Origin of the sequence: Sphingosinicella sp. LHD-64 (genome assembly GCF_031157375.1) — a bacterium.
In the GTDB taxonomy this organism is placed as follows: Bacteria; Pseudomonadota; Alphaproteobacteria; order Sphingomonadales; family Sphingomonadaceae; genus Allosphingosinicella.
This window is the reverse complement of sequence record NZ_JAVIFV010000001.1, coordinates 56,614-508,184: the sequence shown is the minus strand read 5'-3', so window position 1 is coordinate 508,184 and position 451,571 is coordinate 56,614. Positions and strand designations below refer to the sequence as shown.

Genomic DNA, 451,571 nt, shown 5'->3' with positions numbered 1-451,571 from the left:
CGCCGACCGCCATGCCCATCGATCCGCCCATGAAGGCGAAGTCCTGGACGCCCATCACGGCGCGATGTCCGTCGATCGCGCCGCGGGCGTTGATCAGGGCGTCGCTCTCGCCGGTGGCGGCGCGGGCGGCCCTGATCCGGTCGGTGTAGCGCTTGGAGTCGCGGAACTTGAGCGGGTCCTCGCGCACTTGGCCCGGCGGCAGCACGGTGTAGCCGGGGTCGAGCAGCATCTCGAAGCGCTGGCGCGGGCCGATCCGGCCGTGATGCTCGCAGCGCGGGCAGACGTAGAGATTCTCCTCATATTCCCTGAGGAAGACCATCGCCCCGCATTCCGGGCATTTGTGCCACAGGGTCTCGGGGGTTTCCCGCTTCGGCAGGAAGGGGATCGCGCTGCGGACTCGATTCAGCCAGCTCATGTTCGGAAAGCTCCTCAGGGCGGGCGGATAGGCCGCGTCGCCCGCGAAGTCTACAGCGTGGCTTCGATCGCGCGGGCGGCCAGATCGGGGTCCTCGGCCTGGGTGATCGGCCGGCCGATGACCAGGATCGAGGCGCCCCGGTCCAGCGCCTGGCGCGGCGTCACGACCCGTTTCTGGTCGCCGACGCCGGCATTCGCCGGGCGGACGCCGGGGACGACGAAGAAGCCGTCCGGCCAGAGCTTGCGCGCCGCCTTCACCTCGTTGCCCGAGCAGACGACTCCGTCGAGCCCGGATTCGCGGGCAAGGGCGGTGAGCCGCTCCACCTGCGCATGCGAATCGCCGGTGATCCCCGTGGCGGCGAGGTCCTCGTCGTCGAGGCTGGTGAGGACGGTCACGCCGACGACCTTCGTGCCTTCGGGCGCGGCGGCCTTGGCGTCCTCCATCATCGCCCGCCCGCCGCCGGCATGGACGGTGAGCACGGCCGGGCTCAAGGGCCTGAGCGCCTGCACCGCCTTGGCGACGGTGTTGGGGATGTCGTGGAGCTTGAGATCCAGGAAGATGGGCAGGCCGATCGTTCCCATCTCGCGGATGCCGTCGGGGCCGTTGGCACAGAAGAATTCGAGGCCGAGCTTCAGGCCGCCGACATGATTTCTGACCCGCGTGGCGATGGCCCTGGCGCGCTCGAGGTCCGTGGTGTCGAGCGCGACGTAGATCGGGCGCGTCACAGGTTCGTCCGCGGCTCGGGATCCGGCACCGGCGCCGGCCGCGCCGCCGGCGCATTGGCGACATGGACCTGGCCCTGCGTCTCGAGCCGGCGCTTGAGGCCCCAGATCCGCGTCCGGTAGATGAGGAAGGTGGGCAGGAAACCGAGCAGGAAGGCGCCGATCGTCAGCACCGGCAGCTTGATGTCCGCCTGCAGCCCGCTCCACAGATTGACGGTCGCGATCGTTTCCCAGTTGGAGCTGGCGAACAGCACCACCGCGACCGCGACGATCACCCAGAAGAGCGTCTTCAGGAACTGCATGGCTTGCCTCTTTGACCGGTCCGCGGCGCTACGTCCAGACCGTCACCCGATTTCGCGTTCGAGCTGCTCGAACAAGGCGGGGATCGCCGTCAGCCGCGGCTTCTCCTCCGCGACGATGGTGCGGAAGGCCTCGCGCTTCAGCGCCGCGACCGATTCGGCGGTCAGCGCGACGCCGTCGGGCAGCGCCGACAGGGTGATGTCGATCAGCCGGTCGGCGCCGTGGAGACGGCCCCAGAGATAGTCGTTCTCGCGATAGGCGCGGCTGAAGAAGGCGCCGAAGCTGTTGAACTGGATGCCCTTCAGCGTCGCCTCGGTGCCGCCCTTGCGAATCGCGGTCGCGTCGTCGGGCGAGATGCGGTCGACCTTGATCGGATCGAACTCGTCGAGCCCCTCGCCCTGGAGGAGGGGGAGGGTGGCGACGTCGTAGAACGGATAGCCGAGATAGTTGAGCAGCAGCGACCGGCGGTCGCCCTTGGGCAGGACGTTGAACGCCTCGGTCAGGCGCGCGTCGGTCTCCTCGTCGAGCGGCCTCAGATCGAGGATGCGGGCGAGCGCCGCCATCGCCGCCTCGGGCCGCTCTTCGACCGCCTCGAAAGCGCGGCGGCTGGGCTCGTCGGCCTGCTGCGGCTCGCGGGTGTGGTAGCGCGCCAGCATGTCGTTGAGGAGCTTGCGGACACTTTCCCGCTCCTCGCGCTCGCCGCCCAGCTCCTCGGCCATCCGCGTGAGCCGGCGCGCCACGAAGCGCAGCCGCCGGGTGCGGAAGCCCATGTCGAAATCGCGCAGGAAGGCGATGGCGTCAGGGCTGACGCCGGAGGACGTGACGACGCCGGAACCGACCAGGCCGCGCGCGTCGACGACCCGCCAGATCGCGCGGCGCACGCGATCCTTGCGCACGCGGTCGCCTTCGCCGCCCAGCCGGAAGATCGCGTTGGCGGCCTCTTCGGCGACCGTCGCGATCTTGAGATGGGCATAAGCGGCATAGGCATAGCCGGCCGCCCTGGCGGCGAGATCGTTGGCGTGCGAACGCCATTTGCCGAGCCGCTTCGGCGTCGGGCTCAGGAACAGGAAGCTGGAGCCGAGCGCCCGCTCGATCGCGGCCTCGACCTCGGGCCGCATCGCCCGGACGATCCGCCGCTGGCGCCGGATCCGGCCGGACAGGTGTTCGATCGTCTCCAGATTGTCGCGGATCGGCTGCTCGCGCGGGATGTCGGAGAGCGCGCCGAAGATGGTGGTGAAGAAACCCGGCGTCTCCGCTTCGCCGCCGCCGGCCAGATTGACGCTGCGGCGGCCGGGCTTGGGATCGATATAGACGAACCGGCGATCGACCTCGCGCCGCGCCGGGCGCCTGGCAAGCGCGGCGATGCAGGGGCGGAACGGCGCGTTGGCGAGGACCGATCCGTCGATCAGGATCGCCTCGAGGTCGCCCGCCGCCTTGTGGCCGGGCAGCACCCGGGCGAGGAAGGGGTTGCGCGTCGGCCAGGGCCGGCTCCGCTGGTCAAGGATCTTGTCGAGTTCCGACACACTGAACGGCGGGAAGGCGCCCGGGAAGCTCGCGGTGGCGCGTGCGGCGAAGGTCAGCTCGATCGGATCGGCGAAATTGCGGCCGGTGCCGCCCGGATCCTGGAAGGCGAGGGTGATGCGGTGCTCGCGCTCGACGATCTCCGGCGGCGAATTGAGCTGGAGCTTCTGCGGGAAGCCGCGGAAATCGGTGGCGGTGACGAACAGGTCGAGCGGCTGGTTGTCCGGGAGCAGCGACTTTCCGGCCGGCGTCGCGTCCATCGCATCGAAGGCGTCGAGCAGCAGGCCGGTGAAGGCGGGGCCGCCGAAGGGCGGGGCGAACCAGGGCGCGCGCACGAAGCTGGCGAGCTTCGCCCGGATCTCCGCGCGCTGCTCCTTCTCGACGGTGTTTTCGACCGTCCCCGACTGGCGCGACATGAGCCAGGCGAAGGGTATCGCCGCCGACTTGGCGAATCGCGAGAGGGTGCCGACCTCGGGATCGATCAGCTTGTCGACGTCGGCCGATTCGAGCCAGAGCTCGGTGAGCGGGTCGATCGGCCGGCCGGTGGCGATGGCGTGGGAGAGGAAGACGGCGTTGATCCCGCCCGCGCTGGCGCCGGCCAGGATGTCGACCAGCACGCGCAGCTCGAGCCGCGCCTCGTCGGCGATCCGCTGGAGCAGCTTGTAGTAGACGCCGGTGCAAGCCGGATCGTCGACGTCGCCAGCATGGAAGGCGCGGCTGGCGCAGGCAAGGCGCCAGATCTCCTTGGTGATGCCGTGCATGTAGACGGCGAGGCTGATCCCCCCGTAGCAGATCAGCGCGATCCGGAGCTCCTTTTCCCGCATCGTGCGGCAACGTGGCAGGAAGCGGCCGTCATGTCGAGCGGAGGCGCCGTGCATCGCCCGTTTTGCCGCGACCAGGGCGAAGTTCGGGGATTCGCGCAAAAAAGGCAAAATTACCAGCCATCGAGGCGGGTGATGCGCGGTTCCGCCGCGCCGGATTCGTCGGAAAACCGCGGATTTTCGTCCCCGCTTTCGTCCCGGTCGCTGGTTCGGGCCGGTTCGGGCTTTGTCCAGTCCGCATCATCCCCGGTCCATGTATCGCCGGGTTCTGGCGGCGCGGGATCGGAATGATCGGGACCGGCGGCTTTGACATAGCCCACCGGGATCAGTTCCCCATCCTCCTCGTAATATTTGCCGTCGCCCACCAACCGCTTGCGGAGCCGCGCGATTCTTTCGGCGAGGCGCGAGCGCACCTCGTCGATATCCTCGCCCTGAAGATGCTCCTGCTCCCCGGCGATCTCCTGCCGGATGCGCTTCTCCAGCGCCTTGCGGCTGCCATAGCCCCGGCCGCCATAGCGGGCCGGATTGGACGCCTGGAGGAGCATGCGGAACAGCTGCGGATCGGTCCGGCGCCGCACGCCGACCAGCCTGCCATAGGCCCAGACCTCCTCCTCCACCCCTGCAACAGCCAGGTGCCAGGCGAAGGTCTCGATATCGCTGCCGGCCCACGAGAGAGCGGCATCCCAGAGCGCGCGGAACCCCGGATCGCGCTTGCGGGCCTTGTAGGCGGCGCTGTCCGATATGCCGGCGGCCCGGCAGGCATCGCGCACGCAGCCGGTCTTGCGCAGGGCCTTCAGGAACCTGCGCTGCCGTTTCGGCGTGAAGCCGTCCCGGCGGGGCAAGGGGACGAGCGCGCGGCCGGGGCCGGGCTCGTGAATGTTCTCTATATGTTCCATGTCGAAGGATAGAACAGACGAAATCCTACATTGCAAGCCCGCGCCGCCGGCTGGACCGGCCCGTGCAGTGCGCCGATATCCCGGTCGGCGCGCGCGCCGACGTGTGGCCGCGGCGCCTTTCCTTCACACTTCTGTCACGATAAGCCGTGCCGCAGCCGGCGCATGTCATGGAACCCGGTGGCTGGAGCTGAATTGCCAAATACCGTGTTTCTGAGGCGCCTGTTACCCGTTCTCGTTGTCGCCCTCGTCCTTGCCGGCGCGGCCTGGTGGGCGGGTGCCCGATACGATGCGCCCGTCAATGTGGCCTCGCGTGCCAAGGCAGGGCCGCGGTTCGAGATGCCCGTCGGGGCGCCGTCCGCGTCGACGCCGGGCGCTGTCGACTATACCCGTCTCGACGAACGTATCCGCCGCCTGATGAACGATCCGGCGATGGTGGGCCTCGCCATCGCCGTCGTCGAGGACGGCCAGATCCGGTTCGTGAAGGGCTATGGGGAGACGGGCGCCGGCAATGGCGATCCGGTGACGACCTCGACCGTGTTCCGCTGGGCGTCGCTCTCCAAGGGCGTGGCGGCGGACATGGTCGCCCTGCTCGCCGGTGAGCAGCGGCTGTCGCTGTTCGAGCCGGCGGCGCGCTATGCGAACTCGCTGCGCCTGCCCGGCGGCAGCGAGGCGAACGTCACGATCGTCGACATCCTCTCGCACCGCACCGGCCTGTTCGCCCATGCGCAGGACGCCAAGCTCGAGGACGGGGAGGATCCCAGACTGCTGCGCGCCGCGCTCTCCAGCCTCCATGACATCTGCACGCCGGGGACCTGCCACGCCTATCAGAACGTCGCCTATGACGCGGCGTCCGAGATCGTCGAGCGGGTGACCGGCACGCCTTATCCGGCGGTCGTGCGCGAACGGCTGTTCCAGCCCTTGGGCATGAGCCGGGCAAGCATCGGCCGGGCCGAGCTGCTGGCGGCGCCGAGCTGGGCGCGGGGCCATGCCGGCGGCAAGAACAGCCAGCCGGTCGAGGTCACCGACTCCTATTATCGCGTGCCGGCGGCGGGCGGGGTCAACGGCTCGATCGAGGACCTGGCGATCTGGATGCTCGCCCAGATGGGCGCGGCGCCCGACGTGCTGTCGCGCGAGGTGCTCGCCGAGGTCCAGTCGCCGCGGGTCAACACCCCGGGCGAGACGCGGCGCCGGCGCCTGTTCACCGAGCGGACGCCGACCTCCGCCTACGGCCTCGGCTGGCGGGTGTTCGACTATGCCGGCCACCGGGTGGTCGGCCACCATGGCGGGGTGCGCGGCTATCGTTCGATGATCCTGTTCGATCCCGCCCGCCGCTCCGGCATCGTCGCCCTGTGGAACAGCTCGACCAACGCGCCGGCGGGTCTCGAATATGAGGTCATGGACATGGTCTACCGCCTGCCGTCGCGCGACTGGCTCCAGATCGACACGCCGGGGCAGATGGCGGCGCCGGCGGAGCGGCCCGACAATGAGGGCGGCAGCGCCTGAAGCTGCTCCGGCGGATCGTCCCGTTGAGAACGTCGCCCTCGTCAATCTCCATCATGGCATCGCGCAAGATATGTGTTCGCTCCTGACGCATGCTGCATTTCTGAATTGACAAAATATTTTGTCTAATAGAAAAAGGGAATGCCAAGGCTCCGTATCGCCAGGCAGGGAACCTGCCGATGGAGCGGATCTGTTGGGCGGGCAGCGCCTGGAGTGGGATGGCATGGGCGATAGGCTGGCTATGGTCGAGGACGCAGGCACCGCGCGGCTGGCCCTGTCGCCGCTGCGGCAGCGGCTCCTGGCGCGGCTGCGGACGCCGGCTTCCGCCTCGGCGCTCGGTGATGAATTCGGGATGCCGCGGCAGAAGATCGGCTATCATCTGCGCCTGCTCGAGAAGGCCGGCCTGATCGCGGAGGCCGGGACGCGGCAGCGGCGGGGGTTCACCCAGAAGCTCTACGAAGCGCGGGGCGATGCGCTGATCGTCGATCCGATGATCCTGGCGCCCACCGATCCGGTTGCGACGGAGAAGCAGGACCGGTTCGCCGCCGAGCATCTCGTCCGGACGGCAGCCGGGCTCGTGCGCGAGGTCTCGCGGATGCGGGACGCGGCGATGGGGGAGGGCAGCCGCCTGCTGACCTTCACGGTCGAGGCCGATGTCGCCTTCGCGCGTCCCTCCGACGTTGAACGGTTCACCAGTCGTCTGGCCGAGGCCGTCGCCGCGATCGCCGCGGACTTTGCGCCAGAGGGAGAAGGGCGGGCCTACCGCGTCACCATTGCCGGCCATCCCGCGGCCGCCGCCAAGGCTGCGAAACGCAGCGTCAACTGACAGGGGAACCAGGATGACCGAAGCCGCCAAGCCGACCGTCGATCGCCTGCTCGTCGAAGTCACCATCGCTGCGCCCGCCGGCGACGTGTGGGAGGCGATCCGCGACCAGGAGAAGATCCGCAACTGGTTCGGCTGGGACGCCGACACGCTGAAGGACGAGATCGACTTCATCTTCGGCAGATATGGCCGGGCGGACGGTGCGACCCGGACGCTCCGTTTCGAGGGAACCGAGGACCGGTTCGAGGTGGCGGAGCGCGGTTCGGGCAGCGTGTTGCGCGTCATCCGTGCGGCGCCGGCGGACGAAAGCTGGGACGACATCTACGAGGATATGACCGAGGGCTGGATCAGCTTCGTCCAGCAGCTGCGGCTGGCGATGGAGCGCCACGGCCTCGGGCCGCGCCGGACGATCTACCTCTCCGGCAACGCGAAGGAAGGCGGGTCAGGCCCGATCGCAGCGCTCGGGCTGACCTCCTTGCGTGCGCACGAGGACCGCCATGTCGTGCGCGTCGACCTGCCCACGGGCGAGGTCGTGAAGGGTGAGGTCTGGCATCGCACGTCGTGGCAGATCGGGATGACCGTGCCGCAATGGGGCGACGGCCTGCTGATCGCCACCGACAAGTCGTTGACCGATGCGGCGGCGCATGGACGCGGCATGCTGATCCTCACCACTTATGGACTGTCCGAAGATGCCTTCGTCGCGCTGGAGGCGCGCTGGCGCGGCTGGTGGGACACGCATTATGAGGCGAGCGCGGCGCAGGAAGGCTGCGCCTAGCGCCGGACGCGCACCCGCACGCGGGTTCGCTCGATCGAGACGCGCAGGCGCGTCCGCAAGGTCGTGCGCGGCGGCAGGCCGGCGGGCGCGGGGCGGGAGTCGCGCGGGGCGAGATCGGCCCAGATCGGCAGATGGTCGGAGGCGCGGCGGGCGGTCGCGCTGGCGTGGACGCCGCTGTCGAGCACGTCGAGATCCGGCGTCACCATGATCCGGTCGAGCTGGGCGATCGGTCGGCTCGCGTGGAAGGACCGGCCGCAGGGCGCGAAATTGTGATGGAGGGCGAAGTCGCGCAGGCAGCCGCCGCGGCTGCTCCATTCGTTGAGATCGCCCATCAGCACGGTCGGCGGCTCGCCCGCGTGGGTCGCGAGATGGGCGAGGATCGCATGAGCCTGCCGCCGCCGCCACAGGCCCGACAGATCGAGATGCATGCCGACGACGCGCAGCGCCACGCCATGCGCCTCGACATCGGCGAGGATCGCGCCGCGCGGCTCCAGCGACGGGAGGTGGAGCAGGTGGCCTCCGCGGACGCCGACATGGCGCTTCACCAGCAGCGCATTGCCGTGCCAGCCGATGCTCGCCGCCCGGTTGTCGAGCGGGACCGGGAGGTAGTCGCTATGTTCCTCGAGCAGGTGGAGCGGCAGCGCGCTCGCCCGCTCGCCGAAGCGCCGGTCGGCTTCCTGGAGCGCGATCACGTCGGCGTCGAGCTCGTTCAGCACCTCGACCGTGCGGTCCGGCCGCCGGCGCCGGTCGGTGCCGATGGCCTTGCGCATATTGTAGCTGGCGACGCGGATCATGCGCCGGGTGATGTGGCGGGCCGCGCGGCCAAGCGCAATCTCAATGCGCCTTCTGCTTTTCCAGCGCGTGGGTGAGGGCGCGGGCCGCCTTGTCGGCCGCAGCGGTGACGGCGATGTCGATCCGCGCCGCATCGGCGTGGACCGCGACCGGCGCGTGGCCGTTGGCCCGCGCCTCCAGGCTGACGCGCTTGTCGCTGTCGCCGCCCTTGGTTCCGTTGACGTCGGCGACGTGGACCGAGACATGGGAGAGCCGGTCGGAAAAGCGCTTGAGCTTCGCGCGGACGCGGTCCTCCAGCCGGGCATTGGCGTCCGCATCGCTCTTGATCTGGTTGTCGGTGCTGATCTGGACGAACATGCCTGCCTCCACGCTGGTTACGATTGTGAGGACAATGCGCCGCGCCGCCCGGCGTTCCCTGTGCCGATTCCGGCTGGATGTTCCGCATATGTTTCACTAGTCTCTCGGCCATGGCGAAGCTCAAGACCCGCTATGTCTGCCAGCTCTGCGGTTCGGTGAGCCCGCGCTGGGTGGGGCAGTGCCCGGATTGCGGCGAATGGAACAGCCTGGTCGAGGATGCGGCCGGGGTGGTGACGCCCTTTTCGGCCAAGCATGACCTGAGGAGCGGCGGACGCCGGGTCGAGCTGACCGGGCTCGATGCCGAGGCGGTGCTGCCGGCGCGCATCTCGACCGGCATCGCCGAGCTGGACCGGGCGCTGGGCGGCGGCGTCGTGGCGGGCTCGGCGACGCTGATCGGCGGCGATCCGGGGATCGGCAAGTCGACCCTGTTGCTGCAAGCGGCCGCGAAGGTCGCGTCGCAAGGCGCTGTCGTTGCATATATTTCCGGCGAGGAAGCGGCCGATCAGGTGCGGCTGCGGGCGCGCCGGCTCGGGCTCGGCGCGGCGCCGCTCAAGCTCGCGGCGGCGACCTCGGTGCGCGACATCCTGACCACGCTCGGCGAATCGGCGCCGCCGGCACTGGTCGTGATCGATTCGATCCAGACCATGTATTCGGACCTGATCGAAGGCGCGCCGGGCACGGTGAGCCAGGTCCGCGCCTCGGCGCACGAGCTGATCCGCTTCGCCAAGGAGAGCGGGGCGGCGGTCGTGCTGGTCGGCCATGTCACCAAGGACGGCGCGATCGCCGGGCCGCGCGTGCTCGAGCATATGGTCGATACGGTCCTGAGCTTCGAAGGCGAGCGCAGCCATCAGTACCGCATCCTGCGTGCGGTCAAGAACCGCTTCGGCGGCACCGACGAGATCGGCGTGTTCGCGATGGAAGAAGGCGGCCTGGCCGAGGTCGCCAATCCCTCCGCGCTGTTCCTGACCCATCGTGGCGAGGCGGTGCCGGGCGCGGTCGTGTTTCCGGCGCTCGAAGGGACCCGGCCCGTTCTGGTGGAAATCCAGGCGCTTACGGTGCGCCTTGCGAGCGGGGCCACACCGCGCCGCGCCGCCGTCGGCTGGGATTCCGGACGGCTGGCGATGATCCTCGCCGTGCTGGAGGCGCGCTGCGGGCTCAGCTTCTCGACCGCCGAGGTCTATCTGAACGTCGCGGGCGGCTACCGGGTGACCGATCCTGCCGCCGATCTCGCCGTCGCCGCGGCCCTGGTCTCGGCGCTGGCCGAGCGCCTGGTGCCGGCCGAGACGGTGGCGTTCGGCGAGGTCGCCCTGTCCGGCGAGCTCCGGCCCGTCGCCCATGCCAATCTGCGCCTCAAGGAAGCCGCCAAGCTAGGCTTCGAGCGCGCGCTCGTGCCGGCCGCGGTCGGTGGCGGGAAGGACATGCTGACGCTCTCCGGTTACAAGACGCTCGGACAACTCGTCGACCATCTGCTCGGGCGCGGTTGAAGATCATCCGATCCCGCTCATCCTGAGGGGGCTGAGCTTGTCGAAGCCCCGTATCGAAGACCGGTCGGAGACTCTCTGCGTCCTTCGATACGCCGTTTCGACAAGCTCAACGGCCACTCAGGATGAGTGTAAAATTGTGGTTTGAACGAAGCTCGTCCTCCTTTAGGCACGCTCCCCATGGGTCTCACCATGCTCGACATCGTCGTCCTGCTGCTGGTCGGGGCGGGCCTCGTCTTCGGCTTCCTGCGCGGCTTCGTGGCGGAGGTGCTGTCGCTGTTCGCCTGGATCCTGGCGATCGTCGCGCTGCGCTATTTCTACGAACCGGTGGAGCGGCTGCTGGCCGGGCCGATCGGGACGGAATCGGGCGCCGCGGCGCTCGCCTTCCTGCTGGTGTTCGGCCTCGTCTTCCTCGGCGGCAAGCTCGCCTCGCGCCGGCTGGGGACGCGGGTGCGCCAGTCGGTGGTCGGGCCGGTCGACCGGGTGCTCGGCGCCGGCTTCGGCGCCTTGAAGGGCCTGATCTGGGCGACCCTGCTCTATCTGCTGCTGAGCCTCGTCTACGACACGATCTGGGGCCGGGCGGCGGCGCGGCCGGACTGGATCAGCGAATCGCGCACCTATCACCTGCTCGAATCGAGCGGCGAGACGATCGTCGACCTGGTCGAGGCGCAGCGCGGCCCCGATCCCGAAGAGACTCCGACCAAAGCCCGATGACCGAGATCCGTCTCCACGACACGATGGCGCGCGAGAAACGCGTCTTCACCCCCGCCGATCCTGCGCGGGTGACGATGTATGTGTGCGGGCCGACCGTCTACAACCGCGCCCATATCGGCAATGCGCGGCCCGCCGTGGTGTTCGACGTGCTCGCCCGGCTGCTGCGCCATGTCTACGGGGCGGACAGCCTCGTCTATGCCCGCAACGTCACCGACGTCGACGACAAGATCATCGAGGCGGCGCGGGCGGAAGGCGTCGATCCGTCCGTGATCACAAAGCGTTACGAGGACTTCTATCTGGCGGATATGGGTGCGCTCGGCGTCCAGGCGCCGGATATCGCGCCGCACGCCGCGAGCCATGTCGGGCAGATGGTCGCGATGATCGCGCGGCTGATCGCGACCGGCAACGCCTATGAGGCGGACGGCCACGTCCTCTTCCACGTGCCGAGCGACCCCGGTTACGGCGCGCTCGGCCGGCGCGACCGCGACGCGATGATCGCCGGCGCCCGCGTCGAGGTGGCGGGGTACAAGCGCGACCCGGCCGATTTCGTGCTGTGGAAGCCGTCGGTGGACGGGGTGATCGGCTGGGAGTCGTCCTGGGGCCGCGGCCGGCCGGGCTGGCACATCGAATGCTCGGCGATGATCCGGGAGCATCTCGGCGAGACGATCGACATCCACGGCGGCGGGCTCGACCTCATCTTCCCCCATCACGAGAACGAGATCGCCCAGAGCCGCTGCGCGCACCAGGGCGCGCCGCTCGCCCGCTACTGGGTGCATAACGGCTTCCTGTCGATGGCGGGCAGCGAGAAGATGTCGAAGAGCCTTGGCAATGTGGTGACCGTCGCCGATCTGCTGGCTGAGGGGCACAAGGGCGAGGTGCTGCGCTTCGCCCTGCTCTCCGCGCATTACCGCCAGCCGCTCGAATGGTCCGACGCGCTGATCGCCCAGAGCAAGGCGACGCTGGATCGGCTCTATCGCGCGGTCGGCGAGGCCGGTGGCGTGGCGGATGAAGGCGTTCTCAATGCCTTGTCGGACGATCTTAACACGCCGCTTGCGCTTGCCAGGCTGTCGGCGATCGAGGATGGTGCCGTGCTGCGGGCCAGCGGCGCATTGCTCGGGCTGTTCGGCTCGGACGCGACGGGCTGGTTCCAAGGCGAAGGCGACGCGCGCATCGACGGCCTCGTCGCTGCACGTACCGAGGCCAAGAGGCGGAAGGATTTCGCCGAAGCCGATCGTCTTCGAGCCGAACTGGCGGCCGAGGGGATCGTGCTGGAGGATGGACCTCAGGGCACAACCTGGCGGCGGGCTTAGGATCGGCTAGGGCCAATCGACATTCAGAGCGAAGCCCCCTCTCCCCAGCGGGGAGAGGGCTGGGGTGAGGGGGTTCTGCGTCCCAGGATAACTCCGAATGCCCGACACCCTCACCCTGCCCTCTCCCTCGAGGGAGAGGGAAAGCAGGTGAACGTCTCTGAATGTCGATTGGCCCTAGCTTACCATACCGCTCATCCTGAGTAGCCGCTGAGCGAAGTCGAAGCGGCGTATCGAAGGGCGCACGAGCTATCCGATCGGTCCTTCGATACGGGCCTTCGCCAAGCTCAGTCCCTACTCAGGATGAGCGGTAGAAGAGTGAGGCGTTAGCTCTCAGATGTCCTCGACGATCCGTCCGTAAAACTCCGGCCGGCGGTCCCTGAAGAAGCCGAAGGCGGCGCGGTGGCGTTTGGCGGTGTCGAGGTCGAGGGTGGCGACGAGGGCGCCGGTCTCGTTCGCACCGAACTCCGCGAGGATGTCGCCCCGCTGGTCGCAGATGAAGCTGTGGCCGTAGAAGATCTGGCCGTCCTCGTTGCCGATCCGGTTGGCGGCGACCACGGGAACGACGTTCGACACCGCATGGCCGATCATCGCCCGGCGCCACAGCCGCGACGTGTCGAGATCGGGATCGTGCGGCTCGGTGCCGATCGCGGTGGGGTAGAACAGGATCTCGGCGCCCTGCAGCATCAGGCTGCGCGCCGTTTCCGGATACCACTGGTCCCAGCAGATGCCGATGCCGAGCGTCGCGTCCGGTGTCGGCCAGGTGCGGAAGCCGGTATTGCCGGGGCGGAAGTAGAACTTCTCCTGATAGCCGGGGCCGTCGGGAATGTGGGTCTTGCGGTAGACGCCCATCACCGCGCCGGCGGGGTCGATCATCGCGAGGCTGTTGTAGTGATGCGGCCCGTCCGCCTCGAAGAAGCTGGTCGGGATGTAGATGCCGAGCTCCGCGGCGAGCTTCTGCATCGCCAGCACCGCCGGATGGCGGTCGACCGGCCGGGCGTTGGCGAACAAAGCCTCGTCCTGGGTGCGGCAGAAATAGGGGCCTTCGAACAGCTCGGGCGGCAGCACCACTTGCGCACCCTTGCCAGCCGCCTCGCGCACCAGTTCGGAGACGTTGCGGATATTCTCTTGCGCGTCCTCGCCGAACGCGAGCTGGAGCGCGGCGACGGTGAGTTGGGTCATGATCAAAACCATCCGTTCATGTCGAGCGAAGTCGAGATACTCTTTCGAGCGACGGCGAGAATAGGACAAGCCTCGGCTTCGCTCGGCTCAGTCCCTCGACTTCGCTCGGGATGAGCGGTTAATAACTGTTCAGTCCAGCGCCGGCACCTGCTGGCTGATGCAGTGGAAGCTGCCGCCCCCGGTCAGGATGTGGTCGGCGCGATAGCCTGCCACATGCCGGCCCGGGAAGAGCGCAGCAATCGCCTCCACGGCGGCGGCGTCATTCGGCGCGCCGTAGACCGGGACGGCCACGGCGGCATTGCCGATGTAGAAGTTCATGTAGGAAGCCGGGATGATTTCGCCATCGCGCTCGACCTTGCCGGGCGAGGGCAGGGGGACGATTCTCACGCCGAACGCCTCGGCGCGGCGGCGGGCGTCCGCATAGACGGCGGCATTGGGATCGTCCGCAGTCGGCTCGGGAATGGCCAGCGTCCCTTCGGCGACGAAGCGGGCGAGGTTGTCGACATGGCCGTCGGTATGGTCGTTGAGGAGCCCGTCGCCGAGCCAGAGCAGGCGGTCCACGCCGAGATCGGCCCTCAGCCGGGCCTCGACGTCGGCGCGGGTCATGCCCGGATTGCGGTTGGGATTGAGCAGGCACTGTTCGGTGGTGACGGCGAGACCGGTGCCGTCGACGTCGATCGCGCCGCCCTCCAGCACCCAGTCGTGCGAGGCCGCGACCAGATCGAGCGTCTCGGCGAGTCTGAGGCCCACCGTGTCGTCGCCGGCCAGCTCGTATTTCCCGCCCCAGCCGTTGAAGCGGAAGCGCGCGGCGGCCGGGCCGGCGCCCGACAGCAAGATGATCGGGCCGGTGTCACGCAGCCAGATGTCGCCGAACGGCTCCTGGATGACGGTCGCGAACGGGGCGAGCGTCTCCGCCGCCGCGACGGAAGCGGGATCGGCCGCAACCAGCCGCACCTCCTCGCCCTTGCCCTCGGCATGGACGATGCGGGCGAAGGCGGCGACCTCCTCGCGGGCCGGCGCGAGATCGTCCTCCCACAGGTCCGCATGGCTCGGAAAGCCGATCCAGACGGCGTCGTGCGGCGCCCATTCGGGCGGCTGGCGGAGACTCATCGCAGCAGCTGCTCGGCGCGCGAGCGATCGCGGATGGCGCGGAACTCGTCGCCCTGGTTCCAGTTCGGCCAGGCCTCGCTCTCCGCGAGCTCGCGGCCGATCCGGTAGAGCAGGCGCACCTCGTGGACCGCGCCGTCCCAGTTCCAGGCGGGATCATATTCGTCGCCGGGCGCATGATAGCGGTTGGCGCGATAGTCTTCCTGCGCGGCGAGGCCGGCGGTGCGGCCGCCATTGACCAGGTCCGGCCCGAGCTTGGCATAGACCATCGGCACGCCCCGCTTGGCGAGGCTGAAATGGTCGGAGCGGTAGTAATAGCCCGCTTCCGGCGCCGGCTCGGGAGTCAGGGTCAGGTTCTCGGCTCGGGCCGCGCGCTGCAGATAGGCGTCGAGCTCCGACTTGCCGGCGCCGACCGCATAGGCGTCGCGGGCGTCGCCCGCCAGCTGGAGGCTGTCGATGTTGATGCCCCCGGCGGTGAGCGAGAGCGGGTAGATCGGATTGGCCGCATAATAGGCCGAGCCGAGCAGGCCCGATTCCTCGGCGGTCACTGCGACGAACACCTGGCTGCGCGACGTGGCGCCGGTGCGGGCATTGGCTTCGGCCAGCGCGACGAGCGCCGCGGTGCCGCTCGCATTGTCGGTGGCGCCGTTGCAGATCCGGTCCTCGCCTGTCCTGAGCGACGCCGCAGGCGGCGTCGAAGGGCCCTCCTCGCGGCAGATGCCGAGATGGTCCCAATGGGCGGTGTAGAGGACATATTCGTCGCCGCGCGACGTGCCGGGCAGGATCCCGACGACGTTGCGCGAGGCGAAGCGGCGGACCTGGTTGTCGAGCGTGACCGAGGCGCGAAGGCCGGCGAGCGGCACCGCGCGGAAGCCGCGCTGCGCGGCGGCGCGGCTGAGGGCATCGAGGTCCTGCCCGCCCGCGGCGAGCAGGCGACGGGCGGCGTCGTGGCTCAGCCAGCCGTTCATCGCGGTCTGGTCGGCGCCGTCGTTCGGCGTCTGCATATAGGGCTGGGGGCCGGTCCAGCTGTTCTCGACGACGTTCCAGCCGTAGGAGGCCGGCGCGGTGTCGTGGACGATGAGCGCGGCAGCGGCGCCCTGCCGGGCGGCCTCCTCGAACTTGTACGTCCAGCGGCCGTAATAGGTCATCGCCCGGCCGCCGAAGGGGCCTTCGAGACCGGACGCGCTCCAGTCCGGGTCATTCACCAGGATGACCACCGTCTTGCCGCGGACGTCGACGCCTTCATAGTCGTTCCAGCCGCGCTCCGGCGCGTTGATGCCGTAACCGACGAAGACGATGTCGCTGTTCTCGACTGCCACGCGCGGCTGGGCGCGATAGGAGGTGCCGACGAAATCGGTGCGGTAGGCGAAGGCGGTCGGCGCGCCGCTCCCGCCGGCGATCCGGAGCTGCGGGCTGCCCTGCAGCGTGATCTCGACCAGCGGCACATCCTGGAACCAGCTGCCGTTGTTGCCCGGCTGCAGCCCGGCCCGCTGGAACTCCTGCGCGATCAGCTCGACGGTGCGCGCCTCACCCTGGGTGCCCGGCGCGCGGCCCTCGAACGCGTCGGACGAAAGCTGCTGCGTCACCCACTGCAGCGTCTCCCGGGAGATCTGCGGCTGGGCGAGGGCGGGCGAGCTCAGCAAAACGGCGATGAGGGCGAGGCGGCGCATCGGATCGATTTCCCGGCGTGGAGGTCGACAAGGCCGGGCTTTTGGCAGCCTCGAGGCGCTTCCGCAACCTTGCGCCCGGTGGAGACTTCGGCCATCAAGCCATAGAAATAGGAGGGGGCTCCATGCGAATTCGTCTTGGCGGTTACTTGCTGCTGCTCTTGGCCATGCCCGCCGCGCTCTTGGCGCAGGCGCCCGATATGGCCACGGCTTTTGGTGCGCGCGAAAGCATCGAAAGCATCGCGCTTTCGCCCAACGGGCGCCGGCTCGCCTATGTCGCGCCGGCCGATGGGCAGGCGTCGCGCCTCTACACCGTCGATCTCGACAGCGGGGACTCGCGCGTCACCACCGCCGCGGACGGGGTTCGCCAGCGGCTCGGCGGGTGCGGCTGGGTCTCGGATGCGCGGCTGCTCTGCACGGTCTTCGGGCTCACCGACAGCCCCGGCGAGATCGTCTCGCTCAGCCGGCTCGTCGCGCTCGACAGCGACGGCGCCAACATCCGCGTGCTCGGCCAGACCGACAGCTTCTACCAGCGCTACGTCAGCCTGTGGGGCGGCAACGTCATCGATTGGCTGCCCGGGCAGAACGGCGCGGTGCTGATGGGGCAGAATTTCGTGCCGGAGCGCCGCCAGGGCACCAATATCGAGCGGCGCGAGAACGGCTATGGGGTGGTGCGGGTGGACACCGCCAATCTCTCGACCCGAACGGTCGAGACGGCGCGGCTCAATGCCGCCCGCTATGTTTCCGACGGTCACGGCACGATCCGGATCATGGGCATGCGTCCGCCGCGCGGCGAGACCGGGATGATGGGCGACGTGATCAACTATTTCTACCGGGCCGCCGATTCGGAGGAGTGGCGCCCCCTTGGCCAATATACGGAATCGACCCGGGAGGGCATGAGTCCGGCCGCGGTCGATCGCGCGCTCAACGCCGCCTACGTCTTCCAGAAGCTGAACGGGCGCATGGCCCTGTACCGGCTTGCGCTGGACGGCTCCGGCCGGCGCGAGCTGCTTGTCTCGCACGACACCGTCGATGTCGCCGGGCTGCTGCGGATCGGCCGCGGCGGGCGGGTGATCGGCGCCTCCTACGTCACCGAGACGCGTCAGGCGGTCTATTTCGATCCGGAGCTGCAGCAGCTCGCCGCCCAGCTCGGTCGGGCGATGCCGAACCTGCCGCAGATCCGCTTTATCGATTCATCGGAGGATGAAAGCCGGCTGCTGATCCTCGCCGCGAGCGATCGCGATCCGGGCCGCTACTTCCTCTACGACCGCGGCACGCGCCAGCTCAACGAGATCATGCTGGCGCGGCCGCAACTGGAGAACGTCACCCTGGCCGAGGTGCGCGCCGTCTCCTACCGCGCCGCGGACGGGACGACGATCCCGGCCTATCTGACGCTGCCCCCGGCCGGCAGCGGCCGCGGATTGCCGGCGATCGTCCTGCCGCATGGCGGCCCGGAGGCGCGCGACGAATGGGGGTTCGACTGGCTGGCGCAATATTTCGCCAATCGCGGCTTCGCCGTGCTCCAGCCCAATTTCCGGGGGTCGGCCGGCTATGGCGACGACTGGTTCCGCGAGAACGGCTTCCAGGCGTGGCGGACCGCGATCGGCGACGTCAACGATGCCGGACGCTGGCTCGTTTCGGAGGGGATCGCGAATCCTGCCAGGCTGGCGATCGTCGGCTGGTCCTATGGCGGCTATGCGGCGCTGCAGGCGAACGTGCTCGACCCGCAATTGTTCAAGGCGGCGGTGGCGATCGCGCCGGTCACCGATCTCAACCTCCTGAAGGAGGAGTGGCGGCGCTGGACCAGCTTCGCGGCGATCCGCGACTTCGTCGGCAGCGGCCCGCACGTCCGCGACGGCTCGCCTGCGGAGAATGCCGCGGCGATCCGCGTGCCCGTGCTGCTCTTTCACGGTGATCTCGACAGGAATGTCGGCATCGGCCAGTCACGGCGCATGGAAGGCCGGCTGCGCGAAGCGGGCGGGCGGGTCGAGCTGGTGGCCTATCCGGGGCTCGATCACCAGATCGAGGATTCGACGGCGCGGGCGGACATGCTGCGGCGGAGCGATGCCTTCCTGCGCACCACGCTCGGCCTGGAATGAGAAAAGGCGGCTCCCCGCAGGGAACCGCCTTTTCTGATCGCGTCTGACCGACAGGATCAGCGCGAGTAGAATTCGACGACCAGGTTCGGTTCCATGCGGACCGGATAGGGCACCTCGTCCAGCGTGGGCACGCGGGTGAAGGTGACCTTGGCGGCGCCGTCGGGGGCGACATATTCGGGGATGTCACGCTCGGCGAGGCTCTGCGCCTCCATGACCAGCGCCATTTCCTGCGCCTTGGAACCCAGCGTGACCTCGTCGCCGACGTTCACGCGGCGCGAGGCGATGTTGCACTTGACGCCGTTGACGCGGACATGGCCGTGGCTGACCAGCTGGCGCGCGGCCCAGATGGTCGGCGCGAACTTGGCGCGGTAGACGACCATGTCGAGACGGCGCTCGAGCAGGCCGATCAGGTTCTGGCCGGTGTCGCCCTTCATCTTCGACGCGTCGGTGTAGGCGCGCTTGAACTGCTTCTCGGTGACGTCGCCGTAATAGCCCTTGAGCTTCTGCTTGGCGCGCAGCTGGATGCCGAAGTCCGACATCTTGCCCTTGCGGCGCTGGCCGTGCTGGCCGGGGCCGTATTCGCGCTTGTTGACCGGGCTCTTCGGGCGACCGAAGACGTTCTCGCCCATCCGGCGGTCGAGCTTGTACTTGGCGCTGCTGCGCTTCGACATAATGAAACTCCAATTCGCGTTATCATGATCCCTGGAACCGCACCGCCGGACCGTGTCATCCGGCGCGGCCACCGCTTCACCAGGGGTGCGGGGCCAATTGCGAAGGCGGGCACATGGCCGCGCTCGCGCGGAAAGTCAACCTCGACAGGGCGCGCCGTGTCGTTAAAGGAGCGCCATGACCAATGCCATGACTGAAGAACGAGTGAAGCCGGCGGCGTGCGAGACCATGGCCGAGGTGCGCTACGGCATCGACCGGCTCGATGAGCAGATCGTCGCGCTGATCGGCGAGCGTTTCCGCTACATGGACGCCGCCGCGCGGATCAAACCGCATCGCGACACGGTGCGCGTCGAATGGCGCAAGGCGCAGGTGATCGAGAATGCCCGGAGCCACGCCCGGGCGGCCAGCGTGCCCGACGAGGTGATCGGCGATATCTACGAGCGCCTCGTCGAGGGCTCGATCGCCTACGAGTTCGACCGGTTCGACGAACTGCGCGGCTGACGCAGCCGGCCTTCCTCCAGCGCCCGGACGATGCCGCGCATCGCCTGCACCTCGCGCGCCGACCAGCCGGCCTTGGTGACGATGGTGCGGATGGTGTTCTGGGTCGCCGGCGTGCGATCGGGCGGGTGGAAATAGTCGGCCGCCTCGAGCGCGTCGAAGAGTTGTCGGATCAGGCCTTCGAGGTGGACATGCTCGGCGCGCGGCTCGGCCTGGTCGCCCAGGGTCGGCACGGCGAGCGTCTGCAGCTTCGACCACTCATAGGCGAGCAGCATCACCGCCTGGGCGAGGTTCAGCGAGCGGAACTCGGGATTGACCGGCACGGTGACGATCTTGCTCGCGATCGCGACCTCGTCGGTCTCGAGGCCCGATCGTTCGGCGCCGAACAGGATGGCTGAGGGGCCGGCGTTGGTCTGGACTTCGCGCGCGGCTTCCTCCGGCGAGACCACCGGTACGACGAGGCCGCGTTTCCTGACCGTGGTCGCATAGACGAACGGGCAGTCCGCCACCGCCTCGGCGACGGTGTCGAACACCTGTGCCTGCTCCAGCACGATGTCCGCGCCTGAGGCGGCAGGACCTGCGCTTGGGTTCGGCCACCCATCCCGCGGGGCGACGAGGCGCATGTCGGTGAGCCCGAAATTGAGCATCGCCCGCGCCGCCTTGCCGATATTCTCGCCGAGTTGCGGGCGGACGAGGACGATGGCGGGGGGCGTTGCTTTCCGCGGCATCCCCAATTCCGCTTTTCCCGAGCGAAGTCGAGGGACTAAACCGAGCGAAGCCGAGGCTCTTTCGGCGCGCTCACCAGGCGGGATCGCAAGTCGCTTCAGCCGATCCCAATTCTCGGCGATCAAGGCCTCCTTCTTCGCACGCGACCAGCCCTTGATCTTGGTTTCCGCCGCTTGCGCCTCGGCGCGGGTCGGGAAGTTGTCGGCCCAGACCAGTTCGATCGGGCGGCGTTCGTAGGTATAGCCGCGAATGGCGCCGCTTTGATGTTCGGCGACCCGTCGGTCCAGATCGTCGGTATGGCCGGTATAGTAGCTCCGGTCGGCGCAGTGGAGGATATAGGTCCAGAAACTCATGTCTGCCCGCTTAGGGCCTCGGCTTCGCTCGGCCTAGTCCCTCGACTTCGCTCGGGAATGCGGGGTAAGGGAAATCTACTCCTTCCCCGCTTCACTGATCGTGCCAGCAAAGTCCTCGAAGTCCTTGGCCTCGCGGAAGTCCTTATAGACGCTGGCGAAGCGGATATAGGCGACCGGGTCGAGCGCCTTCAGGCCCTCCATCACCATCTGGCCGATCCGGGCCGAGGGCATCTCGCTTTCGCCGCTGGTTTCGATCTGGCGCTGGATCGAGGAGGCGAGGCGCTCGATCCGTTCGGTCGGTACCGGCCGCTTGCGGCAGGCGATGGCGATCGAGCGTTCGAGCTTGGCGCGGTCGAACGGCTCGCGCTTGTCCTCGGACTTGAGCACGGTCAATTCGCGCAGCTGGATGCGCTCGAAGGTGGTGAAGCGTGCGCCGCAATCCTCGCACTGGCGGCGGCGGCGGATGGCCGAGCCGTCCTCGGTGGGACGGCTGTCCTTCACCTGGCTGTTCTCATGGGCGCAGAACGGGCAGCGCATCTAGCCGGATTTGCTCCGCCGCAGGGCTGCGACGCCCGCACCGACCAGCGCACCGACGCCGATCGAGACGAAGGGGATGGCGACGGCCGCGACCGCGCCGATCGCAGCGCCGGCGGCGACCTTCCTGCCGGTCGGGCTGGTGAGCACCGGCTGGCTTGCCTTCCTGATCTCCTCCGCGGTGCCGCTCGCGAAACCGGCCAGCATCTGGCCGATCGACTCGCCGCCTTCGGCCTGGATCGCGGTGCCGCAAGCCGGGCAGAAGTTCGCGCCGTCCGGCAGGCCCGCCGAACAGGTGCCGCACATCCGCGTCAGTTTCGCTTCGTCTGCCATGACGGCCCCCTCAGAAGCCCTGATAGATCGGGAAGCGCGCACAGAGCGCCCGCACGCGCTGGTTGACCTCGGCCTCGACCGCACTGTTGGCGGCATGGTCGTTGGCCTTGAGGCCTTCCAGAACATCGGCGACCATGTCGGCGATGTCGCGGAATTCGGCGACGCCGAAGCCGCGGGTCGTGCCGGCGGGCGATCCGACGCGGATGCCGCTGGTCTTGACCGGGGGCAGCGGATCGTTGGGGATGCCGTTCTTGTTGCAGGTGATGCCGGCGCGCTCCAGCGCCTCGTCGGCATCCTTGCCGGTGACGCCGAGCGGGCGGAGGTCGATGAGCGCGAGATGCGTGTCGGTGCCGCCCGAGACGAGATCGGCGCCGCGCTCTTTCAAACGGCTGGCGAGTGCCTTGGCATTGGCGATGACCGCCTTGGCATAGGTCTTGAACTCCGGCTGGAGCGCCTCGCCGAACGCGACCGCCTTGGCGGCGATGACGTGCATCAGCGGACCACCCTGCAGGCCGGGGAAGACCGCCGAGTTGATCTTCTTGGCGATGTCCTCGTCGTCGGTCAGCACCATCCCGCCGCGCGGGCCGCGCAGCGTCTTGTGGGTGGTGGTGGTGACGACATGGGCGTGGCCGAACGGAGTCGGGTGCTCGCCCGCGGCGACGAGGCCGGCGAAATGGGCCATGTCGACCATGAAGAGGGCGCCCACCTCGTCCGCGATCGCGCGGAAGCGGGCGAAATCGATGTGGCGCGGATAGGCCGAGCCGCCGGCGATGATCAGCCGCGGCTTCTGCGCCTTCGCCATCGCCTCGACCTGGTCATAGTCGATGAGATGGTCGTCGGGCCGGACGCCATATTGGACGGCGTTGAACCATTTGCCGGACATGGCCGGCTTGGCGCCGTGGGTGAGGTGGCCGCCGGCATCGAGGCTCAAACCCATGATCGTATCGCCGGGCCTGGTCAGTGCCAGCATGACCGCGCCGTTCGCCTGTGCGCCCGAATGGGGCTGGACGTTGGCGAAGCCGCAGTTGAACAGCTGCTTGGCGCGCTCGATCGCCAGCGTCTCGACCTCGTCGGACGGGTGGCAGCCCTGATAGTAGCGCCGGCCCGGATAGCCTTCGGCATATTTGTTGGTGAAGACCGTGCCCTGCGCCTCGAGCACCGCCTTCGAGACGATGTTCTCCGACGCGATCAGCTCGATCTGGTTCTGCTCGCGGTCGAGCTCGTGGGTCACGCCGGCGAACACCGCCGGGTCGGCCTCGGCGAGACCGCGGGTGAAGAAGCCGTCGGGCTGGACGTCGTGGAGATCGTTGGCGGCGGTGGTCGTCATGCGGACTCCTTGGTGAAGGACGGGTTGGTTAGCTTGTCGACGCGGCGCTGGTGGCGCCCCCCCTCGAACGGTTCGGCGAGGAAGGCGTCGAGGCAGGCCTTGGCCATCTCGATGCCGATCAGCCGCGCGCCCATGGCGATGGCGTTGGCGTCGTTGTGCTGGCGGGCGAGGCGGGCGGACAAGGGTTCGCTGACCCGCGCGCAGCGGCAGGCGGGATGGCGGTTGGCGGCGATCGAGATGCCGATGCCCGAGCCGCAGAGCGCGACGCCGAAATCGGCGCGGCCGGCGGCGATCTCCTCGGCGAGCTTGTAGCCGTAGTCGGGATAGTCGACCGAATCGACGCCTTGCGGACCGAGATCGGTGACGCTGTGGCCCTGTTCGCGCAGATGGTCGGCCAGCGCCGCCTTCAGCTCGACGGCGGCGTGATCGGAAGCGATGGCGATGCGCTCGGCCAAGGCGCAGACTCCCCGATGGAATGAAGCCTCGCCTCTAGGCCAGCCCGGCGCGGTTGACTACCCCCGCAGCGTGAAGGCGGCGGCGATCAGCACGCCGATCACGATGACGATGGCGCGCAGCACGCCCGGCCGCACGACGCTCGCCAGTCGTCCGCCCGCCGCGCCGCCGAGCAGCGCGCCCACCGCCATCACCCCGGCCGCCGGCCAGTGGACCTCGGCCATGCCGGCGAAATAAAGCGCGGCGGTGACGTTGGTGACCAGCCCCATCGCCTGCTTGAGGCCGTTGAGGCGCGTCAGCGTGTCGTCGAGCGCGAGGCCGATCATGGCAAGGTACATGACGCTGAGCCCCGCCCCGAAATAGCCGCCATAGACCGCCGCGAGGATCACCGGCGGGATCGCCCAGGCGAGCGGGATGCGCGCGCTCCCGCGCGTCAGCATGCGCCGCACCGGGTCCTGGATCGCAAGCAGCAGGCAGGCGCCGAGCACCAGCGCGGGGATCAGCGCCTCGAAGGTGCCCTCGTCTGTCTGAGTCAGCAGCCAGGCGCCGACCACCCCGCCGACAGCGGCGACGGGCAGGAGCAGCGCCATGCGCCGGCCCTGGCCGGTCAGGTCGCGCCTTTGGGCGAGCACCCCGCCGACATAGCCGGGGCAGAGCGCAATCGTGTTGGTGACATTGGCCATGATCGGCGGCAGCCCGACCGCGATCAGCACCGGAAAGGTGAAGATCGAGCCGCCGCCCGCCAGCGCATTGAATCCGCCTGCGGCGAAGGCCGCAGCGGCGAGGATGAGGAAATCGAGGGCGGAGATCATTCTTGGCGGTGAACCCGATGGCCATTCATGCTAGCTCTATCGCCATGAATCGTCCCAGAGAACGTTTTCATCACGACGGCACCGCGCCCGCGCGCTTCACCACTGCGGAGTTTCTCCGCATGGCCGATCTCGGCGCGTTCGAAGACATGACGGTGGAGCTGGACCATGGGGAGCTTGTGCGGATGAATCCACCCCATGGCGGTCATGGCGCGATGCAGGCCCAGGTGATCGCGGTCTTGTCGCAAGGGATGACCGGGAGCGGCCTCACCCTGAGTGGCGAAGTCGGCATCATGCTTGGCACCGACACCGTGCGCGCCGTCGATGCGGCGCTGGTTGCGGGTGCGATCGAGGAAACGGGGCTTTTGCAGCCCGAGCAGGTGCGGTTGGCGATCGAAATCTCCGACTCCACGCTCGACCGCGATCTCGGCGAAAAGCTGCGCGATTATGCGGCGGCCGGGATCGCGCATTATTGGGTCGTCGATGTGAAGGCGCGCGTCGTCCATGTCATGGCGGCGCCAGGCGGAGAGGCCTATGACGAACGAACGGTCGTGCGCTTCGGCGAGCCGCTTGCCTTGCCGGGCGGCGGCACCGTCGTGCTCGGCTGAGCTCAGGCGGCGAGCGGCAGCTCCAGCCGGTCCCAGATCTCGACGAGCGCGGCGGTGAGGTCGCGCATCATCTCTTCGCTGTGCGCGGGGCCCGGGGTGAAGCGCAGCCGCTCGGTGCCGCGCGGCACGGTCGGGTAATTGATCGGCTGGACGTAGATGCCGTATTCGGCGAGCAGGATGTCGCTGATCCGCTTCGCGCGGACCGGATCGCCGACCAGCAGCGGCACGATGTGCGTCGTCGACGGCATCACCGGCAGCTTCGCCTCGGCGAAGATCCGCTTCAGCGTCGCGGCATTGGCCTGCTGCGCGTCGCGCTCGACCGACGAGGCCTTGAGATGCCTGACGCTCGCCAGCACGCCGGCGACCAGCACCGGCGAGAGCGAGGTGGTGAAGATGAAGCCCGGCGCGTAGCTGCGCACCACGTCGACGATGTTCCTGTCGGCTGCAATGTAGCCGCCCATCACGCCGAACGCCTTGCCGAGCGTGCCCTCGATGATGGTGAGGCGATGCGCGGCATCGTCGCGCTCCGAAATGCCGCCGCCGCGCGCGCCGTACATGCCCACGGCGTGCACCTCATCGAGATAGGTGAGGGCGTTGTACTTGTCGGCGAGGTCGCAGATCGCGTGGATCGGGGCGACGTCGCCGTCCATCGAATAGACGCTCTCGAACGCGATCAGCTTCGGGGCATCGGCGGGGGCGGCCGCCAGCAGCTCCTCGAGATGTTCGAGGTCGTTGTGGCGGAAGACCTGCTTCTCGCAGCCGGAATTGCGGATGCCGGCGATCATCGAGGCGTGGTTGAGCGCATCGGAGAAGATGATGCAGCCGGGCAGCAGCTTGCCGATCGTCGACAGCGTCGCTTCGTTCGAGATGTAGCCCGAGGTGAAGATCAGCGCCGAATCCTTGCCGTGCAGGTCCGCGAGCTCGGCCTCGAGCTCGACATGGTAGTGGGTGTTGCCGCCGATGTTGCGGGTGCCGCCGGAGCCGGCGCCGACATCGTGCAGCGCCTCTTCCATCGCGCCGGTGACCGACGGATGCTGGCCCATGCAGAGATAGTCGTTCGAGCACCAGACGGTGATCGGCTTCGGGCCGTTGTGGCCGTGGAAGCAGCGCGCATTGGGGAAGGCGCCCTTGTTCCTGAGGATATCGATGAACACGCGATAGCGGCCCTCGGCATGCAGCCGCTCGATCGCCTCCGCAAAGATGCGCTGATAGTCCAAGACTCTACTCGTCCCCGTTGCTCGACTGCCCAATAGCGGATTTGTCCACGGGAAGGCCAGTGAGAACGGCTCGCAACAAGCGGCCGCTCAGAGCTTCTCGATCCGGGTGAGGCCGAAACCGGCAAGGCCGGCGCGATAGGCCTCGGCGGCTGTCGCGTCGCCCGTGAAGACGGCGATGCCTTCGGACGGCTCCTCGGGCCAGGTGACGTCGCGGGCGAGCCAGGCGGTGCGCCGTGCGATGCCGGCATTGCCGTCGACGAAGGTAAGCGCGTGCGGCGCGGCCTCGGCGAGCCGGTCCTCGACCAGCGGGAAATGGGTGCAGGCGAGGACGACAACGTCGATGCGGTCACCGCCAGGCTGGTGGAGCAGGCCGTCGAGGGCGCGGCGATAGCTGTCAGAAGACGTCGCTGCGCCGCGCAGGGTCGCCTCGGCGAGGTCGACCAGCTCGGCCGAGCCATGGCGGATCACCGTGCAGTCGGTGGCGAACTCGGCCGCGAGTCGATCGACATAGGGCTGGACGATCGTTGCTTTGGTGCCGAGCACGCCGATCACCCTGGTCTTCGACAGGACGGCGGCCGGCTTGATCGCCGGCACGGTGCCGACGACCGGCAGATCGAGCGCGGCGCGGACGTCGTCCAACGCGATCGTCGAGGCGGTGTTGCAGGCGATGACGATGAGCTCGGGATCATAGCGTTCGGTGAGCCGCCCGAGCAGCGCCGGCACGCGAATGGCGATCTCGGCCGGGCTCTTGGTGCCGTAGGGATAGCCGCCGCTGTCCGCCGCATAGACGATCGGCGCATGAGGCAGCAGCGTCCGGATCTCGCGCAGCACCGAAAGACCGCCGACGCCCGAATCGAAGACGAGGAGGGGGCGGGCGGGCGGCATCGCGGCCGATGTAGCTGCGACATTTGCCGACAGCAAACGCAGTTGCGCCGATCCCCGCGCGGGCTTACGCCGGCATAGAAGGGGATGCCGTGATTACTTGGGATACACTTGCCGAGCCGCTCCTTTCACTTCTGCTCGGCTACCTGCTCGGCGCGATTCCGTTCGGGCTGCTGCTGACGCGCTTCGCCGGTCTGGGCGACGTTCGCGACATCGGCTCCGGCAATATCGGCGCCACCAACGTGCTGCGCACCGGCCGCAAGGGGCTCGCCGCCGCGACCTTGATCCTCGACGCCGCCAAGGGCGCCGCTGCGGTGCTGCTGGTCCGCGCGCTGTGGCCGAACATCATGGGGCTGGACGGGGTCGCCGCGATCGGCGCTTTCCTGGGCCACCTCTGGCCGGTGTGGCTGCGCTTCAAGGGCGGAAAGGGGGTGGCGACACTGCTCGGCCTGCTTGCCGCGCTGGCCTGGCCGGTGGCGCTGATTGCGGCCGCGGCCTGGATCGGCGCGCTCCTCCTCACCCGCTATTCCTCGGTCGGCGGCATGAGCGCAGCCGTCGCCGCGCCGATCGCCGCCGCCGCGATGGGCCGGTTCGACCAGGCCCCGTTGTTCCTCGGCTTCGCGCTGCTCGTTCTGTGGAAGCACCGCGCCAACATCGCTCGGCTTCGCAATGGCACCGAGCCGAAGGTCGGGCGCAAGGCGGGCTGATGCCGGCGCCGCCCGACGCCGTCGCGCGGCTGCGCCTGATCCGCTCCGACAATATCGGCCCGGTCACCTATTTCCAGCTTCTCGCCCGCTTCGGATCGGCGCAGGCGGCGATCGATGCGATTCCCGATCTCGCCGCACGCGGCGGCGGGCGGGCGCCCAGGCTGGCGCCGGCCGCGCAGGTCGAGCGCGAGATCGAGACGGTGGCACGGCTCGGTGCCCGCCACCTGTTTCTCGGCCAGAGTCTCTATCCCGCGTTGCTGGCCGAACTGGAGAGCGCACCGCCAGCGCTGATCGCCAAGGGAGACTTCTCGCTCCTCGACAGGCCGGCGGTGGCCGTGGTCGGTGCCCGCAACGCCTCGGCCGCGGCCTGCCGTTTCGCGCGGATGCTCGCGCAAGGGCTGGGCGATGCCGGTCAGGTCGTCGTGTCGGGCCTCGCCCGCGGCATCGACACGGCGGCGCATGACGGCGCGCTTGCAACCGGCACGATCGCGGTGATCGCCGGCGGCATCGACATCTGCTACCCGCCCGAAAACGAAGAGCGGCAGCGCGCCATCGCGGCCCGCGGCCTGCTGCTTGCCGAGCAGCCGCCGGGTACCGAGCCGCGCGCCCGCCATTTTCCCTATCGCAACCGGATCATCGCCGGCCTCGCGCAGGGAACCGTGGTGGTCGAGGCGGCGCCCAAGTCCGGCTCGCTGATCACGGCGCGCCATGCGACCGAGTTCGGCCGCGAGGTGATGGCCGTGCCCGGCTCGCCGCTCGATCCCCGCGCGCAAGGCTGCAACCTGCTGATCCGCGAGGGCGCGACCCTGGTCCAGACGGCCGAGGACGTGATCGAGGCGCTGAGCCCGATCCACCCGCGCCCGTTCCGCCAGCGCCGGCTCGACTATGGTGGAGGCCCCGTTCCCGCCGATATCGACGCGGAGACCCGGCGCCGCGTCACCGGCCTGCTGGGCCCGACTCCCGTGCCGGTGGACGAGCTCCTTCGGCAGTCAGGGGCCACGCCCGCAGCGGTCCATACCGTGCTTCTGGAGCTGGAGCTGGCGGGCCGGCTGGAGCGACATGCGGGCGGACGCGTGAGCCTGGCATAGTCTCGTCGCCTTGCCGGGCGCCCGGAGACCGGACCGGCTTCGGTTCGTCGCGAAGGGCAGGGACACCCATTGTTCCCATCCTGGCGAGACCCTACGTCATGAGCCGGCGTTGAGGAGAATACGCTTGTTCGAGCAAGGGGAGTCGGCGAGGAAGCGGGGGTCCGTCACGGTCCTGGCGCTCCTGGTCGGCCTGCTGCTCGGTCTCTCCGGGAGCGGCGTCCAGCCGCAATCCGATCCGAACACGGCCCGCCTCGGCAACGGCAAGATTCTTCGGCTGGCCACCGGCCTGCGGATCGCCGGCCGCCCCGACGACAACGGCACCAACGACGAGGCTTCGCCGGCTCTGCCGCCGCCGCCGCCGACGGTGGTCACCGAGCTGGTTTCGGTCCGGCCGGCAGCGCGCGTGGCGCAGACCGCCTTCGCCGCGGCGTCGCTCGATCCGCAATTCCACTATCAGGCCCGGGCGCCTCCAGCCGCCTGAGCCGCCACGTCGCGGCATTCCGACAACGTGAAATGGGCCGCTGCCGCAGATCTGCCTGCCGGCATGCCGAACCTGCTGGAGTCAATCATGTCATCATCCACCTATCGCCTCACGCTCATCCACCGCAGCCTCGACGATTCGATCCGCAAGGAGATGAAGCGGAGCCGTCCCGACAGCTTCCGGCTGCTTCGGCTCAAGAAGATGAAGCTGGCCATCAAGGACCGGCTGACCGCACGGATGCGCAGGGGCTTGGCCGGTTGACGCCGGCGGGCCGGCGCCCGATTTGACTCGGGCGCCGGTCATTCTTTCCCCATTGCCGAATGCGGGCCATCCAGGCTCTTGACGGACCGGCGCGGCGCTTTCCACCTTGTACGCGTACGCGTGAAGGAAACTTTCCACACATGAAGCTGGTCGTCGTCGAATCGCCCGCCAAGGCGAAAACCATCGAGAAGTATCTGGGCGGCGGCTATCGCGTGCTCGCCTCCTACGGCCATGTCCGCGATCTGCCGCCCAAGGACGGATCGGTCGATCCCGATCAGGGCTTCGCGATGGAGTGGGAAACCTATGCGGACAAGACGAAGCAGCTGAAAGCCATCACGGACGAGGCGAAGAAGGCCGACGCGCTGATCCTCGCGACCGACCCGGATCGCGAGGGCGAGGCGATCTCCTGGCATGTTCAGGAGGTGCTGAGAAACCGCAAGGCGCTTCCGGCGGATGTCGAGCGGGTGACGTTCAACGCGATCACCAGGTCCGCGGTCACCGAGGCGATGTCCAGGCCGCGCGCGCTCGACGAAGACCTGATCGACGCCTATCGCGCCCGCCGCGCGCTCGATTATCTGGTCGGCTTCACGCTCTCGCCGGTGCTCTGGCGCAAGCTGCCCGGCGCCAAGTCGGCCGGCCGCGTCCAGTCGGTGGCGCTGCGCCTGATCGTCGACCGCGAGCGCGAGATCGAGCTGTTCCGCGCGCAGGAATATTGGTCGGTCACCGCCACGATGGAGGCGGACGGCACCGAGTTCCTCGCCCGCCTCGTCCGCTACCAGGGCGAGAAGATCGACCGATTGACGATCGGCAGCGAAGGCACGGCGCGCGCCGCGAAGCAGGCGGTCGAGGAGGGGCGCTTCACCGTCACCGCGGTCGAGACCAAGCCGCTCACCCGCAATCCACCGCCGCCCTTCACCACCTCGACCCTCCAGCAGGAAGCGGCGCGCAAGCTCGGCCTTTCCGCCAGCGTGATGATGCGCCTCGCCCAGGATCTCTACGAGGACGGCGCGATCACATATATGCGCACCGACGGCGTCCAGATGGCGCCGGAGGCGATCTCGGCCGCCCGCAAGGCCGTCGCCGACCGCTACGATGCCGGCTATGTGCCGGACAAGCCGCGCCACTACGAGACCAAGGCCAAGAATGCGCAGGAAGCGCACGAGGCGATCCGCCCGACGGACTTTGCCAGGGAGCGCGTCGGCTCGGGCGATCATGCCCGGCTCTACGATCTCATCTGGAAGCGCGCGCTGGCGAGCCAGATGGCCTCGGCGCGGCTGGAGCGCACGACGGTGGAGCTCACCGACGGCACCGGCCAGCACGCGCTGCGCGCCACCGGCCAGGTCGTGCTGTTTCCGGGGTTCCTCGCCCTCTACGAGGAGGGACGGGACGATGTCGAGGACGAGGACAGCCGCCGGCTTCCGCGCCTCAAGGACGGCGATGTCCCGGCCAGGAAGAAGGTCGAGGCCGAGCAGCATTTCACCCAGCCGCCGCCGCGTTATTCCGAAGCGTCGCTGACGAAGAAGATGGAGGAGCTCGGCATCGGCCGCCCCTCCACCTATTCGACGATTCCCCAGACGCTCAAGGACCGCGACTATGTCCGGCTGGAGAAGGGTCGTTTCTTTCCCGAGGAGAGCGGGCGGTTGCTGACCGCCTTTCTCGAGCGCTTCTTCGAGCGCTACGTCTCCTACGATTTCACCGCCCATCTCGAGGACGAGCTCGACGACATATCCGGCGGCCGGGCGCAGTGGCAGCAGGTGCTCGCGGCCTTCTGGCGGGACTTCAAGCCGAAGACCGGCGAGGTGATGGAGCAGAAGCCCTCCGACATCACCGCGGCGCTGGACGAGTTCCTCTCGCCCTATCTTTTCCCGGACAGGGGCGACGGCGCCGATCCGCGCCTCTGCCCGGTCTGCGGCACCGGCCGGCTCGGCCTGCGCGGCGGCAAGTTCGGCGCCTTCGTCGCCTGCTCCAACTATCCGGACTGCAAATATACCCGCCGCTTCGGCCAGGGCGGCGAGGCCAGCGAGGACAATGGCCCGCAGGTGCTTGGCCAGGATCCGGAGACCGGGCAGGACGTGACGCTGCGCTCCGGGCGGTTCGGCCCCTATTTCCAGCTCGGCGACGGCAAGGAAGCGAAGCGCGCCTCGCTGCCCAAGGACGTGCCGGGCGCCGGGGCCGACCTCGAGGTGGCGCTGCGCCTGCTCTCGCTGCCGCGCGCCGTCGGCACGCATCCGGAGACGGGGAAGGAGATCACCGCGAGCATCGGCCGCTACGGCCCCTACCTCGCCCATGACGGCAAATATGCGAAGCTCGGCTCTACGACCGACGTGTTCGAGGTCGGCATGAACGCGGCGGTCGCGAAGCTCGCCGACGCAGCCAATGGCGGCGGCCGCCAGCGCGGCTCGCGCGAGCCCTTGAAAGTGTTGGGCAAGCATCCGCGTACCGAGGCCGAGATCAGGCTGATGGAAGGGCGCTTCGGTCCCTATGTGACCGACGGCACGACCAACGCGACATTGCCCAAGACGCTTGCGCCCGACCAGCTGACATTGGAGGAAGCCGCCCAGCTCATCGACGATCGCGCCGCCAAGGGGCCGGCGAAGAAGGGCAGGGGCCGCAAGGCGCCCGCGAAGAAGGCGAGGGGGAAGAAATGACGATGACGCATGTTGCGGCGGTCCTGTTGCTGGGCTGCCTGGCGCGCGGTGCGGCGCTGGCCCAGACGCCGGGCGATCCGGCCAATGCCGACTATCATTTCCAGTATCTGAACCGCCTCGATCCGGCCGAAGGCTGGCATCGCACGGTGAGCGGCCTCAGGTACCGCAAGGTCAGCGGCAGCGCGGAAGGGCCGCGCCCGACCGTCAGCGACACCGTCACCATCCACTATGTCGGCCGCTTCATCGACGGCAGCGAGTTCGACAGCTCGGTCGCGCGCGGCGAGCCGGCGACCTTCCCGCTCGGCGGTCTCATCCGCGGCTGGCAGGAGGGCGTGCCGATGATGGCGGTCGGCGACCGCTACGAATTCGCCATTCCCTACACGCTCGCTTACGGGCCCAACGGCCGCGGCCCGATCCCGGGTGGTGCGACCCTGATCTTCACCATCGACCTGCTCGGCATCGGCGGGCAGGCGCAGTAGGCGCGCCGGGCCCGCCGCCATGATCGATATCCTCATCATCGGCGGCGGCGCGGCGGGGGTCGCGGCGGGGCGACGGCTCTCCGGTGAAGCGGTCGAGACGCTGGTCGTCGAGGCCGGCGACAGGCTCGGCGGCCGCGGCCATACGCGCGACATTGCCGGCATGAAGCTCGATCTCGGCTGCGGCTGGCTTCATTCCGCCGACCGCAATCCCTGGCGGGCGCTGGCCGAGGAGGCGGAGGTCGAGATCGATCGCACCCCGCCCGCCTGGCGCACCCAGTTCGCCGACCTCGGCTTCACCGCCGAAGAACAGGCCGAGGCGCGCGAGACCTACGCCGCCTTCATGCGGCGTCTGCGCGAGACCCCGCCGCCGAGCGACCTCGCGTCGGACGCGATGGAGACAGGCCATCGCTGGAACTGCTATTTGGAGGCGCTGAGCGGCTTCATGAACGGCGCCGAGCTCGAGCGTCTCTCGGTCGCCGACTATCTCGCCTACGAGGATGCTGCGGGCGAGCTGAACTGGCGCCTGCCCGCCGGTTTCGGTGCGTTCATCACGGGCGCCGGGGACGGGCTGCCGGTGCGGCTCGGCGCCGCCGTCGAGCGGATCGACCGGAGCGGCCCCATCCTCGTCGCGCACACGGCGGCCGGTCCGATCGAGGCGCACACGGTCATCGTCGCGGTGCCGACCAACGTGCTCGCCGACGGCCGCCTGCGCTTCACGCCGGACCTGCCCGACAAGGTCGAGGCGGCGGCGCGGCTGCCGCTGGGCCTCGCCAACAAGGCCTTCCTGCGCCTCGACCGGGTCGAGCCCTTTCCGCCCGACAGCCAGCTCTTCGGCGATCCGCGACGGGCCGACACCGGAGCCTATTCGCTGCGCCCGTTCGGCCGGCCGGTGATCGAATGCTTCTTCGGCGGCGTTGGCGCCAGGGAGCTGGAGGCCGAAGGGGAGGGTGCGGGGCTGGATTTCGGCATCGAGCAGCTCGTCGGCCTGCTCGGCAGCGAGATGCGCCGTCGCCTGACGCCGCTCGTCGAGACGCGCTGGGGGCAGGATCCCCTGTTCGGCGGCTCCTACAGCCATGCGCTGCCCGGCCACCATGCGGCGCGGGCGGCGCTGGCCCGGCCGGTCGAGGACCGCATCTTCTTCGCCGGCGAAGGTTGCTCGCTGCGGGATTTCTCGACGGCGCACGGTGCCTATGAAACCGGCATTGCCGCAGCCGAGGCGGCGCTAGCCGCGCTGCCGTCCGCACGCTGAGCAGGCCGGATCCTTCGCGATCCTGACCGTCCGCATCGCGGGCTTGAGGCCATCGAAGATGTGGAGCTTGCCCGCGGCGTCCTCGCCGAAGCCGGTGATCGTCCGGATCGTCTCGAGCGCGGCGAACGTGCCGGCAATTCCGGCCATCGCGCCAAGCACGCCCAGCTCCGAACAGGTGTCGCAATCCTCCGCGTCGAACGCATCGCCGACATAGCAGCGATAGCAGGGCCGATCCGCCTCCCAGCCGCGGAAGGTTCCGACCTGCGCCTGGAAGCGGCCGATCGCCGCGGAGACGAGCGGGACGCGCGCCGCGGTGCATTGATCGGAGACGGTCAGGCGCGTCGCGAAATTGTCGGACCCGTCGAGCACGACGGTCGCGCCCTCGATGAAGCGTCGCGCATTCTCGGGCCTGATCCGGCGCGTCACCGACTCGACCGCGACGTCGGGGTTGAGCGTCTCGACCCGCCGTTTCGCGACCCGGGCCTTGGCGGCGCCGATGTCCCTGGTCCCGAACAGGACCTGGCGCTGGAGGTTCGGAAGGTCGACCCGGTCGTCGTCGATGATGGTCAGCAGCCCGACGCCGGCGGCGGCGAGATACTGGATCGCCGGCGATCCGATCCCGCCGGCGCCGATCACCACCACCTCGGCCTTGAGCAGCTTCTGCTGGCCCTCGCCGCCGATCTCCCGGAGGACGATATGCCGGGCGTAGCGGTCGAGCTGGTCGTCGGTCAGGGTCATGGGCCGGACTTAGGTGCTTCCCGGCCCGAGCGCTACCGGCCCGTCGATCCGAACCCGCCCGCGCCGCGGATCGTGTCGCTGAGCGTCTCCATCTCCGCGAACGTTGCCTTGGTCACTGCCGCCGGAACAAGCTGCGCGATCCGCTCGCCGCGGACGATCTCGAACGGCTCGCTGCCGAGATTGGCGAGGATGATCTTCACCTCGCCGCGATAATCGGCATCGATCGTCCCCGGCGTGTTGAGGCAGGTGATGCCGTGCTTGAGCGCCAGGCCCGAACGCGGCCGGACCTGAACTTCATAGCCCTCGGGAATGGCGATGGCGAAGCCGGTCGCGACGGCATGGCGCGCCCCGGCCGCGAGCGTGAGGCTCTCGGCTGCGACCACATCGAGGCCGGCGGCATGGTCGGTGGCATAAGCGGGGAGGGGGAGGCCCTCGCCGTGGGGCAGGCGCTTCAGCTCGATCTGGATCATCTTGTCCCTGGCGGTTCGTATGGATTGTCGAGCGCGTAGCGCCCGCCGCCAAGGGTCGCAAACAGGATTCCGAGAAAGACGAGGATCAGCGCCGGCCACCAGCCCGGGAAATCCTGCGGCCAGTGCACCATCCACACCGCGACGATGAAGACGACCGTCGTTACCACGCCGGCCCAGCGGGTGAAGAGGCCCAGGATGAAGGCGAAGCCGCACAGGAACTGCGCCCAGACGCAGAGCGGCGCCATCGCCTCGGGCATCGGGAAATGGAACTGGGTAAGGAACCGGACGAACTCGTCCATCCGCTCGGCGCTGAAGATATTGTCATGGCTCTGCCAGATCAGGAACGCACCGGTCACCCAGCGCAGCAGCAGCAGCCCGGCGTCGCCGAAGCGCGCCAGCGGCGTCAGAAACAACCAGTCCCGCATCTCAGCCCTCCAATGCGGCGGCGATCCTCTCGGCGAGCTTGCGGGCGATGTCCGCCTTCGGAGCAGGGTCCCAGTTCTCGATGCCCTGGGCGGTGATCAAATGAACGCGGTTGTTGGTCCCGCCCATCACGTCGCCGGAGACGTCGTTCGCCACGATCCAGTCGGCCCCCTTGCGCTCCCGCTTCGCCTGAGCATTGCCGACGACATTGTCGGTTTCCGCCGCGAAGCCGATCAACAGCCTGGGGCGCCTGGACGAAACCGCCAGTTCGGCAAGGATGTCCGGATTTTCGACGAGCGACAGGCGCGGCGGCCCCTCCGGGCCTTTCTTGATCTTCGATGCGGCCGGCTCGACGCGCCAGTCCGCAACCGCGGCCACCATCACTGCGGCGTCGGCGGGCAGGGCCCGGTCCACCGCCTCGGCCATCTCGCGGGCGGTTTCGACATCGATGCGGGTCACGCCCCCGGGCGTGGGCAGGCTGACCGGCCCGGCCACCAGCGTCACCCTTGCGCCCAGGGCGCCAAGCGCGGCGGCGATCGCGAAGCCCTGCTTGCCCGACGAACGGTTGGCGAGCACGCGCACCGGATCGATCGGCTCATGCGTCGGCCCGGCGGTGACCAGGATATGCCGTCCGGCGAGCGGGGCATCCGGCGCGAAATCGGGCTGGTCCGCCAGCGGATCGGGCGCACCCAGCATCCGTTCGATCGCGTCGAGGATCGCTTCCGGCTCGGGCAGGCGCCCCGGCCCATATTCCCCGCAGGCCATCTCGCCCTCGTCGGGCGTCATGACCGTGACGCCGTCGTCGCGCAGCCGGGCGACGTTGCGCTGCGTCGCCTCGTGCAGCCACATCCGCACGTTCATCGCGGGCGCGGCAAGCACCTTCTTGTCGGTCGCGAGCAGGAGGGTGGTGGCGAGATCGTCTGCCATTCCCGCCGCCATCTTTGCCATCAGGTCCGCGGTGGCCGGCGCGACCACGACGAGATCGGCCTCGCGGGACAGCTGGATATGCCCCATCTCCGCCTCGTCCTTGAGGTCGAAGAGATTGGTGAACACCTGGCTTTCGGAGAGAGCCGCCAGCGTCATCGGCGTCACGAAATGGGCGCCGCCGACGGTCAGCACGCAGCGCACGCTGCCGCCCGCCTTGCGGATCAGCCGGACGAGCTCGCACGCCTTGTAGGCCGCGATCCCGCCGCCGACGATCAGGAGGATCTTCTTGCCGTTCATCCGGTCAATATCCTGTCAGCAGCATGTCGAACGCATTCATGATCGCATGATCCTCGTCCATCAGGGAGGCCACGGGTTCGCCGAGCTCGCGCACCGGCACCGATGCGGCGAATTGTGTGTACATCACGACATCCGTGTCCCGGATGCGGAATGCCGGATTGAGCCGCGAAATTGGAGGAGGCCCTTCGCCGGGGCGCAGCAGCGGAACGACCAGCCTGGTGTTGAGGCCATGCAGGAGGTCGGCCTGACAATCGATCAGGTATCCCTCGCCCTCTTGCATGCGGTGCACGTCGAAACGGGGCATCAGAATTGCCGATAGCGTGCAAGCGGCAAGCCGTGCTTTTCGACCCAGGCGTTGGCGGCCTCAATCGCTTCGCGATTTTGTTCCAGCCACACCTCCCGACGAGACCGGGCGACTTCCTTCTCCAGACCCTGTTCGCAGGCTTCCGATATGTTGATGCCGAGCTTCTTCGCTTCGTCAATCAGGTCGGACCTAAGCGAGACGTTTGTCGCCCGCTTGGTGGACGAGACCTTGCCGGGAGCGTTCATGCGCATAAGGTATGCGCATCAAGGGTGGATTTCAACGAAGAAGAAGGACCGCCCCCGCCCCAGCTGCCGCAGCGATGAAGGCGGTGACGGCATAGCGCATCCAGCCGAGCGGGCGGATCACCAGGATTTCCGGCAGCGGCGGCGCCGGCGGCGCGGCGCCGGGTGCGGGATAATAGTGGTCGATCCGCCGGACGAGGTCGGGGAGCCTGCGCAGCAGCCGGGCGCCCCGGACGATCTCGTCCGCGATCCGCACTTCCGGGCCCAGCTCGCTGCGCACCCATTCGGTCAGGAAGGGTTCGGCCGTCTCCCACATGTTGATGTCGGGATCGAGCGACGTGGCGACGCCTTCCTCCATCACCATCGTCTTCTGCAGAAGCAGCAGATGCGGCTGTGTCCGCATGTCGAAGTCGCGGGTGATCTTGAACAGGCCGTCGAGCATGTGGCCGATCGACACCTCCTTGGCCGGCAGGCCGCGGATCGGCTCGCCCACCGCCCGGAGCGCGGTCGCGAACTCGTCGATATTATGGTGCGGCGGCACATACTGCGCCTCGAAATGGATTTCGGCGACGCGGCGGTAATTGCCGGTGATGAGGCCGTAGAGGATCTCGGCGAGCCAGATCCGCGCCTGGCGGTTGATCCGGCCCATGATCCCGAAATCGATCGCCGCGAGCCGCCCGTCGGGCAGGGCGAAGAGATTGCCCTGGTGGAGATCGGCGTGAAAGAAGCCGTCGACCACTGCCTGGCGCAGGAAGGCGCGCACCAGGATCGCGGCCAGTGCCTTGAGGTCGTGGCCGGCGCGGACCAGCCCTTCGCGGTCGGTCAGCTTGATGCCGTCGATCCACTCCAGCGTCATCACGCGGCGCGACGTGCGGCTCCAGTCGATCTCGGGAACGAAGAAGCCGCTCTCCGCGACGAGATTCTGCTTGAGCTCCGACGCCGAAGCCGCCTCCTGCCTGAGATCGAGCTCGCGGTTGGTCCACTGCCGGAAGGTGGCGATCACCAGCCGCGGCCGCAGGCGCGCCGCCTCGCCGCCCATTGCCTCGACCTGGGCAGCCCCCCATTCGTAGGTCTCGATCGCGGCGGCGAAATCCTCCTCGATGTTCGGCCGCAGGACCTTCACCGCGACCTCGCGGCCCTCGGTGGTGATCGCCCGGTGGACCTGGGCGATCGAGGCGGCGCCGACCGGCTCCGGATCGATATGCGAGAAGAGCTGGTCGATCGGCTTGCCGAGGCCCTGCTCGATCGCCGCCCTGATCTTGTCGAACGGCGCCGGCGGCAGCCGGTCCTGCAGCATCGCGAGGTTGCGCATCGCCTCCTCGCCGACCAGATCCGGCCGGGTCGCGAGCGCCTGGCCGAACTTGATCGCGGCCGGCCCGATCTCCTGGAAGGCGGTGGCGTAGGTCGGCACCTTCGGCACGCGCGCGCCGAAACGGGCGAGCTTGCACAGCCGCCGCACCGGCGCCGGCGTGTTCGGATCGTGCTCGATCCCGCGCAGCGCGCCATGCCGCGCCAGCACCCGGCCCCACTTCAGGAGCCGCCAGACATGGACGACTGACGCGGTCAAAGCTTCCAGCCGCTGTGGATGGCGACGAGGCCGCCGAGGATCGGCTCGGCCTTCACGTTGCGAAAGCCGGCCGCCTCGATCATCCGCGCGAACGCGCCCAGGTTCGGGAAGCGCTCGATCGATTCGATCAGATAGCGGTAGCTGTCCGCATCCTTGGTCACGATCTTGCCGATCTGCGGCACGATCCGCCGGGAGTAGGTCTCGTAGATTTTGGCGAAGCCGGGCCAGCGGGTCTGCGAGAATTCCAGGCAATAGAATCGCCCGCCGAGGCGGAGCACGCGATGGGCGTCCCGGAGCGCCGCCGGAATGTCGGTCACGTTGCGGATGCCGAACGCGATCGTATAGGCATCGAAGCGCTTGTCGGCGAAGGAGAGCGTCTCGGCATTCTCCTCGGCCCAGGCGAGGCCGTCGATCCCGCGCGCCTTCGCCCGCTCCATGCCCACGCCAAGCATCTCCGGATTGATGTCGGCCACCGTGATCCGCGCGCCGGTCCGCGCCATCCGGAAGGCGATGTCGCCGGTGCCGCCGGCCATGTCGAGGATCGACTCGCCCGCGCGCGGCCGCACCTTGCGGACGAACAGATTCTTCCACAGGCGATGCTGTCCGCCCGACATCAGGTCGTTCATCAGGTCGTAGCGCGTCGCGACGCTCGAGAAGACGCCGCGCACCCGCCGGGTCTTCTCCTCGGGCGAAACATCCTCGTGGCCGAAAGATACCTTGTCCATCGCGCCCGCCTCTAGCAGGGGGAACAGCAAATGTGCACGTCTCTATTCGCGAGCGATCATGCCTGAGCTGCCCGAGGTCGAAACCACCGTCCGCGGTCTCACGCCGGTGCTCGAAGGGCGGCGGATCGTTTCGATCGAGCTGCGCCGCGGCGACCTTCGGCGGCCGTTTCCGCCGGACCTGCGCCAGCGGATCACCGGCGCGCGGGTGACGCGGCTCGGGCGCCGCGCCAAATATGGGCTGATCGAGACCGACCGTGGCGACACGCTCGTCTTTCATCTCGGCATGTCGGGCAGCTGGCGGATCGACCCGAAGGAGCTGCGTGTCCACGATCATGTCGTGATCGAGACCGACGAGGGCCGGCGGCTGGCGCTCAACGATCCCCGTCGCTTCGGCTCGATCGACCTCGTTCCGACCGATCGGCTGGACGCGATGCCGCCCTTCGCCGCCATGGGTCCGGAGCCGCTCGGCAGCGGGTTCGATGGCGCCTATCTGGCCGGGGCATTCGCGAGCCGGGTCGCGCCGGTCAAGGCGATGCTGCTCGACCAGCGGATCGTCGCGGGGCTCGGCAACATCTACGTCTGTGATGCCCTCAACCTGGCGCAGATCCATCCGGGACGCGAGGCCGGTCGCATCTCGCGGCCACGGCTCGATCGGCTCGCGGAGGCGGTGAAGGCCGTGCTCCGCGCGGCGATCGAAGCCGGCGGTTCGACCCTGCGGGACTATGTCCAGCCCAGTGGCGAACTCGGCTATTTTTCCTCGAACTGGCGCGTCTACGGGCGCGAGGGGCAGCCCTGTCCGCGGTGTGGCGCGGCGATCCGGCGCCGGGTCGATTCGGGCCGTTCGACCTTCTTCTGCGCCAAATGCCAGCGCTGATCTTGACCCGCGTGCGCTGTGCGCGTAGAGGCGCTCCCTCAACGGGTGCGGTGAAGCCGCGCCTTTTTCATTTATCGTGACGAGGCAAGTACATGGCGAATACGCCGCAGGCTAAGAAACGCATCCGCCGCAATGCCCGCCGCACCGAGATCAACGGCGCGCGCGTGAGCCGCATTCGGACCTTCGTGAAGCAGGTCGAGTCGGCGCTGGCCGCCGGCGACAAGACTCAGGCCGCCGAGGCGCTGAAGCGCGTGCAGCCGGAGCTGGCACGGGGCGTCGCCAAGGGCGTGCTCCACAAGAATATGGCGGCGCGCAAGCTGTCTCGCCTGACGCGGCGTCTGACCGCGCTCGCCTAAGGCCTTTGAAAGGCTGAAAATGAGGCCCGCCGGCTTCCAGCCGGCGGGTTTTTTGCGCTTGCGAGACAGGTTCATGAAAAACCTAGGACTTTCCGCGATTCGCGGACCGAGGCTATGCTGTCTTGCGGCAACACGTTGAATTACTTGTGTAATATTACAAAGAGGGCGGACTTCCGCCGTTTTTTCCAAGTCAACCCGGATTATTTTTTTGTGACGCTTTCTTTACCCTTGATCGGACTCCGGTCGGGTTCCTAAAACACCCTTTCCGGCCGGGCGAATCTCCCCTGCCGGACGCAACAGCAAGACGAACTTGGGTCACGGCGCGCCGGGGGATTCGCCGTACGGAGGAGTTTTGTGCCCTGAACAGGCCGCCTTCGGGAAGCGGCAGAGAGGCTAAGGGGAGTAAGGGTGGCGCAGATGCCGGCGAGCAAGTCAGTGTCGAAGTCGGATGTCGGTCCGGAACCGATCGTTGCCGCGTGGGAGTCGATTCGGGCGAGTCTGCGCCGCGATTGCGGGGCGCGCACCTTCGACGGCTGGCTGCGTCCGATCGCGCTGGGCAGCTTCGATGCCGAGGCCGGCATGCTGAAGCTGGAACTGCCGTCCCAGTTCATGGCCGATTGGGTGCAGACCCATTTCGCCGAGCGGCTCGCGCTCGCATGGCGCGCGCGCATGCCCGAGGTGAAGCGCATCCAGATCGGCGTCGGCTCGGCGGCGCCGCGCACCGCCGCCGTCGTCGAGATCCCGGCGCCCGAAGCGCCCGCGCCCGGGACGGCGCAGGCGCCCGGCGCCTATGCCGTCTCGCTGGAGCCGCGCTACCGCTTCGAGAATTTCGTCGTCGGCAAGGCGAACGAGGTCGCGTTCAACGCGGCGCGGACGCTCGCGACGGCCGACAATGTCGCGTTCAACCCGCTCTTCATCCATGGCGGCACCGGGCGCGGCAAGACGCACCTGCTGCACGCGATCGGCCACGAATTCCATCGCCTGCGGCCGCGGGCGAAGATCATCTACATGTCGGCCGAGAAGTTCATGGTCGAGTTCGTCGCGGCGCTGCGCGCCAACGAGACGATCCAGTTCAAGCAGCAGTTGCGCTCCGCCGACCTGCTGATGATCGACGATGTCCAGTTCATCGCCGGCAAGGAATCGACCCAGGAAGAATTCTTTCACACGATGAACGAGATCATCTCGGCCGGGCGCCGGCTGGTGATCAGCTCGGACCGCGCGCCGCAGGACCTCGACGGGATCGAGCCGCGCATCCTCTCGCGCCTGTCCTGGGGCCTGGTCGCGGACATCAACGCGGCCGATCTGGAGCTGCGCCTCAACATCATCACCAAGAAGCTCGAGCAGCTGCCCGACGTCTCGGTGCCCGAGGACGTGGTGATGTTCCTCGCCAAGCGGATCAGCTCGAACGTCCGCGAGCTCGAAGGCGCGCTGAACCGTATCGCCGCCTATGCGGTGATGCAGAACCGGGCGATCGACCTCGATTTCGTCAGCGAGGTGCTCGCCAACATCCTGCGCGCCAACCAGCGCCGCATCTCGATCGACGAGATCCAGACCCGCGTCTCCGACCATTACCGCATCCGCAAGGCCGAGATGACCAGCGCCCGCCGCGCCCGCGAGGTCGCCCGGCCGCGCCAGGTCGCGATGTATCTCTCCAAGCAGCTGACGCCGCGCTCGCTGCCGGAGATCGGCCGCCGTTTCGGCGGACGCGATCACACGACGGTGATCCACGCCGTCCGCCAGATCGAGAAGCTGCGCGCCCAGGACCCCGAACTCGATTCGGACATCCGCCTGCTGACGCGCCAGCTGGAGAGCTGATTCAATCTCTCTAGGGGGAGAAAAGGGAGGGCCAGTCGAACTGGTCCTCCCTTCTTTCATCCGGCGGTCCTGTCACCTCCGCCCAGTCGCTCGACCAGTCGCCCGATCGGACGGGGCAAATCCTCTGAACAGGGGAAGATCCGTCTCAGAACCTCCCCGATCCATTCGGTCGCGCTCGGCGAGGCGACCAGGACGAAACGCCGGGAAGCAATGACCGTCATCGGACGTCTCCTCGGCTGGTTTGCATGGAGAACGCCCGACGGACGGGTTCGTTGCCGGTCAGGCGCGGCGGGCGGCGACCCAGTCGTCCACCACCCGTTCCAGCGCGGCGAGCGGCATGGCGCCGGCGGCCAGCGCGGTGTCGTGGAAGCTCTTGATGTCGAACCGGTCGCCCAGCTGCTGCCGGGCGCGTTCGCGCAGCTGGAGCCAGCGGGTCTGGCCGACCTTGTAGCTGGTCGCCTGGCCCGGCCAGACGCAGTAGCGCTCGACTTCGGTGGTGACCGACGATTCCTGGTCGCCCAGCGCTTCGACCATGTAGCGGATGCCCTGCTCGCGGCTCCACCGCTTGTGGTGGAGGCCGGTGTCGACGACGAGGCGGGCGGCGCGGAACATGAAGCTCTGCAGGTAGCCGAGCCGGCCGAGCGGGTCGTTTTCGTACATGCCCATCTCGTCGGCGAGCTGCTCGGAATAGAGGCCCCAGCCTTCCGAATAGGCCGAAAAGCCCATCAGGCGGCGCAGCATCGGGATATCGGTGGCCTCGAGCGCCAGCGCGATCTGGTGGTGATGGCCCGGCACCGCCTCGTGATAGGTGAGGGTGGGCAGCGTCCATTTCGGCCATTCGGCGGTGTCGCGCAGGTTGATGTAATAGGCGCCGGGGCGCGAGCCATCGAGCGCCGGCGACTGGTAATAGCCGCCCGGCGCGCCGGCCTCGATCGCCGGCGGCACACGGCGGATGTCGCACTCGGCGCGCGGCAGCCGGCCGAACCAGTTGGGCAGGCGCCGGCGGATGTCGGCCATCTGCGTGTTGAGATCGGCGATCAGCTGGGTCTTGCCGGCATCGGTGTTGGGGTAGACGTGCTGCGGATCGCGCCCGAGCGCGCCGAGCCGCTCCGCGACCGTGCCCTGGGTCAGGCCCCGGGCGCGCAGGATCCGGTCGGCCTGCGAGGAAAGCTCGGCGATCTGATCGAGGCCGAGCTGGTGGATCTCGTCGGGGTTCATCGTCGTCGTCGTCGCGTAGCGCAGGCCATAGGCGTAATAGTCCGGGCCTTCCGGCAGCCGCCACACGCCCGCATCATGGGTGGCGCCGGCGCGCTGGGCGCGCACGATGTCGCGCTGGCGCTGGATCGCCGGATAGATGTTGCCGCTGACGATCCGCTCGGCGCGTGCCGCCCAGTCGCCGGCGATGTTCTTCTCGGCGGTGCGGCGGGCGAGCGAGGTGGTGAGGCCCGCCTGGGCCGGTGCGGTGCCGAGGACGGTCTCCATCTGCTGCACCGTCTTGTCGATGACGAAATCGGGCGGGATCACACCCATGGCATATTCGCCGCGCAGCCGGGCGGTCTCGTTGTCGAGCTGGGTCGCGTAGGCGCTGAGGCGCGACAGATAGGCCTCGGCGTCGGCGGCGGTGTCGATCGCATGCTGGCTGTCGAGGAAGTCGGGCATGGACTGGTAGGTCCCGCCGAGCTGGCTCACCGTATAGGGTTCGGGCCAGCTGTGCGTGCCATAGTCGAAATTGTCATAGGCGTAGACGACGGTCTCGCAATACTGGTTGACCGTGTCGTAATTGACCGCGTCCATGCCGGTGAGGCCGTCGCGCGGGATGGCGCGCAGATCCCGGTAGAGTTCGCGGACCTTCTGCTGGTCGGCGCGGATGCCGGCGGCGGACCGGTCGTCGAGCTGCGACTTGGCCGCGGCATCGGCGCCCTTGTCGAGGCCGAGCGAGGTCCGCGTCTCGGGATCGGAGAGGATGATCTCCTGATAGGCGCGCTCCATCAGCGCATTGAGCGCGGCATGGGTGCCCCCGCCCGATCCCGACTGGGCCTGGGCGAAGCCGGCGCCCGACGCGCCGAGCGCGGCGGCGGAAGCGGCGGACATGAGGAAGGTGCGGCGGTCGAGAAGCATCGCGGGGACTCCGAAGCGGGAAGATCGCCGTACCCTAGCGCCGTGTATTAGCGATGCAAGTCGGTTGCGAAAGGCTTGGGTGCACCAATGCCGTCATTGCGAGCGAAGCGTGGCAATCCAGCCCAAGGCCCGTGCCTCCGACTGGATTGCTTCGTCGCTAGGTTCCTCGCAATGACGGAGTCCTTGGCTCCTAGCCGCCGCGCCGCTCGCGTTCCGGCGTCACGGTGATGCGCACCGTCTCGCCCGAATTGCCGGGGAAGCCGGTGAACATCGCCTCGACGAGGTTCGGGACCAGCGCCGGCAGCTCGTTCGAACGCGAGCGCGCCTGGGCAAGCCCCTCGAACACCGACTGGCCGTCGGCGGTGCGGCGGATGTCCATGTCGAGATAGCTGGTGTAGACCGTATAGCTGTCGATGTCGTAGCCGCCCGACCCCCAGAACGGATCATGCCAGCCCCAGTAGAAGGGGTAGCGGTGGCGGCCGAAATAGCCGAACCGGCTGTAATAGGGGAAACCCCAGCCCGGCCCGAACGGATCGGGCCGCGCGACGACCCGCTCGCGCCCGTCGTCGACGCCATAATCGAGCTCGACGACGAGGCTCGCCTGCTGCGACGACGAAGCCTCGCTGTAGCCGAGCCCGATCAGGTGCTGGCGCACGAGGCCGGCATATTGCGCGAATTCGAGGCTGCCCTGATTCTCGGGATCCTTCGCCTGGACGACGAAGCTCTGGCCCGACGGCGCGGGCATCATCTGGAAGCGCTGCACCTGCGTCGGCAGCCCCGTCGCACAGGCGCTCAGGGCGAGCAACGCAAAGGGCGCCGCCAGCGCGAGCAGCCTCTTGGACATGGACATGGCACCAAGCCTTTCAAAAAGCGGGGAAGTTTTGACCTTCCCGAGACAGAGCAGCCATCCCTCTTCGCACGACAGCACTGAACCGGTGCTGAAGCGAAACCAGTCCTATCAGATTCCGCGCGGCAAGCCCAGCGCGCGATAGGCGCCCTCCAATGTCGGCGCCGCCATTTCCGCAGCCTTTCGAGCGCCTTGCTGGAGGATGCTGTCGAGCGCCGCCGGATCGGCTGCGAAGTCATTGAGCCGCGCGCGGATCGGCGACAGCGTCTGGACCAGCAGCTCGGCGAGCGCCGGCTTGAACGCGCCGAAGCCCTTGCCGGCAAATTCCCCGGTCACCGACTGCGGCGTCCGGTCGGTGAGCGCGGCATAGATGGTGACGAGGTTGAGCGCCTCGGGGCGCCCGGCGAGGTCGTCGACCGAGTCCGGCAGCGGCTCGGGATCGGTCTTCGCCTTGCGGATCTTCTGCGCGATCGTGTCATCGTCGTCGACGAGGTTGATCCGGCTCATGTCCGACGGGTCGGACTTGGACATCTTCGCGGTGCCGTCGCGCAGGCTCATAATCCGGGCCGCGCTCTCGCCGATCCATGGCTCGGGCAGGGTGAACAGTTCGACGCCATAGTCGGCGTTGAACTTGGTCGCGATGTCGCGGCAGAGCTCGAGATGCTGCTTCTGGTCCTCGCCGACCGGCACATGGGTGGTCTGGTAGAGCAGTACGTCCGCCGCCTGCAGGATCGGATAGGCGTAGAGGCCGACGCTGGCGCCTTCGCGGTTCTTGCCTGATTTCTCCTTGAACTGGGTCATCCGGTTGAGCCAGCCGACACGTGCGGTGCAGGAGAGCAGCCAGGCCATTTCGGGATGGGCGGGCACCCGGGCATGGTTGAAGACCAGCGACTTCTCCGGATCGATGCCGCAGGCAATGAGGGCGGCGGCCATCCCGTTGACATTGGCACGCAATTCCGCCGGATCGTTGTAGACGGTGACCGCGTGGAGATCGGCGAGGAAGAAGATGCACTCGGCCTCGTCCTGCATCTTCACCCAGCGCCGGATCGCCCCGAGATAATTGCCGAGGTGGAGGCTGCCGGTCGGCTGGATGCCGGAGAGGACGCGCATCATGACTCCTTGGGTTTGCGCCTGAGGACCGCCTTCAGCTCCCGCAGCGTGTAGGCCCGGGTGACGAAGACCGCCGCCGCATAGACGATGACGCCGCCGCCGACCAGCAGGGCGAGGCCGGCGACGCGCAGTTCGAACGTGCCGGTCAGGAGCGGATCGATCAGCGGCTTGGCGGCGAACAGCGCAGCGGCCATCAGTATCGCGGCCAGCGCGAGGCGCGCGATATGGCTGGCGAGGCTGCGGTCCATCGCGAAATGGCCGCGCGCCCGCAGGCTCCGGTAGAGCAGGATGACATTGACCCAGGACGCGATGGCGGTCGCGAGCGGCGGCCCGACATGGGCGAGCGGCCAGATCAGGATCAGGTTCAGGACGAGGTTTACCGCGATCGCGACCAGCGCGAACCTCAATGGCGTCTTCATGTCCTGCCGGGCGTGGAAGCCCGGGGTCAGCACCTTGATCATGATGTAGGCGGGCAGGCCGGTCGAGAAGGCGGCGAGCGCCCAGGCGGTGGCGGTCGCGTCGGCGGCCGTGAAGGCGCCGTACTGGAGGAGCCCGCGGATGATCGGCTCGGCGCCGACGATCAGCGCGGCGGTGGCGGGCAGGGTCAGGAACAGGGCGAGCTGGAGCCCCTTCTTCTGGAAATCGAGCGCGCCAGCCTCGTCGCCGCCGGAAATCAGGCGGGCGATGGTCGGCAGCAGCACGGTGCCGAGGCCGATGCCGACCAGGCCGAGCGGGAGCTGGTTCAGCCGGTCGGCATAATAGATGTAGGAAACCGAGCCTTCCTGGAGGAAGCGCGCCGCCAGCATGGTCGAGACGACGAGGTTGATCTGCATCGCCCCGGCGCCGGCCGCGGCCGGCCAGATCAGCTTCAGCAGCTGCTTCACGTCGTCGTTGAGCCGCGGCCGCCTGAGCCTCAGCTTCACCCCGGCCTGGCGGCAGGCGAGCCAGAGCCAGAGGAACTGCAGCACGCCGGCCACCGTCACGCCCCACGCCTGCGCCCGCGCCGTCGCATATTGGTCGGGTCCGTGGAAGAAGATCAGCGCGACGATCAGGCAGAGGTTCAGGAGGATCGGCGCCGCCGCATTCACCCAGAACCGGTGCAGCGAGTTGAGGATGCCGCCCAGGAGCGACACCAGGCTGATGAAGAAGAGGTAGGGAAAGGTGATCCGCGCCAGCTCCGTCGCGAAGGCGAACTGCTCGGGGGTGACGTCGTTGAACCCCCCGGAAAGGACCAGCACCGCCGGCCCGGCGAGCAGCATCATCGCGCCGGTGAACAGGATCAGGAAGGGAAGGAGGACCGCGAGCGCCTGCTCGGCAAAGGCATAGGCGCGGATCAGCTTGCCGTCATCCTCCCCGACCTTCCGGTTGAACATCGGCACGAAGGCGGAGGCGAAGGCGCCCTCAGCGAAGAGGGCGCGGAACATGTTGGGCAGGCGAAAGGCGATCAGGAAGGCGTCGGACGCGAAGCCGGCACCCAGGAACCGCGCCATCAGCATGTCGCGGACGAAGCCGAGCACGCGGCTCGCCAGCGTCAACAGGCCGATCGAGGAAAAGGCGCGGACGAGATTCATCGCGATGCCGCGACCTTGTCCGCCCGCTCCAGCCTCTTCGGAAATCGGCCCGTCATCGATGAAATCCCGTCATTCCAGCGAACGCTGGAATCTCTTTGCCGTAAAAGAACGGAGATTCCAGCTTTCGCTGGAATGACGATGTCTTCCGGGACGTCAGGCCTGACCCGTCACCTCGCCGGCCTGGCCGCCGGTGAGGCCCGCCTGCTGCTGCGCGGCCTGCTGCATGTAGAGGCTGCCGAAATCGATCGGATCGAGCAGGAAGGGCGGGAAGCCGCCCTGGAGGGTCGCGTCGGCGAGCACCTGGCGCGCGAACGGGAAGAGGATGCGCGGTGCTTCGGCGAGAAGGAAGGGCTGGAGCTGCTCGTCCGGGACGTTCTTGAGCGCGAACAGGCCGCCGTAGAGCAGGTCGATGGTGAAGACGGTGCCCTGATCGGTCTTCGAGCCGACCTCGATCTTCAGCGCCACCTCGTAGACGTCCTCCCCTACCGGCTGCGAGCCGATGTTGAACTGGACGTCGACCTGCGGCTGGCCCTGCCACTGGTAGACGGCCGGGGCGTTCGGATTCTCGAACGACAGGTCCTTCACATATTGCGCGATCACGCCGACCTGGGGGAGCGTTCCGGCACCAACCGGCGCCACATTGTCCGCACCGTTCGCAGCATCCGCGCCGGTCGCACCATTCTCTTCGGCCATCTCGTTTCAAACCCTTGATGATTACGGTGGAAATGCATGGCGCGCCCGGAGGACTCGAAAGGCGTCGCCTCGACGGGGGCGGGTAGCAGCCGCATCATCCCGGCGCAACATCCGCCCGTTTCAGTCGTTACGGGGAATGGACATTTGAAACCGCAGGGTTTCGCGCTTATGTAGGCGGCTGCATTCAGGAGAAATTCGTTGACCGTCGGAATCGTGCTGCTGGCCATGATCGCCCTGTTCGTGGGCCTTCGGCTCTATGCCGTCCTCGGCCAGCGGACCGGTCACGAGCAGCGCCCGCTGACCCGCCCCGAAGCCACGCCGGGCGTGGAAGCCGCGCCGGCCAAGGCCGATGCGCCGGCCACCGCGGCGGAGCCGACCGGACTTGCGTTCGACCAGGGCGCCGCCGCCGGCGTCCGTGCGATCATCGCCGCCGATCCCGGCTTCGACGTCGCCCGCTTCCTCGAGGGCGCTCAGGGCGCCTACCGGATGGTGCTCGAAGCCTTCTGGAAGGGCGACCGCGAGGAGCTCGCCTATCTTAGCGCCCCGCAGGTCCGCGACGCATTCGAGGCGGCCATCGCCGCGCGCGAGGCCGCCGGCCAGACGCTCGACAACCGGCTCGTCGCCATCGAGCGCGCGTCGATCGACGCCGCCCGCCTGGATGGCAAAGACGCCGAGATCGAGGTCCGCTTCGACGCGTTCGTCGTGGCGGTGACCCGCAATGCCGAGGGCGAGGTCGTCGCCGGCTCGTTGAGCGACGCGATCCCCACCAACGACATCTGGACCTTCCGCCGCGATCTCAAGAGCCAGGATCCCAACTGGCTCCTCGTCGAGACCGACGAAGCTGGCGCCTGAGCCGGCCCCCGATCAGTCCGGCAGCGCCGCCACCGCGACGATCTCGATGACGATGTCGGGTTGCGCCAGCGCGGCGACGCCGATCACCTCCGAGGGCGCCGGATTGTTGTCGCTACAATGTTTCGGGCAATGTTCGGCAAAGAAGTCGTCCAGCACGTCCAGCCGGTAGTTGGGTGAGCTCAGCACGCCGCCGTTCGGAAACGGACCTTTGACGAAGAAGGTCAGCCGGACGAGATGATCGAGGCCGCTGCCCAGCTCTTCCAGATCCGACTTGATGTTGGCCAGGACCTCGCGCCACTGCGCGGCCGGGTCGCCGGCGAATCCGCCTGTCGCGCCGGTCGGGTCGTAATCCCTGGCGGTCGCGGTGTTTCCGCACAGGTAGACCATTCCCTTGGCGCCGCGGACGACCGTGCCCTTGCCCCAGGGCATCAGCCGGCCGCTCTTGAACTTCTTGTGGGTCACGAGCTCCATGTCCGTCTCCCGCATCTCGAGATTGTGCTCGCGCGACGACAAACGAGCCGGGCATCGGGTTCCGTCGCGTCGGGCTGAAACTGCCGCGCTTTCCTACAGCGGCCCGAACGGGTTATGCCCTCAGGATGGGCGGCGGCGAATCCATCTTTCGATCTCGATCGGCGAAACGGCCGCATCTGCCGCCGACGGATGGTTTTTTTCGTCCGGGGAAGCTGAAACTTCCGAAACTTCCGCGCTGGCCGGCCGCCGGATTTCTGCTCGTCGCGCTGGCGAGCTGCGTGTCGCCGCGGCAACCGGCGGTGACGCCGCCGCAGCCGCCGACGCCCCCACCTGCAGCCCAGCCGGCGACGGCGGTCGAGGCCGGGGTGCGGTCCGGGCCGGATCTCGGCCTCGAGCCGGCCGCGGCGACACGCGCGCTCCAGGCCTTCCGGATCAGCTGTCCGTCGCTGATCACCCGCCAGGACGCGAGCGGCCTCACCCGGCCCGAGGACTGGCGCGGGGCCTGCAGCGACGCCGATGCGGTCGTCACGGACTGGACGCCGCAGTCGGACGTCCTGTTCTTCCGCCGCCATTTCGAGACGGTCGAGGTCGGCGACGGCGCCGCCTTCGCGACCGGCTATTACGAACCGGAGATCCGCGGGTCGCGCATCCGCCAGACGGGCTATGAGGTGCCGGTCTATGCGGTTCCGCCCGATCTCCTCGACGCCAATCCGGCGACGGGCGCGCGAGGCCGGGGCCGCGTCGATGAAAGCGGCAACTACGTGCCCTATCACGACCGCGCAGCGATCGAAGCCGGGGCGCTCGCCGGGCGCGGGCTGGAGATCGGCTGGGCCGCCGATCCGGTCGAGCTGTTCTTCCTCCAGATCCAGGGCTCGGGGCGCCTGAGGCTGCCGGACGGCGGCGTGATGCGGATCGGCTATGCCGGGCAGAACGGGCGCGAATATGTCGCGATCGGCCGCGTGCTGCGCGACCGCGGCCTGATCGCCCCGCCGGTCAGCATGCAGAAGATCGTCGCGTGGCTCCATGCCCATCCCGAGGAGGGCCGGGCGGTGATGCAGGAAAACCTCAGCTACGTCTTCTTCCGCGAGCTCACCGGCCCCGGCCCGCTGGGCGCGCTTGGGCGGCCGGTGACGCCAGAGGTCAGCGTCGCCGCGGATCCGCGCTTCATCCCGTTGGGCGCGCCGGTCTTGCTTTCCAACATGGACAATCCCCGCGCCGATGGCCTGTGGATCGCACAGGACACCGGCGGCGCGATCCGCGGCGCCAACCGCGTCGACACGTTCTGGGGCGCCGGCCCGGCCGCGGCCACGACGGCCGGCGCGATGCAGTCGCGCGGCCGCGCGCTGATCCTGCTGCCGCGCGGCGCGCTGGAGAGGCTCCGCGCCCGTGCGCCGGCTGACCGCTGAGGAAAAGGCGCTGTGGCGCAAGGTGGTCGAAAGCGTCCGGCCGCTGGAGGGCAGGGCGACGCCGCCGGCTGAAGCTGGCGCGTCTCTGGCGCTCGACGCCCGGCCGAATTCCCGGCCCGTGAAGGCGGTGCCGAAGCCGGCGGCCCGGACGGCGCCGGGCACCACATTGGACGCGAGCTGGGACAAGCGGCTGGCGCGCGGCCTCGTCCCGCCGGACCGGATCGTCGACCTGCACGGCCACAATCTCGCCACCGCCTGGGCGCTGATCGACGGCCAGCTGGAGGCCGCGATCGCCGGCGGCGACCGGCTCGTCCTGCTCGTCACCGGCAAGCCGCCCAGCGAGGACCATCGGCCCGCACGGCGCGGCGCCATCCGCGCCGCCGTGGGCGACTGGCTCGCCGCCTCGCGCCATGCCGGCGACATCGCGGCGGTGCGGGGCGCCCATCCGCGCCACGGCGGGACAGGGGCGCTCTACATCGTGCTCAGGCGTCGCCGCTTTTCTTGAACGGCGGCGCGATTCGCCTTACATCGCCGCCATGGCCATCCTGCCGATCTTCGAAACCCCGGACCCGGTGCTCCGGCAGATCTCCACGCCCGTCGAGGAGGTCACGCCCGAGCTGCAGACCCTGATCGACGACATGTTCGCGACCATGTACGCGGCGCCCGGCATCGGCCTCGCCGCCATCCAGGTCGGCGTGCCCAAGCGGCTGCTGGTCATCGACCTGCAGGAGCCGGAAGAAGGCGACGAGGAGGGCGAGCCGGTCAAGGACCCGCGCGTCTTCATCAATCCGGAGGTCCTCGAAACCTCCGGGACGACGGTGCCCTACAATGAGGGCTGCCTGTCGGTGCCCGATCAATATGCCGAGGTGATGCGCCCCGACCGGGTCCGCGCCCGCTGGCTCGACCGTGACGGCAAGCAACATGAGGCGTGGATCGACGGCCTGCTGGCCGTCTGCCTCCAGCACGAGATCGACCATCTGAACGGCGTGCTCTTCATCGATCATCTCTCGCGCCTGAAGCGCGACATGATCATGAAGAAGCTGGTCAAGGCCCGCCGCGAGACGGCGACGCGCCGCGCCGCCTAGGACGGATCGACATTCGGTTTGTACCCTCTCCCTTGAGGGAGAGGGCAGGGTGAGGGTGTCGGGCATTTGGGACCATTCTCGGAGGCAGAACCCCCTCACCCCAACCCTCTCCCCGCTGGGAGAGGGAGTTTCATGCTGAATGTCGATTGGTCCTAGTCCGCCGCAGGCAGCGGTCCGCAATAGACCAGCCCGCTTCCGGCCACGCTCTCCGATTCGAACAGCATCGCCCGCGCGCTTTCCGCGAAGCGCAGCCGGATCGTGTCGTCCCGCGGCGGCGCTTCGGCGGTGCAGCGCGCCGCGATGTCGTAGCCGCCGTCGACCGGCGTGATGTCGCCGAATTCGCAGACCGATCCCGCCGGCGTGGTCAGCCGCTCGTGGGTGAACACCCAGGCCTGGCTGCGGCACATGCCCACCTCCGCCGCCCAGCGGCCGACGAAGCGCAGCGCGCGGTCGTCCGGCGGCAGCCCGCCAAAGCCTTCGGGCGCCGCCATATGGTTCTCGGCCCCGGCGAGCTGGTCGAGCGCCAGCGACGCGTTGAGATCGGCCACCGGGGCGTCATCGGCCTCGACCTTGGCCGTGCCATTGTCGATCGGCGCCGTCTCGGGCGCCGGCCGGCAGCCGGCGACGCCGAGCGCCGCCAACATGCCTGCGAGAATCAGCCGTGTCCCGAACATGCCGCCTCCCTGACGCCTCCCGAACGGCTTTTCCACACCTTCCGTTCCGTCCGGCTTGAGCCCGCGCCCCTGCAGCGCTAAGTTCGTGCTTCGTTCCGCTGCAGGACATGGGAATATGGAACCCGTCACCGTCGTCATCCTGGCGCTTGTCGCCCTGATCGGAGGTCTGGGCCTCGGCTGGTTCGCCGCAGCGCGCCAGGCGGCGCCGCTCCATGCCGAACGGGACGATCTGCGCACGCGCGTGAGCGAGGCGGAAAAAGGCCATGCCGCAGCGGAGGAGCGCGCCAGGGCGGGTGAGCTGCTGCGCATGACGTTGACCGAGGTCACGTCAGAGCGTGATACGGCGCTCCGCCAGCTCTCCGAGATGCAGGCGGACGCCCGCAATTTCGAGCTTCGGATGAAGGAGCTGATGGAGGCGAAGGACGCGCTCGCCGCGCAGTTCAACGAGGTCGGCTCGAAGCTGCTGAGCGAGGCGCAGAAGCAGTTCCTGGAGCGCGCCGACGCCCGCTTCCATCAGGCCAGCGAGAAGAGCGAGGCGCAACTGAAGGCGCTGCTTCAGCCGGTCGAGGCGACGCTGAAGCGCTACGAGGATGGCCTCAAGGAGGTCGAGAAGAACCGCGTCGACCAATATGCCGGCCTGCGCGAAGCGGTGCAGCTCCTGCACACCGGGCACACCCAGGTGCGCGACGAGACGCGCAACCTCGTCAACGCGTTGCGGGCCAGCCCGAAGGCGCGGGGGCGCTGGGGCGAGCAGAGCCTGCGCAACGTGCTCGAGCAGGCGGGCCTGTCCCCGCATGCCGATTTCCAGTCGGAGGTTTCGGTCACGACCGACGACGGCTGCCTCCGCCCCGACGTGATCGTGCGCATGCCGGGCGGGCGCAAGTTGATCATCGATGCCAAATGCTCGCTCAACGCCTATCTCGATGCGAGCGAGGAGATCGATGAGGCCGCCCGCGCCGCCCATCTCCAGAAGCATGCCGCGGCGATCCGCACCCACGCCCAGCAACTCGGCTCCAAGAATTATTGGGAACAGTTCGGCGACGCCGCCGACTATGTCGTCATGTACATCCCGGGCGAGCATTTCCTCACCGCGGCGCTGGAGCAGGACGACGGCCTGTGGGAGTGGGCCTTCGGGCGCCGCGTGCTGCTCGCGACCCCCACCAACCTCGTCGCGATCGCCCGCACCGTCGCGAGCGTCTGGCGGCAGGAGCGGCTCGCCGAGGAGGCGGCCGAGATCGCCCGGCTCGGCAAGGAGCTCCATTCGCGCCTTGCCACGATGGGCGCCCATGTCGCCCGGCTCGGCCGCAATCTCGAGCTCGCAACCGGCGCCTACAACGCCTTCGTCGGCAGCCTGGAGAGCCAGGTGATGACCCAGGCCAAGCGCTTCGAAGCGCTGGAAGTCTCGAGCGGCGCCAAGGAGATCGAGGACTTGCCCTTGATCGAAGGCGCGCCGCGTCCGCTCACCAAGTTGTTTCCGACCGAAAAAGACGGCCAGCCCAATTAAGGCGCGTTTTTGCGCCTGCCCTCCTAAAATTGAAATCGTACAGTATTCGGAACAGATGGACTTTCACCCTTTTGTTGCGATGGTAACAAGATCGCGGAGGTCAATCATAGACTGCGTCATGCGATCTGTTCCACCATCAGAACGTTGGAGGAAATTATGGGCAGGTGGTTCAAAATATCCTCATTGGCCGCCGTGTTGACGGTCACCGGCGCCGGTCCGGCCACTGCGGGCTTCGACTACCGGGAAGCTGCCTATCGGACCTATATGTACAGCGACGCCTCGCATCAGGTGCAGGTCGGGCAGATCGATCCCGAGTGCGGCTTTCACTACGTCCAGTATCATTTGTCGGGAACCTACACCCAATTCCAGGTGGACGAGTTCGTCGGCTATTGCACCCAATATGGCTGGGAGCCGCTTTAGGCTGTGAAGAGGGGCGGGGAGTGATCGTGCTCCCCGTCGACCCGACTAGATCGCCCGGCGCAGGCGGATTTCGCCGCCATTGCCGGCGAGCACCATCGTGTCGCCGTCGGGAAAGCTCACCGTCACCGGTCCACGCAGGACCGCGAGGACGCGGCCCTCGTGGGTCATGGCCGGTTCGGGGCAGGCCATCCGGGTTGACATGATCGGCCCTGGCGTCAGCGTCTCGCCGGCGAGCGCGTAGCTGCCGCCGAAGCGGTTGCAGCCGGCCTGGCCGCTCACCCGGTCGGCTGTGAACTGCATCGCATAGCGCTCGCCCGAGACCGCCTCGCCGCCGATCGCGACGAGGCTCCAGCTCGTGTCGGCGAGACTGGCGGGGGGCAGGATCTCGCCGCCGCAGCCGCTGAGCTCGCGCCCGTCGGCGGTGACGCGCACCGTGTCGGCATAGCGCCGGTCGCTCATTCCGTCGCTGCACGGCTGATGGGTCACGTCGACGGTCAGGCGCTCGGTCTCGTAGCGGTGGCCGTTGAAGCTGGTCCGCGGCTCCGGCGCGGGGACGATGAGGTCGCGGCTGTCCGGCGTCTCGTAGCGCATCTGGCCGTCGGCGATCGTCACCGACCAGAAGGGCTCGGTGCCGAGTGCGCGATAGGCGTCCTCCCCGATCTGGTTGTTTTCGGCGGGAGTCGCGCAGGCGGCGAGCGCCGCGAGGCCCGCGATCAGGATCGCCTTCATGTCATCCTCCGCCACTGGTTGATCACCTCATAGGCCATCACCGCGGTCGCCACCGCCGCATTGAGGCTGTCGGCCTTGCCCAGCATCGGCATCTTCACCAGCACGTCGCACTCCGCCTCATACGCCCCGGGCAGCCCCGCCTGCTCGTTGCCGACCAGGATGAAGGTCGGCCTGGTATAGCATGGTTCCTGATAGTCATGGACGGCCTTGAGACTGGTCCCGACCAGCTGGCCCGGGCCTGAACGAAGCCAGGGCACGAACGCGTCCCATCGCGCGGCGGCCACCTTTTGGGTGAACAGGGCGCCCATCGAGGCACGCATCGCCTCGACCGAGAAGGGATCGGCGCAGTCGTCCACGAGAATCAACCCGCCGGCGCCGACCGCGTCGCCGGTCCGCAGGATGGTGCCGATATTGCCGGGATCGCGCAGCGCCTGGGCGACGATCCAGAGCGGCGCGGCGTCGCGGTCGATCCGGGCGAGCGACGTGTCGAACGCCCTGTAGACGCCGAGCACCGTCTGGGGATTCTCCTTGCCGGAGATCTTGTGGAGGATGTCGGCATTGGTCTCGATCGCGTCGCCGCCGGCCGCCTCGGTCTTGTCGATCAGCTGACGGAGCAGGGGATGGGACGCGTCCGAATAGAACAGGATTTCTGGCAGGACGCCCGCCTCCCGCGCCTCGGTCAGGATGCGGAGCCCCTCGGCGAGGAAGCGGCCCTCGGCGCGCCGGTGCTTCTTGTCGCGCAGGCCGCGGGCTTGCTTGACGATCGGGTTGGAGAAGGAGGTGATCTGCTTGGGCACTGATCTCTAATCCGTCATGCCAGCGCAGGCTGGCATCTCAAGGAGATACACGGCGCCATCTTCTGCCTGAGACCCCAGCCTTCGCTGGGGTGACGTGATAGGTCCATCATTCCTCGCCGAACCGGTCCTCGACCAGTGCGGAGAGCCGATCCACCGCCAGCTCGGCGCCGAGACCGGTGGCGCTGATCGTGATGCTGTCGCCCATCGCGGCGCCGAGCATCATCAGGCCCATGATCGAGGTGCCGCAGACCCTGGTGCCGTCCTTCTCGACCTCGACCGCGGCATCGATCTGGGCGGCGAGGGTGACGAACTTCGCGCTCGCGCGGGCATGGAGGCCGCGCTTGTTCCGCACCTCCACGGTCCGGCTGATCATCAGGCGGCCGCCTCGCCGAGCACCTCGCTCGCCACCGAGATATACTTGCGGCCGGCCTCGCGCGCGGCCGCCACGGCCGCCTTCACGTCCATCGTCTTGCGCGCGCCCTCGAGCCGGATCAGCATCGGCAGGTTGATTCCGGCGATCACCTCGATCTTGTCGGTCTTCATGAGCGAGATGGCGAGGTTGGACGGCGTGCCGCCGAACAGGTCGGTGAGGATGATGACGCCATTGCCGTCGTCGACCCGCGCGATCGCCTGGGCGATGTCCTCGCGGCGCGTCTCCATATCGTCGTCGGGGCCGATGCAGATGCCCTCGATCCGCTCCTGCGGACCCACGACATGCTCCATCGCCACAATGAACTCCGACGCCAGTCGGCCGTGAGTCACCAGCACCAAACCAATCATCTAGTCACCTTGAAAGCCGTCGTCCGCCTTCGTCGCATCCAAACCCGTTTCAGCGGACCGCTCTATGCCGTCGCGAGGCGGCGTGGCGAGGTCGCGATGCTCCAGAGTGGGCGAAAATCCCGCCGCGCGCAACCGTGCCGCGACCCGATGGGCGACATGGACGGAACGGTGTCTCCCGCCGGTACAGCCGAAGGCGACCGAAACATAGGCTTTCCCCTCCGCCCGGTAGCGGGGGAGGAGAACGAGCAGCAAGTCCTCGATTCGCGAAACGGCGTCCTCATAGGCCGGATCGGTCGCAATATGATCGCGCACCGCCTGGTCGAGCCCGGTGAGGTCGCGCAGCGCCGGCTCCCAATGCGGATTCCTGAGGAAGCGCATGTCGAAGACGAGGTCGGCATTGCGCGGCAGGCCGCGCGCGAAGCCGAAGGACTGGATGCCGAGCGTCGGCGCATCCGCGCCCGCGCCGAAGCGGTGGCGGATCTGCTGCCTCAGCCCATTGGCATCGCTGTCGGTCGTGTCGATGACATGGTCGGCCCAGCGCTTCAGCGGCGCCATCATCTCGCGCTCTTCCGCGATGCCGTCGGTCGCCGGACGATCGGGCGCGAGCGGGTGGCGGCGCCGCGTCTCCGAATAGCGGCGCAGGAGTTCGTGGGTCTGGCAATCGAGGTAGAGCGTCTCGATCGCCTGGTGCCGCTCCCTGGCGAAGCGCTTGATCTCGCCGACGATCTTCTCGGCGTCGAAGCCGCGGGTCCGGCTGTCGAGCCCGAGCGCGAGCGAGCGCGGCTCGTCCGCCCCGGCGGGCAGCGGCGTCGCGAGCAGGCGGTTGAGAAGGGAGAGCGGCAGGTTGTCGACCGCTTCCCAGCCGAGATCCTCCAGCGTTTTGAGCACGGTCGATTTGCCTGCGCCGGACAGGCCGGTGACGAGCAGGATGCGGGTCGGCGAGGCGGCCCGGGTCACGACTTCAGCCCGAACAGCTTCAGCGCGGCCTCGACCTTGATCGGCGCGGACGCCTCGAGCCCTGCAAGCCCGATGACCGGCACCGATATGCCGGCCAGCGTCCGCGTCTCGCCTTCGCTCGGCAGCCGCTCCGGCTCGAGGCCGAGATCGACGATGAGGGCAACGGGCACACCCTCGTCATTCGGGAATTCGAGGATGCCGACGCCGCGCACCTCGATCCGGCCCGCAATGTTGGGCGGCGCGCCGGCGAGGAGCCGGCCGTCGACCCGGCGGACGATCGTATAGTCGTCGCTGACCAGACGGGCGCCGCGGTCGATCAGCCGCAGCGCCAGATCGGACTTGCCCCTGCCGGAGAGGCCGCCGATCAGCACGGCGCGGCCGTCGATCGATACCGCGCTCACATGGACGGTCTCGGATGACAAAATGGGATTCTTCACGCCGCCGCTCCCCGGAAGTGCACGACGAAGCGCGCGCCTGCCCGCCCGTCATGCCGGTCCCTGACCTCGATCCGCGCATCGTGACCCTCGACGATGGCCTTGGCGATGGCAAGGCCGAGGCCCGAATGGCGGCCGAAATCCTCATCCGGGCGAATGGAATGGAAGCGGTTAAAGATCGCCTCACGCGAATCCGTCGGCACCCCCGGCCCTTCGTCGTCGACGCTGACCAGAACTTCCTCCCCGGCCGCCGCTGCGCGCACATCGACCAGCCCGCCTTCGGGCGAGAAGGAGATGGCGTTGTCGACGAGATTGTCGACGAGCCGCGCCAGCCGCGATTCGTCGCCCATGATGACGGCGGTTCCGGCGAGCGGCCGCGCGAAGGCGATCTCGACGCCGCGCGTCGCGGCACGCGCCTCCCAGGTCGGGACCATGGCCTCGATCAGCCGACCGAGGTCGACCGGTTCGAACCGCGCGCGGGAGAGTTCGGCATCGAGCCGGGCCGATTCGGCGATGTCGACAACGAGCCGGTCGAGCCGGACGACGTCGTGGCGGACGACGTCGAGCAATTGCCGCCGCAGGCCCGGATCCTCGACGCGCTCCAGCGAGTCCACCGCCGATCGGAGCGAGGCGAGGGGATTCTTGAGCTCGTGGGTCACATCCGCAGCGAAGGCCTCCGTCGCGTCGATGCGGTGCCTCAGCGTCTGGGTCATGTCGCTGAGCGCGCGCGCGAGCAGGCCGATCTCGTCGCGCCGCGAGGGCAGGGTCGGGACGTCGACCTCCCGCGCCCGCCCGAGCCGGACCCGGTGCGCCGCCAGCGCGAGGGCGCGCAGCGGATTGGCGATGGTCCGGGCGAGAAAGCGCGACAGCAGCGCCGACAGGACGAGCGTTCCGAACAGGATGATGGCGAGGCTGAGCCGTTCGGCGCGGACGACGCGGCGCACGTCGCGCGCATTGACGGTGAGCAGCAGGACATTCTCACGGGCGCGGCCGATCCCGACCGCGGCGCTGACATAGGCGGTGCCGTCGGGAGCGCGACGATTCTCGACGACGGGCGCCCCGGACCGCAGCGCCTGCACAGCCTCCGGCCAGGCCGGCAGCCGGTCCACGACCGGCGGCGTGAAGGGCTCCGGCTGGCGCGCCCCGACGATCGCGTCGAAGCCGTTGTCGAGCGCGCGCGCGACGTCGCGATACCAGGCTTCCGTCGACGGGTCGCGCAGCTCATAGGTCGGCGGCGCGCCGTTCCAGCTGTCCTCATGCTTGGCGCCGTCGCGGGAATAGACCCGGAGGCGGGTGCCCGAATCCCGGCCGAGCTGGATCAGGGCGGGCTGCCAGATCTCGCGCGGCGCCGCGGCGAGCATATGGCCGATCATCACCGCTTCGGACTGGGCCTGATCGATCCGCGCCTGGGTGAGGCGGCTGCGGAAGCCGTCCAGGTAGAAGAGGCTGCCGGCGAGGATCACGATCGCGAAGATGTTGACGGCGAGGATGCGCTGGCGGATCGAGAGCCGCCGCGACCAGCCGAGCTTCAGCTCGGGCGCGTCATTCCTCGGCAAAGCGGTATCCGACACCGTAGAGCGTCTCGATCGCGCCGAACGCGCCGTCGACCTCGCGGAACTTGCGCCGCATCCGCTTGATATGGCTGTCGATGGTGCGGTCGTCGACGTAGATGTCGTCCTGGTAGGCGATGTCCATCAGCTGGTTGCGCGATTTCACCACGCCGGGGCGCTGCGCCAGCGTTTCCAGGATCAGGAATTCGGTGACGGTGAGCACCACCTCCCTGCCGTCCCAGCGCACGCGATGGCGCGCCGGGTCCATGACGAGGCGTCCACGCGCGATCTCCGCCGCCTCCGGTTCGTCATTCTCGCCGGCCGTGCGCGCCCGCGCCTCCGTCCGGCGCAGCACGGCGCGGATGCGGGCGAGGAGAAGGCGCTGGGAGAAGGGCTTGGCGATATAGTCGTCCGCGCCCATGGCGAGGCCGAGCGCCTCGTCGAGCTCCTCGTCCTTGGACGTCAGGAAGATGACCGGGAAATCGGCCTTCTCCCGCACCCGCCTGAGCAGCTCCATGCCGTCCATCTTGGGCATCTTGATGTCGAAGATGGCGAGGTCCGGCGGCGTCTCGGTGAGCGGCTTCAGCGCGACCTCGCCGTCCGAATAGAGCCGGGTGATATAGCCCTCCGACTGGAGCGCGACGGAAAGCGAGGTCAGGATATTGCGGTCGTCGTCGACGAGCGCGATCGTGGTCGACATGTTGGGCTCGTTCCTTCCCCGGACCGGCTTTAGCGACGGGCGTCCTGCCGCGCTACCCTTTGACGCGCGGCCAACCCTTCGATATGCGCGGCTCCATGCAGAGCGCCCCCGCTGGCGGGGCCGAACCCCTTTATCCATAGGAGAGCCAAGGTGACCAACCGGGTCCCGTCCTTCGATCTTCACCACCAGGGCATCGACACCAAAGCGACGCTCCACTGGAACTACGGCACGCCGCAGCTCGTCGAGCAGGCGCTGGCGTGCGGCGAGGGCGTGCTGGCCAAGGACGGCCCGCTGGTCGTCGCCACCGGCAAGCACACCGGCCGCTCGGCCAAGGACAAGTTCATCGTCCGCGACGGCGAGACCGAGAGCAATATCTGGTGGGACAACAATGCGTCGATGACGCCGGACCATTTTGCGGCGCTCAAGGCCGACTTCCTGAAGGCGGTGGGCGAGAAGGAGACGTTGTTCGTCGCCGATCTCTTTGGCGGCTCGCAGCCCGAGCACCGGGTACGGGTACGCGTGATCAACGAGCTCGCCTGGCACAATCTCTTCATCCGCACCCTGCTGGTCCGCCCCGAGGCGGATGAACTCACCGGATTCGAACCCGAATTCACGATCATCGATCTGCCGAGCTTCAGGGCCGACCCTGCCCGCCACGGCACCCGCACGGAGACGGTGATCGCTGTCAACCTCTCCGAAAAGCTGATCCTGATCGGCGGCACCAAATATGCCGGCGAGATGAAGAAATCGGTGTTCGGCATCCTCAACTACAAGTTGCCGGTCGCCGGCATCATGCCGATGCACTGCTCGGCCAATATCGGCCCCAAGGGCGACACCGCGGTCTTCTTCGGCCTTTCCGGCACCGGCAAGACGACGCTCAGCGCCGACGCGAGCCGCACCCTGATCGGCGACGACGAGCATGGCTGGTCGGACACCGCGGTCTTCAATTTCGAAGGCGGCTGCTACGCCAAGATGATCCGTCTTTCGCCCGAGGCGGAGCCGGAGATCTACGCGACCACCAAGCGCTTCGGCACGGTGCTCGAGAATGTCGTGATCGACCCCGACACGCGGGCGCTCGACCTCGACGACAATACGCTCGCCGAGAACACGCGGGGCGCCTATCCGATCGACTTCATCCCCAATGCCTCGGCCGAGAATATGGGGCCGGTGCCGAAGAACGTCATCTTCCTCACCGCCGACGCCTTCGGCGTTCTCCCGCCGATCGCGCGTCTGACGCCCGACCAGGCGATGTACCATTTCCTGTCCGGCTACACCGCCAAGGTCGCCGGCACCGAGATCGGCGTCACCGAGCCCGAGGCGACCTTCTCGACCTGCTTCGGCGCGCCCTTCATGCCGCGCCATCCGAGCGTCTACGGCAACCTCCTCAAGGACCGGATCGCCAAGGGCGGCGTGAAGTGCTGGCTGGTCAACACCGGCTGGACCGGCGGCAAGTATGGCGTCGGCAGCCGCATGCCGATCAAGGTGACGCGCGCGTTGCTCAACGCCGCGCTCGACGGCAGCCTCAACAACGTCGAATTCCGCGTCGATCCCAATTTCGGCTTCGAGGTGCCGGTCAGCGTGCCGGACGTCGAGAGCCGCATTCTCAACCCACGCGACACCTGGACCGACAAGGCCGATTATGACGCGACCGCGGCGAAGCTGGTGAAGCTCTTCACCGACAATTTCGCCCGCTTCGCGGCCCATGTCGACGCCGGCGTCCTCGCCGCCGCGCCGATGGGCGCGGGCGAGGTGGTCGTCCAGCAAGCGCAGGAGCCCGTGATCACGGCCGCCTGACGCCTCAAGCACCACAACCGTCTCGAAAGGAGCGTGCCGGCGGGGCCGGCGCGCTCCTTTTGCTGTTTGGGAGACATGAGATGAGCGATTGCGAACCGAGACCGTTCGCCGACGACGATGCCATCCGCTCGATCGGGGAGCGGATGCTGGCCTGCACCTTGCCCAAGGCCGAATGGACCCACGAAGCGCATCTTTCGACCTGCGCCTGGCTGGTGCTGGAGCGGCCCGACATCGTGCCGGAGCGCGACCTGCCGCACCTCATCCGCCGCTACAACGAGAGCGTCGGCGGCGTGAACGACGAGACGCAGGGCTATCACGAGACCATCACCCAGATCTCGATCCGCGCCGTCCACGAAGCACAACCCGGGGCCGAAAAAGGCACCTCAATTGCCGAAAATTGTGCGCCGCCGCATAATTCTTGCGTGTTCGCCGGGCTCGACAGAAATCCTGCACTTCACGACCCTGGGTGGCGGAATGGTCGATAGCGGACCGGCCGGGTTTCGATCGGCATCCGGAAAAACCGCCATGCATCGATTATCCGTTTTCAGGCTGTGGAAAGCAGACGCGATCGCTCCTACCTGACCTTCTGGCGATAGCGGTCTACTACCCGGAGATGGTCATGCGCTCGATCGCTCTCATCGGCGCGCCCAGCAGCGCAGGTGCATACGCGCCGGGGCAAGAAAAGGCGCCGGAAGCATTGAGACGAGCCGGCTTGGTCGATCGGCTCTCCGCCGCGGGGTTTGCCTGCCGCGATTTCGGCGATGTCGAAGGCTTCCGCTGGCGTGCGGATCCCGCCTCGCCGCTCGCGATGAACGTGGCGCAGGTTGCTGCCGTCGCATCGGCGGTGGCCGCACAAGTCCGGAGGGCACGCTCGGCGAACCTGCTGCCCCTGGTAGTGGGAGGCGATTGTACGATCGAGCTCGGGACGCTGGCCGGCAGCTTCGCACCCTCCCATCGGACGGGACTGATCTACTTCGATCTCGACGCCGATCTGAACACCCCCGAAACCACGCCCGACGGCGCCCTCGACTGGATGGGTGTCGCGCATATGCTTGGGCTTCCGGGCGCTGTCGATCGACTGACGAAGATCGGTCCCCGCCGCCCCATGCTGGTGCCGGAGGACCTGCTGCTGTTCGGTGCCGGGAACATCACCGCTCCGGAGCAGGCGGTGATCGACCAGCGCGCCATCGAGATCATCGACGTGGCGGCCGTCGGCGCCGATCCTGCGTCCGCAGCCGCGCGCGCCGTGGCTTGGGCCGGGTCCTTCGACCAGGTGCTGATCCATTTCGACGTGGACGTGATCGATTATGAGAACTTTCCGCTGGCGGAAAATGTCAGGCGGAAATGCGGGATTACCGTCGATGCGGCCATGACGGCCCTGACCATCCTTCTGTCGGCCGATAACCTGGCCGGATTGACCGTGTGCGAGGTCAATCCCGACCACGGTGCCGAAGGGGGCGCCACGATCGTTGATTTTGCGAACCGGCTGGCTGGAAGCTTTGGCGGCGCCGGCGCATGATCGATCGGGGCATCGGAATGGTCCCGACCAACATCGCGCGCCAATCGCGCACCGGGTGGCGGCACCCTTCGCTGCTGGTCGAAAAGAAAGCGCTGGCCGGTCGAACCGATCGTGCGAAGCGCGCCGGGTCCGGTTTTCCGCATTTCGGGCACCTTTGGAGAAAAACAATGGCTTCAGCGAGTATCCGAAATCTTGTCCGCCTCGCTTCGCTCTGCATGCTGATGCCCTTCATGGCGTCCGCATCGAACGCCAGAACCGCCGATGTTCCGGTGTCGGCAGATGTGCGCATCCATGTCATCGACGAGGGACCGGCGCGGGCGGACCGGCCCACGCTGGTGCTTCTGCCCGGCTGGCGCTTCTCGGGCTCGATCTGGTCTGCCCAGATTGCGGCGTTCGGCAGCGATAGACGGGTGATCTCCGTCGATCCGCGCTCCCAGGGGCAATCGACCAAGACGGCGGAGGGCAACACGCCGGAACAGCGCGCCCAGGATCTTCATGCCCTGCTCGCACGGCTGAATGTCGGCCGCTTCGTTCTGGTCGGCTGGTCTCAGGGGGTTCAGGACACCGCAGCCTATGTCGAGCGCTACGGCACCGCGAACATCGAGGGCATCGTGCTTGTCGATTCTCCCATATCGAGCGGCGCCGCCCGCATCGAACGGGCGCCGCACGCCGCCGCACGCCAGTTCGGCAGGCTGTCGGCTTACATGAATGCGCCGCGCGACTATACCGAAGGGATGATGCGTGCGGTCGTCGTTCGCCCGCTTTCCTCCGCCGAACTCGACCAGCTGGTCGATCGGGCGCTCGCGACGCCGACCGCGACCGGGGCGGCGATGCTGGTCGCCGATCTGTTCGGCGTCGATCGGCGGCCGGCGCTCGAGCGGATGGACAAGCCGGTGCTCATCGTCGCCTCCGCACGGTCCGCTGAGCTGGTCGATCAAAGGGACATGGCGTCCCGCGTGGCCGACGCGGAATTTCATGCCATCGAAGATGCCGGGCATGCCGTGTTCGTCGACCAGCCGCAGCAGTTCAACGCATTGCTCGGCGCATTTCTTGAACGCATCGAGAGAGGCGCGCGATAGACGATCGGCTGGAGCTGGCCGGATCGGACCATGTGCTTTCGAGCGCGTGCGCCAGGGCATTGATCGCAAGCCCACTCGAACTCGTAAAAGCAGCCGACTCGGCGCTATATGCCGTCTTGCGGAGGACAGATGGAGCTTTTCATTCTGCTGATCGCGATGGGCGTCGGAGCGACCGCAACAATGGATCTCTGGGCGCTGTTGCAGCGTCGTACGTTCGGCATCCCCTCGCTCGACTATGCGCTGGTGGGCCGCTGGCTCGGGCACATGCCCAAAGGACGGTTTGTCCACGACACGATTGCGGCGGCACCTCCGGTCTCCGGAGAGAAAGCGATCGGATGGATCGCCCACTATCTGATCGGCGTCGCATTTGCGGGCATTCTTCTGTTGCTCGGTGGCGCGGCATGGGTCGCGCGACCAAATCTGGGCCTCGCGCTTGGCGTCGGTCTGCTGACCGTCGCTGCGCCCTTTTTCCTGATGCAGCCCGCCATGGGGTTCGGTGTCGCCGCGTCCCGGCTCCCCAATCCCCACATCGCGCGACTGCGCGGTTTGATGACGCATCTCATCTTCGGCGCCGGGCTGTTCGGTTCAGCCTGGCTGGCCACGCAGGCATTTTGAGCGGCGCCGGCGAGCCGCGGGATCAGGCGGGAACGTACGTCAACCTGATCACATCCTCGCCGATCCGATCGCTGGCCACAAGGTGGAGCGGCGGCCGCGGTCCGGCGAAATAGGGCGTGCCGTGGCCAAGCACGACAGGATGCAGGTAGATTCGATACTCATCGATCAGGCCGAGTTCGGTGAGGCTTCGCGCCAGGTCCGGACCGGCGACTTCGATCTCCCCGTCGCGCTCGGCCTTCAGCGCGCGGATCGCGCTCCCGAGATCGTCGCCGACAAGCGTGGCGTTGGGGCCGACCGACTCGAGCGTGCGCGAGACGACCCATTTCGGCTGCCTGCGCCATGCGGCCGCAAAGGCGGCTCCTTCCGGCTCCCAATCGGGATGATCGTCGTCCCAATAACGCATGATCTCATACATCTTGCGGCCATAGACGCTGCCCGTCTGCCCCTCGGCCTCCTCGATGAAGTGGCGGAACAGGACGGGGTCGGGCGCGAAGCGGTCGTGATCGACATAGCCGTCGAGGGACTGGTTCATTCCGAACACGAGCTTGGCCATGCCCGATTTCCTCCTCATGCAGCGCGCCCGCGCGGTTCTGATTGCGTTATGCAATCAGCTGTGAGCTAGTTCTACTGGTTTTATATCGCAAGCGGTTTTTGGAGTATGACGCCCGAAGCTCGGACTGCCGATCACTCTGACTCACGAGACGTGGCCCGACGGAAAAGCCCCAGCCCGGCCGCTCGAGGACGCGGTGCTACGGCGTGTCCCACGAGGCCGGGGCCGAGAGCCGATTCCGGCAACCGGCCCCGGCCGGAATTCAATCCCGATCGACGCTGGAGGCGTCGGAGGACCGGGGCCGTAGATGTGCCGTCTAGTCGGTCAGCTCCGCCGGCACGCGGCCGCCATTGGCGGCGAGCTCGCGCATCACCTGCTTGTGGAGCCACATGTTCATCGTCGCGCTGTCGCCGGTGTCGCCGGTATAGCCGAGCTCGCGGGCCAGCTCCTTGCGGTTCTCCAGGCTCGAATCGATGTCGAGCAGCTTCATCAGGTCGACGATCGAGGTGCGCCAGTTGAGCTGCTGGCCCTGCGCCGCGGCGCGCTCCTCCAGCACCCGGGCGACGTCGACCTCGCTGATCGCCTGCGGCTGGGGGGCGGGTTGCGGCTGCGGCTGGGCCTGGGCGGTCGCCTGGCCGGCGCCAGCCGCGGGCGCGGCCGCCGGGGCGACAGCGGGGGCAGGGGCAGCGCCGCCGCTCGGCATGTTCAGCGGACGGCCGAGGATCGCATTCTTGATCTTGGTGAAGATACTCATGGTCACCCTCCCTTGTCGGCCGGCTTCATGCGCCGGCGAGGATCATAGAACCCGGCGGCGAGGCGCCGGTTCCGGATGCGGCAAGTCCCACGTTGCGCGACCTGTCACATCCGCGCGATAAGCATGGTCCCTGAATGTTGCAGGAAGGGGTACGCACATGGACATCCAGCAAGCCATCCTGAACGGCGGCGGCATCGACGCGATTGCCGGCCAGCTCGGCATCGCGCCAGATCAGGCGCGGAGCGGCGCGGGCGCGCTGCTTCCGGCCATCCTCGGCGGCTTCAAGCAGAATGCGCAGGGCCAGGCGGGCGGGCTCGAGGGCCTGGTCGGCATGCTCGGCGGCATGGGCGGCGGCGGATTGTTCGACAATGTCGTCGGCAGCGAGCCGACCGATGTGAATCAGGGCAACGACATTCTCGGGCAGATTTTCGGATCGAAGGATGTCAGCCGCGCGGTCGCCAGCGACGCCTCGGCCCAGAGCGGGCTCGATGCCTCGACCCTGAGGCAGATGCTGCCGATGCTGGCGATGCTGGTCGGCGGGTTCCTGTCCCGGCAGGGCGACGGCGCGGCGCCGGCCGGGGGCGGCGGACTGGGTGGAATGCTCGGCAGCGTGCTGGGCGGGGTGCTCGGCAGGGGCGGCGGACCGCAGCCTCAACCGCAGGCGGGCGGGCTCGGCGGTCTGGGGGCGATGCTCGACATGGACGGCGACGGCAACCCGCTCAACGACATCATGCGCAAGCTCGGGCGGTGAGGCCCTAGCTTTTCGCCGCCGGCGGCAGCGCGGCCGGCGCGCTCACCGTCAGGCAATTGCCCTCGGCGCCGATCACGCGCACCCGCGCGCCCGCCGGCGCGTCGGGGCCACGGGCGGGCCAGACGCTGTCGCCGACCCGCACCCGGCCCTCGCCATTGGCGATCGCCGTCACCACTTCGACATTCTGGCCGATCAGCCGGGCGGTGCGGTCGTTGAGCAGCGGATCGGCGCTGTCGACCGGGTTGCGCTCGTAGAAGCGCCGGCCGCCCATCACCGCGGCGATCGACAGCAGGCCGAACAGGGCGAGCTGGAGCGGCAGCGTCATCGGAACGACCGCGACCGCGATGCCGGTGATCGCCGCCGCGGCGCCCAGCCAGATCAGGAAGATGCCGGGCATTGCGATTTCGAGGATGCCCAGCACCGCCGCGCCGAGCAGCCACCACCATTGCGGCTCCAGCCCGCTGAAATCCATCACTGGTTTCCTTCGAACGGCCCCTGCCGGCGCGGTGCCGGGGCAGGGGCGTCTCCCTCGTTCCTGCCGAGCGCCTCCCTCGCCAGCTCGCCGATCCCGCCGAGCGTGCCGATCAGCTGCGTCGCCTCGACCGGGAAGAGGATCGTCTTGGAGTTGGGCGAAGTGGCGAACTGGCCGACCGCCTCGACATATTTCTGCGCGATGAAATAGTTGATCGCCTGCGAATTGCCGCCGGCGATGGCGTCGGAGACCACCTTGGTCGCCTTGGCCTCGGCCTCGGCCTCGCGCTCGCGCGCCTCGGAATCTCTGAACGCCGCTTCCTTGCGGCCCTCGGCCTGGAGGATCTGGCTCTGCTTCTGGCCTTCCGCCTTCAGGATCTCGGAGGCGCGCAGGCCTTCGGATTCGAGGATCAGCGCGCGCTTCTCGCGCTCCGCCTTCATCTGGCGGCCCATCGCGTTGACGATGTCGGCGGGCGGGCGGATGTCCTTGATCTCGACGCGGGTGATCTTGACGCCCCAGGCCTCGGTGGCCTGGTCGACGACGGAGAGCAGCCGCGCATTGATCTCGTCGCGCTTGGAGAGGGTCTCGTCGAGGTCCATCGAGCCCATCACGGTCCGGAGGTTCGTCGTGGTGAGCTGCATGATCGCGACGTAGAGGTCGCTCACCTCATAGGCGGCCTTGGCGGCGTCGAGCACCTGGAAGAACACCACGCCGTCCGTCTGGATCATCGCATTGTCCTTGGTAATGATCTCCTGGCCCGGAATATCGAGCACCTGCTCCATCATGTTCACCTTGCGGCCCACCCGGTAGAAGATCGCCGGGTAGAAATTGAGGCCGGGCGCGGCGACGGCGGTGAAGCGGCCGAAATGCTCGATCGTGTACTTGTATCCCTGCCGGACCATCTTCACGCTGACGAAGAGGTACAGCACCACGAACGTGATAAGGACGAGGACGATAGCTTCCATGGCGATTCCTTCCACCGCTGCCGACGATATCATGTAGACAAAGCCATAGGCATCCAAGCAGAATCGGAGGGGGCTCCATGACCGCAATCGACCTTCGCCAGTGCCGTTCGCTGCTCTTCCTGCCGGCCTCCAATCCGCGCGCGATCGAGAAGGCGCGGGCGTTGGCCGCCGACATGGTGATCCTCGACCTCGAGGATGCGGTGAAGGCGGAGGACAAGGCGTCGGCGCGCGAGGCGGCGATCGCGGCGACGGCCGAAGGGTTCGGCGAACGGGTGAAGGCGGTCCGCGTCAATGCGCTCGATACCCCCTGGTTCGGCGAGGATGTCGTGGCGCTTCGGCGCTGCGCGGTCGACTATGTCGTGCTCGCCAAGACGGAGAATGCCAAGCAGGCGCATGACGCGTCATGGCTGATCGGCAAGCCGGTGCTCGCCATGGTCGAGACGGCGCGCGGCGTGCTCGACGCCGCGGCGATCGCGCCGGCGACCAAGGGGTTGATCGCCGGCACCAACGACCTCGCCGCAAGCCTGCGTATCCCGCCCGAGCGCGGCCGGCGCGGCCTCGTCTACGCGCTGCAGCGGATCGTGCTGGCGGCGCGGGCGGCGAACGTCGCCGCGTTCGACGGGGTCTACAACCGCCTGGAGGCGGACGACGGCCTCGCCGAGCAGTGCGAGGAGGGACGGCGCTACGGCTTCGACGGCAAGTCGGTGATCCATCCGAGCCAGATCGAGACGGTCAACCGCATCTTCTCGCCCAGCGAGGCCGAATTGGAGGCCGCCCGCCGGCTGATCGAGGCGGCAGGGGGCGGCGCCGAACGCCACGAGGGGCGGATGATCGAGGCGATGCATGTCGATCAGGCGCGTGCGCTGGTCGAGCGGGCAGGGCGCTAGCCGGCTTTTCCGAATCGCTTGCCACTAGGCTGCGGCCTCCTTAAGCAGCCGCATGTTTGCCGCCCCGATCCGCGCACTCGCGCCGCTCGCGCTCCTGCTGTCGTCCACTGTCGCCCTGGCCCAGGCCGATCCGCCGGTCACGCCGGCCGAGCTGATGCGGCATATCGAGAGGCTGGCGAGCGATGAGTTCGAGGGGCGCGCCCCGGCCACCGAGGGCGAGCGCCGGACCACCGCCTATATCGTCGAGCAGCTCCGGTCCCACGGACTCGAGCCTGCGGGAGCGAACGACAGCTGGTTCCAGCCGGTGCCCCTGGTCGAGCGCGCTGCCGGGGAACACGCTGTCCAGTGGACCGCGAACGGGCGGCCGGCCGAATTCTCCCAAGACGAGATCGTGCTGCTCGGCCGCGACGCCAGTCAGCGGATCGCCGATGCGCCGGTGATCTTCGCCGGCCACGGCGCGCGCATACCCGATCGCGGCATCGACCAGCTCGCCGGCACCGACGTGCGCGGGGCCGTCGTGCTGGTCCTGCTCGAAGGCCCGAACATCGAAGGTTTCCCGTCGCTCGCCGAGCGGCGTCAGGCGGTGAGCGATGCCGGCGCGGCCGCGGTGATCGCGATCGTCGGAGCGGAGGTGCCCTGGGAGGCGGTGCGCACGACCATGGCTGGCCAGCGCGCCACCCGGCTCGATTCCACGCCGGTGCCGGAAGTGACCGGCGCGATGCCGCTCGCCGCCGCCCAGCGGCTGATTGCGGCCGGCGGCGGCGATCTCGAGCGGCTGATGAACGAGCAACCCGGCTCGTCGTTCCGCGCGGTGACCCTGCCGCTGCGCGCAACGATCGACGTCACGACCCGGGTCGAGCGCTACGTCAGCAACAATGTCGTCGCGCGGCTGCGCGGCAGCGGCAACACCAACGAGAACCTGCTCTACCTCGCCCACTGGGACCATCTCGGCGTCTGCCGGCCGGAAGGCGAGGCGGACCGGATCTGTAACGGCGCGGTCGACAATGCCAGCGGCATCGCCGCGCTGATCGAGATCGCCGGCCGGCTGGCGCGCCAGCCGCGGCCGGCGCGCGACATCCTGTTCCTCGCCACCACGGCGGAGGAATCGGGGCTGCTCGGCGCCGAATATTTTGCCGCCCATCCGGTCGCCCCCGCACCATCGATCGTCGCGGCGATCAACATGGACACGATCGCGATCGCCCCGGCGGGCGCGCCGGTCGCGGTGATGGGCCGCGGCGATCCGGCGCTCGACCGGGTGATCGACGAGACGATCCAGGCCGCCGGCCGCCAGATCGACACGGACGACGAGGCGAACGCCCTGGTGCAGCGGCAGGACGGGTGGGAACTGACCCAGGCCGGCATCCCGACGATCATGGTCGGCGGCTCCTTCTCGAACATGGAGCTGCTCGGCGCCTTCCTCAACGGCGCCTACCACAAGCCGGAGGACCAGCTCGGCGGGCCCATCCCGCTCGAAGGCGCGGCCGAGGACACCAATCTCATGGTCGCGCTCGGCCGTCGCCTCGCCGATCCGACCGTCTATCGGCGCCCCGCTGCAACGACCGCAGCCGGGCAGGACTAGGACATATGGACATTCGCCTCGGCCTCACCTTCGACGACGTCCTCCTCCAGCCGGCGGAATCCTCCGTCCTGCCGAGCCAGGCGGACACCCGCACGCGGGTGACGCGCGAGATCGGGCTCAACATCCCGATCCTGTCTTCGGCCATGGACACGGTGACCGAGGCCGACATGGCGATCGTGATGGCGCAGCTCGGCGGGCTCGGCGTGCTCCATCGCAACATGGACGTCGAGGCGCAGTTCACCGCGGTCCGCGCGGTCAAGCGCTTCGAGAGCGGCATGGTCGTCAACCCGATCACGATCCGGCCCGACCAGAAGCTCGCCGACGCGCGCGAGCTGATGGAGCGGCACAAGATCTCCGGCATCCCGGTGACCGAGACGGGCGGGCGCCTCGTCGGCATCCTCACCAACCGCGACGTCCGCTTCGCGGAGAATCCGCGTCAGCCGGTGTCCGAGCTGATGACCAAGGACAATCTCGCCACGGTCGGGCCGAGCGTCAGCCAGGACGAGGCCCGCCGGCTGCTCCACCAGCGGCGGATCGAGAAGCTGCTGGTCGTCGACCTGGACGGCCGCTGCATCGGCCTCATCACCGTCAAGGACATCGAGAAGGCGGTCACCTATCCCAACGCCACCAAGGACGCCGCCGGGCGGCTGCGCGTTGCCGCCGCCACCACGGTGGGCGATGCGGGATTCGAGCGGAGCCAGGCGCTGATCGACGCCGAGTGCGATCTTATCGTCATCGACACCGCGCACGGCCACAATCGCGAGGTCGCCGCGGCGGTCGAACGGGTCAAGCGGGCATCCAACGCCGTACAGGTGGTCGCCGGCAATGTCGCGACGCGCGAGGCGACCAAGGCGCTGATCGGCGCGGGCGCGGACTGCGTGAAGGTCGGCATCGGACCGGGCTCGATCTGCACCACCCGGGTCGTTGCCGGGGTCGGTGTGCCACAGCTGACCGCGATCATGGAGTCCGCCGAGGAGGCCGCGAAATCCGGCGTGCCGGTGATCGGCGACGGCGGCCTGCGGACCTCCGGAGACATCGCCAAGGCGCTGGCCGGCGGCGCGTCGGCGGTGATGGTCGGCTCGCTTCTGGCTGGGACCGAGGAGGCACCGGGCGAGACGTTCCTGTACCAGGGGCGCGCCTACAAGAGCTATCGCGGCATGGGGTCGGTCGGCGCAATGGCGCGCGGCTCGGCCGACCGCTATTTCCAGCAGGACATCAAGGACCAGCTGAAACTGGTGCCGGAGGGGATCGAGGGGCAGGTCCCCTACAAGGGCCATGCCCGCGACGTGATCCACCAGCTCGTCGGCGGGGTGAAGGCGGCGATGGGCTATACCGGCGCCGCGACGATTCCCGACCTGCAGAAGGCCGAGTTCGTCCGCATCACCAATGCCGGCCTCCGCGAGAGCCATGTCCACGACGTCACCATCACCCGCGAGGCGCCGAACTATCCGGTGCGCTAGGCTTGCGTTTCGGGGCCGGATGATGAAGCTTCCCGCCGATCGTCGGCCAGCGGGGAACGAAGATGCGCGCACGCGTGAGAGCAGGCGGTCCGGTCGCATTTCTGCTGGCCCTGGCGGGCTGTGGCGGCATTTCCGGTATGGACTGCGCCGAGATCGCCGACCGGGCACGGGAAATCTCCCGGACGCAGCCGATCCAGGTCGCCGAGATCGCCAACCCGCAGGAGACCGCCCGTTCGCCCGCCGACATACGCTGCACCGCGCAGGCGCGGTTGGCCGACGGCCGCACCACGACGCTGTATCTGCGTGCCTATGAGGAGGACGGTGAGGACAAGGTCGCCTATCGGGAGCGGCCGTTCCCGTAGGGAGCGGGCGGCGTGACTCCGGCCGCGCGTGCCGAGGCGGCGATCGAGCTGCTCGACGCGATCATCGCCGCCGCGCGCGAAGGCGGGGCGGCGGCGGATACCTTGATCGCCCGCTACTTCAGGACGCGCCGGTATGCCGGCTCCAAGGACCGGCGCGCGGTGCGCGACCTGGTGTTCCGCGCCATCCGCCGGGCGGGAGAGCGGCCCGTCTCCGGCCGTGCGGCGCTCCTGGGTCTGGCCGAGGATGCGCCCGAGCTGCGTGCGCTGTTCGACGGGTCGGCGCACGGACCTGCGCCGTTGGAAGTGGACGAACCGGTGGCTACAGCGGGGATCGCGTCCCTGTGGTTGCTGGAGCGCTTCGACCCCGCTCTGCAACGCGAGGAACTCGGAGCGCTGCTCGACCGCGCACCACTCGATCTCAGGGTCAACCGGCTGAAGGGCACGCGGGCGGAGGCGGTGGCGGCGTTTCCCGAAGCGCGGGAGACACCGCATGCGCCGCTCGGCCTCCGGTTGCCCGAGGGCGCGCAGGTTGAGCAGAGCGAGGTGTGGACGTCCGGCCTGGTCGAGGTGCAGGACGAAGGGAGTCAGTTGCTCGCGCTCGGCTGTTCCGCCAGGCCCGGCGCCACGATCGTCGATCTGTGCGCCGGGGCAGGGGGCAAGACCCTCGCGCTCGCCGCCGACATGACGGACCAGGGGCGGATCGTCGCGTCCGACACCGATCGCGCCCGCCTGGCGCGGATGGCGCCGCGGCTGGATCGCGCTGGCGTGTCGATCATCGAGGCGCGGCTGCTCGATCCCAATCGCGAGGCGGAGGCGCTCGCCGATCTGGCCGGAGCGTCCGATCTCGTGCTCGTCGATGCGCCCTGCTCGGGCACCGGCACCTGGCGGCGCAACCCGGAGGCGCGCTGGCGCCTGACTCCGGAGCGGCTCGCCCGGTTCGTGAAGCTCCAGTCACATCTTCTTGATGTTGCTGTGGAACTTGTAGCCCCTGATGGGCATTTGGTCTATGCGGTCTGCTCGCTCCTCGGCGAGGAGGGGCGCGAGCAGGCCGCAGCCTTCGAGGCACGCCATTCAGCATTTGTTCGGGAAACCGTGCCCATCACTGCGGGAACAGCCGCAGGGCCCGGGCGCCTGCTCAGCCCGGCACGTGACGGGACCGACGGCTTTTTCATCGCGCGGTGGCGGCGCGCATGTTAGGCTGGCCGCGAGAAGGAATGGAGTATCTGATGCGCCTCATGCCGATTGCCCTTACGATTGCGGTCGCGGCGGCGACCATGGCCAGCGCCGGCTTCGGCCAGCGCGCCGACGATCAGGTCGACCCACGCTCCGCCGCGATGGTCGAGCAGGCGCGGACCCTGACCACCGCCGGCCGCTACAACGAGGCGATCGACCTGCTCGAGAGCGCGCTCGTCCTCGATCCCGGCAATCGCAGCGCCTATGTCCAGCTCGGCCGGGTCGCCCAGGCACAGCGTCTGCCCGGCAAGGCGATCCGTCTCTACGCGGATGCGCTGCGGCTCGAACCCAATGACGTGAGCGCGCTGGCGGGGCAGGGCGAGGCCTATGTCCAGCGGGGCGCCGTCGACCGGGCACGCGGCAATCTCGACCGCGTGCGCCAGCTCTGCAATGCGCCGTGCCCGCAGGCCGATCAGCTCGCCGCGGTGATCACCCGCGGCCCGCCCGCCGAGGTCGTCTCGGCGCAGCGCGTCGAGGCCCCGTCGCCGGTACGGCCGCAGAACAACAACAACTAGGAGGACGACCCCGTCGTCCGGGGCGCCGGGGTCGCCGGCGCGTTCTCGACGCCGGCGATCCAGGCGCGGACCTGCTCCTCGAGCACCGGCAGCGGCACCGAGCCGAGGCCGAGGATGGTGTCATGGAACCCGCGCTGGTCGAAGCGCGTGCCGAGCCGCTGCTCGGCTTCGGCGCGCAGGCGGCGGATGGTGATCTCGCCGAGCTTGTAGGCGACCGCCTGGCCGGGCCACGAGATGTAGCGGTCGATTTCGTTGACGATCTCCAGCTCCGACATCGCGCTGTTGTCGCGGAGGTACGCGATCGCCCGGTCGCGGTCCCAGCCATAGGCGTGGATGCCGGTGTCGATGACGAGCCGGCAGGCGCGCCACATCTCGTAGGTGAGGCGGCCGAAATCCTCGTAGGGCGTCTGGTAGATGCCCATGACGGTGCCGAGCCATTCGGTGTAGAGGCCCCAGCCCTCACCGTAGCCGGAGAAATAGGTCTCCTGGCGGAATTCCGGCCGGTTCGGGCCTTCGAGCGCCAGAGCGGCCTGGAAGCTGTGGCCGGGGGTACATTCGTGGAGCGCGAGGGCCGGCAGGTTGTAGAGCGGCCGTTGCGGCAGGTTGTAGGTGTTGAACATGCAGTTCTGCAGGCCACCGCGGCCGCCGGTGTAGATCGGCGCGATGTCGTCTGGGACCGGCACGATGCCATGACGATAGCGGGGCAGGGTGCCAAACGCGTTGCGGAGCTGCCCCTGCGCCCGCATCACGACATAGGAGGCATAACCGAGCAGCTCGTTGGGGGTCTTGGCGTAGAATTGCGGATCGGTGCGCAGGAACTGGAGGAATTCCGGGAAGGTGCCGGTGAAGTTGGCACGCCGCATCACCTGCTCCATCTCGGCGCGGATGCGGGCGACCTCGCGCAGGCCGGTCTGGTGAATCTCCTGCGGCGTGATGTCGAGCGTCGTGTATTTGCGGATCATCGCCTGGTAATAGGCCTCGCCGTCCGGCATCTCGGAGGCGCCGAGGGTGGTTCGGGCGCGCTCCATATACTCGGTGCGGATGAACTGCAGCAGCTCGCGAAAGGCGGGAATCGCCGCCTCGTTCATCGCGGCCAGACCTTCCTGCCGCAGCCGTGCCTGTTCCTCGGCCGGAATGCTCGACGGCATCTGGCGGAAGGGCGCGAAGAGCGGATTGTCCTCGCCGTCGGCGGTGAACGGAACGATGGTCGCGTCGCGCCCGGTCAGCGTCACGCGTGGCACCGAGAAGCCGCGCGCCAGACCGGTGCGCATGTTGGCGATATTCTCGCCGAAATAGCGCGGCACGTCGCGCAGACGTCCGATATAGCGGCGATATTCGTCGGCATTGGCGAAGCCCGAGCGCGGCGCGATCCAGGTCCAGAAGAAGCTGTCCGAGTTGAACGGCATCTCATAGGCGCGGAAGCGCGCATCGCCGATCTGCTCCTGCAGCACCGTGCGGAAGACCGCGGCGTTGATCTTTTCGTCTGGCGACAGCTGTTCCGCCGGAATGGCGTCGAGCTGCCGCAGCGCATTCTCCCAGTAAGCGAGCCGTTCCTGATTGGCGGCCGGCGTGACGCTCGGCAGGTGATCGGCCAGCGCGCCCGGCCCCTGACCCGGCAGCGTCCCTTCCTGCTCGCGCCGCCACGCCCATTCCGCTTCGTAGAGCGCCTTCAGCCGCGCGTCAGCGCTTGATGGGGCGGGCGCGGCCGGCGCAGGCTGCTGCGCGAGGGCCGGCAGGGGAGCGGTGAGGCAGAAGGCGGCAAGAGCGAGGCGGCAGGACGTCGAGCGCAGCATCCGGAAATTCCCCTTGGCAAATTCGATCGGGACAGATCACCGTATATCGTATACTATCGAGGCAACCCGTCAACGGAGGCATCGCATTCATGGGCTTCCACTTCAACCGCCGTCAGCTCCTCGCCGGCGCCGCGCTCGCCGCGTTCGTTCCGCACGCCCTCAGGGCCCAGGCGCACACGCGCGGTGCCTTCGATTCGGCCGCTCCGCTGCCGCTCGACTCGGTCCGGCTGCTGCCGTCGGTCTATCTGGATGCGGTCGAGGCGAATCGCGCCTATCTGCATCGGCTCGAGCCGGACCGGCTGCTCCACAATTTCCGGACAAGCGCCGGCCTCGAGCCCAGGGGCGAGCGCTATGGCGGGTGGGAAGGTGACACGATCGCCGGCCATACGCTCGGCCATTATCTGACCGCGCTGTCGCTGATGCACGCCCAGACCGGCGATGCGGAATGCCGCCGGCGGGTCGACTATATCGTCGGCGAGCTCGCCGCATGCCAGGCGGCGCATGGCGACGGCTATGTCGCCGGCTTCACCCGCCGCCGCCCGGACGGCGTGATCGAGGACGGCAAGGCGCTCTTTCCCGAGCTGATGCGCGGCGACATCCGTTCGCTGGGCTTCGACCTCAACGGCTGCTGGGTGCCTTTCTACAACTGGCACAAGACCTTCGCCGGGTTGTTCGATGCCGAGAGTCATTGCGATAACCGGCAAGCGCGGGACGTGGCGCTGGGCCTCGCCGGCTATATCGACCGCGTCTTCGCGGCCTTGAGCGACGAACAGGTCCAGCTCGTGCTCGACTGCGAGCATGGCGGGATCAACGAGAGCTTCGCCGAGCTCCATGCGCGCACCGGCGATCCGCGCTGGCTGCGGCTCGCCGAGCGGTTTCGCCATCGCCGCATCCTCGACCCACTGACGGAAGGGCGCGACGTCCTCCCCTGGATCCACGCCAACACCCAGATCCCCAAGCTGATCGGGCTCGCCCGGCTGCACGAGATCACCCGCGACCCGCGCCATGAGGCGGCCGCCCGTTTCTTCTGGGAAACGGTGGTGCGCGACTACACCTATGTGATCGGCGGCAATGCCGATCGTGAATATTTCACGGCCGCGCGCACTGTCTCCCGGCACATCACCGAGCAGACCTGCGAGAGCTGCAACAGCTACAACATGCTGAAGCTCACCCGGCATCTCTATGCGTGGCGGCCGGAGGCGCGGCTGTTCGACTATTACGAGCGTGCCCACCTCAACCACATCCTGGCGCATCAGGACCCGGCGACGGGCATGTTCGCCTACATGGTTCCGCTGATGTCGGGCACGCACCGGACCTTCTCCGAGCCGTTCGATAGCTTCTGGTGCTGCGTCGGCAGCGGCATGGAGAGCCATGCCAAGCATGGCGAGTCGGTCTGGTGGGAGAGTGGCGATACGCTGATCGCCAATCTCTACATCCCGTCGACCGCGACCTGGGCGCGCCAGCGCGCCGGCGTGCGGATGGAGACGGCCTATCCGTTCGGCGAGCAGGTCAATTTCACGATCGAGACGCTGGCGGGGCCGTCGCGCTTCGCCGTCGCGCTCCGTGTGCCCGGCTGGTGCGACGGCGCCCGCGTCGCGGTGAACGGCGAGGCGCAGCAGGCCGAGCCGAGCGGCGGCTATTTCGTCCTGCGCCGCCGCTGGCGGGTCGGCGACCGGATCATGCTCGACCTGCCGATGCGGCTGCGCAGCGAGGCGACGGTGGACGATCCTTCCACTATCGCGCTGCTGCACGGTCCGGTCGTGCTCGCCGCCGACCTGGGGCCGACCGACCGGCCTTATGAGGGGCTGCCGCCGGCGCTGGTCGCCGCCGACATCGTCGGCGGCTTCACGCCGGTCGACGCGGCGCAGGGGCGGTTCCGCACCAACGGCATCGGCCGTCCCGGCGACATGGCGTTCGCCCCGTTCTTCGCCCAATGGCAGCGGCGTACCGCGGTCTATTTCCGCGCCTTCGACGAGGCCGGCTGGACCCGCGAGCAGGCGGCGCTCGCCGCCGCCGAACGGGAGCGCCAGGCGATCGCCGCCCGCACGGTGGACGAGGTCCATCTCGGCGAGATGCAGCCCGAACGCGATCACGGTCTCACCGCGGACAACAGCTATCCGGTCACCTATCGCGGCCGGCACGGGCGCGATGCCCGCAACCATGGCTATTTCGAATTCCGTGCGCGGGTCCGGTCCGGTCCGCTGGTGCTCAGGGCGGCCTATTGGGGCGAGGAGCGGAACAAGCTGTTCGACATCCTGGTCGACGGCACCAAGATTGCGACACAGCGCCTGAATGGCGAACGGCCGGGTGAGTTCTTCGAGGTGGATTATCCGATCCCGCCGGCGCTGACTCAGGGCAAGACGCAGGTCACCATCCGCTTCAAGCCGACGACGGACCGCGATCGCTGCGGCCCGGTGTTCGGGGTACGCATCCTGACCGCCGCCTAAGCGGAGCCCAGCAGACGGGCGATCGCGATGAAGTCGGAAACGGCCAGCGTTTCCGCACGCCGCGCGGAATCGATTCCCAGCCGGGCCAGCGCGTCGAGCGCGCCGGGGACGGGCTGCAGGGAGCGTCGCAGCATCTTGCGGCGTTGGCCGAAGGCGGCGGCGGTGAGCCGTTCCATCATCGCGGGCGCGACTCCGTCCGGCGCCGGGGCAGGGGTGATGTGGACCACCGCCGACATGACCTTGGGCGGCGGCACGAAGGCCGAGCGGTGGACCTTCATTGCGATCCGTGCCGCGCTCCGCCACTGCGCGAGCACGGCGAGCCGGCCATAGGCGCCGCTGTTCGGCGCAGCGACGATCCGCTCGGCCACTTCGAGCTGGAACATCAGCGTCAGCGACCGCCACCAGGGCGGCCAGGCCTCGCCGCCGAGCCAGCGTACCAACAAGGCGGTGCCGACATTGTAGGGGAGGTTGGCGACGATATGGGCCGGGCCGATCCTCGTCGCTTCGTCGATCTCCAGCGCATCGCCCTCGATGACGCGGAGTCTGCCGCCCGAGGCTTCGCACAGCGCGCCAAGCGGGACGAGACAGCGGCGATCGCGCTCGACCGCGACGACCTCCGCACCGGCGCGGAGCAGCGCGCGGGTTAAACCGCCCGGCCCGGGGCCGACTTCATAGACGCGCTCGCCCTTGAGGGATCCCGGGACCTTGGCGATCCGGCCGAGCAACTGCTCGTCGAGGATGAAGTTCTGGCCGAGCGCCTTGGAGGCGCTGAGCCCGTGCGCGGCGATGACTTCGCGCAGCGGTGGCAGATGCAACAGAGGTTCCGGGTGCGTCATGCTCCCAGCATGACGCAGATTGCTCCGGGGGAGCAATCGGCCCGAAACCTCAGTTGCATGCGAGCGACGTCACGCCGCCGCCAGGCGCCGGGCGCACTCCCCTGCGGCACGGATGGCGGCGATCATCGCGCCGGGATCGGCCAGATTCTTGCCCGCGATGTCGAACGCGGTCCCGTGATCGGGCGACGTGCGCACGATCGGCAGGCCGAGCGTGACGTTGATCCCCTCGTCGAAATGCAGCGTCTTCAAGGGGATCAGCGCTTGATCGTGATACATGCAGAGCGCGAGATCGTAGCTGCGACGGCAATGGTTATGGAACATGACGTCGGGCGGATGCGGGCCGGTGACGTCATAGCCTTCCCCGCGCAGCCGATCGATCGCAGGCATGATCAGGTCGATTTCCTCGCGGCCGAGCGCGCCGTTCTCGCCGGCATGGGGATTGAGCCCTGCCACCGCGATGCGCGGGGATTCGATGCCGAACTGGCGCTGGAGGCCGCGGGCGGCCGCGCGGCCCTTGGCCACGATGCGGTCGACCGACAGCGCGTGCGGGACGTCGGCAAGGGGGATATGGGTGGTGACCGGGACGACGCGCAGCGTCGGGCCGGCAAGCATCATCGCCACCAGCTCGCTGGAAACACCGCAGCGCTCGGCAACAAATTCGGTCTGGCCCGGGTGGACAAAACCGACCGCATAGAGCCGCGCCTTGGAGACCGGCCCGGTGACGAGGCCGGAGGCGGCGCCGGAGCGGGTCAACCCGACTGCCAGCTCCAGCGCATCGAGCGAATTGCGCGCGCCGATCAGATCGAGGCTGCCGGGCGGCACCGTCGAATCGGCGACGCGGATGACAGGGAGGCTGTTGTCGAAGAGGCCAAGCGCTTCGCTCGGCTCGGCAATGACCGAGACCGGGCCGCTCCACACGGCCTCGATCGCACCGACATCGCCGACCGCGAAAAAGGACGGCAGCGCAGCCTCGACGCGGCGCTCCCAGCTCTTGGCGATCACCTCCGCGCCGATGCCGGCCGGGTCTCCCAGCGAAACGGCGAGCGGGGCGGCGGGCATCTCAGCGATAGTCGACGACTGCGTCGCGCCGCAGGTCGCGCAGGTAGCGTTGCGCGCGGCGGCTGACGCGTTCCTCGTTGAGCTGGGCATAGACCTGGTCGAAGCTCGGCCCGCTAGCCTGCTGCGGATCATCGCGACCGCACAGCACGAGAACGCTGATCCGCTCCGCAGAGCCGAACGGCGGCGAGGCCTGACCGATGCTGAGATTGAGCAGGGTCTGCTGCAGCGCCGGCGGCAGCTCGCGGACCCGCACCTGATCGTTGGAGATGAGCTCGGCACCGATCGTCTGCGCCGTTTGCGCCGCATTGCCGCAGCCGCCCATCGACTGGGTGGCCTGGGCAAGCTGCTGGGCGCGGCCCTGGGCCTGGTCAGCGCTCGTGCCAGCCGGCATGGCGATCGACATCTGCATGAGGCTCAGCACGGCGTCGCGCGGGTCGGCGACCAGGATCTGGCGCTTGTCGACCAGCGCGACGACCGAATAGCCACCGGACACCTGGATCGGGTCGCTGATCGCGCCGACCGGCATCTCCTGAACGACCGCGGACAGTTCCTGGGGAAGCTGCTCGCCGCGCACCCAGCCGAGATCGCCGCCGACAGCCGCGGTCGTCGCCTCGGAGAACTGGCGGGCATAGGCGGCGAAGGAGGCGCCGGCCCGGACCTGTTGGACGATGCGTGTCGCATTGGCACGCGCCTCGGTCGCGGTTTCGGGCGTGGCGGAGAGATAGATTTCCGCGACATGGAATTCGGAGGTGCCGCGCGACGCGTTGAGCCGGTCGATGACCGCCTGGACCTCCTCGTCGCCGACGGTCACGAACGGCTCGATCTGGCGCCGCTGCACCCGCTGCCAGGACAGTTCGCCGCGGATCTGGCGCTTCAACGATTCGTCCGACGAGCCGATCGAGCGCAGATAGGCGGACATCTCCTCGGCGGTGCGGTTCGAGCCCTGCGCGAAGCGGGAGTAATATTGGTTCACGTCATTGTCGGAGACCGAGATTTCCTGCTGCGTCGCAGCCTGGATCTGCAGCGTCTCGTCAATCAGGTTGCGCAGCACCTGGGCGCGCACACGCTGCAGTTCCTCGGGCGGAAGCTCGATGCGGTTTGAGGCCACGATCAGGGCCAGCCGGTGATCGATGTCGCTCTCGGTGATGACATAGCCGTTCACGATCGCGGTGGCCTTGCGCACACCCGGCTGGGTGTTGCCGACGAAGCGGACGTCGATCGGGATGTTGAGGTTGCCGGTGCCCTCGGTCTGGGCCTCCGGCTGGGTCTGCGCGGCCGCGAACACCGAAAGCAAGGACGCCGCCAATGCGACCGCCGCCCTTGAAAACCAACCGAGCTTCATCATTCCTCCAATGGATGCAGGCCCCGAACGTGCCCGAAACATGCTGAACCGCAGCTTAGCGCGCCCTTCCTAGCGCCCTAAGTTCTTGAGCGCCACCCGGATGAGGAAGGTGTTGCCGCGGCGTGCATCGCCGGTGGTTTCGTAGTCGCGCCGCCAGGTCACACCGAGCTCCAGGCACTCGTCGTCATAGAGGATGCCGATGCGATGCCGGATCGGATCGAAGCCATCGGATTGCGACAGCGGGTCCTCGCGCCGGTCCGTCAGGTCGACGACCGCCGAGCCGAAGATCGACCAGTAGCGGGCGAAGGCGACGCGGCCGCCGACGCGGACCTCCTCGCGGTCGCGCAGGTCCTCGATCGACGGATCGACGTTGCGGTTGAGGCGCAGATAGCCGATCGTCGCATAGGTCTGGCGGCCGCCCACCGTCGCGTCGATCTCGTTGCGACGCACCGCGAAACTGTCCTTGTCGAGCCGGAAGCGGTGCGTGAAGCTGAGCCGCCGGCCGACCTGGATCGATGTGCGCCCGACGATATCGGAGAAGCGGCCCGACAGCCCCGTGCCGGGCGGCAGGATCGCCTCGCGGGTGCTGAGGCGATAGCTCTGGCCGACATTGGTGCGGACCCGGATGCCGGGCAGATCGAACGCCCAGTCGGCGCCATAGGTGACGCGCGCGCCGTCCTCCCAGCGGTCGTAGCCGGGGAAGCGGTTGAGGGCGAACAGGTTCGAATCCTCGAGCTCGATCGCGCGGGCGTCCTCGTTGGGGATATCGAGATTGTCGGAAACCGGCGCGGCGACGAACTGGACGCGCGGCGTGAGGCGCTGGGTCCCGCCCAGGAACTCGCCGATGAACGGCCATTTGATGTCCGCCGCGAGCGCGCCGATGACCCGTCCGCTCCAGCCTTCGGTGCCGCGGTAGAGCGGCTGGGTGAGCAACGTATCGCTGGCGTGATAGACGTCGCCGCGGGCGAAGGCGGTCAGCACCAGCTCCTGTCCCCAGGGCGTGATCATCCGCCGGTCCCACTGGGCGCTGGCGAAGGCGCGCTGGGTGTCCTGGCCCTCGGTGCGCAGGATCGCGAGACTGTTGGCCTGCAGGTTGAAGGTGCCGCCCAGCCAGGGGTCGTCGAGCCGAAAGCGGGCGTCGATGGCGGGAAGCACGATCGGCTGCTGCCCCTCGACATCGGTGACACGCAACCCCTGGAAGGCCCAGCCGGCGATCGAGATATAGCTGTCGGCGCCGATCCGCTCCACTTCGATCACCGATCGCAACCGGTCGTCGCGGGAGATGTCGTAGCGGCGCAGGAACGTGCGGTCGGTGACGTAGCGACCCGACGCGGTGACGCTCCATTCGGGCGTCAGCTGCCAGCGGCCATTGCCCTCGATATAGCCGCGGAAGGCCCGGTCCGCGCCGGGCAGCGGCTCCTCGTTCACGCCGACCCTGCGGCTGTAGGTCGCATAGCCGCGGATCTGGAAGGCGCCGCGCGCCGTCAGCTGGCGATATTCCGCCTCCAGCATCGGCGCCACATCGGTATAGACATGGGGCGTCAGGGTGAGATCGCGGTTCTCCGCCAGCCGGAGATAATAGGGGACGGCGATCTCGAAGCCGTTGATCCGGTCGTAGCGCAGCTCGGGGACGAGCACGCCGCTGCCGCCGGCCCCGTCGCTTCCGTCCGGATGTGACAGGCCGGGCAGGCCGATGATCGGGCGGCCGAACAGGTTGAGGGTCGCGCCGCGATAGCTGATCCGGTGCCGGACCGGATCGTGGACGACGCGCACCGCCGTGATCTGCCAGGTCGGCGCCTTGGGGCAGCCATTCTCGTCCACCACCGAACAGGGCGTGTAGGCGGCCTGGTTCAAGGTGGTGACGCCATTGTCCCGCCGCGCCTCGATCGCGGCGAGGCGCCCGCCATCGGCGAGGACGAGCAGCAGGTTCTGGATCACGCCGTCGCGCAGCGTGTCCTGAAGCTGGACGCTGTCGCCATAGGCGACGTCGCCCGCCGGGCTGACGACGCGCACGTTCCCCTCGGCCCGCACCTCGCCCGTGATCCGGTTCCAGTTCAACGTGTCGGCGCGCAGGTTGTAGCCCTCGCGGGTCATCCGGACCTCGCCGGTCGCGGTCACGATCTCGGTATTCTCGTCATAGGCGAGCTGATCGGCGCTGAAGGCCACCTGGTCCGGTGCCTGGTCCGCGGGCGCGACCGGTGTCTGCGCCAGCGCGGCGCAGGGCAGGCTCAGCAGCAGTGGCAAAGCGGTCCGGCAGATCGTTCGAAGCGTCGTCACAAATCCCCGCGCCCTGGCCCCTGAACCAACTGCACCAAGACGGGCCAGCCTATTGCACCTGACGCCGCTCCCTGCAATGGCGAGGGCTTCCGGCCGCCGCAAACGGCCGATCGAGGAGATTTGTTTCGTGATCAAGGTCAGTTTCGCCGCGACGCGCCCAGACGGCGCCCATGCGCTCGCCATTCCGGTACGGGGCGAGGACATGCTGCACGACCGGCTGCAGGGTTTCGGCGAGGCCGCCCGCACGCTCGCCGTCCGCTCGGCCGAGGCGCAGCGCTTCGAGCGCGAGCCGGCGGCGATCGCCGAGACCTTCATCGACGAGAAGGATGCCGCACGCCGGTTGCTGCTGGTCGGGCTCGGCGGGAAGGCGGACGAGGCAGGCCTCTACGAGAAGGCCGGCGGCGCCCTGACCGCGCGGCTGCTGACCTCGGGCGAGACGAGATTGGTGATCGATCTGACCGGTCTGCCGTTCGATGCCCGCCAGGCGGCACGGCTCGCCTTCGGCGCGGCGGCGCGTTCCTGGCGCTACGACATCTACCGCACCAAGCTCGGCCGCAAGCAGCGCCCGACGCTCGAGGAGGCGGTGATCGTCGGTGCGCCGGAGGGCAGCGAGGCGGAATGGGCGCACCTCGCCGCCGTTCTGAACGGTCTCGATCTGACCCGCGGCCTGGTCACCGAGCCCTCCAACATCATCTATCCGGAAACCTTCATCGAGCGCGTCAGCGCCTCGATCGACGGCCTCGGCATCGAGATCGAGGTGCTCGACGAGACGCAGATGGCCACGCTCGGCATGGGCGCCCTGCTCGGCGTCGGCCAGGGCTCGGTGCGGCCGCCGCGGCTGCTCGTGCTCAAATGGAATGGCGGCGGATCGGCCAAGCCGGTCGTCTTCGTTGGCAAGGGCATCACCTTCGACACCGGCGGCATCTCGATCAAGCCCGCCCAGGGCATGGAGGCGATGAAGTGGGACATGGGCGGCGCCGGCGCCGTCGTCGGCGCGCTGAAGGCGCTCGCCGCCCGCAAGGCGAAGGCGAACGTGATCGGCGTCTGCGCGCTCGCCGAGAACATGCCGGACGGCAACGCCCAGCGCCCCGGCGACGTCGTCACCTCGATGTCCGGTCAGACGATCGAGGTGATCAACACCGACGCTGAAGGCCGCCTCGTCCTCGCCGACGCGATGACCTGGGCGCAGCGCGAATTCGGGCCGGAGGTGATGGTCGATCTCGCGACCCTCACCGGCGCGATGATCATCAGCCTCGGTCACGAATATGGCGGCCTGTTCTCGAACGACGACGGGCTGGCCGGCAAGCTCTATGATGCCGGCCTCGCCAGCGGCGACAAGCTGTGGCGCTTCCCGATCAACGACGCCTACGACAAGATGATGGATTCGGCGATCGCCGACATGAAGAATGCCGGCGTGCGCGACGCCGGATCGATCACCGCCGCCTGCTTCCTCCATCGGTTCGTCGAGGAAGGCGTGAAATGGGCCCATCTCGACATCGCCGGCATGGTCTGGGCGGACAAGGCCGGCGCGCTCTACGACAAGGGTGCGACCGGCTATGGCGTGGCGCTGCTCGACCGCTTCATCGCCGACAATCACGAAGGGTAGGGCGCTTGCCCTCGGGCCGCCGCCCGACTAGAGAGCCCGCCAATTTCCACCCAAAGATGGAGCTTCATCGGCCATGGCCGCGACACGCACCTTTTCGATCATCAAGCCGGACGCGACCCGGCGCAATCTCACCGGCGCCGTCACCAAGATGCTGGAGGATGCCGGCCTGCGCGTCGTCGCGTCCAAGCGCATCCACATGACGAAGGACCAGGCCGAGGGCTTCTACGGCGTCCACCGGGAGCGGCCCTTCTTCAACGATCTCGTCGCCTTCATGACCTCCGGCCCGGTCGTCGTGCAGGTGCTCGAAGGCGAGAACGCAGTCGCGAAGAACCGCGAGGTCATGGGGGCGACCAATCCGGCCAATGCCGAGGAAGGCACGATCCGCAAGACCTATGCGGAATCGATCGAGGCCAACAGCGTCCACGGCTCCGACAGCCCGGAGAACGCCGAGATCGAGATCCGTTTCTTCTTCAAGCCCGAAGAGATCGTCGGGTAGTACCTGAGCTCGTCATTGCGAGGAGCCCTTCGACGCCGCCTGCGGCGTCGCTCAGGATAAACTGCCGCTTCGCGGCAGCGACGAAGCAATCCAGCGGGCCTCCGCGCGCTACTGGATTGCTTCGCTCCGCTCGCAATGACGGTGATGGGCTAACGCCCGCCCATCTCCAGCAGCTTCGCCGGCGCGACCAGCTCCCAGCTGGTCGCGATCCGGTCGGCGACATGGTCCCAGTCGACCGCCTCGCCGTCGAGCCGCACGCCGATCCATCCGGACGGCGCGAGATAGGGCGGCCGGTAGTAGAGGTCAGGATCGGCCTCGACCAGCATCTCCTGCTCCTCCGCGCCCGAGGTCTTCACCGCGACCGCGGTGATGCCGCTGCCATGATGGTCGTGGAGGAACCAGGCGAAGGTCTTGCCCTTCTCGATGAAGAAGACCGGCATGCCGTGCGAGATTTTCTCCACCGTTCGCGGCAGCGCCAGCGCGATCGCGCGCAGGCGTTCGAGACAGCCATCCGGGTCCGGACTCATGGCGATAGTCTAGCGCCGGTCGGCCCCGGCGTCACTGCTTCCGATGAATATGTCGAGGCAGTCGACCCGTCAGCGGTCACGCAGGCGGTCTTTGTGTCGCGCGCGGGTTCATGGCATCACGCCGCCATGTCCGGCCTGCCTGCGCTCATGCTCTCGATCCTGATGCTCGCCGCCTTCGCGCTCGCCGGCGGCGGCGCATGGCTGATCCTCAAGGGGCGCGATCGCCGCAAGGGCGCGCTGATGCTGGTCGCGGCGATCGTCATGCTCGGCAACGTGCTGGTCTGGACGGTCTGACCGCTCATGCGCGTTTTCGATTTCGATGCGGCGATCGTTCGTATGCCGGCGCCGAGCGTCGTCAACGGCCTGCGCGACGGCGATCGTGACGATCCGTCCCACGAAGGCGTGCTGGCCGAGCACCGCGCCTATATCGCCGCGCTCGAAGCCGCCGGCGTTTCGGTCGAGATCCTGCCGCCGCTCGACGCCTTCCCCGATTCCGTCTTCGTCGAGGATCAGGCCTTCGTTGTGCCCGAAGGCGCGATCGTCCTGCGGCCGGGCGCGCCGACCCGGATCGGCGAGGCGGCCGGGATCGCGCCGGCACTGCGGCGCCGGTTCGCGCGGGTGCTGGAGCTGGACGAGGGCCATGCCGACGGCGGCGACATCCTGATCCTGCCGGACGAGATCCTGATCGGCCTCTCCGCGCGCACCGATCGTGCCGGCGCCGAACGATTCGTGGCCCTGGCCGCAGAGCTCGGCCGCACCGCACGCATTGTCGAGACGCCGCGCGGCATCCTCCATTTCAAGACCGCCTCGGCCCTCGTCGACGAGGAGACGGTGATCGCAACGCCCGTCCTCGCCCCATGTTTTGCGGGCTATGACGTGCTGGTGACGCCGGAAGGCGAAGAGGCCGCCGCGAATCTCGTCCGCGTCAACGATCGGGTGCTGGTGTCCGCCGCCTTCCCGCGCACGATCGACCTCCTCGCGGCGCGCGGCCTCGATCTCGTCGCGCTCGACACGCGCGAGATCGCGAAGATCGACGCGGGCCTTTCCTGCATGTCGCTGCGCTGGAAGGCGCTCTGAGCCTCAGCGAATGGGGCAGCCCGGATCCAGCCGGAAATCGAGATAGTCGTCGACCGCCTTCATCAGCTGATCCATCTCGTTCGCGAAGAAGTGGTTCGCGCCCGGGACGGTCTTGTGCTCGATCGTGATGTGCCGCTGGGTCCTGAGCTTGTCGACGAGCTTCTGGGTCGCGATCGGCGTCACCACCTCGTCGGCCTCGCCCTGGATGATGATGCCGCTCGCGGGGCACGGGGCGAGGAAGCTGAAATCGTACATGTTCGCCGGCGGCGCGATCGAGATGAAGCCGCGGGCTTCCGGGCGACGCATCAGGAGCTGCATGCCGATCCAGGCACCGAACGAGAAGCCGGCGATCCAGGTCGTTTCCGCCTCCGGATGGATCGACTGCACCCAGTCGAGCGCGCTCGCCGCGTCGCTCAATTCGCCGATGCCGTTGTCGAAAATGCCCTGGCTCTTGCCGACGCCGCGGAAGTTGAAGCGCAACGTCGCGAAGCCGCGCCGCACGAAGGTCTTGTAGAGCGCGAGCACGATCGCGTTGTTCATCGTGCCGCCGCCCTGCGGGTGCGGGTGAAGGATCATGGCGACGGGCGCGCGCGGGCGCGGACCCGGATTGAAACGACCCTCGAGGCGGCCTTCGGGGCCAGGAAAGATGACTTCGGGCATAGACGACAGGTTCCGGACTGTTCGGCGCCGCGCGGGATGCTGGCGGCCGGGCGGTGCGCCCTATATAGGTGCTGGTTTCAAATCGCAACTTTTGCGAATCGTTCGCAATAAGCTTCGAGGACTCTGGCCCATCGAATGCTGTATCTGGACTATCAGGCGACCACGTCCCTCGCGCCCGAGGCGCTGGAGGCGATGCTGCCCTGGCTCGGCGGCCCGGGCAGCGACGGCTATGCCAATCCGTCGAGCCAGTATCGCGCCGGCCGCGCCGCGGCGGCGGCAGTGGAGGTGGCGCGCGACCAGGTGGCCGCGCTGCTGCCGGCCGGCGGACAGGTCCATTTCACCTCGGGCGCGACGGAAGCGCTCAACTGGGCGTTGATGTGCGGCACGCGCCTCGCGCCGGGCGGCGTGGCGGGCAGCGCGATCGAGCATCATGCGGCGCTGCAATGTCTCGAAAGCATGGGCGCGACCCTCATTCCGGTCGGCCCGGACGGGCTGGTGCCGCCGGTGGACGAGGTGGCGCTCCTCGAGGGCGGGATCGTGGCGCTCATGCTGGTCAACAACGAGGTCGGGACGGTCCAGCCGGTGGCCGACTATGCCGTCGCGGCGCATGCGCGCGGGAGCCTGCTGCTGTGCGACGCCGTGCAGGGCTATGGCCGGATCGCGATTCCCGAGGGGCCGGACCTGATCGCGATCAGCGCGCACAAGATCCACGGCCCCAAGGGGATCGGCGCGCTGTGGGTGCGCGACGGCGTGCGCCTGCCCCCGCTGCTGCTCGGCGGCGGACAGGAGCACGGGATGCGCTCGGGCACGGTGTCGCCGGCTTTGGTCGCAGGCTTCGGCGCCGCCGCCCGTCTGGCGGCCGAGCGAAGGGAAGCCGACGCGGCGCATGTCGCCCGTCTCTGGGACATGGCGCTGGAGCTGCTCGACGGCTGGACCGTGAACGGGTCGGTCGCGCAGCGCTATCGCGGCAATCTCAACGTGCGGCGGGCGGGCGTGACCGGGGTGCGGCTGCTGTCGGACGTGCGCCAGGTCGCCTTCAGCCTGGGCAGCGCCTGCGGCAGCGGATCGGGCAAGACCAGCCATGTGCTGCGGGCGATGGGGCTCACCGAGGCCGAGGCGCATGCCAGCATCCGCTTGGGTTTCGGCCGCTACACGACCGAGGCGGAGCTCCGGGAAGCTCTGGGCCTCATCACCGAAGCCGCCGACCGCCAGCTCCGCTTCGCCGCATGACCTCGAAATGACGAAGGTCCGCTTCATCTCCACCGACGGCGCGTCGGTGCAGGACATCGACGCGCCTGCGGGTGAACGCCTGCTCGACGTCGGCCAGAATGCCGGCCAGCCGCTCGAGGGCACCTGCGAGGGGCAGATGGCCTGCTCGACCTGCCACGTCATCGTCGACGCCGAGGATTTCGCCAAGCTGCCGCGCGCCAGCGAGGAGGAGGAGGACATGCTCGACCTCGCCAGCCACGTCACCCGCTGCTCGCGCCTGTCCTGCCAGATCTGGCTGACCGAGGAACTGGACAGCCTCACCGTGCGTATCCCCGGCGGGGTCCACAACATGCAGGGGCGTTGATGATAGATCGTCGCGGGGTGCTGCTCGGATGTGCAGCTCTCTCGGTTGCCGCAGGGCTTCGGGCGCAGGAGCCCGACGATCCCAATGCCGCCCTGCTCGGCCTGCGCGAGCGCCTGGGTGCGGGCGGCCGTCTCGGCGTCGCGGCCTGGGACGGCGGCGAGCGCCGGATCGAATTCGATGCGAACGGGCGCTATGCCCTGTGCTCGACCTTCAAGCTGCCGCTCGCCGCGGCGATGCTGGCCGGTGCCGAGCTGGAGCGCTGGCCGCTGACCGAGGAGCTCCCGTTCGGCGAGGAGGACTTGCTCGACTACGCCCCTGTGACGCGGGCGAACGTCGCGCAGGGCCGGATGACGATCGAGGCGCTGTGCGGCGCGATCCTGGAGGTCAGCGACAATACCGCCGCCAACCTCCTGCTGGCCAAGCTCGGCGGCCCGGAAGCGCTGACCGGCTTCATCCGCCGCTGCGCCGACCGTGTCACCCGCCTCGACCGCACCGAGCCCGACCTCAACACCAATTTCCCCGACGACGGGCGCGACACCACCACCCCGGCGGCGATGCTGGCGCTCACCTACACGCTCGTCTTCGGCGAGGTGCTGAGCCTGGAGTCGCGGCGCCGGCTCGCCCGCTGGATGGCGCGCTCCTCGACCGGCCGCGAGCGGCTGCGCGCCGGCTTCCCGCCGGATTGGCGGGCAGGCGACAAGACCGGGACCGGCGCCAACGGTGCCCACAACGACATCGCGTTCGCCCTGCGCCCCGGCCTGCCGCCGGTCCTCGTCACCTGCTATATCAGTGGCGGAGATGCGCCGGCGGAGATGCGCAACACGATCCACGCCGAGATCGGCCGCCTCGTCGCCCGGACGTTCGCCTGAGGCGTCGCCTTGCATTGAGTGGCGGGCACCGCCATATGGCGCGCGGGAGTCGGGCGGACGGAGTCGTCGCCAACCCGGTCAGGTCCGGAAGGAAGCAGCCGTAACGATTTCGCTTCGGGTCGTTCCGGCTCCCACCCATGAGCCGCCGGGCCCAGCGCAGCTGGGCAAAGAGCCGGCCAATGGCGGGCGGCCTGCGTCCTGAGCGAAGTCGAAGGACGACGGGACCGACGGCGCGGCTTCGCCGCGACGCTCTTCCACTTCAGCGCAACGCCGCTGGCGTCAGCGGAATCAGCCGTGTCGCGCTCTCCGCCGTCCGCCGCCGCACGGCCTGATCGGCCGGAATGAGTCCGCGCTGCGTGAGATAGCTGCCGGGCCCGATCGCCGCGGCATATTCGCTGAGGAACATCCTGAGGCCAGGCACGCTGTCGACCCGGTCGCCCTTCACGTAGATGTAGAGCGGCCGTGCCCCGGAATAGCGTCCTGCCGCGATGGTCGTCGCATCGGGCATGATGCCGTCGATCGGAACCGCGCGCAGCCGGCTGCCGGCCCGTTCGAGCGTGCCGTAGCCGAAAATGCCGATCGCTCCCGGATTCACCACCAGCATCTGCGACAAGCGCTCGTCGTCCTCGCCGCTTTCCTGATAGAGGCCGTCGCCGCGGATTTCGGTGCACAGGCGGTGAAAGCCGGCCTCGTCCTGCGCTTTCAGCGCACGCATGCGGGCGTCCGCTTGGCAGCCGCCGATCAGCAGCAGCTCGGCGAGCGATTCGCGCGTGCCGCTGGTCGCCGGCGGGCCGTAGACCAGGATCGGGATGTCCGGCAGGTTCGGGTTGACCTGGTTCCAGCGCGTCTTCTGGTTGGGCTCGCCATAGGGATTGGCGGCGAGTGCTTCGTAGAGCTCGATGCGGGTCAGCCGGATCGGCGGCGCGGCCGGGCTCTGGGCGAGGGCGACGCCGTCCATGCCGATCTGGAGCTCGGTGATGTTGACGACGCCGTTGGTGCGGCATTGGGCCAGCTCGTCGGGATGGATGCGCCGCGAGGCGTCGACCAGATCCGGGAAGCGCGCGCCGAGCCCGCCGCAGAAGGCCTCGAAGCCGGCGCCGGTGCCGGTCGACTGGATGACCGGCGCGGCCATGCCGGCGTTCTTGCGCTGGAATTCCTCGGCGACGGCGCGGGTGAACGGATAGACGGTGGAGGATCCGGCCGCGAGGATATGGTCGCGTTGTTCCTCGACGCTCGCCGACGATTGACCGCACGCGGCCAGCGCGAAGAGGAACCCGAGGGCCGGCAGGAGCTGCTTTCTCATGGCGCACCTCTTCCTGGGACGTGGCAAGCCTACGCGTCTTGTGTGACGTTACGGGGTCAGGACGAAGATGCGCTGCGCTCCGGGCCCGGACCGGCGCAGATGGCGGAAAGCAGGGTGGCGCCCATCCTGCTTCAGGGAGGGGCCGGACATGCGGATCGCCGTCACTGCATTGCTGTTTTTGACGTTCTGGTTTTCCGGCCAGGCCGTGGCCGTGGCGCAATCCGCGGTTTCCGTGCCGCCGCTCCATTATGCCGGCCGGACGCTGGCCAACGGTGCGCGGGTCTATGCGATCCGCGACACCTCCTCGGCGACCGCCTCGGTCAACATCTGGTACGATGTCGGGCAGCGCGACGACCCGCGCGGGCGGGGCGGGTTCGCGCACCTGTTCGAGCATCTCATGTTCAAGACGACGCGCAACCTGCCGCAGGGCGTCATGGGCTTCCTCACCGAGATCGGCGGCGAGAGCAACGCGACCACCCTGTTCGACACGACGCTCTATTATGTCACCGTCCCGGCCAACCGGCTCGAGGCCTTGCTCTGGATGGAGGGCGAGCGGCTCAGCAACCTCGTCGTCGACGAGGCCGCGTTCCGGTCTGAGCGCGACGTGGTCAAGGAGGAGCTGCGCCAGCGCATCTTCGCCCAGCCCTACGGCCGCATCCTGCACCTGCTGCTGCCCGCCTACACGTTCGACGGCCATCCCTATCAGCGCCCCATCGGCGGCACGATCACCGATCTCGACCAGGCGACGCTGGCGGACGTGCGCGCCTTCCACGAGACCTACTATCGGCCGGACAATGCGATCTTCGTGATCTCGGGCAATTTCGATCCGGCCGAGCTCGATACATGGGTCGACCGCTATATCGGCTCGATCCCGCGCCCCACGACGCCGATGCCGCGCGACCGTGCGACGGGGACGGAGCGCCGCGCGCTGACCATCGACACCTATGCGCCGAACGTGCCGCTGCCCGCGCTCGTCTTCTCCTGGCGCGCGCCACCGGCCGACAATGCCGACGTCGCGGGCCTTTCGGTGATCGAGGCGATCCTCACGCGTGGCCGGTCCGGGCGCCTGAGGCGGCAGCTGGTCGATGCGCAGCAGCTCGCCTCCAACGTCACTTCCTTCAACTTCGCGACGCGTGACGGCCATGCTTTCTCGTTCACGGCGACCCTCGCCCAGGGCCGGGACCTGGCCGAGGCAGAGGCGGCGTTCGGCCGCGAGATCGCGCGGCTGCGCGACACGCCGATCGATGCGGCGGAGCTGGACGCAGTCAAGAACGCCATGCTCGGCGACGCGCTGACCGGGCGCGAAGTGGCGCGGGGCCGGGCGTTCGAACTGGGCGATGCCGTTTCGCTGACCGGCGATCCCGATGCGGCGGACCGCCGCCTCGCCGCGATCCGCGACGTGACCGCCGAGGACCTGCAGCGCATCGCGCGGCACTGGCTCGCCGACGCGCGCCGCGTGACGATCCGCTACCGCGACGAGACCGCGCGACCGGCCGGCTACACCGGCGATGCCGCGCCGGATGTCGCGACGCTCGGCACGATCGTGCCGCCTGCGAGCCGCCCACCGGTCACTCTGGCCGCGGAGGGCGATCGTGTGGCGCGGCCGGCGGCGGGCGCCGAAGTGGCGCGTGCAATTCCGGCCATCGCCGAACGAACCCTGCCGAACGGCCTGCGCGTCGTCGCGGCCCGGTCCTCGGACATTCCGCTCGTCACGCTGCGGCTGGTGATCGGCGGCGGCGACGCGGCCGATCCCGGGGGACGCGCCGGGCTCGCCGACGTCATGGCGGCGCTGGCGCTGCGCGGCGCCGGCGGACGTGACGCCGGACAGCTCGCTCAGGCCGTCGCCGCGCTCGGCGGGTCGATCGCATCGAGCGCCGATGCCGACGCGACCAGCATTTCGCTGACCGTCCCCGCCGCCAATGCCGCGGCGGCCGGCGACCTCCTCGCCGACATCGCTCGCCGCCCGGCCTTCGCCACCGAAGAGCTGGAGCGCGCGCGCCGGCAGCAGGCCGATGCGCTAGCCGTGTCCGCCCGCCAGCCGATGCAGGCGGCACTTCGCGTGCTGATGGGAGCGATGACGAATGGCGTCCCGGCCGCCACGACCCTGACTGCGATCCGCCCGGAAGATGTCGCCGGCGTCTACCGGAGCGGCTGGGGACCACGCAACGCCACCCTCATCGTCACCGGCGCGTTGACCGGCGACCAGGCCTTCGCGCTGGCCGGGCGATTGTTCGGCGACTGGCAGGGCGGGACCGCGTTCACGCCGGCCCGCCGCGCGGCCTCTGCCCCGCAAGTGCTGGTCGTGGACATCCCGTCCGCGGGCCAGACCGCCGTCCTTGCCGGCCTGCCGGCCGTCGGTCGCGATGATCCCGCCTGGCCCGAGTTCCGCCTCGCCAATGCCCGCCTCGGCTCCGGACGGCAGAGCCTGCTCAACGAGGAAATCAGGGTCCGGCGCGGCCTCAGCTACGGCGCCGGCAGCATCATCGACGAGCGGCGCGGCGGCAGCTTCGTCTTCGCCGCGACCCAGACGCGCAACGATGCGGCCGATCAGGTCGTCGGGCTGGTGCTCGAGCAGATGCGCCGCCTGTCCGCCGAGCCGATGACCGCGCCCGACCTCGCGCTCCGCGCCGCCGCGCTGACCAATGGGCTCGGCTCCCAGACCGAACGCACGTCGGGGCTTGCCGACTATCTGGCCCGGCTGGTGACCGCCGGCGCCCCGCTCACCATGGCGCGCATCGAACTGGCCGGCGGCGATGGGCCGGATTCGGCCGACATCACCCGCTTCGCCGCGCGCTATGTGCGGCCCGAGGCGGCGACGATCGTCGTGGCCGGGGACTCGCAGGTCTGGATCGAAGCGCTCCGGCAGCGCTTCCCCGGCCTCCGCCAGGTCACCGTCGACGGTGTGCCCGCCAGCTAGGGGGACCGGCGGCCACCGGCAGGTCGTCGCGGGCGCCCCATTCGGCCCAGCTGCCGTCATAGACGGCGACGCCCTCGTTGCCGAGCCGCGCCAGCGCGAGGGCGATGCCGGCGGCAGTGATGCCGGAGCCGCAGGTGGCGGTGACGGCACGCTGGGGATCGACGCCCGCGTCCGCCACCACCGCCTTCAGCGTCTCGGCCGATTTCAGCGTGCCGTCGGGGTTGAGCAGGCTCGCCAGCGGCAGGCTGCGTGCGCCCGGCATGTGGCCGCTGCGTAGCCCCGGCCTGAGCTCGGGCGCGTCACCGGTGAAGCGCGGGGCCGGCCGGGCGTCCGCAACCTGAACCCCTTCCGACGCAAGATCGCCCTGCACGCCGGCGAGGCCGCGGACCAGCTCCGGCCGGAAGCGCGCCGCGAACCGCGCTGGCGCCGGATCGGGGTCGCCGTCGGCGACCGGGCGGCCCTCGGCCTCCCATTTCGGCAGCCCGCCGTCGAGCACCCACACGTTCCCGGCGCCCATGATCCGGAACGTCCACCACACCCGCGCCGCCGAGAACATGCCGACGCTGTCGTAGACGACGATGTCGTCGGTATCGGAGATGCCGAGCGCTCCCACCGCCTCGGCGAATGCCGCCGGGTCCGGAAGCATGTGCGGCAGGTCGGTCGCCGGGTCCGCGATCGCATCGATGTCGAAGAAGACCGCGCCGGGGATATGGCGCGCCCGATACTCCGCCGCGCCGTCCCGGTCGCCGAGATGCCAGCTCGCATCGACGATGCTGAGGCCCGGCCGGCGCATGCGGGTGGCGAGGTCTTCGGTCGAGATCATCGGATCGGGCACAAGCGGGCTCCTGCTACAGGGTGATTGCCGGACACGATGGTCGAAGAGTGGCTTTCCGCCGTCGCCCGAAACCGGATGGCGGATCGCCCGCCGTCGCGCATCGTCTCATGATGAGAATGACGAATCAGGGGGAGGGGTGCATGCGCGTGGTGTCGAGGCTTTGGGCGCTGCTGCTGCTGCTCCTTGTGTTCGGAGTGTTCGGGCTGGGGCTGGCCGGTCCCGCCGCGGCGGAGGTCAATTTCGCTGTGACGCTGCCGGCGAGCGCCGAGGGTCCCGTCACCGGCCGCCTGATCGTCGTCGTCTCGCGCGCCCAGAGTCCCGAGCCGCGCCTCTCGATCGCGATCAACGGCCCGCCCGCGTTCGGCACCGATGTCGAGGGGCTGAGGCCCGGCGCCGCCGCGGTCGTGGACGGCCGCGCCGATGCCTATCCGGTCGAGAATCTCGGCGCGCTTCCCGCAGGCGAATACTGGGCGCAGGCGGTCCTCATCAAATACACCCGCGTCACTCGCTCGGACGGCCACACCATCTGGGTGCCGATCCCGAACGGGCCGCGTAGCTTCTCGACGATGATGGCCGGCAATCTCTACAGCCGCCCGGTCCAGCTCACCGTTGCCGCCAACGCAAACCAGCAGGTCGAGCTGGCGCTCACCGAGACCATCCCGGTGCCGGCGGCGGAGCCCGACACGCAGTATCTGAAGCGCGTGCGCATCCGCAGCGAGATCCTGTCGCGCTTCTGGGGCGTGCCGATGTACATCGGCGCCGAGGTGCTGCTGCCCCGCGGCTTCGACGAGCATCCGAACGTCCGCTACCCGTCGGTCTATACCTTCGGCCATTTCGGCGGGCCGTTCAACTTCACGACCGATCCGGCGACCAACACCGAACGGGCGCAGGCCAATGCCCGCGACGCCAATGTCCGCACCGGCTACGAATTCTCGCAGGAATGGCTGAGCGACAATTTCCCGCGCTTCGTCGCGATCACGCTCGACCATCCGAGCCCTTATTTCATCGAGTCCTATTCGCTGAACTCGGCCAATAACGGCCCCTATGGCGACGCGATCACGCGGGAGCTCATCCCCCATCTGGAGCGCGAGTTCCGGCTGATCCGCGAGCCTTATGCCCGGATCGTCGAGGGCGCCTCGACCGGAGGCTGGGAGGCGCTCGCCATGCAGGTCCACTATCCGGAGCTGTTCGGCGGCGCCTGGGTGTTCAATCCCGATCCGATCGACTTTTCCCGCTACCAGCTCGTGAACATCTACGAGCGCGACAACATGTTCAACCTCAGGATCAACGACTGGCTCAATGAGGAGACGCCGTTCCGTCGCACCCGCGAAGGCCATCCGCTGCTGTCCATGCGCCAGCTTTCGCAGCTCGAATCCGTGCTCGGCTCGCGCGGCCGTTCCTTCTACCAGCTCGGCATCTGGCAGGCGACGCACGGGCCGGTCGGGCCGGACGGCTATCCGGTGCCGCTGTTCGATCCGCGCACCGGCGCGATCAACCGCGAGGTCGCCAATTACATGCGCGACAACGGCTATGATCTCAGCGCCCATGTCCGCAACAACTGGGCACGCCTGGGGCCGCAGCTTCGCGGCCGGCTCAACTTCTTCGCCGGCGAGATGGACGATTTCTATCTGAACCTCGCCGTCTACCAGTTCCAGGACATGATCCGCGAGGTCGGCGGCGCCGGCTATCCGATCCGCTTCGAATGGGGCCGGCCGAAGAAGGGCCACAACTGGCACCATACCGACTGGGCCGGGGTGGTGCGCGAAATGGCGGAGCATGTCCGCCGCAACGCGCCGGCCGGCGCCGACACCGCAAGTTGGAATTACTGACCGGAAGGAAGGATCATGGGCGTGCTCCGTCTCAAGCTTGTCGCCGCGCTGGCGGTTGCGGTCGGGGCGGGCGCGCTCATCCCGCTCGGCTTCGCCGCCGCCGACACCGAACCCAAGGTCACCCGTTTCGACGAGATCAGCGTCAATCGGCTGAACATCGTCGAGCCCAACGGCCGCTACCGGCTGGTGCTCGCCAACAGCGACCGCTTTCCCGGCCTGTTCATGAACGGGCGGGAATATCGCCATCACAGCCGCAGCGGCGGTGGCATGTGGTTCTACAATGACGACGGCGACGAGGTCGGTGGGCTCACCTATCGCAGCAACGCGGCGAACCGGTCGGCGAGCGCCGGGATCACCTTCGATCAGTACAAGCAGGATCAGACCGTCTCGATGCTCTACGGCGAGTCGAACGGCCGCCGCGAAGCGGGCATGCGCGTCTGGGACCGTCCCGACAATTCGATCGAGCCGCTGATGGAGATGAGCGACCGCGCCGCCCGCGCGCCCACCGATGCCGAGCGCCAGCGCATTCGCGAGGAAATGCGCGCCCATGCCATGGCCAATGGCGGCGTCGGCGCGGAGCGGATGTTCGCCGGCAAGGTGCAGGGCGACGCGATCGTCCGCCTCGCAGATCCGCAGGGCCGGCCGCGACTCGTGCTGCAGGTCGATGCGAGCGGCGCGCCCAGCATCCAGTTCCTGGACGAAAATGGCGCGGTCGTGCGCCGGATCACGCAATAGGCTCGGGCATGAAGAATGGACGTCATTGCGAGCGCAGCGAAGCAATCCAGTGCAGCCTTTGAGTCAGGCTGGATTGCTTCGTCGCTTCGCTCCTCGCAATGACGGCTTAGCGAGAGGAGTCACGCCGACGACGCGCAATTTTCACCTTTCCGCCACGCAAGGCTTGACGGGTCCGCCGATCAGTGATGCGATGCCTTATGGACCATAGCCATCGAGTCCGCTGGTTCGCTCGGGAGGTCCTCCCGCACGAGCCGGACGTTCGCCGCTGGCTGGTCGCGCGCCTCCGCGGCCTCGAATCCTGCGACGTCGACGAGGTGATCCAGGAGGCCTACGCCCGGATGTGGGCGGCGGATCTCGACAAGGTCGTCAATGCACGCGCCTATCTCTTCGTCACCGCCCGCCACATCGTCGGCGAGCATCTGCGCCGCTCGCGCATCGTTTCGATCGAGCTGATGGCGGACCTCGAAGTCTTGAACATCGTGGATGATGAGGTAAACGCGCATCGCCGCCTCAGTGGAAAGCAAGAAATCGAGCGGTTGAATGAAATCATCTCAAGACTTCCCCCGAAATGCCGCCAGGCGTTTCAGCTGAAAAAGTTCGGGGAGCTCTCGCAGCGGGAGATCGCCCAGCGGATGGGTGTCGCGGAGAGCACGGTGGAAAAGCATCTGGCCAAGGCTCTGCGCATCCTCGGCCAGGAAATGAAAACGACCGCTGACGAGGCGGAGGTTTCGGACGTTGATGACAGTAAGTTCTGGAAGTGGGGACGACATTGAGGCCGCAGCCGCGGCCTGGGCCGTGCGTACGGCCACACGCGAGCTAACCCAGGACGAACAGCAGCAGCTCGATCATTGGCTTGCCGGTTCCAGCCGGCATCTCGGCGCCTATGTGCGCGCGCAGGCGATCTGGAGCGATACGGACCGGGTCGCGGCGCTCGACGAGGTGTCCCGCAACGATCTGCCGGACGTGCGTCCACCGATCCGCTGGGGCCGTTTCGCCATGGCGGCTTCGGTCGCTGTCGCGCTGATCGGCGGGGGCGTCGGCTATGATCAGCTCGCCGGTCGGGTGACCACCTCGCGCGACGAGGTTCGCCGGCTGGTGCTCGACGACGGATCGGTCGCGGTGCTCAATGGCGATTCCGCCCTCCAGGTGCGCTACGACGGCAGCGCACGGCGTGTCGTGCTTCGGCGCGGCGAGGCCTTGTTCGAAGTCCGTCATGGCGATCCTCGGCCCTTCCTGGTCTCTGCGGAAGACGTCACCGTGCGCGCCGTCGGCACCAAATTCGCGGTCGGTTTCGAGGACGGTGACGTCGAGGTCACCGTCGAGGAAGGCGAGGTCGCGGTCGCCGGCGGTCCGGCAACCGCCGCGCCGCGGCTCGTGCGGCGCAACGAGCAACTCGTTGCCGCCGCTGCTGGCGCGCGCCGGGCGATGCTCGAGCCCGACGAGGTCGAGCGCCGGCTTGCCTGGCGGCAGGGTCTGCTCGTGTTCGACGGCCAGTCGCTCGGCCGCGCCGCCGAGGAAGTGAACCGCTATTCGCGCGTGCCCGTCACGATCGACGATCCGACGCTGGCGCGGGCCGAATTCGTCGGCGTCTTTCGCATAGGCGACGGCCGCGCCTTCGCCCATGCCGCGGCCCAGGCGTTCAACGGCGAGGTCCATGAACGCGAGGGCCGCCTGCACCTCATGCGGCAGCAGAATTCGCCCTCGCACTGATCGTACATTAGCGGCGGATCCGGACGGCCGCGCGCGACGCGATCCGCGTCCTCGGCGGACTTTCTGTGAAATTGTCGCAAAAGAGTAGCGGAATGTAGGCGGCCGTCGCTCGTTCCCGGTGGCGGACAAAAAACAACGTCCGCGTCCGACGGGAGGGCGTCGAATGATCAGGGCGGGATACAACAGACAAGCTGTGCGTGCGGGTTTGCTGGCGGGCGTGGCAGCGGCCATTCTCTTCGCCAGTCCAGCGATCGCGCAGGAACGGCAGCGGTTCAATCTTGCGGCAGGCAATGCCGCGCAGCGCGTCCAGACGCTCGCGATCCAGTCGCGCGTCCAGGTGATCGCGCCGAATGCGGATCTGGCCGGCGTGACCACGCGGCCCGTGAACGGCGAGTATACGCCGGCGGAAGCGCTGCGCATCATGCTCGCGGGGTCGGGCCTTGAAGCGGCGCCCAGCAACGGGAACACGCTTGTGATACGCCGCGCCTCGCAGCAGGTGGCGCTCGCCGCCGACCTGCCGAGCGAAGGGCAGGGGAGCGAGGCCGGTGGGCAGGAGTCCGCCCAGGCGCAGGCCGAGCGCGACCGGGAGATCATTGTCACCGGCACGCGAATCATCCGCGAAGGCGTCGACACGATCCGAGCGGCCACCGTGACCGACGAGGCGGAATTCGAGCGGCGCGCCTATACCAACGTGATCCAGGCTCTATCGGATACGCCGGGCTTCGCGGCGCCGGCGAACAGCGAGGTTCAATCGACCCAGTCCACGCTCGGCGTGGCGCAGAGCTTCTCGAACTTCTTCGGTTTGGGCTCGCAGCGGACGTTGACGTTGGTCAACGGGCGTCGTTTCGTCTCTTCGAATACCGTTTCGGGGATCGGCGGGGCCGCGTCGCCGGGCTCGCAGGTCGACCTCAATCTCCTCCCGGTCGGCCTGATCGCCCGGACGGAGACGGTCGCAATCGGCGGTGCGCCGATCTACGGTTCCGATGCGATCGCGGGCACGGTCAACGTCATTCTCAAAGACGATTATGAAGGGCTCGAAATCACCGGCCAGGCCTCGATCAGCGAACGGGGCGACGCGCCGAGCCAGGTCATCCGCGGCCTCTGGGGCACGAATTTCATGGATGGCCGGGGCAATATCGTCCTCGGCGCGGAATATGTGCGGCGGGAATCGATCATCCTCTCCGATCGTTTCCCAGCCCTGACCCTGCTTGCGTCGGGCAACACGGACCGCACCGACGGCATTCCGGCCCTGATTCCGATCGAGCAGGTCTTCGCCCTGATGACCGAGGGCGGCTTGCCGTTCGTCAGCGGCGCGACCCCGAATGACGCGACCCTCATCACGATCAACGGAGCGGATGCATCGGCTACCAACCTGCCGCTTCAGTTCGGTGGGGACGGGAGCCTCGTCCCGTTCAGCCGTGGTGCCCGGTATTTCAACGACTCGGGCGGTCTGCTGCGCAACGGCGGGGAGGGCGTCAACCCGGCCGATCACCTGAACCTCGTCGCGCCCAACGAGCGCTATCTCCTGAACGCGTTGGGCAATTTCGACGTCACTCCCAACATCAACATCTTTTTCGAGGGTTCCTACGCCCACACGGAAGCGGTCGAGATCAGCGAGCTTTTCCAGTTCGCCGCACCGGGGATCGGCGGTCCGTTGCTGACCTTCAGCATCGACAATCCGTTCCTGTCCCCGGAGGCCCGCGACATCATCGTCCGAAACCTGCCGGCCGGTCAGACGACGTTTCGCCTCAACCGCAACCTCAACGACATTGCCGACAGCCAACCGACGGTCACCGAGCTCGATGTCTGGCGGATCGTCGTCGGAGCACGAGGCGATTTCGATATCTGGGGCAGCAACCTCAATTGGGATATCGCCTATAATTATGGCCACAGCCGCAACCGCTCCGAGCTCAACCAGATCAACCTGAACCGCTTCAACGCCGCGATCGACGTGATTTCCGTCAACGGCCAACCGCAATGCCGGTCCGGAGGGACCTGCATCCCGCTCAACCTCTTCGGCCAGGGTGCTTTCGACCCCGAAGCTGCTGCGGCTGTCCTCGATCAGGGTGTCGGCATCAGCCGCAACGCGCTCGAAGAGATCACTGCCAATATCGGCGGCCGCCTTCCGTTCGGGATCGTCGAGCCGATCTCGTTCAGCATCGGCTATGCCCATCGGACCGAAACCGGGTCGTTCGAAGGCAACGATGTCATCAACAACGGCTTGTTCCTGCTTGCCGCGACGCCGACCACGCCGCCGCCCTGGCCGTCCGCCTTTCCCGATGCGCCCAAGCGCGGCTTCAACACCGACGAGGTCTATGGCGAGGCGGTCATTCCGCTGATCGACGAGGAATTGGGCTTGCCGGCCATCCGCCGCCTCGAGTTCGAGGGTGCCATCCGCTACGTCGACCACTCGACCGCGGGCGGAGACATCACCTGGTCGGCGGGCGGCAGGCTCGAGCCGCGCATCGGCGGCATCGTCGACGGCCTGACGATCCGCGGCGTCTTCACCCGCTCGATCCGCGCGCCGAACATCATCGAATTGTTCCTCAATCCGACGCCGGTCTTGCGGAACGCTCTCGACGTGTGCGCGCCGGCCCGCATCGATGCGGGGCCGAACCCGACGGTGCGCCGCGCCAACTGCACGACCGCGCTCGCCGAGTTCGGACTGACGCCGGCGACGTTCAACCCGACCACGAGTACGCGGTCCCCCGAGGGTCAGCTCCTCGGCAATCCCGACCTCGACAACGAGAAAGCAAACAGCTGGTCGGTCGGTTTCGTCTGGATGCCGCCCGCGATTCCGCGGCTGCGCATCAATGTCGACTATAGTGAAATCAAGGTGACCGGCGCGATCACCCGCTTCACTCTGCTGACCGCGCAGTCGTCTTGTTACGACAGCCCGAATTTCCCGAACGAGCCGTTCTGCGCCGATTTCGATCGCCTGGATGCGGCCGAGCTCGCCGCCCAGTTCGCGGCAACGGGCGTCCAACGCAATCTCGGCGACATCGCCAACGGCTATCGCGAGACCTATTTCAACACCCAGGAGCTCGATTTCGCGGGCATCATTGGCGAGGTGGACTATCGGATCCCGATCACGAACTTCGTTTCGTCCGACGGCGAGCCGGGAGCGATCCGCCTCAACGTCAAAGCCTTTCACATCCGGCGCTTCCGCAACCAGACTTCAAGCGTCTCGCCAATCATCGAGTCGGCCGGAACGCTGGGGACCCCGCAATGGCGGATCAACGGCCGCATCGGCTTCGCCCTCGATCCGGTCGATTTCGACGTCAATGTCATCTGGACGGAAGGAACCGTGCTCGACCTGAATGCGACGACCGAAGACATCGCGGCCGACATCCTCAACGTGCCGTCCTACACGCTGGTCAATACGTCGCTCGGTTTCAGGCTCGGCGAGAACTACTTCCTGCAGTTCAGCGTGCGCAACCTGTTCGACCGCGACGTGCCTTTCCCGGGGGTCGTCCAGCGCGCGTTCGGAATCTTCGATCCGATCGGCCGCACCTACACTGCGACCGCGACGATGCGGTTCTAGGAGAAGCCGGGAGGGGGTTGGAATGTTGCGTATTGTGTTGATCGCCCTGCTGATGCTCACGCTCCCGTCCGGAGCGTGGGCCCAGCCCAGCCGCACCTACACGATCGAGCAGCTCATGGCGGCGGACTCGCTCGGCGGCTTCTCCTTCTCGCCGGACAACAGCAAGCTGCTCGTCACCAGCAACCGCACCGGCATCGCCAACATCTATGTGATGCCGGCGACGGGCGGCGAAATGCGGCCGCTCACCAACTCGACGGTCGAGACGGTCGGATCGCTCGGCTATTTTCCGGCTGACGAGCGCATCCTCTATTCGAGCGATCAGGGCGGCAACGAGCGCGCCCATATCTATGTGCGCGAGATCGACGGCACGATCCGCGACACGACGCCCGGCGAGCGCCACGTCGCCCGCTTCGTCGACTGGGCGCATGACGGCCGTTCCTTCTTCGTCCAGATGAACAGCCGCGATCCGCGCTATTTCGATCTCTACGAGATCCGGGTCGACGACAACGGCGCCTACGGCTCGGAACGCATCTTCGAGAACGACCGCGCCTACCAGATCCGCGCGGTCAGCCCGGACCGCCGCTTCGTCGGCCTGAGCCGGATCGTCGATAATCAGACCAAGCATTGCTACGTCTACGACCGGCAGGCGCGGCAGCTCCGCCAGCTCACCACCGAGGGCCAGCCCGTCGCCTGCGAGCCGCAGGCCTTCGCCGCCACTGGCCACACCCTCTTCTACACCACCGACGACGGCGGCGAATTCACCTTCCTCGTCCGCCAGGACCTCGACAGTGGCCAGCGCAGCACCGTATTCCGTCCGGAGCGCTGGGACGTCTCCGGCGCCGGCTTCACCCGCGACGAGCGCTATCTCATGGTCTCGGTCAACGAGGACGCCCGCAGCCGCCCCTATCTGTTCGACGCGGCAACGCTGCAGCCGGTGCGGATCGAGAATCCGGCGCCCGATGCCAGCGTCGGCCTGATGATCGCGAACAACTCGCCGATGGCGCTGATGACGATGTCGAACGGGGCGACGCCGGGAGACATCTACCTGCTGAACCTCCAGAGCGGCGAACGCCGCCTGCTGCTCCGTTCGCAGGCGCCCGAGGTGAACCAGGCCGATCTCGTCGCTGGCGAGGTCGTGCGCTTCCGCTCCTATGACGGGCTCGAGGTGCCCGGCGTGCTGTATCTCCCCCGCGGCGCCCGCCGCGGCGAGCGGCGCCCGGCGGTGATCCACGTCCATGGCGGGCCGGGCGACGAGAGCCGGATCGGCTACCGCCCGCTCGTCCAGTATCTCGTCAACCACGGCTATGTCGTGTTCGAGATCAACAACCGCGGCAGCTCAGGTTCGGGCCGTACCTTCTACCATCTCGACGACCGCCGCCACGGCAGCGCAGACCTGGACGACGTCGTCGCGGCCAAGGGATGGCTGGCGCGCGAATACAATGTCGATCCGGCCCGGGTCGCGATCCAGGGCCAGAGCTACGGCGGCTACATGACCCTTGCCGGCCTCACCTTCCGGCCGGAAGAGTTCGCCGCGGGCGTCGATATCTACGGCGTCTCGAACTGGCCGCGCCTGCTCGCCGCCACCCCGGCCTGGTGGGAGGATCTGCGCCGCCTGCTGTTCACCGAGGTCGGCGATCCCGAGCGTGACGCGGAGTATCTCCGCAGCATCTCGCCGCTCTTCCATGCCGACCGCATCCGCCGGCCGCTGCTCGTCCTCCAGGGTCAGAACGACCCGCGCGTGCAGCCGAACGAGAGCGAGGACATCGTCGCCCGGGTGCGCGCCAACAACGTGCCCGTGGAATATGTCGTCTTCCCCGACGAGGGCCACGGCTTCCGCAAGAAGGCGAACCAGATCACCGCCTACCGGACGATCTTGCGATTTCTCGATCAGCACCTGCGGGGCGGCACCTCCCAGTGAGCCGCCCCGTCGCCACCCCCGCGAGAGCGATGTGCCAGCTTCCCCTTCAAGGTCCCCGAAGCGAAGCCAGCCAAGTGTCCGTTCTCGCGGGGGTGTTTCCGAAGTCATGAAAGCAAGTCTCACGATCGGCCGGCGCGAATTGATCGCCGGCAGCCTGCTCCTCGCCGCACGGCCCGCATGGGCGCTGCAGGCCGGGAACGAAAGCGAGCGCCTGTACGCCTTCTTCGAGGAGGTCTGGCAGCGCGATCTCGCCGGCGATCCCGCGATGCAGTCGGGCCTCGGCCTGCGATCGGGGCGCGACTCCTGGCCCGACGTCAGCGAGGCGCGCGCCGAGCAGAATGCGGCGCGCACCCGCGAGGACCTGGCGGCGCTGCGCCGCTTCGACCGGCGGGCACTGACGCCCGAGGCCGAGCTCAGCTATCGCCTGTTCGAACATAGCAACGAGCAGTCGTTGACCGCCCACCGCTGGCGGCTCAACCGCTATCCGGTCTGCCAGATGCGCGGGCCGCAGCGCTCGATCCCGCAGACGCTGATCGACAATCATCCGATCGCCTCGCTCGAGGATGCCGAGGCCTATGTTACCCGGCTCCACCGGGTGAAGCCCTATATGGCGGCGATCGTCGAGCGCCTCGACGCGCAGGCGCGCCACGGCGTCCGCCCGCCCAATTTCTCCTATCGGCTGGTCGTCGCAAACAGCGAGAATCTGGTCCGCGGCGCGCCATTCGATAGTTCCGGCGCGGACAGCCCGATCCTCGCCGATTTCAAGGCCAAGCTCGGCCGCGCCGACCTGCCGGAGGCGGACAAGGCCCGCCTGACCCGCGATGCCGAAGCGGGCCTCACCGAAGGCTTCGGCCCGGGCTTCCGCCAGCTCATCGACTGGTTGCGCGCCGGCGAGCGCAGCTTCGACCGCAATGACGGCGTCTGGGCGCTGCCCGAAGGCGACGCCTATTATGCCGCGGCGCTGGAGATGGAGACGACGCTGGCGACCAGCGCCGCCGAGGTCCACCGGCTCGGCCATCAGGAGGTAGCGCGCATCCACGGTGCCATGCGCGCGCTGATGCCGCGGCTCGGCTTCTCCGGTACCCTGCCGGAGCTTTACGCCTACACCCGCGCGGACGACCGCTTCTACTATCCCGACACCGACGAGGGCCGGGCCCGCTTCCTCAATGAGATGCGTGCCAAGATCGACGAGGTGATGGCGCGTCTCGGCGAGGTCATGACCCGCCGCCCGCAGGCGCGGGTCGAGGTCCAGCGGGTGCCGGCCTGGTTGGAAGTCTCGGCCGCCACCGCCGGCTATTTCGCGCCGTCGGCCGACGGGTCGCGCCCCGGCCTCCTGCTCGTCAACCAGCGCGACATGCGCAACCTGCCGGTCTACGAACTGTCCGCGCTCGCCTATCACGAAGGGGTGCCCGGCCATCATCTCGAGCGGGCGGTGTCGCGCGAGCTGACCGGTCTCCCCAAGTTCCGCCAGTTTGGCGGCTACACCGCGTTCAGCGAGGGCTGGGCACTCTATGCCGAGCAGCTGCCGCTGGAAATGGGCCTCTACAGCGATGCCTGGCAGGAGTTCGGCCAGCTCTCGATGGAGCTGATGCGTGCCGGCCGCCTTGTCGTCGACACCGGCCTTCATCACCTGCGCTGGTCGCGCGAACAGGCTATCCAGTGGCTCGACGAGAACACGCCTTCCAACCACGCCGACAACATCACGGCCGCCCAGCGCTACATCGTCACGCCCGGCCAGGCCTGCGCCTACGAGATGGGCAAGCTGAAGATGATGGAGCTGCAGGCCCGCGCCCGGTCGCGGCTTGGCGCACGCTTCGACGTCCGGCGGTTCAACGACACCTTGCTCGGCGGCGGACCGGTGCCGCTGCCGATCCTCGACGAGATCGTGACCCGCTGGATCGAGGGCGGAGGCAGGGCGGCATGATCACGCGGCGTGAGTTCGGGCTACTGGGCGGGGCCTTCGCGACCCAGTTCTGGGCGACGCCCCTGTTCGCGATCCAGAGCGACGAGGACGCACGGCTCAACGCCTTCTTCGACGCGATCTACCAACGCGGGCTCGATCGCAGCCCGATCGCCCAGTCGCGCCAGGGCCTCAAGACCAACCAGGACAAGTGGGACGATCTCAGCGAAGCGCGGCAGCTGGAGGGCCACGCCCTGCGCCAGCAGGATCTGGCGCGCCTGCGCGAATTCGACATCGCGCGCCTCTCGCCGCAATCGCGGCTCAGCTACCGCATGTTCGAGCGCGGGCTGGAGGAAAGCTTGCGCGACTGGCGCTGGCGCGATCATGGCTATGGCATGACCCAGATGGGCGGCATGCATACCCGCGTGGCCACAACCCTTATCAACTCCCACCCGATTCAGAGCCGTGGCGACGCGGACGCCTATATCCTGCGCCTCGAGCGCGTCGGCCCGCTGATGGGCCAGGTGATCGCCAATCTTGAGCGGGAGGAAGCGGCCGGAATCCGGCCGCCGCGCTTCGTCTATCCGCTGGTCATCGGCCCGTGCGAGAATTTGCTGCGCGGCGCGCCGTTCGAGACCGGCGCGGACAGCCCGATGCTGGCCGACTTCAAGACCAAACTGAACGGCTCTGAAGTGCCGGCGAGCGAACGGGCGGCTTTGGTTCAGCGCGCCGAGTCGGCGTTGCGCGGCGGCTTCGCCACCGGCTACCGCAATCTCCTCGCCTATCTGCGTGGCGCCGAAAGCCGCGCCGACGACGTCGACGGCGTCTGGAAGCTGCCGGATGGCGCCGCTTTCTATCGCACGCAGCTCGAAGGCTATACGACGCTCCCGCTCGACCCGGCCGACGTCCATGCGCTGGGCCTGCGCGAAGTGGCGCGCATCCACGAGGAGATGCGTGCGATCATGGTGCGCACCGGCTTCACCGGATCGCTGCAGGATTTCTTCGAGTTCATGCGCACCGAACGGCGCTTCTACCATCCCGACACCGCCGAGGGGCGCGCCGCCTATCTCGCCGAGGCCAATGTGCTGCTCGCCGAAATCCGCGCGCGGCAGGGGGAATTGTTCGGCCGCCTGCCGACCAAGGAGGTCGAGGTCCGTGCGGTCGAGGCGTGGCGCGAGCGTTCCGCGCCGAAGGCCTCCTATACCAATCCGCCGCAGGACGGCTCGCGGCCCGGCATCTTCTACGTCAACCTCGCCGACATGAGCGCCCAGCCCCGCTATCAGCTCGCCGCGATCCTCTATCACGAGGCGATCCCCGGGCATCATGTCGAGACGGTGGTCGCGCACGAGCTGACTGATCTGCCGCGCTTTCGCCGCTTCGCCGGCGTCGCCGCGTTCAGCGAGGGCTGGGGCCTCTATTCCGAGCTCCTGCCCAAGGAGATGGGCCTCTACGCCGATCCCTATGCCGATTTCGGCCGGCTCTCGATGTCGCTGATGCGTGCCTGCCGCCTGGTCGTCGACACCGGCATCCACGCGATGCGCTGGACGCGGACGCAGGCCACCGAGTACCTTGATCGCAACATGCCGAGCAGCCACGCCGACAATGTCCGTGAGATCGACCGCTACATCGTCCTGCCGGGGCAGGCCTGCTCCTATTTTATCGGCATGCAGAAGATCCTCGAGCTGAGGCAGCGCGCGCGCCAGCGCCTCGGGCAGCGCTTCGACCTCCGCGCGTTCCACGATCAGGTGCTCGGCAGCGGCCCGCTGCCGCTCCCCATGCTCGAAGAACAGATTGACGCCTGGATCGCCGCGGCATGAAAGGCTGGACGATCCTCGCGGCGGCTCTGGCCTGGCTGATGCCCGCCGCCGCGCCCGCGCAGGAGCCTCAGACCACCTATATCCACGCCGGCCGCCTGCTCGCCGATCCTGCGACCGGGCGCGTCCTCACCAACCACACGATCGCCGTGCGCGGCGGCCGGATCGTCGAACTCCGCGACGGCTTCGTCGGCGAGGGCGACGTGGTCGATCTCAGCGACAGCTTCGTCCTCCCCGGCCTCATCGATTCCCACGTCCACATTTGCCACGAGAACGGGCCGGACGACGCGCTCCGCCGCGTCCGCCAGACCCCGGCGGACCTCGCCATCGACGGGGTTCACTATGCCCGGATCACGCTGGAGGCCGGCTTCACCATCGTCGCCGATGTCGGCGAGGAGAATGACGCGATCTTCGCGCTCCGCAACGGCATCGCCCGCGGCCGGATCGTCGGCCCGCGCATCCTCGCCGCCGGCAATGCGCTGAGCCCGCATGGCGGCCCCGGCGATCCGGCCGGCTATCGCGACGACGTCGGCCATGTGCTGCGCCGGCCGAGCCTGTGCTCGGGCGCCGACGACTGTCGCCGGGTGACGCGCGAGACGATCCACCGCGGCGCCGATCTCATCAAGATCGTCGCCACCGGCTCGGTCCTCTCCGACACCGCGCAGGGCCTCGGCCAGGTGTTCACCGACGAAGAGATGCGCGCGATCGTCGAGACCGCCCATGCGCTCGGCCGCCGCGTTACTGCCCACGGTCACGAGGCGGGCGCGATCAACGCTTTCCTGCGCGCCGGTGGCGATTCGATCGAGCACGGCACCAACCTCGATGCGGAGTCGATCCGGCTGTTCCGTGCGAACAACGCCTGGCTCGTGCCCACCCTGCTCGCCGGCGATACCGTCACCCGCTGGGGCAATGACCCCAACAGTGGCTTCTCCGCCGCGATCCGCGAAAAGGCGCTGCTGGTCGGCCCGCGCATGATCGACTCCACCCGCCGCGCCCATGCGGGCGGCGTGCGCATCGCCTTCGGCACCGATTCCAGCGTCAGCCGCCATGGCGAGAATGCGCGCGAGTTCGGCCTGCTCGTCCAGGCCGGCCTGACCCCGCTGGAGGCGATCCAGGCCGCGACCGTCAACGCTGCCGACCATCTCGGCATCGCCGATCAGGCTGGCACGATCGCCGCTGGCCGCGCGGCCGACATCGTCGCGGTGCGCGGCGACCCGCTGGCCGACGTCCGTGTCCTGGAGCGCGTGTCCTTCGTCATGCGCGACGGGCGCATCTACCGGAGATAGCGATGTTTTTCCTCGCCCTCGCCGCGGCGGCCAGCGCGCCGCACTATGATCTCCATGCCCGCTTCGACCCGCAGGGAAGGCTCGATGCCGAGGTGACGATCACCCTGCCGGAGGATGTGCGCGACAAGAGCTTCATCCTCTCGCGCCGCTTCATGCTCGAGGGGCTCGATCTGCCGCCGGGCGTGATCCTGGCCGCCGCCGAGCCCAGCGACACGCCGGTCGACGGCCTCTACCGCTACCGCTTCCAGGCGCTGCCCGGTTACCAGGGCCCGATGCGTCTCGGCTTCCGCTATTCGGGGCCGATCAACTATCCCGACGACAACGGCGTCACGGCCTTCCGTCCGCAGGGCTACGAGCTCTTCATCGACCATATGTGGTTCCCGGTCGGCGCCGACATCCAGACGCGTTTCACCCTCGACGCCGAGTTCGAGGGGCTGGCGCCGGATCTCGTGCCGGTGGGGCAGGGCGAGGTGACGCGCACGCCCACCGGCGTCCGCATCCGTCGCGACTTCATCGACATCGATGTGCCGCTTGTCGCCATGCGCGGGCTCCAGAGGGCGCAGGCCGAGGGGGTGGAGTTCTTCGCGCCCGATCTCACGACGCCGCGCGCCACCTATTATGTCCGCCACTCCGAGCAGGCCGCGCGCTTCTTCGGCCAGTGGTTCGGTCCGCTGCACCATACGGTGCGCATGGCGCTGGTTCGCCGCGAGCGGACGATGGCCTATGCCCGCACCGCCTACACCGTCTTCCCCGAGCGCCCCGGCGAGACGCCGCCGACCGAGGTCGCCGCCGCCCGCCATGCCGCACACGAGGTCGCCCATGCCTGGTGGATGCTGGCGAGCCCGCTCACCGACGATTTCTGGCTGGTCGAATCCGCCGCCGAATATTGCGCGGTCCGCTATATCGAGGCGACCATGGGTGCCGAGGAGGCGGAGCGCTTCCTCGCCGAAAAGCGCCGCGTCTCGGCCGAGGCCGGCCCGGTCATGGGCCACGGCCGCCCCAACCGCGTCCAGCTCTACCAGAAGGGGCCGCTGCTGCTCGTCGATCTCGAGCGCCGCATCGGCCGCCCGGCAATGGACCGGCTGATGGTCGAGATGTCGCGCGAGGCCGATCACACCACTGCGGTCTTCCTGCGCTTGCTGACCAACATCGCCGGCGCCGATGCCGCGGCGGAATTCGAGCGGGCGCTGCACGCCTAGACCGCCGGCGGACGGTTCATCCGTTCGCTGCGGCGGCGCAGCAGCTCGGCGGTGCCGAGCAGCAAGGTCGAGAGCAGCACCAGCAGGGTCGCTGCGGCGGTGATCGTCGGGCTGATCTGCTCGCGCACGCCTTCGAACATCTGCAGCGGGATGGTCCGCTGGTCCGGCCCCGCGACGAACAGCGCCACCACCGTCTCGTCGAACGAGGTCATGAACGCGAACACCGCCCCGGCGGCGATGCCCGGGGCGATCAATGGCGCCAGCACGCGCAGCAGCACCGTGTGCGGTCGCGCGCCGAGGCTCGAGGCGGCGCGCAGCACCTCGAAATCGAAACCCTGCAGCGAGGCATGGACCACCACCACGACGAACGGGATCGCGAGGACCGTGTGGGCAAGCACCAATCCCACGAAGCTGTTCACCAGTCCCATCGGCGCGAACAGGAAGTAGAAGGCGATCGCGACGATGATCACCGGCACCACCATCGGCGCCGCGAACAGGCCGATCAGCAGCGGCTTCAGCCTGGAGCGCATCCGCGCCAACCCGATCGCGGCGAGCGTGCCGAGCGGCGTCGCGATCAAAGTTGTCGCAACCGCCACCATAAGGCTGTTGCGAAAGGCCTGTGTCCAGGCCGGGGACTCGAACAGCGCCGCATACCAGCGCAGCGACAGCCCTTCGGTCGGGAAGACCAGGAACGCGCTCGGGTTCAGGGAGATCGGGATCACCGCCAGGGTCGGCAGGACGAGAAAGGCGAAGACCAAAGCGCAGAAGCCGATCAGGACACCGCGCCCGATGCGCTGCGCCCGCGTGCGGTAGGGCGTCACCACGCTCATACGGGCACCGACTTGGTGAGATAGCGTCCGGCGAACAGCATCAAGGTCAGCGGCACGAGCAGCAGCAGGCTGAGCGCCGCCGCCATGCCCCAGTTCAGCGACTGATTGGTGTAGAAGGCGATCGACCCGCTCACCATCTGGTCCGCCCCGCCGCCGACCAGCGCCGGCGTGATGTAGTAGCCGAGCGCCAGCGTGAACACGATGATCATGCCGGCGAGTAGGCCGGGCAGGGTCTGCGGCAGATAGATGCGCAGGAATACGGTGAGCGGCCCGGCGCCAAGCGAGGTCGCTGCGCGCATCTCGGCTGCCGAAATGCCCTTCATCACCCCGTAGAGCGGCAGCACGAGGAAGGGCAGCAGCACGTGCGTCATCGCAATATAGACGCCGAGCCGGTTATAGATGAGCGCCAGCGGCGTCTCGATCAGCCCCATCCCGATCAGCGCCTCGTTGAGCACGCCATGGGTCTGGAGCAGCACCACCCAGGCGGTGGTCCGCACCAAAGCCGAGGTCCAGAAGGGCAGCAGCACCAGGATCAGCAACGGATTGGCCCAGCGCGACGGCAGGGTCGCGAGCAGATAGGCGACCGGATAGCCGAGCAAGGCGCAGAGCAGGGCCACGACGGCGCTGATCAGGAAGGTCCGGAGCAGGATGTCGACAAACACCGCCTGCTCGCGTTCCACTTGTACAATCCGACCGTCGCCATCGAGCCGGCGATCCACCGAGGCGAGCAGGTAGAAGCTGGTTCTCGGCCCCGCGGCATGGCGCATCGCGGTCCAGACGGCGGGGTTGATCCAGCGCCGGTCGATCCGCGCCAGATCGGCGAACCCGCGCACCGAAGCCCCGCGCTCCAGCGCGTCACCGGTCGCGTAGACCAGGCTGCGCGAGCCGACCAAGTCATAGTTGAGGCGGTTGGCGACGCGGTTCAGCGTTCCGGCGCGGCGCGCGGCCAGGATCTCGGTGCCGAGCGCCGCAGCGAGCCGGTCGTCCGGAGGCCCGTTCCCGTCCCAGTCCCGCAGCAGCTGCGCCGTCTGCGGCCAGGCCGACGGCAGCTCGGCATCGCTCACCGCCCGGGCAAGCATCAGCAGCACCGGCCCCAGGAAGGCGATGGCGAGGAAGACGAGCAAGGGCGCGGTCAGCGCCCACGTCCAGCCGCCCGCGCCCTGCGCGGCCGGCGGCCGGCTCTGCGCCCCGCTAACGGGCCAGCCAGGCGTTGAAGCGCTGCGTGAGCTGGTCGCCATATTCCACCCAGAAATTCGCATCGAGCTCGAGCGCGTTGGTCATGTTGCGCGGGTCCGACGGCGTATCGAGCTTGAGCCGCGGATCGACGATCTCGTTGGCGCGCCGGCTGGTGAGCCCAGTCGGGATGAACTGCGGCAGCCGTACCTGGTTTTCCGGGCGGGTCATGTAGCGCAGCAGCTGCATCGCCTCGGCCTTGTGCGGGCTGTTGGCGAGCACCACCCAATAGTCGACCGCATAGATGTTGCCGTCCCAGCTCGTCCGGAAGTTGCGCCCTTCCGTGCGGTTGGCGACGATCAGCCGGCCGGGGCTGGTTACCGACATCGCGACCTCACCCGATCCCAAGAGGTCCGGCACCTGCGAGATGGACGACCACCAGACGATATGGGGCTTCAGTTCGTCGAGCTTGCGGAAGGCGCGGTCGATGCCGGCGGGCGTGCGCAGCACCGCATAGACCTGGTTTGCCGGCACGCCGTCCGCCATCAGCGCAAACTCCAGCGTATATTTGGGCGTGCGGCGCATGCCGCGCCGGCCAGGGAAGCGACGCACGTCCCAGAAATCCGCCCAGGTCCGCGGCCCCTCCCCTTGGATACGGTCGCCGTCCCAGCCGATCAGGTAGGACCACAGCATCGCGCCGACGCCGCAATTGTGCACTGCGGTCGGAATGAACGCTTCGCGCCCGCCGAGCGACGACCATTCGAGCGGCTCGAACAGTCCTTCCTCGCAGCCGAGGATCAGGTCCTCGGTTTCGACCTGGACGACGTCCCAGCTCGTGTCGCCGCCGACCACGCGCGTGCGGATCACGCCGACGCCGCCATGCCAGGTGTCCTCCTGCAGCCGGACGCCGGTCGTACGGGTGAAGGAATCCCAATAGGCCCGGCGATGCGCCTCCTGCGACGATCCGCCCCAGCCGACGACGGTCAGCGGGCGCCCATCATTCTCGCGCGAGCAACTCGCAGTGGCGACCAGCAGACCGGCGAGTGCGAGGAGCCGGAAGAAGCCTCTCATTCCGCCGCCTCCGCCAGCGCCGGCTCGGCAGGAAAGGCGAGGCAGCGGTCGGCGCACCAGCTGACAGTCAGCGGCTGGGACTGCGAGAGCGCTGCCCGGCCGGGCGCACGCATGGTCAGCGTCGCGCCGCCGGGGAGGATGGCGCGGATGCGGCTGTGGTCGCCATGATAGACGAGCTCCTCGATCGCCGCGGAGAAACGGTTGCAGGGTATGTCGCCGCCGATCTCGGTCAGCACATGTTCGGGCCGGACCGTTGCCAGCACGGCGTCGCCCGGCGCGATCGATCCGACCGGCGTCGCCTGCACGACGAGATCGCCCGCGATCCGGATCTCGCAGGTTGCCTCGCCACGTGCTGTCACCACCCCCGGGATACCGTTATTCTCCCCGATGAACCCCGCCACGAAGGCGTTGGCCGGCCGATCGTAGATGTTCTGCGGCGTGTCGACCTGCTGGACAAGCCCTCCGGAGAACACCGCGATCCGGTCCGACATGGTGAGCGCCTCGGTCTGGTCGTGGGTCACATAGACCACGGTGGCGCCGATCCGGTGCTGGATCTGCTTGATCTCGCTCTGCAGCCGCTCGCGCAGCTGCCGGTCGAGCGCGCCCAGCGGCTCGTCCATCAACACGATGTCGGGGCGGAAGATCAGCGCCCGGGCCAGCGCGACGCGCTGGCGCTGGCCGCCGGAAAGCTGGTCGGGCCGGCGGTCGGCGAGACCTTCGAGATGGACCAGCGCGAGCACCTCGGCGAGGCGCGCCTCGGCCTCCAGTCCGCGGATACCGCGGACGTCCAGGGGAAATTTGATGTTCTGTCCCACGGTCATATGCGGGAAGAGGGCGTAGCTCTGGAAGACCACACCCATGTTGCGCCGGTGCGGCGGCGTGCCGGCGATCGACCGGCCGCCGAGGCGGATGTCGCCGCCGGTCGGCGCCTCGAAACCGGCGAGCATCATCAGCGTCGTCGTCTTGCCCGATCCCGAGGGGCCGAGCAGGGTCAGGAACTCGCCTTTGCGGACCGCGAGATCGAGATTCGCGACCGCCGGTCGGCCGCCGTCATAGACTTTCTCGACGCCGACGAACTCGACGAGCGGACAATCGGGATCGGATGACGTCGAGAGCATCAGGCCTCGACGGGCGCGTAGACCGCGGCCAACCGTTTCACGCCTTCCTCGATCTGCGCGACGGTGGCGTAGCTGTAGGACAGGCGGACGTGGTTGCGCGGGCTCGACATATTCGCCGGCCACTCCCGCCCCGGCGTCGCGAAGAATTTGCTGCCGGCGATGATGTTGACTCCCGCTGCCGCCGCCCGCGCCGCGAAGCCGTCGCCATCGACATGGGAGGGCAGGGTGACCCAGACATAATAGCCGCCCTCGGGGACATGGAGCGTGGCCCCCGGCAGCTCGCGCCGCACCGCCGCCACCATCGCGTCGCGCCGCTCGCGATAGAGAGCACGGACCCGTTCGACATGGGCAGGAAAGGCACCGGAGCGGGCGAATTCGTAGATGATCCGCTGCACCAGCGGCGAGGAGCCGCCGTCGGATTTCAGCTGAATCAGCCGCGCGATCAGCGGCGCCTCCGCCGCGACCCAGCCGATCCGGAGGCCCGGGGCGACCAGCTTGGAGAAGGTGCCGAGGTGGAAGACAATCCCGGTGGTATCGAGCGCCTTCAGCGAGGGCACATGATCGCCCTCGAAGCGGACGCGGCGATAGGGAGTGTCCTCGACAACCGGAATGCCCTCGCGCACCGCGATCTCGAGCAGCTTGCGGCGGCGATCTTCGGGCATGGTCGCGCCCGACGGATTGTGGAAATCGGCGACATTGTAGATCAGCTTCGGTGCCGGCTTGCCCTCGGCGCGACGCTCGGCGAGCGCCCGTTCCAGGTCATCGACCAGCAGACCGTCCGCATCCTGGCCGATCTCGACGAACTCGACGCCGAAGCTGCGGAAGATCGGGATCGCTGTGAAATAGGTCGGCGCCGTCACCACGACCGCATCGCCCTCGTCGATCAGCAGCCGGCAGACCAGCTCCAGCCCGTGCTTGGCCCCGTTGACGATCAGGATGTTCTCCGCACTGAGCGCGCAGCCGTCCGCGTTCATCATGCCGGCGAGCCAGCCGCGCAGCTCGGGCTGCCCCTGTGGTGGTGAATATTGCAGCGTCTCCTCACGCCAAGTGGTGAGCGCATCGTCCGCGAAGCCGGTGAGGTCCGGCAGCAGTTGCGGGGCGGCGAAACCGGAATCGAAGGGGATGACGCCTTCGTCGAGCTCGCCCGGAAAATGCGACGCCGGGAAATTCGGGGACAGAGCCGCCGCGCGACGGGCAAACCGGTTCTCGATCACGTTCTTACACACCCCCGCTGAAACGGGCCCGGAACATTGGGCCGCTCTGCACGAAACGATGCGCGTGGCGCCCGCATCCGCCATCCCGACGCGGCAAAAATCGGGTATCGCGATGGATCGATCCATCGGTGTTTTAGGAAAGTAGAACGCGAGGTGGCGGATTGTCCGGCGCCGCGCATCGTCGTCATCGGGCGGTGTGTACGCCGGTGTCGAGCAATGGGGGTCGCAAAGCGGAATGAAGCGGATTGCGTGCGCGTTCCTTTTTGTTTTCGCTTCTACGGCACAGGCGCAGGCGCAGACTGCGGCGCCCGATCCCGCCGATCCGTTTCCGAGCACCTACCAGCGCCCGCAAAGCGCGCCGCTGGCGATCACCGGCGCGCGCATCCTGACCGGCACCGGCGCCGAGATCGCCAACGGGACGCTGCTGGTTCGCGATGGCCTGGTCGAGGCGGTCGGGGAAGGCCTCGCGGTCCCCCACGGCTATCAGGTAATCGACGCGCGCGGGCGCTGGGTGACGCCGGGCATCATCGACGCCCATTCCCATCTGGGCGCGAACTCCGCGCCCAGTACGCCGCTCAGCAGCGAGGCGAACGAGGGCGTCGCCCCCAACACGGCGGAGGTCTGGGTCGAGCATTCGGTCTGGCCGCAGGACCCGCAATTCCGCCTCGCCCGCGCGGGCGGGGTGACGACGCTGCTGATCCTGCCCGGCTCGGCGAACCTGTTCGGCGGCCGCTCCGTGACGCTGCGCAACGTGCCGGCGACGACGGTGCAGGAAATGAAGTTCCCGCGCGCGCCCTACGGCCTCAAGGTCGCCTGCGGCGAGAATCCGAAGCGCACCTATGGCAGCCGCGGCCGCTCGCCCGCCACGCGGATGGGCAATGTCGCCGGCTTCCGCCGTGGCTGGATCGAAGCCGCCGATTATGCGCGCCGGGTCGAGCGCGCCCGGACGAACGGCGGTGAGCCGCCGCGGCGCGACCTTCAGCTGGAGACGCTGGCGGGCGCGCTCAATGGCGAGATCCTGATCCACAACCATTGCTACCGTGCCGACGAGATGGCGGTGATGCTCGACATGGCGCGCGAGTTCGGCTTCCGCATCCGCGCCTTCCATCATGGAACGGAGGCCTACAAGCTTGCGCCCCAGCTCGCCCGCGAAGGGGTATGCGTCGCGACCTGGGCGAGCAGCTGGGGCTCGAAGATGGAGGCGCTCGACGCCGTCGAGGAGAATGCGCCGATCATCCATCAGGCCGGCGGCTGCGCGATCATCCATTCCGACGACGCGACGCTCGGCCAGCGGCTCAACCAGGAGGCTGGCATCGCGCTCACCGCCGGCCGGAACGCCGGCATCAACATCAGCGATGGCGAGGCGATCCGCTGGATCACCTCCAACCCGGCGCGTGCGCTCGGCATCGAGCATCGGGTCGGCACGCTGGAGCCGGGGCGGATGGCCGATGTCGTGTTGTGGAGCGCCAATCCGTTCAGCGTCTATGCGCTCGCCGAGCGGGTGTGGATCGACGGCGCGCCGGTCTGGGACCGCGCCGATCCAGCCTATCAGCGCCCGTCCGATTTCCTGCTCGGCCAGCCGGGGCAGGAGGCAGCGCGATGATCGCCCGGCTGCTCGCCTTGCTGGCGCTGGCCGCCGCGCCCGCCGCTGCGGAAACCGTCGCGGTGACCAATGCGCGTCTCGTCACGATGGGGCCGGACGGGACGATCGAGCGCGGCACGATCGTGCTGCGCGACGGGCGTATCGCGGCCGTCGGCGCGAATGTCGCCGCGCCAGCCGATGCGCGCGTCATCGATGCCGGCGGCCGGATCGTGACGCCGGGCCTCATCGCCGCCAATACCGGCCTCGGCCTCATCGCGGTCCGTTCGGTCGAGGCGGCCAATGATCGCGCCGCCGACATGACCGGAATCAGCGCCGCCTTCGATGCCGGCGACGGGCTCAATCCGGATTCGCTGCTGATCCCCGTCGCCCGCCTCGGCGGGATCACCCGCGCCATCACCACGCCGGCCTATGACGACAGTCCGGGCCGCGAGATGCTGTTCGCCGGCCAGGCCGCAGCGGTCGCGCTCGGCGGGCCGATGCTGGTGCGGCGCGGCGTCGCCATGGTTCTGGAAATGGGAGATGCCGGCGCCGAGCGCGCCGGCGGCGCGCGCGCGGCAGAGCTGGTCGCGCTGCGCGCCAACCTTGCCGAGGTGCGCGACTATGCGCGCCGCCGCGCCGCCTATGATCGCGGCGAGACGCGCGACTATTCGCTGTCTCGCGCCGATCTCGAAGCGCTCGTCCCCGTGGTCGAAGGCCGGATGCCGCTGCTCGTCAGCGCGAGCCGCGCGTCCGACATCCGCGCCATCCTGACCCTTGCCCGCGAGGAGCGGCTCAGGATCGTCCTCGAAGGCGCGGCCGAGGGCTGGCGCGTTGCCGACGAGCTGGTCCGCGCCAACGTGCCCGTGCTGCTGACGCCGGTCGACAACATCCCGATATCCTTCGAAACGCTCGGCGCGACGCTCGACAATGCCCGGCGCCTGCAGGCGGCTGGCGTGCTCGTCGCCTTCCAGGGCAACGGCAATCACCGCGAGCGGGAGCTGCGCTACAATGCCGGCAACGCCGTCGCCGTCGGCCTGCCCTGGGAGCAGGGGCTGGCCGCGATCACGATCAATCCCGCGCGCATCTTCGGTCTGGCCGACCGGGTCGGCTCGTTGGAAACAGGTAAGGACGCCGATCTCGTGATCTGGGATGGCGACCCGCTCGACACTTTGGGGCGCCCGACCGCCATCTTCATTCGCGGCGAACCGCAGCCGATGACCTCGCGCCAGACGCTGCTGCGCGACCGCTACATGCCTTCAGGAGGGAACCAGCCATGAACGGGAACAAGCTGCTGATCGTCTATTCCGCCGTGCTCACCGCCGCCTGTGCCATTGGCCTCGGGACCGGCGCGGTCGCCAACCAGGCGCCGGGCAACGAGAAGGCCAAGTTCGGCGAGATCGACGTGCAGCGGATCAACATCCGCGAGCCGGACGGGACGATCCGCATGGTGCTGTCCAACACCGCCCAGTCGCCCGGCATCTACTGGCGCAATGTCGAGCGCCCGCACCCGAGCGGACGCCGCAGCGCCGGCATGCTCTTCTTCAACGACGAGGGCACGGAAAATGGCGGTCTCTCGTTTAGCGGGCGGCGGCTGCCGGACGGCAGCGCTGTCGGCGGCGGGCATATCAGCTTTGATCAATATGAGCAGGACCAGGTCATCCAGCTCACCCAGAACGAGCAGGCGGGCCGACGCTGGGCGGCGATGATCGTGCGCGATGTGCCTGATGCGCCGCTCGACTTCGACCTCGCCCAGCGCATCACGCAACTGCCCGAGGGGCCGGAGCGGACCGCGGCCATCCAGCGCGTCCAGGCCGAGGGCACGTTCGGCCGCCAACGTGTCTATGTCGGCAAGACCCGCGACCGCGAGTCGGCGGTGCTGCTGAGCGACGCGATGGGCCGGCCGCGCATCCGCATGCGGGTGGCGCCCGACGGCGCCTCGGCGATCGATTTCCTCGACGAGAACGGCCAGGTGCTTCGCTCGCTGACGCCGCAGAGCTGATGCGCCGCGCCGCGGCTCTCCTGTTCCTGGGCGCGCTCGTGGGATGCGCGGCGGGCGAACGGCCGGTGGCCGCGCCCTCCGCGCCTGCCCCGCTGCGCGCAGGGCTGGACGCGTCGCCGGACCCGTATCCGAGCACCTATCGTCCGGGCCCGAGCCAGAGGCTGGCGATCGTCGGCGCGACCGTGCTCACCGGCACCGGCGCCGAGATCGCCAACGGCACGGTGCTGCTCGCAGACGGTCGGATCGAGGCGGTGGGTGCCGGCCTGCCGGTGCCGGACGGCTATCAGCGGATCGACGGCGCCGGTCGGTGGGTGACCCCCGGCGTCATCGACGCCCATTCCCATGTCGGCATCTGGTCGCAGCCCGATTCCGTGGAGGCGCACAACGACGTCAACGAGCTGACCGAGCCCAACACCGCCGAGGTATGGGCGGAGCATTCGGTCTGGCCGCAGGACCCGGGCTTCGACACCGCGCGGGAGGCGGGGATCACGACGCTCCAGATCCTTCCCGGCTCCGGCAACCTGTTCGGCGGCCGCACCGTCACTCTGCGCAACGTGCCGGCGATGAGCGTCCAGGAGATGAAGTTTCCCGGCGCGCCCTATGGGCTCAAGGTCGCCTGCGGCGAAAATCCCAAGCGGGTCTATGGCGGCCGCGGCCGATCGCCGGCCTCCGGAATGGGCAATGTCGCCGGCTATCGCCGCGCCTGGATCGATGCGGCCGATTACCGCCGGCGCTGGGACAGTTGGCGGGCGAGCGGCACCGGCGATCCACCGCGCCGCGATCTGGAGCTGGAAACGCTGGCCGGTGTGCTGGGCGGCGAGATCCTCGTTCAGAACCATTGCTACCGCGCCGACGAGATGGCGATCATGATCGATGTCGCGCGCGAGTTCGGCTTCCGCATCCGCACCTTCCATCATGCCAACGAGGCGTACAAGATCGCGCCGCTGCTCGCGCGCGAGGACATCTGCGTTGCCACCTGGACGAACTGGTGGGGCTACAAGATGGAGGTGTTCGACGCGATCGAGGAGAATGCCGCGCTCGTTCATGAGGCCGGCGGCTGCGCGATCATCCATTCCGACGACCCGACGGTGATCCAGCATCTCAACCAGGAGGCGGCGGCCGCGCTCTCGGCCGGGCGCCGCGCCGGGCTCGACATCGACGAGGCCGAGGCGATCCGCTGGATCACGGCCAATCCGGCGCGCGCCCTCGGCATCTCCGAAACCACCGGCACGCTGGAGCCGGGCAAGCGCGCCGACGTCGTGCTGTGGAGCGCCAATCCGTTCAGCATCTACGCACGCGCCGAACGGGTCTGGATCGACGGCGCTTCGGTGTTCGACCGCCGCGACCCCGGCTATCGCCGCCATTCCGACTTCCTGGTCGGCCAGCCGGGGCAGGAGCTTCGGCCATGATCCGGCTGCTTGCGACGGTGTTTCTGCTCCTCGCCGCGCTGCCAGCTCGGGCCGAGACGATCGCGATCGTGAATGCCCGCCTGCTGACCATGGGGCCGCAGGGCGAGATCGAGCGCGGGACCGTCGTGGTGCGCGACGGGCGGATCGCCGCGGTCGGCGCGAATGTCGCCATCCCCACCGGCGCGCGGGTCATCGACGGCAATGGCGGCATTCTGACTCCCGGCTTCATCCAGGCGGACAGCACATTGGGCACGGTCGAGGTGAGCCAGGTGCCGGCGAGCGCCGACCGGGCGACCCATCACGATTCGATCAGCGCCGCCTTCGACATCTCCTTGGGCCTCAATCCGGATTCGATCCTGCTGCCCGTCGCGCGCCTCGCCGGCATCACCCGTGCGGTCGTGACGCCGCTCTACGACGACCGGGGCAACCGCCGGCTGCTCTTCGCCGGCCAGGCGGCGGTCATCGATCTCGGCCAACGCCCCGACATGGTGACGCGGCCGCGCGTCGCGATGGTGCTGGAAATGGGGGAAAGCGGGGCCGAGCGCGGCGGCGGCGCCCGCGGCGCGGAAATCGCCGCGCTGCGCGCCCTCATCGACGACGTCCGCCATTTCGCGCGCAACCTTGCCCTCTACGACCGCGGTGCCGGTCGGCCGCAGACGCTGTCGCGGACCGATCTCGAAGCGCTGATCCCGGTCGTCGAGGGGCGCATGCCGCTGATCGTCAGGGTCGACCGCGCCGCCGACATCCGGGAGGCGATCGCCTTCGCGCGCGCGGAGCGCCTGCGGATCATCCTCGACGGCGCCGCGGAAGGCTGGCGTGTCGCCGACGAGATTTCGCGCGCCGGCATTCCCGTGATCCTCGATCCAATGTCGAACCTGCCCCACAGCTTTGCCGAACTGGGTGCGACGATGGAGAATGCCGCGCGGCTTCATACCGCCGGCGTCACCATCATCCTCAAGACCGGCAGCGGCGTCGCCCATCGCGCCCGCGAGTTGCGCTACGGCGCCGGCAATGCCGTCGCTTATGGCCTTCCTTACGAGGCTGCGCTGGCTGCGATCACGATCAACCCGGCCCGAACCTTCGGCGTCGCCGAGCGGATCGGATCGATCGAGCCCGGCAAGGACGCGGATCTGGTGTTGTGGACCGGCGATCCGTTCGAGCCATTGTCACAGCCGCGCGCGATCCTGGTCCGCGGGGTGGAGCAGCCCCTGTCGGCGCGTCCGCTGGACCTGCGCGATCGCTACCGGTCGATGAACTGACTCGGCGTCGCGCGCCTACGCCGCCATATCGCGCAGCCAGCGGCAATAATCGTCGAGCGCGACCGGATAGAGGGCATGCTCCGCAGCGAGGACGCGTGCGGCGACGCTTTCCGCATCGTCGCGCGGGTGGATCCGCACCTTGGCCTGGGCGACGACCGGTCCGGAATCGAGGTCGTCGGTGACGACGTGGACCGAACAGCCGGCATAGTCGTCGCCGGCCAGCAGCGCGCGGCGGTGCGTGTCCAGACCCTTGTAGAGCGGGAGCAGGGACGGGTGGACGTTGAGGATCCGCTCCGGCCAGCGCGCGACGAAGTCGCTCGACAACAGCCGCATGTAGCCGGCGAGCACGACCAGCTCGACCTTATGGGCGCGCAGGGCCCCATCGACCTCCATGTCATAAGCGACGCGGTCCAGGCCCTTGTGACTCAGCGCCCATGTCTTGATGCCGAAGCGTTTCGCGGCGACCAGCCCGCGCGCCTCCGGTACGTTGGAGGCGACCAGGGCGATGTCATAAGCACGGCCGGGATCGCGGCGCTTATATTCGGAGAGCGCCACCATGTTGGAGCCGCGGCCCGAGATCAGGACCCCGACCCGGACGCGATCAGCCATGGTGCGTGGCCGTCCAGGCGTCCTTGCCGCTCCAGATTCCCGCATCGCCGCTCACTGTGCACCCCTTGGGTCCCGGCGCGATCCGGCCGATGGCGAACACCGTCTCGCCTGCGGCTTCGAGGGTGGTGGTCACCTCGGCGACGTCGGCCTCGGCGACGACCAGCGCCATGCCGACGCCGCAGTTGAAGGTGCGCGCCATCTCGCCCGGCTCGATATGGCCCTGCGCCTGCAGGAAGGCCATCAGCCGCGGCTGCGGCCAGGCACCGGCATCAATATGCGCGTGCAGGCCTTCGGGGAGCACGCGCGGGATGTTCTCCAGCAGACCGCCGCCGGTGATGTGGGCGAGCGCCGCGATCCGGCCGGCGCGGATCACCGGCAGCAGCGGCTTCACATAGATGCGCGTCGGCGCCAGCAAGGCATCGATCAGCAGCACCTCCTGATCGAACAGGGCAGGGCGGTCGAGCTTCCAACCCCTGTCCGCGGCGAGCCGGCGGACGAGCGAAAAGCCGTTGGAATGGACGCCAGAGGAGGCGAGACCGAGGATCACGTCGCCGGCCTTGACCCGGTCGCCGGTCAGCGCTTCGCCCCGCTCGACCGCGCCGACGCAGAAGCCGGCAAGGTCGTAATCGCCCGACGCGTACATGCCCGGCATCTCCGCCGTTTCGCCGCCGATCAGGGCGCATCCCGCCTGGCGGCAGCCGGCGGCGATCGAGGCGATCACGGCTTCGGCGACGCCCGGCTCGAGCTTGCCGGTCGCGAAATAGTCGAGGAAGAAGAGAGGTTCGGCACCCTGAACGATCAGGTCGTTGGCGCACATCGCGACGAGATCAATGCCGACGCCGTCATGCTTGCCGCTGTCGATGGCGAGCTTGAGCTTCGTGCCGACCCCGTCATTGGCGGCGACCAGCAACGGGTCGGCGTAGCCGGCAGCCTTCGGGTCGAAGAATCCGCCGAAGCCGCCCAGCGATGCGTCGGCGCCGGGCCGCGCGGTCGCCTTGGCCAGCGGCGCGATCGCCTTCACCAGCGCATTGCCTGCGGCGATGTCGACGCCCGCCTTGGCGTATGTGTAGCTCTCTTCCTCGCTCATCCGGGCGGCCTAGACATAACGCGCTTGGATTTCCACGCTCAACTCGCCAAAAGACGCGCGTGAAGCGTCTTCGCCGTCTCCCCTGGTTCGCGATTCCCGTTGGCGCCGCTGCCCTCTTGGCCGGCGCGGGCCTGATTTATGCCCAATTGGATGGGTCCGAGCGCGGCATCCCGCCGATCGATTCGACCAGCAATTTCGAAGTGACGGGCATCGACATCGACGTCACCGCCCGCACGGGCGAGGAGGCGCGGGTCGAAGGCTGGCGCCGGGCCCAGCGCGACGGCTGGCGGATGCTCTGGTCACGCACCACGGGCCGCCCGGCTGCGCAGGCGCCGAACCTGCCCGATTCCGTGCTGAACTCCATCGTCTCCGGCGTGGTCATCGATTCCGAGCAGATCGGCCCGACCCGCTACATTGCCCGGCTCGGCGTCCTCTTCGATCGCGCGCGGACGGGCCAGATGCTCGGTGTCCAGGGTCTCGTCCGCCGTTCCGCGCCGGTGCTGGTCATTCCGGTGTTGAAGACGGGGTCGACCGCCTACAGCTTCGAGTTCCAGAATCCCTGGCAGCGGGCCTGGGCGCAGTTCCGCACGGTCAACAGCCCGATCGACTATGTCCGGACCTCCGGCACGGGCATGGACCCCTTGCTGCTCAACCTCGCCCAGGCGCGCCGGCGCGGCCGCGGCTGGTGGCGGATGATCCTCGATCAATATGGCGCGGCCGACATCGTCGTTGCCGAGCTCGAGTTGCGCCGGCTCTATCCGGGCGGGCCGGCGCTCGGCATCTTCACGGCGCGCTTTGGTCCCGATGGGCAGGTGCTCGGCCGCTTTCAGCTGCGCGCCGACGGCAGCGCCCAGATCGGGGCGATGCTCGATGAGGGCGTGCGGCGGCTGGACATGATCTACACCCAGGCGCTCAACCGAGGACTGCTGCGGCCCGATCCGAGCCTGGTCATCATCGCGCCGGAGGTGCAGCAGGAGATCGCCGAGGTCGTCGAGGAGCTGCCGGAGCTCGCCCCCGTGCAGACGGCCCCGACCGGGGCGCTCCAGAGCTTCAGCATCCAGGTCGACACGCCCGATGCCGCGTCGGTGCAGAATGCCGAGCTGTCGGTGAGCCGGGTCGGCGGCGTCGCGTCGGCGATCACCACCAGCCTGGCGCTGGGCGGCACCTCGATCATGCGGGTGACCTATTCGGGCGACGCCGCGGCGCTACAGGCGGCCCTGTCGGCGCAGGGATGGCGGGTGCAGGTGCTGGGCGGCAACACGCTCAGGATCACCCGGTAGGCGCCGGGCGATGAACCAGATCGCGCTGCCGCTCGACTGGCCGGTGGCGGATCGCGAAGAGGACTTTCTCCTCTCCGCCTCCAATCGGGCCGCATTCGATCATTTCCGCCGATGGGCGTTGTGGCCGGTGATGGCGACGCTGCTCACCGGCCCGCGCAAGTCCGGCCGCAGCCTCCTGGGACGCATCTTCGTCCGCAAGACCGGCGGGCGGCTGTTCGACAATGCCGAGAGCCATGACGAGGAGGCGCTGTTCCACGCCTGGAACCAGGCCCAGGCCAGCCGCAAGCCGCTGCTCATCATCGCCGATGCGCCGCCGCCGCGCTGGGAGGTCGCGCTGCCGGATCTGAGGTCGCGGCTCGCGGCGACGCCCCAAGTCGAGATCGGCGCGCCCGACGACGCGCTGCTCGCCGACCTGATCCTGAAGCTGCTCGGCGACCGCGGCATCGCCGCGCCGCCCGATTTGTCCGAATATCTGGTTCCGCGGATCGAACGCAGCTATGTTTCGGTGCTCAATGTCGTCGACATCCTCGATCAGGCGATGCTGTCACATCATCGCCGCATGACCGTGCCTATGGCCAGAAAGGCCCTCGACGAGGCCGGACTGATCGGACGAGCGAAAGGCCGCTGATGGAACCCGCCGCCAAGCCCGCCAACGACGCCGCTCCTGCGGCCGAAGCCGATACGCGGCGCTATTTCAACCGCGAGCTTTCCTGGCTGAGCTTCAACCGGCGGGTGCTCGAGGAAGCCTGCAATCCCGCCCATCCGCTGCTCGAGCGGGTGCGCTTCCTGTCGATCTCCGGCAACAATCTCGACGAATTCTTCATGGTCCGCGTCGCGGGCCTCAAGGCGCAGCAGCTGCTCGGAGTGGAGGAAACGTCCGCCGACGGCCTGACGCCGGCACAGCAACTCTCCGCGATCGCCACCGAGGCGGATGGGCTCACCGCCGCGCAGCAGGGAGTCTGGGCGGACCTGCGCGAAATGCTGCGGGAGGCGGGCCTCGTCGTGCTCAGCCATCACGAGATCGGTGCCGAGGACGGCGCTTGGCTCGACCAGCATTTCCAAGACCATATTTTCCCGGTCCTGACTCCGCAGGCGATCGACCCGGCGCACCCGTTCCCGTTCATCCCGAACAAGGGTTTCTCTTTGATCTTCGACCTCAAGCGCATCTCGGACGGCGAGCCGATCCGCGAGCTGCTGATGGTCCCCTCGACTCTGCCGCGCTTCGTCCGCATCCCGGGCGAGGCGGCGCACTATGTCGCCATCGAGCATCTGATCCGCCGCCAGATCGGCGTGATGTTCCCGGGCTACGAGCTGCTCGGCGGCGGCGCCTTCCGGATCATCCGCGACAGCGACATCGAGATCGAGGAGGAGGCCGAGGACCTCGTCCGCTATTACCGGAGCGCGATCAAGCGCCGGCGCCGCGGCCGCGTCATCCGCCTCAAGCTCGCCGCCGACATGCCGGACGACCTTGTCGCGCTGGTCCGCGAGGGTCTCGATGCCAGCGAGGCATTGGTGTCGGAATCGACCGGTTTCCTCGGCATCGCGGACCTCGAGTTGCTGGTCGACGAGGATCGTCCCGACCTCAAATTCCCCGCTTTCTCGGCCCGCTTTCCCGAGCGCATCCGCGAATATGACGGCGACTGCTTCGCCGCGATCAGGGCCAAGGACATCGTCGTCCATCACCCGTACGAGAGCTTCGACGTCGTGCTTGCCTTCCTGCGTCAGGCGGCCGAGGATCCGGACGTCGTCGCGATCAAGCAGACGCTCTATCGCGCCGGAAAACAGTCGGCCGTCATCAACGCGCTCATCGCGGCGGCCGAGGCCGGCAAGTCGGTCACGGCGGTTGTGGAGCTGAAAGCCCGGTTCGACGAGGAGCAGAATTTGCTCTGGGCGAGCGCCCTGGAGCGAGCCGGCGTCCAGGTGGTCTACGGCTTCATCGAGTGGAAGACCCACGCCAAGATGTCGATGGTCGTGCGCCGCGAGGAGGGGAGCTACCGTACCTACTGCCATCTCGGCACCGGCAACTACCATCCGATCACGGCCAAGATCTACACGGACCTCAGCTTCTTCACCGCCGACCCGCGGGTCGGCCGCGACGTTGCCCACGTCTTCAACTACATCACCGGCTATATCGAGCCGACGGGACTGGAGCTGATCGTCATGTCGCCGAGCGACATGCGCCGCCGTCTTTCGGACCTGATCGACCGCGAAATCGCCCATGCACGCGCCGGCAGGCATGGCGCGATCTGGGCGAAGATGAACTCGATCGTCGACGCGGCGATCATCGACAAGCTCTACGAAGCCAGTCAGGCGGGCGTCGAGATCGACCTCGTCATCCGCGGCATCTGCTGCCTGCGGCCGGGAGTCCCGGGCCTCTCCGAGAACATCCGGGTGAAGTCGATCGTCGGCCGCTTTCTCGAGCACAGCCGGATCTGGTGCTTCGGCAACGGCGATGCGCTGCCGAATCGTCATGCCGGGGTCTACATCTCCTCGGCCGACTGGATGCCGCGCAACTTCGATCGCCGCGTCGAATATGCGCTGCCGCTGGAGAATCCCACCGTCCACGCCCAGATTCTCGACCAGGTGATGGTGGCGAACATCATCGACAACGAGCAGAGCTGGCGGATGCTGCCTGACGGCAGCTATGAGCGCCTGCACTCAACAAACGGCGAGAAGCCGTTTAACCTGCACCATTATTTCATGACCAACCCGTCGCTATCCGGCCGCGGCGCGGCCCTTCATGGCGGCGGCGCGCTGCCCAAGAAGTTGCGATTGCCCCGCGGGACGCACTAGGGCGTCTCCCATATGTTTGCGGAAGCGCCGGTCGCCATCATCGACATTGGATCGAATTCGGTCCGCCTCGTCGTCTATTCGGGCGCGAAGCGCAGCCCCTCGGTGATCTTCAACGAGAAGATCATGGCCGGGTTGGGCCGTGAAATCCCTGACACCGGGGCCTTGGGCACAGAAGCGCAGGCGCGGGCCTTGGCCGCGCTCGCCCGGTTCCATCTGCTCACACAGCAGATGGGCGTCGTGCTGACCCGGACAGTGGCGACCGCCGCAGTGCGGGAGGCTTCGAACGGCGATGCATTCCTCGATCAGGTGCGCGCCATCGGCCTCGACCCCCACATCCTTTCCGGCAAGGAGGAGGCGAGGATGGCCGGCCTCGGCGTCCTCTCCGCCATTCCCGATGCCGAAGGCCTGGTCGGCGATCTCGGCGGTGGCAGCCTGGAGCTGGTCGAGCTCTCGAGGCGGGCGGTGAAGCGCAACGTCTCGCTCCCGCTCGGCGTGCTCCGGCTCGACGCACTGGCCAGGGAGGGGGATGCCGCCTTCGCCAGGAAGGTCGTCAAGGCGGTCGAGGCGACCGGTTTCGCCGACGCCGGCAAGGGGCGGCCCTTCTACATGGTGGGCGGCAGCTGGCGCGCGCTGGCACAGCTCGACATGGCGCTGACCGATCATCCGCTGCCGATCACCCAGCAGCATGCGATGCCCGCCAATCGCCCGGCGGCGCTGCGCGAGCCCCTGCGCAAGCTCGACAAGGATCTGGTCCGCGAGATCACCCCGGTGTCGCCCTCGCGCGTGCCCAGCCTGCCGCGCGCCAATCAGCTCCTCGTGGCGCTGGTGGAAACCCTCCAGCCGTCGGCGCTGGTCGTCTCCAGCTTCGGCATTCGCGAGGGCCTGCTCTACGACGAGCTCGACCGGGAGACCCGCAAGCTCGATCCGCTGATCGAGGCGGCGCGCGAGGCCGGCGCGGGCTTGGGGCGCTTCGCCCAGCATGGCGACCTGCTCGACGCCTGGATCGCCCCGGTATTCGACGATACGCCGCGCCAGGCGCGGCTTCGGCTGGCGGCCTGCCTCCTCTCCGACATCGCCTGGGCGGCCCATCCCGATTTCCGCGCCGAGCGGGGCATCGACATGGCGCTGCACGGCAATTGGGTCGCAATCGACGCGCCGGGCCGGGTGATGCTGGCCCAGGCCCTGTTCTGCGCTTTCGGCGGCGGCCGCGACCTGCCTTACCCGGCGATCGCCGCGCTCTGCACGCCGGAGGAACTGAAGCGCGCGCAGCTTTGGGGCTTCGCGATGCGCCTCGGCCAGCGGTTCAGCGGCGGCGTGGCGACGGGGCTGGAGAACAGCCGACTCAGCCGCCGCGACGGCGCGCTGCGCCTGCGGATCGCGCAAGACGATGCGGCGCTGGCCGGCGAGCCGGTGGAACGGCGCCTCAAGACCCTCGCGATCGAGCTGAACCTGAGATCGGAGCTCCAGATCGGCAGATGACGGTCCGGTGGCATGCCGCGCTTGCCCTTCATGTCAGCACTGCTATAGACGCCGCCTTTGCCGGCCTAAGCGGGCGTGGCGGAACTGGTAGACGCGCTGGATTTAGGTTCCAGTATCGAAAGATGTGGGGGTTCGAGTCCCTTCGCCCGCACCAGTCCGCCCGAAACGCCCACGCATAGGCGCCCGCATCTTTTGCTGACATGAAGGTTTTCGCAATGCAGACTGTCGAGACGTTGAACGAGGGCCTGAAGCGCGCCTATCGGCTCACCATCCCCGCCAAGGACATCAGCGCGCGGGTCGATGCCGAGCTGAAGTCGGTCGCGCCGCAGGTGCGCATGCCCGGTTTCCGTCCCGGCAAGGTTCCGGCCAATCTCGTCCGCAAGATGCACGGCCCCGCGCTGGAGCAGCAGGCGCTGGAGAGCGCGGTTCAGGAGGGTGTGCAGAAGCTGCTCGCCGAGCAGAACCTGCGCCCGGCCATGACTCCGAGCGTCGCGCTCGAGGAAGCCGGCCAGGGCAAGGACGCCATCGTCACCGTCGAGGTCGAGACCCTCCCCGACGTGCCGGCGGCGAGCATCGAGGGCCTGAAGCTCGAGCGGCTGACCGTTCCCGTCTCCGACGACATGCTCGACGAGGCCGCCCAGCGCCTCGCCCAGGGCCAGAAGAGCTTCGATCCCGCTCCCGCCGCCCACAAGGCCGCGATGGGCGATCTCGTCGTCATGGATTTCGAGGGCAAGGTCGACGGCGAGCCGTTCGAGGGCGGCAAGGGCGAGGGCATGTCGATCGAGCTCGGCTCGGGTCGCCTGATCCCGGGCTTCGAGGACCAGCTCGTCGGCGTGAAGGCCAATGACGAGAAGCAGGTCAAGGTGACCTTCCCGCAGGAATATCCGGTCGCCTATCTGAAAGGCCGCGATGCGGTGTTCGAGGTCGTCGTCAACGAGGTGCAGACCGCGCGCGACGTGAAGGCGGACGATTCCTTCGCCCAGTCGATGGGCCTGGAGGGGATCGCCCAGCTCCGGGACCTGCTCAAGAATCAGGTCGAGCAGGAATTGAACGGCCTCACCCGCACCCATATGAAGCGCCAGCTGCTCGACCAGCTCGCGGCCGCGCACGATTTCCCGGTGCCCCAGTCGATGGTCGATGCCGAGTTCGATCAGATCTGGCGCCAGCTCGAGCATGAGGCGAGCCACGAGGAGGACCCCGCGGCCGCCCGCGCCGAGATGGAGAGCGAGCGCGGCGACTATCGCGCGATCGCCGAGCGCCGTGTCCGCCTCGGCCTGCTGCTCTCCGAGATCGGCCAGAAGAACGGCGTCGAAGTCAACCAGCAGGAAATGAACGCGCTCGTCATGCAGGCGGCGCAGCAGTACCGGCCGGAGGACCGCCAGCGCTTCGTCGAATATATCCGCAGCGAACCGATGGCCGCCGCGCAGCTCCGCGCGCCGCTCTACGAGGACAAGGTCGTCGACTTCCTGTTCGGCAAGGCCGAGATCGGCGACCGCGAGGTGACCCGCGACGCGCTGCAGGAGGCGATCGAGTCCGAGGAAGGCCATGTCCACGGCCCGGGCTGCGGTCACGATCACCATGATCATGACCACGGTGCCAAGCCTGTCCTGAGCGACGCCGCAGGCGGCGTCGAAGGGCCGAAGAAGGACGCGGCCAAGAAGCCTGCCGCCAAGGCGGATGCCGTCGAAGCGCCGGCCGAGAAGCCGACGAAGAAGGTCGCCGCAAAGAAGGCGGATGCGTCCGAGAAGGCCGACGCTCCGGCCAAGAAGCCGGCGGCGAAGAAGGCCCCGGCCAAGAAGGCCTAATCAGGGCTTAACTCTCTCCCGCTAGGGGGAGGGGATTTCCCGGGGGAGCAGCATTGGCAAACGACGCACCGCGCATCGCCGTCCTGCTCCCCTGCTACAATGAGGAGGCGGCGATCGCGCGCACCGTGATCGCCTTCCGCGCCGCGCTGCCGGACGCCACCGTCTACGTCTACGACAACAATTCGACCGACCGCACCCGCGAGGTCGCCGAAGCGGCGGGCGCCGTCGTCCGGTCCGAGAAGATGCAGGGCAAGGGCAATGTCGTCCGCCGCATGTTCGCGGACGTCGAGGCGGACATCTATGTCATGGCCGACGGAGATGCGACCTACGACGCCTCGGCCGCTCCGGCGCTGGTCCGGAAGCTCCTCGACGAGCAGCTCGACATGGTCGTCGGCGCGCGCAGGTCCGAAGTGGAGACCGAGGCCTATCGGCGCGGCCATGTGCTCGGCAACAAGCTGTTCACCGGCCTGCTCGCCGGGCTCTTCGGGCGCACGTTCAGCGACGTCTTCTCGGGCTATCGCGTCTTCTCGCGCCGCTTCGTGAAGAGCTTTCCCGCTTTGTCGCGCGGCTTCGAGACCGAAACCGAAATCTCCGTCCACGCGCTCGAGCTGGCGATGCCGGTGGGCGAGGTGGCGACCGCCTATGGCGCGCGACCGGAAGGCTCGGAATCGAAGCTCTCCACCTGGCGCGACGGCTGGCGGATCGCGAGGACGATCCTGCATCTCTACCGGATCGAGCGGCCCGTTTTGTTCTACGGCTGCTTCAGCCTCGCGCTCGCGGTGGCCGCAATCATCCTCGCCATCCCCCTCGCCGTCACCTTCGCCAAGACCGGGCTCGTCCCTCGCTTTCCGACCGCAATTCTGGCGACCGGCCTGATGATCCTCGCCGCCCTCGGCTTTTTCGCCGGGCTCATCCTCGACACGGTCGTCCGCGGCCGCCGCGAGATCCGGCGCCTGCACTATTTGAGCCTGCCGGGGCCCGCCGGCCGCTGAGAGGCGGCGCTCAGAAACGGTAGGCCAGGAACAGGCCGCCCTGCCATTGGTCCCGCGATCCCCGCAGCGTGACCAGCGGCGCGTCGGCGGCATCGCCGAGCAGGCGGGTGTAGCCGCCGATGGCGGAGATCGTCCAATGGCGGCCCAGCTGGTAGCTGAGGCTGAGGCCGGCGCCGGCATCCTTGATGCCGCTGCCGGCCTGATAGACGGGAAGGCCACTGGCGGCGGATTGTGTGGGCGTCACGCTGAAATAGGCACCCATATAGTCGCGGTCGGCCCAGCTCGCGCGGGCGCTGACCGAGGCGTTCAGGCGATCCGCGAGATCGAAACGGATGCCAGCCTCGCCCTCGCCGACCAGCCCTTCATGGCCGCCCGCGACATCCTGCGCCACGCTGACGCGCAGCCAGGCATCGCGATACTCGATCGACAGCGCGCCGCCGAGCTCGATCGCGACATCGACGTCGCCCAGTCCGATCAGGTCGTCATTGCGGTCCTCCGGCCGGTCGCGACGGAAGCGCGCCACCGGGCCGAGGTTGATCCGGACATCGTCGCTCGGGCGCAGGCGCAGCAGATTGAAACCCGCCTCCGGCCCGCGCAGGTAGAAGAGGTCGCGATAGCCGACCGAGACGAACGGAAAGGGGAGGAGTTGATAGTCGTCCGACCCCTCATAGTCGGGCGTGTACAACCCGCCGCCGCCGATCGACACCTGCCAATCCGCTTCTTGCGCCCGGGCTTTGGTCGACATGGCAGCCAACGGCAGAACGAGCAGCAGGAAGGCGTGGCGCCAGCCGGGGCGGGATTGGACGAGACGCGGCGAGGAAATGGCATGCATTGCGGGGCTCCGGGGATTCAGGATGGGCTCGGCGCCTATACGCCCCGGCCGCCACCTTGGGATTTCCGCCCGGTGTCGAAATATTGCGGAATGTTACGGATACAGACTCGGCCTGCCGGGCGCGCTATCCGGCGGCCATGGCCCGACAGGAGACGCCGCACGTCCTGATCGTCGACGACGACCGGCAGATACGCACCATGCTGGCGCGCTATCTCGGCGACAACGGCCTGCGCGTGACCACCGCGGCCGACGGGGGGCAGATGAGCGAGCTCGTCGTCCAGTATCGCTTTGACGCCGTCGTGCTCGATGTGATGATGCCGGGCGACGACGGCTTCACCTTGTGTCAGCGCCTGCGCAGCCGGAGCACCGTGCCGATCATCCTGCTGACTGCGCGTGGCGGCGAGACCGATCGGGTCGTCGGGCTGGAAATCGGCGCCGACGATTATGTGCCCAAGCCGTTCAACCCGCGCGAGCTGCTCGCCCGGTTGCGTGCGACGCTGCGCCGGGCCTCGATGAATGCGCCGCCGCCGGTGGCGCTCTTCGCCAGTCGTTTCCGTTTCGGTGGTTGGACGCTCGATATCGGCCGGCGCACACTCGTCTCACCCGCCGGATCGCTGGTCGAGCTGACCACCGGCGAGTTCGACCTGCTCGTGGCCCTCGTCCAGCACCCGCAGCAGGTGCTGAGCCGCGACCAGCTGCTCGATTATGTCCACGGCCGATCGAGCCTCAACATCGATCGCAGCATCGACGTGCAGGTCAGCCGGTTGCGCCGCAAGGTGGAGGCAAATCCCCACGCGCCTGACCTCATCAAGACGGTGCGCAACGGCGGCTATTTCTTCTCCGCGGCGGTCGAGGCCGAGGCATGACGCGTCTGCCGCGGCCGAAGCTGTCCGCGCGCCTCGCGATCGCGATCATCCTCGTGGTGATCGCTTCGTTCGCGCTCGATCAGGCGCTACGCACCCTGATCCCGCCGCCGCCCTTCCTGGTGGCCCAGCGCGCCTGGCTGGTCGACGCGGTCGTGCGCGTGGCCCGGGCCGATTGGGCGGAATCGGAGGGACCAGCGGTCGGGCACTTTCTCGAGGTTCAGTTGCAGCCGGAGCCCGCCTTTTCCCAGGGTGGCAGCTCCGACAGGTTCGCCCTGAGCCTGCAGGCCACGCTCGCTGCCGCACTCGGAAAGCCGGTGGCCGACGTGCGTGTCCGGGCGGAAACCTTCAGCGACAATTTCTGGGAGCGGTCGGCAAGCACCTCAATGGTGGTCATTCCCCGGCCGCCGATCCTGCTGTCCCCCCAGGAAGCGGCCAGCGACCGCTGGGAGCCCGAGCGATTTGACCGTCTTCGGGGCCTGCTCAGCGCTGAGGAAGTCGAGGCAGGCCGCACCAGCGTGCTCGGCCGGCTCGACATCGCCGTGCGCCGCGACGACGGGCGCTGGGTCGTGATGAACCCTCGCCGGACGAGCGACGCGCGCTGGCACTATATGCGCAACCTGCTGGCGATTGCCGGCAACCTTCTCATCCTGGCGATCTTTTCGATCTGGATGGCACGCAGCATCATCGCGCCGCTCTCGCGCCTCGCCAGCGCCGCCGAGCGGATGGGGCGGGAGCGCGAGCCGACCCTGATCACGGGCATGCGCCAGCCCGAATTCGCCGCCATCGCCGACACCTTCAATGCCATGCAGCTGCGCCTCAAGCGCTATGTCGACGAGCGGGTGCAGGTGCTCGCGGCGATCTCGCATGACCTCAGGACGCCGCTCACCCGGCTGCGTCTGCTCGCCGAATATGTGCCCGACGAGGAGCAGCGCATCCAATTGAAGGCCAATGTCGCCGAGATGGAGGCGATGGTCGCCGATGCGCTCGCCTTCATGCGCGGCGAGGTGCGCAGCGAGGCGATGGAGCCGGTCGATCTCGCCGCCCTCCTGATCAGCCTCGCCGACACGCGCAAGGACATGGGCGAGGACGTGGCCTATGAGGGCCCCGATCATCTCGACATCCTGTGCCGCCCTCTCGCGATGCGCCGCGCGCTCGACAATCTGATCGCCAATGGCTGCCGCTATGGTGGAAGCGTGCGGGTCGCGTTGAGGGTCGAAGGTGACGGCGTGGTGATCGACATCGTCGACCGTGGTCCCGGCATCGCCCCGGAGGATGCCGAGCGCGCCTTCGCGCCCTTCGAGCGGCTCGACAGCTCACGCAGCCGCGAGACCGGCGGCACAGGCCTTGGCCTGGCGATCAGCCGCGACGTCGTGCGCAGCCACGGCGGGGAGATCGCCTTCCACCGCGGCACCGGTGGATTCACCGTTCGCGTCATCCTGCCGGGCGCAATCGCGATCAAGTAGAACCTGTTCTGCTATCGCCCTCATTCAAGTTGGCGGTAAATAACCATCGGTATTTACGGTACTGTGAGCATCTAGAAACCCCGTAGTTCCCGCATGCCAATACGGTGTCCTGCGGCAGTCGTGCAACTTTGTCGTAAAATCGTCACCGCCTGCGGAACACGCGCGGCCTTTCCTCTTTTCAACGGCGGCGAGAAGGCATTCTCCTCGCCCCAGGCGCTGCAAAAAGCGCCGCGTAGATAAAAAAGGGGATCACGCATGCGCACGCTTGCCCATCGCTTCCATCTGGATTCCACCGTCGCCGCGATCGCGGTGGCATCGGCGGCCTTGATGGCTGCGGCACCGGCTTACGCCCAGGATACGCTGCCGCCCGGCGCCGACGAAGGCGAGGGTGAGGCGATCATCATCACCGGCTCGCGCATCCGCCGCGATCCGCTGGATCAGGACCAGCCCGTCGTGTTCGTCGACCGCAGCGACATCGACCGGACCGGCCTCACCTCCGCCGCCGACGTGCTGCAGCGCCTGCCGGGGTCGGGCGGCGCGCTCAACAGCCGGTTCAACAACAGCGGCAATTTCGGCAACCCGCCCGACGGCGGCGGCGTCGGCGCCGGCGCGGCCGAGGCGGATCTGCGCTATCTCGGGTCCAAGCGCGTCCTCGTGCTGGTCGACGGTCTGCGGTTCGTGAACGGCGCCTCGGCCAGCGGCGTGCCGGGCTCCACCGACCTCAACTCGATTCCCGAAAGCATGATCGAGCGGATCGAAGTGCTCCAGGCGGGCGCCTCGGCGATCTACGGCTCGGATGCGATCGCCGGCGTCGTCAACATCATCACCCGCCAGCAGCAGGACGGGCTCCAGGCCTCCGCCCAGCTCGGCATCTTCAACGAAGGCGACGGCTTCACCCAGAACTACCAGATGAGCTACGGCCTCGGCGGCAATGACGACCGCACCCGGATCGTCATCGGCGGCAACTATATCCGCCAGGACGAGATACGCTCCGGCAATCGCGACATCTCGCTCTTTCCGACACCGGGTGCGACCTCCTGCGCCGCGGGCGGCTGCAGCTCCGGTACGCCGCTCGGCCGCTTCATCGTCGGTCCCGACGACCTGACCCTGATCGCCCCGGTCATCGGCCGCGCGCCGACGCTTGCCGATTATCGGCCATGGGCGGGTGGTGCCGACGCCTTCAACTTCGCGCCCTACAACTTCATCCAGATCCCGCTGGAGCGCTATGGCGGCTTCGTCAGCCTGACCCACGAGCTCACCGATACGATCACGGTGCGTCTGCGCGGCATCTACAACCGCCGCAACTCGCGCAACCAGGCGGCGCCCCTGCCGCTGTTCATCGGGCCGGACGCCGGCAACGGCAACCTGCTCGACACGATCGTGATCGACGCCAGCAACCCCTTCAATCCGTTCGGAACGCTCGACGCGACGACCTATGACCTGATCGCCCGCCGTGTCGTCGAGGGCGGTCCGCGCCGCTACGAGCAGAGTGTCGATACCTATTATGTCGCCGGCACGGTCGACGGATCGTTCGATCTGTTCGGCAACAACTGGTATTGGGACGTCAACGGGACCTGGGGCCGCAACGACGCGAAGCAGACCGTGTTCGGCAACGTCAACGCCGCCAATGTCCAGCGCGCGCTCGGGCCGATCGCCAATTGCACTGCGCCCTGCGTCCCGCTCAACATCTTCGGCGGCGAAGGGTCGATCACCCCGGAGATGCTCGACTATATCTCGTTCACCCAGCGCGACAGCAGCCGGCAGGAACTGTGGGACGTCTCAGTGAACGTCAGCGGCGGCCTGTTCGAGCTGCCAGGCGGCACCGCCGCACTCGCCATCGGCTACGAGCATCGCGACCAGAGCGGCCGCTTCGACCCCGATCCGACCGTCGCCGCCGGCCTCGGCTCCGACATTCCGGCCCTGCCGACCCGCGGCAGCTACAATGTCGACGAGGCCTATGCGGAATTGCGGTTGCCGCTGCTTGGCGACCGGCCCTTCTTCCACCGCCTCGAAGTGACCGGTGCCGCCCGCTGGTCCAACTATTCGACGTCGGGGTCGACCACGACCTTCAGCGCCGGCGTGAACTGGGAGCCGGTGCGCGACCTGCTGATCCGCGGCAACTGGTCGGAGGGCTTCCGCGCGCCCAGCATCGGCGAGCTGTTCGGCACGCCGTCGCGGTTCGACCAGGAGACGCCGGATCCGTGCTCGGCCGGCCAGACGCTGCCGAACACGTTCAGCACCTCGGCGGCGGTCCGCGCCAACTGCATCGCGGTGGGCGTCCCCGCCGACGGCAGCTACATCCAGAACAATCCGCAGCTTCCCGTCGTCACCGGCGGCAACCAGGATCTCGATGCCGAGACCAGCGAAAGCTGGGGCGTCGGCGCCGTCTGGCGGCCGTCCTTCCTGCCGCGGCTGACGCTGGAGGCGAACTATTTCAACATCCGCGTCGCCGGCGCGATCCAGGCGATCGATGCCGAGGTGCTGCTCGGCCGCTGCGCCAACACGCTCGACGAGTTCAGCTGCGACGCGATCACCCGCAGCGGCTCGGGCCAGATCACCCAGATCCGCGGCTTCCTGCAGAACATCGCCAGCATCGAGACCGACGGCATCGACTTCACGGTGAGCTACCGCACCGGCGAGACCGGCGCCGGCGTCTTCGGCCTCACCTGGAACAATTCGGTGCTGTTCAACTACACGGTGACGGTGCCCGCGACCGACGGCGTGACCGAGATCGAGCGCGAGGGCACCGAGCAGGGCAGTCCGGATCAGGCCTTCCCCCGCTACAAGTCGACCGGCATCCTCGATTGGTCGCTGGGCGAACTCGGCGCATCGCTGACCGGCCGCTACATCAGCGGTGTCGACGAGGCGGACGGCAACCGGATGGGCTCGCGCTTCTACACCGACATCCAGCTGCGCTGGAACCTGGAGAGCGGGTTCGGCTTCGCGATCGGCGCCAACAACCTGTTCAACGTCGATCCGCCCGGCTGTTTCACCTGCGGCCTCAACAATCTCGATCCGACCACCTATGACGTCCCGGGCACCTTCTTCTACGCCCGCGCGACCGTGCGGATGTAGCGCAGCAAGGGCGGTGCCGCGCTCTTCGGCGCCGCCCTTATCCCGTCACTCCCCAATCTTCCGGCTTTGTGCCATCCTGACGCGATGAGCGCGAGGGAAGCAGGGGAGGGCGCGGACCATGGCTGAGGCCGCCCATGGGGTCGACCTCACCCAGGTCGTGGTCCTGCTCGGCGCCGGTGTCATCGCCGCGCCCCTGTTCAAGCGGCTCGGGCTTGGCTCGGTGCTCGGATATCTGGCGGCGGGTGTCGTGGTCGGACCGTTCGGCCTCAGGCTCGTCACCGAGGCGACCTCGATCCTCCATGTCGCGGAGCTGGGCGTCGTCCTGTTCCTGTTCATCGTCGGACTGGAGATGCGACCGTCGCGGCTCTGGGGCCTGCGCCGGCAGATTTTCGGGCTCGGCCTCGTCCAGGTCGGGGTCTGCGCGGCGCTGCTGACCAGCGTCGGCGTCCTCACCGGCTTTCCGGTCTCGCCCTCCTTCGTCGCCGGCGCCGGCTTCGTGCTCACCTCGACCGCGATCGTCATGCAGCTGCTCGCCGACCGTCGCGAGATGGCGACGCCCGCCGGGCAACGGATCGTTTCGATCCTGCTGCTCGAGGACCTGGCGATCGTGCCGCTGCTCGCCGCAGTCGCCTTCCTCGCGCCGATCGCGCCGGGCAGCACCAGCCAGGGCGCCGGGCTCGACTGGGCGGCGATCGGCATCGGCTTCGCCTCGATCGCCGGCCTGGTGATCGCCGGCCGCTACCTGCTCAACCCGATGTTCCGGTTCCTGGCGATCGCCGAGGCGCGCGAGGCGATGACCGCGGCCGCCCTGCTCGTCGTGCTGGGTGCCGCTCTGGCGATGCAATTGGGCGGCCTTTCGATGGCGATGGGCGCGTTCCTCGCCGGCGTCCTGCTCTCCGAATCCACCTTCCGGCACCAGCTCGAAGCGGACATCGAGCCGTTCCGCGGCATCCTGCTCGGCCTGTTCTTCCTCGCGGTCGGCATGTCGCTCGATCTCGGGGTGGTCGCCGCCAGCCTGCAGCTCATCGCCTTTTACGTGGCCGCCTACATGATCGTGAAAGGCGTCGCGATCTATGCGGTCGCCCGCCTGCTCGAGGCCCGCCATCCCGAGGCGCTGGAGCGCGCCGTGATGATGGCCCAGGGCGGCGAGTTCGCGTTCGTCCTCTATGCCGCCGCCACCGCCGCGGGCATCATCACCGGCGAACAGAATGCGATCCTGACAGCGATCGTCATCATCTCGATGGTGCTGACGCCGCTCGCGATGATCGTCCTGAAGCGCGTCCAGCCTGCGGAAGCGCCGTCCACCGACGGCGTCGATACGCCTGACGGCCTGACCGGCAGCGTGCTCATCATCGGCTTCGGGCGGGTCGGCCAGATCGCCAGCCAGCTCCTGCTGGAGCGCGGCCATTCGATCTCGATCATCGATACCGACGTCGAGATGATCGAGGCGGCCGCCGAGTTCGACTTCAAGGTCTATTATGGCGACGGCGCCCGCCTCGACATCCTGCACGCCGCCGGGGCGGGGCAGGCGCGGGCCGTGCTCGTCTGCGTCGACAATCTCGAGGCGGCGACCAGGATCGTCGAGGCGATGAAGGCCGAATATCCGCTGGTGCCGGTGCTGGCACGCGCCAACGACCGCCGTCATGCCGCCGAGCTGGTTCGCGTCAACGCCGACTACCAGATCCGCGAGACCTTCGAATCCTCGCTGATCCTCGGCGGCAAGGCACTGGAAGTGCTCGGCGCCAGCGACGACGAGATCATGGAGATCACGGCGCGAATCCGCGCCCGCGACGACGAGCGGTTCGCGCTCGAGCTGGCCGAGGGACAATATGCCGGCCGGGCGCTGTTTAGCGGCAAGGCGACTGCCGAGGATGCGACGGAACGCTGAGGCGGCCATTCAGCGCCGCTTCATTGCCGTTGCGGAATTTTCTCTGCCGCCGCGCTTGTCTCGCGCTGGTCGGGGTGGGGAGTGACGGGGATGAACCGGATCGGATTGGGCGTTGCCGTGGCGCTGGCCGCGGCGATGACGGGGCCTTCGGCAATCGCGCAGCGCGGCGATGCGCCGTCGCCGGCGGGGCTGGCGATCGGGCAGACGGTCGCCGGCGAGCTGACCTCGAACGATTCACAACGACGCTCGGGCAAGTTCGAGGACGTCTATGTGATCCAGGGGCGGCGCGGGCAGCGCATCGACCTCAGGCTCGCGTCCGATGCCTTCGATCCCTATCTCGTGGTCAGCGGGCCGGAGGGCTTCAGCCTCGGCAATGACGATGAGGAGGGCGGCCGCGGAGCGCTGCACAGCCGCCTCGTCCTGGAGCTTCCCCTGGACGGCACCTATCGCGTGACCGCGACCAGCTTCCGCGCCGGCGAGCTGGGCACCTATCGCCTGTCGGCCGCGCCTGCACCGGCCGGAATCGCGGCGACCCGGCCCGAGCCCGCCCAGCCGATCCGCGTCGGCGCCACGGTGAACGGCAGCCTCGCAGCCGGCGATGGCCGGCGCGGGGAAGGGGCTTGGTTCGACAATTACCGCTTCACCGCCCGGCGCGGCGAACGCGTCCGGATCGCGCTCGGCGCGGACAAGTTCGACACCGTCCTGACCCTGCGGCGGCCCGACGGCACCGAGGACGTCAGCGACGACACCGAGGAGGATGGCGAGACCTCGACCAACAGCCGCATCGACACCGTGCTCGCCGAGGACGGCGACTATGTGATCTCGGTCAGCAGCTTCCGGCCCGGCGAAACCGGTCCCTACCGCCTGTCGCTCGCCCAAAGTCCCGGCCTGCCGCGCCAGCTTGGCGTGCAGGGCGGCCCGCGGGTGATCGCGCTGCTCGTCGGCGTCTCGGATTATGAACGCACCTCGGATCTCGCCAACACCGATGACGACGCGACCGAGCTCTACGAGACGCTGCGCCGCGCCGGGCTGCTCCATCCGGCGAGCGTCGTCCTCACCAACTCGGAGGCGACGACCAAGACCGTGTCCGACGCGTTCCGGCGCGTCGCGGCGGCGGCAGGGCCGAACGACCTCTTCCTCTTCCTGTTCTCGGGCCACGGCAATCAGGTCGACGTGCCGGTGAGCGCCGCCGAGCTGGACGGCCGCGCCGAGACGATCGAGCTCTACGATGCCGCGATGACCGATGCCGAGCTCGCGCCGCTGTTCGCCGGCGTGAGGGCACGCATGTCAATGCTGGTGATCGACGCCTGCTATGCCGGCGGGTTCCGCAGCCTCGTCGACCGGCCGAACGTCATCGGCATGTTCAGCTCCGAGGAGGACCTGACCAGCCTGGTGGCGAGCCGCTTCCAGGCCGGTGGCTTCCTGTCCTATTTCCTGCGCGCGGGGATCACTGGCGAGGCGGACGACGATGGCGACCGGATCGTCACCGCGGGCGAGCTTTCCACCTATGTCCGCCGCCGGTTCCGCCGCGAGGGCGACGTGCCGGCGACGACACGGGAGGACGAGCGCAACTACCAGACCATCCTGGTCGAACGCGGCGGCGTGCATATCGACGACGTGATCGTCCGGCTGGGCACCCCGGCCCGGCTCGCCGCGGCACCGGCGGCCCAGCAGGCGTCGCTCACGACCGAGAGCGGCAAGCCACCGCTGGACGAAGAGGAGAAGCGGCGCTAGCCGCCGACATGTTCCGGCTTCCCCTTTCGCTTCGTCGAGGCCATCTTCTCGAGCTCCTTCTCGCTCATCGAACTGACCATCTGGCGCGACGCACCCCTGAGCTCGCTCTTGGGCGTGTCGCCGCGCTTGGCGGACAAGGCGGCGCCGGCGGCCTTCTGCTGGGCGGCGGACTTGGCAGGCATGGCGTTTCTCCTTCGCGGGAGAAAACGGATGCCCGCATGGTGCGGTTCCGATCAGGCCAGCTCGACGAGGTCCAGCAGCGATAGCAGCGCGGCGCGGGCGGCCTCGATCCTGCCCCACAGGGCTGAATCGGCAAGGTCCTCGGGCGCAATGCGTTCGGGCCAGAAGGCCTCGACCAGCGCGGCGATCCGACCGAGCTTCTCCTCGTCGACGAGGAAGCGGGGATCGACCGTCGCCGGATCGGCGACGACGCGCAGGCGTAGACACGCCGGCCCGCCGCCGTTTGCCATGGATTCGCGCACGTCGACCACCGCGAGCCGGCGGATCGGCCCGTTGCCGGCTGCCATCGTCTCCAGCCATGTCCAGACCCGCAGGGTCTCGCGCGCCTCGCCGGGAAGGACGAGCGCCATGGCTCTCCCGAGCGACGTCGAGGGGCCGCCTTCCGGCAGGGTGACCAGTTGGGCATTGAACAGATAGGATTTCACCGCCTCTTCGAGGCTGACCAGCGCGGCGGGCACCTCGACGATCTCGACCTCGGGCAGCAGCCGCCTCAAGTCGGCGTAGAAGCCGTCCTTGTCCTCGAACGCCTGCTCGTGGGCGAAGAGGACGCGCTCGTTCGCCACCGCGACGACGTCGTTGTGGAAGGCGCCCGCCGCGATCGCGGCTTCCGACTGGGCGACGAACAAGGTGCGTGCGGGATCGAGCCGGTTCAGCCGCGCGAGCGCCCGGCTCGCCTCGACATGCTGGCGCGCCGGAAAGGCGCCGCCGCGCACGCCGTAGACGAAAACCTCGATGCCGGGCGCATCATGGGAGGTGCACAGGCGCATATGGTTCGCGGCGCCCTCGTCGCCGAACGTCTCCGGGACGGGATCGTGGACCGCGAAATGCGCGTCGTCCGCGAAGGCGAGGCGAAGCTGCTCGAGCGTCGCCGGCCATTCGTGGCTGCGGTGCGCCATGGTCCGCAGGTTCGCGGCGGTGAGGTGGCAGCGTCCGTCCTCGGTGTCCGGGGCGGGGGAGACGGTCGCGGCATTGGCCGCCCACATCGCTGAGGCGGAAAATGCGGCGGCGCGCAGGGTCTCGTCGGCGGTCTCGGGAGAGACGGCGAGCGACTCCAGCCAGGCACGGTTCGGGCGCGGGTGCGGAAGCAGGATGCCCTGGGCGAGACCGAGCCCGAGGTTGTGGCGCATCTTCCCGATGCCCTGCAGCGCGGCGGCGCGGGGGTAGGCGGTGCTGCCCTTGTTGGCGGTGGCGGCGAGGTTGCCGAAGCTGAGCCCCGCATAATTGTGGCTCGGCCCGACCAGGCCGTCGAAGTTGATCTCCACCAGCGCCATCGCTCAGCGCCCGATCGCAAGGAAGCGGTCGCCAATGGCGAGGCCGAGCAGGCCGGCGGCGGCGGAGTCCAGCACCGCGCTGCCGTCGTCCGCGATCCGGACGTGGCCATAGCCCGAGGCGAAGCTTTTCAGCTCACCACCCGCGAGCATCATCTTCGGTCCCGGATCGGCATCGTCGATCACGCCCAGCACCAGTTCCTGCGCGTCGCGGACGGTCCGGACCTGATCGATCGGCGCGGACATGGTCGGCCCGCCGTCGAAAATGTCGATATAGCCGCCGCCGCTGAATCCCTCCTGCTCGAGCATCCGCATGGCGGCGCGGCCCGACGGGTGGGGGACGCCCATGATCGCCCGCGCGCTGTCCGGCAGGAGTGCGGTGTAGATCGGCGTCTTGGGCATCAGGTCGGCGATGAAGCGGGTGCCGTGCGCGCCGTTGAAGGCGTCCGCCTCCTGGAAGTTCATGTCGAAGAACCGCCCCGCGATCGCGTCCCAGAAGGGCGACCCGCCGGCCTCGTCGATCACCCCACGCAGCTCCGCTAGCACCTTCTCGGCGAAGCGCTCGCGGTGGCGGCGGATGAAAAGGTAGCGACTGCGGGCCAGCAGGACGCCGAGGCCGCCGGCGCGCTCGTTGGGGTGGAGGAAGAGGCCGCCGACCTCCGAGCTGCCCTCGAAATCCGTGCACAAGGTCAGCATCTCGGCGCGGAACGTCTTGCCGAGCTCGGGCGAGGTCTGGGTGAGATGGCCGATCCGGTAGGAATAGAATGGCTCGATCATGCCGACCCGGCTGAACACCTGGCAGGTGCCGCGGATCTGCCCGGTCTCGGCATTCTCCAGCACGAAGACGAAGAGGTCCCCCTTTGGATCGCCGTCGTCGCGCGAGAAGGCAGCCTCCGAACGGGCCAGCTTGGCCTTGAGCGTCCCCTTGTCGGCCGGCAGGTTGGTGAAGCCGCCGCCGGTCAGCTTCGCCATCTCATAGATCGCCTGGAAATCGTCCTCGCGCGCGGGCCGTACCCTGAAGCTCACAAACCCTCCCCCTTGGCCAGCCTCAGGATCGTGAGCGCGGACAGCTGGGCGCGCTCGGCCAGGCTGGCGGTGATCAGATATTCTTCGGACGAATGGATCGAACCGCCCCGCACGCCCATCGTGTCGACGACGGGAACGCCGCAGGCGGCGATGTTGTTGCCGTCGCATACCCCGCCGGTGTCGCGCCAGCCGATCTCCTGGCCAAGGTCTGCGCCGCAGCGGCGGACCAGCTCGAACAGCTCCTGTGCTCTGGCGTCCATTGGCTTGGGCGGGCGCCCGAAACCGCCATGGACGTGGATTCGCACGTCATGTGCCGCTGACACGGCTGCGACGGTCTCGTCTATCAAGGACCGGGCCCGCGCCTCATCCTCGGGCGTGGCCGGGCGCAGGTTGACGCGCAGCACGGCATGGTCGGGAACGACATTGTTGGGTCCGCCGCCATCGATCTTGGCCGGATTGATCTTGAGTCCGGAATCTTTCGCCGCGGCGAGACGCAGGGCGAGATCGGCGGCGGCAAGAAGGGCATTGCGGCCTTCCTCCGGATTGCGTCCGGCATGGGCCGATCGGCCTTCGATCCGGACCGAGAAATTGCCGCTGCCGGGTCGTGCACCGGCCAGCGTGCCGTCGGGCAGAGCGGATGGCTCGTAAGTCAGCGCCGCCTTCTTGCCGCGCGCTGCCTCGGCGATCAGCGCGGCCGAGCCCCCTGAGCCGACCTCCTCGTCGCTGTTGATGACGACCTCGTAGCCGAGCTCCGGCACGCCCACGGCTTCCACCGCCTTCAGGGCGGCGAGCATCACGGCGATCCCACCCTTCATGTCGGCGACGCCGGGTCCGCCGAGCACGCCATCCTCGCGCCAGAACACCTTCTGGAACGGGTGGTCGATGCCGAAGACGGTGTCCATGTGGCCGGTAAAGAGGAGTTGCACCGGCGCCTCGGAGCGGACCTTGAGATGCAGATTTCGGCCGTGCTCAGTCGGGTTCAGCGTCCCGTCCGGCGCCATCGCCTCGACCGGCGCAGCGTCCTTCAGAGCGAGTTCGCCCGGCAGGTCGGAAAACGCGTCGGCGAGAAGGCCGGCGACCGTTTCAAGCCCGGGGAGATGGCGAGAACCGCTGTTGACCGCGGCCCAGGCGGTGACCTGGTCGAGCAGCGGTGCCTCGCCGGCGCGCGCCATCGCTTCACGTTCCCGTCCGTCGAGCCTCTCCATCGCGCTTCCCTAGCCGGGGAACCGGCGCGCCGGAACCCCTCAGAAGGCGTAGACGAAGGTCACGCGGCTTTGCGTATCGGTGGCGACGCGGCCGAGCGTGGGGTCGCTCTCATGCTGGATATTGTAGGACATGCGGGCGGTGAGGGCGCCGATCAGCTGGGTTTCGAGGCCGGTCGCGGACGTGAAGGTGTTGCTCTGCGAATCCAGGAAGGCGGTGGCATTCTGGGTCAGCGTGACACCGGGCCGCAGCTGGAGCCGCGCATCGATCGCGGCGCGGCCGGAGATATCGAGCTCCGATCCGTTGTCGGTGAGCTGGGCATAGCGCAACGCCGGGCCGCCCTGCACATCGACCGTGAGGCGCCGCTGCTTGACCAGCGCATAACCGAGGCCGAGCGATGCGGAGTAGCGCGCGTCATAACCCAGCAACGGATCACGCTCGCCCTGGATGAGGCCGTAGGTCGAGAGCCGGTCACTGACCTTGTAGCGTGGCTCATAGGCGAACAGCAGCCGCTCCTGCGTGCGCACCCCGTTGGTTTCCTGGACCTCCGCGCTGGCGCGGACGGCATGGCGCCAGTTCACGCCCTCGCGCGTGAGGTTGAGCGAAGCATAGATGCCAAGATTGTCGGTATTGCCGGTCGAACGCGAGGCACCGACCTCGCCGCGGCCGGTCCAGTTGTCGAACAGTCCGGCGGTCAGCAGCCGCTCGCGCTCGGCGGCCAGCCTTGCCTGCTCGGCAGCCTGGCGCGCCGCGGTGCGTTCGGCGAGGCGATTGTCCAGTACCACGGCCTGGGTCGGGAAGGCGCGGCGGGCATATTTCACGACCGCATCGATCTCGGCATCGGTGCCGTTTTCGAAGGCGTCCTCGATCATCGCCTGTACGGCGGGCGGGATCGGCTCGATCGCCACCGGCGCAGGGAAGGGAGCCTGATCGGCCCAGGCGGGGGTGGCAGCCGCAAGCAAAGCGAGCGCGAGGAGCGTCCGGAGGGTCATTTCCTTGCCTTCGTGAATCAGAGCCATTCGGCAAAAGCTTCTAGAACATCCTCATACAGCTTCTTTTTAAATGGCACGATGAGATGCGGCAGCTCAGCCGATTCCACCCACCGCCAAGCGCGAAACTCGGGTTCCGGCGTCTCGATGTCCACATCGGAATCCGCGCCCAGGAAGCGCATCAGGAACCAGGTCTGCCGCTGCCCGCGCCAGTTCTTCTTCCAGACCTTGCCGACGAGGTCGGGCGGCAGATCGTAATAGAGTTCTTCCCTGGCCTGCGCGACCTGCGCGACGAGGCCGCGGCGGATGCCCGTTTCCTCCTCGAGTTCGCGCAGCGCCCCGTCGAACGGCGTCTCGCCTTCGTCGAGGCCGCCCTGCGGCATCTGCCAGGCGTCGAGGGCGTTATCGAGCCGCTGGCCGACCCAGACCTTGCGCTCGGCGTTGATCAGCATCACCCCGACTGCCGGGCGATAACCCAAAATTTCTCCCATCGGCACTCCTCGCGACACGAATCGTTTCCCATCTATGACGTCAGCCACGCCCGCGTTCCATAAGCGAACGCCCGCGTGGCAGATGGTTGTCGCGCGCGAGAGAGAGGTCTAGGGTCCGCGCGCAAACGGGATCGTCCGAAGCCGCCAGCGGTCCGGACGCGAATCCCGGAGAAGGGGAGCCTGATCCGAACCCCGCCGAGGCGCCGCTTCGGCCCGGTCCCACAGGCTCCGGATATTTGAGGAACTTGACCTTGGCCACGGCCAGACATTTCGTACCCCCCGAAGACGCCAGCCCCGATGCGCCACTCGAAGCGGTGGTGGTTCGCTTCGCCGGAGATTCCGGCGACGGTATGCAGCTGACCGGCGGGCAGTTCACCCTCTCGACCGCGCTCGCCGGCAACGACCTGGCGACCTTCCCGGACTTCCCGGCCGAGATCCGCGCCCCGCAGGGAACGACGTTCGGCGTCTCCGCCTTCCAGATCAATTTCGGATCGGCGGCGATCGAGACCGCGGGCGATGCGCCCGACGTGCTGATCGCGATGAACCCGGCGGCGCTCAAGACCAATGTCGGCGACTTGAAGGCCGGCGGCCTGATCATCGCCGACGAGGGCGAATTCGGGCAGCGCAACCTCGCCAAGGCGGGCTACGAGACCAATCCGCTCGACGACGACCAGCTCGCCAAATGGCAGGTCATGCGGCTCAACATCTCGCAGCTGACTCTCGACGCGGTGAAGCCGTTCGGCCTCGGCAACAAGGAAGCGCTGCGCTGCAAGAACATGTGGACGCTGGGCCTGGCGCTCTGGATGTTCGACCGCGAGCGCGACCCGATCGTCAGCTGGCTCAAGGCCAAGTTCGCCAAGGCGCCGGAGCTGGCGGAGGCGAACATCGCCGCGCTCAACGCCGGCCACGCTTATGGCGAGACGGCGGAGCTCGGCGGGCAGGTGACCCAGCACCATATCGGCGCGGCGCCGGCCGAGCCCGGCCTCTATCGCACCGTGACCGGCGCAGAGGCGATCTCGCTCGGCCTCGTCGCAGGCGCGAAGCTCGCGGGCCTGCCGATGTTCTTCGGCGGCTATCCGATCACCCCGGCGAGCGCGATCCTCCACCATCTCTCCCGCCTCAAGGAATATGGCGTCACCACCTTCCAGGCCGAGGACGAGATCGCCGCGATCGCCGCCTCGATCGGGGCGAGCTTCGCCGGATCGCTCGGCGTCACCTCCTCCTCGGGGCCGGGCATCGCGCTCAAGACCGAGGCGATGGGCCTCGCGATCATGACCGAGCTGCCGCTCGTCATCGTCAACTCGCAGCGCGGCGGCCCCTCGACCGGCCTGCCGACCAAGACCGAGCAGTCGGATCTCTACCAGGCGGTCTACGGCCGGAACGGCGACGCGCCACTGCCGGTGATCGCCGCCCGTTCGCCCGCCGACGCGTTCGACTGCGCGATCGAGGCCTGCCGGATCGCGGTCCAGTACATGACCCCGGTGATGCTGCTGACCGACGGCTATATCGCCAATGCCGCCGAGCCCTGGAAGGTGCCGGACATGGGCGGCTATGCGCCGTTCGAGGTCTCCTTCCACACCGAGCCGCCGGCGGAGGGCGAGGCGGTCAATCCCTATCGGCGCGACGAGAAGCTGAAGCGCGTCTGGATCAAGCCCGGAACGCCTGGCCTGATGCACCGGATCGGCGGCATCGAGAAGAATGTCGGCTCCGGCCATATCGACTATGCGCCGGCCAACCACCAGGCGATGACCGACATTCGCGCCCACAAGGTGCTGGGCATCGCCGACTCCTGTCCCGACCAGGACGTGTGCCTGGGCGAGGCGGGCGGCAGGCTCGCCGTCGTCGGCTGGGGCTCGACCTTCGGCCCGATCCACCAGGCCGTCCGCCGCGCGCGCAGGGCCGGCCAGGACGTCAGCCATATCCACGTCCGGCATATCTGGCCTTTGCCGAAGAATCTGGGCGATCTTTTAAGGTCTTATGACCGGATCATCGTTCCGGAAATGAATACCGGCCAGCTGAAGACGGTGCTGCGCGACCAGTTCCTGGTCGATGCCAGGCCGGTCAACAAGACGTCCGGCCAGCCGTTCAAGATCGCCGAAATCGAGGCGGCGATCGATGAGGCGCTGAGGTGACTTTCATCGTCCATTACGGCCTGCACGGCGCTGCCGCGGAGGAGTATCTGACGCCCCAGCAAGCCTTCGAGGGTTATCGCAGGCTGGAGCAAGGCGGGGCGAAATATCTCCAGGTGAGCGAGAACGGGCAGGACGTTCCGATCGAGGAACTGGCCCGGCGGGCCGGCGCCTCGGGCGAGGCGCCGGCGCCATGAACGGCCCGCCTCGCCTGCTTCCGCTGCTGCTCATGCTCGTCGTGGTGTGTGCGCTGATCTATTATTCGATGCGAGGATGACCCGATGACCGAGATGGTCAAGCTGACCCCCAAGGATTTCGCCACCGATCAGGAGGTGCGCTGGTGCCCCGGCTGCGGCGACTATGCGGTCCTGAAGGCCGTGCAGCGCACGATGCCCGACCTCGGCGCCGATCCGGCGAACACGGTGTTCGTCTCCGGCATCGGCTGCTCGAGCCGCTTTCCTTATTATATGGAGACCTACGGCTTCCACACGATCCACGGGCGCGCGCCGGCGCTGGCGACGGGGGTGAAGCTCGCCAATCCCGAACTCAACGTGTGGATCATCACCGGTGATGGCGACGCGCTGTCGATCGGCAGCAACCACACGATGCATGTTCTGCGGCGCAATCTCGACTGCCAGATCCTCCTGTTCAACAACGAGATCTACGGGCTCACCAAGGGGCAATATTCGCCGACCAGCCGGGTCGGCACCCGCTCGCCCTCGACGCCCTTCGGCTCGGTCGACCGGCCGGTGCGGCCCTGTGCCTTCGCCTTGGGCTCGGGCGCGCGCTTCGTCGCGCGCGCGATCGACGTCCACAAGAACCTGCCCGACGTGCTGAAGGCCGCCCACGGCCATCGCGGCGCGGCCTTCGTCGAGATCTTCCAGAACTGCATCGTCTACAATGACGACGTGTTCGCGCCGTTCACCGCCAAGGAGCATGCCGGCAAGCAGCTCTGGCTGAAGGCGGGCGAGCCGATGCTGTTCGACAGTGGCACCAAGGGCCTGACCCTCGATCGCGAGGCGCTGAACCTCAAGGTCGTCGATGTCGCGGACGGCGACTGGCAGGCGGCGGACGTCATCGTCCACGACCCCAAGAACAAGGCGGTCGCCCACATGCTGATCGACATGCCGATCGGCAGCTTCCCGATGGCGCTCGGCGTCATCTACGATGACCCGCGCCCCACCTTCGAAAGCGCCGTCCGCGAGCAGACCGAAGCCGCCATCTCCGGCAAGAGCGCCGATCTCCAGGCGCTCGTCTCCAAGGGCCAGACTTGGCAGGTCGAAAAGGAACCGCGCGAGGGCTGAGCGGGATGGCCCCGGACATACACGAGCTGGAGGTCTTCGCCGACTATTTCCAGTTCTATGTCTGCGATGAGGCGCGGAATACCGATACGGGCGAGGTCTGGGACCATGGGACTGTCGACCGGATGCTGGCGACCGGCCCCGATCTGATTGCCATTGGCACCGCGCGGAACATGGGCGTTCCCGTCCTTCTGGAAATCCATGCCACGCCTCCGGCCGACGATTTCGACGCGTGGGAACGTGTGATCGAATGCAGCTTCGCGGCTCCGAGCGGGACGATCGTGGTGGCGGGATGCACGGAATATTATCCGGATTGCCCGCGTTTCAGTGTCGAGCCCGGTGATTATGCGGCGCGCATTTCCTATGCCGGCTTGACGGACCTGTCCGAGAACGGGCTGGAGGGGAATGATCGGTATCGCGTGCAATTGTGGCCGGGCAAGCGACCCGAGGTGACGGTCATCAAGCGATGATGCACAGGCACCGGCCGCACAGGCAGCCGGCCCTGGGGCAGATTCGAATTTCATTTCGCGACCAGCTTGCCTGATCGGGCAATCGCCCTCATCTAGCGCCCATGGCCACGCGCAGGGGGACACATCTGGTCGCGGCCGACCGGGGCTTCGCCACCGGAGGCGGCCTGATCGCGCGCCTGTTTTCCGGCGGGTTCGGGCGGTTGCTCGGGGCGATCGACCGCGGGCTGGACAGCGGCCGGCTCGACCTCACCCTTCCCGACGGCACGGAGCGCAGCTTCGGCGGACGCGCCGCAGGGCCGGTGGCGATCGTGCATCTCAGGAGCTGGCGGGCGCTGGTGCGGCTTGCGACATCGGGCTCCGTGGGCTGGTACAAGGCGTGGGCGGCGGGCGAGTGGGCGAGCCCGGATCCGGTGTCGCTGTTCGATCTCTTCATGCGCAATGCGGCGAGTCTCGGCGAGACCGGGCGCGCGAAGGGGCCGTGGCGACTGGTCAACCGTATCGCCCATGCGCTGCGCGCCAACGATCGCAAGCATGCGCGGCTGAACATCCAGCATCATTACGATCTCGGCAACGACTTCTATGCCGCCTGGCTCGACGGCAGCATGACCTATTCGAGCGCCGTCTTCGCCGAGCCGATCGCGCCCGACGAACCGCTGGAAGCCGCGCAGGAGCGAAAGGTGCGTTCGCTGCTGGACCGGCTCGATCTGCGGCCCGGCCAGCGCCTGCTCGAGATCGGCTGCGGCTGGGGCGGCCTCGCCGAGATCGCCGCGCGCGATTATGGCGTGCACGTCACCGGCCTCACCCTGTCCGAGGCGCAGAAGGCCTATGCCGAGGCGCGCCTGGCCCGGGCGGACCTGACCGGCCGGGCGAATATCCAGCTCACCGACTATCGCGACGTCACCGGCCGGTTCGACGCGGTCGCGAGCGTCGAGATGGTCGAGGCGGTCGGGCAGGAATACTGGCCCAATTATCTCCACGCGATCGCCGGGGCGCTGAAGCCCGGCGGGCGGGCGGCGCTGCAGCTCATCTCGATGCGCGGCGACCTGTTCGCCGGCTATGCGGCCAATGCCGACTTCATCCAGACCTATATCTTCCCGGGCGGTTTGCTGATCGAGGAGGAGCGTTTCCGGCGCCTGGGCGAGGCGGCGGGCCTCGCCTGGCAGGACCGCACCGGCTATGGCCTCCACTATGCCGAGACCCTCCGCCGCTGGCGCCAACACTATGACAAAGCCGTTGCCGAGGCGAGATTGCCCGACGACTTCGATCCGGGCTTTCACAATCTGTGGCGCTACTATCTGATGTATTGCGAGGGCGGCTTCCTGAGCGGGGGGATCGATGTGGCGCAGGTGACATTGGTCAAGCATGGCTGAGGTGACGCGGGACGGCTGGATCGCGCTCACCGCAAAGATCCTGGGTCAGGAGGGGCCCTCGGCGCTGACGCTGGAGCGGCTGACCGATCGGGAAGGCCAATCCCGCTCCGCATTTGAAGCGCAGTTCCGGAGCGTCGGCGCGCTCATCCTGGCGGTGGCGCAGCATTGGTCGGACACGGAAAGTACCGCGATCGCCGAGGTGTCCCGCGCGCCAGGCTCGCCGGTCGAGCGGCTCTGGGCGATCCTCGGCCTCACCGGCGCCGCTGATCCGCCGCTGGAACGCGGCGTCAGGGCGCTTGCCGCCGACTATCCCGAGATCGGCGACCTCGTGCGCGGCGCCGACGACAGGCGTGAGCGCGCGCTCGCCGTCGCGCTGGTCGAGGCCTATCAGCTCGAAGGGCCGGAGGCGCGTCACTATGCCCGCCTGCTCCAGGCGCTCCACATCGCGACCTCGACGCGGCGGCCGGATGAGGTGGTGGCTTATGTCAGCGAGCCGGTTCGCGCGCTGATGTCCTTATTGGACTCGAACTTCCCGGTCAGCTGAGCGACAGGCGGTGGCCGGTCGCGAAATCCTCCCGCAGCAGTCCGGCGATCGCGTCGGCGGCGACGGACGGGTCCTTGAGGCTCGCCGGATCCTCGCCGGGATAGGCGAGGGCGCGCATCTGCGTGCGGGTCGCGGCCGGATTGACCAGGGCGACGCGCACGCTGCTGATATTCTCGACTTCCTGACCGTAGCTGGAGACGAGCATTTCGAGCGCCGCCTTGGAGGCGCTGTAGGGCCCCCAATAGGCGCGCGCCGCGCTGCCGACGCTGGAGGTGAGGGCGATCAGGCGTCCGGCGACGCTCCGGCGCAGCAGCGGATCGAAGGCGGCGATCAGCGCCTGCTGGGCGAGCACGTTCAGGGTGAGAACCTTGTTGAACTCCTTGCCGTCGATCTGGGCGACCGGAGTCAGCGTGCCCAGCATCGCGGCGTTGAGCACCAGCACGTCCAGCGCCTGCCAGCGCTCGCCAATCGCCTGGGCAAGGCGGGCGATGCTCTCGCGTTCGGTAAGGTCGAGCGGCGCGATCGTCGCGCTGCCGCCGGCGGCATGAATCCGTTCCTCGACTGCCTCGAGGTCGCCGGCCGTGCGCGCCGTCAGCACGACATGTGCACCCGCGGCGGCCAGCGCTTCGGCCGTCGCCGCGCCGATCCCCCGGCTGGCGCCGGTCACGAGCGCCAGTTTGCCGTCGAGGAACTTGGTCATGCACACTCCGTCATGCTGAACTTGTTTCAGCATCCAGTTCGATGAAGCTCGCGGATGCTCGAAGATGGACCCTGAAAACGAGTTCAGGGTGACGATTGAGGGGTCAGGCGTAGCTTGCGCTGGGCAGGAGCTGGTCCTTCTGCTCTTGATCGTCCTGATCGGTGAGCCGGGTCGGATAGGCGCCGGTGAAGCAGGCGTCGCAATATTGCGGCTCGGCCTCGTCGCGCACCGCCTCGCCAAGGGCCCGGTAGAGGCCCTCGATCGAGAGGAAGGCGAGGCTGTCCGCCTTGATATACTGGTTCATCTCGGCGACGCTCATCTGCGCGGCGAGCAGCTTCTTCCGCTCCGGCGTGTCGACGCCGTAGAAGCAGGAGTGGCGGGTCGGCGGGCTGGCGATCCGCATATGGACCTCGCGCGCGCCGGCCTCGCGCAGCATCTGGACGATCTTCAGGCTGGTCGTGCCGCGCACGATCGAATCGTCGATCAGCACCAGCTTCTTGCCGGCGATCAGCGCGCTGTTGGCATTGTGCTTGAGCTTCACGCCGAGGTGGCGGACCTGATCGCCCGGCTGGATGAAGGTGCGGCCGACATAGTGGGAGCGGATGATGCCGAGCTCGAACGGGATGCCGCTTTCCTGGGCATAGCCGATCGCTGCCGGCACGCCGGAATCCGGGACCGGCACGACATAGTCGGCGTCGACCGGATTCTCCCGTGCCAGCTCGGCGCCGATCGCCTTGCGCACCGAGTAGACCGACGACCCGTCGACGATGCTGTCCGGCCGCGAGAAATAGACATGCTCGAAGATGCAGGGCCGCGGCCGCTCCGGCGCGAACGGGCGCAGCGAGCGCACGCCCTGCTCGGAGACGATGACCAGCTCGCCCGGCTCGACGGTGCGCATGTAGGTCGCGCCGACGATGTCGAGCGCCACGGTCTCCGACGCGAAGATATAGGCGTCGCCGAGGCGGCCCATCACGAGCGGGCGGATGCCGAGCGGATCGCGGCAGGCGATCAGGCCCTCGTCGGTGAGGCAGACGAGGCTGTAGGCGCCCTCGACTTGCTTCAGCGCGTCGATGAACCGATCGAGCAGGCCGCGATAGCTCGAGGTCGCGACGAGGTGGATGATGACTTCGGTGTCGCTGGTCGACTGGAAGATCGAGCCGCGCGCGTTGAGCTCGCGGCGCAGGCGCATCGCGTTCGAGATGTTGCCGTTATGGGCGACCGCGAAGCCGCCGGTCGAGAATTCGGCGAACAGCGGCTGGACGTTGCGCATCGCCGTCTCGCCGGTCGTCGAATAGCGGACGTGGCCGATCGCGGCGCGGCCGGCGAGGGCGCGGATCACGTTGTCCTTGTCGAAATTGCCGGCGACATGGCCCATGGCGCGGTGGCTGTGGAACGCCTCGCCGTCAAAGGAGGTGATGCCGGCGGCTTCCTGGCCGCGGTGCTGCAGCGCGTGGAGACCGAGCGTCACCACGGCGGCGGCCGTTTCCGCGCCCCAGATGCCAAAGATGCCGCACTCCTCGCGCAGCTTGTCGTCGTCGTAAGGATGAGTGGTCAGCATGGCTTTCCCGCGAGTCACGCCCCGTTTCGCCGCGCATATAGGGGCACCCTTCCGCTTTGTCGCCCCCGCGCTGTAAAGATTCTGTCACGGGGGCGCATTCCCGTTCGTCCCCATCCGTCATGCCGGCGAGAGCTGGCGTCCAGAGAGCAGATGCTTGACGCTAACGTAAAGGGAAACTACCCTGCCCGCCATGCCCGAAACTGCGCTGCATTCCGATTACCATCAGTCCGGCCGCAACGCGCGCACCTACACGATCACCGAACTGTGCGACGAATTCGGAGTCACTGCCCGGGCGCTGCGCTTCTATGAGGACGAAGGCCTGATCGCGCCGGAACGGCAGGGCCTCGCGCGCATCTATTCCTGGCGTGACCGGGCCCGGCTGGCCTGGATCCTGCGCGGCAAGCGGGTGGGCTTCAGCCTGGCCGACATCCGCGAGATGATCGACCTCTACGACCTTGGCGACGGCCGCCACCAGCAGCGCGTCGTCACGCTGGAGAAGTGCCGGCGCCGCGCCGACCTGCTGCGCAAGCAGAAGATCGACATCGACGCCACGATCGACGAACTGGAACGCTTCATCGCCATGGTGGAAGCGGCCGAGAACGAACCCGCCAATTGACGCCCTAGGGAGGGGACAATGCCCAGCTACACCGCGCCGGTCCGCGATACTCGCTATGTCCTCGAGCAGGTGCTCGGCATCGAGCGCTATTCCAACCTGCCGGGCTTCGAGAATGCGACGCCCGACCTGGTCGAGGCGATCCTGACTGAAGGCGGCCGCTTCGCTTCCGAAGTGTTGCACCCGCTGAACCGCAGCGGCGACGAGGAAGGCTGTACCCGTCACGACGACGGCAGCGTCACCACGCCCAAGGGCTTCAAGGAGGCCTACCGGCAGTTCGTCGAGGGCGGCTGGACGACCCTGTCGGCGCCTGAGCAATATGGCGGGCAGGGGCTTCCGTCGGTCCTCGCCACCGCGGTCACGGAGTATCTGCTCTCCGCCAACCAGGCGTTCGAGATGTACAACGGGCTGACCCAGGGCGCGATGGCGTCGATCCTGGTCAAGGGCTCCGACGAGCAGAAGACCAAGTACCTGCCCAACATGGTCGCCGGCAAATGGACCGGGACGATGAATCTGACGGAGCCGCATTGCGGCACCGATCTCGGCCTTTTGAAGACCAAGGCCGAGCCGCAGGCGGACGGCACCTATAAAATCACCGGCACCAAGATCTTCATCTCGGCCGGCGAGCACGACCTCAGCGAGAACATCATCCATCTCGTCCTCGCCAAGATCGTCGGCGCGCCGGACAATGTGAAGGGCATCTCGCTCTTCATCGTGCCCAAGTTCATCGTCAACGACGACGGCTCGATCGGCGACCGCAACGGCGTCGTCTGCGGCTCGATCGAGGAGAAGATGGGCATCCACGGCAACTCGACCTGCCTGCTCAACTATGACGGCGCGACCGGCTACCTGATCGGCGAGCCCGAAAGGGGGCTGGAGGCGATGTTCATCATGATGAACGCGGCGCGTCTCGGCGTCGGCCTACAGGGGCTGGCGCAGGGCGAGATCGCTTATCAGAACGGCCTCGCCTACGCGAAGGACCGACGGCAGGGCCGGGCGCTCGTGCCCGACCAGCGCGATCCGGATGCCAAGACCGATCCGATCATCGTCCATCCGGACGTGCGGCGGATGCTGATGGAGGCGAAGGCCTTCAACGAGGCGGCGCGCGCGCTCGTCCTGTGGGGCGCGCTCCAGGTCGATATCAGCCGCAAGGCGCAGACCGAGGAGGAGCGTCGGGCGGCCGACGACCTGCTCGGCCTGCTCACCCCGGTCATCAAGGGCTATCTGACCGACAGGGGCTTCGAGACCGCGGTCGACATGCAGCAAATCTACGGCGGCCACGGCTATATCCGCGAATGGGGGATGGAGCAGTTTGTCCGCGACGCCCGCATCGCCCAGATCTACGAAGGCACCAACGGCGTCCAGGCGATGGACCTGATCGGCCGCAAGCTCCCCAAGGACGGCGGCCGCGCGGTCCAGGCCTTCTTCAAGCTGGTCGGCGAGGAGGCGAGCGCCGCCAAGGGCGACGAGAAGCTGGCGGCGATCGCCGGCGCGGTCGAGCGCGCCAATGGCGACCTCCAGACCGCCTCGCTCTGGCTGATGCAGAACGCGATGGCCAACCCGAACCATGCCGGTGCCGCGGCCTATCCCTATATGTCGCTGATGGGCATCGTCGGGCTCGGCCTGATGTGGCTGCGGATGGCGAAGGCGAGCGCCGCGGCCCTGGCGGGCGGCACCGAGGACAAGGCGTTCCACGAGACCAAGCTCGCCACCGCCCGCTTCTATGCCGAGCGGGTGATGCCGGAGAGCAATGCGCTTCGCCGCAAGGTCGAGGCGGGTGCGGACAGCCTGATGGCGTTGCCGGTCGAGGCGTTCTAGAACCCGGTCCATGGCAGGGCCGGAGATTCGGGCATTCTTCGACGAGGTGACGTTCACCGTCACCTATCTCGTCTGGGATCCGGGCGGCCGGCGCGGCGTGGTGATCGATCCGGTGCTGGATTTCGACCCGGCATCGGGCGAGATCGACACGAGATCAACCGAACGGGTGCTGGCGGCCATCGCCGAAGAGGGCGTAACGCTCGACTGGGTGCTGGAAACCCATGTCCATGCCGATCACCTGAGCGGCGCGCCGCTGGTCAAGGCGCGGACCGGCGCCAGCATCGGGATCGGCGCGCAGATCCGCGACGTCCAGCGCATCTTCCGGCCGCTGTTCGATTGCGCGGAGGATCAGGGCGACTTCGATCGCCTGTTCGCCGACGGAGACGCGTTCACCGTGGGCGCGCTCGAGATCGAGGTCCTGCACACGCCCGGCCACACGCCGGCGGACGTCAGTTACAGGATCGGCGGCAATGTCTTCGTCGGCGATACCCTGTTCATGCCCGACTATGGCACCGCCCGCGCCGACTTTCCGGGCGGTGACGCGCGTCAGCTCTACCGGTCGATCCAGCGCCTGCTCGCGCTGCCACCGGAAACGCGGCTGTTCATGTGCCACGACTACAAGGCGCCCGGGCGGGATGTCTTCGCCTGGGAGACGACGGTCGGCGCCCAACGCGACAACGTCCATCTCCGCGAGGGCGTCAGTGAGGAGAGCTTCGCCGCGATGCGCGCGGCACGCGACGCGACCCTGTCCGCGCCGCGGCTGCTGCTGCCATCGATCCAGGTGAACCTTCGCGCCGGGCGGCTGCCGCCTGCGGAAAGCAATGGCGTGCACTATCTGCGCATCCCCGTGACCGCCAGAAGCCCCGCTGCCGAACCGGTGCTTGCCGGCTCCATCTAGGAGCTGAGGTCGATCGTCTGATAGTCGAGCCGCGAGGTCAGGGCCCGGAGGCGTGCCTGACGCTCTTCCCGCGTCATCGACAGCGCCCAGGTCCAGGCGGCGTCATAGTCGTAGAGTCGGCGCATCCGACGCTCGACCGCGACCATCCGGTCGGCATAGTCCTGACCGTAGAGATCGGTCCACACATCGTAGAGGAAGAGATAAAGCAGCCGGTGGTCGTCGAGCCCGGCCTCGCGCGGCAGGGTGAGGGCGAGCCGGTGGCCGAGCTCATGGACGAGGGTCGCCTTCTTGTAGGCGGGCGAATAGCCGGCGCGCAGGCGGATGGTCTGGCCATCATAGCTCGTCATCGGCGGGCCATCGCGGACGATCACCTCGATCGGGCTGGCGGGGAAGGGGAGGCCGGTGACGGCCTCCATCGCGGCCACGATCCGCGCGCCGTCCACGTCCCAGAGCCTGCGATACTCCGCCGCGGCGGTCGCATGGACCGACGCGGTGGCCACGAAGGACATGGGCGGGGCCGCCGCGCACAGCAGCAGCCAGGCTGCGGGAAGCAGGCCCGTTGCCCGCATCGGTCAGGCGGCCTCCTGCCGCGCTGCCGCGGCGATATAGACCCGGTTTCGTCCGTCCTGCTTCGCGCGGTAGAGGGCCTCATCGGCCGCCTTCAGCGCCGCGCGTCCGTCGGCATAGGCGAGCACCTCGGCAATACCGGCCGAGAAACTGACCGGCGCCAGCCGCTCGCCGTCATCGCGGTTGACGAGCTTGCGGTTGGCGAGGTCGTCGCGGGCATCGTCGATGATCTGCGCCGCCTCGTCGGCACTCGCGTCGAGCAGCATCGCGAACTCCTCGCCGCCATGGCGCGCGACATGGCAGGCGTTGCGCGAGATTTGCGCGAACAGGTTGGCGACGAACTGGAGCACGCGATCGCCGGTATCGTGGCCGTAGGTGTCGTTGATCGCCTTGAAATGGTCGAGGTCGCAGAAGACGATGGCGAGCGGCGTGCCCTGCTCGCGTGCCACCTTCTCGCGGGTCTTGAGCACGGCCTCGAACGCCCGGCGGTTCGGAAGGCCGGTCAGATAGTCCTGCTCGGCTGCGCGCCGCGCCGCCTCGAGGTTGCGCTGGAGCGCGCGCGTGTCCTTCTGGCTGGCGCGCATCTGGGCCTCGGCCTTGCGCATCGTCTCGACCATCGTGCGGGTGAGCAGGATCAGCTTGTCGACCGCCGGCGCGCCGACACCTTGGCCCCGATCGAGGTCGTCCACCTGCTTCTTGAGCTCGGTGCCGTAATCCTGCGCAGACACCCGCGAGCCCTCGGTGACCCCGATCACCTGGGCAAGATGGGCCTCGACCTTCTCCAGCATCGTCTCCAGCGTCTCCGGCGTCATCTTGTCGGCATCGCGCTCCGCGACGATCTCCTCGACGATGCCGTTGGTGAGGCAACCATATTCGACCAGCGCCGCATCGACCGCCTTTTCAATCGCAAGGTCGCTGCGCGATACATATTCGAGCGCAAGCGAAAAATTGAGCGGCGTGACGTCGAGATCCTGTGCGAACAGGAATTCGCCGACCTCGGCATAAAGCGCACGGTCGCGATCGACGGCACGGCGGGGCGGTTCATCGCGCCCTGCATCCATCCGATTCGACGTCGAGTCTTCCGATGCGAAACGCTGCGCCCACCGCGCAAACCGGTCACCTATCGCCATAACCCGTCCCCCCGGCCGGTCCCTGAACGCCTCGTCCCGATGGAGCCGTGAGCGTAGAACGCAACCCGCCTCTGTTATACCGTAATTTTACTGGGTCCGATGAAAATGGGAAGCCCGGATCATGCAGCCAGGCCGAAGCGGTGATCCCGCCACCTAGCGAAGACGTTCGATTGTAGGGAAATGGCAGGGGCGCTAGCCCACCGGCCTCTGCTTCCTGGGCCGAAAAGCCGGCCTGGCGGCGCTGCGGGGCCGGTCCGTGGCCACCTCTCTGGTGATCATATCGGCAAGGAGGCGCGCCGCGCGGGTCAGGGACCCGCCGAAATAGTCCCGGCTCAGCCGCCGCAATGCCGCCTCACGGGTGACGAGATCGGGCGACGCGACGCTGTAGAGGTACTTTTTCCCTTCCTTGCGTCGACGCAACAGGCCCTTGGCTTCGATTCGCTGCAGCATCGAGCGAACTGCGGCGTTGCTGAGGGGATCCTGGAGGGCGCGACGGACGTCGTTGGCACTCGCCTCGCCCAGGGCGTGGACGATCCGGGCGACCTCGCGTTCGCGCCTGGGGAGCCGCTCGATCAACACCGACCTCCTTCGTTCCCGGGCCGACTAACGACGCCCGAAGCGCAGGAACATGATCACGATTGCGTGATACTTGATCGTTCTTGCGAATCCTCGACGCGCATGTGCTACATTTGTAGCGAGTAATCTGCCGTTCAGGTTCGAGCCGTCATACTGGTGTAGTAAGCTAACACACGGGGCGGTATGGCAAGTGTCTTCACGATTGCGCGCAGGTCCGACGTCGGCCGTCTGATCGACCAGCCGGGCCGGACCGTCGAGGAGCTGCTCGCCGAAAGTCGCGCGCCCATGGAGGGGATCGAGGCGGCGAAGGCCTCGACCCGCCACGGCCTGTTCGAACGACTCGAGCGCGCCCGCAGCCACCTCCATTGCCATGACGGCCGCGCCGTATCGCTCGTCGAGCTGGCCTCGGTGGCGGGACTTTCCCAGTTCCACCTGGCCCGCTCCTTCAAGCGCGCCTTCGGCCAGGCGCCGATCGCCTATCATCGCACGTTGCGATTGGAGCGCGCCGCGCGACTCCTCGCCTGGGGGAATTGCCCGCTGGCCGAGGTGGCCGAACGCACCGGCTATTCGGACGAGGTGGCGTTAAGCCATGCCTTCCGCCGCCATTTCGGGCGCGCGCCGGCGCTCTGGGCGGCCGAGCGGCGCGCCGATCTCAAACGTCCGGCAGGGTCTGTGCCGCGTCACCCCAGCCTCTGAGGGCGCGGGAAGCGGCGCGTTCGACCAGTTCCTCGGCGTCCTTCACGGTGAAATGGCCGCCGCTGTCATAGCCGTCCAGTTCGTCCCAGTTGATCGGCGCGGCGACCGGCGCCTGCTCGCGGGCGCGGGCGGAATAGGGCATGATCGCCGTCGATCCGCGCTGGTTCCTCAGATAATCTATGAAGATCTTGCCCTTGCGCTGTGCCTTGGAAAGGGTGGCGGTGAAGCGGCCCGGCTCGGCTTCGGCGAGCGCCAGGGCGAAACGCTGGGCGAAATCCTTGACCGCTGGCCATTTTGCTTCCGCCGCCAGCGGCACGACGACGTGCACCCCCTTGCCGCCGGTCAGCATCGGAAAGGTGGTAAGGCCGATGTCGGCGAGGTGACGCCTGAGGTCGTGTGCCGCCTTCTTTACCTTGTCGAATCCCAGCCCCTCGTCGGGATCGAGGTCGAAGATGATCCGGTCCGGCTTCTCGATGTCCGACACCTTCGATCCCCAGCCATGGAACTCGATCGTCCCCATCTGCACGCAAGCGACGAGCCCCGCTGAGTCCTCGACATAGAGATAATCCTCGGTCTTGCCGTCCTTTTCGCGGATCGGGACATGCTTCACATGTTCGCCGAAGCTCCCGCTGTCGTGCTTCTGGAAGAAGCATTTGCGCGCGCGCCCTTGCGGGCAGCGGACCAGGCTGACCGGCCGGTTGGCGGTCCAGGGCAGCATCAGCGCCCCGACCTTGCGATAATAATCGGCGAGCTGGCCCTTGGTGACCTTCGCCTCGGGAAAGATCACCCGGTCGGGGTTGCTGATCCTGACATCGTCCTCGGCCATATCGGGCATCGCCTGTGGCGCCTCCTTTACGACATCCTTTGCGGGCTTGTCGCCGCGCAGACCGAGAAAGCTCGCATGGCGGATGATATGGTCGGCGGTGAACTGGCCGAAGGCAATCTCGGCGACCAGCTTCGGCTTGACCCATTGCGCCCCGCGCGCCTCGCTGCGTGGCACCTCGACCGGCGCTTTCGCGGCCTTCAGCTTCTCGAACCGGGCGCCGAGGTCCGACTGGGTCTCAACGGAAAAGCCCGTGCCGACCTTGCCGGCATAACGCAGCTTGCCGTCCTCGTGCAGCGCGAGCAGGAGCGAGCGGAAGCCGCGCCCCTTCTTGTCGCTCGGCGTCCAGCCGATGATCACGAGTTCCTGCCGGTTGGTGCATTTGATCTTGAGCCAGGTCTTGGTTCGCGCGCCGCGATAGGGCGCGTCGGCCTTCTTCGAGATGATCCCTTCCTGACCGGCCTTGCACATCGCGTCATAGAGCCTCTCGCCCCGGCCGACGATATGATCGGCATAGAGGAGGAACGGCGGGGCGCCGTCGCCGATCAGCGCCGCCAGCTGTTGCTTGCGTTCGATTGCCGGAAGCTTGTCGAGCTTCTTTCCGTCGACCTCCAGCGCGTCGAACAGGAAGAGGGTGAGGCCGTGCCCGCCCTCGCCGATTGCCGCCTGCAAGGCGGAGAAGTTCGTATTGCCATGCGCGTCGAGCTTGACGATCTCGCCGTCGAGCAGCGCCGAGCCGATGTCGAGCTCGATGGCCGCCGCGGCGATCTCGGGGAATTTGTCGGTCCAGTCGAGACCCGTGCGGGTGTAGATGCGCACCTTGTCGCGGGCGACGGCGAGCAGGCAGCGATAGCCGTCATATTTCATCTCATGCAGCCAGCCGGCGCCGGTGGGCACATGGTCGACGAGAGTGGCTTTCTGGATGGGTCGGAATTTCGGCAATCTTCCGTCACCCCGGCGAAGGCCGGGGTCTCCTGGAGACCGCTGTGACTTCTGGCTCCGAGATCCCGGCCTTCGCCGGGATGACGGACGGGTCTTCTTCCCCTCTGCAATTTCGCTCAATGTGCGCCCCGTCTTCACCGACGTCAGGTGGACGTCAGTGAGCCCGGTCGAGCTACCGGCGAAATCGTCGTCGACTTTCTTCAAGATCCAGTTCTCGTGCCGCTCCTTGGGCTTCGGCTTCAGCCGGAACATCACCCATTCCCCCTTCATCCGCTCGCCATTCAAGGCGAAATGGAGATGGCCCTTCTTCAGCGTCTCGTGCGGATCCTTCCCCGGCTCCGGAGTCCAGGTGCCCCGGTCCCACAGCATCACCGTGCCGCCGCCATATTCGCCCTTGGGGATCGTGCCCTCGAAGGTCGCATAGGACATCGGATGGTCCTCGGTGCGCACCGCGAGACGATTGTCGGCGGGATCGAGGCTCGGTCCCCGCGTCACCGCCCAGCTCTTCAGCACCCCGGCCAGCTCGAGGCGGAAGTCGTAGTGCAGCCGTGTCGCGCCATGCTTCTGCACCATGAAGGTGAGCGCCCTGCGCCTGCCGCGCGCGACCCTGCCGGCGGGCTCGGCGGTTTTCGAGAAATCCCGCTTGCGGTTGTAGGTGGAAAGGGGGTCCTGGCGCGCCATTCAGGCCCGCTTGCGCGCCGGCGCCGCCTTTCGCGCCGGGGCTTTCTTCTTGGCGGGAGCCTTTCGCGCCGCGGGTTTGCGCTGTTCCGTGGTGCCGGCCTTCGCACCCGGCTTCTCGATCGAGCGCTTCAGTGCCGCCATCAGATCGATGACGTTGGAGCCGCGGCGGTCGGGCAACTCCTCTTCCTCGGCCTCGATCCGCTCGCCGGTCTTGCGCTTCTTGGCGATCAGATCCCTGAGGGCATCTACATAGCGGTCATGGAACTTGGCCGGATCGAACTTGGCCGTCTTGCGGTCGATCAGCGCCTCGGCCATGTCCAGCAGCTCCTCGTCCGGCTTGGCGTCGCCGATGTCGCGGAAATAGCCCTGCGCCTTCACCACCTCGTCGGCGTAGCGCATCGTCTCCATCAGGATACCGCGCCCGCAGGGCTTCAGGCTGACGATATATTCGCGCCCGCGCATCGCGAGCTGGCCGAGCGCCACCTTGCCGGCCGCCTTGAGCGCCTCGCGCAGCACGACGAACGCTTCCTCGGCAAGGTCGTCCGCCGGCACGACATAATAAGGCCGCTCGTAATAGAGCGGATCGATCTCCTGCGGATCGACGAACTGGGTGAGCTCCAGCGTCTTCTTGCTCTCCAGCTTGACCGCCTCCAGCTCCTCGTCGTCGAAGGTCACGTAATGGCCCTTCGAATATTGGTAGCCCTTGACGATGTCGTCGGCGTCCACCGGGCCGAGCCCTGGCACGACCTTCTCGTATTTGATCCGCTTGCCCGAGGGCTCGTGGATCTGGTTGAAGGCGATCGTCGCGCCGCTCCTCGTCGCCGAATAGACCTCCACCGGGATCGAGACGAGGGCGAGGCGGATTTGCCCCTTCCAGTAAGCGCGCGCGGCCATGGGTGCCTCCGATCGTGTCGCGGGCGATTCAATCGTCGGAGGCGGTGAGGGTTCCGAAAATCGCGGATCGCGATGTGATTGGGTTCGTCGAGCCGTTTTCGCGCTTGATCGAACCGGCATTTGTTCGACCGGCAGGTGATTGAACAGGCTCGCCGGCGATGCCCGTCTTGCGATCCATCCTCCTGATGCTCGCGCTCTCCTGCGTCGGCGCAGTTGCGCAGGCTTCGCCGCCGGCAGGGGAGACGGATGCACAGCGTACCGCCCGCTATGATGCCTGGCGCGCGTCCGGCGGCGACCCGGCCTTGCGGTGGGATTGTGCCTGGTGTCCCGAGCTGGCGGTCGTGCCGGCCGGCGCCTTCACTCTCGGCTCGCCCGCGGGGGAGCGCGACCGCCGCGACGACGAGGGGCCGCAGCGCCGGATCACCTTCGCGGCGCCGATGGCGATCGGCCGCTTCGAGATCACCCGCAACGAATATGAGGCGTTCCTGCGCGCCACCGGTCACCCGGTCGGCGTCGGCTGCCTCACCGATCGCGAGACGCAGGGCACCTGGACGATGGACCGCGTCTCGACGCTGCGCGATCCCGGTTTCCCCCAGGCCGGCAATCATCCCGTGGCCTGCGTGAGCTGGGAGGATGCGCAGGCCTATGTCGCCTGGCTCAACGTCCAGGCGCCGGGCATGCGCTTCCGGCTGCTGACTGAGGCGGAATGGGAATATGCCGCCCGCGCCGGCAGCTCGACCGTCTACCCTTGGGGCGACGATCCGAATCAGGGCTGCCCCTGGAGCAATGGCGTCGACCGGACGCCGCTCGCCAAATATCCGACCTGGGTGGCGACCAGCTGCAGCGACGGCGTGCTCAACACCGCTCCGGTCGGCTCCTACCGGCCCAACGCGTTCGGCCTCTACGACATGATCGGCAATGTCGCCGAATGGGTCCAGGACTGCACCGCGCCCTCCTACGAAACGCTGCCGGCATCTGGCGCCTACGATCCGCCCGGCTGCGACCGCCGCATCAACCGTGGCGGCTCCTGGGGCAGCACCATCCCGAACCTGCGCGTCGCCGACCGCTTCCGTCAGCCGCCCGGCCACCGTGACGATTCGATCGGCATCCGGGTGATGCGCCCGCTCGACTAGACGGGAATCTCCGTCGTGTATTTCACCTGCCTGAGCGCGAAGCTCGAAGCGGCATGGGCGACGCTCGGGTGGGCGAGGACGCCCTGGCGGATAAATCGGTCATAGTCGGCGACGTCGCGGACGGCGATGCGCAGCAGATAGTCCCATTCGCCCGACATGGCGTAGCATTCGACGATCTCCTCGCGCCCTTCGATGAAGCGCTCGAACTCGTCGCGGGCGTCGGTGGTCTGGCGGTTCATCCGCACCTGGCACAGCACGTTGACGCTGCGCCCGAGCCGCTCGGCATTGGCGAGCCGCACCGTGGCGCCGAGGACGCCCTCCTTCTCGAGATTACGCACCCGGCGCCAGACCGACGCGGCCGAGGCACCAACCGACTCCGCGAGCGTCGCCTGGCTGAGACTCGCGTCGCGCTGCAGCGCGCGGACGATTCGCCGGTCGATCGTATCGAGATGAAATTCATTGCTCATGAAGCGATCATAATATGAAACAGATGTTTCAACAATATTGCCAGGAGCGCGATGTCTGATGCGCTTTTGCGCACAGGAGCCGCTACGCATAGAGCCGGCCTTCTCGGGAAACCCATGAAGGACAGGGGGTCGACAGGTGAGCGATCAATTGACGTTGCTGGACAGGCTTGGGGAGCAACCCGCGGACGCGCTGCTCGCGCTGATCGCGCTGGCTGAGGCCGATCCGCGCCCCACCAAGATCGACGTCGGCGTCGGCGTCTATCGCGACGCCGCCGGCAACACCCCGATCCTGCGCGCGGTGAAGAAGGCCGAGCTGATCCTGTGGGAGACGCAGGAGACCAAGTCCTATCTCGGCTCGCAGGGCGACGCCCGCTTCGTCGAGCTGATCAAGCCGATCGTGTTCGGCGAGGCGGGCGCGCGCGACGACCGGATCGTCGGCGTCCAGACTCCGGGCGGCTGCGGCGCGCTGCGCCTCGGCGCCGAGCTGATCGCCAAGGCAGACCCGACCGCGCGCATCCTCGTCGGTACCCCGACCTGGCCCAATCACGAGCCGCTGATCGGCGCGGCGGGCGTCGCGATGGTCGACTACCCCTATTACGACAAGGCAGCGACCACGATCCGCTTCGACGCGATGGTCGACGCGCTGAACGGCGCCAGTGCCGGCGATCTCGTCCTGCTCCACGGCTGCTGCCACAATCCGACCGGCGCCGACCTGAACCTCGACCAGTGGCGGGTCGTGGCGGAGATCGTCGCCGCGCGCGGGCTGATCCCGTTCGTCGACATCGCCTATCAGGGCCTCGGCGACGGCCTCGAAGCCGATGCCGCCGGCGCGTGCCTCGTCGTCGAGGCGGCGGAACAGGCGATCATCGCGCAGAGCTGCGACAAGAATTTCGGCTGCTATCGCGACCGCCTCGGCTCGCTGTTCGTGAAGATGCCGACCGTGGCCGGCGCCGAGAAGGTGATGGGCAACCTGCTCGGCCTCGCCCGCACCATGTGGTCGATGCCGCCCGATCATATGGCGGCGACCGTGCGCATCATCCTCGACGATCCGGAGCTCGCCGCCGACTGGCGCGCCGAGCTCACCGAGATGGGTGCGCGCATCCGCCAGCTCCGCGCGAAGCTCGCCGCCGCCGACCCGCGCCTCGCTTACATCGCCGGCCAGAAGGGCATGTTCTCGATGCTGCCGATCTCGCCGCAGCAGGTGCTGAACCTGCGCGAGAAGCACGGCCTCTACATGGCCGGATCGGGCCGCTTCAACGTGGTCGGCCTCTCCGATTCCAACGTCGACTATTTCGCCAATGCCGTGATCGAGGAGCTGGATGGCTGAAGCGATTGCCAGTGACAGGCGGGCGCGGGTCAACGCGCCCGACCCCGCCTATGACTGGCGGCGGATCGCCTATCTCGTCCATGTCAGCCGGGCGATGGACCGGCTCGAGGAAGAGGAGCTCGTGCCGCTGCGCAAGGTCCTCTACCAGTTCAGCGCGCGCGGCCACGACATGGCCCAGATCCTGCTGGGCTCGCACCTGACCGACGCCCATGACGGCGCCTGCGGCTATTATCGCTCGCGCCCGCTGCTCCTCTCGCTCGGCGTGCCGCTCGCCGACGCGCTCGGCTCCGGCATGGGGCGGGAAGGGGGCTATTCCGACGGTCGCGACATCGGCGTCGTGTTCAACTACCCGAACCCGAACGGCTGCCCGGCGCTGCCGATGTGCGGCGGCGTCGGCGCGCAATATACGCCGACGGCCGGCTGGGCGCAGGCGATCACCTATTATCGCGACGTCCTGAAGGACCCGGCCTACGCGAACGCGATGGCCGTGGTGCTGGGCGGCGAGGCGAGCTGCGCGACCAACGGCTTCTGGTCGGCGCTCACCATCGCGACGACGCAGAAGCTGCCGATGCTCTTCTACGTCGAGGACAACCAGTACGGCATCTCCGTTCCCTCGCGCTTCCAGACGCCCGGCGGCGACATCGCCCGCAACCTCGCCAGCTTCAGCAATCTCGAGGTGCTCTCCGGCGACGGCACCGAGCCGGCCGAGGCGGCGCGGCTGCTGACCCGGGCCGTCGAGCATGTCCGTTCCCATCGCGGCCCGGCTTTGCTCCGCCTCACCGTGCCGCGCCTGCAGGGCCACAGCTTCCAGGACACCCAGACCTACAAGTCCGAAGCGGTCGTCCAGTCCGAATGGGCGCGCGATCCGCTGCCCAAGCTCAAATCCTATCTTGTCGGCGCGCTGATGGACGAGAGCGAGTGGGACGCGGTCGCGGTGGAAGCCGAAGCCACCGTCGCCGCGGCGCGGGCCGAGGCGGAGGGGCGGGGCGTCTCCAGCCCAGAGAGCGTCACCAGCCACGTCTTCTTCGAAGGCGAGATGCAGCAGCGCGGCGGCCAGTGGACGCAAGGCTATGTGTCGCCCGCCTCGACGGACGAACCGAAGCCCGAAGGCCAGCGGATCAACATGGTGACCGCGATCCGCCGCGTGCTCGACCATGAGCTCACCATCAATCCGCGCATGATGCTGTTCGGCGAGGATATCGGCCCGAAGGGCGGCGTCCACGCCGTCACGCTCGGCTTGCAGGAGAAGCATGGCGAGGCGCGCGTGTTCGACACCAGCCTCTCCGAAGAGGGCATCGTCGGCCGCGCCGTCGGCCTCGCGCTCGCCGGCCTGATGCCGGTGCCCGAGATCCAGTTCCGCAAATATGCCGAGCCGGCGCTGGAGCAGATCAACGATTGCGGCACGATGCGCTGGCGCACCCACAACCGCTTCGCCGCGCCGATGGTGCTGCGCATGCCGGTCGGCTTCTTCAAGTGCGGCGATCCCTGGCACAGCCAGACCAACGAGGTGCAGTTCGTCCACAACCCCGGCTGGCGCGTCGCGGCGCCCTCCAATGCCGAGGACGCCGTCGGTCTGCTGCGCGAGGCATTGCGCGGGAACGATCCCACCGTCTTCTTCGAGCATCGTGCCATGCTCGACGATGCCTGGGCGCGCCGACCTTATCCGGGCGACGACTATGCCCTGCCGTTCGGCCGGGCGAAGAAGACCCGCGAGGGCGACGACATCACCCTCGTCACCTGGGGCGCGATGGTCCCGCGCTGCGAGGAAGCGGCCAAGGACGTCTCCGCCGACGTCATCGACCTCAGAACCCTGATGCCCTGGGACCGCGAGATGGTGCTGGAGTCGGTCCGCCGCACCCGCCGCTGCCTGATCGTCCACGAGGACCTCAGGACCGGCGGCTTCGGCGCCGAGATCGCCGCGGTGGTCGCCGACGAGGCCTTTCTCGATCTCGACGCCCCGGTCGCCCGCGTCACCATGCCGGACATCCCGAGCCCGCATAACCCCGCGCTGCTCGACTGGGCCGTGCCGTCGGTGAATCGCATCCGCGCGAAGATCGACGAGTTGCTGGGGTTTTGAGTATGGGTCATCTCGTCATCCCGGCGGAGGCCGGGATCTCAGGGAGGAAAAGGCGCGGCGCGTCTCCACGGGACCCCAGCCTTCGCTGGGGTGACGGCCTGTGGGGGCCGTCATGATCGACGTCACCGTCCCGATGGAGCAGGAGGGCACCAAGGCCGTCGTCCGCGCCTGGCTCAAACAGATCGGCGACCGCGTTGAGGAGAACGATCCCCTCGTCGAGCTGGAAACCGACAAGGTCGCGATGGAAGTCCCGGCTCCGGCCGCAGGCGTGCTGCGTGAGATCGTGCTGGCGAGCGACGCCGAGGCGCTGCCCGGCGCGGTGCTGGGCCGGATCGATCCGGCGGGTGATCATGCGGCTAAAGCCCCTCCCCTTGATGGGGAGGGGTTGGGGAGGGGTGGAGTCTCCGAGAACACTCAACTTTCCTCGAAGGCCACCCTCACCCAACCCTCCCCCATCGAGGGGGAGGGCTTAAGAGAGTTGCGGCTTTCCCCCTCCGTCAAACGCGCCCTGCGCCAGCACGACCTCGATCACAGCGCGATCGAGGGCACCGGCCGCGGCGGCCGCATCACCCGCGCCGACGTCGACCGCGCCGTGGCCTCCGGCACGACCCGCCCGCCCGAAGGCATCATCCCCGCTACGACCGGCGACCCCTCGACTGCGCTCGGGACAGACATCCGGTCCCACTCGGTGCCCCACGACCGCATGCGCCTGGCGATCGCGGCGAACATGGCCGGCTCGCTCCGTGACGCCCCGCACGTCACCGCCGTCTTCGAAGCCGATTTCTCCGCCATCATCGCCCACCGCGAGGCCCACAAGGCCGCCTTCGCGAAGAAGGGCGTGAAGCTCACCTACACCGCCTATCTCGTCGCCGCGGCGGCAGAGGCGATGAAGGTCGCGCCCGCGATCAACAGCCGCTGGCACGACGACCGGCTGGAACTCTACGACGACATCAACATCGGCGTCGGCACCGCGCTCGGCACCAAGGGCCTGATCGTGCCGGTCCTGCGCAAGGTCCAGCAGCTCAACCTCAAGGGCATCGCCGCCGGCCTCGACGAGCTGGTCGAGAAGGCCCGCAAGGAGAAGCTCACCGCTGCGGAGGTGAAGGGCGGCACCTTCACCATCTCCAATCACGGCGTCTCCGGCTCGCTCTTCGCCGCGCCGATCATCATCAACCAGCCACAGTCCGCCATCCTCGGCGTCGGCAAGCTGGAGAAGCGCGTGGTGGTGCGCGAGGTGGGCGGGGTCGACACCATCCAGATCCGCCCGATGGCCTATGTCAGCCTCACCATCGACCACCGCGTCGTCGACGGCCACCAGACCAACGCCTGGCTCAGCCGCTTCGTGGAGGTGCTGGAAAGCTGGCCGCGCGACTGATTTCGTCTGCGTAGCGGGACTGGACGATTGCCATCGCTTGCTTAAAAGAAAGCAATGCCGGTTTCCGTCCGCGTACAGAAACTGATCTTGGGGGGAGTTCGCGGGGCGATGTGCCCTGTGCCGAAAGTCACTCGTGCACAGCGTCGAAGACGGCATTCCGTCTTTACTTGGCGAGATCGCGCATATCGTCGGAGAAAAGGAATCCGCCGCCCGCGGCCGCACGGTTTGGACTGGCAGCCGCAACGATCCCGAGAATCTAATTCTCCTCTGCCGCGAGCATCACAAGATCGTCGACGATCATGAAGCGCTTTATCCCGCGGACCGCCTGCGCAAGGTCCGCGCCGATCATCTCGCCTGGCTCGAGACCCAACTTACGACAGTACAACGCTGGCGATTGCAGCTCGGCGGGGGAGCAGCCGGGGCGCGATCTGGATGAGTGATTTCCTTCCTTTGGTCCCGCCCTGTTTTCCCGCCATAGCGCAACGGGCAAGGGCATACGCCCGGCACATGTGCATTCATGGCTCGCCAAAGCGTTCACGAATGAGTATTTTTTCTCCATGAACGCAAGATCGACACCGCCGGCTCTCGGGGAACCGGCGCCTTGGTTCCGCGCAGCCGCTCTGGAAGGTTCTTCCAATTTCGTGTTCGATACTGTCGCGGGTCGACCGATTTTGATGCTGTTCTTTGGAAGCGCGGCCGTGCCGGCATGCCGGGTCGCGCTGGACAAGATGATGGCGCGTCGCGATTTGTTCGACGATCGCCGGGCGGCATTCTTCGGTGTCACCGTGGATCCCGCCGATGCGGCACAAGGGAGAATTCGCGCGCAAGTTCCGGGCATCCGGTTCTTTTTGGATTATGACCGGGCTATCAGTGGTGCCTATGGCGCACTGGGAGAGGGCGGGACCTATCGCGGCCATTGGCTTCTTCTCGACCGGGCGATGCGCGTCACCGGCGCCTATGCCTTACGCGACACGGATGCGGCCCTGGCTGCTTTCAATTCGTTGGTGGAACGGCAATCGGCAACAGGCTTGGCACCCGTGCTGATAATCGAGGATCTTCTGGAGCCGGCGCTCTGTCAGCGGCTGATCGCGCTTTATGAAGCGGATGGCGGCGAGGATTCGGGGTTCATGCGCGATATCGAGGGCAAGACGCGCCTCGTGCTCGATCCGGCGCATAAGGTTCGCCGCGATTATGTCGTGAACGATCCCAGGCTGATCCGGGAGCTTCAGCTTCGTCTCCGGCAACGTCTCGCACCCATGATCTGGCGCGCCTTTTCGTTTGAGGTGACGCGGGTCGAGCGGCTGATCGTCGCCTGCTACGAGGCGGAAAGCGGCGGTCATTTTCGGGCCCACCGGGACAATACGACAAAAGGTACGGCGCACCGGCGCTTCGCGGTCACGATCAATCTTAATGCCGATGACTATGAAGGGGGCGACCTGCGCTTCCCCGAGTTCGGCCCTCGGCTCTACCGGGCGCCAACCGGGGGCGCGGTCGTGTTCAGTTGCTCGCTGCTGCATGAAGCGACGCCCGTCACCCGCGGCCGGCGCTTCGCATTTCTTCCCTTCCTCTATGACGAGGCGGCGGCACTCCTCCGCGAGCGCAACGCCAGCTTTCTTGAAGGCGACCTCGCCAATTATCGGGCCAGCGACTCCAACCGAACGAATTATGGCTCGCGAGAAGACGTCAGCTCGATCTCATAAAGCCGTGGCCAGTATTTACCGGTCACGAACAGCCGCCGCCGCTCGGCGTCCCAGGCGATCCCGTTCAGCACGTCGTCCGTGCCCCGCCGTCCGGATTGCGCGGCGAGTGCGGTGAGGTCGATCCAGCCGCGTACCCGGCCCGTCTCAGGGTCGATCCGTGCGATCATCGGGGTGAGCCAGACATTGGCGTAGATTTCGCCGTCCACCCATTCGATCTCGTTGAGGCGCTCGACCGGCGCGCCGGCGTCGGTGACGGTGAGCCGCCGCCGCTCCTGCAGCGTCTCGGGGTCGAGGAACCTGAGCTCGTTCGATCCATCGCTCATGATGATCTCGCGCCCGTTCTGGGTGAGGCCCCAGCCTTCGCCGCGATAGCGCCACTGGCCGATCCGCCGCAGCGTCCGCCGGTCCCAGCGGAAGCCGGTCTGGTTCTGCCAGGTGATGTTGATGATCTGGTCGCCCCAGTTGACGATCCCCTCGCCGAACATGCCGGGCGGGATGTCGACTGACTGGAGCACGCGCCCCGTTTCCAGCTCGACCCTGCGGATGGTCGATTCCCCGATTTGCCCGGTGCTCTCGTAGAGATGGCCGTCGAGCCAGAAGAGCCCCTGGGTGAAGGCACGCGGGTCGTGCGGATAGGTGTTGACGATCCGGAAGCCCTGCACCGGCGCGGGCGTCTCCGACGCAGCCGGGACGGGCTGGGCTTCGGCGGCCGGCGCGTTGACCGGCGCCTGTCCGCAGGCGGCGAGGATGAGAAGAAAGGAGAGGGCGATCCGCATGCCGCCTCGATACAGCAAGCGAGGGCGCCCGTCAGCGGATTGATCGATCCCGTGTGTCCCCGCGAAAGGGGGGACCCAGGCTGGGTTCCCGCCGATTCGCAAGCACACAGGAGTGCGCGGCGACTATCGAGCGCGATCAACAATAGTAGTTCTTGTTCCGAACCAGATATAGAATGAGATAGACGGGCAGCCACCAGCCTAAAGTCAACACGCTCAGGATGATGTGCAGACCGTGATTGAACGGCCGCAGGATACTGTCGCCGTTTCCCGTGGCTGCAGCTCCGCCCGCGTTCATGTAGACATTCTGGGGCCGCTCGCTGGCTCGCAGGGCTTCTTCGGCGCGGCGTAGCGCGACATCGACAGTCTCGCCGCAATAACGGCATTTTTTCGCACGCGCCGCGATCGGCTCGGCACAGAACGGGCATTCGACTTGTGGGGCGGGCGCTTGACCGGCTGCGGTCATCTGTCCGGACGGTCCCGTTTCATCGATCCGGTTCACTTCAGTTTCGAACGAGCCCTTCCGTTCCTGTTCCCCCATCATCCCCTCCACTTCCCAGGTTCCTGAACGCTATTGGAAACAGGGTTCGAGGACAACCGCAAAGCCTTGCGAATTCGTGGTGCCGTTATGGCTGGTTCATGGTGAGGAGGTCGTAGGTCGCCGCCAGCTCGTCCTTCTGGTTGAACACCATGACCGCCCAGCGGACCTCGCCCATTTCCTCGTTGCGGACGCTCTTCGATTTGACCGTGAGCTCCACCCGCATGGAATCGCCCGGATAGAGCGGCGTCAGGAAGCGCAGGTTCTCCAGCCCGTAATTGGCGAGCACCGGCCCCGGCGCGGGATCGACGAACAGCCCGGCGGCGAAGGAGAGGATCAGATAGCCATGCGCCACCCGCCCGTCGAAGATCGGATTCGCCTTCGCCGCTTCCTCGTCCATGTGGGCGTAGAAGGTGTCGCCGGTGAAATGGGCGAAATGCTCGATGTCCTCGAGCGTCACCGTCCGGCTCTCCGTCTTCAGCGTATAGCCGATGTCCAGCTCGGAAATGCGCTTGCGGAAAGGATGCGCAGCGCCGGTCGGCTTCTCCGCACCCGGCAGCCACTGCCCGATCACCGCCGACAGCACGTCCGGCGAACCCTGCAGCGCGGTGCGCTGCATGTAGTGCTTCACGCCGCGCACCCCGCCCATCTCCTCGCCGCCGCCGGCGCGGCCGGGGCCGCCATGGACGAGGACGGGCAGGGGCGAGCCGTGGCCGGTCGATTCCTTGGCGCTGGTGCGGTCGAGGAGCACCATGCGGCCGTGATAGGCGCCCGCGCCGAGCACGAAGTCCGTGGCGACGCTCTTGTCGAAGGTGAACAGCGACAGCGCGAGACTGCCCATGCCGCGATTGGCGAGCGCGATGGCGTCGTCGAGATCGCGGTACGGCATGATCGTCGATACCGGACCGAACGCCTCGACGTCGTGTACGGCCGCCGAGTCCCAGGGGTCGTCGGAGCGCAGCAGGATTGGCGAGATGAACGCCCCGTCGCCCGGTACCGGCGAAGCGTCGGGATCGCCCGCCACGATCCGTGCCGACTTCGAAAGCTCCATCACCGCGGATCGCACCGCATTGAGCTGCGCCCGGCTCGCGAGCGCGCCCATCTGCACGCCTTCTTCGCGCGGGTCACCGATGCGCACCTTGGCCAGCCGCTCGGCGAGCGCGGCCTGCACCGCGTCGAGATGTTCGGCCGGCGCCATCGCCCGGCGGATCGCGGTGCACTTTTGCCCCGCTTTCGCCGTCATCTCGCGCGCGACCTCCTTGATGAAAAGGTCGAATTCCGGCGTGCCCGGCCCGGCGTCCGGCCCGAGGATCGAGGCGTTGAGGCTGTCCCGCTCGGCGACGAAGCGGACGCTCTCGCGGCCGATCACCGGATGGGATTGCAGCTTCATTGCGGTCGCCGCCGAGCCGGTGAAGCTCACCACGTCCTGGCAGGTCAGCGGGTCGAGCAGGTCGCCCGGGATGCCGACGAGGAGCTGGATCGCGCCGGGCGGCAGGATGCCGGCCTCGATCATGATCCGGAACGCCGCTTCGGTGAGGTAGCCGGTCTGGCTCGCCGGCTTCACGATCGCCGGCACGCCGGCGAGCAGGGTGGGGGCGAGCTTTTCCAGCATTCCCCAGACCGGGAAGTTGAAGGCGTTGATGTGGACCGCGACGCCCTGCAGCGGGGTGAAGACATGCTGGCCGACGAAGGTGCCGTTCTTCGACAGCGGCTCCATCGCCCCGTCGATCAGCACCCGCCCGTTCGGCAGCTCGCGCCGGCCCTTGGAGGAGAAGGAGAAAAGCGTGCCGGCGCCGCCCTCGATGTCGATCCAGCTGTCCGCCCGCGTCGCGCCGGTCTCGTAGGAGAGCTCGTACAACTCCTCCTTCTTCGCCATGATCGCGTTGGCCAGCGCCTTCAGCATCAGCGCGCGCTCGTGGAAGGTGAGCTTGCGAAGGGCCGGCCCGCCGACCTTGCGGGCGTGATCGAGCATCGCTGCGTAGTCGAGGCCTACGCTGCCGGTCTCGGCGATCACCTCGCCGGTGACGGCGCTACGCACCTCTTCCAGCGCCCCGGCGCCGGACACCCACTGGTCGGCGGCATAGTTCAGCAGCTTCAGCGTTTTCATCTCGAACCTCTCACGTCATTCCAGCGCAAGCTGGAATCTCATTATTCTTGTGACCTCTTCCCTCAAGAAGAGAGATTCCAGCTTGCGCTGGAATGACGGGCTATCGGCCCGTGAAACTCGGCTTGCGCTTCTCCACGAAGGCGTTGACGCCCTCGCGATAATCGTCGGAGAAGCCGAGCTCGCGCATCGCGTCGCGCTGGCGGTCGAGCTCGGCATCGAGGCTCTGGCCCCAGCTCTCGCGGATCATCTGCTTGATCCGGGCGAGGCCCTTGGTCGGCCCGGCGGCGAAGTGGGCGGCGAGCCCATCCACCTCGGCGTCGAGCTGGTCGTCCTCGACCGCCTTCCAGATCAGCCCCCATTCGGCGGCGCGTTCCGCCTCCAGCGGCTCGCCGGTCAGCGCCAGCCCGAGCGCCCGCGCCTGTCCGACGAGCCGCGGCAGCACCCAGGTGCCGCCGCTGTCCGGAATGAGCCCGATCGCCGCAAAGCTCTGGATGAACTTGGCGCTCTTCGCAGCGATCACGATGTCGCAGGCGAGCGCGATGTTCGCGCCCGCACCGGCCGCCACGCCGTTCACCCGGGCGATCACGGGCATCGGCAGTCCGGTCAGGCGACGGATCAGCGGATTGTACCGTTTCTCGACCGACTCGCCGAGATCGACCGCCTGTCCCGGCGCCACCGCGCGATCATTGAGGTCCTGCCCGGCGCAGAAGCCGCGCCCCGCGCCGGTCAGGATCAGGCACCGCGCATCGCCGAGCTTGCCGAGCGCGTCGGCGACTTCCTCATGCATCTGCACGGTGAAGCTGTTAAGCCGGTCCGGGCGGTTCAGCGTCAGCCGCGCCACCCCCGTTTCAACCTTGAAGTCGATGGTTTCGTAGGCCATGGCGGAATTCATAGACCGATCGGTCGGGAAACCCAAGGAGCTTAGTGTGACGCCGGACGAGATCGCCCGCAAGGTCGCCGATGCGATGCTGGCCCGCGAAGGCACCGGCCCGGCCTGGGGCATCGAGATCGAGGAGGTGCGCGAGGGCTATGCGCGCATCCGGATGCGGCTGACCGCGGCGATGCTCAACGGCCATCGCAAGGCCCATGGCGGCATGGTCTATGCGCTGGCGGACACCGCTTTCGCCTATGCCTGCAACAGCCGCAACCTGCGCACCGTCGGCGCGCAGGCGACCATGGTGTTTCTCGACGGCGCCGAGGAAGGCGAGATACTGGTCGCCGAGGCGCAGGAAGCGGCTCTTGTCGGCCGCTCGGGCGTCTACAACGTCAGCGTCAGGACCGACCGAGGCCGGCCGGTCGCGGAATTCCAGGGCTTCTCCCGCTCGGTCGGGGGCGAGTTCATCGACCTTAACGCGTCACCCTGAACTTGTTTCAGGGTCCAGTTTCGAGCATCGCGGCGATCAACGAGCTGGATGCTGAAACAAGTTCAGCATGACGGAGTAAGACATGACCGAAGCCTTCATCTGCGACGCGATCCGCACCCCGATCGGCCGCTATGGCGGCAGCCTGTCGTCGGTCCGCGCCGACGATCTCGCCGCGCATCCGATCCGCGCGTTGATCGAACGCAATCCGGGTGTCGACTGGGCGCAGGTCGAGGACGTCATCTACGGCTGCGCCAACCAGGCTGGCGAGGACAACCGCAACGTCGCGCGCATGGCCGGGCTGCTGGCGGGGCTGCCTGACACCGCCGGTGGCGTCACGCTCAACCGCCTGTGCGGCTCCGGCCTCGACGCGGTGGCGATGGCGGCGCGGGCGATCCGGAGCGGGGAGGGCGGCCTGATCGTCGCCGGTGGCGTCGAGAGCATGAGCCGCGCGCCCTTCGTCCAGCCCAAGGCGACGAGCGCGTTCGATCGCCGGGCCGAGATCTTCGACACGACGATCGGTTGGCGCTTCGTCAACAAGCTGATGAAAACGCAGTTCGGGATCGATTCCATGCCGGAGACGGCCGAGAACGTCGCCGACGACTATGGCGTCAACCGCGAGGATCAGGACAAGTTCGCCGTGGAGAGCCAGCGCCGCGCCGCCGCCGCCCAAACCAATGGCCGCCTCGCCGCCGAGATCGCACCGGTCTCGATCCCGCAGAAGAAGGGCGACCCGATTGTGGTCGACCGCGATGAGCATCCCCGCGAGACCAGCGTCGAGGCGCTCGCGAAGCTGAAGCCGATCGTGCGGGAAGGCGGCACCGTCACTGCCGGCAATGCCTCGGGCGTCAATGACGGCGCCGCCGCGCTCCTGATCGCCAGCGAGGAGGTCGCCAAGGCCAACGGCCTGACGCCGCGCGCCCGCATCCTCGGCGCCGCCGTCGCCGGCGTGCCGCCGCGGATCATGGGCATCGGCCCCGCGCCCGCCTCGCAGAAGCTGCTGGCGCGGCTCGGCCTCGCCATCGGCCAGATGGACGTGATCGAGCTCAACGAGGCCTTCGCCGCCCAGGGCCTTGCCGTTTTGCGCCAGCTCGGCGTCGCCGACGATGCGCCGCATGTGAACCCCAATGGTGGCGCGATCGCGCTCGGCCACCCGCTCGGCATGTCCGGCGCCCGCCTCGTCCTCACCGCGACGGAAGAACTGCACCGCAGCGGCGGACGCTATGCCCTTTGCACCATGTGCATCGGCGTCGGTCAGGGCATCGCCATGGTGATCGAGCGGGTTTGAATGATGACGCCCTTTCAAACGCGGATCGCCAGCGTCGTCGCTCCCGATGTGCTGATCGTGATCGGCGCGGCGATATGACCAACTGCGCGCATCGTTTCGAGCTTGAGACCATCAGTGTCACAGACGTGCGGGGCTCGCCGGTAAGTACCGCGGGGTTCAGCGGGGAAAGCGTCCGGGGAAGCCTCGCCGACATCCTGGAGTCGAGTATCCTTTGCTCGATGGCCACGGTCACGCCGGAGGGCGCGCCGCATATCAACACAGCAAACTTCAGCTGGACGGATGCGCTCGACGTCATCTTCATGTCGCATCCGAGCGCGCTGCATTGCCGCAACCTGCTCGGCAATCCGTCAATGGCGATGACGGTATTTTCCACTGATCAGCCGTGGACGGGGCCGGGCAGGGGCGTGCAACTCTTCGGCGCGGCTGGAGTCACGTCCGGCGCCGACGCTGAGGAAGCCGCACGATCTTACAGCGCGCGTTTTGCTCAATATGACGGCTGGAAAACGGGGCTCGCCGAGGACGACCCGGCGCAGGGATTTCGATTCTACCGCTTTCGCGTCGCCAGGGTGAAGATACTCGATGAGGTCGCGCTTGGAGACGCTTGGGTGAGTGTTGCGATTACACGCTCTTGAATTCGTTGACCGATCGGTCGATTAATGGTAGGAGACGTCCATGTACACGACCGAGATGCAGAAGACGGCTCAGGTCGTCTCGGCCGAGGATCCCGAGAAGCTCGCCGCCTTCGAAGCGCGGGTCGCCGCCGACGAGTTCATCGAGCCGAAGGACTGGATGCCCGAGGCCTATCGCCGCACGCTGACCCGCCAGATCAGCCAGCACGCGCACAGCGAGATCGTCGGCATGCTGCCGGAGGGCAACTGGATCACCCGCGCGCCGTCGCTGCGCCGCAAGGCGATCCTGCTCGCCAAGGTGCAGGATGAGGCCGGGCACGGCCTCTATCTCTATTCGGCCGCCGAGACGCTCGGCACGAGCCGCGAGGAGATGATCGAGGCGCTGCATTCCGGCAAGGCGAAGTACTCGACGATCTTCAACTATCCGACGCTCATCTGGGCGGACATCGGCGCGATCGGCTGGCTGGTCGACGGCGCCGCGATCATGAACCAGGTGCCGCTGCAGCGCACCTCCTACGGCCCCTATGCCCGCGCCATGGTCCGCGTCTGCAAGGAGGAGAGCTTCCACCAGCGCCAGGGCTACGAGATCATGATGCATCTCGCGGCGGGTACGCCGGAGCAGAAAAGGATGGCGCAGGACGCGCTCGACCGCTGGTGGTGGCCGAGCCTGATGATGTTCGGGCCGACCGACGACAATTCGCCCAACACCGCCCAGTCGATGCGCTGGCGGATCAAGCGCGATACCAATGACGAGCTCAGGCAGAAATTCGTCGACATCACCAAGCCGCAGGCCGACGCGATCGGCCTCACCGTCCCCGATCCCGATCTCAGGTGGAACGAGGAGAAGGGCGGCCATGATTTCGGCGCGGTCGACTGGGAGGAATTCTACGCGGTCGTGCGCGGCGAGGGACCGGTCGCCAGGGAGCGGATGAAGGCTCGCCGCGAGGCGTGGGAAAGCAACGCCTGGGTCCGCGAGGCCGCGGTGGCGCACGCCGAGAAGCGCGCGGCGAGGGAGGCCGCCTAAACCGTCATCCCAGCGAAAGCTGGGATCTCACTTCCTTCGGGAGGTCGAGAAGAACAAAGGAGATTCCAGCTTTCGCTGGAATGACGAGGTGAAGATGTCGAAGGACTGGCCGCTCTGGGAGGTGTTCGTCCGCGCCAAGGGCGGCATGTCGCACCGCCATGTCGGCTCGGTCCACGCGCCGGACGCCGAGATCGCGCTGCGCCATGCCCGCGACACCTATACGCGGCGGATGGAGGGCGTGAGCCTGTGGGTCGTGCCGTCGGCCCAGATCGTCGCGTCCGATCCCGCCGACGACGGGCCGATGTTCGAACCGGCCGAGGACAAGATCTACCGCCACCCCACCTTCTACGACATCCCCGACGACGTGAAGCACATTTGAAGGAGATTCGGAAATGACCGAGGCGTGGCACATCGCCCAGATCAACATCGGCCGCCTGCTGGGGCCTGAAGGCGATCCGGTGGTGCAGCCATTTTTCGACGCGCTCGACCGGGTGAACGCGATCGCCGATGCGAGCCCCGGCTTCGTCTGGCGGCTGCAAGGCGACAACGGAAACGCGACCGGGCTGCAATCGACACCCGATCCACTGCTGGTGATCAACATGTCGGTGTGGACCGGGGTCGAGGCGCTGTTCGAGTTCGTCTACCGCAGCGCACATACGCCAGTGATGGCGCGGCGGCGCGAATGGGTGGCGCCCTATAGCGGCGCCTATCAGGCGTTGTGGTGGGTGCCGGCAGGCACGATCCCGAGCGTGGACGACGGGCTCTCGCGCCTGTGGCGGCTCGATCAGTTTGGCCCGAGTCCGCAGGCCTTCACCTTCAAGGCGCGCTACCCGCGGCCGGATGAAGCCGGCCCGATCGTGGATATGCAGCCCGATCCCTGGTGCGTGGGAACGGCCTGATGGCCTCGTTGCCCCCGATCGACGTGCCGACTGGCGCCACCGGGAAAGGCGCGTTCGACTCGTCGGCGGAGGAGGCGCGCTCGGTTCTGTTCGAAACCTTGCTGCGCCTGGGCGACGACAGTCTGATCCTCGGCCAGCGCCTCGGCGAATGGTGCGGCCATGCGCCTTCGGTCGAGGTCGATCTCAGCCTCGCCAATATGGGCCTCGACCTGATCGGTCAGGCGACCCATTTCCTGAACGCAGCCGGCGCTGCGGAGGGCAGGGGGCGTGACGGCGATGCGCTCGCTTTCCACCGCGACGTGCTCGATTTCCGCAATTGCTGGCTGGTCGAGCAGCCCAATGGCGACTTCGCCCAGACGATGGCGCGCCAGCTCCTCTTCTCGACCTGGCAGCAGCTGCTGTTCGAGCGGCTGACGGCCTCGACCGACGAGACGATCGCCGCGGTCGCCGCCAAGGCGGTCAAGGAGGTCACCTACCATGCCGAGCTGGCGTCCGAATGGGTGATCCGCCTCGGCGACGGCACCGAGGAAAGCCGTCGGCGGATGCAGGACGGCCTCGACTGGATGTGGCGCTTCGTCCCCGAACTGTTCGAGATGGACGCGGTCGCGACCGAGGCCGCGGCGCGCGGCATCGGCGCCGACGTTGTAGCGTTCCGCGCCGACTATGACGCCCGGATCGCCGCCGTGCTCGCCGAAGCGACATTGGCGGCGCCCAAGGACCAGCGCCCGATCCTCGGCGGCCGCCGCGGCCACCATGGCGAGCATCTGGGCCATCTGCTGGCCGTCATGCAGTTCCTGCCCCGCACCTATCCGGACGCGACATGGTAGCAGCGGTGCAAACCCGTCACCCCGGCCCTTCGACTGCCTGCAAGGCAGGCGCTCAGGATAAACTTCAGCCAAAGGCTGAAGGCCGGGATCCAGCCCGGCAGGCTCAAGGGAGTCTGGACTCCGGCCTTCGCCGGAGTGACGAGATTTGGCGGGTTCTTGAGGCCGTGCTCGATCCGGAGATCCCGATCGTTTCCATCGTCGATCTCGGCATCGTTCGCGATGTCTCTGCGGATCGCGTGCTGCTGACCCCGACTTATACCGGCTGCCCGGCCACTCTGGTGATCGAGACGATGGTCCGCGCTGCGCTCGACGAGGCCGGTTTCGGCGACGTCGCGATCGAGACCACGCTGTCACCGCCCTGGACGACCGACTGGATCACCGAATCCGGCAAGGCGAAGCTCAAGGCCTACGGCATCGCCCCGCCGACGCCCGCGGGAACGCATGCGGTCGAATGCCCGCAATGCGGCTCGACGGCGACCGAGGAAATCAGCCGGTTCGGCTCGACCCCCTGCAAGGCGCAATGGCGGTGCCGCGACTGTCTCGAGCCCTTCGACCTGTTCAAGTGCCACTGAGATGAGCGCCGCCTTCCACACCCTCACCATCGCCGGCGTGATCGACGAGACCGCCGAGGCCCGCTCGATCCGCTTCGCCGTGCCCGAGGCGCTGCGCGACACCTTCAAATTCAAGCCTGGTCAGCATTTGACGTTGAAAGCTGAGATTTCGGGTGAAGAGGTTCGCCGCAATTATTCGCTCTGCGTCGCACCGCAGGACGGGACGTTGACCGTCACGGTGAAGCGGATCGGCGGAGGCCTCTTCTCCAACTGGGCGAACGAAAACCTGAAGGCCGGCGACGCGATCGAGGTGATGGCGCCGCACGGCAGCTTCACGTGGGAGTTCGATCCCGCCGCCACCAATCATTATGTTGGGTTCGCCGGCGGCTCCGGCATCACGCCGGTCATGTCGCTCTTGAAGTCGACCCTGCTGACCGAGCCGGGGAGCCGCTTCACCCTCTTCTACGGCAATCGCGACAGCAACTCGATCATCTTCCTGGAAGGGCTGGCGCAGCTCAAGAACCGTTTCATGGATCGCCTCGAAGTCCATCATTTCCTTGCCGAAGAGGCCGAAGAGTTCGAGCTGTTCAACGGCATGCTCGATCGCGCCAAATGCGACGAGATCCTGGGCGCGCTGATCGATCCGTCCGAGATCGCCGCCTTCTTCATCTGCGGACCCGGTCCGATGATGGATGCCGCCGAGGAAGCCTTGCTCGCCAGGGGCGTCGACCGCAGCCGCATCCATCTCGAACGGTTCACCGCCGGTCGCGCGTCAGCGGTGGTCGAAGCGCAGATGCAGGCGCTGAAGCAGGAAGCCGCGGGCCTGACCATGACCGTCACCCTCGACGGCCGCAAGCGCCGCGTCCCCTTCGATGCGGCGGCAGGCAACATCCTCGACAGCGCCCGCGCCGCCGGCCTGCCCGCGCCCTTCGCCTGCAAGGCCGGCGTCTGCGCCACCTGCCGCGCCCGCGTCGTCACCGGCGAGGTCGAGATGGCGGCCCGCTACGGCCTCACCGACGAGGAGGTGGCGGCGGGCTATGTGCTGACATGCCAGTCCGTGCCCAAGGGCAACGGCGTCGAGCTCAATTACGACGCCTGAACGCCGCCCTGCACCCCACGAAGCATCAGATCGACGACGCGCAGCGCCAGCATCTCCGGCATCACCGGCCCGGCCGGATCGAACCAGGTGTGGGTCCAGTTGATCATGCCGAAGAACAGCATCGCGCTGACCCGGGCGTCCTGCCCGGGGGCGAGGTCGGCAATGATCGCTTCGGTGGTCGCGATCACCCGGCGCTGCTTGGCGACGACGTCCTGGCGTGCCACCGCCGGCAGATTGTCGAGCTCGTTCAGAAGGACCTTATGGCGGTCCTGTGCGCCCACATAGTGGCGCATGAAGGCGAGGGTCAGCGTCCGGAGCTGGTTCTCCGGCGAGCCGCCGCCGCGCCTGGCCTCTTCCGCCGCGGTGACCAGCGCATCGAGATGCTCGGCCATCACCGCGTGGAGGATGTCGTCCTTGGCCGGGAAATAATGATAGATCAGCGACTTGGACGTGTCGCAGGCCTTGGCGAGGTCGGCCACCGACGCGCCCTGGAAGCCCCGTTGCGCATAGAGGCGGGCCGCCGCCGCGACGATCGCCTCGCGCCTTTTGTCATAGTCGGGGGATTGGGGCCGTGCCATCGGCCCATCTTATGAGCAGGGCGCTTGCTCCGCCAGCGTTAGCGAAGCGATCCAGTTCCTTCGGCACGGCTGGCATCGTTGTAGGCGATCACCGCCCGCGTCACGTCCTGCATCAGCGCCATGCGCTGCGGGATCGGTATCGCAGTGCGACCCATCATGACCGCCACCGCATAGTGCCGGCCCTCGGGCGAGGTCAGGATGCCGATGTCGTTATACCCCGCCTGGGTCGCGCCCAGCACCTGGCCGGTGCCGGTCTTGTGCGCGATTCGCCAACCCGGGGCGAGGCCGCCGGTCAGGCGCTGCCGCCCGGTGCGGGTCTGCGACATGATCGAGAGCAGCCGGGCGGTCGAGCGCTGCGACAGCAGTTCGCCGCGCTGCAGGCGCGACAGGCCGTCGATGATGCCGAGCGGCGTCGCGCCATCGATGGGGTCCTCGACATAGTTCTGGAACGCCTCGCGCCGGCGGTCTTCCGGGACCGCGGACCGCGCCTGGTAGAAGGCACGCCCGACCGAATAGCTCGGCCGCCATTGCAGGCCGGCGATCTGGCTCTGCATCAGCCGCTCTCCGGGGCCGAAGCGGATGCCCTCGATCCGGTTGCGGGTCAGCATGGCGCGCACCGCCTCGGGCCCGCCGGCGCGGCGCAGCACCGCATCGTTGCAGGTGTTGTCGCTCTGGGTGATCGCGCGAAAGATCAGGTTGTCGAGCGTCGTCGTATAGCCGTTCGCACCGATCTCCGCGGCCACCGGCTGGTGGAACAGGGTCAGGTCCTGGCGCCGGATCGTGACCCGGTCGTCGGGGCTGAGCTCGCCGGCGTCGATCCGGCTGAACGCGGTCAGGGCGACCCAGAACTTGCTGACGCTCTGCTGCGGGAAATGGCGTTCGCCGTTCCAGCTCGTCGTCCAGCCTGTCTCCACTTCGCGCACCGCGATGCCGACGAGCCCGTCGAAATTGCGACCGAGCGCGCCGATGCGCACGTCGAGCGCGCGCTGGGCGATCGTGGCCGGGCGCGGCGCATAGGTCGGGGGCGCATCGGGCCGGCTGCGCGTCTGCGCCGAATTCGCCTGGGGCGCGAAGCCGACCAGCACCGCCGCCGTCAGCGCCAATGCCCGAATCCTGCGCGCCCGAGATCCTGTCCCGCTCGTCATCGTTCCTCCGAAACGTCCCTTTGCCCGGCGGCACATCACACCAAATACGGTATTTCTGCCATATGAATCATTGGCTTGGCGGGACGGGCCGTTTCGGAGGCGGGATAGAACGAATCCAGACTCCTCAGAAGCTCACCCGGGCGCTGATTCGCAGGTCGCGTCCGGCAAGCGGGGCGAAGTCCTTGAGGAAGCTCGCATGGCGGCGGGCCGTGACGTCGAAGATGTTGTTCGCCGACAAGGTGATCGTGCTGTCGTTGCGGTCGCCGAACGGGTGGAAGGCGATCGAGGCGTTGACCATCGTGTATCCGTCGGTCGGCGTCTCGAAGGCGGCGATCCGGTCCTGGCCGGTGACATGCTCGACCTCGATCCGGCCGTCGGCGAGATCCGACTGGGCCTCCAGCCCGCCGAGAATGCGGAAGGGCGGGATGCGCGGCGCCGGCCCGACGGAATCGATCGTCGCCCGGACATAGTCGGCGACGCCGTCGGCGTTGAGCGTCACGCTGCCGATGCGGGCAAGCCGCGCCGAGGCCTCGAACTCGACGCCGAAATAGCGCGCATCGGCCTGGCTGTACTGGAACACCGGAAGGTCGTCCTCGACTGCGCCGGTGGGGGCCTCGTAGATGTAATTGTCGAACCAGCTCTGGAAGATCGACGCGCTGGTATGGAAGCCGTCGCCGGTCGCACGCAGCGTGCCTTCCAGCCCCCAGCTCTTCTCCTTGCCGAAGGTCGGATCGCCGACTTCGAACGCCTGGGTGCCGGCATGGGGGCCGTTGGCGAACAGTTCCTCGGCCGAGGGCGCGCGCTGGGCATGGGAGGCATTGACGCCGAAGCGGATGCCGGGCGCGAGCTCGTAGCTGCCGCCGATCGAGCCGGAAAAGGTGTCGAACGTGCGTCGGAGCGCGGGATTGCCGAGATCGGCATCGGCGTCGGCGGTGAGGCGCGAATGTTCATAGCGGCCGCCAACTTCGGCCCGGAAGTCGCCGAGGTCGAAGGTCTGGAGCGCAAACAGGCCGAACTGCTCGGTGGTGTTGGCGGGCAGGAACTTCTCCTCGCCGTCGACCGAGAAGTCGCGGTGGAAATACTGGACGCCGAAGCCGCCGCCCCAGCCGCCCCGGTCCGACTGGACGAACTCGAGCCGCCCCTCGACGCCCTCGGTCAGGAAGGTGGTCGCGATCTCGCCCGTGTCCTCGATCTCGAAATGGCGATAGTCGGAATAGCCGCCGCGGAAGCGCACCACGTCGAGGAAGCCGTCGCCGGCGTCGATCTCGGCACGCGCGTCGACCCGGGTCTGGCGCAGGTCGAGCGTCGGCCCCTCCGCCTCTACGGCGGGATCGAGCGAGTAGCGGATCGGAATGCCGTAGCGGCTGTCGTAGCGGTTGACGGAGAGGCCGACATTGTTCTGGCCGTCGATCCAGGCGAGGCCGCCGGCAAAGTCGGTGGTTTCCGAAGCGGAATTGGGCAGGCGGCCGCGGAGTTCGGCCAGTTCCCGGATCTCGGGGTCGGCGCCGGCTGCCGCTTGGGCGCGCAGTTCCGGGGTCAGGATGTAGCCGCCGGTCCTGAGGTCGTCGGTCTTGGTCCAGTTGCCGTCGACATGGGCGACGAAGCCGCCGCCCAGCGGCACGTCGACCGCGCCGTTGGCCGAGCGCTCGTCCGCCGCGGAGCCGTAGGTGAACAACCCTTCGACATGAACCGGCTCGTCCGGCACATGGCGGGGAATACGGCTGTCGATGACGTTGACGACGCCGCCGATCGCGGAGGACCCGAACAAAAGGACGGAGGGGCCGCGCAGCACCTCGACCCGGTCGGCGGTGAGGGGGTTGATCGCGACGGCGTGGTCGACGCTGGTCGAGGAGACGTCGAGACTGCCGATCCCGTCGGTGAGGATGCGGATGCGGTCGCCCTGGAAGCCGCGCAGCACCGGACGGGAGGCGCTCGGGCCGAAGGAGGTTGCCGAGACACCGGCCTGGCGGGCGAGGGTGTCGCCGATCGTCGGTCTCAGGTCCCGGGTCAGCTCCTCGCCGGTGACCACCGACGTGCCGGAGAGAATGTCGTCGCGGTTGCGCTGGAAGCCGGTGATGACGATTTCCTGCTGCTCCGGCGCGTGGAGATCCTGCGCCCGGTGCGGCGTGCGGGCCTGGCCCGTGCCGCCGCTTTGCTGGGCGTCGTCGGCCGACGGCGCCACGCCGGTCTGGGCAAGGGCGAGCCCGGGGGCGAGGATGCTGGCCACACCGGCCAGGAGAACATGTCGAAGCAAGAGTCCCTCCTTGGATCGAGGGCGGCTCCTAGCAAAGGCGTAATGTTATAACAAACTTATTATGACGTTATAACAAATCCGCTCGGCGCAAGCGGAACCCGCTTCGTCGCAGCGCACCCGGTCGGCAAGGCTTCCCATCGGCGACAAACTGGGACAATTTCACCGCGCGGCGAACATAGTTGCGGGACAGCCGCCTGCCAGATGAACAGCATCGACGTTCACCGAAGAGGGGTTCACCCATGAAGACACGTGCACTGATTGCCGGCGCGGCGCTCACCGTCGCCATCGCCGGCGCCGCCTGGGCCCAGACGTCCGAGACGCCGCGCCCCGACCGCAATGCCGACATGACCCGTCAACAGGTCATCGAGCGGGTCGACCAGCGTTTCGCGCGCCTCGACGCCGATCGCGACGGCCGCTTCACCCGCGAGGAGGCCCAGCAGAGGCATGCCCAGCGCCAGACCGAGCGGGCCAATCGCATGTTCGACCGGCTCGACCTCGACCGCAACGGCAGCATCACCCGCGAGGAGATGAGCCAGGCGCAGGCGCAGCGGTTCGAGCGGCGCGACGCGCGCCGGGCCGAACGCGCCGAAGCCGGCGAGCACCGCCGCCATCGCGGCCTCGGCCGGCGCGGCGGACATCATCGCTTCGCCATGGGTGGCGAGCGGATGTTCGGCGAGCAGGGCTTCATCACCGTCGAGCAGATGCGCGAGCGGGCGCTCGCCCGATTCGACCGGATGGACGCGGACCGCAACGGCACCGTGACCGCCGCCGAACGCCAGCAGATGCGCGCGCAATTCCGCCAGCGGATGCAGGAGCGCCGTGACCGGGCCCAATAAGCGCCATCCGAAATACGTGACATCAGGAGGCGGGCGTTGTCCCGCCTCCTTTGCTTTCGTCGATCTCCCGGGCGGTTTGATCTCGTTTAAGTCGAACCCGCCGGTTTCATGCCAGACAGGAGATACGACTCGACGGGGTCGTGGCGGGGGCGCGACGTGGCTTATTACCGGCTCTACATATTGAGCGGCCCGGACGGCCGTTTCGTCGGCTTCGAGGAGATCGAGGCGGCCGACGATCTGGAGGCCGTGCGTGCCGCCGAACCCCGTGCCGGTCCGCATCCGCTCGAGCTCTGGTGCGGGAAGCGCAAGGTGAAGAGCTTTCCGGCTGTCGAGCCTCCCTAGGGCAGTTGATCCGGCTGCTTTGACATCGTCACGATCGCTACGTATCCGCAGAAGCCGGGAGAAAGGCCCGACTTCCTGCTGCAGCCGGGCTGGCTCCCGTTGTGTTCGTGAAAAACGGGGATGACGATGTCGAAAGATTCCAGCTCTTTCTCGATCCGGCCTGCACTGCTCGGCGGCGCGATGGCGCTCGCCATGCTGTCGGCATGCAACAATGCGCCGACCGCCGGCAATGCGGTGCTGATGAGCAACTCGGCCGCGGGCGCGGACAAGGCCGGCGCGGCGCCGGCCGCGCAGACGGCGGCTTCCGATCTCGACCCGGTCCTTGCCAATCCGCAGGTCGGCGATCTCTATGCCGCCGAGCTCACCGCCTTCTCGGGCGCGAATTTCGGCTCTGCGCGACCGGCGGACGCCACCGGCAATGGCGGGAACGGCGAAAAGGCCTATGGGCTGCTGCGCGTGGTCGATGTGGCGGCCGACCGGGTGACGGTCATCACCGAGACCTCGGCCTACGAGAACTCGCGCGGCGCGGTCAACGACCTGCGCGGCGATCTCGCCAACATCACCTGGGACGAGCAGGAGCGGATCCCGATCAATCGGGCTGACTTCGCCCGGCTCGTCGCCGAGGACAAGATCATCGAGACCCGGCGGATGGAAGGCGGCGGGGCCGGCGGCTCCAAGTAATCCGGCACAAGCCGCATCGTCATTGCGAGCGCAGCGAAGCAATCCAGTGCGGCCCCGGAGGTCCGCTGGATTGCTCGTCGCGGCCGCGAAGCGGCAGTTTACCCTGAGCGACGCCGCAGGCGGCGTCGAAGGGCTCCTCGCAATGACGATGAAGTGGGTGCTGCTTGTGGTCTAAGAGGCGGCAGTGCCGCGCGGCAGGAGGATGCGGGCGACGAGCCCGCCCTCCGGCCGGTTCGCCAGCTCCAGGCCGCCGCCATGGGCCTGCGCGGCGGCGCGGGCGAGGGTGAGGCCGAGCCCGGAACCGCCGGTCTCGCGGCTGCGCGACGGTTCGATCCGGTAGAAGGCCTCCTGGGCGTTGGCGAGCTCGCCGTCCGGGATGCCCGGGCCATCATCCGTGATCTCGATCGCGATCCGGTCGCCGCCGGCGTCGCGGACGGCGACCCGTGCGGAGCCGCCATATTTGACCGCATTGTCGATGAGGTTGCGCACCGCGCGGCGGATGAGGTTCGGCTGCAGCTTCGCGATCAGCCGCGCGCCGCCCTCCAGCTCGACCGGCTGGCCGAGCGCGCGGAATTCCTCGACCACCGTATCGGCGAGCGCGCCGACGTCGATCGGGCGCAGCTGCTCGACGCCGCGGCCGGTGCGGGCGAGGGCGAGCGTATCGTCGAGCATCGCCGCCATTTCCTCGATCGTCGCGATCATCGGCGCGCGCTCGTCCTCCGGCTCGATGCTCTCCGCGCGGATGCGCAGGGAGGCGAGGGGGGTCCTGAGGTCGTGGCCGATCGCGCCGAGCATCCGGTCCTTCTCGACCAGCATGGCGCTCACCCGCTTGCTCATCGCGTTGAAGGCGGTGATCGCACGCTCGATGTCGGCGGGGCCGCTCGGCTTCACGATCGGTGTTTCGCCGGCGCCCTGGAGCCGGTCGGCTGCGGACGCGAGGTCGCGCAACGGCCGGACGATCCGTGCCGAGACCCAGATCATCGCGACGAGAAGGACGAAATAGAGGAGCAAGGTCGAGCCGGCGAGCCGGACCGGGGCCCAGCGATCGGGCTTCGAGATCCACAGCAGCCCGTTCACCCAATTGCCGTCGCGCAGCTGCACCGAGAGGACGAGCAGCCGATAGCGGTCGGGATGATCGTCGCGGTCGCGCGGGCGGCGCTCGAACCGCCGCGGCGGCGGCTCGCCCTCGCTGAAGCCGGCGCGGGCATCGCGAACGACGAGGCCGGACGCCTGGGCGCTGTTGCGGAGAAGGGTGACCAGCCGGGCATCGCTGCGCTCGGGAGGCAGGATGCTTTCGCTGCTGATCGTGTAGCGGCTGCGCCGCGAAAAGCTCGGTATGTCCGCCCGGGCATCCACGGGCCGCGATTCATAGCGCTGGGCCGCGGAGATGAAGCGGCCGAACAGCGGCCCTTCGATCTGCGCCTGGGTGGCGCGCTGCCGCTCGACCAGCAGCAGGGTGAAGTTGATCGACTGCGCGACGAGCAGGGCTGCTGCCATGACCAGCGCGATCTGGCCGATCAGGCTCCTCGGCAGGAAGCGTCTCAAAGCTTCCGGACCTCCGCCGCGAGCGTGTAGCCGCCGCCCCAGACCGTCTTGATCAGCTTGGGCGCCGAAGGATTCTCCTCGATCTTCTTCCTGAGGCGGCTGATGTGATTGTCGATGCTGCGCTCGAACGCCGCCAGCTCGCGGCCCTGGCTGAGATCGAGCAGCTGATCGCGGGTGAGCACCCGGCGCGGATGGGTGACCAGCGCGTGGAGAAGGTTGTACTCGCCGGTCGAGAGCGGGATCGCGACGCCCTCCTGGTCGACCAGCTCGCGTTCGCCCGATCTCAGCACCCAGGGACCGAAGGCGTACGAATCCGTGTCCGGCGCGCGCACCGCGCCGCCATTCTCGCTGATCCGGCGCAGCACCGCCTTGATCCGGGCGAGCAGCTCGCGGGGGCTGAAGGGTTTGCTGACATAGTCGTCGGCGCCCATCTCCAGCCCGACGATCCGGTCGGTCTCCTCGGTCTTGGCCGTGAGGAGGATGATCGGCAGCCTGGTGGTGCCGCGGATGTAGCTGGTGAGCGCGAGGCCGTCCTCGCCCGGCATCATGATGTCGAGCAGGACGAGGTCGATCGCATAGGCCGACAGCATCTGGCGCGCGACCGACGCATTCTCCGCCTTGGTGACGCGCAGGCCGTTGCGCGACAGATAGGCGGCGAGCGGCTCGCGGATGTCGCGCTCGTCGTCGACCAGCAGGATATGCGGTTCTTCGGCCATTGCCCGCCCTTTACGGTTTCGCGACGGTGCGGCGCCAGAGGAACTGTGTCGCAGTTTGTCGTGAATTGTTTCCCCCCGTCGCCGGCGTCATAAGGCCCGGATGAGCCGCGCCGCCGAACGTGCCCGGGCCGCCTTGTCGCGCGGCGACCTCATCGGCGCCTATGACATCACCGTCTCGGCGATCGCGGAGGGGGATGAATCCGGCGAAATCCGCCACCGCCAGATCCTCGCGCTCGCGCGGATGGGCGATACCGAGCGGGCGATGGAGCGCTTCGCTGCCTATGGCCTCGACCGGTCTGACGATCCGCACCAGCGCGCGATCGGGGCGCGGCTGCTCAAGGACCGGGCGCTGGCGGCGGAGGGGCCGGCGCGGCAGGCGGCGCTCCGGGAGGCCTTCGAGATCTATCACGCCATCTATTGCGACAGCGCCGATTCCTTCCCGGGCATCAATGCGGCGACGCTGGCCTTGCTGGCCGGCGACGAGGCGCGTGCGCGCGAACTGGCCGGGGTGCTGCTCGCCGATCCCGGCGTGGCGACGGCGGCGGATTATTATCTTGCCGCGACCAAGGCGGAAGCGCTGCTGCTGCTCGGGCGGCTGGACGAGGTCGGTGCGGTGCTGGCGAGCGAGGTGGTGGCGACCAGCACCGACTATGGCGCCCGCTCCGGCACCGCGCGCCAGCTGGCGATGATCGCCGACCATTTCGGCCTCGACGACACCGAAGACCTCCTCGCCGGCCTCGCGCCGCCGCGGGTCGCGCATTTCTGCGGCCATATGTTTGCCGCCGATCCGTCGCTGGAGGGCGAGATCAAGGATGGTATCGAGGCGGTGCTCGCGGCGGAGAAGATCGGCTTCGCCTACGGCGCGCTGGCCTGCGGCGCCGACATCCTGTTCGCCGAGGCGGCGCTGGCGCGGGATATCGAGCTCCATGCCGTGCTGCCCTTCGTCGAGGAGGATTTCCTCGCCCAGTCCGTGCTGCCGGGCGGGGACGGGTGGGCGGCGCGCTATCGCGCCTGTCTGGAGGGCGCGGCGAGCGTCGTCTTCGCGAGCGAGATGGAATATTTCGGCGACCCCGCCCAATATGGCTATGCCAGCCGGATGGCGATGGGACTGGCGCGGCTTCGCGCCCAGCATCTCGGCGCCGAATCGCTCCAGGTGGCGGTCTGGGACGGCGTCGCCGCCGACGGTGACGCGGGCACGGGTGTCGACGTCGCCGCCTGGGAGACGCGGGGCGGGCGCAGCGCGATCGTGGCGCCCGGGCCGATCGATCGCGGCCTCGTCCGGCCCGATCCGCGCGTGCGCAGCCCCTACCAGCGCAGCCTCGCCGCGATCCTGTTCACCGATTTCGCCGGCTTCTCGACGCTCAAGGAGACGGCGCTGCCCGCATTCTGGGACGGGGTGATGCGGGTCGTGGCCGGCGTGCTCGACGGGCATGGCGAGGGCGTTGCCTGCCGCAACAGCTGGGGTGACGCGCTCTACGCGGTGACGGCGAGCGCGCCGTTGGCCGCCCAGATCGCACTGGAGCTTCAGGACGCGCTCGCCCTGTTCGACTATGCGACGCTGGGCCTCGACGGGACGGGCGGGATGCGGATCGGCGTCCATTACGGCCCGGCCTATCGCACCGTCGATCATATCACCGGCCGCACCACCTTCTACGGCACCGAAGTCTCGAAGACGGCGCGGATCGAGCCGGTGACGCCGCCGGGCGCGGTGTTCGTGACCGAGCCGTTCGCGGCGATCGTCGCGCTGGAGGCGGGGGAGCGCTTCGCCTGCCGCTATGTCGGGCGCATCCAGCTCGCCAAGAATTACGGCCAGTTCCCGATGTACCGGCTGACCCGCGCCGCGCGTTGACTCGGGGCGCCGTTGCGATAGCGTTCGTCCACGGGGAGCGGGGATGCTCAAGATCGCGCAAAGCGCCGCCATCGGGCTGGTCATGTGGCTCATCCCCGCGGCGATCACGGGGATGCTGGTCATTCTGTTTTTCGGCTTTTTCGGTGAGGACGACCTGCTGTCCTTTGCGGTCTGGCTCGTGATCGGCATCTTCACCGGCTTGTTCGTGTTCAACACGGGTGCTGCATGGCTCACCGACGCGAAGGACCCCGGCGACTTCGTCATCACGCCCGCCCTCGGCTTGCGGCTGATCGTCGTGCAGATGCTGATGCTCGCTGGCCTCAGCCTGTGCTTCTACTGGCTGCTCTGGAGCGAGGGAACGCTGGAGGATGTCATCGTGCCGGGCCATATGTGGCAGACGCTGTTCTTCTTCGCCGCGGTCGGCGGCGGGATGTGGCTCGGCAGGCTGATGTCGGTCTGGGAATTCGAGGAAGCGGAAGGCCGACGCAACGCGGTCAGCCGCGACACGCCGCGCAAGTCCTGAAAATCCGGGATGGATGGTGAGCCCTGCTGGATTCGAACCAGCGACCTACTGATTAAAAGTCAGTTGCTCTACCGACTGAGCTAAGGGCCCCTCGTGCGCGTCACCTAGACCAGGATCGTTTCAGGCTAAAGCCCGAAACGTGAATCCCGGTCTCGATATCGGCGCGAGCCTGATTCACGCCCGCGGCTAAGGGCGCGAGCGATCGGGCGCGTGCGCGGGGCGGGGCGCGGTCAACCGCGCATGCAGCTGACGGACGCTGAGGCCGCCGATCGGGTCGCGCCAGCCGGGCGCGATCTCGGCGAGCGGATCGAGGACGAAGGCCCGCGTGCGGAACGCGGGGTGGGGGATGATCGGCCCGGGGCCGCCCCACGGTCCCTCCGACCAGAGCAGGATGTCGAGATCGAGCACGCGCGGGCCCCAGCGCCGCCCGCCGCGCCGGCCGAAGCGCCGCTCGATCGCCTTCAGCGCGTCGAGCAGATCGTCGGGTGCGAGGTCGGTGGCGAGGAGGGCGGCGGCATTGGCGAAGCCGCGGCCGGCCGGGCCGAGCGCGGGTGTCGCGCGGATCGCGGAGGCGGCTTCGATCTTCCCCAGTCCGGCGAGCGCCTCCAACCCTGCGCGCACGACGTCGGCCGGCGCGCCGTGGCGGCCGTGGCGCCGGTTCGAGCCGAGCGCGATCGCATAGCTTGTCGTCGCCATGTCCTGCCGCCTAGACGCTAAACATGCCGCCCGGAAGCCCGCTCCCCGACGTCGAAGCGCCGCGCGACTGCCCGCTCTGCCCGCGGCTGGTGGCGTTTCGCGCGGCGCTCAGGACGGCGCATCCCGACTGGTGGAATGCCCCGGTGCCGGCGTTCGGCGATCCCGCAGCCTGGCTCGCGATCGTCGGCCTGGCGCCGGGCATGTGGGGCGCGAACCGGACCGGGCGGCCGTTCACCGGGGATCACGCCGGCCATCTGCTCTACGCCACACTGCTGAAATTCGGGCTGGCGACGGGAGCTTATGAGGAGCGGCCGGACGACAGCTTGTGTCTCACTGGCTGCATCATCCTCAATTCCGTCAAATGCCTGCCGTCGCAGAACAGGCCGTTGCCCGCGGAGATTGCCACCTGCCGACCTTATTACGAGGCGGCGCTGGCGCGATTGCCGAACGTGCGCGTGCTCGTCGCCCTCGGCCAGATCGCGCACGGCTCGGCCGTGCGAACATCCGGTGGACGGCTGGCGGCCTGTCGCTTCGGTCATCTCGCCGAGCATCGCCTGCCCGACGGGCGCATGCTGATCGATAGCTATCACTGCTCGCGCTACAATCAGAATACCGGTCGGCTGACCCCGGACATGTTCGAGGCCGTGTTCGCCCGCGCACTGATGCTGAAATGAGCCGCGCCGGGCCATGGCGCGCGATGGCATCGCCGCCTATATGCCGGCCATGGTGAGCACCCTCTACAGCCGCGATATCCTCCGTCTCGCCAGCGCGATCCCGCATCTCGGCCGGCTGGAGACGCCGCAGGGAACGGCGGAGCGCACCTCGCCGGTCTGCGGCAGCCGCGTCGTCGTCGATGTCGTGGTCGACGGCGCGGGCAGGGTCGCCGACCTCCGCCAGGAGGTGCAGGCCTGCGCGCTCGGTCAGGCTTCGGCCGCCTTGATGGGCCGGGAGGCGATCGGCCGGACCGGAGAGGAATTCGCGACCGCCCGCGATGCGTTCGCGGCCTATCTCACGGGCGCGCGCGGGGATCCCGGGGACTGGCCCGGACTTGAGGTCTTTTCCGAGGCCCGGCGGGTAACGGCGCGTCATCGCTCGATTCTTCTTGCCTTCGATGCCGCGGCTGCGGCGACCGAAGCGGCTGCCGCCCTGGTGCGGGTGCGCTGATGGCGGCGGAGGGGGGAGCGACCGTCGCCCTCGCGCTGCGCGACGGCGTCGTCATGCTCGGCGCCGCGATGGCCTTCGTGATGCTGTTCCGGCGCCTCGGCCTCGGCGCGGTGCTCGGCTATCTCGTCGCCGGTGCGCTGGTCGGCCCCTCGGGCCTCGGCCTCGTCAATGCGCCCGAGGGAATGCTGCACATCGCCGATTTCGGCATCGTGCTGCTCCTCTTCCTGGTCGGGCTCGAGCTCCATCCCGAGCGGCTCTGGCGGCTGCGCCATGCCATTTTCGGCCTCGGCTTGCTGCAGGTGACGGTGGCCGGGCTCGCCATCTCCGCGGTCGTCTTCGTCGCGACCGGGTTCAGCCCTGCCGCGGCGCTCGCGATCGGGCTCCCGCTCGCCTTGTCCTCGACGGCGCAGGTGCTGCCGAGCCTGCGCTCCGACGGTTCGATCAACACGCCGGCGGGCGAGCGCGCCTTCTCCGTCCTGCTCTTCCAGGACCTGTCGATCGTCCCGCTCATCACGATCACCGCAGCCCTGTCGCGCGCGCCCGTCGATCCGTCCGCGCCGCCGGGCTGGGTGCTGGGCCTCTACACGATCGGGGCGATCGTCGGTCTCGTGCTCGCCGGACGCTTCCTCATCAACCCGCTGTTCCGCCTGGTCGGCCGGATCAGCGAGCGCGAGCTGTTCATCGTCGCCGGCCTGTTCACCGTCGCCGCCGCCGCGGCGGTGATGGAGTCGCTCCACCTCTCGACCGCGCTCGGCGCCTTCATCGCCGGCGTGATGCTCGCCGACTCGCCCTATCGGCACGAGCTGGAGGCGGACATCGACCCGTTCCGGTCGATCCTGCTCGGTCTGTTCTTCGTCTCGGTCGGCATGATGCTCGATCTGGGCGCGATCATCGAGCGGCCGCTGTTCGTGATCGGCATGGCCGCGGCCCTGATCGTCGTGAAGACGGCCGTCCTCTACGGCCTCGCACGTCTGTTCCGGATGCCGCCGCGCAAGGCGATCAAGCTCGGCCTGCTGTTGAGCCAGGGCGGCGAATTCGCCTTCGTGCTGTTCGCCGCGGCGCAGAGCGCGCTGCTGATCGAGCCGGCGGCGGCCAGCCTGTTCAGCGCGATCGTCACCGTCTCGATGGCGACGACGCCCTTCCTGATGATGCTGAACGACTGGCTCGACCGGCGCTGGTCGCGCGGCGGACAGGTCGATCTCGAAGGCCCCGAAATGTCCGGCCCGAGCCAGGCGATCGTCGTCGGCTACGGGCGCTTCGGCCAGACGGTCGCGCAGATGATGATGGCCAAGGGCATTCCCGTGACCCTCATCGATTCGAAGCCGAGCCAGATCGAGCTCAGCGGCAATTTCGGCATGAAGGTCTATTATGGCGACGGCACGCGCATCGATCTGCTGCGTCTCGCCGGCGCTGCGGAAGCGAAAGCGATCCTGTTCTGCATCGACGGCACCGATCTCACCGCGCACCGGCTCCAGCCGATCCTCGAGGCCTTCCCGCATGCGGCGGTGTTCGTGCGCGTCTTCGACCGGCGCCAGCTGATCGAGTTCGCGTCGCTCGACCTCAGGCATGCGGTGCGGGAGATGTTCGAATCGGCGATCGCGATGGGCCGCGAGGCGCTGTCGCTCTTCTGCGTCACCCCGGAGGAGGTCGACCGGGTCGAGGAGGAATATCGCCGCCGCGACCGGGAGCGGCTCGAGATCCAGAAAAGCTCCGGCGACCTGCAGGCGCTCAAGGAACGGATGTTCAGTCCCGGCAACCCGCTCGCCGATCGGGAAATCGTCTAGCCTTCGTCATGCCGGCGCAGGCTGGCATCTCGGCGACATCCAGGCTTGATGTCATTGTCGACCTGAGACCCCAGCCCCTTCGACTGCCTGCAAGGCAGGCGCTCAGGACATGCTTCGCTGGGCTGACGATCTCAGTGGGCATGCCCCGCCAGCGCGGCGAGGATGGCGTCCACGGTCTTCTCGATCGAGCCGCGGCCGCTGCGGACCGTGACATGCGCTTCGGCATAGGCCGCGTTGCGCCGCCCGGCGAGTTCGCTCAGCACTTCGGCGGCATCCCGATCCTTGAGCAGCGGGCGATGGTCGCGCCGGCCGACCCGCTCCGCGAGCGTGGCGATGTCGGCGTCCAGCCACACCGCCACCCCCCGTTCGAGGATCAGTGCCCGGGTCGCATCGTCGGCGAAGGCGCCGCCGCCGGTCGCGATCACGCCGGCGGGCCCGTCGATCAGCCGTGCCATCACCCGGCGCTCGCCGTCGCGGAAATGCGCTTCGCCGAACCTCTCGAAGATTTCGGCGATGGTCATCCCCGCCGCCGTCTCGATCTCGGCATCGGCGTCGAAGAAGGGCCGGCCGAGCCGCGCCGCCAGCCGCCGTCCCACCGTCGACTTGCCCGCACCCATCAGGCCGACCAGGACGATCGCCTTCTCGGGCGATTTGTCGGAAAGGGCGGATGTATCGGGCATGCGGGGGCTATACAGAGCGCGCCGGGCTGGGGCAAAAGGCCGGCCATGGCTCGTTACGATTTTGGTCCGCCTCGCCGCCGCCGTTCGCCGGTCGGGATCATCCTTCTCCTCATCCTCGTGCTGCTGGTCGGCGTCCTGATCTATTTGGGCCTCAGGGACACCGAGGTGCCGACCCAGCGTATCGAACAGGACGTGACGAATGACATCCTGGCCCGGTAGGGCGCTGCTGCTCGCCGGCGCGGCGTTGCTCGTCGCGATCCCGGCGCTCAGCCAGGAAGCGCCCGAATCGCTTTTGCCGGAAGGCTTCGGCGACCCCGAAGCCCTGCCACCGCCGGCCCCGAAGGCGCCGGGCCAGTCGCCGGCGCCGTCGCAGCCGGGCGCGCCGGTTCCGGTCATCGCCCCGCCGCTGCCGCTTCCCGAGATCGGCGAGGGCGAGGACGTGCCGCCACCGGAAGACCTCCAGCCGGTCAACTATTTCACGATTCCCGAGGGCCGTGCCCGCCCGGTCGACCTCGTCGGGCCGCTGGAGCCCGGAAATTACGGCCTCGGCCGCGACGCCTTCGGGCCGAATCAGGGCGCGCTGCTCGCGCAGGTGATGCGCCGGCTCGATGCGCCGCTTCCGTCGCGCTGGACCTCGATCCTGCTCCGCCGCGCGCTGCTGTCGCGGGTGGCGGCGCCGGCGGGGGTCAATCCGGTCGACTGGGTGGCCGAACGTGCCGACCTGCTGCTGCGCATGGGCGAGGCCGATGGCGCGCGGATGCTCGTCCAGTCGGTCGATCAGGAATTCTACACGCCGCGGATGATCGAGGTCGCGGGGCAGGCTGCGCTGGCGACCGCCGATCCCGCCGCGCTCTGCCCGCTGGTCGGCCCGGCCAGGCAGCTGTCGCGCGATATGGTGTGGACGCTGGCCGAGGCGATGTGCGCGTCGCTCGAGAGCGAGCCTGCCCGCGCGGCGGCACTGATCGACCAGGCGCGGCGCGGCGAAGGCTCGCGCAGCATCGACCTTGCGCTGGCCGAGAAGGTCGTCGGCGCCGGCGCCGAGACCCGCCGCTCGGTCGCGATCGTCTGGGACGGCGTCGAGACGCTGACCCCCTGGCGCTTCGGCCTCGCCAGCGCGACGGGCACGGCCGTTCCGGAAAACCTGCTCGCCGGTGCCGGCCCGCGGGTCCAGGCCTGGTTCGCGCGCGCGCCGATGGTGCCGCTCGACCAGCGCCTCCAGGCTGCGTCGGTCGCCGCGGCGCTCGGTGTCTTTTCCTCGCACTCGCTCGGCGAGATCCACAGCCTGATCCTCGACCAGACCGACGTCGCCGAAACCGGCGGGACGATCGGGGCGCGCCTGCGCACCGCCTGGGTCGGCGGCAGCCCGGGCGACCGCGTGACCGCCCTGCGCACGCTCTGGACCGAGCCGACCGACCTTCGCGAGCGCTACGCCCGGCTGATCCTCACCGCGGGCGCGGCGACGCGCATTCCCGCCGCGTCCGATTATGCGGGCGATGCGCCGAACCTGGTCTCCGCAATGCTCTCGGCCGGGTTCGACGCGGATGCGGCGCGCTGGGCAGCGGTGGTGCAGGACGGCGGCGACGACCGCGCCTGGGCGATGCTGGCGCTGGGATCGCCGCGCCCCGCGGTCGACATGAGCGCGGGCCGGGTCGGGACCTTCATCGGCAATGACGAGAGCGCCGACAAGCAGCGCTCTCAGCTACTGGTCGGCGCGCTGGTCGGCCTCGGGCGGATCAGCGATGCCGAGGGCCAGCAGCTCGCGCAGGCCGCCGGGCTGGAGGTCGGCGGCACCGACATCTGGACCGACGCGATCGACCGCGCGGCGCGGGAACGGCGGCCAGGCACCGTCGCACTCCTCGCCGGCCTCGCGATGCAGACGCCCGACTGGTCCGGCGTGCCGCCGCGCTATTTCTTCCGGATCATCCGGGCGCTGCGGGCGGTCGGGCTCGATTACGAGGCGCGGATGATCGCCGCCGAGGCGATGGCGCGGGCCTGATCCGGTGTCGGAGGACCGGCAGCTCATCGGCGCCTTCCTCGAGATGATGGCGGCCGAGGCCGGGGCGGCGCGCAACACGCTGCTGGCCTATGGCCGCGATCTCGAAGGCGCGTCGGCGCTGCTCGAAGGGCGACTCGCAGAGGCCAGGCCGGAGGCGCTGCACGGGCTCGCCGAAGCGTGGATGCCGCTCAAGCGTGCCACGGTGGCGCGCAAGGCGGCGGCGCTGCGACGCTTCTTCGCGTTCCTCCAGGATGAGGGCTTCCGCGCCGACGATCCCTCCAGCGCGCTGCCGCGGCCGGGCACCGAGCGGCCGCTGCCCAGGGTGCTCGACCATCGTGCCGTCGATGCCCTCTTCGCCGAGATCGAGCGGCGCAAGGGGGAGGGGGGCACGGCAGCGCTGCGCCTCTCTGCCCTGATCGAGCTGCTCTATGGTTCGGGCCTGCGCGCCACCGAACTCGTGTCGCTGCCGCGCAATGCTGTTTCGCCCGACAAACCCTTCCTCATCCTCGCCGGCAAGGGCGGCCGCGAGCGGCTCGTGCCGATCTCGGACCGTGCCCGCGCCGCGGTTGCCGAATGGGCCGCGCAGGTGCCGCGCGACTCGCTCTGGCTCTTCCCGTCCGGCAGGAAGCATCTGAGCCGCGTGCGCCTGTACCAGCTCGTCCGCGAGCTCGCCGCGGCGGCCGGCATTCCGCCCGAGCGGATCAGCCCGCATGTCCTGCGTCATGCCTTCGCCACCCATCTCCTCGAAGGCGGCGCCGATCTGCGCGCCGTCCAGATGCTGCTCGGCCACGCCGACATCGCGACCACGCAGATCTACACCCATGTCGATTCGCGCCGGCTGATCGAGCTGGTGAACAGCCGCCATCCGCTGGCCGATGCGCCGCCGCGGAGCGCCGCGCGCGTTGACGCGGACGCGAAGCAGCCCTAACTCCGCGCGCCAATGGCCACCTATCTGGATTTCGAGAAGCCGATCGCCGAGCTGGAAGCGCGGATCGCCGAGCTTCGGGACACCGCGTCGGCGAGCGAGCCCAATATCGAGGCCGAGATCGCGCGCCTCGAGGAGCGCGCCGGCAAGCTGCTGCGCGACACCTATGCGAAGCTCACGCCCTGGCAGAAGACTCAGGTCGCCCGTCACCCGGACCGGCCGCATTTCAAGAATTATGTCGCCGGTCTCATCGAGGATTTCGTGCCGCTCGCCGGCGACCGCGCGTTCGGCGAGGACGAGGCGATCGTCGGCGGCCTCGGCAGGCTGGGCGGGCGCCGCATCGTCCTGATCGGCCACGAGAAGGGCGACGATACGGCGAGCCGCCTCAGGCACAATTTCGGCATGGCGCGGCCGGAGGGCTATCGCAAGGCGATCCGCCTGATGGAGATCGCCGACCGGTTCGGGCTGCCGGTCGTCACCCTGGTCGACACCGCCGGCGCCTTTCCGGGCGTCCAGGCCGAGGAGCGCGGCCAGGCCGAGGCGATCGCCCGCTCGACCGAGCAATGCCTGGCGCTCGGCGTGCCGATGGTCGCGGCGATCGTCGGGGAAGGGGGCTCGGGCGGCGCGATCGCGATCGCCGCCGCCAACCGCGTGCTCATGCTGGAGCACAGCATCTATTCGGTGATCTCGCCGGAGGGCTGCGCCTCGATCCTCTGGCGCACGGCCGAGAAGGCGGCCGACGCGGCCGAGGCGATGAAGGTGACCGCGGGCGATCTCGCCCAGCTCGGCGTCGTCGACCGGATCGTGCCCGAGCCGATCGGCGGGGCCCATCGCGACGGGGCACAGGCGATCGCCATGCTCGGCGTCGCGCTCGGCGAGGAGCTCGATGCGCTGGCGCCGCTCGAACGCGACGCGGTTCGCGCTGCCCGTCGCGAGAAATTCCTCGCCATCGCCTGAAGCAAAAGAAGAAAAAGAAAGGGCGGCGGAACCCAAGTCCCGCCGCCCGATCCTTTTGAACGAAGTCGAAGGCTTACTTCGACATCTCGCTCTCGACCTCGTTGAAGGTGTTGCTGAGCGTGTTGCCCAGGGCGCCCATCGCGGTGATGGCCGCAACGGCGATGAGGGCGGCAATCAGGCCATATTCGATGGCGGTCGCGCCCTTGGTGTCCTTGATCATCTTGCGAATGAACTGCATTTCCGGTCTCCTTGGTTCCAATTCCATGTTGGAAGTCCACACTTCCAGGCCGCCCGCGCTTGGCAATCTTGGGGTCAGCTTGGTTCGTCCTAGGGCAAGGAAGTTGCCAAAGATTTAATGCTCAGGCGTCCGGCCAGGCATCGGCGACATTGTTCCAGATGCCCGCCGTGGTCACGCCGACGGCGGACACGGCCGTGGCGATCGCCAGGAAGACCATCGCCAGGATGATCGCGTATTCGACTGCCGTCGCGCCGCGCCTGTCCTTGCGGATGTCGGTGAAAAGCCGCATCGCTTCGATCCCCATCCCACGCACGAAAATGCGCCGATTTGGCGAGGGCGCTAAACCCTGTGTCGTTAACGGAATCCTACCTGGAGAACGCCCTGTGCAAAAAAACCCGACAATGACGGTCGTCGCCGCAGCGCTCGTCGATGGGGAAGGGCGGGTCCTGCTCCAGCAGCGCGCGCCGGCGCGGTCGATGGCCGGGCTCTGGGAGTTTCCCGGCGGAAAGGTGGAGCCGGAGGAAACGCCCGAAGCTGCCCTGGTGCGCGAGCTGGAGGAGGAACTGGGAATCCAGGTCGATCCGGCCGAGCTGATGCCGGCCTGCTTCGCCAGCGCTCCGATGGGCGCGCGCCATATGGTGCTGCTGCTCTACATATGCCGCGACTGGCGCGGCCAGCCCCGGGCGCTGGACGCCAGCGCTCTTCGCTGGGAACGGACCCGCGACATGCCGGAAATCGCCATGCCGCCGGCGGACGCGCCCCTGATCGGGTTGCTCGAGGCCTTGCTCGGGCCTCCCGCCGGGCCGCGCCCGCCCGATCAGCGTTAGCCTTTGTAAACCAAACATCCGTAGCAGGGCACCGAAAGGAGCCCGCGCATGCCGCTGGTCGACGAGAGCATCTATGGCCGGTTCGCACGCGCGGTGAAGCCGGTCGTACTGCTCTTCCTGTTCGTCGCGACGCTCGCGCTCGCCACCCAGGTCACCAATCCCTACCCATCCGACTTCGTCAGCTTCTGGGCGGCCGGCATCCTCGCGCTCGACGGGAATCCGGCCGCCGCCTACGACGTTGCCGTCCATCGCGCGGTGGAGGAGCAGGGCGTGGCGATGCGCGGGGACATGCCCTTTCCCTATCCCCCGCCGTTCCTGATCCTCGCCGCGCCGTTCAGCCTGCTCCCCTATGTGCCCGCCCTGCTGTGCTGGGTCGTCGCGACGCTGACCTTCTACCTGCTGTGCCTGCGCACCCTCGCCCCGCGCGCGGGTCTCGCCGCCGCCGCATTTCCGCCGGTCCTCACCAACGCGATCATCGGCCAGGTCGGCTTCATCCTGTGCGGCCTGCTCGCAGCCGGCCTGGCGCTGCTGCCGAAGCGCCCCCTGATCGGCGGCGCCTTGCTCGGAATCCTGATCCTCAAGCCGCAGCTCGGCCTGGTGCTCCCCTTCGCATTGCTCGCCGCCCGGGAATGGCGCGCCATCGCGGGGGCGGCGATGTCTACGATGGGAGTCCTTCTGATCGGCGTCGTCCTGTTCGGGATGGGATCCTACGAGGCCTGGATTGCGCAAGCCCCGCTCTACGCGTCGATCGCCACCGAAGGACTCACCGGCTGGAACAAGATGGCGAGCGTCTATGCCGCGCTGCGCCTGGCCGGGACCGCCCACATGGTCGCGCTGGTCGCGCATTTCCTTGTCGCCGTCGTCGTCACGCTCGCCGCCTGCGCCGTCTGGCGGCGAACCACCGATCTCGGCCCGCGGGCGGCGAGTCTTGCCGCCGCGACGGCGCTCGCCAGTCCCTATCTCTACAGCTACGACGCGATCATCCTGGTGATCCCGTTCCTGTGGCTGGCGGAAACGGCGCGCGACCGGCCTCTGCTCGTCCCGATCTGGATCATCGCGCTGATGGCCTTCCTCCAGAACTGGACCGGGGACCTGCCGGTCAATGTCGCGCCGCTTGCCGCACTTGGCCTGTTCGCACTCGTTTGCCGCCGCGTCTGGCGGCGCGCGCGGCCGGATACCGAGTCGCTCAGTTCCGCCGGCCTGGCGCCGCAGCGCGTGGCGGCTTGAGCGCATCGACGAGCGACGCCACCGCGCTGCCGCGTCGTGCCGGCCGGGGCTGATCCGGGGCGGGCGCCCAACCGCTCAGATACAGAATCGAGAAGCGTTCCCCGGCCTTGCCGTCCGGATCGCCTGCGCCTTCGAATGCGGCCGCCGCGGCAGCGAGCCCGAGGCGCGTCAGCGGCAGACGCGACCGTTCCGCCAGCATGTTCGTCGCCGCCATGCCGCGAAGATCGCCGATGAGCGTCATCAGCGAACCGTAGCGCACCGTTACCTCTTCGACGTCGGCGACCGGCAGGGCGAAGCCGGCGCGGCCGAGCAGATCTCCCGCTGCCCGCACGTCGATCTGCGGATGGATGCGTGGGGCCGCGGCCCTCCCTTCGATCTCCTCGGCCGTGCGGATCGCCGCACGCAGGCGGGGCAGGCTGCCGGCGCCGGAGAAGGCGGCGAGGAAGAGACCGTCGGGGCGAAGCGCGCGTCGGATCAAGGTGAGCGCGCCGGGCAGATCGTTGACCGTATCGAGCACGCCGACCGAGACGACGAGGTCGAACGTCGCGTCAGCGAAGGGCAGGCGATCCTCGTCGCATTGCATGCCGGCAGTGGCGAAAACGCGACCGGCGTCGGCCGATGTGACGTTCAGGCCGCGCGTTCTGAGCTGCGCACCCAGATAGTCGTCGCCGCAGCCGAGATCGAGTGCCTCGCCGAAGTCGCGGGTGACCAGGTCGAGTCGCTCGAGCAGCTCGTCCGCCGCGCGCCGGTGCAGATAGCGCGTCTCGCTGCCCAGGCGCGCCGCGCGATCACGGCGGAGGCGCCGCAGGGCGCGGTCGAACGGCCTGTCCTGGATGTCGCTGCTGGTCACACCGGGCGCATAGCAGAAGTGCGCGGGCGCGCGACATGTCCGGGATCGGACGGTCCCATGTCCGGTTTCGGACAGTCATGGCCCGATCCTTATGCCGTTCAGTCGCGGTAAAGGGCTGGCACGGCTTTTGCTGAGCGACCGGCATGTCGCCGTACGCTTCCGCTTGGCCTCTTTCCGGCTTGCCGATAAAAGCCGCTGAGACGCACAAGTGTATTGCATCAATAAAACAGTTATGCGAGTAGAGCCGCGACGATGACCGAACACGCCTTCGAACCGATGCGCCGCGCCATGGTGGCGAGCCAGCTCCGCACCACCGGGGTCAACGATCCGCGGGTGATTGCGGCGATGGGTGAGGTGGCGCGCGAGCGTTTCGTGCCCGAGGACCGCAAGGCGATCGCCTATGCCGATGCCCTGGTGCCGATCGGCGACGGCCGCCAGCTCAACCCGCCGATGGCGCTGGGTCGGATGCTGACCGAGGCGAAGCTGCGCGGACCGGAACGCGCGCTCGTGATCGGCGCGGGCGCCGGCTATGCGGCCGCGGTGCTGGCGCGGCTCGTCGCGTCCGTGACCGCGCTCGAGGAATCGGGCGATCTCGCTGCAACGGCGCGGACGGCGCTGGCGGGAACCGGAGTCGAGATCGTCGAGGGGCCACTGAACCAGGGCCATGCCGCCGGCGCCCCTTATGACTTCATCCTGATCGACGGTGCCGTGGAAGCGGTGCCGCAGGCGATCGTCGATCAGGTCGCGGACGGCGGAGAGATCGCGCTGGCGCTGATCGACCAGGGCGTCACCCGGCTTGGTATCGGGCGGGTCGTTGCCGGAGCGTTCGGTGTGACAACCTATGCAGATGCCGCGGCGGCGGCGCTTCCGGGCTTCGAAAAGCCCCGGACGTTCAGTTTCTGAGGAGTGAATCGGTGATGCGGGGACGGTTGCTTGCCGCGGCGGGGGTGGCCGCACTGGTCTGGAGTGGCGCGGCCCTGGCGCAGCAGCAAGCTGCGCCGGCGCAGATGCCGGCCACGCTGCCGCCCGCCGCGCCCGCGCCGGGCCCGGCGATGACCCTGCGCGATGCGCTGGTCCGTACCTATGCCAGCAATCCGACGCTCATGGCACAGCGCCAGACGCTGCGCGGGCTCGACGAAGGCGTGGCGCTGGCCCGTGCGCGCGGCCGCCCGCAAGTGAACGGCGATGCCGCCTTCAACCAGGATGTGATCACCCGCAATCTCGGCGAGAACCAGCGCAACTTCAACGTCGGCGGCGATGTCCGCGTCCCGCTCTTTGCCGGAGGGACGATCCGCAACGCGGTTCGCGCCGCGAACACCCGCGTCGAGGCGGGCCGCGCCGACCTGCGCGCGACCGAGGGCGACATCTTCACCGAGGCGGTTGCCGCCTATATGGACGTGATCCGCGATCGTTCGATCGTCCAGCTCAACCAGAATCAGGTTCGCGTCCTCGAAACCAACCTGCAGGCGAATCGCGACCGGTTCGAGGTCGGGGATCTTACCCGCACCGACGTGGCGCAGTCCGAGGCCCGCCTCGCGCTTGCCCGCAGCAATCTCGCCATCGCCGAGGGGACGCTCGAGACCAGCGAGGAAAATTACGAGCGGGTGATCGGCGTCGCGCCGGGCGACCTCCAGCCGCCGCCGCCGCTGCCGAGCCTGCCGGGCGCCCCTGGGCAGGCGATGGAGGTCGCGCTCGCCAACAATGCCGACCTCGCCTCGATCGCGGCCCAGGCGCGGGCGGCCGGCTTCGACGTGCGCGCCGCGCGTGGCGAGCGCCTGCCGCTGATCTCCGGCGTGAGCAGCATCCGCTATTCGGACTCGCTCGGCACCAACAACATCAATGTCGGCGGCGGTGGCGGTCTGGTTCCCGAGAATACGACCAGCGCGGGCGTGGGCCTCACGCTCAGCGTGCCGCTCTATCAGGGCGGCGCCGCCGGCGCGCGCGTGCGTCAGGCACAGGCCCAGCGCGGGCAATTGCTCGAACAGGCGATCGGAGTCGAACGTCTGGTGATCGCCAACGCCCGCGCCTCCTATGCCCGTTATGTGGCCGCGAACGACGCGATCGAATCGAACACGATCGCGGTTGCCGCCAACGAATTGGCGCTGGAGGGCACCCGCGCCGAGCAGACGGTCGGCACCCGCAACGTCCTCGACGTTCTCAATGCCGAGCAGGAATTGCTGAACAGCCAGGTCGCGTTGGTGACGGCCCGCCGCGACGCCTATGTCGCCGGTTTCGATCTGCTGAATTCGATGGGCCAGGCCGAAGCGGAGGACCTCAATCTCGAGGACGGCCCGCTCTACGACCCGACCGTCAACTACAACCGCTATTCGGGCAGCTGGAACGATTGGGACGACGGGCCGATGATCCGCCCGGTCGCGACACGGACCGCGCCGGAGACCGCAAACAGCCCCGTGACAGAGCTGCCCCGATAGGCAATAAGGCCCTCGATATGGGGGACATTCCGCAGGATCCTTCGATGGAAGAAATTCTCGCTTCCATCAAACGCGTCATCGCCCAGGACGGCACGGCCGCCGCGCCGGCCGCGCGCGCGCGCCGGGCGCCGTCCGCCGAGCCGGCGCCGACGCCGGAAGAAGAGGACGTGCTCGAGCTCGACGATCCGGTCACCGAGGAAAGCGGGCTGATGTCGAGCGACGTCGCCGCGGCAAGCCGCGAACGGCTGGCCGCGCTCTCGGCGATCCGCCAGCGCACCGAGGCACCGGCCGACGCTGGCGCCCTGGAGGCGGTGGTGCGCGACATGCTCCGGCCGATGCTGAAGGACTGGCTCGACGAGCACCTGCCCGAGATCGTCGAGCAGCTCGTCACCCGCGAGATCGCCCGGATCACCGGCCGCAGCCTCTAATCTCCCCTCCCTGCAAGGGAGGGGCCGGGGGTGGGTAGCGCCGAAGGCGCTTTCGGCACACCTGCGCCCGAGAGCTCGCTGCGCTCGCACCCACCCTTAACCCCTCCCTGAGAGGGAGGGGAATAAGGCGCGGGGGACTTTCCGGGTCGTTTCGCCGATGCTACGCCAACGCTCCATGAGAAAGCTCCTCGCCGCGAGCCTTGCCGCGCTCGCTCTCGCCCCGGCGTCTGCCGCGCTCGCCCGCCCGATGACCGCCACCGACCTCGCCTCGATGCGACGGATCGGCGCGCCGACCGTGTCGCCGGACGGGCGCTGGGTGGTCTACCAGCTGCGCGAGACCGATCTCGCCGCGAACCGGGGCCGGCTGGACCTCTGGCTGCTCGATCTCAGCGCCGCGGAGGCCGAGCCGGTCAAGATCGCATCGGCGGCCGAGCATAACGAGCATGACCCGCGCTTCTCCGCCGATGGCCGCTGGCTCTACTATCTGAGCGGCGCTTCGGGCTCCGAGCAGCTCTGGCGGGTCCAGCTGCCGGGCGGGACGCCGGAGCGGGTGTCTGACTTCGCGACCGACATCGCCGGCTTCAGCCTCGCGCCGTCCGGCGACCGGATCGCGATCTGGGCGGATCGCAACATGGCCTGCACCGATTTCAACTGCGCCGATGTCCCGGCCGCGCAGAGCGGGCAGGGGAGCGGCCGCGTCTATGACGAGACCTTCGTCCGCCACTGGGACACCTGGGTTGAACCGAACGTCCGCTCGCGCATCTTCACTCTGCCGCTGGTCGACGGCCGGCCGCAGGGCGCCGGCACGCCCCTCGCGCCGAACCTCGTCGGCGACTCGCCGTCCAAGCCGTTCGGCGGCGCCGAGGAGATCGCCTGGAGCGCCGACGGCCGCACCCTCTACTTCACCCTGCGTCTGGGCGGCCGCACCGAGCCGAACTCGACCAATCTCGACATCTACTCTGTCCCGGCCGACGGCAGCGCCGCCCCGACCAACCTGACCGAGGCCAATCAGGCGACCGACACCACGCCCGCCGTCTCGCCGGACGGCCGCTGGCTGGCTTATGCGGCGATGGCCCGGCCGACCTATGAAGCGGACCGGCTGGTCATCCATCTGCGCGACCTGCGCACCGGCCGGACCCGGGTGCTGACGCAAGGCTGGGACCGCTCGGTCGGCTCGATCGCCTGGGCGCCCGATTCGCGCAGCCTGCTCGTCACCGCCGGCGACACGCTCGACACACCCCTGTTCCGCGTCGATGCCCGGAGCGGCAACGTCACCCGGCTCACCCAGTCCGGCACCGTCGGCAATGTCGTCCCGACTCGCGACGGCGCAGTCTTCACCCTCAACACGATCGAGCGTCCTGACGATCTCTACCGGATGAACGCCGCCGGAGAGAATGTGCCGATCACCTCGGTCAACGCGGCCTTGCTCGCCGAGCTCGATCCGGTCCGCTACGAGCGGTTCAGCTTCCGCGGCGCGCGCGGCGACACCGTGTGGGGCCAGATCGTCCGCCCCGACGGCCAGCAGTCCCGCCTGCCTGTCGCCTTCCTGATCCATGGCGGCCCGCAAAGCTCGTTCGGCAATGCCTGGTCCTACCGCTGGAACCCGCGGCTCTTCTCGGCGCCGGGCTATGCCGCGGTCACCGTCGATTTCCACGGCTCGACCGGCTACGGCCAGGCCTTCACCGACGCGATCAACCGCGACTGGGGTGGCGGCCCGCTGGAAGACCTGCGACTGGGCCTCGCCGCCGCGGGACAGCAGGATCCGGCGCTCGACATCGCCAACGCCTGCGCGCTCGGCGGCTCCTATGGCGGCTTCATGGTCAACTGGATCGCCGGCCACTGGACGGACGGCTTCAAGTGCCTGGTCAGCCATTCCGGCGTCTTCGACCAGCGCGCCATGGCCTATGAGACCGAAGAGCTCTGGTTCACCGAATACGAGTTCGGCGGCCCCTATTTCGAGCCCGAGGCCGCGGCGAACTACGAGCGCAACAACCCGGTCAACTTCGTCCAGAACTTCCGCACCCCGATGCTGGTCCTCCATGGCGAGCGCGATTTCCGCATTCCGTACAGCCAGTCGCTCGGCCTGTTCAACGCGCTCCAGCGCCGGGGCGCCCCCTCGCGCCTCGTCGTCTTCCCGGACGAGAATCACTGGATCCTGAAGCCGCAAAACTCGATCCAGTGGTATCGCGAGGTGAATCGCTGGCTCGACCAGTATCTGAGGCCGTCCAACTAGCCGTCATCCCGGCGAAGGCCGGGATCTCGGGACCAGAACGAGCAGCCCTGCGATTGTTGGAGACAAATAGGATTTCGTCTGAAACGCTGGCCGGATGAGACCTTTCTCCTCATCCCCTGCGCACCAGCCCCCGGTCCGGCCGCCCCGCGCCTGCCTGCATATGGCCGTCAGCGACCTGGCGGCGGACAAAAGCGGCCAGAACTGGACAAGGCCCGAACCACATTCTCGGCGCGGGCCGCCAACAAAATGCCCTGATTCCGACGACTTCTCCGAGGAACCTCAAAACGGAGACGCCGGAATTTTCCTGTTTTCTGCGGAATCCCCGAACTTCGCCCCCGCCGGAGTGCGGGATTCCCGGCTGTTCTCCGTGCCTTCCGCCGCAAGGCTGCCGGAAAAAATGTCTTGCGAACCGGCCCCGGGGCGACGTGGATGGCCGCCTCCGGCTCTCGCCGCCGTGACGGTGATTGCTCCGGAGTGCGCCTCTCGTCTAAGCGCCACGCATGAGCGAACTGCCCAAGACTTTCGAACCCGGTCCGATCGAGGCGCGCTGGTACGCGCATTGGGAGGAGAACGGCCTGTTCCGCGCCGAGCGCAACGAGGCCGAGCCCTACACCATCGTCATCCCGCCGCCCAACGTGACGGGGTCGCTCCACATCGGCCACGCGCTCGACAACACGCTGCAGGACATCCTGATCCGTCATGCCCGCATGCAAGGGAAGGACGCGCTCTGGGTGGTCGGCATGGACCATGCCGGCATCGCCACCCAGATGGTGGTCGAGCGGCAGATGGAGGAGCGGCAGGACAAGCGCACCAACTACAGCCGCGACGAATTCGTCGCCAAGGTGTGGGAATGGAAGGCGGAGAGCGGCGGCCAGATCACCCGCCAGCTCCGCCGGCTCGGCGCGTCCTGCGACTGGCGCAATGAGCGCTTCACCATGGACGAGGGCTTCTCGAAGGCCGTCCTCAAGGTGTTCGTCGATCTCTACGAGCGCAAATTGCTCTACCGCGACAAAAGGCTGGTGAACTGGGATCCCGGCCTCAAGACCGCGATCTCCGACCTCGAGGTCGAGACGCGGGATGTCCAGGGCAAGTTCTGGCACTTCAGATATCCGCTGGAGGACGGCTCCGGCCATATCTCGGTCGCCACCACCCGGCCCGAGACGATGCTCGCCGACATGGCCGTCGCGGTGAATCCGGAGGACGAGCGCTACAAGGCGCTGGTGGGAAAGAACGTCCGCCTGCCGGTCACCGGGCGCCTCGTGCCGATCATCACCGACGAGCATGCCGATCCGGAACTGGGGTCGGGTGCGGTCAAGATCACGCCGGGCCACGATTTCAACGACTTCGAGGTCGGCCGCCGCGCCGGCATCAAGCCCGCCGACATGCTCAACATGCTCGACGGCGATGCGAAGGTGATCCAGACCGCCGACGGCCTGATCCCCGACGACCTGCTCGGCCTCGACCGCTTCGACGCCCGCAAGCGCGTCGTCGCACTCATCGAGGAAGCGGGCCTTTTGGAGCAGGTCGAGGACCGGACGGTCGCGACGCCGTTCGGCGACCGCTCCGGCGCGGTGATCGAGCCCTGGCTGACCGACCAATGGTATGTCGACGCCGAAACGCTGGCGAAGAAGCCGATCGAAGCGGTCCGCTCCGGCGACATCAGGATCGTCCCCAAGACCTGGGAGAAGACCTGGTTCAACTGGCTGGAGAACATCCAGCCCTGGTGCGTCTCGCGCCAGCTCTGGTGGGGGCACCGGATTCCGGCGTGGTATGGGCCGGTGCTCGGCGAGCGTGGCGACCAGACCTTCAAGCAGGACTTCGCACCGGCGCAAAAGACCTTTGTCGCCGAAACCGAAGCTGAGGCGCTGCTTCTGGCTCGCGAATATTATGGTTCGAAGCATCAAGTGAGCATTGCTGACTCGCGAGACGCAGCCTTTGATGGCTTTCTGAAGGGTGGGGACACCGTCCACCTTTGGCGCGATCCCGACGTCCTCGACACCTGGTTCTCCTCCGCCCTCTGGCCGTTTGCGACCCTGGGCTGGCCGGACAACGCGGAACCAACCCTCTCCCCTGGGGGGAGAGGGCAGGGTGAGGGGGCTCCCACGTCTGAACGTTCCCTCGAAGGCCGAACCCCCTCACCCCAACCCTCTCCCCCCGGGGGAGAGGGGGCAAAGTGGGTCGCGAAGCCGGGGAGCGAACTGGCTCGCCACTATCCCAACGATGTGCTCGTCTCGGGCTTCGACATCATCTTCTTCTGGGACGCCCGCATGGCGATGCAGGGCTTCGAGTTCATGGGAGAGAGACCGTGGAAGACATTGTATCTCCACGGCCTGGTCCGCGACGCCAAGGGCCAGAAGATGTCCAAGTCGAAGGGCAACACGGTCGATCCGCTGGGCCTCATCGACACCTATGGCGCCGACGCGCTGCGCTTCACGCTGGCCGCGATGGAAAGCCAGGGCCGCGACATCAAGCTCGATGAGAAGCGCGTCGAGGGTTATCGCAACTTCGCCACCAAGCTCTGGAACGCCGCCCGTTTCTGCCAGGCGAACGGCATCGGCGCGTCGAAGACGATCGAGCCGCCGCAGGCGACCCTGCCGGTCAACACGTGGATCATCGGCGAGACGGTGAAGACCGTCCAGGCCCTCGACCTCGCCCTCGCGGAACTCCGCTTCGACGAGAGCGCCAACGCGGTCTACCAGTTCACCTGGGGCACCTTCTGCGACTGGTATCTGGAGCTGATCAAGCCCGTTCTCTCTCCCCTCCCGCTTACGGGAGGGGATCAAGGGGAGGGAAACGATGCCGCCGAAACCCGCGAAGTCGCCGCCTGGGTGCTCGACCAGATTCTCGTCATGCTCCACCCGTTCATGCCCTTCGTGACCGAGGAGCTGTGGGGCGCGATTGGTGAGCGGCCCTATCCGCTGATCCTCGCCAAATGGCCGATGCCGGACGCCCGCGCGCTCGATCCCGAGGCGGGCCTGGAGATCGACTGGCTGATCCGCCTCGTCAGCGGCATCCGCACCGCGCGCTCCGAGCTCAACGTGCCACCCGGCGCGAAGCTGCCGCTGCACGTCCGCGGTGCGGCGCCGGGCACGTCGGCCCGGATCGAACGTCACGCCGCCGCGATCCAGCGCCTCGCCCGGATCGAGGCGATCGCCGGCAGCGAACCTGCGGGCGGGGCGGCGCAGATCATCGTCGACGAGGCGACCTTCATCCTGCCGCTCGAAGGCGTGATCGACATCGCGGCGGAGAAGACCCGTCTCGCCAAAGCCGCCGAAGCCGCCGAGAAGGAGCGCGACTCGCTCGCCGGGCGCCTCGACAATCCGAGCTTCGTCGAGCGCGCCAAGCCGGAGGCGGTGGAGAAGGCGCGGGCCGACCATGCGGAGAAGTCGTCCGACGCGGAAAAATACCGGGCGGCGCTCGCGCGGCTGAGCTAGACGGCGGCAGGGGGCCGGATGGGAGACGAACGGACGTCAGCACCGACGGCAAGCAGGCCAGGCCAGCGCGACCTCACCACCGGCCCGATCGGCCCGGTGCTGCTCGCTTTTGCCGTCCCGACGCTCATCTCCTCGGTTCTCCAGTCGCTGAACGGGTCGATCAACGCGATCTGGGTCGGGCGCTTCCTCGGCGAGGACGCGCTGGCGGCGACGTCCAACGCCAACATGACGATGTTCCTGCTGATGGCCTTCGTCTTCGGCTTCGGCATGGCGGCCACGGTGCTGATCGGCCAGGCGTTCGGCCGCCACGATCTCGCCGAAGTGCGGCGGGTGACCGGCACCGTGATCGGCGCCTTCGTGCCTGTGGCCGCCGCGATCGGCCTGCTCGGCTGGATCTTCGCGCCGGACCTGCTGCGCATTCTCGCCACGCCGCCCGACGCGGTGCCGCTCGCGCTCGCCTATCTGCGCGTCATCTTCATCGCCATGCCGCCGATCCTGCTCGCGACCTTGCTCGTCATGAGCCTGCGCGGGGCCGGGGATGCGATGACCCCGCTCTGGTTCATGATCGTCGCCGTGGTGCTCGACAGCGGCCTCAACCCCGTCTTCATCCTCGGGCTCGGCCCGGTGCCGGCAATGGGCATCGCCGGATCGGCGATGGCGACGGTCGTCGCCAATTACGTCGCCCTGATCGGCCTGATCGTGTTCATCTATCGCCGCGACCTGCCGATCCGGTTGCGCGGGGCGGAGCTGCGCCTTCTCTGGCCCGATCGGGCGTTGCTCGGCATCGTCGTGCGCAAGGGCGTGCCGATGGGCCTGCAGATGATCGTGGTCTCCGCCTCCGCGCTCGCCGCCCTCGGCCTCGTCAACCGCGAAGGCGTTCACACCACCGCCGCCTTCGGCGTGGTCCTGCAGCTGTGGGCCTATATCCAGATGCCCGCCATGGCGCTGGCCGCCGCGGTCAGCGCCATGGTGGCCCAGAATATCGGTGCCGGGCGATGGGATCGGGTGGGCAAGGTCACGCGTGCCGGCATCCTCTATAACCTTGCCATTACCGGATCGCTGGTGGTCGTGCTCGCGGTGGCCGATCGGCCGGCGCTCGCCCTGTTCCTCGGCGGCGAGAGCCCGGCGCTGCCGATCGCCCGGCATATCCAGCTCCTCGTCACGTGGAGCTTCCTGCTGTTCGGCGTGACCATGATCCTCTTCGGCACGGTGCGCGCCAATGGCGCGGTGCTGGGCCCGCTGATCATCTTCGCCATCGGCCTGTTTCCGATCCGCCTCGGCTTCGCCGTCGGTGCCTATCCATGGCTCGGGGCGGACGCGCTGTGGCTCAGCTTTCCGGTCAGTGCGCTCGCCAATATGGCGATGGCGATCGCCTTCTATCTGCACGGCGGCTGGCGGGAGAGCCGGATGATGGCCCCGCCGCCTGTCACCGAGCTGGAAGAGGAGGCACAGGCCGTCGCGGAGCCGGGCGGACGGCTCAATCCTTCGGGCTAGCTCACGTTGCTCCTCAGCGGCGGACCGGCTACGACAAGCCCGTCGCGTCCTGTTTTTCTGGAGGGGCGGATGGAGCGAATCGCACTTCACGCAGCCCTGCTTGTGATCTCCGCAGCTTCGGTCGCCGCCCCGATGCCCGCCATTGCATCCGGCACACAGGCGAGCCGGCCGGACGGGCAGGACATCGCGGATCGAGTCGCGGGCACCTATTATGGCGACGTGATCTCCGATGCGCGCGGATCGTCGCGGTCGGGCGTAACGATTACCGTCACCCGTGTCGGCGCCAATCTCGTTGAAGTAAGCTCCGACTATGCGCGGATTCCAACGGTACGGATCCCGATCGAACGGGCGATGAGTGCGATCGTCCAGGCAAATGGCGATCATGTCTTCCTCATCGACGAGGGTGGCGACCCCGATGGCCTGACCCTGACGATCGACGGTGCCTCGCTCAGCGTCCGTCGCCAGTCGGCGCCGAAATAGGACGCCTCAGGCCGCCAGCGCCGTCCGTTCGCCCACCGCATCGGCCAGCACGTCGAGCAGCTCGACCGTCTCGTCCCAGCCGATGCAGCCGTCGGTCACGCTCTGGCCGTAGGTCAACGACTGGCCCGGCACGAGCTCCTGCCGCCCGCCGATGAGGTGGCTCTCGATCATCATCCCGAAGATCCGCCGCTCGCCGGCCTTGATCTGCCCGGCGACGTCGGCGACCACCAGCCGCTGGTTCTCCGGCTTCTTGCGGCTGTTGCCGTGGCTCGCATCGACCATGATCCGGCGATCGCAACCGGCCTTCGCCGCCTCGCGGGCGGCCGCCTCGATGCTGGCATGATCGTAATTGGGCTCCTTCCCGCCGCGCAGGATGATGTGGCAGTCGTCATTGCCCTTCGTCGCCACGATCGCCGAATGGCCGCCCTTGGTCACCGACAGGAAATGGTGCGGCTGCGACGCGGCCGTCACCGCATCGAGCGCGATCTTGAGATTGCCGTCGGTGCCGTTCTTGAACCCGACCGGGCAGGAGAGGCCCGAGGCAAGCTCGCGGTGGGTCTGCGACTCGGTCGTGCGCGCCCCGATCGCGCCCCAGGCGACAAGATCGGCGATGTACTGCGGCGTGATCATGTCGAGGAACTCGGTGCCCGCCGGCAGGCCGATCCGGTTGATGTCGAGCAGCAGCTCACGCGCGACGCGCACGCCCTTGTTGATGTTGAAGCTGCCGTCGAGGTCCGGATCGTTGATCAGGCCCTTCCAGCCGACCGTCGTGCGCGGCTTCTCGAAATAGACCCGCATCACGATTTCGAGTCGGTCCCCGAGCCGCTGACGCTGCTCCGCCAGCCGGACCGCATAGTCGAGCGCAGCGGCCGGATCATGGATGGAGCAGGGCCCGACCACGACCAGCAGCCGCTCCTCCTGCCCGTGCAGGATGCGGTGGATCGCCTGGCGCGCCGCATAGACCGTGTCGCTGATCTCGCCGCTGATCGCGAATTCGCGCAGCAGGTGGGCGGGGGGCGAGAGCTCCTTGATCTCGTCGATGCGGACGTCGTCGGTCTGGTGCGTCATGTCGGGTCCGATACTCTTGTGAAGGGCAATAAAAAACCGCCAGTTTTGCAGCTGGCGGTTCGCGGAAATCAGGCTGTGCTTGTGCGTTACGCGCGCGCCCGACTCCTCCCGCCAAAGGCGGTAAAGCCGGTAAAATAGGTGTAGAGCCAAGTACGGGTCATCGGATGCATCCTAACGCGGTTATCACCCCAACCGCAAGGGGGCCTCAGACTGCGAACAACGTCACGCCCCGATATTTGCCGTCATTGGGATCGAACAGCGACTCGGGCTCGAACGGCATGTCGGCGACGGCCACGTCCTTGAGGCCGGCAAGCTTGAAGGTCCCGAGCTTGATCTCGCGCGGCGGCTGGCCATCGCGCTCCACCGCGACGGCGTCGACATAGAGCTCGTCGTGACGCGTATAGAGGATGTGCGGCGCCAGCTTGAACGCCGTGCGGTTGTAGGTCGCAGCCACGCATTTGCGGGTCGCGATCGCCTCGAAGATCGGCCGGTTCGTGTCCATTGGGTCCTTATAAAGGACCCATGTTAGCGTTCTCAAGTCAATTTTGTGCAACGCAGCATGAAATTCGGTTCAACTGTCCGCTGGCACGACCACCACGATCGCCCGCTCGGCAACCTCGACCGTCGCCGGCGTGTGTCCCAGCACTTCGCCGTCGATCGAGATGGGAAGGGGCGGGTCGGTGATCAGCCTGAGCTTACGCGCATGAAAATCGCGCACCGTCTCGCGCCGCGACTCGAGCCTGAGCAGGATGCCGATCCAGTTCCACAGCAGCCGGTTCTTCTCGCGCCCCGTCACCGCCTGGACCACGATCTCGCCGCTGTCGACCTCGGCCGCGTCGACCACCTCGACTCCGCCATGGAAGCCGCCATTGGCGATTCGCACCTCCATCGCGTCCATCTCGTGCCGCTCGCCATCGATCTCGACGGTGAGGTGGAAGGGCTTGAAGCGGACGGTCTGGATGCCGGCCCAGATCAGATAGCCGAACCGGCCGAGCAACTTCTTGAGATTGTGCGGCACGGTTGCGCCGACCAGCGGCGACAGGCCCATCGCGGCACTGTTGGCGAAATAGTCGCCGTCGATGACACCGAGATCGACGCGCCACCGCTTGCCCGTGGCGATCGTCCGGATGGCGCCCTCGAGGTCGAGCGGGATTCCGAGGGTGCGCGCGAAGCTGTTCGCCGTCCCGAGCGGCAGCAGCGCGAACACGCAGTCGCGGTCGACCAGCTCGTCGACCGCCGAGGAGAGCGATCCGTCGCCGCCGCCGACGATCACCATCGGCGCGCCGCTGCGGACCGCGGCCTTGACGGTCGGGATGAGGTTGCGGGTCTTGCGCACCGCATGGGCTGCGGTCAGCCTTATCCCCGCCTCGCGCAGCCGGAAGACGGCCCGGCGGAACAGCTTGCGCCCCTTGCGCGAATGCGCGTTGACGATGAGAATCGCTTCCTTGGGGACCGGGCGGGAATCGGGCACCTCCGACCAACGCATCAAAAAGCCGATCCTGTCCAATCTTCTTTGCGCGGGCGCGCCGCCGCGCTAAGCGCTCCCTCGCAATGACCTCCGCCAGCTATCCCGCCCTGCGCCTGCGCCGCACCCGCGCCGCCGCGTGGAGCCGCGCGCTCGTCGCCGAGACCGTCCTCGCTCCCGCTGACCTGATCTGGCCGCTGTTCATCACCGAAGGGGAGGGCGTCGAGGAACCGATCGCCTCGCTCCCCGGCGTGTCGCGCTGGTCGGTCGACCTGATCCGGGATCGCGCCCGCGAGGCGCGTGAGCTCGGCATTCCGTGCATCGCGCTCTTCCCCAATACGCCGCCGGGCCTGCGCAGCACCGACGCGCGCGAGGCGCTCAACCCCGACAACCTGATCTGCCGCGCGGTGCGCGCCGCCAAGGAGGCCGCGCCCGAGGTCGGCGTCCTGACCGATGTCGCGCTCGACCCCTATACCGCGCACGGCCATGACGGCCTCGTCGATGATGCGGGCTATGTGCTGAACGACGATACCGTCGACGTCCTCGTCAATCAGGCGCTGGTGCAGGCCGAGGCGGGCGCGGACATCGTCGCGCCGTCCGACATGATGGACGGCCGCGTGGGCAGGATCCGTTCAGCCCTCGAACAGGCGGGGCATGTCAACGTCCAGATCATGGCCTATGCCGCCAAATATGCCTCGGCCTTCTACGGGCCGTTCCGCGATGCGGTCGGCAGCCGCGGCCTGCTCAAGGGCGACAAGAAGTCCTACCAGATGGACCCGGCCAATGCCGAGGAGGCGCTGCGTGAGGTCGCGCTCGATCTCGCCGAGGGCGCCGACACGGTGATGGTGAAGCCGGGCCTGCCTTATCTCGACATCGTCCGCCGTGTGAAAGAACGGTTCGAAGTCCCTGTCTTCGCGTATCAAGTATCCGGCGAATATGCGATGATCGAGGCCGCCGCCGCGGCCGGGGCGGGGGACCGCGACGCCCTCGTCCTCGAAACCCTGATGGCCTTCAAGCGCGCCGGCTGTTCGGGCGTGCTCACCTATCACGCCGCGCACGCGGCACGGCTGCTCGGGCGCTGATGCTCGACGCGCTGCGCGCCGAGATCGCTGCGCTGGAAGCGGCGGCGGCGCCGCTCGAGCCGGATGCGGAGCGCCGGCGCACGCTGGCCGCCGATGCGCTCGACTACGCTCAAGGGTTTCTCGACGCCCTCCCCGGGGCGCCGGCCAACCGCAACTGGGAGGGCGTGCGGCCCCTGGACGGCGAGTTCGGCGACGAAGGCCGCGATCTCGCCGAGCTGATCGCCTATTTCCATCGCGCGGTTGCCGAGCCCGGCATCACGACCACCTCACCGCGCTTCATGGGCTATGTGCCGGGCGGCGGCCTGTTCCATTCGGCACTTGCCGATTTCCTTGCCGCGGCGACCAACAAATATTCGGGCTTCGCTTCCGCCGCGCCCGGCGCGGTGCGGCTGGAGAATGCGACCGCTGCCTGGATCGCGCGGGTCATCGGCTTTCCGGAAGGTGCGGCGGGCACGCTGACCTCGGGCGGCAGCCTCGCCAACCTCACCGCCATCGTCGCGGCGCGCGAGGCACGGGATGCCGAGGGCGGCGGCGCGGTCTATCTCACCCGATTCGCCCATCACTGCATCGACAAGGGCCTGAACATCGCCGGGCGCGGGCGCGCGCCTCGACGATTAATTCCGACCGACTCGCAGCATCGCATGGACATCGGCGCGCTGGCCGAGGCGCTGGAGAAGGATCGTGCGTCCGGCATCCGGCCCTGGCTGGTCGTCGCCTCGGCCGGGACGGTGGACACCGGTTCGGTCGATCCGCTCGCCGGGATCGCCGCGCTCTGCGCCCGCCATGGCGCCTGGTTCCATGTCGATGGCGCCTATGGCGGTCTCTTCATGCTGTGCGAGGAGGGCAAGGCGGCACTGTACGGGCTCGATGCCGCAGACAGCGTCGCGCTCGACCCGCACAAGACCCTCTTCCTGCCCTACGGCACCGGCGCCGTTGTCGTCCGCGACGGTCGCCACCTGCTTCATGCCTTCAGCGCCAGCGCCGACTATATCCAGCCGCTGGGCGAGACCGGCGTCGGCCCGTCGCCGGCGGACCTCTCGCCCGAGCTCACCCGCCATTTCCGCGCGCTGCGCCTCTGGCTGCCGCTGCAGGCCGCCGGCGTCGCTGCCTTTCGCGCCGCGCAATCCGAGAAGATCGGGCTCGCCCGTTACTTTCATGCCCGGCTGGCGGCGCTGGACGGCTGGGAGGTGGGCGGCCCACCGGATCTGTCGATCGTGGCCTTCCGTTTCCGCCCGGGTAGGGGCAACACCGACGCGTTCAACGATCGCCTGCTGCGCCGCATCCAGGAGGAAGGCCGGCTCTTCCTGAGCGGCACCCGGATCGACGGTGCGCCCTGGCTGCGTTGCGCGATATTGTCGTTCCGTACCCATCTGGCGCATATCGATGACGCCATCGACGTCCTGGTCCGCACCGCCGCTGCGCTGCAATCGGAAGGAAGACTGAGTGCACAGTGAAGCCGCCGCCGGACGGGTCAACGAGCGCTATGCGCGTCCGCTCTTCCTGCTGACCATCGTCACCGGGTCGTTCCTGCTCTTCCTCACCCAGCCGATGATCGCGCGCATGGCGTTGCCCCGGATCGGCGGCGCGCCCTCGGTGTGGAACAGCGCGATGCTGGTCTACCAGTTCCTGCTGCTCGCCGGCTATGCCTACGCCCATTGGGTGGCCCGGATGAAGCCGCGGCGGCAGGCGGGGATCCACATCGTCCTGTTCGGCGTCGCGGCGCTCTGGCTGCCGATCGGGCTCACCTCTGCGGTGCCGCCGGCCACCTTCGAGCCAGCGATCTGGGTGCCCTGGTTCCTGCTGAACTCGATCGGTCCCGTGTTCTTCATCGTCTCAGCCCAGGCGCCTTTGATGCAGCGCTGGTATGCGCTGGAGACGAGCCGCGGCGATCCCTATCCGCTTTATGCGGCGTCCAACCTCGGCAGCTTCGCCGGCCTCATCTCCTATCCGCTGATCGTCGAGCCGCTGATGACGCTCCAGCAGCAGAGCTGGCTGTGGACGGGCATCTATGCGGCGCTGGTCCTGCTCGTCATCGGCTGCGCGCTGACCGTGCCGGCCGACGCGGTCGAGGTCGTCCCGGAAGAGCAGGAGGCGCCGCCGACCATTCGCCGCACGCTGCACTGGATCGCGCTCGCCGCCGTGCCGTCGGGCCTGATGCTGTCGACGACGACGCACCTCACCACCGACATCGTCGCGATGCCCCTGCTCTGGGTGCTGCCGCTCGGCCTCTATCTCCTCAGCTGGGTGATCGCCTTCGCCGCGCGTCGCAAGCCGGCCGAGGTCATTACCATCGGCGCGCCGCTCGTCATCCTGATCTGCGGCGGCCTCGCGTTCAGCGACGGCACGCGCAATCCGTTCGTCTCGGCAACGATGGGGCTCGCCCTGCTGTTCGCGATCGCCGTGGCGCTGCACAGCGAGATGTTTCGCCTGCGCCCCGCGGTCGGCCACCTCACTCGCTTCTACCTCGCCATGTCGTTCGGCGGCATGCTCGGCGGCCTGTTCTGCGCGATCGTCGCGCCGCTCCTGTTCGACTGGGCCTATGAGCACCCGCTGCTGATCCTCGGCGCGGCGCTGCTCGTGCCGCAATATATCCTGCTGCCCTGGCCGTCGTCGCGCGCGCGCATCATCGCGATCGTCGTGCCGCTCTCCGCGCTGGCGCTCTCCTATCTGACCGAGCAGGGTTATCTCGGCCATTCGCCGATGGTGACCATGGCCGGCAGCATCGTCGTGTCGCTGTTCGCCTTGGCCTGCCTCGGCCGGCGCTGGGCCTTTACCGTCAGCCTTGCGGCCTTGATGCTGAGCTATGGCGGCTGGTCGACGATCGCCCGCACCGGCATCGAGGACCGGACCCGTTCCTATTTCGGGATCTACGAGGTCTATGAGCGGCCGGACGGATCGGCCCGCGTGCTCACCCACGGCACGACCCTGCACGGCATCCAGAACCTCGAGCCGGGGCTCGAGACGATGCCGACCAGCTATTATGCCCGCCGTTCCGGGGTGGGCCTGGTGTTGGACAACGCCAATGCCCTGTTCGGCGGCACTGCGCGGATCGGGGTGATCGGCCTCGGCAGCGGCACGCTCTCCTGCTATCACCAGCCCGGCCAGCGCTGGACCTTCTTCGAGATCGATCCGGCGATGGTCGACGTCGCCCGCAACCGGTTCAGCTTCCTGAACCGCTGCGCGCCCGACGCGCGCATCGTCCTCGGCGACGCCCGCCTGAGCATGGCCCGCGAGCCGGCCAATTCCTTCGACGTGCTCGCCGTCGACGCCTTCTCGTCCGATTCGGTGCCGATGCACCTCCTCACGCGCGAGGCGCTGCGGGTCTATGGCCGGGCGGTGCAGCCGAACGGCATCGTGCTGTTCCATGTCTCCAACCGCTATCTCGACCTGAAGCCGGTGGTCGCCGACATCGCCCGGCGCGAGGGCTGGACGGCCTGGCTGCTGCAATATGTGCCGGAGGAGGACGAGCAGGCCGCCAACCTCACCATCTCGGTCTGGATCGCCCTGTCGCGCAACCCCGAAACCCTCAACCAGCTCTACCAGCTGAGCGGCGCCGACAGCATCTACTGGGAGGTGCTGGAGCCGACCCGGGGCTTCTCCGGCTGGAGCGACGACCACGCGTCGATCCTCTCGATCATCAACTATCCCGATCTGTGGCCGGGCGGTGAATGAGGTGAGGGACGCGCGCCTCCTGGCCATCGGCGGCAAAACGCCGCGGATCGACCCGGCCGCCTTCGTCGCCGCGGGCGCGGTGCTGATCGGCGATATCGAGCTCGGGCCGGAGGCGAGCATCTGGTACAATTGCGTGCTGCGCGGCGACGTGAACCGCATCCGCATCGGCGCGCGCACCAACGTGCAGGACGGCACCGTCATCCATTGCGACTCGCCGAGACCGGGCACGCCGGACGGCCATCCGACGATCATCGGCGCCGACGTGCTGATCGGCCATCTGGCGATGGTCCATGGCTGCCTGCTCCATGACCGTGCCTTCGTCGGGCTCGGCGCGATCGTCATGGACGGCTGCGAGATCGAAGGCGACGCGATGCTCGCCGCCGGCGCAATGCTGACGCCGAGCCGGCGAATCCCTTCGGGACAGCTCTGGGCGGGTCGCCCGGCCAAATATGTCCGCGATCTGAGCCAGGCCGACATTGCCGGCATGCGGGCCGGCGTCGCCCATTATGTCGAGCTGGCAAGGCAGCACGCCGCGGCGGTCGCGGCAGGCGCCTAGCCGCAGTTGAAGCGGGCGACCTTGCCCTCGGCATCGAGCTCGATATTCAGGCGATCCTCGCGATAGTCCATCGTCACTGCGTCGCCCGGGCGAATCCAGCGCAGGGTGCGCGCATTGCTCCGCTGCTGTGCCTGGGCGCCGAGCTCGGGGGTCCCCGGCTGGCCGACGAGGCTCTGCAGCCCGTCGGCGTTGCAGCGCTGGGCGCCGCCGGGCCCACCATTGCCGCCTTCCTCCGGCGGCGTGGTCGTGCAGGCGACGGTCATCATGGCGAGGGCGGTGACGGCGGCTTTCATGATACGCTCTCCACTTCGGTCCGGGTCATCACCAGTTTGCCATTGCGGATCGCGAAGGCCAAGCGCCCCTCGACGAGGTCGAGCGCGTCGCGCCCGAACTCCTCGTAGCGCCAGCCTTCGAGGATCGAGAGCCCCTCGCGCCGGCCCGCAGCAAGCAATTCCAGTTCCTCGGAGCGGGCGACCAGTCGTGGCGCGACATTGCTCTCGCGCGCCCGGATCTTGAGCAGCAGCTTCAGCAGGTCGGCGACCAGCGCACCCTCGCGGCCCAGGCCCGGCGAGCGTTCGTCCCGCGCCGGCATCTCGTCCGGTGGCAACGGCCGCGCATGCCCAAGCGCCTCGATCATCCGTCCGCCGATGTCGTTGGTCCGCCAGGCGGGGGAGAGGCCGCGTACCTTGCCGAGCGCGTCCTGATCGGCCGGCGGGTGCATGGCGACGTCGGCGAGCGTCTCGTCCTTCATGATCCTCCCGCGCGGCAGGTTCTTCGAGCGCGCCTCGACCTCGCGCCAGGCGGCGAGCGCCTTCAGCCGCCCGAGCACTTCGGCCTTGCGGCTCTGCACCTTGACCTTCTTCCAGGATGTCGCTGGATCGTTGAGATAGTTGGCGGGGTCGGAGATCCGCTCCATCTCCTGGTCCAGCCAGGCGCCGCGCCCGGTCTTCATGAGCCGGTCGAGCATCTTCGGGAAGAGCTCGGCAAGGTGCGTCACGTCGCCGATCGCATAGTCGATCTGGCGCTTGTCGAGCGGGCGGCGGGCCCAGTCGGTGAAGCGCGCGCCCTTGTCGAGACTGCGCCCGAGCAGCGATTCGACGAGATTGGAATAGCCGACCTGCTCGCCGAGCCCGAGCGCCATCGCGGCGACCTGGGTGTCGAACATGGGATGCGGGGTGCGGCCGGTCAGGTTGACGACGATCTCGATATCCTGCCCGCCGGCATGGAAGACCTTCAGGACCTCCTCGTTGTTGACGAGCAGCTCGAGCAGCGGCGCGAGATCGATTCCCTCGGCCTTGGGGTCGATCGCGGCGGCCTCCTCGCGGCTCGCGACCTGCAAGAGGCACAGGTCAGGCCAATAGGTGTTCTCGCGCATGAATTCGGTGTCGACCGCGACGAAATCGGACCGGGCCAGCCGTTCGCAGAGCTTTTCGAGAGACTCGGTGTCGGTGATGAGGGAATGAATCTGCATTGGCGGCCGTCATAACCACGGGCAGATCGCTTGACAAAGCGCTGTGAGTGACGCGAAGCGCCTCGCACATACTTTTCCACATATTTCAGACTTCGAAAGCGACCCGATGCACGCCTATCGCACCCACACCTGCGGCGAACTCCGCGAAAGCCATGTCGGCAGCCGGGTCCGCCTGTCCGGCTGGGTCCACCGCAAGCGCGACCATGGCGGGGTGCTGTTCGTCGATCTGCGCGACCATTACGGCCTCACCCAGATCGTCGCCCGCGCCGACAGCGAACCGCTGAAGGTGCTCGAACATCTGCGCGCCGAATCCGTGGTGACGATCGACGGCGAGGTCGTGTCGCGCGGTCCCGAGGCGACCAACCCGAACCTGCCGACCGGTGCGATCGAGGTGGTCGCGGACAGCGTCACCGTCCAGTCCGCCGCCGACGAGCTGCCGCTGCCGGTCGCCGGCGAGGCCGACTATCCCGAGGACATCCGCCTGCGCTACCGCTACCTGGACCTGAGGCGCGAGCGGCTGCACGCCAACATCCTGCTGCGCAGCCACGTGATCAGCTCGATCCGCCGCCGGATGATCGACCAGGGCTTCACCGAGTTCCAGACCCCGATCCTGACCGCCTCGTCGCCGGAGGGCGCGCGCGACTATCTTGTCCCGAGCCGCGTCCACCCGGGCAAGTTTTACGCGCTCCCGCAGGCGCCGCAGATGTTCAAGCAGCTGATCATGGTCGCCGGCTTCGACCGCTATTTCCAGATCGCGCCCTGCTTCCGCGACGAGGACGCCCGCGCCGATCGCTCGCCCGGCGAGTTCTACCAGCTCGATTTCGAGATGAGTTACGTGACGCAGGACGACGTGTTCGCGGCGATCGAGCCGGTGCTGCACGGCGTGTTCGAGGAGTTCGCCGACTGGCAGGGCAAGGGCCGCAGCGTTTCGCCGCTGCCGTTCCGCCGCATCCCGTTCAGGGAAGCGATGCTCAAATACGGCTCGGACAAGCCGGACCTGCGCAACCCGATCCTGATCTCCGACGTCAGCGACCATTTCAAGGGCTCGGGCTTCGGCCTGTTCGACCGGATCGTTTCGGGCGGCGACGTCGTTCGCGCCATCCCGGCGCCGGGCACGGCCGAGAAGAGCCGCAAGTTCTTCGACGACATGAACGACTGGGCGCGCTCCGAAGGCCATGCCGGCCTCGGCTACATCACGCAGAAGGGCGGCGAGCTGGGCGGCCCGATCGCCAAGAATCACGGCGAGGAAGCCACCCGCAAGCTCATCGAGGCGCTGGGCCTCGGCCCGGACGACGGCATCTTCTTCGCCGCCGGCAAGGAAGGCGCCGCGGCCAAGCTCGCCGGCGCCGCCCGCACCCGCATCGCCGAGCAGCTCGGTCTGATCGACGAGAGCCGCTTCGAATTCTGCTGGATCGTCGACTTTCCGATGTTCGAGTATGACGAGGACGCCAAGAAGGTCGACTTCAGCCACAACCCCTTCTCGATGCCGCAGGGCGGCCTCGAGGCGCTGGAGACGAAGGACCCGCTCGACATCCTCGCCTACCAGTACGACATCGTCTGCAACGGCGTGGAACTGAGCTCGGGCGCGATCCGCAACCACCGCCCGGACATCATGTACAAGGCGTTCGAGATCGCCGGCTACACGCAAGCGGACGTCGACACAAACTTCGCGGGCATGATCAACGCCTTCAAGTTCGGCGCCCCGCCACACGGCGGCTCCGCGCCCGGCATCGACCGCATCGTCATGCTGCTCGCCGGCGAGCCCAACATCCGCGAGGTCGTCCTCTTCCCGATGAACCAGAAGGCCGAGGACCTGATGATGAACGCGCCGGGCAACGTGACGGCCAAGCAGCTGCGCGAGCTGTCTATCCGCATCGCGGAGGCGGCAACGGGCTAAATCCGTTAAACCATCCCCGTCTTCCCGACGAAGAAAGGATCATCGATGGGCTGGTCACGGCGTGCCGTCGTCCGTTCTGGCGCCGCAGCGATCGCTGGGTTCTCGGGCCGTCCTGCATGGGGCGATTCTGGCCATTCGTCATCTATGCTCCGTTTCGAAGATTTGGAGCGCTTCGAGGCGTTGATCGCCACCCGGTCGACGGAACAGGCGATTGCCGACTATCTGGAGGCTGCGTCGGCGGGCCTTGCGGCTTATCTGCGCACCTATCGGGTCACCCCGGCAGCCTATGCGGAGCGTCTGGCCGAACGGCCGCTTTTCTATCGCGCGCTGGTGGGCTTACGCGACCGCCTGCGGCCTTTCGAGCCCGGCATCCTTCAGGCGATGGCGCGCGTTCGAGCGCTCCTGCCTGGGACGCCTGATGCGCCCGTTTTCTTCCTCGTCGGCACGCTCGGGCCCGGCGCGACGCCACGGGAAGTCCGGTCCGGCACGGATGCGGCGAGCTTAGGCATCCTTATGCCCGTCGAGCATGTGGGCATGACCGCCGAAACCGACATGTCGGAGTTTCCGGAGGGCCGCGCCGGTCGGGCGCAGATAGAGGACGTGGTCGGCTTCGTCGCGCATGAATACGGCCATGTCGCGCAGGTCCATCGGCAGGGGCTGGAACAATATCGCCGGCTGTATACCGTCCCCGGCCGGGCCACCAATCTCGCCATGGCCGTCCGCGAGGGCGGCGCCGAGCTGGTGTCGTGGTTGACGACGGCCCAGCTCCGCGAACGCCACCGCTATTTCCAGAGGCATGCCGATGAACTCAGGCGGGAGTTTATCGCCATCGCTTCACACCCCGCCGCGCAATCGCGGGGCTGGTTCAGCGGGCGGAATGAGGACCGGCCGGATCGTCCCGCCCAGCTCGGCTATGCGGTCGGCCTCGACATGTGCCGGCGGTTCTTCGATATGTCAGGGGATCGATCCGCGGCGCTCCTCGCCATCGTTTCGGCGACTGAGCCGGAGGATTTCGACGTGATTGCCAGGCCGTATCTGAACACATGACTGGGGCGCCGAGCAAATGACCATCGATCTCGGGGAGCACGAATCCGGCGCCAATTATGAAGGCGACTACGAAACCGACCTCGAAGCCTTGCAGGAACGCCTCTCCCGCCTCTTCGTCACCGCCGACGTCCACAGGAAGAAGGCGATCATCGCCGTCGAGGGCTGGGACGCGGCGGGGAAGGGCGGGGCGATCCAGCGGCTGACCGCCACCTGCGATCCCCGCACCTACAAGGTCTGGCCGATCTCCGCGCCGGCGCTGGAGGAGAAGGCCCGCCACTATCTCTGGCGTTTCTGGACGCGCCTGCCTGAGGCCGGCGAGGTCGCGATCTTCGACCGCACCTGGTACGGCCGCGTCCTCGTCGAGCGGGTCGAGGGCTTCGCGACCGAGGCCGAGTGGAAGCGCGCCTATGACGAGATCAACGAGTTCGAGGCGCAGCTCGCCGCCGACGGCACGATCCTGATCAAGCTCTTCTTTCACGTGACGCAGGAGACGCAGGACAAGCGCCTGCGCGCCCGCCTCGACGACCCCTGGAAGCACTGGAAGGTCGGCCCGGAGGATCTGCGCAACCGCGCCCGCCGCGACGATTATACGAAGGCGCTCAAGGACATGTTCGAGCGTACCGACACGCGCTGGGCGCCCTGGACGGTGATCGACGGCAACAACAAGAAGGCCGCCCGCATCGCCGCGCTGACCCAGGTCGCCGACACGCTCGCCGCCGCGCTGCCGAAAAAGCCGCCGCCGATCCGTCCCGATCTGGCACAGTCCTTCCGCGAGGCGCTCGGCGACGGCGATTGAGCCGGCATCCTTTGCTAGGGTCGTACTCGACAGGGAGAGCGGACATGCGGCGCACGATCCTTCTGATTCTGACAGCGAGCGCGGCCCTCGGCGCCTGCGCCTGGGACGATTTCCACTATGGCGCGCCGGGCTACGGCCGCTACGCCTATGCCGGCGATGCCTGGCGCGAGCGCCGGCCCTACGAGGGTGAATTGCGCGGCCCTGGCGTCGGGACGCTCGATCCCTGGTTGCTCGAAACCCCGGAAGGCCGCGCCATCGTCACGCTCGGCTTCCGCGACGCGGCGGAAGGCTTCGTCAGCGAGGACACCGCCCATCGCGCCAACATCTGGTTCCGCTACTACGCCGACCACGACCGCGACATGCGCATCACCGATCCGGAGATCCGCACCGCCCTGGTCGCCGCGGCCGGCCGCTATCTACGCTGATCAGGCCGCGGCCTCGGCCGGCTCGGCGATCCGCGGCGGCCATTTCCGGAAGGCCGCGCTGAAGCGGACGCGGACGATCCAGAACAGCATCGCCGCGAGCACCATGAGCGGCAGCGCGTTCCACAGGATCGCACCCTGCCAGGCCTCGGGAAACTCGTCCTGCTGGCCCTGGAAGAAGGACGTGGTCGCGATCAGCATCGCCGTCGACATCCGCCACAGGTGCCGGCCGATCCGCTGCATCCCGGCCAGCTGACCCTTGCGCAGGAAATTGAGGTCGAGGATCGCGGCCAGCCCGGCGACCGCACCGAAGACGAAATGGACCTGCCAGGGCAGGCTGTCGACCCGGCCGGCCGGATCATTGAGCCCCGACACGCCGAAGGACAGCAGCGCGGCCATGCAGCCGAGCACGACCGCCAGCGCCGCATGTTCGAGCCCGCCCGGCCGCCCGTCGCGGCGCCGTGCCGCGCTCCAGGCGGTGGTCACCAGATAACAGGTGAAGATGCCGATCACCGCGGTCCCCCGCTCCGGCTTCAGCGCCGCGATCACCGCGCCGGTGCCGGCCAGGACCAGCATCGCCGCGAAGAAGGCCGTGCCGGCTTGCGCGTGCCAGCGCGATCCCTTGCGAAGGATGAGCGCCGCGGCGCCCGACAGCAAGGCGATGCTGCCGCCAATGATATGCACCAACATGATCGGGGTCACGCCGCTCTCCCTTGTGCCTGTCCGGAAAGAAGCGTATTATTGAAATAGTACAGTGCTGCCCATGATCGGGGGGATCAAAGACATGATCGCAGGTTGTATCGAACGGATGCGGGCCCAGTCCTGCGGCACCTGCGAGCGGCGCGACGATTGCGCCTTCGTCTGGCCGGAAGCGATCGGGGCAGCCTTCACGGCGCGGCGGGCGCCCGCCGGTTCCGGGCAACGCCGAAGCGCGCTCGCCCTGTTGTTCGGCGAGATCGCCAAGGCCGTCGGCAAGGAAATGCAATCCCGCCCAAGCGCGCTTCGCCGCGAGGTCGAACGCCACCTGGAGCCGTTGCTCGCCGCGGGCGAGGCCCGGATCGACCGCGTCGCCAAGGCGATGGGCTGCAGTCGCCAGACCCTTTATCGCCGCCTCAAGGCCGAAGGGCTGACCTTCGAGCAGATCCTCGACGGGCTGCGCCATCGCCGGGCGCTCAAGCTGATCCGCGACCAGGGCCTGTCGGTGAAGGACGCCGCCTACCGCCTCGGCTTCTCCGATCCCGCCGCCTTCTCCCGCGCCTTCAAGCGCTGGACCGGCCGCAGCCCGCGGGACCTGCGCGGCGTGGCCACTCCTTTGTCACCCCGGACTTGATCCGGGGTCCATCTTCTTTCTGAGGAAAGGAAAGGTGGATGCCGGATCAAGTCCGGCATGACGAGTCGGGGGGATAGGCGATCGCCATCACCTCATATTCCTTCTCGCCCGAGGGGAGGGCGACCCGCCTGAGATCGCCCACCGCGGCGCCGCGGACGGCGCGGGCGATCGGGGAATACCAGCTGATCCGGCCGGTGCCGGCATCGGCCTCGTCCTCGCCGACCAGAGTGACGATCCGCGCGTTGTCGTCCTCGTCGGCCAGCGTCACCGTCGCGCCGAACCAGACCCGGCTCCGGTCGGGCTGCCGCGCCGGATCGGTCACCTTGGCTTCCTTCATCCGCCGCGCGAGGAAGTTGATCCGCCGGTCGATCTCCCGCAGCCGCCGCCGGCCGTACTGATAGTCGGCATTCTCGGAGCGGTCGCCGTTCGCCGCCGCCCAGGCGATCGTCTCGAGCAGCTTCGGCCGCTCGCCGCCGAACAGCGCCTCATATTCCTCGCGCAGCCGCCGGAAGCCGTCGGGCGTGATGTAGTTCGGGCGTTCGCTCATGTCCTTTCCCTATCGTCATTCCAGCGAAAGCTGGAATCTCCCTTTTCTTCTCCGCGCACCCTACGCCATCGCGCGGCCGCTCGATTTTGCGCGCGAAGGGGCGGCGAAAAGGAAGAAAGAAACGAGATTTCAGCTTTCGCTGGAATGACGGGAAGGCCTCAGCGCGCCGAGCGCTGGCCGAGATAGTAGGAAACGCGGCCATGCGAGCGGCTGCGCTCCGGATGGATGGTGTCGTAGATCATCGCATTCTCGACCACGCGCTGCACATAGTTGCGCGTCTCGGAGAAGGGGATGCTCTCGATCCACTGGACCACGTCCGTGCCCGGCAGCCGGGGGTCACCGTTGGCCGCGATCCACTGCGGCACACGGCCAGGCCCGGCATTGTAGGCGACCGCGACCAGCACGAGATTGCCGCCGAACTGGTCCATCAGCCGCGACAGGTGCGCGGTGCCGAGCAGGATGTTGTAGTCCGGGTCCTCGGTCAGCCGCCCGGCATTGAACGGCACGCCGAGCCGCCGCGCCTCGATCTGCGCCGTGCTCGGGATCAGCTGCATCATGCCGCGGGCATTGGCGGAGCTCACCGCGCTGCGCTCGAACGAGCTTTCCTGCCGCATGATGCCGTGCGCCGCCGCCCAGTGGTTGCGATAGGCGGGCGGTATGGTGACCTCGGGAAAGGCGGCGCGGGTGTAGAAGCTGTCGCCGTTCGAGCGCGCCTCGCGTGCCGCCCAGACGCCCATGTCGAGCCGGCCGATCGACCGGCCGAACTCGGCGGCGACGGCGCGGTCGCGGTCGTTGTCCAGGCTGCTCGCCAGCGCGCGGACGAACTGGGTCTGGTCGTTCCGCTGCCCGGTCATGCCGAGATAGCGGGTCGCCTCGGCCAGCGGTCGCCGGGCGAAGACCGCGCGCTCTTCGGCGGTTGCGGACGGTGTCGCGGGCGGCGCGGGCGGGGTGCGGCCCAGCCGCTCCAGCGCGAGCAGGCCGTAGAACTGGTCGGGGCTCGCCGCGGCCTGTTCGAGCCAGGCGTTGGACTGCTGTGTCTGTCCCGCCTGCGCGGCCGAGCGCGCAGCCCAGTAGAAGCCCTTCGCGCGGGTCTGCGGCGATTGCGCGGCCCGGCCGTAGCGGTCGAACATCGCCGCGGCGTCGGCCGGGCGATTGAGGCGCAGCGCCGCCTGGCCGGCGAGCCAGGTGAGGTTGGTATATTCGTCGCGCTCGCCATAGGTGCCGCGGCTGACGTCGGTGCCGGCCGGGAAGATGTCGTCGACCTGGCTGGCGATCCGGTAGGCGGTCGTCCACTGCCGGTCGTTCGACGCGGCCCTCGCGAAGGCGACCATCGTTTCCATGAACTTCTCGGGATTGGCCGGCGGGTTGCGCAGCCGTCGCGGCTGGGCCAGCCATTCGCGCGCCGCGGCCGAATTGCCCGTCTCGCGCAGCCATACGGCGCGGTCGGCGAGGAAGCCGGGATCGCTCGCCGCCGCCGATCCGATCGCCGCGAGCCGCGGCGCGGCGTCCGACGAACGGTTCTGCATCGCGAGACGCGCCTCGTAGAGCGGGCGGCGCTCGGACGAACTCATCGCCAATGTGCGCCCGGCGCTCTGCCGGTCGCCATTGTCGAGCAGCACGTCCATCCGCCGGTCGTGGTCGCGGGTGGTGAAGCCGCTGCCGAACGCACCGAGCAGCCGCGATTCGTCGGTCTGGGCGAGCACGCCCGAGGTCCAGGCGGTGCGTGCCGCCTCCAGCGCCTGGCTGCGCTCGCCCGTCGCCAGCAGCGCGAAGGCGCGCTGGGCATGGCCGGTCGGGGTGAGTGGCGGGAAGGCGTCGAAGAAGCGCAGCACCTCGCGCGGCGACACCGGCTCGACCGACAGGCGGCGCTCCGCGGTCCGGCGCATCGCGGTCTCGCCGGGCCAGCCGCGGTATGTGCTGAGGAACGAGGCGTAGGAGGAGAAGGGCAGGGAGTCGCTCTGTCTCAGGCTGTTCCAGCGCGCCACCGCGCCGGCGATCGCCGAACCTTGGGCCGGCCGCGACGGTGCCTGCGCCAGCGCGGTGACGGCGACCCGGGACGCATTCGGCGCCTTCGCGATGCGTTCCTGAACGGCGGGCACGGTCATCGTCGTGCCGGCAACTGCGGCAACCGAGACACCCATCAGGAGAAAAAGACCCGCTCCCTTGTGCATGCTGGACAGAATGACCGCCCCCTCCTTATCAGACCATGAACATCCCCCCGGACGTCCTATATCCATGTCTAGGCCGGGCATCGCCGCGGGGTGAAGGAGACATTCATGTTCAAGGGGTCGATCCCCGCTCTGGTGACGCCTTTCCGCGACGAAGCGTTCGATGAGGGCGCGTTCCGGGCGTTCGTGGACTGGCAGATCGCGGAAGGCAGTCATGCGCTCGTGCCCTGCGGTACGACCGGTGAATCGGCGACCTTGGTCGCCGAGGAGCATTATCGCGTCGTCGAGGTGTGCGTCGAACAGGCGGCGGGACGCGTGCCGGTGATTGCCGGCTGCGGCTCGAACAGCACCCAGACCGCGATCGAGAATATGAAGGCGGCCAAGGCGCGCGGCGCCGACGCCGCGCTGTGCGTCCTGCCTTACTACAATCGCCCGAACCAGGACGGGCTGGTCGCGCACTTCACCGCACTGGCCGAGGCCTGCGACCTGCCGATCGTCGTCTACAACGTGCCGACCCGCACGGTGACGGACATCCTGCCCGAAACGCTTGCCCGCATTGCGGCGCTGCCAACCGTCGTCGCGATCAAGGATGCCTGCGGCAATCTCGCTCGCGTCTCCGCCCACCGCCAGCTCTGCGGTCCCGACTTCGTCCAGCTCTCCGGCAATGACGACATGGCGCTGGGTTTCAACGCGATGGGCGGCGTCGGCTGCATCTCGGTCAGCGCCAATGTCGCGCCGCGCCTGTGCGCCGACTTCCAGAACGCCTGTCTTGAGAACCGCTGGGCGGACGCGCTGGCGCTGCAGGACCAGCTCTATCCGCTCCACGCCGCCTTGTTCACCGATGCTTCACCCGGACCGGTTAAATATGCGCTCAGCCGTGTCCGCCCCGAATTCCCCTCCGCCCTGCGCCTCCCGATGACGCCGCCCTCCGACGCGAGCCGCCGCGCCGTCGACGCGGCGCTGGCCCATGCCGGCCTGATCTGATGGCCCGCCCGCGCCCCACCGAGTTCGACAAGAAGAAGGTCGTCGCCGAGAACCGGCGGGCGCGGTTCGACTATGCGATCGAGGACAAGTACGAGGCCGGCATCGCGCTGACCGGCACCGAGGTGAAGAGCCTGCGCTTCGGCGAGGGCTCGATCGCCGAGAGTTATGCCGAAGTCAGCGAGGAGGAGGTCTGGCTGATCAATGCCAACATCCCCGAATTCAGCCACGGCAACCGCTTCAACCACGAGCCCAAGCGCCCGCGCAAATTGCTCCTCCACCAGCGGCAGATCGCCAAGCTGCACGGCGCGGTCGCGCGCCAGGGCATGACGCTCGTGCCGCTGTCGGTCTATTTCAACAGCCGCGGCCGGGCGAAGGTCGAGCTCGCGCTCGCCAAGGGTCGCAAGAGCCACGACAAGCGCGACTACGAGAAGGAAAAGGACTGGAAGAGGGAGCAGGGCCGCCTGCTGCGCCAGCATGGTTGAGCGCATCGGTCGCTGGATGGCGAAGAACGCCCCGAAGCGCGAGGATCTGGAGAAGAGCCGCTGGATGCGGGTGTTCGGCAGTCGCGTGCTTCACAGCGAGTTCTGGCGCTTCACCCGACGCTCGGTGCCACGCGGCGTCGGCGTCGGCCTGTTCGTCGGCATCTTCGCGCTGATCCCGGGCATCCAGATCATCGGCGCTGCCCTGGCCTCGATCCCGTTCCGCGCCAATATCCCGATCGCCGCAGCGATGACCTTCCTCACCAATCCGGCGACCACGCCCTTCCTGCTGGTCGCCTCGATCTGGGTCGGCAACAAGCTCGGCTTCCACGCCGATCTCGCCTCCTTCCAGGCGCTCTACAGCGGCGGCGCCAGCCTCGGCGACTGGGCCGCCTGGGCCTTTTCCGACGCGGCGCCTGCGGTCATCTCGGGCCTTTTCATCATCGCTGCAGTCTCGGGCGTCGTCGGCTGGGCGATCTCGCGCTACATCTGGCGCTGGTGGCAGGGGCGCAAGTGGCGCCGCCGGGGCCACCGGCGCGCGGCGACGGAGATGCAGGGATGAACGGCGCCGCCAGGCCGCGGCCCGGGCGCGATCTCCCGCTCTTCGCGCTGGCCGCGTTCGTTTCGGCGGGCCTGCTGCTCTGGGCGGTCGGCGACCCGGCCTTCGCCGGGATCTTCCTCGCCGGGCTCATCGGCGTCGGTGGCGCGCTCTTCCTGCTCGCCCGTCCGCGCGTGGCGGTGCCGGCCCAGGCGCCGCTGACCGCGCAGACCGACGTCACGTTGCTCCGCGCCGCGCTCGATGCAGCGGGGGAGGGGACGGCGCTGGCGCTCACCGACGCCCAGGGCCGCCTCATCTGCGCCAACAGGGCCTGGGGCCAGTGGCTCGGCCACGGCGTCGCGCCATCGGCGCTGCCCGACGAACAGCTGCGCGAGACGCTCGCCGCCGCCGCCCGGGCCGCCCGCCGCGACGGCCTCGCCCTGCTCGAGCCGTTTGCGATCAACGGCCGCACGATCGGGGGCGAGGTCGGCCCGGCACCGGGCGAGGGCGACCTGCTGCTCTGGCGCCTCGGCCAGGGCGAGGCGCTCGATCTCACCGGCGAAGCGCGCCGGCTCGCCACCGGCGAGGCCGGCCGGCGGATCGGCGAGGCCGGCCTGATGCTCGTTCTCACCGATGCGGACGGACGCATCCGCGCGTCCAACCCGGCCTTCGCCCAGCGCGCGATGGGCGATCAGGAGGACAGCGCCGACGGCACCGGCCTGGTCGAGCATCTCGCCGCGGCCGAAAACGGCCAGTTCCACCTCGCCGCCGAGGGCAAGGCCGGCCCGCCGCTGCGCATCGTCCAGATCCCGCTCGGCGAGACGCCGGAATCGCCCTCCTTCTTCCTGATGCTGGACGACGCGCCCGCCGCCGCATCGGGCGAGGATGCCGGCGCGCACATCCACGCGCTGCTCGACAGCCTGCCGCTCGGCCTCGCCCTCGCCGACACCGACGGCCGCCTCGTCTTCGTCAACAAGGAGTTCCGCAAGGCCGCCGGCCTGTCCCCGAGCGAACGCCCGACGTGGCCGAGCGATCTCGTCGTCGAGGAGGACAAGGGCGCGGTCTCGGATGCCGTCCGCCGCTTCGGCCGCGGCCGCGCGCTCTCGGGCGACCTCGCCGTCCGCCTGCGCACCAATCCCGAGGAGCCGGTGGCGATGACCGTCGCCGGCGCGCGCGGCCTCGGCGCCGCCGCGGTGATGATCAGCCTCAGGGACAACAGCGAAGAGGCGCGGTTGAAGCGCGAGATCGCCCAGGCGACCAAGATGCAGGCGGTCGGCCAGCTCGCCGGCGGCGTCGCGCATGACTTCAACAACATCCTGACCGCGATCCTCGGCACCTGCGATCTCATGCTGATGCGTCATACGCCGGGCGATTCCGACTATGACGACATCCAGCAGATCCGCTCGAACTCGAACCGCGCCGCCAACCTCACCCGCCAGCTCCTCGCCTTCTCCCGGCAGCAGACGCTGCGGCCCCAGGTCCTCCAGCTTCCCGATGTGGTCTCGGAAGTCTCGCACCTGCTCACCCGCCTGCTCGGCGAGCGGATCAGGCTCCAGGTCAAGCATGGCCGCGGGCTCGGCCCGGTGCGCGCCGACCCCGGCCAGCTCGAACAGGTGATCGTCAATCTTGCGGTCAATGCCCGCGACGCGATGGTTGCCAAGGATCCCGAAGGCGTCGGCACGCTGACCCTGCAGACCTTTTCCGTCAGCGCCGACGACGTGCGCCGGATGGGCACCGATATCCTGCCGATCGCCGACTATACCGGGCTCAAGGTCACCGACACCGGCACCGGCATCCCGCCAGCAATCCTCGGCAAGATCTTCGAGCCGTTCTTCACCACCAAGGAGGTGGGGAAGGGGACGGGCCTCGGCCTCTCCACCGTCTATGGCATCGTCAAGCAGTCGGGCGGCTTCATCTTCGCCGAATCCCAGCCCGGCAAGGGCACCAGCTTCACCATCTATCTGCCGGTCCACCGCGCCCAGCCCGGCGAGGCGGCGCCCAAGGCCAAGGCGAAGGAGAAGGCCGGCGACCTCTGGGGCAGCGGCACCGTCCTGCTGGTCGAGGACGAGACGATGGTCCGCGCCGTCGCCGAGCGCGCGCTCTCGCGCAACGGCTACACCGTGCTCGTCGCCGAGAATGGCGAGGCGGGCCTGGAAATCCTGGCGAAGGAGCCGAAGGTCGACCTGATGATCTCGGACGTGGTGATGCCGACCATGGATGGTCCCACCACCGCCCGTGAGGCGCGCAAGCGCCATCCGGACCTGCCGATCCTGTTCATCTCCGGCTATGCCGAGGAGCAGCTCAGGAAGTCGATCGACCTTCCCAACGTCTCCTTCCTCGCCAAGCCCTTCTCGGTCCAGCAGCTCGCCGAAACGGTGCGCGACGTGCTGGCAGCCGATCGTGCCGCGCGCAAGTGATGGGGGCGCGATCATGGTTCCAGCGAAATAAATCTTTCGCTTTGCGCAGCACCCGCTAAGCCTTCGCCTATGGACAGCAAGCGTTCGATCCTGGTCGTCGAGGACGAGCCGCTCATCGCGATGATGCTCGAGGATTTCCTCGAATCGCTCGGCCACGAGGTCGTCGCCACCTGCGACACGCTCGAGGCCGCGCTCGGCCATGCCGAGGCGGGCGGCTTCGACGTCGCGATCGTCGATGTGCAGCTCAAGGACGGCAAGCGCGCCTGGCCGCTCGCCGACAGGCTTGCCGATCGGGGCATGCCGTTCATCCTCGCCACCGGCGGCCACCTCGATCCGCCGCCGGCGCGCCATGCCGCCGCGCCGGTGCTCGCCAAGCCCTATACGATCGACGCGATCGAGCCGGCGCTGGCCCAGGCGCTCGCGCTCCGGACCTGACCGGGCGCCCATCCGGTTGACCGGGCGGCGACGCTGGATGTGGTGGCTGCTCTTCCTGCCGCTTTCCGTCTATCTCGCGATCTGCGTGCTGCTGTTCTTCGGGCAGAATGCCCTGATCTTCCCGACCGGCCAGGTCGGCGCCGCCGGCCCGCCGCCGCCGGGGTCGGGACGGCTCGAGCTCGCGACCGCCTCGGGCGCGCGGCTCCGCGGCCTCCACATCCCGCCCGCCCGGCCGTCCGGCGAACGTCTGCTGATCCTCGGCTTCGGCGGCAATGCCTGGAACGGCGAGGTGATGGCGGCCTTCCTTCACCGCCTCTATCCGCAGGCGGACATCGTCGCCTTCCACTATCGCGGCTATCGCCCGAGCGAAGGCAGCCCGAGCGCTACGGCGCTGCGTGAGGATGCGCTGCAGATCCACGATTTCGCCCGCGCGCGCCTGCGGCCGCGGCGTATCGTCGCGGTCGGCTTCAGCGTGGGCAGCGGCGTCGCCGCCGCACTTGCCGCCGCGCGTCCGATCGACGGCGCGATCCTGGTCACGCCGTTCGACTCTCTCGAACGCGTCGCCGCCGGCCATTATCCCTGGCTTCCGGTGCGGGCCCTGTTCCGCAACCGGCTCGATCCCGCCGGCGATCTCGCCGCCACGAACATGCGGGTCGCGATCGTCGCCGGTGGCCGCGACACGCTGATCCCGCCGGCGCGAACCGACGCGCTGCGGCGTTCGGTTCCGAACCTCGCCTTCGACCGCACGATCCCGGCGGCCGGCCATAACGACCTCTACGATCATCCCGATTTCGCCGGCGTCATGGCGCAGGCGCTGGACGCTGTGCGCCGGTGAAGAACGCCCGGAGCCTCACCGCCATCCGCTTCGGCTCTTCCTCCGGAAAGAAATGCCCGCCGTCGACCGCATGGCCGCGCACGTCATCGGCCCATTCACGCCAGATACCAAGTGCACCGCCTTCGGCCTCGTACCAGCTTTCGAGCGCTCCGTTCCGGCTCCACAAGGCGAGCACGGGGAAGGCGATGTGGCGTCCCTTCGTCCTGTCTTCCCGGTTGTGGCATGTGTTCGGCATCCGAAGGCGGGCAGCCGCTGTCGCCATAGCCGCGCAGATCGGCGCACAGGATGGTGAAGCCGTCGGCCAGATGCGGCGCGACCTCCCGCCACATCAGATGCGTTTCGGGAAAGCCGTGCAGCAGCAGGAGCGGCGGCCCTTGCCCCGCCCGGCGCAGGAAGATGTGCCCGCTTGCGGTCGGGATCCTCATCGGTTCGAAGTCGTCGAACGGGGTCATGATCACCGCCTTCGCCCGGAAGGAATGCGCCGCGGCGCGTAAAGCACAAGTTCTCCTCTTGTTCTCATGGAACGTTTCGTGTACGACCGCGATCTCACGTTGAACGATCCGTGCTGACGCAATACGGGGAGACCGGCCATGGTGGCATCGCTTCAAGTCGTTTCCGACAGGACCCAGATGGATATGGACAAGCAGAAAGCTCTCGACGCCGCGCTGGCGCAGATCGACCGCGCCTTCGGCAAGGGGAGCGCGATGCGCCTCGGCTCGCGCGAGGCGATCGAGATCGAGACCATCTCCACCGGCAGCCTCGGGCTCGACATCGCGCTCGGCATCGGCGGCCTGCCGCGCGGCCGCGTCGTCGAGATCTACGGGCCGGAAAGCTCGGGCAAGACCACTTTAGCGCTGCATGCGGTCGCCGAGGCGCAGAAGAATGGCGGCGTCGCCGCCTTCGTCGATGCCGAGCATGCGCTCGATCCGATCTATGCCAAGAAGCTCGGGGTCGACATCGACAATCTCATCGTCTCGCAGCCGGACACGGGCGAGCAGGCGCTGGAGATCACCGACACGCTGGTCCGCTCCAACGCGGTCGACATCCTGATCGTCGATTCGGTCGCCGCCCTGGTGCCGCGCGCCGAGATCGAGGGCGAGATGGGCGACAGCCATGTCGGCCTGCAGGCACGGCTCATGTCGCAGTCGCTGAGGAAGCTGACCGGCTCGATCTCCAAGTCGAAGTGCCTGGTGATCTTCATCAACCAGCTGCGCATGAAGATCGGCGTCATGTACGGCAATCCCGAGACGACGACCGGCGGCAATGCGCTGAAATTCTACGCCTCGGTCCGGCTCGACATCCGCCGCACCGGCCAGATCAAGGACCGCGACGACATCGTCGGCAACGCGACCCGGGTGAAGGTGGTCAAGAACAAGCTCGCGCCGCCGTTCAAGCAGGTCGAGTTCGACATCATGTACGGCGAGGGCGTCTCCAAGCTCGGCGAGGTGCTCGATCTCGGCGTGAAGGCCGGCCTGGTCGAGAAGTCCGGCGCCTGGTTCAGTTACGATTCGATCCGCATCGGCCAGGGCCGCGAGAATGCCAAGGTCTATCTGCGCGAAAATCCGGAAATTGCCGATCGTATCGAAAAGGCGATCCGCGGCCGCACCGACGAGGTCGGCGAGGCGCTGATGACCGGCCCCGATGCCGAGGACGATATCTGAGTCTCCGGAAGTTTCAGTGGCCGGATTTTTTGCTCCTAGGAAGCTGAAACTTCTGAAACTTCCGCGCCGCGCAGGTTCGGATCGCGGCCGAACAGGCGGCCGCGCTCGGTGACGAGGACGGTGGCGAGGGCGGCGGCGCCGCAGAGTGCAGCGCCGAGGATCAGCGGGATGGTCGTCCCGTCGAAGCTGAGGCCGATCGTCATGCCCAGCGCGGCGCCGATCACGGTGGTGATGGTGCCCTGCACCGACGAGGCGGTGCCGGCGACATGGCCGAGCGGCTCCATCGCCAGCGCACCCATGTTCGACGCGGCGAAGGCGAAGCTGGCCATGGTGAGGCCCTGGAGCAGAATGAAGAGACCGAGGCTCTCGACGAGCAGCGCCGAGGCGAGGTGGACGAGCGCCAGCGCCGTGAACAGGATCAGGCCGAGATGGGCGATCCGCCGCGTGCCGGCGCGCTCGACCAGCCGGGCGTTGAGCCAGGACGCAAGCGCCATCGGCGCCGCGACGCCGGCGAAGGTCGCGGCGATGAGCTCCGGCCGCTGATAGACGTCGAACACGATCTGCTGGACCGAGGAGATGTAGCCGACCAGCGGCGCCATCATCAGCGTGAAGGCGAGCGTGTAGCCGATCGACATGCGGTTGGTCAGCGTCTCGCGCGCGCCCTCCAGGGCCACCCGCGCCGACAAAGGCCGCCGATATTCGGGATGCAGCGTCTCGGGCAGGCGGATCAGGCTCCAGACCAGCATCACCGCGCCGAAGATGGCGAGGCCGAAGAAGATCCACTCCCACGGCGCGATCATCAGGGTGAGCTGCCCGAAGGCTGGCGCGAGCACCGGCATCAACAGGAAAACAAGGAAAACAAGGCTCATCAGCCGCGCCATCGCCGCCCCCTCATAGCGGTCGCGGATGATCGAGATGACGAGCACGCGGGTGGCGGCGGCGGCGGCGCCTTGCGCAAGCCGGGCCGCGAGCAGCAAAGTGAAGCTCGGCGCCGCCGCGCAGGCGAGCGCGAAGCCGATATAGAGAAGCAGGCTCCCGAGCAGCACCGGCTTGCGCCCGAACCGGTCGGCGAGCGGCCCGTAGAGAAGCTGCGTCGTCCCGAACCCCAGGAAATAGAGCGAGACGACGAGCTGGCGCTGATTGTCGGTCGCCACATCCAGCGCCTCGCCAATCGCCGGCAGCGCCGGCACCATCGCGTCGATCGCCAGTGCGTTGAGCGACATCAGCCCCGCCATCAGCACCACGAACTCCCGGAAGCCGGGGCGCAGGACGGCAGGCGCGGCGGCAAGGCGGGGGTCGGTCACAGGGGGCATCCATGTCGCTGGTGCGGGTGGCCCGGAACGACTCCCGCGATCGGTTCCCTATTCCCTGCCGTGCGATTATGGAAGCCGCGGCCGCACGTGGGTCGTATGTGGGTCGCACATGGATCGCCCAGGGAGGGCGCGATGATCACCGTTCATCATCTCGAGAACTCGCGCTCCCAGCGTGTCCTCTGGCTGCTCGAAGAACTCGGCTTCGACTATGAAATCGTCCCCTACAAGCGCGATCCCAAGACCTTGCTCGCGCCGCCCGCGCTCGCCCGCGTCCATCCGCTCGGCAAGTCGCCGGTGGTCGAGGATGATGGCTTGGTTCTCGCCGAGACCGGCGCGATCGTCGAATATCTGGTCGAGAAGGCGGAAGGCCGCCTGGGGCCGCCCGCCAACCGCGAATCGGTGCTCCGCTACCGCCACTTTCTCCATTATGCGGAGGGCTCGATGATGCCGCCGCTCTTCGCGATCCTCGTCGTCAACCGCCTCGGCCTGCTGGGCAAGCCCGCCAGGGCGCCATTGCTCGCCATGTTCGGCAGGCATCTCGACTGGCTCGAAAACGAGCTGGCCAGCCGCGACTGGTTCGCCGGCGACGAATTCACCGCCGCCGACATCATGATGAGCTTCCCGCTCGAGGCCGCCCGCAACCGCGCCGGCCTCGACGCCTCGCGCCCCAGCCTCACCGACTGGCTGGAGCGTATCCACGCCCGCCCGGCCCATGCGGCGGCGCTGAAGCGCGGCGGGCCTTACGCCTACGCCTGACGCCGCGCGCCAAGCGCGAGTTGCGCCGCGCGCGCCGATCGCCGCCGCGGCGATCCAGCGCGCCGTCCACGTCACCCACTCGATATCCCGCACCCGCGCCGCCGCGCCAGCCGCCGCCAGCGCGAAGCCGAGAAACGTAGGCCAGTCCGGCAGCAGCGCGATTCCCGCGATCTTGAGCATGTCGCCTCTCCCGTCCGCCGACAGGTCAGTCCAGGTAAACCGCCGAATGAGGTTGACTTTTCGTGGCGCAGGCGCCCGGATGCCGGCCGCACAAACCACAAGGGGCAATCATGGAAAGCGCTGGCGGCCGCCGCATTTCGCTGCAGATGAAGATGCTGATCGGCTTCCTGATCGGCCTGGTCGCCGGTCTTGCGGTCCACATGACCCAGCCCGGCGCACCGTGGGTGGATGCGGTCACGACCTATGTCACCGGGCCGATCGGTCAAATCTTCCTGCGCCTCCTGTTCATGCTCGTCATCCCCTTGCTCTTCTCGGCGCTCGTCGTGGGCATCGCGGAGATGGGCGATGTCGCCGCGCTGAAACGGGTGGGGATCAAGACGCTCGTCTTCACCCTGCTCCTGTCCTCCATCGCGGTCGTGCTCGCGCTCGCCGTCACCAACATCTTCCAGCCCGGCGCCGGTGTCGATCCGATCCTCGCCAACCAGCTCCTCGCCGACGCGCGCGAGAATGCCGGGGCGATCATCTCGGCCAATGCCGAGCGGCCGAGCGGTGTCGCCGCCTTCCTCAACATCATCCCCAACAATGTGATCGCCGCCGCCGCGGCCAACGACATCCTGGCGGTGATGTTCTTCGCGCTCGTCTTCGGCATCGGCCTCCTGCTGGTGAACACACCCGCCGCGCAGAAGCTGCAGGACGTGATCCAGGGCCTGTTCGATGTGACGATGCGGCTCATCGGCATCGTCATCCGCCTCGCGCCGCTCGCCATCGCCTGCTTCATGTTCAACCTCGCCGCCGTATTCGGCTGGGACCTGCTGGTGCGGCTCGGCGCCTATGTCGGCGTGGTATTGCTCGCGCTCGGCCTGCACATGTTCGTTTCCTATCCGATCGCGCTCAAGCTCTTCGGCGGCATGTCGCCGGTCCGCTTCTTCCGCGACGTGCAGGAGGCGATGGTCGTCGCCTTCTCGACCGCCTCGTCCAACGCCACCCTGCCGACGGCTTTGCGCGTCGCCGAGGACAAGCTGAAGCTGCCGCCGCGCATCTCGCGCTTCGTCCTCACCATCGGCGCCACCGCCAACCAGAACGGCACCGCGATCTTCGAGGGCGTCACCGTCCTGTTCCTCGCCCAGTTCTTCGGCGTCCAGCTCGACCTGTGGCAGCAGGTCGCGGTGCTGCTCGTCTGTATCCTCGCCGGCATCGGCACGGCGGGCGTGCCGGCCGGCTCGCTCCCGGTCGTCGCGCTGATCCTCGCCATGGTCGGCGTGCCGCCCGAGGGGATCGGCCTCATCCTCGGCGTCGACCGGCTGCTCGACATGTGCCGCACCACGCTCAACGTCACCGGCGATCTCGCGGCCGCGGTGGTCGTCTCGCGCGGCGAGGAGGAAGCGCCGGCACAGGCGAGCGCGCCGGCCTGAATCCTCCCCCTGAACTTGCAGGGGAGGGGAGACCGCGCGAAGCGTCCTGCGGACGGCCCCCTCCCCACGAAATCGCGGGGAGGAAAATCAGGCCGGTTCGAGCTCCCGCTGCACCACCTTGTCGGCGAGGGTCCCGTTGAGCTCGGCGAGATGATCGAACGCTGCCTCATAGGTCGCGAGGCCCTGGCTCAGGGACCTGAGTTCCGCGTCGAAGCCCTGCATCTCCGCCTCGGGGATCAGCGCCTCGACCTTGTCCCAGCGCGACCAGCCCTCGCGCGGCTCCATGCCGAGCATCTGGCCGCGCCGGCTGGCGATTGCCGAGGTCACGCGCGAGGTGGCGTTGCTGGGCGCGGTCACCGTCACCTTCATCACCGGCTCCAGCAGATGCGCCGCCGCCTGCGCCAGCGCCTCCGACATGCCGATCCGGCCGGCGGTGCGGAACGCGATCTCCGAACTGTCGACGGTGTGGTAGGAGCCGTCGACCAGGGTCACCTCGACATCGACCACCGGAAAGCCGAGCGGCCCCTTGGCAAGCGCGTCGCGCACGCCGTCCTCGACCGCCGGAATCCACTGTTTCGGCACGACGCCGCCCGAGATCCGCTCGCCGAACTTGAACCCGCCGCCGCGGGGCAGGGGCTTCACCTCCAGCACGACGTCGCCGAACTGGCCGTGGCCGCCGGACTGCTTCTTGTGCCGTCCGCGCTGGGTCACGGTCTTGCGGATCGATTCCTTGTAGCCGACCTGGCAGGGCCGCGAATCGACTGCGACGCCATAGCGCCGCTTGAGCCGCTCCAGCGTCACCTTGAGATGCTCGTCGTTGACGCCCTTGAGTCGGGTCTCGTGCATCGCCTCGTCCTGCTCCCAATGGAGCGCGGCATCCTCCTCGGTCAGCTTGTGCAGGGCGGTCGACAGGCGCACGTCGTCCTTGCGATCCTTGGTCGCGATCGCGAGCGCGTAGTTCGTCGTGGCCGGGGAGACCCCGGGCGCCGGCGGCGCCTTGCCGCTCGCCAGCCATTCGCCGGGGCGCGCCTCGTCGAGCTTGGCGATCGCCACCACATCGCCGGCCTTGGCCTCGATCAGCTTCACGCTCTTGTCGCCCTGCATGGCGAACAAAGTGCCGATCCGCACCGAATCGCCGCCGCTCGTGCTGAGTTCGGCGCCTTCCTTGAGGCCGCCACCGAACACGCGCGTGTAGCTGAGCCGCCCCATTGCGCCGCCATGGCTGACCTTGAACACGAAGGCGCAGCCGCCGGTGGCACCCAGCCGCTCGGCGGCCGTGCAGGGCGCGGGGACTTCGTGGCGCAGGGACTTCATCAGCCGCCGGACGCCCTGGCCGTTCGCCGCCGAGCCGAACAGGACGGGGACGATCTGGCCCGCGCCGGTCTCCCTGGCGAGATCGTCGAACACGGTCTGGCGATCCGGGATTTCGTCCATAAGGAGCTGTTCCAGCAGCACATCGTCATGGTCGGCGAGCTGCTCCAGCATATGCGTCCGCTCCAGCACCTCGCGGTCGGCGAGGTCGGCGGGGATGTCCCTCTGCTCGGAGGGCTGGCCGGGCCGGTAATAATAAGCGCGCTCCAGCGCGATATCGACGAAGCCGGTGACCTTCTCGCCATCCCGGATCGGGATCCAGCGTGCGATCAGCGGCGATCGGCTCATCGGCTGCAGCGCCTCCAGCAGACCCTGGATCGAACCGCGCGCAGAATCGATCTTGTTGACGAAGATCATGTGCGGCACGCCGAGCGCCTCGAGCTGCCGCAACGCCGGCTCGGCGAGCAGCGCGCGGTCGGGGTCGGGGTCGATCACGACCAAGGCGAGATCGGCCGCCGCGATCGCCAGAGCGGCATCGGCTGCAAATCCGACCGAGCCGGGTCCGTCGATCAGCGCATAGCGGTCGCCCAGATAGTCGTAATGCATCAGGTTCAATTCGGTGGAGCCGCAGCGGGCGCGGGCCTCGGGACTGGCGTCGCCGACGCTGGTGCCGTCCGCGACCGATCCCTGGCGCCCGGTGGCGCCGGCCGCAAAAAGAAGGGCCTCGGCTAGGCTGGTCTTACCCGCCCCGCCGGGGCCCACAAGCGCGATGGTTCTGGTGCCTGCAGCTCTGTCGGGCATGATCGTCTCCTTCGTCCGCTGGTCGCGGTCCGCGAGAAGACGCGGCCGCGCGCCTTATGGGAAACCGCCAGCTTCCTCCTGTCCGCGGCGAAGCGCAAGGGGGATCGTGGGGCTTCGTCGCTTGCAGGCCGGCAGCCCATCGCGCACATCGGTGCGATGCTGTTCAAGCAGGACATCGTGCGGGGTATCGCGGCAGGCGAGGTGACGCTGGCGTTCCGCCGCTGGCGAAAGCCCGCCGCCGTCGCGGGCGGGAAGCAGCACACATTTGCCGGCATGATCGGCTTCGACCGGGTCGATCCGGTCGACCCCGCCGCGATTACCGAGAGCGACGCCCGCGCCGCAGGTTTCGACAGCCGCGACGCGCTGATGCGTTCCCTGGAGGGACGGGAAGGGGATATCTATCGTATCGCGGTCCGGTATCTCGGTGCGGACCCGCGCATCGCCCTGCGTGAACAGGCCGATCTCGACCCCGCCGAGCGCGCCAGCCTCGCAGCGCGTCTCGAAAAAATGGGCGCCTGGACCCGCGAAGTCCTGCGCCTTATCCGTGACCATGAAGGCGTCCGTGCCGCCGATCTCGCTGTGCGTCTCGGTCGCGAGACGCTCGACTTCAAGCGCGACGTCCGCAAGCTGAAGGCGCTCGGCCTCACCGAATCGCTGGAGGTCGGCTATCGCCTCAGCCCGCGCGGCCGTGCCGTTCTGGATGGGGAAGGGTGATCGCGGGCCTTTTCGTGACGCCCCCGCTCGCCTAAGTGACCCCCTATGACATCGACCAACGACATCCGGCGCGGTTTTCTCGACTATTTTGGGCGAGAAGGGCATACGATCGTCCCCTCCGCGCCGCTCGTCCCGCAGAACGATCCGACGCTGATGTTCGTCAACGCCGGCATGGTGCCGTTCAAGAACGTCTTCATCGGCCAGGAGACGCGGCCTTATTCGATGGCGGTCTCCTCGCAGAAATGTGTCCGCGCCGGCGGCAAGCACAACGATCTCGACAATGTCGGCTACACCGCCCGGCATCATACCTTCTTCGAAATGCTGGGGAATTTCTCCTTCGGCGACTATTTCAAGGAGCGGGCGATTTTGCTCGCCTGGGAGCTGCTGACCCGGGAATGGGGGCTTCCTGCCGACCGGCTGACCGCGACCGTCTATCACACCGACGATCAGGCCTTCGATCTGTGGAAGAAGATCGCGGGCCTGCCCGACGAGCGGATCATCCGCATCCCGACCAAGGACAATTTCTGGGCCATGGGCCCGGACGGCCCCTGCGGGCCCTGCTCGGAGATCTTCTACGATCATGGCGAGCATATTCCGGGCGGCCCGCCGGGTTCGCCGGACGAGGATGGCGATCGCTTCGTCGAGATCTGGAACCTCGTCTTCATGCAGAACGTGCAGGCGGACGATGTCATCGTCGGCGACTTGCCGAAGCCGCAGATCGACACCGGCATGGGGCTGGAGCGCGTCGCGGCCGTGCTGCAGGGCGTCCACGACAATTACGACACGGACACGTTCAAGGCGCTGATCGCGGCCTCGGGCGAGCTCACCCGGACGGACACAAGCGGCGCAAATCAGGCCAGTCACCGCGTCATTGCCGATCACCTGCGCGCCGCGGGCTTCCTGATCGCGGACGGCGTGCTCCCGGCCGCCGAGGGGAGGGGCTATGTCCTCCGCCGCATCATGCGCCGCGCGATGCGTCATGCACAGCTTCTCGGCGCCGCCGAGCCGCTGATGTACCGGCTCGTACCCAGCCTGACCGCCGAGATGGGCGCCGCCTGGCCCGAGCTGGTCCGCGCCCAGCCGCTGATTGAGGAAACGCTGAAGCTGGAGGAAACCCGCTTCCGCCAGACTCTCGCCAACGGCCTCAAGCTGCTGGATGAGGCGACTGTCGGTATGACGGTTGGGGAGACCTTGCCGGGCGCCACCGCATTCAAGCTCTACGACACCTACGGCTTCCCTTACGATCTCACCGAGGATGCGTTGCGCGCGGCGGGCCTCGGGGTCGACCGGATCGGTTTCGATGCCGCCATGGCCGAGCAGAAGGCGGCCGCGAAGGCCGCCTGGAAGGGCTCGGGCGCCAAAGCGAGCGAGGAGGTGTGGTTCGACATCGCTGAGGAATTGGGGCCGACCGAATTCACTGGCTATCTCGGCCACAACGGCGACGGCCAGGTGGTCGCATTGGTCAAGGATGGCGCGCGGGTCGCGACGGCCAGGGCTGGCGACAAAGTCACCATCCTGACCAACCAGTCGCCCTTCTACGGTGAGAGTGGTGGCCAAATCGGTGACACCGGAAAAATCACGTCAGACAAGGGTTTGCTGGCCGAGGTTGAGGAAACGTCGAAGCCGCTCGGCAAGCTCCATGGCCATCACGCGATGATCGGCGCGGGCGAGATCGCGGTCGGCGACACGGTCCATCTTTCCGTCGATGCCGCGCGCCGGTCGAAAGTCCGCGCCAATCACAGCGCCACCCACCTGCTCCACGCGGCGCTGCGCCACCGGCTCGGCACGCATGTGACCCAGAAGGGTAGCCTGGTCGCGCCGGACTATTTCCGCTTCGATTTCTCCTACCCCAAGCCGCTGACCCGCGAGGAGATCGAGACGGTCGAGGCCGACGTGAACCGCTATATCCGCGAGAACGAGCCGGTCGGCATCCGTCTGATGAGCATCGACGATGCGATGGAAGCTGGCGCCATGGCCCTGTTCGGCGAGAAATATGGCGACGAGGTCCGCGTCCTCTCGATGGGCCATGAGGGCGACGCGCCCTATTCGGTCGAGCTGTGCGGCGGCACCCATGTCAGCGCGCTTGGCGACATCCAGCTCTTCAAGATCACCTCGGAAAGCGCGGTCGCCGCGGGCGTCCGCCGCATCGAGGCGCTGACCGGCGAGGCGGCGCGCCAGTGGTTCGTGCAGCGCGAGGATCGGCTCAAGGAAGCCGCAGCTTCGCTCAAGGCCTCACCCGAGGAGGTGCCCGCCCGCGTCGCCGCCTTGGTCGAGGAGCGCCGCCGGCTCGAGCGCGAGCTGGCCGAGGCGAAGAAGGCGCTGGCGCTCGGCGGCGGCGGCAAGGCCGACGCGGCGGCCCCCGAACAGATCGGCGGCCATGGCTTCATCGGCCAGGTGCTGGACGGCATGGATCCCAAGCAGCTGCGCGGCCTGATCGACGAGGCCAAGGGCCGGGTCGGCTCCGGCGTTGTCGCGTTGGTCGCCGTCAATGACGGCCGCGCCACCGTCGCGGTCGGCGTGACCGACGACCTCGCAGGCTCCCTCAACGCCGTCGATCTCGTCCGAAAGGCGGTCGAGGCGGTCGGCGGGCAGGGGGGCGGTGGCCGCCCCGACATGGCGCAGGGGGGCGGCCCCGACGGGAGCAAGGCGGCCGCCGCGCTTAACGCCGTCCGCGCGGCGCTGGCGACCGAGCCGCAGACGGCCTAGCTCGCCGCTGGCTCCTTGCCGGGCATGTCCCGGAGGCGGATGCCGCGCATCGGCGGCTCCCGGTCGAGCTTGCCGAGGTCCATGATCTGCTGGCGCAGCTCCGCCCGCTTCTCGTGGATCGAGGCGATCACAGGTCCCATCGCCATGCCGAGATCGACCAGCACCGCTTCGGAGAGCTGGAGCGAGGATTCGATCGTCTCTGGGACGGCGTCGGTCGCGCCCGCCCGATAGAGCTCGGCCGCGTGGAGCGGGTCGCGCGCGCGCGCGACGATGGTGAGGCCCGGGCACCAGCCGCGCACCCGCCGGGTGAGCTTCACCGTGAGCACAGGATCGTCCATCGTCAGGATGAGCGCGCTGGCATGGCCGAGGTTCAGGCGGTCGAGCATTTCCGGGCGGGCGACGTCGCCGAAGATGATCGGAATGCCCTCGCGCCGGGCGGCGGCGACCGCATCCACGTCCGAATCGACGGCGATGTAGCGCCGGCCGTGCGTTTCGAGCATCTCTGCGACCAGCCGGCCGACGCGGCCGAAGCCGATGATCACTGCCGCCGGCTGCTCCTGCCCGGCGACGGGGAGCGGGATCTCCACTTCCGGCTGCACGTCGACGCGGCGCGCCAGCACCTGACCGAGCTTGGCGAGCAGCGGCGTGATCGTGAGGCCGATCGCGGTCACGATCTGCCAGAACGCTGCGGTTTCACGTGCGATCAGGCCCGCCGCGGCCGCAGCGGTGAGGACGATGAGCGTCGTTTCGGAAGGCGAGGCCATGATCACGCTGGTCTCGGCGGCAACGGCCGGACGCGCCCCGTTGAGGCGGAGCAGCAAAGCGGTGACGATCACCTTGACCAGCAGCACGCCGAGTACTGCGCCAAGCAGGGCCGGCCAGCTGGCGAGGATGACGCGCAGGTCCACGCTCATGCCGACAGTGATCAGGAAGACGCCGAGCGCGAGGCCCTGGAAGGGCTTGGTGATGACCTCGACCTCGTCATGATAGTCGGTTTCCGCAATCAGCACGCCGGCGATGATCGCGCCCACGATCGGCGACAGGCCGGCCGCCGCCGTGGCAAGGCTCGCGACGATGACGACGAGCAGGCTGGCGGCCAGGAACAGCTCGGGACTCTTGGTCCGCGCGGCCTGTGCGAACAGGCGTGGGAGGAAGAAGCGACCCAGCACCAGCATCGCCGCGACCACCGCCGTGCCGATCAGGAGCGCCTCGACCAGCCCTTCCCATTCGCTTCCGACCGCGGCGCGCGGGGCGAGGGCGCCGAGCGCGAAGATGATCGGAACGATCGCCAGATCCTCGAACAGCAGCATGGCGAGCGCGGAGCGGCCGACCGGGGTGCTGGTGCCGACGATCGGCAGGACGAGCGCGGTCGAGGACAAAGCGAGGGCGAGGCCGAGCGCGATCGAGGCGGTCGTGCTGTTGCCGAAGAGATAGAGGCCGAACCCGATGAACACCGCGCCGAGTACCAGTTCGGCCGCCCCGACCCCGAAGACCAGGCGCCGCATGCCCCAGAGACGCTTGAAGGACAATTCCAGCCCGATCGAGAAGAGCAGCAGGATGATGCCGAACTCGGCGAAGGGCTCGATCGCCTCGCGGTCGGTGATGGTGACGAAGCGCAGCCACGGATAGTCGCCGGCCATCGCGCCGAGCCCGGCCGGGCCGACGAGCACGCCGATCAGGATGAAGCCGATGACCGGACTGATCCGGAAGCGGGCGAAGGCCGGGATGACGACACCGGCCGCGCCGAGGATCACCAGGGCGTCGCTGAGACCGGAAGCCGTGAATTCATTGGCCATGAGGCCTTTATGCAGCATCGGGCGCGCTTGTCAGCACGCGCGCCCGATACCTGAACAAAAAAACCGCTTCTCGTCATGCTGAACTTGTTTCAGCATCCAGTTCTCCACCGATCCCGCGGTGATCAGTTGGACCCTGAAACGAGTTCAGGGTGACGGGAGAAATCGTCTCAGACGGGCTCGGCCTCCATGGCGGCTTCGAGATTCAACCGGACCGCCTCGAAGAACTGCTCGGTCGTCATCCAGCTCTGCTCGGGGCCGATCAGGATGGCGAGATCCTTGGTCATCTTGCCGTCCTCGACGGTCTGCACGCAGACCCGCTCGAGCGTCTCGGCGAAGCGCGTCACTTCGGGGGTGTCGTCGAACTTGCCGCGGAACTTGAGGCCGCCGGTCCAGGCGAAGATCGACGCGATCGGGTTGGTCGAGGTCGCCTTGCCCTGCTGGTGCATGCGGTAGTGGCGGGTAACGGTGCCGTGCGCCGCCTCGGCCTCCACGGTCTTGCCGTCCGGCGTCATCAGGATTGAGGTCATCAAGCCGAGCGAGCCGAAGCCCTGGGCGACCTGGTCCGACTGCACGTCGCCGTCGTAATTCTTGCAGGCCCAGATGAACTTGCCGCTCCACTTGAGCGCGCTGGCGACCATGTCGTCGATCAGGCGGTGCTCGTAGACGATGCCGAGCTCCTTGAACTGCGCTTCGAACTCCTTCTCGTAAACCTCTGCGAAGATGTCCTTGAAGCGGCCGTCATAGGCCTTGAGGATGGTGTTCTTGGTCGACAGATAGACCGGCCATTGCCGGTTGAGGCCGTAGTTCAGCGAGGCGCGGGCGAAGTCGCGGATCGACTCGTCCAGATTGTACATGCCCATGGCGACACCCGCTTCCGGGAAGTCGAACACGTCGCGCTCGATCGTCTCGCCGTTGACTCCCTCCCATTTCATGGTGAGCTTGCCGGGGCCGGGGACGAGGAAATCGGTCGCGCGATACTGGTCGCCGAAGGCATGGCGACCGACGACGATCGGATCGGTCCAGCCGGGGATCAGCCGCGGCACGTTCTCGATCACGATCGGCTCGCGAAAGATCGTGCCGCCCAGGATGTTGCGGATCGTGCCGTTGGGTGACTTCCACATTTTCTTGAGGCCGAACTCCTCGACCCGGGCCTCGTCCGGCGTGATCGTCGCGCATTTCACGCCGACTCCGTATTTCTTGATCGCCTCGGCGGATTCGACGGTGATCCGGTCCTCCGTTTCGTCGCGCTTCTCGACGCCCAGGTCGAAATAGATGAGGTCGACGTCGAGATAGGGCAGGATCAGCCGCTCGCGGATCCATTGCCAGATGATGCGGGTCATCTCGTCGCCATCGAGCTCGACGACGGGGTTCTTCACCTTGATCTTCGCCATGAGGCTGTCCGTTCCTTCCCCGGATTGACGTGTGACAGGGCCTTAAGCGGGGAAGCGCCATCGATCAATCCGGCTGCGAGGGATTCGCGAGGGGCCGCCCTTTCGGTTGTTTCGCCCCTGCTCTGGCCCTAGAAGGTGCGCCCATGAGCTCCCTCGAAAAGCCGGACAGTCCGGTCACGCCCACCGTCCGCTATCGCCTGCCGAGCGTTCATCCCGAAGGCCGCAAGTTCGCCGTCATCGCGGGCGCGATCGCCTTCCTGTTCTGGTGGATCGTCGATTGGGACTGGCTGGGCTGGCTCGCCGCCGGCGTCACCGTCTGGATCCTGAGCTTCTTCCGCGATCCCGTTCGCACCACGCCGACGGGCGAGGGGCTGGTGATCGCGCCGGCCGACGGCATGGTGACGATGATCGCGACCGTGCCGCTGCCCAAGGAGCTGATCGGCGGGGAGGGCGGCATGTCGCCGGACGCGGTGATCCGCGTGTCGATCTTCATGAGCGTGTTCGACGTCCACATCAATCGCACCCCGGTCGCCGGCACGATCCTCAAGGTCGTCTACATCGCCGGCAAGTTCCTCAACGCCGACCTCGACAAGGCAAGCGAGGACAATGAGCGCCAGCACATCCTGGTCGAGGCGCCGGACGGGACGAAGATCGCCTTCACCCAGATCGCCGGTCTGGTCGCGCGGCGGATCGTGCCCTGGGTCAAGGCGGGCGACCGCGTGGTCGCCGGACAGCGCGTCGGCCTGATCCGTTTCGGCAGCCGCGTCGACGTCTATCTCCCCGCCGGCACGTCGAGCCAGGTGCTGCTCGGCCAGCGCACCATTGCCGGCGAGACGGTGATCGCCAGGCTCGGCGTCTCCGAGCTGATCGAGGGCGTCGCGCAATGAGCTGCCCGACATGACCGGGGTGCCGGAGCGCCGGGGAATCCCGCTGCGCGCGGTCGTTCCCAATGCGATCACTGCGCTGGCGCTTTGCGTCGGCCTCACCAGCGTCCGCTTCGCCATTGCCGGCGAGTGGGACCGGGCGATCTATGCGATCATCGCCGCGGCGGTGCTGGACGGCATGGACGGCCGCATTGCCCGTGCGCTGAAGGGGCAGAGCCGGTTCGGGGCCGAGCTGGATTCGCTTTCCGACGTTATCGCTTTCGGTGTTTCGCCGGCGATCGTGCTCCATCTCTGGGTGCTGCAGGAGCAGCGTGGTATCGGCTGGGTGTTCGCGCTTGCCTATGCCGTCTGCATGGCGCTCCGGCTCGCCCGCTTCAATGCCCGCATCGACGTCGAGGACCAGCCGCACAAGTCAGCCGGTTTCCTCACGGGCGTGCCGGCGCCGGCCGGGGCGGGGCTGCTCCTGCTGCCGATCTATCTCTGGCTGGCCAGTGGCCAGGAATGGGAGTGGCTGCGCAATTTCTGGCTGGTCGCGATCTGGGCCGGCTTCATTGCCTTCCTGGCGATCTCCAACCTCGCGACCTTTTCCTGGACCTCGCTGCGTCTCCGCCGCAACATCCGGCTGGAAGCGATCCTTGTCATCGCGCTGGTCGGCGGCGCGCTCTTCTCCGCGCCCTGGCAGACCCTGAGCGTCGTCGCGCTCGTCTATCTCGCCCTCATTCCGTTCAGCATCGCGAGTTATGCGAAGGTCAGGCGGCAGCGTGCCGGGGCGGTCGCGCAACGGTCGAACGAGGCCGAGCTGCCCTTGCCGGAGCCGCCGGCGCGCCCCTTAAGGCGGCGCAGATCTCCGCCCAGCTCTCCTTCAGAATGAACTCGAGAACCATGCCCAGCGCCACCAGCAGGGTCAGAAAGAACGCGATCGTCAACAGGTGAGCCACAGCTTTATCCTCTCAACCATCCACAGCTGAATCCAGGCGACGGCCAAGGGTTCCTCGATCGCTGCCTGACATGCCTATGTTCTCTTTTTGTTCTACAGTCAACCGGGAATCAGCACCGGGTTGATTTCCCGCCCGGTCTCCCCTAAATGCGCGCCCATTCCACATGCAGGGCCATCATACCGGTGGCTGGAGCGATCCAGTCTCTCGGCCCCGCAGAGGTATAACCGGAAGGAGAAACATCATGGCGTCCACCGACGTCACCATGCAGGCATTGCTCGAGGCCGGGGCGCATTTCGGCCACCAGACCCATCGCTGGAACCCCAAGATGAAGCCGTACATCTTCGGCGAGCGCAACGGGGTGCACATCATCGACCTGTCGCAGACCGTGCCGCTGTTCGCGCGTGCGCTCGACTTCGTGCGCTCGACCGCCGCGTCGGGCGGCAAGGTGCTGTTCGTCGGCACCAAGCGCCAGGCGCAGGATCCGATCGCCGAGGCCGCGCGCCGCTCGGGCCAGCATTTCGTCAACCATCGCTGGCTGGGCGGCATGCTCACCAACTGGAAGACGATCTCCAACTCGATCAAGCGCTTCAAGAGCCTCGAGGAGCAGCTCGCCGGCGACACGCACGGCCTCACCAAGAAGGAAGTGCTCCAGCTCACCCGCGAGCGCGACAAGCTCGAGCTCAGCCTTGGCGGCATCCGCGACATGGGCGGCATCCCGGACGTGATGTTCGTGATCGACGCCAACAAGGAAGAGCTGGCGATCAAGGAAGCGAACGTGCTCGGCATTCCGGTCGTCGCGGTGCTCGACACCAATGTGAGCCCGAACGGCATCGCCTTCCCGGTGCCGGGCAATGACGATGCCAGCCGCGCCGTTCGTCTCTATTGCGACGCGATCGCCGATGCGGTGCTCGCCGGCAAGCAGGGCGGCGCGGCCGCCCGCGGCGTCGATCTCGGCGCGCAGGACGAGCCGCCGGCCGAAGCGGCGCTGGCTGAAGCCTAAGCGCAACATTCCCCGGCCATGGGCCGGGGACCCGTTCTATCAAGAGGATATGAGACATGGCTGAGATCACGGCCGCAGCGGTGAAGGAACTGCGCGAGCGCACCGGCGCCGGCATGATGGACTGCAAGAAGGCGCTGGCCGAGACCAATGGCGACATGGAAGCCGCCATCGACTGGCTGCGCACCAAGGGCCTCGCGGCCGCCGCCAAGAAGTCCGGGCGCGTCGCCGCCGAGGGCCTGGTCGGCGTCGCCGTCGAGGGCGCGACCGGCGCGGTCGTCGAGGTGAACTCGGAGACCGATTTCGTCGCCAAGAACGAGCAGTTCCAGGGCTTCGTGCGCGAAGTCGCGAAGCTGGCGCTCGAGACCGGCGCGAACATCGAGGCGCTGGGCAATGCCGCCTATCCGGGCGGCGGCAGCGTCAACGAGGTGCTGACCAACAACATCGCCACGATCGGCGAGAACCAGTCGCTGCGCCGCGCCGGCCGCGTCAGCGTGAACGAGGGCGCGGTCGTGTCCTATGTCCACAATGCCGCTGCGCCGGGCCTCGGCAAGATCGGCGTGCTGGTCGCGCTGGAGAGCGCGGCCGACAAGGCCGCACTCGAGGCGCTCGGGAAGCAGCTCGCCATGCACATCGCCGCGGCGAACCCGCTGGCGCTGCGCGGCGAGGATCTCGACGCCGCCCTGATCGAGCGCGAGCGTGGCATCGCGCTTGAGAAGGCCAAGGAATCGGGCAAGCCCGCCGACATCGTCGAGAAGATGGTCGAGGGCGCAATGGCCAAGTTCCGCAAGGAGAATGCGCTGCTCTCGCAGCTCTTCGTCATGGACAACAAGACGAAGGTCGAGGACGTGATCGCCGCCGAGGGCAAGCGCCTCGGCGCGCCGGTGACGCTCGCCTCGTACCTGCGCTTCCAGATCGGCGAGGGCATCGAGAAGAAGGAAAGCGACTTCGCCGCCGAAGTCGCCGCCGCCGCCGGCACCCAGAAAGCCGAGCCCGTCGCATAACCAGCATCTCCCCCTTCCGATTTGCGGGAGGGGGAGAGGCTTGGCACTCCCGTCGCACCTTACTAAGGTGCGCGCGCTCTCAGCATAGCATCGAACGGAAATCGCCTTCATGTCGCGCCCGCGCTTCAACCGGATCTTGCTGAAGCTGTCGGGCGAGGCGCTGATGGGCGACGGCCAGTTCGGCATCGATCCGGACACGGTCGCCCGCCTCGCCGGCGAGATCAAGGTGGCCCGCGAGAACGGTTTCGAGCTCTGTCTCGTCGTCGGCGGCGGCAACATCTTCCGCGGCCTCGCCGGCGCCGCCAAGGGCTTCGACCGGGCCAGCGCCGATTATATGGGCATGCTGGCGACCGTCATGAACGCGCTCGCCCTGCAGAATTCGCTCGAGAAGATCGGGGTCGACACCCGCGTCCAGTCTGCCATCCCGATGGCGACCGTCTCCGAGCCCTATATCCGCCGCCGGGCGATCCGCCACATGGAGAAGGGCAGGGTGGTGATCTTCGCCGCCGGCACCGGTAACCCCTTCTTCACCACCGACACCGCCGCAGCGCTGCGCGCCGCCGAGATGGGCTGCGACGCCCTGTTCAAGGGTACCAGCGTCGACGGCATCTACGATGCCGACCCTAAGAAGGTGGCGGACGCCAGGCGCTACGACACCGTCACCTTCAACCAGGTGCTCGCCGACAATCTCAAGGTGATGGACGCGAGCGCCGTCGCCTTGTGCCGTGACAACAACATCCCGATCGTCGTCTTCAACATCCGCGAACAGGGCAATCTCGCCCGCGTCCTGGGTGGTGAAGGCATGGCGACGATCGTCCAGAACTAGGGAGGACGCCATGCCGGCTTATGACAAGGGCGATCTGCAGCGCCGTATGCACGGCGCCGTCGAGGCGCTGAGGCACGATCTGGGCGGCCTGCGTACGGGGCGCGCCTCGACAGCGCTGCTCGATCCGGTCACGGTCGAGGTCTATGGCGCGAACATGCCCTTGAACCAGGTCGCGACCGTCTCGGCGCCCGAACCGCGACTGCTGTCCGTGCAGGTCTGGGACCGCTCGAACATCTCGGCGGTCGAGAAGGCGATCCGCAATGCCGGTCTCGGCATCAACCCGATCACCGACGGCCAGAACATCCGCCTGCCGATCCCGGACCTGACCGAGGAGCGCCGCAAGGAGCTCGCCAAGCTCGCCCACCAATATGCCGAGAAGGCGAAGGTCGCCGTCCGCAACGTCCGCCGCGACGGCATGGACGCGCTCAAGACCGACGAGAAGAAGAAGGAGATCAGCGAAGACGAGCATAAGCGCCTCGACACCGAGGTGCAGAAGCTCACCGACGAGGCGATCAAGGAGATCGACGACGTTCTCGCCGCCAAGGACAAGGAAATCCTTCAGAAGTGACCGCCGCGCCGGCCAGCGCCGGGACCCGACCGGAAGCGCCGGAAATCGCGGTCCCGCGCCACGTCGCTATCATCATGGACGGCAACGGCCGCTGGGCGAACGCGCGCGGCCTGCCACGTTCGGCGGGGCACCGCGCCGGAGCGGAGGCTGCCCGCAAGGCGCTGCGCGCCGCAGGTGAAGCGGGAGTCGAGTGCCTGACGCTTTACGCCTTCTCCTCGGAAAACTGGCGGCGGCCCAAGACCGAGATCGCCGATCTTACCGCACTCCTCAAATTCTATGTGAAAAAGGAGCTGAACGACCTTCATAGGGAAGGTATAAAGCTTGTCATTCTGGGCGATCACACGGCGTTCGAGCCCGATGTGGCGAAGATGGTCGATGATGCCGTCGCCAAAACTGCCGGCAATCGTCGGATGATTTTGGCGATCGCGCTCAATTACGGCGCGCGCGCCGAGCTGGTCGGCGCCACGCGCCGGCTCGCGGAGCAGGTGGCAGCAGGGCAGCTTCGGCCCGAGGAGATCGATGAGGCGCGGATCGACGGCACGCTCGACACCCACGGATTGCCGCCACTCGACCTCCTGTTGCGCACCTCGGGCGAGCAGCGCCTGTCCAATTTCCTGCTCTGGCAGGCGGCTTATGCCGAATTGCTCTTTGTCGACACGCTCTGGCCCGATTTCGACGAGGCCGTCATGCAGGCTGCGCTCGCCGAATATGCCCGGCGGGAGCGGCGCTACGGCGGGCTATGACGGTCGAAAACATGCAGAAGCCCGCGGCGGACCTCACCGTGCGCTTCGCCGCCGGCGTGGCCATGGTCGCGGTGGCGAGCGTCGCCATCTATCTGGGCGGCTGGCCGTTCCGCATCCTGGTCGCGCTGGGCGCCGCGATCATGCTGGTCGAGTGGAGCGACATGCATCGCTTGCCTCGCCACTGGGCATGGGCAAGCGCGGCGCTGGTCGTCGCCTTCCTGTTCGGCGTCACTGAATGGCTCTTTCCGGCCGGCCAGATGGACGAGATCCTGACCCCGGACGGAGCCGGCATCCTCGCGTTGGCGCCGGAAAGCTTCGCGCCGGTCTGGACAGGTTTCGGCATCGCCGCGGCCGTGGCGATGATCGTCGGCATCCTCAGCCGCCGCCTCGTCATGGCCTGGGGCTTCTTCTACATCGCCGTCCCGGCCTTCGATCTGCTGGTGCTGGGCTGGGCCTGGTACGGGCTCGTCTTCTGGGCGATGATCGTTACCTGGGCGACCGATATCGGCGCCTATTTCGCCGGAAGGGCGATCGGCGGCCCGAAGCTCGCGCCGCGGATCAGCCCGAACAAGACCTGGGCGGGGCTTTTCGGCGGCATCGTCGCAGCGGCCGTCGCAGGCTGGCTCGTCGCCGGGCTGGAGATTTTCGCGCTGGGCGCGCCCTTCCTCTGGCTCGGCGCCCCAATGGCGGTGCTTGCCCAGGCCGGCGATCTCTATGAGAGCTGGGAGAAGCGCCGCGCTGGCGTCAAGGACAGCGGCACCCTCCTGCCGGGCCATGGCGGCGTCCTCGACCGGGTCGATGGGCTGCTGCCGGTGGCAGTGGTCACGCTGGCGGTGCTGATGGCGGGGCTGTGGACCGGATGACCCGCAGCGTCACCATCCTCGGCGCAACCGGATCGGTCGGCCGGTCCACCCTCGACCTCATCGAACGCAACCGCGACCGGTTCGAGATCGTCGCGCTGACCGCGCGCAAGGATATCGACGGCCTGGTCGAACTCGCCCGTCGCTTCCGCCCTCGAACGGCAGTGATCGGCGACGAAACTCATCACGCGCGCCTCAGGGAGGCGCTCGAAGGCACCGGCGTCGACGCGCGCGTCGGAGAGCAGGCGATTGCCGATGCCGCCGCCGCCGGCGCCGACTGGACGATGGCGGCGATCGTGGGCACGGCGGGCCTCAAGCCGGTCATGCGGGCGCTGGAGGCCGGCGGCACGGTTGCGCTCGCCAACAAGGAATCGCTCGTTTCTGCAGGGGACCTGATGACGACGGCCGCGGCGGCGAACGGCGCGACCCTGCTGCCGGTCGATTCCGAGCACAATGCCGTCTTCCAGTGTTTCGACGCCGCGCGGCCGGGCAGCATTCGCCGGGTCATCCTCACCGCCAGCGGCGGCCCGTTCCGCTGCCGGTCGCGCGAGGAGATGCGCGCAGTCACCCCCGCCGAGGCGGTCGCCCATCCGAACTGGTCGATGGGCGCCAAGATTTCGATCGATTCCGCGACCTTGATGAACAAGGGCCTAGAACTCATTGAGGCCTATCATCTTTTCCCCGTCGAGGCGGATGCTCTGGAAGTGGTGATCCATCCGCAGTCGGTGATCCACAGCTTGGTCGAATATGTCGATGGCTCGGTGCTGGCCCAGCTCGGCGCACCCGACATGCGCATCCCGATCGCCCACACGCTCGCCTGGCCCGAGCGGATGGAGACGCCGTGCGCGCGCCTTGACCTGGTCAGGATCGGCAAACTCGATTTCGAGGAGCCGGATCTGGATCGCTTTCCGGCTCTCGGCCTGGCCATGCAGGCGCTGGTCGCGGGTGGTGCGAAGCCTGCCATCCTCAATGCCGCCAATGAGATAGCGGTCGCATCTTTTCTTGAAAGCCGCCTCGCTTTCCTCGATATCGCGTCGGTGGTGGGCGAGGTTCTCTCCCGCTATGCACCGGGGGGCCCCTCGTCGATCGACGAGGTGCTGGAGATCGATCGGGAGGCCAGGGACGTGGCCGCCGAGGTGACAGGAAAGTTCCGCATTTGAGCAGCCCCGGCCTCTTCTTCACAATTCTCGCGTTCCTGCTCGTCATCGGGCCGCTGATCTTCATCCACGAGCTCGGCCATTATTTCGCGGGCCGCTGGTTCGGGGTAAAGGCGGAAGCCTTCTCGATCGGCTTCGGCCACGAAGTCTTCGGCTGGACCGACAAGCGCGGCACCCGCTGGAAGGTCGGCTGGATGCCGCTCGGCGGCTACGTCAGGTTCAAGGGCGACATGAACCCGGCCTCGACGCCGAGCGACGAATGGCTGGCTCTGCCTGCCGAGGAGCGCGCCGAGACCTTCCAGGCGAAGAAATTGTGGCAGCGCTTCATCATCGTCGCCGCCGGGCCGATCACCAATTTCCTGTTCGCCATCCTCGTCTACATCGCCCTGTTCGGCACCTATGGCCAGCCGCGCACGCCGCCGGTCATCGCGACGGTCCTGGAAGGGTCAGCCGCGGCATCGGCCGGCCTCCGGCCCGGCGATCGCATTACCGCCATAGACCGGCGGAACATCGACCGATTCGAGGACATTGCCTCCTACGTGTCGATCCGCCCCGATCAGCGCATGACCGTGGGGATAGAGCGCGCCGGCGCGCCGCAGACGCTGGAGATCACGCCGCAGTCGCTCGAGGTCGAGGACCGGTTCGGCAACAGGGCGCGGATCGGCCGGATCGGCATCGGGCCGGGCGGCATCGAGGTGGCCCGGCTTCCGGCGCATCAGGTGGTCGGCGCCGCGCTCGGGCAGACCGTCGACACGGTGAAGATGATGGTCGTGACGCTCGGGCAGGTCATCCGTGGCCAGCGCTCGCTTCAGGAAATGGGCGGTCCGTTGAAGATCGCCCAGTTCTCCGGCCAGCAAGCGAGCCTCGGCTGGCTCGACTTCGTCCTCTTCATGAGCCTGATTTCAATTAATCTGGGATTCATCAACCTCTTGCCAATTCCTTTGCTCGACGGCGGACATCTGCTGTTCTACGCGATCGAGGGAGTGAGGCGGAAACCGCTGAAGCCGGAGGCCCAGGAGTGGGCATTCAGGACGGGCCTTGCGGTTTTGCTGGCATTGATGGTCTTCGTCACGTTCAACGATCTGGCTTCTTTTGGCCTCTTTACCAAGCTTGGCGGCTTGATCGGCTGACTATGTTGGGGCAGGGCAGGTGCTTACAGGGACAACGGCCGGCCCAGTTGGCGGCCTTCAGATCAAAAGGCGGGGACGCGTGACGGCGAACGAAGTATTTCCCAATGGTCGAAAGCTGTGCGCTGTCCTCCTCGTCGGAACCGTTCTCGGTGGCCTGTCCGCCCCCGCGGCGGCGCAACAGGTCGCGCAGCCGGCTCCCGCCGCACCCGCACCACAGGCGGAACAGATTCCGCAATTGTCACCGCCGTCGCCGGCCGAGCCGAGCCGGACCATCCGGACGGTCACGGTCTCCGGCAACCAGCGGATCGAGCCGGAGACGGTTCTCTCCTATACCTCGCTGCGCCCCGGGGAGCCCTATACGCAGGAGCGTCTCGACGACGCGCTGCGTGATCTCTACGCGACCGAGCTGTTCGCGGACGTCCAGATCGCCGGCGCCGACACCGGCGAGCTCGTCATCCAGGTCCGCGAGAACCCAGTGATCAACCGCATCGTCCTGGAGGGCAACCGCCGTCTCAAGGACGACAAGATCGCGCCGGAAATCCGGCTCGCGCCGCGACAGATCTTCACCCGTTCGCGCGCCCGCGCCGACGTCGCGCGCATCATCGAACTGTACCGCCGCCAGGGCCGCTACGCCGCCAGCGTCGTGCCGCAGATCGTCCAGCTCGATCAGAACCGTGTCGACGTGGTGTTCGAGATCAACGAAGGACCGCGCTCGCGCGTCCGTCAGATCAACATCATCGGCAACGAGCGGTTCGGCGACAATCGCCTCGTCTCGGAGATGGCGACGCGCGAGCATGTCTGGTGGAACTTCTTCACCTCGTCGGATACCTACGATCCCGACCGGCTCGCCTTCGACCAGCAGAAGCTCAGGCAGTTCTATCTGACCCAGGGCTATGCCGACTTTCGCGTCGTTTCGGCGGTCGCGGAACTGACGCCGGATCGGCGTGACTTCATCATCACCTATGTGGTCGAGGAAGGCGAGCGCTACAAATTCGGCGATGTCGCCGTCCAGAGCGACATCCGCGATTTCCAGGCCGACGCTCTCCAGCGCACGCTGCCGATGCGCACCGGCGACTGGTACAATGCGCAGCAGGTCGAGGACACGGTCACCAGCCTCAACGAGCTGGCCGGCCTGTTCGGCTACGCCTTCGCGGACGTGCGCCCGCAGTTCCAGCGCAGCCGCGAGAATCTCACCATGGGGGTGACGTTCCGGGTTGCGGAAACGCCGCGCGTCTATGTCGAGCGGATCGACATTTCCGGCAACACCAACACGCACGACAAGGTGATCCGCCGCGAGTTCCGCCTCGCCGAGGGCGATGCGTTCAACAATGTCCGCGTCCGCCGCTCGCGCGACCGCATCCAGTCGCTCGGCTTCTTCCAGGACAATCTTGAGATCACCCAGGAGCAGGGGTCGGGCCCCGACCGTGTCGTTCTCGGCGTCGCGGTCGAGGAGCGGGCGACCGGCGAACTCCAGCTCTCGGCAGGCTTCTCGAGCCTCGAGCGTTTCCTCGTCAACCTCTCCATCCGCCAGCGCAATTTCATGGGCCGTGGGCAGGAGCTGCGGGCGGCGGTCAATTATTCGTCCTACAGCAAGTCGGTCGAGCTCGGCTTTACCGAGCCTTATCTGTTCGATCGCAACATCGCTGTCGGCTTCGATCTCTTCCGGCGCGACTATAACAGTTTCAACCTGCTCGGGAACGATCGTCAGACGACTTACGAGGTGGTCAGCACGGGCGGGCAGGTCCGCGCAGGCGTGCCGATCACGGAAAATCTCAGCCTCGCCTTGCGCTACGGGCTTTCCTATGACGAGGTCAGCCTCAACGAGGCGCTGTACTTTACCGATCCCGACGGCACCGGGCCATTGCCGTCGCAATGCGACCCGCTGCTCGCCAGCCGCTATCTGTGCGACTCGCTCGGCAACCGGCTGACCTCCTCGATCGGCTATTCGCTCGTCTACAGCACGCTCAACAACGCGGTCCGGCCGTCCCGCGGCCACAGGGTCCTGCTCAGCCAGGATTTCGCTGGCGTCGGCGGCGACGTGACCTATTTGCGGACTCGCGCCAGCGCCGCGAAATATTGGAACGTCCTCGGCAATTTCATCTTCTCGCTCAGCGCCGAAGGCGGCTACATCCGTTCGTTCGAGGACGGCGCGCCCAATGTCGATCCGGTCCGCATCAACGACCGCTTCTTCCTCGGCAATCCGCAGATGCGCGGCTTCGACATCCGCGGCGTCGGCCCGCGGGTGCAGCGCATCCCCTACCTGTTCGACACGGACGAGAACGGCAACATCACGAACGTGCGTCTCAGCGACGACCCCGATGCCATCCTCGATGATGCCATCGGCGGCCGCCTCTACTACCAAGGCCGCGCCGAACTGGAGATTCCGCTCGGTGCGGGGGCGCGCGACCTTGGTCTCAGGCCTTCGATTTTCGTCGATGTCGGCGCGCTCTGGGGTGTGCGGGATCCTGTGACGCTCGACATCGCACCCGGGTCTCCGCTGACCTTGAACCAGTGCACCGACCCTTCGGGAACTGTGAGCACCGTTCCCGGCGGCTCGACCTGCCCGACCGGCACGACTTTGACCCGCCTCGGCGTTTCGCCCTTCCGTGAAGTCTTCCTTGGCGATACGCCCGCGCCGCGCCTTTCGATCGGCATCGGCGTCAACTGGAACTCGCCGTTCGGACCATTCCGCATCGACATCGCCAGGGCGCTGCTCAGCGAACCGGGCGACGATACCCGACTCTTCAGCTTCAACGTAGGGACAGCATTCTGATGAACAAACTGCTCTTCGGCACGGCCTCCGCCGCGCTCGCACTTGCCATTCCGGCCGCCGCGCAGGCTCAGGCAATCGCGCCGGCCGTCGTCGCCGTCGTCGACACCCAGCGCATCCTCAGCCAGTGCACGGCCTGCGTCGCCGCCAACCAGCAGCTCCAGACGCAGCGTCAGCAGCTCGAGCAGCGCGCGCAACAGCTCGGCCAGCCGCTGCAGACCGAGCAGACGGCGATCCAAACGGCGATCAACGCCATTCCGCAGGGCGGGCAGCCGGATGCGGCGCTCCAGACGCGGATCCGCACCTTCCAGACGTCTCAGGAGAACGCGCAGCGGGAGCTTCAGACTCGTCAGGAGCAGCTCCGCCGCAACGGCGCCTTCGTCCTGCAGCAGCTCGAGGGACCGCTGAACACATCGATCACCCAGATCATGCAGCAGCGCGGGGCGACGATCGCCATGGATCGCGCGGCGACGCTCGCGATCAACCCGTCGGTCGAGATCACCGATGCGGTCCTGGCCGCGCTCAACACCGCGGTGACGAGCGTGAACGTCAACGCGCCCGCGCAGCAGCCCGCCGCGCAGCAGCCGGCCCAGCAGCAACAGCAGCAGCAGAACCGTCCGCAGGGCCGGTAATGCCTGACCGGACCAGCGCCGCCGCCCCGGCTTCTTCCGGGGTCCCGTTCGATATCCGGCGGGTGATGGCGGCGCTTCCCCATCGCTTTCCCATGCTCCTCGTCGACCGCGTCGAGGAGCTGGTGGTCGACGAGAAGATCGTCGCCACCAAGGCGGTGACCATCAACGAGCCGTTCTTCGCGGGCCATTTCCCCGGCCGGCCGATCATGCCGGGCGTGCTGATCGTCGAGGCGCTCGCCCAGGCAGCCGGCGTGCTCGCCGTCGAATCGCTCGGCCTGTCGGGCTCGGGCAAGCTCGTCTATTTCATGGCGATCGACGGGGCGAAGTTCCGGACGCCGGTTGAACCCGGTGTCCTGCTGAGCCTGGAGGTCGAGTTCGTCCAGAAGCGCACCAGCGTCTGCAAGTTCGCCGGCCGCGCGCTGGTCGGCGGCAAGCTCGCCGCCGAAGCCAATTTCACGGCGATGATCGCCGATCCGCCAACGGACTGACCGGCCGCCACGCGCCGGCCACCTTCTCGATTCCGAAAATCCGTGCGACAGGCTCGCCGTCGAGGCCTTCGACGGCGATCGATCCTCCGTCCATGACGAGCACCCGATCGCCATAGCGGGTGGCCGCATCGAGGTCGTGGATTGCGACCAGGGCCGCGCGCTGATTGTCGCGCACCTCCGACCGGACCAGCTCCATGAGGCGGATTTGCCAGAGCGGGTCGAGATTGGCGGTGGGCTCGTCGAGCAGGAGCAGCTTCGGTTTCGGCGCCAGGGCGCGGGCGATGAGGACCCGGCTGCGTTCGCCCGTGGAAAGCGTGTCCAGACGGCGGTCCAGCAGATCGTCCAGCGCAAGCGCGTCAGGCGGCGCTCCACCGCCCCCCAACGCGATCAGGTCGCGGGCAAGCAGCGGCCAGGCGATGTCGCGGGCCGCGGGCAGGAAGGTCAGATAGTGGGGGCGCTGCGCCGGTCCCAGCCGGCGTGGATCGACGTGATCGACAAGAACTTCGCCAGCGGGACTGCCGATACCGGTCAGCGCGTGGAGCAGGCTGGTCTTGCCGCTGCCATTGGGGCCGACGAGGCAGATCAGCTCACCCGGATAGATGTCCAGCGACACGTCCATGAGTCGGCCGGGCAGCGACAGGTTGCGGGCCTGAAGGAGCGGCGTCATGCCGCCACGCGCCAGCGCATGTGCGCGACCAGCCAGAGGAAGAAGGGCGCGCCGAGCAGGGCGGTGAGGACCCCGATCGGCAGCGTCCGCCCCAGCGGCGCCAGTCGCACCGCGAGGTCGGCCAATAGGAGCAATATGCCCCCGATCATCGCTGCCGGAAGGATCGCCCGGCCCGGATGGCTCCGGGTCAGCCGGCGCGCGAAGATCGGCGCGACCAGCCCGACGAAGCCGATCGCCCCGCAGATCGCGACGCAGGCGCCGACGCCAAGCGCGGTCAGGCAGACGACCTGGCGACGCAGAGAAGGCACGTCATGGCCGAGCGACTGGGCGACCTCCTCCCCGAGGGCGAGGCTGTCGAGCGGACGGACAAGCCGGAGCAGCAAGGCGAAGCTCAGCGCCGCCGGTATGCCGGCAAAGGCGGTCTGGGCAAGGCTGCGGTCGACCAGCGAGCCCATCAGCCAGTCATAGGCATCGTAGAAGGCGAAGGGGGAGGGGGCGAGCGCCAGCGCGAGCGTGGTCAAGGCCCCGGCGAGCGCGCTGATTGCCAGGCCGGCGAGGAGCAGGGTTGCCGTCTCGGCCTTGGGGCCGGCGAGAGCAAGGAGCAGGAGGAGCGCCCCGAGCGCGCCGGCGACCGAGCCGACCGAAAGCGCGATCGGCGCGGCGAAGCCGAAAATATAGGCGGTGATCACGGCGCCGAGCGCGGCACCGCTGGTCGTGCCGGTGAGGTCTGGGGAGGCGAGGGGGTTGGCGAACAGTGCCTGCACCGCGGCGCCCGCCGCCCCCAGCATCGCGCCGTAGATCAACGCGAGCGCGGCGCGAGGGAGCCGCAATTCGATGAGGAGGGTCGTCGCGAGGCCGGTATCCTGCCGATAGATGCCGGCGAGGTCGCCATAGGGCAGTGCCAGGGAGGCCAGGAACGCGCCGCCAAGCGCAAGCGCGAGCAAAAGGGCGGTGGCCCGGGTCACCGTGCGATCTCGCGACGCAATCGGTGGATCTCGCCGATCAGCGGCGGGCCCATACAGGTCCAGCGCCGCCCGTCGGTCGCGATCGTGCGTGCGCCGCGGACACGCGCTGCAGCCGGATGGGTGAGCCAGCGCTGGGCGGCGGAATATTGGCCCTGGCGATAGTCGCTGCGCAGCAGGATCTGCGGTGGCCGCGCCAGCAGGGTCTCGAGCCCGACCCGGTCGCCCCGCAACGGCCGCTGGCGAAGGCCGGCCAATGCCATCCACTGCGCCTCGAGACCGACGGCCGAGACGGTCCGCCCGCCGCCGCCGAGCCAGATCGCCTCGGCCTGAGCGGGCGGCGTGCTCGCCTGAAGGGCGGAGATTTGCCGAATCAGCGCGTCCCCGGCCGCCACCCGTCCCAGCGCGGCGGCGAGGCGACGGATACCGGCCTTGGTGTCGTCGAGGCTCGCAGCGAAAGGCAGGTCGATCGTGGGAATGCCGAGCCGCTCGGCAATCCGCAGCCGATCGCGCGCGCCGCCGCCCATCGTCACGACGAGATCGGGACGAAGCGCGGCGACCGAGAGCAGGCTGCCGTCATTGCGCCGGTAGCGTCGCGCCTCGCGCCAGAGCGGCGTTTCCGCCGGATCCTGCGCCAGATGCGTCACCGAGGCGATCTGGTCCGGCGCGGCGAGCGCCAGGACCAGCTCATCGGTGCACAAGTTCAGCGACGCGACCCGCGCCGGCGCCGCCATGGCCGGCATGGCGAGCGCCCAGGCCCCCGCAAGGAGCAGGGGCCTAGCGACCGAGAGCGACGCGAAGACCCGCATAGACTGTCCGACCCGGCGTGTTGTAGCCGATCACGTCCTGATAGTCCGCGTCGAAGGCATTCTCCATCCGGGCATAGAGTTCGAGCTGGGGCAGGATGCGATAACCGATCCGAAGCGAGGCAAGCGCATAATCGTCGAGTGTCACCACCGGTGACGGAAAGACGTCGAAATCGGTGTCGCGACGCTTGCCGACATAGGCGATGCTTGCGCCCCAGTTGAACCGATCGGCAGCGCCGAAGGCGATCAGGTTCGCCGTATGGCGCGGCCGGCGAACCTCCCGCACCAGGTCGACACCGGCGGTGCGCTGCTCGTCGGCGTCGAGGAAGGTGTAGTTGGCGGTGAGGTTGAGCCAATCGGCGTGGCGATAGCTTGCTTCCACCTCGAAACCGTCGCGGCGGCTCTTGCCGTCGGCATTCTCGGTGCTCGACAGGAAAGTGACGGGATCGAAGGTGTCGACGATCTCGTTGCGAAGGCGCTGGGTGAAGCCGGTGACGCCGATGCCCAGCCGATCGTTCGCCCAGCGTACGCCCGCTTCCCAGCCCCGCGAGCTTTCCGGCTTGAGATCGGGATTGCCGACGAACGAGCCGGGGAAAAAGCCGTACAGGTCGAAGAAGGTCGGCTGGGCGATGCCCTCGCCATAGGCGGCGTGCAGGGTGAGGCCTTCGACCGGACGGATGAGGACCGAGCCGCGGAAGGTGGTCGCATCGTCGAACGCGCTGAAATCGTCGTGGCGCAGCGCGACGTCGGTCGCGAGCCACGGCGTCCAGTCCGCGCGCCATTCGCCGACGACGGCGGTCATGTCGCGCGAACGGTCCTGATCGGTGCCGCCGAAGAAGGCGGTGTCGCGGGCGCGGAAATCCTCCTGGTTGTGGTCGATCGCGGCAATAAGCTGATGGCTGCCGAAACGGCGCGAAACCTGGGCGCCGAGCGTCAGGCGGTCGCCGAAGGTGCTGTTGAGCGGGTCGTCGCCGAGGCGGTTACGATTGGCGCTGTCGAGATAGCTCGCCTCGCCGCTGAGCGCCCAACCGTCCTCTTCCCAGGACAGCCAGCCGCGCACCGCGCCGATCCGGTTCTCGGTCTCGTCGAGCGTGTCTGCGCGGCGGAAGGTCACCGGATCGGTGCCGTCGAACTCGCTGGTGCCCTCGATCCAGTGGCCGACGACGCCGCCCTCGATCGGTCCGCTGCGATAGACTGCCTGGACGCTCGCCGTGACATTGTCGAATCCGTCGCGCTCGCCGCCGCTGCCGAAGGAATCGATGCCATCGCTGCGCTGCCAGCCGCCCGACGCCGAGAGGCGGACATCACCGGCCCGGACCGCATAGCGGCCGAACAGGCGGGCGCTGTCGAGGCTGCCATATTCCGCATCGCCGAGGAAACCTGTGCTGCCCGTGCCCCCGATCGTGCTCGCCGCGATCACGCCGCCCAGCGCCTCGGATCCCCACAAAGCCGATTGTGGCCCCCGCACCACTTCGATCCGCGAGAGCGCGTCGGTGGTCAACAACTCAAAGCGCGGCTCGTTGCCCGACGCAGGGTCGTTGAAGCGGATGCCGTCGACGAAAAGCAAGGTGTGGTTCGCTTCGGCACCGCGAATGCGGACCTGCGTCTGGGTGCCGCGCGGCCCCGTGGCCGCAACCGACAGGCCGGGCGAGAGGCGCAGCACGTCCGACGCCGCGGGCAGCGACAACGCGTCCAGCGTCGCTTCGTCGAACAAAGTCGAAGAGGCGGGGAGCTCGTCGGCCGCGCGCGGGGCGCGGGCAGCAGTGACAATGATCTCGCTGCCGGGCTGAACCACGGCGGCGGAGAGAAGCAGAAGAAAGGCGGGCATCGATACCTCCGTTTGACGACATGTGCATGTCGTCTCGGAGGAGCCGCGCAGGCGGAGCTTGCACGACGCCACGCACCGCGGCTGGTCCCGGCCGGATGCGGACGACGGCGAAGGCAGGTCTCCTGGCTCGCGGCTCGATCGCTTCGCCGTCCTTTGCGGAGGGCAAGCTCGCCGCTTACAGTTGCGGGCACAGCACCGGTTTCGCACCGGCTTCCCTTTTCACCGTCCCCTGAGAGGACGGCACCTTCTGCGCGGCCGCCCTATTGCGCCGCACCACGGCTTGTCAATCGTGCCCTTTGCAGGTAGAGCCGCGCCTTCCTTTCCCGTCGGGCTGGTCGGAAACCAGCCGAAACCACGGAAGATCAAAGACATGAAGACCGATACCCACCCCGATTACCACATGATCAAGGTGCAGATGACCGACGGCACCGTGTTCGAGACCCGCTCCACCTGGGGCAAGGAAGGCGACACGCTGCAACTCGACATCGATCCCAAGGTCCACCCGGCCTGGACCGGCGGCAACACCCGCCTCGTCGACCAGGGTGGTCAGGTGGCGCGCTTCAACAAGCGCTTCGGCGGTCTCGCGCTCGGCAAGAAGTGACGGCTGGATCAGCCGCCATCCCGGCGAAGCATGTCCTGAGCGACGCCGCCGGCGACGTCGAAGGGGCCGGGATCCATGGCTGAAGCGCCGGTTGTCGAGACCGAGCGCCTTGTCTTACGTCCGTTCCGCGCAGGCGATCTGGACGCGCAGGCCAAGGCCATGCGCGATCCCGAGGTCGTGCGCTATCTCGGCGGCACGCCGCATGCGCGCGAGGACACCTGGCGGCGGATGCTCGCTGCTCCCGGCCTGTGGGAGCTGCTCGGCTACGGCTATTGGGCGATCGAGCGGAAGGCGGATGGCGCCTATCTCGGGCAACTGGGCTTCGCCGATTTCAAGCGCGACATGACGCCCGGCATCGAGGGCCTGCCGGAGATGGGCTGGATCCTGGTGCCGGAAGCGCATGGGCATGGCTATGCGGTGGAAGGCGTCGTCGCTGCGCTCGACTGGGCGGATCGATCGCTGAACGCTCCGCAGATCGTCGCCATCATCGACCATGGCAATGCGGCGTCGATCCGGCTGGCCGAAAAGGTGGGCTTCGATGTGCGCGAAGAGGCGACCTATCGCGAGTCGCCGATCCTGCTCTTCCGACGCGAGCGCTGACTAGCCTTCCGCGCCGGCCGGCAGGGCGGGGCTGGACGATCGTGCCACCTGGCGTGCGCCATCGATGACGATCGGGGAGGCGACGCCCGGCACGCCGCCGGCATCGATCCGCATCCCGCGGGCAATCACCTGCGGATCGGCGAACACCTGGGCGACATCGTTGATCGGGCCGCCGGGGATGCCGCTCGCGGCAAGCGCGGCAAGGAACTCGTCACGCTGGCGCAGGGCGATCAGCGGGGCCAGCGCGGCTTCCAGTGCAGTGCGATTGCGCACCCGATCCGCATTGGTGGCGAAGCGGCTGTCTTCGCCGAGGGTCGATTGACCAAGCAGGGCGCACAGGCGTCGATACTGGCCGTCATTGCCGACGGCGACGATGACATGGCCGTCGGCAGTCGCGAAGGTCTGATAGGGCGCGATATTGGGATGGGCGTTGCCCATCCGGTGCGGCGGCGTTCCGCCGACCAGGTAGTTCATCGCCTGATTGGCGAGGACAGCGACCTGCACGTCGAGCAGGGCCATATCGATATGGCAGCCCGCTCCGGTCGCCTCGCGTCCGCGCAGCGCGGCGAGGATCGCCGTCGAAGCATAGACGCCGGTGAAAATGTCGGCAAAGGCGACGCCGATCTTTTGCGGCGACCCGTCCGGCTCGCCGGTCAGGTCCATGATCCCGCCCATCCCCTGGATCATGAAATCATAGCCAGCCCGGTTCGCATAGGGACCGTCCTGACCGAAGCCGGTGATCGAGCAGTAGACCAGCCGCGGATTCAGCGCCGAGAGGCTCGCCTGGTCGAGACCATATTTGGCGAGCCCGCCGACCTTGAAATTCTCGATCAGCACGTCGGCGTCGCGGACGAGGGCGCGGACCGCGTCCTGCCCCTCTGAGGTTTCGAGGTCGATCGCCATCGAAGACTTGCCGCGGTTGCAGCTGTGGAAATAGGCGGCGCTGCCGTCGGCCGCGAAGGGCGGTCCCCAGCCGCGCGTGTCGTCGCCGGCACCGGGCCGCTCGACCTTGATCACCTCGGCGCCGAGATCGGCCAGCAGCTGGCCGGCCCAGGGCCCGGCCAGGATCCGGGCGAGCTCGATCACCCTGAGCCCGGCGAGCGGCTTGTCCATCAGAAGGCGGCCAGCCCGGTGATCGCACGGCCGAGGATCAGGGCGTGGACATCGTGCGTGCCCTCATAGGTGTTCACCGTTTCGAGGTTGGCTGCATGGCGCATGACCTGAAACTCGGCCGAGATGCCGTTGCCGCCGTGCATGTCGCGGGCGATGCGGGCGATCTCCAGCGCCTTGCCGCAATTGTTGCGCTTGATCAGGCTGATCGTCTCCGGGACGAGGTCGCCGGCGTCGAGGCGGCGTCCGACTCTCAAGGCCGCCTGCAGCCCGAGTGTGATCTCGGTCGCCATGTTGGCGAGCTTCAGTTGCACGAGCTGCGTCGCCGCCAGCGGCCGTCCGAACTGCTTGCGTTCCAGCGTATAGCTGCGCGCGGCATGGAAGCAGGCCTCAGCCGCGCCCATCGAGCCCCAGGCGATGCCGTAGCGCGCGCGGTTGAGACAGCCGAAGGGGCCGGCCAATCCGCTGACGTTGGGCAGCAGATTCTCCTCGGGCACCTCGACGCCGTCCATGACGATCTCACCGGTGATCGACGCGCGCAGCGAGAGCTTCTCCTTGATCTTGGGCGTGGAGAGGCCCTTCATGCCTTTCTCCAGCACGAAGCCTTTGATCCGGCCATCATGCGCGTCCGACTTCGCCCAGACGACGAACACATCGGCGATCGGCGAGTTGGTGATCCACATCTTGGTGCCGGACAGGCGATAGCCGCCGTCGATCTGTTGTGCGCGGGTGCGCATCGACCCAGGGTCGGAGCCGGCGTCCGGCTCGGTGAGGCCAAAGCAACCGACCCATTCGCCGGTCGCCAGCCTGGGCAGGTATTTCTGCTTCTGCGCTTCGGTCCCGTAGGCATTGATCGGATGCATGACGAGGCTGGACTGCACCGACATCGCCGAGCGGTAGCCGCTGTCGACCCGCTCCACGGCCCGCGCGATCAGGCCGTAGCTCACATAGTTGAGGCCGGCACCGCCATATTCGGGAGCGATCGTCGCGCCGATCAGGCCGAGGCTGCCGAGCTCGTTCATGATCTCGCGATCGAACCGCTCCTCCAGATACGCGCTCGTCACGCGCGGCAGCAGCTTGTCCTGCGCAAAGGCCTCCGCCGTGTCGCGGACCATCCGCTCCTCGTCCGAAAGCTGCGCGTCGAGCGCGAAAGGATCGGCCCAGTCGAAGGGCAGGGTGGTGGGTTCGGCCATCTCGTCCTCTTGATCTTGCCCGACGCGCCTAGCGGCTCATGCGTTGCGAAGGAAGCCGCTAGCGTTCGCGGAAGGCGGATTCGCTGAGGCGGGTGATTGGGGTGAGAATATATTGGAGGACGGTGCGGGTGTCGCCGAGCATGTCGACCTCGGCGACCATGCCAGGGCCGATCGGCAATGGCCGTCCCCCCGGGTCACGGAGCGCGTTGGCATCCGTCCGGACCCGGACGAGATAATAGGTCTCCCCGGTCCGCTCCTCGGCGACGGCGTCGGGCGAGATCGCGACGACCCGGCCGTCGAGCGTGCCATAGACGGCGCGGTCATAGGCGGTGATCGCGACCCGCGCGTCCTGATCGAGGCGGACGAAGGCGATATCCTGGGGGCGAACCCGCGCCTCGACGATCAGGTTTTCCTCGGACGGCACGATTTCGACCAATGGCTGGCCGGCCTGGACCGTACCGCCCCGCGTCGTCACCAGCACGCGGTTGACCCGGCCGGACAGCGGCGCGCGCAGGACGGTGCGCTCGACCTGCTGGGCGAGGGCGGGGAGAGTCCGGCGCCGGGCCTCGCGCTCGGCCTGGGCGCCGGCGAGCTCGGTCGCGGCACGGGCGCGCCAGTCCTGGCGGGCCTGCGCAGCGCTCGCCCGGGCCTCGGCGACGCTGGCCTGGGCGCGGGAGATGGCTGCCGCGGCCGCCGAAGCTTCGCTCGCGGCGACGGCGGCGGCGCTTTCGGCCTGGGTCAGGCTGAGTCGCGGCTCGATACCGCGCTCGACCAGCGGACGCAGCATGCGCGCCTCCTCGGCGCGCGAGTCGCGGGATGTGATCCGCGCCTCATAGGTCGCCCGTGCCTCGGCGACGCCACGGGTCGCCTGCGAGAGGCGCGCCTCTGCCGCACCGAGCAGGCTGGTCAGGTCGGCGATGCGGGCCACGTGCAGTGCCTGTTCGATCCGGATCTGCTCGATTCCCGAAGGGTCGGTGGTATCGGGGTAGACCGGCTCGCGGCCGGCCACTTCGGCCTCCAGTCGGGCGATCTTGACGTCGAGCGCGGCCACGGTCGCCGCGCCGCTCCCGAATTCGGAGCCCCGCTGGACGGGGTCGAGGCTCATGAGCCGATCACCGGCGCGTACGTTCTGGCCGGGCCGCACGAGGATCTGATCGACCACGCCGCCTTCGGGGTTCGAGACGACCTGGAGCTGCGAGCTCGGGATGACACGGCCCATGCCGCGCACCGTGCGCTCCAGCTCGGCGAATGCCGCCCAGACGAAGAACACGACGACGAAGGCGATCACGCCCCAGAGCAGCAGGTTGGAGGCCTTGCGCGGATTGATCCGGTCGGTGAGGTCTTCGATGTGGGTATTCGGACGGGTGTCGGACATGGCTCAGGCCGCCTTCGGACGGGCAAGCTGCTTCAGCACCGCGTCGCGCGGCCCGTCCGCAACGATCCGGCCTTGATCGACCACGATGATCCGCCGGACGAGCTGGAGCAGGACGGGGCGGTGGGTGATGAGGACCAGCGTGCGCTCCTTCAGCTCCTCCTGCAGCCGGTGGATCAGACCGGCCTCGGTTTGCGCATCCATAGCGCTCGAGGGCTCGTCCATCAGCAGGACCGATGGCCGGCCGGCAAGGGCGCGGGCGATGGCGATCGACTGGCGCTGCCCGCCCGAAAGGCCCTCGCCGCGATCGGCGAGCTTGAGATCATAGCCGTTGGCGATCTGGCCCATGAACTGATGGGTACCGGAAATCTGGGTGGCCCGGAGCATCTCGGCATCGTCGATGCCGGAGCGGGCGAGCACGATATTCTCGCGCACCGAGCCGGTGAGCAGGACGCTTTCCTGCATCACCGCACCGACATTTGCCCGCAGGGTAGCCGGGTCGAACTGACGGATGTCCGTACCGTCCACCAGGATCAGGCCTTCTTCAGGCGGGTAGAGGCCGAGCATCAGGCGGGCGATCGTCGACTTGCCTGATCCGACCCGCCCGAGCAGCGCGACATGCTCGCCGGGTTCGACCGTGAAGCTCAGCTCATTGAGCGTCCGCTCGGCCGCCCCCGGGTAACGGAAGCTGACGTTGCGGAACTCGATCCGGCCCTTGAGCTGGTCGACCTTGAGCGCCTCGCCGCCGGGGCCTTCGATCGGCATTTCCATCATGTCGTTGATCTGGCGATAGGCGGTACGGGTCGCGGTCATGCGGGTCAGAAGCTGCGAGATTTGCGCGAGCGGCGCGATCGCCCGGCCGGACAGGATCGAGCAGGCAATGAGGCCGCCCATCGTGAGCGACTGGTTGGCGATCATCACCACACCAATGATGACCACGCCCGCATAGGAGAGCGTACCGGCGGTGCTGGCGAAGTTGACGCCGATCGCGGCGATGAGGCGCTGGCGCAGGGAACTGTCGGAATGGCGGTCCACTGCGGCAAGCCAGCGCTGCGACATCAGCGGCGCGGCACCAGCGGTCTTGACCATCTCCAGCCCGCCGATCGTCTCGACCAGCACGGATTGCTTGAGAAAGCCTTCGCCCATGGACTTCGCGGTCAGCCGCTCCAGCGCCGGTTGGGTCAGCCAGCCGACCAGGATGACCAGCGGCACCATGATCGCAGGCACCAGTACAACCCAGCCGCCGATGATCGCGACCACAACGAGGGTCAGCAGGATGAACGGCACGTCGACCACCGCGACCAGCGTCGCAGACGCAAAGAAGTCGCGCAGCGCCTCGAGCTCGCGCATCAGGCCGGTGAGGGCGCCGGTCGAGCCTCTCTTGAGCTCCAGACGCATGGCGATGAGCCGGTCGAACACCTCGGCGCCAATGTCGCGGTCGATCTGCGCGCCGGCATGGTCGACGAAATAGGCGCGCAGCATCTTCAGGATGAAATCGAAGAGGATCACGATGGCGAAGCCGATCGAGAGCGCGACCAGCGAAGACATGGCGTTGTTCGGAACGACCCGGTCGTAGATCGTCATCGTGAACAGGGCGGTCAGCAGGCCGAAGATGTTGATGAACACCGCGGCGAGGGCGACCTTCCGGTAGGTCGCTCGGTTGCGGCGCATCGGCTCCATCAGCCAGTCGGCGAGCCGCGGCCGCGGGATCGACACCAGATTGTCGGCGCTCACTCGTGTCTCCCCAGGCTGATCGGTGCGATGTCGAGCGTGTCGAGCAGCCGACCGGTGCGCGACAGCAGGACATAGCGCGCGGCGTCCAGCTCGGTCAGCGACTGTATGTAGGCCGTGGCACTGTCGAAATAGGCGTCCTCGGCGATGGCGACGTCGAACAGCGTGCCGCGCGCCACGCGGAAACGCTCGATGATGACGTCGCGCGACCGCCGGCTGGACATATAGGAGGATTCCAGCGCGCGAAGCTGCTGCTCCAGCGCCTGCACGTCCGACAGGGCGATCATGGCGTCGCGCTCGGCTTCCTCGCGGATCCGGTCGGCGCGCGCGCTGGCCGAGCGGGCACGGGCCGAATATTCCTCCGCGCGCGGATCGGTCCCGCCGAAGAGCCGGTAGCGCAGGCCGACGCGCCCGCGAACGTCATAGTCGCGGTCCGTCTCGAACACGCCATAGCGGCCGGCCTCGATCCCGGCGGTTATCTGGGGCAACCGCTCGGCGCGGGCGGAGCGGGCCTCCTGTCGGGCCGCCTCGGCGCTGGCTTCGGCGCTGCGCACGGTCGCGACCTCGGCAGCGGCCAGTTCGGCGTCATCGCGGGTCGCGATGTGAAGGGCAGGAGTAGGCGCACGATCCAGCACCTCGGGCACGGGCATGCCGGTCCAGGCGGCAAATGTGGCCTCCGCATTGGCGAGCTGACGCCGGAATTGGGCGAGGCGCGTTTCGGCCCGTGCGATATACAGGTCGGCCTGGGCGAGGTCGCCCTGGGCCGACACGCCTTCATCGATCCGCATTTGCACCGCCTCGCGCATCTCACGCAGGCTGTTCACATAGGCCTCGGAAAGCTGAGTGAGCGCGCGATAGCCGAACACGTCGTACCAGCCGGCGATCGTGCTGAGCGCCACCCGATCCGCCGTCGCTTCCAGGTCTGCTCCCGCTGCCCGCAGCCGGGCGCCAGCCGCCCGGACCCGGCCACTGCCGGCGCCGAAATCGAGCAAGGTCTGCTGGACCGACATGAGCGCGTCGGTACGCGTCGGTGCGCGCGAGCGTTCGATGATGTTGTTGGGGTCGTCCGAGAACTCGCGGGAGATCACCCGATAGGTCGAAACCTGGATGTCGACCGACGGGTAACGGGATTCGCGCGCGCCTTCCAAACCGGCGCCCGCCTCGTCGATGCCCGCCCGCGATTCGTCCGTCGCCGGATGCCGGCGGACGGCTGCGGCAACGGTGGCGCGGAAGAGATCGTTCGCCGCCTCGCGGCGCGCGAGGTTGAGGATCGGATCCTGGCCGAAATCGATGCTGAGCGGCGTCCCGGTGGGCTGGGGCAGCTCGGATTGCGCGACCGCAGCTCCGGCTCCGAAGAGACAGAGAACTGCACCCAAACAGTGACGCCCTAGACGCAAGGATCCCCCCAACCCGATCCGATCACCAGGGAGTGGCGGCAGGCTTGCCGGCGTGGATCGCCAGCAAAAGGAGAACCCAAATCTCCATGCCGTCTCGCGATTGCGGACGCGCAAACCCCCAAACCCCGGATACCAACTGCTCCAGCGCCATTCCGGGCGTCGTCATCAGCTTGTACGGACGACGGGGAATGGCCGATAAAACGTCCCCAATCAAGCATCTATCGAAATCGCGACCTGCCGACAGGATGAGCCGAAGCCGAAGATTGTCCCGAAACAAGAAAGCGCTCCGGAACCGATCCGGAGCGCTTTCTCGAAACAATCCCGCCCGCTTAAGCGGCCAGGATGATATCGGCGGTGGTCAGCGTCGTATTGACCTGGATCAGGAAGTCGCCATCGCCGTCGCCGTCGGCATCGCCGGAGAGGAAGAACTGCCCTCCCTGACTGTAGCCGCGCAGCTCCGCGCCGCCGCCGCCGCTGAATGCGCCGGAGCCGACCCAGGCGAAATCGCCGAGTCCGCTGACGTCGACCTTGTCATCGCCGCGGCGGAAGTCGCCGATCACGTCCGTACCGCCGAGGTCGGTGAAGACGAACAGGTCGTTGCCATTGCCGCCATAGAGGAGGTCGTCACCGGTGCCACCGTTCAACGTGTCGTTGCCGTTGCCGCCATTGAGACCGTCATTGCCGGCATTGCCGTTCAGCGTGTCGTTGTCGTTGCCGCCGCGGACGGTATCGTCGCCGTCACCGCCACTCAACGTATCGACGCCGTTGCCGCCCTCGAGCAGGTCGTTGCCGTCCCCGCCGTCGAGCGTGTCGTGGCCGTTGCCACCGTTCAGCGTGTCGTCGCCGTCCAGGCCGCTTAGCGTATCCCCGCCATTGCCGCCCGACAGCGTATCGGCGAAGTTGCTGCCTTCCAGCTTCTCGATGCTGGTATAGCGGTCGCCGGCCGCGTCGCCGGCAGAGCCGGAGTTGCTGGCCAGCGAGGCGACGACGCCGGCAGTTGCAGTCACATAGCTGGCGGTGTCGAAGCCGTTGCCGCCGTTGAGCCGGTCGGCACCGCCCCGCCCGATCAGCACGTCGTTCCCGCCATTGCCGTCGAGCGTGTTGGCGGCGCTGTTCCCGAGCAGGGCGTCGTTGCCGCCGCCGCCGCTTGCATTCTCGATCACAACACCGTTTGCAATCGTGTAGCCGCCCTTGATGTCGTCGACGAACGACATCGCGCCGCCACCGGTCGGGGAGTAGTCGAGCGTTGCGGCGAGCAGGTCGATCGTCGCATTGCGATTGCCGCTATAGCGGATCGTGTCGATACCGCCCGTGTCCCAGATGGTCTCGTAGTAGGTGCCAATGGCCTGAACGTCCTTCAGCACATAGTCCGTGTTCCCCGTGGCATAGGGATTGTTCACGCCATAGCGCTGTTGAAGCACCGCGATGTCGAAGGCGCTGAGCGTCCCCGACCAGCCATTGCTGATGCCGGCAATGGTAAAGGGCGACGGGCCATCCGGATGGAAGTCCCACGCGTCATTGTACGACATGACGGTGTAGACGCCCTGATTGAGATTGTAGACACCGTACGATCCCGTCGACGCCGTCACGCCGAGCATGATGTCCGAGCCGCCACCCCGATCGTGCGGGTGGGCGAGGCCGTGCGCGTGACCGAATTCGTGCAGGATCACGCCAAAGGCGAAGCCGCCCTGCAACAGGCTGACCTGGTCGCCCGGAATGTCCTGGGTGGAAACTCCCGGCTTGTCCCAGCCGCCACTGTTGACGTTGAACCCGCCAATACCCTGCTGAGTGCCGTAAGTCGGATCCTGAGGATAGAAATAGGCACCGAACTGGGTCGATGTCGTGGTGATCAGCCGGAATGTCGCAGTCGAGGAGTCGGTGGTCTCGACATAGTTGATACCAAGGATCTTGGTATATTCCTCGAGCGCGTTGAAGATCGCCGCCTTTTCGGTGGCATTCCAGCCATAGGAAGCGCCCGGTTCCCCGAAGGTCTCTCCGGCGACGGCGAAATAGACCGTCGCGGTGTTGTTCACCGGCTCGATATTGTCCGCGCTGAACCAGTTGATCGCGTCGAGCGGGCTGAAGTCGGCGAGGTCGAACTCCTGGGCGACGATCGTATAGCCACCCGTCCAGGGCGACCAGGAGAAGGCGTCCAGATAGAAGGTGCCGCTGACATTCGCGAGGAAGCTGAGCTTCGCGTTGATATCGCTCGGGAACGAGATATCGTCGTTCTGCAAGACGAGATTCCCGTTCGCATCGTAGATGACGAGGCGCGGATCGAGTTCGCCATCGGGCAGGTCGAGCCAGTCCGACTCGTAATCGGCACCGCCCGCCATCTCGATCGTGTAGATTTTTCCGGCCTCGATCTCGAGCTTGTAGGTGTCGACTTCGCTGAAATTCACGCCGTACGGGCCCGGCCCGGACTCGATGAACCCAAAGGTGACCGCGTTGAACGTGAGATCCGGCGCAAGCGCGAATTCATCCGACACGAGGTCGACGCCCGGATCGATGATCGCGTCGAGCGTATAGGTTCCGGTCAAGCCGGAGCCCGGATAGGCGCCGACGCCGATATAGTGCAGACCGGTATAGGTTGCGGTGTAGGTGATCAGCGAATTGACGCCGTCGCCACCATCGTCATCATCGGCGAGGATGCCGGCCGTCGTCAGCGTGTCGTCGATCACGTAGAGAAACGTGTCGCCGAGCGGGTTCGCGCCTGTCCCGCGGACCGAGAACATATAGGTTTGGCCGGCAACGAGATTGATCGAATAGGCGTCGATCTCGGTCCCGTCGATTTCGCCGTCGACCAGAACCTCCGCGGGCACACTCAGTTCGAGCGGGGCCGCAACGGACATTTCAGCGGAAGCAGGAGCCGCAGCGAATGAATCTTTGACATAGGCCGCTTCATGGGCCGCAGCGGCGCAATTGGGGCATCCGCAGGCCAAGAAGCTGAACGTCAGGTCATCATCGTCACTGAGATAGGGTTTGCTTTGGGTGAGCAGATGTCCGGGTCTCATGAGGTTCCCTCCTGTTCAAAGCGACAGAGTCGCCCGATGAGGCAAGGGATCACAGTTTATGGGAAGGAACAATCATCTGATTTGAGTACTGTTCTCACCTGATCGGAAAATGACCATTCCACGGAGTTTCCATGCGCCTGTTCGAGATATCAGTCGCGATCGTCGCAATTGCCGCGTCCGGGCTTTTCGCTCAGGAGCTCACTGCAAACGCCATTCAGAACCAGGGGACAGGAACCGATGAGATGACCCGGTCCAACTCGGGCGAAGGTGTCGCCGACCTGCCCTATTCGCGCGGCAAGCGGTTTCGGACTCTCGACGAATACCTCGCGCATCTTGAAGGAAACGGGGCCATCGATCTCCCCTGGTGGCGCGAGATCCGGCCCGGTGTCTATGAGCTTGTCGTGCACATGCGTGGGGCCCGCCCCGAAATCGCCACCCGCGCTGAATTGATGCGGCGTTACGGATTTTCGCGATAGCGGATCCCGAACCCGTGAAGAACGCTCGGAAATTGTTCCGTCCCGGTACTGCGGGGTGTTGAGCGATGCGTCCGGCTCGTTGCGAAGCCGGCCGACCTTCTGTATTCCCGAGTCGGCCTTTTGGGCGACAATTCGCGTCTTTGCGGGGATCGGAGCGGATGAGATGAAGGCAGCGCGTGGCATCGTCGTGATGACCCTGGGCATGGCGGCCGCGCTTCCGGCTGCCGCGCAGACCACGACCAGCGGTACTCCAGGCCCGATCGAGATCGCGCCGCCGGCGGTTTCCGGGCGCAGCGCCTATGTGAACCAGATCGGCAATGCGAACCAGGCCACCGTGACGCAAACGGCTCCGAACGCATCGATCAGCATCCGTCAGGATGGCGAGCGCAATCTCACGACGGTTACCCAGGGCGGTGACGCGACCTCCTATGGCAATGTCGTGCAGACCGGCAACGAAAACGAGGCCAACCTGTCACAGCGAGGCAGCGGCATCAACGCGCTCTATCTGACGCAGACGGGGATCGGGAACCGCGCCTTGGCCCAACAGACCGGGCAGAGCGGGGCGCTCAACGGCGCCGTTCTCACGCAGGCCGGCACATTCAACGAGATGAACCTGCTTCAGGAGGGCAGCGACAACCGCGCAGCGCTCGCCCAGGACGGCAACGGCAACCAGATGACGGCTGCCCAGACCGGCGTCGGCAACCGCCTGATCTGGACGCAGCAGGGCAACAACCTCTCGAACCTGGGCATCACCCAGACCGGCGCCCAGGCCATCCAGGTCACGCAGACCGGCGGGAATTGAACAGGGCGGCGGCGCCCGCCGAACCTACTCAGCATCCGGAGCTTCGGCCCGCGTCGTTTCCGACCCGCCGGCAGAACGCAGACGCGTAAGCGCCAGCTCCCGCATTTCTCGCGCAGCCCGCGCGATGCCGGCATTGTGGGGATCGGCAGCGAGCGGCCGCAACAGGGTTTCCGCCTCCGCATATTCGCCGCGGCTCATCAGCAAGGCCGCCGTGTTCATGCGGATCTCCGAGACTTGCGGCGCGAGGCTGTGGGCCAGAAGCAGCACGTTGCGGGTGTTCTCGGAAGCGAAATTGGTGTTGCCGCGCAGGCTCTGGGCATAGCGGTACAGGGTCTGGAAGTGGTTTCCATCGGCGGCATGCGCGCGCCCGAACCATTGTCGTGCCAGCCGCTCGTCGGACGCATTGTCGTCGGCTTTCTCGGCGGCGACGAGATAGCGCATCCCCTTGAGGTAGAGCAGCTCCGCATCGTCCGGTGACGCTTCGATCAGCGGATCGAGCAATCGGTCGGCCGCCGCCGGATCGCCATAGAGCAGTTCGGCATGCGCAAGCACGCGCGTGGCGAAGGGGTCCTGCGCGTGTCGCGCGGCGAGACTACGAATACGCGGTAGATAAGCAGCACCCGTCTCATCCGGGATTCCCAGCCGCAGAGCCACCTCGTAGAGGATGAGGTCATCGGCGGCGCGCGGCAGGGGCATGACCGCGACCGGCGCAGGCGCCGGCGGCTCGCGGGTCATGCGGCGGGAGACGATGCGCCTGCCACGGATATACCGTCGGAGCTCTTCGTCGAACTGGTCCGGGGCCAAGCCCGTCGCACGCTGGAACACCGCACGCGGATCTCCTCCCTCTGCGCCGTCCAGATAGCGGCGCAGCGCCGCCTGTCGCTCGACCGTACTGTAGAAATAGTGAACCGCAAGCCAGCTCAGCGCGTAGAAGGACGCCATCTGTTCTCGGCCGAGGCCGCTCGAATCGCCAAACAGAACACGGTCGATCGAAAGCCAAGGCATGCCGGTGATCGAATAGGCCCGCCCTCGTGAGGCTGTGCCGAAATCCACCTGTTGCGGGCGGAAGCGCGCGGTCATGAAATATTCCGCGAAGCCTTCGACATACCAGGCCGGGTAAGCGCCCGGCCGATAGCGCATCATGAAATGGTGGGCATATTCGTGGAACAGGATCTCGTTCCCGCCCGCCTCGGCCCGGCTGTCGACCAGAGCCGCGACGCCGTTGGGCGTGGCCGCATAGAAACCGCCGACCCCTGTAGCGACGGGCCGCACCAGTCGCAGGTCATCGAGGCCGCTGACCAGGTAGATGTGCAGCTTCGTCGGCGCCGGCGGGTCGTTGACCGTCGTCATCATCCGCAGCAGGCGATCGAAATCCTCGAGCAGCTCCACGCGCTCGCGCAGTCTCGACTCGGAACTGTTGCCGAAGACGATGAAATTCGCGCTCTCCGCGCGAAGCCATTCTGCCTGCGCGGGCGCGACCCACAGCAAAAGGGCCAAGGCGGCTGCGCTACGCGCCGCCCGAGACTTCGACCACATCTTTGGATTCCCCCGGCATTTCAGAAGAAAACTAATGCAGATCAGAAGGAATGACTAGACGTATTTTGGCGGGCCGGGAACGATGAAACGGGGAACTACGTCTACGCCATAGCCCTCCCGAATGAACCTTGAAGGTGGCTGCCGACCTCATAAAACACAGGAAATCGGGCGCGAGGGCCGGATTACGATTTGGTAGATACTGCAGTTTTGGCCGTGGTTTTCGCTCGCTCCTCGTCGACCAGGGTTCGCCATCGCTTCGCCAGATCGCGACGACGGCCGGGATAACGCTCCTCGATCAACTCGACGCGCGCGATCCGATCGACGCGGAAGGTTCTGAAATCCTCTCGCAGCTCGCACCATCCGGCGACGAAGCGTTTGGCTTCGATAAACCCGAGCATGATTGGCCAGATGATACGTTGGGTCTGGGCGCCCGTTGGATCGCGATAGGTGACATGGAGTTTGAACTGCTCGCGCATGGCCTGGCGCAGCAGCCCGAGATCGACCGCCTCAGACTGTGGTCTCGCACGGCCGACGTGGAAGGCGTTGTCGGTCAACAGGGGGCGCAACTCAGGAGGAAGCACCGAGTCGATCTTGCCGATCGCGTTCTGAGCGGCGAGCGCGAGACCGTCGTCGGTCTGGCGGCTTACCCATTGCGCGCCCAAGGTCAGCGCGTGCAATTCCTCCTGCGTGAACATCAGAGGCGGCAGCAGAAAGCCGGGTTTCAGGATGTAACCGAAACCCGGCTCGCCTTCGATGTCCGCGCCCATCGCCTGCAAGGTAGCGATGTCGCGGTAGATGGTCCGCAGCGAAACGCCGGCTTCGCGCGCAAGATCTCTGCCTGACACGGGACCGTTGCGCCGACGCAAGACTTGCAGAAGATCGAATAGCCGGTTGCTCTTGGACATCGGATCAATCTACAGGCTGATGCCATATTTTGGCAGCAGCCTGTTTCACTGCATCGCCACCACGGCCTTGCCGCTGATCTTGCGTCCCCGTTCGAGAGCGATCACCTGCGGAATTGCCTCAGTGAGCGGCACAACCTCGGCTATCGGTAGCCGAAACCGTCCTTCACCCGCCGCCTCGGCAAGACCATCGAGGATGTCCGCCCGCGCAGTACAGACGATCGGCTTGAGCTGTCGATTGAACAGCGCGCGGATGAACTTGCCGAGTGATGGGTTGAGGTCAAGGAACACCCCGTCCTTGCGAAGCAGGCCGAGGCCGGTCGCGACCGTCATCGTGCCTGCGGTGTCATAGACCGCATCGAATCGTTCCTTGATCTTCGACAGGTTGGTGGTCCGATAATCGAGAACCGGGTGTACGCCCATCTGCTCGGCGCGCTGCATTTGCTCTGTGCTGGTCGCGCCGGAGACGCTGGCCCCGAACAGACGCGCAATCTGGACGGCGGACTCACCCACAGCTCCGGTGCAACCGTTGATGAACACATGGTCGCCGGCCTTTACCTCCACCTTGTCCACCAGCCCGTTCCAGGCGGTGACCCCCGGCGTGCCGAGGCAAGCGGCCTCCTCGAAGGACACCACTGCCGGTTTTTTGGCGATGAAGGTTTCCGGTGCGATAACGGCTTCGCCAATCGCACCACTATCCTTGATCCGTGCGGAGCCGAAGACAGCATCCCCAGCCTTGAACCGGGTCACGCCCGGCCCGACCGCAATGACCGTACCCGAGAAATCGCTACCGAACGCGCGCGGAAAGGTCTTGCCGGTCACCATCTTCAAGTGGCCGTTGCGGACCTTCCAATCGATCGGATTGATTGCGGCGAAGGCGACCTTGACGGCGACCTCGCCCTTACCCGGCGCACGCAGCGCGAAGTCTTCGAGCTGCATCGTCTCCGGGCCGCCATAGCGATGATACTGGATGCGTTTCATAGCAAACCATTCCTCTTGAGAGTCGTGGCGACAACGTCGATGAGCGCCGTGCTCGGCCGGCCCTTCAGACGCGGCAGCGGTTAGCGCCGCCGAACCGTTGTCACTGAGCGCCGAAAGCGGTTTTGTCGAAGACGCCCTTGAGCCCGATGATCTTGCCGTTCTCGACCGTGAAATGCTTGGAGGAGAGGACGCTGGGGACGGGTTGCGTGTGCGTGTAGTACATGAGCAGCGCAGTATTCTCATCGCCGAACGCCGAAACGAGCGTCGCTCCCGTGAGAATGTGCGCGAATTCCGATTCCCCCTTGTGCAGAGCGGCGGCGCCTTCGACAGTGCCGAACGGCGTTTCAGAGACCACGTTGTCCGCGACAACCTTCATGGCCGTTGCGTGGTCGCGATTCCGCCAGGCTTCGTAGTAGGCCATGGCGACCTGAAGCGCGGGACTGGTAGTGGTGTTGCTCATCATTTTCTCCTTGGGGAGTAGGACGAGACACCTATAGCGCAAGGCAGTGACAGATTTTGTCAGCATGACGTCAACCGCAGTATGTTGTGCGCATGTGAGTCTTCGTAGCGTCAGCTCAGGATGAATTCTTGCCCGTATTGAACGGTTGCTCGCTCGCATCTGACACCAAGAGCTGCCAGCCCGCTTTCTGGCTATACTGGTGGGTTAGCCGGCTCAGTCAGGGGCATAAGAACCGTGATCGCAACCCCAATCGCCTCAAAGAAGCTATCTATTTGATAGATAAGGGGATTATATTCCATTTATGCGGCCATCAGCGGCGGGCCACGCCCGATTATGACGGGCACTATACCTACGCTGTAGCGCTACGATAGCGTTGTCGTGAAGTGCCCCCTGCCGCTTACCACCGGCGTTTTGTGCCTAACGCTCTATGTGCGTGGACCGGGTAACGACCGATGCAATCTCAAGTTCTCAGACGGTCGCGAAGTTTGACTGCCTCGGATTGAGGAAGAACCGCACCGGCTGTGCGAAATCGTCGCGCGATTGTGCATGGTCTGGATCATAGTGAAGGACGTCATTCGCGAAGTGCATTGCATCGGCCTCGACAAGGGGATCGGCCGCGCCCTGGACGTTGCGTCGGCGCGCGTCGAAGACGACGAGATAGCCGCGGGTTGCGGTGCTGGCGGTGTGACGCACTTCGCGATCGAGATAGTCGGCCAACTGGTCAGCCCCTTCCTGCGCGCGCGGTGGCCCATATTCGGTATAGGTGGGCTGCGGCGTGGGGTTGCGGGACCGGGCGGTGGACCGTCCGAGCCATTTCACCTCGATCAGCGCGGCAGCGCCGGATGCGAACCATTCGACGCGGACATCGACAGGTTTGGTCTCGTCGGTGTTGTGCTCGGGCCGGGCATTGGCGTCGCGCAGGACCAGTTGCAGCGCCTGGATGAGCGAATCCCGCATGATCGATTCGGGCCGGTTGACCAGAACCAGCCGCGGACCGTCGACGCCGCCTTCCCAGGCATTCGCTAAAATGCGGCATTTCGTCTCCAGCGCGAATTCTCCATAGCGCGAGAATGCTTCCTCAAGGCTGCTCAGTGTCGCATTGGCGAAATTGCTGGCGAGGATGGGCGAGACCTTCTGGACATAGTCGTCATGATGCTTCGGTCAGCCCTTCGATCGTCAGCCCGCGGGACAGGCTCAAGCCGCCGACTGCAATAGCGGTGAGACCGACACCCTCCTTCTCATACTTCGTGTAGTCGAGAACCTCGTCGCTCTTGCTGTTGATCACGTAGAGGTGGAGATGGTCGAACACGCCGTTCAGGGCCGGCTTCAGCTCGTCCCAGGTGAGGCCGGAATCGGCGTACTCCTCCTCGAAGGCCTGTTTAAGCCGCTGCATGTGGATGTTCGTCGAGGAGACAGATTCGGGCATCATGTAGTTGGCCCGGACCGCCTCCCTGATCTTCTTCTCGCGCAGGCTGATGAAGTCCCGCACCGCTTTCTGCACCGGGACGAAGCGTGAGACATTAATCATCATGGAGCAGTGCTTGTTCGTCTGCCCGCGCAGATTGCGGATGGCGCGGGCGACGATGAACTCGTCCAGCGCCCGATAGAGGCTGGGCGGAAGTTCCGCGACCGGATCATCGCGCTTGTGCGAATAGGGAATCAGGTCTTCACAGTCATCGATCGGCCGCACGATCGACTCGCTGGTGTCCTCGTTCAGGAACACCTTCTCGGCGCCGAAATAGGTTGTCGGTGCGTCGAGACAGTAAATGAAATCGCGCGGGAACAGCTCCTCGCGCACGTCCTCATCATAGGCTTCGGGATTGATGAAGATGTTGGCGAAGGGCGTGGCCGTGTAGCCGACATAGCAGGATTTGGCGAAGAGCCCGAGGACGCGCCGGATCATGGCGTTCGTCCGGGTCGGGTCCAGGTCCTCCTTATTCGTATTGATCGACGCATTGTCGGCCTCGTCGTCGATCAGGAGCATGGGCACGTCGGAAATCCGCCCGTCTCCCTCGGCGTTCAGCTCTTTGAGCCACTTGTGAAGCGCGGTCAGCGTCGTGACGTTCTTCTTGATGACCAGGATGATCGGCTTGCTGAAGTCGTTGATCTTCCAGCCGCTCTTCGCGGCCGTGTTCTTGTTGAAATCCTCATTGATATTGGTGAGCGTGGCCGGGTGCGGATAGCCGGGCTCCAGACCGACGCCGATCGACCTGCGGTCGTCAGGGTCGCTGGAGCGGCCGATGAAAGCCTCGTCGATGCGCTCCATCCTTCCCGGCGCAGTCCCTCCACGATGTCGATGGTCGGGACATAGACATACCGCTCCGACCTGCTGTCGTGCGCCTCGCGGGCGAAGATGGACGGGACGTGGCGATATAGCGCCTCGTTGTCGAGCGGCTCCCGACCGCTGATCTGATGGGCGTTCCGGCCGAACCGGGTAGCAAGGTGATGGATGCTCATGGGTCTTTCCTTTCCTTGGGTCTGGGTTTCCGCGCAGCGGAGCGCCGCGCTGAAACCCTGCCCGTCGGCGAGACCGGGGGTGCAACCGGAGTGGGCGGCTTCGCGGGGAACCGGCTGCACGGAACGCGAAGCGTGGAGGAAGCTGGGCGGAAGCCGCTCCGAAGGGCGCCGGGGGCAGCGCCCCAAGCACCTCACAACATGCCGGGCCACTGGCCCGTCCATATTATGAACCGGCGGACCAGCACACGAAGGCGCCCCGCTCCGAGGGAGCGGGGCGCCGTGTCGAGGTCAGCGCGACCAGATGAGAGCGTATTCGCCGGGGGTCTCAGTTTCGGACAGAGTGGCGTAGATCGGAGCCGGGAAGGTCGGATCGTCCAGCTTGACCGAGATGTAGTCGCGGTTCTCGCGGCTGGTCTTTTTCCAGCCCGCGCCGCATTCGACCGTGCCGACCGCGAGGCGGAAATCGGGGGCCTTCTCGCTCTCCCTGTCGATCGGACGGAGGGTGGCCTTTGCGTTGAGGGTGAGCGTCTTGATGGTTCCGCTGAAGGAGCCGTTGCCCGCCTGGGTGAAGGTGCCGATGGTAGCCACGTCGAAGTTCCTTTCGCTTCGGGCCACGACCGCCGCGGCCTCGATGGCGATCGGTGAAGCGGGGATGATCGGACGCGCACCGCTTGCGGCCGGAGCGCAGCGGAGGATGGCGACGCACGGCTTTTTTGTTTCGCGATGCAAAGCCGAAGGCGGCGGAAAAAAGCCGCGCGGCGCCGTTGCGCCGGGTCGATCAAGGCGAAGCCGGCCCCGGTTAGATCAAGCCAATCGAGAGGCCGCACGGTTGTCGCCGAACTGGAAATTCTACGCCGTGACTATGACGGGCATTGTCAGTCGGAGGCATTCGCTTCTTTGCCGGTCCGCGCCGGGATCACCTTGCAAGTATCCTTCGTAGAGACGAGAGGAGAGCGGACGCTGCTGACCCTCTGCCTGTGTTCGCCGAGATCCAGCGTGAGGCTGGAATAGACCGTCGCTCACCGCCCGCATCATCGTCGCCAAGCGATTCCGTCGTTCGGGTCTGCAATATCAATCGGCGAACCGAGCCCCAGAAGCGCAACGGTCGATCCGCCATCAGCACGCTGCCCCGCGCCCTCGGAGCGGGGCGCCTTTGCATTGGGAAGCGGCCGCGCCCCAACGGGCGCGGCCGCGATTTTTCGCCGGTTACGACAGGAAGTCGGGACCGCTCGCGCGGTCCCGGTCCCATGCCGCTATTCGGCGGCAACGGCATAGGACGCTTCGCTATCCTCCACTTCGGGCGGCTGCTCCACGCTATCCGCGTCCTCCGGCTCCACAGGCGCGGGGTCCGCTCCCTCCGGTTCGGGTGTCCGCAACACGGCGGGAAGCCAGCCGGTGCCGGAAAGAAGCTGCTCGGCGGCCTGCGCCATGTCAGGCTTCTTCATGTCCGCGATGCGGCGGGCGGCGTCCTCGGACACGCCTTCGGTCACGGCCTCCACGATATGCGCCTTGGTGACACGGCCAAGGTAACTGTCCACGGACGGCGTCCAGTCCTTCGCCACGTCCAGCGCCAGCGCGCCCGCCAGCCTGTCCGCCGTTTGCAGCGACCGGGGTTTGCGGTCCCACGGCAAACGCAGGGCGTTGACGGTGCGAGCCGCGCAATGCGCCAGCAGCGCAATCCGCTTCGCCTCGTCCAGCCCGACGATGAAGCCCCACAGGTCCGCCACGTCGCGCGGCATCCGCTCGGCCCACGCCTCGTGCTGCTCGCTCGCCCGCGCGGCCAGCGGGGTATCCTCGATCCCGTCCGCGTGGCTCCCCAAGGGTGTCACAGTCGGACGAACCTCAAGGCAACCGGCCTCCGCATAGCTGTAGAACAGTTGTGCGGTGAGCGTGTGGGTCAGCGCGATCAGCACCATACCGGGCTGCTCGGCGAGCGCCACGCGGAGCGCCAAAGTCCGATGGGCGGACAGGTCGCGGGTGAGGCTGTCGGAAATTGGCTTGCCCGGTTCCTCGTCCTCGTCGGCGTCCTGCACGTCCTCGTCTCCACCCTCCGGCTGCTCGTCCTCTCCGATCTGCGGATCGGTCGCATCGCCTTCTTCCGGCTCCGGTTTGGGGTCCGCCAGCGCCTCATCCTCGGCCCGCACGAACCCGCGCTCGATCCGTGCCGATCCATCGTGGTTGAGGATGACGAACGCGCCGCCATTGGCGATCACGTTGGGGGCGTAGGCCGAACGCTTGGCGGAAAAGGCGTCTATCTCGTCCGACACCGCCTCCAGCTTCGCGGCCATCTCCTCCGGCATTTCCTCGAAGGATTCATAGCCCTCGGCCAGCGCATCATACTCTGCCGACAGGTCGTCCAGCCGCGCCTCATCCTCCTCGGACAGGGCGACGGTCTGCGGATAAAAGCGCCGCATTCCGTGGGCGTGGGGATAGTCGATATGCGCCTCGGCCCATTTCCAGCCTTCCGCCTGAACCTGCACGGCGACCTCGCGCAGCTTCTCGATAGCGAGCATATCGAGCAAGCCCGCATCCTCGAAATAGCCGATGCCGCCGGGGGTGAACAGGTCGCGGAGAATTATGCCGCCCGATTCTTCGTAGGCTTCCGCGCCGACGAACACGGCGCGGCGGTCGTCTGCGGACACGTTGCTTGCAGTCATGTCGCGGCGGATAATCCACGGCTCGCGGTTGTGATGCAGGTTCTCGAATACCTGCTCCTGTCGTGCGTGATCCTCGGTGATAGCGAAGGCTATTAGCTGATCCAGCGTAAGGCCGTCCTCACGATAGACCTGCAACAGCTTGCGCGAGACTGCGCCAAGGCGAAGCCGCTGCTTCACCACACCAGCCGACACGCCGAACCGCGCGCCGATTTCCTCCGCGCCCCAACCCTTGCCGTCCGCAAGCTCGCGGAACCGCTCGAACTGGTCTGCGGGGTGCATCGGGGTCCGGGTCACGTTCTCGTCCAGACTGATTTCGGACGGATCGTTGGCGGTATCGAGCCAGCAGCGCACGGCTTCCGACTTCTTGATCTGCTTGCGCTTGGCGCGCAGCAGCATCGCCAACCTGCGACCTTCGCCAGCGGTAACGAGATAATTGCCGGTCGGCGTCCCGTCCTCCTTGGCTTCCGGCTTCACGACAAGATTCTGGATCAGCCCCTTGTGCTGGATCGAAGCGGCCAGCGCCTCAATTGCGGCTTCCCCATGCGACACCTTGCGGGCATTGCGCGGCGACTTTTTGAGCTTGGCGAGCGGCACGAAGATTTCGACGCCCGACACAAGCTCGGCGGCTACGGTTTCGGTAACAGCGTTCATCACACTTCTCCTAAAAAACCGCACTCACCCCGGAATGGGATGGGCGGCGAAGAAGCGACCGGCAGGCCCGCCGGCGGAGCCGGGCAGCATCCGCAGGACCGGAACGCAGTGGAGGACGCGCCAGCAGCGCGTTGCGGCCCGGCGCGGCGGGCCTACAGGGAAGCGTCGCCCATCCCATCGACGGGGAGAGAATCGACCAGACGCGATCGGGCCGGCGCAGCCTTGGCCCTGATCTCCGCAACAGGAAGGAAGCCGGACACGCCAGCGGGTCCGCCGATAAGGGCGAAGCCCCAGCAACCACGCCGCTCTGCGGCGTCAGCAATGTCGCACCCTTGCGGCGACCGGTCGGCGCGGCGGCGTGCGCGCGGACCTGGGGGCCAGCCGTCGCCGTGCCCTCGGGGCAGAGCAAGAGTGCAACGCGGCCAAAGCAACGCGCGAACCCTGTCGGCTTCGACAGACGCCGCAGTGTGCGCTCGATTGAATCCGCGTTCCGCCCGGCGCGCCAGCGCCAACCCGCCATGCTGATCGTCACCCGGCAGGGACGAGACCCGTCAGGGGCTCGGTCGGAGCGCAGCGGAGATAGAGCGGCGGTCCCGCAGGGAGGCGCCAAACCCTTCTGCTGAACTTGCTTTTCCAATCGATTTCGATTATATTTTAATCGGATTGATAGCAGGCGATGAACATGGCCACTGAGACAAAAGTATTGACCGCCCACGTTCCGCTGCACCTCGCGGAAAAGGTCGAAGCGATGGCCTTGCGGCTTGAACGCTCGCGCGGTTGGGTGATGAAGCAGGCGCTCGCCGCCTGGGTCGATCAGGAGGAGGAGCGTCACCGCATGACGCTCGAAGCCCTGGAAGACGTGGATGCCGGGCGCGTGATCGACCATCAAGCCGTGCGCGCATGGGCGGACAGTCTCGGCACCGATAACCCGCTGCCGCCGCCTTCGGCATGAGGATCAAGTGGACCGGCAAGGCGTCCTCGGATCTGGTGCGGCTGCACGAGCATTTGCGCCCGGTTGCCCCCGAGGCGGCGGCGCGGGTGGTGCAGCAACTCTCGCGCGCGCCGGATCGGCTGCTCGACTATCCCCGGATCGGCGAGAAGCTGGACGCCTACGAGCCGCGCGAGGTCCGGCGCATCATCGTCGGCAATTACGAGCTGCGCTACGAGATCGCAGACGCGACGATCTTCATCCTGCGCCTCTGGCATTGCCGCGAGGAGCGCAGCTTCGAGTCGGACGACTGACGATGAAGCCGGCCGCACGGAACGCTGCCGCGCAGCGCGCCGCCCTTCGCCCCTATCTGTGCTTCGCCGCGACAGAGGCTTTGCATGAGGCGCGGGCGCGACGCAGCCTGTCGGGATGGCCCTTGCCCGCAAAGCCCAACGTCGCACCAATCGCTACCGGGCGGAATGCCCGGATGACCTGTTCGACTATGCCGCGCGGCCAGTCGGCAGCGTCCGTCCCTGCACGGGACAAAACCCGAAGGACGATCTTTCGACCTGGACCGTCACCGACGACTGGCCCGAGCGTGTGCCGGTCACGAGTGCGGAAGTGGACGTGTTCGAGGCATGGTTCGGCGACGTTTTCGACGAGTTGTTCGGGCCGTGCCGATGATGTGAGGAGTTTGCTGCCATGACCGTGCCTCTGCGCGCCGCCCTCTACCTGCGCGTCTCGACGGCGCGGCAGGCCGAGCATGACGTGTCGATTCCCGATCAGCGCAAACAGGGCGAAGCCTATTGCCTGTCGCGGGGATTGGAGCTGGTCGATACCTTTGTTGAGGCCGGCGCGTCGGCGACGAACGACCGGCGGCCCGAGTTCCAGCGCATGATCGAGGCGGGGACCAGCAAGCCCGCGCCGTTCGATGTGGTCGTGGTCCACAGCTTCTCGCGTTTTTTCCGCGATCACTTCGAGCTGGAGTTCTACGTTCGCAAGCTCGCCAAGAACGGCGTCAAGCTGCTCTCCATCACCCAGGAGATGGGCGACGATCCGATGCACGTCATGATGCGCCAGATCATGGCGCTGTTTGACGAGTATCAGTCCAAAGAGAACGCCAAACACGTCCTCCGTGCGCTCAAGGAAAATGCGCGGCAGGGATTCTGGAACGGCTCGCTGCCGCCGATCGGCTACCGCGTCGTCGATGCCGAGCAGCGCGGCGCGAAGATGAAGAAGAAGCTGGAGATCGACCCGCTCCATGCCGACACGGTGCGGCTGGCGTTCAAGCTGGCGCTGGAAGGCGATGGCACGTCCGGCCCGATGGGCGTGAAGTCGATCACCAAGCACCTCAACGAGCGCCGTATCTTCACGCGCGACGGTGGCCGCTGGGGCATCGGCACCGTGCATCGGATGCTGACCCGGCCGACCTATATCGGCCGGCACGAGTTCAACAAGCGCGGCAAGAGCAAGGAATTGAAGCTCGCCGAGGAAGTGATCGCGGTGGAGGTTCCGGCGATCATCGACCAGCCCACGTTCGATGCGGTGCAGGCGCATTTGAAGGCGCGCAATCCGAAGGTCGCCCATCCGCAGGTCGTGGGCGGCCCGACGTTGCTCACGGGCCTGATCCATTGCGGGAAGTGCGGCGGCGCGATGACGATTCGCACCGGAAAGGGCGGCCGCTATCGCTATTACACCTGTTCGATGAAGGCGCGGCAGGGCGCGACCGCTTGCGAGGGTATGACTGTCGCGATGGAGCGGCTGGACGATTTGGTTGCGAACTATTTGGCTGAACGGCTGCTCGATCCCGACCGATTGGAGGACGTGTTGGCGGAGGTTCTAGATCGTCGGCAGGAACGAAGCGGCCGCCGGCGTGAGCACATCGCGGAGCTGAACCGGCGCGCCGCCGAGACGGAGCTGCGTTTGAAGCGGCTCTACGACGCAATCGAAAGCGGCGTCGCCGATCTCGAAGACTCGGCGCTCAAGGATCGCATCGTCGCCCTGAAGGCGACTCGCGATCAGGCGCGGGCGGATGCCGAGCGGGCCTCGGCCCTCCTGCTAAACTCGGCGCAGCAGGCCATCACGCCGGCCACTTTGCGAAAGTTCGCGTCAACCGCTCGGCGCCGTATCCGCACGGAAGGCGGCGGTTATCGCCGCGACCATCTTCGCGCATTGGCGCAGCGGGTCGAGGTCGATCGTGGCGAGGTCCGCATCATGGGATCGAAGAGCAATCTGCTCCGCGTGCTGGCCGCTAACGGCGTAGCCACGGCGGCGGGCGGAGTGCCCATCGTTGTTCCGAAGTGGCGGATGGGGTGGGATTCGAACCCACGGTGAGCTTGCACCCACGGCGGTTTTCAAGACCGCTGCCTTAAACCACTCGGCCACCCATCCGTTGACCGCGCGATAGCGGCTCTTCGCCGATACCTGCAAGCGGCGCGCCATTCCATCTTTCATGCCGGTGAAAGCTCGTGTCATATAGGCAGCAGCGGTAGAGGGTGGTTCATGCGTATCTTGCGTATCCTGGCAGCGGCGGCGCTCATCAGCGGTTTCTCGGTGGCGCCACCGGTCGCCGTACCGGCTCTGGCGCAAAGCGGGCTCAGTCAGCAGGGTTTCGAGACATTCCTACCGCAGCTGCGCTCGCGCGCGCTGAGGGAAGGGGTCAGCCGCGCCACGATCGATCGGGTCTTTCCGGCGCTCACCTTCTCGTCGCGGACGATCGAGCTCGATCGCGCCCAGCCCGGCGGCGCAGCAGGATCGAGCGCCATCCCGCCTTTCGCGCCCTATCGCGTGCGGCACCTCACCCAGAGCCTGATCGACCGCGGCCGCTCGCGCTATTCCGCGAATGTCGGCCGGCTGAACGAGATCGGCCGCCGCTATGGCGTGCCGCCCGGCGTGCTGGTCGCGATTTGGGGCAAGGAGACGAGCTACGGTTCGATCATGGGCGATTTCGACCTGCTCAACAGCCTCGCCAGCCTCGCTTATGAGGGCCGGCGTCGCGCGCTTTTCACCGAGGAGTTCATTGCGACGCTCAAGATGATGGACCGCGGTTTTCCGCGCTCCGAGCTGACCGGCAGCTGGGCGGGCGCGACCGGTCAGTCGCAATTCCTCCCCACCGTCTACATCCGCTTGGCGGTGGACGGCGATGGCGACGGCCGCGCCGACATCTGGGAGAGTCACCTCGATGCGCTCGCCTCGATCGCCAATTATCTGCGCAATGCCGGCTGGCGGCCGGGCCAGCCCTGGGGCGTCGCCGCGCAGGTGCCGGCGGGCTTCAATCGCGCCGCCGTCGCCAATCGCCTGCGCGCGCCGCGCTGCGCCCCGGTCCATGCCCGCCACAGCCGCTGGCTGACGGTGGCGGAGTGGCGGCGGCTGGGCGTCGTGCCCCTCGGCAACATTCCGAACAATGCGATGGCCTCGCTGCTCGAGCCGGACGGGCCGGGGCGTACGGCCTATCTGCTGACCACCAACTACCGTTCCATCCTCGACTATAATTGCTCGAACTTCTACGCGCTGACGGTCGGCCTGCTGGCCGATTCGATCTCGCGCTGAGCTGTTACTCTGACAGGCCGACAGGAATGATCCGCAAAGCACTGCTTCCGCTTCTTTTTGTTTCCGCACTGAGCCTTCCGGCGCGCGCCGCCGCACCGCCCTTCGATACGCCGGCGCCGATCGCCTACATGGTCGACCTCTCGTCGGGCGCCGTGCTCTATGCCAAGGATGCCGACCGGCGCATCCCGCCCGCGTCGATGGCGAAGATGATGACGACCCATGTCGCCTTCGACCTCATCCAGCGCGGCGAGCTCGATCCCGACGGGATGTGCACGGTCCGCCCCGAGACGTGGCAGCGCTGGCACGGGCCGGCGGCCGGATCGACCATGTTCCTGTCGCCGGGCGAGCAGGTCAGCGTGCGCAACCTCCTGCATGGCATCGTCACCCTGTCGGGCAACGACGCGACGGTCGTCCTGGCCGAGTGCATTTCCGGGACCGAGGCTGCGTTCGTCGCGTTGATGAACCGGGAATCGCGCGAGCTGGGCCTGCAGAATTCCCACTGGGGCAACCCGGTCGGCTGGCCGGACAATGGCGTGACCTACACGACCGCGCGCGACCTCGGGACACTCGCCGCCGCGACGATCCGCGACAATCCGCGGCTTTACCGGGAATATTACAACACGCGCGAGTTCACCTGGGGGCGCACGCTGGGGGGCAACCAGCCGATCGTCCAGGCCAATCGCAATCCGCTGCTCGGACGGGTCGCCGGCGCCGACGGTCTCAAGACCGGTCATACCGAGGAAGCCGGCTTCGGCTTCACCGGCTCGGCCGAGCAGAACGGCCGCCGCATCGTGATGGTCGTCGCGGGTCTTTCGAGCTTCAACCAGCGGATCGAGGAATCGGTCAAGTTCATGGACTGGGGCTTCCGCGCCTGGCAGTCGCGGCCGATCCTGCGCCAGGGGCAGCGGATCGGCGAGGCCCAGGTCCAGCTCGGCAGCGCCGGCGCCGTCGGCCTGGTGGCGCCGCGCAACCTCGCCGTCACCTATCCGTCCGGCCTCGGTCAGGATGTGCGCGCCCGGATCGTTTATCAGGGGCCGATCAAGGCACCGATCCAGCAGGGCCAGCACATCGCCGACCTCGTCGTCCAGGCCGGTGACATGCCGGCGACCACCACGCCTCTTCTCGCCGAAAGCGCGGTCGGCGAGGCCGGCTTCTTCGGCCGCATCTGGGCCGGACTGAAAAGCCTGCTCGGCATGAGCGCATGACAGACAGGCCGTCATGCCCCCGGCATGACTGCGATGTACGGGGTACATCGCACCTGCCTGTCAGGCGTTCATCGTGACCGGCCGCTTCATCACGCTCGAAGGCGGGGAGGGGGTCGGCAAATCCACCCAGGCGAAGGCCCTGGCTGCAGCGCTGCGGGCGCGGGGCGTGGAAGTGGTCGAGACACGTGAACCCGGCGGCAGTCCCGGGGCGGAGGCGATCCGCCAACTGCTGCTCCAGGGCGCCGTCGACCGCTGGTCGGCCGAGGCCGAGGCCTTGCTGTTCGCCGCGGCACGTTCGGACCATGTCGCGCGCACGATCAGGCCGGCGCTGGACCTCGGCAAATGGGTGGTCTGCGATCGCTTCCTCGACAGCTCGATCGCCTATCAGGGCATCGTCGGCCATGTCGGTGCCGATGCGATCCGCCAGTTGCACGAGATCGGCAGCGGCGGCTTCCTGCCGGACCGGACCCTGCTGCTCCAGATGGAAGGGCGCGCCGCCGCGGAGCGCACACGGACTCGCGATACCGAAGGCCCGGACCGGTTCGGCGCGCGCGATTCCGCCTATCACGATCGCATCGGCTTCGCTTTCGAAGTGCTTGCCGATGAGGACCCGACGAGGATCCGCAAGGTGGATGCAGCCGGCACCGCGGCGGAGGTGACTGGGCGACTCGTCGCCGCGCTGGCGGATCTGCTGTGACTCCGCTCCACGGCCACGAGTCCGCCGTCACCGCCTTTCGGACGGCGCTCGACTCCGGGCGGCTGCATCATGCTTGGCTGATCGCCGGGCGGAAGGGCATCGGCAAGGCGCTGTTCGCCGACAAGACGGCGCTGCGGGTGCTGGCAGAAGGGGCGGGATCGGTCGCCGCATCCGGGATCGATGTGCCGGACGATCATCCGACCGCGAAGCTGGTGGCGGCGGGCAGCCATCCGGACCTGATGCGGCTCGAACGGCTGACCCGCGAGAACGGCATCGATCTCGCCCGGTCCATCACGGTGGATCAGGTGCGCGGCCTGCAGCGGCTGTTCACGACAACGTCCTCGCTGTCGCCCTGGCGTGCGGTGGTCATCGACGCGATCGACGATCTGGAGACGGCCGGCGCCAATGCGTTGCTCAAGAATCTCGAGGAACCGCCGCCCAATACCGTGTTCCTGCTCGTCAGCCACGCACCGGAGCGGCTGCTGCCGACGATCCGCTCGCGTTGCCGGGTGCTGCGCCTGTCGCCACTCAAAAGCGACGCCATGGCGTCGGCCCTGCGCGCGGCGATCCCCGATGCGGACGAGGAGGAGATTCTGGCGCTCACGGCGGCCGGGGAGGGGGCACCGGGACGCGCCGTCGCCTGGCGCGGCCTCGATATCGATGCGCTCGATCGGGACTTGGAAGCACTGGTGCGCGACGGCGACCCGGCCAATGCGCGCCGCGCCGCGCTCGCGCAGGCGCTGGCGCCCAAATCGGCGCAGGCGCGCTACGAGGTATTCCTGGAGCGTGCGCCGCAACTGATCGCCGCCACGGCGCGGAACCGCACCGGTCCGGCGCTGGCGGACGCGCTGGCGGCTTGGGAACGCGCACGCAATCTGGCCATGGCCGCGCGTCGCCTGTCGCTCGATCCCGCAAGCACCGTGTTCGAGCTTGCCGGCCTGGTCGCCGCGCTCGCACCCGGATCGGATCGCCGCGCCGCCTGAGAGGACAGGGCTTTATCGCGTGCGACGATACGGCTAGGCGCTCAGCCATGTCCGAGCCCTTCTACATCACCACCGCGATCAGCTACCCCAACGGCCGTCCCCATATCGGCCATGCCTATGAGGCGATCGCCGCCGACGCGATCGCGCGCTTCCAGCGGCTGCGCGGGCGCGACGTCTTCTTCCTGACCGGGACCGACGAACATGGCCTGAAAATGGCCCAGGCAGCGCGCGACCGCGGCGTCGAACCGGCTGCGCTTGCCGAGGAAATGTCGTCCTATTTCCGTGAAATGGACGACAGGCTGAACATTTCGTTCGATCGCTTCATCCGCACCACCGAGTCCGGTCACCACAAGGCGAGCCAGGCGATCTGGCAGGCGATGGTCGATGCCGGCGACATCTATCTCGGCCGCTATGAGGGCTGGTACTCGGTCCGCGACGAGGCCTATTATGACGAGAAGGAGCTCGTCACCGCCGGCAGCGGCGAGCGCCTGTCGCCGCAGGGCACGCTGGTCGAATGGACGGTGGAGGAGAGCTGGTTCTTTCGCCTCTCCGCCTATCAGGACCGATTGCTCGACCATTATCGTGCCCATCCCGACTTCATCCGGCCGGAGAGCCGTCGCAACGAGGTGATGCGCTTCGTCGAGGGCGGCCTTTCCGACCTGTCGGTCTCGCGCACCAGTTTCGACTGGGGCGTGAAGGTGCCCGACAGCCCGGACCATGTCATGTACGTCTGGGTCGATGCGCTCACCAACTACATCACCGGCGTCGGCTACCCTGGCGACACCGAGGCGTGGCGCAAATACTGGCCGGCCGACCTGCACGTCATCGGCAAGGACATCATCCGTTTCCACACCGTCTACTGGCCGGCCTTCCTGATGTCGGCCGGCCTGCCGCTGCCCAAGCAGGTGTTCGGCCACGGTTTCGTGCTCCATCGCGGCGAGAAGATGTCGAAGAGCCTCGGCAATGTCGTCGATCCGAACGACCTCATCGCCGCGTTCGGTGTCGATCCGCTGCGCTACTTCCTGCTGCGCGAGGTGACGTTCGGGCAGGACGGTGGCTACAGCGCCGAGGCGATCACGACCAAGGTCAATGCCGATCTGTCGAACAGCTTCGGCAACCTCGTCCAACGCACCTTGTCTTTCATTTCAAGGAATTGTGATGGCGTTCTGCCCCAGGGAGGCAAGGGCTCCCCGACTGATGCGGCGCTCCTCGGCCAGGTGCGTGATGCATTGCTCGAGGACATGCCCGGCCATTTCGAGGCGCTGGCATTGAGCCAGGGGATCGAGGCCTGGCTGAAGGCCGTGTTCGCCTGCAACCAGTATATCGACGCCGAGGCGCCCTGGACGCTGAAGAAGACCGACCCGGACCGGATGACAGCGGTGCTCGCGACATTGTGCGCGGCGATCCGCGATCTGGCCATTGCGATCCAGCCGGTGATCCCGGCCTCGGCCGCGGCGGTGCTCGACCTGCTCGGCATTCCGGCGGACGAGCGCGACTATGTCGCGCTCGGGGACGGGGACGGCTATGCCCGCGTCGCGGCAAAGGGCGTTGCGATCGCCTCGCCATCGCCGATCTTCCCGCGACTGGAGATGCCCGCGCCCGGCTGATCGGCTTCCCCGGGCCAAGTACACCGTGCTAGGGAGCCTGATCGACAGAAAGGGGCGCCCATGGCCGATGTCGTGATCAGCTACACGCGGGAGAACGAGGCGACGGCCCGGCTGGTGGCCGAGACCCTGGCGAAAGAGGGCTATGACGTCTGGCGCGACGACAGCCCGACAGCGAGCGCGGTAAGCGCGGATGTGATCGCCGGCGAGATCGGCCGCGCCAGGGCGGTGGTGGTCATCTGGTCGGAGGCCGCGAGCGCTTCGGAATGGGTGCGTGCCGAGGCCAATGTCGCGCGCGGGATGAAGAAGCTGGTCCAGGCCACCGCCGATGACCAGCCGCCGCCGATCCCGTTCGACAGCGCGCAGGTCGCCTCGCTCTCGACCTGGCTCGGCGATCCCGGCGATGCGGACTGGCAGCGGGTCCGAAACGGCGTGCAGGCGCTGTGCGGACCGCCCGATTCGGAAAAGACGGTCGTGGCTGCTGCACCGGCTGCGGCCGTCGCGTCACCGCCTCCTGCTGTGGCCGCTGCACCTGCGCCGGCGCCGGAGCCGATTGCGCCGGCATCGGCATCGGCGCCGACTGCGACACCGGTCCGTGGGTCGAAGGGCGGATTGGTCGCGGCCCTAATTGTCCTGTTCGCCCTGCTGGCCGGTGGCGGCTATTGGGCCTGGCAGCAGGGCTGGCTGGACGGGTCGGTTGGGGGAGCGTCGTCGGAGAGCCTCACTGCGACCTTGCCACCGGGGCCGGGCACGCCGTCGGCCGCAACGCCTGCGCCGCAAGCAGGTGGGATGGAGCCGCCCGCCATGTCCGCCCCGACCGAGAATTCGGCCAGCCCGGCCGCGCCGGCGGCCGACGCGCAGTTCACCCAGCAGGCGGTGGTGCGCGCCGCAGACGGCTTCGCGCTGGTGCGCAGCGCGCCGGACGGGGCAGGGCTCACCGTCGCCCGGATCAACGAAGGTGAGGCGTTCACCACCTATCCGCAGCAAGGCGACTGGTGGCGGGTGCGCACGGCGAGCGGCGCAGTGGGCTACATGCTCGCCGCCAGCATCCAGCCAAGCGCGGAAGCAGCCGCGCAGGCCCAGGCCGTACAACATGCGGGCGCCGCCCCGGCGCGCCGGCGTCCGACCGGCCCAAGGATCAACCGGGCGAACTCGGAGAATATGCGGTTGTTCTGCCAGAATGCAGGGCAGGGGACCCCGCAATGCCGTCGCTTCCGCCAGCAGCTGAGGGATCAGCGGCGCTAGGGAGGGTGACGCCGTGACGCCCAGCGACTACATGCGCCTGCGATGTTCATCGATAGTCATTGCCACCTCAACTATAAGGGCCTGGTCGAGGATCAGCAGGCCGTGCTTGCCCGTGCACGGGCGGCCGGCGTGAGCTTCATGCTCAACATCTCGACCCGTGCCAGCGAATGGGACGACGTGATCGCAGTCGCCGAGCGCGAGGATGACGTCATGGCGTCGGTCGGCATCCATCCCCACGAGGCCGACATCCACCCCGATGTCGAGACTGCGACACTGGTCGACAAGGCGACGCATCCGCGGGTGATCGGGATCGGCGAGAGCGGGCTCGACTATTATTACGACCGATCCGACCGCGCGCGGCAACGACAGAGCTTTCGCGCCCATGTCGCCGCAGCACGCGAGACGCAGCTGCCGCTCATCGTCCATACCCGCGATGCCGAGGAGGACACGTACGAGATCCTCGCCGAGGAGATGGGGAAGGGGGCCTATCCCGCGCTGATCCATTGCTTCACGGCGAGCCAGGCCTTTGCCGACAAGGTGCTGGCGCTTGGCCTTTACATCTCGATTTCGGGCATCGTGACATTCAAGAACGCGACGGCGCTGCAGGATGTCGCAAGAACGATACCGGCCGATCGCCTGCTGATCGAAACCGATTCGCCGTTCCTCGCGCCGGTCCCGCATCGCGGCAAGCCGTGCGAGCCAGCCTTCGTGGCCGATACCGCACGCTTCCTGGCCGAGCTTCGCGCCGAGCCGATCGAGACACTCGCCGAAGCCACCAGCGCGAACTTTCGTCGGCTCTTCGCCAAGGCCGTCTGAATGTGGGTCCGCATCCTCGGTTGCGGCACGTCCTCCGGCGTGCCGCGCGTCGGTGACGACTGGGGTCAGTGCGACCGGCACGAGCCGAAGAACCGGCGCCGTCGCGCCTCGATCCTGATCGGCTATGACAAGGCGCGCATCCTGGTCGACACCAGTCCGGACCTGCGCGAGCAGCTCCTCGATGCGCATGTGAGTGACGTCGAGGCGGTGGTCTGGACACATGATCATGCCGATCATTGTCACGGCATCGACGACCTGCGGCAGCTCTATCATGCGCGGGGCCGACCGGTGACAGGCTATGCGCGTGCCCAGACACTGGAGCTGCTCCGATATCGTTTCGGCTACGCCTTCGAAGGGAAGGGCGGCTATCCGGCGGTGGTCACCGGCCATTTGCTGCCCAATCACATCAATCTCGGCGGCATCTCGATGCGGACTGTCGATCAGCCGCACGGCGACATCACGAGCGCCGGCCTGCGCTTCGACGCGGGAGGTAAATCGATTGGATATTCCACAGATTTCAATACTTTGACGGATGACATGGCCTTCCTGTTCGAGGGCGTGGATCTTTGGGTCGTCGATGCGCTTCGCCGCAAGCCGCATCCGACGCATGCTCATCTCGCCGACACGCTCGAATGGATCAGGCAAGTCGGCGCGAAACGCGCTATCCTGACCCACATGGACAACACGATGGACTATCGCACGCTGCTCGGCGAGCTGCCCGCCGGGATCGAGCCCGGCTATGACGGGCTGGAGGTCGCGCTTTGAACGAGGGCGACCAGGCGATCCACGTGATCTATCTGATCGGCGTGCTCGTCATGGTGGTGAGCGCGCTGATGGTGCGGCGCATCCCGCTCGCATCCGGTCTCAAGATGTTCGTCGGCTGGGTGCTGATCTTCGGCGCCGCGTTCGTGATCTTCACGATGAAGGACGAGTTTCTCGCGCTCGGCAACCGCGTGCTGCTCGAGGCGCGCGGCGGCACGGTCGAGGAAGTGGCGGGTCGGCCCGGCGAAGTCCGCGTCCGCCAGGCCTCGGATGGCCATTTCTGGGTCGACGCGGAGGTGAACGGTCGGCAGGTGCGCTTCCTGATCGACAGCGGCGCGACCACGACCAGCCTGTCGCGCGCGGCGGCCGAGCGCGCCGGGATCGTGGTGTCGGGCGGCTTTCCGGCAATGGTCCGTACCGCCAACGGAATCGTCGAGGTCGATCGTGGCCGCGCCGAAACCTTGCGGATCGGGCCGATCGAGCGACGCGACGTCGCCGTCCACATCTCGGACGCGTTCGGCGATCTCAATGTCATCGGCATGAATTTCCTGTCGAGCCTGTCGGGCTGGAGCGTCGAGGGCCGCACGCTCGTCATGCGCTCGGGCAATACGGCTGCGCCGGCTGCGGTGGCGGACGCGACCGCACCGCCGATCGACGAACCGGATTCGCAGGGGGAGAAACCCGCTACGCGCTAGTTCGGCTCCATCTGTATTTTACATAATGTATATTATCGGACTTTTAGATGTCGCTTTCCGACCCTCAATCCCCCCTGGCCGAACTCGTCGCGATCATGGCGCGATTGCGCGATCCCGAGACCGGCTGCGAGTGGGATCGTGCGCAAAGCTTCGAGACGATCGCGCCGTACACGATCGAGGAAGCCTATGAAGTTGCCGACGCGATCGCGCGCGGCGACATGGCCGCGCTTGAGGACGAGCTCGGCGATCTCCAGTTCCAGGTCGTCTATCATGCCCGCATGGCCGAGGAAGCCGGCGCGTTCGCGATCGACGACGTCATAAAATCCATTTGCGACAAGATGATCCGCCGGCATCCGCACATCTTCGGCGAGGCTGGTGCGAGCCCGGGCTGGGAAGCGATCAAGGCGGCTGAACGCGAGACACATGAGGACTCGAGCGCGTTGGCAGGCATCGCCCTCGCCCTCCCCGCCCTCAAGCGCGCCGAGAAGATCCAGCGCCGCGCCGCGCGCGTCGGCTTCGACTGGCCGGACGCGATGGGCCCGCGGCAAAAGATCGACGAGGAGCTGGAAGAGATTGCGCAGGCTCGGAATGACGAGGAGCGCGGGGCGGAGATCGGCGACCTGCTGTTCACCGTGGTCAACTATGCGCGGCACCTCGGCGTCGATCCGGAAACAGCGCTGCGCGAGGCCAATGCGCGGTTCGAACGACGCTTCCGCAAGGTGGAAAGCCTGACCGATAAACCACTGAAAGTCATGACCTTGGAAGAGCTGGAAGCACTCTGGCAGCGCGCGAAGAAAGAGGCTGGCAGCAGTTCATCTTGAACGACGCCGCACGCGGCTCGAGCGGCCGAAATGTGCTGCAGACCTAGCCGCGTTCCTTGCGCCAGGCTTGAAAGCGATTCCAGTCGACTTCGGTCAGGCGGACGACGAAGCGGGTCTCCATCCCCTCGTGGTCGTGGCTCATCACCTCGCCATTGGCGTGGAGCCAGGCGATCAACTCGCCATCGGTCGCAGGCACCGTGATCGTGTGGGTCCGCGCATCCCGCCGCAGCCGCCGCGACACATGCGTGAGCAGCGCGTCCATCCCCTCGCCCGTCAGCGCGGAGATGGCGACGACATCGTCGCGGCGGACGGCTTCGGCACGCACGCTGTCCGCTTCATCGGGGGCGAGCGCGTCGATCTTGTTCCATGCCTCGATCATCGGCGCGCCGCCTTCGCGCAGCGCGCCGATCTCGGTGAGCACGGCTTCGACGTCGGCGCGCTGGGCGTCGCTGTCCGGGTGGGAAATGTCGCGGACATGGACGATGAGATCCGCCGACACCACCTCCTCGAGGGTCGCGCGGAAGGCGGCGACGAGCTGGGTCGGAAGATCCGAGATGAAGCCGACCGTGTCGGAGAGAATCGCCTTGTCGAAGCCTGGAAGCTCGATCTCGCGCATCGTCGGATCGAGCGTCGCGAACAGCAGGTCCTCGGCCATCACCTCGGCGCGGGTCAGCCGGTTGAACAGGGTCGACTTGCCGGCATTGGTGTAGCCGACCAGTGCGACAACCGGCCAGGGCGCCCGCTGCCGCCGGTTCCGATGCAGCGTGCGGGTGCGGGCGACCTGATCGAGCTCGCGGCGGAGCTTCGCCATCCGGTCGCGGATCAGGCGCCGGTCGGCCTCGATCTGGGTTTCACCGGGGCCGCCGAGGAAGCCGAAGCCGCCGCGCTGCCGCTCGAGGTGAGTCCAGGATCGGACCAGCCGGCCGGCCTGATAGTCGAGATGCGCGAGCTCGACTTGGAGGCGTCCTTCCGCCGTCGCCGCCCGCTCGCCGAAAATCTCGAGGATGAGGCCGGTCCGGTCGATCACCTTCGCCTTGGTGCGGTCCTCCAGATTCTTCTGCTGGACCGGCGTGATCGCGCTGTCGACGATGACCAGCTCCGCCTCGCTCTGCCGGACGGCGCCGGCGATCTGCTCGACCTGGCCGGGGCCGAACAGGGTCGCCGGCCGGGGTGCACGGATCCTGAAGTGCAGCCTGCCCTCGACGGCAATGCCGATCGCGTCGGCAAGACCGGCGGCCTCGTCGAGACGGGAATCGACATCACGAGTCGCATCGCGGCCCATGTCGGGCAGCGCGATCACCGCCCGCGCACCGCGCCGGAACTCGTCGTCGGATTCGCGGTTGAAGACGCTCAGACGGAGGGCTCCTCACCCTGAGCTTCGGCCAGGTTGATCGGGTTTTCGGGCTGCACGGTCGAAATGGCGTGCTTGTAGACGAGCTGGACCAGCCCGTCGCGCTCGAGCAGCATGCAGAACAGGTCGAACGCCGCGACCTCGCCCTGGAGCATGACGCCGTTGACCAGGAACATCGTCACCGGTTCGCCCGATTTGCGCACCGCAGTCAGGAAAACCTCCTGGAGCAGCGTCGGCTTCTTCTTGCCCTGCTGATCGTCGAAGGCCTGCTGGAGATCGGCGAGATCGACCGGCTGGGCGGGCATGATCGTCGAGATGGCGTGCTTGTAGATGAGCTGGGCCTGGCCGTCCCGCCGGAGCAGCACGGAGAAATTGTCGAACCAGGTGATGATCCCCTGGAGCTTGACTCCCTTCACGAGGAACATGGTGACCGGCGTCTTGGTGCGCCGCAGGTTGTTCAGGAACATGTCCTGGAGGTTGTTGACCTTCTCGGCCATTTTCTTTTTCTCCCGGATCCGCCCCGTCGGATCTTGTCAGTTGGTCGATACGCGATGGGGAGTCTTACCATGTGGCGTGAGGCGACGACAACGCCGCCCTACTCGCCCCCCTCCCCGCGCGTATCACCAAGGCCGAGCGCCTTCAATTTCCGGTGCAGCGCCGAACGCTCCATGCCGATGAAGTTGGCGGTGCGGGAGATGTTGCCGGAAAAGCGCCGGATCTGGACCTTGAGATACTCCCGTTCGAACGTCTCCCGGGCTTCCCGCAGCGGCGTGCCCATGATCGCCTTGACCGCCTCGCTCGGCGTCAGCTGCGCCTGATCGCTGAGGATCTCGGGCGGCAGCATGTCGATGTCGATGCAGCCGATCCGGTCGCCCGGCGCGAGGATGATCGTCCGTTCGATGACGTTGCGCAGCTGCCGCACGTTGCCGGGCCAGTCATAGGCCTGAAGTGCCGCCATGGCGTCACTTGAGATGGCCGGTGTCTGGACGCGCTGATCGGTGGCATGGCGGGCGGCGAAATGGGCGACCAGCTCCGGGATGTCCTCGCGTCGGTCGGCGAGCGCCGGCAGATGCACGGGGACGACATTCAGGCGATAATAGAGATCCTCGCGGAAGCGTCCCGCGGCGATCTCGGCCGGGAGCTCGCGCGCGGTGGACGAGACGACGCGCATATCCACCTTGACGGTGCGCTGGCCGCCGACCCGGGTGAAGCTCTGATCGGTGAGGACGCGCAGGATCTTGCCCTGGGTCGAGATCGGCATGTCGGCGATCTCGTCGAGGAACAGCGTTCCGCCGTGCGCCTGCTCGAGCAGGCCGGGGCGTGAAAGCTCACCCCCCTCCTCCGCGCCGAACAGCTCCTCTTCGACGCGCTCAGGGGTCATGCGCGCGGCGGTGACGACGATGAAGGGCCCGCGGGCGCGGGGACTCCAGTTATGCATCAACCGGGCCGCCACCTCCTTGCCGACTCCCGCCGGCCCAGCGATCAGCACGCGGCTGCCGGTGGCGGCGACCCGCTTCAGCGTGGCGCGCACATTGTTGATCGCGGCGCTGGAGCCGGTGAGTTCGGTCTCGTGACCGATCTGCTGGCGCAGGGTCTCGTTCTCGCGTTTCAGCCGCTCGGTCTCGGTGGCGCGCGCGACGAGATGGACGAGATGCCCCGCCTCGAACGGCTTTTCGATGAAGTCCACCGCCCCCTGCCGGATCGCGGCGACGGCCGTGTCGAGATTGCCGTGGCCCGAGATCATCAGCACCGGCAGCGTCGGATCCCGCCGTTTGATCTCTTCGAGAAGCTGGAGTCCGTCGAGCTTCGAGCCCTGCAGCCAGACGTCGAGCAAGGCCAGCGACGGACGCCGGTCTCCCAGCGCCTGCAAAGCCTCGGCGCTGTTGGCAGCGGTGCGTGTGGTGAATCCCTCGTCCTCCAGCACACCCGAGACCAAATCGCGGATGTCCTGCTCATCGTCGACAATGAGGATATCTAACGCCATATTATTCAGCCACTTGCTACGGAATCTTCGGAATACTTGGAAACAGGAGCGATCAATCGGCCGAGCGTCTCCACATCGAACTGGAAGCGCACCAGCGATCCGCCGCCGCGCGCGTCGTCGAACTCGATCTGGCCGAAATGCTCCTCGACGATCTTCTTGACGATGGCGAGGCCGAGGCCGGTGCCCTTGGCCCGCGTCGTCATATAGGGTTCGGTGAGACGCCGCCGGTCCGCCGGCAGGCCCACGCCGGTATCGGTAACCTCGATCGTCAGCCGACTGCCTTCGACGCGGACCGCGATGGCAATCCGGTCGTCGCCGCCTTCCCTGCCCAGCTCCTCGCGCCGTTGCTGGATCGCCTCGACGCCGTTCTTGACGACGTTGGTGAGTGCCTGGCCGAGCAGGCGCCGGTCGCAGACCAGGATCGGCGACGGATCGGGCGCCTCCAGGGCAAAACGGATGTCGGGATGTGCGACCTCGTGAAGGAACAGGGCCTGGCGGGCGATATCGACGATCGGCTCCTCGCGGAAGATCGGCTTGGGCATGCGCGCGAACGAGGAGAATTCGTCGACCATCCGCCTGAGATCGCCGACCTGGCGGACGATCGTGCCGGTGAGGCGCTCGAACGTGGCCGGGTCGGAGACCACTTCGCCGGAATAGCGGCGCTGGAGTCGCTCGGCGGCGAGCTGGATCGGGGTGAGCGGGTTCTTGATTTCGTGCGCGATGCGCCGGGCGACGTCCGACCAGGCGGCCCGGCGTTGATCAAGCAGTTGCTCGGTGATGTCGTCGAAGGTCAGCACATAGCCGCCCTCGACCTTCACGGTCTTGAGGGCGAGCGTGCGCGGCTCGCCGCCCGAGGCGACCTGGACGATCTCCTCGCGCTCCTCGGCGGCAAGCTGCTGGTCCAGTTCGGGCGCCAGCCCGGCGAGCTTCAAGCCGACCGGACTCTTGCCGCCGGTGTTGAGCAGCGATTCGGCCGAGCTGTTGATCAGCCGCACGACATGATTCTCGTCCACTGAGATCACGCCAGCGGTGACCCCGGACAGCACCGCCTCGGTGAAGGCGCGCCGGCTGTCGAGCTGCGCATTGGCGCTGACCAGAGCGCCAGTCTGCTCCTCCAGCCGGCTCGTCATCCGGTTGAACGCATTGCCGAGCGTCGCCACCTCGTCGCGCGTTTCCGATTGCGGCACCCGCGCCGATAGGTCGCCAGCGGTCACGCGCCGCGCTGCGCCGACCAGCTGGTTCACCGGGCGCACCAACCGGTCGGCCAGGGTCAGCGCGATCCAGATCGCCAGCCCGACGATCAACAGCGAGAGCGCGAACAAGGCGATGTTGAAACGCAGCTGCAGATTGCGCGAGCGATTCACCAAGGTGCGATAGTCTTCGAGGACTGCCGCGCCGCGCCGCAGCTGGCTCGCCAGCTCGGGTTCGAACACGCGGGCAGTGTAGATGTAGGTGTTCTCGCCATAAGGCAGCGCCGCAATCGCCGCGAAGCGGTCGTTGCTGACGATGATGTTGGGCTGCTCGGGCCGCACGCTCGCGATCATCTGCGGTGTGATCACGCTCTCGAGCGACCGGTCGTAGGGATCGACCAGGGCAAGCGACTGGATCCCGTTGTCGCGCGCGACCCGGAAGATGATCGCCTCGGACAGGTTGCGCTCGAACACCTGGCGACCGAACAGGCCGGCGAAGGTCGTGCTGTCGATCGGCACCTGCTGGAGGTAGCCGGCGAGGTCGCCGCTCATCGCGACCGCCTCGAGACCCACCCGTTCGACCTCGCGATTGTAATTTTCCTGGGCGAGACTGGCCGCATTTTCGAGCATGCCCCGCGCCCGATCCGAGAACCAGAATTCGACACCGTATTGAAAGAGGAGCGAGGCGAAGATCACGACCAGCAGCGTCGGCACCGCTGCGATGCCCGAGAAGATCGCCACCAGCCGCACCGGCAGCCGGCTCTTCATGCCGAGCCCGATCAGGGCCGCGCGACGCTTGGCGAGTCGCCGGGCGACCAGCACCATCAGCGCCATCGCCGGAACGAGATTCGCCACCAGCAGCACGGCGACCATCGGCGGTGTCAGCAGCGCGCCCGCATCGCCTTGCCGCTCGAGCGTGACATAGCTGATCACCACCGTCGTGATCAGCGCGATCACGGCCGCGATCTCGATCAGAGGGACGAAACTGCTGCGCTTGAGCGCGACCGACAGGCGCCGCCGCCAACGCGGCCGGGACTCGGCGGGACTCACTGCCTCGGCATTCACCCCATGGCTCTAGCACAACAATGTGGCCGAAAGAACACAGTCTTTGCGCTGATCTGTCGCATGGAAGCGACAGCCTGGCTCAGGCGGCCGCCTTGTGAAGCCAGGGAGCGTAGAATTCGCGCAACATCGCCAGGGCAGCGACCGGATCGGCCTCCTTGTTGAACGCGTTGCGGAACTCCGCGGAGCCGTGGAGGCCGCGCGTGTACCAGCCGATATGCTTGCGCGCGCAATTGGCACCGATCTGCGGACCGTAAAGCTCGAGCATCGCCTCATACTGCTCGACGATCACCGCATATTGCTCGTCGAGGCCGGGATCGGGCAGCCGCTCGCCATGCTTCAGCCAATGCATGGCCTGCCTCAGGAGCCACGGGCGTCCGTAGGCTCCCCGGCCGATCATCACGCCGTCGGCGCCGGACTGGTCGAGCGCGGCATCGACATCGTCCAAGGTGTTGATGTCGCCATTGGCGATCACCGGCACGGAGACGGCGTCCTTGACGTTGCGGATGAACGCCCAGTCGGCCACCCCCTTGTACATCTGGCAGCGTGTCCGGCCGTGGACGGTGATCATCTTCACGCCCAGGTCTTCGGCGATGCGGGCCAGTTCCGGTGCATTGAGGCTGTGATGATCCCAGCCCATCCGCATCTTGAGGGTGACCGGGACGCGGACCGCCTTTACCGTCGCGTCGATGATCGCGGACGCCAGCTTGAGGTCGCGCATCAGCGCGGAGCCCGCCTCGCCGTTGACCACCTTCTTGACCGGGCAGCCCATGTTGATGTCGATGATCGCCGCGCCGCGATCCTCGTTGAGCTTCGCGGCCTCGGCCATTTCCCTGGGCGAGCAGCCGGCGAGCTGCATCGACACGGGCTCCTCGGACGGATCCCATTCCATCTTCTGCAGCGACTGACGGGTCTCCCGGATCGCCGCCTGGCTCGCGATCATCTCGGTGACGGTGAGGCCGGCGCCATAGCGCTTCACGATCCGCCGGAACGGCTTGTCTGTGACGCCCGTCATCGGTGCCAGGATCACTGGCGTTTCGATGCGGACCGGACCGATCTCGATGGGCGCAAGGCGGCTCATGGCCGCGCGAGATAGGGTGAAAGGCGCTGGCGGGCAAGTTTCGCCTCGGCTAGGAGGCGCCGCCATGGAGTCTCGGGGGAAGACGGTCGCGCTGCTCGTGGCTGCCGGCAGCGGCAGCCGGACGGGCGGCGAGGTGCCCAAACAATATCGGCGGATCGCGGGCAAGGCCGTGCTCGCCCACGCGATCGATCATCTGCGGCACCCGGCGATCGACGCGATCCAGGTGGTGATCGGCGCGGATCAGGAGGCTGCCTATGTCGAGGCGATCGGCGCGCACGCCCTTCCCCCGCCCGTGATCGGCGGCGCCACCCGTCAGCAATCGGTGAGGCGCGGCCTTGAAGCGCTGGCCGGGCACGGTTTCGATCATGTCCTGATCCATGATGCGGCCCGCCCCTTCCTGCCCGCCGGCGTGATCGACCGGCTGCAGAAGGCGCTGGACATGGATCAGGCTGCGGTGCCCGCCCTCCCGGTTGTCGATACGCTCGCTCGCACAGACGGCCGGCTTGGCGACACGATCGCACGTGACGGGCTGGTTCGCGTCCAAACGCCACAGGCATTTCGCTTCGCCGCCATTCTGAAGGCCCATTCGGCGTGGAACGGAGGCGAAGCCACCGACGATGCACAGGTCGCACGGGCAGCAGGGATCGGGGTCGCGATGGTCGAGGGCGCTGCGGAGCTGGAGAAACTGACCTACGAAGCCGACTTGGCGCGCGCCGAGGCGCGCCTTGCGGCAGCACTCACGTCACGGACTGGGCTCGGCTTCGACGTTCACCCGCTGGCAAGCGGTGAGGAGCTCTGGCTCGGCGGCCTCAGGATTCCCCACGACAAGGGGCTCAAGGGGCACAGCGATGCCGATGTCGTTCTCCATGCGTTGACCGACGCCTTGCTCGGTGCGCTGGGTGCCGGCGATATCGGCGATCATTTCCCGCCCAGCGATCCGCAATGGCGGGGCGCGCCCTCCTCGCTGTTCGTCGAACACGCCCGAAGTCTCGCGGAATCGGCCCGCGGGCGGATCGAGCATGTCGATCTGACGATCATCTGCGAGGCGCCGAAGATCGGCCCACATCGGGCGGCGATGCGTGAGAAGATCGCCGGCCTGTTGCGGCTGCCCATTCAGAGGGTTAGCATCAAGGCGACGACGACCGAGCGGCTCGGCTTCACCGGCCGCGGGGAAGGCATCGCGGCGCAGGCGGTGGCGACGATCCGGCTTCCGGAGGACTCATGACCGAGACCCGCGACTTCATCCTTCCCGCCGAGCTCGTCGATCTGGCCCGACGGGTAATCGAGGAGAACCGCGCCGCCGGGCGGCATATTGCAGTCGCCGAGAGCTGTACCGGCGGTCTGGTCTCCGCAGCGCTGACCGAGATCGCCGGCAGTTCGGACGTGTTCGACGCCGGCTTTGTCACCTACTCGAACGAGGCCAAGATCGCGCTGCTCGGCGTCAGCCTGGAAGTGATCGAGACCTTCGGCAGCGTGTCCATCGCCGCCGCCTGGGCGATGGCGAAGGGCGCGCTGGAGCGGAGTGGTGCCGACATCGCCGTGTCGATCACCGGCATCGCCGGCCCCGGCGGCGGCACCGAGAAGAAGCCGGTTGGCACCGTCGTGTTCGCCCGGGCGGAACGCGATGCGCCCTCCGACGACATCGTCGCGGACGGCAAGGCGTTCGAGAACAACGGCCGCGCCGGGATCCGGCTTCAGGCGGCGCTCTGCGCGCTCGATCTCTTGCTGCCGGGGAGCGCGCCGCCGTAAAGGGCGTGGGCGCGCGTCTCGAACGCTCCGATCATCCGTCTTAGCGCCGCGTCGAACATTTGTCCGGCAAGTGCCTGAAATATCCTGTTCTTGAAGGCGAAGTCGACGCAGAAATCCACGTCGGTACCGCCCTTGCCGTCGGGGCGGAACCTCCAGTTGTTGTGGAGATATTTGAGCGGCCCCTCGACATAGTCGATCTCGATCTCGTGCGGGCGGCGTTTGTTCACCTTTGACGTGAAGGTCTCCTTCAGCGCCCGGAACCCGACGACGAGATCGGCCAGCATCTCGGTCTCGCTGTCGGAGCGGATGCGGGTCGCGGCGACCCAGGGGAGGAATTCCTGGTAGCGGCCGACATCCGCGACCAGATCGAACAGCTGCTCGGGTGTGTAGGGCAGGTTCCGCGTTTCGGTGTGGCGGGGCATCAGCTCTGACGGGCTGCGGCCGCCAGCTTCGCCTCACGCGCCGCCTTCATCTTCGCGAAATCGTCGCCGGCATGATAGCTTGATCGGGTGAGCGGGCTCGCCGCGACCAGCAGGAAGCCCTTGGCCCGGGCGATCGCGCCATAGGCGGAGAAGGCCTGCGGGGTGACGAACTCCGCGACCTTCGCGTGGCGCGGGGTCGGCTGGAGATACTGGCCCATGGTCAGGAAATCGATGTCGGCGGAGCGCATGTCATCCATCACCTGATGGACCTCCATCCGCTCCTCGCCGAGGCCGACCATGACGCCGGACTTGGTGAAGATCGACGGATCATGCCGCTTTACGCTCTCCAGCAGGCGGAGCGAAGCGTAGTAGCGGGCGCCGGGCCGGATCGTCGGGTAGAGTCGCGGCACGGTTTCGAGGTTGTGGTTGTAGACGTCGGGGCGCGCCGCGATGATCTTTTCGACCGCGGCTTCCGACTTGTTGCGGAAATCCGGGGTCAGGATCTCGATCGTCGTCGAGGGCGTGTTGCGCCTCAGCGCCTCGATCACCTTCACGAACTGCATCGCGCCGCCATCGGGCAGGTCGTCGCGGTCGACCGAGGTGACGACGATATGTTCGAGGCCGAGCTCGGCGGCCGCCGTCGCGACATGCTCGGGCTCCAGCGGATCGACGGCGCGCGGCATGCCGGTCTTGACGTTGCAGAAGGCGCAGGCCCGCGTGCAGGTGTCGCCGAGGATCATCACCGTCGCGTGCTTCTTGGTCCAGCACTCGCCGATGTTCGGGCAGGCCGCCTCCTCGCACACCGTGGCGAGGTTGAGGCTGCGCATCAGCTTCTTGGTTTCCATGAAGCCGGTGCTGATCGGCGCCTTCACGCGAATCCAGTCGGGTTTGCGCGGGCGCTCGGGACGGGCGGGCATGATCGGGTCGGCTTCGCTCATGGCGGCGAGATAGCGACTGTAAGGCCTCCTCGCCACCCCTGCCCTTCGTCATTCCAGCGAAAGCTGGAATCTCCCTTCTGCTCTTCTATAGAGCCCGCATAAGAAGTGAGATCCCAGCTTTCGCTGGGATGACGTCTGAACGCAGGAGCGAAATGAAAGACTTCAACGCAATGATCGACGGCTATCGCCGCTTCCGTCAACAGGGCTGGTCCGAACAGCGCGAGCGCTGGGCGGAGCTGGCCGAGGGCCAGAGCCCGCAGGTGATGGTGATCGCCTGCTCCGACAGCCGGGTCGATCCGGCCCAGATCTTCGATGCGCGGCCGGGCGAGATGTTCGTCGTGCGCAACGTCGCCAACCTCGTCCCGCCGTTCGAGCCGGACAGCAACTATCACGGCGTGTCGGCGGCGCTGGAATTCGCCGTCACCCAGCTCGAGGTCAGCGAGCTGGTGGTGATGGGTCACGGCTTCTGCGGCGGCTGCGCGGCCGCGCTGACCGGCCAGTTCGACCGGGCCGAACACGGCGCCGGCCATTTCATCGCCCACTGGATCGACATGCTGAGCGGCGCCCGCGACCGCATCCGCGCCGCCCATCCGGCGCTCGACCGCGCCGCCTTCCAGACGATGGAGCAGGAAGGCGTGCGCGTCTCGCTCGCCAACCTGCGCACCTTCCCCTGGATCGCCGCGCGCGAGCAGGCGGGCACGCTGAAGCTCCACGGGTCGATCTTCGCGGTGTCCGACGGCGTCCTGCACGTTCTGGACGAGACGACGGACAGCTTCGCGCCGGCCTGAAAGTTTCAAAAGGTCAGCAAAGGTCGCACTGGCCAAAGGCGTTTCGGCGCGGCCGGGCTGCGCGCGAATGTTCCCAATGTTCGCAGTCGCCATGAGGGTGGCCCCTTCCCGGGTTTTTCGGCGGCAGGAGCGTCGAAGCGAACCTGTCAAAGAGCCGGCGAGCCGGGGTTCAAGCCCCGAGTCGCAGCGAGCATGTCAGGAGGCGAGATCCTATTTGTATCCAGCAATCGGGGATGGTTATTTTCGACCCATTGCGGCATCTAGCCCATCGCGAAATAACCAATGATGCCCGATGCCACGATTGCGGCGACCATGTTGAGTCTGGACTTCCACAGATAGAGCAACGCCAGTGCGCCTGCGAATATGGCCGCCGCCGCAAGCGGTGAGGGCACGCGTTGGGCGAGCGCGACGCCCAGCTCCAGCGTCGTCGCGACAATGAACCCGACAACACCGGCGGCCACGCCTTCGAGGAAGCGGTGCAGCCGCTCATTCTCGACCACCCGTTCCAGTCCGTCGTAGAACAATAGCGAGAAAGCGAAGGCCGGCAGGAAGATACCGGCAGTCATCGCCAGCGCCCCAGTTGGTCCGCCCGCATAATAGCCCACGAAGGTGGAGAAGATGATGAGCGGTGCCGGAAGGATGCCGGACAGCGCGACACCGTCAAGAAACTGTCCGTCCGTCATCCATCCCTTGCCCACTGCATCGTCGCGCAGGAACGGGATCACGGTGTAGGCGCCTCCGAAGGTGAGCAGGCCCGCCTTCAATCCCGAGAGAAACAGGGTGAATGCCGGGATGCTTCCCGCCACCAGCAAAGGCGTCGCCGCGGGCGCAAGCGGCGCCACGGCCGTTGGCGGATGGAGAACGGTGGCCAACGCGGCGGCGGCCGCGATTGCGGCCCCGGCTGTCCAGTAGCGGCGATGCGCCAGCAGCAGGAAGATGAGGCCGGAGGCCGGCAGGACGATCCAGAAGCTGGTGCCCAGGAACGCCGCGACGCCGGCAAGGATGCTGATCACCCAGAGCCAGGCGCTCGAAAGCACGTGCCCGCCGATCCGGTGCACGGCTCGCACGATCAGCGCCATCACCCCGGCCTGCACGCCGAGGAAAACGGCGCTGAGGGCTGACTGAGTGAGGTTGAGACGGAAATAGAGCCAGGACAACGCCAGCATGAGCACGAAGCCCGGCAGCATGAAGCCAAGCCCGGCCGCGACGCCGCCACGCCGCTGCCCGGCCACCATCCCGAGATGAACGCACAGTTCGTGCGCCTCGGGGCCCGGCAGGACCTGATAGACCGCCAGCAGTCGGTTGAACCGGCCGCTCGACACCCAATGCTCCTCGTCCACGAGATCGCGCCTGATCATCGCGATCTGGGCGACGGGCCCACCCCAGGCAAGCAACCCAAAGCGCAGGAAGCGCCAGAAGATCTGGAGTGTCGTTAGGCTGGGCGGAACAGTGGCATCACTCATTTCGCCGCCAGAATATCCTTTCGATCAGATACGGGCGATCACTTATTCGAGGCGGTTTGGGGCAGCATTTTCGAAGAAGGACCTTCAAATCGAAAGTTTGAACGCGTTTGCATCAAGTCCGCTTCCCACCCAAAGCAGGCGCTTCCGCGGCCTTTGCTTTGCTAGGACCAATCGACATTCGGAATGAAACTTCCTCTCCCCAGCGGGGAGAGGGTTGGGGTGAGGGGGTTCTGCGTCCGAGAATAGTCCCGAATGCCCGACACCCTCACCCTGCCCCCTCCCTCAAGGGAGAGGGGAAGTCCCTGAATGTCGATTGGTCCTAGCGGCTCACCCGCCGCGCCGTCACGACGCGGATGCGCGGGTCCAGCATCTGGCCGCGCATGACGCCCTCGCCTTCGGTCGCCGAGGTCGGGGCCTGGAGGATGGCGCGGACCACGTCCATGCCCTCGACGACGCGGCCGAACACGGCATAGCCGAGGCCGTCGCCGGCCGAGCCGGGCTGGGCGTCGAGATAGAGCTGGTCGCCGACCATGATGGTGAAATCGCCCTGTGCCGTGCCGGGCGCGAAGCGCGGAACGGAGAGCGCGCCGTCCGTATGGCTGAGGCCGGTCTGGCTGGTCGGCTCGTGCGCGATCGGCGGGAACAGCTGGCGCGGATCGCGGACCCCGCCCTGGACCAGCCCGGCCGCGGGCGCGGTCTTCATCGCCCGGTAGAATTCCGTGCCGTCGAGGCGGCGGGCGTCGACATAGCGCAGGAAGTTGCCAGCGGTGACCGGGGCGCGGGCGGTATCGACCTCGACGACGATCCGGCCCCTATCGGTCACCAGCGCGACGCGGACGCCTGCCGCTGCGGCCGGCGCCGATGCCGGCGGCTGCGCCAGCGCCGGCAGGCCGATCAGGGCGAGGACGAGGACGAAGAGGCGGAGCATCGGATCAGGCGCCTTCGGCCGCGTTGCCCGCGATGCTCTTGCGGGCGCCGTAGGCGAAATAGAGGAGGATGCCGACCACCTGCGCGCCGGCGAACCAGATCTGGGTGGTCTGCGGCAGGCTGTAGAGCAAATAGAGGCAGCCGGCGATGCCGACGATCCCGACCGGCCAGGCGGCGGGCGTGCGGAACACGCGCGGCGCATCCGGCGCGCGGCGGCGCATGACGAGCATGCAGACGCAGACCGCGATGAAGGCGGTGAGCGTGCCGGCATTGGCGAGCGCGGCGAGCTCGGCGAGCGGGATGAGGCCGGCGAGCACCGCCACGACGACGGCGGTGAAGACGGTGATCCGGACCGGCGAGCCGCGGCTGGAGACGCGGGCGAGGCTCTGCGGGATCAGGCCGTCGCGGGCCATCACGAAGAAGATGCGACTCTGGCCGTAGAAGAAGGCGAGGATGACGGTGGGGAGCGCGATCACCGCCGAGATGGCGAGATAGTGCGCGGCGAGCGGCTGGCCGATCTCGCGCAGGATCAGCGCCAGCGGCTCGGGGCTGTTGGCGAAGCGGGAGTAGGCGATCGCGCCGACCGCGCAGGCAGCGACCGCCATGTAGATGAGGACGCAGACGAACATCGAGCCGACGATGCCGACCGAGAGGTCGCGGCCGGGATTCTTCGCCTCCTCCGCCGCGGTCGCGATCGCGTCGAAGCCGTAGAAGGCGAAGAAGATGATCGCCGCGGCCGCCATCACGCCGACCTCGGCGCCGGCCGGGCCGGTCTTGGGGAAGCCGTAGGGCATGAATGGCTCGAACCGGGCCGCGTCGAAATAGGGCAAGGTGACGGCGACGAAGACGATGAGGGCGACCACCTTCACGATGACGAGCAGCGCGTTCACCGTCGCACTTTCCCGCGTGCCGTAGATCAGCATGCCCGCGACCACCGCGATGATGAACACCGCCGGCAGGTTGACGATGCCGCCCAGCTCCGGGCCGTTCGCCAGCGCGGCGGGAAAGCCGATCCAGGCTTCGAGCAGGGGCGCGGCATAACCCGACCAACCGACCGCGACCGCGCTCACCACCAGCGAATATTCGAGGATCAGGGCCCAGCCGACGATCCAGGCGATCAGCTCGCCGAGCACGACATAGGTGTAGGTGTAGGCGCTGCCCGAGGCGGGGATCATCGTCGCCATTTCGGCATAAGCGAGCGCCGCCGCGGCGCAGATCACGCCGGCGATGGCGAAGGACAGGATGACGGACGGGCCCGCCTTGGCCGCGCCGACGCCGATCAGGGTCAGGATGCCGGTGCCGACGATCGCGCCGACGCCGAGCGCGATGAGGTGCGGCCAGCCCAGCGAACGTGTCAGCCGGTGCTCGGGGGCGATATCCTCCGCCGCGACGATCGCCTTCTTCGTCTTCCAGTTCGCCAAAGCCGCCTCCCCTTGAGTTTTGCGCCTAATGGTCCGGTTTGGCCCATTCCGACAAGCAGCAAAAGCATGGACGGGGAACTCGCGCGCGGGGCCCGGCGTTTTGACGCGGCCATGGGGGTGATCAGAAACGCGGAACCCGGCCCTGTCGCGACCCACGTCGCGACCCCGGACGCGATGATCGAGACAATCCTGATCGCACCGGATGACGAGGCTCGGCGCGCATCGATCGATTCCCTGTCCGTCCCGGCTTATCTGACCGACGCGGACGGATGGCTGATCCATTTCAATGCTGCGTGCGTCGCCTTCGCCGGCCGTACGCCGGAGCCCGGGCGGGATCGCTGGTGCGTGACCTGGCGGCTTTATACCGAGGGCGGCGCCTTCATGCCGGTTGACAAATGCCCGATGGCTGCGGCGACGGAACAGGGCATCTCGATCCGCGGTGCGATCGCCGTCGCCGAGCGCGAGGATGGCAGCCGGGTGACCTTCCTCCCCTACCCCACGCCGATCATGGACCCGCACGGCCGCATGACCGGTGCGGTCAACCTGCTCATCGACATCACGGACGCCAGCCAGCCCGACGCGCTTCAGGCGCAGGCGGCGCGCTGCCGGCGGCTCGCCGGGTCGGTGAACGACGCCCGGACGGTGGAGACGCTGCTCGGGATGGCCGGCGAGTTCGAGGCCGCCGCGCTCAGCCTGCGTTCGGAGAGCTAGGTCGCCGCGAAATCGTCGATCGCACCGGCGATCTTGCGCAAGACGACCGGATCGCCCGGCGCGCCGTCCAGCGCTTCATCGGCCAGGCCGGACAGGCCGCGGGCCCCGAAGCTGGCCGCGACGCTCTTGAGGCGGGCGGCGGCGATCGTCCAGTTGGCGTCGCACCGGGACCGGCCCATCAGGTCGAGCTGGCGCGCCGCACTCTCGATGAACGCGCTGCGCAGCTCCGCCATCAGATCGCCGTCCTGGCCCACCGCAGCGGCCAGCGAGGCGTTCAGGGCTCCCGGATCGTATGCCATGCCCTGCTTATGGGCCGAACCGTGTTAACGGCCCGTTTCATCCGTGCGTCAAAGTGGTACAATAGGCCATGAGCATGGGGGTCGAGCGCGCCGTGGCGCAGCCGCAGGACGAGGCGGGGTGGAGCGAGGCGGTGGAACCGCTGCCGGCCGCGACCGAATCGTTCGATTTCAGTACCTTCGTCGAAGAGGAGGAGGCGCCGCCCGCCACCGGGCTGCGTGTCTTCGCGGGGACGCTGATCCTGCTTGCTGTGGTGTGGGTCGGCCTCGCCGGCTACGCCCTGTGGCAGGCCTGGCCGGGCGCGGACCTCGCCGGCTGGACCGGCTGGATCGCCTCGATCAGCGCGCCGCTCATCCTGCTCGGCCTTGCCTGGACGATCTTCGGCCGCACGCCGCGGCGCGAGACCGAGGCCTTCTCGCGCGCCGTCGCCGGCATGCGCCAGGAGGCGCAGGCGCTCGAAAGCCTGCTCGGCATCGTCGCGCAGCGGCTCGGCGAGAATCGCGCCGCGCTCAGCCAGGAGGCCGCACGGCTGATGTCGCTCGGCGACGAAGCGTCGGACCGGCTCGGCCGCGTCACCCAGGATCTGGCCCGCGGCAGCACCGAGCTCGATCGCAGCGCCCAGGCGCTCGATGCCGCTGCCGGCAGCGCACGGGTCGATATCGGCGTGCTGCTCACCGATCTCCCGCGAGCCGAGGCACAGGCGCGCGCGGTGGCCGAATCGATGCGGAGCGCCGGCCTCAACGCGCATGAGCAGGCCGCCGGCCTCGAAGGTTACCTTGCCGCCCTCACCGCGCGTGGGCGCGAGGCGGACGAAGTGGTCGGCGGCGCAGCCCAGCGGCTCGGCGCTCACGTGGCCCGAATCGAGAGCAGCGCGAGCGCCGCCTCCGAACGGATGGAACAGGCGTCCGCCCAGATGAATGCCGCCGTCGATGCGGCGATGGCGCGGGCGGCCGAGTCGGTCGATCGGGCGCGCGGCGGACTCGAGGCGCAGGGACAGACGATGCTCGCCATGGTCGAGCAGAGCCGGGCCGCCTTCGAGCAGGCCGGCGCCGAGGCCGGCCAGCGGCTGTCCGCCGAGCTCGAAACCGCCGGTGCAGCGGTCGCCACCCTGGGCGACCGGCTGGCGACGCAAGAGGCGGCGAGCCGGACGTTGGTCGAAGGCATTACCGCACAGCTCGCCGAGCTCGACGACAGGCTGTGTGCGCTCGGCCAGAGCGGCGATGAGCAGAATGCGCGGCTATCGCAGTCCGTCGGTGTGCTGCGTGAGGTGACAGGAGCCCTCAACCGCGAGGTCGAGGCCGGCAGTGCCGCCTCAGGCCAGCTGATCGACCGCACCCACGAGCTGGCGACCGCGCTGGGCGCGATGTCCGGCCAGTTCCGCGAGGAGCTGACCAGTGCCCTCGCCGACGTGGAAGGCCAGGCGGGGCGAACCCATCAGGCGGTGAAATCCGTCGTGCCGTCGATGGAGGCGGTGCAGGCCGCCGCCGCTCTTGCCGCCGAATCGATGGCGGAGAGCGAGGCCAGCGCGGCACGCCAGCGCGAGTCGCTCGATGCGATGATCGGCACGGTGCGCGAAGCGGTCGGCCTCGCCGACGAGAAGCTGCGCGCGCTCGGCAGCACGGTCAGCGAGGCCGACAGCGCTGCGGCACGTCTCGTTCAGGAGACCGGCCCGCAGCTGATCGACGCCCTCGTCCGGGTGCGCGATGCCGCCAACCAGGCGGCCCATCATGCCCGCGAAGCGATCGTCGCGGTCATCCCCGACAGCGTCTCGGCGCTGGTCGAGGCGAGCCGCGACGCCGTCGCCGAGGCGGTGGCCGAGCCGGTGCAGGACCAGATCGCCGAGGTCGCCGGCGCCTCGCAGCGGGCGATGGCCGTGGCGCGGCAGGCGAGCGAGCGGCTGACCCGACAGCTTCTCGTGATGAGCGAGACGGCGGCGGCGATCGAGGACCGGATCGCCACCGACCAGGCGGAACGTGCCGAACGCGATGCCGGCGCGATGTCGCGGCGCGTGTCCCTGCTCATCGAAGCCCTCAACTCGACCGCGATCGACGTCAACAAGCTCCTGTCCAATGATGTCGCCGACACCGCCTGGGCCGCCTATCTCAAGGGCGACCGCGGCGTCTTCACCCGCCGCGCCGTCCGGCTGCTCGACTCCGGCGAAGCACGTGAGGTGCTGCGTCATTATGACGAGGAACCGGATTTCCGCGATCAGGTGAATCGCTACGTCCACGATTTCGAGGCGATGCTGCGGCGCGTGCTTGCCGACCGCGACGGCGAGATGATGGGCGTCACCCTGCTCTCCTCCGACATGGGCAAGCTCTATGTTGCGCTTGCCCAGGCGATCCAGCGGCTTAGAAGCTGACCAGGATTTTCTTGGGGGGCGCTAAGCGTGTTCAGCCGATTCTTCGCCAGACGGGTGCATGAGGGGGCCCCAGCGCAAGTCACAGAGCCGGAGAAGCCGTCGAGAAGCTACGAAGTCGGCTGGCTGTTTAACAGCGAGAAGACGAGCATCATCTGGGGGGCGCCCGAGCCGACTCGGGAACCTTCGCAAAGCGCCTCGCCCAAATCGGTCGGAGTCTGCCCGGCGGTCATCGAGTTCGATCGACGGCATTTCATCATCCCTTGTCCGATCGACGTGCACCTTCGGCTGGCCACGACGCCGGACGGCAAGATCAACGTCACCAATATGCAGATGCAGGGCGCCGTCCGGCCGGGCGCACTCAATCAAATGGTCGTCTTCATGCCCCAGCCGGAATGGCGCCATCCGGAGCGCCCCGTCATCCAGATCGCCACGCCTTATCTCTTCATTTCGGATGACCCCATCTATATCAACCAGTTCCCGCCCTTTCTTCATTATGGTGGTGCGCCGTGGCCTGGCATACAACTATGTGGACGCTATCCGATCGATATCTGGCCGCGCCCGCTCATGTGGGCACTTGAGTGGCACGACACGTCCAAGGATCTCATCCTGAAGCGCGGGGAGCCCTGGTTCTATGTGCGCTTCGAGGGACCCGATCCGTCGGCGCAGGTTCGCCTCGTCGAAGCACAGATGACGCCGGATCTCCGCAGCTATGTCGATTCGATCACGGACGTGACCAACTACGTGAACCGCAGCTTCTCGCTGTTCAAGACGGCACGCGAGCGGCGGCCCGAGAAGCTGCTCGTGCCGAAGAAAGCTTAAGCCCTCGCCGCTAGCGGTTTAGCCAATCGATGTCGCGGACCTCGACCCACCCGTAGACATAATTGGCATAGAACAGGGCGAAGAAGATCGCCGAGACGATCGTGGTGCGCAGCGCCACCCGCCAGAAGCTGAAGCTGTGCGGCGCGCTATCTGCATGGCCTGGCACGCGCTCGGCGCCGACCTCCTCGCTGGTGCGCACGCCGAACGGCAGCACGATGAACAGGCTCATCATCCAGAACAGCAGGTAGACGGCGAGGATGGAGGTCAGCTTCATGATTGAACCCGCACGAACAGCACGGTGACGACCGGCTTCTTGCCGGTCCATTCCGTCGCGCACCGCCGGACGGCGAGGCGAACCTCCTCGCGCAATTTGTCCTCGTTGCCGCTGGCTCGCGCCACCGCCGCCGCGGCAGCCTCACATGCTTCCTCGAGGAACGCGTCGCGATCCTCTTCGACCGGAATGCCCTGCAGCTCGATCTCGACGTCGCCCGCCACGCGGTCATCCGGGTCGAGCGCGATGGCGACGGCAATCTGACCGGCAAAGGCGAGGCGCCGACGCTCGTTCATCGTGGTGCCGTCGGCGGGCAGGATGACGTCGCCGTCGAGGATCAGGCGCCCCACCCGCTCCTCGCCCAGCTTCTCGGGCCCATGCGGCGCGAGGCGGACGAGGTCGCCATTCTTCTGGACGATGCCGTGCGGGATGCCGCGGGCGCGGGCGAAGCGCGCCTGCTCCATCATGTGCCGCATCTCGCCATGGACCGGCACGATGATCTCGGGCCGGATCCACTGGTACATGGCGGCAAGCTCGGGGCGGCCGGGATGGCCCGAGACGTGGACCGGGGCCTGCCGGTCGGTGATCATCTCGATCCCCTTGGACGCGAGCTCGTTCTGGATGCGGCCGATCGCGATCTCGTTGCCGGGGATCTGCTTGGACGAGAAGACGACGAGGTCGCCGGCGTCGAGGCTGAGCTTGTGCTGGCCGAAGGCGATCCGGGCGAGCGCGGCGCGGCTCTCCCCCTGCCCGCCCGTGGCGATGATCAGCACCTCGCGCGGCGGCAGGCGCATCGCTTCCTCGAAGTCGATCGTCTCAGGGAAATCAGTGAGATAGCCGACACTCTTCGAAACACGCAGGATGCGATCGAGGCTGCGCCCGGCGACGCAGACCTTGCGGCCGGTGTCCTGCGCGACATGGCCCAGCGTCTTCAGTCGCGCGGCATTGGAGGCGAAGGTGGTGACGAGGACGCGGCCCTGCGCGCCCTGAATGACCTCGTCGAGCCCCTCGCGCACGCCGGCCTCGGAGCCCGACGCCTGTTCCTGGAACACGTTGGTCGAGTCGCAGACGAGGGCGAGCACCCCGGAATCGCCGATCGCACGCAGCTCCGCCTCGGTGCTGGGGTCGCCGAGCTGCGGCGTGTCGTCCAGCTTCCAGTCGCCGGTGTGGAAGACCTTCCCATAGGGCGTGTCGATCAGCAGCGCATTGCCTTCGGGGATCGAATGGGCCAGCGGGATGTAGCGGAGGCCGAACGGGCCGAGCTGGAAATCGGTGAGCATGTCGACGACGTTGACCGTCACCTGCTCGACGATCCCCTCTTCCTCCAGCTTGCCGGCGATGAGGCCCGCGGTGAATGGCGTGGCGTAGAGCGGCACGCCGAGATCCTGGGCGAGATAGGGGATCGCGCCGATATGGTCCTCGTGGCCGTGGGTGAGGACGATGCCCAGCAGGTCCTCGCGCCGCTCCTCGATGAAGGCGAGATCGGGCAGGACCAGCTCGACGCCGGGATAGGCCGGATCGGCGAAGGTCATGCCGAGATCGACCATGATCCATTTGCCCTGGCAGCCGTAGAGATTGACGTTCATGCCGATCTCGCCCGAGCCGCCGAGCGCGAGGAAAAGCAGTTCGTTACCGGGTGTCATGGTTCTCCGTCGCCCCGGCGAAGGCCGGGGCCTCATGGTGCAATGCCGAGACCTCTTGTCCGGAGATCCCGGCCTTCGCCGGGATGACGATCAAGGGCCACTTAGGCTCCGCGCGTACAGCATGGCCAGCCCCTGAATCGTCAGATCGCCCTCGATCGCATCGAAAATCTCGGTGTGTTGATCGAAGAGCGTGGCGAGCCCGCCGGTGGCGATGACCGAGACCGGCCGGCCGATCTCCGCCTTCATCCGCTCGACCAGGCCCTCCATCATCGCCACGTACCCCCAGTAGATGCCGATGTGCATCATGTCCTGGGTGGTGCGGCCGATCACCGACTCGCTGTCCGGCGCCTCGATCGCGATGCGCGGCAGCTTGGCGGCGGCGGAGACGAGGGCGTCGAGCGAGAGATTGATGCCCGGCGCGATGATCCCGCCCTGGTAGGCGCCGGAATAGTCGACGACGTCGAAGGTCGTCGCCGTGCCGAAATCGATGACGATGAGGTCGCCTTCGTAGAGCGCGTGGGCGGCGAGCGCGTTGAGCGCCCGGTCCGCGCCGACGGTGGCCGGATCGGCGACGTCGAGGACGATGCCGTAGTCCGCACCCCCCTGCCCCGCGACGAGCGGCTCGACGCCGAAATATTTGGACGCCAGGACTTCGAGATTGTGGAGCGCCCGCGGCACGACGGTCCCGATGATGACAGCTGTCACGTCGGCGCGTTCCAGCCCTTCCAGTTCGAGCAATTGAGACAGCCACACGGCATATTCGTCGCCGGTGCGCCGCGGATCGGTCGCGATCCGCCAGCGCGCGCGGATCACCCCGTCCTCGACCAGGGCGAAGACGACGTTGGTGTTGCCGGCGTCGATGGCGAGCAGCATGGGCCGACCCTATCCGACGGCGCCGTCGATGATAAGCGCCATCTCCGCCGTGTCGGCCCAGCCGAGCGACTCGTAGAGCGGCCTCCCCTCGTCGGTCGCATGCAGGATCATGAACGAGAGCCCGCGGCGTTTCGCCTCGGCCGTTGCTTCCGCCATCAGCATCCGGGCGAGGCCGCGGCGCCGGGCCTCCGGCTCGACATAGACGTTGAGAATGTAGCCGCGACGACCATCCAGCGGATGCGCGGGATGCGGCGGCCAGTCGATCTCCATCATGCCAAGGCCGGCGACATCCCGGCCGTCGTCAGTGCGGACCGCCCAGCCGAAATAGCGCCCGTCAGCCAGCTTCGGCGCCAGCCAAGCGCGGAACGGCGCCGCCATCGCCGCGATCACGGCTTCGCTCCGCCCGGAATCGCGGAACATCGACTCGCGATGCCGGCAGATGAGATCGATATCGTCCGGTCCGAGCGGCCTCAGGTGCATCGCGATCTCATTCGCCGGGGCGGTAGGTGCGGGCGACATGGCCCTCCAGATCCTCGGGGTGGAAATAGACTGGGCGGAGATCGCCCGCGGCGTAGCGCGCGGCCTGATCGTTGAAATGGGGCGAGGCGGGGTTGCCGCTTTCGCCGCCGGCGCTGACCGCCCAGGCGCGGACGCGCGGGCCGAACTCGACGATCGCGACGAAGCTGTTGCCGCTGGTGCCGTACCAGCGGCGGGTGCCGGGATAAGCGCGGGCGCCGAACGAGGCGAGCGTGCCCCAGCGCGCGGAGGCGAAGGGCACCGGGATGCTGGGGCGCGAATCGTCGAAGGTCTGGGCGATGGCGCCGTCGTTGCGCTGGAAGCGGTTGACCTCGCCCCAGGGCACATGCCAGCGGCCCCAGTCGCGCTCCAGCGTATCGACGGCGCGGGCGAGCGCGTCGAGCTTCTCGCGCGGGGTGAAGGCTTCCATCACCGCCCAGAGATTGTCGCTGGGGCGCTGGCGGGTGGCGAGCGCGCGCATCTCCTCGGCCCAGAAATTGGCGAGGGTGGTGGCTTCGGACCCGGCCGACCAGCGGCTGTCCCAGGCGCGGAGGAGATCGACGGCACCGGCCAGCCGGGTGCGGAGCGGATCGCGTGCGGGCAGAGCCCGCCAGCCCTCGACCAAGGACGGAATGACCTTGGGGAAGAAGGGCATGAGATTGCTGTAGGCGATCTGGCGCAGACCCTCGGGGGTCAGCGCGCGGGCTTCGCCGAGCAGCGCCGTCGCATGGTCGCCGCGCGGATTGTCGCCGGCCGAATCCATGTAGCGGGGGAAATCGGCCTGACGCGGGCTGTCCGGGCCGGCGGCGCGCCAGGGGGCGTCGTTGGCGTTGTAGAGCCAATGGCCGCGCGGATCGCGTACGGTGGGGAGCCGGTCGATCGGGGTCAGGCCGCGCCAGTCGGTGGCGGGATCGCTGCCGTCGACGGGGTTGGTATAGTCGAACCGGTCGTCGCGGACCGGCACGAATTGCGGGTGGAGATAGGTGATGTGGCCGTCGGCATCGGCATAAATGGTGTCGTTGGACGAATTGGCCTGCAGCGCCGCCACCTCCATGTAGCCGGCGAAATTACGGGCTTTCGTCCTGAGCCAGCTCTGCTGAAGCGCCGGGATCGGGCGGTGCATCAGCGCCATCGCGACCCAGCGGTCGCCCTCGGCGCGGACGATCGGGCCGTGGTGGGTGCGGTACGTGGTGAACGCGCGCTCGGCGAGACTGCCGTCGGGCTGGCGGATCCTCAAGGTGACCGCGCGGGTCTCGACCGGACGGGATTCGTTGCCGTAGCGATAGGAAATCTGCGCTCCCTGCTGGCCGACGGTCTCGACGAACTCGTCGACCACGTCGACGCCGCTCGACGTGTGCATCCAGCCGACCCGGTCGTTGAAGCCCTGATAGATGAAGAACTGGCCCCAGGTGGACGCGCCATAGGCATTCAGCCCCTCGTCGCTGCGCATGCCGAGCTCGGCGCGGAAGAAGAAGGAGGTGTGCGGATTGATCAGCAGCAGCGCATGGCCGTCGCGGGTGAGGCGCGGGGCGATGGCGATGCCGTTGGAGCCGCGCGGTTCGTCGTCGGTGATGGCGGCGACCCGGGGCTCCTGCCCGCCGTAGAAGGCGGCGAGCTGCCGGAGATCGACGCGCTCGATGTCGCCGCCGATGCTGCCTTCGGTGAAGGATAGCGCCATCCACGGCTCGAAGCGGGTCAGCGCGCTCGGGCGCGTCTCAGGATGGATAGCGAGGTAGTAGTTCAGGCCGTCCGCCCAGGCGTCCATGAGTGCGCGGAGCCAGTCGGGGCTGCGGCGATAGTCGGCCTGCAGCTCCGCGGGGTCGATCCAGAGGCGCTGGCGCAGGTCCTGCCAGATCGCGCTTTCGCCCTCCGCCTCGGCCGTGCGCCCGAGCGCGGTCAGCAGGTTCGCCTCGATGCGCGGGAAATCGTCCTCGGCTTGGGCGTAGATCGCGCCGAACACGGCGTCGGCGTCGCTGCGGCCGTGGACATGGGCGATGCCCCAGTCGTCGCGGGTGATGGTGACGCGGCTTGCCTGCGCCTGCCAGCGCGCCTGATCGTTCTGGGCATGAGCCGGCGCCGCAACCAGCGCGAACAGCAAAGCGAGGCAGGTCAGAAATTTCATCGCGGGGGTCTCACAGCAGGAAGACGTCGCCGGCATGGATGACGCGCGCGGTGCCGTCCGGCAAGCGCAGCCTGAGCGCGCCGGCCTCGTCCAGGCCGTCGAACAGCCCCTCGCCTTCCGACGTGGCGAGCGCCGTTCCCATGGGATGGGCGGCGGCCAGCCAGGCCTTGCGGACAGGCGCGATGCCTTCGCCCCGCCAGCGCAGCAGCCAGCGGGCGAAGATCTCGGCGAGGGTTTCGGCGAAGGTCGCCGGATCGGGCGCGGCGCCGGCGAGCGTGGCGATGCTGGTCGCCGGGCGGTCGGGAAGATCGGGGTGGTGCGCGAGATTGACGCCGAAGCCGATCACCACCGCCTCGTCGTGCCGCTCGAGCAGGATGCCGGCGAGCTTGGCGCCGTGGACGATGAGGTCGTTGGGCCATTTGACCTGGACGCAATGGGCGTGGAGCGACACCGCCTCGTGCAGGGCGACGGCGGCGACCAGCGCCAGCGTCGGGGCCGGCGGGTCGCCGGGCGCGAGGCGGACGAGCGTGCTGGCGTAGAGATTGCCGGGCGGGGACTGCCAGGCCCTGCCCTGCCGCCCGCGGCCGCCGGTCTGGCGTTCGGCGCGCAGCCACGCGCCCTCCGGCGCACCCTCGCGGGCCAGCGCCGCGACATCGTCGTTGGTCGAGCCGGTCTCTTCGACCGTGCGGATCAGAACAACGACCACGCCGCCGCGAGGGTGGCGGCGCTGAGCGCCGGGATCGCGAGATAGCCGAGCGGCGAGACGAACAGGGCCGAGGCGAGGATGAGACCCGCGCCGACCGGCTCGCGGGTCTCGGCGAAGGCCGGCGCGGGCTCGTCGAAATACATCATCTTGACGATCATGATGTAATAGAAGGCGCTGATCACCGAGGTCGCGATCGACACGGCCGCGAGCCAGGTGAGGTCCGCCGCGACCGCCGCCTGGAAGACCAGGAACTTCGGCCAGAAGCCGAAGAGCGGCGGGATGCCGGCGAGGCTGAACATGAAGATCGCCATCGCCATCGCCAGCATCGGCCGGGTGCGCGACAGGCCGGACAATGAGGCGATCGTCTCGACCGGCTGATCGTTGGCGTCGCGCATGCGCAGCACGACGAGGAAGGCGCCGAGCGTCATCACGACATAGACCGTCATGTAGAACATCACGGCCGCCGCCCCTTCCGGCGTGGCGGCGGCGAGGCCGACCAGGGCGAAACCGATATTGTTGATCGAGGAGTAGGCGAGCAGGCGCTTGATGTTCTTCTGGCCGATCGCCGCGACGCCGCCGAGGATGGTCGAGGCCAGCGCGGTGAAGATCACGATCTGGCGCCATTCGCCCGCGGCCGGGCCCATCGCCTCGACCGCGACGCGGACCAGCAGCGCCATCGCCGCGACCTTGGGAGCCGAGGCGAAGAAGGCGGTGACCGGGGTCGGCGCGCCCTCGTAGACGTCCGGCGTCCACATGTGGAACGGGACGGCGCTGATCTTGAAGGCGAGGCCGGCAAGAACGAAGACCAGGCCGAACAATTCGGCGGTCGAGACGCCGTCATTGCCGAGCGCGGCGGCGATGCCGTCGAAGCCGGTCGTGCCGGTGAAGCCGTAAAGCAGCGAGATGCCGTAGAGCAGGATGCCCGAGGCCAAAGCGCCGAGGACGAAATATTTGAGGCCGGCCTCGGAGGAGCGGCTGTCGGTGCGCTGGAAGGCGGCGAGGACGTAGGCGGCGAGGCTCTGCAGCTCGAGGCCGACATAGAGGGTGAGCAGGTCGCTGGCCGAGACCATCATGCCCATGCCGACCACCGCGAACAGCACCAGTACCGGATATTCGGCGCGATAGTCGCGGTCGCGGCCGAACCAGCTCATCGCCGCGAACAGCGAGACGATGGCGGCGAGGTAGACGATGACCTTGGTGTAGGCCGCGAACGGATCGGCGGCGAACAGGTTGTGGAAGGCGCTGCCGCCCGGGCTGGCGAGGCCGGGCAGGAAGGCGGCCGCCGTTGCCAGCGTCAGGATCGCCGCCCAAGTCAGCGCCGGGGCGGCGCGGTCGCCCGCCCAGGCGGCGATCATCATCAGGATCAGGCCCGAGACCGTCAGGATCAGCTCGGGGAGGACGAGAAGGAAGTCGTTCATCATGACCGCGATTCCCGATCTCTCGTCATTCCAGCGAAAGCTGGAATCTCTTTGCCTTCGCTCAAAAAAGAAGGGAGATCCCAGCTTTCGCTGGGATGACGGGAGCGGGGGTTACACATCAGTGTGCCTCCCCTTCATGCGCAGCCGGAGCCGGCGCGCCGGCGGTGACATGGGCATCGCCCTCCGGCGCGGCGCGGGCGACGCGCTCGAGCAGGACGGCGACGTCCTGGCGCATCGGGGCGAGGAAGCTCTCCGGATAGACTCCCATCCACAGGACGACGGCAGCGATCGGCGCCATCATCGCCCATTCGCGCCTGGTGAGGTCCGGCAGCTTCGCCGCCTCCTCGGTCCGTGCCGTGCCGAAGGCGATGCGCCAGTAGAGCAGCAGCATGTAGGCGGCGCCGAGGATGATGCCGGTGGTCAGCACCGCGGCCAGCCAGCTATTCGCTTCATAGGCGCCGACCAGCGCGAGGAACTCGCCGACGAAGCCGGAGGTGCCGGGGAGCGCGACCGCGGCCATGGTGAAGACCATGAAGAACAGGGCATAGGCGGGCATGTTGTTCGAGAGGCCGCCATATTTGTCGATGTCGCGGCTGTGCAGCCGGTCGTAGACCACGCCGACGCACAGGAAGAGCGCGCCCGAGACCAGGCCGTGCGAAAGCATGACGACGAGCCCGCCCTCGATCCCCTGCCGGTTGAAGGTGAAGATGCCGGCGGTGACGAACGCCATGTGGGCGACCGACGAATAGGCGATCAGCTTCTTCATGTCCTGCTGGACCAGCGCGATCAGCGAGGTCAGCACGACGGCGGCCATCGACAGGCCGAAGACGACCCAGACAAGCTGGGCCGAGGCTTCCGGGAACATCGGCAGCGAGAAGCGGACAAAGCCGTAGCCGCCAAGCTTCAAGAGCACGCCGGCGAGGATCACCGAGCCGGCGGTCGGCGCCTGGACGTGCGCGTCGGGCAGCCAGGTGTGGAACGGCCACATCGGCATCTTGACCGCGAAGCTGGCGAAGAAGGCGAGCCAGAGCAGGGTCTGCGCCTGGGGCGGGAAATCGGTGTTGAGCAGGACCGGGATCGAGGTGCTCTCAGCGTAGTTCACCATCCACAGCATCGCGATCAGCATCAGCACCGATCCGAGCAATGTGTAGAGGAAGAACTTGTAGGCCGCGTAGATCCGGTTGGCGCCGCCCCAGATGCCGATGATGAGGTACATCGGGATGAGGCCGGCCTCGAAGAAGATGTAGAAGAGGAAGATGTCCTGCGCCATGAACGTGCCGAGCATCAGCACCTCCATGAACAGGAACAGCGCCATATATTCGGGCACGCGCCGGTCGATCGCCTCCCAGGAGGCGGCGATGCAGATCGGCATCAGGAAGGCGGTCAGCACGATCAGCAGCAGCGCGATGCCGTCGATGCCGAGCGCCCAGCGGAAGGCGTTGCCGAACAACGCGGCATCCTCGACGAACTGCCATTGCGGCCCGCCGATCTGGTAGGTCGCCCACAGGCCAATGCAGAGCGCCAGCGTCGCCAGCGTGGTGACGAGCGCGATCCAGCGGGCGGCCGCGGCGCTGCTGACGAGGCAGGCCACCGCACCGAGCAGCGGCAGCGCGAGGATCGCGGAGAGAATAGGGAAGCCGTCCATCTTAGTGCGCCATCGCCCAGGTGGTGGCGGCGGCGACGCCGAGCAGCATCACCAGCGCGTAGCTGTAGACATAGCCGGTCTGGAACCGGGCGGTGAGCTTCGTGCCGGTCGCGATCGCGGCGGCGAAGCCGTTCGGGCCGAACCGGTCGATCGTCCCCTCGTCGCCGCGCTTCCAGAAGAAGCGGCCGAGCCAGACGGCCGGGCGGACGAAGATCGCGTGGAACAGCTCGTCGAAATACCACTTGTTGAGCAGGAAGCGGTACAGGACGTCGAAATGGCTCGCGAACGCCGCCGGGAAGGCCGTGTTGCGGATATAGGCGTAGAAGGCGATGCCGAGGCCGATCAGCATCACCACCGCCGGCGACAGCTTCACCCAGAGCGGCACCTCATGCATCGCATGCATCAGATGGCTGTCGAAGGCGATCGAGCCGCCCCAGAAGTGCACGCCCTGCTCTGCATCGATGAAGAAGGCGGTGAACACATAGCCGGCGAAGATCGCGCCGACCGAAAGCAAGGCGAGCGGGATCAGCATCGACCACGGGCTCTCGTGCGGATGATAGCCGCCGGTGCCTTCCGTCATCTGGTGGGCGCCGGCCTCGTGCGCATGGGTGTCGTGGCCGGCATCCTCGGCGTCCGGATGATCGTGATGATCGCCGTGGAGCGCGTGCTGGATATGCTCGGACTGGGTCCAGCGCGGCTTGCCGAAGAAGGTCAGGAACACCAGGCGCCAGCTGTAGAAGCTGGTCAGCAGCGCCGCGAACACGGCGATGAAGAAGGCGAAGCCGCCGAACGGCACGCCGCTCGCGAACGCGGCCTCGATGATCGCGTCCTTGGAGTGGAAGCCGGCAAAACCTGCGTGGAGCCAGTAGATGCCGACGCCGGTGATGGCGAGCGTGCCGATCGTCATCGCCCAGAAGGTCAGCGGGATGTGCTTCCGGAGGCCCCCGTAATAGCGCATGTCCTGCTCGTGGTGCATCGCGTGGATGACCGAGCCCGCGCCGAGGAACAGCAAAGCCTTGAAGAAGGCGTGGGTGAAGAGGTGGAACATCGCCGCGCCATAGGCGCCGACGCCCGCGGCCATGAACATGTAGCCGAGCTGCGAGCAGGTCGAATAGGCGATCACCCGCTTGATATCGTTCTGGACCGTGCCGACCGTTGCCGCGAACAAAGCGGTGAGCGCGCCGACGAAGGTCACCACCGCCATCGCGGTCGTGCTCGTCTCGAACATCGGCGAGAGGCGGCAGACCATGAACACGCCGGCGGTCACCATGGTCGCGGCGTGGATCAGGGCGGAGACCGGGGTCGGGCCTTCCATCGCGTCCGGCAGCCAGGTATGGAGGCCGAGCTGCGCCGATTTGCCGCAGGCGCCGATGAACAGCAGGATGCAGATCAGGGTCATCGTGTCGATGCGCGTACCAAGGAAGCCGATCGTCGAGCCGGTCATGTTCGGCGCGGCGGCGAGGATGTCGGGGATCGAGACGGTGCCGAAGACCAGGAAGGTCGCGAAGATGCCGAGGCTGAAGCCGAAATCGCCGACGCGGTTGACGATGAACGCCTTCATCGCCGCGGCATTGGCGCTTGGCTTGTGGTACCAGAAACCGATGAGCAGGTAGGAGGCGAGACCGACGCCTTCCCAGCCGAAGAACATCTGGACGAGATTGTCCGCCGTCACCAGCATCAGCATCGCGAAGGTGAAGAGCGAGAGATAGGCGAAGAAGCGCGGCTGGCTGTCGTCCTCCGCCATGTAGCCCCAGGAGTAGAGGTGGACGAGCGCCGAGACGGTCGTCACCACCACCAGCATCACCGAAGTGAGCGCGTCGACCCTGAGCGCCCAGCTCACCTGGAGATCGCCCGAATGGATGAAGTTCAGCACCGGGTGGAGCTGCGAGTGCTCCGTCCCCGCCATGAAGCCGAAGAAGATCGGCCACGACAGGAACATGCCGACGAACAGCGCGCCGGTCGTGATGAGCTTGGCCGCAAAATTGCCGATCATGCGGTTGCCGAGCCCCGCGATGATGGCCGCCAGCAGGGGCAGGAAGACGATCGCCTGGACCATTATTCAGCCCCACCCGTCACCCCGGCGAAGGCCGGGGACTCAGGACCAGAAGTCACGGCGGGTCTCGCCGAGATCCCGGCCTTCGCCGGGATGACGAATATGCGCTGCATCTTCGTCACCCCTTCATCTGGTTGATGTCGTCGACCGCGATCGTGCCGCGGTTGCGGAAGTAGATGACGAGGATGGCAAGGCCGATCGCGGCTTCCGCGGCCGCGACGGTGAGCACGAACATCGCGAACACCTGCCCGACCATGTCCCCCAGATAGGCGGAGAAGGCGACGAGGTTGATGTTCACGGCGAGCAGGATCAGCTCGATCGCCATCAGGATGACGATGACGTTCTTGCGGTTGATGAAGATGCCGAGCACGCCGAGCACGAACAGGATCGCGCCGACGGCGAGGTAGTGGCCGAGGCCGATCACGACGGTATCTCCGATGCCGTCGCCCCAGCGAAGGCTGGGGTCTCAAGGAGCCCCTCCGAGACTTCTGATCCTGAGATGCCAGCCTTCGCTGGCATGACGACGACGTGAATCACAGCTCGACCCCCTGCCCCACTGGCGGCTGCGTGTTGACGACCGCGTCCTGCGGGCGGCGGCGGACCTGATCGGAGATCTTCTGCGGCCGGGTGTCCTTGCGGGCGCGGTGGGTCAGCACGATCGCGCCGATCATCGCGACGAGGAGAACCAGGCCCGCCGCCTCGAAGATGAAGAGGTAGCGGCTGTAGAGCAGCTGGCCGAGCGCGGCGATGTTGGAGGTCTCGGCCGGGGTCGGCGCGGTCCGCCCGGCGATGTCGATGCCGCCGGCATTGTGGGCGAGCAAGGCGGCGCCCAATTCCGCCAGCAGCGCCAGCGCGAGCATCACGCTCGGGAACCAATATTGGGAAATGCCCGCGCGCAACTCGCTGAAATCGATGTCGAGCATCATCACCACGAACAGGAACAGCACCGCGACCGCGCCGACGTAAACGATGACCAGCAGGAAGGCGAGGAACTCGGCGCCGATCAGCACGAACAGGCCCGCCGCGTTGAAGAAGGCGAGGATCAGCCAGAGCACCGAATGGACCGGGTTGCGCGAGGCGATCGTCATCACGCCGGAGACGATCACGAGCGTCGCGAACAGGTAGAAGGTGAAGACCTGGATCATGACGGCCCCAACAGGCCGTCACCCCAGCGAAGGCCGGGGTCTCGGGCGACTTGGCCGAGTCTCTTTCTGCCTGAGATCCCGGCCTTCGCCGGGATGACGGTAAGATTTTGCATGGCCCCGTTGGATGACGTGCGAGTCTGCATGGGCGCTTACCGGTACGGCGCATCGGCGGCAAGGTTCGCGGCGAGCGCGCGCTCCCAGCGGTCGCCATTCTCGAGCAGCTTCGCCTTGTCGTAGATCAGCTCCTCGCGGGTCTCGGTGGCGAAGTCCATGTTCGGCCCCTCGACGATCGCATCGACCGGGCAGGCCTCCTGGCACAGGCCGCAATAGATGCACTTGGTCATGTCGATGTCGTAGCGGGTGGTGCGCCGGCTGCCGTCCGCGCGCGGCTCGGCCTCGATCGTGATCGCCAGCGCGGGGCAGATCGCCTCGCACAGCTTGCACGCGATGCAGCGCTCTTCCCCGTTCGGATAGCGCCGCAGCGCATGCTCGCCGCGGAAGCGGGGCGAGATCGGGTTCTTCTCGTAGGGATAGTTGATCGTCGCCTTGGGCTTGAAGAAATACTTCAAGGTCAGCCAGTGCGCCTTCACGAACTCCCAGAGGGTGAAGGTCTTGATCCAGTGGGCTACCACGGCAGCATCCCCTGCTTCTGGAGCATCAGATATCCGGACACGAGGAACACCCAGATGAGCGAGATGGGCAGGAAGATCTTCCAGCCGAGCCGCATGAGCTGATCGTAGCGGAAGCGCGGCACGGTGGCCTTCACCCAGCTGAACACGAAGAAGAAGAACAGGATCTTCGCGAAGAACCAGAACATGCCGGTGATGCTGGCGTTGAACAGGAAATCGTAAAGGATCGGGATGTCCAGTGGCGGCAGCCAGCCGCCCCAGAACAGCACGGCGTTCATGCCGCACATCAGCAGCACATTGCCATATTCGCCGAGCCAGAAGAGCGCGAAGCTCATCGAGCTGTATTCGGTCTGGTAGCCGGCAACGAGCTCGCTCTCCGCCTCGGTCAGGTCGAACGGCGCGCGGGCGGTCTCGGCCATGGCGGAGATCAGGAAGATCACCGCCAGCGGGAACAGCAGCGGGTTGAAGCCGAAGCCGTTGACGAGGCCGAAGATATGGCCCTGCTGCGCGCCGACGATGCCGGACAGGCTGAACGTGCCCGCCCAGAGCACGACCGGAATCAGCACGAAGCCGATCGAGACTTCGTATGAAACCATCTGAGCGGCGGCACGCAACGCGCTGTAAAACGGGTATTTCGAGTTGGACGCCCAGCCGGCGATGATGATCCCGTAGACGCCGAGCGAGGAGACCGCGAGCAGGTAGAGCAGGCCGACATTAATGTCGGCGAGCACCATGCCCGGTCCGAACGGGATGACCGCCCAGGCGATGAGCGCGACGGTGAAGGTGATGACCGGCGCGATCAGGAACAAGGCCCGGTTGGCGCTGGACGGGACGATCGTCTCCTTGAGGAAGACCTTGAGGCCGTCGGCGAAGCTCTGCAGCAGGCCGAACGGCCCGACCACGTTGGGCCCGCGCCGCAGCGCCATCGCCGCCCAGATCTTGCGGTCGGCATAGATGATCATCGCGACCGCCAGCATCAGCGGCAGCGCGATCAAGAGGATCAGGATGAGGTTGGCGACGAACCAGCCCCAGCCGAAGCCGAGCCAGGATTGGAAGAAGGCGGTCATCGGGTGAGTCCCAAAAGCCCTCTTCCCAGTGGGGAGAGGGTTGGGTGAGGGGGTCGGTTGTTGGCGGACAATCTCAAAGGCGGAGCCCCCTCACCCCGGCCCTCTCCCCCACGGGGAAAGGGGGCATAAGCGTGCACCGACGGGCTTCCCATCGTAAGGCCGCCCCCACACCCGGCCGTCACCACCATTTCGCGTTCCAGATCATGGAGATGACGATGACCGCCATGACCAGCGCGCCGCAGCCGACGGTGAGCCGTCGCGGCAGTCTGTCCACCAGCCACTCGGTGAACGCCTCCCAGATACTCACGCAGCGCTCCCTTGCCTGTCGACGACCGCATCATTCCGCCGCCTCCGCGAAATCCTGCCCGTGGAGGAGTTCGGCCGAGCAACGCTGCAGCGTCGCCGAAGCGCGGGCGATCGGGTTGGTGAGGTAGAAATCCTTGATTGGATAGGCGACCTCGGTCCCCTTCCCGATCTTCGGCGCGTCGATTTTCGGCGGCGCCCAGACGAAAGGAACGAGGCCGGGCTCGGCGAATTCGGGGTGATCGGCGAACAGCCGGGCGCGGAGCTCGCCGAAGCTGTCGAACGGCAGCCGCTGGCCGAGCACGTCGGAGAGCGCACGCAGAATCGACCAGTCCTCGCGGGCGTCGCCCGGCGCGTCGACCGCTTTCTCGCTGTACTGGACGCGGCCTTCGAGGTTCACATGGATGCCGTGCTTCTCGCTATAGGCGGCGCCCGGCAGGATCACATCGGCCGCATGGGCACCCTTGTCGCCATGGTGGCCGAGATAGACCTTGAAGCTCTTCGCGAACGGCGCGAGGTCCGCCTCGTCCGCGCCGAGCAGGAAGAGCAGCTTGGGCGCCTTCTGGGCCAGCGACGCCATGCCGCCATCCTGCGCATAGCCGAGCATCAGCCCGCCGGTGCGCGCGGCGACGGTGTGGAGGACGTTGAAGCCGTTCCAGCCGTCGCGGATCAGGTCGAGCGTCTTGACGAGCGCGAGGCTGGCCGCCTGCCCTGCCGGCGTCTTGATCGCCGCGCCGCCGACGATCACCGCCGGACGCTGGGCATCCTTGAACGCGTCCGTCGCGTCCTTCGGCAGCTTGTGGAGCAGCGACAGATCGTCGCCGAGCCACTGGACCTTGTAGGTGAGATCGACCTCTGGTCCGATCGCGAACACCTTCGCGCCGGCCAGCACCGCCTTGCGGATGCGGGTGTTGACGAGACTCGCCTCCCAGCGCGGGTTGGTCCCGACGAGCAGGATCGCGTCCGCCGTCTCGATGCCCGCGATGGTGGTGTTGAAATTGACCGCGGCGAGATTCGACGCGTCATAGGCGAGGCCGGTCTGGCGGCCCTCGATCAGGGTCGAGCCGAGCGCGGCGAGCAGCTGCTTCGCCGCATACATGGTCTCGACGTCGACGAGATCGCCGGCCACTGCCGCGACGCTATCCTTCGCCTCGGCGGCGATTTCGGCGATCTTCGCGAACGCCTCTTCCCAGGTCGCCTGACGGAGTTTGCTGTTCTCGCGCAGCCACGGGCGGTCGAGGCGGCCGCGGGTCAGGCCGTCGACGACGTAGCGGGTCTTGTCGTGCGCCCACTCCTCGTTGACGTCCTCGTTGATCCGGGGAAGCGCGCGCATCACATCGCGGCCGCGCACGTCAAGCCGGATGTTGGTGCCGACGCCGTCGGTGACGTCGATCGCCGGGACCTTGCGCAGCTCCCATGGGCGCGCCTCGAAGGTGTAGGGCTTGGACGTCAGCGCACCGACCGGGCAGAGATCGATCACGTTGCCGCTGAGCTCCGAGCCGAGAGCGTGCTCGAGATAGGAGGTGATCTCCATATCCTCGCCACGCCCGATCGCGCCCAGATCCTCGACGCCCGCGACCTGATCCATGAAGCGGATGCAGCGGGTGCACTGGATGCAGCGGGTCATCACCGTCTTGACGACGGGGCCCATATATTTCTCGGTCACCGCCCGCTTGTTCTCGTCGTAGCGGCTGTGGCCCTTGCCATAGGCGATCGACTGGTCCTGCAGGTCGCACTCGCCGCCCTGGTCGCAGATCGGGCAATCGAGCGGGTGGTTGATGAGCAGGAACTCCATCACCCCCTCGCGCGCCTTCTTCACCATCGGCGTCATGGTGAAGATTTCCTGGTTGTCGGCGGCAGGCAGCGCGCAGGAGGCCTGCGGCTTGGGCGGCCCTGGCTTCACCTCGACGAGGCACATCCGGCAATTGCCGGCGATGGCGAGCCGCTCGTGATAGCAGAAACGCGGGATTTCCTTCCCGGCCAGCTCGCACGCCTGAAGCACAGTCGCGCCCTGCGGAACCTCGATCTCGACGCCGTCGACCTTGAGCTTAGGCATCTCCGCGCACCCATTCGTCATTCCCGCGAAAGCGGGAATCCAGCTTGTGTTCGATCCCGTCGGCCGCGAAGGCAGCGGGATTCCCGCTTTCGCGGGAATGACGGGGCAAGGGCAGGTTCATTCGCCTCATTCCGCCGCCTCCAGCGTCCGGCCGCGCCGCTCCTCGATGCGGCGCTCGATCTCGGGGCGGAAGTGGCGGATCAGGCCCTGGATCGGCCAGGCGGCGGCGTCGCCGAGGGCGCAGATCGTGTGGCCCTCGACCTGCTTGGTGACGTCCCAGAGGGCGTCGATCTCGTGAATTTCGGCGTCGCCGGTGACAAGGCGCTCCATGACACGCCACATCCAGCCGGTGCCCTCGCGGCAGGGCGTGCACTGGCCGCAGCTCTCGTGCTTGTAGAAATAGGAGATGCGGCTGATCGCCTTCACCACGTCGGTGGACTTGTCCATGACGATGACGGCGGCGGTGCCGAGGCCGGAGCCCAGGTCCTTGAGGCCGTCGAAGTCCATCGGCGCGTCGATGATCTGCGCCGCCGGCACGAGCGGCACCGAGGAGCCGCCGGGGATGACGGCGAGGAGATTGTCCCAGCCGCCGCGGATGCCGCCGGCATGGCGGTCGATCAGCTCGCGGAACGGCACGCCCATCGCATCCTCGACGACGCACGGCCTGTTCACATGGCCGGAGATCTGGAAGAGCTTGGTGCCCTCGTTCTTCTCGCGCCCGATGCCTGCGAACCAGCTCGCGCCGCGGCGCAGGATGGTCGGGACGACGGCGATCGATTCGACATTGTTGACCGTGGTCGGGCAGCCGTAGAGGCCGGCGCCCGCCGGGAACGGTGGCTTCAGGCGCGGCTGGCCCTTCTTGCCCTCCAGGCTCTCCAGCATCGCGGTCTCTTCGCCGCAGATATAGGCGCCGGCGCCGCGGTGGACGAAGAGGTCGAAATCGTAGCCCGATTTCGCCGCGTTCTTGCCGAGCAGGCCGGCATCATAGGCCTCCTGCACCGCCGCCTCGAGTCGCCAGGCCTCCTGGATGAACTCGCCGCGGATGTAGATGTAGCCGGCGCGGGCGCGCATCGCATAGCCGGCGATCAGCGCGCCCTCGATCAGCTTGTGCGGATCGTGGCGGATGATCTCGCGGTCCTTGCACGAGCCCGGCTCGGATTCGTCGGCGTTGATGACGAGGAAATTGGGTTTGCCGGGCTTCGGCTCCTTGGGCATGAAGCTCCACTTCATGCCGGTCGGGAAGCCGGCGCCGCCGCGGCCGCGCAGGCCCGAGGCCTTGATCTCCTCGATTATCGCGTCCTGGCCGCGCGCCATCAGGCCCCTGGTATCGTCCCAGTCGCCGCGCTTCTCGGCGGCCTTCAGCTCCCACGACTGATAGCCGTAGAGATTGGTGAAGATGCGGTCCTTGTCAGCGAGCATGACGGACTCCGTGGGAGATCGTCACCCCGGCGCAGGCCGGGGTCTCGGCGCGCAACGCCGTGACCTCTTGTCCCGAGATGCCAGCCTGCGCTGGCATGACGGGATGGTGCGGAAGCGGCGGCGTCACAGCGCATTCTCCGGGACGGGCGGCGGCGCGGGCTGCGCGGGGTTCTGCGCGCCCTGGTTGCAGAATTCGACGAAGGCGCGGTCCATCTCGCCCGGGTTCATCTGCGGCTCGACGAAGGCGTCCTCGCCGCCGACGACGATGTAGCGCTGGCTGCGGCCGGCCTGGGTGAAGGCGCCGCAGATGATCGTGACGCCCTCTGCGCGCGACCGGCGCGGCTCGGAGAAGCTGATGCCCCGCGCCCCGGCCGCGCCGAGCTTCTCGCGGACCAGGCGCTGGGCGATGCCGACGTCGCCCTCGACCTGGGGCGCCTTGGCGGGCTCCACGACATTGTTTGCAGGCACTTCAGCTTGGCATGAGGCGAGCAGCGGCACGGCGATCATCGCGCGCAGGCCAAGCCCAATCCCGTCACCCTGAACTTGTTTCAGCATCCATGCCTCCACCGCTTCGGCGAGAGGAAAACTGGACCCTGAAACAAGTTCAGGGTGACGAGGGCGGGAGAACGCCGTCCCATCACCACTCCCCCCGGTAGTCATGGTTCTCTTTCACCATCGCCTGGAGCGTGGTCGGGCCGCCTTCGGGGGCGCTGGTCTGGCGCTCGACCTGCGGACCGGGCTTCGGCGCCTGGCCAGCGGCGAGCGCGTCGAGGATCGCGGTCATGCTGTCGAAGGTCAGGTCCTCGTAATTCTCGTCGTTGATCTGGACCATCGGCGCGTTGGCGCAGACGCCGAGGCATTCGACCTCGGTCAGCGTGAACAGGCCGTCGCCGGTCGTGTGGCCCTTCTTCATGCCCCTGACGTAGCAGGCGGCGAGCACGTCGTCCGAGCCGCGCAGCATGCAGGGCGTGGTGCCGCAGACCTGGACGTGGTGGCGGCCGACCGGGACGAGGTTGAACATCGTGTAGAAGGTCGCGACCTCATAGGCCCTGATCTTTGGCATATCGAGGAAGGCGGCGACATATTCGATCACCGGGATCGGCAGCCAGCCCTGCGTGTTGGTCTCGGCGCCGATCTGGCGCTGGGCGAGATCGAGCAGCGGAATGACCGCGCTCTGCTGACGGCCCGGCGGATAGCGGTCGACGACCTTCCTCGCCTCGGCGGCATTGTCCTTCGTCCAGGCGAAGGACCCCCAGCGCTCGCGGATTTCCGGCGTGTCGGGAAGACGCTTGGCGGCCATCAGATCGTCTCGAGCCTCTCGCGGGTATAGTGGGACGGGCTGGCGCCTGTGTTCGGCTCGCCCTCGCGGTCGAGCATCAGGATCTGGCATTCGCCATTGGCCACCGGACGATGCTCCGTCCCCTTCGGCACGACCAGCATCTCGCCCGGCGCGAGCTTCACGAGGCCGTCGCGGAACTCGATGCCGAAATCGCCCGAAATGACCATGAACAGCTCGTCCGTCCCGGCATGGCTGTGCCAGGTGAATTCGCCGTCCACCTTGGCGATGCGGACCTCGTTGCCGTTGTAGCGGCCGACGACGCGCGGGTTCCAGTGATCGGAGAAGCTGGCGAGCTTCTCGGCGATGTTGACGGGCTGCGGCGTGGCAAGGCGTGCGGCTTCAGCCATGATTTTGAGTCCCGTTTTTCTTCCGCTCGACAGGAAAGAAAGCCTGCCAGAAGACGAGGCCGACCGTGTAAAACAGGAAAAGGACGAAACCAGCTACGAAAATTGTGTCCAAATTCTCTTGAACAAAACGATTCATCGGCGAGGACGGAGCAGTCCAATCAAGCAGTGCCGCGGAGCCAAAAACAGCGACGGCGACAATCACAGAGTAGAATAGGGCAACCGCCCGACTGCGCACCAACGAAGGCTGGCCAGCCAAGCGGGAGTCCAGTTGCTCCCCCGCATCATAAGCGGCTCGCCAAGGCGTCTTCACCGATCGCACTCCCCGAACACGATGTCCATGGCGCCGAGGATGGCGGTCACGTCGGCGAGCATGTGGCCCTTGGACATGAAGTCCATCGCCTGGAGATGGCTGAAGGCGGTGGGGCGGATCTTGACGCGGTACGGCATGTTGGTGCCGTCGCTCACCAGATAGACGCCGAACTCGCCCTTGGGGCTCTCGGTCGCGACATAGACCTCGCCGGCGGGGACGTGGAAGCCTTCGGTGAACAGCTTGAAGTGATGGATGAGCGCTTCCATCGACTGCTTCATCTCGGCGCGGCGCGGCGGGAAGACCTTGCGGTCGAGCGTCGCCACCGGGCCTTCCGGCATTTCGTTGAGGCACTGCTTCATGATCCGCGCGGACTGACGGACCTCCTCGACCCGGACCATGAAGCGGTCGTAGCAGTCGCCCTTGGTGCCGATCGGCACGTCGAAGTCCATCCGGTCATAAACCTCGTAGGGCTGGCTCTTGCGGATGTCCCACGGGATGCCGGCGCCCCGGATCATCGGGCCGGAGAAGCCCCAGGCGAGCGCGTCTTCCTTCGAGACGAAGGCGATGTCGACGTTGCGCTGCTTGAAGATGCGGTTGTCGGCGACCAGGCTGATCGCGTCCTCGAACAGGCGCGGCAGGCGTGTGTCGAGCCAGTCGGCGATGTCGGTGAGCAATTTCAGCGGCACGTCCTGGCGCACGCCGCCCGGGCGGAACCAGTTGGAGTGCATGCGCGCGCCGGTCGCCCGCTCGAAGAAGTTCATGCAGTCTTCGCGGATCTCGAACAGCCACAGGTTCGGCGTCATCGCGCCGACGTCCATGACGTGGGAGCCGAGGTTCAGCATGTGGTTCGAGATGCGGGAAAGCTCGGCGAAGAGCACGCGCATGTACTGGCCACGCAGCGGGATTTCGAGGTCCATCAGCTTCTCAATGGCGAGCACGAAGCTGTGCTCCATCGGCAGCGGCGAGCAGTAATCGAGCCGGTCGAAATAGGGCAAAGCCTGGAGATAGGTCTTGTACTCGCAAAGCTTCTCGGTGCCGCGGTGGAGCAGGCCGATATGGGGATCGACCCGCTCGATGATCTCGCCGTCCAGCTCCAGCACGAGGCGCAGCACGCCATGTGCGGCCGGATGCTGCGGGCCGAAGTTGATCGTATAGTTGTTGATCTCGGTCTCGCCGGCTGGCGCGGTGGTGGCGTCGGGCTGGGTCAGGGTCTCGCTCATGCCTCACCCTTCGGCTTGCGGGGGCTGCGCGGCTTTTTCGGCGCATCGGTTTTCGGCGCGGCCTTGCGGGCGCGCGACGGTTTGGCCGCCTCGGTGTTCGCAGGCTCGCCCGCGCCGGTGTCGGATTTCTTCTCGGTGGTCTTGGGCGTGGGCGGCGGCGGGGCGGCCGGCGACCTGGCCGCGTCGGCCTCCTTGATCTCGTCCGCACTCAGCGGGGTCGGCGCGCCCTTCGCTTCGGGCAGCTTCGCCTTCTCGTCGCCGGGCAGGATATACTCCGCGCCCTCCCACGGGGAGAGGAAGTCGAATGTCCGGAAATCCTGGGCGAGCCGGACCGGCTCGTAGACCACCCGCTTCTGCTCTTCCGAATAGCGCAGCTCGACATAGCCGGTGAGCGGGAAATCCTTGCGCTGCGGATGGCCGCGGAAGCCGTAGTCGGTGAGGATGCGGCGCAGATCGGCGTTGCCCGCGAAGAGCACGCCGTACATGTCGAACACCTCGCGCTCGAGCCAGCCGGCGACCGGATAGACGCCGGTCACGCTCGGCACCGGCGTCTCCTCGTCGGTCGAGACGCGGACGCGCAGCCGATGGTTCTTCGTGACGGAGAGCAGGTGGTAGACCACCTCGAACCGCTCGGCGCGCTCGGGATAGTCGACCCCGGCGATCTCCATGAGCTGCTGATAGTCGAACCGGTCGCGCAGGATGGTGAGCGCCTCCGCGGCGCTCTCGCGGGCGACGTCGATCGAGACTTCCCCGACTTCATCCTTGGCGGAGAGGAAGGCGGGCCCGAGCGCGGCTTTCACCGCGTCGATCAGCCCTTCGCGGGCCGGGACAAGGGGTGCGACGCTTGGCATGGCTTACCGCTCGATCGTGCCTTCGCGGCGGATCTTCCGCTGCAATTGCATGATGCCGTAGAGCAGGGCCTCGGCAGTCGGCGGGCAGCCCGGCACGTAGATGTCGACCGGCACGATCCGGTCGCAGCCGCGCACCACGGAGTAGCTGTAGTGATAATAGCCGCCGCCATTGGCGCAGCTGCCCATCGAAATCACGTAGCGCGGCTCGGACATCTGGTCGTAGACCCGCCTGAGCGCCGGCGCCATCTTGTTGCAGAGCGTGCCGGCGACGATCATGACGTCCGACTGGCGCGGGCTCGCGCGGGGCGCGGCGCCAAACCGTTCAAGATCATAGCGGGGCATGTTCACATGGATCATCTCGACCGCACAGCATGCCAGGCCGAAGGTCATCCACCAGAGCGAGCCGGTCCGCGCCCACTGGAACAGGTCCTCGGTGGTGGTGACGAGGAAGCCCTTGTCCGAAACCTCGGACTGGATCTGGTTGAAGATGTAGGGATCCGGCACCGTGGCACCGTCTGAGGCACCTGGGGCCGGCTGCATCGGAACGCCACGGGGATCGACGATCACTCCCATTCCAGCGCCCCTTTCTTCCACGCATAGGCGAGGCCCAGCGCCAGCTCGATGATGAAGATCATCATCGCGAACCAGGCGGTCCAGCCGAGATCGAACACGCTCACCGCCCAGGGGAAGAGGAACGCGGCTTCGAGATCGAAGACGATGAACAGGATCGCAAGCAGATAGAAGCGCACGTCGAACTGGGCGCGGCTGTCCTCGAACGCCGGGAAGCCGCATTCATATTCGGCGAGCTTGTCCGCATAGGGCCGCGAGGCGCCGGTCAGCTTCGCCACGATCATCGGCAGGACGACGAAGGCGAGGCTGAGACCCAGCGCGACGGCCAGGAACAGCAGGATCGGCAGATAACCGGCGGCAACAGTCGCCATGAACCAGACTCTCTCCCCAGAGGATGGGGCGGCTTTAGGACTGCTGCAGGTGCGAAGCAAGGCTTTGGACGGCTCTTCTTCCCACAAATCCGTCATTCCCGCGAAGGCGGGAATCCCGCTTCTTCTACCCGTCCTTTCTCCGCGCACTCCGCGTCTCCGCGCGAACCATTCTTGATGCACGCGGAGAGTCGGAAGCGCGGAGGAGAAAGGGAGATTCCCGCTTTCGCGGGAATGACGGCAAGAGACGGACTCAGCTCCTCAGCGCACCCGCGACAAGCTTGTGAAGGCGGGAATGCAGCTCGCCATTGGCGGCCAGCACCTGGCCCTTGGCGACGTTCGCGTCGCCGCCGCGGAAGTCGGTGATGAACCCGCCCGCCTCGCGCACCAGGATCAGGCCGGCGGCGATATCCCAGAAATTGAGATCCTCTTCCCAGAAGCCCTCGTAACGGCCGGCCGCGACCCAGGCGAGGTCGAGCGCCGCCGAGCCGAAGCGGCGGATGCCGGCGACCTCCGGCGCGACGACGCCGAGGATTTTCTGAAAGCGTTCCGTATCGCCATGGCCCTTGAAGGGAATGCCGGTGGCGACCAGCGCCTCGTCGAGGTGACGGCGCGAGGAGACCCGCAGGCGCCGGTCGTGGAGCCAAGCGCCCCTGCCCTTCTCCGCCCAGTAGCTCTCGTCGGTGAGCGGCTGGTAGACGAGGCCGTGGCTGATCTCGCCCCAGCCCTGCCCGCCCGGCTTCGGTTCCTGCACCGCGATCGAGATGGCGAAATGCGGGATGCCGTGAAGGAAGTTGGACGTGCCGTCGATCGGATCAACGATCCAACGGGGCTTCAGCGGATTGCCTTCGATCGCGCCGCCCTCCTCGAGCAGCAGGCCCCAGTCCGGTCGCGCATGGCGCAGTTCCTCGACGAGGCTCTGCTCGGTGCGCTGGTCGGCGAGGCTGACGAAATCGGCCGGACCCTTGCGGCTGACCTGGAGCTGCTCGACCTCGCCGAAATCGCGGCGCAGACGCCCCGCCGCCTTGCGGGCGGCGCGCTCCATGACGGTGATGAGGCCGGAATGGGATACCATGTCATTCCTCTCCCCTCCCGCTTGCGGGAGGGGCTGGGGGTGGGGTTGACGAGAGGTTGGCATTGCCCACCCCTCGATCCCCTCCCGCAAGCGGGAGGGGAGGAAAATCAGTCCGCGCGGCGGACGTAGGTCTGCTCGTAGACGTCGACGACGATGCGGGTGCCGCTCGCGATGTGCGGCGGCACCATGACGCGGACGCCATTGTCGAGCATGGCCGGCTTGTAGCTGGAGGAAGCGGTCTGGCCCTTCACCACCGCGTCGGCCTCGACGATCACTGCCTCGATCGTGTCGGGAAGCTGCACGCTGATCGGCTCGTCGTCGTAGAGCTCCATGATCACGTCCATGCCGTCCTGCAGGAAGGCGGCGGCGTCGCCGAGCAGGTCGCGGGGCAGCGTCACCTGATCGTAGGTGTCCTTGTCCATGAAGACGAGGCCGTCGCCGTCGGCGAACAGGAACTGGAAGTCCTTGGTGTCCAGGCGCACGCGCTCCACCGTTTCGGCCGAGCGGAAGCGGACGTTGTTCTTGCGGCCGTCGCGCAGGTTCTTCAATTCGACCTGCATATAGGCGCCGCCCTTGCCGGGCTGGGTGTGCTGGATCTTCACCGCGCGCCAGATGCCACCTTCATATTCAATGATGTTGCCGGGACGAATGTCCACGCCGCTGATCTTCATGCTTCGCTCGCTGACTGGAAAGGATTGGCGGGCGCTTTAGCGGCGCGCGCCGTTCCCCGCAAGGAGCGGGTACGGGTTGATCGCCGTGCCCTGGTGCCAGCGCTCGCCCGGCGCCATCGCATGGATTGCGAAATGGAGGTGCGGCCCGGCGGGATCGGCATTGCCGGTGCTGCCGACCAGGCCGATCGGATCGCCGCGGCGCAGATGCTGGCCCTCGCGCAGTCCGGGCGCATAGGCCTGAAGATGGGCATAATAATAGACCCAGCGCCCGTCGCCGGAGCGGACATAGGCGCTGATCCCGCCGCCGCCGTGGCTGAAGTAGAGTTTCTCCACCGTGCCGTCGGCGGCGGAGACGACCGGCGTTCCGGCCGGCGCCATGATGTCGGTCGCATTGTGGGCGCGCGCCCCGCCGGCCCGCGACTGGCTGTAGGTGTCGACGAGCTGGTCCGGCCTCACACCCGCAACCGGGATGGCCAGCCTCGAGGGCGCGGCGATGATCGGCCGCCGGCTGGTCCGCAGGGCAGTCTCAACCCCTGCCGTGCTCGGCGCCTCACGACTATCGTCGAGCGGAGTCGCCGAAAACCAGATCATGCTGACGAAGAACAGGATCACGCCGCCCGTGATAAGCCAAAGCAAGGGGACCGCCAGCCTTTGCATTGGATTGAAACCTGTCCCGAGCCGACAACGTTCCCTCGCCATGAAGGAGATCCGCATCGGCTGCTCAGGCGGGAGCTATCGCGACTGGCACGGGCCCTTTTACCCTCAAGACTTGCCCATGAAAAATTGGTTCGCCTTCTATGCCGAGACGTTCGATACCGTGGAGATCAACAACAGCTTCTATCGGTTGGTCACCGACCGCGACGCGCGCCATATGCGGGATCATCGACGCACGGGCCTTCGGAGCAGCGATCCTCAATAGGGCCGCTCCATGGAACAAATGCCCGCCAGGCCGACCTGACCAGTTGAGGGCCGGCATCGCCTCGGGCATAGTGCGGTCGAGGGGGTACAGAAGTGGCATCGACCTTCTTCGGCCAGGTACGCAGCAGGATCGGGACGGGTGGCCTTGTCATCGGCGCCATCGTGCTTGCGGCTGTGATCTTCGTGGTCATCAACGCCGTCCGGGACATTACGCCGACGGCGGTCGACACGGCCACCGGCAGCCGGTTCACCTGCACGGTGCTCAGCGTCTATGACGGCGACGGGCCGATCAACTGCGCCGAGGTCGACGGGGCGGGCGAACAGGTCAGCGTACGCCTGCGAGGGATCGAGGCGCGCGAGCCCGACAATACGTGCCAGATGGAGGTCTGCCCTCCTCTCTCCGGACAGGAAGCCAAGGCGATCCTCACCCGACTGGCGGTCGGGCAGCTGCAATGCGTCTCCTTCGGCCCCTCCTACAACCGCGTCGATTCCAGCTGCACCTCGCCCACCGGCGTCGATATCAGCTGCGAGCTGATCCGCACCGGAGCGGCCGTGCGCTGGCCGGAATATGACCCCGAACAGCGGCTGGTGAACTGCGTGCCGGCGGCGCGTCGGTAAGGCCGCTACGGGATGATCAAAAGCCTCCGGCTGCGCCTCAGCCATACCGCCCTCGGGCCGGCGGTGGTGATCTGGGGGTTCGGCTATGTCCTCGTCGACATCTTCGCCTTCCTGATGGGCCGTAGCGCGCCGGGAACGAACCTCCTGGCATCCGTTCCGATGTTCCTGCTCGGGATAGGACTGACGCTGACCCTCGATGAGCTGCGGCAGGCGCTGCAATCGCGCGGCTGGATACTTCGTTGGACGCTGCTCGCGCTTGCCGTCGTCACCGCGACCGTGATCCAGACCTTGTTCGATCTCTACTGGCTGCGCTGGGTCGCGATGACCCTGGCGCCGCGCTGGCAGGAATGGGCGCTGCTCATCGGCCTGCAGCGGGTGTTCACGGTCGGCATCCTCTATCTCTGGACCTTCTGCCTCGCCATCACCCTCCTCTGGGCGGCGCGGTTCAGCGCGAAGTTCGAGGCCAGCAACGCCCGGGCCGCGCGCGCCGAGGCGGCCGCGGCCAAGGCGGAGGCGGCGGCGCTGCGGCTCCAGCTCAACCCGCATTTTCTGTTCAACACGCTGAACTCGATCTCCAGCCTCGTCCATCTCGAGCGCAAGCATCAGGCGGAGGAAATGATCGACCGTCTGTGCGAGTTCCTGCGCGCCTCGCTCAACGCCGATCCGATGGCGGACGTGCCGCTTTCGCAGGAAATCGATGGCATCGACGCCTATCTCGACATTGAGGCGACCCGCTTCGGCGACCGGCTCGACGTCAGGATCGATGTAGAGCCCGGTGTGGCGGAGACGCCGGTGCCGAACTTCCTGCTCCAGCCGCTGGTCGAGAACGCGATCAAACATGGTGTGGCGCGCATCAAGGGGCCGGCTGCGCTCCGTGTCGCCGCGGCACGGCAAGGCGGTGCGCTCGTGCTCAGTGTTCTCAACAGCTTGCCGAGCGATCTGGATGTCGCAGCCGAAGACTGTCCGGCGCGTCCCAGCACGGGGATCGGCCTTGCCAATATCCGCCAGCGTCTCGCCAACCGGTTCGGGGCGGCCGCCAGCCTGGAGACGGGCGAGACGGACGAAGGCTATCGGGCCGTGATCCGGTTGCCTCAGGCCTGAACGACGGACTGGAACGCCGCAACGGCGGCGGCGGGCCCTTGCGGATGACTCCAGACCGCGTTGCTCACCGCCAGGAAGTCGGCGCCCGCTTCGACCAGCACGCGCCCGTTCTGAGGCGTGATGCCGCCAATCGCGACGCAGGGGATTTCGAACAGGGTCGACCACCAGCCGAGGATCGACGGGTCGGGGCGGTGGCTGACATTCTTGGTCGTGGTGGGGAAGAAGGCGCCGAAGGCGACATAGTCCGCTCCGGCTTCCCCCGCCTCCATCGCAAGATGGCGGCTGTCGTGGCAAGTGACGCCGATCTGCGCCGACGGGCCCAGCAACGCCCGCGCATCGTGCGGATCGCCGTCCCCCTGCCCCAGATGCACCCCGTCGGCGCCGAGCCGTTTGGCGAGACCCATATCGTCGTTGACGATGAAGGCGACCTCGCGATCGCCGCAGATCCGCTGAAGCGGTTCGGCGAGGCGCGCTGCCGCATGCTGATCGATGCCCTTCACGCGGAACTGGAAGGCGGCGACCGGCCCGGCTTCGAGCGCGGCCGCCAGCCGGACGGGGAAATCGCCGCCCACGTCGGTCGGCGAGATCAAGTAGAGCTGGCAGGCCGGGCGCCGCGGATCGCGTTCGAAGCGCGCCGCGAAGCCCGGATCGAGGTCGAGATCGTCTTCGTCCATAGCCCCTCCCGTCATTGCGAGCGCAGCGAAGCAATCCAGCATGGCGCCATGGATTGCCGCGTCGCTGCCGCGAAGCGGCAGTTTATCCTGAGCGACGTCGCAGGCGGCGTCGAAGGGCTCCTCGCAATGACGGTACCGGACAGGGTCACGCCTTGACGACCGAGGCCTGGTAGATCTCGTCGATCGCGTCGCCCAGCGCCGTGTCGAATTCGGGGTCCGTCATCTGGTGGCGTAGATCCTCGAGCAGCGCGCGACTGAAGCTGGCGATCATCCCCCGATTCTTGGCGAGTTCCGCACACGCCTCGGGCCGGGCGAAGCCGCCGGAGAGCGCGACGACGCGCAACACGCGCGGATGATCGACCAGCGGGTCGAACAGGCCGGGCTGGGCCGGAATCGAGAGCTTCAGCATCACCTTGTCGGTGCCCGGCATCGCGTCGAGCGCCTTGGTGAGCTCCTCGAGCAGGATCTGGTCCGCTTCGGCGCGCTCGGCGCTCTTGATGTTGACCTCGGGCTCGATGATCGGGACGAGGCCGGCACCAAGGACCTGCTGGCCCACCTCGAACTGCTGCTTCACCACCGCAGCAATGCCCTCGCGGTTCGCGAGGTTGATGACCGAGCGCTCCTTGGTGCCGAACACGCCAAGGCCGTTGGCGCGACTCAGCAGCGCGTCCAGCTCCGGCATCGGCTTCATCAGCTGGACGCCGTTCGCCTCGTCCTCCAGGCCCTTGTCGATCTTGATGAAGGGGACGACGCCGCGCTCTTTCAGCACCTGCGGCACCGGCTTGCCGTCGATCTGGCCGTCCATCGTCCGCTCGAACAGGATCGCGCCGATCACCTTGTCGCCGGAGAAGGCCGGCGAGGTGATGATCCGGCTGCGCATCTGGTGGATGAGGCCGAACATCTCCTCGTCGTTGGAGAAGGCGTCCGCCTCGATCCCGTAGCCCTTCAGCGCCTTGGGCGTGGAGCCGCCGCTCTGGTCGAGCGCGGCGATGAAGCCCTTGCCGCCTGCGATCTTGGCCGTCATTTCGGAATCCTGCATCGATCTGTCCTCGGTTTTCGTGTGAACGGGGTTCAGGCGCGATCCGGCACCGGGGCCCAGGGCGGGCCCTTCAGCTCCAGATTGTTGCCTTCGGGATCGGAAAGGTAGACGGACGGGCCGACGCCATCCGCGCCGTAGCGCGAGACGATCTCGCTCTCGATCCCGTGCGATTTCAGATGGGCGAGCACCGCTTCGCCGTCCCAAGGCAGGACGCGGAAGCAGATATGGTCGACATTGCGGCCTTCCGGCCCCGGCGCCGCGCCGCCCATGCGGCCGAGCTTGCCGTCGACCGGGACGAGGTCGATCAGCGAGTTGCCGGCACGCAGTTGATAGAGACCGACGGCCTCTTGGCGTTTCTCCCAGCGGGCGCCGAGCACATCGATATAGAAGCTGGCGACGCGATCGAGGTCGACGACGCGCAGCACGACATGATCGATGTCGCGGAGATTGATCACACCCGCTCCAACGCTTTCACGCCGGGAAGTTCCTTGCCTTCCATCCACTCGAGGAAGGCGCCGCCGGCGGTGGAGACGAAGGTGAAGTCGCCCGCGACCCCGGCCTGATTGAGCGCCGCGACGGTGTCCCCGCCGCCGGCGACAGACGTCAGCGTGCCTTCCTGGGTCAGCGCTGCCGCATAGCGGGCCAGCGCGACGGTGGCGGCATCGAAGGGCGGCGTCTCGAAGGCACCAAGCGGACCGTTCCAGACCAGGGTGCGGCAAGTCTTGAGCGCGTCCGACAAGGCCTCGACCGCCGCAGGGCCGATATCGAGGATCATCTCGTCCTCGGCCACCTCGTGGACGTTGCAGGTGCGCAGGCTCGGCGGATTGGCCGCGAACTCCTTCGCCACCACCACGTCATAGGGAAGGTGGACGGTGCAATTCGCCTTGTCGGCCGCGTCGAGAATCTCTTCGGCGGTGCCGGTGAGATCGCGTTCGGCGAGGCTCTTGCCGATCGCGACGCCGCGCGCGGCGAGGAAGGTGTTGGCCATGCCGCCGCCGATGATCAGGTGGTCAACCTTGGTCACCAAATGCTTGAGCACGTCGAGCTTGGTCGAGACCTTGGCGCCGCCCACGACGGCCGCGACCGGCCGCTCGGGATTGCCCAGCGCTTTTTCCAGCGCGTTCAGCTCGGCTTCCATCGATCGACCCGCATAGGCCGGCAACAGGTGGGCCAGCCCTTCGGTCGAGGCGTGGGCGCGATGGGCGGCGGAGAAGGCGTCGTTGACGTAGAGGTCGCCAAGTTCGGCCATGTCCGCGGCCAGCGCCGGGTCATTCTTCTCTTCGCCGGCGTGGAAGCGGGTGTTCTCGAGAATCGCGACGTCGCCCGGCGCCAAGGTGGCGATCGCCTCCTTCGCCTCCGGTCCGCAGCAGTCGCCGATGAACCGCACCGGCCGGCCGAGCACATTCTCGTAGGGCCTGGTCACCAGCGCCAGCGACATGTCGGGCCGGCGTTCACCCTTCGGCCGCCCGAAATGGGCGAGCAGCAGGACGATCGCGCCTTTGTCCGCAAGGCCGGCGACGGTCGGCAGCGTGGCGGTGAGCCGCGTGTCGTCCGTCACCACGCCATCCTGCATCGGCACGTTGAGGTCGACGCGAACGAGTGCGCGCTTGCCGGTTACGTCGCCGAGATCGTCGAGAGTGCGGAACAACGCCATGACGTCAGATCAGCTTCGCCATCGCCTTGGCCGTGTCGACCATGCGGTTCGAGAAGCCCCATTCATTGTCGTACCAGGAAACGACGCGGACGAGCTTGCCCTCCATCACGATCGTCTCCAGGCTGTCGACGGTCGAGCTCGCCGGATTGTGGTTGAAGTCGATCGAGACGAGCGGCTCGTCGGTATAGGCGAGGATGCCCTCGAGCGCGCCTTCGGCGGCGGCCTTCAGGATCGCGTTCACCTCTTCTGCCGTCGTGTCGCGGCTCGGGGTGAAGGTCAGGTCGACGAGGCTGACGTTCGGCGTCGGCACGCGCACCGACGAGCCGTCCAGCTTGCCCTTCAGCTCCGGCAGCACCTCGCCCACCGCACGGGCGGCGCCGGTGGTGGTCGGGATGATCGACATGGCGGCGGCGCGGGCGCGGCGCTTGTCCTTGTGGATCTGGTCGAGGATCTTCTGGTCGTTGGTGTAGGCGTGGATGGTGGTCATGAAGCCGCGCTCGATGCCGATCGCGTCGTGCAGGACCTTGGCGACGGGCGCCAGGCAGTTCGTGGTGCAGGACGCGTTGGAGACGATCGTGTCGGTCGCCTTCAGCTTGTCGTCGTTGACGCCGAAGACGACCGTGATGTCGGCGCCCTTGGCCGGCGCGGAGATCAGCACGCGCTTCGCACCCGCGTCGAGATGCTTCTGGGCGCTCTCGCGATCGGCGAAGAAGCCGGTGCATTCCAGCGCGATGTCGACGCCGTTGGCGGCGTGCGGCAGCTTGGCCGGGTCCTTCTCGGCGGTGACGTGGATGCGCTTGTCGTCGATGATGAGGTCGTTGCCCTCGGCGCGGACTTCGCCCGGATAGGCGCCGTGGACGGAGTCGCGCTTGAAGAGGAGCGCGTTGGACTCGGCGTCGGCGAGATCGTTGATCGCGACCAGTTCGAGACCGCTGTCCTTGTTCTCGAGGATCGCGCGGGCGACGAGGCGGCCGATGCGGCCGAAGCCATTGATCGCAACTTTGGTGGCCATATAACTGATCTCCTTACTTTTTGAGTGCGGCGCTTATGCGCGGCGCGATCGCTTGCGCGGTGAATCCGAAATGGGCGAACAGGTCCTCGGCCGGGGCCGAGGCGCCGAACCTGTCGAGGCCGATGGCAAGGCCGTCGCGGCCGATATAGCGTTCCCACCCGAGCGTCGCGCCGGCCTCGATCGAGACGAGCAGCGCGTCGGCGGGGAGAATGTCGGCGCGATAGGCGGCATCCTGAGCGTCGAAGCGACTCCAGCAAGGCATGGAGACCACGTCGGCGCCGATCCCCTCGCCTTGAAGGGCGTCCGCGGTGGCCAGAGCGACCTCGACCTCCGAACCGGTGGCAAGGAGCACGACCTGGCGCGGCGCGGTGGCGGCACGGAGGCGGTAGGCGCCCTTGGCAGACAGGTTCTCCGAAGCTTCGGTGCGAACCTGCGGGAGGTTCTGGCGGGTGAGCGCAAGCACGGCGGGCTTGCCCTCGGCCTGCAGCGCCAGCTCCCAGCATTCGGCGGTCTCGACGACATCGGCAGGGCGGTAGACGTCGAGATTGGGCATCGCCCGCAGCGAGGCGAGATGCTCGATCGGCTGATGTGTCGGCCCATCCTCGCCGAGCCCGATCGAATCGTGGGTCATCACATAGACGACCCGCACCTGCTGCAGCGCGGAGAGGCGGATCGCCGGGCGGGCATAGTCGGCGAAGACCAGGAAGGTGCCGCCATAGGGGATGATCCCGCCATGGAGCGCCATGCCGTTCATCGCCGCCGCCATGCCGAACTCGCGGATGCCGTAGTAGATGTAGCGCCCCGAATAATTCCCTTTAGTCAAAGGCTTGAGCGCCTTTGTTTTGGTATTGTTCGAACCGGTGAGATCGGCCGAACCGCCCACCGTCTCCGGCAATTGTGCGTTGATCGCCTCGAGCGCCATCTCGGACGCCTTGCGGGTCGCCACCTTCTGCGGATTGGCGATCAGCCCGGATATGTAGTCGGACAGCGAGAAGCCGGCGGGCAGTTCGCCCGACATGCGACGCGTCAGCTCGGCGCCATTGTCGCTGGCGGCAAGCCGATCGCGCCAGGCGGCGTGGTCGCTGGCGCTCCGCCGACCGGCCTCGCGCCAGGCCGAAGCGATCTCCGCGGGGATTTCGAACGGCGCTGCCGTCCAGCCGAGCTCGACCCGAGCGGCGGCGACCTCGTCGGTACCGAGCGCGGCGCCGTGGGTGGCCGACGTGCCCTGCTTGTTGGGCGCCCCAAAGCCGATGATCGTCTTGCAGGCGATCAGCGACGGACGCGGATCGGCCAGCGCTTCGTCCAGGGCGCGGCGGATGTCGTCGGGATCGTGCCCGTCACAGCGGACAACATGCCAGCCATAGGCGCGGTAACGGGCCTCGATATCCTCGGAGGTCGACAGGTCGGTCGATCCGTCGATGGTGATGCGGTTGTCATCCCACAGTACGTTGAGCTGCCCGAGGCCGAGATGGCCGGCCAGCCCCGCCGCCTCGTGGTTGATCCCTTCCATCAGGCAGCCGTCGCCGGCGATCGCCCAGGTCCGGTGATCGACCAGATCGTCGCCGAACTCGGCGTTGAGGTGCCGCTCGGCGATCGCCATGCCGACCGCCATGGCGACGCCCTGCCCCAGCGGCCCGGTCGTCGCCTCGACGCCGTCCAGCAGGAAGTTCTCCGGATGGCCCGCACAAGGGCTGCCCAGCTTGCGGAAGTTGCGGATGTCCTCGATCGTCGGCCGCGCATAGCCGGTCAGGTGCAGCAGCGCGTAGATCAGCATCGAGCCATGGCCGGCCGACAGGACGAACCGGTCGCGGTCCGCCCATTCGGGATCGTCAGGATCGTGCTTCAGAAATTCCGTCCAGAGCACCGTCGCCGCGTCGGCCATGCCCATCGGCATGCCGGGATGGCCCGAATTGGCTGCCTGGACCGCGTCCATGGAAAGTGCGCGGATGGCGTTGGCGAGCGTTCTGATGTCGGCGGGCAATGCAGTCCCTTTGCGAGGCGGAATCGGGGGCGACGGGCACGAATGCGCTGCGGCCTCCCTTTATCGGTGATGGCGGCCCCGTCAACCGCTGCGGCCTTGCCGCTTGCCGCGCGCCCCAGTCATGCTATCGTCACCACATGGCCGATCGGCGCGCCCTCGACGCTATCAGCCGCATCGAGCGGGCCTTGGCGCGCATCGAGGTGGCGGCATCACGACCTGCGCCTGCCCTGCCCCTCCAGGACAGCGAAGAGCACCGGCGCCTGCGCGTCGCCCATGACAGGCTGCGCCAGCGCGTGACGGGCGTGATCGGCGAGATCGACCGGATGATCGCCAAGACGGAGCCGGGCTGATGGCCAATATCGACGTCGAGGTCGCCGGCCGCCGCTACAATGTCGCCTGCCGCGACGGCGAGGAGGACCATTTGCGCGGCCTCGCCGCGGTCGTCGACAAGCGCGCGCAGGACGCCGCCGAGGCACTCGGCGGCCTTACCGAATCGCGCCAGCTCCTCTTCGCCGCCTTGCTCATCGCCGACGATCTCAAGGAGGTCCGCGCCGGCAACGCCATCCCCGATCCGGTGCCGCCCCAGCCCGACCCCGCGGTCGCGGATGCGCTGGAACGATTGGCGGGCCGCCTCGAAAGCCTGGTGGACAGGCTTGAGGCGGAGGCCCAGAGCGCCTAGATAGGCGGATGACGGGTACTGCCCGGTACGAGCTTTTGAGAACATCCCTGAGGCGATAAGACATCCTAGGGGACTGTCCCTGCCCGGGCCCTGGCCCGACGTACATGGTCCCCACCTGACGTTGAGGCGTCAGAGGATATTCCGGCAAACGGCCATGGCGGTCCCGTCACCCCCCTCCTCCGGCAAGGCCGACCTGCGCGCCGAAGGCCTGCGCCGCCGCCGCGACCTCGCGGCGAGCCTGACGCCGGAGCTGCGCGCCGCGCTTGAGGACCAGCTTGCCCGGCAGGTCTTCCCACGCCTCGCCGGTGCGCGAGTCATCGGCGCCTATCATCCGCTGAGGGAGGAGATCAGCCCCTACCCGCTCCTCGCCTTGCTCGAGGGTAATCAGCGGATCGGCCTGCCGTGGTTCGCGGCGCGCGACGCCCGGATGATCTGGCGGGAGGCGCCGGCCGTGGAGGCGGGCCCCTGGGGCGTGCTGCAGCCGCCCGCCGGCGCCGAAGCGCTGGCGCCGGACGCGGTGCTGGTGCCGATCGTCCTCGCCGACCGGCGCGGCACGCGAATCGGCCACGGCAAGGGCCATTACGACCGCGCACTGGCGCATCTGCGCGAGTCGGGCCCGGTCCTCACCATCGGCCTTGCCTGGGAGCGCCAGATCAGCGACGAGCCGATCCCGGCCGATCCCTGGGACATGCGCCTCGATGCGGTCGCGACGCCGAAGGAGTGGATTCCATGCGCCTAGAGCCGACCTGGCGTCAGCCCGTGGGCATCTTCCTGATCCTCGCCCTGATCGCGATCTGGAGCGTGATCGTGGTCAGCGCATCGAGCCTGATCGCCGGCCTGCCCTGGCCGGTTCATGTCGTCTATTATCTCCTCGCGGGGATCGTCTGGATCCTGCCGTTGAAGCCACTGCTGCGCTGGATGGAAACAGGGCGCTGGCGGCGGATCGAGTAAGCGCGCTCAGCTCTCGAACGGATCGTCCGGCAGCAGCGTGGAATATGAGATTGGCGGTCCGTGAAGCGGCGATGCGGGCAAATCGGATCGCATAGGTTGCCAGCGCGCAAAGGGTGTCCATCGCGAGCAAAGGTGCGAATTGGGGAGGTGGCGCGAGTGACGGGGCTCGAACCCGCGACCTCCGGCGTGACAGGCCGGATATCTAGTCGAAGAATCAAGCCGCATTCCAACTTTGCCGCCGAGATAACCGCTTGAAAAGCGGTACGAAGTTGGAATTTGAGATCGCTCGTTAGTCTAGAAACTCCTGGAGCCGAGAATGCAGCGCCGCCGGCTCGAAAGTTTCGCACTCCCAAATGACGAGCGAATGCCAGCCCATCGCCTTCAACTCCGATATATTATGCGCGTCGCGCTCAACGTTCCTTGCGAATTTGGCTTGCCAGAAATCCGCTCGTGTCGCCGGAGTCGTGGTTCGCTTACACCCGCCATGGCGATGCCAGAAACACCCATGCACGAATATGACTTTGCGCCGCCTTGCGAACACCAAATCGGGCTTTCCGGGCAACCCTTTGCCATGTAGCCGGAAGCGGTAGCCCAAAGCGTGCGCCGCACGCCTGACTGTCAGCTCGGGCTTTGTATTTTTCCCCTTAACCGCCGCCATGTGGCGACGACGCTTCTCGGGAACGAACTGGAAGATGTCCCTATCCAAGGATTTGCTAAGTGGATCGCGCATATATAGCGATAGGGGTGGACGGGGCGAGCGAGATGTCAAAAGAACCTTTCATCGTGGACGCTGCCCTCCTCCAAGAGCTGGGTGAGCGCCTCATTGGAAAGCACCACATTACACTCGGCGAACTTGTCAAAAATGCCTACGACGCGGACGCGACCACCTGCCACATAACGTTTGCCGATGACCACATTGAGATTGTCGATGACGGACATGGGATGTCGCCCGAGACGTTCAAGCAGTTCTGGCTACGGATCGGAACACGTCACAAAGCAAATGAACAGGTGTCGCCGCGACTGAGACGCCCTCTAACCGGAGCGAAGGGCATCGGGAGGCTCGCCGTTCAGTTCTTGGCATCCGAGTTAGAGCTTACGACAACCGCCGAGGACGATCCAACCCAGACGACGCGTGCAAAGGTTGATTGGTCAAAAATCGTTGAAGGTGAAGAGCTCAAGCGGTTTACCGTTGACGTCACCACGCTGAACAGCCCTGCCTCTTACGAGGGGCACCCTAATGGAACGCGGCTGATACTGCGGGGCCTGAAAAACGATTGGGATGCTGACGATATCGACCGGCTAGGTCGTGAGCTCTGGATGCTTCGCTCTCCGTTCCGGAAGCTAGGCGAAACCGACCGCCGTCGCGACGACCCTAGAAATTTCGACGTTGAAGTGACCGCGCCTGACATTGAAGACGCCGAGGACACGTTTAATCGTCTTCGCGACGCACTGACGGAAACACTTTGGCGTGCCCGAATAGACGGGCGCATAGAGCAGGGGCGTAAAAACGGAAGCGCGACGATCGAAATTCAGTTTCAATCTGGCTATCCTGAGGGCGCTAGGGAACAGCGATACGTCGATCATGTTCAAATTCCCATTCGGAAGATTCGTTCTTCCGACACCTGTTTCTTGGATGATGTCCGATTCCAGATTTACATATATCGCCTCGAACATCGGCAGGCAGAGGGTATTCCGGTAGGTGAGTTGAGAGATTACCTCACTGAATACGGGAACGTCTCCATCTACGATGGCGGTTTCCGACTACCGTACTATGGGACAAATCAGGACTGGCTGAAGATTGAAGAAGCCCATGCCAGCCGCTTGTCGATCTCCAGTTTGCTGCCGAGCCGACTGAACATAGACGGGCGCTATATGTTGGATTTGCCAACGGTGCGCCGGATTTTTGGCGTCGTGGAGCTCAGCACCTCGCATGAGGAACGCGCAGCCAAACGGGCAGGCGCAAAAGCCGGATCTTGGTTACAAATCCAACCCGGCCGGGACCGGCTGCACGACAACGCTGCCTACGAACAACTAGCTGATCTGGTCCGCTACTCTCTAGACTTCTACGCCAACCGCTACAAAGCTCGTTCTCTGAAGGCTGTCGAAGCTAAGCGCTATAGCGAGCCTCCAGCTCGGAAGCAGGGTCGGGTCGTCGATTTATTGCAGCGGCACGAGACGGAAATTCCGCCTGTCGTATACAAAGAAATACGGCGCGAAGCAGTTGATGCTCAGAAGGCCGTTTCTAGGCAAGACGAGGAAATCAACGCGCGGGCTGCGCTGCTAGCCCCACTCGCCGCTGCGGGAATGACCGCTCTGGCAGTCACGCATGAACTCGCTCGGGAAACACGTACCCTCGAAAGTGCCGAGCGTAGCCTACGTACTCTGGCAAGAAAGCATGGCCTACCAGAGATAGCTGCTTCAGCAGACACCTTGGCGGCGTCATTAAAGCGTCTCAGAGCGCTGCAGACGCTCTTTGCGCCGCTTCTTGCGGAGGAAGATCGCGAAGGGGACAGTCGATTGAGGGTGCTTCCAGTCGTGCGGCAGATTGTCGACGCCATGAGCGCGATTACCACCGGAATGAGCGTTGAAATTGACGTGCCTGAGGACATGCGTTTCCCAGCGGCTCCACTGGCCTCGTGGAATGCTTTGCTGCAAAATGTTCTGGCCAATAGTTGGAACGCCATTCTTGAGGCGAAGGAGGCCCGAGTTCGGATCGAGGGCCACGTCGAAGGAAGAGATCAATGGTTGTGGGTGAGCGACACGGGTACTGGCCTAAATATGTCCCCGGCAGAGGCCGAGAAACTGTTTGAACCTTTCGAGAGAAACATGAATGTCGGTCGCGACCACGCATCCCTAGTGATTGGTGGTCAGGGGCTGGGTCTCTCTATTGTCAGGATGCTGGCTTCTCGCCACACCGCCGACGTTTCATTTGTCGAACCTGAGAAGGGTTTCAGCACTACAATGCAAATTTCATGGAGGGGTTAATGCCCGGTCCTCGTATCTTGGTTCTCGATGATCAGGACGCTGGCAAGATTGCAGAGGCCGTTATCGCGGGCTGCCCAGATGCAATTGTTGATGCGCCTGACATTGAGGCACTCATGAATCGCCTTGACGCATTTTTCAAAGTGGTCCGAGCATATGCCAATGGAACAGGCGCAGCCCCTGACGATGTCAATGCTGCCGCATTTGATGATTATGACATCATTATCGTCGACAATAACCTTTCAGGAGCAACGTCGACAGGTCCCCGATTGACTGCGGAAGGAGTCGCCGGGAATCTAAGAGCATTCTTCGAGACTCCCTACGTAATCTCGCTCAACAAGAATCCTTCCGTAGATTTCGACTTGCGGCATCAAATCGGCGATCACGAGACCAAAGCGGACCTCGCGCTGAACGAACCCCATCTTCGAAACAAGCGTCTTTGGCATGTTGGGGAGCAACCCAGTGACGACAACTCTGCAGACCCGTTTGCACCTTGGTATTGGCCCGCGCTACGTGATGTGGCGGATAGACGGCGAGCCCAGATAGCCTTCGTCGACGCTAAAATGGATGACCCAATTCTAACTGCGTTGAAATTTCCGGCATCCGCGCTCGACCTGATTCCGGGACGGGCGATTGCTTACCTGTCTCCGCAAGAAGAACGTGATGGCAATCCGACTTTCTGGCAGCACTTCAAGACGTCCAATCGGTCTTTGATAGCTGATGATCGGGCACGAATCGTCTTCCCCGATAAGGACGAAGCCGAGATCAAAACGCTGTTCAAAGACCTAGAGCAGAGCCCTACCGAGCCGAGCATACGCCGCATTATCTCTCGTGTCGTCGCTGCAGAAATAGATCACTGGATCAGGCGGGACATTCTCGGGCTGCAAGATGTTCTAATGGATGCTCCGCATCTTCAGATGAGGGTAGGATTTCGCTCCGCAGCGAACGAGCCTTCGCTTGAGGAATTAGACGCGACTGCTCAAAATCCGAATGAGCCCTTCGGTTTGGAAGCGGAGTTCTATAACGCCGTAGCCTCCCAACACCGCTTTGAATCAGATTGTTGGTTGCCGCGGGATGGGGCCTTCTGGTGGTCCGAGATCGAAAACGACAAGGCTTACTCTGAGATGGTAAGCAGGCCACGTTCCGTAGGCGCCGTCTTTTGCGAGGATGTGAGAGCGTTCAAGAACGTCCAAGATAGCCCTGACATTGGGAAATTCGTTCCAGAAGGCGGAAAGCCTTGGCTTCCGCGCTTCGTTTCCCAGTTGACCGGATTCAACTATTCCCCGCGCAGCCTCCTATTTGGCTGAGTGCAAATCGTGTGCCCTCCTCTCACTCTTGATCAGGTCGCCACGTCCATGCAGCTTTTTGCGTTGCAGGGACTTGAGCCGTGCGAACAGTTTCGGCGGGAAAATGAAGAGCACGACAACGTCGTGCAGCTATTGCAGCAATGCGATCCGACGCAGCAGCGTATTTGGACTGAGTTGAATCCCGGCAGACTACGAGGCAATGCTCCTCTGAGCTTCCATCCCATGCCGCTGGGGCGGGCGGACACCCGAGGCTTCAGCTTGGCATTCTTCAGACCCGAAGTTCATGTGGTGGATGGCGACGCGGCCGAATGTGATTTGGGCTTACTGCTTCTATCTGGAGCGCCTCCGACTAGGATGGGGCTTAGATTCGAGCGCGGTAGAGAGGATGACGACACGCACGGATACGCCCACATCCAGTTCACCAGCGTTTTTCGCAATGGAGGCCCGACGACCGATGCAGGCTGGCTACCCCAGAGCTACCCGGCTTTCCCGAGACCTTGCTCCGCAATGGGCGATACATGGCTTGCCGTGCTCGTCAGCTTGTATGGTCTCAATGGAGGCAGCGCTTCAGGCTTGGGAGCCCAGATAGCGGCGATCCAGCAAACGAGGCCTGACTGGACGGACGGTGCTAAGCTTCTGGCACGTGCCCGCCATCTATTCTACCCCTCTTAAATCCGGATCATTTCCAAGAAGCGCTTGTAGCAACGAACATATCCGCCTTTGACCGTGGGCGTCAGGCCCCTCAAAGCTTGGGCTAAACCATCGCCTTCCAACTTGCGGTGCAACGTCTCGATTGGTTCGTTGCCGGTCGCGATTATCGCGTAGCTACCATGCGATGGAATTAGACCGGTGTGATCCAAGAACACCTGTGGATGGCGAGCGAGTTCCGGAACGATCAGCTTCGAATGACGCCACGGTGCGGCGAACACTCGGTCGATGGGACGGTACCAATGTGGATCGCCCTCTGTGATAATCGAGCGCGCCTCTAGTTTCTTGCGATGTGTCCGCATCCAATCGAACGCTTTTGGGTATTCGGTCAGGTTTCTCAGCCTGCCGTCCTCATCATGCAGACAAATCACCCAGAGCGGGGTTCGACTGGAATTTCCGATAAGGTCGGATGCCCGAGCCCAAGGCGCAAGGAGTTCCGGCTCGATCTTCTCCGCGTCCCTCTCGGTCAATACGTAGGCAGGCGTATAGCCCAACGCCGGACCGACCTTAACTCGATAGCCCGCTTCCAACAACGAACGGCCCGGTGCCGCGCGACCCGCAACCTCAGGGAGTGGCGTCCTGCGCTTGGCAATCAGCTTGGACGGATAGATGTCCACCGTTCGCTGGTAGACCTCGTCCGGGAGCACTTTCTCTTCCTTCAGGATTTCAATTTCGGGAAGACGATCTCGGCGGAAAGCCTCAGCGAAAGCCATGAAGCGCCAGCGGTCAGAACATAAAAAACCTAGCGTACCATTCTCTTTCAGAAGCGCGATCGTCCTATCCAAAAAAGGAAGGAAAATGTCACCCTTCGCGATACCCGCAGGCAGTGCTTCTGAATATGAAGTTCGGAGGCCCGGCGGAATCTTCGACCAGCGCGCGTAAGGGGGGTTACCAACGGCGTGTGAGAATCGCAGATCCCCAAAATCCGCGAGCAGAAAATCACCTGTCGTGATCCACGTCCCGCCGAGAGAGGACGCAACCGAGCGATCGATACCTTCGCCGACGAGGGCTGCGATTAAGGCTTCCCGAGCGGCATGCGCTTCGACCGGATGTAGTTCGAAAGCGCGAATAGCCGGGCTTAGGGTTGCCACCTCCATCGCGCGGGCGTTGGCCTTGAAAGAGCGCACCAGCCGAATCGCCGCTTCCGTAACGAAGGCTCCGTTTCCACAAGCCGGCTCGAGCAAATTTGCATCACGAAGATCAGTAAATTCCGTCCAGCAAACGTCGTCGAGCATTGCCCGTACCATGTCATGTGCGGTATAAACCCCGCAGCGAGCATGGAGTGCGGCCACCTCTCCCTCTGCGTCGTACAAATGCGGCAGAGGCGATGATGGCATTTCGTCTCCCGGGCCCCACGCTAGGAGCTTGCTCAGAACGCTGGCGTCTATAATGAGCCGCCATGAAAGTAGCAGGCCTCTACGCTGGCATTGGCGGATTCGAGCTGGGTTTTCAATCGGCTGGATTCGAGACACTCCTCCTTGCCGATAAGGATGATAGCTGTCGAACTGTCCTGAGCACTCGTTTTCCCGGCGCAGCGATAGCCGGCGATGTGTCCTCCTTGTCGGAACTGCCTGCGGGCACCACGGTCGTGACGGCTGGCTTTCCCTGTCAGAATTTGAGCATGGCAGGAGATAAAGTCGGTATTGGCGGCGCCAAAAGTGGCGACGTAAATATGATGTTCGAGCTTCTTACGCGCTCACATCTCCCCACTCTCGCGCTTGAAAACGTGTATTTCATGCTCAGCGTGGATGCCGGTCGTGCCATGCAATCGCTCGTCGATCGCATCGAGGGCCTAGGTTATGCGTGGGCTTATCGAGTGGTCGACACGAGATCTTTCGGACTGCCGCATCGCCGCCGCCGCGTCTTTATGATCGCCAGCAAAGAGGTCGATCCGCGTGCCGTCCTTTTCGCAGATGAGGCGGGCCGCCCTCTTGAGCGCAAGCTATCGCTCAAACGACCGATTGGCTTCTATTGGACCGAAGGAAGATCAGGCGTCGGACTAGCAGATGATTCGATCCCTCCGCTGAAGGGCGGTTCAGGCTTGGGCATACCCTCTGCACCAGCGGTTCTATTTCCAGACGGTCGCGTCGAAATGCCTAGCTTGGAAAGCTGTGAGAGCCTGCAAGGTTTCGAGCCTGGCTGGACCGCCCTGCCCTTCACGACAGCCCGCTCGCCCCGCTGGACGATGATTGGTAATGCAGTCTCCGTCCCAGCCTCTGGTTGGGTCGCATCTAGATTGGCCAAACCAGGTATTCCCTTTTCGTCACCGACCACTCCCCTAGTCCGAGGTGGCAGATGGCCCGCGGCGGCTTTTGGGGAAAAAGGCGTCCACTATCGCGTGGAAATATCGGAATTTCCCTTCAACGAGGTCACTCCGAGCCTCGAAACGTTGAGGGATGGCTCTTGGAAACCTCTCTCCCATCGCGCGCTGACCGGCTTCTACAAGCGCGCAAAAGAGGGCTCGCTGCGTTTTCCAGATGGGTTTCTGGCAGCGATCAAAAAAGCCCGTGACGCGGCATTGACTTAGACAACTCAGTTCACTCCCCTCAAGAGGAGATACTCCTCTTGAAAATGCGGCCAACGGTTTCCTCCCAACACTCATAATTTGACACCCTGTGGGAGTCTGGTTTTGGATAGTGGGGAAGAGATGCCGTAGTGGATTTTCCACCCGTTCTTTTCCCCATGATGCAACCGATGGAGTTGAACATGGCAGAGAACGAAGAGCGTTTCGTGTTCCTACCGAGCGTGACCGGCGATGGCGTACTCGTCAAGCGAACGCAGGTCGTAGGCGCCCGCCCAAATGGTCCGAACGGTGGCGCGATCGTATACACGGCAGCGGGTCCGAGCATCTACACGAGCTTGCCGACCACGCAGCTCGCACGGCTGTTCGACGCACAGCTCATCGAGGCTGCGCACTGATGGCGTAATCGGCGGCGCGTGAGGAGTCATCCAGAGCCTCCCTTTGGTCCATTTCGCGCGTCGCCGGTATACTGGTGGGAAAGGAACAGCCCACCATGCCTACGCGGCGCCGTAAGCTCCAACCGGCTTTTGAGTTTGACTGGCGGCCAGAACGAAGAGGGCGGCGAGCGCGCCAGCGTGAAACGCTGACCGACCCGCTTGTGGCGGCGTTGAATGCCCAGCCTAAAGAATATGCGATGCACGACTATGAGGTGCAGGGTCTCTACATTCGTGTTCGCTCCTCAGGCCTCAAGAGTTGGTATTATCGCCCTGGCCACAAGAAATCCCTCGGAGCGAAGCATCTCGGCTCCTTTCCAACAATGTCGGTTCAAGCGGCGCGAAACGAGGCGCGACGAGCTGAATATGAATTGTCACGAGGAGGTCGGTTGAAAGAAACGTCGCGTCCATCCGCCCTCGAGACGGTCTGCGATGCCTTTGCAGCGTATCTCTCCCACGGATCGTGCTTCCGGAGCAGCGAGTGGCAATCGCGCGTCAGACGCGAGTTTGATCGGCATTTCCTGCCGACAATCGGCGATCTTTATCTCCAGCGCATGACGGCCAGCCAAGCCGAAGCCGCATGCGCTTGCCGGCCAACCTACTACGGCACCCGGAATCTGCGGGACATTCTACGCTCGTTCCTATCATGGGCGGTCGAGACCGGCCGCATCACGACCAATGTCCTGAAAGGCAATCGTTCGCCGCCACGACCGGAGCCGCGGCTCAGGCAGAAGGTGACACCATCCGATTTGGGCGAGTTGTGGAGGGCGTGCGAAGTCCTACCCATCAACTGGAAATGGGCTTTTCGCCTGCTAATCGTGTCAGGGCTATCCATGAAGGAGGTGTTGGCAGCCAGAGCGCGGACAACGGGGTGGAGCCCGCACATCGAAGCGTCCCTGCCGAGAGGCCCACTTGTCGATATGATCCTTGACGAAATGCACCCCAACGAAGGCGATTATGTATTCAGAGCCCGTGGCAAGACTGGGCCAATGACGTTTCGGCAAGACATGCTTGAAAGGTTGCGCGAGGCAGCTTTCCTGCATCCGTTCACGCCCGGCGACATTACCCGCGCTGCCCGATCCCTAGTGACGACCAGCTCAGAGCCGACGCTTTCATGGGACGATATTTTCCCGCCCCTTCCCAATTGCGAAGCTGCGGTGGAATTGTGATCATTACCTCTTGGAAATGGTATCGCGTGGAATGCTGATGAAACGCGATGCAAGACGAATCCAGCGGTCGCGGCCGCATGCTTGGGCCGGCTCTCGCGGGGCGGAAGAAGGCCGAGCGTCTAGTGGATATATGGCGAGCCCCCGCACCCCACGTCACGTTAGTAATCTTAGGCAACTCCCCACCCTAGAACTTGGAAAAATCTCAGGAAAACATGCAATTCTATATGCATCGAGAGATGAAAGTGCCTTTCGATCAATGTGATTTCACAGGACCATCCCAAGGAACCATGAAAAGGAGGGGCGCTCATTGCGCCCCTTCTCATGTCAGAAGTTTACGGGTTGCCCCGTTCGTTCCGTACCATCCTCGTTCCGGCAAAAGACATCGTAGGCCATACTGCTGCCGGGGTTCGAAGGGTCAGATATGCTGATCCCCTGCCCCTCCGATTGGCCCCGTGGATCAAAGGCGTGGAATGCCCGGAAACCGGCATAGGCGCCAAACGCGTTCCGCCCGTTGACCTCTCCACAATACTGCCAGCCCGACACCTCGGCTTGCGCATTTCCCTGCGCTGTCGAGGAACCCAAAGACACGCGACGCACACTCCTGAACTGCACACTTGAAGGGTCTCTTAGCGAGGCGGCGACGGCTTGCTTCACACGCTGGTCCATCTCGGCAAACGGGTCGGCTTTAGGCTCCGAGGGTGCTTGCCGTGCTTCCTGGTTGCAGCCCCCAAATGCTCCACACACGATGAGCAGCACTCCTATTTTTGATCGTAGCAAGGCCATGCTCCGTCGGAAGAATATTAGAAAAATGCATATTCGAATATAGCATATAGTGCAATCGCCATGGCGGCTCGGAGGGTCACGGCGAAGACAATCTTCACGGATGACCATCGGGAATTTATTGGGCGGCTGAGGGCCGTCCGCCGCTCCAAGGAAATCACGCAGACGCAGCTTTCGGCCCGGCTTGACCGGGGCCAATCCTATATAAGCAACATAGAACGAGGGCAGCGCCGATTGGATGTCATTGAGTTCGCAGCCATCGCACGAGCCTTGGGCGAAGAGCCGACAGCGCTGTATGCTCGCTTGCTGCCATGAGCGGGAGCGCGAACGCGCTCAAAACGACCATTAGACGCCTCAAATAGACCGACAGATTGGATGAAATTCGCGTGATCCGGTATATCTGGACATGCGACGATCTTTCCAATCTCTGGAGCCCGGCGATGTCCCCGCCCGTGTGGCTGCGTATCGCATGGGCCTCTCGGAACCGGCGTTTTGCGTTGCGCTTCCTGAGCTAGTTTCAAGGGGCTTTCCCAAGGCCGAGTGGATGGGCCAGCGGCATGGGCGAAGGCCGAAGAGCAGAACCGCCTCTGGCAACTGCACAGATTAGGACTCACGCCGACTGGGCGTCCGGCATGGCCAGCAGGCTCGTCGGGCGAAGCGTTCCACAGATTTAGGGGAACGAGCGAGTGGCAGCGGATGGAACCCAGAACCAAGGAGGACTGGGACCGAGGACAGCGCGCGATCGAACCCATCTTCGGCACCGTCAATCCGCGAACGGTAAGCTTCGAGCACATTGACGCCTTCTACGCAGCAGTCCTCGAAAATCGCGGTGTCAGCGAGGCCTATCGCGCCATCAAGCATTGGCGTCGCCTTTGGCGAAAGATGGCGGCAATGGGCTATTGCGATGGTGGCGCAGACCCTTCGCAGGGCATCAGGCGCATCGCACCCCAAGCACGATCGCAGGTTTGGCGGCGAGGAGAAGTCGCACGTCTGGTCAAGGATGCCCTACGGCTGGGATATTCCGGATTAGCGTGCATCATTGCAGTAGCTTGGGACACCCAGTTTTCGCCCGTCGATGTCAGGAAGCTCACCGGCGACAATGTCGCTGGCATAAATGGGCGATTGCTCTTTCGGGCCGTTCGACGCGAAAAAACGGGCAAAGAAATTATCGGCACCCTCAGCAAACCTACGGCGCGCCTCGTCACGGCGTACCTAGGCACCATAGAGGCGGCCTCAGTTAATCTGCCCCTTTTCCGTCATCGACAAGGCAAGCCGTACAGCAAGGACACCTTGGGCGATGATTTCCGATCGGTCCGAGAGCACACCTTCCCCGGAGACAGGCGGGTCTTAATGGATATGCGACGCTCTGGCGCCGTAGAGGCGGCGGCGGGAGAGGTCGATCCAAATTCGCTAGCCGCGAAGATGGGTAATACGATCAATAGCTCTCGCCAGCTTCAGAGCACCTATCAGCCGGTCGAGCTCGCATCGGTTCTCGGGGCGGACGAGGCTCGAATCAGAGGTCGCCGCCGTATTCGCGAGGCGAACCAACCCTGAAAGTTGGAACTTCTCAGCGAGGCGAGTTGGAACTCGCTTTGGCCGAAAACCTAAACCATTGAAGCAATGGCGCGAGTGACGGGGCTCGAACCCGCGACCTCCGGCGTGACAGGCCGGCGCTCTAACCAACTGAGCTACACCCGCGTTTGGGCAGGCGGGCGACCTAGTTGAGGCTCACCGGCCTGTCAAGCGAACGGACGGGCAGAATTTTCAGGTGCCCGGATCGGGCGGCGGCCGGGGCCGCTGGTCCTCGTGATGCTCGTGAATCAGCGTCCCCTCCTCGAACAGGAAGCCGGCAATGTCGGGCTTGCCTGCGGCGTCGAGGATGGTCCGGAAGATGATCAGCAGCGGCACGGCGAGCAGCGCGCCGGTCGTTCCCCAGACCCAGGCCCAGAAGCTCAGCGACAGGAGGATCATCAGCGGATTGATCGTGAGCCTCCGGCCGACGACCGCGGGCGTCACCGCATTCGCCTCGATCAGGTGGATGCCGACGAAGCAGATCGCCGGCAGCAGCGCGTACCAGGGATCCTCAAAGGTCATCAGCCCGCCGAGCGCCAGGAGCAGGGTCGAGGCGATCGGGCCGAGATAGGGGATATAGTTGAGCACGGCGACGATGCCGCCCCACATCAGGGGCGTCGGCATGTCGATCAGATAGAGGACGAACGCGACGACCAGGCCCATGCCCATGTTCACGATCGTGATCGTGCCGAGATAGGCCGAGGTCGCGTCGACCACCTGCTGGATCACCCGCGCGGTGGTCATCGCGCCGTCGAAGCTCGTCCGGGTGGTGATCGTGCGCTTCCTCATCCGGGTCCAGCCGGAGAGGAAGAAGAAGATGACCAGGACGGCGAAGAACATCTGGATCACCGCGAACGGTGCCGAGGTCGCGATGATCTGGAGGAGCGTGCTCGGCGTCTCGACCCGGACCGCCTGCGGCGAGGGGATCGGCGAGCGGCCGAATTCACGCACGACATTGTCGATGAAGCGCTCGAGGTTCGAATAGACGTCGACCAAGGGTGCCAGCGTGTCGCGCAATTGCCCGATCCGCTCGGGCAGGCGCTGAAACCAGTCGGCCGCCGGAATGACGATCGCCGCGACCGCGACATTGGCGACGATCAGGAACAGGATGATGCAGATCAGCGCGGCCAGCGCCGAGGGCACCCGTCGGCGCTCCAGCCATTCCAGCAGCGGTACCAGCGCTATGGCGATGACGAGCGCGGCCGTGACCGGCAGGAAGAACTCCGCGCCCGCCCGGAGCGCGAAGGGCAGGGCCAGCACCAGCGCGATCCCGAACATGAGGACGAGCGAGGCAAGCAGCCGGTCGCGACGATGCGCGACCGCCTCCAGCTCCAGCTCGATCGCCTCGACATGAGGTGTCGGCTTCGTCGCGGTCTCGTCCGGGCCCGTGTTAAGTTGCTCTCCCATTCAGCCAACCATGCCCCAGGCCGGGGCGGCTGAGAAGAGAGGACGATATGATGCAGGTTGGTGCCCCTGGCCCGAGTCGAACGGGCACTCCTTGCGGAACTCGATTTTGAGTCGAGCGCGTCTACCAATTCCGCCACAGGGGCACGCGGGGAGGCTCCCTAGAACAGCCGGGCGCCTCCCGCAACCGCCCGGTTCAGCCGCCGACGTTCGCCGTGTCCGCTCTTCCCTTCAAGTTCGCAGCGATTGGCTCCCGGTGTCCCGTTCAAGCGAAAAGGAAGATCAGGAGACCTGCGCGAAGGCAAGCACATCCGGCCCGAGGATCATGGGAAGGCGGTCCACAGCCATTAGCCCTTCTGGCGATGAGCACGCCCGATGAGTGCGCCGAAGGGGCAGAAAGGGCTGATCCATCGCATCCCCACACGTTTGCGACTGGTGGGCGGAAGGCCCGTCATTTTGCGGTCTGGATCAAGTCCAATCGGATTCAGCACCATTTGCCGAAATGGATCGGACATTCGTCGAGCCGGAATTGCCCGGGCTCGGGCCAGCCGTAGCGTCGCGCGACCTGCAGCGAAGGGGGCAAGAAGATGCGATATCCGACCGTGCTGATCGGCCTTGTTCTGGTGGCGTCCGCGATGGCGATTCGCCCGATTCTGGCGCAGGACTCCGCTGCCGCCGAGGGAGAGGCTATCCGGGTGGGCCAGCCCTTGCCCCGCTTTGACCGATTGCGCCCCGGCACGTCGCGCTATCTGCGCTACGCCGTCCGGGCCGATCGCCGGACGATCATCGACATCTGGACCCGGACGATCGCATTCGAGTCCGATTCGGCGACCGGCACGCGGCGGCTCCACATTACTCAGGTCTGGGAGGGCAGTCAGTCCGAGCGACGGCTCGATTCCTGGTTCGAGATGGGGACGTTCCGGCCCCTCTCCCATCGGACCAGCCTCAACAACGCCACCACCGCGAACGTTGCCGGCGTGCTGTTCACGCCCGAACGGGTGCGCGGCGACGGAAGCGTCACCGCCAACAGCCTCGCCGCGCTCGACGTTGCCACCCCGGCGGGAACGTTCAATTTCGAGACCGACATGGAGATGATGTCCACGCTGCCCTGGCGCGAGGGCTATGCGACGCGAATCAATTTCTACCACCCTGGCGGCGGCGCGCCCCAGGACCATGTCGTACGCGTCACTGGCTCCGAGCCGGTCATGCTGGGCGGCAGGCCAGTCGATTGCTGGGTCGTGACGCTCGACTACGGACGCGGCGCGACCGGCCGGTTCTGGATCGCAAAGGACAGTCAGACCGTGCTCAAGGTCGAGCAACGCACGCCCGGTCAGCCGACCCTCTACAAGGTGCTGCTGCCGTCCGAAGGATCGGCGGCCGGTGCGACATAGGCCCAGGCCTGCCCGCCGGACACGAGCGTCACCTCGACCCGGACATAGGCGTCGGTCTCATAATCGTCGGCCGCCTCGAGCTCGGCCCGGGTGATCAGGAAGACGGTGCCGGTCACCAGGTCGGCGGCATGGCCAGTGGGAACCAGGATCGGATGCACGGCCGAGCCGCTTTCCGCGACGACGTCCGGATCGTCGATGGCGACGCTGGACAGCCGGTAACCCGTGACCGCGTCCGCTTCCCCGGCCAGCAGCCGACCGAAATTGGCGCGCTGCACGTCCGCCTGCTGCAAGGTGCCATAAGAGAAGAGACGGATGGCGGGTTCGGATGGGTCGCGCATGCGCTTGCCTCTAAGCATCGACGTCGGCCATGGGAATGCCAACCGATGCGTCGGCGGCAATCGCTATGCGAATGCACCCCCGATCCATAGCGCCGCGCCCGCAGCGATCGTCGCCGCGATCCAGAAGCGCCAGGCTGGCGCAGGACGCATTGGCATCGCCGCATCCTCGCCTTCCCCCGCGCCCGTCACCATCGGCAAGACGAGATTGCGACGCCTGACGATCAGGTAAAAGAGGACCGCGGCGAGGTGAAGGCCGATGAGGATGAGAAGCAAGTCGAACAACCTGTCGTGCCAATCGGTCAGCGTTTCCGACGTCTCATAGCTGACGAGGTGGGCGAGCGGGCCAGAGAACAGGCCGTCCTCGTCGCTCGCGAACAGGCCCAGGCCGACCTGCGCGGCAAGCGCGCTCAGCATCGCAACCACGCTGAAGGCGCCCAGGGGGCTGTGCCCGATGACCGGCGAGGCGCGCCCGGCGAGATAGCGCGCGACCGTCCATGGCCCTTTCACGAAGCTGACGAAGCGGGCCGTCGAGCTGCCGACAAGACCCCAGAGCAGGCGGAAGAGGATCAGGCCGAACATGGTCAGGCCCGCGGGAATGTGCAGGTCGAGCCGTTCTTCCTCCGCGGTCCACCAGAGAAACGGGATTAGAAGCGCGATCGCCCAGTGGAAGATACGGGTCGGGGCATCCCAGATGCGGACGCGCGCGTGTCCTTGAGGCGGCGCGGTCATTCGCGCTCCGGCGCCCGGAAACGATCGTGGCAGTTGCTACATGCCTTGCCCAGCTCGACCCGGTCGGCGCGGATCGCCGCGACGTCGCCGCTTTTCACGATCGCATTGAACTGCTCGGCGGCGGTGATGAAGCCGGCCGCGGCGCGACCGAAGCCCTCCTGGTCCGACCAGATTTCCGCCTTCGCCCGGGTGCGAACCCCCGCCTCCGGACCGCTGCCCGCCGGAAACCAGGTGAGAATGCGCGGCGCATAGTCGGCAAGGCGCTGCGCGTTTTCCCGAACGGTCGGGAGGGAGGGCGTGTCGGCCCTGAGTTCGTCGGCGATCGCCTTGGAGGCCTTGCCCATGTCCTTGTAGTGCGACTGACGTTCGCGAATGATCCCCGTGGAACCCGAGGAGGCGCTGTCGGACGCGCCGTTCGAGGGCGTCGGCGCCTCACCGCGATTGCACGCCGCGATGCCGATCAGAGCGGCGACGGTGACCGCCCCCAACAGTGCCTTCCTCATGTCGGAAATCTCCCTCGAGCCGGACAAGGAAGGCTTCATAGAAAACGCCCCGGCCTGGGGGAAGGCCGGGGCGTGGCTGGTCAGGTGCTAGGGAACACCCGATTCAGCTTTTTTAGCGACAGCGGCTGCCGCCACGGTCGATCTCGCGGCCGAGCAGCGCACCCGCCGCGGCGCCGAGGATCGTGCCGGTGGTCCGGTCGCGGCCGCCGTCGATCTCGCGGCCAAGCAGCGCGCCGGCGGCACCGCCGATCAGCAGGCCGGTCGTGCCGTTGGAACGGCGGCAACGGTAGCGACCATCGCGACCGCGCCAGCGCGGACCATTGTAGTAGCCACGGCGATCATAATAGCGATCGCCGCGATAGCGGTCGCGATGATCATAGGCATAAGCCGCGCTGCCGATCGTCGGCACGGTAACGGCCGGAACGGCCATGGTCGCGGCGACGACGCCGAAAATCAGATTACGCATGATACTCTCCCTTTCGAACCTGTTGCGCGGAGGGAAGGCTCCGCGTCCTGACACAAGGTCTACCGCGATTCGGCTGAGCGGCTTCTGAATCCGGCGGTTAGCCGCGGTTCATCTTGGCGATGCAACGTGGTGACTTATCGAAATAATACACGTTCTCCCTTGCGCTCGGGCGTGCGAAGCCCCAATCTCGCGGGGAACAGAGAGGACCGGGACACACGTATGGCCACCCAGACCCAGACGGACACCGCGACGCAGACGGCGAGCACGCTGACGCTCGATCCGCCGCAGCCGCTCCAGACCGTGCAGCCGGAGCAGGCCGCCGGGCTCGTGCCCCTGAAGGAGGAGCAGAAGAGCCAGCTCGACGAGAAGGTCGAGACCTTCGTCAACGAGCTGGTCGCGCTCGATTCCAACTCGCCCGATTTCGGCCGGAAGGTCGATCAGCTGACCAGCATGGGCCGCAAGGAGATCGCCGAGGCGGCCGGCCATTCCAACCGCTTCCTCGATCGCCCGGTCAAGGCGATCGACAAGGACACCGGCATCGGCGCGAACCTGACCGAGCTTCGCCGCACCGTCGAGGATCTCGATCCGGGCCGCGGCGGCGCGCTCTCGAAGCCACGCAAGCTGTTCGGCCTCATCCCGATGGGCGGGAAGCTGCGCAGTTATTTCCACAAATATCAGTCGGCGCAGAGCCACATCGCCGCGATCCTCTCCGCGCTTGCCAGCGGCAAGGACGAACTCCTCATGGACAATGCCGCGATCGACGTCGAGCGCGCCAACATGTGGAAGACGATGGGCAAGCTCGAGCAGATGATCCACATCTCGAAGGCGATGGACGCCAGGCTCGAGGACAAGGCGAACGAACTCGACGCCACCGAGCCCGCCAAGGCCAAGGCGATCCGCGAGACCGCCCTCTTCTACACCCGCCAGCGGACCACCGACCTGCTCACCCAGATGGCGGTGACGGTGCAGGGCTATCTCGCGCTCGATCTGGTCAAGAAGAACAATGTCGAGCTGGTGAAGGGCGTGGACCGGGCATCGACCACCACCGTGTCGGCGCTGCGCACCGCGGTCACCGTCGCCCAGGCGCTGACCAACCAGAAGCTGGTGCTGGAGCAGATCACCGCGCTCAACACCACCACCGCCAACATGATCGAATCGACCGGCGAGCTGCTGAAGACCCAGTCGGCCGAGATCCACAAGCAGGCGGCCAGCTCGACCATCCCGCTGGAGACGCTGCAGCGCGCCTTCCAGAACATCTATGACACGATGGATTCGATCGACAAGTTCAAGATCGAGGCGCTCGGCAACATGAAGCAGACCGTCGAAACGCTGGGCCGCGAGGTCGAGAAGAGCCGCGGCTATATCGCCCGCGCCGAGGGCGTGGCACAGAACCAGCTCGCCGGCCCGAGCGAGTCTCCGCTGACGGCGATCGAAGGCTAGCGAGGAGCCGCCGAAGCCCATGCCCGACCATCCCAAGAGCGTCGACCAGGCGATCGCCCGCTTCGAGGAGGTGATGGGCCGGATCGACCGGACCGGATCGACCGCGTCGCGCGAGGCGAACCGGCGGCAGGTGCAGCGCAATGTCGCGGTCGTCGCGCGCAAGGCGACCAATATCGGCATCGCGCTCGGCGTCGTGCTGCTCGGCGCGATCGTCGCCGGGATCGTCCTCAACGGCATCGGCCTCACCGGCCTGTTCATCGTCTTCGCGCTGATGTTCCTGTCGGTGATTTTCTTCTCGGTCTGGGGCGGCAGCGAGAAGCCGATCGTCAGCTACCGCGACGACCTGCCCAACAAGGCGGTGGTGCAAAGCCTCGACAGTCTGCTCGTGCGCAAGCGCGCCGCCCTCCCCGCCCCCGCCGCCAGCCGCCTCGACGCGATCAGCGCGCAATTGCCGCTGCTTGAGAACCGGCTCGCCGAGACCGCGGTGCTCGATCCGCTCGCCCAGGACGCCCGCCGGCTGATGGGCAAGCACCTGCCCGAGCTGATCGAGCGCTACGAGCGTGTGCCCGCGCAATATCGCCGCGACCGCGACGGCGAAGGCCTCACCGTCGACGACCGGTTGGTCCAGGGCCTCGACGCGGCGAAGACCGCGCTCGACGATCTCGGTCGCAAGCTCGCGCGCGAGGATCTCGACGCCTTCCAGACCCAGGGGCGGTTCATCGAGAGCCGCTACAAGGACAATGACACGATCAAGAGCGAATAGCCGCAAGATGGGCTTCGAACTCGAACGCGTCCTCTACGAAACCGAGGATTTCCTGCGCCGCAACCTGGGCTCCCGCGCCCAGCGCGAGGCGAAGAAGCGCAAGGCGCAGCGCGCCTTCGAGGAGGCGATGCGGCGCCTGCGGCGGGCAGGGCTCGTCTTCGTCGGGATCGTCGCGGCGCTGATCGTCTACAGCCTCGCCGTCGCGCCGATCGGCTTCCTGACCTGGATCGTGGCGCTGCCGACCGCCTTGCTGTTCGCGCTGCTCACGATGTTCTGGCCGAGCCGGCGGCGGCGCGAGACGAACGACGTCCGCCGCCCGCCCGATCTCGGCACCCTCGCCGCCCGCGTCGAGGAGGGCCTGCTCGACCGCCGCGCCGAACTGCCCGGCCGGGCGCTGCCGGCGGCGGACGCGATCCTGTCGCGCCTCAATGAGCTGCAGCCCCATCTCGATCGGCTCGATCCGGCCTCACTGCCCGCCGGCGACGCCCGCCGCCTGATCGGCGAGCATATGCCGCGGCTCGTCGACACCTATCTTGAATTGCCGCCGAGCAGCCGCGCGCCGGGATCGGAGGCGAGCCAGCGCTTCACCGAAAGCCTCGGCATCGTCGCGGACGAGCTCGGCAACCTGCTCGACACCTGCTGCCGCGACAAGCAGATGCGATTCGACACCCAGAACCGCTTCATCGAGACGCGGTATCGCGAGGACTTCAAGGACGGCTAGGCGAACAGCGCCCGTGCCTTGCGGAGCCGCGACAGGCCCTCGTCCAGCACGTCGTCGGTCTTCGCGAAGCACAGACGGACCACGTTGGTCACCGGATCCTCGGCATAGAAGACCGAGAGCGGAATGGCCGCGACACCCGCCTCGCGCACGGCGCGTTCGCAGAAGGTGACGTCGTCGGCGCCGATCCCCGAGGCGGCCAGATCGATCGTCATGAAATAGGTACCCTGCGCCGGCAACGGGGCAAAACCGGCGGTTTCGAGGCCGTCACGCAGACGATCTCGGCCGGCGGCGAAGCCGGCGCGCATCGCGCTGAAATAGGCCTCGTCCTTGCCCAGCCCGTAGGCGACCGCCTCCTGGAGGTTGGGCGCCGTCGTGAAGGTGACGAACTGATGGGCGCGGGCGACCGCGTCGATCAGCGGCGGCGGCGCCGCCGCCCAGCCGACCTTCCAGCCGGTCAGCGAGAAGATCTTGCCGGCCGAGCCGACCTTCACCGTGCGTTCGGCCATGCCCGGCAGCGAGGCCAGCGGCACATGGCGGCGGCCGTCGAAGGCGACATGCTCCCAGACCTCGTCGGTGAGCGCGACCGCGTCGGCGCGCACGCAGGCCTCGGCGAGCAAGGCCAGTTCGTCCTCGCCAAACATCCGCGCGGTGGGATTGTGCGGATTGTTGAGGATGACCAGCCGGGTGCGTTCGGTGAAGGCGGTGGCCAGCGCCTCCTCGGCGATCCGCCAGTCGGGCGGCGTCAGGCGCACCAGCCGCGGCACGCCGCCAGCGCGCTGCACCAGCGGCAGATAGGCGTCGTAGAGCGGCTGGATCAGCACCACCTCGTCGCCCGGTTCGACCAGCGCCAGGATGCTGGCGGCCAGCGCTTCGGTCGCGCCCGAGGTGACGACGACCTGGTCGGGCGTGACGTCGAGGTCCTGATGACGCCGATAGTGGCTGGCGACCGCCTCGCGCAGCGCCGCCAGCCCCCGCATCGGCGGATACTGGTTGGAGCCGGCGCGGAGCGCGTCGGCGGCCCGGCCGATCACATCGCCGGGCCAGCCGAAATCGGGAAAGCCCTGGCCGAGATTGATCGCGCCAAGCTCGCGCGCGAGGCCCGACATATGCTCGAAGATCGTCGTCGGCATGTCGGCGAAGAGCGGATGCATGGCGCTCCCCATAGGGTCGCCGGGTAGGCCCAGGCAAAGGAAAAGGCCCGGAGCGGGGGGAGCTCCGGGCCTTGCCGAGGGCCTTCGTGGAGGGGGTGGGCGGCCCTCGGCCCCCTGTCGCCCGGCTATTGCGGGTCGCGCTCGGCCGCTGCGTCGCCCGAGGCCTGGCCCGAGGCGGAGACGCCGCCCTGGACCGAGCCGGCCCGGTCGCGGACCTGCGAGACCGCATTGCCGGCACGGCTGCGGGTCGCGTTCACCGCATTGCCGGCCGCGGTGCGGGTCCGATCGACCGTGCCGCGCGCACGCTCACGTGTGCTGACGACGGTGTCGCGCACCGCGTCGGTGCCGATCAGCTGCGCGTCGGCGCCTGCGCCCCCGGAGGCGCTGCCGCCGGCCCTGCCCGAGGCGCCGAGCGAGCCCAGCGCGCTGTCGGTCGTGCTGTCGAGCGCGCCGTTGCCGCTGGCACTGCCGGACGCACGTGCATTGGCGCGGCCCGAGCGACGATCGACATTGCGGTCGATGCGGGAATCGGCGCGGCCGCCAAGTGTGCCGCCCAGAGTCTGGTTCACGCCGCCGAGCGGGCCGTTCAGCGTACCGCCGAGCGCGCCACCAAGGCCGCCGCCGAGACCGCTACCAAGGCCGCCTCCGCCAAGAATTTGCGCCGAAGCCGGCGTGGCCACGACGATCGCGCAGCCGGCCATGAGCTTGAGAATGGATTTCATCTTCGCCTCCTTTGTCTCGAGGGACCGTTTCAGGTCCTCTGCTCGGCAAACGAGGCGGCCAGCGGGTTTAATCCCCGGGGATGGAGATTTCCGGATCGCCCTCTCTAGTCGCGTCGACGAGGCGTGCGGCAATCGCCACAGATGACACCGCGGCCGAGGCCGCGGCCGCGCGGATTCGCCTCGGCATCCAGCGCCGCGATCGGGTTGGGCCGCCCCAGATGCTGCGAGAGACGCCCGGCGACGAACGGCACCGCATAGGAGGTGCCGCGCACCGGTACGAGTCGGCCATTCGCGCCCGCCGCGGCCATGTCGGCGCCCGGCGCGGCATAATCGAGATGGAGCGCCCGTCCCGCCTCGATCAGCGGCCGGTTGCGTGCGTCGACGCCGGTGACGGCGATCACGCCGTCATAGGAGGCGGGATAGGCCGGCGGCGCGGCCCGCCCGTCATTGCCGACTGCGGCGACGATGAACATTCCCCGTGCCCGCGCCTGCGCCACGGCACGCGCGACAAGGGCGTTGGCGGGGCCGACCAGGCTCACGGCGACGACCTGCACCCGCTGCTGCGCCAGCCAGCCGAGCGCGCGCACCAGCGCCACCGCATTGCCGCCTGCCGGATCAACGCCAAAGATGTCGGCCACCAGCAGCGGCGCGCCGGGCGCCGCGCCGCGCACGCTCCCCTGCCCTGAGATCAGCGACGCGACCGCGGTGCCATGCGCGCTCGGCCAAGGCGCGCCTCGTACAAAGCCCTGCTGACGGACCGGGCCGCGCAGGGCGGGATGCGCGGCCACCCCACCGTCGATCAGCCCGATCGCGCCGGGTCCCGCACTGCCCTGCGTCAGCGCGCCGCCACCGCCGGCCACCTCGCCGCTCTGGCCATGGAGATGATTGGCCGTGAAGGTCGCGTCCGGCGCGATCCGGCGCAGGCGTGAGAGCGCCCGGTCGACCGACCAGCCGCGCGGCACCTGAAATGTCACGGCGCGGATGTCGAGGCCTTCAAGACGGGTTTCCTCGCGCCGGACGAAGCCGGCCGCTTCCGCGGCGGAGATTGTGCTGGAATCCGGGTCGACCGCAACCACCTCGCCGCGAACGGCCGGGCCGAGGTCGGTCATCTCCAGCAGGTCCGGGTTGCGGCGGACGAGATCCTCGAGCCGCCGCAACCGCGCCCCGGCCAGGTCCCGCGCGCTGGTCCGTACGTCATCGACGGCGCCCGTCGCGGTATCGAGCACGTCCCGGCCCGTCTGCCCCACCCCGCCGATGACGCCCCCTACGGGCGGCACCTGCACCGGCGGCACGAGCTGCGCCTGGACCGCACCGCCAAGCGCAGCCAGCGCGGCAAAGCCGATCCAGAGCTGAAATGGTTTCATATGCGCTGCCGTCCTGACATATTTTCCTGTGCTTGTGGATGAAACGTGCGAGGCCAGCCGTTTCCTCCCCGGGATCGATTGGAGGCATGGCCGTTGCAGGGTTTCGAAGGCGAGCTCTTGTCGCTGCTGCCCCGGCTGCGCCGGTTCGCGCGTGCGCTCGCCCGGGACGCGGCGGATGCCGACGATCTCACCCAGCTCGCGCTGGAGCGGGCCTTGAAGGCGCGCCGGCAATGGGCGCCGGGAACGAGACTGGATGCCTGGACGATGCGGATCATGCGCAACCTCTGGATCGACGAAGCCCGCAGCCGCAGCCGCCGCGCGCAGACCTTCGCCCCCGAAGAAGCCGGCACGCTTGTCGGATCGGACGCGCACCGCGACATCGAACGCGCTGCCGAGATGCACGATGTCGACCGGGCGATGAACGCACTTCCGGACGAGCAACGCGAGGCGGTCGCGCTCGTGCTTGTCGAGGGGCTGGCTTATCGCGAGGCGGCCGAGCTGCTCGACATCCCGATCGGCACGCTGACCTCGCGCCTGACGCGGGGGCGGCAGGCGCTGGCGCAGATGCTGGAGGCGGCATGATGGCGATCACCGACGACCGGCTGATGGCCTATCTCGACGGCGAGCTCGACGCGGCGGCGCGCGCCGAGGTCGAGGCGGCGCTTGATGCCGATGCCGAGCTGCAGGCCAAAATGGAGACCCAGCGCAAGCTGCGCGCCCGGCTGTCGGCGCGTTACGATCCCGTTGCCGAGGAGGAGGTGCCGGACCATCTGCGCGCGATGCTGGAGCCGAAGGTCGTCGATCTCGACATCGAGCGCGCCCGGCGTGCGCGCCCGATCTGGCAAAGCGTGGCTGGGATCGCCGCGACCCTGGTGCTCGGCATTGCGATCGGCCGTTTGGCGCCGGGCGGCGGCAGCGGCCCGGTCGCAATCGAGAATGGCGTCATGATCGCGCGAGGTTCGCTGGAAACGGCGCTCGACACACAGCTTGCTTCGGCGCAGGCGCCGGATGGCCCGACGCGAATCGGCGTCAGCTTTGCGGGGGTCGACGGGCGGCTGTGCCGGACGTTCGAGGATGCGGCGTTGTCCGGTCTGGCCTGTCATGGCGCGCAAGGCTGGCAGGTTATGGTCGCGGCGCCCGGATCCGATGCGCAGCAGAGCGACTATCGCCAAGCCGGGAGCGGGTCGCCACTGGTGCTCCAGGCGGCGCAGGAGATGATGGCCGGCGAGCCGCTCGATGCGGAGGCGGAACGCCGCGCGCGCGACGCCGGTTGGCCGCAGACGCGCTAGCGGCTTGGCGCCGCCTGCGTCGCATCACCCGCGGATGGCTGGGCCGGGGCCTGCACGGGCGAGGGCGGCGCGATCGTGATCGGCTGCGGCTCGGTCGGCGCGGTGCTCCATCGGCCGAGCGGGCGCTGCGGCGGCGCGGAGGCGGGTTCGTCGCCGGTCAGCGACCAGCGTTGGCTCGCGGTCAGGGCGCCGCTGGTGCCGGCACGCTCAGAGATGAGCTGGCGGGCGCTGTCGCGCTGCAGCGGCGCCTCGTAGCGGCGCAGCACGGCGCGCTGGAAGCTGTCGATGCTGTGGGCGCTGTCGGCGGCTTCCTCAGCCGCGGCGGCCGCCGCCGCGTCGCGCTCCCCGCCTTCCGCCGCCAGCCGCTCGGCCGCGTCGGGCTGGCCGAAGCCGCCGCGCCAGGCGATTGCCGGCTCGGCACCGATATAGCGGTTGAGGAAGGCCGGCGGACGGCCCCAGCCGCCGCGCCAGCGATAGAAGATATGGTTGCCGATGGTCGCCGACTTGATCAGGCTGGACGCCCAGTAGGGCACCACATAATTGGCGTGATAGTGAGTGGCCCAGCCAACCGGCGTGTAGACATAGCCGCCCAGCGCCGCCTCGGCGACCGCCCTGGCCTGCTCCCAGTAGGAGGCCATCGGCCCCCGCCGCAGCGAGCCGTCGCAGGTGAAGGAGAACTGGCAGCCGGTGTAGCGCCGCGCGCCTTCGAACACGACGCCGCAGACCGAAGCCGGATAGGCCGGATGCCGCACACGGTTCAGCACCACCTGCGCCACCGCACGCTGGCCGTCGGTCGGCTCGCGTGCTGCCTCGTAGTAGATCGCGGCGGTCAGGCATTCGAGCGAGCGCAGGCGATCGGCCGGGGTGCCGGTCATCCGGAACGGGCGCGCGGCCGGATTGGCCAGGTTCGAAACCGGGATCGCTGCGTTGATGGTCAGCGCATCCTGCGGCGCGACCGGACGCAACTGGGTGGCACTGGTCTCGGTCGCCGCTTCGCGCAATTGGGCGATCGGCGCCGATTGCGCGCGCTCCAGCTCCAGCAGCGCATCCACATTCGGGTCGCGCGTCGCCAGACTTGTGGCGGTGGCCGCGAACAGAACGAGCATCGCGGCGACGAACAAAGCCGCGCGCCAATGTGCGCGCACCCAGTCGCGCGGGCTGGGCGACAGGCGCGAATCCGGCAGTTCGGCGGCAATCGTCGTCATTCAGGGCAACCGTTTCCAGCCAAGTGAATTAGTCGGATAACACAGATATATATAATGCCACCTGTCCGCAACATGAAGGGGCGCCGCGAACCGCGGCCAACGCGTGGCTGGCGGGTTGGTTGCGTTGAAGCAACGACAGCCGGAGCAGTTTCGTCACGTCCGGCGTCAGTTTCGTCGACGGATTCAGCTCTCGTCGCCGCTCTTTCCGGCTTCGTCGCCGGCTCCTGACGCGCTGACCGTGTGCCTTCTAACGGGCGCCCACACAGAACAGCAAAACAGGGAAAAACCGCAGATGAAGACGATGATGATACTCTCGGGTGCCGCGACGCTTGCGCTGGTGGCTTTCGGCGGCGCGACCGCCCAGACGCGGCAGGGCGGCACGGTCGACTACTGGATGTCCGCCGAAACGACGAGCGGGTTCGCCGCGCAGGCGGCGCAGGCCCGTGGCGGGGCCGGCATGCTGGGCGCGATGATGTCCGGCCGCGGCGGCGGCGATGCCGATTATGCGCGGCGGCTGACGCTGCAGCTCGGCAGCCCCCGCGCGGCCTCGGGCCCGCCCGCGGCGGAGCACCTCCCGCCGGCCGCGCTCGGCGCCGGCGCGTCACTGCCGCTGGTCTCACCCGAGGCGGCGCAGCGGCCGCCCCAGAACACGCCCGAGCGGTGGACCTGGGGCGACGGCGGCGCGCAGGGCCGCATCCTGATCTACTGGGGCTGCGGCGAGCGGGCGCGGGCCGGCCAGCCGGTCGAGATCGACCTGTCGCAGATCGCGCGCGGGCAGGTGCCGCCGGCGATGGCGCAGATGGTCTGGCGTGCGATGAATCCGCCCGCAGCCGGGGCTACCACCACCTATGGCGAATGGCCGAACCGGCGGTCCCAGACGACCGTGCCGGCGACCGGATCGCTGGTCGGCGACCATGTCGTGCGCGGCAACTATACGCCGGAGCTGCGCTTCACCCTGGCGCAGGGGCAGGACTTCCTTGCGCCGATCGAGCTGACCCAAAACAGCCCGACCGCTTCGGGGGCGGTGCCGCTCGCATGGCGCAGCGTGCCCAATGCCGGCGGCTATCTGCTGATGGCGGTCGGCTCGCGCGAGGACGGTACGCTGGTGATGTGGAGCTCCAGCGAAGTCCAGATGAGCCAGGTGGCCGGCGCCGACTATCTCTCCGAGGCGGAGGTCGCGCGGCTCGTGCAGCAGCGCGTGCTGCTCAATGCCCAGACCACCCAGTGCACGGTGCCGGCGGAGGTCATGAACGGGATCCAGGCAGCCTCGCTGATGATGACCGCGTTCGGGCCGGAGGCGAATTTCAGCTACCCCGCCCGTCCGGCCCGCGCGCCGCGCGGCTGGGCACCCGAATGGACGGTGAAGCTGCGCACCCGATCGGCCTATATGGGCATGCTCGGCATGGACATGGCGGCGATGATGCGCGGCGAGGACAGCAGCTCCAGCCGATCCGCGCGCGGCCGGCAGGAGCAGCCGCGCCGTCGCCGCTCGATTGGCGGCATATTGCGCGATAGCATCCTCGGTCGGTGACGCAGACGGACGGGGGCCGATGGGCGTCCGCCCGTCTGGCGCGGCAGCGGGAGAGCGATTAGGGTCGGCCCATGTCCGACCGCATCGCTCCCCCCGCCGCCGCGACCGCCGACACCCATGCCACCGCCACCGACTATGCGGTGCTCTACCAAAGATCGCTCAAGGATCCGGACGGATTCTGGGCGGAGCAGGCGCAGCGGATCGACTGGGACACCGCGCCGACGCGTATCGTCAACTGGTCCTACGATCCATTGGAAATCAAATGGTTCGAGGACGGTGTTCTAAATCTCTGTCACAATTGCGTCGACCGGCACCTGCCCGCGCGCTTCGCCGACACCGCCATCATCTGGGAGGGCGACGAGCCCGGCACGGTGCGCCGGGTCAGCTACGGCGAGCTCCATGCCGACGTCGTACGCATGGCCAACGCGCTGAAGGCGCTCGGCGCGGCCAAGGGAGATCGGGTCACCCTTTATCTGCCGATGATCCCGGAGGCGGCGGTCGCGATGCTCGCCTGCGCGCGGATCGGCGCGGTGCACAGCGTCGTGTTCGGCGGCTTCTCGCCCGAGGCGCTGCACGGACGGATCGTCGATTGCGGCAGCCGCTTCGTCGTCACCGCCGACGGCGGCCTGCGCGGCGGGAAGCTGGTGCCCCTGAAGGCCAATGTCGATGCCGCGCTCGCCGAGGGCACGCCGGTCGAAGGCGTGATCGTCGTCAGGCATCTCGGCAACGACATCGCGGTCGAGGCCGGCCGCGATCGTTGGTACCATGAGCTGGGCGCGACCGTCCCGGATACCTGCCCGTGCGAGCCGATGAACGCGGAGGATCCGCTGTTCATCCTCTACACTTCGGGCTCGACCGGCAAGCCCAAGGGCGTGCTGCACACGACCGGCGGCTATGCGGTGTGGACCGCGACCACCTTCCACTATGTGTTCGACTATCGCCCCGGCGAGATCTTCTGGTGCACCGCGGATGTCGGCTGGGTCACCGGGCACAGCTATGTCGTCTACGGCCCGCTGGCGAACGGCGCGACGACCTTCATGTTCGAAGGCGTCCCCAACTATCCCGACAGCAGCCGCTTCTGGGACACGGTCGAGCGGCACAAGGTCAACATCTTCTACACCGCCCCGACCGCGATCCGGGCGCTGATGCGCGAGGGCGACGGGCCGGTGATCAAGCACGATCGTTCCTCGATCCGCCTGCTCGGCTCCGTCGGCGAGCCGATCAATCCGGAGGCCTGGCTCTGGTATTGGCGCACCGTCGGCGAGGAGCGCTGCCCGGTCGTCGACACCTGGTGGCAGACCGAGACGGGCGGGATCATGATCACCACCCTGCCCGGTGCCCACGACATGAAGCCGGGATCGGCGGGCCTGCCCTTCTTCGGCATCGTGCCGGAGCTGGTCGAGGGCGAAGGCGAAGGCGAGGTGCTCGAAGGCGCCGCGTCCGGCAACCTCTGCATCGCCCGTTCCTGGCCGGGCCAGATGCGTACCGTCTACGGCGATCACGAGCGGTTCGCGCAGACCTATTTCTCGACCTATCGCGGCAAATATTTCACCGGCGACGGCTGCCGGCGCGACGCGGACGGCTATTACTGGATCACCGGCCGGGTCGACGACGTGCTCAACGTCTCCGGCCACCGGCTCGGCACCACCGAGGTCGAAAGCGCGCTGGTCGAACACCCCGAAGTGGCCGAGGCCGCTGTCGTAGGCTATCCCCACGACATCAAGGGCCAGGGCATCTACGCCTATGTGACCTTGGTCGTGGGCGCCGAGCCCGGCCAGGCCCTCGAGACGGAACTCAGGCAGCTCGTGCGCCGCGAGATCGGCCCGATCGCCTCGCCCGACCTCATCCACTTCACGCCGACGCTACCCAAGACCCGCTCGGGCAAGATCATGCGCCGCATCCTGAGGAAGATCGCCGAGAACGACTTCGGGTCGCTCGGCGACACCTCGACCCTGGCCGATCCGAGCCTGGTCGATTCCCTCGTCGAAGGCCGGCGGAACCGATAGCGCTCAGCCGGCCTGCTCCGCCTTCCGGCCGATGTCGCGCAACACCCGCTGGCTGTTCTGATGGATCGCCCAGCGGGCCAGAGGCTCCCAATAGGGCACCGGATCGATCCGCAGGACGTGCGCAGTCGAAATCGTGAGACGTGTGCGGCCATCTCCGATCGGATCGAGATCGAAACGCGTCGTCTCCGTCGAAAAATAGCCGTTCACATGGGGTGCGTGGACGCGGCGATACGGGCTCATCTCCTCCATCGCCGGCGGTTGCCGGGTCACAGAAAAGGCCAGGCGGCGTCCGACCGCCCAGTCCGTGATGCGCTCGCGCGCGTGGCCCGTCGAGAAATAGCCGAGCCGCTCGCCACCCTGGCCCGGCGCAACGATCCGACCGCCAAGCGCATAAGCAAGGCCTGCCCGGCCAACCAATCCCGCCGGCTCGCCGACCGGCGCATCGCTCGTCAGCGCCCGCCAGACGGCCGCAGGCGGCGCGGCGATGACGATGCTGTCCTGCGAGGTGATGGACGCGGCCGGTGGAACGGCGGCCTCCAGCATGAAAACCGCCGGAAGGAAGGCCACGCTCAGCAGCGGCTTGCCGCGCCGATGGCCGACATCGGCGAGGGTCATCCCCAGCGCGCCTCCGGCGATCGCCGCGACCGCTCCGAGCGGCGCCGCGAGAACGAGGCAGGCCAGACCCTCAAGAGCCATCATGATCAGCGCCACACAGCCCAAGGCGGCCGCGGCAAGCACCAGCACGATGGTCCGCCCGCCCCCGACAGGGACCTGTCGATTGGCGAGATAGGCGGTTGCCAGCCCGACCGTGAACGGCGTGAGGACGAACAGGCCCCAGCCATAGGCGCCGAAGGTGACCGCCGAGACGAGCACGGCGGCGATGATGATCGCGACGCCCGCCAGGACGCCTTGAAGAACATGCGCCGAGTTGAATCCTGCCGCACCGGATTGATCGACCGACTCATCGACAGTCGGATCGGGCTCGTGCCAATTTGGCAGCACCGCAAGGATCACGACGGGCAGAAACTGGAGCCCCGGGATGACGGTCAGTGCGGCAAGCCAGTATCCGAACCCGGAGCTGACCGCCCGTCGGAAGGAGAGAATCGCAAGCCCCCAGGTCGAGATGAGGCAGAGCAGGAAGATCAGCCCCGTCTCATAGGCCGGGAGCGCGCCGAGCTCGGTCAGGCGGCGCAATGGCAACAGCCAGAATTCCGCGTCGGTGAAGAGCGATGCACCGTGCCGGTGATAGGCCAGCGCCACGAGGGCATGCGGGATGAAAAGCAACGGCGCGGCCGCCAGCGGATAGACGGCCGGCGAGAGGCCGCGATCGATCGAGAGGTGCTGTCTCATGCCGTCAGCCGCGGGCCAGGCGCCGGGACGCCTCGCGGAGGGGCATCGCGTCCGCGGCAACCCGTTTCAGCGCCGTACGATGCGGCAGGTCCCCGGGGAGGACGACGTTCCATGCCAGACCCCGGCGCTCCAGCAGCCCGATCAGCATCCAGCCCAGATCGATCTGACCCGGTTCCAGCCCAAGTTTCGCCGAGCCGGGATAGGCATGATGGTTGTTGTGCCAGCTCTCGCCCATGCTGACCAACCCGGCGACACGAATATCGAAGCCCTGTACGCACGCGCCTTCGACGATCCAGCTTTGCTCGCCCTCCAGATGCGCGAAATGGCCGACGAGCCAGTGGCCGGTCACGCAGACCGAAACGCGCGCACAAATCCCCCAGACCAGCCACGGCATGCCGCCGATCGCGAAGAAAAGGATCGCCCAGGGCAGTTGCTGCCACATCCAGGTCCGCTCGAGGAGGTGGTAGAAGCGATCATTGGCGATGCGCGGCTCCAGCCGGAATGTCGGTGGACTGGACAGTGCGAGTTCGCAATGCAGCTGCCGCCATCCGTCGCGCCAGAAGCCAGCCCGGTGCGCGAAGAAGTCGTGACAGGCCGGCTGGCGCTGTGCCCAGTCGCGAAAATCGTGAAGGCGGATCATACCGATCGGCCCGGCCATGCCGACCAGCACACCGAGATAGACACCCGCATATTCGAGCCAGCGTGGGCATTCGAAGCTGTTGTGAATGAGACGGCGATGCATGCCGACGGAATGCCCCGCGCAGAGCGTGACCGCACAGGCCAGGAGGAACACCGCGACGGCACCGGGCGTCACGAAGACGGGACACAGAATCAGCGCGGCCAGCGTCATCGCGCCGATCCATATCGACTTGGCCGGTGCCCACCTGATCCGCCCCGCGACCGGATCGGATGACAATATTGCGGCAATGCGATCCGATCCGGGTACGAGGTCCATGAACTTTCCCCCTATTCGTCGCGATCCGCCTCGCGGGCATCGCGGAGCGCTGCGCTTTCACGCTTCAGCGGCGTGGAAACCGGACATACGCGCTGAAGGAAGCCGTTCAGCGTGTTCACGAGATTCTCCCTCACCAACGCGTAGCGCACGAACTGACCTTCCTTGGTGCTGGCCACGAGACCGGCATTTTCGAGAATCTGGAGATGCTTCGAAATGGCCGGCTTGCTCATCTCGAAGCGCGCGGCAATCTCGCCGGCGGTGAGATCAACCTCGGCCAGATAGGCCAGGATCCTGCGTCGCGGCGTCGAGGCCAATGCGTCGAAAACCTTGTTCATCGGTTTGTTGATTAACTAATAAGTTAATTATGTCAATAGTTGCGTCGAGGCGTTATGGCGTCGCGCTCGAATGGCAGTTAAGGGCAGGCTATGACCCGTTCAGATTCCCGCCCCGGCCAGCGCTGATGGAGATCGTGGTCGGCGACATCGGCGGAACGCACGCCCGCTTCGCGATTGCCCGGATCGACGATTTCGGTCGCCCCGAGATCGGGTCGATGAAACGCTACCGGACCCGGGAGCATCCGGGGCTCGGCTCGGCCTGGGCGCTGTTCGAGAAGGAGCATGGCGCATCGCTGCCGAAGCGCGCCGCGCTCGCCGTCGCGGCGCCGATCGAGGGCGAGGTGCTGCGCTTCATGAACAGCGCGTGGCGCATTCCCCGCTTCGACATCGCGGACGAGCTGAGATTGGAGCAGCTCACCCTGCTCAACGATTTCGGCGCGGTCGCCCATGCCGTCTCGATCCTGGGAGAGGGCGAGCTGGAACCGATCGCCGGTCCGCCTACCCTGCCGGAGGACGGGGTGGTCACCGTGATGGGGCCCGGCACCGGCCTCGGCGTCGCCCTGTTCAGCCGCCATGCCGGCAAGGTCGCGGTCATCGAGACCGAGGCAGCGCATATCGCCTTCGCCCCGCTTGATCCCGAGGAGGAGGCGCTGTCGGACACTCTGGTCGAGCGCTATGGGCGTGCTTCTGTGGAACGGGTCGTCTCGGGCCCGGGCCTCATCGATATCTACGACCATCTGGGCGGCACGACCGACGTCGATCCCAACCGCGCCGGCGACCTGTGGAGCGCCGCGATCGAGGGCAGCGACGCTCTCGCCGCGCATGCGCTCGACATCCTGGTTCGCTGTCTCGGCGCGGCGGCGGGCGACATCAGCCTCGCCCATGGCGCGATAGGCGTCGCGATCACCGGTGGCCTCGCCAACCGCATCGTCCATCTGCTGCGCACCCCGATGTTCGCCGCCCGCTTCACGGCCAAGGGTCGCTACAGGGAGCGCATGCAGCGGGTGCCGGTGGTGCTGGCGACCTATCCCGAGCCCGGCCTGCTCGGCGCCGCAGTGGCCTTCCAGCGGGAGCATGGCGCCGACGTCGTTCAGACCTAGGCCTTCCGGTCGACGCTCAGATCGCCCGGCTCACGACTTCCTTCATGATCTCGTTGGTGCCGCCGAAGATGCGGGTGACGCGAGCATCGCGCCAAAGCCTCGCGATCAGATATTCGTTCATGTAGCCGGCGCCGCCGTGGAGCTGAAGGCTCGCGTCGCAGACCTCCCATTGCAGCTCGGTGTGCCAGAGCTTGGCAGCGCTCGCCTCGTCCGGGGTGAGCTTGCCGTCGATGTGGCGCTTCAGCGCCCAATCGAGATGGGCCCAGCCGACCTGCAGCTTTGCCGCTAGGTCGGCGAGGGTGAAGCGGGTATTCTGGAACTCGAACACGGTCCGCCCGAACGCCTTGCGCTCCTTGGTGAACTTCACCGCCTCGTCGAAGGCGCGCTGGGCGGCGGCCTGGGCGCCGATCGCGATGTTGAGCCGTTCCTGCGGAAGCTGGGTCATCATATAGGCGAAGCCCGCCCCTTCCCCGCCGATCCGGTTGGACTGCGGCACGCGCACGTCCTGGAAGAACAGCTCGGACGTATCCTGACCGTGCAGGCCGATCTTGTCGAGGTTGCGGCCGCGCTGGAAACCGGGGCGGTCGGCTTCGACGAGGATCAGCGAGATGCCCTTGGCGCCCTCGGCCGGATCGGTCTTGGCAGCGACGATGACGAGCCCGGCATGCTGGCCGTTGGTGATGTAGGTCTTGGAGCCGTTGACGACATAGTCGTCGCCGTCCTTGAGCGCCGTGGTGCGGATGCCCTGCAGGTCGGAGCCGGCGCCGGGCTCGGTCATCGCGATCGCGGTCGGCGTCTCGCCGGAGATCATCTTCGGCAGCCAGCGCGCCTTGAAGTCCTCCGACCCGTAGTGGACCAGGTACGGCGCGACGATGTCGGAGTGGAGGCCGATGCCCGCGGTCGAACCGGCATAGCCGAGCTCCTCGTCGATCACGGCGTTGTAGCCGAAGTCGAGGCCGAGCCCGCCATAGGCCTCCGGCACCGTCGGGCAGAGCAGGCCCGCCTCGCCGGCCTTGCGCCAGAATCCCTTGTCGATCTCGCCCTGCGCTTCCCAGCGGTCGAGATGGGGGACGAGCTCGCGGTCGAAGAACTTGCGGACCTGGTCGCGGAAGAGGTCGTGCTCCTCGGTGTAGGCGGAGCGGCGGGAGAGGTCGAGCATCTCAGAGGTCCTCGAAGCGGGGGGCGGGGCTGGGCTGGAGCAGGCCGTCGATGGTGGCGAAAGTGCCGCGGAACGCGTTGTGGGGGTGGTCCGGGGCCTCCGAGAGGGTCAGGATCGGGGCGAAGCAGGCGTCGGTGCCTTCCAGCAATGTGCACCAATGCTGGCGCGGATGGCGCCGGAAGGTGGCCGAAAGTTCGTCGCGCAGCGCCGGGTCGAACTGGCTGGAGGCGAGGCCCAGCTTGTCCTTGAGCACCGCGAAGAAGGGCGGCTCGAGCGCGCCGATCGCGACCCATCGGCCGTCGGCGCATTCGTAGCTGTCGTAGAAGGCGGCGCCGCCATCGAGCAGGTTAGCGCCGCGCGCGTCGCACCACATCCCCGCGGCGAGCAGGCCGTATGTCTGCGCGCCGAGCAGAGCGGCACCGTCGACCATCGCGCAGTCGATCACGCTGCCCTTCCCGGTCGTGCGCGCGGACAGCAGGCCGGCGAGCATGGCGAAGGCGAGCAGCATGCCGCCGCCGCCGAAATCGCCCACCGCATTGGCGGGCGGCGTCGGCGGCCCGCCAGCGCGGCCATAGCCGTGGAGGTTGCCGGCGAGCGCGATATAGTTGATGTCGTGCCCCGCCGCCGCGGCGAGCGGGCCCGCCTGCCCCCAGCCGGTCATACGGCCATAGACGAGGCGTGGGTTCTCGACGCGAAGGTCGTCCGGCCCGAGGCTCAGCCGCTCCATCACGCCGGGGCGGAACCCCTCGATCAGGCCATCGGCGTCGCGAACCAGCGCGCACACCCGGGCAAGATCGCCCTGGTCCTTGAGGTCGAGCGTCAGGATCTCGGCGCGGTTCCGACGCAGGATGTCCTTGTCGGGCGGGATCGGCGGGGTCCAGCCGGCGCGCTCGATCCGCACCACCTCGGCACCGTGATCGGCAAGCATCATCGCGGCGAACGGTGCCGGCGCGAGGCCGGCGAACTCGACGATGCGGATCCCCTCGAGCGGCTGCACGCCCTCTCCTCTCCTTTTCGGCGAGCCTAGGCGGCGCTGGCATCGGAGTCAGCAGGTTTCGCCGCGGACGAAGCGATGGCATAGCTCGGGCGATGCAACGCCTCCCCGCCTCCGCCGAAGCCGCCGAACGGCTCGCCGCGTCCGGACGACGGCCCGAGGCGGTGCTGATGATGAACCAGCTCGCCGCCGCCGGCGATCCCGATGCGCTGTTCGCGCTCGGCCTGTGGCGGCTCGCCGGCCGGATCGTGCCGCCCGACGTCATGCAGGCGCGCGACCTCTTCCGCCGGGCGGGCGAGGCCGGGCGGCGCGACGGGGCCCGGGTGCACGTCAATTTCCTCGCCAGCGGCACCGGCGGTCCGGCCGACTGGCCGGCGGCGCTGAAACGGCTCGGCGCCCTCGCCCGACACGATCCGGCCAGCCGGACGGCGCTGGCGCTGATCGAGACGATGGACCTGGATGCGGCCGGCGGTTCGGGTGCAACCCCGACCGGTGGCGTCGTACACGAGACGCCGGAGGTGCGGCATTTCGAGCGCTTTTTCACGCCGGGCGAATGCGATTATCTGACGGCGGTCGCGGCGCCGCGCATGAAGCCGTCGGTGGTGGTCGACGAGCACACCGGCAGGCAGGTGCCGAATCCGATCCGCACCTCCGACGGCGCCGACTTTCCCTGGCTGCTCGCGGACCCCGCGGTCACGGCGCTGGGCCGCCGGATCGCGGCGGCGAGCGGCACCGGCTTCGACCAGGGCGAGCCGCTGCAGGTGCTGCGCTACCGATCGGGGCAGCAATACAGGCCGCATCTCGACGCGATCGCCGGGCTCGACAACCAGCGCATCCTGACGATGATCGTCTATCTGACCGACGGCTATCGGGGCGGCGAGACCCGCTTCACCCGCAGCGGCTTCACCTTCCGCGGCCGCAAGGGCGACGCGCTGCTGTTCCGCAACACGCTGCCCGACGGTCGGCCCGATCCGGCCTCCGAACATGCCGGCCTGCCGGTGACCGCCGGCACCAAGCTGATCGCCAGCCGCTGGATCCGGGCGCGGACGCTCGTGCCCGAATAGGAGGAACTATGCCGGAAGAGCCCCAGACGAAACGCAGGCGGTCGCTCGGCAGCGGGGCGCTGATCGCACTGTTCGGGCTGCCCTTCGCTTTGTTCGTCGCTTTCCTGTTGTTCCAGCGCAGCACGCCCGACGCGCTGGAGGCGCGCCTGGCCGAACGACCGGAGCTCGAAGACACGCTGGCCGCCTTCCGCACCGCCTATCCGGACGACTATCGCGCCTTCCTCGCGCGGGTCTCGGCCGTCGCCGATGCCGAAGGGCAGTCGGCGGCCGAGCGCGCCGCCGGCGAGGACATCCGCCGCTTCGTCGCCGGCAAGGCGGACGCGATCGTTCGCGCACCGGCCGCGGACCTGCACGCGCTGGCCCGCGCGATCGCGGCTCTGGTCGCCGAGCTGCAGCGCGTCGATGCGGGCCTCTGCGCCCAGTTCGTGACGCAGGGCGCCATGGAGCCGGCCCGCCTCCCCGCCCCGGCGAGCCGCGCGATCGGCCGGATGAACGCGCAGTTCCTCACTGCCGCACGCGGCGGCGAGGCCGGCGGCAGCCCGCGCGGGCCGCTGAGCCCGCCCGATACGGCCGCCTGGCTGCAGCGCATGGCTGCGATCGATCCGGCGCTGGTGCGGCAGGCCCAGACCGGCGGCGCGGCAGACATGCGCCCGGCCCGGCTTTGCGCCAACGGCGTGACGGTCCACCGCGCCGCCGCCGAGCTGCCCGAGGCGCAGGCGGCCAACGTCATGGCGCATCTCGTGCGGCAATCGTTCGGTGGCGCGGGCGCGGCGACTCAGTAGAGCGGTATGCCGAGCACCCTGGGCGGCTTGCGATCGCTCGGCAGCATCGGCGTCAGGTCGTTCACGTCCCGGGCGGGCCGCGGCCAGTAGCGGCGTCGCCAGATCCACAGGCCCCAGAAGTAGAAGCCGATCCAGGGGAGCGCCAGGCCGATCGCGTAGAGATAATGGCGCGGCTCGAACTTCCAGCCATATTCCCACCACAACCAGGTGATGAAGCCGGGGAACAGCAGCGCCACCTGGCAGACCAGCAGCAGGAACAGGGCGTGCCAGACGGGCAAGCCGCGTTCGATCCGATCGAAACGGCCCAGCCGTTCCATTTCACGGGCGAGGTGGCGCACGAAGCCTGCGTAGTCGGACCAGGGGTGGGTGCCGTAGACCGCGACCGGCCACCCGTCCTCGCGCCGGATGGTGCATTTGAAGAACTTCCGTGGGCCGCCCGGCCGGCAGCCGAGGCGGACATGGGTGATCGAAGAGACCGGAATCTCGATCCGTCCGCACACCGCTCCCTCGATGGCAATATGCGAGCCGTCCTCGGCGATACCGGCGACGACGTATTTCTCCCGCAGCCCCGCCACGCGGAGCGAAATGCTGTTCTTGAGATAATAGAGCTCGCCCGGAAACGACTCTTCCAGCTGTGTCATCCGATACATGCGCGCCCCTCGCACTCGATCTTCACGAATGGCACGCTAGCCGGCGTCGGAATGAATGAGAAGCGACGGAGCCGGACGCCCTCATGCTTGACGGATCAACGTCCGTTTTTCGACTCATTGCGGGCATTCAGCTATTGAGCGAGACGGGTTGAATGAGCGCCAAATACGATCGGATCGGAATCAATTACGCGGAGCTTCGCAAGCCCGACCGCGCATCGCGCTAGCTTCCGTTCGACGATGATACTTTCGACGCCTCCATGGGCTCTCAGCAACCCCGAACCGGGATTGCGGAGTCTGCAGCACGATCTCGAAACGGGTGAATGGGAACGTCGCTACGCGGAGTTGCTTTCCCTTGACGCATATGACGCGGGCTATCGGCTTGTCGTAGCTGGCTGATCCGAGATGTCCGCTTTCGACCCCAAGTGGACACCCGCCATCGAGGCCGGCTCTCGTCAGCCGCCTTGTCGTCATACTCCTGGCTGCCGCGATAGCGGCGCAGGCCGTCGCGGCCGCGCCAGTCGCGGCGTCCGTCGCGCCAGCGGCGGCGGTCGTCGCGCCAGGTGCGGCGCTCGACGGTGCGTTCGCACCAGCCGCGGTCGCAATAGGTGTCGACGATCCGCTCGCGCACCACGCCGTTGTTGGACGAGCTGTTCGAGCTGGTGTTGGAGGATTGGGCGCCGGCCTCGGCCGCACCTGCGGCCAGCGCGACCGCGCCGGTCAGGGCGAAGATGATCCGCATATCCTGCTCCTTTGTCGCTGGCCGCTCAATGCCCGTTGCAGGCGAAACGGGCGCTGAATGGCGAATCCGCCGCGAGGTGCTCGTCCCAAAGGCGGGGCGCATCGTCGAAATGCGGAGGGCCGGACGCGGCAGCGCGGCGTCCTTCTGATCAGGCGAACGGCCCTTACCGGAGACCGCTGTGACGATGTCCCACTTCATGATCGGCGTGCTGCTGCTGGTCTGCACCGTTCTGCCCCTGGCCTTCGCCTGGCGGCTGTGGCGGCTCGACGAGCCGACCCGGGCAGGCTGGCTGGTCGTGATCGCGGACACCCTGGTCTTCACCCTGCTGATCCTGCTCGTCGGTCGCTGGGACATCGCCGGGATCTGGACCCGCTTCCTCCTGATGGCGGTGATCCTCATCGCGATCCTGCTTTCGGCGCGGCGACATCGCGGGCGGGCCTGGCGCGACCCGGCCGGTGGCCCGTTCTGGCGGCGGCATCTGACCACGGCCTCGCTCGCTTTCTTCGGCCTGGCGTTGGGCTATATATCCTCACCGGGCTGTTCCATCGCGACGCGCCCCGGCCCCTCGCCTTTCCGATCGCCGACGGCCGGTTCGTCGTAGCGCATGGCGGCGGGATCGGGCTGCTCAACCATCACAGCAGACACCGGGCGCAACGTCATGCGGTGGACATCGGTGCGGTCGGCCCGGCCGGGTTCCGCGCGGCCGGCCTGCTGCCGGCCGACCCCGCGCGCTACGCCGTCTTCGGCAAGCCGGTGACCAGCCCGTGCGCCGGGCAGGTGGTCTCGGCGACGGACGGGCTGCCGGACCTTCGGCCGCCCGCGACCGATACGGAGCATCCGCCGGGTAACCATGTCGTCCTCGCCTGCCAGGGCCTACGGGTCGAGTTGGCCCATTTCCGGCAAGGCAGCATCGCGGTGGCGGCGGGCGATCGCGTCGCCGTCGGCCAGCGGCTCGGGCAGGTCGGCAATTCGGGCAATTCGACCGAGCCGCATCTGCACGTCCATGCGGTCGATCCGCGCACCGGCGCCGGCGTGCAGATCGCGTTCGACGGCGTCATTCCGACGCGCAATGCGGTGTTCGTGCGCCAGGTCAGTCGAGCGGGCCGCCGCGCCACGCCGGCATCGGCCGCTCGCCGAGCGCGACCTCGACCGCGGCGGCAGCGAGCAGGCGGGTCGAATCGAGGATCGGCAGCGGCGAGATGTCGGCGGTGATCAGCAGCGGGATTTCGGTGCAGACCAGGGCGACGGCGTCGCAGCCACGCGCCTGGAGGCGCACGATGATATCGACATAGGCGGCGCGGGCGGCGTCGGTGAAGATGCCGAGGCAAAGCTCGTCGAAGATGATGTCGTGGATCGTCTTGCGGTCGGCGGCGTCGGGGATCTCCCAGTGGAGGCCGCGGCGGCCGAACGCGCCGGGATAGACCGGGCCGGTCATCGTCCAGTCGGTGCCGAGGATGCCGATCTTCGTGCGGCCGTCAGCGACCGCGCGGCCTGCCACGACCTCGGCGATGTGGAGGCAGGGGGTCGGGAACGGTTCGCCCGGGGCCTCGAAGGCGATGTGGGCGGTGTTGTCCGGGCAGACGAAGAAGTCGGCGCCGGCGGCGGCGAGCTTGCGGGCGTCGGCGAGGAAGATCTCGCGGAGCGCCGGCAGGTCGCCGCGCTCCCAGGCATCGAGCGCGTGGTGCATGGCGATGCCGGTCAGCGTTATCTCGGGGTGGTTGTGCGGGCCCATCTTCGCGACGCCCTCCAGCCAGGTCGTCCGGTAGCAGAGCGTCGCGCCCTCGGCGCTGTGGGCGAGGATGCCGATGTGACGGGTCATGCCGGCAGTCTGCGGTGCGAGGGGCCAACGAGGCAAGCGTGGATTTCTGGCGCGCGGCGGATAAAGTGTGGGCGCGACACCAGAGCGAGGGGCGGCACGATGAAGGCATGGATGGCGATGGCGGCGACGATGCTGGCGGCGGGAACGGCCTCGGCCCAGCGCCCGCCGGTCCAGCATTATCCGGTGAGCGACGCGGCCGCGGCGGCGGTCCGGGCGCCCGGATCGACCCCGCCTTTCTCGGCGGCGGTGCGGGCCGGCGACGTGCTCTACCTGTCGGGGAGCATCGGCAGCCTTCCGGACGGCAGCCTGCCGCAGGGGATCGAGGCGCAGACCCGGCAGGTCATGGAGAATATCCGGGCGGTGCTGACCGACGCGGGTGCGTCGTTCGACGATGTCGTGCGCTGCCTGGTGATGCTCGACGACATGGCCGACTGGCCGGCGTTCAACCGGGTCTATGTGACCTATTTCAATGCCGCGCGGCGGCCGGCGCGCAGCGCCTTCGGAGCCGACGGCCTCGCCCGCGGCGCGCTCGTCGAGGTCGAGTGCACCGCCTATGTGCCGGAGCGCCGCTGACCGCCCCTGGAGACTGTTTGGAAACGCGCTGGTGTGAGTCGGCTGGTAGTGGTTTCGAGAACCGGCGCGCAGCGGACATGGATGTCCGTGAGCACCGGAAGCGCAGAAACCGCCGCCAGACGGCCGCACCAGTAGCGTTTACAAACAGTCTCTCAGCGCGGCGCCATGCGGATGGCGCCGTCCAGGCGGACATATTCGCCGTTCAGATAGACGTTCTCGGCCATGAACACGGCGAGGCGGGCATATTCCCCGGACTGGCCGAGCCGCTTCGGGAACGGCACCTGGGCGGCGAGCGCGTCCTTCACGTTCTGCGGCATCATCGCGACCATCGGCGTCTCGAACACGCCGGGAAGGATGGTGTTGACCCTTATCCCCTCCCCCATCAGGTCGCGGGCGATCGGCAGCGCCATGCCGAGCACGCCGGCCTTGGAAGCGGAATAGGCGGCCTGGCCGATCTGGCCGTCCTGCGCGGCAACCGAGGCGGTGTTGATGATGAGGCCCTTCTCGCCGTCCTCGAGCGGATCGAGCGTCGCCATGCCGGCGGCCGAGGCGGAGAGCACGCGGAAGGTGCCGATCAGGTTGATCTGGACGGCGAGCTCGAACTGGTGGATCGGATAGCGCTTGATCTCGCCCGTCTCCTTGTCGCGGCCGACCGTCTTCACCGCGTTGGCGACGCCGGCGCAGTTGACGCAGATCCGCTCCTGGCCATGGGCTTCGCGGGCGGCCGCGAAGGCCGCGTCGACCGCCTCGTTCGAGGTCACGTCGCATTGGGCAAAGATGCCGCCGATGTCGGCGGCGACCTTCTCGCCCTTGCCGGCGTCGCGGTCGAAGACGGCGACCCTGACGCCCCTGGCGGCGAGCGCGCGGGCGGTGGCCTCGCCGAGGCCGGAGGCGGCGCCGGTGACGACGGCGGCGATCGAGGAATCGAGCTTCATGACGGTGTCTCCCTTTGCCCTGTCCCTAGAGGGGCCGGGCGGGCGTGCGCAAGGCTCGCGTCAGGCGTCATTTCGACGCCGTACTTAACCGGCGATTAGGGTTTACGGCGCATAAACTGCGGCACGGGGTAACTACGGGGGTTTTCGTGGCCAGCAGCCAAATGCTCAAACTGGTGTTCGACAATGGCCAGGACAGCCGCCGGCAATGGCCGCGCCAGCTGACGATCCTGTCGGCCCGGCTGCTCACCGTCACCACCGACGTCCCCGTCCGCATCCGCGACCTCTCCGCCGGCGGCGCCCGCATCGAGGGCTTCAACCTGCCGGCGGCGGGCACCGACGTGATGCTGAAGCGCGGCGCTGCCGATGCGTTCGGCACCATCGTCTGGGTCTCGGGCACCCAGGCCGGGATCGAGTTCGAGGACGCGCTGGAGCACGAGGCGCTCGACGCCTTCCAGAAGGCGCCGGAAATGCCGGCATTGACCCAGCCGGACGGCCGCCGCCCGGGTTTCGGCCGCAAGGGCGGCACCCATCCGCGCTGGTCGGACGGAACTGGCTGGATCGACAGTTAGAGCGCTTCGACGATCGTCACGTTGGCGATCCCACCACCTTCACACATCGTCTGAAGTCCGTAGCGCAGACCACGATTTTTCAAGGCGTGGACGAGCGTCGCCATCAGCTTTGCGCCCGATGCGCCAAGCGGGTGGCCGAGCGCGATCGCGCCGCCGTTGACGTTGAGCTTCTCCGGATCGGCACCGGTCTCGCGTAGCCACGCCAGGGGGACCGGGGCGAAGGCCTCGTTGACCTCGTAGAGATCGATGTCGGCGATCGTCATCCCCGAGCGCTGCAGGGCGCGGACCGTCGCGGGGATCGGCTCTTCCAGCATGATCACCGGATCGCCGGCGGTGACGGTGAGATTGTGGATGCGCGCCAGCGGCGTCAGGCCATGCGCCTTCAGCGCCGCTCCGTTGACGATCAGCACCCCGCTGGCGCCGTCGCAGATCTGCGAGGCGCTGGCCGCGCTGATCCGGCCGCCCTCGCGCAGCAGCTTGACCGAGGCGATGCCGTCCAGCGTGGCGTCATGACGCACGCCTTCATCCCGGTTGTGCAGAACGGTCTCGCCGGTCTCATCGATGACGGGAAGCGCGACGATCTCGTCGGCGAAGGCGCCATCCTGCGTGGCGCGCGCGGCGCGGCGATGGCTCTCCAGCGCGAAGGCGTCGAGATTCTCGCGGGCGAAGCCGTATTTCGCGGCGATCATCTCGGCCCCGTCGAACTGGCTGAACATCGCGACCCCGAATCGCTCCCGGACGCTCTTCGGGAACGGGCCGGTGCCGATGCCGTGCTGCAGCGGCAAAGTGAAGGGCAGCCCCATCGGCACCCGGGTCATCGATTCGACGCCCGCGGCGATCACCATGTCCTGCGTCCCCGACATCACCGCCTGGGCAGCGAACTGGATCGCCTGCTGCGAGGAGCCACATTGCCGGTCGATGGTGACGGCAGGGACGCTCTGCGGCAGCTTCGAGGCGAGCACCGCGGTGCGGCCGACATGGAAGCTCTGTTCGCCCGCCTGCCCCACGCAGCCCATGACCACGTCGTCGATCCCGGCGGGATCGATGCCGGCGCGATCGACCAGCGCGTTCAGCACCTGCGCGGCCAGATCGGCCGGATGCCAGTCCTTCAGTGCGCCGCCGCGCTTGCCTCCAGCGGTGCGGACGGCGTCGACGATAAAGGCTTCCGGCATGAGCTGATCCTCGTGTTCAGGCTTACGTTTACGTCAACGGTAGACGAGCCGAACTGAGTCTGGAAGCCCGGGGAATAAATTGCTATTACGGAGACACAGAGAGGTAGAATCTTCCATGGCGCAAAACCCCTTCACCCATCATCCGAACGAGGTCGGCGAGACCTATGGCCAGCATTTCGGCCATGCGGCCTGGTTCGGGGTGCGGATGATCGGGGGCGGTATCGCCTGCCTGATTCACGCGGTTTTTCCGTTCCTCTGCGTCAATACCGGCAGCGAGACGATGCGTCGCCTCCACGGACGCCTGACCGGCCGCGCCGACAAGGTGAACTGGGAGCGCCACCCGATCATCTGACCGGGGCAAATCACCCGCGGCTCAGGCGACGGGGCGACGTGCCCGGAGCGCCTGCGCGAGCGTGCCTTCATCGAGATAGTCGAGCTCGCCGCCGACCGGCAGGCCGTGGGCGAGCTGGGTGAGCCGCACCGGAAAGGTTTCGAGCCGCTCGGCGAGATAGTGGGCGGTGGTCTGCCCCTCGAGCGTCGCGTTCATCGCCAGCACCACCTCGTCGATGCCGCCGCCGGCGACGCGGGTGATCAGGCCGTCGATATTGAGGTCCTCCGGCCGCACCCCCTCCAGCGCGGAAAGGCGCCCGCCGAGGACATGGAAACGACCCGGAAACAGGCGCGAGCGATCCAGCGCCCAGAGGTCCGACACCTCCTCGACGACGCAGAGCAACCGCGTGTCGCGGCGTGGATCGGCGCAGATGCCGCAGGGATCGGTGGTGTCGACATTGCCGCAGACCGAGCAGACGGAGAGGTTCTGGTTCACCTTCTCCAGCGCGCGCAGCAACGGCGTCAGCGCGCTTTCGCGCCGCTTCATCAGATGCAGCACCGCGCGCCGCGCCGAGCGCGGGCCGAGGCCGGGGAGCCGGGCCAGCGCCTGGGTCAGCGCTTCGATTTCCTGGGAGGCCATGTGGGTTAGGTAGCCGTCATTGCGAGGAGCGCAAGCGACGAAGCAATCCAGGAGCGGGAGTTGGATTGCTTCCCCCGGCCTGCGCCGGGGTCGCAATGACGGAAACTCATCGCTAAGTCCGACCCATGCGCATTGCCTTCATGGGAACCCCGAACTTCGCCGTGCCGACGCTCGATGCCCTGCTGGCGGCTGGGCATGATGTCGTCGCGGTCTACACTCAGCCGCCGCGGCGCGCAGGGCGCGGCAAGGCGCTGTCCCCCTCCCCCGTTCAGCGGCGCGCCGAGGAAGCCGGGATCGAGGTGCGCACGCCACTGACGCTGCGCGACGCAGACGCGCAGGCCGACTTCGCGGGGCTGGACCTCGATGTCGCGGTAGTCGCGGCCTACGGGCTGATCCTGCCGGTGCCGATCCTTGAAGCGCCGCGGCATGGCTGCCTCAATGTCCATGCATCGCTGCTGCCGCGCTGGCGCGGCGCAGCGCCGATCCATCGGGCGATCCTGGCCGGCGACGAGATGACCGGCGTGTGCATCATGGGCATGGAGAAAGGGCTCGACACCGGCCCGGTCTATGCGCGGCGCGAGACGGCGATCGACCGCAAGACCGCGGGCGAGCTCACCGCCGAGCTGGCCGGGATCGGCGGGGCGCTGATGGTCGACGAGCTGGAGCGGATCGGCGAGATCGTTCCGGAGCCCCAGCCCGAAGACGGCGTGACCTATGCCGCCAAGATCGAGAAGGCCGAGGCGAAGCTCGATTTCTTGGGCGACGCCGCTCAGGTCGAGCGACGGGTGCGCGCGTTCAACCCCGTGCCGGGGGCCTTTTTTGAGCATGCAGGCGAACGAATCAAAGTGCTTGCGGCCGATCTCTCGGATGAAACCGGCGCGGCCGGGACGGTGCTCGACGCGCGGCTGACCATCGCCTGCGGTTCCGGCGCGATCCGCCCGGCCTTCGTCCAGCGGGCCGGGCGCGCGGCGATGTCTCCCGGAGAACTGCTGCGAGGCTTCGCCATTCCCGTCGGCACGGTCCTCGCGTGACCCGCTTCCGCCTGACCATCGAATATGACGGCCGGCCGTTCATGGGCTGGCAGCGTCAGGCGCACGGCCCATCGGTGCAGCAGGCGATCGAGGAGGCGATCCGGGCGATCACCCATGAGGAGGTGGTGCTGCACGCGGCCGGGCGGACCGATACCGGCGTCCACGCACTGGCGATGACCGCCCATGTCGACATCGACAAGCCGATCACGCCGTTCCGGCTCGCCGACGGCACCAATGCGAAGCTGCGGCCGCTGCCGGTCGCGATCCTCGGCGCACAGGTCGTCGAGGAGGATTTCCACGCCCGCTTCTCCTGCATCGGGCGGCGCTACATCTACCGGATCGTCAACCGGCGCGCCCCGCTGGCGCTGGAGGCAAAGCGGGCCTGGCGGGTGCCGGTGGTGCTCTACGCGGACGATATGAACAAGGCCGCACAAGCGCTTGTCGGAAAGCATGATTTCACGACCTTCCGCTCGGCGCAATGCCAGGCGGAAAGCCCGGTCAAGACGATTGACCGGATCACGGTGCGCCGCCTTGGCGAAGTGATCGAGATCGAGGCGGCGGCACGCTCCTTCCTCCACCACCAGGTGCGTTCGATGGTCGGCTGCCTCGAGCTGGTCGGGCGCGGCAAATGGTCGAAGGCGGATCTGAAGGCGGCGCTGGAGGCGAAGGACCGCGCGGCCCTTGGCTTCAACGCGCCGCCCGACGGGCTTTATTTCGTCGAGGCGTCCTATCCCGGGGAGCGCTGACCGCGCCGAGCCCGAAGACGCGCTGGAGCGACTTTTCCAGCATCAGCAGCTGCCAGAGGGTGCGGCCATGGTCGATGTCGCCGGCGAGGTGACCGTCGGCGAGACGCTGGATCGCGTCGGCGTCGAACCACCCGGTCTCGGCGAGCGCCTGGCTGTGCGCGATCCGCGTCGACTCGCCGGCGAGCGGGCCGCGCAGCCAGGCCGAAACCGGTGTGACGAAGCCCATCTTGCGGCGATGGAGGAGATCGTCGGGCAGGCGATCGGCCAACGCGCGCTTCATCAGCCATTTGCCGGTGCCGCCCCGGAGCCGCATGTGCGGCGGCAGCTTCGCGGCGAACTCGACGAGGCGGTGATCGAGCAGGGGCTCGCGCGCCTCGAGGCTCACCGCCATGCTGGCGCGGTCGACCTTGGTCAGGATGTCGCCGGGGAGCCAGATCCTGAGATCGGCATATTGGGCGCGCGACAGCGCGTCGTTCGCCGGAGCGTCGCGGAAGGCACGGGCGTAGCGCGCCTCGGCGACATGGCCGCCGAGCGGTGCCCGGAAGATCGCGCGGCGGATCGCCGGCGGAGTGACGCCGACAGCGAGCGCATAAGCGGTGCCGCTCCCCTGCCCCAGCGCCTGCAGCGTTGTCTTGGCGCGCAGCCATTGCGGGGCATTGTCGAGCTTGGGGTAGAGGTCGCCGAGCCACCCGGCGGCGCGGCCGAGCGGGCCGGGCAGCAGGCCGCGCACCCGGTCCTCGTTGCGGAACAGGCGGTAGCGTCGGTAGCCGGCCAGTATCTCGTCGGCGCCGTCGCCGGAAAGCGCGACCGTGACCTTCTCGCGGGCCAATTCGCTCACCCGGTAGGTGCCGAAGGCGGAGGCGTCGGCAAAGGGCTCGTCGAAGGCCTCGGCGAGTGTGTCGATCAGGTCGAAATCGGCGGCGGCGACGGTTCGAGTACGGTGGCGGGTGGCGAAGAGTTCGGCGACGCGGGCGGCGTGGGCGGTCTCGTCATGGTCGGCTTCGTCGAAGCCGATCGCACAGGTCTCGACCGCGCTGCGGCTCGCCTCGGCCATGAAGGCGACGACGGCGGAACTGTCGACGCCGCCGGAGAGGAAGGCGCCCAGCGGCACGTCGGCCACCATGCGCGAGCGGACCGCCTCGCGCAGGCGTTCGACCAGCTCCTCCTGCAAAACGCGCACGGGCCGGCGGTCGGTGGTGGAGAAATCGACATCCCACCACTGCACCGGGTTCGCGATCTCGCGGCCGCGGCGGATGCGGAGGTAATGGCCGGCGGGGATCTTGCGCACGCCCTCGACGATCGAGACGTCGTCGGGGACGTAGCCATAAGCGAGATAGTCCTCGATCGCGACCGGATCGGGGGTGCGGCGCAGGCCCGGATGGGCGAGCAGGCCCTTCAGTTCCGAGGCGAAGATCACGGCGCCATCCGCGAGCTGGGCGACGAAGAGCGGCTTCACGCCGAGCCGGTCGCGGACGAGGTAGAGCGCGTCCTCGCCGGCATCGTAGAGCGCGAAAGCGAACATGCCGTTGAGGCGCGCGAGGCAGCCCGCCTCCCATTCACGCCAGGCGGCGAGGATCACCTCGGTGTCGCTCCCGGTCTGGAAGCTGTGGCCCTTGGCTTCCAGCTCGGTACGAATCTCGCGGAAATTGTAGATCTCGCCGTTGAAGCTGATCGCGAGGCGCCGGTCGGGCGTCAGCATCGGCTGGGATGCGGCGTCAGAGAGGTCGATGATCGACAGGCGCCGGTGGCCGAGGCCGATGCCGGGCGCGGTCCAGATGCCGCTGCCGTCCGGGCCGCGATGGGCGAGCGCCTCGGTCATCGCCGCGATCCGGGCGGGATCGACCGGCTTGGGTACGTCGGGATGGAACAGGCCGGCAATGCCGCACATGACGCTACTCCAGCCCCGCGGCGCGGTCGGCGAACGGCGCGACGGGGCCGAGCGCGGCGAGGAAGGCGTCGATTGCCGGGCGCGGGCTCACCCCTTCGGCCAGCGCAGGCGCGGATGCGAGCACGGCAACCGCGCGCTGCGGGCCGCCGATCAGGCGCACCTTCATCGTCTCCAGCTTCACCGCCATGCCGCTCCCGCTCGTGATCCCCCCGACCCGGTAGAAGCTCACCACCTCGCGCACCAGCCCGTGCGAGGCGATCCGCTCCGCCCGCCCGTCCAGCGGAGCCGGAGCGCCGGCGGTCCATGCCCAGGCACTGTCGGGCCCGACCGCGCCCTGGCCGAAACCGATCAGTTCGCGGCCTTCCAACTGGCGGGCGTAGACAGCGATGGCCAGATCGACCTCGCGCCCCTGTCGGTCGCGATAGCGGGCCATACGGAAGAGGTCGGCGCCGGCGAAATGCGGGCGCCAGGGGATGCCGCCCCGCGCCGGCACGCGTTGCCAGCCGGGCACGTCCGGCAAGGTCAGGGTCGCCGGCACGGGGCGGGCGCCCGCCGAAACGGCAGCCGACCAGGCGACCGGGAAGGCGGCAATCAGGACGGTGGCGGCGGCAGCTACGGCAATGGGTGTCCGACCCTGCTCCGATCGCCGCGTGGCGGCATCGAACCAGGGATCGTCGGGGCCGCGGTCGAAGAAGCGCCAGCTCAAGGCCAGAATCAGCGCGATGACGATGGCGAAGAAGATGCCGCCGTAGACGACATGGTCGAAGCCGGCGGCGAGATCGACGCTGCCGGTGCGGTGGGCGACGTAGATGGTCGCGAAGGCGCGCACGCCGTTGGCAAGGATCGGGACGACCAGCGCCACGGCCATGAAGGCGATGCGGCGCGGCCAGGACCGGAAGCAGACATTGGCGACCAGCGCACCGAAGGCGGCCATGGCGATCAGGAACTTCACCCCCGCGCAGGCCTCCGCGACCTCGAAATAGCCGGTCGGCGTGGTGATGAAGATGCCCTCGATATGGGCGGGCACGCCGGCGAGCGCGAGCAGGGCCATGGAGATCTCGGCCGTCACCGTCTGCATCGCCGGCACCAGCTCCTCGCCGGCGGGGATCAGGAACAGCGCGTAGAAGATCGGGAAGGCGAGCGCGCGGCTGACCTGTCTGCCGAGGCAGGCGATGATGGCGCCCTGCAGCATCAGGACGAGGCCGGCATGGCGCGCGAGCGCGAGCCCGCCGGCATCGCCGAGCAGCCAGCCGAGTGCGCCGAGGCCGGCCAGGGCGAGGCCGGGCGCCCAGACGGTCGGCGTCAGCTGCCGGAGGCCCGGTACCCGCTGCCAGACCAGCCAGGCGATGATCGGAGGGATCAGCAGGCAGTGGTTGAAGGTCGAGCTCGACCACCAGATCGCTGCGACGTCGGCGGCATCGCGGTGGAAGAGCGCAAGGATCGCCGCCGCCGCAGCGCCCAGCGCGACGAGGTGCGTCCGCCACGGGCCGGCAACGGCGGCGGCGTCGAGGCGCACGGCGAGAGTCACGCGGCCGCCTTCCCGGCCGGCGGCGCCACCATCTCCACCAGGGGCGCGAGGCGCCGCTCCCAGCCGTAGCCGATTTCGACACGCTGCCGGGCGGCGGCGCCGAGCGCCGCGCATCGGGGCTCATCGTGCAGCAGGCCCCGAATCGCGTCGGCCATCGCCGCCGCGCCGTCGGCAACCACCAGGTCGCGGCCGGGCTCGGCCTCGATCCCCTCGAAGGCCGCGCGGGTGGCGACCACCGGCTTGGCCATCGCCATCGCTTCCAGCACCTTGTTCTGGATGCCGCGGGCGATGCGGAGCGGCGCGACGACGAGGTCGGCCGCCGCCAGCCACGTGCGGATGTCGGGGACCGCGCCAGTCACGTGGACCCGCGCGCCGGCCAGCGCACGCACCTCCGCGGCCGGATTGCGGCCGGCGATCACGAAGCGGCCGGGGATGTGCGGCAGCACCTCGCGGACGAACCAGCCGACCGCGTCGACATTGGGCGCATAGTCCATCTGGCCGGTGAAAAGCAGGACCGGCCCTTCCCCGCGCTCGGCCGCGACGAGACGCGGAAAGGCGGCGGCGGGATCGAAGAAGGCGAGATCGATGCCATTGGAGAGCGCGCGGATGTCGGCGAGGCCCGTCCGCGACCGGAACAGGGCGGCCTCGGCCTCGCTGACGAACAGCGACAGATCGGCGCGCGCGGCGGTGGCGCGCTCGAAGGCGAAGAGCTTTTCCGCCTCGCGACGATGGACCCAGCGCATCGGGCCAGACGCGTCGTTGGCATATTGGGCGAACTTCGCCGAATCCATGTCGACAAAGTCCATCACGAAGCGTGCCGGACAGTCCGACGGAACGAACTGCGCCATCTGGCCGGAAAAGGCGAAGATCGCGCCGATTCGGCCGGTGGCAAGCAGGCGATCAACGAAGGCGCGCAGGCCTGCGCTGTCGAACAGGGTCAGCGAGACCGGCTTGCCGCGCGCCAACGCACGGGTGCCCGCCACCGCCTTGCCGGTGCGGCGGACTTCGACATGCGCCTCGCCAAGGGCGCCGCCGAGAGCGGTGCGCAAGGCCGGTAGGTGAGCCGCATCGGCCTCATCGTCGGCGAAGCAGGCGACATGGACGCGGGCCAGCCCCGTCAGGTGCTTCAGGATGTGCCAAGAGCGGATCTTGTCGCCGCGGTCCGGCGGATAGGGGATGCGGTGGGCGAGGAAGAGAATGTCGCTCATCCGAGCCCCCGGGCGATCGGCGGGCCGAGGCGGTTGGCGAGCCAGAGCGGCAGGCGCTGCCAGAGCGCGACCTGCAGACGATATCTGGGGTTGAGCGGATTGACCTCGCGCCGCTCGCCCCACCGGGCATAGGCGAGCGGCTGCGGCTCGAAACCCCAGTTCTTCTTGAAGGCGAAGGCGCCGGTGCCGAATTTCGAACGGCCGAAATCGAAGCGGGTGCAGCCCCGCGCCGCGGCGTGACGCATCAGCTCGTAATACATCAGCTCGTTGGCGCGGGCGGCGCGGGCCATGCGGGTGCCCCCGCCCCAATAGGGGTAGACGGTGCCGTTGAAATAGAGGCTGAGCACGCTCGCCAGCGGCTGCCCGCCCCGGCTAACCGTCAGGATGTCGGCATCTTCGCCGAACGCGCCCAGCACCGATTCGAACAGGGCGCGGGGGAAGACCGGCGTGCCGAGATTGCGGACGCTCTCGGCATAAGCGCGGTAATGCGGACCGGGATCGCGACCGATCGCGACGTCGAGCCCGAAGCCGAGCGCGCGGCGGACCTCGGCGCGCTGCTTGCGCGGAATCGATGTCAGGATCGCCTCGTCATCCTGCGGCAGGTCGCGCGCGAAACCGGCATAGGTGTCGCGGCTGACATGCCAGCCGTCCGGGCACGGGCCGCCACGCAGCTCGATCGACGGGCAGCCCAGCCGGTCGGCCAGCCTGATCGCCTCGCCGGCGATGGGATTGGCGGGCGCCGCGTCGACGGACAGGATGCCGCCATCGACGCCGAAGCCGGTCGAGACCAGGGCAGCGCCGAACAAAGGCGATCGCATCTCCGTCAGGGGAAGCAGGCCGACAATTTCCCCGACGCGCTTCGCAACCAGAAGGTGGGCGCGCTGGCCGGTGCCGGCCGCGATGGCGCGACTCCATTGCGGGAGATGGAATGGCGTCGCCTGCGGATGGGCGCGCACGAATGCTGCCACCGCCTCATCGGTCTGATCGGCGGTTGTCACTTCGATCGGCGCGATCGGGGCATGCGCGTTCATGCGAGGCGCCTCCGTTCGGCAGCGGCGACCTCATCGGTGCGGCCCCAGGCATGGGCCATCAGCAGTTTCAGTAGTTTACCCTGCATCCCGGAGAGATTGGTGTAATGTCTAAGCTTCGATCTGAGCGGCGCATCGGCCACGCGCGGCTGGTCCGGATCGACCTCCCACGGATGGAAATAGAAGATCGCAGGGCGCTGCTCGCTGGCGTTGACGCGCGCGACCGCCCAATTCGAGAAGGCATAGGGCAACAGGCGGAAGAAACCGCCGCCTCCCGCTGCCATCCGCCGCCCGGCGATGTCGATGGTGGTGACCGGCAGTTCGATCAGTTCGGCGTCCGCCACCGGCCGCCAGGCGAAGCGCGGCGACTCCCGCCAGCCATAGTGATCGTGCCGCACCGGCGCGACGCTCGAGGAATAGGCATAGCCCTCTTCCGCCAGGACCGGGTGCGCCCAGGGCGTCCGCGGGTCGATCGAGAAGCTCGGCGCGCGGTATCCCGTGACCTTTTGCCCCGACGCATCTTCCAGAGCTGCCCGCGCCTTTGCGATGTCGTCCCGGAATTCGGCCGCACCCGCCATGGCGAAGACGCGGCGATGGTCCCAGCCATGGCTGGCGACCTCGTGGCCGGCCTCGGCGATGCGTCTGATCAGGGCGGGATGGCGCGCCGCGACCCAGCCGAGGGTGAAGAAGGTCGCCTTCACCCCGGCTTCGTCGAACAAGCCGAGCACGCGATCGGTATTGGCCTCGACCCGGCGCGGCAGGTTGTCCCAGTCCGCGCGGTCGATCACGCGTTCGAACGCGCCGACCTGGAACCAGTCCTCGACATCGACGGACAGCGCATTGCGCATCGGCCCTCCCCTCAGGCGGCGTTGGACCTCACGGCGCCGTCCTGATTGGACTCGACCCATTCGACGAGCAGGGTCAGCACCCGCCGCAGCATTGCCTCCTGGTCCTCCACCCGGGCCTCGAGCGCTTCGATCCGGCCGGCCAGCGCGGGATCCTGCTCGATCGCCTGTGGAGTCGGCACCGGCTCGTCGCGGACGAGTTGCGGCCGGGCCGAGCGCAGCGGCAGGACGCGCTCTTCCGCCGCCGGAGCCTCGACGCGGGCCGGGGCGGCGTCGGCGTTCATCTCGGCGGCAACGGCGCGGACCGTCGCGGCGGTGATCAGGTTGCCGTTCTCGATCGCGGCCTGGAGCAGCAGCCGGTTGGCGAGCTGGTTGACGCGGCGGGGAATGCCGCCGCTTTCGGCATGGAGGACGGCGAAGGTGTCGGCGGCGAAATCGGGGCGGCCCTGCCAGCCGGCGACCATCAGGCGGTGGCCGACATAGGTTTCGATCTCGTCGGCATCCATCGCGTCGAGATGGTGGGTGGCGATGACGCGCTGGCGCAGCTGCTCGAGCCCCGGCGAGGCGAGCTTCTCGCGGAACTCGGGCTGGCCGAGTAGCAGGATCTGGAGCAGGGCATGGCCGCGCGCCTGGAAGTTGGAGAGCATGCGCAGCTCTTCCAGCGCCGAGACCGGCAGGTTCTGCGCCTCGTCGACGATCAGCAGCGTACGCTTGCCGGAACGGACCTCTTCGGTCAGCCGCCGCTCGACCGCTTCGAGCAGGGCGGCCTTCTCGATGCCGCGGATCGCGAGACCGAGGCCCTGGGCGGCGAGGCGCAGCATGTCGTCGCCCTCGACCTGGGTCGAGACCAGGCTGATGACGTTGAGCCGCGCGCGGTCGATCGTCGCCATCAGATGGGCGGCGAGCGTCGACTTGCCGGCGCCGATCTCGCCGGTGATGACGATGAAACCCTCGCCCTGGGAGATGCCGTAGCCGAGATAGGCCATCGCCTTCTTGTGGCTGCGGCTGCCGAACCAAAAGCGCGCGTCCGGGGTCAACTGGAAGGGCTGTCCGGTCAGGCCGAAATGCTCGATATACATGGGCTTGTCCCTGGCCTTTCGTGCCTACCAAAAGGTGTATCTGAGGCCGATCAGGCCCGTCGCGACGGTGCTGTCGATCAGGCTGCCGTCGGTATGATAGAGGCCGAGCGCAGCGATCAGCTGCAGCCGGTCGAACAGGAATGTGCGTGAATAGCTGAGCGTACCGCCGATCGTCGTCACGTCCCCGAACGCATCCGGATCGCTGCTGTACCAGCTCGCATAGGCATCGAAGCCGAGCTGCGACGTGCGGCTGAGCTCGCGCCCGACCGAGCCGAAGACCTGGAAGCTCTCGTCCTCGCGGCCCCCGAAACTATCGAAGGCGGGATCGTCGGGCCGGGCGAAGCGGCGATGGGCATAGCCGGCGCCGAATCCGAAATCCCACAGGCCGCGTGAGCCCGAGAAGAGGATCGAGGCGCCGCGCATCCGGTAGCTGGTGCCGCGGATCGACTGTAGCGACGAGGCGAAGCACTGGCCGCTGCCCGGCTCCTGGCCGCCGATCGCGCAATTGCCGAGATCGCCGGTGAACGGGTTGCGCAGGATATCAAAGTCTGTCGGCAAGTTATTGAGATTGGCGATCAACGTGCCACCGAACGTCTCCACCGTGTCGAACACGGCCGCAGTCACCCCGAACCCGCGGCGGAACTGGTGGCGGAAGGTGCCGACGATGGTCGTGCCGCCATAGCGATGGCCGGCGCGGGCCGTGAGCTCGGTGCGCGGGGTCGGCCGCCAGATCAGGCCGCCGTCATAGATCAGGCCGTCGACGTCATAGGTGAGCAGCCGCGGCCGCGACGGGTCCGGCACGGCGCGGCCGTCCGGGCCGACGACGGGAAGGCCGTTGGCGTCGCGGGCCAGGTCGATCTGGCTGGATTCGAGCTGCTCGTAGCCGACGCCCGCGGTCAGGGCGAGCGTCGGGCTGACCGGCACGACGACGTCGCCGCGCACGAACGTGCCTTCGAAGCGATAGTCGAACGGCCCGCCTGAATCCGAACGCATATGGCCGGCGCCGACGGTCCAGCCGAACGGCAGCCGGCCCGGCCCCATGCCGATGCTGCCGGTGGCGCTGTGGGTGATCGAATCATCATAGTCGTCGCCGAAGCCCAGGAAGGCCTCGTCGTCGACCGCGGTGTAGCCGAGCCGGTAGGCGGCGTTGACCGCGACCGGCCCGACATGGGTCGCCAGCGTCGGGCCGGCATAGATGCTGTAGACCTCGGTCGAATCATCGCGATCGGTGACGCCGAGGGCGCGCCCGACCCCGCCGGTGCGGGTCGCCAGCGCACCGGCGTCGAACTGCAGGGCGCCGGGGACGATGTCGGCATTCACCCGGGCAATGCCGCTGTGGATGTCGCTGTCGGCGACATCGCCGCTCCATTCGATGTTGCGCTGGTAGCGGTAGCTCGCCTGGGCGCGGACGCGGCGGGTCTGGATCTGACCGTCGACGCCGGCGGCGACGCTGGAATAGGTGAAGGTCTCGCCACCATCGAGCTCGGCGCTCAGCACCTGGGCGAATTCGAGATAGGCCTGGACGTCGCTGCGGGCGCGGCCCGGGCGCGTGGCGCGCCCGTTGCGGCTGTCCTCCGGTTCCGCGGCATCAGACGCCGCCGTTGCGTCCGGCCCGCCGACGACCGGCGGCGGATCGTAGGAGACGCCCGAGCGCGGCATGCCCGCCTGGCCGTGCGCCGTCGTCGCCGCGACGAGCAGACCGAAAGCGAGCGCCAGCCGGCGGAGGACGCGAAGCTCACTCCGCATCGGGATAGCCTTCATAGGCGCCGAACTTGCGGCCATTGACGGCGATCGCGGCGCCATTGAGGAGGAGCCCGACAGTGTCGCAGGCCGAGAGCAGCTGGATCGTCTCGCGCAGGTCTGCCTCAGTGGTGCGGTCGGCACGGACCACGACCAGCACCTGGCCGACATGGCCGGCGAGCACGGTCGCGGGCGACGCCATCAGCGCCGGCGGCGAATCGAACAGGATGATGCGGCTGCGGTTCGCGTCGACCAACCGGGCCAGCACTTCGCGGGTGCGATCGGACGCGAGCAGCTCCGGCACGTTGTTCGCCTTGCGTCCGGCGGGCAGGACCGAGAGGCCGCGCACGTCGGTCGGGACCACGAACTCCTCTGGATCGAGAGACGGATCGGCGAGTGCATCGACCAGGCCGGGGCCGCCGGGAATGCCGAGGGTCGCCAGCGCATCGGGCTTGGAGAAATCGCCGTCGATCAGCAGCACCTCGACGTCGCGTTCGCCGGCGAGGCTGAGCGCGAGGTTGATCGCGCAGAAGCTCTTGCCCTCGTTCGGCTGGCCCGAGGAGATGAGCACGGTGCGCCGTTTCTCCTCCGGCAGCGACACGCGCCGCTCGATGCCGACGAGGAGCTGGCGCTTCACCAGCCGGAATTCCTCGGCGAGGCCGGTGGCGGGCGCTTCCGGGACGACAAAGCCTTTTTCAGCCAAGATATTGCGGTCGATTGCTGCGACACCATCGAGACGCGGTTCGGCGGGAGCTATAACTGGCAATTCGGGTTCAGGTGCGATTTCCGGCTCCGACACACTCTCGCTTTCTTCCCCTCTCCCTTGGGGGAGGGGGTAGGGTGAGGGGGTCGGACGTTCGTGGGTATCATCGGGAGTCAGAACCCCCTCACCCCAACCCTCTCCCCACTGGGGAGAGGGAGACTCAGGTTCGATAACGGGTGCACGTTCCGGCTCGGACTGGACCTCCGCCGGCACAGGCGGCGGCGCGGCAGGCGGCACGAACACGCTGCCGAAATCGTAGACTTCGGCGGCGCGCTCGAAGAGCGAGGAGGCGCCGTGCTTGGTCATATCGGTCCTCACGCGACCCCGCTGCGCTGCCAGAATTCGACGAGGATCAGCGCGGCATAGCCGCCGGCGAGGGCCGCGCCTGCCCCGCCGAGCCAGACGAGCTGCTGCCGGCGGCGCGTGCGCTCGGGCGGCGTCACCACTTCGCTCAGCGTGCCGAGCACCGGCAGGCCGGTGACCGCCGCGAGCCGGTTCTGGGTCGGAAAGGTCGTCTGGAGCTGGCCGAGCACGAAGGCGACGGCGCCGCCCGCGCCGAGCGCGAGGACGAGCACCGCGGTCAGGAAGATCGGCCGGTTGGGCGCGGCCGGCACGCCCGGCACGCTCGGCGGCTCGACCACTTGGATGGCGAGCGGACTGGTGTTGCGGGCGGCATCGCTGCGCAGACGGGCCTGCTCGCGGCTGGCGAGGAGCTGGTCGTACTGCTGCTTCAGCACGTTGTAGTCGTTGTCGAGCCGCTCCTGCTCGGCGGCAAGGCTTGGCGCGCTCGACTGGCGCGAGCTCAATTGCGCGAGATCGGCCTGAAGCTGGTTGCGCCGCGTCGTCGCGGCGGCAAGCTGGCCGTCGCGCTCGGAGAGCATGGCGCGCAGCGAGATGTAGCTCGGGTTGGACGCCCCCGCGACAGGTCCGCCGCGCTCGGCCTGCGCATAGGGGCGCAGGCGCGCGATCTGCTGGCGGAGCGCCTGAATGTCCGGATGCTGCTCGGTCCAGCCGCGGGCGAGGCTTTGATTGATCTGGCCCTCGAGCGACGCGATCTGGCCGCTTGCCGTGGTGCCGCCGTCGGTACCCGGCAGGTTGGCGGGTGTGGAACTCAGCTGCGCACGCATCGCATTGACCGCGGCCTGGCTGGCGAGGAGCTGCTGCTGGATGTCGGCGAGCTCGGCGCGGGCGGCCGACATGCGCTGGGAAATCGAGCCCTCACCGGGGAGCAGGCCCATGAAGCGCTGCTCGAACTCGACGCGACGCTGCTCGGCCTCGCGCAGCGCGGTCTCGCGGCGCGCCAGCTCCTGATCGAGGAACTGGAGCGACTGGCCGGCCGAGGCGTCGCCGGCGGCGTTCTGGCGCATGAACTCGTCGATCAGACCCTGGACGGTCGCCGCGGCGGTGCGGGCGTTCTGGCCGTTGGAGAAGCTCGAGATGTTCGAGCTCGCGATGATCTCGATCATGCCGTCCGGCTGGACGGTGATCTTGATCCGCTCGCGCAGGGCGGAAACGACGCCGCCCAGCTCGCGGTCGTTGGCGGCGAGATTGGCCAGATCGGTGCGCCGCGCGATGGCGAGCAGGGTCTCGTTCGAGGTCAGCGTCTGCTTGAGGCGCATCACCTGGTTCTGGCGATCGTCGGGCGCGCCGGGCTGCAGCGGCAGCGCCTGCTGGACCTGGACGAAGAGGCGCGCCTTCGCTTCGTAGCTGTTCGGAATGAGCGCGATGACCAGCCAGCCGAGCACAGCCACGCCCCAGGCCGTGCCGAGCGCCAGCCAGCGGCGGCGCCACACCTGGTGGAGCGCGATCCTGACCTGTTCGTAAAGTCCGTCCATCGGCGGTGTATCGTCCTTCAGGGCTGGCGCACGTGGCGGATCAGAACATGCTTTCGGGAATGATGATCACGTCGCCGGGCTCGAGCCGGACATTGGCGCTGACGTCGCCGCGGCGGAGCAGACTGGCGATCTTGAGGTCATATTCGCGCTGGGCGCCCGAGCCGCGATCGGTCCGGACCAGACGGGCGCGGTCGCCCGCAGCATATTCGCTGAGGCCGCCGACCGCGATCATCGCGTCGAGCAGGGTCATGTTGGCGCGGTAGGGGATCGCCGCCGGCCGCTCGGTGGCGCCGACGATGCGGATCTGCTGGGCGAAGGTGCCCTGCGGCTGATCGACCATCACCGAGACGAGCGGGTCCTGGATGTACTGGGCGAGGATCGCGCGGATGTCCTCGGCGAGCTGGGCGGGGGTCTTGCCGACGGCGACCATGTCGGTGATCAGCGGCGTCGTGATCCGCCCGTCTGGACGGACCTGGACGCGCGCGCCGAGCTCCGGGTTGCGCCAGACGAAGACGGTGAGCTGGTCGAGCGCGCCGATCTGGTAATTCTCGCCGACCTGGTCGCTGGTACCGACGAAGCTGGCGGGCGGCAGGCTTTCGCCCGTACCGCCGCCGGTCGCACAGGCGCCGAGCGCTGCGGCCAGGATGAGGGTCAAACCGGACTTGGCGGGAACGCGCATCATCGATCCTCTTCAAAGGCTGCCTCGCCGCTCCGTCCGGTCCCGAAACGGGATGGCCGACGCGCGGGATTTCGCCGCCCGCTATGGCCGCAAGAGGTAAAATTCGGGTTAGGAACAAGCGCCTTTTCGGGCGCGTCCCGGAATGGGACGTGAGGGCCGGAAGGCGTTAAGCGCCGACGACCATCTCCCGCGCCGGCTGCTGGGCGAGGAAGGCCTGCGGGCTCGCCGACAGGCCGTAGGCGCCGGCGAGAAAGACGGCGACGAGATCGCCCGGCCGGGCGTCGGGCAGCGCGACATCGTCGGCCAGCCGATCGAGTGGCGTGCAGAGGCAGCCGACCACCGTTGCGTCGCTTTCGGGCCCGGCGCCGAAGCGGTTGGCGATGGCGACGGGATAGTTGCGGCGCACGACCTGGCCGAAATTGCCCGAGGCGGCGAGCTGGTGCTGCATGCCGCCATCGGTGACGAGGAAGGTCTTGCCGTGGCTCTCCTTGCGGTCAACGATCCGGGTCAGATAGACCCCGCACTCGCCGACCAGCCAGCGGCCAAGCTCGATCGCGAATTCCGTGTTCGCAAGCACTTGCGGGCGCTTTCCAAGGGTTTCCGCAAGCGCAGCTGCGATCGTCTCGACGTCGAGCGCCTGCTCGCCGTGGAAATAGGGGATGCCGAACCCACCGCCCAGATTGACCAGCGGCGGCTCGGCGCCGGCGGCCTCGGCCAGCTCGGCGGCCAGCGCAACCGTCGCGGTCTGCGCCTCGATCAGCGCGCCGGCATCGAGCGCCTGCGAACCCGCGAAAATGTGGAACCCGCGCCACTCCGCGCCCGCCTTCACGATCCGCTTGACCAGCGCCGGCACGCGGGCGGCATCGACACCGAACGGCTTGGCGCCGCCGCCCATGCGCATGCCCGAGCCCTTGATCTCGAAATCCGGGTTCACCCGCACCGCGAGGCGCGGGCGGATGCCGAGCCGTGTACCGATCGCCAGTGCGCGTTCGACCTCGCCTTCGGATTCGGCATTCAGCGTCACGCCGGCACGCATGGCCGCCTCGAGATCGGCATCGCGCTTGCCGGGGCCGGCAAAGCTGGTGACCGCCGGATCGACACCGGCCGCCATCGCGATCGCCAGTTCGCCCCCCGAAGCCAGATCCACGCCGTCAACCTTGCTTCCGACGTGCTTGAGCAACGGAAGATAAGGATTTGCTTTCATGGCGAAATGAAGGTGGACGCCTTCGAAGGCGGCGCGAAAGCGGGCGATCTTCGCCTCGACCAGGCCGAGATCGTAGACGAACAGCGGCGTATCCCCGGCCTCGGCGACCAGCGCATCGGCGCGGCGCCCGCCGATCAGCAGCATGCCGTCGGCGTCGGCGGTGAAGCCAGCCGGGATCGGGCCCATCGGCTTGGTCATGCCATCAGCTCCGCCTTGAGCGCGACCCGGTCGAGCTTGCCGTTCGGGCTGCGCGGCAGCTCGGTGCGCCAGAGGATCGGCCCGGGCTGCATGAAATTGGGCAGTTCGCGCTTCAGATGAGCGCGCAGTATCTCCTCCTGATCGCGCCGATCCGGGCGGACGACGAGCGCGATCGCCTCGCCGAGCCGCGGATCGGGGACGCCGAGCGCCACCGCCTCGGTGATCAGGCCGGAGGCGATCGCCGCCTCCTCCACCTCGGTCGGGCTGACGCGGTGGCCCGACGTCTTGATCATCCCGTCCTCGCGGCCGACGAAATAGAGCAGCCCCTCGGCGTCGCGGCGGACCCGGTCGCCCGACCAGACGGCCATGCCGCCATAGACCGAGCCCTGCGGCGCCGGCTTGAACCGTTCGGCGGTGCGAACGGGGTCGTTCCAGTAGCCCTTGCCGACGAGCGGCCCGGCATGGACGAGTTCGCCCTCCTCCGCCGCGCCCCCGTCCGCGTCGATTACCATGATCTCGGCGAAGGGTATGGCGGTGCCCATCGAATCCGGATGATCGTCGAGCAACGCCGGATCGAGATAGGTCGATCGGAACGCCTCGGTGAGCCCGTACATCGAATAGATATCGGCGGCCGGGAAGACCTCGCGCATCCGCCGGATCACCGAGGGGGCGAGCTTGCCGCCGCTGTTGGTGAGCCGCCGCAGCGACAGTGCCGCCGCCGGTGGCCAAGGTGCCTCAATCAGTTGCACGAAGAGCGGAGGAACACCTGCCAATGTACTGATCTCATGGGTTTCAACCGCGCGGATCACATCACGCGCAGTCAAATAATCGAGCGGCATGACGCAGCCGCCCGCCGCCCAGGTCGAGAAGAGCTGGTTCTGGCCATAGTCGAAGCTGAACGGCAGCACCGCCAGCACCCGGTCCTCGGGCGTCAGACGGAGATAGTCCGCGACGCTGATCGCGCCGAGCCAGAGATTGGCGTGGCTCAGCATCACGCCCTTGGGCCGGCCCGTGGAGCCCGAGGTATAGAGCAGGGCCGCCAGGTCCTCGGGATCGCGGTCCGACGGCGGCAGTCCCTCGAGATGATCGAACAGAGCCGCGCTGCCCTCCTCATCGAGCAGCGTGCAGCCAGCCGGCACGTCGCCGTCCTCCAAGGTGGCGAGGCGTGCACGGGCGCTGATCAGCAGCCGGGCGCCGCTGTCGGCGAGGATATGGGCGACCTGCGCATGCTTCAGCAGAGGGTTGATCGGGACGTGGGTCAGCCCGGCGCGCGGCGCGGCGAGCGGCAGCAGGCTGGTGAGACGGTTCTTGGGCAGCCAGCTGGCGATCCGCTCGCCCGGAACGAGCCCCCGCGCCTGCAGCGCGCCGGCAAGAGCCGCGACGGCCCGCTCCAGCCCTGCAAAGTCGAATGCGCCTTCTCTGGTGACGAGCGCGGGGGCGCTGCGCTCGCCCAGCAGGGTCAAATGGTCGAGCGGCCGAGGCGTGGGATCGGACAACTTCATTCCTGCTTAAAAGAGGGCATGATAGGGCGGCGGCGAAGGGGCATAAAGCGGTGGCGGTTAACATAGAGCTTTTTGAAAGCCTGGACGTCGTCGCGCGCGACGCCGCCGGCGCGCTCGATCGCGCCCACGTGCCCAGCCTCTACGGCCGGCTCGACTGGTTCCGCCTGATCGCCGCGCATTGCCCGTCCGCCGGCAAACCCGTCGTCATCCGGGCGGAAACGGGCGGACGCCGGGCCTGGCTCTTCCTCGCGGTCGACGGGAGCGACGCACGCGGGCTCGCCGCCTGGTATTCCCTGCGCTTCGACGCGGTGGGGAATCGGGAACGTGACGTCATGACGTCGATCGCCGCCGCCTTGCGCGACGGCGGGATCGCGACCGTCACGCTTGCGCCGATCGAGGATCCCGGGCCTCTGGCGGCGGGCTTTCGCGATGCCGGCTGGATCGTCGAGGTCGAGCCCGACAAGGCGAACTGGCGGATCGACACCGCAGGCATGGATTTCGAGACCTATTGGGCGAGCCGACCCGGCCAGTTGCGCAGCACGTTCAAGCGCAAGGCGAAAAGCGCCGGGCTCGAAGTCGAGGTCCACGACCGGTTCAGCCCGGCAGCATGGGACGATTATGAGGCCGTCTATCGGGCAAGCTGGAAACCCGAGGAAGGCTCCTTCCCCTTCCTGCGCGCGCTCGCCGATCAGGAAGGCGCTGCCGGGACCCTCCGCCTCGGCATCGCGAAGCAGGACGGCATTCCGGTCGCGGCGCAGCTCTGGCTGGTCGAGAATGGCGAGGCGACCATCCACAAGCTCGCTTATGCCGAAAGCGCCAGGCCGCTCTCCCCCGGCACCATCCTCGGCGAGGCGATGTTCCGCCGCGTGCTCGATCACGACCGGGTCCGGGTCATCGACTACGGCACCGGCGACGAGCCCTACAAGGCGGACTGGATGGGCGAGCGGCGGATGCTCTGGCAGCTCACCGCCCACAATCCGCGTCGCCTGAAGGGGCTGGCGGCCGCCCTGCGCACCAAAGCCTCCAATCTTGCCCGCCACCTGCGAAGCCGTTAGGCGCTGGCTCCGCAAACGGCGAAAGGGGTGCGCATGACGGTTGCGCCAAGCGACGGGAAAGAGGTCGAGATCACGCTGAAGGCGGTGCTGGTCGACGTGCTCGGCCTGCCGGAGGCGCGGGTCACCGCGTTTGACGAAAGCTCGCCCCTCTTCGGCGCGCTGCCGGAGTTCGACTCCATGGCGGTTGCAGGCCTGCTGACCGAGCTCGAGGAGCGCCTCGGCATCGTCATCGAGGATGACGAGGTCGACGCCGACATGCTCGAGACGTTCGGATCGCTCCTCACCTTCGCGCGCAACAAGGCGCTGCAGTGAACCCTGACGGCCTCGCCTACGAGCAATATCAGAGCGAGGCCGGCCCCGAATGGATCATGCGGATCGGCGCGGCCGAGGCGCCCCCGATCCTGTTCGTCCCGCCGCTCTTCGAGGAGATGAACCGCACCCGCGCGCTGATCGCGGCGACGATGCGCGTGCTGACAGGGCGCGGCTTCGGCTGCTGGCTGCCCGACCTGCGGGGCACCGGCGAGAGCGAGGCGGCGCTCGAAGATACGACATGGAGCGACTGGCGCCATGACGTCACCGCCGCGGCCGCGCACGTGAGAGAGCGCAGTGGTCAGATCCCGCTGCTCGCCGCTCTGCGCGGCGGCGCCCTGATCGACGACATGGCGGCGGCGATCGGACGCTGGCGGCTGGCCCCGGTCGACGGCGCCTCACTGGTCCGCGACATGGTCCGCGCCGGCATCGCTGGGGTCGAGTGGGCCGGCTACGACGCCTCGGCCGACGTGCGCGGGCGGCTGGCCGACGCCAGACCTTTCGATCAGGAACCGCTCAGGACCGTCAGGCTCGTGACCGACGCCGGGGCGGCCGATGCGAAGATCACCGGCCCGGCCTTGTGGCGCCGCTCGGAGCCCGGCAATTCGGCCGAGCTGGCCGAGGCGATTGCAGAGGATATCGCCGCGTGGCACGCGACATGCGCCGGCTCCTGAGCTTCAGCTGCGAAGGCGCCATGCTCGGCGCGACGCTCGATGACGCGGCGGGCACGACCGGCTTACTGCTCGTGACCGGCGGCAGCCAGACCCGGATCGGCTCGCACCGGATGTATGAAAGGCTCGCCAAGGGACTGTCAAAAAATAATATCCCCTGCTTCCGCTTCGACCGACGCGGAGTCGGCGACAGCAGCGGCGACGATCCCGGTTTCCGCGGCAGTGCCCCCGATCTGACCGCTGCAGCGGCAGCGTTCCGGGCCGAAGCCTCTGCCCTTACCCGCCTCTACGGATTCGGCCTGTGCGATGGTGCCAGCGCCATCGCCCTGTTCGGCGACACGGCTGGCCTGGACGGCCTGATTCTCGTCAACCCCTGGCTGGTCGAGGCCGAAGCCGGCGCGCCGCCCGCGGCCGCGGTGCGCGCGCATTATCGGCAGCAGCTGACCAGCTGGTCAGGTTGGAAGAAGTTGCTCACCGGCGCCGTCGACTTCGGCAAGCTCTGGCGCGGCCTGATCCGCATCCTGCGCGGCAGCGACCCGAGCCTCGCGCAAGACATCGCCGCGGCGCTGCGGCGGCATCGCCTGCCGGTCCAGCTCATTCTCGCCAAGGACGACGCCACCGCCATCGCGGCGGAGGTCGAGATGAAGAGCAAATGTTTCAGTGATTTGAAACCGGATATTCAGACACTGGATACGGACTCACACACCTTCGCGCGGCCCGGCGACGAGGCCGCGCTGCTGGCGGCCGTCGAAGACGCGCTGGCATCCTTGTCGGCGAAGCCGTCACCCTGAACTCGTTTCAGGATCCAACTGGCCACCTGCCCGGGCGACGGGAAATTGGATGCTGAAACAAGTTCAGCATGACGATGAGGAACGAGCGCCGCTTTGAAAATCAGGCCGCCTCGACCTCGTGCGCGGCGGGCGCCGCCTCGTAATCGGCCTCGGCCAGGAACTTCTCGGCATCCAGCGCCGCCATGCAGCCGGTGCCGGCAGCGGTGACCGCCTGGCGGTACACCTTGTCCATCACGTCGCCGCAGGCGAACACGCCGGGGATCGAGGTCCGGCTCGTGCCCGGCGTCACCGGGATATAGCCGTCGGCATCGACCTCGAGCTTGCCCTTGAACAGCTCGGTCGCCGGGACGTGGCCGATCGCGACGAAGGCGCCGTCCAGCTCGATCCGCTCGATCGCGCCGGTCGTCGTGTCCCTGAGGTCGGCGGCGACCAGCCCTTCGGGTGTTCCCTCCCCGATGAACTCGGCGATCTCGCGATTCCACAGCACCTTGATATTGGGATGAGCGAACAGGCGCTGCTGCAGGATCTTCTCGGCGCGCAGCGAATCACGGCGGTGGATCAGCGTGACGTCATGGCTGTGGTTGGTCATGTAGAGCGCTTCCTCGACCGCGGTGTTGCCGCCGCCGATCACGATCACCTTCTTGCCGCGATAGAAGAAGCCGTCGCAGGTCGCGCAGGCCGACACGCCCTTGCCCTTGAGGCGCTCCTCGGACGGAAGGTTCAGCCATTTCGCCTGCGCGCCGGTGGCGATGACCAGGGTGTCGCCGACATAGATGTTGCCGCTGTCGCCGATCATGCGGAACGGGCGCTGCGAGAGGTCGACCGCGACGATATGGTCCCACTCCATGCGGGTGCCGACATGCTCGGCCTGCTTCTGCATCTGCTCCATCAGCCACGGACCCTGGATGACGTCGGCGAAGCCCGGATAGTTCTCGACGTCGGTGGTGATGGTGAGCTGCCCGCCCGGCTGGATCCCCTGGACGACGATCGGCGCGAGGCCCGCGCGCGCGCCGTAGATGGCGGCGGTGAGGCCGGCGGGGCCGGAGCCGAGGATGAGCATGCGGGTCGAGTGAGTCGCGGCCATGGAGGTCTTTCCGAGGTGTGAAGCAGACGTGTCATGAGGGAGGTAAGCGGCCGCTCCCATGTTCGCAACCATGTTCGCAACTGGCATTTGCGGGGCGCCGCGCCGGGGTGTAGAAGCCGCCCGCAACCCCTGTATTCCTGTGATGAGGCACGCCATGACCGCTCACGAAAACCCGCTTGGCCTCGACGGTTTCGAGTTCGTCGAGTTCACCAGCCCCGACCCGGAGGCGCTCGCGGATCTCTTCGTGAAGCTGGGTTTCACCCATCTCGGCGTCCACAAGTCGAAGAACGTCCGCCACTATGGCCAGGGCGACATCAACTTCATCCTCAACATGGAGCCGGCCGGCCAGCCCGCCGACTTCCGCCACGCCCACGGCCCGTCCGCGAACGGCATGGCGTTCCGGGTGAAGGACGCGCGGCAAGCCTTCCAGATGGCGGTCGAGCGCGGCGCCGTTCCGGCCGAGATGCCGCGTGGCCCCGGCGAGCTCGACATCCCCGCGATCGAAGGGATCGGCGGCTCCTATCTCTACCTCGTCGACCGCTACGGCGCCGAGCAGATCTACGACACGGATTTCGAGCCGGTCCCCGGCGCGTCTCCGGACAAGAACAGCGTCGGCCTGCACACCCTCGACCACCTCACCCACAACGTGAACCGCGGCCGGATGGACCATTGGGCGGGGTTCTACGAGCGGATCTTTAACTTTCGCCAGATCCGCTATTTCGACATCGAGGGGAAGCAGACCGCCCTGCTCTCCCGCGCGATGACCGCGCCGGACGACAAGATCCGCATCCCCTTGAACGAAAGCCAGGACGAGCACAGCCAGATCGAGGAGTTCCTCAAGGAGTACAAGGGCGAGGGCATCCAGCACATCGCGCTCGCCACCGACGACATCTTCGCCACCGTTGACGCGCTGCGCGCCAACGGGGTCCGCTTCCAGGATAGTCCCGACACCTATTACGACATGATCGACGAGCGGCTGCCCGGCCACGGCCATTCGGTCGAGGAGATGCGCAAGCGCCGCATCCTGATCGACGGCTCGCCCGAGACCGGCGAGGGGCTGCTGCTCCAGATCTTCACCGAGAACATGATCGGCCCGATCTTCTTCGAGATCATCCAGCGCAAGGGCAACGAGGGCTTCGGCGAGGGCAATTTCAAGGCGCTCTTCGAATCGATCGAGCTCGACCAGATCCGCCGCGGCGTCATCCCCGCCAAGGCCGACGCCTGAGCGACCCGGTCCTTCGGCCGCGCCTCGACTGGCGCACCAAAGGCCTGCCGCCGCGTGCGGAGGGCGCTGCGGCTGAGGACCTTGGCACCCTCGGACTTAACCTGTTCGCCGGCGACCTGATGTTGCCGGCAGCGGTAATCCGCGAGGCGGCGCTGCGGCACAATATCGCCGAGATGCAGGCCTTCGCGCAGCGCAGCGGCGCGCACCTCTGCCCGCACGGCAAGACGACGATGAGCCCGGAGATCTTCCGGATGCAGCTCGAGGCGGGCGCCTGGGGGATCACGGCGGCGACGGCGCATCATGTGCGCATCTACCGGCGGCTTGGCGTCAGCCGGGTGTTCCTGACCAATATCCTGGCCGGAAGGACCGACATCGATCTCATCACGCAAGAGATCGCGGCCGATCCGGAGTTCGATTTCTACTGCCTGGTCGATTCACCCGAGGCGGCGTCATTGCTCGCTGACGGCATGGCGCGTGCGGGCATGGCGCGTGCGGGCAAGGGTCGGCGGATCAACCTGCTGGTGGAAACCGGCCTCACCGGCGCGCGGACCGGGGTGCGATCGGTCGAGGCGGCGCTGGCGCTGGCGCGACAGGTCGCCGCCCTGCCCACTCTGGCGCTCAGGGGCGTGGAGACGTTCGAGGGGGTGCGTCAGGCGGTTCCCGATGCCCGCGATCTCGCGGGCGGGATGATCGATCTGGCCGTCGCCGCGGTCGACGCCATTGCGGCAGAGGGCTTGTTCGCCGACGGGCCGTTGCTGCTCTCCGCCGGGGGCTCCGCCTTTCTGGACCTGTGCGCGACGAGGCTGCCGGAGGAGATCGGCGGTCGACCGGTGCAGCGGGTGATCCGGCCCGGCTGCTACGTCACCCACGACAGCGGCTTTTATGAACGGACCACGCGGCCTGGTGGCAAGCCCTATCCGGGGCTTCCTGATCTTCGGCACGCGCTGGAGGTCTGGGGCGTGGTCCTGTCGCTGCCCGAACCGGGACGCGCGATTGTCGGTGTCGGCAAGCGCGACGCATCGTTCGACATCGAGCCGCCCATCCCGCTCTGGTATCATTCGTCCGGCGCGACCGATCCCGCGCAGCCTGCTGACGGCATGATGGTGACTGTGATGTGGGACCAGCATCTGGCCATCGATGCTCCGCCGGACGTGCTCGCGATCGGCGACCTCGTCGGCTTCGGCATCTCGCACCCCTGCGCGACGTTCGATCGGTGGACCGCGCTGCTCACCGTGACCGACGGCTATGACGTCACGGGCGCCGTAACGACCCTGTTCTGAGCCAAACCGGGTTGCAACCGTAACGGAGGGTGGTAACGTCCCGCCCCAGGGAGAGCGGCCTTCAAGGCCTCCCCTCGCGATCGCGATCGCCGGCCAAAGAGCCACCTTTCATTCCTATCGGGAGCCTGAACTCAATGTCCTTTCGCAAATTCATTGCTGCCACCGCCCTGTCCGCGGCCCTCCTCGTCCCCGGCGTCGCCAGCGCCCAGGCCGGGCTCGCGGTCGGCCGCACCGTCACCGACACGTCGGGCGGCGAGGTCGGCACGATCACCGCGGTTAGCGGCGACAACGTGACGCTGCGCACCGACCGCCATGAGGTCGCCCTGCCGGCGAGCTCGCTGACCGCGACCGAGCAGGCGGTGCTGATCGGCCTTACCCGCGACCAGCTCAACGCCCAGGTCGACCAGATGATGGCCCAGCAGCAGGCGGCCTTCGTCGTCGGCGCGGTCGTCCGCGACAGCCAGGGCGCCGAGGTCGGCCCGGTCCAGGCGCTCGACGCCGAGACGCTGACCATCCAGCTCGGCGAACAGCAGGTGCGCCTGCCGCGCAACGCCGTGGCCGCGGGCCCGAACGGGCTCGTGATCGGCGGCACCGTCGAGCAGCTGCGCGCCCAGGTCGCGAGCAACGCGCCGGCCGCTGCGGACAACGGCACGAACTGATCGCCGGAATCCGGGAGGGTGTCGGCCGCGCCCTCCCATTCTCCAAATGTCCGGTCAGGAAGGGTCGCGGCCCTCGCCTTTGTACGTCATCCGCCGTGCATGGACGGTCTGGCCGCCAAGCCCGGCAAATTGATCGCGCAAGGAGCGGGCAAGGTCTTCCAGCGCCCGCTGCATTTCCGCGGGCAGGGACAGGTAGGCCGACAATAATTCACTTGCGCCCTGGCCCAGAGCGTCTCCCGCCACGCGTTGCCCGGTCAGCACATAGACTATATCGACACGCGCCTCGGCGAGACGAGCAAGATAATCGGCCCTGAGCTCGCGCCGATCATTCTCATACAGGCTTTGCTTGGGGGCATCGGTGCCCACCATGCCGGCGAATTCGGCCTGCTTCAGGCCGAGCCTCTTGCGTTCTTCTGCCAGTCGCGCACCAAAACTCATCAGTTTTGATAATTCCTTGTTGACAATTCATCGGAAATCGTTGAATCGTACGGCGATTCTCCACCGTCGATCGCATCGCATATGACGAACCGCATTGTCGCGCCCAAATGCAGCGCACCATTTCCTGCGCCCTGCGCGCCATGAACTGGGGCCGCGACGCTGCGGATTATACCGCGCGAGAGATTCTGCTGGCAGCCGCCGCACAGGCAGTACTCGCCGCATTTCGCGATGCCCTCGACGCCCGGCGATTGCCGGCGTCCGCCACTGCAACCCTGCGCGTGCTCGAAACCGCTCTCGAGCCGTATCGCGGCGACGTGATCGATACCTTCCCCTATAATTCCTGACCGCGTGCTTTGGCGGCTTCCGACCGCCAGCGGCGCCCGATAAGGTGGCCGTGAATGGGGAGACGACGATGGCTGATGTGAGACCCGTGCGGGCGGCGGGCGCGCCGCCGCGCTGGGAAGAGGATGCGCTCGGATTCCTGATCGCGCCGGTGACGCGCGAGGCGTTCCTGGCCGACTTTTACGAGCGCCAGCCGCTGGTCGACCTGCGGGGCGAGCCGGAGCGCTATGCGGACCTGCTGACGCTCGAGACGCTCGACCGGTTCATCGCCAGCGCCGACCTGCGCGAGGGCATGATCGACCTCACCAATCATCATGACCGCATCTCGCGCGACGACTATGTCGACGAGAACGGCCGGGTGATCCGGTCGGCGATCACCGAGGAGTATCTGCGCGGCGCGACGATCATCCTGCCGCATCTGCATGATTCGCTGTTCAACCTGGGCGAATTCTGCCGCTCGCTCGAGGAGGTCTTCACCTGCCACGTCCAGACCAACGTCTATCTGACGCCGCAGCCGCGTGAGACCGCAAAGACCGAGGACGATGGCAAGGGGCACGGCAACCAGGGCTTCCCGCCCCATTACGACAACCATGACGTCTTCGTGATGCAGGTCTCCGGTCAGAAGGCCTGGCGGATCTACGGCACGCCGGTCGACATCCCCTATCGCGGCGAGCGGTTCGAGCTCGGCAAGTACGAGACCGGCGAGGTGACGCAGCGCTTCACGCTCAATCCGGGCGACTGTCTCTATTTGCCGCGCGGCGTGATGCACGACGCCGAGAATGTCGGCGAGGAGCCGTCGCTCCACATAACGGTCGGCCTCATCACCAAGACCTGGGCGGACCTGCTGCTCGAATCGATCTCCGAGCTGGCGCTGACCGAGCCCGGCTTCCGCCGCTCGCTCCCGGCCGGATTCGCCGCGCGCGACTTCGATCGAACGAAGGCCAAGGCGCATTTCGAGCGGCTCGTCGCCCTGATCGGCGAGAAGGCAGGAATGGACGGCGCCTTCGATCTGCTCGCCGACACTTTCCTGCGGGCCCGCCGGCCCAATGTCGCGGGCGTGGTCGCGGGGTCCGCGCGGCCGCCGCAAGCCGGCGACCGTTACCGCCGCCGCCGCTTCGTGCCCTGGAGCGTCGCCGACGACGAGGGCAAGCTGGTGCTGGTCGGCCCGGACGGCGACATCGACTTCAAGGCCGAAGACGGCGATGCGCTCGACATCGCCTTGTCCGGCGCGTCGTTTGCCGCCGGCGACCTGCCCTGCGCCGAGCCCGAGGATCTGGTGCGCACGCTCTGGGCGGCGGGTTATCTGGAGCGGGCCGACTAGCATGATCAGCTCAGCCTGAAACACCTCGTCATTGCGAGGAGCGAAGCGACGAAGCAATCCAGCCTGACTCAAGGCTGCACTGGATTGCTTCGCTGCGCTCGCAATGACGATGCTGCTTAAGATGATCGCGCTGGCCGATCGGATCAGGCTTTCCGCCGGAACGGATAGAGGAACTGCCGCAGATAGCCCTGCGGCACCTTCTCCGGCACGCCATAACCTTCCGGCCAGCGCCCCGGCGGCAGATGGAAGGTACCGAACAGCCGGTCCAGCAGCGGAAAATGGATGGCGAAGTTCTTGTCCACCCCTTCGGCCTCGAGCGCGTGGTGCCAATGGAGTGCCGCGAGCGACGCAACAAAGCCGGCCCGCTCAGCGGAGGCGATCGGCCACGAACCGCGCCCGCGCTTCGACCGGCGCCCGCGGCAGCCAAGCGAGCTGGTAGCCAAGATCCGCGTAGATTCGCGCCATCGCCTGGCAGGTGGCTTCGGCCTCGGCCGGTAATTGCTTGCGCTCGGCATCCCGCGCATAGATTTCCGGCCAGTACGGGGCGATGAAGACGCAGGAATTGTAGCGAAACCGTTCGGCAGCCCGGACGAAATGTGCCGGCGGGGCGATGTCGCCGAGCGCGAGATAGCCAAGGATGTCGGGCACGCCGCGATCGAACAATGCAATGCCCTCCCCCTCCGCCGCTTCATGCCAGGAGCGCATGTCCCACCCGAGCATCTGCCCGGCGAAGCCGAGCCGGTCGCCCCAGGGTAGCGCATCGCCGCCGATCGCGACCTGATCGCGGATGATCGCACGCCCGGCTTCCGGCATCGTCCGCAGCCCCTGAGCGGCAAGCGCGTCGATCAGCGTGCTCTTGCCGGAGCCCGGCCCACCGGTGATGACGAAGAACCTCTCCATATCGCGATCCTGTTGACGTCATGGGGGGTAGGAGTCTTGGGCGATGCGCGTCGCGACAGCCCCCGGGATGAACCCGTTTACCGGGTCCCGAGGGAGGGGCGATCGCGTCCAGGGATCGCCGCAACGATGGCGGCGGTCATTGCAGGCTGACCTGCTGCAACGCCGCGTCCACTTCACGCGTGACGGCGACCGTGATGTCCATCTCGTTGTTCCAGCCATAGGCAGTGTCGCGTTCGAGCACCAGGCTGCACGCGGCGCGTGTCACGACGCGGCCGAGCGCTTCATTGAGCACCCGGTCGATCTGCTGCTGCCCGCGTTGCTGGGCAGCGATGAAGCGCGCATTCTGCTGCTGCTCGAGAGCCTGTGCCTGCTGGGCCAGCGCCGCCAGCTGGCGCTGATACTCGACCGGCGCGATGGCGTTCTGCCGCGCCTCGATCTGCCGGCGCTGCTGCTCCAGGGCGGCGCGCTGCCGGGCAAGATCGCCGGACAGCGACGCCTGCATTTGCCGGATCTGCGCCTGCAGCGACTGGCCTGCCTGCGAAGCGCCGATGGCGGCCGTCTTGGAGAACAGGCACACTCCCGGGATGGGCGCGCCGAACGTCTGTGCCGGCGCGGCGGTGCCGGCGCAGGCAAGAAGGAGAGCGGCGGCGAGCCCGATCAGACGCATGCCACCGCCTCTCGCCCAATCAGCCGGCCGCCGCAACCCGCTCCGCGCAGGACCGGTCCTGCCAGACGACCTCGGAGACGGTCACGTTGTAGCGGCCGCGCGCCGGCGGGGCGAAACGGATCTCCATCCGGCAGCGTAGCCGTTCCTCGCTTCCCGACGCCGACGGGAAGACAAGGATGTAGTTCCACCGCCGCGCGATCGCCTCGTTGAAATGGGGCGGACCGATCAGCCGGTAGATGCTGAACTTGTCGATCCCGGGCGTGATCATCCGGACCGCGGCCGGATCGACGGTCGCGCCGAGCCGGTCGCGCTCGCGCGGTGTCTCGCGAAAGGCCGACGGATCGATCGTGCCCACATAGCCGGTATCGTCCTCGGCCGGGGCAGCGGTCGGCGCGACGAGGCCCGCGCCGACGAAAGAAGCAATGAAGAGCGTCCTGAGGTTCATGGATTCATCCTCCGGTTGGCGTGGGTTGGCGGCGCATCAGAAGGAGTAGCCGATACCGACATTCGCTCCGGCCCGCTGCTGGGTGTCGTAGGTCGCTCCGGCGCGGACGACGGTGCGCCCGTCGTCCATCACCCGCGAGAGGCCGAGGGCGAAGGCGGACTGGCCCTGGAAGGTACCGGCGCCGAACGCGATCATCCCGCGGCCGGGCTCGAACGCCTGCGGCAGCGCCGAAGCCGCCAGGGCACCGGCCACGCCGGCATTCGCATCGCGGCGCATGTCGGTGAGGTCGAACTGGAAGGCGGCGAGGCGCTGGTCGGTATAGGCGTTGGCGCTCGCCAATGTGCTCGCCAGCCCGTCGTTGAGCTGCTGGACGTTGACCGCGTCGGTCGGGGCGACGCCGGCCGCGACATTCTGCAGCGTCACCGCCGATCCGCCGGGGTTGAACGTCACCGAATTGCCGTCGGCGTCATATTGCACCGAATTGCTGGCCAACTGCTGCACCTGATAGAGCTGCGAGCCGTTGACCGCGTCGGTCGAGGCGGCGTTCACCGCGCCGGCCGCGACGTTCTGGACGACATTGCCGCCCATGTTCACCGTCGTGTTGGCGCCGACGGTGAGTCCGCCATTGGCGGTCACCATGCCGCTGAACGTCGGATTGTCGACGACGGCGACCTGGAGCTGGTTGCCGCTCAGCGTCACCACCGTGTTGGAGCCCGCGGTCACGTTGAGCGTGCCGTTCGACGCAACGTTCGTCGCCGGGCCGCCATTGGCCTGGATGTTCCAGCCGGCGCTTGCCGTCTGGTTCAGCGACTGCAGCGCGTCGTTGACGTTGTTGTAGGTGTTGCCGCCCACGTTCAGCACGGTCGTCACGGTGCCCGTCGTCGGATCGTAGGTGGAGCCGCCGCCGAAGCTGTTCGCAACGCTGTCGCCGAGATTGGTAACGTTGTTCTCGACTGTCGTGACCCGGTTCTCGACGGTCGTAACCCGCCCGTCGAGGTTGGTGATTGCGGTGGTGGCGTTCTGCGCGACTGCCTGAAGCTGGCTGACGTTGACCGCATCGGTCGGTGCCGAGCCCGCCGCTACATTGGTGACCTTCCGCTCGGCGCCAGCGGTGCCGACCGAGACTTCGCCGGCCGAATTCTGCGGTGCGGTCAGGCCATAGGCGGTGTAGCCGGTCTCGGAGCCGACATTGGTCTCGGCGCCGGCACCAAGGGCGACGCTGCCGGAACGGCTGGCATTGGCCCCGGCACCGATCGCGATCGACTGGATGCCGTCGGCGACCGAACTGGTGCCGAGGGCGACGGCGTCGGCCTGGCTGACCTGCGCGTTCTGGCCGATCGCGGTGCCGCCCGGCGCGGTCGCCTGGACGATCGCGCCATTGCCCATGCCGATGCCGTTGTCGCCGTTGACCACCGTGGTCGGGCCGATCGCGATCGATTCCGCCCCGACCGCGAGCGAGTCCGCGGCCGCCGAATTGGCGTGGAAATAGAGCGTCGGCGTCACCGCGAACGAGGCGAGCGAATTGGCGAGCTGGCGGATCGTCACCGCATCCTGCGCCTGGGTGCCGTCGGCGACATTGGTGATCTGCCGATAGGCGCCGGCATTGCCGACCGAGACCGCGCCGAGCAGGACCTGGTCGCTCGTATTGTAGGGCACGAAGCCGGTGCCGGCCGGGATCTGGCCGACGGCGGGGGCGAGCGCGCGGTTCGAGACCGAGCCGGCGCCGAGCGCCAGCGATCCCAGGATCGTCGCCTGCGCCCCCGTGCCGAGGGCGACGGCGTCGTTGGCGCCGAGCGTGCCGCCCGCGCCGATCAGCACGCCGTTCTGGACGCCCGCCGCGGTGGTGCCGCCGCTCGCGAACACGAAGCTGTTGGTGAGGCCGCTGCCGAACGTGTTGTTGAAGCCGCCGACAAAGTTGCCGCTGGCGGCATCGAGCGTGTTGCCGGTGCCGATGATGCTGTTGTTCGCGCCCCCGGTGATGCCGTTGAGCGCGCCGATGATGCTGGCGCCCTGCGTGTTGCTGGCCGTGTTGAACACGCCGATGACGTTGGCGCCCTGGGTGCCCGTAATGGTGTTGTTCGAGCCCTGCGCCAGGATGCCCTGGCTCCCCGTCACGGTGGTGAACCCGCCCAGCACGCCGGCCTGGGTCGATCCGGTGACGCTGTTGCTCTGGCCGAAGATCCAGGAGTTGAAGCTGTTGTCGATCGTGCTCGAATCGCCGATGACGATGCCGCGCGCGCTGGCATTCGGCACGGTCTCCAGCACGCGGGCATTGTAGCCCAGGGCGATGCTCTGCAGGCCCTGCGCAGTGGCGCCGTTGCCGACGGCGGTGGACTGGATGCCGGAGGACGACGCGCCCACGCCCGCGGCGAGCGAGGCCGCGCCGGTCGCGCCGTCATTGTTGAAATTGCCCTGCGGCACGCCGCCGTCGTTGACGCTGTAATAGTGGATGGCGGTCGCCTGGACGGTGCTGCTCAGCGCCTCGACCGCCTGGTTGGTCGCGAAGAGCTGCGAGCCGTTGATCGCGTCGGTCGAGCTCCCGCTGATCCGGCCGGCGGCGACGTTGGTGATCGTCCGCTCCGCTCCGGCCGTCCCGACGCTGACCGTGCTCGTCGGTGTGGTGCCGGCAAAGGCGTAGTTGGTGCCGTCGATCGTCGTGCCGGCCGTCGCCACCGCCGCCAGGGTCGTGCTGCCCGAGCCGAGCGCGACATCGCCCGCGCTCGCCGTGGCGACCGCGCCGTCGCCGATCGCGACATTGCCGGCAAGGCCGGCCGCGCCGGCGGTCGAGCCGTTGCCGAGCGCGACGCTGCCCTGGCCGATCGCGCGGTTGTTGTTGCCGATCGCGACCGCGCCATTGGCCTGGTTCGCGACGGTGGCCGTCGCGATCCCGTCGCTGTTGGCAATGTTGTCCGCGCCGCCGGTGAAGGCCCCGGTGCCGCTGGCAAAGCTCGGATCGCCGATCGACACCGCGCCGTCGCCGAAGGCGGTGTTGGAGCGTCCGATCGCCACCGCGCCGCCGGCGGCCGTGGCGGAATCGGCGGTGCTCAGATTGCCGATGGCGACGTTCCGGCCCGTCGCGCCCGTGGTGGCGGTGTCGCCGATGGCCAGCGACGATGCGCTTCCGACCACAGACCTGCTGCCCAGGGCAACCGAGCTCTGGAACGCAGCGACCGTGTTCTGGCCGATGGCGATGGCGCGCGCTGCGGTTGCGGAGGCTGGAAGACCGGTGGGCGTGGTTCCGCCACCGCCGCCGATGGCGATGGACCCGATGCCCGTTGCGTTGGCGGCATTTCCTGCCGATGGCCCGCCGCCGATGGCGATGGCGTAGGAGGTGGTTCCCGACGCAAACGCGCCGAGCGCGATCGAGTTGACGCCAAGCGCGGCGGCCTGGCCACCGACCGCTGTCGAGCCGGTCTGGGCGGTGCGCGCCAAAACACCAATCGCAACCGCGGCCCGGTCGGCACCGGAGGCTTGATTGAAGGCACCATTGCCGATGGCGACACTGTCCGCCGTCTGCGAAGCCGCATTCACGCCCATGGCGATCGAATTCGTCCCGGTCGCGCCGTTGTTGTTGAAATTGCCCTGTGTCGTGCCGCCGTCGTTGACGCTGAGATAATGGATCGCGCTCGCCTCGAGATTGGTGATGTCGGTGGTGTTCTGCGTCACCTGCGTGCCCAGGCTGTCCACCGCCTGGTTGGTCGCGAAGAGCTGCGAGCCGTTGATCGCGTCTGTCGAGCTGTTGCTGATCCGGCCGGCTGCGACATTGGTGATGGTGCGCTCGGTTCCTGCGGCGCCGACGCTCACCGTGCTGGTCGGTGTGGTGCCGGCGAAGCTGTAGTTGGTGCCGTTGATCGTCGTGCCGGCGGTCTGCACCGCCGCTGTGGTGGTCGAGCCCGAGCCGAGCGCCACGTCGCCGAAATTATTGGCGGCGGCCGAGTTTCCGAGTGCCAGCGCGCTGTTGGCGTTCGCGGTGGCGCCGGCGCCGAATGCCGATGCATTGGTCCCGTTCGCGACGCTGACCCGCCCGATGGCGATGGCGCTTCCCCCCGTCGCGCTCGAATTGGAGCCGATCGCGATGCTCTGGTCGGTGTTGGCGACCGCCGTATCGCCGAACGCGAGGGCGCCGGCCGCTAGTGCACTGCTGGTGCTGCCCAGCGCCACGGCGCCCTGGCCGGTCACCCGGTTCTGGTAGCCGATGCCGACCGCGCCCTGAGCGGGCGTTCCGGGCGTGCTCACCGCCTGCCCGCCGCCGCCGACGAAATTGGTGTTGCCGATCGCGATCGATCCGTTGCCGGTCGCGGTGTTGTCCAGGCCCTGCGCCACCGCGCCGTTGCCGGTCGCGGTGTTGGGATCGCCGATCGCCACCGCGCCGTTGCCGCTGGCGAGGTTGCCCGCGCCGACCGCGACCGCGCGGCCGCCGGTCGCGGTCGAGCCGGTGCCGATGGCGACGGCGTCGGCGGAATTGGCGACCGTGCCCAGGCCGACGGCGACGGCATTGTCGGCCGTCGCGGTGGCGTTGTTGCCGAGCGCCACGGAGGAGACGCCCGTGCTCTGGGCTCCCGAACCTGTCGCAACCGAGCCGATTCCGCTCGATACGGCCCCATTGCCCAAGGCCAGCGCGAAGTCGGCCGAAGCATTGGCGAGAGCGCCGAACGCCGCCGAGCTGGCCCCCGCCGCGCTGGAGTTGAAACCAACGGCGGCAGAATCGGCGCCCGCGGCGTTGGCAATGCGGCCGCCGGCGAACGAACGGCTGCCGCTGGCCGAGGAGCTGACACCGACCGCAGTGGAATTCCCTCCCGTGGCGCTGGAGAAGGTGCCAAGGGCCATATCGCCACCGCCGCCAGTGGCGCTGGCCTGGACACCGATCGCAATTGTGTTGATGCCGCTTGAGATCGCTGTCTGGCCGATCGCCACCGCGCCGCCGCCGCCCGAGGCCGCCGCGTTCAGGCCAAGAGCCACTGCATATTGTGCCGACGAAGCGGCGCCATTCCCCACCGCAACGGCATTGTCCACCGATGCGTTCGCCGCGGTGCCGATCGCGACGGCGGAATTGGCGCCAGAACGTGAATTGGTGCCGATCGCGATGCTGTTGGGCACGGCCGTGTTGGCCTGAACGCCTGCTTGTGCGCCTAAACCGAATGCAATGGACTGGTTGCCCCAGGCTCTGGCTTGGTTACCCATCGCCGTGGCGCCCGTACCCGTTGCGCTGCTCAATACCCCGATCGTGATGGACCGCTCTTGAGATGCCACCACATCCGTACCGAGGGCGATGGCCCCAGCCGCAAGTGCGCCCGTGTTCGGGACCGTGCGCGCGCCAATATTGATGGAGTTCAACGCGGACGCAACCGACTGGAAACCGATGGCGACGGCGTTCTGGGCGCCTGCGTTGGCGGCGGTGCCGTGGGCCACGGAATCGAGTCCGCCCGCCGTTGCGGTGCTTCCGATCGCGACACCGCGCTGGCCGCTCGCCGTGGCGGTGGTGCCGGTGGTTCCGATCGCAATGCTCTGGGGCCCCGACGCCGTGCCGTTGCCAGCGGCGTATTGCGCTTGCGCGGGCGCGGCCATTCCAAACGCGGCGATGGCGGCGAGGCCGCCGATCATACTCGACGGGCTCGCCGACGACAGCAGCACCGAGCGGGCGCTGCCGCCGAAGCCCAGCGATCCGACACCCAGATTCTTGCGGTCGATGCCAAGCACACGGTGCGCACGGCGGAGCACGGCCATCAGCCGGCGCCGCTGCGACCAGCTTGCCCCCTCTGCGCCGACGATCCAGTTGCCGGCGAGGCCGGCGCGGCGAGCTTTTTGCGAAGCGGACTCAACTGCGAACATGGCACATTCCTCTTTCAAAACTCGCCACGGCGCCTTCAGCCGATCGCGAGCGAATAGACACACGCCCTCGCCCGCGGATGCGCGAGAGCACTCCACCACCAGGAGATCGAAATTCAGTTCGAGGGAGCCCGATGAACATCCGCTCATCCCCGCCCCCTCCCGGCCTCACCGGACGTCCTTGCCTTGCGCGACCGTCACCACCACACAGGCGCCGCCGCTGGCGACGAGAAGCGCCTGCCCCTGATTGCCGCCGAGTGTATAGAGCGGCACGCCCGAGAGCATGCCGGCCTGGACGCTGCCCGCCGGCAGCAGGGCGACCACATCCGGGCAGGCGCGCTGGTAGGGCGCGACGCGCACCACCTGCCCCTCGCACCCCTCGCCGACCGGCGCGGCGAGGACGATGCCGGCCGCCGGACCGCTGTAGCCGGGCGTGTCGTAGGTCATCCCGACCACGCCCTGCACGCCGTGCGCATCGGGCGCTGCGGGCTCCGCCTGCGTGTGGACGGTGTAGGTCGAGCCGTAGGCCACGGTCTGCCCGAGCGCCGAAAGCAGGTTGGCGCAGCGGCGCACGCCCAGCTGATCGGCCTGTTGCCGGAATGTATCGGCCGGCGGCGCAGGTGGCGCCGATTGCGCTATGGCTTGTCCATTGGCAGCGGCCAGCGCAGCCAGCAGGGCCAGATGGGCGAATTGACAGCGGTGTCGGTGACGCCTGCCGTCTTCCCTCTGCAGCCGTGGTCTGAACATCCGAAGCCCCCCTTCTCCCTGGCCCGAGGCCAGGCAACGAAATGAAAAGAGGGATAATCCCACCCCCTTCTGCAGAGAGAATGGCTAGCAAATATTACAAGTATATCAATACAGTATTCGTACTATTTCGGTATCGATCTAAATGTTGACGGTTAACTATAATTTGGGGCTGACTTTCCCCTTCAAAGTCGTCAGATTTCTGTTCATCTGCGGGATGGCGATGCGTTCCGGAGAGGTTGACCCGTGCCGGCTAGAGCGGACGCCGGGCCGCGAGACGCACTTCGACGCGAATCGCGTCGGAGAAGAGGTGACCGCGGCCATGCAGAGTCTGCACGGGCGCCGGACAGCCGGCCTGCCGCTCGATCTTGCGCCTCAGCCTGCTGATCAGGGCGTCGAGCTTCTGGTCGTCGTTCCGGTCCTGGCCGTAGCCGAGCGCAGCGCGAAGCTCGCCGCGTGAGGCGACCGTCCCGGGCTGCTCGATCAGCCGCCGTACGACCGTCATCTCCGCGGTGCTGAGCTTGACCGATTTGCCGTTCGGGGCCTCCAGCATCCACCGGTCCGGATCGAGGCGCCATGGCATGGTGGATCGCACCGTGTCCCGTTCGCCCACGTTCGCGTGCCCCAGGCGCCGGGAGAGACTGTTCAGCGCTGCCGCCAGTTCGGCGCCGTCGACCGGCTTTGCGAAACACAGGTCCGCGCCTCTCCGGTAGCCTTCGATCCGGTCGCCGGGCGCGTCCCGGTCGGTCAGCAGCACGATTCCGATGCCGTCTTTCCTGCGAAGCCGGGAGACCACATCCAGGCCGCTGTCGCAGGGGAGATCGACGTCAATGACGGCGACGTCGTATCCGTCCACCGCCATCTCGCGATAGAAATCGAAGACCGATCGGGCCAGGTCGACCGCGAGCCCCTGGCTGCGCAGCCGTTCGCCGAGCGACGTGTGGAAACCTGTATCGTTCTCGAGGAGAATTATACGCATCTCGCCTCGCCATATCCGGCCTCGGTCCGACGCGCGTGATTCGCGCAGACAACGGGTCGGCGGATCGGCCGGGCAGCCGACCGGCTAGTCAATCCATAGGCTTAGGTCAAATACTCCGACTTTTCGCCGACAACAGCATCGGCTGCCCGCTGCGGAGTCGGCCGGGCTCCCGCATCCGAAACGGATTGTGCCCACCGGCGGATCAGCGTCGAGGCGAGGGCCGTGCGCGTGGACGCCCCCTCAGCACTGCGCCTGGACCGCCCTTCCCCCCAGCATGCAGGTCGCGGAAGGCGGTCCGCTCTGTGGAAGGCCGGCGGCGCCAGCCGGACCCGAAACGGCCTGGACGACACGTCCGCCGAGCTGCCCCGCGAGCCCCCGGGTACCGAAAGCATCGTAGATGGCGCGCGCCGCCGTGGAAATGACCGCGGGCCGGTTCGATCCGCCCCGGGCGAAGAACACGACGGCGATCCGCCGGCCGTCGGGCAGCGTCAGGAATCCGACGTCGCCGGTATAGCCCGAGAGCGTCCCTGTCTTGTGCTCCACTCTGACCCCCGGTGGAAGCAGGTCGCGGATGCGGTTCGACCCGGTGGCGCAGCGCCGCATCATGTCCAGCAGCAGCGAACGGCTCGCCGGGGTCAGCGCATCGCCGGAGTCGATCAGGCGAAGCAGATCGAGCATCGCCGTCGGCGTGCTCGAATCCCGGATGTCCCTCAGATCCCGGCGGTCACCGAGGAGCTGCGCGATCGTGCGGTCGACCCTGATCCCGTCCAGCCGGTGCCTGCGCAGCCATCCGTCGACCACCGCCGGTCCGCCGAGCGCGGCGAGCAGCAGGTCGGTTGCGCGATTGTCGCTGCGTGTGATCATCGCATCGAGGAGCATAGTTGCGGTGGTGCCGGCGATCGGATCGTCAAGGCGGCGGCGCCCGGCATCGACCTCCGACAGATAGGCCGCCGCGACGGCGATCTTCATCGTGCTCGCCATCGGAAAGGGCCGGTCACCGTTGAAGCTCACCACGGCCCCGGTTTCGAGGTCCAGCGCGGCGATGCCGAATTCCCCCGGATTCTCCGTCGCCAGCACGGCGAGGCGCTGCTCGAGCGGCTGCAGCGCCGGTGGCACCTCGGCCAAAGCGGGCCGGGCGAAAACGACAAGCAGCCAGGCAAGCAAACCGAAAAACCGCATCCGATGACCCTCATCCCAGTCGGCGGTTCCGGTTCCCCCCGGCGCACGCCATGCATCGCGGAAGAATAGGCCCGGAGAGATGAACGGTTGGAACCATAGGGAGTGAAAGACTGCCGAGTTGGTCCCGGATCTGGCTCGGCTCGCCGCGAACCAAGTCATGCGGGTACATACGACTGTAATCAGCGCAATCAAATGCTTGCCCGATCGACGCAATGGCGCACGGGATGCACGAGATCTAGGCGGTAGCGAAAACAGTTCGCGGGGTGGTAGCGGAGGAGGGACTTGAACCCCCGACACGCGGATTATGATTCCGCTGCTCTAACCAGCTGAGCTACTCCGCCCCGTCCTATGCATGCCGTATGTCCCGGCAAGACGTCGCGGCGCTATAGGAAGCGCGGGCACGCTGGTCAACTGGAGCACAGGGCAAGAAATTTCAAGCCTTGCGGTCTCGCGCCGAACCACAGGAACCCGGCGCGCGGCGCCGAGTTTCGCATCGGGTAGACATGGAGACGCGCCATGGAGTTGCTGACCCCTCTCGAAACCCTTTGCCGCCTGATCCTCCGCGCCCGCGAGCTGGAGGCGCAAATGCCGGCACAGGATCCGGACGAGGATCCCGAAGATGTCGACGATATCGACGACGAAGATGGCGAGGCGATGTCAGTCCTCGAGGACGAGGTGAACGACAGCGTGGAGGAGGAGGTCCAGGCGGTGCTCGACGACCTCGCCGACGACCAGCTCGCCGAAGTGCTCGCGCTCGCCTGGATCGGCCGCGGCACCTATGACGCCAGCGAATGGGACGAGGCCTTCGAGGAGGCGAGCGACATGGATGCGGGGGAGCGGATGGACGAACTCAACGACATGCCGTTGCTGGCCGGCTATCTCGACGCCGGGCTCGCCGCATTCGACTATAGCTGCGAGGGAATCGGGCAGCTCGACTAGCGCCGGAACGGGTGGGTCTTGAGCGGCTCCCAGGGACCGCCCTGATAGCGCCAGGAGGCGAGCGCCCGGATGCGAAGCGGGCGCGGTATGAAAGTGGTGCGCAAGTGCTGCTGGAGCCGGCGCGCATCCCGAGGCGGCACCTTGTTCTGGATCGTAATGTGGGCGTCGAAGGGCGTCTGGTCCTGCGGCGTCAGGAGGCCGTGAAGGGCCTCGGCGAGCGACGTGCGGATGCCGGCGAGGTCAGGGCTCTCGACGCGCAACGCCGTCCCCTCTCCCAGATCCATGATACCGGCAATCTCCGCTTCAGGCGGAGGCGCGTTCGTGGCGGCGGCAAGGCGGGCCGAGAGCTCGGCTTCGAGGCTCGGCGGCAGATGGCGGAACAGGGTGAGGTGCGCGGCGACCCGGTTCAGCCCGGGCGGATAATGGGTGCGCCGCAGCTCCTGGAGCCAGCCGTCATCTCCCGGGGCGAACAAGGCGGTGACGATGAGCGGCCCGGTCAAATCCCGACCCTCAAATCTCCACCTGGGAGCCCAGCTCGACGACGCGGTTCGGCGGCAGCTTGAAGAACTCCATCGCGCTTTCGGCGTTGCGCAGCATCCAGGCGAACAATTTCTCGCGCCAGATCGCCATGCCCGGCCGATCCGACGCGAGCAGGGTCTGACGCGCGAGGAAGAAGCTCGTGTCCATCATCTTGAACTCGGGGCCGCAGCTTTCGACCCGGACCAGCGCCGCCGGCACGTCGGTTTCCTGCATGAAGCCGTAGCGGATGATGAGGCGGTAGAAGCCAGTGCCCAGGTTGGTGAGCTCGAAGCGCTTCTTCTCCTCGACATAGGGCACGTCCTCGATCCGGACGGTGAGCAGCATCACCCGCTCGTGCAGCACCTTGTTGTGCTTGAGGTTGTGGAGGAGCGCGTGCGGGATGCCGTCCGGTGAGGTCGTCATGAAGACCGCCGTGCCCGGCACGCGGGTCGCGCTGCCGGCGGCGGACTTGATGAAGATCGAGGCCGGCATCGCCGCCTCGTTCATCCGCTGGATCATCAGCTTGCGTCCGCGCGCCCAGGTGGTGAGCAGGGTGAAGCAGAAGAGGCCGATCAGCAGCGGGAACCAGCCGCCGTCCGGCACCTTGGTGAGGTTCGCCGCGAAATAGGCGATGTCGACCAGGAAGAAGAGCGCCAGCACGGGGATCGCGAGCCAGGGCTTCCACTTCCACAGATGGAAGAGGACGACGGCGAGCAGGCAGGTGTCGATGAACATCGCACCGGTCACCGCGATGCCATAGGCCGCGGCGAGGTTGCTCGACGTCTGGAAGAAGAGGACGAGCATGATGACCGCGACCATCAGCGCCCAGTTGATCACCGGAATGTAGATCTGGCCCATCGCCGCCTCGCTGGTGTGGCGGATTCTGAGGCGCGGGATGAAGCCGAGATGCATCGCCTGCTGCGTCACCGAGAAGGCGCCGGAGATGACCGCCTGGCTGGCGATCACCGTGGCCATGGTGGCGAGGATGACGAGCGGCAGACGCATCTCTTCGGGCGCGAGCATGAAGAAGGGATTGCGGATCGCCTCGTCGGCCGCGGCGGGATCGAGCGACAGGATCATTGCGCCCTGGCCCATATAGTTCAACATCAGTGCGGGCATGACGAAGGCGAGCCAGGAAATGCCGATCGGCTTGCGCCCGAAATGGCCCATGTCGGCATAGAGCGCCTCGGCGCCGGTCACCGCCAGCACGACCGAACCCAGCGCCAGGAAGGCGCGCCAGCCGTCGATCATGAAGAAGTTGACGGCGTTGACCGGGTTGACCGTCTCCAGGATGATCCCCGGCGAACCGACGATATGGATGATGCCGAGCACCGAGATCGTCAGGAAGTAGATCAGCATGATCGGCCCGAAGAACAGCCCGACCCGCGCCGTCCCGGTTGCCTGGATGGTGAAGAGGCCCACCAGGATGCCCACCGCGATCGGCAGCACATAGGGCGCCAGATCGGCCTGGACGGTGGTGATGCCCTCGACCGCCGAGAGCACCGAAATGGCCGGCGTGATCATCGAATCGCCGTAAAAGAGCGAGCAGGCGAAGACGCCGAGGAGGACGATCCCGGTGGTCCATTTGCGGCCCTCGCCGGAGCGGCTGATCAGCGCAAGCAGGGCAAGGCTGCCGCCCTCCCCCTTGTTGTCGGCGCGCATGATGACGCTGACATATTTCAGCGACACCACGATCATCATCGACCAGAAGATCAGGCTGAGCACACCGACGATCTCGGGCTGGCCGTGGGCGAGCTCGTGGTGGCCGGCGAAGGTCTCGCGGAACGCGTAGATCGGGCTGGTGCCGATGTCGCCGAACACGATGCCGACCGCGCCGACGGCGAGCCGGACGATGCCATTGTGGCGGTGCGCCACTGCGGAGGGATCCGCGGGCGCTTCGGTGGCGGTGGTTTCGCTCATCGGTCAGGAACGCTGAACGTCCGACTTTCCTTTTGCCTACCCTGACCCCGCCAAGGCGAAGCGGCCCCTAGCATCTCGTTCATCCCGCAGCAATGATGCGGGGCCGGTCAATCGCCCGCCGTCAACGTGCGGATGGTGAACTGCGTCACCAGACGGTGAACACCCGGCAAAGTCGAGAGAATTTCGCGGTGGACACGCTCGTAGCTGTCGCTTTCCGGGACGAGCACCTTGACCAGATAGTCGGATTGGCCGCTCATCAGATGCGCCTCGCAGACCTGCGTCGTGCGAGCGAGCGCTGCCTCGAATGCCATCATCGTCGCCTGACGCTGATCGACCAGGGTCACCGAGAGGAAAACGGTCGACGGATTGCCCCGCGCCGCCGGCGAGAGCCGCGCCCGGTAGCCCAGGATCAGCCCCGCCTCCTCCAGCGCCTTCACCCGCCGATGCGCCGCCGAGGGCGAGAGACCCACACGTGCCCCGAGCTGCTCGCTGGTCAGGCCTGAGTCGGCGGCGAGCAGTTCGATAATCTTGCGGTCGATGCTATCCACGATGGATCATTTTGCAGACAAAATGTGGATTGCGCAATAGTGTTGCGAATAACCGCGGCAGGTGACGCGCATTCGCAAGCACTTCCCGGCGCGAATCGCGTATTGCGCGCCATCCGCTTCAAGGAGAGGCAACATGCGTATCGGCGTTCCCAAGGAAATCAAGAATCACGAATATCGCGTCGGCCTGACCCCGCCGTCGGTGGCCGAGCTGGTGGCGGCCGGACACGAGGTGGTCGTCGAGACCAACGCAGGTGCCGGTATCGATTTCGAGGATGCCGACTATGTCGAGGCGGGCGCGAAGATCCTCGGCACTGCCGCCGATGTGTTCGCCGCCGCCGACATGATCGTGAAGGTGAAGGAGCCGCAGGCGGTCGAGATCGCCATGCTGGAGCCGCGTCACCTCCTCTTCACCTATCTCCACCTCGCCCCCGATCCCGAACAGACCAGGGGCCTGATCGCGTCGGGCGCCACCTGCATCGCCTATGAGACGGTGACGGCGAAGGACGGCTCACTGCCCCTCCTGAAGCCGATGAGCGAGGTCGCCGGCCGGATGTCGGTCCAGGTCGGTGCCCATTATCTCGAGAAGGAGCAGGGCGGCCGCGGCGTGCTGCTCGGCGGCGTCCCCGGCGTCGCGCCGGCGCGGGTCGCGATCCTCGGCGGCGGCGTCGCCGGCGTCAACGCGGCGCAGATGGCGGTCGGCATGCGCGCCGACGTCACCATCTACGACATCTCGAACGCCCGCCTCGCCGAGCTCGACATGTTCTTCTCGAGCCAGATCAAGACCGTCTATGCCAGCAAGGCGGCGATCGCCGCGGCGGTGCGCCAGGCCCATCTCGTCATCGGCGCGGTGCTCGTGCCAGGTGCGGCGGCGCCGAAGCTCGTCACCCGCGACATGCTGAAGACGATGAAGCGCGGCTCGGTGCTCGTCGACATCGCGATCGACCAGGGTGGCTGCTTCGAGACCAGCCACGCGACGACCCACAGCGACCCCGTCTACGAGATCGACGGCGTGATCCACTATTGTGTCGCCAACATGCCGGGAGCGGTCGCCCGCACCTCGGCCCTGGCGCTCAACAACGCCACCCTGCCCTTCGCGCTGAAGCTCGCCAACCTCGGCGCCGAGGCGGCGATGAAGGCCGATCCGCACCTCGCGGCGGGCCTCAACGTATCGGGCGGGAAAATCCGCTACGAGGCCGTCGCCGATGCGCTCGGCCTGCCCTACGAGGCGGCCTGACGCCAATCCCCTCCTCCTTTGCGGGGAGGGTCTTCGACACAGGCGAATTCAACGCGCGCGCGTAGGATCGAAGACGCGTTCGCGACGGGGATTGCGCGCCGCGTCGTCGGCAAGCCCGTAGCGATCAAACCAGCTCGCCGATGGCAGGGCGAGATTTCCCGGCAGCGTCGCGATGGTCCGCTCCGTTCTGAGCATCTGCTCGAATTCGGCAGCGCTATAGCCGTTGCCATGGCATGACGCATGGTGCCGGACCGGCCCCAGTCCGCCCGATGCCTGACGTGCGGCAACCCAGCGCGCCAGATGCCGGACCCCGTGCGACGCGCCCTGGCGGACGCCCCCCGTCCAGCCGACGAAGACATCGCAGGTGTAGAGGGTGCGGTCGCGGCCGAGATAGCCGACGAGCATGTTCTCCGTATGCGGCGCGTCCCGATAGACGTGGATTTCGAGCCGGTTGGACGAATCCTCCAGCACCAGGCGAGGGTCGTCGACGAACCGGAACCTGGCATTCGTGACCGGCGGCGTGTCGCCCCATGCGCGCGTGAGCAGGCGCCGCATGAAGCCTTCCTTGTCGCGGGTGGTCAGGATCGTCGCGCCCACCCGGGCGTAGAAGTGGATGGCCACTGCGTGGTCGTCATGATGATGGGTCGGGATGATGTAACGAAGCGGCTTGCTGCCCATATGAGGCCGCATGGCATTGTAGGCCTGCTCCGCATAGTCGGGCAGCCCGCCGGCTTCCATCGCGACGAAATGGTCGGCGAACTCGACATAGAGCACACGCGTGTCGCCGCTGCCGGCCAGAAAGACACCGTCGCCGATCCGCTGCACGCCAACCTCTGCGACGCCGTTATAGCCATCGAGGGTCGGAACCTGCAGGAAGCCGCCGGGCACGCGCAGATGATCGTCCAGCGCATGATTGAAGCGCAGGGAATAGAGCTCGAGATCCCGCGTCGCTTCGCCATCGACCGAGACCTGATAGCCGCGATTGACCATCACCCCTTCGTGCTCGAAATAATCCGTATAGGTGGTGACCACCTCCGTCTCGGCATCGACCAGGTCGCCACTCCGCGACGAGACGGCATGGATAAGCGACGTTTCGGGGTGGACCCAGAGGGTCGACTCCCCATGCCGGATCAGGTCGTAGGTAACGCCGCGACGTTCGCGCGTCCCCGCCAGCGCGAACGCGCCCGGATTGCCGGCCATCGTCCGGGCCAGCATCCACGGCATCCGGCTCGTCGCCATCTGGACGAGATCGTCGTGCGAATGCATGCTGCCGGCAGCATAGATGCGTGAGATCGTGTTGAACGACCACCGGCGCGCGCCGTCATTGACGTCCCGCCAGCCGAAATTGAGTTCTCCCGGATAGGTGCCGATCGAATCGATGACGCTCCGTCCGGCCGCGAAATCCAATGCCAGCCAGCTCCGGATCGGCAGATGATCATAGGGCGGATCGGTGCGACGGCTTTGATATCGGCCGATGACATATCCGGCCCATTCGATTTCAACCTGTCCGACCCGGTTCAGCGCCGCCGCGCCGCCATAGGCCTCGACGATGCGCGTCAGGCGATCGGCCGCCTGCGCATGGGCGCTCGACGCGCCGGTCGCAGCGAATACGATCGCAAAGATGGTGATTGCTTTGAGGCTCGATATCATGACCCCGCTCCTTTGACTTGACCGCCGCATTTCGTGCGGGCTGTAACGGCCCCTGTCTTGAATCATCGGAGCGGACACGGATGGCTGCGCAGTGCCCATCGTGCGAAGGCACGCCCGGAACGCGGGACCGGCTGGCCGTGGGCGCCTATCTCGGACAGGTCGCGCGCAGCGCCACCGCCCCGCGCTGCCACCTCTCCGCGGTCGCCCATGTCGAGGCGCGCGCTCTGCCGGAACACGCCCACGACTGGCCGTTCGTCAGCATGTTGCTGAAGGGGTCGTACGTGTCCCGGACCCGGACCCGCGAAATCGAGTTCGGGCGCAGCACCGCCGTCTATCATCCTGGCGCCTTCCAGCATCGCGACGAGATCGGCCGAGACGGCGCGACGTTCCTGTGTTTGCAGCTCGATCCGGCCTTGCTTCGCGACATCGATATGCCGCGCGGATGCGATGACGACATTGCGACCCTGGACGAGGACCAGGCTTATCTGGCCCTCGGCGCGCTCTATTGCGCTCTCTGGACCGGAGCCGACGAATTCGTGTTCGAAGCCTTGGCCGCGGAACTCGCGGCATGCCTGTTCAGCGGGGACGGGGACGGGCGGAGGGCGGAGCCGGCATGGTTGAAGCGGGTGGAAGGACGCCTGCGTGAGGAGATGCGGGTCCCGCTTGCGGACCTCGCCGAGGATGCCGGTGTCCATGTGACCACGCTCACCCGCCTGTTCCGGCGGCATAGAAACTGCAGCATCGGCGAATTCCGGGCCTGCGCCAGGGCAAGGCGCGCATTCCTCGAGATCGTTGGCGACGACGCACCATTGGCGGAGATCAGCCTGGCAGCCGGCTATGCCGACCAGAGCCATATGACCCGCGACGTCGCGGCCATCTTCGGATTGAGTCCCGGGCGGATCAGAAGCCGGGCCTGACTACCGCGCTTCGGGAGTGGGGGTCCCCTCGCCTTCTGAAGGCGGTCCGTTCGGTCGCTGTGGCGCGCTTGGAATCTGTCCCATCGCGCGCGCCTGCTGCAGCGAATCGAGCCGCTCCTGGATCGTGGCGC

The 451,571-nt window shown here is 67.6% G+C and carries 435 protein-coding genes, 6 tRNA genes, 1 other RNA gene, 2 pseudogenes and 1 riboswitch (2 of these 445 only partly in view); of the genes and pseudogenes, 222 read left to right on the top strand and 222 right to left on the bottom strand.

The window, feature by feature from the left end; genetic code table 11:
• The 5 genes from accD to RCO27_RS02460 form a co-directional block, all read right to left on the bottom strand.
• Positions 1–415, bottom strand: the start of a protein-coding gene (gene accD, locus RCO27_RS02480) for an acetyl-CoA carboxylase, carboxyltransferase subunit beta (protein ID WP_309001054.1). 437 nt of this gene lie to the left of the window's left edge; only the first 415 of its 852 coding nucleotides appear in the window; the start codon lies at positions 413–415; its stop codon lies off the left edge, out of view.
• 50 nt (positions 416–465) lie between these two features.
• A complete protein-coding gene (pyrF, locus tag RCO27_RS02475; RefSeq protein WP_309001053.1) occupies positions 466–1,140 on the bottom strand; it encodes an orotidine-5'-phosphate decarboxylase in 675 nt (224 codons plus the stop codon).
• Positions 1,137–1,439: a hypothetical protein gene (locus tag RCO27_RS02470; RefSeq protein ID WP_309001052.1), complete on the bottom strand. Its 303-nt coding sequence runs from the start codon at positions 1,437–1,439 to the stop codon at positions 1,137–1,139. The genes pyrF and RCO27_RS02470 overlap by 4 nt, the downstream gene beginning before the upstream one ends.
• A gap of 42 nt (positions 1,440–1,481) precedes the next feature.
• Positions 1,482–3,782 carry a patatin-like protein gene (locus tag RCO27_RS02465; protein ID WP_309001051.1) on the bottom strand — a complete coding sequence of 767 codons (2,301 nt, stop codon included), beginning with the start codon at positions 3,780–3,782 and terminating at the stop codon, positions 1,482–1,484.
• A gap of 110 nt (positions 3,783–3,892) precedes the next feature.
• A complete protein-coding gene (locus RCO27_RS02460) occupies positions 3,893–4,675 on the bottom strand; it encodes a hypothetical protein (protein WP_309001050.1) in 783 nt (260 codons plus the stop codon).
• Between the two features lie 204 nt (positions 4,676–4,879).
• On the opposite strand from RCO27_RS02460, the gene RCO27_RS02455 reads away from it, so the two are divergent.
• The 3 genes from RCO27_RS02455 (at position 4,880) to RCO27_RS02445 (ending at position 7,773) form a co-directional block, all read left to right on the top strand.
• Positions 4,880–6,178: a serine hydrolase domain-containing protein gene (locus tag RCO27_RS02455; RefSeq protein ID WP_309001049.1), complete on the top strand. Its 1,299-nt coding sequence runs from the start codon at positions 4,880–4,882 to the stop codon at positions 6,176–6,178.
• A gap of 220 nt (positions 6,179–6,398) precedes the next feature.
• Positions 6,399–7,001 (top strand): winged helix-turn-helix domain-containing protein, encoded by a 603-nt coding sequence (locus RCO27_RS02450; RefSeq protein WP_309001048.1) that lies wholly within the window; start codon positions 6,399–6,401, stop codon positions 6,999–7,001.
• A gap of 13 nt (positions 7,002–7,014) precedes the next feature.
• On the top strand, positions 7,015–7,773 hold the full coding sequence (locus tag RCO27_RS02445) for a hypothetical protein (RefSeq protein WP_309001047.1): 759 nt from the start codon (positions 7,015–7,017) through the stop codon (positions 7,771–7,773).
• Here RCO27_RS02445 and RCO27_RS02440 read toward each other — a convergent pair.
• Together RCO27_RS02440 and RCO27_RS02435 are read right to left on the bottom strand one after the other, a co-directional pair.
• Positions 7,770–8,567: an endonuclease/exonuclease/phosphatase family protein gene (locus RCO27_RS02440; RefSeq protein WP_309001046.1), complete on the bottom strand. Its 798-nt coding sequence runs from the start codon at positions 8,565–8,567 to the stop codon at positions 7,770–7,772. The two genes, RCO27_RS02445 and RCO27_RS02440, sit on opposite strands and share 4 nt — an antisense overlap.
• A 40-nt stretch (positions 8,568–8,607) precedes the next feature.
• Positions 8,608–8,922 carry an HPF/RaiA family ribosome-associated protein gene (locus RCO27_RS02435; RefSeq protein WP_309001045.1) on the bottom strand — a complete coding sequence of 105 codons (315 nt, stop codon included), beginning with the start codon at positions 8,920–8,922 and terminating at the stop codon, positions 8,608–8,610.
• Between the two features lie 110 nt (positions 8,923–9,032).
• On the opposite strand from RCO27_RS02435, the gene radA reads away from it, so the two are divergent.
• The 3 genes from radA (at position 9,033) to cysS (ending at position 12,427) form a co-directional block, all read left to right on the top strand.
• A complete protein-coding gene (gene radA / locus RCO27_RS02430) occupies positions 9,033–10,406 on the top strand; it encodes a DNA repair protein RadA (RefSeq protein ID WP_309001044.1) in 1,374 nt (457 codons plus the stop codon).
• A gap of 177 nt (positions 10,407–10,583) precedes the next feature.
• A complete protein-coding gene (locus tag RCO27_RS02425) occupies positions 10,584–11,117 on the top strand; it encodes a CvpA family protein (protein WP_309001043.1) in 534 nt (177 codons plus the stop codon).
• The gene (gene cysS / locus RCO27_RS02420) at positions 11,114–12,427 is read left to right on the top strand and encodes a cysteine--tRNA ligase (RefSeq protein ID WP_309001042.1); all 1,314 of its coding nucleotides are present in this window, start codon (positions 11,114–11,116) and stop codon (positions 12,425–12,427) included. Before RCO27_RS02425 ends, cysS begins: the two co-directional genes overlap by 4 nt.
• A gap of 330 nt (positions 12,428–12,757) precedes the next feature.
• Here the strand turns inward: cysS and aguB are convergent, their stop codons facing one another.
• From aguB to RCO27_RS02405, 3 genes are all read right to left on the bottom strand, one after another.
• A complete protein-coding gene (gene aguB, locus RCO27_RS02415) occupies positions 12,758–13,606 on the bottom strand; it encodes an N-carbamoylputrescine amidase (protein ID WP_309001041.1) in 849 nt (282 codons plus the stop codon).
• A 129-nt stretch (positions 13,607–13,735) separates the two neighbouring features.
• Complete coding sequence (locus tag RCO27_RS02410; RefSeq protein WP_309001040.1) at positions 13,736–14,716, bottom strand: agmatine deiminase family protein; 981 nt, start codon at positions 14,714–14,716, stop codon at positions 13,736–13,738.
• Entirely contained in the window at positions 14,713–16,383 is a 1,671-nt protein-coding gene (locus RCO27_RS02405; protein ID WP_309001039.1) for a M28 family metallopeptidase, read from the bottom strand. The genes RCO27_RS02410 and RCO27_RS02405 overlap by 4 nt, the downstream gene beginning before the upstream one ends.
• A 122-nt stretch (positions 16,384–16,505) precedes the next feature.
• On the opposite strand from RCO27_RS02405, the gene RCO27_RS02400 reads away from it, so the two are divergent.
• Positions 16,506–18,479 carry a S9 family peptidase gene (locus RCO27_RS02400; RefSeq protein WP_309001038.1) on the top strand — a complete coding sequence of 658 codons (1,974 nt, stop codon included), beginning with the start codon at positions 16,506–16,508 and terminating at the stop codon, positions 18,477–18,479.
• Between the two features lie 56 nt (positions 18,480–18,535).
• Here RCO27_RS02400 and rpsD read toward each other — a convergent pair whose 3' ends face one another.
• Entirely contained in the window at positions 18,536–19,150 is a 615-nt protein-coding gene (rpsD, locus tag RCO27_RS02395; RefSeq protein WP_309001037.1) for a 30S ribosomal protein S4, read from the bottom strand.
• A gap of 187 nt (positions 19,151–19,337) precedes the next feature.
• On the opposite strand from rpsD, the gene RCO27_RS02390 reads away from it, so the two are divergent.
• Complete coding sequence (locus tag RCO27_RS02390) at positions 19,338–19,649, top strand: chorismate mutase (RefSeq protein ID WP_309001036.1); 312 nt, start codon at positions 19,338–19,340, stop codon at positions 19,647–19,649.
• On the opposite strand, the gene RCO27_RS02385 is transcribed toward RCO27_RS02390, so the two are convergent.
• From RCO27_RS02385 to RCO27_RS02360, 6 genes are all read right to left on the bottom strand, one after another.
• Positions 19,613–20,725, bottom strand: a complete 1,113-nt coding sequence (locus RCO27_RS02385; protein WP_309001035.1) for a TrmJ/YjtD family RNA methyltransferase — start codon at positions 20,723–20,725, stop codon at positions 19,613–19,615. The genes RCO27_RS02390 and RCO27_RS02385 overlap by 37 nt on opposite strands.
• 75 nt (positions 20,726–20,800) lie before the next feature.
• Positions 20,801–21,262, bottom strand: coding sequence for a transcriptional regulator NrdR (gene nrdR, locus RCO27_RS02380; RefSeq protein WP_309001034.1), 462 nt, complete (start codon positions 21,260–21,262; stop codon positions 20,801–20,803).
• Positions 21,263–21,592, bottom strand: a complete 330-nt coding sequence (locus RCO27_RS02375) for a zinc ribbon domain-containing protein (RefSeq protein WP_309001033.1) — start codon at positions 21,590–21,592, stop codon at positions 21,263–21,265.
• A gap of 10 nt (positions 21,593–21,602) precedes the next feature.
• Positions 21,603–22,919, bottom strand: a complete 1,317-nt coding sequence (locus RCO27_RS02370; RefSeq protein ID WP_309001032.1) for a serine hydroxymethyltransferase — start codon at positions 22,917–22,919, stop codon at positions 21,603–21,605.
• On the bottom strand, positions 22,916–23,374 hold the full coding sequence (gene rpiB / locus RCO27_RS02365; protein WP_309001031.1) for a ribose 5-phosphate isomerase B: 459 nt from the start codon (positions 23,372–23,374) through the stop codon (positions 22,916–22,918). The genes RCO27_RS02370 and rpiB overlap by 4 nt, the downstream gene beginning before the upstream one ends.
• Before the next feature lie 57 nt (positions 23,375–23,431).
• Positions 23,432–24,184, bottom strand: a complete 753-nt coding sequence (locus tag RCO27_RS02360) for a sulfite exporter TauE/SafE family protein (protein WP_309001030.1) — start codon at positions 24,182–24,184, stop codon at positions 23,432–23,434.
• Between the two features lie 8 nt (positions 24,185–24,192).
• Between RCO27_RS02360 and RCO27_RS02355 the strand changes: the two genes are divergently transcribed.
• On the top strand, positions 24,193–24,789 hold the full coding sequence (locus RCO27_RS02355; protein WP_309001899.1) for a Uma2 family endonuclease: 597 nt from the start codon (positions 24,193–24,195) through the stop codon (positions 24,787–24,789).
• A gap of 2 nt (positions 24,790–24,791) precedes the next feature.
• Here the strand turns inward: RCO27_RS02355 and hemA are convergent, their stop codons facing one another.
• A complete protein-coding gene (hemA, locus tag RCO27_RS02350) occupies positions 24,792–26,006 on the bottom strand; it encodes a 5-aminolevulinate synthase (protein WP_309001029.1) in 1,215 nt (404 codons plus the stop codon).
• An 87-nt stretch (positions 26,007–26,093) separates the two neighbouring features.
• Positions 26,094–26,891, bottom strand: a complete 798-nt coding sequence (gene murI, locus RCO27_RS02345) for a glutamate racemase (RefSeq protein ID WP_309001028.1) — start codon at positions 26,889–26,891, stop codon at positions 26,094–26,096.
• An 89-nt stretch (positions 26,892–26,980) separates the two neighbouring features.
• Here murI and plsY point away from each other — a divergent pair, with 89 nt between their 5' ends.
• The 7 genes from plsY to RCO27_RS02310 all read left to right on the top strand — a co-directional run bounded on the left by plsY (position 26,981) and on the right by RCO27_RS02310 (position 33,801).
• Positions 26,981–27,595, top strand: coding sequence for a glycerol-3-phosphate 1-O-acyltransferase PlsY (gene plsY, locus RCO27_RS02340; protein WP_309001027.1), 615 nt, complete (start codon positions 26,981–26,983; stop codon positions 27,593–27,595).
• The gene (gene dprA, locus RCO27_RS02335) at positions 27,595–28,683 is read left to right on the top strand and encodes a DNA-processing protein DprA (RefSeq protein ID WP_309001026.1); all 1,089 of its coding nucleotides are present in this window, start codon (positions 27,595–27,597) and stop codon (positions 28,681–28,683) included. Before plsY ends, dprA begins: the two co-directional genes overlap by 1 nt.
• Positions 28,684–28,807: 124 nt before the next feature.
• The gene (locus RCO27_RS02330) at positions 28,808–29,164 is read left to right on the top strand and encodes a hypothetical protein (protein ID WP_309001025.1); all 357 of its coding nucleotides are present in this window, start codon (positions 28,808–28,810) and stop codon (positions 29,162–29,164) included.
• Between the two features lie 87 nt (positions 29,165–29,251).
• Entirely contained in the window at positions 29,252–29,425 is a 174-nt protein-coding gene (locus RCO27_RS02325; protein ID WP_309001024.1) for a YdcH family protein, read from the top strand.
• A 140-nt stretch (positions 29,426–29,565) separates the two neighbouring features.
• Positions 29,566–32,073 carry a type I DNA topoisomerase gene (gene topA, locus RCO27_RS02320; RefSeq protein WP_309001023.1) on the top strand — a complete coding sequence of 836 codons (2,508 nt, stop codon included), beginning with the start codon at positions 29,566–29,568 and terminating at the stop codon, positions 32,071–32,073.
• On the top strand, positions 32,070–32,552 hold the full coding sequence (locus RCO27_RS02315) for an FKBP-type peptidyl-prolyl cis-trans isomerase (protein ID WP_309001022.1): 483 nt from the start codon (positions 32,070–32,072) through the stop codon (positions 32,550–32,552). Before topA ends, RCO27_RS02315 begins: the two co-directional genes overlap by 4 nt.
• 19 nt (positions 32,553–32,571) lie before the next feature.
• A complete protein-coding gene (locus RCO27_RS02310) occupies positions 32,572–33,801 on the top strand; it encodes an NAD(P)/FAD-dependent oxidoreductase (protein ID WP_309001021.1) in 1,230 nt (409 codons plus the stop codon).
• On the opposite strand, the gene RCO27_RS02305 is transcribed toward RCO27_RS02310, so the two are convergent.
• Genes RCO27_RS02305 through RCO27_RS02270 form a run of 8 tightly spaced genes read right to left on the bottom strand, consistent with a single transcriptional unit; the run spans position 33,775 to position 39,494 of the window.
• On the bottom strand, positions 33,775–34,539 hold the full coding sequence (locus tag RCO27_RS02305; RefSeq protein WP_309001020.1) for a HesA/MoeB/ThiF family protein: 765 nt from the start codon (positions 34,537–34,539) through the stop codon (positions 33,775–33,777). The two genes, RCO27_RS02310 and RCO27_RS02305, sit on opposite strands and share 27 nt — an antisense overlap.
• Before the next feature lie 32 nt (positions 34,540–34,571).
• Positions 34,572–35,009: a dUTP diphosphatase gene (gene dut, locus RCO27_RS02300; protein ID WP_309001019.1), complete on the bottom strand. Its 438-nt coding sequence runs from the start codon at positions 35,007–35,009 to the stop codon at positions 34,572–34,574.
• Positions 35,006–35,434 carry a DoxX family protein gene (locus RCO27_RS02295; protein WP_309001018.1) on the bottom strand — a complete coding sequence of 143 codons (429 nt, stop codon included), beginning with the start codon at positions 35,432–35,434 and terminating at the stop codon, positions 35,006–35,008. Before RCO27_RS02295 ends, dut begins: the two co-directional genes overlap by 4 nt.
• Position 35,435: 1 nt before the next feature.
• Positions 35,436–36,656, bottom strand: coding sequence for a bifunctional phosphopantothenoylcysteine decarboxylase/phosphopantothenate--cysteine ligase CoaBC (coaBC, locus tag RCO27_RS02290; RefSeq protein WP_309001017.1), 1,221 nt, complete (start codon positions 36,654–36,656; stop codon positions 35,436–35,438).
• A 4-nt stretch (positions 36,657–36,660) separates the two neighbouring features.
• On the bottom strand, positions 36,661–36,960 hold the full coding sequence (locus RCO27_RS02285; RefSeq protein WP_309001016.1) for a CcdB family protein: 300 nt from the start codon (positions 36,958–36,960) through the stop codon (positions 36,661–36,663).
• Entirely contained in the window at positions 36,960–37,205 is a 246-nt protein-coding gene (locus RCO27_RS02280; RefSeq protein WP_309001015.1) for a type II toxin-antitoxin system CcdA family antitoxin, read from the bottom strand. Before RCO27_RS02280 ends, RCO27_RS02285 begins: the two co-directional genes overlap by 1 nt.
• 31 nt (positions 37,206–37,236) lie before the next feature.
• Positions 37,237–38,769 (bottom strand): 2-polyprenylphenol 6-hydroxylase, encoded by a 1,533-nt coding sequence (gene ubiB / locus RCO27_RS02275; RefSeq protein ID WP_309001014.1) that lies wholly within the window; start codon positions 38,767–38,769, stop codon positions 37,237–37,239.
• Entirely contained in the window at positions 38,766–39,494 is a 729-nt protein-coding gene (locus tag RCO27_RS02270) for a class I SAM-dependent methyltransferase (protein ID WP_309001013.1), read from the bottom strand. The genes ubiB and RCO27_RS02270 overlap by 4 nt, the downstream gene beginning before the upstream one ends.
• A 58-nt stretch (positions 39,495–39,552) precedes the next feature.
• Between RCO27_RS02270 and mutM the strand changes: the two genes are divergently transcribed.
• From mutM to dnaA, 3 genes are all read left to right on the top strand, one after another.
• Positions 39,553–40,368, top strand: a complete 816-nt coding sequence (mutM, locus tag RCO27_RS02265; protein WP_309001012.1) for a bifunctional DNA-formamidopyrimidine glycosylase/DNA-(apurinic or apyrimidinic site) lyase — start codon at positions 39,553–39,555, stop codon at positions 40,366–40,368.
• Positions 40,369–40,460: 92 nt separating this feature from the next.
• Entirely contained in the window at positions 40,461–40,724 is a 264-nt protein-coding gene (gene rpsT / locus RCO27_RS02260) for a 30S ribosomal protein S20 (protein WP_309001011.1), read from the top strand.
• Positions 40,725–41,141: 417 nt separating this feature from the next.
• The gene (gene dnaA / locus RCO27_RS02255; RefSeq protein WP_309001898.1) at positions 41,142–42,539 is read left to right on the top strand and encodes a chromosomal replication initiator protein DnaA; all 1,398 of its coding nucleotides are present in this window, start codon (positions 41,142–41,144) and stop codon (positions 42,537–42,539) included.
• Positions 42,540–42,818: 279 nt separating this feature from the next.
• On the opposite strand, the gene RCO27_RS02250 is transcribed toward dnaA, so the two are convergent.
• From RCO27_RS02250 to secB, 5 genes are all read right to left on the bottom strand, one after another.
• Positions 42,819–44,657 (bottom strand): DUF885 family protein, encoded by a 1,839-nt coding sequence (locus tag RCO27_RS02250; protein ID WP_309001010.1) that lies wholly within the window; start codon positions 44,655–44,657, stop codon positions 42,819–42,821.
• A 190-nt stretch (positions 44,658–44,847) separates the two neighbouring features.
• Positions 44,848–45,507 (bottom strand): DUF4136 domain-containing protein, encoded by a 660-nt coding sequence (locus RCO27_RS02245; RefSeq protein WP_309001009.1) that lies wholly within the window; start codon positions 45,505–45,507, stop codon positions 44,848–44,850.
• Between the two features lie 108 nt (positions 45,508–45,615).
• Positions 45,616–46,614 (bottom strand): tryptophan--tRNA ligase, encoded by a 999-nt coding sequence (trpS, locus tag RCO27_RS02240; RefSeq protein ID WP_309001897.1) that lies wholly within the window; start codon positions 46,612–46,614, stop codon positions 45,616–45,618.
• Positions 46,614–48,185: a murein biosynthesis integral membrane protein MurJ gene (murJ, locus tag RCO27_RS02235; RefSeq protein WP_309001008.1), complete on the bottom strand. Its 1,572-nt coding sequence runs from the start codon at positions 48,183–48,185 to the stop codon at positions 46,614–46,616. Before murJ ends, trpS begins: the two co-directional genes overlap by 1 nt.
• A 153-nt stretch (positions 48,186–48,338) precedes the next feature.
• The gene (gene secB, locus RCO27_RS02230) at positions 48,339–48,878 is read right to left on the bottom strand and encodes a protein-export chaperone SecB (RefSeq protein WP_309001007.1); all 540 of its coding nucleotides are present in this window, start codon (positions 48,876–48,878) and stop codon (positions 48,339–48,341) included.
• Between the two features lie 225 nt (positions 48,879–49,103).
• Here secB and RCO27_RS02225 point away from each other — a divergent pair, with 225 nt between their 5' ends.
• Positions 49,104–49,730 (top strand): Tim44/TimA family putative adaptor protein, encoded by a 627-nt coding sequence (locus RCO27_RS02225; protein WP_374990360.1) that lies wholly within the window; start codon positions 49,104–49,106, stop codon positions 49,728–49,730.
• Positions 49,731–49,742: 12 nt separating this feature from the next.
• Here RCO27_RS02225 and RCO27_RS02220 read toward each other — a convergent pair whose 3' ends face one another.
• Positions 49,743–50,201 (bottom strand): RidA family protein, encoded by a 459-nt coding sequence (locus RCO27_RS02220; RefSeq protein ID WP_309001005.1) that lies wholly within the window; start codon positions 50,199–50,201, stop codon positions 49,743–49,745.
• A gap of 278 nt (positions 50,202–50,479) precedes the next feature.
• On the opposite strand from RCO27_RS02220, the gene RCO27_RS02215 reads away from it, so the two are divergent.
• From RCO27_RS02215 to def, 3 genes are read left to right on the top strand one after another with little or no spacing between them, the layout of a single operon-like run.
• Positions 50,480–51,607 (top strand): murein transglycosylase A, encoded by a 1,128-nt coding sequence (locus RCO27_RS02215; protein ID WP_309001004.1) that lies wholly within the window; start codon positions 50,480–50,482, stop codon positions 51,605–51,607.
• Positions 51,588–52,112, top strand: a complete 525-nt coding sequence (locus RCO27_RS02210; protein ID WP_309001003.1) for a Smr/MutS family protein — start codon at positions 51,588–51,590, stop codon at positions 52,110–52,112. Before RCO27_RS02215 ends, RCO27_RS02210 begins: the two co-directional genes overlap by 20 nt.
• A gap of 31 nt (positions 52,113–52,143) precedes the next feature.
• Positions 52,144–52,692: a peptide deformylase gene (gene def / locus RCO27_RS02205; RefSeq protein ID WP_309001002.1), complete on the top strand. Its 549-nt coding sequence runs from the start codon at positions 52,144–52,146 to the stop codon at positions 52,690–52,692.
• 152 nt (positions 52,693–52,844) lie between these two features.
• Here def and RCO27_RS02200 read toward each other — a convergent pair whose 3' ends face one another.
• Entirely contained in the window at positions 52,845–53,366 is a 522-nt protein-coding gene (locus tag RCO27_RS02200) for a hypothetical protein (RefSeq protein WP_309001001.1), read from the bottom strand.
• A 115-nt stretch (positions 53,367–53,481) separates the two neighbouring features.
• Here RCO27_RS02200 and rmuC point away from each other — a divergent pair, with 115 nt between their 5' ends.
• Entirely contained in the window at positions 53,482–54,870 is a 1,389-nt protein-coding gene (gene rmuC / locus RCO27_RS02195; RefSeq protein WP_309001000.1) for a DNA recombination protein RmuC, read from the top strand.
• A 192-nt stretch (positions 54,871–55,062) separates the two neighbouring features.
• Positions 55,063–55,290 carry a hypothetical protein gene (locus RCO27_RS02190; RefSeq protein WP_309000999.1) on the top strand — a complete coding sequence of 76 codons (228 nt, stop codon included), beginning with the start codon at positions 55,063–55,065 and terminating at the stop codon, positions 55,288–55,290.
• Between the two features lie 45 nt (positions 55,291–55,335).
• On the opposite strand, the gene RCO27_RS02185 is transcribed toward RCO27_RS02190, so the two are convergent.
• The 8 genes from RCO27_RS02185 to RCO27_RS02150 all read right to left on the bottom strand — a co-directional run bounded on the left by RCO27_RS02185 (position 55,336) and on the right by RCO27_RS02150 (position 61,237).
• The gene (locus RCO27_RS02185; protein WP_309000998.1) at positions 55,336–56,019 is read right to left on the bottom strand and encodes an META domain-containing protein; all 684 of its coding nucleotides are present in this window, start codon (positions 56,017–56,019) and stop codon (positions 55,336–55,338) included.
• A complete protein-coding gene (locus tag RCO27_RS02180; RefSeq protein WP_309000997.1) occupies positions 56,016–56,816 on the bottom strand; it encodes an RNA methyltransferase in 801 nt (266 codons plus the stop codon). Before RCO27_RS02180 ends, RCO27_RS02185 begins: the two co-directional genes overlap by 4 nt.
• 106 nt (positions 56,817–56,922) lie before the next feature.
• Positions 56,923–57,189, bottom strand: coding sequence for an HPr family phosphocarrier protein (locus RCO27_RS02175; RefSeq protein WP_309000996.1), 267 nt, complete (start codon positions 57,187–57,189; stop codon positions 56,923–56,925).
• Positions 57,189–57,596 carry a PTS sugar transporter subunit IIA gene (locus RCO27_RS02170; RefSeq protein ID WP_309000995.1) on the bottom strand — a complete coding sequence of 136 codons (408 nt, stop codon included), beginning with the start codon at positions 57,594–57,596 and terminating at the stop codon, positions 57,189–57,191. The genes RCO27_RS02175 and RCO27_RS02170 overlap by 1 nt, the downstream gene beginning before the upstream one ends.
• Positions 57,597–58,553: an RNase adapter RapZ gene (rapZ, locus tag RCO27_RS02165; protein WP_309000994.1), complete on the bottom strand. Its 957-nt coding sequence runs from the start codon at positions 58,551–58,553 to the stop codon at positions 57,597–57,599.
• Positions 58,550–58,990 carry an HPr kinase/phosphatase C-terminal domain-containing protein gene (locus RCO27_RS02160; RefSeq protein WP_309000993.1) on the bottom strand — a complete coding sequence of 147 codons (441 nt, stop codon included), beginning with the start codon at positions 58,988–58,990 and terminating at the stop codon, positions 58,550–58,552. The genes rapZ and RCO27_RS02160 overlap by 4 nt, the downstream gene beginning before the upstream one ends.
• The gene (locus RCO27_RS02155) at positions 58,987–60,558 is read right to left on the bottom strand and encodes an ATP-binding protein (RefSeq protein ID WP_309000992.1); all 1,572 of its coding nucleotides are present in this window, start codon (positions 60,556–60,558) and stop codon (positions 58,987–58,989) included. The genes RCO27_RS02160 and RCO27_RS02155 overlap by 4 nt, the downstream gene beginning before the upstream one ends.
• Positions 60,530–61,237, bottom strand: coding sequence for a response regulator transcription factor (locus RCO27_RS02150; protein ID WP_309000991.1), 708 nt, complete (start codon positions 61,235–61,237; stop codon positions 60,530–60,532). Before RCO27_RS02150 ends, RCO27_RS02155 begins: the two co-directional genes overlap by 29 nt.
• Before the next feature lie 150 nt (positions 61,238–61,387).
• Between RCO27_RS02150 and RCO27_RS02145 the strand changes: the two genes are divergently transcribed.
• The 5 genes from RCO27_RS02145 to RCO27_RS02125 all read left to right on the top strand — a co-directional run bounded on the left by RCO27_RS02145 (position 61,388) and on the right by RCO27_RS02125 (position 66,244).
• Positions 61,388–63,031: a phosphoenolpyruvate carboxykinase gene (locus RCO27_RS02145; protein WP_309000990.1), complete on the top strand. Its 1,644-nt coding sequence runs from the start codon at positions 61,388–61,390 to the stop codon at positions 63,029–63,031.
• Between the two features lie 80 nt (positions 63,032–63,111).
• Positions 63,112–63,516, top strand: coding sequence for a hypothetical protein (locus RCO27_RS02140; RefSeq protein ID WP_374990345.1), 405 nt, complete (start codon positions 63,112–63,114; stop codon positions 63,514–63,516).
• Between the two features lie 134 nt (positions 63,517–63,650).
• On the top strand, positions 63,651–64,550 hold the full coding sequence (locus tag RCO27_RS02135; protein ID WP_309000989.1) for an arginase family protein: 900 nt from the start codon (positions 63,651–63,653) through the stop codon (positions 64,548–64,550).
• 215 nt (positions 64,551–64,765) lie between these two features.
• Positions 64,766–65,629, top strand: a complete 864-nt coding sequence (locus RCO27_RS02130; RefSeq protein ID WP_309000988.1) for an alpha/beta hydrolase — start codon at positions 64,766–64,768, stop codon at positions 65,627–65,629.
• Between the two features lie 129 nt (positions 65,630–65,758).
• Complete coding sequence (locus RCO27_RS02125; protein WP_309000987.1) at positions 65,759–66,244, top strand: DUF2938 domain-containing protein; 486 nt, start codon at positions 65,759–65,761, stop codon at positions 66,242–66,244.
• A 22-nt stretch (positions 66,245–66,266) separates the two neighbouring features.
• Here RCO27_RS02125 and RCO27_RS02120 read toward each other — a convergent pair whose 3' ends face one another.
• Both RCO27_RS02120 and RCO27_RS02115 read right to left on the bottom strand, forming a co-directional pair.
• Positions 66,267–66,797: a dihydrofolate reductase family protein gene (locus tag RCO27_RS02120; protein ID WP_309000986.1), complete on the bottom strand. Its 531-nt coding sequence runs from the start codon at positions 66,795–66,797 to the stop codon at positions 66,267–66,269.
• A 313-nt stretch (positions 66,798–67,110) separates the two neighbouring features.
• Complete coding sequence (locus RCO27_RS02115; RefSeq protein WP_309000985.1) at positions 67,111–67,548, bottom strand: DUF3597 domain-containing protein; 438 nt, start codon at positions 67,546–67,548, stop codon at positions 67,111–67,113.
• Positions 67,549–67,705: 157 nt separating this feature from the next.
• On the opposite strand from RCO27_RS02115, the gene RCO27_RS02110 reads away from it, so the two are divergent.
• The gene (locus tag RCO27_RS02110) at positions 67,706–68,299 is read left to right on the top strand and encodes a DUF937 domain-containing protein (RefSeq protein WP_309000984.1); all 594 of its coding nucleotides are present in this window, start codon (positions 67,706–67,708) and stop codon (positions 68,297–68,299) included.
• A gap of 4 nt (positions 68,300–68,303) precedes the next feature.
• Here the strand turns inward: RCO27_RS02110 and RCO27_RS02105 are convergent, their stop codons facing one another.
• Together RCO27_RS02105 and RCO27_RS02100 are read right to left on the bottom strand one after the other, a co-directional pair.
• Positions 68,304–68,771: an NfeD family protein gene (locus tag RCO27_RS02105; RefSeq protein WP_374990344.1), complete on the bottom strand. Its 468-nt coding sequence runs from the start codon at positions 68,769–68,771 to the stop codon at positions 68,304–68,306.
• Positions 68,771–69,736 (bottom strand): SPFH domain-containing protein, encoded by a 966-nt coding sequence (locus RCO27_RS02100; RefSeq protein WP_309000982.1) that lies wholly within the window; start codon positions 69,734–69,736, stop codon positions 68,771–68,773. Before RCO27_RS02100 ends, RCO27_RS02105 begins: the two co-directional genes overlap by 1 nt.
• Before the next feature lie 86 nt (positions 69,737–69,822).
• Here RCO27_RS02100 and RCO27_RS02095 point away from each other — a divergent pair, with 86 nt between their 5' ends.
• The 6 genes from RCO27_RS02095 (at position 69,823) to RCO27_RS02070 (ending at position 75,772) form a co-directional block, all read left to right on the top strand.
• Positions 69,823–70,623, top strand: a complete 801-nt coding sequence (locus RCO27_RS02095; RefSeq protein WP_309001895.1) for a CoA ester lyase — start codon at positions 69,823–69,825, stop codon at positions 70,621–70,623.
• 52 nt (positions 70,624–70,675) lie between these two features.
• Complete coding sequence (locus RCO27_RS02090; protein ID WP_309000981.1) at positions 70,676–72,202, top strand: M28 family peptidase; 1,527 nt, start codon at positions 70,676–70,678, stop codon at positions 72,200–72,202.
• Between the two features lie 5 nt (positions 72,203–72,207).
• A complete protein-coding gene (gene guaB, locus RCO27_RS02085; protein ID WP_309000980.1) occupies positions 72,208–73,662 on the top strand; it encodes an IMP dehydrogenase in 1,455 nt (484 codons plus the stop codon).
• Between the two features lie 62 nt (positions 73,663–73,724).
• Positions 73,725–74,024, top strand: a complete 300-nt coding sequence (locus tag RCO27_RS02080; protein ID WP_309000979.1) for a hypothetical protein — start codon at positions 73,725–73,727, stop codon at positions 74,022–74,024.
• Between the two features lie 12 nt (positions 74,025–74,036).
• Positions 74,037–75,221, top strand: coding sequence for an RsmB/NOP family class I SAM-dependent RNA methyltransferase (locus tag RCO27_RS02075; RefSeq protein WP_309000978.1), 1,185 nt, complete (start codon positions 74,037–74,039; stop codon positions 75,219–75,221).
• 29 nt (positions 75,222–75,250) lie between these two features.
• Positions 75,251–75,772 (top strand): tetratricopeptide repeat protein, encoded by a 522-nt coding sequence (locus tag RCO27_RS02070; RefSeq protein ID WP_309000977.1) that lies wholly within the window; start codon positions 75,251–75,253, stop codon positions 75,770–75,772.
• Here RCO27_RS02070 and RCO27_RS02065 read toward each other — a convergent pair.
• Entirely contained in the window at positions 75,769–77,565 is a 1,797-nt protein-coding gene (locus RCO27_RS02065) for a DUF885 family protein (protein WP_309000976.1), read from the bottom strand. The two genes, RCO27_RS02070 and RCO27_RS02065, sit on opposite strands and share 4 nt — an antisense overlap.
• A gap of 89 nt (positions 77,566–77,654) precedes the next feature.
• Between RCO27_RS02065 and RCO27_RS02060 the strand changes: the two genes are divergently transcribed.
• Positions 77,655–80,012 (top strand): glycoside hydrolase family 127 protein, encoded by a 2,358-nt coding sequence (locus tag RCO27_RS02060; protein WP_309000975.1) that lies wholly within the window; start codon positions 77,655–77,657, stop codon positions 80,010–80,012.
• Here the strand turns inward: RCO27_RS02060 and rsmA are convergent.
• From rsmA to RCO27_RS02040, 4 genes are all read right to left on the bottom strand, one after another.
• Positions 80,009–80,848: a 16S rRNA (adenine(1518)-N(6)/adenine(1519)-N(6))-dimethyltransferase RsmA gene (rsmA, locus tag RCO27_RS02055; protein WP_309000974.1), complete on the bottom strand. Its 840-nt coding sequence runs from the start codon at positions 80,846–80,848 to the stop codon at positions 80,009–80,011. The two genes, RCO27_RS02060 and rsmA, sit on opposite strands and share 4 nt — an antisense overlap.
• Before the next feature lie 69 nt (positions 80,849–80,917).
• Positions 80,918–81,907, bottom strand: a complete 990-nt coding sequence (gene pdxA, locus RCO27_RS02050) for a 4-hydroxythreonine-4-phosphate dehydrogenase PdxA (RefSeq protein WP_309000973.1) — start codon at positions 81,905–81,907, stop codon at positions 80,918–80,920.
• 1 nt (position 81,908) lies between these two features.
• Positions 81,909–83,249: a peptidylprolyl isomerase gene (locus RCO27_RS02045; protein WP_309000972.1), complete on the bottom strand. Its 1,341-nt coding sequence runs from the start codon at positions 83,247–83,249 to the stop codon at positions 81,909–81,911.
• A gap of 69 nt (positions 83,250–83,318) precedes the next feature.
• Positions 83,319–85,526, bottom strand: a complete 2,208-nt coding sequence (locus RCO27_RS02040) for an LPS-assembly protein LptD (RefSeq protein ID WP_374990343.1) — start codon at positions 85,524–85,526, stop codon at positions 83,319–83,321.
• A 130-nt stretch (positions 85,527–85,656) separates the two neighbouring features.
• On the opposite strand from RCO27_RS02040, the gene RCO27_RS02035 reads away from it, so the two are divergent.
• Both RCO27_RS02035 and ndk read left to right on the top strand, forming a co-directional pair.
• Entirely contained in the window at positions 85,657–87,132 is a 1,476-nt protein-coding gene (locus tag RCO27_RS02035) for a leucyl aminopeptidase (RefSeq protein ID WP_309001893.1), read from the top strand.
• Positions 87,133–87,205: 73 nt separating this feature from the next.
• The gene (ndk, locus tag RCO27_RS02030; RefSeq protein ID WP_309000971.1) at positions 87,206–87,628 is read left to right on the top strand and encodes a nucleoside-diphosphate kinase; all 423 of its coding nucleotides are present in this window, start codon (positions 87,206–87,208) and stop codon (positions 87,626–87,628) included.
• A 149-nt stretch (positions 87,629–87,777) separates the two neighbouring features.
• Here ndk and RCO27_RS02025 read toward each other — a convergent pair whose 3' ends face one another.
• Positions 87,778–88,155 (bottom strand): MmcQ/YjbR family DNA-binding protein, encoded by a 378-nt coding sequence (locus tag RCO27_RS02025; RefSeq protein ID WP_309000970.1) that lies wholly within the window; start codon positions 88,153–88,155, stop codon positions 87,778–87,780.
• A 126-nt stretch (positions 88,156–88,281) separates the two neighbouring features.
• On the opposite strand from RCO27_RS02025, the gene RCO27_RS02020 reads away from it, so the two are divergent.
• The gene (locus RCO27_RS02020) at positions 88,282–88,449 is read left to right on the top strand and encodes a hypothetical protein (RefSeq protein WP_309000969.1); all 168 of its coding nucleotides are present in this window, start codon (positions 88,282–88,284) and stop codon (positions 88,447–88,449) included.
• Between the two features lie 6 nt (positions 88,450–88,455).
• Positions 88,456–89,232 (top strand): arginine deiminase family protein, encoded by a 777-nt coding sequence (locus RCO27_RS02015; protein ID WP_309000968.1) that lies wholly within the window; start codon positions 88,456–88,458, stop codon positions 89,230–89,232.
• A gap of 3 nt (positions 89,233–89,235) precedes the next feature.
• On the opposite strand, the gene RCO27_RS02010 is transcribed toward RCO27_RS02015, so the two are convergent.
• Positions 89,236–89,892 (bottom strand): alpha/beta hydrolase, encoded by a 657-nt coding sequence (locus tag RCO27_RS02010; protein WP_309000967.1) that lies wholly within the window; start codon positions 89,890–89,892, stop codon positions 89,236–89,238.
• Between the two features lie 135 nt (positions 89,893–90,027).
• On the opposite strand from RCO27_RS02010, the gene RCO27_RS02005 reads away from it, so the two are divergent.
• From RCO27_RS02005 to ffs, 4 genes are all read left to right on the top strand, one after another.
• The gene (locus RCO27_RS02005; protein WP_309000966.1) at positions 90,028–91,122 is read left to right on the top strand and encodes an aminotransferase class V-fold PLP-dependent enzyme; all 1,095 of its coding nucleotides are present in this window, start codon (positions 90,028–90,030) and stop codon (positions 91,120–91,122) included.
• 7 nt (positions 91,123–91,129) lie between these two features.
• Positions 91,130–91,465, top strand: a complete 336-nt coding sequence (locus RCO27_RS02000; RefSeq protein ID WP_309000965.1) for a 2Fe-2S iron-sulfur cluster-binding protein — start codon at positions 91,130–91,132, stop codon at positions 91,463–91,465.
• On the top strand, positions 91,465–92,334 hold the full coding sequence (gene bla / locus RCO27_RS01995) for a class A beta-lactamase (RefSeq protein WP_309000964.1): 870 nt from the start codon (positions 91,465–91,467) through the stop codon (positions 92,332–92,334). The genes RCO27_RS02000 and bla (RCO27_RS01995) overlap by 1 nt, the downstream gene beginning before the upstream one ends.
• Positions 92,335–92,375: 41 nt before the next feature.
• Positions 92,376–92,473: signal recognition particle sRNA small type (ffs, locus tag RCO27_RS01990), an RNA gene on the top strand.
• Between the two features lie 120 nt (positions 92,474–92,593).
• On the opposite strand, the gene RCO27_RS01985 is transcribed toward ffs, so the two are convergent.
• Positions 92,594–93,637: a substrate-binding domain-containing protein gene (locus RCO27_RS01985; RefSeq protein WP_309000963.1), complete on the bottom strand. Its 1,044-nt coding sequence runs from the start codon at positions 93,635–93,637 to the stop codon at positions 92,594–92,596.
• 148 nt (positions 93,638–93,785) lie between these two features.
• Here RCO27_RS01985 and RCO27_RS01980 point away from each other — a divergent pair, with 148 nt between their 5' ends.
• Positions 93,786–96,554: a pitrilysin family protein gene (locus RCO27_RS01980; protein ID WP_309000962.1), complete on the top strand. Its 2,769-nt coding sequence runs from the start codon at positions 93,786–93,788 to the stop codon at positions 96,552–96,554.
• Here the strand turns inward: RCO27_RS01980 and sseA are convergent.
• Entirely contained in the window at positions 96,526–97,389 is an 864-nt protein-coding gene (gene sseA / locus RCO27_RS01975; RefSeq protein WP_309000961.1) for a 3-mercaptopyruvate sulfurtransferase, read from the bottom strand. The two genes, RCO27_RS01980 and sseA, sit on opposite strands and share 29 nt — an antisense overlap.
• Before the next feature lie 140 nt (positions 97,390–97,529).
• Here sseA and RCO27_RS01970 point away from each other — a divergent pair, with 140 nt between their 5' ends.
• The 10 genes from RCO27_RS01970 to RCO27_RS01925 all read left to right on the top strand — a co-directional run bounded on the left by RCO27_RS01970 (position 97,530) and on the right by RCO27_RS01925 (position 113,324).
• The gene (locus tag RCO27_RS01970) at positions 97,530–99,218 is read left to right on the top strand and encodes an alpha/beta hydrolase-fold protein (RefSeq protein ID WP_309000960.1); all 1,689 of its coding nucleotides are present in this window, start codon (positions 97,530–97,532) and stop codon (positions 99,216–99,218) included.
• A gap of 21 nt (positions 99,219–99,239) precedes the next feature.
• Positions 99,240–99,953 (top strand): hypothetical protein, encoded by a 714-nt coding sequence (locus RCO27_RS01965; RefSeq protein ID WP_309000959.1) that lies wholly within the window; start codon positions 99,240–99,242, stop codon positions 99,951–99,953.
• Between the two features lie 197 nt (positions 99,954–100,150).
• A complete protein-coding gene (locus RCO27_RS01960; protein WP_309000958.1) occupies positions 100,151–100,726 on the top strand; it encodes a sigma-70 family RNA polymerase sigma factor in 576 nt (191 codons plus the stop codon).
• Positions 100,692–101,663, top strand: a complete 972-nt coding sequence (locus RCO27_RS01955; RefSeq protein WP_309000957.1) for a FecR domain-containing protein — start codon at positions 100,692–100,694, stop codon at positions 101,661–101,663. The genes RCO27_RS01960 and RCO27_RS01955 overlap by 35 nt, the downstream gene beginning before the upstream one ends.
• 217 nt (positions 101,664–101,880) lie before the next feature.
• Entirely contained in the window at positions 101,881–105,207 is a 3,327-nt protein-coding gene (locus tag RCO27_RS01950) for a TonB-dependent receptor (protein ID WP_309000956.1), read from the top strand.
• Between the two features lie 22 nt (positions 105,208–105,229).
• The gene (locus RCO27_RS01945; protein WP_309000955.1) at positions 105,230–107,125 is read left to right on the top strand and encodes a S9 family peptidase; all 1,896 of its coding nucleotides are present in this window, start codon (positions 105,230–105,232) and stop codon (positions 107,123–107,125) included.
• 106 nt (positions 107,126–107,231) lie between these two features.
• Positions 107,232–109,049 carry a DUF885 domain-containing protein gene (locus RCO27_RS01940; RefSeq protein WP_309000954.1) on the top strand — a complete coding sequence of 606 codons (1,818 nt, stop codon included), beginning with the start codon at positions 107,232–107,234 and terminating at the stop codon, positions 109,047–109,049.
• Entirely contained in the window at positions 109,046–110,842 is a 1,797-nt protein-coding gene (locus RCO27_RS01935; protein ID WP_309000953.1) for a DUF885 domain-containing protein, read from the top strand. Before RCO27_RS01940 ends, RCO27_RS01935 begins: the two co-directional genes overlap by 4 nt.
• The gene (locus RCO27_RS01930; RefSeq protein WP_309000952.1) at positions 110,839–112,125 is read left to right on the top strand and encodes an amidohydrolase family protein; all 1,287 of its coding nucleotides are present in this window, start codon (positions 110,839–110,841) and stop codon (positions 112,123–112,125) included. The genes RCO27_RS01935 and RCO27_RS01930 overlap by 4 nt, the downstream gene beginning before the upstream one ends.
• Positions 112,126–112,127: 2 nt before the next feature.
• On the top strand, positions 112,128–113,324 hold the full coding sequence (locus tag RCO27_RS01925; RefSeq protein WP_309000951.1) for a hypothetical protein: 1,197 nt from the start codon (positions 112,128–112,130) through the stop codon (positions 113,322–113,324).
• Here the strand turns inward: RCO27_RS01925 and RCO27_RS01920 are convergent.
• Genes RCO27_RS01920 through RCO27_RS01900 form a run of 5 tightly spaced genes read right to left on the bottom strand, consistent with a single transcriptional unit; the run spans position 113,321 to position 118,730 of the window.
• Positions 113,321–114,154: an ABC transporter permease gene (locus RCO27_RS01920; protein ID WP_309000950.1), complete on the bottom strand. Its 834-nt coding sequence runs from the start codon at positions 114,152–114,154 to the stop codon at positions 113,321–113,323. The two genes, RCO27_RS01925 and RCO27_RS01920, sit on opposite strands and share 4 nt — an antisense overlap.
• Positions 114,151–115,392 (bottom strand): ABC transporter permease, encoded by a 1,242-nt coding sequence (locus RCO27_RS01915; RefSeq protein ID WP_309000949.1) that lies wholly within the window; start codon positions 115,390–115,392, stop codon positions 114,151–114,153. Before RCO27_RS01915 ends, RCO27_RS01920 begins: the two co-directional genes overlap by 4 nt.
• Positions 115,346–116,398 (bottom strand): ABC transporter substrate-binding protein, encoded by a 1,053-nt coding sequence (locus tag RCO27_RS01910; protein WP_309000948.1) that lies wholly within the window; start codon positions 116,396–116,398, stop codon positions 115,346–115,348. The genes RCO27_RS01915 and RCO27_RS01910 overlap by 47 nt, the downstream gene beginning before the upstream one ends.
• Positions 116,395–117,516, bottom strand: a complete 1,122-nt coding sequence (locus tag RCO27_RS01905; RefSeq protein ID WP_309000947.1) for an ABC transporter ATP-binding protein — start codon at positions 117,514–117,516, stop codon at positions 116,395–116,397. Before RCO27_RS01905 ends, RCO27_RS01910 begins: the two co-directional genes overlap by 4 nt.
• On the bottom strand, positions 117,516–118,730 hold the full coding sequence (locus RCO27_RS01900; RefSeq protein WP_309000946.1) for a PLP-dependent aminotransferase family protein: 1,215 nt from the start codon (positions 118,728–118,730) through the stop codon (positions 117,516–117,518). Before RCO27_RS01900 ends, RCO27_RS01905 begins: the two co-directional genes overlap by 1 nt.
• Before the next feature lie 235 nt (positions 118,731–118,965).
• Here RCO27_RS01900 and RCO27_RS01895 point away from each other — a divergent pair, with 235 nt between their 5' ends.
• From RCO27_RS01895 to RCO27_RS01875, 5 genes are read left to right on the top strand one after another with little or no spacing between them, the layout of a single operon-like run.
• A complete protein-coding gene (locus RCO27_RS01895; protein ID WP_309000945.1) occupies positions 118,966–120,333 on the top strand; it encodes an amidohydrolase in 1,368 nt (455 codons plus the stop codon).
• Positions 120,330–121,589: an amidohydrolase family protein gene (locus tag RCO27_RS01890; RefSeq protein WP_309000944.1), complete on the top strand. Its 1,260-nt coding sequence runs from the start codon at positions 120,330–120,332 to the stop codon at positions 121,587–121,589. The genes RCO27_RS01895 and RCO27_RS01890 overlap by 4 nt, the downstream gene beginning before the upstream one ends.
• Complete coding sequence (locus tag RCO27_RS01885; protein ID WP_309000943.1) at positions 121,586–122,311, top strand: hypothetical protein; 726 nt, start codon at positions 121,586–121,588, stop codon at positions 122,309–122,311. Before RCO27_RS01890 ends, RCO27_RS01885 begins: the two co-directional genes overlap by 4 nt.
• Entirely contained in the window at positions 122,311–123,720 is a 1,410-nt protein-coding gene (locus RCO27_RS01880) for an amidohydrolase (protein ID WP_309000942.1), read from the top strand. The genes RCO27_RS01885 and RCO27_RS01880 overlap by 1 nt, the downstream gene beginning before the upstream one ends.
• A complete protein-coding gene (locus RCO27_RS01875) occupies positions 123,717–124,979 on the top strand; it encodes an amidohydrolase family protein (RefSeq protein WP_309000941.1) in 1,263 nt (420 codons plus the stop codon). The genes RCO27_RS01880 and RCO27_RS01875 overlap by 4 nt, the downstream gene beginning before the upstream one ends.
• A gap of 15 nt (positions 124,980–124,994) precedes the next feature.
• Here the strand turns inward: RCO27_RS01875 and purN are convergent, their stop codons facing one another.
• Positions 124,995–125,588, bottom strand: coding sequence for a phosphoribosylglycinamide formyltransferase (gene purN, locus RCO27_RS01870; protein ID WP_309000940.1), 594 nt, complete (start codon positions 125,586–125,588; stop codon positions 124,995–124,997).
• Positions 125,581–126,675: a phosphoribosylformylglycinamidine cyclo-ligase gene (gene purM, locus RCO27_RS01865; RefSeq protein WP_309000939.1), complete on the bottom strand. Its 1,095-nt coding sequence runs from the start codon at positions 126,673–126,675 to the stop codon at positions 125,581–125,583. The genes purN and purM overlap by 8 nt, the downstream gene beginning before the upstream one ends.
• A gap of 59 nt (positions 126,676–126,734) precedes the next feature.
• Here purM and RCO27_RS01860 point away from each other — a divergent pair, with 59 nt between their 5' ends.
• The 7 genes from RCO27_RS01860 (at position 126,735) to RCO27_RS01830 (ending at position 135,024) form a co-directional block, all read left to right on the top strand.
• Positions 126,735–127,955, top strand: coding sequence for a heavy-metal-associated domain-containing protein (locus tag RCO27_RS01860; RefSeq protein ID WP_309000938.1), 1,221 nt, complete (start codon positions 126,735–126,737; stop codon positions 127,953–127,955).
• A 10-nt stretch (positions 127,956–127,965) separates the two neighbouring features.
• Positions 127,966–128,583 (top strand): chromosomal replication initiator DnaA, encoded by a 618-nt coding sequence (locus RCO27_RS01855; protein ID WP_309000937.1) that lies wholly within the window; start codon positions 127,966–127,968, stop codon positions 128,581–128,583.
• Positions 128,583–130,748 (top strand): RNA degradosome polyphosphate kinase, encoded by a 2,166-nt coding sequence (locus tag RCO27_RS01850; protein ID WP_309000936.1) that lies wholly within the window; start codon positions 128,583–128,585, stop codon positions 130,746–130,748. Before RCO27_RS01855 ends, RCO27_RS01850 begins: the two co-directional genes overlap by 1 nt.
• 12 nt (positions 130,749–130,760) lie before the next feature.
• Positions 130,761–132,227, top strand: a complete 1,467-nt coding sequence (locus RCO27_RS01845; protein ID WP_309000935.1) for a Ppx/GppA family phosphatase — start codon at positions 130,761–130,763, stop codon at positions 132,225–132,227.
• Positions 132,228–132,296: 69 nt separating this feature from the next.
• Positions 132,297–132,381: transfer RNA gene (locus RCO27_RS01840), tRNA-Leu, on the top strand.
• Positions 132,382–132,442: 61 nt separating this feature from the next.
• Positions 132,443–134,032: a trigger factor gene (gene tig, locus RCO27_RS01835; RefSeq protein ID WP_309001892.1), complete on the top strand. Its 1,590-nt coding sequence runs from the start codon at positions 132,443–132,445 to the stop codon at positions 134,030–134,032.
• A 53-nt stretch (positions 134,033–134,085) separates the two neighbouring features.
• A complete protein-coding gene (locus RCO27_RS01830; RefSeq protein WP_309000934.1) occupies positions 134,086–135,024 on the top strand; it encodes a glycosyltransferase family 2 protein in 939 nt (312 codons plus the stop codon).
• Between the two features lie 10 nt (positions 135,025–135,034).
• Here RCO27_RS01830 and RCO27_RS01825 read toward each other — a convergent pair whose 3' ends face one another.
• Positions 135,035–135,856 (bottom strand): MipA/OmpV family protein, encoded by an 822-nt coding sequence (locus RCO27_RS01825; protein ID WP_309000933.1) that lies wholly within the window; start codon positions 135,854–135,856, stop codon positions 135,035–135,037.
• Positions 135,857–135,993: 137 nt separating this feature from the next.
• Between RCO27_RS01825 and RCO27_RS01820 the strand changes: the two genes are divergently transcribed.
• The 5 genes from RCO27_RS01820 (at position 135,994) to RCO27_RS01800 (ending at position 144,882) form a co-directional block, all read left to right on the top strand.
• A complete protein-coding gene (locus RCO27_RS01820) occupies positions 135,994–136,722 on the top strand; it encodes a response regulator (RefSeq protein ID WP_309000932.1) in 729 nt (242 codons plus the stop codon).
• A complete protein-coding gene (locus tag RCO27_RS01815) occupies positions 136,719–138,185 on the top strand; it encodes an ATP-binding protein (RefSeq protein ID WP_309000931.1) in 1,467 nt (488 codons plus the stop codon). Before RCO27_RS01820 ends, RCO27_RS01815 begins: the two co-directional genes overlap by 4 nt.
• Positions 138,186–138,440: 255 nt before the next feature.
• Positions 138,441–141,260, top strand: a complete 2,820-nt coding sequence (locus tag RCO27_RS01810; RefSeq protein WP_309000930.1) for a TonB-dependent receptor domain-containing protein — start codon at positions 138,441–138,443, stop codon at positions 141,258–141,260.
• Between the two features lie 118 nt (positions 141,261–141,378).
• Entirely contained in the window at positions 141,379–143,148 is a 1,770-nt protein-coding gene (locus RCO27_RS01805) for a monovalent cation:proton antiporter-2 (CPA2) family protein (RefSeq protein WP_309000929.1), read from the top strand.
• A gap of 90 nt (positions 143,149–143,238) precedes the next feature.
• Positions 143,239–144,882 (top strand): caspase family protein, encoded by a 1,644-nt coding sequence (locus RCO27_RS01800; protein WP_309000928.1) that lies wholly within the window; start codon positions 143,239–143,241, stop codon positions 144,880–144,882.
• Here the strand turns inward: RCO27_RS01800 and RCO27_RS01795 are convergent.
• The 6 genes from RCO27_RS01795 to RCO27_RS01770 are packed head-to-tail and all read right to left on the bottom strand — an operon-like array spanning position 144,879 to position 150,099.
• Positions 144,879–145,064: a DUF3008 family protein gene (locus tag RCO27_RS01795; protein WP_309000927.1), complete on the bottom strand. Its 186-nt coding sequence runs from the start codon at positions 145,062–145,064 to the stop codon at positions 144,879–144,881. The two genes, RCO27_RS01800 and RCO27_RS01795, sit on opposite strands and share 4 nt — an antisense overlap.
• Before the next feature lie 51 nt (positions 145,065–145,115).
• Positions 145,116–146,393: an N-succinylarginine dihydrolase gene (locus RCO27_RS01790; protein ID WP_309000926.1), complete on the bottom strand. Its 1,278-nt coding sequence runs from the start codon at positions 146,391–146,393 to the stop codon at positions 145,116–145,118.
• Positions 146,394–146,396: 3 nt separating this feature from the next.
• Entirely contained in the window at positions 146,397–147,416 is a 1,020-nt protein-coding gene (locus RCO27_RS01785) for an arginine N-succinyltransferase (RefSeq protein WP_309000925.1), read from the bottom strand.
• Positions 147,413–148,621, bottom strand: coding sequence for a hydrolase (locus RCO27_RS01780; RefSeq protein WP_309000924.1), 1,209 nt, complete (start codon positions 148,619–148,621; stop codon positions 147,413–147,415). The genes RCO27_RS01785 and RCO27_RS01780 overlap by 4 nt, the downstream gene beginning before the upstream one ends.
• 39 nt (positions 148,622–148,660) lie before the next feature.
• Positions 148,661–149,611 carry a DUF481 domain-containing protein gene (locus tag RCO27_RS01775; RefSeq protein WP_309000923.1) on the bottom strand — a complete coding sequence of 317 codons (951 nt, stop codon included), beginning with the start codon at positions 149,609–149,611 and terminating at the stop codon, positions 148,661–148,663.
• Between the two features lie 17 nt (positions 149,612–149,628).
• A complete protein-coding gene (locus RCO27_RS01770; RefSeq protein ID WP_309001891.1) occupies positions 149,629–150,099 on the bottom strand; it encodes an RNA pyrophosphohydrolase in 471 nt (156 codons plus the stop codon).
• 251 nt (positions 150,100–150,350) lie between these two features.
• Between RCO27_RS01770 and RCO27_RS01765 the strand changes: the two genes are divergently transcribed.
• The 6 genes from RCO27_RS01765 (at position 150,351) to RCO27_RS01740 (ending at position 155,913) form a co-directional block, all read left to right on the top strand.
• Positions 150,351–152,231 (top strand): 2-oxoacid:acceptor oxidoreductase subunit alpha, encoded by a 1,881-nt coding sequence (locus RCO27_RS01765; RefSeq protein ID WP_309000922.1) that lies wholly within the window; start codon positions 150,351–150,353, stop codon positions 152,229–152,231.
• Positions 152,228–152,425 (top strand): hypothetical protein, encoded by a 198-nt coding sequence (locus RCO27_RS01760; protein WP_309000921.1) that lies wholly within the window; start codon positions 152,228–152,230, stop codon positions 152,423–152,425. The genes RCO27_RS01765 and RCO27_RS01760 overlap by 4 nt, the downstream gene beginning before the upstream one ends.
• An 84-nt stretch (positions 152,426–152,509) precedes the next feature.
• Positions 152,510–153,532: a 2-oxoacid:ferredoxin oxidoreductase subunit beta gene (locus RCO27_RS01755; RefSeq protein WP_309000920.1), complete on the top strand. Its 1,023-nt coding sequence runs from the start codon at positions 152,510–152,512 to the stop codon at positions 153,530–153,532.
• Between the two features lie 5 nt (positions 153,533–153,537).
• Positions 153,538–153,999: a hypothetical protein gene (locus RCO27_RS01750; protein ID WP_309000919.1), complete on the top strand. Its 462-nt coding sequence runs from the start codon at positions 153,538–153,540 to the stop codon at positions 153,997–153,999.
• A gap of 101 nt (positions 154,000–154,100) precedes the next feature.
• Positions 154,101–155,369, top strand: coding sequence for a cyclopropane-fatty-acyl-phospholipid synthase family protein (locus RCO27_RS01745; protein ID WP_309000918.1), 1,269 nt, complete (start codon positions 154,101–154,103; stop codon positions 155,367–155,369).
• Positions 155,362–155,913: a hypothetical protein gene (locus RCO27_RS01740; protein ID WP_309000917.1), complete on the top strand. Its 552-nt coding sequence runs from the start codon at positions 155,362–155,364 to the stop codon at positions 155,911–155,913. Before RCO27_RS01745 ends, RCO27_RS01740 begins: the two co-directional genes overlap by 8 nt.
• Here the strand turns inward: RCO27_RS01740 and RCO27_RS01735 are convergent.
• Together RCO27_RS01735 and purF are read right to left on the bottom strand one after the other, a co-directional pair.
• Positions 155,906–156,613 (bottom strand): SDR family NAD(P)-dependent oxidoreductase, encoded by a 708-nt coding sequence (locus RCO27_RS01735; RefSeq protein WP_309000916.1) that lies wholly within the window; start codon positions 156,611–156,613, stop codon positions 155,906–155,908. The two genes, RCO27_RS01740 and RCO27_RS01735, sit on opposite strands and share 8 nt — an antisense overlap.
• 103 nt (positions 156,614–156,716) lie before the next feature.
• Positions 156,717–158,171 (bottom strand): amidophosphoribosyltransferase, encoded by a 1,455-nt coding sequence (gene purF / locus RCO27_RS01730; protein ID WP_309000915.1) that lies wholly within the window; start codon positions 158,169–158,171, stop codon positions 156,717–156,719.
• A gap of 190 nt (positions 158,172–158,361) precedes the next feature.
• On the opposite strand from purF, the gene RCO27_RS01725 reads away from it, so the two are divergent.
• Genes RCO27_RS01725 through RCO27_RS01715 form a run of 3 tightly spaced genes read left to right on the top strand, consistent with a single transcriptional unit; the run spans position 158,362 to position 161,500 of the window.
• A complete protein-coding gene (locus RCO27_RS01725) occupies positions 158,362–158,787 on the top strand; it encodes a MerR family DNA-binding transcriptional regulator (RefSeq protein ID WP_309000914.1) in 426 nt (141 codons plus the stop codon).
• 18 nt (positions 158,788–158,805) lie between these two features.
• A complete protein-coding gene (locus tag RCO27_RS01720) occupies positions 158,806–160,602 on the top strand; it encodes an acyl-CoA dehydrogenase C-terminal domain-containing protein (protein WP_309000913.1) in 1,797 nt (598 codons plus the stop codon).
• Between the two features lie 10 nt (positions 160,603–160,612).
• Positions 160,613–161,500: an MBL fold metallo-hydrolase gene (locus RCO27_RS01715; RefSeq protein WP_309000912.1), complete on the top strand. Its 888-nt coding sequence runs from the start codon at positions 160,613–160,615 to the stop codon at positions 161,498–161,500.
• Here the strand turns inward: RCO27_RS01715 and RCO27_RS01710 are convergent.
• The 3 genes from RCO27_RS01710 to RCO27_RS01700 all read right to left on the bottom strand — a co-directional run bounded on the left by RCO27_RS01710 (position 161,497) and on the right by RCO27_RS01700 (position 163,773).
• Entirely contained in the window at positions 161,497–162,069 is a 573-nt protein-coding gene (locus RCO27_RS01710; RefSeq protein ID WP_309000911.1) for a hypothetical protein, read from the bottom strand. The genes RCO27_RS01715 and RCO27_RS01710 overlap by 4 nt on opposite strands.
• A gap of 3 nt (positions 162,070–162,072) precedes the next feature.
• On the bottom strand, positions 162,073–163,128 hold the full coding sequence (locus RCO27_RS01705) for a GGDEF domain-containing protein (RefSeq protein WP_309000910.1): 1,056 nt from the start codon (positions 163,126–163,128) through the stop codon (positions 162,073–162,075).
• Between the two features lie 261 nt (positions 163,129–163,389).
• Positions 163,390–163,773, bottom strand: a complete 384-nt coding sequence (locus RCO27_RS01700) for a BlaI/MecI/CopY family transcriptional regulator (protein ID WP_309000909.1) — start codon at positions 163,771–163,773, stop codon at positions 163,390–163,392.
• A gap of 183 nt (positions 163,774–163,956) precedes the next feature.
• Between RCO27_RS01700 and RCO27_RS01695 the strand changes: the two genes are divergently transcribed.
• Positions 163,957–164,469, top strand: a complete 513-nt coding sequence (locus RCO27_RS01695) for an AraC family transcriptional regulator (protein WP_309000908.1) — start codon at positions 163,957–163,959, stop codon at positions 164,467–164,469.
• Here the strand turns inward: RCO27_RS01695 and ligD are convergent.
• The 3 genes from ligD to RCO27_RS01680 are packed head-to-tail and all read right to left on the bottom strand — an operon-like array spanning position 164,426 to position 167,987.
• The gene (gene ligD / locus RCO27_RS01690) at positions 164,426–166,915 is read right to left on the bottom strand and encodes a DNA ligase D (protein WP_309000907.1); all 2,490 of its coding nucleotides are present in this window, start codon (positions 166,913–166,915) and stop codon (positions 164,426–164,428) included. The two genes, RCO27_RS01695 and ligD, sit on opposite strands and share 44 nt — an antisense overlap.
• Positions 166,916–167,809 carry a Ku protein gene (locus RCO27_RS01685; RefSeq protein WP_309000906.1) on the bottom strand — a complete coding sequence of 298 codons (894 nt, stop codon included), beginning with the start codon at positions 167,807–167,809 and terminating at the stop codon, positions 166,916–166,918.
• A gap of 28 nt (positions 167,810–167,837) precedes the next feature.
• On the bottom strand, positions 167,838–167,987 hold the full coding sequence (locus RCO27_RS01680; RefSeq protein ID WP_309000905.1) for a hypothetical protein: 150 nt from the start codon (positions 167,985–167,987) through the stop codon (positions 167,838–167,840).
• Positions 167,988–167,994: 7 nt separating this feature from the next.
• Between RCO27_RS01680 and RCO27_RS01675 the strand changes: the two genes are divergently transcribed.
• Positions 167,995–168,942, top strand: a complete 948-nt coding sequence (locus RCO27_RS01675; protein WP_309000904.1) for a formylglycine-generating enzyme family protein — start codon at positions 167,995–167,997, stop codon at positions 168,940–168,942.
• Here RCO27_RS01675 and RCO27_RS01670 read toward each other — a convergent pair.
• Complete coding sequence (locus RCO27_RS01670; protein ID WP_309000903.1) at positions 168,939–169,409, bottom strand: Lrp/AsnC family transcriptional regulator; 471 nt, start codon at positions 169,407–169,409, stop codon at positions 168,939–168,941. The two genes, RCO27_RS01675 and RCO27_RS01670, sit on opposite strands and share 4 nt — an antisense overlap.
• 136 nt (positions 169,410–169,545) lie before the next feature.
• Between RCO27_RS01670 and RCO27_RS01665 the strand changes: the two genes are divergently transcribed.
• The 5 genes from RCO27_RS01665 (at position 169,546) to RCO27_RS01645 (ending at position 175,888) form a co-directional block, all read left to right on the top strand.
• Entirely contained in the window at positions 169,546–170,736 is a 1,191-nt protein-coding gene (locus RCO27_RS01665) for an amino acid aminotransferase (RefSeq protein ID WP_309000902.1), read from the top strand.
• Positions 170,729–172,813, top strand: coding sequence for a transketolase C-terminal domain-containing protein (locus RCO27_RS01660; protein ID WP_309000901.1), 2,085 nt, complete (start codon positions 170,729–170,731; stop codon positions 172,811–172,813). Before RCO27_RS01665 ends, RCO27_RS01660 begins: the two co-directional genes overlap by 8 nt.
• Positions 172,814–172,925: 112 nt before the next feature.
• Positions 172,926–174,188 (top strand): 2-oxo acid dehydrogenase subunit E2, encoded by a 1,263-nt coding sequence (locus RCO27_RS01655; RefSeq protein ID WP_309000900.1) that lies wholly within the window; start codon positions 172,926–172,928, stop codon positions 174,186–174,188.
• 115 nt (positions 174,189–174,303) lie between these two features.
• Complete coding sequence (locus RCO27_RS01650) at positions 174,304–174,624, top strand: HNH endonuclease (RefSeq protein WP_309001890.1); 321 nt, start codon at positions 174,304–174,306, stop codon at positions 174,622–174,624.
• Between the two features lie 121 nt (positions 174,625–174,745).
• Positions 174,746–175,888 (top strand): 2OG-Fe(II) oxygenase, encoded by a 1,143-nt coding sequence (locus RCO27_RS01645; protein ID WP_309000899.1) that lies wholly within the window; start codon positions 174,746–174,748, stop codon positions 175,886–175,888.
• Here the strand turns inward: RCO27_RS01645 and RCO27_RS01640 are convergent.
• The 4 genes from RCO27_RS01640 to paaG all read right to left on the bottom strand — a co-directional run bounded on the left by RCO27_RS01640 (position 175,852) and on the right by paaG (position 180,186).
• Positions 175,852–176,664, bottom strand: a complete 813-nt coding sequence (locus RCO27_RS01640; protein ID WP_309000898.1) for a glutaminyl-peptide cyclotransferase — start codon at positions 176,662–176,664, stop codon at positions 175,852–175,854. The two genes, RCO27_RS01645 and RCO27_RS01640, sit on opposite strands and share 37 nt — an antisense overlap.
• Positions 176,665–176,800: 136 nt before the next feature.
• Positions 176,801–177,214, bottom strand: a complete 414-nt coding sequence (locus RCO27_RS01635) for a hypothetical protein (protein WP_309000897.1) — start codon at positions 177,212–177,214, stop codon at positions 176,801–176,803.
• Between the two features lie 73 nt (positions 177,215–177,287).
• Positions 177,288–179,306, bottom strand: a complete 2,019-nt coding sequence (paaZ, locus tag RCO27_RS01630) for a phenylacetic acid degradation bifunctional protein PaaZ (protein WP_309000896.1) — start codon at positions 179,304–179,306, stop codon at positions 177,288–177,290.
• A 100-nt stretch (positions 179,307–179,406) separates the two neighbouring features.
• The gene (paaG, locus tag RCO27_RS01625) at positions 179,407–180,186 is read right to left on the bottom strand and encodes a 2-(1,2-epoxy-1,2-dihydrophenyl)acetyl-CoA isomerase PaaG (RefSeq protein ID WP_309000895.1); all 780 of its coding nucleotides are present in this window, start codon (positions 180,184–180,186) and stop codon (positions 179,407–179,409) included.
• Positions 180,187–180,232: 46 nt separating this feature from the next.
• On the opposite strand from paaG, the gene paaI reads away from it, so the two are divergent.
• The 9 genes from paaI (at position 180,233) to RCO27_RS01580 (ending at position 186,984) form a co-directional block, all read left to right on the top strand.
• Positions 180,233–180,670, top strand: a complete 438-nt coding sequence (gene paaI, locus RCO27_RS01620; protein ID WP_309000894.1) for a hydroxyphenylacetyl-CoA thioesterase PaaI — start codon at positions 180,233–180,235, stop codon at positions 180,668–180,670.
• 82 nt (positions 180,671–180,752) lie between these two features.
• Positions 180,753–181,955, top strand: coding sequence for a 3-oxoadipyl-CoA thiolase (gene pcaF / locus RCO27_RS01615; RefSeq protein ID WP_309000893.1), 1,203 nt, complete (start codon positions 180,753–180,755; stop codon positions 181,953–181,955).
• A 74-nt stretch (positions 181,956–182,029) separates the two neighbouring features.
• On the top strand, positions 182,030–182,587 hold the full coding sequence (locus tag RCO27_RS01610; protein WP_309000892.1) for a pyridoxamine 5'-phosphate oxidase family protein: 558 nt from the start codon (positions 182,030–182,032) through the stop codon (positions 182,585–182,587).
• Between the two features lie 40 nt (positions 182,588–182,627).
• Complete coding sequence (gene paaA / locus RCO27_RS01605) at positions 182,628–183,608, top strand: 1,2-phenylacetyl-CoA epoxidase subunit PaaA (RefSeq protein ID WP_309000891.1); 981 nt, start codon at positions 182,628–182,630, stop codon at positions 183,606–183,608.
• A 94-nt stretch (positions 183,609–183,702) separates the two neighbouring features.
• Entirely contained in the window at positions 183,703–183,987 is a 285-nt protein-coding gene (gene paaB / locus RCO27_RS01600) for a 1,2-phenylacetyl-CoA epoxidase subunit PaaB (RefSeq protein ID WP_309001889.1), read from the top strand.
• A gap of 13 nt (positions 183,988–184,000) precedes the next feature.
• Positions 184,001–184,507: a DUF3291 domain-containing protein gene (locus RCO27_RS01595; protein ID WP_309000890.1), complete on the top strand. Its 507-nt coding sequence runs from the start codon at positions 184,001–184,003 to the stop codon at positions 184,505–184,507.
• Positions 184,507–185,334 (top strand): 1,2-phenylacetyl-CoA epoxidase subunit PaaC, encoded by an 828-nt coding sequence (gene paaC / locus RCO27_RS01590; protein WP_309000889.1) that lies wholly within the window; start codon positions 184,507–184,509, stop codon positions 185,332–185,334. The genes RCO27_RS01595 and paaC overlap by 1 nt, the downstream gene beginning before the upstream one ends.
• Positions 185,328–185,906 (top strand): 1,2-phenylacetyl-CoA epoxidase subunit PaaD, encoded by a 579-nt coding sequence (gene paaD, locus RCO27_RS01585; RefSeq protein WP_309000888.1) that lies wholly within the window; start codon positions 185,328–185,330, stop codon positions 185,904–185,906. The genes paaC and paaD overlap by 7 nt, the downstream gene beginning before the upstream one ends.
• A gap of 1 nt (position 185,907) precedes the next feature.
• Positions 185,908–186,984, top strand: a complete 1,077-nt coding sequence (locus RCO27_RS01580) for a 2Fe-2S iron-sulfur cluster-binding protein (RefSeq protein WP_309000887.1) — start codon at positions 185,908–185,910, stop codon at positions 186,982–186,984.
• Here the strand turns inward: RCO27_RS01580 and RCO27_RS01575 are convergent.
• The 3 genes from RCO27_RS01575 to RCO27_RS01565 form a co-directional block, all read right to left on the bottom strand.
• Entirely contained in the window at positions 186,972–187,562 is a 591-nt protein-coding gene (locus RCO27_RS01575; protein WP_309000886.1) for a TetR/AcrR family transcriptional regulator, read from the bottom strand. The genes RCO27_RS01580 and RCO27_RS01575 overlap by 13 nt on opposite strands.
• 38 nt (positions 187,563–187,600) lie before the next feature.
• A complete protein-coding gene (gene bla / locus RCO27_RS01570; protein WP_309000885.1) occupies positions 187,601–188,665 on the bottom strand; it encodes a class A beta-lactamase in 1,065 nt (354 codons plus the stop codon).
• A gap of 166 nt (positions 188,666–188,831) precedes the next feature.
• Positions 188,832–190,961, bottom strand: coding sequence for a TonB-dependent receptor (locus RCO27_RS01565; protein ID WP_309000884.1), 2,130 nt, complete (start codon positions 190,959–190,961; stop codon positions 188,832–188,834).
• A 239-nt stretch (positions 190,962–191,200) separates the two neighbouring features.
• Here RCO27_RS01565 and RCO27_RS01560 point away from each other — a divergent pair, with 239 nt between their 5' ends.
• The 3 genes from RCO27_RS01560 to RCO27_RS01550 all read left to right on the top strand — a co-directional run bounded on the left by RCO27_RS01560 (position 191,201) and on the right by RCO27_RS01550 (position 192,820).
• Complete coding sequence (locus RCO27_RS01560; protein ID WP_309000883.1) at positions 191,201–191,797, top strand: EF-hand domain-containing protein; 597 nt, start codon at positions 191,201–191,203, stop codon at positions 191,795–191,797.
• A gap of 108 nt (positions 191,798–191,905) precedes the next feature.
• Positions 191,906–192,139, top strand: coding sequence for a hypothetical protein (locus RCO27_RS01555; protein ID WP_309000882.1), 234 nt, complete (start codon positions 191,906–191,908; stop codon positions 192,137–192,139).
• Positions 192,140–192,265: 126 nt separating this feature from the next.
• A complete protein-coding gene (locus RCO27_RS01550) occupies positions 192,266–192,820 on the top strand; it encodes a hypothetical protein (RefSeq protein ID WP_309000881.1) in 555 nt (184 codons plus the stop codon).
• Between the two features lie 171 nt (positions 192,821–192,991).
• Here the strand turns inward: RCO27_RS01550 and RCO27_RS01545 are convergent, their stop codons facing one another.
• Both RCO27_RS01545 and RCO27_RS01540 read right to left on the bottom strand, forming a co-directional pair.
• Positions 192,992–194,365 carry an ATP-binding protein gene (locus tag RCO27_RS01545; RefSeq protein WP_309000880.1) on the bottom strand — a complete coding sequence of 458 codons (1,374 nt, stop codon included), beginning with the start codon at positions 194,363–194,365 and terminating at the stop codon, positions 192,992–192,994.
• A complete protein-coding gene (locus tag RCO27_RS01540; protein WP_309000879.1) occupies positions 194,362–195,081 on the bottom strand; it encodes a response regulator in 720 nt (239 codons plus the stop codon). Before RCO27_RS01540 ends, RCO27_RS01545 begins: the two co-directional genes overlap by 4 nt.
• Positions 195,082–195,181: 100 nt before the next feature.
• Here RCO27_RS01540 and RCO27_RS01535 point away from each other — a divergent pair, with 100 nt between their 5' ends.
• Complete coding sequence (locus RCO27_RS01535) at positions 195,182–196,930, top strand: adenylate/guanylate cyclase domain-containing protein (RefSeq protein ID WP_309000878.1); 1,749 nt, start codon at positions 195,182–195,184, stop codon at positions 196,928–196,930.
• Positions 196,931–196,973: 43 nt separating this feature from the next.
• Positions 196,974–197,453: a hypothetical protein gene (locus RCO27_RS01530; protein ID WP_309000877.1), complete on the top strand. Its 480-nt coding sequence runs from the start codon at positions 196,974–196,976 to the stop codon at positions 197,451–197,453.
• A gap of 14 nt (positions 197,454–197,467) precedes the next feature.
• On the opposite strand, the gene RCO27_RS01525 is transcribed toward RCO27_RS01530, so the two are convergent.
• Positions 197,468–197,543, bottom strand: a tRNA-Lys gene (locus tag RCO27_RS01525).
• 96 nt (positions 197,544–197,639) lie between these two features.
• Complete coding sequence (gene folK / locus RCO27_RS01520; RefSeq protein WP_309000876.1) at positions 197,640–198,149, bottom strand: 2-amino-4-hydroxy-6-hydroxymethyldihydropteridine diphosphokinase; 510 nt, start codon at positions 198,147–198,149, stop codon at positions 197,640–197,642.
• A gap of 23 nt (positions 198,150–198,172) precedes the next feature.
• On the opposite strand from folK, the gene RCO27_RS01515 reads away from it, so the two are divergent.
• Genes RCO27_RS01515 through RCO27_RS01505 form a run of 3 tightly spaced genes read left to right on the top strand, consistent with a single transcriptional unit; the run spans position 198,173 to position 201,097 of the window.
• A complete protein-coding gene (locus tag RCO27_RS01515; protein ID WP_309000875.1) occupies positions 198,173–198,823 on the top strand; it encodes a uracil-DNA glycosylase in 651 nt (216 codons plus the stop codon).
• 13 nt (positions 198,824–198,836) lie between these two features.
• Positions 198,837–199,313 (top strand): iron-sulfur cluster assembly scaffold protein, encoded by a 477-nt coding sequence (locus RCO27_RS01510; RefSeq protein WP_309000874.1) that lies wholly within the window; start codon positions 198,837–198,839, stop codon positions 199,311–199,313.
• Positions 199,313–201,097 carry a cation:proton antiporter gene (locus tag RCO27_RS01505; protein ID WP_309000873.1) on the top strand — a complete coding sequence of 595 codons (1,785 nt, stop codon included), beginning with the start codon at positions 199,313–199,315 and terminating at the stop codon, positions 201,095–201,097. Before RCO27_RS01510 ends, RCO27_RS01505 begins: the two co-directional genes overlap by 1 nt.
• 131 nt (positions 201,098–201,228) lie before the next feature.
• Here RCO27_RS01505 and RCO27_RS01500 read toward each other — a convergent pair whose 3' ends face one another.
• The gene (locus RCO27_RS01500; RefSeq protein WP_309000872.1) at positions 201,229–201,777 is read right to left on the bottom strand and encodes a shikimate kinase; all 549 of its coding nucleotides are present in this window, start codon (positions 201,775–201,777) and stop codon (positions 201,229–201,231) included.
• Between the two features lie 45 nt (positions 201,778–201,822).
• On the opposite strand from RCO27_RS01500, the gene RCO27_RS01495 reads away from it, so the two are divergent.
• The 4 genes from RCO27_RS01495 to RCO27_RS01480 are packed head-to-tail and all read left to right on the top strand — an operon-like array spanning position 201,823 to position 205,655.
• A complete protein-coding gene (locus RCO27_RS01495) occupies positions 201,823–201,996 on the top strand; it encodes a hypothetical protein (protein WP_309000871.1) in 174 nt (57 codons plus the stop codon).
• The gene (locus RCO27_RS01490; RefSeq protein WP_309000870.1) at positions 201,977–203,773 is read left to right on the top strand and encodes a hypothetical protein; all 1,797 of its coding nucleotides are present in this window, start codon (positions 201,977–201,979) and stop codon (positions 203,771–203,773) included. Before RCO27_RS01495 ends, RCO27_RS01490 begins: the two co-directional genes overlap by 20 nt.
• A gap of 43 nt (positions 203,774–203,816) precedes the next feature.
• Positions 203,817–204,701 (top strand): tyrosine-type recombinase/integrase, encoded by an 885-nt coding sequence (locus RCO27_RS01485; protein WP_374990359.1) that lies wholly within the window; start codon positions 203,817–203,819, stop codon positions 204,699–204,701.
• A gap of 12 nt (positions 204,702–204,713) precedes the next feature.
• The gene (locus tag RCO27_RS01480) at positions 204,714–205,655 is read left to right on the top strand and encodes an acetyl-CoA carboxylase carboxyltransferase subunit alpha (RefSeq protein ID WP_309000868.1); all 942 of its coding nucleotides are present in this window, start codon (positions 204,714–204,716) and stop codon (positions 205,653–205,655) included.
• A gap of 73 nt (positions 205,656–205,728) precedes the next feature.
• Here RCO27_RS01480 and RCO27_RS01475 read toward each other — a convergent pair whose 3' ends face one another.
• Positions 205,729–205,893 (bottom strand): Flp family type IVb pilin, encoded by a 165-nt coding sequence (locus RCO27_RS01475; RefSeq protein WP_309000867.1) that lies wholly within the window; start codon positions 205,891–205,893, stop codon positions 205,729–205,731.
• 121 nt (positions 205,894–206,014) lie between these two features.
• Positions 206,015–206,197: a Flp family type IVb pilin gene (locus RCO27_RS01470; protein ID WP_309000866.1), complete on the bottom strand. Its 183-nt coding sequence runs from the start codon at positions 206,195–206,197 to the stop codon at positions 206,015–206,017.
• Positions 206,198–206,294: 97 nt separating this feature from the next.
• On the opposite strand from RCO27_RS01470, the gene RCO27_RS01465 reads away from it, so the two are divergent.
• Positions 206,295–206,720, top strand: coding sequence for a (deoxy)nucleoside triphosphate pyrophosphohydrolase (locus tag RCO27_RS01465; RefSeq protein WP_309000865.1), 426 nt, complete (start codon positions 206,295–206,297; stop codon positions 206,718–206,720).
• A gap of 48 nt (positions 206,721–206,768) precedes the next feature.
• A complete protein-coding gene (locus RCO27_RS01460; protein ID WP_309000864.1) occupies positions 206,769–207,947 on the top strand; it encodes a glycosyltransferase family 87 protein in 1,179 nt (392 codons plus the stop codon).
• Here the strand turns inward: RCO27_RS01460 and RCO27_RS01455 are convergent.
• A complete protein-coding gene (locus RCO27_RS01455; protein WP_309000863.1) occupies positions 207,907–208,797 on the bottom strand; it encodes a methyltransferase domain-containing protein in 891 nt (296 codons plus the stop codon). The genes RCO27_RS01460 and RCO27_RS01455 overlap by 41 nt on opposite strands.
• Positions 208,798–209,049: 252 nt before the next feature.
• Here RCO27_RS01455 and RCO27_RS01450 point away from each other — a divergent pair, with 252 nt between their 5' ends.
• From RCO27_RS01450 to RCO27_RS01420, 7 genes are all read left to right on the top strand, one after another.
• Positions 209,050–209,700 carry a methyltransferase domain-containing protein gene (locus tag RCO27_RS01450; RefSeq protein ID WP_309000862.1) on the top strand — a complete coding sequence of 217 codons (651 nt, stop codon included), beginning with the start codon at positions 209,050–209,052 and terminating at the stop codon, positions 209,698–209,700.
• Between the two features lie 14 nt (positions 209,701–209,714).
• Positions 209,715–211,229, top strand: a complete 1,515-nt coding sequence (locus RCO27_RS01445) for a TolC family outer membrane protein (RefSeq protein WP_309000861.1) — start codon at positions 209,715–209,717, stop codon at positions 211,227–211,229.
• 44 nt (positions 211,230–211,273) lie between these two features.
• The gene (locus RCO27_RS01440; RefSeq protein WP_309000860.1) at positions 211,274–211,657 is read left to right on the top strand and encodes a DUF2497 domain-containing protein; all 384 of its coding nucleotides are present in this window, start codon (positions 211,274–211,276) and stop codon (positions 211,655–211,657) included.
• 175 nt (positions 211,658–211,832) lie between these two features.
• Positions 211,833–213,890 (top strand): S9 family peptidase, encoded by a 2,058-nt coding sequence (locus RCO27_RS01435; protein WP_309000859.1) that lies wholly within the window; start codon positions 211,833–211,835, stop codon positions 213,888–213,890.
• Positions 213,891–214,390: 500 nt separating this feature from the next.
• On the top strand, positions 214,391–217,324 hold the full coding sequence (locus RCO27_RS01430) for a valine--tRNA ligase (RefSeq protein WP_309000858.1): 2,934 nt from the start codon (positions 214,391–214,393) through the stop codon (positions 217,322–217,324).
• A gap of 18 nt (positions 217,325–217,342) precedes the next feature.
• Positions 217,343–218,818, top strand: coding sequence for an MATE family efflux transporter (locus RCO27_RS01425; protein ID WP_309000857.1), 1,476 nt, complete (start codon positions 217,343–217,345; stop codon positions 218,816–218,818).
• 69 nt (positions 218,819–218,887) lie between these two features.
• On the top strand, positions 218,888–219,298 hold the full coding sequence (locus tag RCO27_RS01420) for a hypothetical protein (protein ID WP_309000856.1): 411 nt from the start codon (positions 218,888–218,890) through the stop codon (positions 219,296–219,298).
• A 6-nt stretch (positions 219,299–219,304) separates the two neighbouring features.
• Here the strand turns inward: RCO27_RS01420 and RCO27_RS01415 are convergent, their stop codons facing one another.
• The 3 genes from RCO27_RS01415 to RCO27_RS01405 form a co-directional block, all read right to left on the bottom strand.
• Positions 219,305–220,366: a 3-deoxy-7-phosphoheptulonate synthase gene (locus RCO27_RS01415; protein WP_309000855.1), complete on the bottom strand. Its 1,062-nt coding sequence runs from the start codon at positions 220,364–220,366 to the stop codon at positions 219,305–219,307.
• A 205-nt stretch (positions 220,367–220,571) separates the two neighbouring features.
• Positions 220,572–220,868, bottom strand: coding sequence for a hypothetical protein (locus RCO27_RS01410; RefSeq protein ID WP_309000854.1), 297 nt, complete (start codon positions 220,866–220,868; stop codon positions 220,572–220,574).
• A 69-nt stretch (positions 220,869–220,937) separates the two neighbouring features.
• Positions 220,938–221,852: a YegS/Rv2252/BmrU family lipid kinase gene (locus tag RCO27_RS01405; RefSeq protein ID WP_309000853.1), complete on the bottom strand. Its 915-nt coding sequence runs from the start codon at positions 221,850–221,852 to the stop codon at positions 220,938–220,940.
• Positions 221,853–221,917: 65 nt separating this feature from the next.
• Here RCO27_RS01405 and hemB point away from each other — a divergent pair, with 65 nt between their 5' ends.
• The 4 genes from hemB to RCO27_RS01385 are packed head-to-tail and all read left to right on the top strand — an operon-like array spanning position 221,918 to position 227,141.
• Positions 221,918–222,913 carry a porphobilinogen synthase gene (gene hemB, locus RCO27_RS01400; protein WP_309000852.1) on the top strand — a complete coding sequence of 332 codons (996 nt, stop codon included), beginning with the start codon at positions 221,918–221,920 and terminating at the stop codon, positions 222,911–222,913.
• A complete protein-coding gene (locus RCO27_RS01395) occupies positions 222,913–224,367 on the top strand; it encodes an aminotransferase class I/II-fold pyridoxal phosphate-dependent enzyme (RefSeq protein WP_309000851.1) in 1,455 nt (484 codons plus the stop codon). The genes hemB and RCO27_RS01395 overlap by 1 nt, the downstream gene beginning before the upstream one ends.
• Positions 224,357–226,585: a fused MFS/spermidine synthase gene (locus RCO27_RS01390; RefSeq protein WP_309000850.1), complete on the top strand. Its 2,229-nt coding sequence runs from the start codon at positions 224,357–224,359 to the stop codon at positions 226,583–226,585. The genes RCO27_RS01395 and RCO27_RS01390 overlap by 11 nt, the downstream gene beginning before the upstream one ends.
• Before the next feature lies 1 nt (position 226,586).
• Complete coding sequence (locus tag RCO27_RS01385; RefSeq protein ID WP_309001888.1) at positions 226,587–227,141, top strand: gamma carbonic anhydrase family protein; 555 nt, start codon at positions 226,587–226,589, stop codon at positions 227,139–227,141.
• Here RCO27_RS01385 and RCO27_RS01380 read toward each other — a convergent pair.
• Both RCO27_RS01380 and rnd read right to left on the bottom strand, forming a co-directional pair.
• Positions 227,138–227,434 (bottom strand): I78 family peptidase inhibitor, encoded by a 297-nt coding sequence (locus RCO27_RS01380; RefSeq protein ID WP_309000849.1) that lies wholly within the window; start codon positions 227,432–227,434, stop codon positions 227,138–227,140. The two genes, RCO27_RS01385 and RCO27_RS01380, sit on opposite strands and share 4 nt — an antisense overlap.
• Positions 227,431–228,612 carry a ribonuclease D gene (gene rnd / locus RCO27_RS01375; RefSeq protein WP_309000848.1) on the bottom strand — a complete coding sequence of 394 codons (1,182 nt, stop codon included), beginning with the start codon at positions 228,610–228,612 and terminating at the stop codon, positions 227,431–227,433. Before rnd ends, RCO27_RS01380 begins: the two co-directional genes overlap by 4 nt.
• A 106-nt stretch (positions 228,613–228,718) precedes the next feature.
• Between rnd and aspS the strand changes: the two genes are divergently transcribed.
• The 4 genes from aspS (at position 228,719) to RCO27_RS01355 (ending at position 232,777) form a co-directional block, all read left to right on the top strand.
• Positions 228,719–230,509 carry an aspartate--tRNA ligase gene (aspS, locus tag RCO27_RS01370; RefSeq protein ID WP_309000847.1) on the top strand — a complete coding sequence of 597 codons (1,791 nt, stop codon included), beginning with the start codon at positions 228,719–228,721 and terminating at the stop codon, positions 230,507–230,509.
• A 144-nt stretch (positions 230,510–230,653) separates the two neighbouring features.
• Positions 230,654–231,556 carry a hypothetical protein gene (locus RCO27_RS01365; RefSeq protein WP_309000846.1) on the top strand — a complete coding sequence of 301 codons (903 nt, stop codon included), beginning with the start codon at positions 230,654–230,656 and terminating at the stop codon, positions 231,554–231,556.
• Between the two features lie 16 nt (positions 231,557–231,572).
• A complete protein-coding gene (locus RCO27_RS01360) occupies positions 231,573–232,352 on the top strand; it encodes a polyphosphate kinase (RefSeq protein WP_309000845.1) in 780 nt (259 codons plus the stop codon).
• A 44-nt stretch (positions 232,353–232,396) separates the two neighbouring features.
• Positions 232,397–232,777, top strand: coding sequence for a hypothetical protein (locus tag RCO27_RS01355; RefSeq protein WP_309000844.1), 381 nt, complete (start codon positions 232,397–232,399; stop codon positions 232,775–232,777).
• On the opposite strand, the gene RCO27_RS01350 is transcribed toward RCO27_RS01355, so the two are convergent.
• Positions 232,778–233,476: a DUF2306 domain-containing protein gene (locus RCO27_RS01350; protein WP_309000843.1), complete on the bottom strand. Its 699-nt coding sequence runs from the start codon at positions 233,474–233,476 to the stop codon at positions 232,778–232,780.
• 82 nt (positions 233,477–233,558) lie between these two features.
• Between RCO27_RS01350 and RCO27_RS01345 the strand changes: the two genes are divergently transcribed.
• The gene (locus RCO27_RS01345; RefSeq protein ID WP_309000842.1) at positions 233,559–234,104 is read left to right on the top strand and encodes a helix-turn-helix domain-containing protein; all 546 of its coding nucleotides are present in this window, start codon (positions 233,559–233,561) and stop codon (positions 234,102–234,104) included.
• A 46-nt stretch (positions 234,105–234,150) separates the two neighbouring features.
• On the opposite strand, the gene greB is transcribed toward RCO27_RS01345, so the two are convergent.
• The gene (gene greB / locus RCO27_RS01340; protein ID WP_309000841.1) at positions 234,151–234,651 is read right to left on the bottom strand and encodes a transcription elongation factor GreB; all 501 of its coding nucleotides are present in this window, start codon (positions 234,649–234,651) and stop codon (positions 234,151–234,153) included.
• Here greB and RCO27_RS01335 point away from each other — a divergent pair.
• Positions 234,650–234,799: a hypothetical protein gene (locus RCO27_RS01335; protein WP_309000840.1), complete on the top strand. Its 150-nt coding sequence runs from the start codon at positions 234,650–234,652 to the stop codon at positions 234,797–234,799. The genes greB and RCO27_RS01335 overlap by 2 nt on opposite strands.
• A 10-nt stretch (positions 234,800–234,809) precedes the next feature.
• Here the strand turns inward: RCO27_RS01335 and RCO27_RS01330 are convergent, their stop codons facing one another.
• Entirely contained in the window at positions 234,810–236,792 is a 1,983-nt protein-coding gene (locus RCO27_RS01330) for a lytic transglycosylase domain-containing protein (protein WP_309000839.1), read from the bottom strand.
• Between the two features lie 135 nt (positions 236,793–236,927).
• On the opposite strand from RCO27_RS01330, the gene dapA reads away from it, so the two are divergent.
• From dapA to RCO27_RS01300, 6 genes are all read left to right on the top strand, one after another.
• The gene (gene dapA / locus RCO27_RS01325) at positions 236,928–237,803 is read left to right on the top strand and encodes a 4-hydroxy-tetrahydrodipicolinate synthase (RefSeq protein ID WP_309000838.1); all 876 of its coding nucleotides are present in this window, start codon (positions 236,928–236,930) and stop codon (positions 237,801–237,803) included.
• A complete protein-coding gene (gene smpB / locus RCO27_RS01320) occupies positions 237,803–238,285 on the top strand; it encodes an SsrA-binding protein SmpB (RefSeq protein WP_309000837.1) in 483 nt (160 codons plus the stop codon). Before dapA ends, smpB begins: the two co-directional genes overlap by 1 nt.
• Positions 238,278–238,844: a DUF2062 domain-containing protein gene (locus RCO27_RS01315; protein WP_309000836.1), complete on the top strand. Its 567-nt coding sequence runs from the start codon at positions 238,278–238,280 to the stop codon at positions 238,842–238,844. The genes smpB and RCO27_RS01315 overlap by 8 nt, the downstream gene beginning before the upstream one ends.
• Positions 238,841–241,237, top strand: a complete 2,397-nt coding sequence (locus RCO27_RS01310) for a response regulator (protein ID WP_309000835.1) — start codon at positions 238,841–238,843, stop codon at positions 241,235–241,237. Before RCO27_RS01315 ends, RCO27_RS01310 begins: the two co-directional genes overlap by 4 nt.
• A 69-nt stretch (positions 241,238–241,306) precedes the next feature.
• Positions 241,307–241,672, top strand: coding sequence for a response regulator (locus tag RCO27_RS01305; protein ID WP_309000834.1), 366 nt, complete (start codon positions 241,307–241,309; stop codon positions 241,670–241,672).
• A 37-nt stretch (positions 241,673–241,709) separates the two neighbouring features.
• Positions 241,710–242,507, top strand: coding sequence for an alpha/beta fold hydrolase (locus tag RCO27_RS01300; RefSeq protein WP_309000833.1), 798 nt, complete (start codon positions 241,710–241,712; stop codon positions 242,505–242,507).
• Between the two features lie 95 nt (positions 242,508–242,602).
• On the opposite strand, the gene RCO27_RS01295 is transcribed toward RCO27_RS01300, so the two are convergent.
• Entirely contained in the window at positions 242,603–242,959 is a 357-nt protein-coding gene (locus RCO27_RS01295; RefSeq protein ID WP_309000832.1) for an alpha/beta fold hydrolase, read from the bottom strand.
• Positions 242,960–243,142: 183 nt separating this feature from the next.
• On the opposite strand from RCO27_RS01295, the gene recA reads away from it, so the two are divergent.
• Positions 243,143–244,168, top strand: coding sequence for a recombinase RecA (gene recA, locus RCO27_RS01290; RefSeq protein WP_374990342.1), 1,026 nt, complete (start codon positions 243,143–243,145; stop codon positions 244,166–244,168).
• A 35-nt stretch (positions 244,169–244,203) separates the two neighbouring features.
• Here the strand turns inward: recA and RCO27_RS01285 are convergent, their stop codons facing one another.
• Positions 244,204–245,472, bottom strand: coding sequence for a multidrug effflux MFS transporter (locus RCO27_RS01285; protein ID WP_309000830.1), 1,269 nt, complete (start codon positions 245,470–245,472; stop codon positions 244,204–244,206).
• 141 nt (positions 245,473–245,613) lie between these two features.
• On the opposite strand from RCO27_RS01285, the gene RCO27_RS01280 reads away from it, so the two are divergent.
• Together RCO27_RS01280 and RCO27_RS01275 are read left to right on the top strand one after the other, a co-directional pair.
• Positions 245,614–246,237, top strand: a complete 624-nt coding sequence (locus RCO27_RS01280) for a glutathione S-transferase (protein ID WP_309000829.1) — start codon at positions 245,614–245,616, stop codon at positions 246,235–246,237.
• Positions 246,238–246,527: 290 nt separating this feature from the next.
• Positions 246,528–247,829: a dicarboxylate/amino acid:cation symporter gene (locus tag RCO27_RS01275; protein ID WP_309000828.1), complete on the top strand. Its 1,302-nt coding sequence runs from the start codon at positions 246,528–246,530 to the stop codon at positions 247,827–247,829.
• Between the two features lie 87 nt (positions 247,830–247,916).
• Here the strand turns inward: RCO27_RS01275 and RCO27_RS01270 are convergent, their stop codons facing one another.
• Positions 247,917–249,941 carry an elongation factor G gene (locus RCO27_RS01270; RefSeq protein ID WP_309000827.1) on the bottom strand — a complete coding sequence of 675 codons (2,025 nt, stop codon included), beginning with the start codon at positions 249,939–249,941 and terminating at the stop codon, positions 247,917–247,919.
• A 156-nt stretch (positions 249,942–250,097) separates the two neighbouring features.
• On the opposite strand from RCO27_RS01270, the gene RCO27_RS01265 reads away from it, so the two are divergent.
• The gene (locus tag RCO27_RS01265) at positions 250,098–250,655 is read left to right on the top strand and encodes a hypothetical protein (protein WP_309000826.1); all 558 of its coding nucleotides are present in this window, start codon (positions 250,098–250,100) and stop codon (positions 250,653–250,655) included.
• 45 nt (positions 250,656–250,700) lie between these two features.
• Positions 250,701–253,361, top strand: a complete 2,661-nt coding sequence (gene alaS / locus RCO27_RS01260; RefSeq protein ID WP_309000825.1) for an alanine--tRNA ligase — start codon at positions 250,701–250,703, stop codon at positions 253,359–253,361.
• On the opposite strand, the gene RCO27_RS01255 is transcribed toward alaS, so the two are convergent.
• Together RCO27_RS01255 and RCO27_RS01250 are read right to left on the bottom strand one after the other, a co-directional pair.
• On the bottom strand, positions 253,358–255,157 hold the full coding sequence (locus RCO27_RS01255; RefSeq protein WP_309000824.1) for a cation:proton antiporter: 1,800 nt from the start codon (positions 255,155–255,157) through the stop codon (positions 253,358–253,360). The genes alaS and RCO27_RS01255 overlap by 4 nt on opposite strands.
• Positions 255,158–255,324: 167 nt before the next feature.
• Positions 255,325–256,548 carry an NADP-dependent isocitrate dehydrogenase gene (locus RCO27_RS01250; protein ID WP_309000823.1) on the bottom strand — a complete coding sequence of 408 codons (1,224 nt, stop codon included), beginning with the start codon at positions 256,546–256,548 and terminating at the stop codon, positions 255,325–255,327.
• 143 nt (positions 256,549–256,691) lie between these two features.
• On the opposite strand from RCO27_RS01250, the gene RCO27_RS01245 reads away from it, so the two are divergent.
• The 13 genes from RCO27_RS01245 (at position 256,692) to fabZ (ending at position 269,545) form a co-directional block, all read left to right on the top strand.
• Positions 256,692–257,435, top strand: coding sequence for a phosphatidylserine decarboxylase (locus tag RCO27_RS01245; RefSeq protein WP_309000822.1), 744 nt, complete (start codon positions 256,692–256,694; stop codon positions 257,433–257,435).
• A 10-nt stretch (positions 257,436–257,445) separates the two neighbouring features.
• A complete protein-coding gene (locus RCO27_RS01240; protein WP_309000821.1) occupies positions 257,446–258,303 on the top strand; it encodes a phosphatidylcholine/phosphatidylserine synthase in 858 nt (285 codons plus the stop codon).
• Between the two features lie 308 nt (positions 258,304–258,611).
• Positions 258,612–259,370 carry a 30S ribosomal protein S2 gene (rpsB, locus tag RCO27_RS01235; protein ID WP_309000820.1) on the top strand — a complete coding sequence of 253 codons (759 nt, stop codon included), beginning with the start codon at positions 258,612–258,614 and terminating at the stop codon, positions 259,368–259,370.
• A gap of 56 nt (positions 259,371–259,426) precedes the next feature.
• The gene (tsf, locus tag RCO27_RS01230) at positions 259,427–260,371 is read left to right on the top strand and encodes a translation elongation factor Ts (RefSeq protein ID WP_309000819.1); all 945 of its coding nucleotides are present in this window, start codon (positions 259,427–259,429) and stop codon (positions 260,369–260,371) included.
• Positions 260,372–260,480: 109 nt separating this feature from the next.
• Positions 260,481–261,197, top strand: coding sequence for a UMP kinase (gene pyrH, locus RCO27_RS01225; RefSeq protein ID WP_309000818.1), 717 nt, complete (start codon positions 260,481–260,483; stop codon positions 261,195–261,197).
• Positions 261,198–261,207: 10 nt separating this feature from the next.
• Positions 261,208–261,765 carry a ribosome recycling factor gene (frr, locus tag RCO27_RS01220; protein ID WP_309000817.1) on the top strand — a complete coding sequence of 186 codons (558 nt, stop codon included), beginning with the start codon at positions 261,208–261,210 and terminating at the stop codon, positions 261,763–261,765.
• Positions 261,762–262,508 carry an isoprenyl transferase gene (locus RCO27_RS01215; RefSeq protein WP_309000816.1) on the top strand — a complete coding sequence of 249 codons (747 nt, stop codon included), beginning with the start codon at positions 261,762–261,764 and terminating at the stop codon, positions 262,506–262,508. Before frr ends, RCO27_RS01215 begins: the two co-directional genes overlap by 4 nt.
• Positions 262,505–263,371 (top strand): phosphatidate cytidylyltransferase, encoded by an 867-nt coding sequence (locus tag RCO27_RS01210; protein WP_309000815.1) that lies wholly within the window; start codon positions 262,505–262,507, stop codon positions 263,369–263,371. Before RCO27_RS01215 ends, RCO27_RS01210 begins: the two co-directional genes overlap by 4 nt.
• A complete protein-coding gene (locus RCO27_RS01205; protein ID WP_309000814.1) occupies positions 263,368–264,528 on the top strand; it encodes a 1-deoxy-D-xylulose-5-phosphate reductoisomerase in 1,161 nt (386 codons plus the stop codon). The genes RCO27_RS01210 and RCO27_RS01205 overlap by 4 nt, the downstream gene beginning before the upstream one ends.
• A complete protein-coding gene (gene rseP, locus RCO27_RS01200) occupies positions 264,525–265,655 on the top strand; it encodes an RIP metalloprotease RseP (RefSeq protein ID WP_309000813.1) in 1,131 nt (376 codons plus the stop codon). Before RCO27_RS01205 ends, rseP begins: the two co-directional genes overlap by 4 nt.
• 79 nt (positions 265,656–265,734) lie before the next feature.
• Positions 265,735–268,428, top strand: a complete 2,694-nt coding sequence (gene bamA / locus RCO27_RS01195; protein ID WP_309000812.1) for an outer membrane protein assembly factor BamA — start codon at positions 265,735–265,737, stop codon at positions 268,426–268,428.
• The gene (locus tag RCO27_RS01190; protein ID WP_309000811.1) at positions 268,428–269,057 is read left to right on the top strand and encodes an OmpH family outer membrane protein; all 630 of its coding nucleotides are present in this window, start codon (positions 268,428–268,430) and stop codon (positions 269,055–269,057) included. Before bamA ends, RCO27_RS01190 begins: the two co-directional genes overlap by 1 nt.
• Positions 269,057–269,545, top strand: coding sequence for a 3-hydroxyacyl-ACP dehydratase FabZ (gene fabZ, locus RCO27_RS01185; RefSeq protein WP_309000810.1), 489 nt, complete (start codon positions 269,057–269,059; stop codon positions 269,543–269,545). Before RCO27_RS01190 ends, fabZ begins: the two co-directional genes overlap by 1 nt.
• Here fabZ and RCO27_RS01180 read toward each other — a convergent pair.
• The 4 genes from RCO27_RS01180 to RCO27_RS01165 are packed head-to-tail and all read right to left on the bottom strand — an operon-like array spanning position 269,511 to position 273,808.
• Positions 269,511–270,212: an ABC transporter ATP-binding protein gene (locus RCO27_RS01180; protein ID WP_309000809.1), complete on the bottom strand. Its 702-nt coding sequence runs from the start codon at positions 270,210–270,212 to the stop codon at positions 269,511–269,513. The two genes, fabZ and RCO27_RS01180, sit on opposite strands and share 35 nt — an antisense overlap.
• Entirely contained in the window at positions 270,209–271,177 is a 969-nt protein-coding gene (locus RCO27_RS01175) for an iron ABC transporter permease (RefSeq protein WP_309000808.1), read from the bottom strand. The genes RCO27_RS01180 and RCO27_RS01175 overlap by 4 nt, the downstream gene beginning before the upstream one ends.
• On the bottom strand, positions 271,174–271,908 hold the full coding sequence (locus RCO27_RS01170) for an ABC transporter substrate-binding protein (RefSeq protein WP_309000807.1): 735 nt from the start codon (positions 271,906–271,908) through the stop codon (positions 271,174–271,176). The genes RCO27_RS01175 and RCO27_RS01170 overlap by 4 nt, the downstream gene beginning before the upstream one ends.
• Positions 271,909–271,951: 43 nt before the next feature.
• The gene (locus RCO27_RS01165) at positions 271,952–273,808 is read right to left on the bottom strand and encodes a TonB-dependent receptor domain-containing protein (protein ID WP_309000806.1); all 1,857 of its coding nucleotides are present in this window, start codon (positions 273,806–273,808) and stop codon (positions 271,952–271,954) included.
• A 94-nt stretch (positions 273,809–273,902) separates the two neighbouring features.
• Positions 273,903–274,071, bottom strand: a riboswitch (cobalamin riboswitch).
• 107 nt (positions 274,072–274,178) lie between these two features.
• Here RCO27_RS01165 and rpmE point away from each other — a divergent pair.
• Both rpmE and RCO27_RS01155 read left to right on the top strand, forming a co-directional pair.
• Entirely contained in the window at positions 274,179–274,409 is a 231-nt protein-coding gene (rpmE, locus tag RCO27_RS01160) for a 50S ribosomal protein L31 (protein ID WP_309000805.1), read from the top strand.
• 75 nt (positions 274,410–274,484) lie between these two features.
• Positions 274,485–275,009 (top strand): GNAT family N-acetyltransferase, encoded by a 525-nt coding sequence (locus RCO27_RS01155; protein ID WP_309000804.1) that lies wholly within the window; start codon positions 274,485–274,487, stop codon positions 275,007–275,009.
• Here the strand turns inward: RCO27_RS01155 and RCO27_RS01150 are convergent, their stop codons facing one another.
• The 6 genes from RCO27_RS01150 to RCO27_RS01125 form a co-directional block, all read right to left on the bottom strand.
• A complete protein-coding gene (locus RCO27_RS01150) occupies positions 275,010–276,122 on the bottom strand; it encodes a CaiB/BaiF CoA-transferase family protein (RefSeq protein WP_309000803.1) in 1,113 nt (370 codons plus the stop codon).
• On the bottom strand, positions 276,122–277,312 hold the full coding sequence (locus tag RCO27_RS01145; protein WP_309000802.1) for an acyl-CoA dehydrogenase: 1,191 nt from the start codon (positions 277,310–277,312) through the stop codon (positions 276,122–276,124). Before RCO27_RS01145 ends, RCO27_RS01150 begins: the two co-directional genes overlap by 1 nt.
• Positions 277,313–277,370: 58 nt before the next feature.
• Positions 277,371–278,687, bottom strand: a complete 1,317-nt coding sequence (locus RCO27_RS01140; RefSeq protein WP_309000801.1) for an HlyD family type I secretion periplasmic adaptor subunit — start codon at positions 278,685–278,687, stop codon at positions 277,371–277,373.
• Positions 278,688–278,690: 3 nt separating this feature from the next.
• On the bottom strand, positions 278,691–280,418 hold the full coding sequence (locus RCO27_RS01135; protein ID WP_309000800.1) for a type I secretion system permease/ATPase: 1,728 nt from the start codon (positions 280,416–280,418) through the stop codon (positions 278,691–278,693).
• Complete coding sequence (locus tag RCO27_RS01130; protein ID WP_309000799.1) at positions 280,415–281,791, bottom strand: TolC family protein; 1,377 nt, start codon at positions 281,789–281,791, stop codon at positions 280,415–280,417. Before RCO27_RS01130 ends, RCO27_RS01135 begins: the two co-directional genes overlap by 4 nt.
• Before the next feature lie 350 nt (positions 281,792–282,141).
• Positions 282,142–284,664: a M10 family metallopeptidase C-terminal domain-containing protein gene (locus RCO27_RS01125; RefSeq protein WP_309000798.1), complete on the bottom strand. Its 2,523-nt coding sequence runs from the start codon at positions 284,662–284,664 to the stop codon at positions 282,142–282,144.
• 293 nt (positions 284,665–284,957) lie between these two features.
• Here RCO27_RS01125 and RCO27_RS01120 point away from each other — a divergent pair, with 293 nt between their 5' ends.
• Together RCO27_RS01120 and RCO27_RS01115 are read left to right on the top strand one after the other, a co-directional pair.
• A complete protein-coding gene (locus RCO27_RS01120; RefSeq protein ID WP_309000797.1) occupies positions 284,958–285,302 on the top strand; it encodes a hypothetical protein in 345 nt (114 codons plus the stop codon).
• Between the two features lie 163 nt (positions 285,303–285,465).
• Positions 285,466–286,104 carry a hypothetical protein gene (locus tag RCO27_RS01115; protein ID WP_309000796.1) on the top strand — a complete coding sequence of 213 codons (639 nt, stop codon included), beginning with the start codon at positions 285,466–285,468 and terminating at the stop codon, positions 286,102–286,104.
• A 24-nt stretch (positions 286,105–286,128) separates the two neighbouring features.
• Here RCO27_RS01115 and RCO27_RS01110 read toward each other — a convergent pair whose 3' ends face one another.
• The 9 genes and pseudogenes from RCO27_RS01110 to RCO27_RS01070 all read right to left on the bottom strand — a co-directional run bounded on the left by RCO27_RS01110 (position 286,129) and on the right by RCO27_RS01070 (position 295,748).
• Positions 286,129–287,601 carry a hypothetical protein gene (locus tag RCO27_RS01110; protein WP_309000795.1) on the bottom strand — a complete coding sequence of 491 codons (1,473 nt, stop codon included), beginning with the start codon at positions 287,599–287,601 and terminating at the stop codon, positions 286,129–286,131.
• Between the two features lie 221 nt (positions 287,602–287,822).
• On the bottom strand, positions 287,823–288,545 hold the full coding sequence (locus tag RCO27_RS01105) for a YafY family protein (protein ID WP_309000794.1): 723 nt from the start codon (positions 288,543–288,545) through the stop codon (positions 287,823–287,825).
• A gap of 45 nt (positions 288,546–288,590) precedes the next feature.
• Positions 288,591–289,523 carry an NAD(P)-dependent alcohol dehydrogenase gene (locus tag RCO27_RS01100; RefSeq protein WP_309000793.1) on the bottom strand — a complete coding sequence of 311 codons (933 nt, stop codon included), beginning with the start codon at positions 289,521–289,523 and terminating at the stop codon, positions 288,591–288,593.
• A gap of 100 nt (positions 289,524–289,623) precedes the next feature.
• Complete coding sequence (locus tag RCO27_RS01095) at positions 289,624–289,983, bottom strand: nuclear transport factor 2 family protein (protein ID WP_309000792.1); 360 nt, start codon at positions 289,981–289,983, stop codon at positions 289,624–289,626.
• Positions 289,984–290,451: 468 nt separating this feature from the next.
• Entirely contained in the window at positions 290,452–290,940 is a 489-nt protein-coding gene (locus RCO27_RS01090) for a hypothetical protein (RefSeq protein WP_309000791.1), read from the bottom strand.
• A gap of 190 nt (positions 290,941–291,130) precedes the next feature.
• Positions 291,131–292,240 carry a Z1 domain-containing protein gene (locus RCO27_RS01085; protein ID WP_309001887.1) on the bottom strand — a complete coding sequence of 370 codons (1,110 nt, stop codon included), beginning with the start codon at positions 292,238–292,240 and terminating at the stop codon, positions 291,131–291,133.
• 5 nt (positions 292,241–292,245) lie between these two features.
• Positions 292,246–292,440 (bottom strand): annotated as a pseudogene (locus RCO27_RS01080) (hypothetical protein); the annotation flags it as partial.
• A 288-nt stretch (positions 292,441–292,728) separates the two neighbouring features.
• Positions 292,729–293,028 (bottom strand): DUF736 domain-containing protein, encoded by a 300-nt coding sequence (locus RCO27_RS01075; RefSeq protein ID WP_309000790.1) that lies wholly within the window; start codon positions 293,026–293,028, stop codon positions 292,729–292,731.
• 665 nt (positions 293,029–293,693) lie between these two features.
• Complete coding sequence (locus tag RCO27_RS01070; protein ID WP_309000789.1) at positions 293,694–295,748, bottom strand: ParB/RepB/Spo0J family partition protein; 2,055 nt, start codon at positions 295,746–295,748, stop codon at positions 293,694–293,696.
• Positions 295,749–296,424: 676 nt separating this feature from the next.
• Between RCO27_RS01070 and RCO27_RS01065 the strand changes: the two genes are divergently transcribed.
• The 4 genes from RCO27_RS01065 to RCO27_RS01050 all read left to right on the top strand — a co-directional run bounded on the left by RCO27_RS01065 (position 296,425) and on the right by RCO27_RS01050 (position 299,010).
• Complete coding sequence (locus RCO27_RS01065) at positions 296,425–296,700, top strand: ribbon-helix-helix domain-containing protein (RefSeq protein WP_309000788.1); 276 nt, start codon at positions 296,425–296,427, stop codon at positions 296,698–296,700.
• Entirely contained in the window at positions 296,697–296,990 is a 294-nt protein-coding gene (locus RCO27_RS01060; RefSeq protein ID WP_021691169.1) for a type II toxin-antitoxin system RelE/ParE family toxin, read from the top strand. Before RCO27_RS01065 ends, RCO27_RS01060 begins: the two co-directional genes overlap by 4 nt.
• A gap of 115 nt (positions 296,991–297,105) precedes the next feature.
• Entirely contained in the window at positions 297,106–297,360 is a 255-nt protein-coding gene (locus tag RCO27_RS01055) for a hypothetical protein (RefSeq protein ID WP_309000787.1), read from the top strand.
• 18 nt (positions 297,361–297,378) lie between these two features.
• The gene (locus tag RCO27_RS01050) at positions 297,379–299,010 is read left to right on the top strand and encodes a recombinase family protein (RefSeq protein ID WP_309000786.1); all 1,632 of its coding nucleotides are present in this window, start codon (positions 297,379–297,381) and stop codon (positions 299,008–299,010) included.
• On the opposite strand, the gene RCO27_RS01045 is transcribed toward RCO27_RS01050, so the two are convergent.
• Positions 298,978–299,067 (bottom strand) — tRNA-Ser (locus RCO27_RS01045). The two genes, RCO27_RS01050 and RCO27_RS01045, sit on opposite strands and share 33 nt — an antisense overlap.
• Positions 299,068–299,178: 111 nt before the next feature.
• On the opposite strand from RCO27_RS01045, the gene RCO27_RS01040 reads away from it, so the two are divergent.
• The 10 genes from RCO27_RS01040 to mazG all read left to right on the top strand — a co-directional run bounded on the left by RCO27_RS01040 (position 299,179) and on the right by mazG (position 309,053).
• Positions 299,179–300,225, top strand: coding sequence for a lytic murein transglycosylase (locus RCO27_RS01040; RefSeq protein WP_309000785.1), 1,047 nt, complete (start codon positions 299,179–299,181; stop codon positions 300,223–300,225).
• 29 nt (positions 300,226–300,254) lie between these two features.
• Positions 300,255–301,430 (top strand): D-alanyl-D-alanine carboxypeptidase family protein, encoded by a 1,176-nt coding sequence (locus RCO27_RS01035; protein WP_309001886.1) that lies wholly within the window; start codon positions 300,255–300,257, stop codon positions 301,428–301,430.
• A 73-nt stretch (positions 301,431–301,503) separates the two neighbouring features.
• Positions 301,504–302,127: a dTMP kinase gene (tmk, locus tag RCO27_RS01030; RefSeq protein WP_309000784.1), complete on the top strand. Its 624-nt coding sequence runs from the start codon at positions 301,504–301,506 to the stop codon at positions 302,125–302,127.
• Positions 302,124–303,110, top strand: coding sequence for a DNA polymerase III subunit delta' (locus RCO27_RS01025; protein ID WP_309000783.1), 987 nt, complete (start codon positions 302,124–302,126; stop codon positions 303,108–303,110). The genes tmk and RCO27_RS01025 overlap by 4 nt, the downstream gene beginning before the upstream one ends.
• Positions 303,111–303,157: 47 nt before the next feature.
• Positions 303,158–304,717 carry a methionine--tRNA ligase gene (metG, locus tag RCO27_RS01020; protein ID WP_309000782.1) on the top strand — a complete coding sequence of 520 codons (1,560 nt, stop codon included), beginning with the start codon at positions 303,158–303,160 and terminating at the stop codon, positions 304,715–304,717.
• Between the two features lie 60 nt (positions 304,718–304,777).
• The gene (locus RCO27_RS01015) at positions 304,778–305,959 is read left to right on the top strand and encodes a TIR domain-containing protein (RefSeq protein ID WP_309000781.1); all 1,182 of its coding nucleotides are present in this window, start codon (positions 304,778–304,780) and stop codon (positions 305,957–305,959) included.
• 42 nt (positions 305,960–306,001) lie between these two features.
• On the top strand, positions 306,002–306,775 hold the full coding sequence (locus RCO27_RS01010; RefSeq protein WP_309000780.1) for a TatD family hydrolase: 774 nt from the start codon (positions 306,002–306,004) through the stop codon (positions 306,773–306,775).
• Positions 306,776–307,540: an MBL fold metallo-hydrolase gene (locus tag RCO27_RS01005; protein ID WP_309000779.1), complete on the top strand. Its 765-nt coding sequence runs from the start codon at positions 306,776–306,778 to the stop codon at positions 307,538–307,540.
• Positions 307,537–308,232, top strand: coding sequence for a TIGR02281 family clan AA aspartic protease (locus RCO27_RS01000; protein ID WP_309000778.1), 696 nt, complete (start codon positions 307,537–307,539; stop codon positions 308,230–308,232). Before RCO27_RS01005 ends, RCO27_RS01000 begins: the two co-directional genes overlap by 4 nt.
• Before the next feature lie 47 nt (positions 308,233–308,279).
• Positions 308,280–309,053: a nucleoside triphosphate pyrophosphohydrolase gene (gene mazG / locus RCO27_RS00995; RefSeq protein ID WP_309000777.1), complete on the top strand. Its 774-nt coding sequence runs from the start codon at positions 308,280–308,282 to the stop codon at positions 309,051–309,053.
• A 43-nt stretch (positions 309,054–309,096) separates the two neighbouring features.
• On the opposite strand, the gene hflX is transcribed toward mazG, so the two are convergent.
• The 5 genes from hflX to dusB all read right to left on the bottom strand — a co-directional run bounded on the left by hflX (position 309,097) and on the right by dusB (position 315,721).
• Positions 309,097–310,407: a GTPase HflX gene (hflX, locus tag RCO27_RS00990; protein WP_309001885.1), complete on the bottom strand. Its 1,311-nt coding sequence runs from the start codon at positions 310,405–310,407 to the stop codon at positions 309,097–309,099.
• Complete coding sequence (hfq, locus tag RCO27_RS00985) at positions 310,404–310,919, bottom strand: RNA chaperone Hfq (protein WP_309001884.1); 516 nt, start codon at positions 310,917–310,919, stop codon at positions 310,404–310,406. Before hfq ends, hflX begins: the two co-directional genes overlap by 4 nt.
• A gap of 80 nt (positions 310,920–310,999) precedes the next feature.
• Positions 311,000–312,388, bottom strand: a complete 1,389-nt coding sequence (locus tag RCO27_RS00980) for a sigma-54 dependent transcriptional regulator (RefSeq protein ID WP_309000776.1) — start codon at positions 312,386–312,388, stop codon at positions 311,000–311,002.
• A gap of 5 nt (positions 312,389–312,393) precedes the next feature.
• Positions 312,394–314,628, bottom strand: a complete 2,235-nt coding sequence (locus RCO27_RS00975; RefSeq protein WP_309000775.1) for an ATP-binding protein — start codon at positions 314,626–314,628, stop codon at positions 312,394–312,396.
• Between the two features lie 94 nt (positions 314,629–314,722).
• On the bottom strand, positions 314,723–315,721 hold the full coding sequence (gene dusB, locus RCO27_RS00970; RefSeq protein ID WP_309000774.1) for a tRNA dihydrouridine synthase DusB: 999 nt from the start codon (positions 315,719–315,721) through the stop codon (positions 314,723–314,725).
• A 64-nt stretch (positions 315,722–315,785) separates the two neighbouring features.
• On the opposite strand from dusB, the gene RCO27_RS00965 reads away from it, so the two are divergent.
• Both RCO27_RS00965 and RCO27_RS00960 read left to right on the top strand, forming a co-directional pair.
• On the top strand, positions 315,786–316,946 hold the full coding sequence (locus tag RCO27_RS00965) for a bifunctional 2-C-methyl-D-erythritol 4-phosphate cytidylyltransferase/2-C-methyl-D-erythritol 2,4-cyclodiphosphate synthase (RefSeq protein ID WP_309000773.1): 1,161 nt from the start codon (positions 315,786–315,788) through the stop codon (positions 316,944–316,946).
• On the top strand, positions 316,943–317,470 hold the full coding sequence (locus tag RCO27_RS00960) for a CinA family protein (protein WP_309000772.1): 528 nt from the start codon (positions 316,943–316,945) through the stop codon (positions 317,468–317,470). The genes RCO27_RS00965 and RCO27_RS00960 overlap by 4 nt, the downstream gene beginning before the upstream one ends.
• On the opposite strand, the gene RCO27_RS00955 is transcribed toward RCO27_RS00960, so the two are convergent.
• Positions 317,416–317,892 (bottom strand): type II toxin-antitoxin system RatA family toxin, encoded by a 477-nt coding sequence (locus RCO27_RS00955; protein WP_309000771.1) that lies wholly within the window; start codon positions 317,890–317,892, stop codon positions 317,416–317,418. The genes RCO27_RS00960 and RCO27_RS00955 overlap by 55 nt on opposite strands.
• Entirely contained in the window at positions 317,892–318,830 is a 939-nt protein-coding gene (gene lipA, locus RCO27_RS00950; RefSeq protein ID WP_309000770.1) for a lipoyl synthase, read from the bottom strand. The genes RCO27_RS00955 and lipA overlap by 1 nt, the downstream gene beginning before the upstream one ends.
• Before the next feature lie 152 nt (positions 318,831–318,982).
• On the opposite strand from lipA, the gene RCO27_RS00945 reads away from it, so the two are divergent.
• Entirely contained in the window at positions 318,983–319,618 is a 636-nt protein-coding gene (locus RCO27_RS00945; protein ID WP_309000769.1) for a carbonic anhydrase, read from the top strand.
• 260 nt (positions 319,619–319,878) lie between these two features.
• On the opposite strand, the gene chrA is transcribed toward RCO27_RS00945, so the two are convergent.
• From chrA to RCO27_RS00930, 3 genes are all read right to left on the bottom strand, one after another.
• Positions 319,879–321,081, bottom strand: coding sequence for a chromate efflux transporter (gene chrA / locus RCO27_RS00940; RefSeq protein ID WP_309000768.1), 1,203 nt, complete (start codon positions 321,079–321,081; stop codon positions 319,879–319,881).
• A gap of 319 nt (positions 321,082–321,400) precedes the next feature.
• Positions 321,401–322,009, bottom strand: coding sequence for a peptidylprolyl isomerase (locus RCO27_RS00935; RefSeq protein WP_309000767.1), 609 nt, complete (start codon positions 322,007–322,009; stop codon positions 321,401–321,403).
• Between the two features lie 4 nt (positions 322,010–322,013).
• On the bottom strand, positions 322,014–323,429 hold the full coding sequence (locus RCO27_RS00930; RefSeq protein ID WP_309000766.1) for an amino acid permease: 1,416 nt from the start codon (positions 323,427–323,429) through the stop codon (positions 322,014–322,016).
• A 111-nt stretch (positions 323,430–323,540) separates the two neighbouring features.
• Between RCO27_RS00930 and RCO27_RS00925 the strand changes: the two genes are divergently transcribed.
• The gene (locus tag RCO27_RS00925; RefSeq protein ID WP_309000765.1) at positions 323,541–324,140 is read left to right on the top strand and encodes a PAS domain-containing protein; all 600 of its coding nucleotides are present in this window, start codon (positions 323,541–323,543) and stop codon (positions 324,138–324,140) included.
• Here the strand turns inward: RCO27_RS00925 and RCO27_RS00920 are convergent.
• On the bottom strand, positions 324,137–324,439 hold the full coding sequence (locus RCO27_RS00920; protein ID WP_309000764.1) for an Hpt domain-containing protein: 303 nt from the start codon (positions 324,437–324,439) through the stop codon (positions 324,137–324,139). The genes RCO27_RS00925 and RCO27_RS00920 overlap by 4 nt on opposite strands.
• Positions 324,440–324,507: 68 nt before the next feature.
• Here RCO27_RS00920 and RCO27_RS00915 point away from each other — a divergent pair, with 68 nt between their 5' ends.
• Both RCO27_RS00915 and RCO27_RS00910 read left to right on the top strand, forming a co-directional pair.
• Positions 324,508–326,799 (top strand): hypothetical protein, encoded by a 2,292-nt coding sequence (locus tag RCO27_RS00915; protein WP_309000763.1) that lies wholly within the window; start codon positions 324,508–324,510, stop codon positions 326,797–326,799.
• Between the two features lie 27 nt (positions 326,800–326,826).
• Entirely contained in the window at positions 326,827–327,618 is a 792-nt protein-coding gene (locus RCO27_RS00910) for a hypothetical protein (RefSeq protein WP_309000762.1), read from the top strand.
• A 10-nt stretch (positions 327,619–327,628) separates the two neighbouring features.
• Here RCO27_RS00910 and RCO27_RS00905 read toward each other — a convergent pair whose 3' ends face one another.
• The 27 genes from RCO27_RS00905 to RCO27_RS00775 all read right to left on the bottom strand — a co-directional run bounded on the left by RCO27_RS00905 (position 327,629) and on the right by RCO27_RS00775 (position 352,871).
• On the bottom strand, positions 327,629–327,892 hold the full coding sequence (locus RCO27_RS00905; RefSeq protein ID WP_309000761.1) for a DUF1467 family protein: 264 nt from the start codon (positions 327,890–327,892) through the stop codon (positions 327,629–327,631).
• Entirely contained in the window at positions 327,889–329,532 is a 1,644-nt protein-coding gene (locus tag RCO27_RS00900; RefSeq protein ID WP_309000760.1) for a ribonuclease J, read from the bottom strand. Before RCO27_RS00900 ends, RCO27_RS00905 begins: the two co-directional genes overlap by 4 nt.
• Positions 329,533–329,622: 90 nt before the next feature.
• Positions 329,623–330,405 (bottom strand): type III pantothenate kinase, encoded by a 783-nt coding sequence (locus tag RCO27_RS00895; protein ID WP_309000759.1) that lies wholly within the window; start codon positions 330,403–330,405, stop codon positions 329,623–329,625.
• Between the two features lie 9 nt (positions 330,406–330,414).
• Positions 330,415–330,885: a GNAT family N-acetyltransferase gene (locus RCO27_RS00890; RefSeq protein WP_309000758.1), complete on the bottom strand. Its 471-nt coding sequence runs from the start codon at positions 330,883–330,885 to the stop codon at positions 330,415–330,417.
• 7 nt (positions 330,886–330,892) lie between these two features.
• A complete protein-coding gene (locus tag RCO27_RS00885; protein ID WP_309000757.1) occupies positions 330,893–333,043 on the bottom strand; it encodes a penicillin acylase family protein in 2,151 nt (716 codons plus the stop codon).
• 10 nt (positions 333,044–333,053) lie between these two features.
• On the bottom strand, positions 333,054–333,749 hold the full coding sequence (locus RCO27_RS00880; RefSeq protein ID WP_309000756.1) for a biotin--[acetyl-CoA-carboxylase] ligase: 696 nt from the start codon (positions 333,747–333,749) through the stop codon (positions 333,054–333,056).
• Positions 333,734–335,170: an NADH-quinone oxidoreductase subunit NuoN gene (gene nuoN, locus RCO27_RS00875; RefSeq protein ID WP_374990341.1), complete on the bottom strand. Its 1,437-nt coding sequence runs from the start codon at positions 335,168–335,170 to the stop codon at positions 333,734–333,736. Before nuoN ends, RCO27_RS00880 begins: the two co-directional genes overlap by 16 nt.
• A 115-nt stretch (positions 335,171–335,285) precedes the next feature.
• On the bottom strand, positions 335,286–336,812 hold the full coding sequence (locus tag RCO27_RS00870; protein WP_309000755.1) for an NADH-quinone oxidoreductase subunit M: 1,527 nt from the start codon (positions 336,810–336,812) through the stop codon (positions 335,286–335,288).
• Position 336,813: 1 nt separating this feature from the next.
• Entirely contained in the window at positions 336,814–338,868 is a 2,055-nt protein-coding gene (gene nuoL, locus RCO27_RS00865; RefSeq protein WP_309000754.1) for an NADH-quinone oxidoreductase subunit L, read from the bottom strand.
• Between the two features lie 115 nt (positions 338,869–338,983).
• Positions 338,984–339,289 (bottom strand): NADH-quinone oxidoreductase subunit NuoK, encoded by a 306-nt coding sequence (nuoK, locus tag RCO27_RS00860; protein WP_309000753.1) that lies wholly within the window; start codon positions 339,287–339,289, stop codon positions 338,984–338,986.
• 109 nt (positions 339,290–339,398) lie between these two features.
• Positions 339,399–340,010, bottom strand: coding sequence for an NADH-quinone oxidoreductase subunit J (locus tag RCO27_RS00855; protein WP_309000752.1), 612 nt, complete (start codon positions 340,008–340,010; stop codon positions 339,399–339,401).
• A gap of 149 nt (positions 340,011–340,159) precedes the next feature.
• On the bottom strand, positions 340,160–340,642 hold the full coding sequence (nuoI, locus tag RCO27_RS00850) for an NADH-quinone oxidoreductase subunit NuoI (protein ID WP_309000751.1): 483 nt from the start codon (positions 340,640–340,642) through the stop codon (positions 340,160–340,162).
• The gene (nuoH, locus tag RCO27_RS00845; protein WP_309000750.1) at positions 340,636–341,706 is read right to left on the bottom strand and encodes an NADH-quinone oxidoreductase subunit NuoH; all 1,071 of its coding nucleotides are present in this window, start codon (positions 341,704–341,706) and stop codon (positions 340,636–340,638) included. Before nuoH ends, nuoI begins: the two co-directional genes overlap by 7 nt.
• Positions 341,707–341,884: 178 nt before the next feature.
• Positions 341,885–342,013 (bottom strand): hypothetical protein, encoded by a 129-nt coding sequence (locus RCO27_RS00840; protein WP_309000749.1) that lies wholly within the window; start codon positions 342,011–342,013, stop codon positions 341,885–341,887.
• A gap of 30 nt (positions 342,014–342,043) precedes the next feature.
• Positions 342,044–344,065: an NADH-quinone oxidoreductase subunit NuoG gene (nuoG, locus tag RCO27_RS00835; protein ID WP_309000748.1), complete on the bottom strand. Its 2,022-nt coding sequence runs from the start codon at positions 344,063–344,065 to the stop codon at positions 342,044–342,046.
• Between the two features lie 126 nt (positions 344,066–344,191).
• Positions 344,192–345,484, bottom strand: coding sequence for an NADH-quinone oxidoreductase subunit NuoF (nuoF, locus tag RCO27_RS00830; RefSeq protein ID WP_309000747.1), 1,293 nt, complete (start codon positions 345,482–345,484; stop codon positions 344,192–344,194).
• A gap of 123 nt (positions 345,485–345,607) precedes the next feature.
• Positions 345,608–346,039: a hypothetical protein gene (locus tag RCO27_RS00825; RefSeq protein ID WP_309000746.1), complete on the bottom strand. Its 432-nt coding sequence runs from the start codon at positions 346,037–346,039 to the stop codon at positions 345,608–345,610.
• 82 nt (positions 346,040–346,121) lie between these two features.
• The gene (gene nuoE, locus RCO27_RS00820) at positions 346,122–346,784 is read right to left on the bottom strand and encodes an NADH-quinone oxidoreductase subunit NuoE (RefSeq protein ID WP_309000745.1); all 663 of its coding nucleotides are present in this window, start codon (positions 346,782–346,784) and stop codon (positions 346,122–346,124) included.
• On the bottom strand, positions 346,784–347,170 hold the full coding sequence (locus RCO27_RS00815; RefSeq protein WP_309000744.1) for a cupin domain-containing protein: 387 nt from the start codon (positions 347,168–347,170) through the stop codon (positions 346,784–346,786). Before RCO27_RS00815 ends, nuoE begins: the two co-directional genes overlap by 1 nt.
• On the bottom strand, positions 347,163–347,480 hold the full coding sequence (locus RCO27_RS00810; protein WP_309000743.1) for a hypothetical protein: 318 nt from the start codon (positions 347,478–347,480) through the stop codon (positions 347,163–347,165). The genes RCO27_RS00815 and RCO27_RS00810 overlap by 8 nt, the downstream gene beginning before the upstream one ends.
• The gene (locus RCO27_RS00805; protein ID WP_309000742.1) at positions 347,477–348,700 is read right to left on the bottom strand and encodes an NADH-quinone oxidoreductase subunit D; all 1,224 of its coding nucleotides are present in this window, start codon (positions 348,698–348,700) and stop codon (positions 347,477–347,479) included. The genes RCO27_RS00810 and RCO27_RS00805 overlap by 4 nt, the downstream gene beginning before the upstream one ends.
• Positions 348,697–349,551 carry an NADH-quinone oxidoreductase subunit C gene (locus tag RCO27_RS00800; RefSeq protein ID WP_309000741.1) on the bottom strand — a complete coding sequence of 285 codons (855 nt, stop codon included), beginning with the start codon at positions 349,549–349,551 and terminating at the stop codon, positions 348,697–348,699. Before RCO27_RS00800 ends, RCO27_RS00805 begins: the two co-directional genes overlap by 4 nt.
• A gap of 3 nt (positions 349,552–349,554) precedes the next feature.
• Positions 349,555–350,124, bottom strand: a complete 570-nt coding sequence (locus RCO27_RS00795) for a NuoB/complex I 20 kDa subunit family protein (protein ID WP_374990340.1) — start codon at positions 350,122–350,124, stop codon at positions 349,555–349,557.
• A complete protein-coding gene (gene ndhC / locus RCO27_RS00790; protein ID WP_309000740.1) occupies positions 350,115–350,492 on the bottom strand; it encodes an NADH-quinone oxidoreductase subunit A in 378 nt (125 codons plus the stop codon). The genes RCO27_RS00795 and ndhC overlap by 10 nt, the downstream gene beginning before the upstream one ends.
• Before the next feature lie 250 nt (positions 350,493–350,742).
• On the bottom strand, positions 350,743–351,564 hold the full coding sequence (locus RCO27_RS00785; protein WP_309000739.1) for an inositol monophosphatase family protein: 822 nt from the start codon (positions 351,562–351,564) through the stop codon (positions 350,743–350,745).
• Between the two features lie 107 nt (positions 351,565–351,671).
• Positions 351,672–352,235 (bottom strand): elongation factor P, encoded by a 564-nt coding sequence (efp, locus tag RCO27_RS00780; protein ID WP_309000738.1) that lies wholly within the window; start codon positions 352,233–352,235, stop codon positions 351,672–351,674.
• 36 nt (positions 352,236–352,271) lie between these two features.
• Complete coding sequence (locus RCO27_RS00775) at positions 352,272–352,871, bottom strand: M23 family metallopeptidase (RefSeq protein WP_309000737.1); 600 nt, start codon at positions 352,869–352,871, stop codon at positions 352,272–352,274.
• A gap of 61 nt (positions 352,872–352,932) precedes the next feature.
• On the opposite strand from RCO27_RS00775, the gene RCO27_RS00770 reads away from it, so the two are divergent.
• The 3 genes from RCO27_RS00770 (at position 352,933) to RCO27_RS00760 (ending at position 354,872) form a co-directional block, all read left to right on the top strand.
• On the top strand, positions 352,933–353,154 hold the full coding sequence (locus RCO27_RS00770) for a DUF72 domain-containing protein (RefSeq protein WP_309000736.1): 222 nt from the start codon (positions 352,933–352,935) through the stop codon (positions 353,152–353,154).
• A gap of 92 nt (positions 353,155–353,246) precedes the next feature.
• Positions 353,247–353,771: a hypothetical protein gene (locus tag RCO27_RS00765; RefSeq protein WP_309000735.1), complete on the top strand. Its 525-nt coding sequence runs from the start codon at positions 353,247–353,249 to the stop codon at positions 353,769–353,771.
• A gap of 12 nt (positions 353,772–353,783) precedes the next feature.
• Positions 353,784–354,872 (top strand): histidine kinase, encoded by a 1,089-nt coding sequence (locus RCO27_RS00760; protein ID WP_309000734.1) that lies wholly within the window; start codon positions 353,784–353,786, stop codon positions 354,870–354,872.
• Here RCO27_RS00760 and thiE read toward each other — a convergent pair.
• The 6 genes from thiE to tkt form a co-directional block, all read right to left on the bottom strand.
• On the bottom strand, positions 354,863–355,546 hold the full coding sequence (gene thiE, locus RCO27_RS00755) for a thiamine phosphate synthase (RefSeq protein ID WP_309000733.1): 684 nt from the start codon (positions 355,544–355,546) through the stop codon (positions 354,863–354,865). The two genes, RCO27_RS00760 and thiE, sit on opposite strands and share 10 nt — an antisense overlap.
• Positions 355,547–355,691: 145 nt before the next feature.
• Positions 355,692–356,585, bottom strand: coding sequence for a fructose bisphosphate aldolase (locus tag RCO27_RS00750; protein WP_309000732.1), 894 nt, complete (start codon positions 356,583–356,585; stop codon positions 355,692–355,694).
• A 32-nt stretch (positions 356,586–356,617) separates the two neighbouring features.
• Positions 356,618–357,040 (bottom strand): VOC family protein, encoded by a 423-nt coding sequence (locus RCO27_RS00745; RefSeq protein ID WP_309000731.1) that lies wholly within the window; start codon positions 357,038–357,040, stop codon positions 356,618–356,620.
• Positions 357,037–358,239 (bottom strand): phosphoglycerate kinase, encoded by a 1,203-nt coding sequence (locus RCO27_RS00740; RefSeq protein WP_309000730.1) that lies wholly within the window; start codon positions 358,237–358,239, stop codon positions 357,037–357,039. Before RCO27_RS00740 ends, RCO27_RS00745 begins: the two co-directional genes overlap by 4 nt.
• Positions 358,240–358,243: 4 nt before the next feature.
• Positions 358,244–359,251 (bottom strand): type I glyceraldehyde-3-phosphate dehydrogenase, encoded by a 1,008-nt coding sequence (gene gap / locus RCO27_RS00735; protein ID WP_309000729.1) that lies wholly within the window; start codon positions 359,249–359,251, stop codon positions 358,244–358,246.
• 13 nt (positions 359,252–359,264) lie between these two features.
• Positions 359,265–361,184: a transketolase gene (gene tkt / locus RCO27_RS00730; RefSeq protein WP_374990339.1), complete on the bottom strand. Its 1,920-nt coding sequence runs from the start codon at positions 361,182–361,184 to the stop codon at positions 359,265–359,267.
• Between the two features lie 185 nt (positions 361,185–361,369).
• On the opposite strand from tkt, the gene RCO27_RS00725 reads away from it, so the two are divergent.
• From RCO27_RS00725 to RCO27_RS00710, 4 genes are all read left to right on the top strand, one after another.
• A complete protein-coding gene (locus tag RCO27_RS00725; RefSeq protein WP_309000727.1) occupies positions 361,370–361,582 on the top strand; it encodes a hypothetical protein in 213 nt (70 codons plus the stop codon).
• Positions 361,582–361,911 carry a cell division protein ZapA gene (locus RCO27_RS00720; protein ID WP_309000726.1) on the top strand — a complete coding sequence of 110 codons (330 nt, stop codon included), beginning with the start codon at positions 361,582–361,584 and terminating at the stop codon, positions 361,909–361,911. The genes RCO27_RS00725 and RCO27_RS00720 overlap by 1 nt, the downstream gene beginning before the upstream one ends.
• A 154-nt stretch (positions 361,912–362,065) precedes the next feature.
• A complete protein-coding gene (locus RCO27_RS00715) occupies positions 362,066–362,650 on the top strand; it encodes a 5-formyltetrahydrofolate cyclo-ligase (protein WP_309000725.1) in 585 nt (194 codons plus the stop codon).
• Positions 362,641–362,862 (top strand): DUF2842 domain-containing protein, encoded by a 222-nt coding sequence (locus tag RCO27_RS00710; protein ID WP_309000724.1) that lies wholly within the window; start codon positions 362,641–362,643, stop codon positions 362,860–362,862. Before RCO27_RS00715 ends, RCO27_RS00710 begins: the two co-directional genes overlap by 10 nt.
• Positions 362,863–363,151: 289 nt before the next feature.
• On the opposite strand, the gene RCO27_RS00705 is transcribed toward RCO27_RS00710, so the two are convergent.
• A complete protein-coding gene (locus RCO27_RS00705; RefSeq protein WP_309000723.1) occupies positions 363,152–363,592 on the bottom strand; it encodes a very short patch repair endonuclease in 441 nt (146 codons plus the stop codon).
• A gap of 32 nt (positions 363,593–363,624) precedes the next feature.
• On the opposite strand from RCO27_RS00705, the gene RCO27_RS00700 reads away from it, so the two are divergent.
• Positions 363,625–365,847 carry an ATP-binding protein gene (locus tag RCO27_RS00700; RefSeq protein ID WP_309000722.1) on the top strand — a complete coding sequence of 741 codons (2,223 nt, stop codon included), beginning with the start codon at positions 363,625–363,627 and terminating at the stop codon, positions 365,845–365,847.
• Between the two features lie 17 nt (positions 365,848–365,864).
• The gene (locus RCO27_RS00695; protein WP_309000721.1) at positions 365,865–367,151 is read left to right on the top strand and encodes a hypothetical protein; all 1,287 of its coding nucleotides are present in this window, start codon (positions 365,865–365,867) and stop codon (positions 367,149–367,151) included.
• Positions 367,152–367,819: 668 nt separating this feature from the next.
• Here the strand turns inward: RCO27_RS00695 and RCO27_RS00690 are convergent.
• Positions 367,820–369,094 (bottom strand): Eco57I restriction-modification methylase domain-containing protein, encoded by a 1,275-nt coding sequence (locus RCO27_RS00690; protein ID WP_309000720.1) that lies wholly within the window; start codon positions 369,092–369,094, stop codon positions 367,820–367,822.
• A gap of 164 nt (positions 369,095–369,258) precedes the next feature.
• Between RCO27_RS00690 and RCO27_RS00685 the strand changes: the two genes are divergently transcribed.
• The 5 genes from RCO27_RS00685 (at position 369,259) to RCO27_RS00670 (ending at position 374,317) form a co-directional block, all read left to right on the top strand.
• On the top strand, positions 369,259–370,386 hold the full coding sequence (locus RCO27_RS00685; RefSeq protein WP_309000719.1) for a DNA (cytosine-5-)-methyltransferase: 1,128 nt from the start codon (positions 369,259–369,261) through the stop codon (positions 370,384–370,386).
• Positions 370,387–370,541: 155 nt separating this feature from the next.
• Positions 370,542–370,778, top strand: a complete 237-nt coding sequence (locus tag RCO27_RS00680; RefSeq protein ID WP_309000718.1) for a hypothetical protein — start codon at positions 370,542–370,544, stop codon at positions 370,776–370,778.
• Positions 370,779–370,873: 95 nt separating this feature from the next.
• Positions 370,874–371,983, top strand: coding sequence for an Arm DNA-binding domain-containing protein (locus tag RCO27_RS00675; RefSeq protein WP_309000717.1), 1,110 nt, complete (start codon positions 370,874–370,876; stop codon positions 371,981–371,983).
• Between the two features lie 843 nt (positions 371,984–372,826).
• Positions 372,827–373,078, top strand: a complete 252-nt coding sequence (locus RCO27_RS19245; protein WP_374990338.1) for a helix-turn-helix domain-containing protein — start codon at positions 372,827–372,829, stop codon at positions 373,076–373,078.
• Between the two features lie 381 nt (positions 373,079–373,459).
• Positions 373,460–374,317: a hypothetical protein gene (locus RCO27_RS00670; protein WP_309000716.1), complete on the top strand. Its 858-nt coding sequence runs from the start codon at positions 373,460–373,462 to the stop codon at positions 374,315–374,317.
• A gap of 67 nt (positions 374,318–374,384) precedes the next feature.
• Here the strand turns inward: RCO27_RS00670 and RCO27_RS00665 are convergent.
• From RCO27_RS00665 to RCO27_RS00655, 3 genes are all read right to left on the bottom strand, one after another.
• Positions 374,385–374,461 (bottom strand) — tRNA-Asp (locus tag RCO27_RS00665).
• A gap of 66 nt (positions 374,462–374,527) precedes the next feature.
• Positions 374,528–375,742, bottom strand: coding sequence for an AI-2E family transporter (locus RCO27_RS00660; RefSeq protein WP_309000715.1), 1,215 nt, complete (start codon positions 375,740–375,742; stop codon positions 374,528–374,530).
• A 58-nt stretch (positions 375,743–375,800) separates the two neighbouring features.
• Positions 375,801–375,885 (bottom strand) — tRNA-Leu (locus RCO27_RS00655).
• A gap of 441 nt (positions 375,886–376,326) precedes the next feature.
• Here RCO27_RS00655 and RCO27_RS00650 point away from each other — a divergent pair.
• Entirely contained in the window at positions 376,327–377,130 is an 804-nt protein-coding gene (locus RCO27_RS00650) for a hypothetical protein (protein ID WP_309000714.1), read from the top strand.
• Here RCO27_RS00650 and RCO27_RS00645 read toward each other — a convergent pair.
• From RCO27_RS00645 to RCO27_RS00630, 4 genes are all read right to left on the bottom strand, one after another.
• Positions 377,082–377,468 (bottom strand): gamma-glutamylcyclotransferase family protein, encoded by a 387-nt coding sequence (locus tag RCO27_RS00645; RefSeq protein ID WP_309000713.1) that lies wholly within the window; start codon positions 377,466–377,468, stop codon positions 377,082–377,084. The two genes, RCO27_RS00650 and RCO27_RS00645, sit on opposite strands and share 49 nt — an antisense overlap.
• A 63-nt stretch (positions 377,469–377,531) precedes the next feature.
• Entirely contained in the window at positions 377,532–378,197 is a 666-nt protein-coding gene (locus tag RCO27_RS00640; RefSeq protein ID WP_309000712.1) for a cytochrome b/b6 domain-containing protein, read from the bottom strand.
• Positions 378,194–378,700, bottom strand: a complete 507-nt coding sequence (locus RCO27_RS00635) for a cytochrome c (RefSeq protein ID WP_309000711.1) — start codon at positions 378,698–378,700, stop codon at positions 378,194–378,196. The genes RCO27_RS00640 and RCO27_RS00635 overlap by 4 nt, the downstream gene beginning before the upstream one ends.
• Before the next feature lie 112 nt (positions 378,701–378,812).
• A complete protein-coding gene (locus tag RCO27_RS00630) occupies positions 378,813–379,166 on the bottom strand; it encodes a glycine zipper 2TM domain-containing protein (RefSeq protein ID WP_309000710.1) in 354 nt (117 codons plus the stop codon).
• A 219-nt stretch (positions 379,167–379,385) separates the two neighbouring features.
• Between RCO27_RS00630 and RCO27_RS00625 the strand changes: the two genes are divergently transcribed.
• From RCO27_RS00625 to RCO27_RS00615, 3 genes are read left to right on the top strand one after another with little or no spacing between them, the layout of a single operon-like run.
• Entirely contained in the window at positions 379,386–380,606 is a 1,221-nt protein-coding gene (locus tag RCO27_RS00625; protein WP_309000709.1) for a toxic anion resistance protein, read from the top strand.
• 19 nt (positions 380,607–380,625) lie between these two features.
• On the top strand, positions 380,626–381,369 hold the full coding sequence (locus RCO27_RS00620; RefSeq protein ID WP_309000708.1) for a hypothetical protein: 744 nt from the start codon (positions 380,626–380,628) through the stop codon (positions 381,367–381,369).
• A gap of 7 nt (positions 381,370–381,376) precedes the next feature.
• Positions 381,377–382,090 (top strand): hypothetical protein, encoded by a 714-nt coding sequence (locus RCO27_RS00615; protein ID WP_309000707.1) that lies wholly within the window; start codon positions 381,377–381,379, stop codon positions 382,088–382,090.
• Here the strand turns inward: RCO27_RS00615 and RCO27_RS00610 are convergent.
• The 3 genes from RCO27_RS00610 to RCO27_RS00600 form a co-directional block, all read right to left on the bottom strand.
• Entirely contained in the window at positions 382,087–383,241 is a 1,155-nt protein-coding gene (locus RCO27_RS00610) for an aminotransferase (protein ID WP_309000706.1), read from the bottom strand. The genes RCO27_RS00615 and RCO27_RS00610 overlap by 4 nt on opposite strands.
• A 125-nt stretch (positions 383,242–383,366) precedes the next feature.
• Positions 383,367–383,963, bottom strand: a complete 597-nt coding sequence (locus tag RCO27_RS00605) for a hypothetical protein (protein WP_309000705.1) — start codon at positions 383,961–383,963, stop codon at positions 383,367–383,369.
• Positions 383,964–384,067: 104 nt separating this feature from the next.
• Positions 384,068–385,327: a S8 family serine peptidase gene (locus tag RCO27_RS00600; RefSeq protein WP_309000704.1), complete on the bottom strand. Its 1,260-nt coding sequence runs from the start codon at positions 385,325–385,327 to the stop codon at positions 384,068–384,070.
• A 93-nt stretch (positions 385,328–385,420) separates the two neighbouring features.
• On the opposite strand from RCO27_RS00600, the gene RCO27_RS00595 reads away from it, so the two are divergent.
• Together RCO27_RS00595 and RCO27_RS00590 are read left to right on the top strand one after the other, a co-directional pair.
• A complete protein-coding gene (locus RCO27_RS00595; RefSeq protein WP_309000703.1) occupies positions 385,421–385,909 on the top strand; it encodes a sigma-70 family RNA polymerase sigma factor in 489 nt (162 codons plus the stop codon).
• Positions 385,906–386,616, top strand: a complete 711-nt coding sequence (locus RCO27_RS00590) for a zf-HC2 domain-containing protein (protein ID WP_309000702.1) — start codon at positions 385,906–385,908, stop codon at positions 386,614–386,616. The genes RCO27_RS00595 and RCO27_RS00590 overlap by 4 nt, the downstream gene beginning before the upstream one ends.
• On the opposite strand, the gene RCO27_RS00585 is transcribed toward RCO27_RS00590, so the two are convergent.
• Positions 386,613–387,821, bottom strand: a complete 1,209-nt coding sequence (locus tag RCO27_RS00585) for a cell wall hydrolase (RefSeq protein WP_309000701.1) — start codon at positions 387,819–387,821, stop codon at positions 386,613–386,615. The two genes, RCO27_RS00590 and RCO27_RS00585, sit on opposite strands and share 4 nt — an antisense overlap.
• A 292-nt stretch (positions 387,822–388,113) precedes the next feature.
• On the opposite strand from RCO27_RS00585, the gene RCO27_RS00580 reads away from it, so the two are divergent.
• The gene (locus tag RCO27_RS00580; protein ID WP_309000700.1) at positions 388,114–389,352 is read left to right on the top strand and encodes a hypothetical protein; all 1,239 of its coding nucleotides are present in this window, start codon (positions 388,114–388,116) and stop codon (positions 389,350–389,352) included.
• 71 nt (positions 389,353–389,423) lie between these two features.
• Positions 389,424–391,358: an acetate--CoA ligase gene (acs, locus tag RCO27_RS00575; RefSeq protein ID WP_309000699.1), complete on the top strand. Its 1,935-nt coding sequence runs from the start codon at positions 389,424–389,426 to the stop codon at positions 391,356–391,358.
• A 3-nt stretch (positions 391,359–391,361) separates the two neighbouring features.
• Here acs and RCO27_RS00570 read toward each other — a convergent pair whose 3' ends face one another.
• The 3 genes from RCO27_RS00570 to RCO27_RS00560 all read right to left on the bottom strand — a co-directional run bounded on the left by RCO27_RS00570 (position 391,362) and on the right by RCO27_RS00560 (position 393,998).
• Complete coding sequence (locus RCO27_RS00570; RefSeq protein WP_309000698.1) at positions 391,362–392,708, bottom strand: SRPBCC family protein; 1,347 nt, start codon at positions 392,706–392,708, stop codon at positions 391,362–391,364.
• 4 nt (positions 392,709–392,712) lie between these two features.
• Positions 392,713–393,558 (bottom strand): acyl-CoA desaturase, encoded by an 846-nt coding sequence (locus RCO27_RS00565; protein ID WP_309000697.1) that lies wholly within the window; start codon positions 393,556–393,558, stop codon positions 392,713–392,715.
• Between the two features lie 116 nt (positions 393,559–393,674).
• A complete protein-coding gene (locus RCO27_RS00560; RefSeq protein WP_309000696.1) occupies positions 393,675–393,998 on the bottom strand; it encodes a metalloregulator ArsR/SmtB family transcription factor in 324 nt (107 codons plus the stop codon).
• Between the two features lie 125 nt (positions 393,999–394,123).
• On the opposite strand from RCO27_RS00560, the gene RCO27_RS00555 reads away from it, so the two are divergent.
• Positions 394,124–395,098, top strand: a complete 975-nt coding sequence (locus RCO27_RS00555) for a glucokinase (RefSeq protein WP_309000695.1) — start codon at positions 394,124–394,126, stop codon at positions 395,096–395,098.
• Between the two features lie 16 nt (positions 395,099–395,114).
• On the opposite strand, the gene RCO27_RS00550 is transcribed toward RCO27_RS00555, so the two are convergent.
• Together RCO27_RS00550 and RCO27_RS00545 are read right to left on the bottom strand one after the other, a co-directional pair.
• Positions 395,115–396,257, bottom strand: coding sequence for an acyl-CoA dehydrogenase family protein (locus RCO27_RS00550; RefSeq protein WP_309000694.1), 1,143 nt, complete (start codon positions 396,255–396,257; stop codon positions 395,115–395,117).
• A 1-nt stretch (position 396,258) separates the two neighbouring features.
• On the bottom strand, positions 396,259–397,254 hold the full coding sequence (locus RCO27_RS00545; protein WP_309000693.1) for a CaiB/BaiF CoA-transferase family protein: 996 nt from the start codon (positions 397,252–397,254) through the stop codon (positions 396,259–396,261).
• Positions 397,255–397,346: 92 nt separating this feature from the next.
• Between RCO27_RS00545 and RCO27_RS00540 the strand changes: the two genes are divergently transcribed.
• Together RCO27_RS00540 and RCO27_RS00535 are read left to right on the top strand one after the other, a co-directional pair.
• Positions 397,347–398,315, top strand: coding sequence for a 2OG-Fe(II) oxygenase (locus RCO27_RS00540; protein WP_309000692.1), 969 nt, complete (start codon positions 397,347–397,349; stop codon positions 398,313–398,315).
• Between the two features lie 8 nt (positions 398,316–398,323).
• Positions 398,324–399,097 (top strand): hypothetical protein, encoded by a 774-nt coding sequence (locus tag RCO27_RS00535; protein ID WP_309000691.1) that lies wholly within the window; start codon positions 398,324–398,326, stop codon positions 399,095–399,097.
• Here the strand turns inward: RCO27_RS00535 and RCO27_RS00530 are convergent.
• Entirely contained in the window at positions 399,091–399,747 is a 657-nt protein-coding gene (locus RCO27_RS00530; protein WP_309000690.1) for a hypothetical protein, read from the bottom strand. The genes RCO27_RS00535 and RCO27_RS00530 overlap by 7 nt on opposite strands.
• A 265-nt stretch (positions 399,748–400,012) precedes the next feature.
• Entirely contained in the window at positions 400,013–400,711 is a 699-nt protein-coding gene (locus RCO27_RS00525) for a hypothetical protein (protein WP_309000689.1), read from the bottom strand.
• Here RCO27_RS00525 and RCO27_RS00520 point away from each other — a divergent pair.
• Positions 400,683–401,087 (top strand): hypothetical protein, encoded by a 405-nt coding sequence (locus RCO27_RS00520; RefSeq protein ID WP_309000688.1) that lies wholly within the window; start codon positions 400,683–400,685, stop codon positions 401,085–401,087. The genes RCO27_RS00525 and RCO27_RS00520 overlap by 29 nt on opposite strands.
• Positions 401,088–401,149: 62 nt before the next feature.
• Positions 401,150–401,431 (top strand): annotated as a pseudogene (locus RCO27_RS19240) (hypothetical protein); the annotation flags it as partial.
• A gap of 145 nt (positions 401,432–401,576) precedes the next feature.
• Here RCO27_RS19240 and RCO27_RS00510 read toward each other — a convergent pair.
• Positions 401,577–402,305: an amino acid racemase gene (locus tag RCO27_RS00510; RefSeq protein WP_309000686.1), complete on the bottom strand. Its 729-nt coding sequence runs from the start codon at positions 402,303–402,305 to the stop codon at positions 401,577–401,579.
• A 99-nt stretch (positions 402,306–402,404) separates the two neighbouring features.
• Here RCO27_RS00510 and RCO27_RS00505 point away from each other — a divergent pair, with 99 nt between their 5' ends.
• On the top strand, positions 402,405–402,878 hold the full coding sequence (locus RCO27_RS00505) for a RidA family protein (RefSeq protein ID WP_309000685.1): 474 nt from the start codon (positions 402,405–402,407) through the stop codon (positions 402,876–402,878).
• 152 nt (positions 402,879–403,030) lie between these two features.
• Here the strand turns inward: RCO27_RS00505 and RCO27_RS00500 are convergent, their stop codons facing one another.
• A complete protein-coding gene (locus RCO27_RS00500; RefSeq protein WP_309000684.1) occupies positions 403,031–403,813 on the bottom strand; it encodes an SDR family NAD(P)-dependent oxidoreductase in 783 nt (260 codons plus the stop codon).
• Between the two features lie 146 nt (positions 403,814–403,959).
• On the opposite strand from RCO27_RS00500, the gene RCO27_RS00495 reads away from it, so the two are divergent.
• Complete coding sequence (locus tag RCO27_RS00495; protein ID WP_309000683.1) at positions 403,960–404,382, top strand: PilZ domain-containing protein; 423 nt, start codon at positions 403,960–403,962, stop codon at positions 404,380–404,382.
• Here the strand turns inward: RCO27_RS00495 and RCO27_RS00490 are convergent.
• Positions 404,379–405,554: an acetyl-CoA C-acetyltransferase gene (locus tag RCO27_RS00490; RefSeq protein ID WP_309000682.1), complete on the bottom strand. Its 1,176-nt coding sequence runs from the start codon at positions 405,552–405,554 to the stop codon at positions 404,379–404,381. The two genes, RCO27_RS00495 and RCO27_RS00490, sit on opposite strands and share 4 nt — an antisense overlap.
• Before the next feature lie 115 nt (positions 405,555–405,669).
• On the opposite strand from RCO27_RS00490, the gene RCO27_RS00485 reads away from it, so the two are divergent.
• Positions 405,670–405,906, top strand: a complete 237-nt coding sequence (locus RCO27_RS00485; RefSeq protein WP_309000681.1) for a DUF6356 family protein — start codon at positions 405,670–405,672, stop codon at positions 405,904–405,906.
• A gap of 21 nt (positions 405,907–405,927) precedes the next feature.
• Here RCO27_RS00485 and recR read toward each other — a convergent pair whose 3' ends face one another.
• Complete coding sequence (gene recR, locus RCO27_RS00480; RefSeq protein WP_309000680.1) at positions 405,928–406,524, bottom strand: recombination mediator RecR; 597 nt, start codon at positions 406,522–406,524, stop codon at positions 405,928–405,930.
• A gap of 125 nt (positions 406,525–406,649) precedes the next feature.
• Between recR and fmt the strand changes: the two genes are divergently transcribed.
• Together fmt and truA are read left to right on the top strand one after the other, a co-directional pair.
• Positions 406,650–407,555 (top strand): methionyl-tRNA formyltransferase, encoded by a 906-nt coding sequence (gene fmt, locus RCO27_RS00475; RefSeq protein WP_309000679.1) that lies wholly within the window; start codon positions 406,650–406,652, stop codon positions 407,553–407,555.
• Complete coding sequence (gene truA, locus RCO27_RS00470; RefSeq protein ID WP_309000678.1) at positions 407,552–408,301, top strand: tRNA pseudouridine(38-40) synthase TruA; 750 nt, start codon at positions 407,552–407,554, stop codon at positions 408,299–408,301. Before fmt ends, truA begins: the two co-directional genes overlap by 4 nt.
• On the opposite strand, the gene RCO27_RS00465 is transcribed toward truA, so the two are convergent.
• The 12 genes from RCO27_RS00465 to RCO27_RS00410 form a co-directional block, all read right to left on the bottom strand.
• Entirely contained in the window at positions 408,243–410,189 is a 1,947-nt protein-coding gene (locus RCO27_RS00465) for an XrtA/PEP-CTERM system amidotransferase (RefSeq protein WP_309000677.1), read from the bottom strand. The genes truA and RCO27_RS00465 overlap by 59 nt on opposite strands.
• Before the next feature lie 4 nt (positions 410,190–410,193).
• Positions 410,194–411,717 carry an exosortase A gene (xrtA, locus tag RCO27_RS00460; protein WP_309000676.1) on the bottom strand — a complete coding sequence of 508 codons (1,524 nt, stop codon included), beginning with the start codon at positions 411,715–411,717 and terminating at the stop codon, positions 410,194–410,196.
• Positions 411,714–412,925: a TIGR03087 family PEP-CTERM/XrtA system glycosyltransferase gene (locus RCO27_RS00455; protein ID WP_309000675.1), complete on the bottom strand. Its 1,212-nt coding sequence runs from the start codon at positions 412,923–412,925 to the stop codon at positions 411,714–411,716. The genes xrtA and RCO27_RS00455 overlap by 4 nt, the downstream gene beginning before the upstream one ends.
• Positions 412,922–413,956: a FemAB family XrtA/PEP-CTERM system-associated protein gene (locus RCO27_RS00450; protein ID WP_309000674.1), complete on the bottom strand. Its 1,035-nt coding sequence runs from the start codon at positions 413,954–413,956 to the stop codon at positions 412,922–412,924. The genes RCO27_RS00455 and RCO27_RS00450 overlap by 4 nt, the downstream gene beginning before the upstream one ends.
• Positions 413,953–414,801: an XrtA system polysaccharide deacetylase gene (locus RCO27_RS00445; RefSeq protein WP_309000673.1), complete on the bottom strand. Its 849-nt coding sequence runs from the start codon at positions 414,799–414,801 to the stop codon at positions 413,953–413,955. Before RCO27_RS00445 ends, RCO27_RS00450 begins: the two co-directional genes overlap by 4 nt.
• An 11-nt stretch (positions 414,802–414,812) precedes the next feature.
• Complete coding sequence (locus RCO27_RS00440) at positions 414,813–415,877, bottom strand: XrtA/PEP-CTERM system-associated ATPase (protein ID WP_309000672.1); 1,065 nt, start codon at positions 415,875–415,877, stop codon at positions 414,813–414,815.
• Between the two features lie 24 nt (positions 415,878–415,901).
• Complete coding sequence (locus tag RCO27_RS00435; RefSeq protein WP_309000671.1) at positions 415,902–417,623, bottom strand: hypothetical protein; 1,722 nt, start codon at positions 417,621–417,623, stop codon at positions 415,902–415,904.
• Positions 417,613–418,320, bottom strand: coding sequence for a hypothetical protein (locus RCO27_RS00430; RefSeq protein ID WP_309000670.1), 708 nt, complete (start codon positions 418,318–418,320; stop codon positions 417,613–417,615). Before RCO27_RS00430 ends, RCO27_RS00435 begins: the two co-directional genes overlap by 11 nt.
• 374 nt (positions 418,321–418,694) lie before the next feature.
• Entirely contained in the window at positions 418,695–420,215 is a 1,521-nt protein-coding gene (locus RCO27_RS00425; RefSeq protein ID WP_309000669.1) for an XrtA system polysaccharide chain length determinant, read from the bottom strand.
• Between the two features lie 40 nt (positions 420,216–420,255).
• Positions 420,256–420,897, bottom strand: a complete 642-nt coding sequence (locus RCO27_RS00420) for an XrtA/PEP-CTERM system exopolysaccharide export protein (RefSeq protein WP_309000668.1) — start codon at positions 420,895–420,897, stop codon at positions 420,256–420,258.
• A gap of 163 nt (positions 420,898–421,060) precedes the next feature.
• Positions 421,061–422,296 (bottom strand): pyridoxal-dependent decarboxylase, exosortase A system-associated, encoded by a 1,236-nt coding sequence (locus RCO27_RS00415; RefSeq protein WP_309000667.1) that lies wholly within the window; start codon positions 422,294–422,296, stop codon positions 421,061–421,063.
• Positions 422,293–423,798, bottom strand: coding sequence for an acyl-CoA ligase (AMP-forming), exosortase A system-associated (locus tag RCO27_RS00410; protein ID WP_309000666.1), 1,506 nt, complete (start codon positions 423,796–423,798; stop codon positions 422,293–422,295). The genes RCO27_RS00415 and RCO27_RS00410 overlap by 4 nt, the downstream gene beginning before the upstream one ends.
• Before the next feature lie 50 nt (positions 423,799–423,848).
• On the opposite strand from RCO27_RS00410, the gene RCO27_RS00405 reads away from it, so the two are divergent.
• The 4 genes from RCO27_RS00405 to RCO27_RS00390 are packed head-to-tail and all read left to right on the top strand — an operon-like array spanning position 423,849 to position 426,624.
• Positions 423,849–424,853: a GNAT family N-acetyltransferase gene (locus RCO27_RS00405; RefSeq protein WP_309000665.1), complete on the top strand. Its 1,005-nt coding sequence runs from the start codon at positions 423,849–423,851 to the stop codon at positions 424,851–424,853.
• Between the two features lie 33 nt (positions 424,854–424,886).
• Positions 424,887–425,165 (top strand): acyl carrier protein, encoded by a 279-nt coding sequence (locus RCO27_RS00400; RefSeq protein ID WP_309000664.1) that lies wholly within the window; start codon positions 424,887–424,889, stop codon positions 425,163–425,165.
• Positions 425,162–425,836, top strand: coding sequence for a hypothetical protein (locus RCO27_RS00395; protein ID WP_309000663.1), 675 nt, complete (start codon positions 425,162–425,164; stop codon positions 425,834–425,836). The genes RCO27_RS00400 and RCO27_RS00395 overlap by 4 nt, the downstream gene beginning before the upstream one ends.
• A complete protein-coding gene (locus tag RCO27_RS00390; protein ID WP_309000662.1) occupies positions 425,809–426,624 on the top strand; it encodes a hydrolase 1, exosortase A system-associated in 816 nt (271 codons plus the stop codon). The genes RCO27_RS00395 and RCO27_RS00390 overlap by 28 nt, the downstream gene beginning before the upstream one ends.
• A gap of 100 nt (positions 426,625–426,724) precedes the next feature.
• Here the strand turns inward: RCO27_RS00390 and trxB are convergent, their stop codons facing one another.
• Positions 426,725–427,708: a thioredoxin-disulfide reductase gene (gene trxB / locus RCO27_RS00385; protein ID WP_309000661.1), complete on the bottom strand. Its 984-nt coding sequence runs from the start codon at positions 427,706–427,708 to the stop codon at positions 426,725–426,727.
• 154 nt (positions 427,709–427,862) lie between these two features.
• On the opposite strand from trxB, the gene hppD reads away from it, so the two are divergent.
• The 3 genes from hppD (at position 427,863) to RCO27_RS00370 (ending at position 430,872) form a co-directional block, all read left to right on the top strand.
• Entirely contained in the window at positions 427,863–428,933 is a 1,071-nt protein-coding gene (gene hppD, locus RCO27_RS00380; RefSeq protein WP_309000660.1) for a 4-hydroxyphenylpyruvate dioxygenase, read from the top strand.
• Positions 428,934–429,052: 119 nt separating this feature from the next.
• Positions 429,053–430,213 (top strand): alanine racemase, encoded by a 1,161-nt coding sequence (locus RCO27_RS00375; RefSeq protein ID WP_309000659.1) that lies wholly within the window; start codon positions 429,053–429,055, stop codon positions 430,211–430,213.
• A gap of 134 nt (positions 430,214–430,347) precedes the next feature.
• A complete protein-coding gene (locus tag RCO27_RS00370) occupies positions 430,348–430,872 on the top strand; it encodes a hypothetical protein (protein WP_309000658.1) in 525 nt (174 codons plus the stop codon).
• Positions 430,873–430,926: 54 nt separating this feature from the next.
• Here RCO27_RS00370 and RCO27_RS00365 read toward each other — a convergent pair whose 3' ends face one another.
• Positions 430,927–431,310 carry a helix-turn-helix transcriptional regulator gene (locus RCO27_RS00365; RefSeq protein ID WP_309000657.1) on the bottom strand — a complete coding sequence of 128 codons (384 nt, stop codon included), beginning with the start codon at positions 431,308–431,310 and terminating at the stop codon, positions 430,927–430,929.
• Between the two features lie 107 nt (positions 431,311–431,417).
• On the opposite strand from RCO27_RS00365, the gene RCO27_RS00360 reads away from it, so the two are divergent.
• Together RCO27_RS00360 and RCO27_RS00355 are read left to right on the top strand one after the other, a co-directional pair.
• Positions 431,418–431,654: a hypothetical protein gene (locus RCO27_RS00360; RefSeq protein ID WP_309000656.1), complete on the top strand. Its 237-nt coding sequence runs from the start codon at positions 431,418–431,420 to the stop codon at positions 431,652–431,654.
• Between the two features lie 68 nt (positions 431,655–431,722).
• Positions 431,723–432,973 (top strand): JmjC domain-containing protein, encoded by a 1,251-nt coding sequence (locus RCO27_RS00355; protein ID WP_309000655.1) that lies wholly within the window; start codon positions 431,723–431,725, stop codon positions 432,971–432,973.
• A gap of 143 nt (positions 432,974–433,116) precedes the next feature.
• Here the strand turns inward: RCO27_RS00355 and RCO27_RS00350 are convergent, their stop codons facing one another.
• The 9 genes from RCO27_RS00350 to RCO27_RS00310 form a co-directional block, all read right to left on the bottom strand.
• Positions 433,117–433,275, bottom strand: coding sequence for a hypothetical protein (locus RCO27_RS00350; protein ID WP_309000654.1), 159 nt, complete (start codon positions 433,273–433,275; stop codon positions 433,117–433,119).
• 64 nt (positions 433,276–433,339) lie between these two features.
• Entirely contained in the window at positions 433,340–433,873 is a 534-nt protein-coding gene (locus RCO27_RS00345; protein ID WP_309000653.1) for an AAA family ATPase, read from the bottom strand.
• 136 nt (positions 433,874–434,009) lie between these two features.
• Positions 434,010–434,540, bottom strand: a complete 531-nt coding sequence (locus tag RCO27_RS00340; RefSeq protein WP_309000652.1) for an OmpH family outer membrane protein — start codon at positions 434,538–434,540, stop codon at positions 434,010–434,012.
• 19 nt (positions 434,541–434,559) lie between these two features.
• Positions 434,560–434,985, bottom strand: coding sequence for an outer membrane protein assembly factor BamE (gene bamE, locus RCO27_RS00335; protein ID WP_309000651.1), 426 nt, complete (start codon positions 434,983–434,985; stop codon positions 434,560–434,562).
• A 36-nt stretch (positions 434,986–435,021) separates the two neighbouring features.
• Positions 435,022–440,814 (bottom strand): YadA-like family protein, encoded by a 5,793-nt coding sequence (locus RCO27_RS00330; RefSeq protein WP_309000650.1) that lies wholly within the window; start codon positions 440,812–440,814, stop codon positions 435,022–435,024.
• 165 nt (positions 440,815–440,979) lie between these two features.
• The gene (locus tag RCO27_RS00325; protein ID WP_309000649.1) at positions 440,980–441,384 is read right to left on the bottom strand and encodes a hypothetical protein; all 405 of its coding nucleotides are present in this window, start codon (positions 441,382–441,384) and stop codon (positions 440,980–440,982) included.
• A gap of 424 nt (positions 441,385–441,808) precedes the next feature.
• Complete coding sequence (locus RCO27_RS00320) at positions 441,809–442,534, bottom strand: response regulator transcription factor (RefSeq protein ID WP_309000648.1); 726 nt, start codon at positions 442,532–442,534, stop codon at positions 441,809–441,811.
• 240 nt (positions 442,535–442,774) lie between these two features.
• On the bottom strand, positions 442,775–443,713 hold the full coding sequence (locus RCO27_RS00315; protein ID WP_309000647.1) for a serine hydrolase: 939 nt from the start codon (positions 443,711–443,713) through the stop codon (positions 442,775–442,777).
• Between the two features lie 264 nt (positions 443,714–443,977).
• Positions 443,978–444,054, bottom strand: a tRNA-Met gene (locus tag RCO27_RS00310).
• A gap of 175 nt (positions 444,055–444,229) precedes the next feature.
• On the opposite strand from RCO27_RS00310, the gene RCO27_RS00305 reads away from it, so the two are divergent.
• The gene (locus RCO27_RS00305) at positions 444,230–444,652 is read left to right on the top strand and encodes a DUF3775 domain-containing protein (RefSeq protein WP_309000646.1); all 423 of its coding nucleotides are present in this window, start codon (positions 444,230–444,232) and stop codon (positions 444,650–444,652) included.
• On the opposite strand, the gene RCO27_RS00300 is transcribed toward RCO27_RS00305, so the two are convergent.
• From RCO27_RS00300 to RCO27_RS00290, 3 genes are all read right to left on the bottom strand, one after another.
• Positions 444,649–445,152, bottom strand: coding sequence for a 2'-5' RNA ligase family protein (locus RCO27_RS00300; protein WP_309000645.1), 504 nt, complete (start codon positions 445,150–445,152; stop codon positions 444,649–444,651). The two genes, RCO27_RS00305 and RCO27_RS00300, sit on opposite strands and share 4 nt — an antisense overlap.
• A gap of 10 nt (positions 445,153–445,162) precedes the next feature.
• Positions 445,163–447,091, bottom strand: a complete 1,929-nt coding sequence (locus tag RCO27_RS00295) for a potassium transporter Kup (protein ID WP_309000644.1) — start codon at positions 447,089–447,091, stop codon at positions 445,163–445,165.
• Positions 447,092–447,198: 107 nt separating this feature from the next.
• A complete protein-coding gene (locus RCO27_RS00290; protein ID WP_309000643.1) occupies positions 447,199–447,639 on the bottom strand; it encodes an Lrp/AsnC family transcriptional regulator in 441 nt (146 codons plus the stop codon).
• Positions 447,640–447,772: 133 nt separating this feature from the next.
• Here RCO27_RS00290 and ald point away from each other — a divergent pair, with 133 nt between their 5' ends.
• Positions 447,773–448,873, top strand: a complete 1,101-nt coding sequence (ald, locus tag RCO27_RS00285) for an alanine dehydrogenase (RefSeq protein ID WP_309000642.1) — start codon at positions 447,773–447,775, stop codon at positions 448,871–448,873.
• A 48-nt stretch (positions 448,874–448,921) separates the two neighbouring features.
• Here ald and RCO27_RS00280 read toward each other — a convergent pair whose 3' ends face one another.
• Positions 448,922–450,523, bottom strand: coding sequence for an MBL fold metallo-hydrolase (locus RCO27_RS00280; protein ID WP_309000641.1), 1,602 nt, complete (start codon positions 450,521–450,523; stop codon positions 448,922–448,924).
• 80 nt (positions 450,524–450,603) lie between these two features.
• Between RCO27_RS00280 and RCO27_RS00275 the strand changes: the two genes are divergently transcribed.
• Positions 450,604–451,440 carry an AraC family transcriptional regulator gene (locus tag RCO27_RS00275; RefSeq protein ID WP_309000640.1) on the top strand — a complete coding sequence of 279 codons (837 nt, stop codon included), beginning with the start codon at positions 450,604–450,606 and terminating at the stop codon, positions 451,438–451,440.
• Here RCO27_RS00275 and RCO27_RS00270 read toward each other — a convergent pair whose 3' ends face one another.
• Positions 451,441–451,571, bottom strand: the 3' end of a protein-coding gene (locus tag RCO27_RS00270; protein ID WP_309000639.1) for a tetratricopeptide repeat protein. It continues 568 nt past the right edge of the window; the window shows 131 of its 699 coding nt (coding positions 569–699); its start codon lies beyond the right edge, outside the window; it ends in the stop codon at positions 451,441–451,443.

Bases quoted from the DNA above. Each gene is read 5' to 3' on its own strand.
- RCO27_RS01295 (WP_309000832.1), bottom strand. From the start codon at position 242,959: ATGACCCCGTTCGACGACTTCGAACCGATGAGGATCCCGACCGCAAGC.
- RCO27_RS02005 (WP_309000966.1), top strand. From the start codon at position 90,028: ATGCTGTATCTGGACTATCAGGCGACCACGTCCCTCGCGCCCGAGGCG.
- RCO27_RS00420 (WP_309000668.1), bottom strand. From the start codon at position 420,897: ATGATGCGCGTTCCCGCCAAGTCCGGTTTGACCCTCATCCTGGCCGCA.
- RCO27_RS02245 (WP_309001009.1), bottom strand. From the start codon at position 45,507: ATGTCCATGTCCAAGAGGCTGCTCGCGCTGGCGGCGCCCTTTGCGTTG.
- paaA (WP_309000891.1), top strand. From the start codon at position 182,628: ATGTACACGACCGAGATGCAGAAGACGGCTCAGGTCGTCTCGGCCGAG.
- RCO27_RS01895 (WP_309000945.1), top strand. From the start codon at position 118,966: ATGAAGCGGATTGCGTGCGCGTTCCTTTTTGTTTTCGCTTCTACGGCA.
- RCO27_RS00920 (WP_309000764.1), bottom strand. From the start codon at position 324,439: ATGGCATACGATCCGGGAGCCCTGAACGCCTCGCTGGCCGCTGCGGTG.
- RCO27_RS00320 (WP_309000648.1), bottom strand. From the start codon at position 442,534: ATGCGTATAATTCTCCTCGAGAACGATACAGGTTTCCACACGTCGCTC.
- RCO27_RS00615 (WP_309000707.1), top strand. From the start codon at position 381,377: ATGGGCTTCGAACTCGAACGCGTCCTCTACGAAACCGAGGATTTCCTG.
- dusB (WP_309000774.1), bottom strand. From the start codon at position 315,721: ATGAGCCGCCTTGCGCCCATCGAGATCGGTCCGGTCCGCATCGAAACG.
- chrA (WP_309000768.1), bottom strand. From the start codon at position 321,081: ATGAGTGATGCCACTGTTCCGCCCAGCCTAACGACACTCCAGATCTTC.
- RCO27_RS01510 (WP_309000874.1), top strand. From the start codon at position 198,837: ATGGCGCGCGATGGCATCGCCGCCTATATGCCGGCCATGGTGAGCACC.
- RCO27_RS01685 (WP_309000906.1), bottom strand. From the start codon at position 167,809: ATGGCCGCGCGCGCTTACTGGAAGGGGCAAATCCGCCTCGCCCTCGTC.
- RCO27_RS00315 (WP_309000647.1), bottom strand. From the start codon at position 443,713: ATGCGGTTTTTCGGTTTGCTTGCCTGGCTGCTTGTCGTTTTCGCCCGG.
- RCO27_RS02120 (WP_309000986.1), bottom strand. From the start codon at position 66,797: ATGGCCAAGCTCGTGTTCGGAATGAACCAGTCCCTCGACGGCTATGTC.
- RCO27_RS02170 (WP_309000995.1), bottom strand. From the start codon at position 57,596: ATGATTGGTTTGGTGCTGGTGACTCACGGCCGACTGGCGTCGGAGTTC.
- aspS (WP_309000847.1), top strand. From the start codon at position 228,719: ATGCACGCCTATCGCACCCACACCTGCGGCGAACTCCGCGAAAGCCAT.
- RCO27_RS00400 (WP_309000664.1), top strand. From the start codon at position 424,887: ATGACGGTTGCGCCAAGCGACGGGAAAGAGGTCGAGATCACGCTGAAG.
- RCO27_RS00370 (WP_309000658.1), top strand. From the start codon at position 430,348: ATGTCCTTTCGCAAATTCATTGCTGCCACCGCCCTGTCCGCGGCCCTC.
- RCO27_RS00710 (WP_309000724.1), top strand. From the start codon at position 362,641: ATGCGCCTAGAGCCGACCTGGCGTCAGCCCGTGGGCATCTTCCTGATC.
- cysS (WP_309001042.1), top strand. From the start codon at position 11,114: ATGACCGAGATCCGTCTCCACGACACGATGGCGCGCGAGAAACGCGTC.
- RCO27_RS01365 (WP_309000846.1), top strand. From the start codon at position 230,654: ATGCTCCGTTTCGAAGATTTGGAGCGCTTCGAGGCGTTGATCGCCACC.
- RCO27_RS01050 (WP_309000786.1), top strand. From the start codon at position 297,379: ATGACCGTGCCTCTGCGCGCCGCCCTCTACCTGCGCGTCTCGACGGCG.
- RCO27_RS01680 (WP_309000905.1), bottom strand. From the start codon at position 167,987: ATGGATCGCAAGACGGGCATCGCCGGCGAGCCTGTTCAATCACCTGCC.
- RCO27_RS00645 (WP_309000713.1), bottom strand. From the start codon at position 377,468: ATGCGCGACCCATCCGAACCCGCCATCCGTCTCTTCTCTTATGGCACC.
- paaG (WP_309000895.1), bottom strand. From the start codon at position 180,186: ATGGCCTACGAAACCATCGACTTCAAGGTTGAAACGGGGGTGGCGCGG.
- RCO27_RS00610 (WP_309000706.1), bottom strand. From the start codon at position 383,241: ATGCATCCGCTCTTCGCCGACATGCCGACGACGATCTTCGAGCATATG.
- RCO27_RS01905 (WP_309000947.1), bottom strand. From the start codon at position 117,516: ATGCTCTCGACGTCATCCGATCCCGATTGTCCGCTCGTCGAGTTCGTC.
- RCO27_RS01885 (WP_309000943.1), top strand. From the start codon at position 121,586: ATGAACGGGAACAAGCTGCTGATCGTCTATTCCGCCGTGCTCACCGCC.
- rpsT (WP_309001011.1), top strand. From the start codon at position 40,461: ATGGCGAATACGCCGCAGGCTAAGAAACGCATCCGCCGCAATGCCCGC.
- RCO27_RS01245 (WP_309000822.1), top strand. From the start codon at position 256,692: ATGAGCTCCCTCGAAAAGCCGGACAGTCCGGTCACGCCCACCGTCCGC.
- ndk (WP_309000971.1), top strand. From the start codon at position 87,206: ATGGCCGCGACACGCACCTTTTCGATCATCAAGCCGGACGCGACCCGG.
- RCO27_RS00825 (WP_309000746.1), bottom strand. From the start codon at position 346,039: ATGCTGAAACAAGTTCAGGGTGACGGGATTGGGCTTGGCCTGCGCGCG.
- RCO27_RS00565 (WP_309000697.1), bottom strand. From the start codon at position 393,558: ATGACGCTGGCCGCGCTGATTCTGTGTCCCGTCTTCGTGACGCCCGGT.
- RCO27_RS02115 (WP_309000985.1), bottom strand. From the start codon at position 67,548: ATGAGTATCTTCACCAAGATCAAGAATGCGATCCTCGGCCGTCCGCTG.
- RCO27_RS02060 (WP_309000975.1), top strand. From the start codon at position 77,655: ATGGGCTTCCACTTCAACCGCCGTCAGCTCCTCGCCGGCGCCGCGCTC.
- RCO27_RS01405 (WP_309000853.1), bottom strand. From the start codon at position 221,852: ATGCGTTGGTCGGAGGTGCCCGATTCCCGCCCGGTCCCCAAGGAAGCG.
- RCO27_RS01655 (WP_309000900.1), top strand. From the start codon at position 172,926: ATGATCGACGTCACCGTCCCGATGGAGCAGGAGGGCACCAAGGCCGTC.
- RCO27_RS01140 (WP_309000801.1), bottom strand. From the start codon at position 278,687: ATGTCCGACACCCGTCCGAATACCCACATCGAAGACCTCACCGACCGG.
- murJ (WP_309001008.1), bottom strand. From the start codon at position 48,185: ATGAATCTCGTCCGCGCCTTTTCCTCGATCGGCCTGTTGACGCTGGCG.
- dut (WP_309001019.1), bottom strand. From the start codon at position 35,009: ATGATCCAGATCGAGCTGAAGCGCCTGCCCCACGGCGAGGGCCTCCCC.
- RCO27_RS01120 (WP_309000797.1), top strand. From the start codon at position 284,958: ATGCGCCTGTTCGAGATATCAGTCGCGATCGTCGCAATTGCCGCGTCC.
- RCO27_RS00870 (WP_309000755.1), bottom strand. From the start codon at position 336,812: ATGGACGGCTTCCCTATTCTCTCCGCGATCCTCGCGCTGCCGCTGCTC.
- RCO27_RS00505 (WP_309000685.1), top strand. From the start codon at position 402,405: ATGAAGGCATGGATGGCGATGGCGGCGACGATGCTGGCGGCGGGAACG.
- RCO27_RS01890 (WP_309000944.1), top strand. From the start codon at position 120,330: ATGATCGCCCGGCTGCTCGCCTTGCTGGCGCTGGCCGCCGCGCCCGCC.
- RCO27_RS02140 (WP_374990345.1), top strand. From the start codon at position 63,112: ATGAGCGATTGCGAACCGAGACCGTTCGCCGACGACGATGCCATCCGC.
- RCO27_RS00445 (WP_309000673.1), bottom strand. From the start codon at position 414,801: ATGCGCAATGCGCTGTCCGTCGATGTCGAGGACTGGTTCCAGGTCGGC.
- RCO27_RS01345 (WP_309000842.1), top strand. From the start codon at position 233,559: ATGATCGCAGGTTGTATCGAACGGATGCGGGCCCAGTCCTGCGGCACC.
- RCO27_RS01555 (WP_309000882.1), top strand. From the start codon at position 191,906: ATGCCAGACAGGAGATACGACTCGACGGGGTCGTGGCGGGGGCGCGAC.
- RCO27_RS00295 (WP_309000644.1), bottom strand. From the start codon at position 447,091: ATGAGCGAAACCACCGCCACCGAAGCGCCCGCGGATCCCTCCGCAGTG.
- RCO27_RS00450 (WP_309000674.1), bottom strand. From the start codon at position 413,956: ATGAACGCGCATGCCCCGATCGCGCCGATCGAAGTGACAACCGCCGAT.
- RCO27_RS01875 (WP_309000941.1), top strand. From the start codon at position 123,717: ATGATCCGGCTGCTTGCGACGGTGTTTCTGCTCCTCGCCGCGCTGCCA.
- RCO27_RS01825 (WP_309000933.1), bottom strand. From the start codon at position 135,856: ATGCATGCCATTTCCTCGCCGCGTCTCGTCCAATCCCGCCCCGGCTGG.
- RCO27_RS01180 (WP_309000809.1), bottom strand. From the start codon at position 270,212: ATGACGCCGCTCCTTCAGGCCCGCAACCTGTCGCTGCCCGGCCGACTC.
- RCO27_RS01155 (WP_309000804.1), top strand. From the start codon at position 274,485: ATGGCTGAAGCGCCGGTTGTCGAGACCGAGCGCCTTGTCTTACGTCCG.
- RCO27_RS00980 (WP_309000776.1), bottom strand. From the start codon at position 312,388: ATGGCGTTAGATATCCTCATTGTCGACGATGAGCAGGACATCCGCGAT.
- RCO27_RS02175 (WP_309000996.1), bottom strand. From the start codon at position 57,189: ATGATCAGCCGGACCGTGGAGGTGCGGAACAAGCGCGGCCTCCATGCC.
- RCO27_RS01720 (WP_309000913.1), top strand. From the start codon at position 158,806: ATGCCCAGCTACACCGCGCCGGTCCGCGATACTCGCTATGTCCTCGAG.
- rsmA (WP_309000974.1), bottom strand. From the start codon at position 80,848: ATGACGCACCCGGAACCTCTGTTGCATCTGCCACCGCTGCGCGAAGTC.
- RCO27_RS01255 (WP_309000824.1), bottom strand. From the start codon at position 255,157: ATGGCCAATGAATTCACGGCTTCCGGTCTCAGCGACGCCCTGGTGATC.
- RCO27_RS00535 (WP_309000691.1), top strand. From the start codon at position 398,324: ATGCCGGAAGAGCCCCAGACGAAACGCAGGCGGTCGCTCGGCAGCGGG.
- RCO27_RS01270 (WP_309000827.1), bottom strand. From the start codon at position 249,941: ATGCCCGACAGAGCTGCAGGCACCAGAACCATCGCGCTTGTGGGCCCC.
- nuoH (WP_309000750.1), bottom strand. From the start codon at position 341,706: ATGACCGCCTTCTTCCAATCCTGGCTCGGCTTCGGCTGGGGCTGGTTC.
- RCO27_RS01845 (WP_309000935.1), top strand. From the start codon at position 130,761: ATGTTTGCGGAAGCGCCGGTCGCCATCATCGACATTGGATCGAATTCG.
- RCO27_RS01315 (WP_309000836.1), top strand. From the start codon at position 238,278: ATGGTTGAGCGCATCGGTCGCTGGATGGCGAAGAACGCCCCGAAGCGC.
- RCO27_RS02020 (WP_309000969.1), top strand. From the start codon at position 88,282: ATGTCCGGCCTGCCTGCGCTCATGCTCTCGATCCTGATGCTCGCCGCC.
- RCO27_RS00620 (WP_309000708.1), top strand. From the start codon at position 380,626: ATGCCCGACCATCCCAAGAGCGTCGACCAGGCGATCGCCCGCTTCGAG.
- RCO27_RS02295 (WP_309001018.1), bottom strand. From the start codon at position 35,434: ATGCGGGACTGGTTGTTTCTGACGCCGCTGGCGCGCTTCGGCGACGCC.
- RCO27_RS02250 (WP_309001010.1), bottom strand. From the start codon at position 44,657: ATGCTTCTCGACCGCCGCACCTTCCTCATGTCCGCCGCTTCCGCCGCC.
- RCO27_RS01380 (WP_309000849.1), bottom strand. From the start codon at position 227,434: ATGAAAGCCGCCGTCACCGCCCTCGCCATGATGACCGTCGCCTGCACG.
- RCO27_RS00280 (WP_309000641.1), bottom strand. From the start codon at position 450,523: ATGATATCGAGCCTCAAAGCAATCACCATCTTTGCGATCGTATTCGCT.
- RCO27_RS02385 (WP_309001035.1), bottom strand. From the start codon at position 20,725: ATGAGTTTCTGGACCTATATCCTCCACTGCGCCGACCGGAGCTACTAT.
- RCO27_RS02285 (WP_309001016.1), bottom strand. From the start codon at position 36,960: ATGCCCCGTTTCGACGTGCACCGCATGCAAGAGGGCGAGGGATACCTG.
- RCO27_RS00340 (WP_309000652.1), bottom strand. From the start codon at position 434,540: ATGCGTCTGATCGGGCTCGCCGCCGCTCTCCTTCTTGCCTGCGCCGGC.
- dprA (WP_309001026.1), top strand. From the start codon at position 27,595: ATGCCGGCGCCGCCCGACGCCGTCGCGCGGCTGCGCCTGATCCGCTCC.
- RCO27_RS00600 (WP_309000704.1), bottom strand. From the start codon at position 385,327: ATGAAACCATTTCAGCTCTGGATCGGCTTTGCCGCGCTGGCTGCGCTT.
- dnaA (WP_309001898.1), top strand. From the start codon at position 41,142: ATGCCGGCGAGCAAGTCAGTGTCGAAGTCGGATGTCGGTCCGGAACCG.
- RCO27_RS01435 (WP_309000859.1), top strand. From the start codon at position 211,833: ATGAGAAAGCTCCTCGCCGCGAGCCTTGCCGCGCTCGCTCTCGCCCCG.
- RCO27_RS00425 (WP_309000669.1), bottom strand. From the start codon at position 420,215: ATGGACGGACTTTACGAACAGGTCAGGATCGCGCTCCACCAGGTGTGG.
- RCO27_RS01300 (WP_309000833.1), top strand. From the start codon at position 241,710: ATGTGGTGGCTGCTCTTCCTGCCGCTTTCCGTCTATCTCGCGATCTGC.
- RCO27_RS01450 (WP_309000862.1), top strand. From the start codon at position 209,050: ATGACCGAACACGCCTTCGAACCGATGCGCCGCGCCATGGTGGCGAGC.
- RCO27_RS00455 (WP_309000675.1), bottom strand. From the start codon at position 412,925: ATGAGCGACATTCTCTTCCTCGCCCACCGCATCCCCTATCCGCCGGAC.
- nuoG (WP_309000748.1), bottom strand. From the start codon at position 344,065: ATGCCTAAGCTCAAGGTCGACGGCGTCGAGATCGAGGTTCCGCAGGGC.
- topA (WP_309001023.1), top strand. From the start codon at position 29,566: ATGAAGCTGGTCGTCGTCGAATCGCCCGCCAAGGCGAAAACCATCGAG.
- RCO27_RS01065 (WP_309000788.1), top strand. From the start codon at position 296,425: ATGAACATGGCCACTGAGACAAAAGTATTGACCGCCCACGTTCCGCTG.
- frr (WP_309000817.1), top strand. From the start codon at position 261,208: ATGCCGGCTTATGACAAGGGCGATCTGCAGCGCCGTATGCACGGCGCC.
- RCO27_RS02410 (WP_309001040.1), bottom strand. From the start codon at position 14,716: ATGAGTCTCCGCCAGCCGCCCGAATGGGCGCCGCACGACGCCGTCTGG.
- RCO27_RS01800 (WP_309000928.1), top strand. From the start codon at position 143,239: ATGAACCGGATCGGATTGGGCGTTGCCGTGGCGCTGGCCGCGGCGATG.
- RCO27_RS00675 (WP_309000717.1), top strand. From the start codon at position 370,874: ATGCCTACGCGGCGCCGTAAGCTCCAACCGGCTTTTGAGTTTGACTGG.
- RCO27_RS02405 (WP_309001039.1), bottom strand. From the start codon at position 16,383: ATGCGCCGCCTCGCCCTCATCGCCGTTTTGCTGAGCTCGCCCGCCCTC.
- RCO27_RS01305 (WP_309000834.1), top strand. From the start codon at position 241,307: ATGGACAGCAAGCGTTCGATCCTGGTCGTCGAGGACGAGCCGCTCATC.
- RCO27_RS00540 (WP_309000692.1), top strand. From the start codon at position 397,347: ATGCAACGCCTCCCCGCCTCCGCCGAAGCCGCCGAACGGCTCGCCGCG.
- RCO27_RS01670 (WP_309000903.1), bottom strand. From the start codon at position 169,409: ATGAGCAATGAATTTCATCTCGATACGATCGACCGGCGAATCGTCCGC.
- RCO27_RS01060 (WP_021691169.1), top strand. From the start codon at position 296,697: ATGAGGATCAAGTGGACCGGCAAGGCGTCCTCGGATCTGGTGCGGCTG.
- RCO27_RS01850 (WP_309000936.1), top strand. From the start codon at position 128,583: ATGGAACCCGCCGCCAAGCCCGCCAACGACGCCGCTCCTGCGGCCGAA.
- tsf (WP_309000819.1), top strand. From the start codon at position 259,427: ATGGCTGAGATCACGGCCGCAGCGGTGAAGGAACTGCGCGAGCGCACC.
- RCO27_RS00855 (WP_309000752.1), bottom strand. From the start codon at position 340,010: ATGATCCAGGTCTTCACCTTCTACCTGTTCGCGACGCTCGTGATCGTC.
- RCO27_RS01910 (WP_309000948.1), bottom strand. From the start codon at position 116,398: ATGAGAGGCTTCTTCCGGCTCCTCGCACTCGCCGGTCTGCTGGTCGCC.
- RCO27_RS02125 (WP_309000987.1), top strand. From the start codon at position 65,759: ATGGAGCTTTTCATTCTGCTGATCGCGATGGGCGTCGGAGCGACCGCA.
- RCO27_RS01505 (WP_309000873.1), top strand. From the start codon at position 199,313: ATGGCGGCGGAGGGGGGAGCGACCGTCGCCCTCGCGCTGCGCGACGGC.
- RCO27_RS01750 (WP_309000919.1), top strand. From the start codon at position 153,538: ATGGCCCCGGACATACACGAGCTGGAGGTCTTCGCCGACTATTTCCAG.
- nuoF (WP_309000747.1), bottom strand. From the start codon at position 345,484: ATGCTCGCTGACAAGGACCGCATCTTCACCAATCTCTACGGCTATCAG.
- RCO27_RS02220 (WP_309001005.1), bottom strand. From the start codon at position 50,201: ATGGAGCTCGTGACCCACAAGAAGTTCAAGAGCGGCCGGCTGATGCCC.
- RCO27_RS01540 (WP_309000879.1), bottom strand. From the start codon at position 195,081: ATGGCCGAAGAACCGCATATCCTGCTGGTCGACGACGAGCGCGACATC.
- RCO27_RS00670 (WP_309000716.1), top strand. From the start codon at position 373,460: ATGGAACCCAGAACCAAGGAGGACTGGGACCGAGGACAGCGCGCGATC.
- RCO27_RS02130 (WP_309000988.1), top strand. From the start codon at position 64,766: ATGCTGATGCCCTTCATGGCGTCCGCATCGAACGCCAGAACCGCCGAT.
- trxB (WP_309000661.1), bottom strand. From the start codon at position 427,708: ATGGCCGCGACTCACTCGACCCGCATGCTCATCCTCGGCTCCGGCCCC.
- RCO27_RS00715 (WP_309000725.1), top strand. From the start codon at position 362,066: ATGGCGGTCCCGTCACCCCCCTCCTCCGGCAAGGCCGACCTGCGCGCC.
- recA (WP_374990342.1), top strand. From the start codon at position 243,143: ATGGACAAGCAGAAAGCTCTCGACGCCGCGCTGGCGCAGATCGACCGC.
- RCO27_RS19245 (WP_374990338.1), top strand. From the start codon at position 372,827: ATGGCGGCTCGGAGGGTCACGGCGAAGACAATCTTCACGGATGACCAT.
- RCO27_RS00905 (WP_309000761.1), bottom strand. From the start codon at position 327,892: ATGAAGCTGACCTCCATCCTCGCCGTCTACCTGCTGTTCTGGATGATG.
- RCO27_RS02470 (WP_309001052.1), bottom strand. From the start codon at position 1,439: ATGCAGTTCCTGAAGACGCTCTTCTGGGTGATCGTCGCGGTCGCGGTG.
- RCO27_RS01925 (WP_309000951.1), top strand. From the start codon at position 112,128: ATGTTTTTCCTCGCCCTCGCCGCGGCGGCCAGCGCGCCGCACTATGAT.
- RCO27_RS01770 (WP_309001891.1), bottom strand. From the start codon at position 150,099: ATGGGAGAAATTTTGGGTTATCGCCCGGCAGTCGGGGTGATGCTGATC.
- RCO27_RS02045 (WP_309000972.1), bottom strand. From the start codon at position 83,249: ATGAAGCTCGGTTGGTTTTCAAGGGCGGCGGTCGCATTGGCGGCGTCC.
- RCO27_RS01425 (WP_309000857.1), top strand. From the start codon at position 217,343: ATGGGAGACGAACGGACGTCAGCACCGACGGCAAGCAGGCCAGGCCAG.
- RCO27_RS01705 (WP_309000910.1), bottom strand. From the start codon at position 163,128: ATGGATGCAGGGCGCGATGAACCGCCCCGCCGTGCCGTCGATCGCGAC.
- RCO27_RS01550 (WP_309000881.1), top strand. From the start codon at position 192,266: ATGTCGAAAGATTCCAGCTCTTTCTCGATCCGGCCTGCACTGCTCGGC.
- RCO27_RS01170 (WP_309000807.1), bottom strand. From the start codon at position 271,908: ATGGCGGCGCCGGCGCGGGTCGCGTCGCTGAACTTGTGCACCGATGAG.
- RCO27_RS01410 (WP_309000854.1), bottom strand. From the start codon at position 220,868: ATGGACACGAACCGGCCGATCTTCGAGGCGATCGCGACCCGCAAATGC.
- RCO27_RS01005 (WP_309000779.1), top strand. From the start codon at position 306,776: ATGTGGGTCCGCATCCTCGGTTGCGGCACGTCCTCCGGCGTGCCGCGC.
- RCO27_RS02315 (WP_309001022.1), top strand. From the start codon at position 32,070: ATGACGATGACGCATGTTGCGGCGGTCCTGTTGCTGGGCTGCCTGGCG.
- RCO27_RS02150 (WP_309000991.1), bottom strand. From the start codon at position 61,237: ATGTCGACCACGATCGCGCTCGTCGACGACGACCGCAATATCCTGACC.
- RCO27_RS01640 (WP_309000898.1), bottom strand. From the start codon at position 176,664: ATGCGGATCGCCCTCTCCTTTCTTCTCATCCTCGCCGCCTGCGGACAG.
- RCO27_RS00630 (WP_309000710.1), bottom strand. From the start codon at position 379,166: ATGCGTAATCTGATTTTCGGCGTCGTCGCCGCGACCATGGCCGTTCCG.
- RCO27_RS01010 (WP_309000780.1), top strand. From the start codon at position 306,002: ATGTTCATCGATAGTCATTGCCACCTCAACTATAAGGGCCTGGTCGAG.
- RCO27_RS01515 (WP_309000875.1), top strand. From the start codon at position 198,173: ATGCCGCCCGGAAGCCCGCTCCCCGACGTCGAAGCGCCGCGCGACTGC.
- acs (WP_309000699.1), top strand. From the start codon at position 389,424: ATGTCCGACCGCATCGCTCCCCCCGCCGCCGCGACCGCCGACACCCAT.
- RCO27_RS01500 (WP_309000872.1), bottom strand. From the start codon at position 201,777: ATGCCCGATACATCCGCCCTTTCCGACAAATCGCCCGAGAAGGCGATC.
- RCO27_RS00740 (WP_309000730.1), bottom strand. From the start codon at position 358,239: ATGGCGTTGTTCCGCACTCTCGACGATCTCGGCGACGTAACCGGCAAG.
- RCO27_RS02270 (WP_309001013.1), bottom strand. From the start codon at position 39,494: ATGGACAAGGTATCTTTCGGCCACGAGGATGTTTCGCCCGAGGAGAAG.
- RCO27_RS01920 (WP_309000950.1), bottom strand. From the start codon at position 114,154: ATGAGCGTGGTGACGCCCTACCGCACGCGGGCGCAGCGCATCGGGCGC.
- nuoL (WP_309000754.1), bottom strand. From the start codon at position 338,868: ATGGTCCAGGCGATCGTCTTCCTGCCCCTGCTGGCGGCCATCATCGCG.
- RCO27_RS00760 (WP_309000734.1), top strand. From the start codon at position 353,784: ATGATCAAAAGCCTCCGGCTGCGCCTCAGCCATACCGCCCTCGGGCCG.
- RCO27_RS02090 (WP_309000981.1), top strand. From the start codon at position 70,676: ATGTTTGCCGCCCCGATCCGCGCACTCGCGCCGCTCGCGCTCCTGCTG.
- RCO27_RS01575 (WP_309000886.1), bottom strand. From the start codon at position 187,562: ATGGCACGGCCCCAATCCCCCGACTATGACAAAAGGCGCGAGGCGATC.
- RCO27_RS01530 (WP_309000877.1), top strand. From the start codon at position 196,974: ATGCTCAAGATCGCGCAAAGCGCCGCCATCGGGCTGGTCATGTGGCTC.
- RCO27_RS01470 (WP_309000866.1), bottom strand. From the start codon at position 206,197: ATGGGGATCGAAGCGATGCGGCTTTTCACCGACATCCGCAAGGACAGG.
- RCO27_RS01805 (WP_309000929.1), top strand. From the start codon at position 141,379: ATGGCTGAGGCCGCCCATGGGGTCGACCTCACCCAGGTCGTGGTCCTG.
- RCO27_RS00485 (WP_309000681.1), top strand. From the start codon at position 405,670: ATGGCGCAAAACCCCTTCACCCATCATCCGAACGAGGTCGGCGAGACC.
- RCO27_RS01725 (WP_309000914.1), top strand. From the start codon at position 158,362: ATGCCCGAAACTGCGCTGCATTCCGATTACCATCAGTCCGGCCGCAAC.
- RCO27_RS01420 (WP_309000856.1), top strand. From the start codon at position 218,888: ATGGAGCGAATCGCACTTCACGCAGCCCTGCTTGTGATCTCCGCAGCT.
- RCO27_RS01755 (WP_309000920.1), top strand. From the start codon at position 152,510: ATGACCGAGATGGTCAAGCTGACCCCCAAGGATTTCGCCACCGATCAG.
- RCO27_RS00955 (WP_309000771.1), bottom strand. From the start codon at position 317,892: ATGCCCCGCCACACCGAAACGCGGAACCTGCCCTACACACCCGAGCAG.
- RCO27_RS02065 (WP_309000976.1), bottom strand. From the start codon at position 77,565: ATGCTGCGCTCGACGTCCTGCCGCCTCGCTCTTGCCGCCTTCTGCCTC.
- purN (WP_309000940.1), bottom strand. From the start codon at position 125,588: ATGGCTGATCGCGTCCGGGTCGGGGTCCTGATCTCGGGCCGCGGCTCC.
- RCO27_RS02015 (WP_309000968.1), top strand. From the start codon at position 88,456: ATGCGCGTTTTCGATTTCGATGCGGCGATCGTTCGTATGCCGGCGCCG.
- guaB (WP_309000980.1), top strand. From the start codon at position 72,208: ATGGACATTCGCCTCGGCCTCACCTTCGACGACGTCCTCCTCCAGCCG.
- RCO27_RS01535 (WP_309000878.1), top strand. From the start codon at position 195,182: ATGAGCCGCGCCGCCGAACGTGCCCGGGCCGCCTTGTCGCGCGGCGAC.
- hemB (WP_309000852.1), top strand. From the start codon at position 221,918: ATGACCTCCGCCAGCTATCCCGCCCTGCGCCTGCGCCGCACCCGCGCC.
- ald (WP_309000642.1), top strand. From the start codon at position 447,773: ATGCGTATCGGCGTTCCCAAGGAAATCAAGAATCACGAATATCGCGTC.
- RCO27_RS00925 (WP_309000765.1), top strand. From the start codon at position 323,541: ATGGGGGTGATCAGAAACGCGGAACCCGGCCCTGTCGCGACCCACGTC.
- fabZ (WP_309000810.1), top strand. From the start codon at position 269,057: ATGCCTGACCGGACCAGCGCCGCCGCCCCGGCTTCTTCCGGGGTCCCG.
- RCO27_RS00805 (WP_309000742.1), bottom strand. From the start codon at position 348,700: ATGAGCGAGACCCTGACCCAGCCCGACGCCACCACCGCGCCAGCCGGC.
- RCO27_RS02025 (WP_309000970.1), bottom strand. From the start codon at position 88,155: ATGAGTCCGGACCCGGATGGCTGTCTCGAACGCCTGCGCGCGATCGCG.
- RCO27_RS01960 (WP_309000958.1), top strand. From the start codon at position 100,151: ATGGACCATAGCCATCGAGTCCGCTGGTTCGCTCGGGAGGTCCTCCCG.
- RCO27_RS01335 (WP_309000840.1), top strand. From the start codon at position 234,650: ATGTCCTTTCCCTATCGTCATTCCAGCGAAAGCTGGAATCTCCCTTTT.
- purM (WP_309000939.1), bottom strand. From the start codon at position 126,675: ATGAGCGAGGAAGAGAGCTACACATACGCCAAGGCGGGCGTCGACATC.
- RCO27_RS00510 (WP_309000686.1), bottom strand. From the start codon at position 402,305: ATGACCCGTCACATCGGCATCCTCGCCCACAGCGCCGAGGGCGCGACG.
- RCO27_RS01115 (WP_309000796.1), top strand. From the start codon at position 285,466: ATGAAGGCAGCGCGTGGCATCGTCGTGATGACCCTGGGCATGGCGGCC.
- RCO27_RS01855 (WP_309000937.1), top strand. From the start codon at position 127,966: ATGAACCAGATCGCGCTGCCGCTCGACTGGCCGGTGGCGGATCGCGAA.
- RCO27_RS02070 (WP_309000977.1), top strand. From the start codon at position 75,251: ATGCGCCTCATGCCGATTGCCCTTACGATTGCGGTCGCGGCGGCGACC.
- RCO27_RS00935 (WP_309000767.1), bottom strand. From the start codon at position 322,009: ATGCTCCGCCTCTTCGTCCTCGTCCTCGCCCTGATCGGCCTGCCGGCG.
- RCO27_RS01310 (WP_309000835.1), top strand. From the start codon at position 238,841: ATGAACGGCGCCGCCAGGCCGCGGCCCGGGCGCGATCTCCCGCTCTTC.
- RCO27_RS02425 (WP_309001043.1), top strand. From the start codon at position 10,584: ATGGGTCTCACCATGCTCGACATCGTCGTCCTGCTGCTGGTCGGGGCG.
- RCO27_RS01440 (WP_309000860.1), top strand. From the start codon at position 211,274: ATGGAAGAAATTCTCGCTTCCATCAAACGCGTCATCGCCCAGGACGGC.
- RCO27_RS02325 (WP_309001024.1), top strand. From the start codon at position 29,252: ATGTCATCATCCACCTATCGCCTCACGCTCATCCACCGCAGCCTCGAC.
- RCO27_RS01880 (WP_309000942.1), top strand. From the start codon at position 122,311: ATGCGCCGCGCCGCGGCTCTCCTGTTCCTGGGCGCGCTCGTGGGATGC.
- RCO27_RS02390 (WP_309001036.1), top strand. From the start codon at position 19,338: ATGACTGAAGAACGAGTGAAGCCGGCGGCGTGCGAGACCATGGCCGAG.
- RCO27_RS01740 (WP_309000917.1), top strand. From the start codon at position 155,362: ATGGCTGAGGTGACGCGGGACGGCTGGATCGCGCTCACCGCAAAGATC.
- RCO27_RS02135 (WP_309000989.1), top strand. From the start codon at position 63,651: ATGCGCTCGATCGCTCTCATCGGCGCGCCCAGCAGCGCAGGTGCATAC.
- RCO27_RS01945 (WP_309000955.1), top strand. From the start codon at position 105,230: ATGTTGCGTATTGTGTTGATCGCCCTGCTGATGCTCACGCTCCCGTCC.
- bla (WP_309000964.1), top strand. From the start codon at position 91,465: ATGATAGATCGTCGCGGGGTGCTGCTCGGATGTGCAGCTCTCTCGGTT.
- RCO27_RS00965 (WP_309000773.1), top strand. From the start codon at position 315,786: ATGGAGTCTCGGGGGAAGACGGTCGCGCTGCTCGTGGCTGCCGGCAGC.
- RCO27_RS00435 (WP_309000671.1), bottom strand. From the start codon at position 417,623: ATGCGGAGTGAGCTTCGCGTCCTCCGCCGGCTGGCGCTCGCTTTCGGT.
- RCO27_RS01930 (WP_309000952.1), top strand. From the start codon at position 110,839: ATGAAAGGCTGGACGATCCTCGCGGCGGCTCTGGCCTGGCTGATGCCC.
- RCO27_RS01560 (WP_309000883.1), top strand. From the start codon at position 191,201: ATGAAGACACGTGCACTGATTGCCGGCGCGGCGCTCACCGTCGCCATC.
- purF (WP_309000915.1), bottom strand. From the start codon at position 158,171: ATGCTGACCACTCATCCTTACGACGACGACAAGCTGCGCGAGGAGTGC.
- RCO27_RS01595 (WP_309000890.1), top strand. From the start codon at position 184,001: ATGACCGAGGCGTGGCACATCGCCCAGATCAACATCGGCCGCCTGCTG.
- RCO27_RS01660 (WP_309000901.1), top strand. From the start codon at position 170,729: ATGGCTGAAGCGATTGCCAGTGACAGGCGGGCGCGGGTCAACGCGCCC.
- RCO27_RS00490 (WP_309000682.1), bottom strand. From the start codon at position 405,554: ATGCCGGAAGCCTTTATCGTCGACGCCGTCCGCACCGCTGGAGGCAAG.
- RCO27_RS00555 (WP_309000695.1), top strand. From the start codon at position 394,124: ATGGAGATCGTGGTCGGCGACATCGGCGGAACGCACGCCCGCTTCGCG.
- RCO27_RS00605 (WP_309000705.1), bottom strand. From the start codon at position 383,963: ATGAAATCCATTCTCAAGCTCATGGCCGGCTGCGCGATCGTCGTGGCC.
- RCO27_RS01090 (WP_309000791.1), bottom strand. From the start codon at position 290,940: ATGCGGGATTCGCTCATCCAGGCGCTGCAACTGGTCCTGCGCGACGCC.
- RCO27_RS02360 (WP_309001030.1), bottom strand. From the start codon at position 24,184: ATGATCTCCGCCCTCGATTTCCTCATCCTCGCCGCTGCGGCCTTCGCC.
- RCO27_RS01480 (WP_309000868.1), top strand. From the start codon at position 204,714: ATGGCCACCTATCTGGATTTCGAGAAGCCGATCGCCGAGCTGGAAGCG.
- metG (WP_309000782.1), top strand. From the start codon at position 303,158: ATGTCCGAGCCCTTCTACATCACCACCGCGATCAGCTACCCCAACGGC.
- fmt (WP_309000679.1), top strand. From the start codon at position 406,650: ATGCGCATTGCCTTCATGGGAACCCCGAACTTCGCCGTGCCGACGCTC.
- RCO27_RS02000 (WP_309000965.1), top strand. From the start codon at position 91,130: ATGACGAAGGTCCGCTTCATCTCCACCGACGGCGCGTCGGTGCAGGAC.
- RCO27_RS01240 (WP_309000821.1), top strand. From the start codon at position 257,446: ATGACCGGGGTGCCGGAGCGCCGGGGAATCCCGCTGCGCGCGGTCGTT.
- RCO27_RS01330 (WP_309000839.1), bottom strand. From the start codon at position 236,792: ATGGGTGTCTCGGTTGCCGCAGTTGCCGGCACGACGATGACCGTGCCC.
- def (WP_309001002.1), top strand. From the start codon at position 52,144: ATGGCCATCCTGCCGATCTTCGAAACCCCGGACCCGGTGCTCCGGCAG.
- tkt (WP_374990339.1), bottom strand. From the start codon at position 361,184: ATGGACGCGGTCCAGGCAGCCAATTCGGGCCATCCCGGCATGCCGATG.
- RCO27_RS02435 (WP_309001045.1), bottom strand. From the start codon at position 8,922: ATGTTCGTCCAGATCAGCACCGACAACCAGATCAAGAGCGATGCGGAC.
- RCO27_RS01915 (WP_309000949.1), bottom strand. From the start codon at position 115,392: ATGGCGACCAGCTCACGCAGCGCTTCAACGCCTGGCTGGCCCGTTAGC.
- RCO27_RS01205 (WP_309000814.1), top strand. From the start codon at position 263,368: ATGACCCGCAGCGTCACCATCCTCGGCGCAACCGGATCGGTCGGCCGG.
- RCO27_RS00785 (WP_309000739.1), bottom strand. From the start codon at position 351,564: ATGGTATCCCATTCCGGCCTCATCACCGTCATGGAGCGCGCCGCCCGC.
- RCO27_RS01475 (WP_309000867.1), bottom strand. From the start codon at position 205,893: ATGCAGTTCATTCGCAAGATGATCAAGGACACCAAGGGCGCGACCGCC.
- RCO27_RS01275 (WP_309000828.1), top strand. From the start codon at position 246,528: ATGGAAAGCGCTGGCGGCCGCCGCATTTCGCTGCAGATGAAGATGCTG.
- RCO27_RS01970 (WP_309000960.1), top strand. From the start codon at position 97,530: ATGCGCGTGGTGTCGAGGCTTTGGGCGCTGCTGCTGCTGCTCCTTGTG.
- RCO27_RS00685 (WP_309000719.1), top strand. From the start codon at position 369,259: ATGAAAGTAGCAGGCCTCTACGCTGGCATTGGCGGATTCGAGCTGGGT.
- paaD (WP_309000888.1), top strand. From the start codon at position 185,328: ATGGTAGCAGCGGTGCAAACCCGTCACCCCGGCCCTTCGACTGCCTGC.
- RCO27_RS00345 (WP_309000653.1), bottom strand. From the start codon at position 433,873: ATGGAGAGGTTCTTCGTCATCACCGGTGGGCCGGGCTCCGGCAAGAGC.
- RCO27_RS01360 (WP_309000845.1), top strand. From the start codon at position 231,573: ATGACCATCGATCTCGGGGAGCACGAATCCGGCGCCAATTATGAAGGC.
- RCO27_RS02110 (WP_309000984.1), top strand. From the start codon at position 67,706: ATGGACATCCAGCAAGCCATCCTGAACGGCGGCGGCATCGACGCGATT.
- RCO27_RS00945 (WP_309000769.1), top strand. From the start codon at position 318,983: ATGAAAGACTTCAACGCAATGATCGACGGCTATCGCCGCTTCCGTCAA.
- RCO27_RS00800 (WP_309000741.1), bottom strand. From the start codon at position 349,551: ATGCCAAGCGTCGCACCCCTTGTCCCGGCCCGCGAAGGGCTGATCGAC.
- hppD (WP_309000660.1), top strand. From the start codon at position 427,863: ATGACCGCTCACGAAAACCCGCTTGGCCTCGACGGTTTCGAGTTCGTC.
- rpmE (WP_309000805.1), top strand. From the start codon at position 274,179: ATGAAGACCGATACCCACCCCGATTACCACATGATCAAGGTGCAGATG.
- RCO27_RS00720 (WP_309000726.1), top strand. From the start codon at position 361,582: ATGGCCAATATCGACGTCGAGGTCGCCGGCCGCCGCTACAATGTCGCC.
- RCO27_RS01265 (WP_309000826.1), top strand. From the start codon at position 250,098: ATGCTGTTCAAGCAGGACATCGTGCGGGGTATCGCGGCAGGCGAGGTG.
- RCO27_RS01490 (WP_309000870.1), top strand. From the start codon at position 201,977: ATGACATCCTGGCCCGGTAGGGCGCTGCTGCTCGCCGGCGCGGCGTTG.
- RCO27_RS01280 (WP_309000829.1), top strand. From the start codon at position 245,614: ATGATCACCGTTCATCATCTCGAGAACTCGCGCTCCCAGCGTGTCCTC.
- RCO27_RS01495 (WP_309000871.1), top strand. From the start codon at position 201,823: ATGGCTCGTTACGATTTTGGTCCGCCTCGCCGCCGCCGTTCGCCGGTC.
- RCO27_RS01125 (WP_309000798.1), bottom strand. From the start codon at position 284,664: ATGTCCGTTGCGGCCCCGCTCGAACTGAGTGTGCCCGCGGAGGTTCTG.
- alaS (WP_309000825.1), top strand. From the start codon at position 250,701: ATGACATCGACCAACGACATCCGGCGCGGTTTTCTCGACTATTTTGGG.
- RCO27_RS00500 (WP_309000684.1), bottom strand. From the start codon at position 403,813: ATGAAGCTCGATTCCTCGATCGCCGCCGTCGTCACCGGCGCCGCCTCC.
- RCO27_RS01790 (WP_309000926.1), bottom strand. From the start codon at position 146,393: ATGGCGCTGGTGGAGATCAACTTCGACGGCCTGGTCGGGCCGAGCCAC.
- mutM (WP_309001012.1), top strand. From the start codon at position 39,553: ATGCCTGAGCTGCCCGAGGTCGAAACCACCGTCCGCGGTCTCACGCCG.
- RCO27_RS01675 (WP_309000904.1), top strand. From the start codon at position 167,995: ATGCTCGCGCTCTCCTGCGTCGGCGCAGTTGCGCAGGCTTCGCCGCCG.
- RCO27_RS00915 (WP_309000763.1), top strand. From the start codon at position 324,508: ATGAGCATGGGGGTCGAGCGCGCCGTGGCGCAGCCGCAGGACGAGGCG.
- paaZ (WP_309000896.1), bottom strand. From the start codon at position 179,306: ATGAAAACGCTGAAGCTGCTGAACTATGCCGCCGACCAGTGGGTGTCC.
- RCO27_RS01795 (WP_309000927.1), bottom strand. From the start codon at position 145,064: ATGCCTGCCAAGTCCGCCGCCCAGCAGAAGGCCGCCGGCGCCGCCTTG.
- RCO27_RS00570 (WP_309000698.1), bottom strand. From the start codon at position 392,708: ATGAGACAGCACCTCTCGATCGATCGCGGCCTCTCGCCGGCCGTCTAT.
- RCO27_RS01465 (WP_309000865.1), top strand. From the start codon at position 206,295: ATGACGGTCGTCGCCGCAGCGCTCGTCGATGGGGAAGGGCGGGTCCTG.
- RCO27_RS00890 (WP_309000758.1), bottom strand. From the start codon at position 330,885: ATGCACCTGAGGCCGCTCGGACCGGACGATATCGATCTCATCTGCCGG.
- RCO27_RS00815 (WP_309000744.1), bottom strand. From the start codon at position 347,170: ATGGCTGAAGCCGCACGCCTTGCCACGCCGCAGCCCGTCAACATCGCC.
- RCO27_RS02105 (WP_374990344.1), bottom strand. From the start codon at position 68,771: ATGGATTTCAGCGGGCTGGAGCCGCAATGGTGGTGGCTGCTCGGCGCG.
- RCO27_RS02305 (WP_309001020.1), bottom strand. From the start codon at position 34,539: ATGACCCTGACCGACGACCAGCTCGACCGCTACGCCCGGCATATCGTC.
- RCO27_RS01355 (WP_309000844.1), top strand. From the start codon at position 232,397: ATGCGGCGCACGATCCTTCTGATTCTGACAGCGAGCGCGGCCCTCGGC.
- RCO27_RS00725 (WP_309000727.1), top strand. From the start codon at position 361,370: ATGGCCGATCGGCGCGCCCTCGACGCTATCAGCCGCATCGAGCGGGCC.
- rpsB (WP_309000820.1), top strand. From the start codon at position 258,612: ATGGCGTCCACCGACGTCACCATGCAGGCATTGCTCGAGGCCGGGGCG.
- pdxA (WP_309000973.1), bottom strand. From the start codon at position 81,907: ATGCCCGCCGCCCCGCTCGCCGTTTCGCTGGGAGACCCGGCCGGCATC.
- RCO27_RS01095 (WP_309000792.1), bottom strand. From the start codon at position 289,983: ATGAGCAACACCACTACCAGTCCCGCGCTTCAGGTCGCCATGGCCTAC.
- recR (WP_309000680.1), bottom strand. From the start codon at position 406,524: ATGGCCTCCCAGGAAATCGAAGCGCTGACCCAGGCGCTGGCCCGGCTC.
- RCO27_RS00560 (WP_309000696.1), bottom strand. From the start codon at position 393,998: ATGAACAAGGTTTTCGACGCATTGGCCTCGACGCCGCGACGCAGGATC.
- thiE (WP_309000733.1), bottom strand. From the start codon at position 355,546: ATGGACGAAGACGATCTCGACCTCGATCCGGGCTTCGCGGCGCGCTTC.
- RCO27_RS01610 (WP_309000892.1), top strand. From the start codon at position 182,030: ATGACCAACTGCGCGCATCGTTTCGAGCTTGAGACCATCAGTGTCACA.
- RCO27_RS00680 (WP_309000718.1), top strand. From the start codon at position 370,542: ATGATGCAACCGATGGAGTTGAACATGGCAGAGAACGAAGAGCGTTTC.
- murI (WP_309001028.1), bottom strand. From the start codon at position 26,891: ATGCCGCCCGCCCGCCCCCTCCTCGTCTTCGATTCGGGCGTCGGCGGT.
- RCO27_RS02450 (WP_309001048.1), top strand. From the start codon at position 6,399: ATGGGCGATAGGCTGGCTATGGTCGAGGACGCAGGCACCGCGCGGCTG.
- nrdR (WP_309001034.1), bottom strand. From the start codon at position 21,262: ATGCGCTGCCCGTTCTGCGCCCATGAGAACAGCCAGGTGAAGGACAGC.
- RCO27_RS00590 (WP_309000702.1), top strand. From the start codon at position 385,906: ATGATGGCGATCACCGACGACCGGCTGATGGCCTATCTCGACGGCGAG.
- RCO27_RS01105 (WP_309000794.1), bottom strand. From the start codon at position 288,545: ATGTCCAAGAGCAACCGGCTATTCGATCTTCTGCAAGTCTTGCGTCGG.
- RCO27_RS02400 (WP_309001038.1), top strand. From the start codon at position 16,506: ATGCGAATTCGTCTTGGCGGTTACTTGCTGCTGCTCTTGGCCATGCCC.
- RCO27_RS00960 (WP_309000772.1), top strand. From the start codon at position 316,943: ATGACCGAGACCCGCGACTTCATCCTTCCCGCCGAGCTCGTCGATCTG.
- RCO27_RS02225 (WP_374990360.1), top strand. From the start codon at position 49,104: ATGATCGCCCTGTTCGTGGGCCTTCGGCTCTATGCCGTCCTCGGCCAG.
- RCO27_RS01780 (WP_309000924.1), bottom strand. From the start codon at position 148,621: ATGGAGAGGCTCGACGGACGGGAACGTGAAGCGATGGCGCGCGCCGGC.
- mazG (WP_309000777.1), top strand. From the start codon at position 308,280: ATGTCGCTTTCCGACCCTCAATCCCCCCTGGCCGAACTCGTCGCGATC.
- RCO27_RS02375 (WP_309001033.1), bottom strand. From the start codon at position 21,592: ATGGCAGACGAAGCGAAACTGACGCGGATGTGCGGCACCTGTTCGGCG.
- RCO27_RS01460 (WP_309000864.1), top strand. From the start codon at position 206,769: ATGCCGCTGGTCGACGAGAGCATCTATGGCCGGTTCGCACGCGCGGTG.
- RCO27_RS01395 (WP_309000851.1), top strand. From the start codon at position 222,913: ATGCTCGACGCGCTGCGCGCCGAGATCGCTGCGCTGGAAGCGGCGGCG.
- ndhC (WP_309000740.1), bottom strand. From the start codon at position 350,492: ATGGCGACTGTTGCCGCCGGTTATCTGCCGATCCTGCTGTTCCTGGCC.
- RCO27_RS01775 (WP_309000923.1), bottom strand. From the start codon at position 149,611: ATGACCCTCCGGACGCTCCTCGCGCTCGCTTTGCTTGCGGCTGCCACC.
- rmuC (WP_309001000.1), top strand. From the start codon at position 53,482: ATGGAACCCGTCACCGTCGTCATCCTGGCGCTTGTCGCCCTGATCGGA.
- RCO27_RS02280 (WP_309001015.1), bottom strand. From the start codon at position 37,205: ATGAACGCTCCCGGCAAGGTCTCGTCCACCAAGCGGGCGACAAACGTC.
- RCO27_RS01935 (WP_309000953.1), top strand. From the start codon at position 109,046: ATGATCACGCGGCGTGAGTTCGGGCTACTGGGCGGGGCCTTCGCGACC.
- ligD (WP_309000907.1), bottom strand. From the start codon at position 166,915: ATGGCGCGCCAGGACCCCCTTTCCACCTACAACCGCAAGCGGGATTTC.
- RCO27_RS01710 (WP_309000911.1), bottom strand. From the start codon at position 162,069: ATGCGGGCAACGGGCCTGCTTCCCGCAGCCTGGCTGCTGCTGTGCGCG.
- RCO27_RS00465 (WP_309000677.1), bottom strand. From the start codon at position 410,189: ATGTGCGGCATTGCCGGCCTGTTCCATCCCGACGTACCCAAGCCGGTC.
- RCO27_RS01695 (WP_309000908.1), top strand. From the start codon at position 163,957: ATGGCAAGTGTCTTCACGATTGCGCGCAGGTCCGACGTCGGCCGTCTG.
- radA (WP_309001044.1), top strand. From the start codon at position 9,033: ATGGCGAAGCTCAAGACCCGCTATGTCTGCCAGCTCTGCGGTTCGGTG.
- RCO27_RS01815 (WP_309000931.1), top strand. From the start codon at position 136,719: ATGACGCGTCTGCCGCGGCCGAAGCTGTCCGCGCGCCTCGCGATCGCG.
- RCO27_RS02310 (WP_309001021.1), top strand. From the start codon at position 32,572: ATGATCGATATCCTCATCATCGGCGGCGGCGCGGCGGGGGTCGCGGCG.
- RCO27_RS00650 (WP_309000714.1), top strand. From the start codon at position 376,327: ATGCGATATCCGACCGTGCTGATCGGCCTTGTTCTGGTGGCGTCCGCG.
- RCO27_RS00550 (WP_309000694.1), bottom strand. From the start codon at position 396,257: ATGCTCGACCTCTCCCGCCGCTCCGCCTACACCGAGGAGCACGACCTC.
- RCO27_RS02460 (WP_309001050.1), bottom strand. From the start codon at position 4,675: ATGGAACATATAGAGAACATTCACGAGCCCGGCCCCGGCCGCGCGCTC.
- RCO27_RS02200 (WP_309001001.1), bottom strand. From the start codon at position 53,366: ATGTTCGGGACACGGCTGATTCTCGCAGGCATGTTGGCGGCGCTCGGC.
- RCO27_RS02445 (WP_309001047.1), top strand. From the start codon at position 7,015: ATGACCGAAGCCGCCAAGCCGACCGTCGATCGCCTGCTCGTCGAAGTC.
- RCO27_RS01145 (WP_309000802.1), bottom strand. From the start codon at position 277,312: ATGGCCGAACCCACCACCCTGCCCTTCGACTGGGCCGATCCTTTCGCG.
- RCO27_RS01415 (WP_309000855.1), bottom strand. From the start codon at position 220,366: ATGACGCACCAGACCGACGACGTCCGCATCGACGAGATCAAGGAGCTC.
- pyrH (WP_309000818.1), top strand. From the start codon at position 260,481: ATGTCGCGCCCGCGCTTCAACCGGATCTTGCTGAAGCTGTCGGGCGAG.
- RCO27_RS00900 (WP_309000760.1), bottom strand. From the start codon at position 329,532: ATGACACCCGGTAACGAACTGCTTTTCCTCGCGCTCGGCGGCTCGGGC.
- RCO27_RS02370 (WP_309001032.1), bottom strand. From the start codon at position 22,919: ATGACGACCACCGCCGCCAACGATCTCCACGACGTCCAGCCCGACGGC.
- RCO27_RS01940 (WP_309000954.1), top strand. From the start codon at position 107,232: ATGAAAGCAAGTCTCACGATCGGCCGGCGCGAATTGATCGCCGGCAGC.
- RCO27_RS02465 (WP_309001051.1), bottom strand. From the start codon at position 3,782: ATGCGGGAAAAGGAGCTCCGGATCGCGCTGATCTGCTACGGGGGGATC.
- RCO27_RS01040 (WP_309000785.1), top strand. From the start codon at position 299,179: ATGCGTATCTTGCGTATCCTGGCAGCGGCGGCGCTCATCAGCGGTTTC.
- gap (WP_309000729.1), bottom strand. From the start codon at position 359,251: ATGGCCACCAAAGTTGCGATCAATGGCTTCGGCCGCATCGGCCGCCTC.
- nuoE (WP_309000745.1), bottom strand. From the start codon at position 346,784: ATGGCCGCCAAGCGTCTTCCCGACACGCCGGAAATCCGCGAGCGCTGG.
- RCO27_RS00365 (WP_309000657.1), bottom strand. From the start codon at position 431,310: ATGAGTTTTGGTGCGCGACTGGCAGAAGAACGCAAGAGGCTCGGCCTG.
- smpB (WP_309000837.1), top strand. From the start codon at position 237,803: ATGGCCCGCCCGCGCCCCACCGAGTTCGACAAGAAGAAGGTCGTCGCC.
- coaBC (WP_309001017.1), bottom strand. From the start codon at position 36,656: ATGAACGGCAAGAAGATCCTCCTGATCGTCGGCGGCGGGATCGCGGCC.
- RCO27_RS01150 (WP_309000803.1), bottom strand. From the start codon at position 276,122: ATGGACAAGCCGCTCGCCGGGCTCAGGGTGATCGAGCTCGCCCGGATC.
- RCO27_RS01820 (WP_309000932.1), top strand. From the start codon at position 135,994: ATGGCCCGACAGGAGACGCCGCACGTCCTGATCGTCGACGACGACCGG.
- RCO27_RS00275 (WP_309000640.1), top strand. From the start codon at position 450,604: ATGGCTGCGCAGTGCCCATCGTGCGAAGGCACGCCCGGAACGCGGGAC.
- pcaF (WP_309000893.1), top strand. From the start codon at position 180,753: ATGACCGAAGCCTTCATCTGCGACGCGATCCGCACCCCGATCGGCCGC.
- RCO27_RS00585 (WP_309000701.1), bottom strand. From the start codon at position 387,821: ATGACGACGATTGCCGCCGAACTGCCGGATTCGCGCCTGTCGCCCAGC.
- RCO27_RS01645 (WP_309000899.1), top strand. From the start codon at position 174,746: ATGAACGCAAGATCGACACCGCCGGCTCTCGGGGAACCGGCGCCTTGG.
- RCO27_RS02185 (WP_309000998.1), bottom strand. From the start codon at position 56,019: ATGAAGGCGATCCTGATCGCGGGCCTCGCGGCGCTCGCCGCCTGCGCG.
- RCO27_RS02080 (WP_309000979.1), top strand. From the start codon at position 73,725: ATGCGCGCACGCGTGAGAGCAGGCGGTCCGGTCGCATTTCTGCTGGCC.
- aguB (WP_309001041.1), bottom strand. From the start codon at position 13,606: ATGACCCAACTCACCGTCGCCGCGCTCCAGCTCGCGTTCGGCGAGGAC.
- RCO27_RS00360 (WP_309000656.1), top strand. From the start codon at position 431,418: ATGCAGCGCACCATTTCCTGCGCCCTGCGCGCCATGAACTGGGGCCGC.
- RCO27_RS01070 (WP_309000789.1), bottom strand. From the start codon at position 295,748: ATGAACGCTGTTACCGAAACCGTAGCCGCCGAGCTTGTGTCGGGCGTC.
- RCO27_RS00895 (WP_309000759.1), bottom strand. From the start codon at position 330,405: ATGCTGCTCGCCATCGACGCCGGCAACACCAACGTCGTCTTCGCCCTG.
- RCO27_RS00770 (WP_309000736.1), top strand. From the start codon at position 352,933: ATGAAGGAGATCCGCATCGGCTGCTCAGGCGGGAGCTATCGCGACTGG.
- RCO27_RS00410 (WP_309000666.1), bottom strand. From the start codon at position 423,798: ATGAAGTTGTCCGATCCCACGCCTCGGCCGCTCGACCATTTGACCCTG.
- RCO27_RS00415 (WP_309000667.1), bottom strand. From the start codon at position 422,296: ATGACCAAGCCGATGGGCCCGATCCCGGCTGGCTTCACCGCCGACGCC.
- RCO27_RS00705 (WP_309000723.1), bottom strand. From the start codon at position 363,592: ATGCGCGATCCACTTAGCAAATCCTTGGATAGGGACATCTTCCAGTTC.
- RCO27_RS01015 (WP_309000781.1), top strand. From the start codon at position 304,778: ATGGCCGATGTCGTGATCAGCTACACGCGGGAGAACGAGGCGACGGCC.
- lipA (WP_309000770.1), bottom strand. From the start codon at position 318,830: ATGAGCGAAGCCGACCCGATCATGCCCGCCCGTCCCGAGCGCCCGCGC.
- RCO27_RS00375 (WP_309000659.1), top strand. From the start codon at position 429,053: ATGTTGCCGGCAGCGGTAATCCGCGAGGCGGCGCTGCGGCACAATATC.
- RCO27_RS01745 (WP_309000918.1), top strand. From the start codon at position 154,101: ATGGCCACGCGCAGGGGGACACATCTGGTCGCGGCCGACCGGGGCTTC.
- folK (WP_309000876.1), bottom strand. From the start codon at position 198,149: ATGGCGACGACAAGCTATGCGATCGCGCTCGGCTCGAACCGGCGCCAC.
- bamE (WP_309000651.1), bottom strand. From the start codon at position 434,985: ATGAACCTCAGGACGCTCTTCATTGCTTCTTTCGTCGGCGCGGGCCTC.
- RCO27_RS00750 (WP_309000732.1), bottom strand. From the start codon at position 356,585: ATGCAGGATTCCGAAATGACGGCCAAGATCGCAGGCGGCAAGGGCTTC.
- RCO27_RS00795 (WP_374990340.1), bottom strand. From the start codon at position 350,124: ATGGGAGTGATCGTCGATCCCCGTGGCGTTCCGATGCAGCCGGCCCCA.
- RCO27_RS01485 (WP_374990359.1), top strand. From the start codon at position 203,817: ATGATGGCGGCCGAGGCCGGGGCGGCGCGCAACACGCTGCTGGCCTAT.
- paaC (WP_309000889.1), top strand. From the start codon at position 184,507: ATGGCCTCGTTGCCCCCGATCGACGTGCCGACTGGCGCCACCGGGAAA.
- RCO27_RS00440 (WP_309000672.1), bottom strand. From the start codon at position 415,877: ATGTATATCGAGCATTTCGGCCTGACCGGACAGCCCTTCCAGTTGACC.
- trpS (WP_309001897.1), bottom strand. From the start codon at position 46,614: ATGCGCGTCCTCTCCGGCATCCAGCCGACCGGCAGCCTCCACCTCGGC.
- RCO27_RS00625 (WP_309000709.1), top strand. From the start codon at position 379,386: ATGGCCACCCAGACCCAGACGGACACCGCGACGCAGACGGCGAGCACG.
- RCO27_RS02010 (WP_309000967.1), bottom strand. From the start codon at position 89,892: ATGCCCGAAGTCATCTTTCCTGGCCCCGAAGGCCGCCTCGAGGGTCGT.
- RCO27_RS01985 (WP_309000963.1), bottom strand. From the start codon at position 93,637: ATGAGAAAGCAGCTCCTGCCGGCCCTCGGGTTCCTCTTCGCGCTGGCC.
- RCO27_RS00530 (WP_309000690.1), bottom strand. From the start codon at position 399,747: ATGTATCGGATGACACAGCTGGAAGAGTCGTTTCCGGGCGAGCTCTAT.
- RCO27_RS01980 (WP_309000962.1), top strand. From the start codon at position 93,786: ATGCGGATCGCCGTCACTGCATTGCTGTTTTTGACGTTCTGGTTTTCC.
- RCO27_RS00635 (WP_309000711.1), bottom strand. From the start codon at position 378,700: ATGAGGAAGGCACTGTTGGGGGCGGTCACCGTCGCCGCTCTGATCGGC.
- dapA (WP_309000838.1), top strand. From the start codon at position 236,928: ATGTTCAAGGGGTCGATCCCCGCTCTGGTGACGCCTTTCCGCGACGAA.
- RCO27_RS00640 (WP_309000712.1), bottom strand. From the start codon at position 378,197: ATGACCGCGCCGCCTCAAGGACACGCGCGCGTCCGCATCTGGGATGCC.
- greB (WP_309000841.1), bottom strand. From the start codon at position 234,651: ATGAGCGAACGCCCGAACTACATCACGCCCGACGGCTTCCGGCGGCTG.
- RCO27_RS01210 (WP_309000815.1), top strand. From the start codon at position 262,505: ATGACGGTCGAAAACATGCAGAAGCCCGCGGCGGACCTCACCGTGCGC.
- RCO27_RS01055 (WP_309000787.1), top strand. From the start codon at position 297,106: ATGGCCCTTGCCCGCAAAGCCCAACGTCGCACCAATCGCTACCGGGCG.
- RCO27_RS01100 (WP_309000793.1), bottom strand. From the start codon at position 289,523: ATGAAACGCATCCAGTATCATCGCTATGGCGGCCCGGAGACGATGCAG.
- RCO27_RS00355 (WP_309000655.1), top strand. From the start codon at position 431,723: ATGGCTGATGTGAGACCCGTGCGGGCGGCGGGCGCGCCGCCGCGCTGG.
- RCO27_RS00885 (WP_309000757.1), bottom strand. From the start codon at position 333,043: ATGAAATTTCTGACCTGCCTCGCTTTGCTGTTCGCGCTGGTTGCGGCG.
- RCO27_RS01735 (WP_309000916.1), bottom strand. From the start codon at position 156,613: ATGACCAAGTTCCTCGACGGCAAACTGGCGCTCGTGACCGGCGCCAGC.
- nuoN (WP_374990341.1), bottom strand. From the start codon at position 335,170: ATGATGAACGACTTCCTTCTCGTCCTCCCCGAGCTGATCCTGACGGTC.
- RCO27_RS00305 (WP_309000646.1), top strand. From the start codon at position 444,230: ATGGAGTTGCTGACCCCTCTCGAAACCCTTTGCCGCCTGATCCTCCGC.
- RCO27_RS02440 (WP_309001046.1), bottom strand. From the start codon at position 8,567: ATGATCCGCGTCGCCAGCTACAATATGCGCAAGGCCATCGGCACCGAC.
- efp (WP_309000738.1), bottom strand. From the start codon at position 352,235: ATGAAGATCAGCGGCGTGGACATTCGTCCCGGCAACATCATTGAATAT.
- secB (WP_309001007.1), bottom strand. From the start codon at position 48,878: ATGGCCGAAGAGAATGGTGCGACCGGCGCGGATGCTGCGAACGGTGCG.
- RCO27_RS01250 (WP_309000823.1), bottom strand. From the start codon at position 256,548: ATGGCGAAGATCAAGGTGAAGAACCCCGTCGTCGAGCTCGATGGCGAC.
- paaB (WP_309001889.1), top strand. From the start codon at position 183,703: ATGTCGAAGGACTGGCCGCTCTGGGAGGTGTTCGTCCGCGCCAAGGGC.
- tig (WP_309001892.1), top strand. From the start codon at position 132,443: ATGCAGACTGTCGAGACGTTGAACGAGGGCCTGAAGCGCGCCTATCGG.
- RCO27_RS01445 (WP_309000861.1), top strand. From the start codon at position 209,715: ATGCGGGGACGGTTGCTTGCCGCGGCGGGGGTGGCCGCACTGGTCTGG.
- RCO27_RS01810 (WP_309000930.1), top strand. From the start codon at position 138,441: ATGCGCACGCTTGCCCATCGCTTCCATCTGGATTCCACCGTCGCCGCG.
- RCO27_RS00580 (WP_309000700.1), top strand. From the start codon at position 388,114: ATGAAGACGATGATGATACTCTCGGGTGCCGCGACGCTTGCGCTGGTG.
- RCO27_RS01580 (WP_309000887.1), top strand. From the start codon at position 185,908: ATGAGCGCCGCCTTCCACACCCTCACCATCGCCGGCGTGATCGACGAG.
- rnd (WP_309000848.1), bottom strand. From the start codon at position 228,612: ATGCAGATTCATTCCCTCATCACCGACACCGAGTCTCTCGAAAAGCTC.
- RCO27_RS01190 (WP_309000811.1), top strand. From the start codon at position 268,428: ATGAACAAACTGCTCTTCGGCACGGCCTCCGCCGCGCTCGCACTTGCC.
- RCO27_RS00700 (WP_309000722.1), top strand. From the start codon at position 363,625: ATGTCAAAAGAACCTTTCATCGTGGACGCTGCCCTCCTCCAAGAGCTG.
- rpsD (WP_309001037.1), bottom strand. From the start codon at position 19,150: ATGTCGAAGCGCAGCAGCGCCAAGTACAAGCTCGACCGCCGGATGGGC.
- RCO27_RS01715 (WP_309000912.1), top strand. From the start codon at position 160,613: ATGGCAGGGCCGGAGATTCGGGCATTCTTCGACGAGGTGACGTTCACC.
- RCO27_RS02100 (WP_309000982.1), bottom strand. From the start codon at position 69,736: ATGGAAGCTATCGTCCTCGTCCTTATCACGTTCGTGGTGCTGTACCTC.
- RCO27_RS00690 (WP_309000720.1), bottom strand. From the start codon at position 369,094: ATGCTCGACGACGTTTGCTGGACGGAATTTACTGATCTTCGTGATGCA.
- RCO27_RS00660 (WP_309000715.1), bottom strand. From the start codon at position 375,742: ATGGGAGAGCAACTTAACACGGGCCCGGACGAGACCGCGACGAAGCCG.
- RCO27_RS01955 (WP_309000957.1), top strand. From the start codon at position 100,692: ATGACAGTAAGTTCTGGAAGTGGGGACGACATTGAGGCCGCAGCCGCG.
- RCO27_RS00520 (WP_309000688.1), top strand. From the start codon at position 400,683: ATGATCGGCGTGCTGCTGCTGGTCTGCACCGTTCTGCCCCTGGCCTTC.
- RCO27_RS01165 (WP_309000806.1), bottom strand. From the start codon at position 273,808: ATGCCCGCCTTTCTTCTGCTTCTCTCCGCCGCCGTGGTTCAGCCCGGC.
- RCO27_RS00330 (WP_309000650.1), bottom strand. From the start codon at position 440,814: ATGTTCGCAGTTGAGTCCGCTTCGCAAAAAGCTCGCCGCGCCGGCCTC.
- RCO27_RS01430 (WP_309000858.1), top strand. From the start codon at position 214,391: ATGAGCGAACTGCCCAAGACTTTCGAACCCGGTCCGATCGAGGCGCGC.